This window comes from Pseudoduganella danionis, assembly GCF_009720775.1.
In the GTDB taxonomy this organism is placed as follows: Bacteria; Pseudomonadota; Gammaproteobacteria; order Burkholderiales; family Burkholderiaceae_D; genus Rugamonas; species Rugamonas danionis.
The window spans coordinates 804,749-1,266,121 of sequence record NZ_WNKW01000001.1 but is presented as its reverse complement, the minus strand read 5'-3'; the positions used below and the strand labels follow the sequence as shown (position 1 = coordinate 1,266,121).

399 protein-coding genes, 2 tRNA genes and 3 pseudogenes (2 of these 404 only partly in view) are annotated in these 461,373 nt (G+C 61.3%); 171 read left to right on the top strand and 233 right to left on the bottom strand.

Annotated features, from left to right (window positions below; genetic code table 11):
- The 3 genes from ppc to GM655_RS05420 form a co-directional block, all read left to right on the top strand.
- Positions 1 to 2,448 carry the 3' portion of a phosphoenolpyruvate carboxylase gene (ppc, locus tag GM655_RS05430; RefSeq protein WP_155433554.1) on the top strand. The gene continues 369 nt to the left of window position 1, outside the view, so 2,448 of the gene's 2,817 nt are visible here — the last part of the coding sequence; its start codon lies off the left edge, out of view; its stop codon occupies positions 2,446 to 2,448.
- Positions 2,449 to 2,769: 321 nt separating this feature from the next.
- Entirely contained in the window at positions 2,770 to 5,010 is a 2,241-nt protein-coding gene (locus GM655_RS05425; protein WP_155433553.1) for a T6SS effector phospholipase Tle3 domain-containing protein, read from the top strand.
- Between the two features lie 130 nt (positions 5,011 to 5,140).
- Positions 5,141 to 6,481 (top strand): hypothetical protein, encoded by a 1,341-nt coding sequence (locus GM655_RS05420; RefSeq protein ID WP_229632375.1) that lies wholly within the window; start codon positions 5,141 to 5,143, stop codon positions 6,479 to 6,481.
- Between the two features lie 175 nt (positions 6,482 to 6,656).
- Here the strand turns inward: GM655_RS05420 and rpoD are convergent, their stop codons facing one another.
- Complete coding sequence (rpoD, locus tag GM655_RS05415) at positions 6,657 to 9,152, bottom strand: RNA polymerase sigma factor RpoD (RefSeq protein WP_155433551.1); 2,496 nt, start codon at positions 9,150 to 9,152, stop codon at positions 6,657 to 6,659.
- 396 nt (positions 9,153 to 9,548) lie between these two features.
- On the opposite strand from rpoD, the gene GM655_RS05410 reads away from it, so the two are divergent.
- From GM655_RS05410 to GM655_RS05395, 4 genes are all read left to right on the top strand, one after another.
- The gene (locus GM655_RS05410) at positions 9,549 to 10,031 is read left to right on the top strand and encodes a ProQ/FINO family protein (protein ID WP_155433550.1); all 483 of its coding nucleotides are present in this window, start codon (positions 9,549 to 9,551) and stop codon (positions 10,029 to 10,031) included.
- 79 nt (positions 10,032 to 10,110) lie between these two features.
- Positions 10,111 to 10,692, top strand: coding sequence for a 3'-5' exonuclease (locus GM655_RS05405; protein WP_155434146.1), 582 nt, complete (start codon positions 10,111 to 10,113; stop codon positions 10,690 to 10,692).
- 45 nt (positions 10,693 to 10,737) lie between these two features.
- A complete protein-coding gene (locus GM655_RS05400) occupies positions 10,738 to 11,460 on the top strand; it encodes a c-type cytochrome (protein WP_155433549.1) in 723 nt (240 codons plus the stop codon).
- 9 nt (positions 11,461 to 11,469) lie between these two features.
- Positions 11,470 to 12,753 (top strand): c-type cytochrome, encoded by a 1,284-nt coding sequence (locus tag GM655_RS05395; RefSeq protein WP_155433548.1) that lies wholly within the window; start codon positions 11,470 to 11,472, stop codon positions 12,751 to 12,753.
- A 60-nt stretch (positions 12,754 to 12,813) separates the two neighbouring features.
- Here the strand turns inward: GM655_RS05395 and GM655_RS05390 are convergent, their stop codons facing one another.
- Positions 12,814 to 13,935, bottom strand: coding sequence for a type IV pilus twitching motility protein PilT (locus tag GM655_RS05390; RefSeq protein ID WP_155433547.1), 1,122 nt, complete (start codon positions 13,933 to 13,935; stop codon positions 12,814 to 12,816).
- Positions 13,936 to 13,955: 20 nt separating this feature from the next.
- On the bottom strand, positions 13,956 to 14,600 hold the full coding sequence (locus tag GM655_RS05385; RefSeq protein ID WP_155433546.1) for a class I SAM-dependent rRNA methyltransferase: 645 nt from the start codon (positions 14,598 to 14,600) through the stop codon (positions 13,956 to 13,958).
- Positions 14,601 to 14,818: 218 nt separating this feature from the next.
- Here GM655_RS05385 and GM655_RS05380 point away from each other — a divergent pair, with 218 nt between their 5' ends.
- Positions 14,819 to 16,105: a Xaa-Pro dipeptidase gene (locus GM655_RS05380; protein WP_229632374.1), complete on the top strand. Its 1,287-nt coding sequence runs from the start codon at positions 14,819 to 14,821 to the stop codon at positions 16,103 to 16,105.
- Positions 16,106 to 16,157: 52 nt separating this feature from the next.
- Here the strand turns inward: GM655_RS05380 and GM655_RS05375 are convergent, their stop codons facing one another.
- Positions 16,158 to 16,703, bottom strand: a complete 546-nt coding sequence (locus tag GM655_RS05375) for a YaeQ family protein (protein ID WP_155433544.1) — start codon at positions 16,701 to 16,703, stop codon at positions 16,158 to 16,160.
- 18 nt (positions 16,704 to 16,721) lie between these two features.
- A complete protein-coding gene (gene purU, locus GM655_RS05370) occupies positions 16,722 to 17,591 on the bottom strand; it encodes a formyltetrahydrofolate deformylase (protein WP_155433543.1) in 870 nt (289 codons plus the stop codon).
- 222 nt (positions 17,592 to 17,813) lie between these two features.
- Between purU and GM655_RS05365 the strand changes: the two genes are divergently transcribed.
- Complete coding sequence (locus GM655_RS05365; RefSeq protein WP_155433542.1) at positions 17,814 to 18,230, top strand: hypothetical protein; 417 nt, start codon at positions 17,814 to 17,816, stop codon at positions 18,228 to 18,230.
- Between the two features lie 109 nt (positions 18,231 to 18,339).
- Complete coding sequence (locus GM655_RS05360) at positions 18,340 to 18,702, top strand: KGG domain-containing protein (protein WP_155433541.1); 363 nt, start codon at positions 18,340 to 18,342, stop codon at positions 18,700 to 18,702.
- Positions 18,703 to 18,775: 73 nt separating this feature from the next.
- Here the strand turns inward: GM655_RS05360 and GM655_RS05355 are convergent, their stop codons facing one another.
- From GM655_RS05355 to modA, 4 genes are read right to left on the bottom strand one after another with little or no spacing between them, the layout of a single operon-like run.
- Positions 18,776 to 19,594 (bottom strand): TOBE domain-containing protein, encoded by an 819-nt coding sequence (locus GM655_RS05355; protein WP_229632373.1) that lies wholly within the window; start codon positions 19,592 to 19,594, stop codon positions 18,776 to 18,778.
- The gene (locus tag GM655_RS05350) at positions 19,584 to 20,285 is read right to left on the bottom strand and encodes an ATP-binding cassette domain-containing protein (protein WP_155433540.1); all 702 of its coding nucleotides are present in this window, start codon (positions 20,283 to 20,285) and stop codon (positions 19,584 to 19,586) included. The genes GM655_RS05355 and GM655_RS05350 overlap by 11 nt, the downstream gene beginning before the upstream one ends.
- Position 20,286: 1 nt before the next feature.
- Entirely contained in the window at positions 20,287 to 20,961 is a 675-nt protein-coding gene (gene modB / locus GM655_RS05345; RefSeq protein WP_155433539.1) for a molybdate ABC transporter permease subunit, read from the bottom strand.
- Positions 20,962 to 20,976: 15 nt separating this feature from the next.
- Positions 20,977 to 21,732: a molybdate ABC transporter substrate-binding protein gene (modA, locus tag GM655_RS05340; protein ID WP_155433538.1), complete on the bottom strand. Its 756-nt coding sequence runs from the start codon at positions 21,730 to 21,732 to the stop codon at positions 20,977 to 20,979.
- Positions 21,733 to 21,854: 122 nt separating this feature from the next.
- On the opposite strand from modA, the gene GM655_RS05335 reads away from it, so the two are divergent.
- The gene (locus tag GM655_RS05335) at positions 21,855 to 22,385 is read left to right on the top strand and encodes a M48 family metallopeptidase (protein WP_155433537.1); all 531 of its coding nucleotides are present in this window, start codon (positions 21,855 to 21,857) and stop codon (positions 22,383 to 22,385) included.
- 53 nt (positions 22,386 to 22,438) lie between these two features.
- Positions 22,439 to 23,093, top strand: a pseudogene (locus GM655_RS22910) (transposase family protein); the annotation flags it as partial.
- A gap of 246 nt (positions 23,094 to 23,339) precedes the next feature.
- Here the strand turns inward: GM655_RS22910 and GM655_RS05325 are convergent.
- Positions 23,340 to 23,888 carry a PEP-CTERM sorting domain-containing protein gene (locus GM655_RS05325; RefSeq protein ID WP_196308704.1) on the bottom strand — a complete coding sequence of 183 codons (549 nt, stop codon included), beginning with the start codon at positions 23,886 to 23,888 and terminating at the stop codon, positions 23,340 to 23,342.
- Between the two features lie 222 nt (positions 23,889 to 24,110).
- On the opposite strand from GM655_RS05325, the pseudogene GM655_RS23300 reads away from it, so the two are divergent.
- A pseudogene (locus GM655_RS23300) lies at positions 24,111 to 24,260 on the top strand (IS5/IS1182 family transposase); the annotation flags it as partial.
- Between the two features lie 257 nt (positions 24,261 to 24,517).
- Here the strand turns inward: GM655_RS23300 and GM655_RS05320 are convergent.
- From GM655_RS05320 to GM655_RS05275, 10 genes and pseudogenes are all read right to left on the bottom strand, one after another.
- Positions 24,518 to 25,060: an LOG family protein gene (locus GM655_RS05320; RefSeq protein ID WP_155433535.1), complete on the bottom strand. Its 543-nt coding sequence runs from the start codon at positions 25,058 to 25,060 to the stop codon at positions 24,518 to 24,520.
- Positions 25,057 to 25,842 carry a tetratricopeptide repeat protein gene (locus GM655_RS05315; protein WP_155433534.1) on the bottom strand — a complete coding sequence of 262 codons (786 nt, stop codon included), beginning with the start codon at positions 25,840 to 25,842 and terminating at the stop codon, positions 25,057 to 25,059. The genes GM655_RS05320 and GM655_RS05315 overlap by 4 nt, the downstream gene beginning before the upstream one ends.
- Before the next feature lie 10 nt (positions 25,843 to 25,852).
- Positions 25,853 to 26,518: a TetR/AcrR family transcriptional regulator gene (locus tag GM655_RS05310; protein ID WP_155433533.1), complete on the bottom strand. Its 666-nt coding sequence runs from the start codon at positions 26,516 to 26,518 to the stop codon at positions 25,853 to 25,855.
- 65 nt (positions 26,519 to 26,583) lie between these two features.
- Positions 26,584 to 26,874: a phasin family protein gene (locus tag GM655_RS05305; protein ID WP_155433532.1), complete on the bottom strand. Its 291-nt coding sequence runs from the start codon at positions 26,872 to 26,874 to the stop codon at positions 26,584 to 26,586.
- Between the two features lie 67 nt (positions 26,875 to 26,941).
- Positions 26,942 to 30,557, bottom strand: a pseudogene (locus GM655_RS23295) (EAL domain-containing protein).
- Positions 30,558 to 30,573: 16 nt separating this feature from the next.
- The gene (locus tag GM655_RS05295; protein WP_155433531.1) at positions 30,574 to 32,055 is read right to left on the bottom strand and encodes a PAS domain-containing sensor histidine kinase; all 1,482 of its coding nucleotides are present in this window, start codon (positions 32,053 to 32,055) and stop codon (positions 30,574 to 30,576) included.
- Between the two features lie 76 nt (positions 32,056 to 32,131).
- Positions 32,132 to 33,064 (bottom strand): esterase/lipase family protein, encoded by a 933-nt coding sequence (locus GM655_RS05290; RefSeq protein WP_155433530.1) that lies wholly within the window; start codon positions 33,062 to 33,064, stop codon positions 32,132 to 32,134.
- A 37-nt stretch (positions 33,065 to 33,101) separates the two neighbouring features.
- Entirely contained in the window at positions 33,102 to 34,757 is a 1,656-nt protein-coding gene (locus GM655_RS05285; RefSeq protein ID WP_155433529.1) for a GMC family oxidoreductase, read from the bottom strand.
- Entirely contained in the window at positions 34,754 to 35,278 is a 525-nt protein-coding gene (locus tag GM655_RS05280) for a twin-arginine translocation signal domain-containing protein (protein WP_155433528.1), read from the bottom strand. Before GM655_RS05280 ends, GM655_RS05285 begins: the two co-directional genes overlap by 4 nt.
- Positions 35,279 to 35,363: 85 nt before the next feature.
- Entirely contained in the window at positions 35,364 to 36,155 is a 792-nt protein-coding gene (locus tag GM655_RS05275) for an RNA methyltransferase (protein WP_155433527.1), read from the bottom strand.
- A gap of 169 nt (positions 36,156 to 36,324) precedes the next feature.
- Here GM655_RS05275 and GM655_RS05270 point away from each other — a divergent pair, with 169 nt between their 5' ends.
- From GM655_RS05270 to GM655_RS05245, 6 genes are all read left to right on the top strand, one after another.
- On the top strand, positions 36,325 to 37,143 hold the full coding sequence (locus tag GM655_RS05270; protein ID WP_155434143.1) for an inositol monophosphatase family protein: 819 nt from the start codon (positions 36,325 to 36,327) through the stop codon (positions 37,141 to 37,143).
- 236 nt (positions 37,144 to 37,379) lie between these two features.
- Positions 37,380 to 38,864, top strand: coding sequence for a DEAD/DEAH box helicase (locus GM655_RS05265; protein WP_155433526.1), 1,485 nt, complete (start codon positions 37,380 to 37,382; stop codon positions 38,862 to 38,864).
- 174 nt (positions 38,865 to 39,038) lie between these two features.
- Complete coding sequence (gene otnI, locus GM655_RS05260; protein WP_155433525.1) at positions 39,039 to 39,818, top strand: 2-oxo-tetronate isomerase; 780 nt, start codon at positions 39,039 to 39,041, stop codon at positions 39,816 to 39,818.
- A gap of 120 nt (positions 39,819 to 39,938) precedes the next feature.
- Positions 39,939 to 40,745 carry a hypothetical protein gene (locus GM655_RS05255; RefSeq protein ID WP_229632372.1) on the top strand — a complete coding sequence of 269 codons (807 nt, stop codon included), beginning with the start codon at positions 39,939 to 39,941 and terminating at the stop codon, positions 40,743 to 40,745.
- Positions 40,746 to 40,747: 2 nt separating this feature from the next.
- Positions 40,748 to 41,158, top strand: coding sequence for a hypothetical protein (locus GM655_RS05250; RefSeq protein WP_155433524.1), 411 nt, complete (start codon positions 40,748 to 40,750; stop codon positions 41,156 to 41,158).
- 57 nt (positions 41,159 to 41,215) lie between these two features.
- A complete protein-coding gene (locus GM655_RS05245; RefSeq protein ID WP_155433523.1) occupies positions 41,216 to 41,602 on the top strand; it encodes a TraR/DksA family transcriptional regulator in 387 nt (128 codons plus the stop codon).
- Positions 41,603 to 41,644: 42 nt separating this feature from the next.
- Here the strand turns inward: GM655_RS05245 and GM655_RS05240 are convergent, their stop codons facing one another.
- From GM655_RS05240 to GM655_RS05230, 3 genes are all read right to left on the bottom strand, one after another.
- Positions 41,645 to 42,007, bottom strand: coding sequence for a hypothetical protein (locus GM655_RS05240; RefSeq protein WP_155433522.1), 363 nt, complete (start codon positions 42,005 to 42,007; stop codon positions 41,645 to 41,647).
- A gap of 162 nt (positions 42,008 to 42,169) precedes the next feature.
- A complete protein-coding gene (locus GM655_RS05235) occupies positions 42,170 to 43,033 on the bottom strand; it encodes a M90 family metallopeptidase (RefSeq protein WP_155433521.1) in 864 nt (287 codons plus the stop codon).
- A gap of 114 nt (positions 43,034 to 43,147) precedes the next feature.
- Positions 43,148 to 43,726, bottom strand: a complete 579-nt coding sequence (locus tag GM655_RS05230; protein ID WP_155434141.1) for a winged helix-turn-helix domain-containing protein — start codon at positions 43,724 to 43,726, stop codon at positions 43,148 to 43,150.
- Between the two features lie 342 nt (positions 43,727 to 44,068).
- On the opposite strand from GM655_RS05230, the gene GM655_RS05225 reads away from it, so the two are divergent.
- Both GM655_RS05225 and GM655_RS05220 read left to right on the top strand, forming a co-directional pair.
- Positions 44,069 to 45,115: an OmpA family protein gene (locus GM655_RS05225; protein WP_503826587.1), complete on the top strand. Its 1,047-nt coding sequence runs from the start codon at positions 44,069 to 44,071 to the stop codon at positions 45,113 to 45,115.
- A 12-nt stretch (positions 45,116 to 45,127) separates the two neighbouring features.
- Positions 45,128 to 45,985 carry a YihY/virulence factor BrkB family protein gene (locus tag GM655_RS05220; RefSeq protein ID WP_155433520.1) on the top strand — a complete coding sequence of 286 codons (858 nt, stop codon included), beginning with the start codon at positions 45,128 to 45,130 and terminating at the stop codon, positions 45,983 to 45,985.
- Between the two features lie 5 nt (positions 45,986 to 45,990).
- On the opposite strand, the gene GM655_RS05215 is transcribed toward GM655_RS05220, so the two are convergent.
- Both GM655_RS05215 and GM655_RS05210 read right to left on the bottom strand, forming a co-directional pair.
- Positions 45,991 to 46,284, bottom strand: coding sequence for a hypothetical protein (locus GM655_RS05215; protein ID WP_155433519.1), 294 nt, complete (start codon positions 46,282 to 46,284; stop codon positions 45,991 to 45,993).
- A 119-nt stretch (positions 46,285 to 46,403) separates the two neighbouring features.
- Positions 46,404 to 46,715, bottom strand: a complete 312-nt coding sequence (locus GM655_RS05210; protein ID WP_155433518.1) for a BON domain-containing protein — start codon at positions 46,713 to 46,715, stop codon at positions 46,404 to 46,406.
- Between the two features lie 206 nt (positions 46,716 to 46,921).
- Between GM655_RS05210 and GM655_RS05205 the strand changes: the two genes are divergently transcribed.
- Positions 46,922 to 47,374 carry a glycine zipper 2TM domain-containing protein gene (locus GM655_RS05205; protein WP_155433517.1) on the top strand — a complete coding sequence of 151 codons (453 nt, stop codon included), beginning with the start codon at positions 46,922 to 46,924 and terminating at the stop codon, positions 47,372 to 47,374.
- 47 nt (positions 47,375 to 47,421) lie between these two features.
- Here the strand turns inward: GM655_RS05205 and GM655_RS05200 are convergent, their stop codons facing one another.
- Genes GM655_RS05200 through GM655_RS05170 form a run of 7 tightly spaced genes read right to left on the bottom strand, consistent with a single transcriptional unit; the run spans position 47,422 to position 51,654 of the window.
- Positions 47,422 to 48,579 (bottom strand): patatin-like phospholipase family protein, encoded by a 1,158-nt coding sequence (locus GM655_RS05200; RefSeq protein WP_155433516.1) that lies wholly within the window; start codon positions 48,577 to 48,579, stop codon positions 47,422 to 47,424.
- Between the two features lie 45 nt (positions 48,580 to 48,624).
- On the bottom strand, positions 48,625 to 48,996 hold the full coding sequence (locus tag GM655_RS05195; protein WP_155433515.1) for a hypothetical protein: 372 nt from the start codon (positions 48,994 to 48,996) through the stop codon (positions 48,625 to 48,627).
- A gap of 11 nt (positions 48,997 to 49,007) precedes the next feature.
- Positions 49,008 to 49,388, bottom strand: coding sequence for a phage holin family protein (locus GM655_RS05190; protein WP_371866707.1), 381 nt, complete (start codon positions 49,386 to 49,388; stop codon positions 49,008 to 49,010).
- Positions 49,389 to 49,394: 6 nt separating this feature from the next.
- Positions 49,395 to 49,697, bottom strand: a complete 303-nt coding sequence (locus tag GM655_RS05185) for an ElaB/YgaM/YqjD family protein (RefSeq protein ID WP_155433514.1) — start codon at positions 49,695 to 49,697, stop codon at positions 49,395 to 49,397.
- Between the two features lie 57 nt (positions 49,698 to 49,754).
- Positions 49,755 to 50,291, bottom strand: coding sequence for a ferritin-like domain-containing protein (locus GM655_RS05180; protein ID WP_155433513.1), 537 nt, complete (start codon positions 50,289 to 50,291; stop codon positions 49,755 to 49,757).
- Between the two features lie 14 nt (positions 50,292 to 50,305).
- Entirely contained in the window at positions 50,306 to 51,244 is a 939-nt protein-coding gene (locus tag GM655_RS05175; protein ID WP_371866706.1) for an OmpA family protein, read from the bottom strand.
- Between the two features lie 11 nt (positions 51,245 to 51,255).
- Positions 51,256 to 51,654, bottom strand: a complete 399-nt coding sequence (locus tag GM655_RS05170) for a DUF4398 domain-containing protein (RefSeq protein ID WP_229632371.1) — start codon at positions 51,652 to 51,654, stop codon at positions 51,256 to 51,258.
- Between the two features lie 194 nt (positions 51,655 to 51,848).
- Here GM655_RS05170 and GM655_RS05165 point away from each other — a divergent pair, with 194 nt between their 5' ends.
- Both GM655_RS05165 and GM655_RS05160 read left to right on the top strand, forming a co-directional pair.
- Positions 51,849 to 53,864 (top strand): AsmA family protein, encoded by a 2,016-nt coding sequence (locus GM655_RS05165; RefSeq protein ID WP_155433512.1) that lies wholly within the window; start codon positions 51,849 to 51,851, stop codon positions 53,862 to 53,864.
- Positions 53,865 to 53,988: 124 nt separating this feature from the next.
- Positions 53,989 to 54,213, top strand: coding sequence for a YMGG-like glycine zipper-containing protein (locus tag GM655_RS05160; RefSeq protein WP_155433511.1), 225 nt, complete (start codon positions 53,989 to 53,991; stop codon positions 54,211 to 54,213).
- 69 nt (positions 54,214 to 54,282) lie between these two features.
- On the opposite strand, the gene GM655_RS05155 is transcribed toward GM655_RS05160, so the two are convergent.
- On the bottom strand, positions 54,283 to 55,026 hold the full coding sequence (locus GM655_RS05155; RefSeq protein ID WP_155433510.1) for a Crp/Fnr family transcriptional regulator: 744 nt from the start codon (positions 55,024 to 55,026) through the stop codon (positions 54,283 to 54,285).
- Positions 55,027 to 55,140: 114 nt separating this feature from the next.
- Between GM655_RS05155 and GM655_RS05150 the strand changes: the two genes are divergently transcribed.
- From GM655_RS05150 to GM655_RS05140, 3 genes are all read left to right on the top strand, one after another.
- Positions 55,141 to 55,806, top strand: coding sequence for a glycine zipper 2TM domain-containing protein (locus GM655_RS05150; protein WP_155433509.1), 666 nt, complete (start codon positions 55,141 to 55,143; stop codon positions 55,804 to 55,806).
- Between the two features lie 115 nt (positions 55,807 to 55,921).
- Positions 55,922 to 56,068, top strand: a complete 147-nt coding sequence (locus GM655_RS05145; protein WP_155434136.1) for a lmo0937 family membrane protein — start codon at positions 55,922 to 55,924, stop codon at positions 56,066 to 56,068.
- Positions 56,069 to 56,126: 58 nt separating this feature from the next.
- A complete protein-coding gene (locus GM655_RS05140) occupies positions 56,127 to 56,663 on the top strand; it encodes a DUF3617 domain-containing protein (RefSeq protein ID WP_155433508.1) in 537 nt (178 codons plus the stop codon).
- A 12-nt stretch (positions 56,664 to 56,675) separates the two neighbouring features.
- Here GM655_RS05140 and GM655_RS05135 read toward each other — a convergent pair whose 3' ends face one another.
- Entirely contained in the window at positions 56,676 to 57,512 is an 837-nt protein-coding gene (locus GM655_RS05135) for a branched-chain amino acid aminotransferase (RefSeq protein ID WP_155433507.1), read from the bottom strand.
- 169 nt (positions 57,513 to 57,681) lie between these two features.
- Between GM655_RS05135 and GM655_RS05130 the strand changes: the two genes are divergently transcribed.
- The gene (locus GM655_RS05130) at positions 57,682 to 59,667 is read left to right on the top strand and encodes a site-specific recombinase (RefSeq protein WP_155433506.1); all 1,986 of its coding nucleotides are present in this window, start codon (positions 57,682 to 57,684) and stop codon (positions 59,665 to 59,667) included.
- A gap of 2 nt (positions 59,668 to 59,669) precedes the next feature.
- The gene (gene cls, locus GM655_RS05125; protein ID WP_155433505.1) at positions 59,670 to 61,064 is read left to right on the top strand and encodes a cardiolipin synthase; all 1,395 of its coding nucleotides are present in this window, start codon (positions 59,670 to 59,672) and stop codon (positions 61,062 to 61,064) included.
- Positions 61,065 to 61,085: 21 nt separating this feature from the next.
- On the opposite strand, the gene GM655_RS05120 is transcribed toward cls, so the two are convergent.
- Genes GM655_RS05120 through GM655_RS05110 form a run of 3 tightly spaced genes read right to left on the bottom strand, consistent with a single transcriptional unit; the run spans position 61,086 to position 63,565 of the window.
- Entirely contained in the window at positions 61,086 to 61,898 is an 813-nt protein-coding gene (locus GM655_RS05120) for a metallophosphoesterase family protein (protein WP_155433504.1), read from the bottom strand.
- A 9-nt stretch (positions 61,899 to 61,907) separates the two neighbouring features.
- Positions 61,908 to 62,813: a diacylglycerol/lipid kinase family protein gene (locus GM655_RS05115; RefSeq protein ID WP_155433503.1), complete on the bottom strand. Its 906-nt coding sequence runs from the start codon at positions 62,811 to 62,813 to the stop codon at positions 61,908 to 61,910.
- Positions 62,813 to 63,565: a phosphatase PAP2 family protein gene (locus tag GM655_RS05110; RefSeq protein WP_155433502.1), complete on the bottom strand. Its 753-nt coding sequence runs from the start codon at positions 63,563 to 63,565 to the stop codon at positions 62,813 to 62,815. The genes GM655_RS05115 and GM655_RS05110 overlap by 1 nt, the downstream gene beginning before the upstream one ends.
- A 138-nt stretch (positions 63,566 to 63,703) precedes the next feature.
- On the opposite strand from GM655_RS05110, the gene GM655_RS05105 reads away from it, so the two are divergent.
- Positions 63,704 to 63,928, top strand: coding sequence for a hypothetical protein (locus GM655_RS05105; protein WP_155433501.1), 225 nt, complete (start codon positions 63,704 to 63,706; stop codon positions 63,926 to 63,928).
- Positions 63,929 to 64,000: 72 nt separating this feature from the next.
- On the opposite strand, the gene GM655_RS05100 is transcribed toward GM655_RS05105, so the two are convergent.
- The gene (locus GM655_RS05100) at positions 64,001 to 65,074 is read right to left on the bottom strand and encodes an AI-2E family transporter (RefSeq protein WP_155433500.1); all 1,074 of its coding nucleotides are present in this window, start codon (positions 65,072 to 65,074) and stop codon (positions 64,001 to 64,003) included.
- An 84-nt stretch (positions 65,075 to 65,158) separates the two neighbouring features.
- Positions 65,159 to 66,052, bottom strand: a complete 894-nt coding sequence (locus GM655_RS05095) for a LysR family transcriptional regulator (RefSeq protein WP_155433499.1) — start codon at positions 66,050 to 66,052, stop codon at positions 65,159 to 65,161.
- Between the two features lie 99 nt (positions 66,053 to 66,151).
- Between GM655_RS05095 and GM655_RS05090 the strand changes: the two genes are divergently transcribed.
- Positions 66,152 to 67,165, top strand: a complete 1,014-nt coding sequence (locus GM655_RS05090; RefSeq protein ID WP_155433498.1) for a zinc-binding alcohol dehydrogenase family protein — start codon at positions 66,152 to 66,154, stop codon at positions 67,163 to 67,165.
- A 10-nt stretch (positions 67,166 to 67,175) separates the two neighbouring features.
- Here GM655_RS05090 and GM655_RS05085 read toward each other — a convergent pair whose 3' ends face one another.
- From GM655_RS05085 to GM655_RS05050, 8 genes are all read right to left on the bottom strand, one after another.
- On the bottom strand, positions 67,176 to 67,679 hold the full coding sequence (locus GM655_RS05085) for a hypothetical protein (protein ID WP_229632370.1): 504 nt from the start codon (positions 67,677 to 67,679) through the stop codon (positions 67,176 to 67,178).
- An 84-nt stretch (positions 67,680 to 67,763) separates the two neighbouring features.
- On the bottom strand, positions 67,764 to 68,960 hold the full coding sequence (gene alaC / locus GM655_RS05080; protein WP_155433497.1) for an alanine transaminase: 1,197 nt from the start codon (positions 68,958 to 68,960) through the stop codon (positions 67,764 to 67,766).
- Positions 68,961 to 69,110: 150 nt separating this feature from the next.
- Complete coding sequence (locus tag GM655_RS05075; protein WP_155433496.1) at positions 69,111 to 69,974, bottom strand: EamA family transporter; 864 nt, start codon at positions 69,972 to 69,974, stop codon at positions 69,111 to 69,113.
- 10 nt (positions 69,975 to 69,984) lie between these two features.
- Positions 69,985 to 73,626 (bottom strand): DUF748 domain-containing protein, encoded by a 3,642-nt coding sequence (locus tag GM655_RS05070; RefSeq protein WP_155433495.1) that lies wholly within the window; start codon positions 73,624 to 73,626, stop codon positions 69,985 to 69,987.
- A 57-nt stretch (positions 73,627 to 73,683) separates the two neighbouring features.
- Positions 73,684 to 74,184: a hypothetical protein gene (locus GM655_RS05065; RefSeq protein WP_155433494.1), complete on the bottom strand. Its 501-nt coding sequence runs from the start codon at positions 74,182 to 74,184 to the stop codon at positions 73,684 to 73,686.
- A 94-nt stretch (positions 74,185 to 74,278) separates the two neighbouring features.
- On the bottom strand, positions 74,279 to 76,417 hold the full coding sequence (pbpC, locus tag GM655_RS05060) for a penicillin-binding protein 1C (RefSeq protein WP_155433493.1): 2,139 nt from the start codon (positions 76,415 to 76,417) through the stop codon (positions 74,279 to 74,281).
- 23 nt (positions 76,418 to 76,440) lie between these two features.
- A complete protein-coding gene (locus GM655_RS05055) occupies positions 76,441 to 82,188 on the bottom strand; it encodes an alpha-2-macroglobulin family protein (protein ID WP_155433492.1) in 5,748 nt (1,915 codons plus the stop codon).
- Between the two features lie 114 nt (positions 82,189 to 82,302).
- Complete coding sequence (locus GM655_RS05050; protein WP_155433491.1) at positions 82,303 to 83,205, bottom strand: LysR family transcriptional regulator; 903 nt, start codon at positions 83,203 to 83,205, stop codon at positions 82,303 to 82,305.
- A gap of 139 nt (positions 83,206 to 83,344) precedes the next feature.
- On the opposite strand from GM655_RS05050, the gene GM655_RS05045 reads away from it, so the two are divergent.
- Positions 83,345 to 84,148 (top strand): SDR family oxidoreductase, encoded by an 804-nt coding sequence (locus tag GM655_RS05045; protein ID WP_155433490.1) that lies wholly within the window; start codon positions 83,345 to 83,347, stop codon positions 84,146 to 84,148.
- A gap of 69 nt (positions 84,149 to 84,217) precedes the next feature.
- On the opposite strand, the gene rlmD is transcribed toward GM655_RS05045, so the two are convergent.
- The 16 genes from rlmD to GM655_RS04965 all read right to left on the bottom strand — a co-directional run bounded on the left by rlmD (position 84,218) and on the right by GM655_RS04965 (position 103,653).
- Positions 84,218 to 85,561: a 23S rRNA (uracil(1939)-C(5))-methyltransferase RlmD gene (gene rlmD, locus GM655_RS05040; protein WP_155433489.1), complete on the bottom strand. Its 1,344-nt coding sequence runs from the start codon at positions 85,559 to 85,561 to the stop codon at positions 84,218 to 84,220.
- A gap of 98 nt (positions 85,562 to 85,659) precedes the next feature.
- Positions 85,660 to 86,661: an RNA polymerase sigma factor RpoS gene (gene rpoS, locus GM655_RS05035; protein WP_155433488.1), complete on the bottom strand. Its 1,002-nt coding sequence runs from the start codon at positions 86,659 to 86,661 to the stop codon at positions 85,660 to 85,662.
- Positions 86,662 to 86,668: 7 nt separating this feature from the next.
- Positions 86,669 to 87,616 carry a peptidoglycan DD-metalloendopeptidase family protein gene (locus GM655_RS05030; RefSeq protein ID WP_155433487.1) on the bottom strand — a complete coding sequence of 316 codons (948 nt, stop codon included), beginning with the start codon at positions 87,614 to 87,616 and terminating at the stop codon, positions 86,669 to 86,671.
- Positions 87,617 to 87,656: 40 nt separating this feature from the next.
- Positions 87,657 to 88,580: a protein-L-isoaspartate(D-aspartate) O-methyltransferase gene (locus GM655_RS05025; RefSeq protein WP_155433486.1), complete on the bottom strand. Its 924-nt coding sequence runs from the start codon at positions 88,578 to 88,580 to the stop codon at positions 87,657 to 87,659.
- A complete protein-coding gene (gene surE, locus GM655_RS05020) occupies positions 88,577 to 89,314 on the bottom strand; it encodes a 5'/3'-nucleotidase SurE (protein WP_155433485.1) in 738 nt (245 codons plus the stop codon). Before surE ends, GM655_RS05025 begins: the two co-directional genes overlap by 4 nt.
- A gap of 69 nt (positions 89,315 to 89,383) precedes the next feature.
- Positions 89,384 to 91,324, bottom strand: a complete 1,941-nt coding sequence (locus GM655_RS05015; RefSeq protein ID WP_155433484.1) for a tetratricopeptide repeat protein — start codon at positions 91,322 to 91,324, stop codon at positions 89,384 to 89,386.
- A gap of 9 nt (positions 91,325 to 91,333) precedes the next feature.
- On the bottom strand, positions 91,334 to 91,939 hold the full coding sequence (locus tag GM655_RS05010) for a toll/interleukin-1 receptor domain-containing protein (RefSeq protein WP_155433483.1): 606 nt from the start codon (positions 91,937 to 91,939) through the stop codon (positions 91,334 to 91,336).
- A gap of 141 nt (positions 91,940 to 92,080) precedes the next feature.
- Entirely contained in the window at positions 92,081 to 94,126 is a 2,046-nt protein-coding gene (gene yoaA / locus GM655_RS05005; RefSeq protein ID WP_155433482.1) for a DNA repair helicase YoaA, read from the bottom strand.
- A 34-nt stretch (positions 94,127 to 94,160) separates the two neighbouring features.
- A complete protein-coding gene (locus GM655_RS05000; RefSeq protein WP_155433481.1) occupies positions 94,161 to 94,361 on the bottom strand; it encodes a YdcH family protein in 201 nt (66 codons plus the stop codon).
- Between the two features lie 150 nt (positions 94,362 to 94,511).
- Positions 94,512 to 95,189: a hypothetical protein gene (locus tag GM655_RS04995; protein WP_196308703.1), complete on the bottom strand. Its 678-nt coding sequence runs from the start codon at positions 95,187 to 95,189 to the stop codon at positions 94,512 to 94,514.
- A gap of 21 nt (positions 95,190 to 95,210) precedes the next feature.
- Positions 95,211 to 96,308, bottom strand: coding sequence for a cell division protein ZapE (gene zapE, locus GM655_RS04990; protein WP_155433479.1), 1,098 nt, complete (start codon positions 96,306 to 96,308; stop codon positions 95,211 to 95,213).
- Positions 96,309 to 96,380: 72 nt separating this feature from the next.
- Entirely contained in the window at positions 96,381 to 97,811 is a 1,431-nt protein-coding gene (gene lpdA, locus GM655_RS04985; protein WP_155433478.1) for a dihydrolipoyl dehydrogenase, read from the bottom strand.
- A 3-nt stretch (positions 97,812 to 97,814) separates the two neighbouring features.
- Positions 97,815 to 98,141, bottom strand: coding sequence for a PspC domain-containing protein (locus GM655_RS04980; RefSeq protein ID WP_155433477.1), 327 nt, complete (start codon positions 98,139 to 98,141; stop codon positions 97,815 to 97,817).
- Between the two features lie 54 nt (positions 98,142 to 98,195).
- On the bottom strand, positions 98,196 to 99,449 hold the full coding sequence (gene odhB, locus GM655_RS04975; protein WP_155433476.1) for a 2-oxoglutarate dehydrogenase complex dihydrolipoyllysine-residue succinyltransferase: 1,254 nt from the start codon (positions 99,447 to 99,449) through the stop codon (positions 98,196 to 98,198).
- Positions 99,450 to 99,557: 108 nt separating this feature from the next.
- Positions 99,558 to 102,413 (bottom strand): 2-oxoglutarate dehydrogenase E1 component, encoded by a 2,856-nt coding sequence (locus GM655_RS04970; RefSeq protein WP_155433475.1) that lies wholly within the window; start codon positions 102,411 to 102,413, stop codon positions 99,558 to 99,560.
- Positions 102,414 to 102,684: 271 nt separating this feature from the next.
- On the bottom strand, positions 102,685 to 103,653 hold the full coding sequence (locus GM655_RS04965; RefSeq protein ID WP_155433474.1) for a LysR family transcriptional regulator: 969 nt from the start codon (positions 103,651 to 103,653) through the stop codon (positions 102,685 to 102,687).
- 104 nt (positions 103,654 to 103,757) lie between these two features.
- Between GM655_RS04965 and GM655_RS04960 the strand changes: the two genes are divergently transcribed.
- A complete protein-coding gene (locus GM655_RS04960) occupies positions 103,758 to 104,630 on the top strand; it encodes an MBL fold metallo-hydrolase (RefSeq protein WP_155433473.1) in 873 nt (290 codons plus the stop codon).
- Positions 104,631 to 104,738: 108 nt separating this feature from the next.
- The gene (locus tag GM655_RS04955; RefSeq protein ID WP_155433472.1) at positions 104,739 to 105,116 is read left to right on the top strand and encodes a BlaI/MecI/CopY family transcriptional regulator; all 378 of its coding nucleotides are present in this window, start codon (positions 104,739 to 104,741) and stop codon (positions 105,114 to 105,116) included.
- A gap of 47 nt (positions 105,117 to 105,163) precedes the next feature.
- Here the strand turns inward: GM655_RS04955 and GM655_RS04950 are convergent, their stop codons facing one another.
- The 8 genes from GM655_RS04950 to GM655_RS04915 all read right to left on the bottom strand — a co-directional run bounded on the left by GM655_RS04950 (position 105,164) and on the right by GM655_RS04915 (position 113,494).
- Entirely contained in the window at positions 105,164 to 107,185 is a 2,022-nt protein-coding gene (locus tag GM655_RS04950) for a methyl-accepting chemotaxis protein (RefSeq protein WP_155433471.1), read from the bottom strand.
- A gap of 222 nt (positions 107,186 to 107,407) precedes the next feature.
- The gene (gltA, locus tag GM655_RS04945; RefSeq protein WP_155433470.1) at positions 107,408 to 108,709 is read right to left on the bottom strand and encodes a citrate synthase; all 1,302 of its coding nucleotides are present in this window, start codon (positions 108,707 to 108,709) and stop codon (positions 107,408 to 107,410) included.
- Between the two features lie 92 nt (positions 108,710 to 108,801).
- On the bottom strand, positions 108,802 to 109,083 hold the full coding sequence (locus tag GM655_RS04940; protein ID WP_155433469.1) for an FAD assembly factor SdhE: 282 nt from the start codon (positions 109,081 to 109,083) through the stop codon (positions 108,802 to 108,804).
- Between the two features lie 59 nt (positions 109,084 to 109,142).
- Positions 109,143 to 109,853 carry a succinate dehydrogenase iron-sulfur subunit gene (locus GM655_RS04935; RefSeq protein WP_155433468.1) on the bottom strand — a complete coding sequence of 237 codons (711 nt, stop codon included), beginning with the start codon at positions 109,851 to 109,853 and terminating at the stop codon, positions 109,143 to 109,145.
- An 11-nt stretch (positions 109,854 to 109,864) separates the two neighbouring features.
- On the bottom strand, positions 109,865 to 111,643 hold the full coding sequence (gene sdhA, locus GM655_RS04930; RefSeq protein WP_371866705.1) for a succinate dehydrogenase flavoprotein subunit: 1,779 nt from the start codon (positions 111,641 to 111,643) through the stop codon (positions 109,865 to 109,867).
- Positions 111,644 to 111,645: 2 nt separating this feature from the next.
- The gene (gene sdhD, locus GM655_RS04925) at positions 111,646 to 112,014 is read right to left on the bottom strand and encodes a succinate dehydrogenase, hydrophobic membrane anchor protein (protein WP_155433466.1); all 369 of its coding nucleotides are present in this window, start codon (positions 112,012 to 112,014) and stop codon (positions 111,646 to 111,648) included.
- A 1-nt stretch (position 112,015) separates the two neighbouring features.
- Positions 112,016 to 112,438, bottom strand: a complete 423-nt coding sequence (gene sdhC / locus GM655_RS04920) for a succinate dehydrogenase, cytochrome b556 subunit (protein WP_155433465.1) — start codon at positions 112,436 to 112,438, stop codon at positions 112,016 to 112,018.
- Positions 112,439 to 112,699: 261 nt separating this feature from the next.
- Positions 112,700 to 113,494: a GntR family transcriptional regulator gene (locus tag GM655_RS04915; protein WP_155433464.1), complete on the bottom strand. Its 795-nt coding sequence runs from the start codon at positions 113,492 to 113,494 to the stop codon at positions 112,700 to 112,702.
- A gap of 258 nt (positions 113,495 to 113,752) precedes the next feature.
- On the opposite strand from GM655_RS04915, the gene GM655_RS04910 reads away from it, so the two are divergent.
- The 5 genes from GM655_RS04910 (at position 113,753) to GM655_RS04890 (ending at position 120,581) form a co-directional block, all read left to right on the top strand.
- Positions 113,753 to 114,742 (top strand): malate dehydrogenase, encoded by a 990-nt coding sequence (locus GM655_RS04910; protein WP_155433463.1) that lies wholly within the window; start codon positions 113,753 to 113,755, stop codon positions 114,740 to 114,742.
- 132 nt (positions 114,743 to 114,874) lie between these two features.
- Complete coding sequence (locus GM655_RS04905; RefSeq protein ID WP_155433462.1) at positions 114,875 to 115,858, top strand: HpcH/HpaI aldolase/citrate lyase family protein; 984 nt, start codon at positions 114,875 to 114,877, stop codon at positions 115,856 to 115,858.
- 22 nt (positions 115,859 to 115,880) lie between these two features.
- Positions 115,881 to 116,378 (top strand): hypothetical protein, encoded by a 498-nt coding sequence (locus GM655_RS04900; RefSeq protein ID WP_155433461.1) that lies wholly within the window; start codon positions 115,881 to 115,883, stop codon positions 116,376 to 116,378.
- 71 nt (positions 116,379 to 116,449) lie between these two features.
- Positions 116,450 to 119,158, top strand: a complete 2,709-nt coding sequence (acnA, locus tag GM655_RS04895) for an aconitate hydratase AcnA (RefSeq protein ID WP_155433460.1) — start codon at positions 116,450 to 116,452, stop codon at positions 119,156 to 119,158.
- 154 nt (positions 119,159 to 119,312) lie between these two features.
- A complete protein-coding gene (locus tag GM655_RS04890; protein WP_155433459.1) occupies positions 119,313 to 120,581 on the top strand; it encodes a DUF2863 family protein in 1,269 nt (422 codons plus the stop codon).
- Positions 120,582 to 120,596: 15 nt separating this feature from the next.
- Here the strand turns inward: GM655_RS04890 and GM655_RS04885 are convergent, their stop codons facing one another.
- From GM655_RS04885 to scpC, 4 genes are read right to left on the bottom strand one after another with little or no spacing between them, the layout of a single operon-like run.
- On the bottom strand, positions 120,597 to 120,890 hold the full coding sequence (locus GM655_RS04885; protein ID WP_155433458.1) for a hypothetical protein: 294 nt from the start codon (positions 120,888 to 120,890) through the stop codon (positions 120,597 to 120,599).
- 28 nt (positions 120,891 to 120,918) lie between these two features.
- Positions 120,919 to 121,380, bottom strand: coding sequence for a CYTH domain-containing protein (locus tag GM655_RS04880; protein WP_155433457.1), 462 nt, complete (start codon positions 121,378 to 121,380; stop codon positions 120,919 to 120,921).
- A gap of 1 nt (position 121,381) precedes the next feature.
- Positions 121,382 to 122,506, bottom strand: a complete 1,125-nt coding sequence (locus GM655_RS04875) for a M14 family metallopeptidase (protein WP_155433456.1) — start codon at positions 122,504 to 122,506, stop codon at positions 121,382 to 121,384.
- A gap of 31 nt (positions 122,507 to 122,537) precedes the next feature.
- Positions 122,538 to 124,031, bottom strand: coding sequence for a succinyl-CoA:acetate CoA-transferase ScpC (gene scpC, locus GM655_RS04870; RefSeq protein ID WP_155433455.1), 1,494 nt, complete (start codon positions 124,029 to 124,031; stop codon positions 122,538 to 122,540).
- Between the two features lie 91 nt (positions 124,032 to 124,122).
- On the opposite strand from scpC, the gene GM655_RS04865 reads away from it, so the two are divergent.
- Positions 124,123 to 125,010, top strand: a complete 888-nt coding sequence (locus GM655_RS04865; RefSeq protein WP_155433454.1) for a LysR family transcriptional regulator — start codon at positions 124,123 to 124,125, stop codon at positions 125,008 to 125,010.
- Between the two features lie 3 nt (positions 125,011 to 125,013).
- On the opposite strand, the gene GM655_RS04860 is transcribed toward GM655_RS04865, so the two are convergent.
- The 3 genes from GM655_RS04860 to GM655_RS04850 all read right to left on the bottom strand — a co-directional run bounded on the left by GM655_RS04860 (position 125,014) and on the right by GM655_RS04850 (position 131,383).
- A complete protein-coding gene (locus GM655_RS04860; RefSeq protein ID WP_155433453.1) occupies positions 125,014 to 126,474 on the bottom strand; it encodes a catalase in 1,461 nt (486 codons plus the stop codon).
- A 156-nt stretch (positions 126,475 to 126,630) separates the two neighbouring features.
- Positions 126,631 to 129,201 carry a cyanophycin synthetase gene (gene cphA / locus GM655_RS04855; protein ID WP_155433452.1) on the bottom strand — a complete coding sequence of 857 codons (2,571 nt, stop codon included), beginning with the start codon at positions 129,199 to 129,201 and terminating at the stop codon, positions 126,631 to 126,633.
- Between the two features lie 16 nt (positions 129,202 to 129,217).
- Positions 129,218 to 131,383 (bottom strand): cyanophycin synthetase, encoded by a 2,166-nt coding sequence (locus GM655_RS04850; RefSeq protein ID WP_155433451.1) that lies wholly within the window; start codon positions 131,381 to 131,383, stop codon positions 129,218 to 129,220.
- A gap of 315 nt (positions 131,384 to 131,698) precedes the next feature.
- On the opposite strand from GM655_RS04850, the gene GM655_RS04845 reads away from it, so the two are divergent.
- Positions 131,699 to 133,957, top strand: coding sequence for a cyanophycin metabolism-associated ABC transporter (locus GM655_RS04845; RefSeq protein ID WP_155433450.1), 2,259 nt, complete (start codon positions 131,699 to 131,701; stop codon positions 133,955 to 133,957).
- Between the two features lie 15 nt (positions 133,958 to 133,972).
- A complete protein-coding gene (locus GM655_RS04840) occupies positions 133,973 to 134,440 on the top strand; it encodes a cyanophycin metabolism-associated DUF1854 family protein (protein ID WP_155433449.1) in 468 nt (155 codons plus the stop codon).
- A gap of 133 nt (positions 134,441 to 134,573) precedes the next feature.
- Here the strand turns inward: GM655_RS04840 and GM655_RS04835 are convergent, their stop codons facing one another.
- The 9 genes from GM655_RS04835 to GM655_RS04795 all read right to left on the bottom strand — a co-directional run bounded on the left by GM655_RS04835 (position 134,574) and on the right by GM655_RS04795 (position 146,451).
- Positions 134,574 to 136,145: an oleate hydratase gene (locus GM655_RS04835; protein WP_155433448.1), complete on the bottom strand. Its 1,572-nt coding sequence runs from the start codon at positions 136,143 to 136,145 to the stop codon at positions 134,574 to 134,576.
- Between the two features lie 206 nt (positions 136,146 to 136,351).
- Positions 136,352 to 137,635 carry a sugar MFS transporter gene (locus GM655_RS04830; protein WP_155433447.1) on the bottom strand — a complete coding sequence of 428 codons (1,284 nt, stop codon included), beginning with the start codon at positions 137,633 to 137,635 and terminating at the stop codon, positions 136,352 to 136,354.
- Positions 137,636 to 137,656: 21 nt separating this feature from the next.
- Positions 137,657 to 140,197, bottom strand: a complete 2,541-nt coding sequence (locus GM655_RS04825) for a glycoside hydrolase family 3 protein (RefSeq protein WP_155433446.1) — start codon at positions 140,195 to 140,197, stop codon at positions 137,657 to 137,659.
- A gap of 24 nt (positions 140,198 to 140,221) precedes the next feature.
- The gene (locus tag GM655_RS04820) at positions 140,222 to 141,595 is read right to left on the bottom strand and encodes a GH1 family beta-glucosidase (protein WP_155433445.1); all 1,374 of its coding nucleotides are present in this window, start codon (positions 141,593 to 141,595) and stop codon (positions 140,222 to 140,224) included.
- Positions 141,592 to 142,884, bottom strand: coding sequence for a glycoside hydrolase family 5 protein (locus tag GM655_RS04815; protein WP_155433444.1), 1,293 nt, complete (start codon positions 142,882 to 142,884; stop codon positions 141,592 to 141,594). The genes GM655_RS04820 and GM655_RS04815 overlap by 4 nt, the downstream gene beginning before the upstream one ends.
- A gap of 77 nt (positions 142,885 to 142,961) precedes the next feature.
- A complete protein-coding gene (locus tag GM655_RS04810) occupies positions 142,962 to 143,972 on the bottom strand; it encodes a LacI family DNA-binding transcriptional regulator (protein ID WP_371866704.1) in 1,011 nt (336 codons plus the stop codon).
- A gap of 88 nt (positions 143,973 to 144,060) precedes the next feature.
- Complete coding sequence (locus GM655_RS04805) at positions 144,061 to 145,305, bottom strand: ABC transporter substrate-binding protein (RefSeq protein ID WP_155433443.1); 1,245 nt, start codon at positions 145,303 to 145,305, stop codon at positions 144,061 to 144,063.
- A 275-nt stretch (positions 145,306 to 145,580) separates the two neighbouring features.
- Complete coding sequence (locus GM655_RS04800; RefSeq protein WP_155433442.1) at positions 145,581 to 145,952, bottom strand: VOC family protein; 372 nt, start codon at positions 145,950 to 145,952, stop codon at positions 145,581 to 145,583.
- 175 nt (positions 145,953 to 146,127) lie between these two features.
- Positions 146,128 to 146,451, bottom strand: coding sequence for a TonB family protein (locus tag GM655_RS04795; RefSeq protein WP_155433441.1), 324 nt, complete (start codon positions 146,449 to 146,451; stop codon positions 146,128 to 146,130).
- 262 nt (positions 146,452 to 146,713) lie between these two features.
- Here GM655_RS04795 and GM655_RS04790 point away from each other — a divergent pair, with 262 nt between their 5' ends.
- The 3 genes from GM655_RS04790 (at position 146,714) to GM655_RS04780 (ending at position 149,788) form a co-directional block, all read left to right on the top strand.
- The gene (locus tag GM655_RS04790) at positions 146,714 to 147,325 is read left to right on the top strand and encodes a YitT family protein (protein WP_155433440.1); all 612 of its coding nucleotides are present in this window, start codon (positions 146,714 to 146,716) and stop codon (positions 147,323 to 147,325) included.
- Between the two features lie 370 nt (positions 147,326 to 147,695).
- Complete coding sequence (locus GM655_RS22895) at positions 147,696 to 149,387, top strand: PEPxxWA-CTERM sorting domain-containing protein (RefSeq protein WP_229632369.1); 1,692 nt, start codon at positions 147,696 to 147,698, stop codon at positions 149,385 to 149,387.
- A complete protein-coding gene (locus tag GM655_RS04780; RefSeq protein WP_155433439.1) occupies positions 149,381 to 149,788 on the top strand; it encodes a hypothetical protein in 408 nt (135 codons plus the stop codon). The genes GM655_RS22895 and GM655_RS04780 overlap by 7 nt, the downstream gene beginning before the upstream one ends.
- Before the next feature lie 70 nt (positions 149,789 to 149,858).
- Here GM655_RS04780 and GM655_RS04775 read toward each other — a convergent pair whose 3' ends face one another.
- Positions 149,859 to 150,734 (bottom strand): DMT family transporter, encoded by an 876-nt coding sequence (locus tag GM655_RS04775; RefSeq protein WP_155433438.1) that lies wholly within the window; start codon positions 150,732 to 150,734, stop codon positions 149,859 to 149,861.
- A 118-nt stretch (positions 150,735 to 150,852) separates the two neighbouring features.
- On the opposite strand from GM655_RS04775, the gene ptrR reads away from it, so the two are divergent.
- Complete coding sequence (ptrR, locus tag GM655_RS04770; protein ID WP_155433437.1) at positions 150,853 to 151,737, top strand: putrescine utilization regulator PtrR; 885 nt, start codon at positions 150,853 to 150,855, stop codon at positions 151,735 to 151,737.
- A gap of 71 nt (positions 151,738 to 151,808) precedes the next feature.
- On the opposite strand, the gene GM655_RS04765 is transcribed toward ptrR, so the two are convergent.
- The 5 genes from GM655_RS04765 to GM655_RS04745 all read right to left on the bottom strand — a co-directional run bounded on the left by GM655_RS04765 (position 151,809) and on the right by GM655_RS04745 (position 158,522).
- Positions 151,809 to 151,885, bottom strand: a tRNA-Pro gene (locus GM655_RS04765).
- An 84-nt stretch (positions 151,886 to 151,969) separates the two neighbouring features.
- On the bottom strand, positions 151,970 to 152,584 hold the full coding sequence (locus tag GM655_RS04760; RefSeq protein WP_155433436.1) for a TetR/AcrR family transcriptional regulator: 615 nt from the start codon (positions 152,582 to 152,584) through the stop codon (positions 151,970 to 151,972).
- A gap of 137 nt (positions 152,585 to 152,721) precedes the next feature.
- The gene (locus tag GM655_RS04755) at positions 152,722 to 154,158 is read right to left on the bottom strand and encodes an efflux transporter outer membrane subunit (protein WP_155433435.1); all 1,437 of its coding nucleotides are present in this window, start codon (positions 154,156 to 154,158) and stop codon (positions 152,722 to 152,724) included.
- A 14-nt stretch (positions 154,159 to 154,172) separates the two neighbouring features.
- Positions 154,173 to 157,307 (bottom strand): efflux RND transporter permease subunit, encoded by a 3,135-nt coding sequence (locus GM655_RS04750; RefSeq protein ID WP_155433434.1) that lies wholly within the window; start codon positions 157,305 to 157,307, stop codon positions 154,173 to 154,175.
- Between the two features lie 12 nt (positions 157,308 to 157,319).
- On the bottom strand, positions 157,320 to 158,522 hold the full coding sequence (locus tag GM655_RS04745; RefSeq protein WP_155433433.1) for an efflux RND transporter periplasmic adaptor subunit: 1,203 nt from the start codon (positions 158,520 to 158,522) through the stop codon (positions 157,320 to 157,322).
- A gap of 208 nt (positions 158,523 to 158,730) precedes the next feature.
- On the opposite strand from GM655_RS04745, the gene GM655_RS04740 reads away from it, so the two are divergent.
- Positions 158,731 to 160,878 (top strand): diguanylate cyclase domain-containing protein, encoded by a 2,148-nt coding sequence (locus tag GM655_RS04740; RefSeq protein WP_155433432.1) that lies wholly within the window; start codon positions 158,731 to 158,733, stop codon positions 160,876 to 160,878.
- Positions 160,879 to 160,945: 67 nt separating this feature from the next.
- On the opposite strand, the gene GM655_RS04735 is transcribed toward GM655_RS04740, so the two are convergent.
- From GM655_RS04735 to GM655_RS04710, 6 genes are all read right to left on the bottom strand, one after another.
- Positions 160,946 to 162,850 carry an MFS transporter gene (locus tag GM655_RS04735; protein ID WP_155433431.1) on the bottom strand — a complete coding sequence of 635 codons (1,905 nt, stop codon included), beginning with the start codon at positions 162,848 to 162,850 and terminating at the stop codon, positions 160,946 to 160,948.
- Positions 162,851 to 163,037: 187 nt separating this feature from the next.
- A complete protein-coding gene (locus tag GM655_RS04730; protein ID WP_155433430.1) occupies positions 163,038 to 164,108 on the bottom strand; it encodes an ABC transporter ATP-binding protein in 1,071 nt (356 codons plus the stop codon).
- Between the two features lie 53 nt (positions 164,109 to 164,161).
- Positions 164,162 to 165,937 (bottom strand): ABC transporter permease, encoded by a 1,776-nt coding sequence (locus GM655_RS04725; RefSeq protein WP_155433429.1) that lies wholly within the window; start codon positions 165,935 to 165,937, stop codon positions 164,162 to 164,164.
- 126 nt (positions 165,938 to 166,063) lie between these two features.
- Positions 166,064 to 167,152, bottom strand: a complete 1,089-nt coding sequence (locus tag GM655_RS04720) for an ABC transporter substrate-binding protein (RefSeq protein WP_155433428.1) — start codon at positions 167,150 to 167,152, stop codon at positions 166,064 to 166,066.
- A gap of 30 nt (positions 167,153 to 167,182) precedes the next feature.
- Positions 167,183 to 168,154 (bottom strand): Bug family tripartite tricarboxylate transporter substrate binding protein, encoded by a 972-nt coding sequence (locus tag GM655_RS04715; protein WP_155433427.1) that lies wholly within the window; start codon positions 168,152 to 168,154, stop codon positions 167,183 to 167,185.
- A gap of 88 nt (positions 168,155 to 168,242) precedes the next feature.
- Complete coding sequence (locus GM655_RS04710) at positions 168,243 to 169,301, bottom strand: porin (protein ID WP_155433426.1); 1,059 nt, start codon at positions 169,299 to 169,301, stop codon at positions 168,243 to 168,245.
- A gap of 220 nt (positions 169,302 to 169,521) precedes the next feature.
- Between GM655_RS04710 and GM655_RS04705 the strand changes: the two genes are divergently transcribed.
- The 3 genes from GM655_RS04705 to GM655_RS04695 all read left to right on the top strand — a co-directional run bounded on the left by GM655_RS04705 (position 169,522) and on the right by GM655_RS04695 (position 172,132).
- Positions 169,522 to 170,214, top strand: coding sequence for a response regulator (locus GM655_RS04705; protein WP_155433425.1), 693 nt, complete (start codon positions 169,522 to 169,524; stop codon positions 170,212 to 170,214).
- Positions 170,215 to 170,223: 9 nt separating this feature from the next.
- Positions 170,224 to 171,729, top strand: a complete 1,506-nt coding sequence (locus tag GM655_RS04700; RefSeq protein WP_155433424.1) for a sensor histidine kinase — start codon at positions 170,224 to 170,226, stop codon at positions 171,727 to 171,729.
- A 64-nt stretch (positions 171,730 to 171,793) separates the two neighbouring features.
- Positions 171,794 to 172,132, top strand: a complete 339-nt coding sequence (locus tag GM655_RS04695; protein ID WP_155433423.1) for a ribonuclease E inhibitor RraB — start codon at positions 171,794 to 171,796, stop codon at positions 172,130 to 172,132.
- Between the two features lie 70 nt (positions 172,133 to 172,202).
- Here GM655_RS04695 and GM655_RS04690 read toward each other — a convergent pair whose 3' ends face one another.
- Positions 172,203 to 173,525 carry a homoserine dehydrogenase gene (locus GM655_RS04690; RefSeq protein ID WP_155433422.1) on the bottom strand — a complete coding sequence of 441 codons (1,323 nt, stop codon included), beginning with the start codon at positions 173,523 to 173,525 and terminating at the stop codon, positions 172,203 to 172,205.
- 34 nt (positions 173,526 to 173,559) lie between these two features.
- Positions 173,560 to 174,792 carry a pyridoxal phosphate-dependent aminotransferase gene (locus GM655_RS04685; protein WP_155433421.1) on the bottom strand — a complete coding sequence of 411 codons (1,233 nt, stop codon included), beginning with the start codon at positions 174,790 to 174,792 and terminating at the stop codon, positions 173,560 to 173,562.
- A gap of 208 nt (positions 174,793 to 175,000) precedes the next feature.
- On the opposite strand from GM655_RS04685, the gene GM655_RS04680 reads away from it, so the two are divergent.
- The 11 genes from GM655_RS04680 (at position 175,001) to GM655_RS04630 (ending at position 187,088) form a co-directional block, all read left to right on the top strand.
- Positions 175,001 to 175,393 carry an Mth938-like domain-containing protein gene (locus GM655_RS04680; RefSeq protein WP_155433420.1) on the top strand — a complete coding sequence of 131 codons (393 nt, stop codon included), beginning with the start codon at positions 175,001 to 175,003 and terminating at the stop codon, positions 175,391 to 175,393.
- Positions 175,393 to 177,054, top strand: coding sequence for a glycosyltransferase family 39 protein (locus GM655_RS04675; RefSeq protein WP_155433419.1), 1,662 nt, complete (start codon positions 175,393 to 175,395; stop codon positions 177,052 to 177,054). The genes GM655_RS04680 and GM655_RS04675 overlap by 1 nt, the downstream gene beginning before the upstream one ends.
- A gap of 70 nt (positions 177,055 to 177,124) precedes the next feature.
- Positions 177,125 to 177,496 carry an SMR family transporter gene (locus GM655_RS04670; RefSeq protein WP_155433418.1) on the top strand — a complete coding sequence of 124 codons (372 nt, stop codon included), beginning with the start codon at positions 177,125 to 177,127 and terminating at the stop codon, positions 177,494 to 177,496.
- A 59-nt stretch (positions 177,497 to 177,555) separates the two neighbouring features.
- The gene (locus GM655_RS04665) at positions 177,556 to 178,695 is read left to right on the top strand and encodes a DegT/DnrJ/EryC1/StrS family aminotransferase (RefSeq protein ID WP_155433417.1); all 1,140 of its coding nucleotides are present in this window, start codon (positions 177,556 to 177,558) and stop codon (positions 178,693 to 178,695) included.
- 11 nt (positions 178,696 to 178,706) lie between these two features.
- Positions 178,707 to 179,702 (top strand): glycosyltransferase, encoded by a 996-nt coding sequence (locus GM655_RS04660; RefSeq protein ID WP_155433416.1) that lies wholly within the window; start codon positions 178,707 to 178,709, stop codon positions 179,700 to 179,702.
- Positions 179,695 to 180,663, top strand: a complete 969-nt coding sequence (locus GM655_RS04655) for a formyltransferase (RefSeq protein WP_229632368.1) — start codon at positions 179,695 to 179,697, stop codon at positions 180,661 to 180,663. The genes GM655_RS04660 and GM655_RS04655 overlap by 8 nt, the downstream gene beginning before the upstream one ends.
- 39 nt (positions 180,664 to 180,702) lie before the next feature.
- Positions 180,703 to 181,755 carry a bifunctional UDP-4-keto-pentose/UDP-xylose synthase gene (locus GM655_RS04650; RefSeq protein WP_155433415.1) on the top strand — a complete coding sequence of 351 codons (1,053 nt, stop codon included), beginning with the start codon at positions 180,703 to 180,705 and terminating at the stop codon, positions 181,753 to 181,755.
- Positions 181,756 to 181,803: 48 nt separating this feature from the next.
- Positions 181,804 to 182,760, top strand: a complete 957-nt coding sequence (locus GM655_RS04645; RefSeq protein WP_155434131.1) for a polysaccharide deacetylase family protein — start codon at positions 181,804 to 181,806, stop codon at positions 182,758 to 182,760.
- Between the two features lie 59 nt (positions 182,761 to 182,819).
- Entirely contained in the window at positions 182,820 to 183,284 is a 465-nt protein-coding gene (locus tag GM655_RS04640; RefSeq protein WP_371866703.1) for a peroxiredoxin, read from the top strand.
- Between the two features lie 310 nt (positions 183,285 to 183,594).
- Complete coding sequence (locus GM655_RS04635; protein WP_155433414.1) at positions 183,595 to 185,436, top strand: PhoH family protein; 1,842 nt, start codon at positions 183,595 to 183,597, stop codon at positions 185,434 to 185,436.
- A gap of 317 nt (positions 185,437 to 185,753) precedes the next feature.
- Complete coding sequence (locus tag GM655_RS04630) at positions 185,754 to 187,088, top strand: carbohydrate porin (RefSeq protein WP_155433413.1); 1,335 nt, start codon at positions 185,754 to 185,756, stop codon at positions 187,086 to 187,088.
- A gap of 63 nt (positions 187,089 to 187,151) precedes the next feature.
- Here the strand turns inward: GM655_RS04630 and GM655_RS04625 are convergent, their stop codons facing one another.
- Positions 187,152 to 187,784: a CCXG family PEP-CTERM protein gene (locus GM655_RS04625; protein ID WP_155433412.1), complete on the bottom strand. Its 633-nt coding sequence runs from the start codon at positions 187,782 to 187,784 to the stop codon at positions 187,152 to 187,154.
- A 274-nt stretch (positions 187,785 to 188,058) separates the two neighbouring features.
- Between GM655_RS04625 and GM655_RS04620 the strand changes: the two genes are divergently transcribed.
- From GM655_RS04620 to GM655_RS04610, 3 genes are all read left to right on the top strand, one after another.
- Positions 188,059 to 188,343, top strand: coding sequence for a type II toxin-antitoxin system HicB family antitoxin (locus GM655_RS04620; protein ID WP_155433411.1), 285 nt, complete (start codon positions 188,059 to 188,061; stop codon positions 188,341 to 188,343).
- 71 nt (positions 188,344 to 188,414) lie between these two features.
- Positions 188,415 to 188,615: a heavy-metal-associated domain-containing protein gene (locus tag GM655_RS04615; protein ID WP_155433410.1), complete on the top strand. Its 201-nt coding sequence runs from the start codon at positions 188,415 to 188,417 to the stop codon at positions 188,613 to 188,615.
- Positions 188,616 to 188,712: 97 nt separating this feature from the next.
- Positions 188,713 to 189,477, top strand: a complete 765-nt coding sequence (locus GM655_RS04610; protein WP_155433409.1) for a sulfite exporter TauE/SafE family protein — start codon at positions 188,713 to 188,715, stop codon at positions 189,475 to 189,477.
- A 34-nt stretch (positions 189,478 to 189,511) separates the two neighbouring features.
- On the opposite strand, the gene GM655_RS04605 is transcribed toward GM655_RS04610, so the two are convergent.
- From GM655_RS04605 to GM655_RS04570, 8 genes are all read right to left on the bottom strand, one after another.
- A complete protein-coding gene (locus GM655_RS04605) occupies positions 189,512 to 191,197 on the bottom strand; it encodes a S41 family peptidase (protein WP_196308702.1) in 1,686 nt (561 codons plus the stop codon).
- A gap of 210 nt (positions 191,198 to 191,407) precedes the next feature.
- On the bottom strand, positions 191,408 to 191,794 hold the full coding sequence (cueR, locus tag GM655_RS04600) for a Cu(I)-responsive transcriptional regulator (protein WP_155433407.1): 387 nt from the start codon (positions 191,792 to 191,794) through the stop codon (positions 191,408 to 191,410).
- Entirely contained in the window at positions 191,791 to 193,977 is a 2,187-nt protein-coding gene (locus GM655_RS04595; protein ID WP_229632367.1) for a heavy metal translocating P-type ATPase, read from the bottom strand. Before GM655_RS04595 ends, cueR begins: the two co-directional genes overlap by 4 nt.
- Positions 193,978 to 194,056: 79 nt before the next feature.
- The gene (locus GM655_RS04590; protein WP_155433406.1) at positions 194,057 to 194,908 is read right to left on the bottom strand and encodes a FecR family protein; all 852 of its coding nucleotides are present in this window, start codon (positions 194,906 to 194,908) and stop codon (positions 194,057 to 194,059) included.
- A 14-nt stretch (positions 194,909 to 194,922) separates the two neighbouring features.
- The gene (locus GM655_RS04585) at positions 194,923 to 196,527 is read right to left on the bottom strand and encodes a ShlB/FhaC/HecB family hemolysin secretion/activation protein (RefSeq protein WP_155433405.1); all 1,605 of its coding nucleotides are present in this window, start codon (positions 196,525 to 196,527) and stop codon (positions 194,923 to 194,925) included.
- Positions 196,528 to 196,539: 12 nt separating this feature from the next.
- Complete coding sequence (locus GM655_RS22725; protein WP_196308701.1) at positions 196,540 to 202,737, bottom strand: YDG domain-containing protein; 6,198 nt, start codon at positions 202,735 to 202,737, stop codon at positions 196,540 to 196,542.
- A gap of 209 nt (positions 202,738 to 202,946) precedes the next feature.
- Positions 202,947 to 205,214, bottom strand: a complete 2,268-nt coding sequence (locus GM655_RS04575) for a CHASE2 domain-containing protein (protein WP_155433404.1) — start codon at positions 205,212 to 205,214, stop codon at positions 202,947 to 202,949.
- Between the two features lie 8 nt (positions 205,215 to 205,222).
- Positions 205,223 to 206,842: an HD-GYP domain-containing protein gene (locus tag GM655_RS04570; protein ID WP_155433403.1), complete on the bottom strand. Its 1,620-nt coding sequence runs from the start codon at positions 206,840 to 206,842 to the stop codon at positions 205,223 to 205,225.
- Positions 206,843 to 207,039: 197 nt separating this feature from the next.
- On the opposite strand from GM655_RS04570, the gene GM655_RS04565 reads away from it, so the two are divergent.
- The gene (locus GM655_RS04565) at positions 207,040 to 207,936 is read left to right on the top strand and encodes an MBL fold metallo-hydrolase (RefSeq protein WP_155433402.1); all 897 of its coding nucleotides are present in this window, start codon (positions 207,040 to 207,042) and stop codon (positions 207,934 to 207,936) included.
- A gap of 27 nt (positions 207,937 to 207,963) precedes the next feature.
- Here the strand turns inward: GM655_RS04565 and GM655_RS04560 are convergent, their stop codons facing one another.
- The 8 genes from GM655_RS04560 to rpsF form a co-directional block, all read right to left on the bottom strand.
- Positions 207,964 to 208,773: a metallophosphoesterase gene (locus tag GM655_RS04560; protein ID WP_229632366.1), complete on the bottom strand. Its 810-nt coding sequence runs from the start codon at positions 208,771 to 208,773 to the stop codon at positions 207,964 to 207,966.
- A gap of 172 nt (positions 208,774 to 208,945) precedes the next feature.
- Entirely contained in the window at positions 208,946 to 209,956 is a 1,011-nt protein-coding gene (locus GM655_RS04555) for an inorganic phosphate transporter (protein WP_155433400.1), read from the bottom strand.
- Between the two features lie 30 nt (positions 209,957 to 209,986).
- Positions 209,987 to 210,613 carry a DUF47 domain-containing protein gene (locus GM655_RS04550; RefSeq protein WP_155433399.1) on the bottom strand — a complete coding sequence of 209 codons (627 nt, stop codon included), beginning with the start codon at positions 210,611 to 210,613 and terminating at the stop codon, positions 209,987 to 209,989.
- 63 nt (positions 210,614 to 210,676) lie between these two features.
- Complete coding sequence (locus GM655_RS04545) at positions 210,677 to 212,062, bottom strand: replicative DNA helicase (RefSeq protein ID WP_155433398.1); 1,386 nt, start codon at positions 212,060 to 212,062, stop codon at positions 210,677 to 210,679.
- A gap of 122 nt (positions 212,063 to 212,184) precedes the next feature.
- Entirely contained in the window at positions 212,185 to 212,637 is a 453-nt protein-coding gene (gene rplI / locus GM655_RS04540) for a 50S ribosomal protein L9 (protein WP_155433397.1), read from the bottom strand.
- Positions 212,638 to 212,671: 34 nt separating this feature from the next.
- Positions 212,672 to 212,962 carry a 30S ribosomal protein S18 gene (gene rpsR / locus GM655_RS04535; protein ID WP_155433396.1) on the bottom strand — a complete coding sequence of 97 codons (291 nt, stop codon included), beginning with the start codon at positions 212,960 to 212,962 and terminating at the stop codon, positions 212,672 to 212,674.
- A gap of 15 nt (positions 212,963 to 212,977) precedes the next feature.
- Positions 212,978 to 213,283 carry a primosomal replication protein N gene (gene priB / locus GM655_RS04530; RefSeq protein ID WP_155433395.1) on the bottom strand — a complete coding sequence of 102 codons (306 nt, stop codon included), beginning with the start codon at positions 213,281 to 213,283 and terminating at the stop codon, positions 212,978 to 212,980.
- A 17-nt stretch (positions 213,284 to 213,300) separates the two neighbouring features.
- Positions 213,301 to 213,687 carry a 30S ribosomal protein S6 gene (rpsF, locus tag GM655_RS04525; RefSeq protein WP_155433394.1) on the bottom strand — a complete coding sequence of 129 codons (387 nt, stop codon included), beginning with the start codon at positions 213,685 to 213,687 and terminating at the stop codon, positions 213,301 to 213,303.
- Positions 213,688 to 214,083: 396 nt separating this feature from the next.
- Here rpsF and lexA point away from each other — a divergent pair, with 396 nt between their 5' ends.
- The gene (lexA, locus tag GM655_RS04520) at positions 214,084 to 214,722 is read left to right on the top strand and encodes a transcriptional repressor LexA (protein WP_155433393.1); all 639 of its coding nucleotides are present in this window, start codon (positions 214,084 to 214,086) and stop codon (positions 214,720 to 214,722) included.
- A gap of 81 nt (positions 214,723 to 214,803) precedes the next feature.
- Here lexA and GM655_RS04515 read toward each other — a convergent pair whose 3' ends face one another.
- The 19 genes from GM655_RS04515 to GM655_RS04425 form a co-directional block, all read right to left on the bottom strand.
- Positions 214,804 to 216,048, bottom strand: coding sequence for a cystathionine gamma-synthase family protein (locus GM655_RS04515; protein ID WP_155433392.1), 1,245 nt, complete (start codon positions 216,046 to 216,048; stop codon positions 214,804 to 214,806).
- A gap of 50 nt (positions 216,049 to 216,098) precedes the next feature.
- Positions 216,099 to 217,622, bottom strand: coding sequence for an amidophosphoribosyltransferase (purF, locus tag GM655_RS04510; protein WP_155433391.1), 1,524 nt, complete (start codon positions 217,620 to 217,622; stop codon positions 216,099 to 216,101).
- 38 nt (positions 217,623 to 217,660) lie between these two features.
- Positions 217,661 to 218,149 carry a CvpA family protein gene (locus GM655_RS04505; protein ID WP_371866702.1) on the bottom strand — a complete coding sequence of 163 codons (489 nt, stop codon included), beginning with the start codon at positions 218,147 to 218,149 and terminating at the stop codon, positions 217,661 to 217,663.
- A gap of 24 nt (positions 218,150 to 218,173) precedes the next feature.
- Positions 218,174 to 219,229, bottom strand: a complete 1,056-nt coding sequence (locus tag GM655_RS04500) for an SPOR domain-containing protein (RefSeq protein ID WP_155433390.1) — start codon at positions 219,227 to 219,229, stop codon at positions 218,174 to 218,176.
- A gap of 22 nt (positions 219,230 to 219,251) precedes the next feature.
- On the bottom strand, positions 219,252 to 220,574 hold the full coding sequence (gene folC, locus GM655_RS04495; protein WP_155433389.1) for a bifunctional tetrahydrofolate synthase/dihydrofolate synthase: 1,323 nt from the start codon (positions 220,572 to 220,574) through the stop codon (positions 219,252 to 219,254).
- An 81-nt stretch (positions 220,575 to 220,655) separates the two neighbouring features.
- A complete protein-coding gene (gene accD, locus GM655_RS04490) occupies positions 220,656 to 221,528 on the bottom strand; it encodes an acetyl-CoA carboxylase, carboxyltransferase subunit beta (RefSeq protein ID WP_155433388.1) in 873 nt (290 codons plus the stop codon).
- Between the two features lie 370 nt (positions 221,529 to 221,898).
- The gene (locus tag GM655_RS04485) at positions 221,899 to 222,177 is read right to left on the bottom strand and encodes a BrnT family toxin (protein ID WP_371866701.1); all 279 of its coding nucleotides are present in this window, start codon (positions 222,175 to 222,177) and stop codon (positions 221,899 to 221,901) included.
- Positions 222,178 to 222,281: 104 nt separating this feature from the next.
- Positions 222,282 to 223,079: a tryptophan synthase subunit alpha gene (gene trpA, locus GM655_RS04480; RefSeq protein ID WP_155433387.1), complete on the bottom strand. Its 798-nt coding sequence runs from the start codon at positions 223,077 to 223,079 to the stop codon at positions 222,282 to 222,284.
- Between the two features lie 9 nt (positions 223,080 to 223,088).
- A complete protein-coding gene (trpB, locus tag GM655_RS04475) occupies positions 223,089 to 224,321 on the bottom strand; it encodes a tryptophan synthase subunit beta (RefSeq protein ID WP_155433386.1) in 1,233 nt (410 codons plus the stop codon).
- Entirely contained in the window at positions 224,287 to 224,997 is a 711-nt protein-coding gene (locus tag GM655_RS04470; RefSeq protein WP_155433385.1) for a phosphoribosylanthranilate isomerase, read from the bottom strand. The genes trpB and GM655_RS04470 overlap by 35 nt, the downstream gene beginning before the upstream one ends.
- Positions 224,998 to 225,016: 19 nt before the next feature.
- Entirely contained in the window at positions 225,017 to 225,820 is an 804-nt protein-coding gene (truA, locus tag GM655_RS04465) for a tRNA pseudouridine(38-40) synthase TruA (RefSeq protein WP_155433384.1), read from the bottom strand.
- A 116-nt stretch (positions 225,821 to 225,936) separates the two neighbouring features.
- Positions 225,937 to 228,579 carry a motility hub landmark protein FimV gene (locus tag GM655_RS04460; protein ID WP_155433383.1) on the bottom strand — a complete coding sequence of 881 codons (2,643 nt, stop codon included), beginning with the start codon at positions 228,577 to 228,579 and terminating at the stop codon, positions 225,937 to 225,939.
- Between the two features lie 231 nt (positions 228,580 to 228,810).
- Positions 228,811 to 229,938: an aspartate-semialdehyde dehydrogenase gene (gene asd / locus GM655_RS04455; protein WP_155433382.1), complete on the bottom strand. Its 1,128-nt coding sequence runs from the start codon at positions 229,936 to 229,938 to the stop codon at positions 228,811 to 228,813.
- Positions 229,939 to 230,046: 108 nt separating this feature from the next.
- The gene (gene leuB / locus GM655_RS04450; protein WP_155433381.1) at positions 230,047 to 231,117 is read right to left on the bottom strand and encodes a 3-isopropylmalate dehydrogenase; all 1,071 of its coding nucleotides are present in this window, start codon (positions 231,115 to 231,117) and stop codon (positions 230,047 to 230,049) included.
- Positions 231,118 to 231,137: 20 nt separating this feature from the next.
- On the bottom strand, positions 231,138 to 231,785 hold the full coding sequence (gene leuD / locus GM655_RS04445) for a 3-isopropylmalate dehydratase small subunit (protein ID WP_155433380.1): 648 nt from the start codon (positions 231,783 to 231,785) through the stop codon (positions 231,138 to 231,140).
- A 59-nt stretch (positions 231,786 to 231,844) separates the two neighbouring features.
- The gene (locus GM655_RS04440; protein ID WP_155433379.1) at positions 231,845 to 231,976 is read right to left on the bottom strand and encodes an entericidin A/B family lipoprotein; all 132 of its coding nucleotides are present in this window, start codon (positions 231,974 to 231,976) and stop codon (positions 231,845 to 231,847) included.
- A 30-nt stretch (positions 231,977 to 232,006) separates the two neighbouring features.
- Positions 232,007 to 233,410 carry a 3-isopropylmalate dehydratase large subunit gene (gene leuC, locus GM655_RS04435; protein WP_155433378.1) on the bottom strand — a complete coding sequence of 468 codons (1,404 nt, stop codon included), beginning with the start codon at positions 233,408 to 233,410 and terminating at the stop codon, positions 232,007 to 232,009.
- Positions 233,411 to 233,624: 214 nt separating this feature from the next.
- Positions 233,625 to 235,517: a chemotaxis protein CheA gene (locus tag GM655_RS04430; protein ID WP_155433377.1), complete on the bottom strand. Its 1,893-nt coding sequence runs from the start codon at positions 235,515 to 235,517 to the stop codon at positions 233,625 to 233,627.
- Positions 235,517 to 236,332, bottom strand: a complete 816-nt coding sequence (locus GM655_RS04425) for a protein phosphatase CheZ (RefSeq protein WP_155433376.1) — start codon at positions 236,330 to 236,332, stop codon at positions 235,517 to 235,519. The genes GM655_RS04430 and GM655_RS04425 overlap by 1 nt, the downstream gene beginning before the upstream one ends.
- Positions 236,333 to 236,724: 392 nt before the next feature.
- On the opposite strand from GM655_RS04425, the gene GM655_RS04420 reads away from it, so the two are divergent.
- The 6 genes from GM655_RS04420 (at position 236,725) to GM655_RS04395 (ending at position 240,916) form a co-directional block, all read left to right on the top strand.
- Entirely contained in the window at positions 236,725 to 237,192 is a 468-nt protein-coding gene (locus GM655_RS04420) for a universal stress protein (protein ID WP_155433375.1), read from the top strand.
- 77 nt (positions 237,193 to 237,269) lie between these two features.
- Entirely contained in the window at positions 237,270 to 237,914 is a 645-nt protein-coding gene (locus tag GM655_RS04415; protein ID WP_155433374.1) for a response regulator, read from the top strand.
- 204 nt (positions 237,915 to 238,118) lie between these two features.
- Complete coding sequence (locus tag GM655_RS04410) at positions 238,119 to 238,901, top strand: Crp/Fnr family transcriptional regulator (protein WP_155434126.1); 783 nt, start codon at positions 238,119 to 238,121, stop codon at positions 238,899 to 238,901.
- Positions 238,902 to 239,093: 192 nt separating this feature from the next.
- On the top strand, positions 239,094 to 239,309 hold the full coding sequence (hemP, locus tag GM655_RS04405) for a hemin uptake protein HemP (protein WP_155433373.1): 216 nt from the start codon (positions 239,094 to 239,096) through the stop codon (positions 239,307 to 239,309).
- Between the two features lie 75 nt (positions 239,310 to 239,384).
- Positions 239,385 to 239,714, top strand: a complete 330-nt coding sequence (locus tag GM655_RS04400) for a hypothetical protein (protein ID WP_155433372.1) — start codon at positions 239,385 to 239,387, stop codon at positions 239,712 to 239,714.
- A gap of 8 nt (positions 239,715 to 239,722) precedes the next feature.
- On the top strand, positions 239,723 to 240,916 hold the full coding sequence (locus tag GM655_RS04395; protein WP_155433371.1) for a DUF2325 domain-containing protein: 1,194 nt from the start codon (positions 239,723 to 239,725) through the stop codon (positions 240,914 to 240,916).
- On the opposite strand, the gene GM655_RS04390 is transcribed toward GM655_RS04395, so the two are convergent.
- The 8 genes from GM655_RS04390 to GM655_RS04355 all read right to left on the bottom strand — a co-directional run bounded on the left by GM655_RS04390 (position 240,913) and on the right by GM655_RS04355 (position 246,891).
- Positions 240,913 to 242,274, bottom strand: coding sequence for a sulfite reductase subunit alpha (locus GM655_RS04390; protein ID WP_155433370.1), 1,362 nt, complete (start codon positions 242,272 to 242,274; stop codon positions 240,913 to 240,915). The genes GM655_RS04395 and GM655_RS04390 overlap by 4 nt on opposite strands.
- Positions 242,271 to 243,296, bottom strand: coding sequence for an FAD:protein FMN transferase (locus GM655_RS04385; RefSeq protein WP_155433369.1), 1,026 nt, complete (start codon positions 243,294 to 243,296; stop codon positions 242,271 to 242,273). The genes GM655_RS04390 and GM655_RS04385 overlap by 4 nt, the downstream gene beginning before the upstream one ends.
- 6 nt (positions 243,297 to 243,302) lie before the next feature.
- Positions 243,303 to 244,136: a DUF4198 domain-containing protein gene (locus GM655_RS04380; RefSeq protein WP_229632365.1), complete on the bottom strand. Its 834-nt coding sequence runs from the start codon at positions 244,134 to 244,136 to the stop codon at positions 243,303 to 243,305.
- A gap of 9 nt (positions 244,137 to 244,145) precedes the next feature.
- Positions 244,146 to 244,661: a DUF2271 domain-containing protein gene (locus tag GM655_RS04375; RefSeq protein WP_155433368.1), complete on the bottom strand. Its 516-nt coding sequence runs from the start codon at positions 244,659 to 244,661 to the stop codon at positions 244,146 to 244,148.
- Positions 244,662 to 244,691: 30 nt separating this feature from the next.
- Positions 244,692 to 245,339, bottom strand: coding sequence for a PepSY-associated TM helix domain-containing protein (locus GM655_RS04370; RefSeq protein WP_155433367.1), 648 nt, complete (start codon positions 245,337 to 245,339; stop codon positions 244,692 to 244,694).
- 176 nt (positions 245,340 to 245,515) lie between these two features.
- Positions 245,516 to 245,944: a KGG domain-containing protein gene (locus GM655_RS04365; RefSeq protein ID WP_155433366.1), complete on the bottom strand. Its 429-nt coding sequence runs from the start codon at positions 245,942 to 245,944 to the stop codon at positions 245,516 to 245,518.
- 138 nt (positions 245,945 to 246,082) lie between these two features.
- Positions 246,083 to 246,283, bottom strand: coding sequence for a hypothetical protein (locus GM655_RS04360; RefSeq protein ID WP_155433365.1), 201 nt, complete (start codon positions 246,281 to 246,283; stop codon positions 246,083 to 246,085).
- 152 nt (positions 246,284 to 246,435) lie between these two features.
- Positions 246,436 to 246,891 (bottom strand): VOC family protein, encoded by a 456-nt coding sequence (locus tag GM655_RS04355; protein WP_229632364.1) that lies wholly within the window; start codon positions 246,889 to 246,891, stop codon positions 246,436 to 246,438.
- Positions 246,892 to 247,168: 277 nt separating this feature from the next.
- On the opposite strand from GM655_RS04355, the gene mutS reads away from it, so the two are divergent.
- Together mutS and GM655_RS04345 are read left to right on the top strand one after the other, a co-directional pair.
- The gene (gene mutS, locus GM655_RS04350) at positions 247,169 to 249,805 is read left to right on the top strand and encodes a DNA mismatch repair protein MutS (RefSeq protein WP_155433363.1); all 2,637 of its coding nucleotides are present in this window, start codon (positions 247,169 to 247,171) and stop codon (positions 249,803 to 249,805) included.
- The gene (locus tag GM655_RS04345) at positions 249,802 to 250,770 is read left to right on the top strand and encodes a hypothetical protein (protein WP_196308700.1); all 969 of its coding nucleotides are present in this window, start codon (positions 249,802 to 249,804) and stop codon (positions 250,768 to 250,770) included. The genes mutS and GM655_RS04345 overlap by 4 nt, the downstream gene beginning before the upstream one ends.
- Before the next feature lie 85 nt (positions 250,771 to 250,855).
- Here GM655_RS04345 and GM655_RS04340 read toward each other — a convergent pair whose 3' ends face one another.
- Complete coding sequence (locus tag GM655_RS04340) at positions 250,856 to 251,398, bottom strand: FKBP-type peptidyl-prolyl cis-trans isomerase (protein ID WP_155433362.1); 543 nt, start codon at positions 251,396 to 251,398, stop codon at positions 250,856 to 250,858.
- A 98-nt stretch (positions 251,399 to 251,496) separates the two neighbouring features.
- Between GM655_RS04340 and GM655_RS04335 the strand changes: the two genes are divergently transcribed.
- The 3 genes from GM655_RS04335 to GM655_RS04325 all read left to right on the top strand — a co-directional run bounded on the left by GM655_RS04335 (position 251,497) and on the right by GM655_RS04325 (position 253,635).
- Positions 251,497 to 252,618 (top strand): cupin domain-containing protein, encoded by a 1,122-nt coding sequence (locus tag GM655_RS04335; RefSeq protein WP_155433361.1) that lies wholly within the window; start codon positions 251,497 to 251,499, stop codon positions 252,616 to 252,618.
- Positions 252,619 to 252,627: 9 nt separating this feature from the next.
- Entirely contained in the window at positions 252,628 to 253,104 is a 477-nt protein-coding gene (locus GM655_RS04330) for a DUF7931 domain-containing protein (protein ID WP_155433360.1), read from the top strand.
- Between the two features lie 294 nt (positions 253,105 to 253,398).
- Entirely contained in the window at positions 253,399 to 253,635 is a 237-nt protein-coding gene (locus GM655_RS04325) for a hypothetical protein (RefSeq protein ID WP_155433359.1), read from the top strand.
- A gap of 188 nt (positions 253,636 to 253,823) precedes the next feature.
- Here the strand turns inward: GM655_RS04325 and bamC are convergent, their stop codons facing one another.
- From bamC to GM655_RS04280, 9 genes are all read right to left on the bottom strand, one after another.
- Positions 253,824 to 254,996 (bottom strand): NlpB/DapX family lipoprotein, encoded by a 1,173-nt coding sequence (gene bamC, locus GM655_RS04320; RefSeq protein ID WP_229632363.1) that lies wholly within the window; start codon positions 254,994 to 254,996, stop codon positions 253,824 to 253,826.
- Positions 254,997 to 255,068: 72 nt separating this feature from the next.
- Positions 255,069 to 255,944 carry a 4-hydroxy-tetrahydrodipicolinate synthase gene (gene dapA, locus GM655_RS04315; RefSeq protein ID WP_155433358.1) on the bottom strand — a complete coding sequence of 292 codons (876 nt, stop codon included), beginning with the start codon at positions 255,942 to 255,944 and terminating at the stop codon, positions 255,069 to 255,071.
- A gap of 84 nt (positions 255,945 to 256,028) precedes the next feature.
- Entirely contained in the window at positions 256,029 to 256,586 is a 558-nt protein-coding gene (locus tag GM655_RS04310; RefSeq protein ID WP_155433357.1) for a class I SAM-dependent methyltransferase, read from the bottom strand.
- Entirely contained in the window at positions 256,583 to 257,785 is a 1,203-nt protein-coding gene (locus tag GM655_RS04305) for a tryptophan--tRNA ligase (RefSeq protein WP_155433356.1), read from the bottom strand. Before GM655_RS04305 ends, GM655_RS04310 begins: the two co-directional genes overlap by 4 nt.
- Before the next feature lie 7 nt (positions 257,786 to 257,792).
- Positions 257,793 to 258,470: a site-2 protease family protein gene (locus GM655_RS04300; protein WP_155433355.1), complete on the bottom strand. Its 678-nt coding sequence runs from the start codon at positions 258,468 to 258,470 to the stop codon at positions 257,793 to 257,795.
- Between the two features lie 164 nt (positions 258,471 to 258,634).
- Positions 258,635 to 259,258, bottom strand: coding sequence for an L-threonylcarbamoyladenylate synthase (locus GM655_RS04295; RefSeq protein WP_155433354.1), 624 nt, complete (start codon positions 259,256 to 259,258; stop codon positions 258,635 to 258,637).
- 33 nt (positions 259,259 to 259,291) lie between these two features.
- Positions 259,292 to 260,176 carry a protease HtpX gene (gene htpX / locus GM655_RS04290; RefSeq protein ID WP_155433353.1) on the bottom strand — a complete coding sequence of 295 codons (885 nt, stop codon included), beginning with the start codon at positions 260,174 to 260,176 and terminating at the stop codon, positions 259,292 to 259,294.
- A 94-nt stretch (positions 260,177 to 260,270) separates the two neighbouring features.
- Positions 260,271 to 261,113, bottom strand: a complete 843-nt coding sequence (locus GM655_RS04285) for a 3',5'-nucleoside bisphosphate phosphatase (RefSeq protein WP_155433352.1) — start codon at positions 261,111 to 261,113, stop codon at positions 260,271 to 260,273.
- 69 nt (positions 261,114 to 261,182) lie between these two features.
- Entirely contained in the window at positions 261,183 to 262,076 is an 894-nt protein-coding gene (locus GM655_RS04280) for an alpha/beta fold hydrolase (RefSeq protein WP_155433351.1), read from the bottom strand.
- Positions 262,077 to 262,295: 219 nt separating this feature from the next.
- Between GM655_RS04280 and GM655_RS04275 the strand changes: the two genes are divergently transcribed.
- Positions 262,296 to 262,826 carry a gamma carbonic anhydrase family protein gene (locus GM655_RS04275; protein WP_155433350.1) on the top strand — a complete coding sequence of 177 codons (531 nt, stop codon included), beginning with the start codon at positions 262,296 to 262,298 and terminating at the stop codon, positions 262,824 to 262,826.
- Complete coding sequence (gene hslO, locus GM655_RS04270; RefSeq protein ID WP_155433349.1) at positions 262,823 to 263,767, top strand: Hsp33 family molecular chaperone HslO; 945 nt, start codon at positions 262,823 to 262,825, stop codon at positions 263,765 to 263,767. Before GM655_RS04275 ends, hslO begins: the two co-directional genes overlap by 4 nt.
- A gap of 65 nt (positions 263,768 to 263,832) precedes the next feature.
- Here hslO and GM655_RS04265 read toward each other — a convergent pair whose 3' ends face one another.
- Positions 263,833 to 264,174, bottom strand: coding sequence for a hypothetical protein (locus GM655_RS04265; RefSeq protein ID WP_155433348.1), 342 nt, complete (start codon positions 264,172 to 264,174; stop codon positions 263,833 to 263,835).
- 128 nt (positions 264,175 to 264,302) lie between these two features.
- Between GM655_RS04265 and GM655_RS04260 the strand changes: the two genes are divergently transcribed.
- Together GM655_RS04260 and GM655_RS04255 are read left to right on the top strand one after the other, a co-directional pair.
- Complete coding sequence (locus GM655_RS04260) at positions 264,303 to 266,756, top strand: TonB-dependent receptor (RefSeq protein ID WP_229632362.1); 2,454 nt, start codon at positions 264,303 to 264,305, stop codon at positions 266,754 to 266,756.
- A gap of 8 nt (positions 266,757 to 266,764) precedes the next feature.
- Positions 266,765 to 267,982, top strand: coding sequence for a glycerophosphodiester phosphodiesterase (locus tag GM655_RS04255; protein ID WP_371866745.1), 1,218 nt, complete (start codon positions 266,765 to 266,767; stop codon positions 267,980 to 267,982).
- Positions 267,983 to 268,014: 32 nt separating this feature from the next.
- On the opposite strand, the gene GM655_RS04250 is transcribed toward GM655_RS04255, so the two are convergent.
- The 11 genes from GM655_RS04250 to GM655_RS04200 all read right to left on the bottom strand — a co-directional run bounded on the left by GM655_RS04250 (position 268,015) and on the right by GM655_RS04200 (position 282,252).
- Positions 268,015 to 269,202, bottom strand: coding sequence for a hemin-degrading factor (locus tag GM655_RS04250; RefSeq protein WP_155433346.1), 1,188 nt, complete (start codon positions 269,200 to 269,202; stop codon positions 268,015 to 268,017).
- A gap of 11 nt (positions 269,203 to 269,213) precedes the next feature.
- Complete coding sequence (locus tag GM655_RS04245; RefSeq protein WP_155433345.1) at positions 269,214 to 271,529, bottom strand: TonB-dependent receptor domain-containing protein; 2,316 nt, start codon at positions 271,527 to 271,529, stop codon at positions 269,214 to 269,216.
- A 110-nt stretch (positions 271,530 to 271,639) separates the two neighbouring features.
- Positions 271,640 to 272,170: a gamma carbonic anhydrase family protein gene (locus GM655_RS04240; RefSeq protein ID WP_155433344.1), complete on the bottom strand. Its 531-nt coding sequence runs from the start codon at positions 272,168 to 272,170 to the stop codon at positions 271,640 to 271,642.
- Positions 272,171 to 272,172: 2 nt separating this feature from the next.
- Entirely contained in the window at positions 272,173 to 272,811 is a 639-nt protein-coding gene (locus GM655_RS04235; RefSeq protein ID WP_155433343.1) for a glutathione S-transferase family protein, read from the bottom strand.
- A gap of 80 nt (positions 272,812 to 272,891) precedes the next feature.
- The gene (locus GM655_RS04230) at positions 272,892 to 273,689 is read right to left on the bottom strand and encodes a substrate-binding periplasmic protein (protein ID WP_196308699.1); all 798 of its coding nucleotides are present in this window, start codon (positions 273,687 to 273,689) and stop codon (positions 272,892 to 272,894) included.
- Between the two features lie 7 nt (positions 273,690 to 273,696).
- On the bottom strand, positions 273,697 to 274,017 hold the full coding sequence (ftsB, locus tag GM655_RS04225) for a cell division protein FtsB (protein ID WP_155433342.1): 321 nt from the start codon (positions 274,015 to 274,017) through the stop codon (positions 273,697 to 273,699).
- A gap of 42 nt (positions 274,018 to 274,059) precedes the next feature.
- Complete coding sequence (gene eno, locus GM655_RS04220; RefSeq protein WP_155433341.1) at positions 274,060 to 275,343, bottom strand: phosphopyruvate hydratase; 1,284 nt, start codon at positions 275,341 to 275,343, stop codon at positions 274,060 to 274,062.
- A gap of 118 nt (positions 275,344 to 275,461) precedes the next feature.
- On the bottom strand, positions 275,462 to 276,316 hold the full coding sequence (kdsA, locus tag GM655_RS04215) for a 3-deoxy-8-phosphooctulonate synthase (protein ID WP_155433340.1): 855 nt from the start codon (positions 276,314 to 276,316) through the stop codon (positions 275,462 to 275,464).
- Positions 276,313 to 277,974 (bottom strand): CTP synthase, encoded by a 1,662-nt coding sequence (pyrG, locus tag GM655_RS04210; protein ID WP_155433339.1) that lies wholly within the window; start codon positions 277,972 to 277,974, stop codon positions 276,313 to 276,315. The genes kdsA and pyrG overlap by 4 nt, the downstream gene beginning before the upstream one ends.
- Before the next feature lie 171 nt (positions 277,975 to 278,145).
- On the bottom strand, positions 278,146 to 281,382 hold the full coding sequence (locus GM655_RS04205; RefSeq protein WP_155433338.1) for an error-prone DNA polymerase: 3,237 nt from the start codon (positions 281,380 to 281,382) through the stop codon (positions 278,146 to 278,148).
- 75 nt (positions 281,383 to 281,457) lie between these two features.
- Positions 281,458 to 282,252, bottom strand: a complete 795-nt coding sequence (locus GM655_RS04200) for an alpha/beta fold hydrolase (protein ID WP_229632361.1) — start codon at positions 282,250 to 282,252, stop codon at positions 281,458 to 281,460.
- A gap of 97 nt (positions 282,253 to 282,349) precedes the next feature.
- Between GM655_RS04200 and GM655_RS04195 the strand changes: the two genes are divergently transcribed.
- From GM655_RS04195 to GM655_RS04180, 4 genes are all read left to right on the top strand, one after another.
- Positions 282,350 to 283,147 carry a PhzF family phenazine biosynthesis protein gene (locus GM655_RS04195; protein WP_155433336.1) on the top strand — a complete coding sequence of 266 codons (798 nt, stop codon included), beginning with the start codon at positions 282,350 to 282,352 and terminating at the stop codon, positions 283,145 to 283,147.
- A gap of 83 nt (positions 283,148 to 283,230) precedes the next feature.
- Entirely contained in the window at positions 283,231 to 283,701 is a 471-nt protein-coding gene (locus tag GM655_RS04190; RefSeq protein ID WP_155433335.1) for a DUF2844 domain-containing protein, read from the top strand.
- Between the two features lie 99 nt (positions 283,702 to 283,800).
- The gene (locus GM655_RS04185) at positions 283,801 to 285,900 is read left to right on the top strand and encodes a bifunctional 2',3'-cyclic-nucleotide 2'-phosphodiesterase/3'-nucleotidase (protein WP_155433334.1); all 2,100 of its coding nucleotides are present in this window, start codon (positions 283,801 to 283,803) and stop codon (positions 285,898 to 285,900) included.
- 20 nt (positions 285,901 to 285,920) lie between these two features.
- Positions 285,921 to 286,676 carry a tetratricopeptide repeat protein gene (locus GM655_RS04180; RefSeq protein ID WP_229632360.1) on the top strand — a complete coding sequence of 252 codons (756 nt, stop codon included), beginning with the start codon at positions 285,921 to 285,923 and terminating at the stop codon, positions 286,674 to 286,676.
- A 41-nt stretch (positions 286,677 to 286,717) separates the two neighbouring features.
- On the opposite strand, the gene GM655_RS04175 is transcribed toward GM655_RS04180, so the two are convergent.
- The 7 genes from GM655_RS04175 to GM655_RS04150 form a co-directional block, all read right to left on the bottom strand.
- Complete coding sequence (locus tag GM655_RS04175; protein WP_229632447.1) at positions 286,718 to 287,665, bottom strand: UbiA family prenyltransferase; 948 nt, start codon at positions 287,663 to 287,665, stop codon at positions 286,718 to 286,720.
- Positions 287,617 to 288,624, bottom strand: coding sequence for a hypothetical protein (locus GM655_RS22890; protein WP_229632359.1), 1,008 nt, complete (start codon positions 288,622 to 288,624; stop codon positions 287,617 to 287,619). Before GM655_RS22890 ends, GM655_RS04175 begins: the two co-directional genes overlap by 49 nt.
- Positions 288,625 to 288,768: 144 nt before the next feature.
- Positions 288,769 to 289,917 carry a pantetheine-phosphate adenylyltransferase gene (gene coaD / locus GM655_RS04170; protein ID WP_155433332.1) on the bottom strand — a complete coding sequence of 383 codons (1,149 nt, stop codon included), beginning with the start codon at positions 289,915 to 289,917 and terminating at the stop codon, positions 288,769 to 288,771.
- A gap of 47 nt (positions 289,918 to 289,964) precedes the next feature.
- On the bottom strand, positions 289,965 to 291,350 hold the full coding sequence (locus GM655_RS04165; protein WP_229632358.1) for an ATP-binding protein: 1,386 nt from the start codon (positions 291,348 to 291,350) through the stop codon (positions 289,965 to 289,967).
- Complete coding sequence (locus tag GM655_RS04160; protein WP_155433331.1) at positions 291,347 to 292,006, bottom strand: response regulator; 660 nt, start codon at positions 292,004 to 292,006, stop codon at positions 291,347 to 291,349. Before GM655_RS04160 ends, GM655_RS04165 begins: the two co-directional genes overlap by 4 nt.
- A gap of 69 nt (positions 292,007 to 292,075) precedes the next feature.
- Positions 292,076 to 293,563, bottom strand: coding sequence for a DegQ family serine endoprotease (locus tag GM655_RS04155; RefSeq protein WP_155433330.1), 1,488 nt, complete (start codon positions 293,561 to 293,563; stop codon positions 292,076 to 292,078).
- Between the two features lie 283 nt (positions 293,564 to 293,846).
- Positions 293,847 to 294,305, bottom strand: a complete 459-nt coding sequence (locus GM655_RS04150; RefSeq protein ID WP_155433329.1) for an Hsp20 family protein — start codon at positions 294,303 to 294,305, stop codon at positions 293,847 to 293,849.
- A gap of 284 nt (positions 294,306 to 294,589) precedes the next feature.
- Here GM655_RS04150 and GM655_RS04145 point away from each other — a divergent pair, with 284 nt between their 5' ends.
- Both GM655_RS04145 and GM655_RS04140 read left to right on the top strand, forming a co-directional pair.
- On the top strand, positions 294,590 to 296,470 hold the full coding sequence (locus GM655_RS04145; protein WP_155433328.1) for a M61 family metallopeptidase: 1,881 nt from the start codon (positions 294,590 to 294,592) through the stop codon (positions 296,468 to 296,470).
- A 100-nt stretch (positions 296,471 to 296,570) separates the two neighbouring features.
- A complete protein-coding gene (locus GM655_RS04140; RefSeq protein WP_155434119.1) occupies positions 296,571 to 296,915 on the top strand; it encodes a hypothetical protein in 345 nt (114 codons plus the stop codon).
- Between the two features lie 58 nt (positions 296,916 to 296,973).
- Here the strand turns inward: GM655_RS04140 and GM655_RS04135 are convergent, their stop codons facing one another.
- The 6 genes from GM655_RS04135 to GM655_RS04110 form a co-directional block, all read right to left on the bottom strand.
- Complete coding sequence (locus tag GM655_RS04135) at positions 296,974 to 298,452, bottom strand: Y-family DNA polymerase (RefSeq protein WP_155433327.1); 1,479 nt, start codon at positions 298,450 to 298,452, stop codon at positions 296,974 to 296,976.
- Complete coding sequence (gene imuA, locus GM655_RS04130) at positions 298,382 to 299,092, bottom strand: translesion DNA synthesis-associated protein ImuA (protein WP_155433326.1); 711 nt, start codon at positions 299,090 to 299,092, stop codon at positions 298,382 to 298,384. The genes GM655_RS04135 and imuA overlap by 71 nt, the downstream gene beginning before the upstream one ends.
- Positions 299,093 to 299,203: 111 nt before the next feature.
- On the bottom strand, positions 299,204 to 300,805 hold the full coding sequence (locus tag GM655_RS04125; protein WP_155433325.1) for a PepSY-associated TM helix domain-containing protein: 1,602 nt from the start codon (positions 300,803 to 300,805) through the stop codon (positions 299,204 to 299,206).
- A 13-nt stretch (positions 300,806 to 300,818) separates the two neighbouring features.
- Positions 300,819 to 301,109 (bottom strand): hypothetical protein, encoded by a 291-nt coding sequence (locus tag GM655_RS04120; protein ID WP_155433324.1) that lies wholly within the window; start codon positions 301,107 to 301,109, stop codon positions 300,819 to 300,821.
- Positions 301,109 to 301,384, bottom strand: a complete 276-nt coding sequence (locus GM655_RS04115; protein ID WP_155433323.1) for a hypothetical protein — start codon at positions 301,382 to 301,384, stop codon at positions 301,109 to 301,111. The genes GM655_RS04120 and GM655_RS04115 overlap by 1 nt, the downstream gene beginning before the upstream one ends.
- An 88-nt stretch (positions 301,385 to 301,472) precedes the next feature.
- Positions 301,473 to 303,635 carry a TonB-dependent receptor gene (locus GM655_RS04110; protein ID WP_155433322.1) on the bottom strand — a complete coding sequence of 721 codons (2,163 nt, stop codon included), beginning with the start codon at positions 303,633 to 303,635 and terminating at the stop codon, positions 301,473 to 301,475.
- Between the two features lie 124 nt (positions 303,636 to 303,759).
- Here GM655_RS04110 and GM655_RS04105 point away from each other — a divergent pair, with 124 nt between their 5' ends.
- Positions 303,760 to 305,364 carry an alpha/beta hydrolase-fold protein gene (locus tag GM655_RS04105; RefSeq protein ID WP_155433321.1) on the top strand — a complete coding sequence of 535 codons (1,605 nt, stop codon included), beginning with the start codon at positions 303,760 to 303,762 and terminating at the stop codon, positions 305,362 to 305,364.
- Here the strand turns inward: GM655_RS04105 and GM655_RS04100 are convergent.
- Positions 305,357 to 305,686 carry a type II toxin-antitoxin system RelE/ParE family toxin gene (locus GM655_RS04100; protein WP_155433320.1) on the bottom strand — a complete coding sequence of 110 codons (330 nt, stop codon included), beginning with the start codon at positions 305,684 to 305,686 and terminating at the stop codon, positions 305,357 to 305,359. The genes GM655_RS04105 and GM655_RS04100 overlap by 8 nt on opposite strands.
- Positions 305,683 to 305,955: a type II toxin-antitoxin system Phd/YefM family antitoxin gene (locus GM655_RS04095; protein WP_155433319.1), complete on the bottom strand. Its 273-nt coding sequence runs from the start codon at positions 305,953 to 305,955 to the stop codon at positions 305,683 to 305,685. The genes GM655_RS04100 and GM655_RS04095 overlap by 4 nt, the downstream gene beginning before the upstream one ends.
- A gap of 149 nt (positions 305,956 to 306,104) precedes the next feature.
- On the opposite strand from GM655_RS04095, the gene GM655_RS04090 reads away from it, so the two are divergent.
- On the top strand, positions 306,105 to 307,349 hold the full coding sequence (locus GM655_RS04090) for a putative Na+/H+ antiporter (RefSeq protein WP_155433318.1): 1,245 nt from the start codon (positions 306,105 to 306,107) through the stop codon (positions 307,347 to 307,349).
- A gap of 74 nt (positions 307,350 to 307,423) precedes the next feature.
- Here GM655_RS04090 and hrpA read toward each other — a convergent pair whose 3' ends face one another.
- Positions 307,424 to 311,644, bottom strand: coding sequence for an ATP-dependent RNA helicase HrpA (gene hrpA / locus GM655_RS04085; protein ID WP_155433317.1), 4,221 nt, complete (start codon positions 311,642 to 311,644; stop codon positions 307,424 to 307,426).
- A gap of 55 nt (positions 311,645 to 311,699) precedes the next feature.
- Between hrpA and argA the strand changes: the two genes are divergently transcribed.
- Complete coding sequence (gene argA, locus GM655_RS04080; protein ID WP_155433316.1) at positions 311,700 to 313,010, top strand: amino-acid N-acetyltransferase; 1,311 nt, start codon at positions 311,700 to 311,702, stop codon at positions 313,008 to 313,010.
- A 34-nt stretch (positions 313,011 to 313,044) separates the two neighbouring features.
- Positions 313,045 to 313,317 (top strand): oxidative damage protection protein, encoded by a 273-nt coding sequence (locus tag GM655_RS04075; RefSeq protein ID WP_155433315.1) that lies wholly within the window; start codon positions 313,045 to 313,047, stop codon positions 313,315 to 313,317.
- A gap of 101 nt (positions 313,318 to 313,418) precedes the next feature.
- Here the strand turns inward: GM655_RS04075 and rpiA are convergent, their stop codons facing one another.
- Complete coding sequence (rpiA, locus tag GM655_RS04070) at positions 313,419 to 314,096, bottom strand: ribose-5-phosphate isomerase RpiA (RefSeq protein ID WP_155433314.1); 678 nt, start codon at positions 314,094 to 314,096, stop codon at positions 313,419 to 313,421.
- Between the two features lie 203 nt (positions 314,097 to 314,299).
- Between rpiA and GM655_RS04065 the strand changes: the two genes are divergently transcribed.
- From GM655_RS04065 to GM655_RS04050, 4 genes are read left to right on the top strand one after another with little or no spacing between them, the layout of a single operon-like run.
- Positions 314,300 to 314,671 carry a response regulator gene (locus GM655_RS04065; protein ID WP_155433313.1) on the top strand — a complete coding sequence of 124 codons (372 nt, stop codon included), beginning with the start codon at positions 314,300 to 314,302 and terminating at the stop codon, positions 314,669 to 314,671.
- Positions 314,672 to 314,673: 2 nt separating this feature from the next.
- Positions 314,674 to 315,300 carry a chemotaxis protein CheX gene (locus GM655_RS04060; RefSeq protein WP_155433312.1) on the top strand — a complete coding sequence of 209 codons (627 nt, stop codon included), beginning with the start codon at positions 314,674 to 314,676 and terminating at the stop codon, positions 315,298 to 315,300.
- Positions 315,301 to 315,310: 10 nt separating this feature from the next.
- The gene (locus GM655_RS04055) at positions 315,311 to 316,276 is read left to right on the top strand and encodes a sensor domain-containing diguanylate cyclase (protein WP_155433311.1); all 966 of its coding nucleotides are present in this window, start codon (positions 315,311 to 315,313) and stop codon (positions 316,274 to 316,276) included.
- Between the two features lie 8 nt (positions 316,277 to 316,284).
- On the top strand, positions 316,285 to 317,718 hold the full coding sequence (locus GM655_RS04050) for a cytochrome P450 (protein WP_155433310.1): 1,434 nt from the start codon (positions 316,285 to 316,287) through the stop codon (positions 317,716 to 317,718).
- 10 nt (positions 317,719 to 317,728) lie between these two features.
- Here GM655_RS04050 and GM655_RS04045 read toward each other — a convergent pair whose 3' ends face one another.
- Positions 317,729 to 318,505, bottom strand: coding sequence for an NAD(P)H-dependent oxidoreductase (locus GM655_RS04045; RefSeq protein WP_155433309.1), 777 nt, complete (start codon positions 318,503 to 318,505; stop codon positions 317,729 to 317,731).
- A gap of 90 nt (positions 318,506 to 318,595) precedes the next feature.
- On the opposite strand from GM655_RS04045, the gene GM655_RS04040 reads away from it, so the two are divergent.
- Both GM655_RS04040 and GM655_RS04035 read left to right on the top strand, forming a co-directional pair.
- The gene (locus tag GM655_RS04040) at positions 318,596 to 319,492 is read left to right on the top strand and encodes a LysR family transcriptional regulator (RefSeq protein ID WP_155433308.1); all 897 of its coding nucleotides are present in this window, start codon (positions 318,596 to 318,598) and stop codon (positions 319,490 to 319,492) included.
- Between the two features lie 82 nt (positions 319,493 to 319,574).
- Positions 319,575 to 320,090 (top strand): hypothetical protein, encoded by a 516-nt coding sequence (locus GM655_RS04035; RefSeq protein WP_155433307.1) that lies wholly within the window; start codon positions 319,575 to 319,577, stop codon positions 320,088 to 320,090.
- Between the two features lie 191 nt (positions 320,091 to 320,281).
- On the opposite strand, the gene eda is transcribed toward GM655_RS04035, so the two are convergent.
- Complete coding sequence (gene eda, locus GM655_RS04030; RefSeq protein WP_155433306.1) at positions 320,282 to 320,911, bottom strand: bifunctional 4-hydroxy-2-oxoglutarate aldolase/2-dehydro-3-deoxy-phosphogluconate aldolase; 630 nt, start codon at positions 320,909 to 320,911, stop codon at positions 320,282 to 320,284.
- Positions 320,912 to 320,913: 2 nt separating this feature from the next.
- Positions 320,914 to 322,836: a phosphogluconate dehydratase gene (gene edd, locus GM655_RS04025; protein WP_155433305.1), complete on the bottom strand. Its 1,923-nt coding sequence runs from the start codon at positions 322,834 to 322,836 to the stop codon at positions 320,914 to 320,916.
- A gap of 267 nt (positions 322,837 to 323,103) precedes the next feature.
- Between edd and pgi the strand changes: the two genes are divergently transcribed.
- The 9 genes from pgi to GM655_RS03980 all read left to right on the top strand — a co-directional run bounded on the left by pgi (position 323,104) and on the right by GM655_RS03980 (position 336,310).
- The gene (pgi, locus tag GM655_RS04020) at positions 323,104 to 324,753 is read left to right on the top strand and encodes a glucose-6-phosphate isomerase (RefSeq protein WP_155433304.1); all 1,650 of its coding nucleotides are present in this window, start codon (positions 323,104 to 323,106) and stop codon (positions 324,751 to 324,753) included.
- Positions 324,753 to 325,649: an SMP-30/gluconolactonase/LRE family protein gene (locus tag GM655_RS04015; RefSeq protein ID WP_155434118.1), complete on the top strand. Its 897-nt coding sequence runs from the start codon at positions 324,753 to 324,755 to the stop codon at positions 325,647 to 325,649. Before pgi ends, GM655_RS04015 begins: the two co-directional genes overlap by 1 nt.
- Positions 325,650 to 325,806: 157 nt before the next feature.
- Positions 325,807 to 327,279, top strand: a complete 1,473-nt coding sequence (zwf, locus tag GM655_RS04010; protein ID WP_155433303.1) for a glucose-6-phosphate dehydrogenase — start codon at positions 325,807 to 325,809, stop codon at positions 327,277 to 327,279.
- A gap of 6 nt (positions 327,280 to 327,285) precedes the next feature.
- Positions 327,286 to 328,140 carry an SIS domain-containing protein gene (locus GM655_RS04005; RefSeq protein ID WP_155433302.1) on the top strand — a complete coding sequence of 285 codons (855 nt, stop codon included), beginning with the start codon at positions 327,286 to 327,288 and terminating at the stop codon, positions 328,138 to 328,140.
- 132 nt (positions 328,141 to 328,272) lie between these two features.
- A complete protein-coding gene (gene tal / locus GM655_RS04000) occupies positions 328,273 to 329,208 on the top strand; it encodes a transaldolase (protein WP_155433301.1) in 936 nt (311 codons plus the stop codon).
- Positions 329,209 to 329,413: 205 nt separating this feature from the next.
- A complete protein-coding gene (locus tag GM655_RS03995; RefSeq protein WP_155433300.1) occupies positions 329,414 to 330,652 on the top strand; it encodes an efflux RND transporter periplasmic adaptor subunit in 1,239 nt (412 codons plus the stop codon).
- Between the two features lie 12 nt (positions 330,653 to 330,664).
- Positions 330,665 to 333,817, top strand: a complete 3,153-nt coding sequence (locus tag GM655_RS03990; protein ID WP_155433299.1) for an efflux RND transporter permease subunit — start codon at positions 330,665 to 330,667, stop codon at positions 333,815 to 333,817.
- The gene (locus GM655_RS03985; RefSeq protein ID WP_155433298.1) at positions 333,801 to 335,240 is read left to right on the top strand and encodes an efflux transporter outer membrane subunit; all 1,440 of its coding nucleotides are present in this window, start codon (positions 333,801 to 333,803) and stop codon (positions 335,238 to 335,240) included. The genes GM655_RS03990 and GM655_RS03985 overlap by 17 nt, the downstream gene beginning before the upstream one ends.
- Positions 335,237 to 336,310, top strand: coding sequence for a patatin-like phospholipase family protein (locus GM655_RS03980; RefSeq protein WP_155433297.1), 1,074 nt, complete (start codon positions 335,237 to 335,239; stop codon positions 336,308 to 336,310). Before GM655_RS03985 ends, GM655_RS03980 begins: the two co-directional genes overlap by 4 nt.
- Positions 336,311 to 336,335: 25 nt before the next feature.
- Here the strand turns inward: GM655_RS03980 and hemW are convergent, their stop codons facing one another.
- The 5 genes from hemW to GM655_RS03955 all read right to left on the bottom strand — a co-directional run bounded on the left by hemW (position 336,336) and on the right by GM655_RS03955 (position 341,024).
- Positions 336,336 to 337,607 (bottom strand): radical SAM family heme chaperone HemW, encoded by a 1,272-nt coding sequence (hemW, locus tag GM655_RS03975; RefSeq protein ID WP_155433296.1) that lies wholly within the window; start codon positions 337,605 to 337,607, stop codon positions 336,336 to 336,338.
- A complete protein-coding gene (gene rdgB, locus GM655_RS03970; RefSeq protein WP_155433295.1) occupies positions 337,604 to 338,188 on the bottom strand; it encodes an RdgB/HAM1 family non-canonical purine NTP pyrophosphatase in 585 nt (194 codons plus the stop codon). The genes hemW and rdgB overlap by 4 nt, the downstream gene beginning before the upstream one ends.
- A 117-nt stretch (positions 338,189 to 338,305) precedes the next feature.
- On the bottom strand, positions 338,306 to 339,040 hold the full coding sequence (gene rph / locus GM655_RS03965) for a ribonuclease PH (protein ID WP_155433294.1): 735 nt from the start codon (positions 339,038 to 339,040) through the stop codon (positions 338,306 to 338,308).
- A 10-nt stretch (positions 339,041 to 339,050) separates the two neighbouring features.
- On the bottom strand, positions 339,051 to 339,989 hold the full coding sequence (locus tag GM655_RS03960; RefSeq protein WP_155433293.1) for a PP2C family protein-serine/threonine phosphatase: 939 nt from the start codon (positions 339,987 to 339,989) through the stop codon (positions 339,051 to 339,053).
- 15 nt (positions 339,990 to 340,004) lie between these two features.
- Entirely contained in the window at positions 340,005 to 341,024 is a 1,020-nt protein-coding gene (locus tag GM655_RS03955; RefSeq protein WP_155433292.1) for a serine/threonine protein kinase, read from the bottom strand.
- Positions 341,025 to 341,112: 88 nt separating this feature from the next.
- Here GM655_RS03955 and GM655_RS03950 point away from each other — a divergent pair, with 88 nt between their 5' ends.
- A complete protein-coding gene (locus GM655_RS03950) occupies positions 341,113 to 342,003 on the top strand; it encodes a YicC/YloC family endoribonuclease (protein WP_155434117.1) in 891 nt (296 codons plus the stop codon).
- A gap of 87 nt (positions 342,004 to 342,090) precedes the next feature.
- Here GM655_RS03950 and GM655_RS03945 read toward each other — a convergent pair whose 3' ends face one another.
- The 5 genes from GM655_RS03945 to GM655_RS03925 all read right to left on the bottom strand — a co-directional run bounded on the left by GM655_RS03945 (position 342,091) and on the right by GM655_RS03925 (position 346,018).
- Positions 342,091 to 342,564: a MarR family winged helix-turn-helix transcriptional regulator gene (locus GM655_RS03945; RefSeq protein WP_155434116.1), complete on the bottom strand. Its 474-nt coding sequence runs from the start codon at positions 342,562 to 342,564 to the stop codon at positions 342,091 to 342,093.
- Positions 342,565 to 342,645: 81 nt separating this feature from the next.
- A complete protein-coding gene (locus GM655_RS03940; RefSeq protein WP_229632356.1) occupies positions 342,646 to 343,692 on the bottom strand; it encodes a thioredoxin family protein in 1,047 nt (348 codons plus the stop codon).
- A gap of 17 nt (positions 343,693 to 343,709) precedes the next feature.
- Positions 343,710 to 344,537 (bottom strand): alpha/beta fold hydrolase, encoded by an 828-nt coding sequence (locus GM655_RS03935; RefSeq protein WP_229632355.1) that lies wholly within the window; start codon positions 344,535 to 344,537, stop codon positions 343,710 to 343,712.
- Between the two features lie 39 nt (positions 344,538 to 344,576).
- Positions 344,577 to 344,993, bottom strand: coding sequence for an Ohr family peroxiredoxin (locus tag GM655_RS03930; RefSeq protein WP_155433290.1), 417 nt, complete (start codon positions 344,991 to 344,993; stop codon positions 344,577 to 344,579).
- Positions 344,994 to 345,028: 35 nt separating this feature from the next.
- Positions 345,029 to 346,018, bottom strand: a complete 990-nt coding sequence (locus tag GM655_RS03925) for an alpha/beta fold hydrolase (protein WP_371866700.1) — start codon at positions 346,016 to 346,018, stop codon at positions 345,029 to 345,031.
- 201 nt (positions 346,019 to 346,219) lie between these two features.
- Here GM655_RS03925 and gmk point away from each other — a divergent pair, with 201 nt between their 5' ends.
- Genes gmk through GM655_RS03910 form a run of 3 tightly spaced genes read left to right on the top strand, consistent with a single transcriptional unit; the run spans position 346,220 to position 349,475 of the window.
- A complete protein-coding gene (gmk, locus tag GM655_RS03920) occupies positions 346,220 to 346,858 on the top strand; it encodes a guanylate kinase (RefSeq protein ID WP_155433288.1) in 639 nt (212 codons plus the stop codon).
- Positions 346,859 to 346,882: 24 nt separating this feature from the next.
- Positions 346,883 to 347,086 carry a DNA-directed RNA polymerase subunit omega gene (gene rpoZ / locus GM655_RS03915; protein WP_005665923.1) on the top strand — a complete coding sequence of 68 codons (204 nt, stop codon included), beginning with the start codon at positions 346,883 to 346,885 and terminating at the stop codon, positions 347,084 to 347,086.
- Between the two features lie 16 nt (positions 347,087 to 347,102).
- Positions 347,103 to 349,475 (top strand): RelA/SpoT family protein, encoded by a 2,373-nt coding sequence (locus GM655_RS03910; protein WP_155433287.1) that lies wholly within the window; start codon positions 347,103 to 347,105, stop codon positions 349,473 to 349,475.
- 66 nt (positions 349,476 to 349,541) lie between these two features.
- Here GM655_RS03910 and greB read toward each other — a convergent pair whose 3' ends face one another.
- A complete protein-coding gene (gene greB / locus GM655_RS03905) occupies positions 349,542 to 350,108 on the bottom strand; it encodes a transcription elongation factor GreB (protein ID WP_155433286.1) in 567 nt (188 codons plus the stop codon).
- 149 nt (positions 350,109 to 350,257) lie between these two features.
- Here greB and GM655_RS03900 point away from each other — a divergent pair, with 149 nt between their 5' ends.
- From GM655_RS03900 to GM655_RS03855, 10 genes are all read left to right on the top strand, one after another.
- Entirely contained in the window at positions 350,258 to 350,905 is a 648-nt protein-coding gene (locus GM655_RS03900) for a response regulator (protein WP_155433285.1), read from the top strand.
- A 152-nt stretch (positions 350,906 to 351,057) separates the two neighbouring features.
- Complete coding sequence (locus GM655_RS03895; RefSeq protein WP_155433284.1) at positions 351,058 to 352,641, top strand: GGDEF domain-containing protein; 1,584 nt, start codon at positions 351,058 to 351,060, stop codon at positions 352,639 to 352,641.
- 440 nt (positions 352,642 to 353,081) lie between these two features.
- A complete protein-coding gene (locus GM655_RS23230) occupies positions 353,082 to 354,620 on the top strand; it encodes a flagellin N-terminal helical domain-containing protein (protein ID WP_155433283.1) in 1,539 nt (512 codons plus the stop codon).
- A 90-nt stretch (positions 354,621 to 354,710) separates the two neighbouring features.
- The gene (locus tag GM655_RS03885; protein ID WP_155433282.1) at positions 354,711 to 355,091 is read left to right on the top strand and encodes a flagellar protein FlaG; all 381 of its coding nucleotides are present in this window, start codon (positions 354,711 to 354,713) and stop codon (positions 355,089 to 355,091) included.
- Positions 355,092 to 355,317: 226 nt separating this feature from the next.
- Positions 355,318 to 357,999 carry a flagellar filament capping protein FliD gene (gene fliD, locus GM655_RS03880; protein WP_371866699.1) on the top strand — a complete coding sequence of 894 codons (2,682 nt, stop codon included), beginning with the start codon at positions 355,318 to 355,320 and terminating at the stop codon, positions 357,997 to 357,999.
- A 28-nt stretch (positions 358,000 to 358,027) separates the two neighbouring features.
- Positions 358,028 to 358,468, top strand: a complete 441-nt coding sequence (gene fliS / locus GM655_RS03875) for a flagellar export chaperone FliS (RefSeq protein ID WP_155433281.1) — start codon at positions 358,028 to 358,030, stop codon at positions 358,466 to 358,468.
- Positions 358,469 to 358,471: 3 nt separating this feature from the next.
- Entirely contained in the window at positions 358,472 to 358,801 is a 330-nt protein-coding gene (locus tag GM655_RS03870) for a flagellar protein FliT (protein WP_155433280.1), read from the top strand.
- A 14-nt stretch (positions 358,802 to 358,815) separates the two neighbouring features.
- Positions 358,816 to 360,531, top strand: a complete 1,716-nt coding sequence (gene fliK, locus GM655_RS03865; protein ID WP_155433279.1) for a flagellar hook-length control protein FliK — start codon at positions 358,816 to 358,818, stop codon at positions 360,529 to 360,531.
- Positions 360,521 to 360,877: an EscU/YscU/HrcU family type III secretion system export apparatus switch protein gene (locus tag GM655_RS03860; RefSeq protein WP_155433278.1), complete on the top strand. Its 357-nt coding sequence runs from the start codon at positions 360,521 to 360,523 to the stop codon at positions 360,875 to 360,877. Before fliK ends, GM655_RS03860 begins: the two co-directional genes overlap by 11 nt.
- Positions 360,878 to 360,882: 5 nt before the next feature.
- Positions 360,883 to 361,641 (top strand): flagellar brake protein, encoded by a 759-nt coding sequence (locus tag GM655_RS03855; protein ID WP_155433277.1) that lies wholly within the window; start codon positions 360,883 to 360,885, stop codon positions 361,639 to 361,641.
- A gap of 31 nt (positions 361,642 to 361,672) precedes the next feature.
- On the opposite strand, the gene fliE is transcribed toward GM655_RS03855, so the two are convergent.
- A complete protein-coding gene (gene fliE, locus GM655_RS03850) occupies positions 361,673 to 362,023 on the bottom strand; it encodes a flagellar hook-basal body complex protein FliE (RefSeq protein ID WP_155433276.1) in 351 nt (116 codons plus the stop codon).
- A 225-nt stretch (positions 362,024 to 362,248) separates the two neighbouring features.
- Between fliE and fliF the strand changes: the two genes are divergently transcribed.
- The 14 genes from fliF to GM655_RS03780 all read left to right on the top strand — a co-directional run bounded on the left by fliF (position 362,249) and on the right by GM655_RS03780 (position 383,154).
- The gene (fliF, locus tag GM655_RS03845) at positions 362,249 to 364,015 is read left to right on the top strand and encodes a flagellar basal-body MS-ring/collar protein FliF (RefSeq protein WP_155433275.1); all 1,767 of its coding nucleotides are present in this window, start codon (positions 362,249 to 362,251) and stop codon (positions 364,013 to 364,015) included.
- A complete protein-coding gene (fliG, locus tag GM655_RS03840; RefSeq protein ID WP_155433274.1) occupies positions 364,008 to 365,006 on the top strand; it encodes a flagellar motor switch protein FliG in 999 nt (332 codons plus the stop codon). Before fliF ends, fliG begins: the two co-directional genes overlap by 8 nt.
- A complete protein-coding gene (locus GM655_RS03835; protein WP_229632354.1) occupies positions 365,006 to 365,776 on the top strand; it encodes a flagellar assembly protein FliH in 771 nt (256 codons plus the stop codon). Before fliG ends, GM655_RS03835 begins: the two co-directional genes overlap by 1 nt.
- A gap of 1 nt (position 365,777) precedes the next feature.
- Complete coding sequence (fliI, locus tag GM655_RS03830) at positions 365,778 to 367,214, top strand: flagellar protein export ATPase FliI (RefSeq protein WP_155433273.1); 1,437 nt, start codon at positions 365,778 to 365,780, stop codon at positions 367,212 to 367,214.
- Positions 367,215 to 367,250: 36 nt separating this feature from the next.
- Positions 367,251 to 367,691, top strand: a complete 441-nt coding sequence (gene fliJ / locus GM655_RS03825; RefSeq protein WP_155433272.1) for a flagellar export protein FliJ — start codon at positions 367,251 to 367,253, stop codon at positions 367,689 to 367,691.
- 26 nt (positions 367,692 to 367,717) lie between these two features.
- Positions 367,718 to 369,517, top strand: a complete 1,800-nt coding sequence (locus tag GM655_RS03820) for a flagellar hook-length control protein FliK (RefSeq protein WP_155433271.1) — start codon at positions 367,718 to 367,720, stop codon at positions 369,515 to 369,517.
- A 174-nt stretch (positions 369,518 to 369,691) separates the two neighbouring features.
- Positions 369,692 to 370,231 carry a flagellar basal body-associated protein FliL gene (fliL, locus tag GM655_RS03815; protein WP_155434112.1) on the top strand — a complete coding sequence of 180 codons (540 nt, stop codon included), beginning with the start codon at positions 369,692 to 369,694 and terminating at the stop codon, positions 370,229 to 370,231.
- A gap of 21 nt (positions 370,232 to 370,252) precedes the next feature.
- Entirely contained in the window at positions 370,253 to 371,233 is a 981-nt protein-coding gene (gene fliM / locus GM655_RS03810) for a flagellar motor switch protein FliM (protein ID WP_155433270.1), read from the top strand.
- 38 nt (positions 371,234 to 371,271) lie between these two features.
- Complete coding sequence (fliN, locus tag GM655_RS03805) at positions 371,272 to 371,700, top strand: flagellar motor switch protein FliN (RefSeq protein ID WP_155433269.1); 429 nt, start codon at positions 371,272 to 371,274, stop codon at positions 371,698 to 371,700.
- Positions 371,697 to 372,377 (top strand): flagellar biosynthetic protein FliO, encoded by a 681-nt coding sequence (gene fliO, locus GM655_RS03800; protein ID WP_155433268.1) that lies wholly within the window; start codon positions 371,697 to 371,699, stop codon positions 372,375 to 372,377. Before fliN ends, fliO begins: the two co-directional genes overlap by 4 nt.
- Positions 372,367 to 373,137 (top strand): flagellar type III secretion system pore protein FliP, encoded by a 771-nt coding sequence (fliP, locus tag GM655_RS03795; protein WP_155433267.1) that lies wholly within the window; start codon positions 372,367 to 372,369, stop codon positions 373,135 to 373,137. Before fliO ends, fliP begins: the two co-directional genes overlap by 11 nt.
- A 9-nt stretch (positions 373,138 to 373,146) precedes the next feature.
- Entirely contained in the window at positions 373,147 to 373,416 is a 270-nt protein-coding gene (fliQ, locus tag GM655_RS03790) for a flagellar biosynthesis protein FliQ (protein WP_155433266.1), read from the top strand.
- Positions 373,417 to 373,457: 41 nt separating this feature from the next.
- Entirely contained in the window at positions 373,458 to 374,282 is an 825-nt protein-coding gene (gene fliR, locus GM655_RS03785; protein ID WP_155433265.1) for a flagellar biosynthetic protein FliR, read from the top strand.
- A gap of 82 nt (positions 374,283 to 374,364) precedes the next feature.
- The gene (locus GM655_RS03780; RefSeq protein ID WP_155433264.1) at positions 374,365 to 383,154 is read left to right on the top strand and encodes a beta strand repeat-containing protein; all 8,790 of its coding nucleotides are present in this window, start codon (positions 374,365 to 374,367) and stop codon (positions 383,152 to 383,154) included.
- An 89-nt stretch (positions 383,155 to 383,243) separates the two neighbouring features.
- Here GM655_RS03780 and flgL read toward each other — a convergent pair whose 3' ends face one another.
- The 11 genes from flgL to flgB form a co-directional block, all read right to left on the bottom strand.
- Positions 383,244 to 384,506, bottom strand: coding sequence for a flagellar hook-associated protein FlgL (gene flgL, locus GM655_RS03775; protein ID WP_155433263.1), 1,263 nt, complete (start codon positions 384,504 to 384,506; stop codon positions 383,244 to 383,246).
- Between the two features lie 27 nt (positions 384,507 to 384,533).
- The gene (gene flgK, locus GM655_RS03770) at positions 384,534 to 386,492 is read right to left on the bottom strand and encodes a flagellar hook-associated protein FlgK (protein WP_155433262.1); all 1,959 of its coding nucleotides are present in this window, start codon (positions 386,490 to 386,492) and stop codon (positions 384,534 to 384,536) included.
- Positions 386,493 to 386,552: 60 nt separating this feature from the next.
- Entirely contained in the window at positions 386,553 to 387,518 is a 966-nt protein-coding gene (flgJ, locus tag GM655_RS03765; protein WP_155433261.1) for a flagellar assembly peptidoglycan hydrolase FlgJ, read from the bottom strand.
- A gap of 12 nt (positions 387,519 to 387,530) precedes the next feature.
- Positions 387,531 to 388,694 carry a flagellar basal body P-ring protein FlgI gene (locus GM655_RS03760; RefSeq protein WP_155433260.1) on the bottom strand — a complete coding sequence of 388 codons (1,164 nt, stop codon included), beginning with the start codon at positions 388,692 to 388,694 and terminating at the stop codon, positions 387,531 to 387,533.
- 8 nt (positions 388,695 to 388,702) lie between these two features.
- Positions 388,703 to 389,359, bottom strand: coding sequence for a flagellar basal body L-ring protein FlgH (locus GM655_RS03755; RefSeq protein ID WP_155433259.1), 657 nt, complete (start codon positions 389,357 to 389,359; stop codon positions 388,703 to 388,705).
- Between the two features lie 10 nt (positions 389,360 to 389,369).
- Positions 389,370 to 390,152 (bottom strand): flagellar basal-body rod protein FlgG, encoded by a 783-nt coding sequence (flgG, locus tag GM655_RS03750; protein ID WP_155433258.1) that lies wholly within the window; start codon positions 390,150 to 390,152, stop codon positions 389,370 to 389,372.
- Between the two features lie 72 nt (positions 390,153 to 390,224).
- Positions 390,225 to 390,965 (bottom strand): flagellar basal-body rod protein FlgF, encoded by a 741-nt coding sequence (gene flgF / locus GM655_RS03745; protein WP_155433257.1) that lies wholly within the window; start codon positions 390,963 to 390,965, stop codon positions 390,225 to 390,227.
- Between the two features lie 53 nt (positions 390,966 to 391,018).
- The gene (locus tag GM655_RS03740) at positions 391,019 to 392,575 is read right to left on the bottom strand and encodes a flagellar hook protein FlgE (protein ID WP_155433256.1); all 1,557 of its coding nucleotides are present in this window, start codon (positions 392,573 to 392,575) and stop codon (positions 391,019 to 391,021) included.
- A 69-nt stretch (positions 392,576 to 392,644) separates the two neighbouring features.
- Positions 392,645 to 393,340, bottom strand: a complete 696-nt coding sequence (locus tag GM655_RS03735) for a flagellar hook assembly protein FlgD (protein ID WP_155433255.1) — start codon at positions 393,338 to 393,340, stop codon at positions 392,645 to 392,647.
- A 16-nt stretch (positions 393,341 to 393,356) separates the two neighbouring features.
- Complete coding sequence (gene flgC, locus GM655_RS03730; protein ID WP_155433254.1) at positions 393,357 to 393,764, bottom strand: flagellar basal body rod protein FlgC; 408 nt, start codon at positions 393,762 to 393,764, stop codon at positions 393,357 to 393,359.
- A gap of 2 nt (positions 393,765 to 393,766) precedes the next feature.
- Entirely contained in the window at positions 393,767 to 394,192 is a 426-nt protein-coding gene (flgB, locus tag GM655_RS03725) for a flagellar basal body rod protein FlgB (protein WP_155433253.1), read from the bottom strand.
- A gap of 209 nt (positions 394,193 to 394,401) precedes the next feature.
- Here flgB and flgA point away from each other — a divergent pair, with 209 nt between their 5' ends.
- From flgA to GM655_RS03710, 3 genes are all read left to right on the top strand, one after another.
- On the top strand, positions 394,402 to 395,118 hold the full coding sequence (gene flgA / locus GM655_RS03720) for a flagellar basal body P-ring formation chaperone FlgA (protein ID WP_155433252.1): 717 nt from the start codon (positions 394,402 to 394,404) through the stop codon (positions 395,116 to 395,118).
- A gap of 135 nt (positions 395,119 to 395,253) precedes the next feature.
- Positions 395,254 to 395,568, top strand: coding sequence for a flagellar biosynthesis anti-sigma factor FlgM (flgM, locus tag GM655_RS03715; RefSeq protein WP_161033954.1), 315 nt, complete (start codon positions 395,254 to 395,256; stop codon positions 395,566 to 395,568).
- 7 nt (positions 395,569 to 395,575) lie between these two features.
- Positions 395,576 to 396,052: a flagella synthesis protein FlgN gene (locus GM655_RS03710; RefSeq protein WP_155433251.1), complete on the top strand. Its 477-nt coding sequence runs from the start codon at positions 395,576 to 395,578 to the stop codon at positions 396,050 to 396,052.
- A gap of 125 nt (positions 396,053 to 396,177) precedes the next feature.
- Here the strand turns inward: GM655_RS03710 and motD are convergent, their stop codons facing one another.
- From motD to GM655_RS03660, 10 genes are all read right to left on the bottom strand, one after another.
- Entirely contained in the window at positions 396,178 to 396,951 is a 774-nt protein-coding gene (motD, locus tag GM655_RS03705) for a flagellar motor protein MotD (RefSeq protein ID WP_155433250.1), read from the bottom strand.
- Position 396,952: 1 nt separating this feature from the next.
- The gene (locus GM655_RS03700) at positions 396,953 to 397,699 is read right to left on the bottom strand and encodes a flagellar motor protein (protein WP_155433249.1); all 747 of its coding nucleotides are present in this window, start codon (positions 397,697 to 397,699) and stop codon (positions 396,953 to 396,955) included.
- Positions 397,681 to 398,412: an RNA polymerase sigma factor FliA gene (locus tag GM655_RS03695; RefSeq protein ID WP_155433248.1), complete on the bottom strand. Its 732-nt coding sequence runs from the start codon at positions 398,410 to 398,412 to the stop codon at positions 397,681 to 397,683. The genes GM655_RS03700 and GM655_RS03695 overlap by 19 nt, the downstream gene beginning before the upstream one ends.
- Positions 398,413 to 398,476: 64 nt before the next feature.
- On the bottom strand, positions 398,477 to 399,274 hold the full coding sequence (locus GM655_RS03690) for a MinD/ParA family ATP-binding protein (RefSeq protein ID WP_155433247.1): 798 nt from the start codon (positions 399,272 to 399,274) through the stop codon (positions 398,477 to 398,479).
- Positions 399,267 to 400,646 (bottom strand): flagellar biosynthesis GTPase FlhF, encoded by a 1,380-nt coding sequence (flhF, locus tag GM655_RS03685; RefSeq protein ID WP_155433246.1) that lies wholly within the window; start codon positions 400,644 to 400,646, stop codon positions 399,267 to 399,269. The genes GM655_RS03690 and flhF overlap by 8 nt, the downstream gene beginning before the upstream one ends.
- Positions 400,647 to 400,795: 149 nt before the next feature.
- A complete protein-coding gene (locus GM655_RS03680; RefSeq protein ID WP_155433245.1) occupies positions 400,796 to 401,320 on the bottom strand; it encodes a hypothetical protein in 525 nt (174 codons plus the stop codon).
- Between the two features lie 43 nt (positions 401,321 to 401,363).
- Positions 401,364 to 403,487, bottom strand: a complete 2,124-nt coding sequence (gene flhA, locus GM655_RS03675) for a flagellar biosynthesis protein FlhA (protein ID WP_155433244.1) — start codon at positions 403,485 to 403,487, stop codon at positions 401,364 to 401,366.
- Positions 403,484 to 404,665 (bottom strand): flagellar biosynthesis protein FlhB, encoded by a 1,182-nt coding sequence (flhB, locus tag GM655_RS03670; protein ID WP_155433243.1) that lies wholly within the window; start codon positions 404,663 to 404,665, stop codon positions 403,484 to 403,486. Before flhB ends, flhA begins: the two co-directional genes overlap by 4 nt.
- Before the next feature lie 140 nt (positions 404,666 to 404,805).
- Positions 404,806 to 405,792, bottom strand: coding sequence for a fumarylacetoacetate hydrolase family protein (locus tag GM655_RS03665; RefSeq protein WP_155433242.1), 987 nt, complete (start codon positions 405,790 to 405,792; stop codon positions 404,806 to 404,808).
- Positions 405,789 to 406,508 carry a pseudouridine synthase gene (locus GM655_RS03660; protein ID WP_155433241.1) on the bottom strand — a complete coding sequence of 240 codons (720 nt, stop codon included), beginning with the start codon at positions 406,506 to 406,508 and terminating at the stop codon, positions 405,789 to 405,791. Before GM655_RS03660 ends, GM655_RS03665 begins: the two co-directional genes overlap by 4 nt.
- Positions 406,509 to 406,686: 178 nt before the next feature.
- Here GM655_RS03660 and GM655_RS03655 point away from each other — a divergent pair, with 178 nt between their 5' ends.
- Positions 406,687 to 406,941 (top strand): hypothetical protein, encoded by a 255-nt coding sequence (locus GM655_RS03655; protein ID WP_155433240.1) that lies wholly within the window; start codon positions 406,687 to 406,689, stop codon positions 406,939 to 406,941.
- Positions 406,942 to 407,120: 179 nt separating this feature from the next.
- On the opposite strand, the gene GM655_RS03650 is transcribed toward GM655_RS03655, so the two are convergent.
- The 4 genes from GM655_RS03650 to GM655_RS03635 are packed head-to-tail and all read right to left on the bottom strand — an operon-like array spanning position 407,121 to position 410,247.
- Positions 407,121 to 408,152 carry a S49 family peptidase gene (locus GM655_RS03650; protein WP_155433239.1) on the bottom strand — a complete coding sequence of 344 codons (1,032 nt, stop codon included), beginning with the start codon at positions 408,150 to 408,152 and terminating at the stop codon, positions 407,121 to 407,123.
- A 20-nt stretch (positions 408,153 to 408,172) separates the two neighbouring features.
- Positions 408,173 to 408,547, bottom strand: coding sequence for a Rieske (2Fe-2S) protein (locus tag GM655_RS03645; RefSeq protein ID WP_155433238.1), 375 nt, complete (start codon positions 408,545 to 408,547; stop codon positions 408,173 to 408,175).
- On the bottom strand, positions 408,544 to 409,203 hold the full coding sequence (locus tag GM655_RS03640) for an HAD-IIIA family hydrolase (RefSeq protein WP_155433237.1): 660 nt from the start codon (positions 409,201 to 409,203) through the stop codon (positions 408,544 to 408,546). Before GM655_RS03640 ends, GM655_RS03645 begins: the two co-directional genes overlap by 4 nt.
- Before the next feature lie 45 nt (positions 409,204 to 409,248).
- A complete protein-coding gene (locus tag GM655_RS03635) occupies positions 409,249 to 410,247 on the bottom strand; it encodes an RluA family pseudouridine synthase (RefSeq protein WP_155433236.1) in 999 nt (332 codons plus the stop codon).
- Positions 410,248 to 410,940: 693 nt separating this feature from the next.
- On the opposite strand from GM655_RS03635, the gene GM655_RS03630 reads away from it, so the two are divergent.
- The 3 genes from GM655_RS03630 (at position 410,941) to moeA (ending at position 417,144) form a co-directional block, all read left to right on the top strand.
- On the top strand, positions 410,941 to 413,940 hold the full coding sequence (locus GM655_RS03630; RefSeq protein WP_155433235.1) for an Rne/Rng family ribonuclease: 3,000 nt from the start codon (positions 410,941 to 410,943) through the stop codon (positions 413,938 to 413,940).
- A 131-nt stretch (positions 413,941 to 414,071) separates the two neighbouring features.
- The gene (gene moaA, locus GM655_RS03625) at positions 414,072 to 415,181 is read left to right on the top strand and encodes a GTP 3',8-cyclase MoaA (RefSeq protein WP_155433234.1); all 1,110 of its coding nucleotides are present in this window, start codon (positions 414,072 to 414,074) and stop codon (positions 415,179 to 415,181) included.
- A gap of 1 nt (position 415,182) precedes the next feature.
- Positions 415,183 to 417,144 (top strand): molybdopterin molybdotransferase MoeA, encoded by a 1,962-nt coding sequence (moeA, locus tag GM655_RS03620; protein ID WP_155433233.1) that lies wholly within the window; start codon positions 415,183 to 415,185, stop codon positions 417,142 to 417,144.
- A gap of 39 nt (positions 417,145 to 417,183) precedes the next feature.
- Here moeA and GM655_RS03615 read toward each other — a convergent pair whose 3' ends face one another.
- Genes GM655_RS03615 through cqsA form a run of 3 tightly spaced genes read right to left on the bottom strand, consistent with a single transcriptional unit; the run spans position 417,184 to position 420,178 of the window.
- Positions 417,184 to 418,503 carry a DNA recombination protein RmuC gene (locus tag GM655_RS03615; RefSeq protein WP_155433232.1) on the bottom strand — a complete coding sequence of 440 codons (1,320 nt, stop codon included), beginning with the start codon at positions 418,501 to 418,503 and terminating at the stop codon, positions 417,184 to 417,186.
- Positions 418,504 to 418,507: 4 nt separating this feature from the next.
- Positions 418,508 to 418,906, bottom strand: a complete 399-nt coding sequence (locus GM655_RS03610; RefSeq protein WP_155433231.1) for a group II truncated hemoglobin — start codon at positions 418,904 to 418,906, stop codon at positions 418,508 to 418,510.
- Between the two features lie 27 nt (positions 418,907 to 418,933).
- Positions 418,934 to 420,178 carry an alpha-hydroxyketone-type quorum-sensing autoinducer synthase gene (cqsA, locus tag GM655_RS03605; protein ID WP_155433230.1) on the bottom strand — a complete coding sequence of 415 codons (1,245 nt, stop codon included), beginning with the start codon at positions 420,176 to 420,178 and terminating at the stop codon, positions 418,934 to 418,936.
- A gap of 160 nt (positions 420,179 to 420,338) precedes the next feature.
- Here cqsA and GM655_RS03600 point away from each other — a divergent pair, with 160 nt between their 5' ends.
- Both GM655_RS03600 and GM655_RS03595 read left to right on the top strand, forming a co-directional pair.
- Positions 420,339 to 421,655, top strand: coding sequence for a sensor histidine kinase (locus tag GM655_RS03600; protein ID WP_155433229.1), 1,317 nt, complete (start codon positions 420,339 to 420,341; stop codon positions 421,653 to 421,655).
- On the top strand, positions 421,622 to 422,632 hold the full coding sequence (locus tag GM655_RS03595; protein WP_155433228.1) for a response regulator: 1,011 nt from the start codon (positions 421,622 to 421,624) through the stop codon (positions 422,630 to 422,632). Before GM655_RS03600 ends, GM655_RS03595 begins: the two co-directional genes overlap by 34 nt.
- A gap of 20 nt (positions 422,633 to 422,652) precedes the next feature.
- Here GM655_RS03595 and GM655_RS03590 read toward each other — a convergent pair whose 3' ends face one another.
- Positions 422,653 to 425,190 carry an ABC transporter permease gene (locus GM655_RS03590; protein ID WP_155433227.1) on the bottom strand — a complete coding sequence of 846 codons (2,538 nt, stop codon included), beginning with the start codon at positions 425,188 to 425,190 and terminating at the stop codon, positions 422,653 to 422,655.
- Between the two features lie 6 nt (positions 425,191 to 425,196).
- A complete protein-coding gene (locus GM655_RS03585) occupies positions 425,197 to 426,204 on the bottom strand; it encodes an adenosine deaminase (protein ID WP_155433226.1) in 1,008 nt (335 codons plus the stop codon).
- A 410-nt stretch (positions 426,205 to 426,614) separates the two neighbouring features.
- On the opposite strand from GM655_RS03585, the gene GM655_RS03580 reads away from it, so the two are divergent.
- The 15 genes from GM655_RS03580 to GM655_RS03510 all read left to right on the top strand — a co-directional run bounded on the left by GM655_RS03580 (position 426,615) and on the right by GM655_RS03510 (position 443,654).
- Positions 426,615 to 428,537: a PrkA family serine protein kinase gene (locus tag GM655_RS03580; RefSeq protein ID WP_155433225.1), complete on the top strand. Its 1,923-nt coding sequence runs from the start codon at positions 426,615 to 426,617 to the stop codon at positions 428,535 to 428,537.
- A gap of 55 nt (positions 428,538 to 428,592) precedes the next feature.
- Positions 428,593 to 429,864 (top strand): YeaH/YhbH family protein, encoded by a 1,272-nt coding sequence (locus tag GM655_RS03575; RefSeq protein ID WP_155433224.1) that lies wholly within the window; start codon positions 428,593 to 428,595, stop codon positions 429,862 to 429,864.
- Entirely contained in the window at positions 429,861 to 431,399 is a 1,539-nt protein-coding gene (locus tag GM655_RS03570) for a SpoVR family protein (protein ID WP_155433223.1), read from the top strand. The genes GM655_RS03575 and GM655_RS03570 overlap by 4 nt, the downstream gene beginning before the upstream one ends.
- 502 nt (positions 431,400 to 431,901) lie before the next feature.
- Positions 431,902 to 432,561, top strand: coding sequence for an energy transducer TonB (locus tag GM655_RS03565; RefSeq protein WP_155433222.1), 660 nt, complete (start codon positions 431,902 to 431,904; stop codon positions 432,559 to 432,561).
- Positions 432,562 to 432,643: 82 nt separating this feature from the next.
- Positions 432,644 to 433,543, top strand: a complete 900-nt coding sequence (locus tag GM655_RS03560) for a MotA/TolQ/ExbB proton channel family protein (protein WP_155433221.1) — start codon at positions 432,644 to 432,646, stop codon at positions 433,541 to 433,543.
- Between the two features lie 6 nt (positions 433,544 to 433,549).
- Positions 433,550 to 433,978, top strand: coding sequence for an ExbD/TolR family protein (locus GM655_RS03555; protein WP_155433220.1), 429 nt, complete (start codon positions 433,550 to 433,552; stop codon positions 433,976 to 433,978).
- A gap of 58 nt (positions 433,979 to 434,036) precedes the next feature.
- Positions 434,037 to 434,468: an ExbD/TolR family protein gene (locus GM655_RS03550; RefSeq protein WP_196308697.1), complete on the top strand. Its 432-nt coding sequence runs from the start codon at positions 434,037 to 434,039 to the stop codon at positions 434,466 to 434,468.
- A gap of 67 nt (positions 434,469 to 434,535) precedes the next feature.
- Positions 434,536 to 435,756 (top strand): tetratricopeptide repeat protein, encoded by a 1,221-nt coding sequence (locus tag GM655_RS03545; protein ID WP_229632353.1) that lies wholly within the window; start codon positions 434,536 to 434,538, stop codon positions 435,754 to 435,756.
- 170 nt (positions 435,757 to 435,926) lie between these two features.
- Positions 435,927 to 436,898 (top strand): bifunctional riboflavin kinase/FAD synthetase, encoded by a 972-nt coding sequence (locus tag GM655_RS03540; RefSeq protein WP_155433219.1) that lies wholly within the window; start codon positions 435,927 to 435,929, stop codon positions 436,896 to 436,898.
- Positions 436,899 to 436,962: 64 nt separating this feature from the next.
- Positions 436,963 to 439,830, top strand: a complete 2,868-nt coding sequence (ileS, locus tag GM655_RS03535; RefSeq protein WP_155433218.1) for an isoleucine--tRNA ligase — start codon at positions 436,963 to 436,965, stop codon at positions 439,828 to 439,830.
- 68 nt (positions 439,831 to 439,898) lie between these two features.
- Entirely contained in the window at positions 439,899 to 440,402 is a 504-nt protein-coding gene (lspA, locus tag GM655_RS03530; protein WP_155433217.1) for a signal peptidase II, read from the top strand.
- A gap of 52 nt (positions 440,403 to 440,454) precedes the next feature.
- Positions 440,455 to 441,678 carry a bifunctional phosphopantothenoylcysteine decarboxylase/phosphopantothenate--cysteine ligase CoaBC gene (coaBC, locus tag GM655_RS03525; RefSeq protein WP_196308727.1) on the top strand — a complete coding sequence of 408 codons (1,224 nt, stop codon included), beginning with the start codon at positions 440,455 to 440,457 and terminating at the stop codon, positions 441,676 to 441,678.
- Positions 441,679 to 442,128 carry a dUTP diphosphatase gene (dut, locus tag GM655_RS03520; RefSeq protein ID WP_155433215.1) on the top strand — a complete coding sequence of 150 codons (450 nt, stop codon included), beginning with the start codon at positions 441,679 to 441,681 and terminating at the stop codon, positions 442,126 to 442,128.
- Between the two features lie 11 nt (positions 442,129 to 442,139).
- The gene (locus GM655_RS03515; protein WP_155433214.1) at positions 442,140 to 443,240 is read left to right on the top strand and encodes a M48 family metalloprotease; all 1,101 of its coding nucleotides are present in this window, start codon (positions 442,140 to 442,142) and stop codon (positions 443,238 to 443,240) included.
- A gap of 18 nt (positions 443,241 to 443,258) precedes the next feature.
- Positions 443,259 to 443,654, top strand: coding sequence for a surface-adhesin E family protein (locus GM655_RS03510; protein WP_155433213.1), 396 nt, complete (start codon positions 443,259 to 443,261; stop codon positions 443,652 to 443,654).
- A gap of 11 nt (positions 443,655 to 443,665) precedes the next feature.
- On the opposite strand, the gene GM655_RS23155 is transcribed toward GM655_RS03510, so the two are convergent.
- Positions 443,666 to 443,797, bottom strand: a complete 132-nt coding sequence (locus tag GM655_RS23155) for a hypothetical protein (RefSeq protein WP_267874272.1) — start codon at positions 443,795 to 443,797, stop codon at positions 443,666 to 443,668.
- A 43-nt stretch (positions 443,798 to 443,840) separates the two neighbouring features.
- On the opposite strand from GM655_RS23155, the gene GM655_RS03505 reads away from it, so the two are divergent.
- The 4 genes from GM655_RS03505 (at position 443,841) to GM655_RS03490 (ending at position 447,950) form a co-directional block, all read left to right on the top strand.
- Entirely contained in the window at positions 443,841 to 444,863 is a 1,023-nt protein-coding gene (locus GM655_RS03505) for an XdhC family protein (RefSeq protein WP_155433212.1), read from the top strand.
- 125 nt (positions 444,864 to 444,988) lie between these two features.
- On the top strand, positions 444,989 to 445,879 hold the full coding sequence (locus GM655_RS03500) for a DMT family transporter (protein WP_155433211.1): 891 nt from the start codon (positions 444,989 to 444,991) through the stop codon (positions 445,877 to 445,879).
- The gene (locus GM655_RS03495; protein ID WP_155433210.1) at positions 445,876 to 446,781 is read left to right on the top strand and encodes a DNA-3-methyladenine glycosylase family protein; all 906 of its coding nucleotides are present in this window, start codon (positions 445,876 to 445,878) and stop codon (positions 446,779 to 446,781) included. The genes GM655_RS03500 and GM655_RS03495 overlap by 4 nt, the downstream gene beginning before the upstream one ends.
- Positions 446,782 to 446,942: 161 nt before the next feature.
- Entirely contained in the window at positions 446,943 to 447,950 is a 1,008-nt protein-coding gene (locus tag GM655_RS03490; protein ID WP_155433209.1) for a hypothetical protein, read from the top strand.
- Here GM655_RS03490 and GM655_RS03485 read toward each other — a convergent pair.
- Positions 447,940 to 448,578, bottom strand: a complete 639-nt coding sequence (locus GM655_RS03485) for a response regulator (RefSeq protein ID WP_155433208.1) — start codon at positions 448,576 to 448,578, stop codon at positions 447,940 to 447,942. The genes GM655_RS03490 and GM655_RS03485 overlap by 11 nt on opposite strands.
- Positions 448,575 to 449,885, bottom strand: a complete 1,311-nt coding sequence (locus GM655_RS03480) for a sensor histidine kinase (RefSeq protein ID WP_155433207.1) — start codon at positions 449,883 to 449,885, stop codon at positions 448,575 to 448,577. Before GM655_RS03480 ends, GM655_RS03485 begins: the two co-directional genes overlap by 4 nt.
- A 163-nt stretch (positions 449,886 to 450,048) precedes the next feature.
- Here GM655_RS03480 and GM655_RS03475 point away from each other — a divergent pair, with 163 nt between their 5' ends.
- The 3 genes from GM655_RS03475 to GM655_RS03465 all read left to right on the top strand — a co-directional run bounded on the left by GM655_RS03475 (position 450,049) and on the right by GM655_RS03465 (position 455,551).
- Positions 450,049 to 452,574 (top strand): TonB-dependent receptor, encoded by a 2,526-nt coding sequence (locus GM655_RS03475; protein WP_155433206.1) that lies wholly within the window; start codon positions 450,049 to 450,051, stop codon positions 452,572 to 452,574.
- A 167-nt stretch (positions 452,575 to 452,741) separates the two neighbouring features.
- Positions 452,742 to 454,472, top strand: a complete 1,731-nt coding sequence (locus GM655_RS03470; protein ID WP_155433205.1) for an esterase/lipase family protein — start codon at positions 452,742 to 452,744, stop codon at positions 454,470 to 454,472.
- Positions 454,473 to 454,591: 119 nt separating this feature from the next.
- The gene (locus GM655_RS03465; RefSeq protein ID WP_155433204.1) at positions 454,592 to 455,551 is read left to right on the top strand and encodes a T6SS immunity protein Tli4 family protein; all 960 of its coding nucleotides are present in this window, start codon (positions 454,592 to 454,594) and stop codon (positions 455,549 to 455,551) included.
- 73 nt (positions 455,552 to 455,624) lie between these two features.
- On the opposite strand, the gene GM655_RS03460 is transcribed toward GM655_RS03465, so the two are convergent.
- Positions 455,625 to 455,701 (bottom strand) — tRNA-Met (locus tag GM655_RS03460).
- A gap of 171 nt (positions 455,702 to 455,872) precedes the next feature.
- On the opposite strand from GM655_RS03460, the gene GM655_RS03455 reads away from it, so the two are divergent.
- The 6 genes from GM655_RS03455 to GM655_RS03430 all read left to right on the top strand — a co-directional run.
- Positions 455,873 to 456,454 (top strand): NUDIX hydrolase, encoded by a 582-nt coding sequence (locus GM655_RS03455; RefSeq protein ID WP_155433203.1) that lies wholly within the window; start codon positions 455,873 to 455,875, stop codon positions 456,452 to 456,454.
- Positions 456,451 to 457,179 (top strand): leucyl/phenylalanyl-tRNA--protein transferase, encoded by a 729-nt coding sequence (aat, locus tag GM655_RS03450; RefSeq protein ID WP_371866698.1) that lies wholly within the window; start codon positions 456,451 to 456,453, stop codon positions 457,177 to 457,179. Before GM655_RS03455 ends, aat begins: the two co-directional genes overlap by 4 nt.
- A 139-nt stretch (positions 457,180 to 457,318) precedes the next feature.
- Positions 457,319 to 458,047, top strand: coding sequence for an arginyltransferase (locus GM655_RS03445; RefSeq protein ID WP_155433202.1), 729 nt, complete (start codon positions 457,319 to 457,321; stop codon positions 458,045 to 458,047).
- Positions 458,048 to 458,082: 35 nt separating this feature from the next.
- The gene (locus tag GM655_RS03440) at positions 458,083 to 459,123 is read left to right on the top strand and encodes a quinone-dependent dihydroorotate dehydrogenase (RefSeq protein WP_155433201.1); all 1,041 of its coding nucleotides are present in this window, start codon (positions 458,083 to 458,085) and stop codon (positions 459,121 to 459,123) included.
- A 32-nt stretch (positions 459,124 to 459,155) separates the two neighbouring features.
- Positions 459,156 to 460,202 carry an aldo/keto reductase gene (locus GM655_RS03435; protein WP_155433200.1) on the top strand — a complete coding sequence of 349 codons (1,047 nt, stop codon included), beginning with the start codon at positions 459,156 to 459,158 and terminating at the stop codon, positions 460,200 to 460,202.
- 174 nt (positions 460,203 to 460,376) lie between these two features.
- Positions 460,377 to 461,373, top strand: partial view of a TonB-dependent receptor plug domain-containing protein gene (locus GM655_RS03430; RefSeq protein ID WP_155433199.1) — the start only. 1,373 nt of this gene lie beyond the right edge of the window; the window shows 997 of its 2,370 coding nt (coding positions 1-997); its start codon is at positions 460,377 to 460,379; the stop codon falls past the right edge of the window.

Sequence of the window (461,373 nt, the reverse complement as noted above, 5' to 3'; positions counted from 1 at the left end):
GGTAGCGTTATCTTTGCGCTGGATAAGCTGAAAAAAGCCGGTGTCAAAGCGGACACCGTGGGCGAATTCTTCCAGCAGGCGCTGATTTCGCCCGTGCTGACGGCCCACCCGACGGAAGTCCAGCGCAAGTCGATTCTTGATGCGGAACACGACATCGCCCGCCTGCTGGCCGAGCGCGATCTGCCGCTGACGCCGAAGGAACAGGCGGCCAATCTGCACCTGCTGCGCGCCCGCATTGCCACGCTGTGGCAGACCCGCATGCTGCGCTACTCCAAACTGACCGTGGCCGACGAAATCGAAAATGCCCTGTCCTACTACCGCATTACCTTCCTGCGCGAGCTGCCCGGCCTGTACGACGACATCGAAGCCGATATCGCCAGCCATTACGGCGAGCGTCAGGCCGTCGATGCACCATATGTGCAGATGGGTAGCTGGATAGGCGGCGACCGTGACGGCAACCCGAATGTCAACGGCAGCACCATGGAGCACGCCCTGACCCGTCAGGCCACCACGATACTCGACTTCTATCTGGAAGAAGCCCACACGCTGGGGTCCGAACTGTCGGTGTCCACCCTGATGATCGGCTGCAGCCCCGAACTGCAGGCACTGGCCGACCGTTCGCCCGATACCTCCGACCACCGCGCCGATGAACCTTACCGCCGCGCCCTGATCGGTATCTATGCCCGTCTGGCCAGCACGGCGCGTGCACTGGGCGCTACCAACATCCTGCGCAAGGAAGTGGGTCACGCCGAGCCGTATGCCAACGCGGCCGAATTCGGTGCCGACCTGCAGCTGCTGATCGATTCGCTCAACGCCAACCACGGCGCTGTACTCGTGCAGCCGCGCCTGTCCACGCTGAAGCGTGCGGCCGACATCTTCGGCTTCCACCTCGCTTCGCTGGACATGCGCCAGTCGTCCGATATCCACGAGCGCGTGCTGGCCGAACTGATGGCCAAGGCCGGCGCACAGGCCGACTACTCGGCACTCGACGAAGATGCCAAAGTAGCGCTGCTGCTGAGCGAACTGGCCCAGCCACGCCTGCTGTATTCGCCCTACATCAGCTACTCGGCCGAGACCAATTCGGAACTGGGCGTGCTGCGTGCGGCGCGGGAAATCCGTGCCCGCTACGGTGCGCGCGCGATCCGCAACTACATCATCTCGCACACGGAAACCGTGTCCGACCTGCTGGAAGTGCTGCTGCTGCAAAAGGAAATGGGCCTGCTGCGCATCGCCGAACAGGAGCTCGACCTGATGGTGATCCCGCTGTTCGAAACCATCCCCGACCTGCAGCGCGCAGCCGGCATCATGGAAGCCGTGATGGCGATCCCGCTGGTCAAAGCACTGATCGCCAAGCAGGGCCAGATTCAGGAAGTCATGCTGGGCTATTCAGACTCCAACAAGGACGGCGGTTTCCTCACCTCCAACTGGGAGCTGTACAAGGCTGAAACCCATCTGGTCAAAGTGTTCGAACACGCTGGCGTCAAGCTGCGCCTGTTCCACGGCCGTGGCGGTACGGTAGGCCGCGGCGGCGGTCCGAGCTACGAAGCGATTCTGGCCCAGCCGCATGGCACCGTGAATGGCCAGATCCGTCTGACCGAACAGGGCGAGATCATTGCGTCCAAGTTCTCCAACAAGGACATCGGCCGGCGTAATCTGGAACTGCTGGTCGCAGCCACCTTGGAAGCGAGCCTGATGCCCGCCACCGAAGACGCCGCACAGGTACAGCAGCTGCGCCAGTTCGAAGCCATCATGGCCGAGATTTCCGACCGCGCCTACAAGGCCTACCGCAATCTCGTCTATGAAACCCCGGGCTTCACGGACTACTTCTTCTCGGCCACGCCTATCGCTGAAATCGCCGAATTGAATCTGGGCTCGCGCCCTGCTTCGCGCAAGTCGACCAAGCGTATCGAAGACCTGCGCGCAATTCCGTGGGGCTTCTCGTGGGGCCAGTGCCGTCTGCTGCTGCCGGGCTGGTACGGTTTCGGTAGCGCACTCGGCGCCTGGGTAGCCGATGGCGATCAGGCCGAGCGTCTGGGCCAGTTGCAAGCCATGTTCCGCCAGTGGCCGTTCTTCGCCACCCTGCTATCCAACATGGACATGGTGCTGGCCAAGACCGACCTCGCGATTGCCTCGCGCTATGCCGAACTGGTGCAGGACAAGGAACTGCGCGAGCGCATATTCAACCGCATCACGGAAGAACATGCGAACACGCTGACCATCCTGCAGAGCATCACGGGCGCGACCGAACGTCTGGCCGGCAATCCGCTGCTGGCCCGTTCGATCCAGAACCGCTTCGCCTACCTCGATCCGCTCAACCACTTGCAGGTAGAGCTGATCAAGCGCCACCGTGCGCTGTCGAGCGAGCCGGGCAAGGCCGATGCCCGCGTCCATCGCGGCATCCACCTGTCCATCAATGGTGTGGCGGCCGGCCTGCGCAACACCGGCTAAAGCCCTACCATCAGCCCCGGCCGCAAGGCTTCAGCTGATGGCGTAGAAGAAGCAACAAGCAAATCCCTAATGCCGTTCAGCTCAGCCTGAACGGCATTTTTTTATGCGTGTACATCTGCACGTGAATTATTGCTCCACCGCAAACTGTTCAGCCAGCAATATGCCGACAATGTCCTTCTGGTCTGGATATCAACGGTTAAAGGGATGGAGCAGATGACACGGTCGAACGCATCCATGCATGCACCACGGGTCCCGGAGCGTATGAATCGCGCGTGCAGCGCGGTTTCAAGCCTAAGTAGTGGTGCGTCCCGAGCTTGAACGATGAGCAATTCGGCACCGACTCCAGCGAACGCAAGCGTTGATTCGACCGCTGCGCTTGATCCGCGTGACGACCCTAATGCCATCATCGTCGGGCAGAAATCGGGCATCACCTTACTGAATGGCGGCAAACTCACGGCGCTCATGCGCCTGCCACTGCCGGGCGTAGTGATTTTCGTCCACGGTGTCAATTCCGAGGGCGAGTGGTACCAGGCAGCGGAACAAGGTCTCTGCAACGGGCTCAATGAACGGCTGAAACGCTGCGATGAACATATGGTTCATGCAACGCCGGAAGGCGGGCAGCTGACTCCGGCTAAATATATGCGCGAGCTTACGGACGACGGCTACATCAACCCCGATATGAAGTTTGATACGTTTATTGAGGCCACCGAGCACTGCACACCCGTGATCCACTTTCGCTGGGGCTACAAGGCCAATTCAGATGAGCTGCAGAAGTATGGCGACGGGATCTACCTTAACGAGAAAAATTACTGGGGTGGCGGCCCGTTCGCCAACGGTTGCACGGCATTGCCCGACCTGTGGGGCAACGGATTGTCGGAAAACCTGTTTCTTTGGATGCACATCCAACACTTAAACCCCGTCAACGATCGCAGCGTGTTCGCCTGCCCACCCAAGCCCTACTACGTGCTGGCGGCGCTGCGTCTGGCCAGGCTGATCGAATCCATCCGCAAGAAACAGGCCGATGTTCCGATCAGCCTAGTCTGTCACAGCCAGGGCAATATGATAGGGATGGCCGCAGCCTTTTTTGGCGATGCCCTCGCGCCGGCCCAGGACGCAGCAGGGGTGACCGGGCGCTGCGTAGCCGACACCTATGTGCTGTGCAATCCCCCGTACAGCCTGACGACGTCGAACTTCACCGAAGACTGGAGCCACAGCGAGATGAAGGACAAGCATGGGGGGCGGGGGCGACAAAGTGGCGCTGCACGCAGCGCCACCCTGCGTGCCTTTTTCGACATCATCCGCCAGCCGGCCTCCAGGCGCCAGAAGGCCGAGGACATCAACCGCGAACTGGAAAACGTCAACCATCCCTTCGATGCCGTCTCCGACTGTGCATCCTACGGCAACGCCTGTGCGCCCCACGGGCGCATCACCTTGTATTGCAATCCGCATGATCAGGTGATTTCATCGCTGGCCGTGCAAGGGATAGGATGGCGCGGCATGAGTAAAGAGGAGATCAGTGCCAGCGGCGGCGCAGGCATCTTCAGCCAGCGGGTGTTCGCGCATGGATACCAGATTGGCATTCAGGGCAATTATCACTACTGGAACAACCATTACAAGCAACCGCGCCCCGGCACGCCGGGATTCTGGGCGCCGGAATCACCGAAGGTCGAATACTGCGTATCGAAGGGGCTAGACGCGAGCCGCGGTAACGTACTGAGCACCATCTTGACGATGGCCATGGCCCCCATCGCCATCGTGGCTTTCAAGCTGAGCGGCATGCGCATCCATGCGCTGCCGGACGACAAGTGGAGCATCCCCCTGGATGCGCCTAATTTGCCCGAGCCATTCGTACCGGCCGCACTCCGTTTCGGTAAGCCGGATCTTGGTTTCGATCAGACTTACGAAGCTCCCGGCCAGTTGCGCGACCAGCAGCGTGCTCGAGACGCCAGCGATCCGTATGCGGGCGATCACGTGATCCCCCGGGAAGCAGGAAAGCGCGAACGCGAAGAGACGGACGCCGCTCTTGGCGACCGGGATACCGAGGCATCCATGCGCTACGAAGACCACGCCAGGTTGCGCATGCAGGCAAGGCGTGAAGGCATGGCCAAGAAGACGGACGAGCACGTGAAAGGCGAGGACGACGCCACCAAGGCCAGCGCTGAATACAAGGAATGGCAAAAAATGAAAATCAAAACCTACCTAGCCGACAACGTCAACGAGCATGCCACCGACCACTCGACCATCCTGACCAACCCCATGCACGCGCAGCGGGCGCTGGCTTACGACGTTGAGATTGGCCTCTGCCGTATCCGGGATAAAGACATGCGCAAGCTCAGAATCGCGGCTGATTGGCGTTTCTTGGATGGACTGGACAAAGAGGATCAACACAAGGAATTTGAAGAATATTTCCTATATGGATATTTCAAAAATGATTCAACGTTCAAATGGGCTAACGATACGGACAGCGAAGGTCGGATGCCAGACAAGATCGTCGACCAGCGGGAACACCCACCGCTTCAGCCTCGCTTGTTTGAGCGTCTGAATCGGGGAGGCCACCCATGAGCAAGCCTATATCACCCCGTCTCCGTCGGTTCGGCGCTCAACACTTGCTTTTTTGCTCGCCCTAGGGTCCATGCTCTTATTCACATGGCGGACCGGTGCCGATACTCACGTTCTGACCGAAGGAGAAATGATGAGACGTCTGCTTACTCTTCCTATGATCGCAACCTTCGCCACCCAGATGTTGCTGAGCGCTTGTATCCATCGACAAACGCCAGCGCTCACCACCACGGCGGCCTCCGCTCCAGCCACGCCCGCTCAACCATTCATGGCCCAGGTTGTAGGGGTTCAGTGGCTTAACCCACTGCAGCGGCGCGACTATCCGACAGAATGGCAATTGCTATGGGCCATGGGATTAGTCAAGCCCAACAAAGACGATGATATGTTGAGAACACAGCCAAAAAGGTTCTCGACGCTCCAAGCCGTGGCTTCCATCGCGGCTGGGAATGATGGGGAGGAGACGTTCGAGGGCTACCATGAAAAGTATACTCGTAAACTAATCTCGATGTTCTATGATATCTATTTCTCCAGCTCCCGCTACTTCTATAACGCCCACTCGCTCGAAGACAAGACAACCTGGCGAGAACTAGCAGGCATACACATCGAATATGCGCTGCCGGAAGGTAGACTCGACGCCGTCGAGGCAGGCCAATACTTGCGCAACGCCATGATTCAGTGTTTTCAGATCGGAAACGCCAACGCTCCTAATGCATGGACCCGCGCCACGCCACCCGACGTGCGGGTGACGATGGGTGGACCAAATGCCGGGTTCACCTCTCTGGCAGCCGCGCTGGACTATCTGCGCGCGCATCCCAACGAAACAGTCTGGGTCATGAACTGGGATGCGCCCAGCTTCCCGCCGAAGGATAGGCAGATCAACGAAAATATCGTGCTGCTCGTGTTGGCTGGGCCGAACTATAAGACCGAGCGGGCAGCACTGGCCTGGATCGGTTATCCGGCCAGCGCCGCCAGTGCCGATTTTTCTCTCGAGCAGGGAAAACCGTCACGCCTGTTACAAGCCTGGCATACCACGCTGGAAGCTGCCAGCCACAACGCGGCCAAACAAAGCCTCGACGTAGGCTACGTGATACACGATAGCGGCAAGAATCACCCCCACTCGCCGCAACGCATCGCCAACCTGGCCCAGTTGCTATCAACCGACGTGCCCGAGTTGGACGTCACCAGGCAAACCTTCGATACGCCAGCCCTGCTCGGCGAGATGGGAGCGGGCACGGCATTGACCAACGTGGCGCTGGGTATCGCCTACGCCAATCACTTCGGCAAGAACGTACTGGTGGCCGGAACCACAGATCCGGAGCTTCCGACGGCCGTGCTGGTAACGCCACCCGCAAAGGCACGCCCGATCGATGCCAACGAACCCTGGTTCCGCGCACGCGGCGAGAACAACGCCTATCTGATGTGGTGGGGCATACGCCACGATGCCCCGCCCCATACACAGGGCTATTCCAAGTAGCAGCCCCATCAAGCCAACAAAAACGTAGAGATGTTTTGCATCACCTAGCTAGGCAAGCTAACTAGCGGCTTACAACGACAAAATAAAAATGCCGTTCAGCTTAAACTGAACGGCATTACAGCTTGCGCTATCCGCCTTTATGGCTTGACTCAGTTTCCCAACCGAGTGCTACGACTTAGTTCTGGGTCAGGAAAGTCTTCAGCTTGTCCGAGCGCGAAGGCTGACGCAGCTTGCTCATGGCCTTGGCTTCGATCTGACGGATACGCTCGCGCGTCACGTCGAACTGCTTGCCCACTTCTTCCAGCGTGTGGTCGTTCGACATCTCTACACCGTAGCGCATGCGCAGCACCTTGGCTTCACGCGGGGTCAGCGAATCCAGCACTTCCTTGATGACGTTGCGCATCGAAGCGTGCAGCGCGGCGTCCAGCGGCGCCAGCGTGGTGTTGTCTTCGATGAAGTCGCCCAGTTGCGAATCACCGTCTTCACCCATCGGCGTTTCCATCGAGATCGGCTCTTTGGCGATCTTCATGATTTCACGCACTTTGTTTTCCGGCATTTCCATCTTCACGGCCAAGGTGGCCAGATCCGGCTCGCTACCGGTTTCCTGCATGATCTGGCGCGAGATACGGTTCATCTTGTTGATGGTTTCGATCATGTGCACCGGCACGCGGATGGTACGCGCCATATCGGCGATGGAACGGGTAATCGCCTGACGGATCCACCACGTGGCATAGGTCGAGAACTTGTAGCCACGACGGTATTCGAATTTATCCACTGCCTTGAGCAGACCGATATTGCCTTCCTGGATCAGATCAAGGAATTGCAGACCGCGGTTGATGTATTTCTTGGCGATGGAAATTACCAGACGCAAGTTAGCCACCGTCATTTCGCGCTTGGCCTGACGCGCGCGCTTCTCGCCGGCCGCCATCTGCTTATTGATCTTGCGCAGATCTGCCAGCGGCAGCGCCACGCGCGCTTGCAGGTCTATCATCTTCTTCTGCAGTTCTTTCACGGCTGGCACGTTACGGCCCAGAATCGCGCTGTACGGATAGCCGCTATCGACTTCGCCATCTACCCAGTCCAGATCGCATTCATTGCCGGGGAAGACCTTGATGAAGTGGGCGCGCGGCATGCCGCATTTGTTCACGCACAGCTCCAGCACGGCGCGCTCGATGTGGCGCACTTCTTCCATCTGGCCACGCAGCGTATCGCACAGCTTTTCCACCACCTTGGCGGTGAAGCGTATGCCCAGCAGTTCGGCCGAAATGGCTTCCTGTGCTGCCATATAGCCTTTCGAACCGTAGCCACCGGAGGCCTTGCGCATCTTGTCGTACTGGGTCGAGATCAGATCGAACTTTTCCAGCGCCGATTTTTTTAGCTGCGCCAACTGTTCGGTGGAGAAGCCTGCTGCGCCGCCGCCGGCGTCACCTTCTTCTTCCTCGACTTCTTCTTCCTCTTCTTCTTCGTCATCACCCGCCACGGTAGTGGTGGCAGCGGCACTGGCCGGTGCGGCACTGGCTTCGTTGAGATCAACGAAACCATCCACCACTTCGTCCACTTTCAGTTCGTCCGCTTCGATCTTGCGCGCCAGTGCGATGATTTCCGCGATAGTGGTCGGGCAGGCCGAAATCGCCTGGATCATGTCTTTCAGGCCACCTTCGATACGCTTGGCGATCTCGATCTCGCCTTCGCGCGTCAGCAGGGCTACGGCGCCCATTTCACGCATATACATACGCACCGGATCGGTGGTACGGCCGAAGTCCGAATCCACCGTCGACAGTGCCGTTGCCGCCGCCGCTTCCACTTCATCGTCCGACGTCACGGTGGCCACGTTATCGCTTAGCAGCAGCGATTCCGCATCCGGCGCGCGCTCATAGATGGCGATGCCCATGTCGTTGAAGGTGGCGATGATGCCTTCGATGGCTTCCGGATCGATGATGTTTTCCGGCAGTTGGTCATTGATCTCGGCATAGGTCAGGAAGCCGCGCTCCTTACCCATGTTGATCAGGTTCTTGATCTGATTGCGCCGGCGCTCCAGATCTTCCGCCGAGCTCTTAGGGTCCATGCCCATCAGATCGGCCGCGCCCTTGGCCTTGCGCTCGCGCGCCTTGGAAACCGCTTTCAGTTCAGCACGTTCCACGGCGTTCAGTGCAGCGACTTCATCGTTTTCCGGCGTGAATTCGGATGGCTTGCGACCGCGGCGCCCCGGCACTTTCACGCTAGGCAGCAGATAACCCGAGGTATCGATCGAGGCCAGCGTGGCCGCGTCGGTCACTTGGCTGACGGCCGGGCCAGAGGTGGGGATGATCACCGGTGCCGGCTCCGCCTTGGGGGCTTTCACCAGTTTGGATTTAGCTTTGACGGCGACGACCGGAGCGGCAGCCGGGGCTTCGCTGTCGCCAGCGGCCAACGGCGCTGCAGCCTTGCGGCTCACGCGCACGGCCTTGGCCGGTACATCGGCGCTGCTTGCAGCCTGGCTTGCGACTGCCGTATCGGCGGCTTCCGCTGCGGCGCTCAGACGGGTTTTCTTTTTGACCACCGTAACTTTACTCGCTGCCTCTTGCGCATTATCGATCACGTAGGATAAAGTCGTTTTCGGCACCACCAGCGTCGCGGAGCTGGAGCGGGCTGCTTTACCGGACAGCGTTAAAGTTTTCGGCGTTTTCGTCATTAAAAATCTCTCTTGCGCTTACGCCAGAAATTACATTGCCATGGCTGGCGCTGCCGGTGCACCGGTGCGCTCTGAGCGGGTGTTGTAATTTTGCTGACGAGGTTCTAACGGAATAACTAACGGAATAAAAAAAGCCCGCGTCCTGCTACGGGCTGATTTCTCTTTTCAGTGAAGAATAGGGAAGAGGGCAAAACGTATCCTGTACCAAACTGAATCGCACTGTCCTGCATTAGTGCGTCGGCTATTATACACGGTTTAGGGGTCGCGCGCACCTCCCTGGCCACATCATGTGCTGCTCTGCCGTGCAGCGCATACGTGGTCAATTTGATATCATGGACCAAAATGCACTGCATTCCCCTAGCCCCCATGATATGCTCACGCCTCTTGCTTTAAATTATGAAGTCGATGAACACTAGCACTACCCCAACGCCACCAGCCGAGCTGTCAGCCGAGTCTCCAGCCACCACGCCGGCCAAAGCTGCCTATACTCCGCGCAGCCTGCTGAAGCAATTGCAGACCCAATTCCCCGCTTTCCGCGATTTCCTGCCCCTGTCCATCGGCATCGATAAACAGGTGCTGGCTGCGCTGCCCGAACTGGACCGCAAAACCATGCGCGCTGCGCTGGGTATCCACACGGGCTCGCTGCGCTACCTGAAAGTGATGGAAAAGGCCAAGCAGCGGCACGACCTCGATGGCAAGCCCGGTGCTGCAGTCACTGACGAACACCGCGCCCACGCCACCCAGGTACTGAAAGAGCGCCACAAGAAAGAAGCCGAGCGCAAGAAAGCCGAACGCGACGCTGCGGCTGCGGCCGAAGCGGCCCGCGTGCACGCAGAAAAACTGAGCCAGCTGGCCGCGAAATTCTCGCGCAAAGGCTAAGTTGGAGCAGGCACTGCCAGCGGCCGATCCGGCCGCAGAATTACCACCTTACCCGGGCTTACGGATAGCCGACGTCACCATGGTCCGCTCGCTCGAGCAAGCCGTGGCGGCGCGCGACGCGCTGCTGGCCTGTACGGCCATAGGCTTCGACACGGAATCCAAACCCACCTTCACCAAGGGTGAAGTCTCCACCGGCCCCCATCTGATCCAGTTCGCCACTAGCACGCATGCCTATCTGTTCCAGATCGGCAGCCATACGGCCGAGCCCATGCTGGCCGTGCTGCAAGCCATACTGGAGCCGGCTGCACCGCTGAAAATCGGCTTTGGCCTGTCCGACGATGTAAAGCGCGTGCATGCCAAACTGGGCATACGCTGCGGCGGCATCATGGACCTGTCGGTGGCGCTGCGCGAACCGGGCCAGCGCAACGATCTGGGCGCCAAGACGGCCGTGGCCAAGTTCTTTGGCCAGACGCTGCAGAAATCGAAAAAGATATCCGTCACCAACTGGGCTTTGCCCCACCTGAACGAAAAGCAGATTCTGTATGCGGCCGATGATGCCCAGGTGGCGCTGCGCATCTACCAGCACGTGCACGCTAGCGGCCGCAAACTGCCGCCGGTGAAGCCTATCAAATTCCCCAAGCCGGTCCAGCCGGCCGGCTAAATGCCGGAGGCGTGCACGCCGCCACGCTTCTGGTATCCTTGCGGCATGGTTTGCCTGCCTACCTCCCCTGCTCTATGCCGTGCCGCGCTGCTCGCCATCATACTGGGTAGCAATGGGCACAGCGTTGCCGCGCCCGTGCCTGACACGCTGGCCCAGCGCCTCGCTGCCTGCGTTAGCTGCCACGCGCGCGAAGAAAAGCGTGACGCCTATTTCCCGCGTATCGCGGGCAAGCCGGCCGGCTATCTGTACAACCAGCTCCTCAACTTCCGCGAAGGCCGGCGTAACTATCCGCTGATGACGTATATGGTGACGCACCAGAGCGATGCCTATCTGGCGGAAATGGCCGACTATTTTTCCCGCCTCGTGCCCAGCTATCCGCCGCTGGCCGGCCAGCAAACCAGCGCCACGGCGGCCCAGCTGGAACGGGGCCAGACGCTGGTCGAACATGGCGATGCCGGGCGCAAGATACCGGCCTGCACGGCCTGCCACGGTGCCACGCTGGGCGGCGTCCAGCCCGCCATACCGGGCTTGCTGGGCCTGCCCGCCGACTACATCAATGCCCAGTTCGGCGCATGGCGCAACCATACGCGCCGAGCGGCTGCACCGGATTGCATGGCAGAGATCGCGGGACGTTTGTCCGAGCCCGACGTGGCCGCGATTTCCCAGTGGCTCAGCCGGCAGCCGCCCGCCGCCGCCCATGTGGCAGCCCGCCCTGCCCGTCCGCTGCCGCTAGAGTGCGGCAGCATGCCTGCTGCAACTAGGCCTTAGGTGAACCGCATGCGCCGCCGCCTGCTGATTATCTTCGTCGCCGTACTGCTGCTCGTATTGTTGCTGGCCGGCTGGCTGGCTCTGGCCAGCCGTGACGACCCCGGACCACCGGCCCGCACAGGCGCCTTCAGCACCGAACAGCAGCGCAGCCGCGGTGCTTATCTGGCCCTGGCTGGCGACTGCATGGCCTGCCACACGGCACGCGGTGGCGCGCCGTATGCGGGCGGCCGCCTGCTGGCGACACCGTTCGGCAGCCTGCATACGCCCAACATCACGCCTGACCGCCAGTACGGCATCGGCAACTGGAGCGCGGACGATTTCTGGCGCGCCCTGCACAACGGCGTCAGCAAAGATGGCCGTCTGCTGTATCCGGCCTTCCCCTACACCAATTACACGCGCATGCCGCGCGAAGACAGCGATGCGCTCTACGTCTATCTGCAATCGCTACCGGCCGTGAATCGCGCCAGCCTGCCCCATCAACTGCGCTTCCCTTACAACCAGCAACTGATGCTGGCAGGCTGGCGCGCGCTGTACTTCCGCCCGGGCGTGTTCCGGCCAGATGCAGGCAAAGCAGTGGAATGGAATCGGGGCGCCTATCTGGTGCAGGGGCCGGCACATTGCAGCGCCTGCCATAGCCCGCGCAACTGGCTCGGTGCCAGCGATGGCGAATCACTGGCCGGCGGCCTGATCCCCATGCAGGGCTGGTATGCGCCGGCCCTGAACGCAGCCCACGAAGCCGGTGTGCAGCACTGGCCGGTCGAACGCATCGTGCAATTGCTGCAGACAGGCGTGAGTGCCGAAGCCAGCGTGAGCGGGCCCATGGCCGAAGTGGTCCGCCGCAGCCTGCAGCACCTGAGCGATGCCGATCTGCGTGCCATGGCCCAGTATTTACAGTCGCTGCCGCCCGGCGCTGCGCAGCGGTCGGCTGCGGCCGACACCGGCGTGGTGCTGCCCGCGTTTCTGGCGGCAGGAGAAAAGCTGTATCGCCAGCATTGCGCCGACTGCCATGGCAGCTCGGGACAGGGGCAGGCACCCGCCTATCCTGCGCTGGCTGGCAACCGTGGGCTGACGTTGGCACAGACCGTCAACCCTATCCGCATGGTGCTCAATGGCGGCTTTGCACCGGCCACGGCGGGCAATCCGCGCCCCTACAGCATGCCGCCGTTCGGCCCCGTGCTCAGCGATCTGGAAGTGGCGCAGATACTCACCTATGTGCGCAGCAGCTGGGGCAATCAGGCCGAGCCCGTCAGCGCCAGCGAGGTCAACCAGTACCGCAGCGTACCGCTCGATTAAACCGGACCCGGCCAACGCGCTGGCCCGTGCCGCCAGCAGCAGCGGCCAGCGCGGCGCGCATTAGGTCTGGGCCGCGAAACCGAGCCGGTCGGTGGTGGCATTGCGCGCATCGTCGAGCCGCACCTTGCCTTCGGCCAGCAGCTTGCGCAGCGAGTCATTCATGGTGTGGCAGCCTTCCTGCGGCTTGCTGACCATCCAGCCGCGCAAGGCCGCGATCTGGCCATTGGCGATCATGGACACCACTTCCGGATTCGAGGTCAGGCATTCCGTGGCCAGATAATAGCGCTCGCCCTCGACGGACGGCAGCAGCGCCTGACACAGCACACCGCGCAGCGCATGGGCCAGCGCCTGTGCCTGCGGTTCGGTATTGCCGAGCAGACGCAGCATTTTCTGCAGACCCAGCTCGGTCGAACGCGCGTGCAGCGAAGCCAGCACCAGCGGGCCCGATTCAGCCAGCGCCAGCGCTTCCTGCGCCGTCTGGGCATCGCGGATTTCGCCGATCACGATCACATCGGGACGCTCGCGCAAGGCATCGAGCGCGCCCAGATAAAAGCTCTCCACGTCGCCGTCATAGCCCACTTCGCGCTGGGTAATCACGCACTGGCGCTGCGGAATCAAAGTCTCTACCGGATCTTCGATGGTGATGATGTGGCCCGAGCGGTGCTTGTTGATCTCGTCGAGCATGGCTGCGATGGTGGTCGATTTGCCCTGGCAGGTATCGCCGATGATCAGCACCAGCCCGCTGGTGAGCTTGGCGAAATTCTGCTCGGCCTGACGCAGGCCCAGTTGCGCCAGCGGCATAGGTTCGCGCGGGAAGCGGCGGATCACGCAGCCCAGCCGCTTCTTGCCCTGGAAGCTGAAGCAGTTGGCGCGGATGCGTGCCGTATGCAGATCGACGGCGCGGTCGAATGCGCGATCCTGGATGCGCTCGGCCCAGTTAGGCTCTACCACTTCGAAAAATTCCTGCAGCTCTTCGCGCGTGATGGGCGAATCCGTCACGGCCACCAGCCCGCCCGGCTGGCGCAACAGCAGCGGGCTGTTCTGGTGGATCAGGATGTCGCTGAATATCAGCTTGGTGTTGAGCAGGTGGAGGATCTGTTCGACCAGGGTACCGAAAACCGGATGGTCTTCGTTCTCGATATAGGTCAGGGTACGAATTTGCGACGATTGGTATTGGTCCATCAGCTCAATGCTCTCCGTGATTAGCTACGCAATTTGGGGAATTTGAATCCCGTGCACAGGTCCATACTGTAACGCTGATTGCCGTCAATCACCAATACATGATCAGGCGGTTCTTCGCCGGCCAGTACGCGCGAGATCACCGGCAAGCCTTCGCCCTTGCGGATCAGTTCATCGGAACGCTGGTACACATTCGGGCAGCCCGTCTCGGCCAGCAGGGCCTGCACGATGGCGACCTTCCAGGCTTCCACGCCGCCGGAATTGAACTGGCAGATCAGATAGCCATCCTGCCCGCCCCAGTTATGCACGAGCAGGCCGGACAAGCCATCTTCATCGCCCAGCACCACCGGCATCAGCGCATTCGGGCCGGCCGCGCGCAGCGCCGGCAAACGCTTGGCCACGGCCGCTTTGACGCGCCGCTTCATCATGGCGTGATCGACCGGCTCATCTTCCTTGTAGCTCCACATGCGGGCGCGGATCTGCGAATGGGTATTAAAGGCCGCGCGGCCGATGAACTGGCGCGACGACGTCTGCACAATGGCAGTCGAACCCGGTTTCGATTTTTCCTGCGGCTTGCCGTCCACCCGTTCGATGGCGGTGGGATAGATCCACGGGTCGCCGGCCAGCAAGCTCTTTTCCTTGCCCTGTTTGATGGTGATGATCAGCATGTGAGTCCAGTTTCTGCTGCATTGCAGCGTCGGTAGTTCGTTTCAAGCGCGCATCATACCGCATCGCCAGCCCCGGCCGGCTGTTGTAGATCGGCACGACGGGCGCAAACATCAACAATTTGATGGCGTCCGGCCGGCCACGCAGTTACGCTAGCCGCATGCTGCAATTCGGGCAGCACAGTTCGGACATCTCAACCACCACCTCAGGGGAGCATGATTTGAAACTCAACTACCCACGCTGGGCCACCCTCAGCGCCCTCAGTCTGGCCCTGCTGGGCCTGGGCATAGGCAGCCACGCCAGCGCTGCCGTCACCGCCATCAAGGCCGCGCGCATGCTGGATGTACGCAGCGGTAACACGATCGAATCGGCCGTCATCCTGATCGATGGCGAGCGCATCACTGCGGCCGGCAGCAAGCTGGCCATACCGGCCGGCGCACAAGTAATCGATCTGGGCGACAAGACTGTGCTGCCCGGTCTGATCGATATGCACACCCACCTGACGGGCGATCCGCAGGATGCCGGCTATGCAGTGGTGGCCAAGTCGGTACCGCGCATGACCATGACGGGCGCCAAGAATGCCCGCCTGACGCTGCAGGCCGGCTTCACCACCGTGCGCAATCTGGGCGCGGAAGGCTATTCCGATATCGGCCTGCGCGATGCCATCAACGATGGCGAAATGCCGGGCCCGCGCATTGCCGCTTCCGGTCCGGCCATGGGCATCACGGGCGGCCATTGCGACGACACCATGCATGCGCCCGAATACAAGAGCACCTCGCTGGGCGTGGCCGACGGCACCGAAGAAGCGCTCAAGGTCACGCGCCGCATCATCAAATACGGCGCCGACGTGATCAAGATCTGCGCCACCGGCGGCGTGCTGTCGTTCGGCGACGATCCGCGCACTTCCCAGTACACGCTGGAAGAACTGAAAGCCATCATCAGCGATGCGCACCGGCTAGGCCGCAAGGTGGCGGCCCACGCGCATGGCGGCGACGGCATCAAGCTGGCCGTACTGGCGGGCGTGGATTCGATCGAGCATGGTTCCTACATCGACGATGAAGGTATCAAGCTGATGAAGGAACACAAGACCTGGCTGGTGCCTACCCTGTATCTGGGCGACTGGCTGATCGCTAACGCGGAAGCCATCAAGCTGCCGGCGCCGCTGCTGGCCAAGGCCAAGGTCGTGCTGCCGACGGCAAGGCAGAATATTGCGCGCGCCATCAAGGCCGGCGTGCCGATAGCCTTTGGTACCGACGCGGCCGTGTATCCGCATGGCCTGAACGGGCGCGAGTTTGCCGTGCTGGTGAAGTTGGGCATGACACCGCTGCAGGCGATCCGTACGGCCACCGTGAATGCCAGCGAGCTGCTGGGCTGGACCGATCGCGTGGGCAGTATCGAAGCAGGTAAATTCGCCGACATCATCGCCGTCGACGGCGATCCGCTGAAAGATGTGAGCACGCTGGAACGCGTGCAGTGGGTGATGAAGGGTGGCGCCGTCGTCAAATAGGACGGGCTGAAGCTGAACGGGGGCGGCGCGCAAGGCCCGCCCCCTACGGCACTTAATCGCGCTCGCTTTTGAAGATTTCGCGGCCGATTTCCACCGTGCTGGTGCCGTCGGTCAGCCAGATCTGGCCATCCTGTATGGTGCATTGCAGCTGCATGGTGCGCTGGGCCATGCGGCCCAGCTGTTCGGTGGCATCGGCGTTCAGATTGATCACGCTGAGGTTTTTGCAGCGCTCCACCTTGTTGGCCAGCCCCTTCCACCAGATATGGCTGGTGGCCGCATAGCTGTACACCACCACATGCTCGGAACGGCCGCAGGCCTTGAGCAGCACCTTCTCGTCCGGCTGGCCCACTTCTATCCACAGTTCGATCGCGCCGGTCAGGTCCTTCTGCCACAGATCGGGTTCTTCCACGTCGAACAGGCCTTTGGTAAAGGTCAGTGCTTCGTTGGCATGGATGGCATACGCCACCAGCCGCACCATCATGCGCTCGTCCGTTTCGGACGGGTGGCGCGCCATGGTCAGCGACGGCGACTCGTAATAATTGCGGTCCATGTCCGCAATCGATAAATCAGCTTTGTAAATTGTTGCTTTAAGGGCCATCAGAACTACTCTTTAGTGTTATTTGAAGACGACGGTCTTGTCGCCATTCTGTAAAACGCGGTGCTCGACAAACCATTTCACGGCGCGCGCCAGCACCACGCATTCGACATCGCGGCCAATGGCCGACAGGGTATCGGCATCCATCGAATGATCGACGCGTTCCACATCCTGCTCGATGATAGGGCCTTCATCCAGATCGCCCGTAACGAAGTGGGCGGTGGCACCGATCAGCTTGACGCCGCGCTGGTGCGCCTGCGCATACGGCTTGGCCCCCTTGAAACTCGGCAGGAAGGAATGGTGGATGTTGATCGCCTTGCCTTTGAGCGCTGCGCACAGGCTGGGCGACAGGATCTGCATGTAACGTGCCAACACCACCAGATCGATCTGGTGCGAGTTGATCAGTTCGATGATCTTGGCTTCCTGCGCCAGCTTGGTGTCTTCCGACGCACCGGTGGCCAGTGGCAGATAGTGGAACGGAATATTATAGCTGGCAGCCAGTTGGTAGAAATCCATGTGATTCGACACGATGGCCGGAATTTCCACCGGCAGCAAACCGCTCTTGTAGCGGAACAGCAGGTCGTTCAGGCAATGGCCGATCTTCGACACCATCAGCATCACGCGCGGCTTGTAATGGGCATCGCGCAGTTCCCAGTCCAGCCCCATGCTGGCGGCCAGCGTGGCGAAATCGGCGCGCAGCGCAGCGTCGCTGAGGCCACTGTCTTCCAGCGAGAAATGCACGCGCATGAAGAACAGCTGCGACTGGCTATCCCCGAACTGGGCCGAGTCGATGATGTTGCAGCCATGCTCGGCCAGGAAGCCCGACACGCGATGCACGATACCGCGCTGATCGAGGCAAGAGAGAGTCAGAATGTATTCGGGATTGCTCATATCCACCATCGTTAGAATTCATACAAGGCCGGTATTGTCGCACGGCTGGGCGGGAACTGCCCAATTCATCAGCAGGTTGACGCGGCCACCGGGCGCTGGATGCAACACTTGCCGGGGCTAAACGGGGAACTTTTGGCGCCGGCCAGCCTCTATCGTAGATCCGGCCTCGCCGTATCTCGCCGTATCTCGCCGTATTCCGCCACTGCAACAGGAGCTTCCATCATGCCTAAGCTGCCGCAACCCGCCTTGCCCTCGCCCAATTACGAGCAATTCATCACGCTGTACCAGCAACTGGGACAGCACATCGTCACCGCCATGCAGCGCCTGAGCGAACTGCATCTGCAACTGGGGCGCGAACTGCTGTCCGACCTCAGCGACAATCACGGCCGCTGGCTGGCCGGCAAAGCGGGCAATCCGCTCGATACCAGCCTGTTCAGCCCCACGCTGGAACCATGGCAGCACTACCAGCAGCAACTGGTCGACATCCTCAGCATGACCCATTCCAATATGCTGCAGACGACGCACGAACACCTGACCGCGCTGGAACGCAGCATGGAGCAAACCAGCAAAGCGGCCAGCAACCCTGTACCGCGCGCCAGCGTGCACACCACTGTGGCAACATCAGCTACGCACCACTAAAAGCCGCCTCACACTGGAACTTTCGTCAACCTTGCTTCTCTAATCATGCAGGGCAGCGAGCACTGCCCGCCACTTCGACGCAAGGTCGCCACACCATCAAGGAGGACATATGGCCAGTAATTCCGGCAATGAAAACATCAAACCCAAGAGCAGCGCCAAGCGGGGCTTTGCCGCCATGGACGAAGCCACCCAGCGCAGCATCGCCAGCAAAGGCGGCCAGGCCGCACACCAGAAAGGCACGGCGCACGAGTTCGACAGTGAAGAGGCGCGCCGGGCGGGCCAGAAAGGCGGCGAAGCCGTCAGCCGCGACCGCGCCCACATGGCCACCATAGGCCGCAAAGGCGGGGAAAGCCGGCAGTCGGCTGCCCGGGCCAAGGCCCAGCAGGCCGCCGGCAGCAGCGCAGGCCAGGGCAGTTCCGAGCAAACCAGCAAGAGCGCCAGCCGTCAGAGCAGCAAGGCTGCCAGCCACTAAGCCCATCCCCTCTTCCTTTCCGCCAGATTCCGCACTATTGCCCGAGGTGTGAGCAAGCAGCCACCGTGCGGAGTCAGGTGCCGAGGATGACGGCGGACGCCTTGAAAATCGCCGTAGCAGGCTTACCAACGGTGAGTTCCAGTGCGATAGCGCTTTCACGCGTAACGATGGCAGCAATGGTGGCGCCCCCTGCCAACGCTATGCTGACCTCCGTATTGACGGCGCCTTCTTGAACGCGACTAACGGTGCCGCTCAACTGGTTGCGCGCCGAAAAGCGGGCACCCTCAGGTTCCGTCACCACGATGATGGAGCTGGCTTTAATCAAAGCCCAGGCGCTGACACCGGGCGCCAGCGCCAGACTCTCGCTACTGTCGCGCGTGATGGTGGCAACGATCTGCTGACCGCCAGCCAGCCCCAGTGTGACTTCGTCGTTGACTACACCCTGCTGTACCGAAACGACTTTGCCACTGAACTGATTACGTGCACTAGTCTTCATGGTGATATTCCTTATCATCAAAAGATCATCAGCCAGCGCATGCGACTGGCTACTCAGGGCAGCAACGAAACGCCGGTGCGCTTCGTCTATCTGGGCAAAATTTTTTACTAGCTGCTGGCCGCGTGCCGTCAAACGGGTGCCACCGCCGCCTTTGCCCCCCGCCAGCCGCTCCAGCAAGGCTTCGCCAGCCAGATTATTCATCGCTTCGATGGCATCCCAGGCGCCCTTGTAGCTCAGCCCGACCGCCTTGGCGGCCGCCGTGATCGAACCATGTTCGGCTATCGCCGCAAGCAGATCCATGCGTTCCCGTCCGCCCAGTTTCTGCCCATCGACAGTCATCCAGACATTGCCCTGCAAGGCCATGCCAGCGTTCTGCGCGCCCGCCTCATCCTTCATATGTGACACCTTTCAGTTCCAGCGCGGTATCGACCAGTGTACCCTGCTCCATCCTGAGCAGGTGATCGCCAAACGCTTCCACGTCATCTTTATCGTGCGTGATCAGCAGCATGGGGATGCCCAGCTGCCGCTGTAGCTTATCGAGTTCGGCCCGCATGCGCTGACGGAGCGCCGGATCGAGCGCGGCAAACGGCTCATCGAGCAGCAAGGCACGCGGTGCAGCCGCCAGGGCGCGCGCCAGTGCCACCCGCTGGCGCTGACCGCCCGACAGCTGATGCGGCATCTGTCCTGCCACCGTATCCAGTTCCAGCGCGGCTAGCCAGTGGCGTACCGTAGCGTGTGCAGTCTGGCTGGACGGGTTACGCCAGCCACGCTGCAGACCGAAAGCGATATTCTGCCGCACGTTCAGATGGGGAAACAGGGCATAGTCCTGGAACAGATACGCCAGTTCGCGCTGCTGCGGCGGCAGATTGATGCCCTGCGCCGATGCATACAGGCAGCGCCCGCCCAGCTCGATGCGCCCCTGATCCGGCGTCACCAGCCCCGCCAGCGCTTTCAACAGCATGCTTTTGCCGGCACCGGAGGCGCCATAAATCACCACGCGCTGGCTGTCCGAGCGGAAGCGTGCCTGCAGCGTGAAGCGGCGCCCGGCCGCTTCCAGCATCTTGCTTATATCAACGTCGAGTGTCATATCAGGCCTGCGAGGTTCGGTTCGGCGTCAGTTTGTTGGCACTGACCAGCACCACGATACAAACCAGAGAAGTAATCAGCACCAGCAGATTGGCCGTATCGTCCTGCCCCGCCTGCACGGCTTCGTACACGGCGATCGACAGTGTCTGGGTTTTACCGGGTATGCTGCCTGCCACCATCAGGGTGGCGCCAAACTCGCCCATGGAACGGGCAAACGCCAGCAAGGTCCCGCCCAGCACGCCACGCCAGGCCAGTGGCAGCGTGACCCGCAAAAACACCGCGAACGGCGACAAGCCCAGCACATAGGCCGCCTGTTCCAGCTGCGTATCGACCGCCTCGAACGCTGCCCGCGCGCCCTTCAGCACCAGCGGAAATGCCACCACGGCCGCAGCGATCACGGCGGCCTGCCAGGTAAAGATCAGCTGTATGCCCAGCACTTGCTGCAAGAACGCACCGAGCGGACCATGGCGGCCTATCAGCACCAGCAGGTAATAGCCGAGCACGGTCGGCGGCATCACCATCGGCAAGGTCAGCAAGGCATCCAGCAGTTCGCGCCCGACAAAGCGTTTGCGTGCCAGCAGATAGCCCAATGCCACGCCGAGCACCAGGTCGATCAGGGTAGCCCACAGCGCCACCTTGAGCGACAGGCGCAACGCGATCCAGGCAGGCTCGGCCATCAAACTCGCCAGCATTTACGGCCGACCGAAACCGTAACGGAGCAGGATGGCCTGCCCAGACGCCGATTGCACGAACTCGACAAACTGGCGTGCCGCCTGAGGCTGTGCACTGCCGGCGATCACGGCGATCGGATAGGTCACCGGCGTTTCCGTCGGCACCGTGGCCACCACCTGTACCTTGTCCTTGAACAGCGCCGCATCCGTGGCATAGACAAAGCCGGCATCGACCTCGCCTCTGGCCACGTAATCGAGACACTGGCGCACCGAAGTGCCGTAGATCAGCTTGTTGCTGATCCCGCTCCACAGGCCGGCCTGCTCCATGGCATGCTGCGTGTAGCGGCCTGCCGGCACGCTGGCGGGATTCCCGATGGCGATACGTTGTACCGCCGCCTGAGCCAGATCGCGTACACCACCCAGCGCGACTTTACTATCGCCCGGCCGGATCAGCACCAAGGTATTGCTGGCGAAGTTGCGCCGGCTCGCTGCCGCCAGCAACTTCAGGCCCTCCGCCTTATCCATAGCCTCCTGATCGGCGGAAGCAAACACATCGACTGGCGCCCCCTTGGCGATCTGCTGCACCAGCGGGTCCGAGGCCGCAAAGTTGAACTGCACTTTATCGCCGGCGTGCAGCTTTTCGTAAGCCGAGCCGATTTCCTTGAAGGCATTACTGAGGCTGGCAGCGGCCGACACCATCAGATCAGCGGCCCAGACGGGCGTCAAAGCCAAACTCAGGACTGCTGCGCAAGCCAACTTCAATCGAGGGCGGGACATGTGTTTTCCTATGGCAAGAATCGTAATATACGCGATTATATAGCGATTGAAAAAACCGTGCTTTTAGCGCCAGCCCCGGCGGCTGTGGTACATTCACGCCTCGATAATTTCTGGTCCGCCCCATGTCCCGCCTGAAGTACCTGAGTGCCTATTCCGAACAGACCCAGAGCCAGGTAGCGCAACTGATCGCGCAGGACAAGCTGGCCACTGTACTCAACAGCCGCTACGGCAAGGCGCACGACTACCGCACCGACAAGGCGCTGTACAACTATGTGCAGGAACTGCGCAGCGCCTATCTGCGCAATGCGGAACCGGTCAACAAGGTGGAATACGATAGCAAGATCCACGTGATCAACCATGCGCTAGGCCTGCATACGGCCATCGCCCGCGTCCAGGGCGGCAAGCTCAAGGCCAAGCATGAAATCCGCGTCGCCACCATGTTCAAGGCCGTGCCTATGGAATTCCTCACCATGATCGCCGTGCACGAGCTGGCCCACCTGAAGGAAAAGCAGCACGACAAGGCGTTCTACCAGCTATGCACGCATATGGAACCGAATTACCACCAGTACGAATTCGACTTGCGCCTCTACCTGACCCACCTCGACAATGGCGGCAGCAAACTCTGGGACGCAAGTTCGACCGCATCCAACTAATTCCTACAGGGCTGCCACAAATGGATGCTGATGCAAACCATTAGGGTGGCCGAATCGCCCCAAGCGGCCTGGCGCTGCGTCAGAACTACGACCGAGAAGCACCCGAGCTGCCCGCGCAAATCGAGCGCTAAGCCCACGCCAAGCAATACAAGCGCATGCGTGCCAGCTTGAAGAAGTTGAAAACAGCGGCTTTGCAAGGAAAGGCGGCCAATCTGCTTGCCAAGGCCAAGTGACTGCTAACGCAGAAGCAGTGCGACAAGAGCAAGCTGTACAGCCTGCAACGCCCGAAGCTGAGTGCATCGCCTGGGGTAAATCGCACAACCTTACGAATTCGTTGTCAAGGTCTCAGTCGCCACCACGCACAGAAGGCCCGATGGTCGGCATGCACAGCATAGCTGGCAACCTCTATGACGGGCACGCCTTATTTGAGACGCTGGAGCAAGTGGCGATCCTGACTGAGATCCAGCCCAAAGCACTGTTTGTCGACCTGGACTATCGCGGCGTCGCAGCGCGTTCGAACCGGCCATCGGGCACATGAAGAACGCATGACGGCTGCGAGGCAATTGGCAGCACGGGACAGAAGGTGACGCCTTCCACGCGCTGCTTTGCGGCTGTGGTCACAACCTGTAAATGATCCTGCGGAAGCTGCGGCTTCTTTTGGCTCTGCTTGCAACTCGGTTATTGCAGCCTCAGCTCGCGGTGGCCTAGCGACGGTTGCTATGGCGTACTAAAGCGCCGAAAATTTGAATTATTCAGACCAGACTACTTATCTGTTTTGTAGTTGAGCCGAGGATGGTCGCTCGACGATTAGTATCTTAACTTTTAACTGATACACTTAGACTTTTAGTTAAAAAATTTTCACACTTCACTGCAACGAAGCCCAAAAAAAATACCATCCAATCGAAACTGGATGGTATTCATGATCGAGGTTCACAATTGTTGGTGAGTTATTTATCAAGCCTGACGGCGGCGGCGCAACGTGTATCCAATCATGCCCAAACCTGCTGCCAACATGGCGAAGGCGTCTGGTTCAGGAACTGCCCCCATTATAGTATTACGGACATAAATCGTTTCAGGTACGCTGAAGGACAGATTACCGTTGACACCGTCCGTTACAATGCCTCGAGCATAATCGTTTATATCGACATGATAAAAATTACCCCAATATTCTGATGCGAAGCGGTAAGCACTATGATCGTTGAAACCTGCCTGTGCTAGCACAGTGTGTCCCGGCACAATAAAATCTGTCCATACGGGACGATTTGCCCACTCGGCCGCGGTTGCAACACGCCATCCTTCAGCAGCCCGATAGGATGCAGGTTGAATATTCCCTACTCCCCATTCATTCGGTCCGATCGGACCTGCGTAAACCCAATCAAGACCGCTATTGTTCAGGTTAATGAGTACGTTTGAATTTGGGATCGGAGTCGATGAATTAATAATTTGTGCTTGGGCCACTGTTGCAAAAGACAACACCATTGCTGCGAACGCAAAACTTCTCATTTGGCTTCCCCTGTTTGCTATTAGTTTAGATTCCAAAGATGATGCGTAGTAATTGTACAATTTAATTGTCTAAAAAATTATATATTTTTTTATTATTTATCCAGCCCGTGCTGAACAATTAAGCGGAGCCTGAATCTAAAGGCGCGTCGATGAAAAGCCGCTGGCGAGAATTGCAAGGTTTCGTTAAATAGGAGCGATTCCTTGCAAATTTCCGAGCGTTAAATGGGACCAAAGTCAGCCGGATCGCAAAGCCATGAGATGTTCCGCCAACGACTGGATGAGCTGGTAAATCTGCAGCATCCACTGGCCGGTCTGGCGCAGCACATCGACTGGCAAATCTTGGAGCAGAAGTGGGCTCCGCACTTTCCCTCTTCAATACAAGCGCATGGTTGCTAGCTTGAAGAAATTGAGAACGGTGATCGTACGAGTATGGCGCGACGTAGAACGGCAAACCACGAAATTGCCAGCGGCTTTGCGGCTGTGGCCGCAGCCTGCACATGATCTTGCGGAAGCTGCGGCTTCTTTAGGCTCTGCTTGCGATTCGGTTATTGCGGCCTCAGCTCGCGGTGGCCTAGCGACGGTAGCTGTGGCGTGCTAAAGCGCCGAAAATTTGAATTATTCAGACCGGACTATTTAGCTTGGCTCAAGCGCCGCAGCAGATGTTCCGGCTCGGCCTCTAGCTGCATCAATGCCACATGTTCGGGGCGAATAAAGCCTTGCGCGCTGGCGTGGCTGATGAAGCCGGCTAGCTGGTCGTAAAAGCCCGCCACATTCAGCAGGCCCACGGGCTTGCGGTGTATGCCTAGCTGCGACCAGGTCAGCATTTCGAACAGTTCTTCCAGCGTGCCCATGCCACCCGGCATGGCAATGAAACCATCGGCCAGACTGGCCATCATGGCTTTGCGTTCATGCATATCCTTGACGATGAACTGGCGCGTCAGGCCGGTATGCCCCACTTCACGCTCGACCAGCGCGGTGGGGATCACGCCCGTCACTTCGCCACCGTACTTGAGCACTTCGTCGGCTATCACGCCCATCAGGCCGACATTGCCGCCACCGTACACCAGTGCCAGATTCTGTTCCACCATGGCCCGTCCCAGTGCACGGGCGGCTTCCGCATAGCGGGCATCATGGCCGGGATTGGCACCGCAATACACACAAATCGCTTTCAAATCGCTTCTTCCTCATTCAGTTGACGTCTTACCAGATCGGCATCGAGCCGCTCCAGCGCGTCGAGTGCAACGCAGCGCGCGGCGGCCTGATACAGGGCACGCGCTTCGGCCAGTTTGCGTTTTCCGTCCAGCATCTGCAACGCGCGCGCATAGCGCACCTTGACAATGGCCGAGTCCGGCGTCAGGGCCAGCGCCCGTTCGAACGCCGCATAGCTTTCTTCCTTTTTCACCCCGTAGGTCAGGCCGCCCAGCAGCGCCCCCACCTTGTCGAGGATTTCGGCATGGTAGATGCCCAACGCCACCTGCGCATCGGCGCGCTGGGGCGACAGCGTGAGCGTGGTTTCCAGGCTACTGCGCACCTTGGCACCCAGCCCCTGGGCCAGCGCCTTGACCACCGAAATGCCTTGCGAATACTGGCCCAGTGCATAGGCGTGCCAGTAAAAGCCAGCCGGATTGTCAGGCTGCTCCTGCTGCTGGCGCTCGCAGCGTTCAGCCACGCATTCGAAGGTGGCCAGCTTTTTCGTCGGACTCGGTTCCAGATACTGGGCATAGATGCAGATGGCCTTGTGCGCCACCGAATAGCCGGGCACGCCGACATCGAGCCCGATGCGCGCAGCATGTTCGAACTCGCCCGCATGGAAGGCGATCCAGGCCTGCACCAGCTTGGGATTATCGGGCCAGGGCTCGCGGTCGCCCGCATGTAGACGGGGCCACAGGCGCGCCAGACTTTCCGGCGTCTGCACATAGGCGGGATCGGGATACGGGAAAGGGGTCCACGCCATAGAGGTCGGCCTACTTGAGTTTCTTCAGATATTCTTCGGACAGTTTCTGGAACAGCAAACTGGTCTCGTTGCGCAGATACGGGCCGATCTGCGACAGCACCTGATAGCAGCCGCGCGCCAGCGCATCGGCCATCGATTGCTGCTCGCTGTACTTGCGCGGATTACGCACATATTCGTACGACAGCCAATAAGTCGCCACCACCACCATATTGGTGGCCATGGCGTCGATGGCCGTATCCGACGCTTCCAGCGATTTTTCGCTGCGCAAGTCTTCGCACAACTGCTTGGCCACCTTGATCTTGTGCGCCAGAATCTGCTTGAAGTGCAGCTCCAGCTTGCGGTTACGCGACAGCAGGTCGTTGAGGTCGCGATAGAAGAAGCGGTAACGCCAGATCAGTTCGAACATCAGGTGCAGATACAGCCACACGTCTTCGATATTCGAGCGGCGCCCGTCCGGCACCGTCAGGATGCGGTTAATCTCCGCCTCGAACTGCACGAAGATGGAATTGACGATGTCATCCTTGTTGCGGAAATGGTAGTACAGATTCCCCGGCGAGATATTCATTTCTTCAGCGATCACGGTGGTCGTGATATTTGGCTCGCCAAATTCATTAAATAAGCGCAGCGACAGCTCTAGTATGCGTTCGCGGGTACGACGGGGTGCTTTTTGTAGCATAGCAAGGAAACCTCTGTTTATTCTCCTGCAAGCATAACACCGTTACCGCGAAGTTAGAAATATTGTCAGCGCGCAGACGAGCGTTCGGCATGGCTGGCCTGCAGGGCAGCGAGCTGGGCGCTCAGTTCGTCCACGCGCGCCTGCAACTGTGCCACCTCGGCCGCCGTGGGCACGCCGATGGCACTGAGGGCGCGCAGCACGCGCTCTTCGAATACTTGCATGGAAAACATCTTACCGCCCTCTTCCTGCGCTTTGGCGAAGGCGTGCAGGCCGGCCTGCCAGATTTCCTGCGACGACATATGCATGGCGTCGGCCATGCGCTGATCATCGTCTTCCAGCTTCAACTTCTTGATCATGGAGAGTCTCCGTGTTGTTTTGCGTTATTATTTTTTTATTGTAATCAGCAAAACTAGAGCCATGGGTCTAATGCGATGCCAACAACACCGTGCCGTGCTGCTGGGTCTGCAGACGGAAGCCTTCGCGTATATTTTCCCTTAACACAGCCCCCTGCCACGGCTTGGTATAGAAGCGGTCGATGGCGCCGTGGTTGATGGCTTCCATGATGGGCGACAGATCCGTGTAGGCCGACAGCATGATGCGGAAAGTGTCAGGCGCCAGATTCTTGACCCGCTCCATGAATTCGGTGCCGCTCATGGACGGCATGCACTGATCGCACAGAATCACCTGCACATGGTTGTGTGCCAGCAGATCGAAGCCTTCAGCCGCCGTCTGCGCTGTCAGGATGCGGTAGCCGTCCTGCGCCAGAAAGTCGGACAGCACATCGAGCATGAAGGCATCGTCGTCGACGATCAGCAGCGTGGGCTGGTTGAGCACGCCCAGTTCCTGCGGCGACTGCAGACACTGGCCCTGGCGCAGCATCTGTTCGAACTCTTCTTCCGGCAAGGGACGGCTGAACAGATAGCCCTGCATCTCGTCGCAGTTATGCCGGCGCAGATAGGCCAGCTGGGCATCCTTCTCCACCCCTTCCGCGATCACTTCGAGCTGCATGCTGTGTGCCATGTTGATGATGGCCAGCACGATGGCCGCATCATCGGGATTGCTGGTCACTTCACGCACAAAGGCGATATCGATCTTGAGCTTATCAATGGGGAAGCGTTTCAGATAGGCCAGCGAGGAATAGCCGGTACCGAAGTCGTCGATGGAAATGCGTATGCCCAGCGCTTTCAGGTGCTGCAGCACAGTGATGGTTTCTTCCGCATTCGACATCAGCGAGCTTTCCGTCAGCTCCAGTTCCAGCAGCTCGGGTGCGATATCGAATTCGCGCATCACTTTCAGCACTTCTTCTTCCAGTCCGCCCACGAAAAACTGTATGCCCGATACATTCACCGACAGGTGTACGGCGCCCACGCCGGCCTTGCCCCACTCGGCGATCTTGCGGCAGGCTTCGCGCAGCACCCAGTTCCCCACCCGCACGATCAGCCCTGTCTCTTCCAGCAAAGGGATGAACAGCGCCGGCGACACCATGCCGTGGCCGGGCCGGCGCCAGCGTATCAGCGCTTCGGCGCCGCTGATGCGGCCCGTGGCGATATTCACCTTGGGCTGAAAATGCAGCACGAATTCTTCATTCTCGATCGCGCGGCGCAGTGCAATTTCCAGATCCAGCCGGGCTATCGACTGGGCATTCATCTCGGCCGTGAAGAAGCGGAAGGCATCGCGCCCCGCTTCCTTGGCGCGGTACATGGCCGTGTCGGCATACTGGATCAGGGTGTCGGGGTCGTCGCCATCATCAGGATAGACGGATATGCCTATGCTGGAAGTCAGCGTCACTTCATGGCCGCGCAGATCGAACGGGCGGCGCATCGATTCGCGTATCTTGTCCACCACCGTCACGGCCGCCTGCGGCCCTTCCGGCAGGATCAGGATGGCGGCAAACTCGTCGCCACCGAAGCGGCCTATGGTGTCACGCACGCGCAAACAATCCACCAGCCGGCTGGAGAACTGGCGCAGCAGTTCGTCGCCTATGGTATGGCCCAACGTATCGTTGACATTCTTGAAGCGGTCCACATCGAGGAATAGCACGGCCAGCGACCAGCCATGTTCGGCCGCCTGATGCAGCGAGTGGCCCAGCGAATCGTAGAACTGGCTGCGGTTTGGGTAGCCCCGTCAGCGTATCGAAGTGGGCCAGCTTGAGCAGACGCTGCTCGGCTTCCTTGCGCTCGGTGATATCACGCGCTACCGCCACCATGATCCACGTCGAGCCCGAGCGTAGCGTACGGCGCTGCACTTCGACTGACAGCAGCGCGCCATTCTGGCAATGCAGCTGCAGCTCGCTCATGGCGCCGCTCTGCTCGCCCGAAAGCAGCTTGCGGAACAAGTCTTCCAGCGACTCCAGTTCGCCTACGCCGCTGCCATCGGGATGCGCGCGCAAGAAGTCTTCGCGCGTATAACCGAGCATGCGGCAAGCCGTGGCATTCACATCGACAAAGCACATGGCGCTGCGATCGAGCAGGAAGATGGCATCGGCGGTGGCATCCATGGCCAGCCGGAAGCGGCGCAAGTCTTCGTCGAGGCGGATGCGCGCATTCATGTCGGCTGTCAGCTGGGCATGGTGCTGCTTGATTTCCTCGTACATCGCGAGGTTTTCATAAGCCACGGAAATCTGTGCCGCCACCGTCACGGCCACTCTCTCGTCCACTTCGGAAAAGCCTTCGGAACCGAGTTTATCGACCAGATACAGCCAGCCATGCACGCGTTCATGTGAAGCAATCGGCACGCCGAGGAAGGAGTGTACGGGCGGATGCTCGGCCGGCAGACCTACGCTGGCCGGGTCGCCATTCACATCATTGAGGCGGCAGCTCTGGCGCGACTCGAGCAAGCCGCGCAGCACACCGGCCCGTGGCGCCTTGGCCAATGCGCGGGCCGGCACGCCGGCACCGCAACTGGCAAAGTAACTGAGTTCCTCGGCCTCGTCGTCCAGCATGCCGATGCACGCATATTTCGACACGCAGATATTCTGTGCCACGCGGCAGCCGATTTCGATCAGCGCACCGGGGTCGCGTTCGGCCCCCAGTTCGATACCGAGCTCGATCAATGCCGTCAGGCGCAGGCTCACGGCCTGCAGGCTGGAGAGCGAACTGGTCAGACGTTGCGTCATGCGTTCCAGATGTTCGGCCGCCGCGCTATCGACTTCGCCCGACTGGTCGGCGATGCGCGAGAGCTGGCGGCTGCTGTTCTCCAGTTCGTCCAGATACTGGGCGACCTTGTCGTCGAAATGATGGAAGCGGCCATCCAGCGGCGGCTCCGGCATATGCCGCGCCGGCGCCAGCTCGGCCTGCATGCCCAGTGCTTCCTGCACGGTGCGGCGTATCACTTCGGGATCGGACGGTTTGGGCAGCACCCAGCGCACGCCGCAGGTCTGGGCCACGGCCATGGCTTCGCGCTCGCGGTAGATGGCCGTGTAAAAAATCACCGGCACCTGGGCCGTGGCCGGATTGGCATGCAGGCGCGTGACGAATTCATAGCCATCCATGCTGGGCATGAGGATGTCCGAGATGACCAGATCGGGCTGCTCGGCCTCGACCATGCGCAAGGCTTCCGCACCGTTGGACGCTTCCAGCAGACGGTGGCCGTCATAGCCAAGCAGGGTCATGAGGAATTCGCGGTTGAGCACATGGTCATCCACGATCAGGATGGTGGCCGCCGTGAGCTCGCGTGGTTTTAAAAACGCTTCGATCTGGCCGACAAAGCGCTCCGGTTCCACCGGCTTGCCGATATAGCCGTCGAAGCCGGCGGACAGCAGCTTCTCGCGGTCGCCCAGCATGGCCAGCGCCGTCACGGCCAGCAGCGGAATATGGCGCATGGTGGCATCGGCCTTGAGTGCCGCCACCACACCATAGCCATCGAGTCTGGGCAGGTGCACATCGCACAGGATCAGGTCGGGACGATGCTGGCGGGCCAGCGCCACCCCGCTTTCGCCATCGCTGGCGCTGACGGTGCTATGGCCGTAGGCGCGCAACAGGTAGACCATCAGTTCCAGATTGGTCGCATTGTCTTCGATGATGAGGATACGTGCTGCCACCGTGCTGCCTCCTGGTCTATTCTCTGGGCAGGGCCAGCGTAAAAGTGCTGCCCACCCCGTATTCGCTGTCGAACAGTATCTGGCCTTGCAGCAGCGCGGCCAGCCGCTGGCTCAGGTGCAGGCCCAGCCCCGTTCCTTCGAACTGCCTTACCTTGCCCGCATCGAGCTGGGAGAAGGCCTGAAACAGCGCGCCGCGGTCTTCCGCTTCGATGCCTATGCCGGTGTCGCTGATGCTGATGGTAACGCAATCGCGCTCGCTGACCTGGGCCGTATCGAGGTTCACCTTGACCGTGCCATGCTCGGTGAACTTGATGGCGTTGTGCACCAGATTCATCAGAATCTGCTGCAGTGCGCGGCGGTCGGCCATCACCGTCAGGTCGTCTTCGCTGCTGACAAATTCCAGCTCCAGCCCTTTCTGGCGCGCCTGCGGCCGGAACAGCAGCAGCACTTCGTCTATCAGTTGGCGGCACTGCAGCGGCGCCAGTTCCAGTTCGAGCTTGCCCGCTTCGATCTTGGTCAGGTCGAGCAGGTCGTTAATCAGCGACAGCAGGTGGCGCGCGCTGCTCTGCACCGTGCGCAAATGCTTTTCCTGCTCGTCATTGATGGGCCCCGGCAGCTTCATCAGCATGGTACCGGTGAAGCCTATGATGGCATTCAGGGGCGTGCGCAATTCATGCGACATGCCGGCTAGAAAGCGGTCCTTGGCAGCGCTGGCGCGCGCCAGTTCCGTGTTCTGTTCCTGCAGCGTACGCTCGATGCGCTTGCGCTCCGTGTTGTCGCGGATGGCGCTCATAATCAGCGTGCCCTCTTCCGTCACGATAGGGCTCAGGCTGATTTCAACGGGAAATTCCATGCCATCGCTGCGCAGCCCGTACAGATCGCGCCCCGACCCCATGGGCCGGACCTGCGGCTGCTTCATGTACTCGCTACGGTGATGCAAGTGCGGGCCACGAAAACGCGGCGGCATTAGCTGTTCGAGCGGCAGGCCGCGCATGGCGCCTTGCGGATAACCGAATAGCGCATGGGCCTGGCGATTGGCCAGCACCACGCGTCCGCCCGAATTGGCCAGCAGGATGGCATCGGGCAGCGATTCGAGCAGACCGTCGAAGCGCGCTTCCACCAGCTTGGCATCGCGCAGCACCTTGAGCGCCGTGACATCCTTCTTGCTCCACAGGATGTGCTCCGGCTGGCCCGCCGCATCGCGTACCAGCTTGGAGCTGCTATCGACATATACCAACGAACCATCTTTGGCATGGCGCATCGATTCATAATTGGACGAACCGCTGCTGAGTGTTTGCGCAATCACGGCAGCTTCCTGCTCGAGCAAGCCGGGCGGCACGATCAGCTCGGTCAGGCGGCGCCCGAGCGCTTCTTCGCGGGTGTAGCCGAACACCGCTTGCGCGCCGTTGGTCCAGCACTCCACCTCGCCCTCCAGTGTCGTGACGATAACGGCATCCGGTGTTTCATTGAGTATCAGGCTACCGAAATCAATGGGCATAGTGGCACCTTGCTTTGTCTGCTAGCTATAGCTTAACCAACATACAGCAACCGTCAACGAAAATACTCACACAATGTCACAGGCGTGTGGCGGTCAGAATTTCGTCCATGACACGCGGCAATGTCTGCGCATGCCGTCCCAGCGCGACATGGCCGATTCCCTCGAAGGCCAACTGACGCGCACCAGTCAGCAGCGCCGATTGTGCGGGCGCCACGATATTGTCATGCAAGGTATAGATTGTGCTGAACAGGCCGCGTTGCAGATTCGCCTCACCAGCCGCCAGCGTACGCAGCCATTCGCTGTCATACAGCATCTGCTGCACATTCTGGCCCGGGCCGTAACGGGCCAGCGACAGCGCCGTGCCCTGATGCGGCGTACCTAGCGTGATCACGCGCGCCACCGCGTCGGCGCCGTAGCGGCGCAGATAAGCCCGCGCCACCAGCCCGCCCATGCTATGGCCGACGATCACCACGCGCTGCTGGCCCGTGGCTGCGCACAACTGTTCGATGGCTGCACGCACTTGCGGCGCAAAGTCGTCGATGGACGCGCCCGGTGGTTCCAGATCCACGCCCAGATGGGCGATGCCGGCCTGATTCAGCAAGCCGCTCAACGGGCGCCAGTAACCGCTGTTGCAGCCATAGCCGTGAATCAGCAGCACGGGCAAACCATGCTGGCCAGGCGGCAGTTGCAGGCCGACGGGATGCAGCATGTCGTAGCTGGTGGTTTTCAGGTTGGAGCAGTATTCGTGCGCGAGCAGCATGCACAGACGCGGCAGCGACAACACAGGCGCATCGGGCTGGTCGCGCAGGCTGAGACGGAAGTTGTTGGCCGAGATGAGCAGGCGCAGCACCAGCACCAGCGCTATGCCCAGCAACAGATAGCACAACTCCAGCAGCAACTGCCAGTACAGCGGCCCGGCCGGCTGCCAGTATTTATGCAGCGTGGCGGCGACGAGCAAGGCCGCTGCCAGCTGCAAACCCAGTAGGAGGAACACCACGCGTCGGATCATGCTGCCATCATAACCCGACTCGAGAAATGGTGGGCAATCAGCTGCGTAACGGACGCGCGGCCGGTTTGCCGCTCAGCTGTTCGGCCAGCGTGCTGGCCAGCCGCGCCACGATGCCATAGATAGAAAGCTGAGGATTGGCGCCGATCGAGGTGGGGAACAGCGAGCCATCGTGCACCGACACATTGCTTAATCCATGATAGCGACCATCGGCCGCCGTCACGCCCTGGCGCGCCTCATCGGCCATGGTGCAGCCGCCCATCACGTGGGCCGACACCACGCGCATGGCCAGCTGCTTCATGGGCAGCGCCTTGATGCCGGCCTGCGCCTCAGCCCAGCTACGGTACAGCGGCGTGGTTTCATGCACGGGCGCGACATCCTTGGCACCGGCGGCAAACTGGATTTCTGCCATGCTCAGCAAGGCACGCCGCGCACCATCCCAAATGAAATCGCTGATCGGATAATCGAGCGTGGGCGCACCATCACTGCCGAGGATGACGCTGCCGCCCGGTGCATCAGCATGGAAGCCGTCGCGCAGCAGTGCCAGCGTGGCCTGCTTGTAGGGGAACTGCGCCATATCGTGCGCATGGTCGGCACCGAAACCTGCCTTGGTGGTAGCCAGCAGCAGCGGGTGCAGCGGCGGCACTTCCAGCTTGTAGCCGATAGGCCCATCGATGGCCTCGGTGTGCAGGAAGTGGTCGGAATACACGGTTTGCGGCGCGCCGGCGAAGCTGTTCACCGGCTCGGCAAAAGTGGCCGCGGACACCACCACCGGATGCAGGAACGTCCGTTTGCCCAGCAGGCCGTGCGGGTCCGGTGCGCCCGAGCGCATCAGCAGCGCCGGCGAATTGATCGCGCCGCCCGCCACCACGAAGTGGCGCGCCTTCAGCGTCAGCTTGCGTCCCGTCGGCGCCAGACCGGCCGCATCGAGCGCCACACAGTCGAGCTGCACCGCCTTGTCGCCACGCAGCACCAGCCGCTCGGCGCGCGCGCGCGTGAGCAGGGTTGCGCCATGATTGAGCGCCGAGGGGATGGTGGTAATCAGCATCGACTGCTTGGCATTGGTGGGACAACCCATGCCGCAATAGCCGAGGTTCCAGCAACCATTGACGTTACGCCGGATCAGCGCGGTGGGGATGCCCAGCTTGCTGGCGCCGCGGCGCAGGATGTCATTGTTTTCGTTGGGCGGCACATTCCATTCACTGATGTTGAGGCGCTGCTCCATCAGCTCGAACCACGGTGCCAGCGCTTCCGTGCTGTAGGTGTGCAGACCGAATTTGCGCTGCCAGTAGGCCAGCGTGCCATCCGGCGTGCGGAAGCTGCTGGTCCAGTTGACGGTGGTACTGCCGCCCACGGTACGGCCCTGCAGGATGTTGATGGCCTTGTCGCGCGTCTTGCGCGCGGCCGATTCCTGATACAACTGGGGATAGGCTTGCGCCTCGCTCATATTGAAATCGTTGGAAGAATGCAACGCGCCCTCTTCCACGATCAGCACGCGCAGGCCGGACAGGGCCAGAATCTCCGCCGTCACGCCGCCGCCGGCGCCGCTGCCCACCACCACCACGTCCGCTTCCAGCGTCAGGTCGGTGTCGAGCCGGCTGGCGTCCGTCACCTGCCAGCCGCTGGCCAGCCCGGCCTGTATCGGGTCGGGAATCAGGGCCTTAGTCTGATTAATCGGGATATTCGTGCGGCTCATTTCAGCAACTCCTTGCGCGGACCGGGATAGCCGATGGCCGCCCAGGAAGATGGATCGGCATACCACGAGCCCAGCACCAGATCATGCAGGGCCAGATAGGCCGTCTGCAGCATGGCCAGCCGGTGCTTGCGCCAGCTTTGCAGGAAGTCCGCCACTTCGGCTGGCTCAGCCTGCTCCCAGCTGGCGCTGACGCCGGCCAGAAAACGCCGCGCCGGTGCCAGTGCCAGCAGACCGAACAGGTCCTGCACTTCTTTCTGGGTGCTCAGCGGCAGGCCCCGTATGGCGCCATGGGTACGTTCCAGCGTGGCGGCCAGTGCCTGTGCACGTGCCGTGGCCTCGCTCGGCAGCAGCGGGCCCAGCAGCACGGGGATGATCGCGTTCAGCGCGGCTCTGGCTTCACCGTCGAGCGCAAAGGGATGGGGCGTTGGTGCCGGGGTCACCATGCGATAGATGGCCCCGCCCGCTGCCAAAGTAATGGCCGCGGCAGCGCCTATCTTCAGAAAAGATCTGCGGTTGCTCATGTCTCCGTCCTACTGGTTATTTTTTTGTCTAACTAGTGTACGTGAATCAACTAACCGCAGAGTCAGCAAAAATAGAGTGAACGTTCTATTTATCGCTGCCGGCCGGGCGCCGGCCTGTCATGTGACGGGCAATGCCGCGCAAAATATTGACTTCTTCCTGTTCGAGCTGAGCCCGGGCAAACATGCGCTTCAGGCGCGGCATCAGCTTGCGCGGGTTGCTGGCATCAAGGAAGCCGATCTCGACCAGTGCCTGTTCCAGATGCTGGTACATGCCTTCGATCTGGGCCACGCTGGCCGCCTCGCCCTGAAAACCGATGTCGTTGGCGTCACCGCCCGGTTGGCGCACGCTGGGAGCACCTCCCAGCGCAGCCATGCGGCATTCGTAGGCCAGCACCTGCGCCGCCTGCGACAGGTTGAGCGAGGAATAATCGGGATTGGCCGGAATATTGATGAGTACATTGCACTGCTCGACGATCTCGTTGGGCAGGCCGAAGCGCTCATTGCCAAAGATCAAGGCCGCATGCAGCTCGGGCTGGGCCAGCAACTGACCGGCCAGCGCGCGCGGCGTCAGCACGGGCGGTGAATATTCGCGCAGACGGGCCGAGACAGCGGCCGCGAAATTAATCCCTTGCAGCGCTTCGGCCATGCTGCCGACCACCCGGGCCGAGGCGAGAATATCGCCGGCGCCACTGGCAAAAGCAATCGCTTCGGGGTCGTCCAGCGCCCCTTCGAAACGGGGCGTGACCAGCACCAGATCGGTGAAACCCATGGTTTTCATGGCTCTTGCCACGGCACCAATATTGCCTGCACGGCTAGTTTCCACCAGAATAAATCGCAGCCGTTTGAAAAGATTCGTGTTGATTTCGGGCAGGTTCATTTAAAATAGCGCTATTGCGCGGTATCGATACTAAGATTTTCCGGAATTTTACCCTGTCGGCGCCGCTCCGCTCTTTAATTCACTCTTGTACTCTATCGTGCTGCCGGGCAGGCTGAGGCCCCCGCTGGGCGTTAGCGTTCTTTTAACGGAAAAAGCTTACATGCACCCTATGCTCAACACGGCGGTGAAGGCCGCCCGCCGCGCCGCCGCGGTCATCAACCGCGCTTCGTTCGATCTGGATCGTCTGATCGTCAACGAGAAAAACCACAAGGATTTCGTCACCGATGTCGATCAGGCCGCCGAGCAGGCGATCATCGAAGTGCTGTCCAAAGCCTATCCTGAGCACGCTTTCCTGGCCGAAGAGTCGGGCGCATCCGCCAACGCCCACGACGAGAGTGAATACACCTGGATCATCGACCCGCTCGATGGCACCACCAACTTCATGCACGGCTTCCCGCAGTACTCGATCTCGATCGCGCTGGCCCAGCGCGGCGTGGTCACCCAGGCCGTGATCTATGACCCTGTCCGCAACGACCTGTTCACCGCCACCAAAGGCGGCGGCGCCTATCTGAACGACAAGCGTATCCGTGTTACCAAGCTGGACCGCATCGCCAACGCGCTGCTGTCGACCGGCTATGTGGCCGGCAATGCCAAAGCGCTCGACGAATACCTGAAAATGTACGGCATCATGGCTGAACGCTGCCACGGCGTGCGCCGTCCCGGTAGTGCTGCACTGGATCTGGCCTATGTCGCCTCGGGCCGTCTGGACGGTTTCTACGAAAAAGGCTTGAAGCCTTGGGATATCGCGGCCGGTTCGCTGATGGTGACGGAAGCCGGTGGTATCGTTGGCGAGTTCAACGGTGAATCGGACTACCTGTACAAGGGCGACATCATTGCCGCCAGCCCGAAAATCTTCGGCCAGATGGTCGGTCTGCTGACTCCGTTCCACGCCACGCCGGCAGCACCGGCCGCCCCGGCCACCGAATAAGCTGGCGGGCAGGCCCGCCCTGCCCTGCAGTTTTCAGGCGGAATGGCGAGTTTGTTACAAAAAAAGAGAGCATTTGCTCTCTTTTTAATTTCCGCATTGAAACAATTTATAGTTGAAGCTGCTATACTCTGTGCTGCGGCGTGCTTGACCAGTCCTCTGCCGCAGTATCATCCACCTAGATTGCCTGCGACTGGCGCCAGCAACTGGCGACAGGCCTATCCTCACTTAGAGTTACCATGTCCTTTACTTCCCTCGGTTTGTCCGATGCCATCGTCCGCGCTGTTACCGAAGCGGGCTACACCTCGCCCACGCCCATCCAGCAGCAGGCCATCCCGGCCGTCCTGAATGGCGGCGACCTGCTGGCAGGCGCACAGACCGGCACCGGCAAGACGGCCGGCTTTACCCTGCCCGTGCTGCACCGCCTGTCCACCGACGCGCGCGGCCTGGCACTGAGCAATAACAGCTCGCCACGTCCCATCCGCGCCCTGATTCTGACCCCGACCCGCGAACTGGCGGCCCAGGTCGAGGAAAGCGTGCGCGTGTACGGCAAATACACCAAGCTCAATTCCACCGTGATTTTCGGCGGCGTGGGCATCAACCCGCAGATCAAACAGCTCAAGCATGGCGTCGATATTCTGGTGGCAACGCCGGGCCGTCTGCTCGACCACATGGAACAGGGCACCGTCAAACTGGACCAGATCGAAATCCTGATCCTCGACGAAGCCGACCGCATGCTGGACATGGGCTTCATCCGCGACATCCGCAAAGTGCTGGCCGCGCTGCCACCGAAGCGCCAGAACCTGCTGTTCTCGGCCACTTTCTCGGACGAAATCAAAGCACTGGCCGATGGCCTGCTGGACAAGCCGGCCACCATTGAAGTGGCGCGCCGCAACTCCACCGTGGAAATCATTGCGCAGAAAATCCACCCGGTCGACCGCGACAAGAAGCACCCCATGCTGTCCTACCTGATCAAGGCGCATAACTGGACCCAGGTACTGGTATTCACCCGTACCAAGCACGGCGCCAACAAGCTGGTAGACCAGCTCGGTGCCGACGGCATAGGCGCCATGGCCATTCACGGCAACAAGAGCCAATCGGCCCGTACCCGCGCGCTGTCCGAGTTCAAGGACGGCACGCTGCAAGTGCTGGTGGCGACCGATATCGCCGCGCGCGGCATCGATATCGACCAGCTGCCCCACGTGGTCAACTACGATCTGCCGAATGTGCCGGAAGACTATGTGCACCGCATCGGCCGTACCGGCCGCGCCGGCGCCACTGGCGAAGCCGTGTCGCTGGTCTGCGTGGACGAGCACGAGATGTTGAAAGACATCGAGAAGCTCATCAAGCAGACCCTGCCACGCGAAGTCATCGCCGGTTTTGAACCGGATCCGAATGCGCGCGCCCAGCCTATCCAGCTGCGCAGCGGCGGCCCCGGCCACCGCAATGGCCCTAGCCGTCACGGCAACAAGCCACGCAGTGGTGGTGGTCAGCGCAGTGCTGGTGCCGGCGGCGGTGGCGGTGGCGGCAATCATGCTGGTCGCAATGCTGGCGGCAACGGCAATGCACCACGCGGCAATGGTAGTGGCAATGGCGGCGGCAATCCGGCGCGCAGCAATGGCGGTGGCAACGGCCCGCGCGGCAACGGCGCTGGTCCACGCAGCAGCAACGGCAATGCCCCGCGCAGCGCCGCCCAGCACCGTTCTGGCGGCCGCGGCCGCTAATCCTGCGGGCGGGGCTATGCAGCACTATGCGCTGCACCAGCCCCGCTCTGCTTCAACTGGCGGCCACGGCCGCCTTCCCTCACAGGGCAGCGCCCGGCATCTAGCGCCATGCAACTATCTGGGCAGGCAGATTTTCGGCTAGGATAGCGGTTCTGCCTGACTGCCGGAATCACTATGCCCAAGTTCGCCGCCAACCTGACCATGCTGTTCAACGAGGTGCCCTTCCTCGAGCGCTTTGCGCTGGCGCGCGAAGCGGGCTTCGATGGCGTGGAATTCCTGTTCCCCTATGCCTACGATGCGGACCAGTTGGCCGAGCGCCTGCGCCGCCACCAGCTGCAGCTAGTGCTGTTCAACCTGCCGTGCGGCGACTGGAATGCGGGCGACCGCGGCATGGCCTGCGATCCGCGCCGGCTGGACGAATTCCGTAGCGGCGTCGACACGGCGCTCGAATATGCGCTCGAGCTGGACGTCAAGCAGCTGCACTGCATGGCCGGCAAACTGCCGGCCGGACTGGCGCCCGAACGGGCCCGCGCCACCTATATCGACAACCTGCGCTATGCCGCGGGCAAGCTGGCGCCCCACGGCATCGATGTGCTGATCGAGCCGATCAATCACTACGACATGCCCGGCTATCTGCTCAATACCAGCCAGCAGGCGGCCGACATCATCGCCGAGGCGGCTTGTGCCCATCTGTTCCTGCAGTACGACATCTATCACATGCAACGCATGGAAGGCGAGCTGGCCAATACCATCCGTGCCCGCCTGCCCCTGATCCGCCACATGCAGATTGCCGACACCCCGGGCCGGCACGAGCCGGGCACGGGCGAAATCAATTACGGCTTCCTGTTCCGCCTGATCGACGAACTCGGTTATGAAGGCTGGCTGGGCTGCGAATACCTGCCGGCCGGCGACACACTCGCCGGCCTGAGCTGGCGCCAGACTCTGGCCAGCTAGCGCCTGGGCCGGCGCACCAATCACGCAAAATGCTAGTGTAACAACGCCACACTATTGAGCTAGCTCAATACAGCACGCCAGACGCATACCAAACTGGGCTTTTTCTACGCGGGAGAGCCCATGCGTTTCTACACCACCATCGCACTGCGGGGCCGCATGCTCGGCTGCCTGCTCGCAGCCATCCTGCTCCTGTCCGGCTGCGCCAGCAGCACGCCGCAGACGGCGGCCGTGCGCGAATTCGCCGCGCTGGCGCCCAATCTGCAGAGCTATCACGAGCTGACCGAACGCTATCGCCACACCTATCAGCGCGAGCAGCCCTTTCTCACGCCCGAGGCCGATGCCTTTGAGCGCCAGCAGGACCGCCAGCGCCAGCAAGCCTGTGACGACTTCGTCAAGCTGCAGGGTGGCGTGCAAGCCTATATGCAGGCACTGGGCCGGCTGGCCGGCGACAAGCAGTACGATCTGGAAGATCAGGTCAAGGCCATGGGCAGCGGCATCCGCGCCTGGCCCGACCAGGGGCTGGACGACCGCCATGTCTCGGCGTTTGCCGGCCTGAGCCGCCTGCTGGCGCGGGCCGTCACGGCACCAGCCCAGCAGGCCGCCCTGCAGGATCTGCTGCGCTCGGGCGCGCCGGCTGTCCAGCAGCTGCTGGAAGCCATGCAGACGCTGCTGCGGCTCTATCAGCGCAGCAGCGAGAACGAACAAGCCATCGTGCTGGGCATGCTGGAAACGGAGCTGCCGTATGCCGACCCGCAGCGCCAGCGCCTGCTGCGCGCGCTGGCCGGCGTGCTGCAGCAGGAAAAACGCAATGAATACCGTTTGTTCGGCCTGCGCAGCACGCTGGCACGCCAGCATCTGGACAGCATCATTGCAAGCCATCAAGCCCTGCTGGCACAACTGCCGGCCGCACCAACCTCCCGAGAGTAGCCATGAGCCCAGCAAGCAATATCGAAACCATCGCCAGCCAGCTCAGCGACTGCGCCGCCGCCCTGCACCGCCGCATCCTGCTGGCCATGCGCCCGCCCGCTGCGCCGCAAGCGGAAATACAGGCGCTGTTTGGGCGCGAAGTGGCTTTGCGCATGTGTGCCAACGGCCTTTACCTCGATGCTGCCCGGCTGGCCGCCAGCGGCCTCGCCCCGGCCCAGCAGCAGGTGCTGGCCGTGACGGCGCGCGCGCGCGCCACGCTGGAGCATATCCAGCATATCAAGGACGTGTTCGACTTCAGCGCCGAACTGCTGGCACTGGGTGCGGCCATTGCCAGCGGCAAACCCGAACATGTGCTCAAGCCGCTGGAAAATATCAAGCACCAGCTCGATGCGCTGGATCATGGCGCGCCCTGAAGACTGAACAAATCGCGCGTGCTCCAGTCTAATGACAGAGGCATAGGGAGCAGCGTCATGAATGGACTGGAATCACGGCAATGGGAGCATTTGCAGGAGCGCCTGCGGCAGGATTACGCTGGCTTGCTGGCCAAGCTTGCCGACGAAACGCTGCATACGGCTGCGCTGCGCCGTCCCCTGCCCCATGAGACGCAAGCCTCGCCCTCGGACAACGCCAGCCAGCGCAGTTTCGAAGCCCAGCAGATGGAAGCAGCCGCGCACACGCTGCAGCAGTTGCAGAGCGTGCGCCATGCACTGACCAAATTCGCCGAAGCCAGCTACGGCCTGTGTGAAACTTGCGGTGACCCTATCGGCTACTCACGCCTGAATGCGCGGCCCGACGCGCGGCTGTGCATCGCCTGCCAGACCCGGGCCGAATTGCACGGCCGCCCCCACCCAGCGTGAGGCCGCGTGGCATGCTGCTGGATAGAGTTAAACGAGCGCCGTTCAATCGTTATTGAGCCAGGGCTGGCTACGGATTTTGGCCACTTGCCGTTGTGCCAGCATGCGCCACAGTTGCAGGGCATCGGCCTGTTTCAGCGCCTGCATGGTGCGCGGCGTGGCCAGCGCGATTTCGCAATCCCGGTCCGACCATTCGGCAAAACGCACATTGCCACCGCCAGAGACTTCCACTTCATACATCAGCCCGTCGTCATAACCGAAGCGCAGCACGGCACTGCCGGGGCCACCGTCGGGATTGGCCACCTTGCCGCTGTAGACGTCCGCCAGCGCCGCCGCCATCTGGGCTTCGGATGGTGCCCGCACGTCGCGGCCATCCGGGCGAGTAAGCTCTAGCCATGCCTGAGTCATAGACGCATCTCCTATCAGAACGCGCGGTTGCAACGGCTGCCGGTTGAAAACCTGATGCGCCTATCATACCGAAAAAAGCGCGGCGTGCAGGCAGCGTCTCGCATAAGCAACAATCCATCGCAACAGTGCCGAAACGGCATGATTGCCAGCCTGACCAAGGCTTTACCAGTAGGCTGGTGCAGCGTAACTGGCAGGCATGACGGGTGGCGGCGCACTGGTCCACTGGCGCGGATCGACGCGGTAATACTTGCTCAGTTCGGCATACAGTTCGCCATGGTGTTGTGCCATCTGATACGGCTTTTCGAAAAAGGTTTCCGTCGCTACGGCAAAAAATTCGGCGGGACTGGTGGCACCGTAAGGGTCCATCAAGGTATCCTGCCGGTACAGCGCATGCAGGCGCAGGTTGTCGTAGTCGCGCGTGAGCACTTCCGACCATTCACGGTAGCTGGCCGGATTGCCCAGATAAGGCGCGCCATTGGCGCGGCCCGACTCGCTATCGAGCTGGTGGGCAAACTCATGCAGCACCACATTGTGGCCGTCGCTCCAGTCTGCCATGCCGCGCAATACCGCATCCCAGGCCAGCACAACCCGCCCGTCATCCCACGATTCGCCGAGCATGCTCTGGTGGCCCGGCGTGACTACGCCGCCCGGTCCCACATGGGCCCGCGGTGCAACGAACTCGGTGGGATACAGCAGTATGGTATGCAGTGCCGGATACACTTTGCTGGGGCGGTTCAGCAGCAGCAAGCAGGCTTGCGCGGCGATCAGCACGGCCATGTCGTCCGTCACTTCCAGCCCCTCGCAGCCGATAAATTTTTTCTCGTGCAAAAACTGCCGGATCAGGCGCTGCAACTGCTGCTGCAGCTCGGCCGGCATGCGCCGGTAGACGGGCAGATAGCGCTCCAGTGTGGCCTGCGCGGCAGCAGGCAATGGCTGCGCCAGCACACGGCGCAAGCGCCAGCGCGGGTAATACAGCGGCAGCGCTATCAGCAGCGCCGTCAAGGCTATCCAGAGCAGTGCATCCATCGCTTGCGCATCCCTCAGTGTTCGAGTCCCGCCTACATGGGGTGTGGCAACGACTTTTCAATATGCAAACAGCCGGCATGGCCGGCTGTTCATCATAGCGCACTGGCGCCAGCCTTACAGACTGTGCTCTTTCTGTTGGGCCGGCGCAGAGCCGAACAGGGCTGCCACCAGCGGATCGCGCATCACGGGGCTGCGGTTGACCCGTATGGCATAGTGGGTATCGTCCGCCAAAATATGGAAGTGGCGGCCGGCACCGGCCATGGCCTGTTCGCGCAGACCGGGGCGTTCCTTGCGCGCGGGCGCGCCCTCGCGTTTGGGCTGCACTATGGCCGCCAGAAACGCCCGCACCCGTTCCGGGTCGGGCGTCAGCTGGTACACGGCCTTGCCCAGATAGGTGGCCGTGCCTTCCACATAGCGGGCCAGTTCTATCACGCCCGCTTCGCGCAGGTCGCGGATGTATTTGCGGGCTCCGGAAGGGGAAAATTTAAGGAACCAGGCAATTTCGTCGGCCAGCATTTCATGCAGCTGCAATTCGCCGATCAGCTTCTGCATATTTTCGATGCGGCGCATGGTTGCCGAAGTGGACCGCACGCGTTCGATGGAAGCCATGCACAGGCCCGGCTTGCGATCAAGTGGCGGTGCCGGACGCTCTATCAGTCCGGATGGCTTGTTAGTGGCGGCTGGCACAGGCATGTGCTCTGGCCCTGTCTGGGTTGGTCGCTCTGCATACATGGATACACTCCTTATCTCGATTGCCCGATCTATTCGCAGCGTACGCGCTACTCTGACGCCAAGAATGACGGCAGGCAGTGTTTCAGTCTGTGCGTCAGCGAACATTGCTTGCAGAAGCCGGGTTTATAGGTGTGACCCATAGCAATGGCGGAAGTTGCAGCGATTGTTGTCCATTTGAGATAGCTCAAGCTTTCGTGCGGCAGCGTACGGATCAGGCCTAACTATCGGCCTAATCTCCACTCCAACAGCGATGTCCGGCCATTGCTGCCGATCCATTCAAACAATCAGAAACGGAGCGACACTGTGAACTTCATCACCCGAACACTTCCTCTTGCCACCGCCGCCCTCTGCCTGCCCTGCCTGGCGCAGGCGCAGGATGCGGTCATCAATCCCTCGTGGTATCTGCAACCTAGCGTAAATGCGCTCAAGCCCGACAGCGATTTCGGCACCGTCCACCGTGGCTACGGCCTGGGCTTGCGCGTCGGCAAACCTGTCAGCGAGGCTTGGGATGTGCAGCTCGGCACCAGCTATGCGCGCTCGCGCGACGGCGACCGGCGCTACCAGCAAAACACGCTGGGCGTGGACGGGCTCTACCTGTTTTCGCGCCAAAGTTTCCGCCCCTTCCTGCTGATAGGCGCAGGCGCGGAACGGGACAAGAGCAATCTGCCACTGATGGCCGAACGCAGCAAAACCTCGCCCTATCTGAGCGCCGGCTTCGGCTTCCAGGCCGACCTGAGCGAACGCGTCAGCCTGCAGGCGGATCTGCGCAATGTGCATGGTTTTTTGCGCGGCGATACCTTCCCTAGCAGCAAGAGCAACAACTACTACGCCACTGTGGGCCTGAACATCGCTTTCGATGCGCCGCCCAAACCGGCACCCGTAGCGCCACCGCCGCCCCCACCTCCAGTGGCGGCCGAACCGCCACCACCGCCCACACCAGTGCCGCCACCGCCGCCGCCACCGGCCCGCTTCGAAAAAGTCACCATGTCGGCCACCGAGTTATTCGCGTTTGATAGCGCGAAACTGCAGGACATGCAGCCTAAACTGGACGAGATCGCCAATCTGCTGGCCGCCAATCCGGGCGTGCAGCAAGTGGTGATTACCGGCTATACGGACCGGCTGGGCAACCCGCGCTACAACCAGAAGCTTTCCGAACGGCGCGCCCAGGCAGTGAAAGACTATCTGGTCGGCAAAGGCGTGGCAGCGCAGCGCCTCAACGCCGTGGGCAAGGGGGCGGCCGATCCCGTGGCCCAATGCCAGCAGAAGCAGCGCAGCGCGCTGATCGCCTGCCTCGCACCCAACCGCCGCGTGGAAGTCGAGCAGATCACCATCGAGCGGCGCGTGCAGTAAGCGCGGGCAGCCATGCATGGCGCGCCAGCTTCCCTGCTGAGGCTGCTAAACGCCACCTTCAACGACTGGCTGGCGCACCGCGCCGCCAGCAAAGGGGCGGCACTGGCCTTCTATACGCTGTTTTCACTGGCGCCCGTACTGCTGCTGGTACTGGCCATCGCCGGCAGCCTGTATGGCGAAGCGGCCGCACGCGGGCAGCTATTCGGCGAACTGCGCAACCTGCTCGGGCGCGATGGCGCGCAAGCCATCGAACTGCTGCTGGCCGGCGCCCGCAATCCCGCCGCAGGGCACTGGGCCACGGCCCTGGCCGCCGTGATCCTGCTGGTGGGCGCCACCACCGTGTTTGCCGAACTCAAAGCCAGCCTCGACGAAATCTGGCACATCGCCCCCGTACGCGACAGCGCACTGATCGCCCTGATCCACACCCGTTTACTATCGCTGGGCATGATACTGGTGCTGGCCTTTCTGCTACTGGTGTCACTGGCCGTGAGTGCTGCCCTCAGCGTGCTCGATCAGCTAGGCGCTGCCGACAACCGCTACCTAGCCGCCCTGCTGGGCATGCTGAACAGCCTGTTCGCCTATCTGGTGATCAGCGCCCTGTTTGCCGCCATCTTCAAGCTGCTGCCGCAAGTGCGGCTGGCATGGCGCGACGTACTGATAGGCGCACTGGGCACGGCTGCGCTATTCACGCTGGGAAAACATGTGATTGGTGTCTACATTGGCCACAGTGCGCTGGCCGATAGTTATGGCGCGGCCAGCGCCATGGTAGCGCTGATGCTGTGGGTGTATTACTCGGCACAGATCTTTTTTCTCGGCGCAGAATTTACCCGCCAGTACGCTTTGCAGCACGGCAGCATGCGCCGCGCCTGAAGCGTCTATTGCTGGCGGCAGCGCCAGTAATAGGCGGCCGACGCCACGGGCAGCTCGGCCACCGCCACACTGTTGGCCAGCGCCAACTGATCCGCTTCACGTAGCTGGGCTTCAGGTGCCAGCACGCGTGCGATCACAGTGGGGCTCACCCCTATCTTGCGCAGAAATTCCACCGCATTCGCAGTGCCGAGATCACGCTGCACAGTGAGAGCCTGGCGCACGATATGTTCGAGCGATTGCCAGCCTTCGGCTTGCACTCCGTCCTGCCATTGCTGGCGTCTTTCGTGTTCGGGTTCCATGGCATCCCCCTGTTGCGGCGCGCAGCCAGCACGATGCCGGTTTGCGCCCATCCACCCATCTTAGCCAAGATTCAGCCCGAGACAAGCCATCACGAACAGGGAGATGCTGGCCGTCACGCTTACTTCACGTGGATATCGTTCTTGACGGCTTTCACCCCTTTGACATTGCGGGCAATTTCAGCAGCCTTGGCCATGTCGTCAGGCTGGGCCACGAAGCCGCTCAGCTGTACCGTGCCCTTGAAGGTTTCGACATTGATTTCCGTCGACTTCAGGCTGGGTTCATTGAAGATACCGGCTTTCACCTTGGTGGTGATAACGGAGTCATCAACGTATTCGCCCGTGCCTTCGCGCGTCGACGTGGGCGCGCAGCCGGCTACAGTCAGCAGCGTGGCAGTGAATAGAGCAGTCGCAATATGGCGGGTCAGTTTCATGGCATTCTCCTTGGTGTAATCAGATGAGTTCTGCTGTGCTATCGGGTGATCAACATGAGCACCGATGTCTGACGTTGTACGCGCCATCCCGACAGTACTCCGTACGCTAGCGTACAAAAACACCGTTTCCCCCTCTGAGTGCAATAGCGCACAGACCATCCCTGAGCTGCGGCTTACCCTGTGGACATTGTTTAAGGAGGAATACCATGCGCACCAAGAGCACTACCCTCAGTCTCCTGCTGGCCAGCGCTGCCCTGCTGGGCGGCTGTGCCAGCAACCAGCCTGCCGTGCAGCAGGGCTATTACGCCAACCAGTCGGACGCGGCCAGCTATGGCACCGTCGATGCGATCAAAGTGGTGGCGGTAAATAACAGCAATAGCGGCGCCGGTGCTGTAGCAGGCGGCGTGGTCGGTGCCCTGCTGGGCAATCAGGTGGGGTCGGGCAGCGGCCGCACGGCGGCCACCGTGGCCGGCGCTGTCGGCGGTGCCGTGGTCGGCAATAATATTGAAAGCCAGCGCAAGGCCCAGACGCGCCAGCAATACCAGATCAGCGTGCGCATGGATAATGGCGACTACCGCATCGTCAATCAGGATGCGCTCGACGATCTGCGCGTGGGCAATCGCGTGCGCCTGATCGATGGCCGGGTCTACCGCTACTAAACTCGGGCAGCGCTGCGCGCTCACCTGCCGCGCGGCGCGCCACTAGCTCAGGCAACGCGGCTGTGCGGCGCGTTCGGTAGTGGCGGTAACTCGTGCACCACCAGCGGCGTATCCTCGCTGACCAGACTGAGCCACCCAGCCGCCTGTATGCCGCGCAAAGCATCCTGATAGCCCTGCTCCCAGCGCCATTCGATAGAGCCGCGCGAGAAATTGATATCCTTGGCCGCCATATTCCAGTCGCGTCCCGCGTACGGCAAGCGCACCACATGCAAGGTGGAGCCGCAGCCCAGTTCGGCCAGATCACGCGCGCCCTGCTCGCTTTGCGCATGCTCGGGCAAAGCCTGATACAAGTCGCGGATTTTCTGCTGCATGCGGTGGCGCTTCACATAATCGTCGAGATGGCGCTGCGAACGCGAAGCAAACGTCACATCCTTCTGGCGCGTCTGCACTTCATCGAGCGTGGTCGGTTCATGGCCATCGGCGCTCCACAGGTCCACCATGAAGCACAGCGTATCGACGTGCTCGTTATCGTCGAGCACCGTCTCCAGCGGCGTATTCGAATACAGGCCGCCATCCCAGTACAGATCGCCTTCTATGCGTACGGGCGGGAAGCCAGGCGGCAAAGCCCCGCTGGCGCGGATATGGTCGGCACTGATGGTGAGCTGGCGGTTATCGAAACTGCGCAGCGTGCCGCAAGTAACTTTGAGCGCATTCACGGTCAGGCGCATGCCGCCCGGCTGGTTCAGATAATCCCAGTCTATCAACCGGTTCAGCGTGGTTTCTAGCGCACTCGTATCGTAAAAGCTGGCCTGTTCGGGTGCCACGGCCAAGCCCAGCGGAAACATGCTGGGCCAGCGCGGGCTGAAGAAGCCGGGCACGCCACGGATCAGCGTATCCCAGGTTTGCAGCAGCACGTTGGAGCGGCGCTGCAGGTCAGGCACGCGGCGCATATCGTAGCTGTCGCGATGGGCGATGCTTTGCCAGAATTCGCGCAGACGCTCGAGCCGGGTTTCGTGGGGGTTGCCAGCCAGTATGGCGGCATTGATGGCACCGATGGACGTGCCGACTATCCATTCCGGCGCCAGTCCGTGCTCGTGCATGGCCTGAAACACGCCGGCCTGATAAGCCCCGAGTGCACCACCGCCCTGCAGCACCAGCACCACGCGCAAGCGTGCCGGATTCAGATTGCGTTCCTGCTTGCTCATCCATTCCCTCCAACGAAAAAACGCCGCAGAGCGGCGTTCATGACTTCATTCCTGTTCCGGTCCGGCGCTATCACGTCGGCGTCGCAGCCATGCCGCGCCCACACCCGCCGCAGCCACCAGGGCCAGCATGGGTTTGAACAAACGCTTGCGCATCAGATAGGAGCCGACGGTAATGGCATACGGCATCAGCCATTTCACGTCCACCCCCTGCAAGCCACCAGGCTGCAGCAAGCCGCCCAGCCGCGACTGGGCCAGCCCGACTGCGTGTTCGACCACGCCCTGCACCAGTGCATCAGGCTGCAGCGCATTGCCGACCAGCGCCTTGGCATGCACTACCTTGATGCGGTACAGCTCACCTTCGCGTATCAGCCGCTGTTTTTCTGCTTCGAGGGCGGCACGTTGGGCTTCTTTACTCATCGTCGCTCCCCTCACAGCAGCATGTCACGGTCGGCTTTGAGTTCCGCCATGGTGGCCGGCATCGACAGCTTGCCACTGCGGATCAAACGCCGTGCGTACACTATCATGCCCACAGCCAGCGCCACGAACACGGCCGTCATCAGCGGCAGGATCAGCCAGCCCATGGCATTCCACGCCAGATAGACGATGGTCACGGTGGCGTAGGCCAGCGCGAAACAGCCCGCTACTACCGCCAGTGCAAATACCAGCACCAGCTGCAGCAGATGGTTGCGCACCTCGGACAGTTCCAGTGCGGCCAGTTCCAGCCGCGTCAGCATCAGCCCTATGCTATTGCGGGCGATATTGCCCAGCGAAGCAATCAGGCCGGGCGGGCGTTGCGGAGTTTCCGTCACGATGGCTTACTTGCGGCCAATGATCACGCCGATCAGCAGGCCGATGCCGGCTGCTGCAGCGATGGAACGCCATGGGTTTTCCTTGACGTATTCATCCGCCTGTTTCGCCACTTCCTTGCTGGCGGCAATCGCGCTCTGCTGGGCTTCCTGTGCCTTGGCCAGTGCCGTGTCGAGCGCGCGCATGCCGCGGCCGCGCAGTTCTTCGGCTTTTTCGCCCGTCAGCGCCGTGGCGGCCGTAAACAATGCCTGGGCATCTTTCACCAGCGTTTTCACATCGTTGTTCACGGTACTGAAGTTTTGTTCCAGCATGATTAAGCTCCTGTTCTGGTGGGGTTTAACGGTACAGCAGTCTTCACTGTACAGCATTTATTCAAGCAGATCGCGCATATCGTCGGCATGTTCCTCTTCCACGGCCATGATACGGATCAACAAATGCCGTGTAGTGGGATCGCTATCGCCTATCTGTTCCACCATCTGCCGGTAGGACTCTATCGCTACCCGCTCGGCCACCAGATTGGCGCGCACCATCGATTGCACATCTACACAGACATCATACTCGGCATGGCTACGGGCGAGCAATGTTGCTGGATTGAAATCAGGTTCGCCATTCAGCTGAACGATGCGTTCAGCCAGCCAGTCTGCATGTTCCTGCTCCTGCAGCGCATGTTCCAGAAACTCGGCCTTGATGGACGCATGTTCGCGCCCCGTCACCGTGTAGTAGTGGCGCTTGTAGCGCAAGATGCAGACCAGCTCCGTGGCCAGCGCATCGTTGAGCATGGCCAGTACGGCCACGCGGTCGCCCTGATAGCCGGCCGTCACGGGGCCGTCCTTGAGATTGCGCGCTGCCGCCCGGATGGCCGCAACATCGATACCGCCCGCATGGGACATGGTAGGTTCGCTCATGATGGACTCCTTGTTTAGCGCCGGCTGGCGATGGGTGCGCCGTTCTGTGACAGCACGATTTCAACGCGGCGGTTCAACTGGCGACTGGCCGCATCGGCATTGCTGGCCACAGGATAAGCTTCGCCATAGCCGCGCGTGGCGATTTTTTCCTGCGCCACGCCAAGACCGATCAGCGCATTACGCACCGCTTCGGCGCGCCGCTGCGACAACTGCAGGTTGTGGTCTGCCGTGCCCGTGCTATCGGTAAAGCCTTCGATCAGCACCACACTCTGCGGCACCTGCATCAGCACATCAGCCAGCTTCTGCGCCGTGCGCATGCCGTCCGCACTGAGTTCCGCCTTATCGACTTGGAACAGCACATCGCTGAGCGTGATGATGATGCCGCGCTCCGTCTGTTTCGCCTGCAGGTCGGCCAGTTGCTGCTGGAGCGCGGCATTGCGTGCTTCGATTTCGCGTGCACTGCTGGCGGTGGCATCAGCTTGCGCCTTGGCGCGCTGGGCTTCGCTGCGCGCCTGATCCGCTTCCGCCGTGCGCTGCTGCAAGCGCAACTCGTCACGCTGGCGCCCGGCCTGCGCCACGCTGGCCTCAGCCTGCTTCTGGCGTGCCACTTCCTGCGCCGTGGCGATCTTCTGCCGTGCCACATACGCCAGCTTGTCCACCTGTTCGCTGCTGTCGCGCCGTCCGGCTGCCGCATTGGCTTTCTCGAGTGCCGTGCCGGCCTCGCGGAATTCCGTCGCCGCATAGGTGGCCACCGCAGCATCGTTCTGCGCCGCCTGATAGTCATTACGGGTCTGATCCAGCAGCATGGTGCTCATGGGCGTGGTGGCGCAGGCGGCCAGCCATAGCGCCAGCAGCAGCACCAATAGCAGATTCGGAAGCAGATTCGGCCAGCGTTGCGCTGGCCGCAAGGCCGGCGTGACGGCGTTCATCTCAGGATTTTTCTTGATGTACATGATAATTCCCCCTAGCGTGTGACCGGTGCCGAGCTGCGCGACAGCTCATCGCGCAAAGCCTGTATGCTGCGCTGGACTTCTTCCGCCGCCTGCGTGGCTTTGGCCGAACTGGCCTTGCTCTGGGCCAGCCGTGCATCAGCTTCAGCCTGATTGGCCCAGTCTGCCGCAGCCTGATAATCGCGTGCGGCCAGTGCCTGGCTGGCCCGCATCAGCTTGTCGCGCGCCGACTGCATTTCGGCTGGCGCCACTTCCGCTGCACCGGCATTGGCTGCCGCATCAACGGCCGCACGCGACACAGCCACATCGGCCGTAGCCGGGGTTTTCTGGCTGGCACAGCCGGCCAGCGCGCCCAGCAGCAGCGCCAGCACGGGCGCCATGCGGTAGGCGTAATGGTTTCCGGATTGCTTCATCGTCACTCTCCTCAAAAAGCCTGTCGATAGCTAGACGTTATAGGCGTCTGGCGCAACTGTTTCAGTTCGCTGACGCACGCAAGCCCCTCAGCCACAGGCCAGCAAGCTGCCGACAACTGCGTGCGACAGCACACGGCCATGCCGCCGCAAGCGGTGTAAGCTAGCGCCAACTACCCCAAGCGAGGATCTCCACCATGCCGCTACGCCGCCGTACTGTCCTGCTGCTGGCCGCGCCGCTCATTCTGGCCGTGCTGCTCGCGCTCGCCGTGCTGGTGCTCAACACGGCCGACTGGAACCGCGCCCGCCCCTGGCTCAACGAAAAAATCAGTCTGGCGCTACAACGGCCGTTCGCCATCCGCGGCGATCTGACGCTGAGCTGGGCGTGGCCTGCAGCCGGCGCACGTCCGCCCGGCTGGCGCGCCTACCTGCCCATGCCACGCCTGCTCGCGCGCGATCTGCATCTGGCCAATCCGGCCAGCATGGCGGAACAGCGCGAGCTGGCCAGCGTCGCCAGCGCACTGATCGAAATCGAACTACTGCCATTGCTGCAGCAGCGCATCGCGGTGCCGCTGCTGCGCCTCGAACAGCCACAACTGCATTTGCTGCGCCGTGCCGACGGCCAGCACAACTGGAACTTTGCGCCGCCGCGCGAATCCAGCGCCTGGCGGCTGGAACTGGGCACACTGCAACTGGGCAATGGCCAGCTGCAACTGCACGACGCCGTGCAGCAGATCGAGCTGACGGCCAGTATGCAGACACTGGACCACGATGCACTGTACGGCGTGGCGTGGCAAATGCAGGGCCACTGGAAACAGCAGCCGGTAGAGGGACAGGGCAAGGCTGGCGCCGTGCTGGGCCTGCGCGAACAGAACCGGCCCTATCCGCTCGAAGCCGTACTCGATGTGGGTGGCAGCCGCATGGCCGTGAGCGGCACACTGACGCGGCCAGCCAGCCTCACCAGCCTCGATCTGCAACTCAGCCTGTCCGGCCCCAGCATGGCACGCCTGTACGCGCTGACCGGCGTGCTACTGCCGGAAACCCCGCCCTTCAGCACGTCCGGCCACCTGCATGGCGAACTGGGCGCCCACGCCAGCCGCTGGCACTATCAGAATTTCATAGGCCGGGTGGGCCAGTCCGATATCGCCGGCAATCTGGAATACCGTTATGGCACGGCGCTGCCGCGTCCGCAACTGACAGGCGCCGTGCAGGCGCGTTTGTTGCGTCTGAGCGATCTGGGTCCGCTGATCGGCGCCGACTCCAACCGCAGCAAGCAGGAACGCGGCGTGGCGCCTGTACAGCCGGGCAACAAGGTGCTGCCCGTGGAAGCCTTCCGCAAAGCGCGCTGGACGGCGCTCGATGCCGATGTGCATTTCACGGCAGGCCGCATCACGCGCGACAAGGATTTGCCTATCTCGCAGGTCGATACGCGCATCCTCATGCGCGACGGCGTGCTGAGTCTGGAGCCGCTGCAGTTCGAAATCGCCGGCGGCAGCTTCAATGCCAGCCTCAAGCTCGATGGCAGTGGCCGCAAACTGGCCGATGCGATCGCTGCCGATCTCACAGCCCATGCGCGCCATTTGCATCTGAAGCAGCTGTTCCCCCGCATCGAAGCCATGCAGGCCACGGTGGGCGAAGTCAATGCCGAAGTGGCGCTGAATGCCCAGGGCAATTCCGTGGCAGAACTGCTGGGCGCATCGAATGGCGAGCTGCGCGCCGTGGTCAGCAAGGGCAGCATCAGCAAACTGCTGCTGGAAGAAATGGGGCTGAATCTGGGCAGCGTGGTATTGACCAAGCTGGTGGGCGACAAGCAGGTGCAACTAAACTGTCTGATCAGCGATTTCACCGTCCGCAATGGCCTGATGCAGACTCGCTTGTTCGCGGCCGACACCACCGATGCCCGCATCGATGTCGATGGTCAGGTCAGCCTGCGCAATGAACAGCTAAACCTCACGCTGCGGCCCGAAGCCAAAGGCGTGCGCATCATTTCCCTGCGCGCGCCCATCTATCTGCGCGGCAGTTTCAAGCAGCCTGACATCAGCATCGACAAGAAAGTGCTGGCCCTGCGCGCGGGTGGCGCGCTGGCGCTGGCAGTGGTGGCGCCCGTCACGGCCATCCTGCCCCTGATGACCAGCGGCAGCAGCGACGATGCCGATTGCGCCGCCTTGCTGGCAGCCCGGCGTCCACCTGTTCCATCCCGTAACGTGCGCTAGCGAACGGAGCGGACGGCGCGCGCCGATTATGCTGGCCTCAGGCTGGTGCTGCGACGGCGCGCTATACAGGGCGCGCCCGCTACCACCTTTGGCCCGCAAGGCTCATCAGATCAAGGAGAATAATATGAAACTCAGCATACGCTTACTGGGCTGCAGCGCCCTCATTGCGGCCAGCATGGCCTTGAGCGCCTGCAGCAATATGTCGGCCCGCGACCAGAATACGGCCATCGGTGCCGGTCTGGGTGCGGTAGCCGGTTCCGTACTCACGGGTGGCAGTGCCGCCGGCACCGTGGGTGGCGCCGCCGTGGGCGGGGTGATCGGCAATCAGGTCAACAAACCACCGCGCTAACTTTGGTGCGCAGTGAAAGCCACAGGCCGGCACGGCCGGCCTGTGCTGCGCTTCCCCTCGCGCCCCCTTTTAACGCAGCACCTGCCCCAGACCCAGCACACCGTCTTCGCGCACCAGTCCATAACAATGGCAGGCCGCCTGTTCCAGCCCTGCCCCGTCGAGAATCTCGATATTGCCGCGGCTGTAGCCGATCAGCTTCTTCTCCTGTAAGGCACTGGCTGCCTTGGTCACGCCCACGCGCCGCACGCCCAGCATCTGCGCCAGAAACTCATGGGTCAGGTGGAATTTTTCCGATTGCAGACGATCACGTGTCATCAGCAGCGAGCGCGCCAGCCGCGCTTCCAGCATATGGAAACGGCTGCAGACGGCAATCTGTATCACTTGCGCCAGCAAGGCATCCGTATAGCGCTGCAGCAGGTGCTGCAGCACCGGCATCTGCTCGAACAGCCGGGCGAAGCACGCGGCCTCGATGCGCAGCACACGGCCGCTGCGCTGGACCACGGCCCGCAGTTGCACGGGTCGCCCTGCGTGCAGCACGGATGCGCCCAGCATGCCTTCGCGTCCCACCACGCTCACTTCCAGCGTCATGCGGCCATCAGCCACGGCCAGTAGCGACACCAGCGTATCGAGCGGGAAGAACATGAAGCCCGGCCGCTGGCCCGGTTCGAACAGCAGTTGCCCGGCCTGCACGCGCAGCGTTTCGCACTGCGCCAGCAACTGCCCGCGCTCGGGCTCGGGCAGGGCAGCCAGCAGCTGGTTCTGCGGCAGGCGCAGCGCAGCGGGCGCTAGATCGGTGGCGGCATCGGTAAGCATAGCGGCAGCGTAGAGGTGCAATGATGTGCTGTATGTACGCTGACGCACGGAAGGAAAAGATGTCCTCGTGGAAAATCTTCCCATCATCTACTTCATCACGACGAGGACTTCATCATGGATACCCATCACAGCTCTGGCAGCCCTGCCACTCCCGCCACGACTCCGTCCCCTGCGGCCCGCTCGCTGCATCCAATGATCCTGAGCGCGGCCGTTGCCGTTGTACTGTTCTGCGGCGTCGGCAGCGCTGCCATCATGGGCTGGCTGCCCAATACCCGCGCCAACGACAGCGTGCCCATGGCCAGCGATGGCAGCACTGGCGCCAGCCGTAGCGCGCCTTACAGCGCGCCTGCCAACCTGACGCCGGCAAGCGCCGAGCGCTATGCCGCCGTCGACGGCAGCCGCACCATGCCCGAGAGCCAGCAGGCGCCACGGCCTGCTGCAGCCGTGTGCAATAGCTGCGGCGTGATCAGTTCCATCCGCAGCGTCGAGCATCGCGGCCAGGGCACGGGCGTAGGCGCTGCAGGCGGCGCCATCCTCGGCGGCCTGCTCGGCAATCAGGTCGGCAGCGGCCATGGCCGCCAGCTGGCCACGGTGGCTGGCGCCGTGGGCGGTGCTGTGGCGGGCAATCAGGTGGAAGGCAATATGAAGACCACCCATAGCTGGGAGATTACCGTGCGCATGGATAACGGTGCGCGCCGCGTCCTGCACCAGTCGGCCCAGCCGCAGTGGCATGAAGGCGATGCCGTGCGCATCGTGAATGGACAGTTGCGCGCCAATTAAGTACGGCAGCGTACGGACAGCGACTGCCGGGCTAGCGACAATGCAGGCTAGCGTCGCCACCGTACCCTGCCACGGCAGTACACTGAACGGCGACCTCACTTATAAGGAGATTGCTATGCTGTACACCATCGCTGTCGTACTCATCATCCTCTGGCTACTGGGACTGGTTACTTCTTACACCATCGGTGGCTTCATCCATGTGCTGCTCGTGATTGCCATCATCATGGTGTTGCTGCGCCTGATTAATGGCCGGGGTCTCTAGACTGGTTTAAGCGGCCACTATGGTTTATGCTGTGCCTCCCGCAACCAAGGATGCCGACATGAAAAGCAGCGCAATTTTTCTCTTCGTACTGGCCGCAAGCGCACAGGCTGGCGCACAGAATATCAAGTCCGGCCTGTGGGAACTCAGCGTCAAGGTGAAGAGTGCCGACGCCCAGACGGACCAGGCCATCAGCGCTGCCGTCAAGCAGCTCGACAGCCTGCCGCCCGAGCAGCGCGCTCGGCTGGACAGCATGATGCAGCAGAATGGCGTCACGCTGCCTGCCGTAAAAAGTGATGGCGCCATGCGCCGGCCCTATTGCATGACGCCGGAAATGGCAGCCAGCAAAGAACTACCGCTGCCCGCGCAGGGCCAGTGCAGCAGCAAGCGCGAGCCTATCGCTGGCGGCTACAAGATTTCCTATGAATGCAGCAAACCTCAGGCGCGCGGACAAGGCACGGTGCTGATGAATGGCGATAGCGCTTTCACCAGCACCATGGATGCCAGCAGCGATGCCGGCAATGGCCGCCTGCAGAAAGTCACGGTGGAAACGACAGGCCGCTGGCTCAAGGCTAGCTGCTCGCCCAAAACCCCATAATGTCCGACCGCCTTAGGCCAGTCCGGCAAACGCCATGTAGCGCGCATGGGCCAGCGCGGCCATGGGGCCGATAGGTAGCGGACGGTTTTCATAACGGGTGCACGGCGAGACTTTGCCGTAGTTACCCGTATTGAAGATTTCCAGCGCCGTCTCCAGTTCTTCTGGCCGCACCGTGCGCTCTTCCACCGCGATGCCCTCTTGCGCCAGCAGCGCGATCACGCGGGCACGCGTAATCCCCGACAGGAAAGTGCCATTGGCGACCGGCGTCACCAGCTTGCCGTCGGCCGCCACGAAGAACAGATTGGCCGACGCAAGCTCGGCCACATTGCCCAGGCTGTCGCAAACCACGGCCGTATCGTAGCCGCGCTGCTGGGCTTCACGGATCACTTTCGAGGAATTCGCATACAGGGCCGAGGCTTTGGCATCAGTCGGCGCCATGGACGGATCGGGCCGGCGCAAGCCCGTCAGGCAGGCCGAGAAGCCCTGAAACTTGGGCATGGGCGCATCGAACAGCGTCAGTGCAAACGCACTTTTGGCCGGCACCGGCACCAGCAAGCCTTCCGTACCGAACACCAGCGGCCGCACATACAGCTCGGCGTCCGGCGGGAACTTGGCCACGCCTTCTATCACGAGCTGCTCCATTTCATCCACCGACAGCGGGCACACCAGCCCTACCCGCTGTGCCGAATTGATCACCCGCTGCAAGTGCAGGCGCAAGTCCGGCAGCCGGCCACGGATGGCGCGCGCGCCATCAAACACGGACGAACCCAGCCAGACACTGTGGTCCATCGCGCCGAACAGGGGCGTGTTGCCCTCGGACCAGCCACCGTTGAAGTAAGTCAGATACATACGCATTCCCGATCGTCTTGAAAACAGACAATTTAGCACGGATCGGACCACAGTCCTCAGCGACAGCCAGAGGCAGCCTGCAGTATTCCCGCTGCCCTATGTACGCTAGCGTACATACACCCACGGCGCACAGCCCTAGAATCCAGCATCCCCAACCATTGCTGCCACTATGCTAGAGATACTCGAACGCCTCGATGGCGACAGCGACGACATCGGCCTGATGGTCGAGCTGGTCGCTACGCTGCGCCCGCGCCGCGCCAGCGATGGCGCGCAAGCCGGTGCGCAGGTGCGCACGCTGTGCCAGCTACTCAAGGGCAATCCGCGCCATGCCGCGGCGCTCTACCAGTACAGTTGCACGCTGCTGCGCAAGCGCCGCCACGCCAGCCTGTACACGGAAACGGGCGTGCTTTCCAATGACGGCTTTTTCAGCGAGCTGAAACGGCGGGTGTCCTACCGCATCTTGCCGCCGGCGCTAGGCGACGACTACCTGAGCGATGCGCTCGACCGCGTGCTGTTCCGCCGCAGCGACCAGCGCTGGATCGCTGCCGTCGCAGCGGAAGACTGGCTGGCCCTGCTCGATGTAGTGTGCGCCGCCCATGCCGGCCCGCCCGAACAGCTGATGCTGCCCGGCCTGCTGGAAGCCATACGCACGCTGTCCTACCGCATCAGCGCCATCGGGCTGGAGCCGCGCCTGACCAATTTCCATACCGAGATAGAAACCTATGAATCGCCGTTTCTGGCCCAGAACGTGGAAACGCTGCGCTATCTGGACAACCACCAGCAGCGCCAGTTGCAGCCCGAGCTGACGCCGGAAGATGGTAGCCATCTGGGCGTAATGCTGGACCAGTGCGATCAGGTCATTGCCAGCATCCGCAAGAAGGCACTCAGCCAGGGCACCAGCATCGCCCTGACCTATCTGCTGGTCACGCTGAGCCAGAGCATACAGCGCCTGCGCAAGCTGCTGGAACTGGTCGAACCCATGGAGCGCGAGGCCCGCCGCAGGGCGGCGCTGGCACTGGCGCAGGAACTGATCAGCGCGCACAGCAACAAATATCTGGTACGCGACCTGATACGCGACAACATCAATCTGCTGGCTCGCAATGTCACGGAAAATGCCAGCCACACGGGCGAACACTATGTGGCCGACGACCGCTCCCAGCTACGCGCGATGTTCTATTCCTCGGCCGGCGCTGGGCTGGTGATAGGCTTTATGGCCCTGTTCAAGCTGCTCATGTCCGGCCTGCGCACGGCGCCGCTGGTGGCGACCTTCATGTATGCGATGAATTATTCGCTGGGCTTTGTGTTCATCCACCTGCTGCATTTCACCGTGGCCACCAAGCAGCCAGCCATGACGGCCTCGCACATCGCGGCCGAACTGCATAGCAATGACGGGCGCAACATCGATATCGACAGCATGGCCGAGCTGTGCAACCGCGTGATCCGCACCCAGAACATGGCCGTGCTGGGCAATCTGGCCACTGCCATTCCCACTGCCTGGCTGATCGCCATGGCCTGGCCCTATCTGACGGGCCAGCCCCTGATCTCGCCCGACAAAGCCATGCACCTGCTGCACGATATCGATCCCCTCAACGGCTACACGCTGCTGTATGCAGCCATCGCCGGGGTCTGCCTGTTCCTTGCGGGCCTGATTTCGGGCTATTACGACAACAAGGCGCTGTACACGCGCTGGGCCCAGCGCATCATGCAGCTACATGCCCTGGAGCGCCTGATCGGTGCGCCACGGCTGGCCCGCCTCGGGCACTATCTGGAAAACAATCTAGGTGGTCTGATGGGAAATTTCTACTTCGGTATATTGCTGGGCGTGATGCCGCTGCTAGGCTTTCTGCTGGGCCTGCCGCTGGATATCCGCCACGTCACCTTCTCGTCGGCCAACTTCGCCACGGCCATGGTGGCGCTCGACCATCAGGCTAGCTGGCAACTGGTACTCACTTCCGTGGCCGGTTTTCTCGCCATCGGCACAGTCAATCTGCTGGTCAGCTTCGGGCTGGCCCTGTGGGTCGCACTGCGCGCGCGTCAGGCACGCTTCCGCCACGGCTGGCAGTTGCTGGGCGCGCTACTGAAACGCTGGCGCCACGGCCCGATCAGCTTTTTCTTCGGCAGCGCCGAGCCGCCTGCCACACCACACGGAGACTGAATATGCTGCGCGCACACTGGACCGGCTTATTGGCAGTGACGCTGCTGTGCTGCAGCCTGTTCGGCGCCTGCGCTTCATTACCTGCGCCGGCACCGGCCACAGCGCCAGCCGCCGCAGCCCATGCGGCACCCAGCATACAGGGAGCCCGGGGCGAACTGCCGGCCGCACGCGCGCGCGCCTTGCTGGCCAAGCGCTGGCCGCAGGGCCGGCTCGATCCGGCCACGCTGGCGGCGCTGGAACAGCAGGCCACGGGCGTGCCCCTGATTGCCGGCAACCGCTGCACCCTGCTGTTCGATGGCCCGCAGACCATGGGCGAAATGCTCAAAGCCATACGCGCAGCGCGCAACCACATCAATCTGGAAACCTATATCTTCGATCAGGATGCACTGGGCATGGAGTTTGCCGAAGCGCTGATGGCCAAACAGCGTCAGGGCGTCAGCGTCAACATCCTGTATGACAGCGTGGGCACGCTCGGCGTACCGGCCGAGTTCTTCCAGCGCATGCGCGATGCCGGCATCCGCCTGCTCGAATTCAACCCCGTGAATCCGGCCCGCCTGCGCGGCGACAACTGGGACCTCAACCACCGCGACCACCGCAAAGTGCTGATCGTCGATGGCCGGGTGGCTTTCACGGGCGGCATCAACATCAGCGGCAGCTATGCGCGCAGCTCCTTGTTCCACTCGTCCGGCCGGCACCGCGCACAAAGCCAGCTAGGCTGGCGCGATACCCATATCAAAGTCGAAGGCCCGGCCGTGCGCGCCTTCCAGTGGCTGTTCGTGCGTCAGTGGTCCAGCCAGGATAGCCAGGACTTGCGCGATGCCGATTACTTCCCCCCTGCCGTGAATGCCGGGGACAAGCTGGTGCGAGTGCTGGGCAGCGACAATGACGATCCTTTCGATATCTATCAGGCTTATCAACTGGCGTTCCGGCAGGCGCGCACCAGCATCCACCTGACTTCCGCCTACTTCGTGCCGGACCAGCACACCATCGATGCGCTCACGGCAGCCGCACGGCGCGGCGTGGACGTGCGCATCATCCTGCCCGGCGTGTCTGACAGCGGACTGGTGTTCTATGCCGGCCATGCGTATTACGACCAGCTACTCGACAGCGGCGTGAAAATCTACCACCTCAAGCTCACCGTGCTGCATGCCAAGACAGCCGTGATCGACGGGCTCTGGTCCACCGTGGGCTCGACCAATATCGATACGCGCAGCTTCCTGCACAACAGCGAACTCAATGTAGTCGTGCTGGGGCCGGAGTTCGGCCAGCAGATGGAACTGGCGTTTCAGGAAGACTTGCGCAACTCCAGCGAGATCACGGTCGATGCATGGCGCCACCGGCCCTGGCTGGACCGGCTGCGCGAATGGGCCGCCAGCCTGATGCACTACTGGCTCTAGCCCGCTAGCCGGCTAGGCCATTCAGCACTGTTCAGTCCAGACACCGGCACTGCGCTGGAAATATTCCGTCTGGCTCGGTGCGAACTCGCCGCTGGCCTGCTGCCAGCTATAGCGCTCGACCTGCACGCGGTCATGCGCCACCCGCAGCACGTTGAAGGAATTGTGCTCGCCACGGGCACGGGTGGACGTGGCCGTTCCGGCCTGCACCATCAACGCCGCATAGCCGCTGATCTCGTAGCGCTGGGCCGTGTTGTGGGCATGGCTCACATGCAGATGGCCGGCCAGCAGCAAGTCCACGCCGCAATTGGCAAAGGCCTGCATGGCCTGCGGTGCACGGTTGACCAGATCCTTCTGATCGTAATCGTCCGGCATATCGAAGGGATGGTGGGTCACCACGATGCGGGTCAGATGGGGATCGACCGCGCTCATGCGCTGATGGATCTGTTCGATCTGCTGACGGTTGATGCGGCCATCCTTGATGGTCAGCGAACGGGCCGTATTAATGCCCAGCACGGCGATCTCGTCATCGACAAATTCCGGCATCAGGTCCAGCGTCACGTAGCGCGTGTATTTGCGCAGCGGCGTGAGAAAGCGGCTGGCCACGTTATACAGCGGAATATCGTGGTTGCCGGGCACCACGATCTGCGGGCCCGGCAGCGTATCGAGAAATGCCCGTGCGGCCTGAAACTCGGCCGTGCGGGCGCGCTGGGTCAGGTCGCCCGAGACCACCAGCACATCGGGCGCCAGTGCCGCCACCGTGCGCTGCAGGGGCGCCAGCAAAGCCTGATCGACGCGGCCAAAGTGCAGATCGGAGAGATGGACGATGGTACGCATGGCAGCCTTTCAGCGGGGAACGATGACCTGCAGCGCAGCAGGCAGCGAGCGGTAGAGCAGCGGCGGCTTCATGCGCGTCACTTCGCCATCGGTGGCCACGCGCAGATGGCGCCGCCGCGTGGCGATGGTCAGGGCAGCCGTCTGCAGCACATCGAAATCGCGCGCCTGCGCCAGCTGGCCGAACAGCAGATGCAGCGCATAGCCGAGCAGTGCCAGCCGGGTGGGACGCTGGGCCACATACAGACACAGGCGGCCGCTATCGAGCCGGCTGCGCCGTCCCGTACTCAGACCCTGCTGGTATTCATTATTGCCGATAAAGATAAACGGCGTACGGCGCGTGTGCTGCACGCCATCGATGGTCAGCTCCAGCGACAGGAAGGGAAAGCGCCGCAGTGCGGCAAACACGGCGCGGCCGAAGGCCGGCCATTTGCTGCGGCCGAAGCGGCGCTGCTGCTGTTCGCGGTCACGCACGATGTCGGGATAGATGCCGAGGCTGGAGTTATTGAGGAAGATGCGGCCATTCACCTCGCCCACATCCACCGTCACCACCTGCCCGTGTACCACGTTGGCGATGGCATGCTCGAGTTCCAGCGGGATGTGCATATCCTTGGCAAAGTGGTTGAGCGTACCCAGCGGCAGTACCCCCAGCCGTGTGCTGCTGCCCACCAGCACCGAGGCCACGGCATTGATGGTGCCATCGCCACCGCCCGCCACCACGGTGGTCACGCCGTCCGCGACGGCCTGCCGGGCGCGCTCTATCAGTTCGGCGCCACTGTGGGCCAGCAGCACTTCCGCCTGCCGTCCATGCTGGCGGAAATGCTGCGCCAGCGCTGCCACCCGCCCAGCGTCGGAGCCGGTTCCGGCACCGGCATTGATCAGCACGACTACACTTTCCAGCTTACTCTCCTCCTGCATCAGCCTTGCTCCAGCGTAGGTGTTTCAGGTCCTGCTGCCGCGCGCTGGCGCGCTTCCCGGCGTCGCCGCAAGGTCGAAATGGCAGTAAGCCAGATCGCCAGCCACGCCACGCTTTCCGCCATCGCTGCCAGCACATCGCTCAGATAATGAGCCCCCAGATACATACGGCTCAGCGCCACCAGCAGCACCATGCTGATGCTGAGCAGCACCGCCAGCAGGCGCGCCTGCCACTGTGGCCGTACGATCACCAGATAGCAGGCCAACAAGCCCCAGAACATGGTGGCCGCTGCCGTATGCCCGCTAGGAAAACTATACGTCAATAAGGATACCAGCGGTTCCTCGAATACGGGCCGGGGCCGCTGTATGGTGTATTTGATCGCCACATTCAGCAGCGCACCCGTGGGCGTGGCGACCAGCAAGGCCAGCAGCCAGTAGTGCGCACCGATGCGCCAGAAATAGGCCGCCAGCGCGAGCACCAGCAGCACCATGGGAATGCCCGTGTGCAGCACGGAAATGATGCGCATCACACTGGTCAGCGGTTCGAATGCGCGCGCATGCAACCACTGCGCCACCCGTACATCCAGTACCGCGATGCCGCCCTGCCCCAGTACGGCCACGGCCAGCGCATGGAATATGGCCATGGCCAGCGCCACCAACAGCACGCCGACCGTCAGTTGCAGGCCGAATTCTTCCCGCGGCGACAGCCTTGCTTCGATGAAACGCACTACTTTGCTGAAAATTTGGTCAGCCAACACTACTTCCCGTTCAAGTTGGTGGAAAAACCACAAAAAAGCAAATTTACTGTTTATTTACACAGTACCTGTTTATTCATACAGTAGTTATGCTATTCTGAACTCCTCGACAAACACAACGCATTCAAAGGAAACGACATGACTACATTGAATAGCAGCTTTGGTTCCCGCTTCGGTATGGAATACTTGCCGACTTCGTTCATGGTACGTGTGGGCAAACGTGAATTGCTGGTGTGCCGTGACTTCCGCAAACGCTACTACGCTGTCAATCCTATCCTCGAGTGCGACACCGGCGTGCAAGCTGGCCACCTCGAGGTGCTGGTATTCGGTCGCTGGCTGCTGATTCTGTCGAAGGCGCACTAATGGTTGCCGGAGCCAGTTGCCCTGCCCAGTCGCCCGATCTGCCCGCTGATGCGGCAGCTTCGCGGGCGCTCCTCACCTGGGTGTGGCAACTGGCCTACCGTCATCAAACAGATTGGCCTCGTACCACAGCGTCACAAACAGCACCATTACCACTGGGCCGATAAACAAGCCCACCAGCCCCAGCGTTTCGACGCCGCCCAGTATGCCGAACAGCACGGCGAGGAAAGGCAGACGGGTGGCATTGCCTATCATGCCGGGCCGCACGAAGTGGTCGGCCACGAACAGGACGATGCTTCCCCACACCGCCACGGCAATGGCCCCGGCCACGGCGCCCTGACTGGCCAGCAGCGCCGCCGCACTGAGAAACGCAATCGGTGCGCCGAATGGAATAATCGCCAGTATGCCTGTCACAGCGCCCCATACGGCGGCTGAATGCAGGCCGGCCAGCGCATAGCCTATGCCGATCAGCACGCCTTCAGCCAGACCGACCAGCACCAGACCATTGACGGTGGCCCGGATGGCAGTCGGCACTTTGGCGGAGAAATGGGCCCAGCGTTGCTCGCTCACACAATGGCTGCCGATGGCGTGGATCTGGCGGCTCAGCGCTGCGCCATCTTTGTAGAAGAAGAACAGGCAGAGGAAGGCCAGGCCGAAGTCCATCAGTCTGTGCATGAAACCGGCGCCGACTACCTTGATCATATCGCTGGCCGAATGCAGGCCATTGATTTCATGCTCGGATAGCAGATGGGCCAGTCCGTGCGGCTGGCTCAGCGTGGCCTGCCACCAGTCCGCAATCCAGTCGCCCACCATGGGCAGGTTCTGCATAAAGGCCGGCACGGGCAGGCCGTCCGTATTGGCCTTGACAACAAAAGCGGCCAGTTCCGGCGCCTGCCGCGCTGCCTGCGTCACGCCCAGCGCGAGTGGCACCACGAACACGGCCAGCATCAGCAGGGTCAGCACGGCGGCCGCCAGCACATCGCGCCCGCCCATGCGCGCGCGCAAGCGCACATACAAAGGCCAGGTGGCGACGCACAGTATGCCGGCCCAGACCAGCGGCAGGAAAAAGCGGTGCATCACGAAAGCGGCTAGCACTATCAGCATCAGCGAAAAGCCGGCACTCAGAATATCGCGCTGGGTTTCATTCATCGGGGCGTCTCCAGATCAAGGGTGTGGCTATGGTAAGCGGAATTTGTCATTCAGCAAGCATCACGCTGCCGATTTAATAACTTCCTAAGCCTGCATACAGCGCTCGCGCAGGAAATCGCGCAGCTGCAGCACCGTGGGCGTGATGTGCTGGCGATGCATGCACAGCATGTTCAGTGGCGCCGCTTCGCCTGCCAGTTGCGGCAGCAGCACCTGCAAGCGGCCGGCGCGGATATCGTCGGCCAGATCGAGCCGCGATTTATAGGCGATGCCCAGACCAGCCACAGCCCAGCGCCGCACCACATCGGCATCGTCGGCACTGCGGTTGCCCTGCACATGCAGCTCCTGCAGCTCGCTGCCTTGCCCGAACTGCCAGCGGTCGTGGATCACTTCGTCCACCATGAAGCGCAAACAGTTGTGCTGCAGCAGATCGTCCAGCGTTTTCAGCGTGCCATGGCCTTGCAGATAGGCCGGTGCGGCCACCAGCACGCGGCGATTTTCGGGCGCCAGCGGCAACGCCACCAGACTGGAATCATCCAGCCGGCCGTAGCGTATGGCCAGATCGACAGGCTGGCGGTACAGATCGGAAACGCGGTCGCTCACGCTGAGCTGGAAACTCACACGCGGATAGCGCGCCTGAAATTCGTCCAGCCAGCGCACCAGAAAATTGCGCCCCAGATCGGACGGCATGGCGATGCGCAGCAGACCGCCCGGCGTATCCTGCCCCTGCTGCAAAGCTTCCTGCCCTTCCTGCAGCAGCCGCAGTGCTTCGCGCGCATGGCGCAGATAGTTTTCCCCTTCTTCCGTCAGGCGCAGGCTACGGGTGGTGCGCGCCAGCAGCCGCCAGCCCAACGCTGTTTCCAGCCGCTTCAGTGCAGCGCTGGCTAGCGCGGGCGAGATCGCCAGCTCCCGCGCCGCCGCCGACAGGCTGCCGCTATCGGCCGTGCGGACAAATACGGTCAAATCATCGAGTCTCAGCAATTTTCAAAATTCCTTTGAAAGTATTTCATCGAACACCGGCTTTTTCAAAGATTCAGAATAAATCATCATACGCCCATTCCCTACTTTATGGAGCTATCCATGCAAGCTGTTGCCTACCGCAAGTCCCTGCCTATCCACGATGCTGCCGCCCTGATCGATGTCGAGCTGCCGGATCCGGTTGCGCAGGGGCGCGATCTGCTGGTGGAAGTGCGCGCCGTGTCCGTCAATCCCGTCGATGTGAAAATCCGCCGCAACGTGGCGCCGGCCGAAGGCAGCGATAAAGTGCTGGGCTGGGATGCCGCCGGCATCGTGCGCGCCGTCGGTCCCGATGTGACGCTGTTCAAACCGGGCGATCAGGTCTGGTATGCGGGCGATCTGACCCGCGCCGGTACCAATAGCGCGCTGCATCTGGTGGATGAACGCATCGTCGGCCACAAGCCGGTCAATCTGGATTTCGCGCAGGCCGCTGCCCTGCCCCTGACGGCCATCACGGCATGGGAGCTGCTGTTCGAACGGCTGCAAGTGAGCCGCGACAAAGGCCAGACGGGTCAGTCGCTGCTGGTAATCGGTGCGGCCGGCGGAGTAGGTTCCATCCTCGTGCAGCTGGCGCGCCAGCTGACGGGGCTGACCGTAATCGGCACCGCCTCGCGCCCTGAAACGGCGGACTGGGTGCGCGAGCTCGGTGCCCACCATGTACTCGACCACAGCAAGCCGCTGCAGCAAGAAATCGCCCGTCTGGGTCTGCCGCCCGTTACCTATGTGGCCAGCCTGAACCAGACCGACCAGCACTGGGCCGCCATCGCCGAACTGATAGCACCGCAGGGCAAGGTAGCGCTGATCGATGATCCGGACAGCCTCGATATCCGCCTGCTCAAGCGCAAAAGCGTTTCGCTGCACTGGGAATTCATGTTCACCCGGTCGATGTTCCAGACCAGCGACATGATCGCCCAGCACCGCCTGCTCAACGATGTGGCCAAACTGGTGGAAACGGGTGTGCTGCACACCACGCTGACGGAAATTTTCGGCAGCCTGAATGCGGACAACCTGAAGCGTGCCCACGCCCTGATCGAGAGTAACCGCGCACGCGGCAAGATCGTGCTGGTCGCTGGCTAGCGCCTAACTGTTAGGCCGCACGCTGCGCGCGCAAGCGCTGCAGCACTGCCGCATCATGCTCGGCCAGCACGGCCAGCACAGTGCTGGCGGCAACGCAGCAGTGGTCGAGCACGGCCATCAGCGTGTCCTGACGCTGCTGCAGCCGGTGCGAGCGATAGCCGAGCTGGTTGAACATGCGCTCGACATCGATACAGTCGGCGCGCAAGCCCCACAGCATATCGCGCGTGCTGGCCATCTCGTTGCGCATCGCATGGTCGACATCGAGCATTTCCATCTGAGTCTTCGGGTCCAGACCATAAGCGCGTATGGCGCGCTGCCAGCGCTCGAGCTTCTGGCTGATGCGGCGCAGACGCAGTATCTTGCCGTCTAGCGTACGACAATGGCGCCAGCACAAAAAACACAGAGGCAGCGCTGCCATGATCTGCGGCAGCACCAGACGGACCCACCAGCGCTCCGCCTGCCGCCACAGCGCCTGCAGGCGCCGCAAACACATCTGTACGGATGAAGTAGACATAGTCGAGGCTCCGGTAGCTTAACTTCGCTACCATAGCCGCCGCATCAAAGGCTGGATTTGATGCGGCGTAAATGTACTGCGAATTTATTCAGGCTTGCGCAGCATCGCCTTAATTCCGCGCAGCCCCTGACGGATGCGCGCCTCGTTTTCGATCAGGGCGAAGCGCACATAGCCATCGCCGTATTCTCCGAAACCGATGCCGGGGGAGACGCAAACCTTGGCCTCGGCCAGCAGCAGCTTGGAAAACTCCAGCGACCCCATATGGCGATAGGCTTCCGGTATCGGCGCCCAGATATACATCGACGCTTTCGGCTTCTCCACTTGCCAGCCCGCTTCGCACAAGCCCTTGTGCAGCACATCGCGCCGGCTCTGGTACATCGCGCAGATATCGCTCACGCACTGTTGGTCGCCTTCCAGTGCCGCAATTGCCGCCACCTGCACCGGCGTGAAGCTGCCGTAATCGTGGTAGCTCTTGATGCGCGCCAGCGCAGCCACCAGTTCGCGGTTACCCACCATGAAACCGATGCGCCAGCCGGCCATGTTATAGCTCTTGGACAGCGTGAAGAACTCCACCGCCACCTCGCGCGCACCGGGCACCTGCATGATGGACGGAGCTTTCCAGCCATCGAAGCTGATATCGGCATAAGCCAGATCATGTACCACCAGGATGTTGTGCTGCTTGGCCAGCGCCACTACCCGCTCGAAGAATTCCAGCTCCACGCACTGCGCAGTAGGATTCGACGGGAAGCCGAGGATCATCATCTTCGGTTTGGGATAGCTCTCGCGCACGGCCCGTTCCAGCTCGTCGAAGAAATCCACGCCGGGCGTCATGCGCACGGAGCGGATATTCGCACCGGCGATCACCGCGCCCCAGATGTGGATAGGATAGCTGGGGTTAGGCACCAGCACTGTGTCGCCCTGATCCAGCGTTGCCAGCATCAGGTGCGCCAGCCCTTCCTTGGAGCCAATGGTGACAATGGCTTCGCTATCGGGATCGAACTCCACGTCGTAGCGGCGCTGGTACCACTTGGTGATGGCACGGCGCAAACGCGGTATGCCTTTGGAAGCGGAATAGCCATGCGTATCGGGACGTTTGACGGTATCGATCAGTTTCTCGACGATGTGGGACGGTGTCGCACCATCCGGATTACCCATCGACATATCGATGATGTCTTCGCCACGGCGGCGCGCCGCGAGTTTCAGTTCGGCGGTGACATTGAAAACGTAAGGGGGAAGGCGATCTATGCGCGCAAAGCTGCGCGACGGAGTGGTATCAGTCATGGAGTTCTCACGTAAGCGCCCGGAACCGTCCGAGCGACGTTGATGCAAGTGCATCGGCATCCATACTAGCCCACGCGCGCACCGCTTGGCAACTGCTAAGCGGCAGATTTTTTTTACGCTCTGCCCTTGCCGTGACGCCAGCGCGCCCGCTCAGGATAAGGTAGTCAGCACCGAAGCGCCCACCATGCTGGCAATCGCCAGCCACTGGATGGCACTCAGACTCTCGCCCAGCACCACCAGTCCGGCCAGCGCACTGAGTGCCGGCGCCGCACTGCTGAACATGCTGAAAGTGCGCTGCGACAGCCGGCGCAAGGACAGCATCTCCAGCGTATAGGGCAAGGCGCTGCACATCAGCGCAATCGCCAGACCGATGGCCAGATAGGATGGCGTGAGCAGCATGCTGCCCCCATACCACGCACCGATGGGCACGACGAACACGGAAGCGGCCAGCATGGCCCACGCCACCGACTGCCCGCCGTGCATCACCGAAACGCGCTTGCCGAACACGATGTACAGCCCCCAGCACACGGCCGCACCGGCCGCATAGGCTACCCCGACCGGATCGAGCTGATTGACACCGCTATGGATAGGCAGCAGGAAGTACAAGCCAACGGCGGCCAGCGCCACCGCCAGCAGATCACGCGGCCGGCGCGAGGACAGCACTGCCACCGTCAGCGGCCCTGCCACTTCGATGGCTACGGCGATGCCCAGCGGGATGCGGCTGAACGAACGGTAGATCAGCAGATTCATCAGGCCGATCACGCTGCCGTAGATGGCCACATTCACGCCCTGCGCCAGCGTCAGCGGCGTACGCCACGGACGGAACACGGCCAGCATGATGATGGCGGCGATCCCCACCCGGTAGGAAGCCACACCCTCGACGCCGATCAGCGGAAACAGATGCTTGGCGAGTGCCGCGCCCAGATTCAGCGAGAGCTGACTGGCTAGCAGCGCAACCCCTGCCAGCAGCGCACTACCGGCAGGTTTGACAATCGCTCCGGAACTATCGTCCATATCGTTTATATTATTTCGCCGACAGTTCCAGTTTGAGCGGCAGGGTCGCGCCGCTGCGTACTTCGATGGACTGCGGTGCTGCAGCTTGCGCCGCAGCGGGCGCCACGCCGGCTTCCTTGAGTGCCGCCAGTATCACATTGGCGCGCTGCGTGCCCAGCTGACGCAGCGCATCTGCCGGCAAGGCCTGCTGCTGTTCCAGCCGCTGCTGCAGTTGCTGGTAGAAAGCGCTGGCATCGGCCACCTGCGGTTCGCCCTGAACCAGCTTGGCCATACGCTGCAGCATCGGCAGCTTCTGCGCAGCGCTGCCATCGGCTGGCGCACCCTGCTCACCGTTGGCGGGCGTAGCTGCCGCTGCGCTGGGCTTACCGCTGGCCGCAGCCTCCGCCGCTTTCTTCTGCTGGTCCAGCGCAGCCGCACCAAAGCGTTCGGCATACAGGTCGCGCAAGGCGCTACGCACTTTGCGCTGGCCGATGTCCAGCGGCCCTGCCGGTTCATCCGCCGCCAACGTCACGCCGGCACGCTGCAACACCGTGCGGCGTACGGCCTGCTGGCGCAATGCTGCGCCATCGAGTACCTCGCCATACTGACCCGGCACCGACAGATGCAGTTGCGGCTTCTTGGCCAGTATCTGCGCTACCTGCTTGAGCTTCTCGCGTTCCGGCGGCAGCAGCGCGGCGCTGCCCGCATCGAAGCTGATCGCTTCCAGTTCATCGCCACTGATGCCGAACAGGCTGCCCAGCGCGCGGAATGGTGAAGTGACGATCTTGCTCATGATATTGCCGATCGCCTTCCATACCACGGCACCATAGCTGAACTGGGGATCATTGAGATCGCCGGAAACCGGCACGCCGAGTTCGATCCGGCCATTGCTATCCTTGAGGATGGCCAGCGCCAGTTCCAGCGGCAGATGCAGCGCATCGGGACTATCAATGCGCTCGCCCAGAGTCAGCTTGTCCAGCACGATCTGGTTATTCCCTTCCAGCTGGCTGTGGCGCACCTTGTACTGCAGGTCCAGCGAAATCTTGCCTTCGGCGATACGGTAGCCGGCGAACTTCATGCTATACGGCGAAGCCGAGACCATATCGACGTTTTTGAATACCACGCTGAGGTCAGTGTTATCGGCCAGCACAAAGGGGTTGAGCTTGCCACGGATGCGGGTAGAGCCGTATTCGTCTACGCGGCCATCGATCTCCACCTGGCTGCTGGCATCGGCGCGCGAGGACAGCCCCGTAATCACGCCATTCAGTTCATACATCTTGGCGCTGAACTGGGGCCGCAAGCTCAGGTCCGTGAACGCCAGCTTGGCGTTCTGCAGGCGCAGGCGGCGTATCTTGAGCGGGAATGGCGTCGCGGTCGCAGTGGTCGTTGCGGTCGCGGTGGTCGTTACTGTGGTAGTTGCGTCCGACTTGGTCGCAGTACCCGAAGCGGCACCGGCAGCCGCCGTGGCCGCAGCAGGCTGAGGCACCAGCAGCCGCGCCGCATTGAAGCTGCGGTCATTCTCGATAATCAGCGTCGCATCGGGTTCCACCAGACGCAGCTCACTAATATCCAGCAGATCCGGCTTCAGACTAAAGGCCAGCTTCTCGGCACGCAGTTGCTTCCAGTGCGCAAAGCGGTCGCCGTCATCTTCGTTCAACACCAGCTCGTCGAAATCCAGCCCGCCGTCGTAACGCACAGCAGCATCCTTGGCCGTACCGGCGCCCAGATGCAGATGGCCCTGCGTGGAGATGGCGCCGCTGGCGATCTTCAGGCGCAGGTATTTCGCCAGCAAAGGCTGAACTGGCGCTATCGCCAGCTTGTTCAGTTTAAGGTCGGCTTCCAGCGCGACGCTGGCCGGTACCAGCTTGCCCTGTGCCTGCAACTGGCCGCCTTCGCGCAAAGTCAACGCGCCATCGAAGCTCACCGGCTTGGCCAGATCGCTACCCACATCATTGAGTGCCAGCCGGAAATCCTGCACGTTGGCCTTGATGCCGCTCGCGGCATCGTCATAGCGTGCGCCGAAGCGGTTGAACTCCACCCGCTTGATACTGGCCGCCCATGCCGGCGCAGCCGCTGAAGCTGACGCTGATGCGCGAGCTGGTGCTGATGCGCGAGCTGATGCAGCTACCGCAGCGGGTGCCGCCGGCTGGCCTGCTTTGCTGTCATTTTTGTTCAGTGGCAGCGCCTGCAGCAGCAGGTACTGTCCCTTGCTGTCACGCGACAGATCGAGCTGACCACCCTCAAACGCGAGCTTGCCCACGCTGGCCCGCCGGGCCGCCAGATCGAGCGTGCCCTGCTCCACCGCCGCACGGGCCAACTTGAACGGCGTGGCCGCACCGCTTTGCAATTGCAGATTGTCCAGCACCACGCGGCCATCGGCCAGTTGCAGCTCCAGGCCCTGCTTGCCGCTGTGCGCCTGCAGATTCAGATGTAGTGCAAGCTGTTCGGCCGACACTTTCAACGCAGGCTGCACGCTTTCATCAATCGCGCTCAGCGCCACACCATCGAGGTCGAGCTGCTTGAGGTTCAGTTTCCATGCCGGAGCAGGCGGCTTGGCTGCGACCATGGCTGCCGTGTTCTGTGCGGCCGGCTGCTTGGCCGGTGTTACAGCCGGTGTTGCAGCGGATGCTGCAACCGGCGCGACCACCGGTGCCGCTGCAGGCACTGCCAGCGTCGTCAGATCCAGCACACCACGCGCATCGCGCCGCAGCGTCAGCGCACCGCCATGCAGACCGATGCCGGCGATATTCACCGTCTGTCGCCCCAGATCGAGATCGACCCCGCTGATATCAAACTTCTTCACCCGCGCAAACGGCGTAGCGACACCCTGCTGATGCAAGGCCAGTTCGGCCAGCCCCAGACTGGCACCATTCAGGCCCGCATCGATCTGCCCGTCGTGATAGCGGAACTGATACGGCAGCGTCGCCGACAGATGGCCAGCGGATACCGCCATGCGCACGTAAGGCTTGAGATAGTTGGACAGGCCAGACAAGGCCACATTCTCCAGTGCCAGTTCACCACTGGCACTGATAGGATTGAGCGAGGCCTTGCCTTTCCAGCGCAGTTTGCCGCCCAGGCCCGCATCGGCACTGAGGGTGTAATCGCCGTTATCGTCCGGCAGCGTGCTCAGATTATTCAGCGCGAAATCGATGGGGGTGAAAGTATCGCGGTAGCCGGCATGGCGGTCCTGCATCACCACCTTGCCTTGCTCCAGCGTGAAGTGGCCCACCACCAGCCGGGGCATGCCGCTATCCGGCTCGTCTTTCTTGTGCTTGTCCAGCGTCGCCAGCAGCTGGGCGATATTGAAGCTGCCATCGGGCGCAATCGCCAGTTGCAGATTCGGCCCCACCAGCCGGATATCGCCCAGGCACCAGGCCCGGCGCACCAGCGAGCGCCACTGCAGCTCCACCTCCAGCTGTTCGAGGCTGAACAGCGGCGCATCATTGGCTTCGGTAACAGCCAGTTGTTGCAGCGACAGGCGTAAAGTAAAAGGATTGAAACGCACGTCGGCCACGCTGGCCTTGCGCTCCAGTTCGGAGGCTACCAGCGCCGGCAACTGGTTCTTGATCAGCTTGGGCAATAGCCAGCCGCCAGCCAGCGCATACAGACCCAGCGCACCGGCCACTCCAGCGCCCCAGCGCTGCCAGCGTTTTTTAAAGACTTGCAATCCCATCCCCAGAAGTAGCTACTAACCAACAGTATAGCAAGCACAACAATTCTGGGGCGGCGATCAGTGTTTAAACAGGTCGCAATACGCGCCATTGTCTTCCAGATTCACCCCGGTCTTGCCGTCCGCGCCCACCAGCTTGATCCAGCCATCGGGCTTGTCCGGCGTGGGGCGCTTGCCGCAATTGGTATGTACCCAGTGTATGCCTACCCCGCCGCGCGTGTACAGTTGGCCACACACGGCGATGCGATCATTGACGCGGATGCGTTCCAGCGAGGCTGGCACACTGCGTTGCCCGGGTTCAAAGCCCTGAGCAAAAACATTATCGATGGCAACATCATAGACTTGTCCATCTTGATCGGCTTTCATTTTCAGGTGGGTATGCGACAGTTCCACGCCCTTGCGGAACTGTCCGTGGGCAAATTTCGGCCCTTTGACGATTACGCCGCTACGGTAGGTGCCGGCCGAAGCTGCACACTGGGCTAGGTCATCAGCGGCAAGCGCTGCACCGCCAGAGCCATACACGGCGCCGAGCAAGGCCAGGCTAAGCAGAATTCGTTTCATAGTTCATCTCGCAAGTTCGGGAGCAGGCTTGCCATTGTGCAGACTTCAGCCGCAACTGACAACCGTGCCATTGCGCTGACGCGGGCCGGCAAGCTCACTCGCCCGCAGGCAGCTCGGCCGCACCCGTATGCTGCTCCGCTGCGCCATTACCGCGCACCTGAAAACGCGTGCTGGCAATCACGCGCGCTTCGCCATCGACCAGCGCCAGCAGGTGCTGGCCCGGCGTAGGCTGCCACGGATAGGCGCGGCTAGCCTGCCCCAGCTCGGTGCCATCCAGTTGCCAGCTCAGGCCCTGGCCCGCCTGCGCCTGAAAGAATACCCGCTGCACGGCATCCGGCATGTCCGGATCGAGCGCGATGATGGTCGATTCCGCCGGATAGATGATTTTGGGCGCGCGCTGGGCTTCCGCCACCAGCGTGATGACCCGGCTTTCCGTCCCTGCCATGAACCATTCGTTGCGCGGACTCTCGAGCGCCGGCTGGTAGCTGATCTGGCGCGCCAGTACGCCCGCCGGTGGTGCCGGCGCACGGCCAGGCTGCTGGCGGTGCAGATAGTCCATCACATCGCGCCACGCCGGTGCCGCACCGGTCACACCCGAGACATCCCACATGGGCTGGCCATCGAAATTCCCGACCCAGACGCCGACCGTATAACGCTCCGAGTAGCCGACACACCAGTTATCGCGCATATCCTTGCTGGTGCCCGTCTTGACGGCGCTCCAGAAGCCGGTGGCGAGTTCGTTCTTCAGGCCGAAGGTCACGCTGCGCGCGGCACGGTCGGACAGGATATCGCCGATGATGAAGCTGGCCCCCGCATCGAGCACGCGCCGTGGCGCTGGCGGCTGGGCGCGCGGCGTCAGCGTCACGCTGCCATACAGGCCGCCATTGGCCAGCACGCGGTAGGCATTGCTCAGTTCCAGCAGACTGACTTCGGCCGAACCCAGCGCCAGCGAATAACCGTAATAGTCGGCCGCTTCGGTCAGGCTGCTCAGTCCCACCTGCTGCAGCCGGCCATGGAAGCGCTCCAGCCCCGTCAACACCAGCGTACGGACCGCCGGCACATTGAGCGAACTGGCCAGACTGGTGCGCACACTCACCTGCCCTTTGAATTCCTTGTCGTAGTTCTGCGGCACATACAGGCCGGTAGGCGTGGCGATATCGATGGCGCTATCATCCATCACCGAAGCCGCCGTCAACAGCCTGCGCTCGAGCGCCAGCTCGTACAGGAAAGGCTTCAGCGTCGATCCGGCTTGACGCAGCGCCGTCACCCCATCGATCTCGGAAGCGCCGGCATTGGCCACATAGGCCAGTATCTCGCCGCTGGCGTTATCCAGCACCACCAGCGCACCATCGCCTACGTTGCGGTCGCGCAGCGCCATCAGCTGCTGGCGCAGCGCGGTCTGGGCAAACAACTGCAGCCGCGCATCGAGCGTACTGCGCACATTCTGCGCAGCGTGGTTCAACAGTTGCTGTGCCACCTGGGTTGCCGGTGCCAGCTCCTGCGCGATCTGCGGCCGCCCCATGGCCACCAGCGTGCGCAATTCGATTTCGCTGCAGGTGGCCGGTGCATGCAGCTCGCGCGACAGTGCGCACGCGCGCTGCCACACCAGCGCCGGCGCGGCATTCGGCCCGCGCAGCAAGCTGGCCATGATCATGGCTTCCGTCAGCGTGAGGCCGGACGGCACTTTGCCGAACAGGCCGCGCGCCGCCGCGCCGACGCCCTGCAGCTCGCCACGGAAGGACACCAGATTCAGATAGGCTTCCAGTATCTGTGCCTTGCTCCAGCTGGCATCGAGCTCGCGCGCAGCTTGCACCTGATCCCATTTCTGCGACCAGCTACGGCCCTGCCTGGACGCCTGCAGGCGCGGATCGAGCAGGGCCGCAAGCTGCATGGTGATGGTCGAAGCGCCGCGCGGGCGGCTGCGGAACAGGTTATCCCAGGCAGCCTTGCCGGCTGCGCTCCAGTCTACGCCTTCATGCTGGTAGAAGCGCTGGTCCTCGGCCTGCAGCACAGCGGCCGGCAGGGCCGGCGAGATATCACCTAACGCCACCCAGTCTGCGCGCCGCCCCTGCAGATCGATGCGCAGCGACTGTATCAGTTCGCCGTGCCGGTCCAGCAATTGCGCTTCCGAGCCGCGATACTCGCGCCTGACCTGCTCGGGCGTGGGCACGGCGGCGCGTGCCGCCAGCGCAGGCAGCATTGCGCACAGCAGCAGTGGCAGCAATGGCAACATCCATCGGCCCGATCCGCGCAGTTTCATTTCACCGTCACGACAGCATTGGGCAGCTCGCCGAACATCTCGGGGTTGTACATGGCTTCCACCCGGGTAGACGGCAGGTTGAACTGGCCGGCATTATTTAGCCGGACCGTGTACTCCACGCTCCACTTCCCTTTCGGTACGAACTGGTAGAAGGCATGGTAGCCATCAAAGCTGCGCTCCTCGAAGGCGGGCCAGACCCAGCCCTGCTGCTTGCTGGCGCCCAGTATCTGGCTGTCCGTACCCAGTCCCGTGCCCAGCACGGTGGCACTGGCCGGAATCGGATCGTCCACCACCACCCAGGTCATATCCGCCTGCGCTTCCAGCTCCAGCCGCACGCGGTACACATCACCGCGCGACCATACGCCGGCCGGCTTCTGCTCCAGCGCCGTGATGCTCTTGCTGATGCGGTAGCCGCTGGACAGCGGCGCCTTGAGCGGCAGCGCGGCCAGCGTCTGCACGGTCACCCACGGTTTGCCCGTGCCCTTATGGTTCAGTTCCAGTTCGGCCGAACCGCGCGGCCATGGCAGCATGACCTTGCCACCCGTGGCGTCGCCGCCGTAAGCAATGCTCTTGCTGACCTGCGCCAGCGTGGCGCTGCTGCTGCCCGTCACAGCCACGCGTTCATGCAACTGCGAGAAGCGTTCTAGCGCCAGCGTGCCCCAGGCATTGGCCACCGTGGTATTCCAGCGGCCCTTGCGCTGGCGTCCCAGCGCGCCGCGTGCCAACCGGCCTATGTCTTCTTTCCAGCCCGGATTGTCGGCCACGGCCAGCAGCAGGCGGTTGGCATTGCTGTCGCCCGAAGCCATCAACCACCACCAGTTATCGCTACGCTCGGTCGAGAAGCCCATGGTGGTGCCCTGCAGGTTCAGGCGCGCTTGCAGGATTTGCTCGGCCTGAGCCCAGCGCTGCGCCCTTTGCGGCAGTTGCGGCGAATGCTTGAGGATCTGATACCAGTCGATCACGGCCGAGGTGGGCCACAGATTCGGCTCGATCGCGAACGATTGCAGTTGCTCCACCTGTATTGGCGCGTAGTGCGAGATCGCTTCCAGTGCGGCCAGTTTGCGCACGGCCAGATCGGTGGTGCGCAAGGCCGACCAGCGCACGATACGCCCTGCGACAAAGTTCCGCAGCCCAGTCAGCATGCTGTTCTTGAGATCCTCGGGTATCGCATAGCCGCCTTCGTGGGCGGCCGACAGCACGTAGGCCGTCAGCATTTCATCGCCCTGCGCCATGGGCGCGAAATACTTGACCAGACCATCGCTATCGAGATGCGCGGGCAGGGTTTCCATATTCGCCTGCCACATGGCCTTGTCGTGCAACGCGATCGCGCGCGACGTCACCTGCTCGAAGCAGCGGTATGGGTACTGGCTCATATACTCGCGCAGTGCGGACAGCTCGCTGCCCAGCCGGGCGCTGAACTGTACCTGCACGCCGCCACGGCCGGGCAAAGCATCTTCCGGTATGCGCACCTGCATGCGCTGGCCCTGGTCGAGCTGCAGCAGCGTGGCCTGGGTGGTACGCACCGGCACAGCCGGCAGCACGCGCTGACTGACTTTCAGGCGGTCACGCGCAGCAGCGCCATCGCTGCCCACGATGCTGGCAGCGACATCCCATGCCAGCGTGCTTGCGCCAGCGGGCACCAGATAATCCCAGCCGATTTCCTGCGCAGCGCCCGCTTCCAGCGCCACCTGCTGCGGCGCCAGCGCCTTGCCGCCGGCGCTGGCCGTCAGCGCAACCTGCACCGCTGCGTCGCTGGTATTGCGCAGCGTGAAACCGGCGCGCAGTCGGTCGCCTTCGCGCACCACGGGCGGCAGGCCCGATAGCAGCATCAAGTCCTGCGAGCTGCGGATCTCGGTACGTCCCGTGCCAAACAGGTCGGCATCGGCACTGGCAATGGCGACGATGCGGAACGCCGTCAGCGAGTCATTGATAGGCACTTGCACGCTGGCTTCGCCATTGGCATCGAGTACCACGCGGGCTTTCCAGAACAGCAGGGTATCGAACAGTTCACGTCCGGCGCCTTTGCCGCCGCCACCGCCATGGGGCACGGCCTTGCGGCCGAAATGGCGTTTGCCGACCACCTGCATTTGCGCCGTCGCCGTCTGCACTTGCAGATTACGCTGCTGCATCATGGCCTCCAGCAGTTCCCAGCTAGTGTTGGGCATCAGTTCCAGCAGCCCCACATCGACGGCAGCCAGTGCCACCTCGGCACCGGCAGGCAGCGGCGCGCCATCGGCCCGCGCCACCTTGACCTGCACGCTAGCCTTCTCGCGGATGTTGTAGACCGGCTTGTCCGTTTTGACCTGCACTTTCAGCTCGTGCGCGGCCCAGCCCACCCGCAGCGGCGTGATGCCCAGCTTGTAGGCCGGCTTGCCGAGATCGACCAGGGCCGTCGGCTGCACGCCGGCCGCACGGCCCCGCACCACCAGCGCCGAAACATACACATTCGGTGCATAGTTGCCTTTGACGGGCAGCGTGAACACGGGCTCCTTGGCCGAGACCTGACGCACATAGGTATCGAGCACACCTTCGCGCTCGACGGTAATCAGCGCCGTCGCTTCACGAAACGGCATGCGCAGCTGGAAGCTGGCCGTCTGGCCCGGCTCGTAGCGCTTCTGCTCGGGCAGCAGATCGATGCGGTCGTTATCACTGGCGCTGAACCACCAGTCCGCGCCATCGGCCACCCAGGTTTCGCGCTGGGTGATGGCGGCACGCTGGGCGCTGTCGTGGGTGCTGGCGCGCAGGATCAGATTGCCCGAGGCAGGTGCTTTGACTTCGCAGATCAGCAAGCCACGGCTATCCGTCTGGCCCGCGCAGGCCGGCCCCAGCGCTTTGACTTCGCTCTGGTTTTCATAGGCGTAGAAGCCGCCGATCAGACGGCGCCGGTGCGAATACTGCAGGCGCTGGAAGAAGTCCACCGTCACGGGCGCCTGAGCGACCGGCTTGCCCTGCACATCGAGCACCACCACGGTGAACTTCAGACCATCCTTGCTGGCCACCCAGCCATCGGGCTGCAGGCCGATCAGATAGGCCGAGTTCCACAGCGGGATGGTGGTAGTGGCCGACAGCGTTTCGCCATTCGCATCCTGATACGACATTTCCGTCAGCAGTTCCTGCGGCGTAGTCACTGCCGGCAACTGGTCCAGCGTTACACGCGCGCCGCCCTGCTTGTCCAGCGTTAGCTTGCGGGTCTTGAAGCCGCTGGCGGCGCTGGCATCGCCCTGCTCGCCCTCGAAGCTGCCTTCATCGTCGTCGAACACGGGCTGCTCGCGCTCCATGCCCGTGCGCACATCGCCGGCATTGAAGGTGAAGTCGGCATAGTCCTCGAAATACAGCGATTTGTTCTGCAATACAGTACGCAACTGTACCGGTACACCGGCCGCAGCGCCGCCCGACAGATAGCTGAGCTGCACATCGAGATCCACGCTGCTGGCCTGCACGGCCGGCGTCTTCGGCCCCTGCATCACCGCCTTCATGGTGGGCACGCGGAACTGCTCGACGCGGAAACGCCCTGCATCGCGCCCACCCAGCAGCAGTTGATACCAGCCCTGCTTGGCGTCGGCCGGAATATGCCATTCGCTTTCGGCGCTGCCATTGGCACTCCACTTGAGCGCCACCTGATAGCGCTGCTCGCTGCCTTCATGCAGCAGCTGTACGTTCTCCGGCTGGGCCTTGCGCTCGTCCGGCGTCAGCTGGCGGCCGAAAGCGCCACGCCCGCGGTTACTCGCACTGTCGGCCGTCAGCAGGCTGAAGCCCTGCTCCGTATGCCGGCGCAGGAAGTGCTTCATGTGTACGGTTTCGCCGGCACGCAGCAAGGTGCGATCGAATACGGTAGTGGCCAGCACGTTTTCATCGCGCCGGTCGCCGGACGGCACGTTGAAGCGCCAGCTCTCGATACCGCGCGTCCAGTCCGACGCAGTAAAGGTCATATCGTTGCCGCTGCGCGCCGTGATGAAGTAGGCGCTGCTGCCCATGCACTGGCGCTCGGGCAGTTCACCGCTGAAACTGGCCACGCCCTGCTGATTGGTCACGCCCTGACGCAGCAGCTTGCCGTCGCAATCACGTATGCTGACCTGCGCCTGCGCGACCGGCTTGCCCTGATCGAGCGACGTCACCCACACCAGCGAGGAGCTGGCGCCGTGCTTGAAGTGCGCCACCATATTGGTCACCAGCGCAGCCGCGCTGACATAGGCGGGCGCCGGCTTTTCGGCCAGCCCGGCACCGAGCCGTGGGCTGGCCAGTTCCACCACATAGAAGCCCGGCTTGCGCAGCGGGATGCCTACTACTTCCATGGCCTGACGGCCAGCCGGTTTCGGTACGGCGAAGCGCTCGATGCCGCTGGCAGCGGCACCCTTCTTTTGCGCCAGCAGCGGCTGATACAGCGCGTCGCCAGCCAGTTCGCGCGGCTCGCCGCCATAGCCGGTCAGACGGTGCAGCCAGTCCATGATCTGGCGGTCCTGCTGCTCCTGCGCCAAGGCAGCATCATTGACGCGCAGGCTGCTGCCTTCGATCTTTGCTGCCGCCACGGCCAGACTGGCTTCCACATTGCGCAGCGTGACCGGCAGCATGCGATCGCCGCGCGCTTCGATGATGCCGAAGCGCGCCGGGAATTTGATCAGCGGCGGCTGTGCATCCGTGCGCACGGCCAGCGGGAAGCGTTCCGCATTGAGCAGGCTGCGCCCGCCGTCATCCTTGAGCCCTGCCGGCAAATTCAGCGTGAATGCGGCACGCTCGGGGAACGGGCCTTTGAACTCCAGCGTATCGACGAATTCCGCCTGCTGCTCTTTCGGCAGCGTGCCGTGATAAGTTTTTCCGCCCGGCCCGCGCAAGCTGATGGCCAGCATGTCGGCCTTGCGCACCGGCGCGGAAAAGCCCAGCCGCATCGGCAGGAAGGGAATGCAGCCGCCATTCTTTTTCAGCTTGTCGCAACTAAAGCTGGCCGTAAAATCCGGCCGCGTACTGAACGACCAGTGCTGATCTTGCGCGCTGCTCATGCCGTTTTCTGCGGCGATGCCGGCGCCCCAGACCAGCGTCACTTCAGCCTTGGCCGGCAGGCGCTGCTTGCACTGCAGGACCGCCAGCGAGAGCTGCTCGAGGCGCTTGTCGCGCACCGCCAGCCGGGCACTCCACACCACGCCACGGGCACGGTAGTACGCCACCAGATGGCGCTCCACCAGATCCTTGCGCTGATCGAGCACGCGCTGGCGTTCTTCGCCCGTCAGCAGGCGCACGCCTATGCGCTCATTGATGCCCTGCGCACGGCACCAAGCGTGTTCGCTGATGCTCTCACTCGTGGCTGGCGCATCCAGTCCCAGTATGAAGACCTGCTGTTCGTCGATGTCGTAAGCGCCCTGACGCGGCGAGGACATGAGGATCTTGGGTCCGCCCGTATTGAAGCTGTAACTGTGCTCACCGGCCAGTGGCTGGCCAGCCAGATCACGCACACTGTCCTTGAGCGTGAAGCGACAGGACTCGGCAGCCGGCAGATCGCGCTCGAAATCATAGACCCAGTTGCGCCCATCGACCCAGCGCCCCTTGCCCGGCACGCCACAATCGATGCTGAACGGATCATCCAGCCGCAGGTCGCCCAGCGGCACCATCTGCGCGCTGAAGCGCGCTTTGACCTGGCGCACCTGCTTGACCGTACCGACAGGAGAAAAACGCGTGATCGAGGATTCGGCCAGAACGGCCAGCGGCAGGCTGCACAAGGCAGCGATACCGGCGAGACGGGACAGCAGGCGCATGCCAACTCCGTAAGCTGTAAGGGAAACAGCTCAGTGTTGCAAACACCAAAAGCAAAGTCAACAACATTACCGGAAAAACATCAAACTTCAAATACTTAAAGCTCGCCGTGGGCGCTAGACCACATCCCAGTATGGCGGCGTGCCGAAATGCTCGCGCAAGGTGCTCACCAGCGTGCGCAGTTTGTGCGAAGCGCGCCGTCCTTCGGGGTGGGCCACGTAGATCAGCTCCTGCGCCGCTTCGTGGCCGATATCGAGCCTGACCAGCGTGCCGGCGCGCAGTTCTTCGCCCACGATAAAACTGGGCAGCAGCGCCAGCCCCAGACCGGCCAGCGCCGCATCGCGCATCATGTCGCCATTGTTGACGCGCAGTGCAGCCGGCGGACGTACGAAAACATCCTGCCGCACATCGGCAAAGCGCCAGTCGGCCACGTTGCGGTTGGTGTAGTAGATGGCGCGGTGCTGACGCAAGGCGGCCAGCGAGTCGGGCCTGCCATGCCGTGCCAGATAGTCGGGCGCGGCCACCAGCAGGCGCCGGCTGGGCGCCAGCGGCAGCGCCACCAGCCGGCTGTCTTCCACCGTGCCATGGCGGATCACGGCGTCATAGCCCTCCGCTGCTGCGTCGATGCGGCGGTCGTCCAGTTCCAGCGTCAGCGAAATGCCCGGATGCCGGGCCAGAAACGGATACAGCGCCGGCCCCAGATGCATGCGCCCGAACGTGACGGGCGCCGACAGGCGCATGGGGCCACTCAGGCTGCCGCGCCGCTCGGCCACTTCCGTCACCGCATCCTGCACTTCCCAGACGATGCGGTTGGCCCGTTCGAGAAAGGCGCTGCCATCTTCCGTCAGGCTCAGCTTGCGGGTGGTGCGGTGAAACAGCGGCGCTCCCAGATGCTGTTCCAGCTCGGCCAGCCGTTCGCTGACCACGGATTTCGACAGATGCAAACGGCGCGCCGCCGCGCTGATAGAGCCGGCTTCGGCGATCGCGACGAAGCTACTGATGCCATCGAGTTTGACCATGCTGCCCTCCCGGATACGCGATTGTTCGATTATACCGAACACAAGCTCCTTCTTTTGCTCACTTATCCGGACGCGGTTTCAATCCTACACTGGTTTCCGTAGCAGACATTCACTCTTCCCCATTTTAAGGAGCCGCAAAATGAACCACCCAGCTAGCCATATCACCAATACCGCCACCAGCCAGCGCCTGCAAGGCAAAGTCGCCCTGATCACGGGCGCCAGCTCCGGCATAGGCCGCGCTACCGCCCTGCTGTTTGCCGCCGAAGGCGCCAAACTGGTAGTGGGCGCCCGCCGCGATGCCGAGCTGCAGAAACTGGTCGGCGAAATTATCGAAGCGGGCGGCGAAGCCGTGGCACTGGCCGGCGACGTGCGCTCGGAAGACTATGCCGCCGCGCTGGTGGCGCTGGCCGTGCAGCGCTACGGCCGGCTCGACATCGCTTTCAACAACGCCGGCACCATAGGCGAGAGCGGCGCCAGCACGAGTATTTCGGCCGACGGCTGGAACGATACGCTGGCCATCAATCTGACGGGCGCCTTCTACGGTGCCAAGCACCAGATCGCGCAGATGCAGAACAACGGCGGCGGTTCGGTGATCTTCACCTCGACCTTTGTCGGTCACACCGTGTCCTTCCCCGGCATGGCCGCCTATGCCGCCAGCAAGTCCGGCCTGATCGGCCTGACCCAAACGCTGGCCGCCGAATATGGCGCGCAAGGCGTACGGGTCAACGCCGTGCTGCCCGGTGCGGTGGATACCGATATGTACCGCGACACCAACCATACGGCGGAATCGCAGAGCTTTATCACGGGACTGCATGCACTGAAGCGCATCGCCACGCCACAGGAACTGGCCCGCTCGGTGTTGTATCTGGCCTCCGATGATGCATCCTTCGTCACCGGCACGGCCGCACTGGTCGATGGCGGCCTGTCGATCACCCGCACCTGATCCGGCGACGCAAACAAAAACAGCGCAACCGTGGTTGCGCTGTTTTTATCCGGCCACAGGGCCGCGTACTCAGGCCGCAGGCAGATCGAATACGGCCATCGATTCCACGTGCGAAGTGTGGGGGAACATATTCACCACACCGGCTTTGCTCAGCGTGTAGCCGGCGTTGACGAGAATGCCCGCATCGCGCGCCAGCGTGGACGGGCTGCACGACACATACACGATACGGCGCGGCAGCAGGTCGGCACGGCTCTGGCTCAGCGCCACCAGCGCTTCGCTGAGCGCCATCGCGCCATCGCGTGGCGGGTCGATCAGCATGCGGTCGAACTTGCCCAGTTCGATCAAGTGATCGGCCGTGATTTCGAACAGATTGCGCGTGTAGAACGTGGTCTTGTCGGACAGGCCGTTGGCCTTGGCATTGTCCAGCGCGCGCTCGGTCAGCGAAGTCAGGCCTTCGATGCCCACCACTTCGCGTGCCTGCGTGGCCAGCGGCAAGGTGAAGTTGCCGAGGCCGCAGAACAGGTCGGCCACGCGATCCTGCGGCTGCACTTCCAGCAGACGCAGCGCCTTGGCCACCAGCACGCGGTTGATATAGTGGTTCACCTGCGTAAAATCGACCGGCTTGAACGGCATGCGGATGCCGAATTCCGGCAGCAGATAATGCAGCTCGTCGCCCAGCGGATAGTAAGGCACGGCCGTATCAGGCCCTTTGGTCTGCAGCCAGAACTGGATCTGGTGCTGGTCTGCAAAAGCTTTCAGCTTGACTTCGTCATCCGCCGTCAGCGGTGCCATGATGCGCAGCACCAGTGCCGTCACGCCTTCCCCGATGGCCACTTCGATCTGCGGAATCTGATCGAACAGCGACAGCGAACCGATCAGCGCACGCAGCGGCATCAGCAGATCCGACACATGGCGCGGCAGAATTTCGCAGCTCTGGATATCGGCCACGAACACGGATTTCTTTTCGTGGAAGCCTACCAGCACCGTGCCTTTCTTGGCCACGTGGCGCACCGACAGACGGGCGCGATAGCGGTAGCCCCAGGTCGGGCCGTACAGCGGACGCATCATGGACTCGGCTTTGACCTTGCCGATGTGGACCAGATTATCTTCCAGCACGCGCTGCTTGACGGCCACCTGCGCCGACGGCTCCAGATGCTGCATCGAGCAACCGCCGCAAATGGCGAAATGGCGGCATTGCGGCTGCACGCGCATATACGATTCGCGCAGCAGTTCATCCATGCGCGCCATTTCCCAGTTTTTCTTCTTCTTGAAGGTCGTGAAGGTCACCCGTTCACCCGGCAATGCACCTTCGACAAACACCACTTTGCCGGGCGAACCATCTTCATTTTCCAGATGGCCGACGCCGCGGGCGTCCATATCGAGCGATTTGATGACGAGGGTATTTTCTTGCATAAGCTTCAGAATAAGGAGTATGGCCGGCGATCACCGCAGCGGCGCGCGGCACGGGATCAGCACCAGAGAGGCCAATATGATAGCAGAACCGCGCGCGACTACAGCAGCGAATCGCGCACCACGCCACGCGCAGCCATGGCGCGCTTGAGCTTGATGAGAGCTTCCTGCTGGATCTGGCGCACCCGCTCGCGCGTCACGCCCATTTCCTCGGCCAGGGTTTCCAGCGTGGCCGGATCGTCGTTGTCGAGGCCGAAACGGCGCATGATGACCACGCGCTGCTTGTCCGGCAGACGGGTCAACCAGTCGCGCACCAGCAGCGTCATTTCATGGTGTTCGGCACGCGCATCGGGGCTGTCTTCGCTGGCGCCGGGCAGCATGTCCATCAGCGAGGACTGGGGATCGTTGTCGAGCGGCGCATCGAGCGAAGTCGCATGCTCGGACATGGCAAGGATGTCCTGCACTTCTTCCACGGGACGCCCCACCAATTCGGCAATGTCTTCCGCCGTGGCATCCTTGCCGTCATGCTGGCGCGCTTCGAGATGGTATTTGCCGCGCAAAATCTGGTTCAGTTCGCGCACCATGTGCACGGGCAGACGCACGGTACGGGCCTGATTCATGATGGCGCGCTCTATGCTCTGGCGTATCCACCACGTCGCATAGGTGGAAAAGCGGAAACCGCGTTCGGGCTCGAACTTGTCGATCGCGCGCATCAGGCCGATGTTGCCCTCTTCTATCATGTCGAGCAGCACCACACCGCGATTGATGTAATGCTTGGCAATCGACACCACCAGCCGCAGATTATGCTCGATCATGGTCTGGCGCGCGGCGAAGTCGCCATTCTTGGCCAGCGTGGCGTAATGCACTTCCTGCGCAGCCGTCAGCAGCGGACGGGTGCCGATCTGGTTCAGATAGTGCTGGGTGGTGTCGGTCGACAGTTCGGCCGCCAGCACTTTTTTCAGCTCGTCGACACTTTCCAGCACGGCGCCGGTGGCCAGTACTTCGCCTTCGGCCGGTTCGATGGCAACCTCTTCGCTGCCATCGTCGCGGAAATCGTCGGGCAGCGCGTCATCATCCATGGAGTCGTGCGAGCTTGGTGTCATGGCTTAGCTAACGGTTAGGCAGGAAGCGCGACGGATCCACGGGTTTGCCCTGCTGCCGGATTTCAAAGTGCAGCTTGACGGTATCCGTGTCGGAGTCGCCCATTTCCGCGATCTGTTGTCCCTTGGTTACGGTGTTGCCTTCCTTGACCACGATGCTGCGATTGTGGGCATAGGCCGACAGCAGGCTATTACTGTGCTTCACAATCACCAGATTACCATAACCACGGATGCCGCTACCGGCATACATGACTTTTCCTGCACCGGCGGCGACAACCGGCTGGCCCGCCTTGCCGGCAATGTCCACGCCCTTGTTCTTGCCTTCGTCAAAAGTGGCGATCACTTTGCCGTCGGCCGGCCACATCCAGCTAAGTTTTTCCTCTTCCACTGCCGGCGCAGGCGCCGGGGCCGGCGCGGGAGCTGGCACTGTCACCACCGTTTCCGCCACGGCGGCGGCACCGGCCGCTGCACCGGCCTTGCTGCCGGGTTTGTCGGGCTTGGCGCCGTCAGGCCGCTGCAGCTCCGCCAGCGCCGCTTCGGAATAAGCTTTCTTATCGCCGCGCGGCTCGCTTTTACGCACCACCGGCACTGGCTTGTCGACCGGCGGCATGGCAATAGCGCCCGTCTGCACGCCGCTGCCGGCCACCGCGTCCGGCGGCAGCACGCGCAGTACCTGATCGACCTTAATGTCATTGGGGTTGGACAGATTATTCCAGCTCACCAGATCGCGGTAGTTCTGACCGAACTCGAGCGCGATGCGGATCAGGGTATCGCCTTTCTTCACCGTGTACATGCCGCGCTCGTCGCGCACCACTGGCGGCGCTGGTTCCACTACCGGCGCCGGTTTGCTGCTGCTCGCCACATGGCGGTCCACCACGGGCGCCTGATTCGGCACGCTGGTGCAGGCAGCTAACAGCATGCTGCTGCCCAGTATCAGTGCGGAAATTTTTTTGGTCATACGCATTACTTCATGTTTCCTGAAAGTGGGTGTCGGCCCCTCAGACGGTGCCGGCCCGCAAAGGCACAAAATGGCAGTCTTCCAGCGTTTCGCTAGTCCATTCAGCCTTGCCTGTGCGGGTAATGAGTTCGAGATGCTGGGCGCGCGCGCCCACAGGTGCCACCAGCCGCCCGCCTATGGCGAGCTGTTCCAGCAAAGCTTGCGGCACTTCCAGTCCGGCAGCAGCCAGTATGATGCCATCAAATGGCGCCGCCTGCGGTAACCCTAGCATACCATCGCCGTAATGCAGGCGCAGATTGGGCACGCGCAGCGGGCGCAGATTGACTTTGGCCAGCTCGTGCAGGGGCTTGATACGTTCGATTGAATACACTTCCTGTGCCACGCAGGCCAGCACGGCCGCCTGATAGCCGCAGCCCGTGCCGATTTCCAGCACCCGCTTGAGCTGACCGCCATTGCGCATCAGCTCTATCATGCGCGCCACGATATACGGCTGGGAAATGGTCTGATGGTGGCCGATAGGCAGCGAAGCATCGATATAGGCCTGCGACGACAGCCCTTCTTCCATGAACATATGGCGCGGCACGCTTTCGAGCGCCGCCAGTACCACGCTGTCCTGTACGCCCTGCTTGGCCACGCGCTGCACCATCGCACGCCGTACGGCATCCGATACCAGCGGGCTCTGACGCTGGTTCATCACGGGCTGGGACGCTACCGGCTGCACCGGGCGAGGCTGGGCATGGGTATGCGACTGCGAATGAAATAGCGGTGGCTTGCTGGCACCGGTGTTGCCGCTGCTGCTGGTGTTGCCGCTGCTGGCGCTGCGCAAAGGCTGGGGCAGATGGCGCGCCGCGTTCTGGGTTGCCGTCTGTGGCCGGACTATGGGTGCCGACACCGTGGCCTTCTTGTGCCCCTGATCGACCACCGAGGAGAGCGGAAGCGGAAAGCGACGGTTTTTGTCGGTCATGCCAGTGCCTTTGCGAGTACGTCCAGCTGGGTTTTATGGGTGAGATCGATCTGCAAAGGCGTGATCGAGGTGCGGCCGTTGGCGCAGGCGTAGAAATCCGTGCCCTCGCCCGCATCCTTGGTGGCGCCCGGAGGCCCTATCCAGAAAATTTCCTTGCCGCGCGGGTCCTGTGCCCGGATCACGGGTTCGGCCTGATGGCGCCGGCCCAGCCGGGTGGCCACGGGCGGCAGCAATTGCTCGTACGGCAAGTTGGGGATGTTCACATTCAGCAGATACGGTGCTGGCAGCGTCTCCATGTATTGCACGATGATGTCGCGCGCATGGCGGGCCGCCGCATCGATGTGTTCCCAGCCGAACGCGCCCTGCGAAAAGGCGATGGCGGGGATGCCGAACAGATAGCCTTCCGTGGCCGCCGCCACCGTGCCCGAATACAGCGTGTCGTCGCCCATATTGGGGCCGTTATTGATGCCGGACACAACCAGATCAGGACGGTAGTCGAGCATGCCCGTCAGCGCCACGTGCACGCAATCAGTGGGCGTGCCGTTGACAAAATAAAAGCCATTGGCGGCCTGCTGCACCGACAGGGGCCGGTCCAGCGAGAGGGAATTGGACGCACCGGAACGGTTGCTGTCCGGCGCCACCACGACGATGTCGGCGATGGGTGCCAGCGCGGCTGCCAGCGCATTGATGCCGGGAGCCAGATAACCGTCGTCATTACTGATCAGGATTTTCATACGACGATTTTACCCGAAGCAATGGCCGCCCTGCGCGTCTGCGACTTCCCCCGTGCAGATAAATTTAGCTCAGCTGCCCTGCGGTCGGGGCGTGGCCGGTAGCTGATCGAGCGCCAGCAACTGTTCGGCCGTCCGCTGCGCCACTTCGGGGCCTAGCGGATGCAGGGGTTGCAAAGGCTGCAACAGCGCTTCGTCATAGGCATCGAGCGCGCCATCCTGACGCAATTCCGGCACCAGATCGGCCTGCCCCGGATGCTGGCCCGCATGGCTGCCCGTCTGTTTCAGCATTTCCGTCAGTGCCGCCCGGGCCTGCTGTACGGCGGCATGGTGGAGACCATGGTGCTTGATACTAATTTGCAACACCGCATCGAGCAGGCTGTGGGCGACGTCCGGCTCGTCCAACTGCAGCATGGTCCAGGCCAGCGCGCTGCGGCTGGCCAGCGTATCAGCATGTTCGCTGCCGAGGCAGCGCTTGCGCTCAGCCAGCAACTGTTCCTGCGCGCTGCGTGCCGCTTCGAATTCGCCCTGCTGGAACAGCTGCTGTGCGCGTTCACCCCGGCAGGCCAGCGTCAGCCGGTGCTGGCTGCCCAGCACCCGGCCATACACGGCCAGCACTTCATCGTAGATCAGCATGGCCTGCTGGTGACAGCCGCGGGCGCCCAGCGTTACGGCCAGTGCGCTGCGCGCGGCCAGCGTGTCCGGATGTTCGGCGCCGAGCAGACGGTCGCGTGCTTCGGCCACACATTCCTGCAATATCTGCGCCGCTTCGAGCTGGCCCAGCTGAAACTGTGCTGCCGCCACGGCTGCCTTGCTAGCCAGCGTTTCGTGCTGTTCGGTTCCGAGCAACTGCTGGCGTAGCTGCAAGGCCGGCTCGAAACAGGCCAGCGCCTCATGCCAGCGCTGCTGCTGGCCATATAACTGCCCCAGTTCCTGCTGCAGCCTGGCCTGCGCCAGCGCCAGACTATTGCCCGCTAGCTGGGCCGGCAGCAGCGCCAGCTGGTCCAGCACGGCCAGCTGGGCCTGCGACTGCCACGGATAATGGCCCGGCTCCAGCCATGCCAGCAGCGTTTCGTAAGAGCGCGCAAGCGTATGCCGGTCGCCTTCAGGGGTAGCCTGTACCGCCAGCTGCAGTGCTTCATCGCGGCTATGCTGCAGCTGGACTTCATCGCAATAACTGTCGAGCGAGAGCTGACGCAAACCATAGCAATCGGCCAGCATCTGCTCCAGCTCCTGCTGGTAGCCAGCGTGGCGCAAGCCGTCGCCATGGCGGCGCAGGCTGCGCAGACGGGCATCGTCGCCCTCCAGCTGCACGGCCACGGGATATACCAGCAGGGGGCGCTGCTCGTCTTCGTGACTGCAGCGGTAGCTGGCCGCGCGCCGCACCATGGCGCAGCCACCTTCCAGACTGGCCCGTTCCGGGCCAAACAGCATCACCAGCTTGCGCGGCAGCAGCGTGGTGCACAGGCCGGCCGTATCGCCCTGCCCGCTTTCGGCATCGACCAGCACGTGACGGAAATGGCAGGCCATCTGGGCGGCAAAACAGCGGAACAGCGCGGGGCAGCGGCGGAACAGCGCTTCCCAGTCAAAGGCGGCCAGCCGTTCGCGATACTGTTCGTCCAGCCGGCCAGCCGGCATCAGATACAGCTGGCTGCCCTCGTCCACGCGCAGCACATACTGCTCCCAGTCCACCGCTGCCAGCACTTCATAGGCCAGCAGGGTATCGTCGCAGATGCCATTGGGCTGATGCAGGGCCAGTTGCCGGGCGCAGGCTTCGAATAGTTCCAGCACGCCCGGATGATTGCGCGGCGCGGCGAAATACTGCTGCAGCGCCGGTGCCTGCAAATCCCAGTCTATCATCAGCACCGGGCTATAGGCCGCACGCCGGCGCGCCAGTAGCACGGCCAGATTGGCCAGCGCCGCACTACGGCTGCCGTCATTGCGGTAGGCATAAAAAGTGATGACTTCGCCGTGATCGCTGAGCGGCGGCAGCAGCAGAGGTTGGGTTTCCATGGCAAACCTTTAGCGGGGAAAATTGGGAGGAGGAAGCACCCGCCATTCGGGCGGGATATCGGGCAGCACAGCCTTGCTGCAGTCATGCCGGGGCGGCATATAGCGCTTCAGGCAGTGGTAGTGTTCGGCGATGCGCAGCACGATTTTCTCGATTTCCGGCAAAAACTCGGGGTTGGATTTGAACGAGTTGCTGGCCAGCGTGTAGCGGGAAAAATCCACATACATGCCGGGCCCGGCAATCTGCGGCGGCAGGCCGGCCGGATGGCGCGTCATGATGACGGGGATGATCAGGTGGCTGGGCAGGCGATACCAGGCGCTGCGTTCGGCTTCGATGCGCTGCATGGCGGCATACTCGCGCCGCGTGTAGGCGTGGGCTTCGTAGCGCGGCGTGTAGATCACGATCATGCACACGCTTTCGCATAGTGCCTGGGCGATGCGCTGGTCGAGGTCGTCGCCGCCGCCGAGTTGGGCGCTGTCGACGAACAGTTCGTCCTCGTTATCGAAATGGGGTTCCAGATAGCAGGCCAGAGCTTCCATCAGGTCGCTCTTGAAGCGGCTCATGTATGCGTGATGGCCATGGGCATAACTGATAAAACAGCCGTGTCGGATTGCCATGACATCCTCCGTTACTGCACGCCAAACGGTGCAGCGCAGAGCTCACTCTAACGCCCGGTACCCGCGCGCGTTTGTGCCAGCGCAAAGGTGCGCCGGACTATCCGGGCAGGAATACGGTAGAAATGGGGGCGGGGGCGCGCCCTATTCGGCGTCCGGCGCTGGCGGGTTCTGGAAGAAGGCGATGACGTCGGCCTGTTCGCGCGTGCGCTTGAAGGCCGGCAGACTTTGCCAGATGCGCTTGCCGTAAGGCTTGGAAATCACGCGCGGATCGCACAGCATCAGCACGCCGCGGTCGCCGACGTCGCGGATCAGGCGGCCGGCGCCCTGCTTCAGATTGATGATGGCTTCCGGCAGCGTGTGGTGCATAAAGCCGTTCTTGCCCTGCTTTTCCATCACTTCGATGCGGGCCGCCAGCACGGGATCATCGGGCGGCGCAAACGGCAGCTTATCGATAATCACCAGCGACAGTGCGTCGCCGCGCACGTCCACGCCTTCCCAGAACGACTGGCTGCCGATCAGCACGCCGTTACCGGCCGCGCGGAACTGATCGAGCAATTCGGTGCGGCCTTTATCGCCCTGTACGAACAGGGGGAAGTTGAGGCCGCGCCGCTCGAACTCGTCGCGCAACCGTTCGGCCGCGCGCTTGACGGCGCGTAGCGTGGTGCACAGCAGGAAGGTGCGGCCGCCAGCCGCTTCGATCACGGGCAAGGCAAGGTCCAGCACGGCGTCCGTGTAGCCCATGGAATTCGGGTCGGGCAGACCTTGAGGCACATACAGTATGCCTTGCGCGCCATAGTCAAACGGACTGGGCCAGGTCTTGGACGGTTCGCCCGTCAGCCCCATCTGCTCGGAGAAGTGGCTGAAATCGTTTTTCACGGCCAGCGTGGCGGAAGTAAAAATCCAGCTACGGGGCACACCTTCGCGTTGGCCATTGAAGATGGGCGCGATCGACAGCGGGGTCTTGTGTAGCTGTAGCGACGAGGCATAGGCTTCCACCCAGAACACGGCTTCCGCGCCCTTCTCAACGCGCGCTTTCGGGTCGAATTTCCAGTCACGTAACTGCTGCGCCAGTTGCAGGCCGCGCTGGCGGCACTGCTCCAGCGTCTCGGCCCGTTCTGCCTGCGTTTCCAGCACAGCCAGCAGGCCGTCCAGTTCATCCTTGAGGGTTTCCAGCGCGGGGAAGAAGTCGCTCGATGGTGCAATCTGCGGCAGCGACAGGCGCACGATGTCCTGCGGGAAGGTCAGGCGCAGATCGCGCGCGGCCTTTTCCACCACCGTCACGGTCTTGCCCCAGTCGGCGCCGTCGCGCGCGTGGGCCAGCCCTTCGGCCAGCACATCGCGGCACAGTTCCAGCACTTGCGAGGTGGAGAAGGTATCGCCGAAGAACAGCGTGGCCGTATCGGGTAGCTGGTGCGCTTCATCGAAGATCACCGTATTGGCCGAAGGCAGCAACTCGGCCACGCCGGAATCCTTCAGCGCCACATCGGCAAAGAACAGGTGGTGGTTGACCACCACCACATCGGCCTGCTGGGCTTCCTTGCGCGCCTTCATCACGAAGCAGTCCTGATAATACTGGCACTCGGCGCCCATGCAGTTGTCGCGCGTGGATGTGACCAGATTCCAGATCAGCGCATTTTCCGGCACCCGCGCCAGTTCCGCCTTGTCGCCGGAGTTGGTCATTTTCAGGAAGCGCGAAATTTCGCGTAGATGGCCCACATCGTCGCGCGAAGTCATGCGGCCATTCTGCAGCGTGCGCTCCAGATGGTAGTGGCACAGATAGTTGGAGCGGCCCTTGAGCAGCGCCACTGAGACTGGCGCCTGCAGCGCCGCCCGTACGGTGGGGATATCGCGCAGGAATAGCTGGTCCTGCAGATTCTTGGTCCCCGTGGAGATGATGGTCTTGCCGCCCCACAGCAGGGCCGGCACCAGATAGGCAAAAGTCTTGCCCGTACCCGTGCCCGCTTCGGCGATCAGCGTGGTCTGGCTATCGATGGCGGCAGCGACGGCCTTGGCCATTTCAGTCTGAGAACGGCGCGGACGGAAATCGCCCACGGCCGGGCCCAGCGGGCCACCGGCGCCGAACAGGCGTTCGACCTCGGCATCATGTTTTCCGGGAGGCGCTTCGGCAATCTCGCCGACCACGGCAGCAGGTGGGGTCTCGGCGGACGGGGACGGGTGTTGAGTCAAAATATACTAGATAGGCAGCGGAACGGCGCGCAACTCAGGCCGGAACATCCGGCACCAGTTGCATCTTGAGCAGAGTGATATGGTCTTTCAGTTGCAGCTTGCGCTTTTTGAGGCGGCGCAACTGCAGTTGGTCATGATGACCATCGAGCGTCAGCATGTTGATGACAGCATCCAGATCGCGGTGTTCAACGTCGAGTTCTATCAGACGACGCTGGATATCAATTACATCAGCCATAATTCTCGGTCTCTACCCACACAAAAGTTTCACTGAAACAAGGAGTACTGCTTAACAACTGTGACGCTACACGTAGTTTAATCTACCGGCGCCGCCCAGCCAAATAGTTGCTGCTTTGCGTCACTTTCTTGCCGCAGTCGGCGCCGCGTCTTACTGTCGCTTGGCCGCTTCCGCCTTGCGCTGTTCCGCTTCGGCCTTGGCAGCCTGTTTGGCCTCGTTTTCAGCTTTCTTGCGCGCCACTTCAGCCTGACGGCGCTGCGACTCCTGCTGCTTGCGCTCGAAATTCACCACGTTTTCCGCCCGCTTGCCCGCATTGGCCGCATCCTGCGCTTCCAGCTTTTTCAGCTTTTCCGCATGGCGGGCTTCGCGGTCCACCACTGGCCCGGCCACTGGCGGCGGGCGTGGCGTATCGTCCACGACTTTCGGCGCCTTGGGTGGCTGCGCCGCATGCTGGGCTTCTTCTTCCGCATCCTTGCGCGCCCGTTCGGCCAGCTCGGCATCGCGCTTTTCTACCGAGTCAGCCCGCTTGAAATGTTCGGCATCGACTTCGGCGGCACGCAGCACGGCCAGCGCCTTGCGCCGCACTTCCTTGGCGTCGCTCAGGCAGGCGTTGACGAAGAAGCGGCCATAGCAGACCCGTTCCGCTTCCGCAAACTGGTCCTGCACCAGCGCACGTTCCTGCTCGACCTGACGCAGCGTGACATTGGCCTGCTCGACCGACTGCACTTTCGGCCAGCGCGCAGCACCATAGTCCGCCTGTGCCGGCAATGCCAGCAGCAGACCCAGCCCCAGCAGCGCAACTAGCTGCGCCTTCCATTTACTTGCCATCACCATAGACTTCCTAAAAAACTAGGCCAGCGCTGCGGCAGCCGCGCGCTGTTCCTTATCCATATATTCCTGCGACTGCATCTCGACGATACGCGAGACAGTGCGGTGGAATTCGTTCGCCAGTGTACCGGTAGTGTATAGCTGTTCCGGCTCCACTTCGGCCGACATCAGCAGCTTCACGCCCTGATCGTAGAATACATCGATCAGCCAGGTAAAGCGGCGCGCCTCGGACGACATGGCCGCCGACATCATCGGTATGCCGGACAATATCACGGTATGGAAACGGCTGGCGATTTCCAGATAATCATTCTGCGAACGGGGACCGCCGCACAGGGTATTGAAATCGAACCAGATGGTGGTGCCGGCCCGGCGCAGCGCGCGGATTTCGCGCGCTTCGATGCGGATGGTCGGGTCTTCGTCGGCACTTTCGGCCACGCGCGCAAACGCGTTACGCAAGGCTTCGTCGGTGGCGGCGTTGAGCGGCGTGTAATACGACTCCACCTGCTCCAGCGCGCGGCCACGGTAATCGATGCCGGCATCGATATTCATCACATCGAGCTTTTCGTACAGCAGCGCGATAGTCGGCAGGATGCGGTCGCGGTGCAGCCCGTCCGGATACAGCAACTGCGGATCGTAGTTGGACGTCATGATGAAGGATACGCCGTTATCGAACAGCGCCTTCAGCAGGTTGTACATGATCATGGCATCGGCCACATCGGAGATGTGGAATTCATCGAAGCAGATCAGACGGTATTTTTTGGCCACGCGCTTGGCCACTTCGTCGAGCGGATTGGCCACGCCTTTCAGATCGTCGAGCTGGCGGTGCACGCCGCGCATGAATTCGTGGAAGTGCAGGCGGGTCTTGCGCACCACCGGCACCACCGAATAGAAACTGTCCATCAGGAAGGACTTACCGCGCCCTACCCCGCCCCACATGTAGACGCCGCGCGGCACATCGGGCCGGTTAATCAGGCGTTTGAACGTGCTCGAGCGCTGGCCTTTGTAGGCCACCCACTGGTCATAGCACACTTGCAGACGGTCTACGGCGCGGCGCTGGGCAGCATCGGCCTTGAAATTGCGCTGCTCAAGCGCATGCTGGTAAAACTCTTCGACGTTCATGAGGATCAGTTCTGTACTGCGCAAAAGAAAAAGGGCGGACCGCAGCCCGCCCGCAGTCCGCTAGAGGATTGCTTAGAAGTTCAGGGTACGCTTATCGATCGCCAGCGCAGCCTCTTTGGTGGCTTCCGACAGCGATGGGTGAGCGTGGCAGATACGGGCGATGTCTTCGGCCGATGCCTTGAATTCCATCGCCACGACAGCTTCCGAGATCAGTTCCGAAGCCATAGGTCCGATGATGTGCACGCCGAGGATTTCGTCGGTGGTCGCATCGGCCAGGAATTTCACCATACCCGAGGTATCGCCCAGTGCGCGTGCACGGCCGTTGGCCAGGAATGGGAAAGTACCGGCTTTGTACGCTACGCCGGCAGCTTTCAGGGCCTGCTCGGTTTTGCCTACCCAGGCGATTTCCGGCGAGGTGTAAATCACCCAAGGAATGGTGTCGAAGTTGGTGTGACCATGCTGACCGGCGATACGCTCGGCCACGGCAACGCCTTCTTCTTCCGCTTTGTGCGCCAGCATCGGGCCACGTACCACGTCGCCCACTGCCCATACGCCCGGCAGATTGGTTTTGCAATCGCCGTCGACGGCGACGAAGCCGCGCTCGTCCAGTGCCAGACCGACTTTGTCAGCGCCCAGACCATTGGTGTTCGGGGTACGGCCGATCGAGACGATCAGTTTGTCGAACACGGCGGTCTGTGCTTCGCCCTTGGCGTTTTCGTAAGCCACGGTGACGTTGTTGTCGCCCTTGGTGATGGCGCCGATCTTGCAGCCCAGATTGATGGACAGACCCTGTTTGGTGAACAGCTTCTGCGCTTCTTTGGCGATCTGCTCGTCAACCGCGCCGAGGAATACTGGCAGGCCTTCCAGCACGGTCACTTCCGCGCCCAGACGGCGCCATACGGAGCCCATTTCCAGACCGATTACGCCCGCACCAATCACGCCCAGCTTGGCTGGAACCGCGTCGATGGCCAGTGCACCCGTGTTCGACAGAATCAGCTTCTCGTCAAACGCGGCGCCCGGCAGTTCGCGTGCGTTCGAACCGGTAGCGATGATCACCTGTTTGCCGCTGATGGTTTCATTGGCAGGTGCCGAGATCGCCAGCGGGTAGCCTTCAGCCGTAGCTGGGCCGGCGAAAGCGGCGCGGCCGTGGAAGAAGGTCACTTTGTTTTTCTTGAACAGGAACAGGATGCCGTCATTGTTCTGTTTGACGACGGTGTTCTTGCGCTTCAGCATTTGCGGCAGGTTCAGGGACAGGCCGGCAACATCGATACCGTGTTCCTTGAACGCATGGCCAGCGTGCTCGTAGTGTTCCGACGATTGCAGCAGGGCTTTGGAAGGGATGCAACCGACGTTGGTGCAAGTACCGCCCGGTGCAGGGCCGCCCTTTTCATTTTCCCATGCGTCGACGCAGGCGACCGAGAAACCCAGTTGGGCTGCACGGATGGCAGCGATATAACCGCCGGGACCGGCGCCGATGACTACTACGTCAAATTGTTTGCTCATTGTTTATCCTATCGTTTCTTCTTCTGGCACAAAGATCCAGAGCAGAAGGTAAATCGCGAGACCGAAGCCGAAGGTCAGTACGAACAGCACGAACAGCAGACGCCAGATCCAGGTCTCGACGCCGCTGATGCGACCGAGGCCGCCACACACGCCACCAAGCCAGCGGTCGCTCACAGAGCGGCGCAACTTGCTGATGTCGTTGGAAAGCTGTTCGCCACCGTAGGAACCGCTGCTGAGCAGCTTGGCCTTGGCAGCAGCGAACTCTGCATCCGACAGGGCGCCGGACTGGTGCAGTTCATGCAAACGCTTGATTTCTTCGGAAACGCTCATGGTTCTTCCTCTGAATGGCGTTCCGGCACAGGGGCCGGAACGCACTAGCGGTGATTACAGTTCCAGCAGCAGGCGAGCTGGATCTTCCAGCGCTTCTTTCATCGCTACCAGACCCAGCACAGCTTCGCGACCGTCGATGATACGGTGGTCGTAGGACATGGCCAGATAGTTCATCGGACGCACTACGATCTGGCCGTTTTCGACCACAGCGCGATCTTTGGTCGCGTGCACGCCCAGAATCGCCGATTGTGGCGGGTTGATGATCGGGGTCGACAGCATCGAACCGAAGGTACCGCCGTTCGAGATCGAGAAGGTACCGCCGGTCAGGTCGTCCAGCGTCAGTTTGCCTTCTTTAGCCTTGGCGCCGAATTCGCCGATTTTCTTCTCGATGTCAGCGATCGACATCTGGTCGGCATTGCGCAGGATAGGCACCACCAGACCGCGTGGCGAACCTACCGCGATACCGATGTCGAAGTAGCCGTGGTAAACGATGTCGTTGCCATCCACCGAAGCATTCAGGATAGGGTATTTCTTCAGAGCGGCCACAGCAGCTTTAACGAAGAAGGACATGAAGCCCAGCTTGACGCCGTGCTCTTTCTCGAACTTGTCCTTGTACTTGTTGCGCAGGTCCATGACTGGCGCCATGTTGACTTCGTTGAAGGTGGTCAGAATCGCGTTGGTCGATTGCGATTGCACCAGACGCTCGGCGATACGGGCACGCAGACGGCTCATAGGCACGCGCTCTTCCGGACGGTCGCCCAGGTTGGCAGCGGCAGGCGCAGCAACTTGTTGCAGTGCTGGTTTAGCGGCAGGCGCAGCCAGCGGAGCAACGGCCGGGGTAGCAGGTGCCGAAGCAGCCAGTGCGTCGCCCTTGGTGACGCGGCCATCTTTGCCCGAACCGGCAACATCGCTAGCGCTCAGACCTTTTTCCGACAGGATCTTGGCAGCGGCTGGCATGGCCACGTCGCCTTTGTTGCCACCGGTAGCAGCAGCTGGGGCAGCAGCAGCGGCAGGAGCGGCGGCTGGAGCAGCAGCGGCAGCAGCTGGAGCGCTTGCGCCGGCAGCAGCTTCGGTGTCGATCACAGCGATGACTTCGTCAGCCACCACGGTGCTACCGTCGCCTTTGATGATTTCAACCAGCACGCCAGCAGCTGGTGCCGGCAGTTCCAGCACAACTTTGTCGGTTTCGATGTCGATCAGGTTTTCGTCGCGGGCAACGGCTTCGCCGATTTTCTTGTGCCAGGTCAGCATGGTCGCTTCTGCGACCGATTCCGACAGTTGAGGTACTTTAACTTGAATTTGTGCCATGGATAACTCCGTATATTTTGTAATGGCGCTCCGCTACATGCTTGCGGTCACGCCTGTGTCATAGGTTCAGTCAGGCGCCATGCCGGATCGGGCACGGCGCCATGGGGCTTATTTGGTCAGGATGAAACCTTTGAGCTTCGAGAAAGCCGTTTCCAGCAGATCTTTTTGCTGGGCATAGTGCTTGTCGTAGTAGCCGACGGCTGGCGATGCCGACGCTGGGCGACCGGCGTAAGCCAGACGTTGACCGGCTTCCATGCTCTCGAAGATGTTGTGCTGAATCTGGAACCATGGGCCCTGATTCTGCGGTTCGTCCTGTGCCCATACCACTTCCGCCAGGTTCGGGAACTTTTTCAGTTCAGCAGCGAACGATTTGTGCGGGAATGGATACAGCTGTTCCACACGGATGATGGCGGTATCGGTCTGGCCGCGGGTCTTGCGTGCGTTGACCAGATCGTAGTAGACCTTGCCCGAGCAGGCGATAACGCGTTTGACTTTCTTGGCGTCGATTTTCTCGTCGACTTCACCGATCACGGTCTGGAACGCGCCTTTGGCCAGTTCGGTCAGCGGCGTGCCGGCATCCTTGTTACGCAGCAGCGATTTCGGCGTGAGGATGACCAGCGGTTTGCGGAACTGACGCACCATCTGGCGACGCAGCACGTGGAAGATCTGCGATGCGGTGGTCGGTTGGACCACTTGCATGTTGTTGTCTGCGCACAGCTGCAGGAAGCGTTCTGGGCGAGCCGACGAGTGCTCTGGGCCCTGACCTTCGTAGCCGTGTGGCAGCATCATGACCAGACCCGAAGCACGACCCCACTTCACTTCGCCGGAGCTGATGAACTGGTCGATGACTACCTGAGCGCCGTTGACGAAATCGCCGAACTGGGCTTCCCAGATAGTCAGGGTGTTAGGTTCTGCGGTCGAGTAGCCGTATTCGAAGCCCAGTACCGCTTCTTCCGACAGCACGGAGTCGATCACGGTGAATGGTGCCTGACCTTCGGCGATGTTCTGCAGTGGCACATAGGTGCCGGCATCCCAGCGCTCGCGGTTCTGATCGTGCAGCACAGCGTGACGGTGGACGAAGGTACCACGGCCAGCATCCTGACCGGTCAGACGCACAGCGTAGCCGGAAGCGACCAGCGAAGCGAAGCCCAGGTGTTCGCCCATACCCCAGTCCAGATTCAGCTCGCCGCGGCCCATGGCAGCGCGGTCAGCCAGCACTTTTTCGACCAGTGCGTGGACTTTGAAGTTTTCCGGTACGGTGGTGATGCGGCCAGCCAGACGTTTCAGTTCGGTCATCGGCACGGCGGTATCGGCGCTGTCGGTCCACTTGCGGTTCAGGAACGGCAGCCAGTCAACGGCGAACTTGTTCTTGAAGTTGGTGATGACCGGATCAACGGTGTGCTTGCCGGCGTCCATGGCGTCACGGAAGGCCGATTGCATTTTTTCGCCGCCGTCGGCAGGGATCACAGCTTGTGCAACCAGTTTGTCCGCATACAGTTTGCGGGTGCCTGGGTGCTGGCCGATTTTCTTGTACATCAGCGGCTGGGTCAGTGCAGGGGTATCTTGCTCGTTGTGGCCCAGTTTGCGGTAGCAGATGATGTCGACAACGATATCTTTCTGGAACTGCAGACGGTAGTCCATCGCGATCTGCGAAGCCAGCACCACGGCTTCAGGATCGTCGGCATTCACGTGCAGTACAGGTGCTTCGATCATCTTGACGACGTCGGAGCAGTAGATAGTGGAACGCGCATCGCGCGGGTCGGAGGTGGTGAAACCGATCTGGTTGTTGATCACGATGTGCACGGTACCGCCGGTGCCGTAACCACGGGTCTGGGCCAGATTCAGGGTTTCCATCACTACGCCCTGACCAGCGAAAGCGGCGTCGCCGTGTACCAGAATCGGCAGCACTTGCTTGCCGGCGTGGTCGCCGCGGCGATCCATACGGGCTTTGACGGAACCTTCTACCACTGGGTTGACGATTTCCAGGTGCGATGGGTTGAAGGCCAGCGACAGGTGGACAGGACCGCCAGCGGTCGAGATGTCCGACGAGAAGCCCTGGTGGTATTTCACGTCACCGGCTGGCAGGTCGTCGCCATGCTTGCCTTCGAATTCTTCGAACAGTTCCTTAGGCGATTTGCCCAGGGTGTTCACGAGGACGTTCAGACGGCCACGGTGGGCCATACCAATCACGATTTCCTGCACGCCTTTTTCGCCGGCGCGCTGGATGATTTCATCGATCGAAGCGATGAAGGTTTCGCCGCCTTCCAGCGAGAAACGCTTTTGACCGACATACTTGGTGTGCAAATAACGCTCCAGACCTTCTGCAGCGGTCAAGCGCTCCAGAATGTGCTGCTTCTTCTCTGCGGTGAAGTTAGGCGTCGAGCGGATCGCTTCCAGACGCTCTTGCAGCCAGCGTTTTTCGGCCGGGTCGGAGATGTACATGAACTCGGCGCCGATCGAACGGGTGTAGGTATCGCGCAGGAAGTTCAGCAGGTCGCGCAGGGTCGCGGTCTCTGGGCCGAAGTAGGTGTTGCTGATGTTGAATACGGTGTCCATGTCCGCATCGGTGAACCCGTAGAAGCTAGGATCGAGTTCAGGGATGGCAGGACGCTCCTGACGCTGCAGCGGGTCCAGATTGGCCCAGCGCGAACCCAGATAGCGGTAAGCCGCGATCAGCTGGGTAGCGGCCACGCGTTTGCGGCCCATTTCGGCGTCGGCCGAAGCCACCACGGTGCGGATAGGACCAGCTTTCGCGCGTTCGGCGAAAGAGGCGATCACGGAGGCGTGGGCGACGTCGGGTTTATTGGAACCATCGACGGCCGGTACGTGCTGCATGGCGTCGAAATAGGCGCGCCAGTTGTCTGGCACAGAACCTGGATTGTCGAGATACGCTTCGTACAGTTCTTCGACGTACGGGGCGTTCCCACCAAACAGGTAGGAGTTGGACGTATATTGTTGCATCATATTGCTCACCTTTCTTCGCGCTTCGCGAGATTAGCGGGTTAATCTAACCTTCCGCGACACGGCCTGACCGGTTAGCGGATTGCACATCAAGTTGTGGGGAAGGGCTATATTTCTTCGGGTACTACAAAATCGGTCATTCAGGATAGCATCGGTATTGTATCCGAACAACCATTTGTGCGGAAAAAACCCATGAAAACTTGCAGTTTAATGTGGCGTTAAGTGTGTAAATGACATATCTAGGCGCTGAAACGCACGAAATGTTTTCATTATTTTAAGCTTGCCCCACCTGCCCGCTACGCGGCAGACGGCGCGGGCCCGAGCCTGTCAACGCTGGCGTGTGGGCCAGCCAACCGGCATCATGACGGAACCAGTCGACCAGAAAATCCAGCATGGCACGCAAGGCGGCCGGCATATGCTGGCGCGAAGTATAAATAGCATGAATACCCATCTGTTGCGGCGTGAATGACTCAAGCAAGGGCAGCAGCTCGCCACGCGCGATCAGCGCCATCACGCTGTACCTGGGTTGCAGCACGATGCCGGCACCATGCAGCGCGGCACGCAGCAAGCTGGTATCTTCATTGGCCGACAGATTGCCGCTGACGGGCACGGACACGCTCTCGCCATGGGCATCCGTGAACTGCCACAGGCTTTTGCCGAAATAGCTGTAGGTCAGGCAGTTATGCCGCGCCAGATCGGCCACCTGCCCCGGCCTGCCATGGCGCTCCAGATAGGCCGGCGCCGCGCACACCACCGAATCGCACTGGGCCAACTGACGTGCAATCAGATTCGGCTCCAGCGCATTGGTGATGCGCAGCGCCAAATCGATGCGCTGCTCGACCAGATTTACGGCACGGTTATTAATCTGCATATCCACCGTGGTGTGGGGATAGCGCTGCAGAAAAGCCGTCACGGCCGGTGCCAGCACAGCCTGCGCCAGCGACTGCGAACAACTGATGCGCAGCAAGCCCCGTGGCGCGCCCTCTTCCACCACGCTATCGAGTGCCATGTCCTCGGCCAATTCCAGCATGCTGCGGCAGCGTGCCAGCGTCAATGTGCCGGCATCCGTCAGGCTCAGGCGGCGCGTGCTCCGGTGCAGCAGGCGCGCACCGGCCCACTGCTCCATTTCGGCCAGATAGCGCGTCACCATGGCGCGCGACATGGCCAGCGCATCCGCCGCAGCAATCATGCTGCCACGCTCGGCAATGCTGACAAACACCTTGGCGGCAGTAATCCTGTCCATACATTCGTCCGATTTACGCAATTAATTGATGAATGATACGCGGTTTTTCTACCGCTTCAAGCAATTTAAGATGACGTCATTCCCACCCAACACGAAAGACCATCATGCTCAAGCAACCACTGCAAACCCTGTTAGCCACTGCCTTCGCCGCCACCCTGGGCAGCGCCAGCGCCGCCCCGCTCAAAGTGGAAGTATTCAATCCGGGCGAAGCCGCCATCTTCCCCGTTGCCTCCGTGCTGGTCTCCGGCACCAAGGATGCGGTACTGATCGACGCCCAGTTCTCGCGTGCCGAAGCGCTGAAACTGGCCGAGCAGATCCGCGCCAGCGGCAAGCGCTTGACTACCGTCTACGTCAGCCATGGCGACCCGGACTTCTACTTCGGCCTCGACGTGATCCACGCGGCCTTCCCTGAAGCGAAAATCGTCGCCACCTCCTACACGGTGGCCGCGATCGAAAAGAAAAAGGATGCCAAAGTGGCGTACTGGGGCCCTATCCTGAAACACAATGCACCGCACAGCATCATCGTGCCGCAGGTGCTGCAGGGTGACCGCATCGAACTGGAAGGCGAAACCTTGCAGATCGCCGGCCTGCAAGGCGCGGCACCGGAGCGCAGCTATGTGTGGATTCCCTCCATCAAAACCGTAGCCGGCGGCGTGGTGGTCTTCAACGACCTGCACGTCTGGACGGCTGACACCCAGACGCTGGCCGCACGCCAGCAATGGCTGGCCACGCTGGACGGCATCGCCGCCCTGCAGCCCAGTACTGTGGTGCCGGGGCACTACAAAGTAGGCAGCGCGCTGACGCCCGCCAGCATAGGCTTTACCCGCGACTATCTGGTGAAGTTTGAAGCGGAAACAGCAGCGGCCGCCAACTCGGCCGACCTGATCGCCCGCATGCAGCAACTGTATCCGCAAGCGGGCCTGAAAGCGGCACTGGACACCAGCGCCAAGGTCGCCAAAGGCGAAATGAAGTGGTAAGCCAGCCACGCTGAGCGAACCAGAGGGGGCACTTACGCCCCGCTGCGCAACTAGACAAATGCATCTAGATATTTTAATCTAGATGCATAGTCTAAAAAAATGCGCCCCATGAACACACCCGTCACCAAACCCACGCCTGCCGAACTGGAAATGCTGCGCCTGCTATGGGCCAGCGGCCCGGCCACGGCCAAGCAGGTCCATCAGGCAGCACTGGCCAGCCGGCCCGACATGAACTACGCCACCGTGCTGCGTCTGCTGCAAGTAATGCACAGCAAAGGCATCCTGAGCCGTGACGAAAGCCAACGCGCCCACGTCTATGCGCCAGCCCAGGCGCAGGATGCGCTGCAGACCAATCTGCTGAAGGAACTGATACAGAAAGCCTTTGCCGGTTCCGGCAAGGCGCTGGTGCTGGCCGCCCTGCGTGGCGGCCATGTGAGCAAGAAGGAAAGGGCCGAGATACAGGCCCTGCTCGATCAGGACAGCTAGGCCGGACCTGCAGCACGCCGCCTTTAGCGCGCGCCGGCCCCGCTGATTTATTTGAGTGCGAGGTAGTGTTGCGCCGAACGGCGCACTGCACGGTCCCGCGCATCGATACGGAAGATGCGCACCACATCTTCCAGCGCGTGCGACTGGTCCTGCAGCGCATGGGCCGCAGCCGCCGCTTCTTCCACCAGCGCGGCATTCTGCTGGGTGACCTGATCCATTTCGGCAATCGCCTCATGCACTTCGCGGATGCCGCCGCGCTGCTCGTCGCTGGCATTGCTGATGGCTGCCATGATATCGGTCACGCGGCGCACACTCTGCACTACCTGCGCCATGGTGGCACCGGCTGCCGCCACCTGGGTGCTGCCCACTTCCACCTTGCCCACCGAATCCTCAATCAGCGCCTTGATTTCCTTGGCAGCGGCGGCCGAGCGCTGGGCCAGATTACGCACTTCGCTGGCCACCACGGCAAAGCCGCGCCCCTGCTCGCCCGCGCGCGCCGCTTCCACGGCAGCGTTGAGCGCGAGAATATTGGTCTGGAAAGCGATGCCGTCGATCACGCTGATGATATCGGCAATCTTGCGCGACGAAGCCGTGATCGACCCCATGGTTTCCACCACCTGAGCCACCACCTCGCCACCCTGAACAGCGATTTGCGAAGCGGCCACTGCCATCTGCTTGGCTTCGCCCGCATTATCAGCATTCTGGTTCACGGCATTGCTCAGATGTTCCATCGACTGCGCAGTTTTCTCCAGCCGCGAAGCCTGCGCTTCCGTGCGCTGCGACAGATCGAGGTTGCCGGCCGCAATTTCGGCCGAAGCCGACGTCACCTGCTCGGCGCCCTGACGTACCTGCCCCACCACGGCCGACAGGTTCTGGCTGATGCCGTTCAGCGCGCCCAGCAGCTTGCCAATTTCATCCTGATTCTGCACCACCAGATGTACATTCAGATCACCGGCAGCGATCTGCCCGGCCGCCTGTTCAGCCAGTGCCAGCGGACGCGTCACCACCGTGCGCACCAGCAGGTACAGCATGACGGCAAACACGAGCAGCGCTACCACGCCGATCAGCGCATAGTGATTGCGCAACTGCTGGGCCTCGCGCGTGATTTCCTCCGTGTAGGTGCCGCCCGCGATCAGCCAGTTCCACGGGCCGAAGGTATTGAAGCTAATCATTTTCTCGCGTGGCGCCGCGCCCTCCTTCTCGGCCCACGGATAGGTGATCGAACCGGTTTTGGCAGCCAGCATCTCTTTGATGAAATAGCGTCCGTCATGGGTCTGCAGTTCCAGCACGTTCTGGCCTTCCAGCGTCGGGTGTATCAGTTCCTCACCCTGCTTCTTGCCCGCTGCCGCATTGATCACGTAGACATAGCCGCTCTCGCCTATTCTGATCTGCTTGATCTTGGCCTTAAGCATATTCAGGTTATGGCCGATATCCAGGCCGATAAACAGCACGCCGATCACCTTACCACTGCTATCTTTAACGGGATCGTACTGGGTGATGTACTGCTTGCCGAACAGCGTGGCCAGACCGCTGTAGCTATTCCCCGCGCGCAGCAAAGGGTAGCTCGGGTGGCTGTGATCGAGCTGGGTGCCGACGGCGCGCTCGCCGTTTTCCTTCTTCAGCGACGTGCTCACGCGCACGAAATCCTCGCCCTGTGCAGCGAAGATGGTGGCCACTACACCCGTGTCGGCCGTAAATTTGTCAGGCAGGCTGAAATCCATATTCAGCGTCTTGCCGGCAAACTGCAAGGTGGGCGTAGGCTTGCCAGCGATCTCGACGGTGCTGGCCGCATCCAGCGTGAACTGGCCCTGGGCGAAATGGCTGGCGAAGATGCGGGCAAAGCGCGAAGCTTCGTCCGTCATGGCACTGTGAAACACCTCGACGGTATTGCTGATGCCGTTCAGGGTATCGGCCACATTGGCCTGCGCCCGCTGTTCCAGCATGCGCGCCGTACTCAGGTTAATCAAGCTCAGTATGATGGCCAGCATGGCGCTGAGCAGGCCGAAAGTGAAAACGGTAATCTTGCTACCGACGTTAAGGTTTTTGAGGTTTGTTATTGTTAGGCTCATGTTGTGCAAATGATCAATGAAGCAAAAAAATGAAAAGCCGGCAACTAATTGACTTAGTTCCGGCCTATTCAGGGCATTTCTTGATGTGGATCACTTTAACACAAATTTGGATTTTGTATCCGACGGGCAATTTTTCTCTATGAAAGACGGCGCCTGCGCAGCACGGCAGACGAAAAAAAAAGCGGGCCGCAGCCCGCTTTTTTTTGTGCCTGAGACAGCGGATTAACGCTGGTCCAGAGGCTTGACTTCGCGCGTGGTCGAACCCACGAACAGCTGGCGTGGACGGCCGATTTTCTGTTCTGGGTCGGCGATCATTTCGTTCCACTGGGCGATCCAGCCGATGGTACGGGCCATGGCGAAGATACCGGTGAACAGCGAAACTGGAATGCCCAGTGCCGACTGTACGATGCCCGAGTAGAAGTCCACGTTCGGGTACAGTTTGCGCGAAACGAAGTATTCGTCGTTCAGTGCAATCTTTTCCAGTTCCATGGCCAGCTTGAACAGTGGGTCGTCTTGCAGGCCCAGCTCTTCCAGCACTTCGTAGCAGGTTTCACGCATCAGTTTGGCGCGTGGGTCGAAGTTTTTGTAGACGCGGTGACCGAAGCCCATCAGCTTCACGCCCGAGTTCTTGTCTTTCACCTGAGCGATGAAGGCAGGAATGTTCTCGACGGTGCCGATTTCTTTCAGCATGTTCAGTGCCGCTTCGTTAGCACCACCGTGGGCAGGGCCCCACAGGCAGGCGATACCGGCAGCGATACAGGCGAACGGGTTGGCGCCCGACGAACCGGCCAGACGCACGGTCGAGGTCGAAGCATTCTGCTCGTGGTCTGCGTGCAGGATCAGGATACGGTCCAGCGCGCGCACCAGCACGTCGTTGACTTTGTATTCTTCGCATGGGTTGCCGAACATCATGCGCATGAAGTTGGCGCTGTACGACAGGTCATTGCGTGGGTACACGAACGGCTGGCCGATCGAGTATTTGTAAGCCATCGCTACCAGGGTAGGCATTTTGGCGATCAGGCGGATAGCCGATACTTCACGGTGCTTGGCATCGTTGATGTCGAGCGAATCGTGGTAGAACGAAGCCAGCGCGCCGACGGTACCAACCAGTACCGACATCGGGTGCGCGTCACGACGGAAGCCGCGGAAGAAGAACTGCATCTGCTCGTGCACCATGGTGTGCTTGGTCACGGTGTCGACGAAGGTGGCTTTCTGTTCGGCGTTCGGCAGTTCGCCGTTCAGCAGCAGGTAGCACGATTCCATGAAGTCAGCGTTCACGGCCAGTTGTTCGATCGGGTAGCCGCGATACAGCAGCTCGCCCTTGTCACCGTCGATGTAGGTGATCGAGGAATTACATGCCGCGGTCGACATGAAGCCTGGATCGTAGGTGAACTTGCCGGTGCCGGCATACAGTTTACGGATGTCGATCACGTCCGGACCAACGGTCCCTTTGTAGATCGGGAAATCGACCGATGGGCTGCCATCGGAGAACGACAGTGTGGCTTTGTTATCAGAGGTGTTCATGAACTCTTCCTTCTTGGAGAGGTGAGACAAAAGTAAAAAAAACCTGGTAATGCGGCGATATTGCTAGCGGCCTAAGCCAGTCGCCTGACGGCTTAAGCCAGTCGCAGACGCGCCAGCAAGGCGTGTACCTGGGGCAGATCGATGTCGCCGTCAGGCTCCTTGCGGGCCAGTATCAGATCCATCAGGGCATTGTCCGACAGATCCAGCAAACGCGTCAGGGCGTCGACTTCCTCGTCGGTCAATTCGGTTTCATGCGCATCGAGAAAACGGGTCAGGATGATGTCGTTTTCCAGCAGTCCTCGGCGGGCGCGCCAGCGCAGGCGCGCGCGGTTGGCCGGGTCAGACTGGTGCGCAGCGGTATTCGTTGCAGTCATGGTGCGGCTACTTTACAAAAACGGGCGGTTTGCCTACACAACACCGCCCGTGTGGTGCATCAGATGGCGCGACGGACCATCAGTTCCTTGATCTTGCCGATTGCCTTGTTCGGGTTCAGACCTTTAGGGCAAACGTCGACGCAGTTCATGATCGAGTGGCAGCGGAACAGACGATATGGATCTTCCAGGTTATCCAGACGGGCGCCGGTGGCTTCGTCGCGCGAGTCGGCGATGAAGCGGTAGGCTTGCAGCAGGCCGGCAGGACCGACGAACTTGTCCGGATTCCACCAGAACGACGGGCAGGAGGTCGAGCAGCAAGCGCACAGAATGCACTCGTACAGACCGTCCAGCTCTTCGCGCTGGGCTGGCGATTGCAGACGCTCTTTTTCAGGGCGGATGGAATCGTTGATCAGGTAAGGCTTGACCGAGTCGTACTGCTTGAAGAACTGGGTCATGTCGACGATCAGATCGCGGATCACTGGCAGACCTGGCAGCGGACGCAGCACGATAGGCTCGGTCAGCTCGTTCAGGTTGGTGGTGCAGGCCAGACCGTTTTTGCCATTGATGTTCATGGCGTCCGAACCGCACACGCCTTCGCGGCACGAGCGGCGCAGGGCCAGCGAATCATCCACGTCGGACTTGATACGCTGCAGTGCGTCCAGCAGCATCTTGTCGGTGTCTTTCAGTTCGACCGTCACGTCCTGCATGTAAGGCTTGGCGTCCTGATCGGGATCGTAACGATAAATTTTCAGTTTGAGAGTGCGTGCCATGTTCTTAGCTCTTAGAAAGTACGTGGTTTCGGTTTGAAGGTGTCGACCGTCAGCGGCTTGGTCACGACTGCCTTGTATTCCAGACGGTTGTCCGCCGAGTACCACAGGGTGTGTTTCATCCAGTTGTCGTCGTCACGCTGCGGGAAATCGTTATGGGCGTGGGCGCCACGCGATTCCTTGCGAGCTGCGGCCGAGACGATGGTGGCTTTGGCAGTTTCGATCAGGTTGTCCAGTTCCAGCGCTTCCACGCGGGCGGTGTTGAACACTTTCGACTTGTCCTTGAACGATACGTGCTTGCGACGCTCGTCCAGCTTCATGATCTCTTCCACGCCCTTGTTCAGCATGTCGTCGGTACGGAACACGCCGCAGTATTTCTGCATGGTGGCGCGGATGTCGTTGGCAACGCCCTGCACTTTTTCGCCGCCGTTCGAGGTTTCCAGCTTGTTCAGACGGTTCATTGCGAAGTCGGCAGCATCCTTAGGCAGCGGTTTGTTTTCCTTCTGCTTGAGGTTCTGTGCCACCACGTGGTTACCGGCCGCGCGGCCGAATACCACCAGGTCGAGCAGCGAGTTGGTGCCCAGACGGTTGGCGCCGTGCACCGATACGCAGGCGCATTCGCCGATTGCGTACAGGCCGTTGACCACTTTCTGGGTGCCGTCGCCGTTCGGCGTGACCACCTGACCGTGGATGTTGGTTGGAATACCGCCCATCTGGTAGTGGATGGTTGGTACGACCGGAATCGGCTCTTTGGTGGCGTCGACGTTGGCGAACTTGTGGCCGATTTCCAGAATCGAAGGCAGACGCTTCTGGATGGTGTCGGCGCCGATGTGACGCAGATCCAGCATCACGTGATCCTTGTTCGGACCGCAGCCGCGACCTTCCTTGATCTCCTGGTCCATCGAGCGCGAAACGAAGTCGCGTGGTGCCAGATCCTTCAGCGTCGGCGCATAGCGCTCCATGAAACGTTCGCCTTCGGAGTTGATCAGGATACCGCCTTCACCACGTACACCTTCGGTGATCAGCACGCCCGCGCCGGACACGCCGGTCGGGTGGAACTGCCAGAATTCCATGTCCTGCAGCGGCAGGCCGGCACGTGCGGCCATACCCATACCGTCGCCGGTGTTGATGAAGGCATTGGTCGATGCAGCGAAGATACGGCCAGCACCGCCGGTAGCGAAGATGGTGGTCTTAGCTTCCAGAATCATGCATTCGCCGGTTTCCATTTCCAGTGCAACCACGCCGACCACGTCGCCTTCGGCGTCACGGATCAGGTCCAGTGCCATCCACTCAACGAAGAAGTGGGTACGGGCACGCACGTTGCGCTGATACAGGGTGTGCAGCAGTGCGTGACCGGTACGGTCGGCAGCAGCGCAAGCACGCTGTACGGCTTTTTCGCCGAAGTTGGCGGTGTGGCCGCCGAATGGACGCTGGTAGATGGTGCCGTCCGGATTACGGTCGAAAGGCATACCGAAGTGTTCCAGTTCGTACACGACCTTCGGTGCTTCGCGGCACATGAATTCGATTGCGTCCTGGTCGCCCAGATAGTCGCCACCTTTGACGGTGTCGAACATATGCCAGAACCAGTTGTCTTCGGCCATATTGCCCAGCGAGGCGCCGATACCGCCCTGCGCTGCCACGGTGTGGGAACGGGTAGGGAAAACTTTCGACAGCACCGCGACGTTCAGACCGGCTTCAGCCAGTTGCAGCGATGCACGCATGCCGGAGCCGCCGGCGCCGACGATTACCGCATCAAAGCGGCGGGTAGGGATTGCAGATTTGATAGCTGCCACGATTAAACACTCCAGAGTATCTGTACCGACCATGCGGCACAAGCGATCAACCACAAGATGGTGGCGACTTGCAGGGTCAGACGCAGACCGACGGATTTCACGTAATCCATCCAGATGTCACGTACGCCTACCCAGGCGTGGAAGAACAGACCGAACAGGGTCACGGCGCTGATCAGCTTGAACCATTGCTGGGCGAACAGGCCAGCCCAGCCTTCATAGGTGAAGTTCTGGCCGGTCAGGAAGGACACCAGCAGGATCACGGTGTAAGCCACCATGACCAGTGCGGTCACGCGTTGCGCCAGCCAGTCACGCAGGCCGTAATGCGCGCCTACGACGAGGCGTTTTGGTCCGATGTTATCGTTAGTGGCCATCTCAGAAGACTCCAAACAGTTTGAGGGCGATGATTGCGGTCAGGCTCAGGCTCACAGCCAGCACGGTAGCGGCCGAGTGACGTGCCTGCTCTTTGGCCAGGCCGATGTGCATGTCCATGATCAGGTGGCGGCAGCCAGCGCAGAAGTGATGCAGATAGCCCCAGACCAGCGCCAGAATGATCAGTTTGACCAGTGGGTAGGAAACGATGCCTTGGTAGTACGCAAAGGAAATTTCCGAGCGCAGGCTTTGCTCCAGCAGGTACAGCACGAATGGCAGCAGCAGGAACATCGAGAGGCCGCTGATGCGGTGCAAAATGGATACCAGGCCAGCCAAAGGCAAGCGGTAGTTGGACAATTCCGTCACATGGATGTTACGGAACTCCGGCCGTTCTTTTTTCGGGGCTTCCCTTACGGCTTCAGACATATCAAGACCTCCTAGGCATAAACAAAAATTTCGAGAATGCGATTTTCGCTGATTTTCGCATTTATAACCAATATGTATTGTTACATATAACCAAAATAGTGGTAGTCAACAGCTGCGACGGCTACTTTCTGTAGCTCAACGTATTTTCAGCGCAACAGGGTTTTGCCTCGATTTCTACCCCGTTTTCGCCGCCCGCCGCTGCATTGCAGCAAACGGGCATCTCCTCACATCAACTCATGTGATCCGTTCAGTTCAGCTCGCTTAGTTCAGCTCATTGTGATAGTGGTGCCGGGCGGTCGAGTACAGACCGCGGCGCAGTTCCACCGCTTTATCACCGTAAGTGAACGACACCCGCTCCGATTCGAGCAGCGGGGTCTGGGCAGCGATGCCCAACAATTTTGCATCTTCCTCACCCACGCTGACGGCGCGGATTTTTTCCGTCGCGCGTATCATGCGGGTGCCGAATTCCGATTCGAACAGGCCGTACATGGGGCCTTTGTATTCCATCAGGCGCTCGGCCGTCAGACCTTTGAAGATCATGCCGGGCAGCCACAGCTCTTCCACGATGGTGGGCACGCCCTCAAACGCTTGCACGCGCTTGATATACACCACCGCATCGCCCGATTTCAGTTCCAGCAGGCGCGCCACATCGGCCGGCGCACGCATACGCTTGACTTCGATAATCTTGCTGTCGGGATAGTGCGGCACGCCTTCGTCCGGCATCAGACGCAGGAAGCGGAAGTGGGCGCGCGCTTCATGATGGGTGGAAACAAACGTTCCCTTGCCCTGCTTGCGCATGACCAGATTTTCCGCCGCCAGTTCGTCGATCGCCTTGCGCACGGTGCCCTGGCTTACCTTGAAACGGTTGGCCAGTTCCACTTCGCTGGGGATCAGTTCGCCCGGTTTCCATTCGCCCGACTGCAAACTCTGGGTAATCAGACCCTTGATTTGCTGATAAAGTGGCGAGAACGTGGGCGAAGGGGCCGCCGATGCGCTGCCCGCACTGCCGCTTGCGGTAGTGGATGCAGGGTTGTTATTAGGCGGCACGGAATTCATAGACCACGATTTCACCACAAATACCCCCTGCCGTCCAGCAAAAACCAGCAATAACTTATCTGTCTTATATAAGACATAAGATAGCATTGACATCTGCCAAACTCAGGCCTACACTCCCCAGCGAGGCGCTTGCGGCAAGCCGTTTGACCACCCCTGCGGACCGCCGGCCAGCACTCAAATGCAGTATGATTACGGTTTCCCCCGGGCCGCTACTGGCCCCGCTTAGCGAACGTTTTATTCCCACTTTGGAGATTCATCATGGCAAAAACCCCAATGCGTGTTGCTGTTACCGGCGCCGCCGGCCAAATCGGTTACGCTCTGCTGTTCCGCATCGCCAATGGCGACATGCTGGGCAAAGACCAACCAGTTATTCTGCAACTGTTGGAAATTGCTGACGAAAAAGCACAGAAAGCACTGAAGGGCGTCATGATGGAAATCGACGACTGCGCTTTCCCGCTGCTGACCGAAATGACCGCCCACTCCGATCCGATGACGGCCTTCAAAGATGCCGACGTCGCCGTGCTGGTTGGCGCACGTCCACGTGGTCCAGGCATGGAACGTAAAGACCTGCTGGAAGCCAATGCCCAGATCTTCACCGTACAAGGTAAGGCACTGGACGCCGTCGCTTCGCGCAACGTTAAAGTTCTGGTCGTAGGCAACCCAGCCAACACCAATGCTTACATCGCCATGAAATCGGCACCATCGCTGCCAGCCAAGAACTTCACCGCCATGCTGCGTCTGGACCACAACCGCGCGCTGTCGCAAGTGGCTGCCAAAACCGGCAAAGCTGTTAAAGACATCGAAAAACTGTGCGTATGGGGCAACCACTCGCCGACCATGTACGCTGACTACCGCTTCGCCACCATCGATGGCGCTTCGGTCAAAGACATGATCAACGATCAGGAATGGAACGCTAACACCTTCCTGCCTACCGTGGGCAAACGCGGCGCCGCCATCATCGAGGCACGCGGCCTGTCGTCGGCTGCTTCGGCTGCCAACGCTGCCATCGACCACATCCACGACTGGGTACTGGGCACCGCAGGCAAATGGACCACCATGGGTATCCCATCGGACGGTTCCTACGGCATCCCAGAAGGCACCGTGTTCGGCTTCCCTGTGACCACCGAAAACGGCGAATACAAAATCGTTCAAGGTCTGGAAATCGATGCATTCTCGCAAGAGCGCATCAACCTCACCCTGAAAGAACTGACCGAAGAGCGCGAAGGCGTTAAGCACCTGCTGCCATAAGCCGGGCTGAACTCCTCACTCCCTTCTGCGTAAGTGGAACCGGTTAAAACACCGCTCCGCCGCACCCGCCGCGCTGCTGACAGCAGCGCGGCAGCTCCATCTCACCCCTCCGCAGTACCAGACATCTCCCGCATGCATCCATCCGAGGTTTTATTCCAGGGCAATCGCCAACCCTTGCTGCTGCCAGCCTGTGACCATTACGCCGGCAGCGAAAAGCTGATGCGCAAATCGATTGCCTTGCAACAAGAACTTGGCCCGCTGTTCGATATCACCCTCGATTGCGAAGACGGCGCCAGCGCCGGCAACGAAATCGAGCACGCCCGCCTCGTCGCGGCGCTGGTGCTGTCGGACGAGAATAAATTCAGCCGTATAGGCGCACGCGTGCACGATATCGCCAGCCCGCACTTTGTGAGCGATGTGGAAATCATCTGCACGGCGGCCAGCAAGCTGGCCTACATCGTGCTGCCCAAAGTGCATAGCGCCAAGGAAGTCACGGCCGCCATCAAGCTGATCAACACCCACGCCAGCAAGGCCGGCCGCAAGGACCTGCCCGTGCACGTGCTGATCGAAACCCATGAAGCGCTGCACGAGGCTTACGCGATTGCCGCCCTGCCGCAAGTGCAATGTCTGTCGTTCGGCATCATGGACTTTGTTTCCTCCCATTACGGAGCAATTCCGGCCAGCGCCATGCGCACGCCGGGCCAGTTCACCCACCCGCTGGTAGTCCGCGCCAAGCTCGAAGTGGCCGCCGCCTGCCATGCGCACGGCAAAGTGCCTTCGCACAATGTCACCACCGACATCAAAGATGCGGCCGTGGCCGCCAACGACGCGCAGCGCGCCGCTGCCGAATTCGGCTTTACCCGGATGTGGAGCATCCATCCGGACCAAATCAAGCCCATCATCAAAACCTTTACGCCGCGCATGTCCGAAGTCAATGACGCCACCGCCATCCTGGTGGAAGCTGCGGCTGTACAATGGGGGCCGATTTCGCAGAATGGCCGCTTGCACGACCGCGCCAGCTACAGATACTATTGGACTGTGCTGCAGCGGGCCAAACTGGCCGGTTTAAGCCTGCCCGAAGCGGCGCAAAGTCTGCTCAACGGCAACACCAAATAACCTTACATCTGGAAGTACCACCATGTCTCTCGCCAAACTGCTGCTGGCATGCAGCCTGTCGCTTACCGCCCTGACTCTGAGCTCTGCCGCCCGCGCCGACAATGCGCCAGCCAAGGCCACTACCAAGAAAACTGCGAAGGCCAAGCCAGCCGCCAAGGCAGCAGAAGCCAAACCGGCTGATGAAGATGTGGCCGAACCGGCCGTGGGCGAATCCGCAGCGACCGAATTCGACTGCGAACTGGGCAACAAGATCACCATCTACGAGAACGTCAATGACGACGCCCACATCGCCCTGCGCTGGAAAAAGCGTCTGCACCGTCTGACCCGCGTGGGCACCACCACGGGCGCGCACCGCTTCGAAAACCATGTGTACGGTCTGGTCTGGATCGGCATTCCTGCCAAAGGCATGCTGCTGGACTCGAAACAGGGCCGCCAGCTGGCCAACGAATGCCGCAACGCTGAACAGATGAAACCACTGGCTGCCAACGAAGCGGCAGCCACCGGCACCAGCCTGCAGTAATTCCCTGCCGCCTGTCACTCAGGCAGGGAATTCCCCCTCCGCACGACGACACCCCAAACCTAGGAGAAGTCATGGCACACAATACGCTCAATACGCTCAAGGAATTCGCTATCGCCGGCAAAACCGGCAAGTTCTACTCGCTGCCGGCGCTGGAACAGAGTCTGGGTGCGAAAATCTCGCGCCTGCCCGTTTCCATCCGCGTGGTACTGGAATCCGTGCTGCGCAATTGCGACGGCAAGAAAGTCACCGAAGAACACGTCAAACAACTGGCCAACTGGGGTGCGACGGCCGAGCGCGTGGATGAAATCCCGTTTGTCGTCGCGCGTGTGGTGCTGCAGGACTTCACCGGCGTACCGCTGCTGGCCGATCTGGCCGCCATGCGCAATGTGGCCTACAAGATGGGCGTGAATGCCAAGAAAATCGAGCCGCTGGTACCGGTCGATCTGGTGGTCGACCACTCGGTGACCATCGACCACTTCCGCGAAAAAGGCGCGCTGGACCTGAACATGAAGCTGGAATTCTCGCGCAATAACGAGCGCTACCAGTTCATGAAGTGGGGCATGCAGGCCTTCGATACTTTCGGCGTGGTGCCACCGGGCTTCGGCATCGTCCATCAGGTCAATCTGGAATATCTGGCGCGCGGCGTGCACAAGACCAGCGAAGGGGTGTACTACCCGGACACGCTGGTGGGCACCGATTCGCACACCACCATGATCAACGGCATCGGCGTGGTCGGCTGGGGCGTGGGCGGCATCGAGGCGGAAGCCGGTATGCTGGGCCAGCCCGTGTACTTCCTGACACCGGACGTGATCGGCGTGAACCTGACGGGCGTGCTGCGCGAAGGCTGCACCGCTACCGATCTGGTGCTGACCATTACCGAACTGCTGCGCAAGGAAAAAGTCGTCGGCAAGTTCGTCGAGTTCTTTGGTGAGGGTACGGAAACGCTGTCGCTGACCGACCGCGCTACCATCGCCAACATGGCGCCCGAATATGGCGCCACCATGGGCTTCTTCCCGGTCGATGACGCCACCGTCGAATACTTCGAAGGCACGGGCCGCACCAAGGACGAAATCGCTGCCTTTGCTGCCTACTTCAAGGCACAGGGTCTGTACGGCGTGCCGAAAGCGGGCGAAATCGATTACACCCGTGTGGTGGAACTGAACCTGACTTCGGTCACGCCTTCGCTGGCTGGCCCGAAACGTCCGCAGGACCGCATCGAGATCGGTCAGGTCAAGAACAACTTCACGGAACTGTTCTCCAAGCCGACCAAAGAGAATGGCTTCAACAAGAAAGCCGAAGATCTGGGCGCCGTCTACACCACCAGCAGTGGCGTGAACGTCAAGAACGGCGACGTGCTGATCGCTGCGATTACCTCGTGCACCAACACGTCCAACCCTAGCGTGCTGCTGGCCGCAGGCCTGCTGGCCAAGAAAGCGGTGGAAGCGGGTCTGAGCGTAGCGCCGCACATCAAGACGTCGCTGGCGCCCGGCTCGCGCGTGGTGACGGAATATCTGGGCGCAGCCGGCCTGCTGCCGTATCTGGAACAGCTGGGCTTTGGTGTCACCGCCTACGGCTGCACCACCTGCATCGGCAATGCGGGCGACCTGACGCCGGAACTGAATGCCGCCATCACCAGCAACGACATCGTGGCGTCGGCCGTGCTGTCCGGTAACCGCAACTTCGAAGCGCGTATTCACCCGAATATCCGTTCCAACTTCCTCGCTTCCCCACCACTGGTAGTGGCTTACGCCATCGCCGGCAATATGACGGTCGATCTGATGACCGAGCCTGTGGGCAAGGGCAAGGATGGCAAGGACGTGTATCTGGGCGATATCTGGCCGACCTCGAAAGAGATCGCCAAGCTGATGAAGTTCGCCATGAACGCCAAAGTCTTCAAGGCCAACTACGCCGATGTCAAAGGCAATCCGGGCAAGCTGTGGGAAGACGTTTCGAGCACGGAAGGTCAGGTCTACAACTGGCCGGCCTCCACCTACATCGCCGAACCACCGTTCTTCGACGGCTTCGAGATGACGCCGAAAGCAGCGGCCACCGGCATCACCGGTGCACGCGCGCTGGGCGTATTCGGCGACTCCATCACCACCGACCACATCTCCCCTGCCGGTTCGATCAAGGAAGACGGTCCGGCCGGTAAATGGCTGCTGGCCAATGGCGTGCTGAAGGCCGACTTCAATTCCTACGGCTCGCGCCGCGGCAACCACGAGATCATGATGCGCGGCACCTTTGCCAACGTGCGCATCAAGAACAAGATGATACCGGCCAAGGCTGACGGTTCGGCCGTGGAAGGCGGCATCACCATCCACCAGCCATCGGGCGAACAGATGGCTATCTACGACGCGGCCATGAAGTACGTGGCCGAAGATACGCCGACCATGGTGTTCGGCGGCGAAGAGTACGGCACCGGCTCGTCGCGCGACTGGGCCGCCAAAGGCACCCAGCTGCTGGGCGTGAAAGCCGTGATCGTGCGCTCGTTCGAGCGTATCCACCGCTCGAATCTGGTGGGCATGGGCGTGCTGCCACTGCAATTCATCGGCAACGACAGCGTCGAATCGCTCGGCATCACCGGCAAGGAAACCTATGACCTCAAAGGTCTGGACGGCGAGATCAAGCCCCAGCAGTTAGCCACGCTGGTGATCCACCGTGACGGCCAGCCGGCACAGGAAGTCAAAGTGCTGTTGCGCATCGATACGCCTATCGAAGTCGACTATTACAAGCACGGCGGTATCCTGCCCTTCGTGCTGCGCCAGTTGCTGGCCAGCTAAGCGCCCTGCTCTGCGTCAGCGCACACCACAGAACGCCGGCTCCATGCCGGCGTTTTTTTCGTCTTGTACGCTTATCATCTACAATAGAGTCATAAGGGTTATCATTTGTTTGACTGATCCGCTTTTTCCACTTTTATGAGACTCTTATTGCGTTATGCGTCGTCCTTCTAAAGATTCATCCCAAAAATTGTCTGCCGAAAGCCAGCGTCTGGTGACTTACGCCAATGCCGTGGGTCAGGCTGCCAGCCGGATCGAAGAGCGGACATGGGAACTCAGCCTCGATGCGCAGCTGCAGAAGCTGCTCAAGACTGGCCATCAAGACACTATCGACGCGACCCTGAACCATCTGTTCAAGGAAGACCTGAATGCCTACGACATCCTGATGGATAGCGTGGAAGCTGTCAGCGAATCGGCCACCATCCAGATCGATGCGGACGGTGCGAGCAAAGCCTACGACGTGCTGCTGGTGGCTGCGCCCATCCTCGCATGGACCCGCTTTGCCATCGCTTCGGGCGCCATCCCCGGCGACATTCTGAGCACGCTGTCGGCCCATTTCGGCGCCCACCTGCTGGCCGATGGCACGCATATGGCGATGGCCCCCACGCTGTATTCGATCGACCAGCTGCCGCGCAGCCACGTGGAAACCTTCGGCAAAGTGCAGAAGCTGGGCCAGGCCGCCATCAAGGGCACGGCGCTGAAAACCGATAACAAGACGCCCGAAACAGCGCCCTTCCTGGCCGATACGCGCTACCTGCTGGTGGCTGTTGCTGCACCGGCTGGTGCGCCGCTGTTCCGCTGGCAGATGTCTAGCCTGCAGGCTAATTACGCCGCCGAACGTGCCAGCGCGCTCGAACAGTGGCGCAATCAGGTCACGCCCACGGTGAGCCGTCTGCTGCCGGGCTGCGGCGTGGAACTGCTGCTGCCGGAAGCCTATTACATGGCCTGCCGCGAAGCGGACAAGCAGATCCGTCCCGTATCGATCCGCGCTGCCGTGCACTACCTGACGCACACGCTGGGTCTGGAACCGGCCGGCCTGCGCGCCGTGATCGCCGGCTTTGGCGAAGAAAGTGCCGATGGCCAGATCGACGAATATCGTGTCGCTTTCACCCAGCGCAATTCCAACGATGTGATGTATGGCGTCGTCTGGCCGCTGTACGGGCAGGAAGATGAAGACGGCACGCCGCCGGAAGGCCCACTGCAAGGCGGCTTTGGCGGCCTGCAGCAGCGCCCGGTGACGCCGGTGGACGAGATCACGGCCCAGCTCAATGCGGCCGGTGTGACGCAGGTGAAGAAGCATAGCGAGCGCTATGTGGCCGAGTTCTGCGACGACTGCGGCGCGCCATTGTTTGCCGATCCGCTGGGCGAACTGGCGCATGCAGAAATGCCCGAAGACGCACCTACCGGCACCGAGCACTTCCATTAAAACGAAAGCCCTCGCTTACGAGGGCTTTTTCGCTTCTGCCGGTACAGGAGGCGAGACATAAAGAATGATAGGCTGCGGCGGAGCAGCTTGTGCCGCCGCGGCAATCGGTTTAAGTATTTGCCCCATAGCGATGCCTAAGCCACCAAAGCCGATAAACAGCCCTATCATGGAGGCCACCATCCACTTATGTATTTCGGCCACCGTGTGGAGCATTTCGGCACGCAACTTTTCAATGTCGGCCTTGGTGGCAAGGGTCGGCACGATGGCATCGTAGTGCGCCTTGAGCGCATAGAATTCGCTGTCGTTCATGCTTACAGCATAGACGACAGCTATGCCATTACCAAGCCGAATACGGGTGCTTGATCAGGCTGGAGTTGAGATAGCGCACATCGCTGGTGACTTCTTCGCCGACCCACTCAGGCAGCTCGAACTGTTCGGCTTCGCTGCCCAGTTCGATCTCAGCCACCACCAGCCCCGCATTCACGCCGAGGAACTCGTCGACTTCCCACACGTGGCCCGCATAGTCGATACGGCTGCGGTATTTTTCGATCAGGGGCTGCTCGCACAGCAACAGCAATTCGCTCGCGTCAGCCAGCGGAATCTCGTACTCCCACTCGCCGCGCACGGCACCCACATTGCGCCCCTTGATGGTCATCACACCGCGCTCGCCCTCGATGCGCACGCGCACCACGCGCTCCTTATGCGAGGACAGATAGCCCTGACGCAGCAGGACCGGCTGGCCCATGCTACGCCACGCATCGCCGCGCAACAGGAACTTGCGCTCGATCTCGACGCCCATCTCAGTCGTCCAGCGACAGCAGGATAGGCTGCAGCATGGCGGCGCCCAGCGCCGCACTGCGCGCACCGTTCCAGCCCACGCGTGGATCAGGCAAATCGGCGTTATCCTTGAACGGCATTTCCAGCGTCAGCGCGAGGCAGCCGAAATGGTGGCCCACATACTTGGAAGCCAGCGTCAGCATGTCTTCCTTGTACTTGCTGGCAGCGTAGCCATACTTGTCCTGGAAGTCCGGGCTGGACGCCTTGTAGCGGTCGATAAACGCCTGCTGGGCGACGCGGCGCTCTTCGCTGAAGTTCTCCAGCATTTCATTACCGGCCACGAAGTTGTAGGGCAGCGCTTCATCGCCGTGTATGTCGAAGAACATGTCGATGCCGGTGGCATGCATTTTCTCTTTCACGCACAGCACTTCCGGGCTGCGTTCCAGCGTCGGCGTCATCCATTCGCGGTTCAGGTTGGCGCCAGCGGCGTTGGTACGCAAGTTGCCGCGCACCGAGCCGTCCGGATTCATGTTCGGCACGATGTAGAACACGCAGCGCTGCAGCAGCTTGCGCGCGATAGGGTTGGCATCGTCCAGCAGCGAATCCACCAGCCCTTCCACAAACCACTCGGCCATCGATTCGCCCGGGTGCTGGCGCGCGATGATCCAGATTTTCTTCTCGGCGTCCGGATTACCGACCACCACCAGATTCATGTCACGGCCATCGACCGTACTGCCCAGATCCTGCACGCGGGCCAGCGGATGTTCGCCGATTTCGCCGAGCAGGCGCAGATGGCGCTCGAAGGAATACGGCTCGAAATAGGCGTAGTACACGCTATCCGTATCCGGCGTGTGCTTGATGGTCATGACCTCGCCATCGAAATGGGTCGGTACGCGGAACCAGGTTTCCGTATCGTAGCTGGCCACAGCCTGATAGTCTTCGTAACCCTTGGCATAGGTAGCCGAACCGGCGTTCAGGAAACGCATACGCAGCTGCTGGCCACGGGCGCCCTGCACGCGGAAGTGGAACCACTGATGGATGTCCGCGTTGTTATCTTTGCGCAGGTTCAGTTCGATCTCGGCTGCGCTGTCTGCGCGCAGCACTTCGATCGCGCCCGAGTCAAAATTCTGGCTGATTTTAATGGTCATGGTAATCCGTAATTTGAGAGTGCCGAGGAGCTTATTTTACCAGCATGCTCCCATCGCGTTTGTAGCGCCCGTACCATGCAAACGCCTGTTCCAGCACGTGCGGCGTCTGGCCGCCACCCTTCAACGCTTCGGCCAGATAGGCGCGCAGTTGCGGACGATAATCAGGGTGGGCGCAGTTCTCGATGATCAGCGGCGCGCGCTCGCGCGGCGCCAGCCCGCGCAGGTCGGCCAGCCCCCATTCGCTCACCAGCACATCGACATCATGCTCGGTATGGTCCACGTGCGGCACCATGGGCACCACGCTGGAAATCGCGCCGCCTTTGGCCACGGATTTGCTGACAAAAATGGAGAGCTGGGCATTACGGGCAAAGTCGCCCGAGCCACCTATGCCGTTCATCATGTGCGTGCCGCCCACGTGGGTGGAGTTGACGTTGCCGTAGATGTCGAATTCCAGCGCCGTGTTCAGCGCGATCAGGCCCAGACGGCGCACCACTTCCGGATGGTTGCTGATCTCCTGCGGACGCAGCACGATGCGCTCGCGGTAGCTTTCCAGATTGCGGATGAATTTCTCGTGCATGGCGGCCGACAGCGTGATCGACGAGGCCGAAGCCATCGAAAGCTGGCCCGAATCGAGCAGCTCGATGGCGCTATCCTGCAGCACCTCGGAATACATGGTCATGTTGCGGAACGGCGAATCGATCAGACCATGCAGCACAGCGTTGGCGATCGTGCCTATGCCTGCCTGCAGCGGGCGCAGTTCCGGCCCCATGCGCCCTGCTTTCACTTCGCCTTCGAGGAAGCGGATCACATGACGCGCAATCGCATCCGTCTCTTCATCGGGCGGCAATGCGTTGGATGGGCTATCGGGACTATCGGTAATGATGATGGCGGCGATACGGTCGGGATGGACGGGAATCGACGTCCAGCCCATGCGCTGCCATGGCGTCAGCAGCGGAATCGCGCCACGGTGCGGGCGTGCGACGGGCAGGTAGATATCGTGGAAGCCTTCCAGCGCCAGCGGCGTGCTCAGATTGATTTCCACGATCACCTGTCTGGCCTGCTGGGCAAAGGTGGCCGTATTCCCGACAGACATGCTGGGGATGATGCCGCCATCGGCAGTAATCGCCACCGCTTCCACCACGGCCACATCGATCTCTTTCAGGTCGCCGGAACGCAGCTGCTCGGCCGTTTCCGACAGATGCTGGTCGATGAACATCACTTCGCCCGTGTTGATCTTGCGGCGCAGGGCGGCATCGGCCTGGAACGGCATGCGGCGCGCCACCACGCCCGCGTTGGCCATCATGCCGTCGCTATCATTGCCGAGCGAAGCGCCGGTCAGCAGCGTCAGCGCCAGCGCTTCGTTGCGCGAGCGCTCTACCAATGCCAGCGGCATGGCTTTGGCGTCGCCGGCGCGGGTGAAACCGCTCATCCCGACCGTCATACCATTTTTGATCAGGCGTGCTGCCTGCGCTGCCGTCATGACCTTGCTCATCAATTCCGGGCGGCGTATGCGTTGTTCGTACATCAGGTGCTCCTCCTTGTATGTTTGTTTCAGTATAGAATTTAAGAACTAGTCGCTGCATGACTTAAATTCTCTGATTGGAGTCGCTTTTTTCATGGATCTACGCTCGCTGCGCTACTTCGTCGAAACGGTGAGGCTGAACAGCTTTACCCAGGCGGCGGAGAAGCTGAACGTCACCCAATCCACCATCAGCAAGATGGTGCGCCAGCTCGAACAGGAGGTCGGAACGGAGCTACTGCTGCGCAGCGGCCGCCAGCTACAGCTCACCGATACCGGGCGCGTGGTGTTTGCACGCGGCGAGGAAATGCTGGCCGCCATGCAGCAACTGACCATGGAAGTGGCCGACCTGCAGGCCGCACAGAGCGGCCACCTGACGGTAGGCATACCGCCCATGATCAACCTGCTGTTCACACCCGTGCTGAAGGCTTTCCGCAAGCGCCACCCCGGCATCAGCCTGACGCTCAAGGAAGATGCCGGGCAGGCACTGGAACGGCAGGTGGCCAGCGGTGAGCTGGAAATCGGCATGACGGTGCTGCCGGCCGATCCGCAACTAGGTTTGCAGACGGCGCCCATCGTCAGCTATCCGATCTGGGCGCTGGCAGCACGCGGCACCTTCCCCAAGCAGCGCAGCACGCTCAAGCTGAAGGCGCTGGCAACGCTGCCGCTGGTAATGCTGACCGATGATTTCGCGCTCACCCGCAGCCTGCGCCACGCGTTTGCGCAGGCCGGCATTGCGCCGGAGATCGCGGCGCAAAGCGGCCAATGGGACTGGCTGGTAGCGATGGCATCGGCCGGCATGGGTGTGGCGCTGCTGCCGGAGCCGCTGGTACACCGGCTGGCCATCGGCCAGCTCGATCGCTTGAAACTGGTGGAGCCGGAACTGCAATGGCAGGCCGCGCACGTATGGCGCGGCCCCTACCTGTCGCACGCGGCACGCGCGTGGCTGGAAGTGTGCAACGAGGTGCTGGGTATGGGAGCGTAACCGTTACAGCACCACGCCGCGCGCCTTGAGCGCGGCACGCACGCCGGCACCGTAGGCCGGATCGGCCTGATCGAACTGGGCCAGCTGGCGCGCGATAATTTCGCTGCTGACCTGACTCAGTGGGCCAGCCAGATTATCGAACAGGTTCTGCTGCGCCTGTGGCGACATCAGACGGAACAGATTACCGGCCTGGGTGTAATCGTCTTCCTGCCCGCGCCCATCATAGCGCCCTGCTGCTCCCGTCAGCTCCAGCGCAGGCTCGCCGTGGCCCATGCCCTGCGGCGCACTGCCTGCCGCTGTCACCGTATCGTAATTTTGCGCTGCACCGCCATTGTTGATCGCCATCGCACCATCGCGCTGCTGGTTGTGGAACGGGCAGCGCGGCGCATTCACCGGCAGGTGCTGGTGGTTGGTGCCCACGCGGTATAGCTGCGCATCGTGGTAGGCGAACAGACGTGCCTGCAGCATCTTGTCCGGCGAGTAGCCCATGCCGGGCACAATGTTGGCTGGCGACAGCGCGGCCTGTTCCACTTCCGCGTGGTAGTTGAGCGGATTGCGGTTCAGCTCCATCACGCCCACGGGGATCAGCGGGAAATCCTTGTGCGGCCACACCTTGGTCAGATCAAACGGATTCCAGCCCGTGCGCTGTTCCCATGCTGCCAGTTCGGCCGCCGTTGCTACCTGCAGCTTCACATCCCACTGCGGAAAGTTACCGGCTGCTATGGCGCCGAACAGATCGCGCTGGGCGTAATCGGGATCCGTACCGGCGATGCGCGTGGCTTCGGCCGCCGACAGATTCCTGATACCCTGACGGCTCTTCAGGTGCCACTTCACATATACGCGCTCGCCCGCATCGTTAATCAGGCTGAAGGTGTGGCTGCCGAATCCGTCCATGTGGCGGTAGCCATCGGGTGTGCCGCGATCGGAGAACAGCATGGTCACCTGATGCAGACTCTCCGGCGCCTTGCTCCAGAAGTCGAACATCATGGTGGGCGATTTCAGATTGGTCTGCGGGCAGCGCTTCTGGGTATGCACGAAGTCTGGGAACTTGATACCGTCCTTAATGAAGAACATCGGCGTGTTGTTACCGACCAGATCCCAGTTGCCCTGCTGCGTGTAGAAGCGCACGGCGAAGCCGCGCGGATCGCGCTCGGTATCGGCGCTGCCGCGCTCACCGCCCACGGTGGAGAAACGCACGAACACCTCGGTCTTCTGGCCGATCGCGGAAAACAGCTCGGCCTTGGTGTAGCGACGGATATCGTGGGTGACAGTGAACGTGCCGTAAGCACCCGAACCTTTGGCGTGCACCACGCGCTCAGGAATGCGCTCACGGTTGAAATGCTGGAGCTTTTCGATCAGGTGGAAGTCCTGCAGCAGTACCGGGCCACGTGGGCCGGCAGTCAAAGAATTCTGGTTATCGGCAACAGGGATACCGGAAGCGGTGGTGATGGCATCATTAATCATTTCTATTACTCCTTGTTGTTTGATAGTGAAATCATTTTAAACAAGGCTGATCTATTATAAAAACCAATTATATTTATCAGTTCAATAGTCAATAACAATGATTGCAGATGAAAAAAGGGCAGCCTCAGGCTGCCCTTTTCTGCGCGCGGTAGCGGTTTATGCTTCTTTGATGCGCTTGGCGATGTGGGCCAGCGCGGCCTCCACCTGATCCACCAGTATCAGGCACAGATCGCCCGGCTGCAGACGCGCCAGTGCCGTATCGATGGCGAGGAATTCGCCGAAGATTTCCTGAATATGGCTGGTACGCGGTGCGTTGTTCAGGCCCGAGCGCAGCAGCGCTACCACTTCACCATCACCACGGCCACGCTGGCAGGCATCTTCGTACAGAATCACATCGTCGAACGCACGGCCGAGAATCTCGGTCTGCTGGCGGATATCCTCGTCGCGGCGGTCGCCTGCACCAGAAATTACCACGCCACGGCGTTTGGCCGGCATGGTTTCCACCGCCTGCACCAGCGCCAGAATCGCATCCGGATTGTGGCCGTAGTCAGCGATCAGCGTCGCGCCCTTGTAGTCGAACACATTGAAGCGGCCCGGCGCATTATGGGAATCGTTGGCGAAGGTTTTCAGACCCAGACGGATCGCATCCCAGCTAATGCCCACGCCCCATGCTGCCGCCACCGAGGCCATCACGTTCTCGACCTGGAAGCCGATGGTGCCGTTGCGGGTAATCGGCACGTCGCTCAGCGCAATGCGGTGCTGCTGCTGGCCTTCTGCTGCCACGATATGGCCATCGTCCACATAGACGGTACGGCTGCCCTGTGCCAGATGGGTGGCGATGACAGGATGGCCACGCTCGGCGCCGAAGAAAATCACCTTGCCACGGCAGTTAGCCGCCATGCCGGCCACGATAGGATCGATGGCGTTGAGTACAGCGTAACCGCTCTCGCCCACGTTCTGGACGATCACGCGTTTGAGCACAGCCAGATCTTCCACCGTGGTGATGTAGTTCAAGCCGAGATGGTCGCCACTGCCGATGTTGGTGACTACCGCCACCTGACAACGGTCGTAGGCCAGACCTTCACGCAGCACACCGCCGCGTGCCGTTTCGAACACGGCCGCATCCACATCAGGGTGCAGCAGCACGTTACGGGCGCTGCGCGGACCGCTGCAATCGCCGCTATCGGTCTGGCGGCCTTCGATGTACACGCCGTCCGTATTGGTCATGCCGGTACGCAGACCGCTGGCGGTCAGCAGGTGGGCGATCAGGCGCACGGTGGTGGTCTTGCCGTTGGTGCCGGTGACGGCTACCACGGGAATACGGCCATTGTCGCCCGGTGCAAACATGGTATTGACGATGGCTTCGCCAACCGCACGGCCTTTGCCGAACGACGGCGCAATGTGCATGCGCAGGCCCGGCGCGGCATTCACTTCGACCACACCGCCACGCTGGTTTTCGATCGGTTGCAGCACGCTCTCGCATACCACGTCCACGCCGCAGATATCGAGGCCTATCATCTGCGCCGCTTCCACCGCACGGGCAGCTACTTCCGGATGCACGTCGTCCGTCACATCGGTGGCGCTGCCGCCGGTGGACAGGTTGGCGTTGTTACGCAGGATCACGCGCTGGCCTTTGGCCGGTACCGAATCCGCTTCCAGATCCTGCAGCGCCAGACGGGCCAGTGCGATATCGTCGAAACGGATCTTGGTCAGCGAAGTCGAGTGACCGCTGCCGCGACGCGGATCGGCATTGACGATGTTGACCAGTTCGCGCACCGTGTGCACGCCATCGCCCACCACTTGCGGCGGATCGCGGCGGGCCGCTGCCACCAGCTTGTTACCGATCACCAGCAGACGGAAATCGTGGCCCGGTAGATAGCGCTCGACCATGATGTCGTCGCGGAATTCGCGCGCCGTGTGGAAGGCTTTTTCCAGATGCTCCTTGGTCATCACGTTGACCGTGACGCCCTTGCCCTGATTGCCGTCCTTGGGTTTGACCACCACCGGCAGGCCGATTTCCAGCGCTGCCGCCCAGGCGTCTTCCGCATCTTCGGCCGTGCGGCCGATAGGCACCGGCACGCCTGCTGCATGCAGCAGCTTCTTGGTCAATTCCTTGTCCTGCGCGATGGCTTCGCCGATCGCGCTGGTGGTGTCCGTTTCGGCGGCCTGTATGCGGCGCTGGCGCGAGCCCCAGCCGAACATCACCATGCTGCCTTCGGTCAGACGGCGGAACGGAATGTCGCGTGCCACTGCAGCGCTAACAATCGCGCCCGTGCTAGGGCCCAGACGCACGTCTTCATCGAGTTCGGCCAGTTCGGCCAGTGCGCCCTTCAGATCGAACGGCGTATCAGCCAGTGCAGCGTTGATCAGGTTTTCCGCCAGCGTCATGGCCAAACGGCCTACCGCTTCTTCGCTGTACTCCACCACGGTCTGGTAGATGCCGTCTTCCAGCGTGGCCGTGGTACGGCTGAAGGTAACAGGGCAGCCAGCCTGCGCCTGCAGGCTCAGGGCCGCCACTTCCAGCACGCGCGCCATCGGCACATCGCCGGAATGGCCGGTCGGCTGCAGTGCACCGATGGCAGGGAAGCGCGCATGCAGGCGCTGTTCGAAACCGGGAATGCCGGCAATCGAACGCTCTTCAGGCGGGCACGAAACAATAACCTCCACCGCAGTGTGGTGGCTCCAGAGATTCGGGCCGCGAAGGGCGCGGGTACGGATGACTTCCATAAATCTGTGTGTTCTCTCAGTGATGTGTTTTTTTCGGGGTCGCCTCGAAGGTGCGCAGACCGGCGCCGATCAGATCCGGCGTCAGGCCCAGCGCCCATGCAGCAGCAATCGCGGCCAGCACGGCTTCCGGCGGTACCAGTGGCGAAAGCGGCAGCGTTGCCACGTCCACACTGCCCTCGCCCAGCACGATGCGGTCGGCACGCTGGAACACCACGCGACTGGCTTCCTGACGATGGGCAGCGATGGCGGCCAGATGCTCGTCCACGCCGTAGAAAATCACTGCGCCGTCGCACAGTTCGGCCATTTCGACCACCTGTTCGTCGGCGGCATTCAGCACCGCAGCGCCGCTCGGCAGGATCACATCGACCTGCGTGCGCAGCACGTTGTACAGCTTGTCGGCGCTATCGATATAGAAATCGCTGACGTCTTCGAAATCGCTGACGTCGGTCACCACGCCCACGGCGCACTTGTCGTAGGCCAGACCTTCGCTGAGGATCATGCGCGCGCTGGCTTCGAATACGCCCGCTTCCACGCTTTTGTTGAGCAGCATGCGCTCGCCCGTTTCCCAGTCCGTCAGACCATCGCGCGGCAGCAGACGGCCATTGACGAACAGGCCATCGGCGCAGCTCAGGCCCGTCTTCTTGCCGCTGATCTGCAGCAGCCAGGCGATGATGCGCGCCGTCATGGTGGTGCCGTGCTTGCCGGCGATGCCGACGATAGGCATACGGCCATCGAGTTCCGGTGCAAACAGGTGATCGACGATGGCTTCGCCCACATTGCGCGGTTCGCCCACAGCAGGCTTGAGGTGAGCCAGCAGGCCCGGGCTGGCATTGACTTCGATAATCGCGCCGCCCTGCTCTTCCAGCGGACGAGTGATGTCGCTGGCCACCAGATCGATGCCGGCGATATCGAGGCCGACTACACGTGCGGCCAGTGCGGCCATGGCCGCCACTTGCGGGTGCACCTTGTCGGTCACGTCAATCGCCACATTGCCGTTAGGCTGGATTAGCACTTTGAAACCGGCAGCAGGTACGGATTGCGTGGTCAGATTCTGGCGTTCCAGTTCCAGCAGGATTTCCGGGCTCTTCTCCGGCGTGACCAGTCCCAGCGGATGGTCTTCCGTTTCGCCGCGGCGCGGATCGATGTTGATCTGCAGGTTGCACAGTTCGACGATATTCGATTTGCCATCGCCCGTCACCCACAGCGATTCGCCAGCGGCTGCAGCCACCATGCGTTTGCCCACTACCAGCAGGCGATGCTCGTCGCCGGGGATGAAGCGCTCGACGATGACGTTCTTGCTACCGCCGCGCAGCGCTGCCACATCGTAGGCCGCCGCCACTTCTTCCGGCGTGTTCAGGTTGAGCGAAACGCCGCGACCATGATTGCCATCGTAGGGCTTCACCGCCACCGGCATGCCGATGTCCTTGGCCGCTTCGGCGGCCGCTTCGCGATTGGTGACCAGTTCGCCTTCCGGTACGGGCACGCCGCACGAGGACAGCAGCGACTTGGTCAAGTCCTTGTCGCTGGCAATGCCTTCGGCAATCGCGCTGGTGTCTTCCGTTTCAGCCGTCCAGATGCGGCGCTGACGTGCGCCATGGCCCAGCTGTACCAGATTGCCGTCGGTCAGACGGATGAACGGAATCTTGCGCACACCGGCAGCATCGACGATATTGCCCGTGCTCGGGCCCAGGCACAGACGCTCGACCATATCGGTCAGCTCGGCCACGGTGGCGTCGAGGTCATACGGACGGTCTTCGATCATCGCCATCAGCAGGTCGCGGCCAGCGGCCAGCGCGGCGCGGCCCACACGTTCCTGACGGGTGCGGAAAGCCATCTTGTACAAGCCCGTGTCTTCACCGATCTGGCGGGTTTTGCCGAAGCCGGTTTTCATGCCTGCCAGATTCTGCAGCTCCAGCACCACGTGCTCGAGGATGTGGCCAGCATACGTGCCGTCACGCAGACGCTCGAGGAAACCACCATGCTCGCCCACACCGCAACGGTGCACGATCAGACCCGGCAGGATCGCCGTCAGGCGCTCATACAGACCGGGGAGCAGATTCGAGGGGAAGTTTTCCAGTTCACCGATATCGAGCCAGGCTTCAATCACCGGGCGATAGGTCCAGATATTCGGTCCGCGCAGATACGTCACGCGCAGAATGTCGATGTCTTTCTTCTTGATCATGTTTCTATTCTTGTGTCTTTGTTATCAGCCGTGGCCTACCCGCGCCGTATTTTAACCCCTGAACTACTGCTTGCTGCCAAATAGCATTTGGTTGTACCTGTGGCTTCGATCAAGTTCATCAAGCTGTTCCGGCGTTTATGTCTGTGCGTTATACTTGCCGCCAGCACAAAACACCGGTATTTCCTTGTTTTCCGTCAAAACTGTTACAAGTGACAGAATACCGTAAATACGCACTTATATCAGCCGCAACTGCTTGCTGGCAGAGTGAATATTTTGCCCAGGCCCGCCCTTTTCCCATCCGGAGTACGCTGCACAATGACAACTGAACAACTTTCCTCCGCCGCTAGCGCTAGCGAACTGCCCGAGCGCTGGCGTTCCGAGATACAGGCACAACTTTCCAAAGGGGAAAACGTTGTAAGTGCCCTGGAGGTTGACCTGGATGCGCAACTTCGTTTCGCGAAAGGTGTGCTGGTACTCACCGAGCAGCGCTTGCTGGCGCGCGCACCGGGGCAAGAGCAATGGCAACATTGGCATTTCACTAAAGCGCTGCGCCTGCAGCATCACGACCATGCGGGCGTCGGCCACATCGAACTGTTCAACGAAGCCGGCCGCCTTGGTGCATGGCGCTTCACGCTGGGCCAGAACCTGCAAGCCATCCGTCTGGTCGAACAGTTCGAAGCCCACCTCGATAGCCATGCCACCGGCCTGCCAGTGGTGCGCGAAGAGGCCAACGTCTGCCCTAGCTGCAAGGCGCCGCTCGAGCCGGAACAGGAAGAATGCCCGATCTGCACCAAGGTGGTGTACACGCCGCCATCGACGTGGACGCTGTTCCGCCTGTGGCGTTTCGCCAGCCCGTATCGCTGGCAGCTGGCACTGGGCTTCACGCTAATGCTGCTCAGTACCAGCGCGCACATGATTCCGCCCTACCTCACCCGTCCGCTGATGGACAATGTGCTGATCCCTTACCAGAACGGCCAGCCTGTCGATACCAATCTGGTCACGCTGTACATGAGCGGCCTGCTTGGTTCGGCCATCCTCGCGTGGATACTAGGCTGGGGTAAAACCTATGTGCTGGCACTGGTGTCGGAGCGCATAGGCGCCGACCTGCGCACCACCACCTACGAACACCTGCTCAAGCTGTCGCTGGAATACTTCGGCGGCAAACGTACGGGCGATCTGATGTCGCGTATCGGCAGCGAGAGTGACCGTATCTGCGTGTTCTTGTCGCTGCACTTGCTGGACTTCGCTTCCGACTGCCTGATGATCATCATGACGGGCGTGATCCTGTTCACCATCGATCCGTGGATGGCCGCGATTACCCTGCTGCCGCTGCCCTTCATTGCGTGGATCATCCATGTGGTGCGTGACCGTCTGCGCACGGGCTTCGAGAAAATCGACCGCGTGTGGGGCGAGGTCACCAACGTGCTGGCCGACACCATCCCCGGCATCCGCGTGGTGAAAGCCTTTGCACAGGAAGACCGCGAAGCCAACCGCTTCCGCACGGCCAACAAGCACAATCTGGCCGTCAACGATAAGCTCAACAAGATCTGGTCGCTGTTCTCGCCTACGGTCTCCTTCCTGACCGAGATCGGCCTGCTGGTGATCTGGGTGTTCGGCATCTATCAGGTGTCCAAAGGCCACATCACGGTCGGTGTACTGAGCCTGTTCATTTCGTATTCGAGCCGCTTCTACGGCCGTCTCGATTCCATGAGCCGTATCGTCTCCGTCACGCAAAAATCGGCATCGGCGGCCAAGCGCATCTTCGATATTCTCGACCACGTTTCCTCGGTGCCGGAACCGGCCAGTCCGGTCAAGCTGGCCAAGGTGGAAGGCAATATCACCCTGCGTGAAGTTGGCTTCCGCTACGGTAACCGCGCCGTCAACCGCAGCATCAATCTGAACATCAAGGCCGGCGAAATGGTCGGTCTGGTGGGTCACTCCGGTTCCGGCAAATCCACGCTGGTCAACCTGATCTGCCGCTTCTACGATGTGGCCGAAGGCGCCATCATGCTCGACGGTGTAGACATCCGCTCGTTCGCCGTGTCGGACTACCGCCGCAACATCGGTCTGGTGCTGCAGGAGCCCTTCCTGTTCTTCGGCACCATTGCCGAGAATCTGGCCTATGGCAAACCGGATGCCACCCGCGCCGAAATCATCGCCGCAGCGCGTGCCGCGCATGCGCACGAGTTCATTCTGCGTCTACCGCAGGGCTATGACTCGATGGTGGGCGAACGTGGTCAGGGCCTGTCCGGCGGTGAGCGCCAGCGTATCTCGATCGCGCGTGCCCTGCTGATCGATCCGAAGATTCTGATCCTCGACGAAGCAACAGCATCGGTGGACTCGGAAACGGAAAAAGAAATCCAGCGCGCGCTGGAGAATCTGGTACAGGGCCGCACTACCATCGCAATTGCGCACCGCCTGTCCACACTGCAGAAGGCCGACCGCCTGATCGTGCTCGATCGGGGCGAAGTGGTGGAAGAAGGCCCGCACGACGAGCTGATGGCACTGGAAGGCGCCTACTACCGCCTGTATCAGGCGCAGGCACGCAATGCCGCCACCCTGGCCGAAGAATAAGCAGAGAACCGACTCATGACGACACAATTCAAACTGACGCGCAACGCCTATGGCAAGCTGATACTGACCACGCCGGAAGGCGATGTGCATGAAGGCGTAGCGCCCGTGCGCGCCTTTCCGGTGCAGGCGCCGGAAGACGGCATCTCGCTGGTCAACACGGATGGCAAGGAAGTGGGCTGGATAGACCGCATCGAAGACCTCGATGCGCAGGCGGGCGCACTGGTGCGCGAAGAACTGGCCGGCCGCGAATTCATGCCGGAGATTAGCCGCATCCACAACGTCACCAGCTATGCCACGCCGTGCACGTGGACGGTGACGACGGATCGCGGCGAAACGGAGTTCGTGCTGCGCGGCGAAGAAGACATCCGCCGCCTGACCGTCGATACGCTCTTGATCTCCGACATCCACGGCATCCACTTCCTCGTACGCGACCTGCGCGAACTGGACAAGCACAGCAAAAAAATCCTCGACCGCTTCCTCTAATCAGGCGGGGTCAGGTCGGGCAAAGTGCAGGGGTCAGGTCGGGCGTTGGTGCATTCTTTAACTTTTCTCAAGAAACGCACCATTGCCCGACCTGACCCCTGCCGTTTGCCCGACCTGACCCCGTTTTTTTTGGCTAGCGGAAGGCTTTGACCAGCGTTTCCAGTTTCACTTTCAGCGACTTGTCGTAGTGGCTCACTGGTGGCACGGTGCGTTTCACGTTCAGCAGTTCATACACGGCCATCTGCGCCGCACGTACCGAGTACTCCACGGTGAACACCACATCTTCCGGTATCTCGACAAACTGGCTAACGAAGGCCAGATTGCGCGAGTTGGTTGGCACGGGCAGCGGACGGTCGCTCTTGAAGCGCGGCATGAACATACTGGTGATGTAAGGCATACGGCAAGGGATGCAGTTAGCCTTTTCCATGATCTGCATATCGAAGTTCAGGTGGCCGCACAGCTCGCGCAGGATTTCTTCGCCCGTGCAATCGGCCATAGGCTTGGCGACGAAGTTACCGACGCGGTCAGGATGCAGGGCATAGCCCCAGAATACCTGCACGCCTTCCGGCTGGCCGGCAAAGTGCGGCTGGTGCGCGAGTACAACCGACATCAGCCAGTTGGAATCCTTGAACGTGACCAGCCCGCCCGTACCATCGGTATTGCCGGTGAACTGTTCCATCTTGTCGAAGAAGGCCGGGTCTTTCAGCGTTACCGTAAACGACTCCCACCACGACTCTGGGATACTGGTATTGAACGCAGCAGGGTTGCCGAACTGGGGTCGATCCACTGCCAGTTTCTCCCACAGTGCCCAGCCCTGACTGTCACGCTTGTCGAATTTCGGCGGAGCGCTGTGCATGCTGCCGAAGCTCGATGCGTCGGTCATCGAACCGTTCTGGAAGAACACCAGATCCTGCGGGCGTACTTCGATGGTTTCAGCCACGCCATCACGGCTGCAGCGCAGGCGCTCGACGATGGTGTTGCCGCCATCTTCATCCAGTTCGATGTCTTCCACCTTGCAGTTGTGGACCACACGCACGCCCTGCTCCTGCAGCCATTGCTGCAGCGGACGCACCAGCGAATCGTACTGGTTGTACACAGTGCGTTTCACACCGGCCAGCGTTTCGATGCGCGAGAACTCCATCATGAAGCGATGCAGATAGCGCTTGAATTCCACCGCGCTATGCCATGGCTGGAAAGCGAAAGTAGTGGCCCACATATACCAGAATTTGGTATCGAAAAATTCTGGCGAGAGCCAGTCCGTAATTGCGGTATTGCCCAGCTTTTCTTCGTCCGCTTCGGCCAGCGCCATCAGCTCGGCGCGTTCGTGCATATTGAAGCCCATCGACGACACATTCAGGCGGAAGCGGTTGCGATCCACCAGTCGGGCTTTCGAGTGCGATTTGTGCATCTCGTTGAAAGCGATGGTTTCGTCGTACACGGTCTTGCCCACGTGTTCCAGCGAAGGGATGCTCTTGAACAGATCCCAGGTGCATTCGTAGTTATCGGTGGTGAGCATGCGGCCGCCGCGCAAGGTGTAGCCGGTTTCCGCATTGCCGCCGCCATCCAGACTGCCGCCCGATAATGGCGAGGCTTCGAAGATGGTGATATCGCTGCCCGCCACACCGGCGTCGCGGATCATAAAGGCTGCTGCGGCGAGGTTACCGATACCGCCGCCGACCAGATATGCTTTGATGGAATCACTCATGTCACTGCCCTCTTTTACATAGAAATTCATGGAATAGAGTGCCATGATAGTGCGCTGCACAAAACAAAAATGGGAGGCCGCACTCTAAAGCACGGTTTCCATGCGCCAGATCAAAAAATCAAAACAATAGAGGCCACCGCAAAAAGAAAACGGGGGCTGGCCGCTCGCGCGTACCTGCCCCCGTTCGGGCCACACCAGAGCCGTCGTTACTCTTCCGTGTACATATTCGCGTACTTCAGGCCGAAATACAGGATGAAGGTGTAGCAGGCTGCCGGTACCAAGAAGGAAGTCTGCAGACTGATGCTATCGGCCAGCAGACCCTGTGCAAACGGCACCAGCGCACCGCCGACGATGGCCATGCACAGCAGGCCGGAACCCTGCCCCGTCAGCGGGCCCAGTTTGTTCAGCGCCATCGAGAAGATGGTCGGGAACATGATGGAGTTGAACAGGCCCACGGCCAGCATGGCCCACATGGCCACATGGCCGCTGCCGAATATGCCCAGCAGGACCAGCGCAATCACGGCCGCTGCATTGAAGGCCAGCGCCTTGCCGGGGCTGATGTAACGCATGGCGGCAAAGCCGATGAAACGGCCCACCATGGCACCGCCCCAGTAGTAGCTGACGAAAGGCGCAGCATCGGCGGCGGACAGGCCCGCCACCTTGGCATCGCCGAGGAAGTTGATCAGGAAGCTGCCGATGCTGACTTCACCGCCCACGTAGAGGAAGATGGCAATTGCACCCAGCACCAGATGGCGCTGCTGCAGTACTTGCGACCAGCCGCCCGTGCTGGCCTGTTCACCATCGACGATCTTGGGCAGACGGGCCATGGCAAACAGCACGGCCAGCAACAGCAAGGCAGCCGCCAGCGCCAGATACGGCCCCTGTACGGCAGCAGCCTGCGACGCATGGTAGGCCGCCAGCTGTTCGCTGCTCTGTTTGGCCAGATCTTCCGCACTCAGTACGCCGCCCGCCAGTATCAGCATGCCGCCCAGCGTAGGCGCCACAGTGGTGCCCAGCGAGTTGAAGGCCTGCGTCAGCGTCAAACGGCTCGACGCCGTCTGCGGGTCGCCCAGCACCGTCACATAAGGATTGGCCGCCACCTGCAGGATGGTGATGCCACCAGCCAGCACGAAGAAGGCGATCAGGAACAGCGTGTAGCCGCTGGTGGCGGCCGGATAGAACAGCGCGCAACCGGCAGCCGCGATGGTCAGCCCCGCGACCGCACCGTGCTGATAGCCTATCTTCTTGATCAGCATACCGGCCGGTATCGAGACGATGAAGTAGGCGCCAAAGAAGCAGAACTGCACCAGCATGGCCTGCACATAGCTGAGCGTGTAGACGGCTTTCAGGTGCGGGATCAGCACATCGTTGAGCGACGTGAGCAGGCCCCACATGAAGAACAGGATGGTGACGATGACGAGCGGGCCGGTATTGCTGGCTCCCTGCGCCATCTCGCCGCGCAGCGGCATGCTAGAGGAATGGTGTTCCATGATTCTGTAGTCTCCGTCTGATTATTTGAAGTCGCTGCACTTGAGCGCATCGGCATCCTTGGCTGCGCCGCCGACGATCTGCACATTGGCGAAGCTGGCGCTAAAGACTGCATCGGCCGCCACGCTGAACGGCACGCTAATGGCCGACAATGCCGCACCACGGGCGCTGAAGCAGGCCAGCGGCATTTTCACCGTCTGCTTTTCCTTGCCGGCCAGACGCTGGAAGATCGCGCTGGCATCGAGCTCGGTGCCGTCTACTCCCACCGCCACCTTGCCTTGCGGTGCAGCGGCCACGATCACATCGAACTGCAGCGCCGCATCCTGACTGGCGTAAGCTGGCAGCGGCGCGGCTTTGGCAGCCTGCGCTTCCAGTTTGGCAGGGCCGCTCCAGGTCAGGCGCTTGGCATCTTGCTGGGTATTCACCTGTGCTGTTTCCACTTTTACGGTCGGCAGCTTGAACACGGCGTTCAGGTCCGCACCGAGCGCCACGCGCTGGCCTGCGCTGCTCACATACAGCGCATAGGTAGAACGGTCAGCCGGTGCGTAGATCGGCATGGCCGTAGTCTTGCCGCAGCCGCCAGCCGGATAGCTGGTATCGAGCTGGGGCACGCTGGCCTTGCTCTGGTAGTTCAGGCCATAGCCGAATTTGAACAGCGGATCGTACTTGGCATCGCCCACGTTCAAGGGCGACTGGCAGGCCGACTTCGGCCACGAGAACGACAGCTTGCCGCGGAAGTCCGCATTGACCTTGCCATCGGCTTTGCGGAACAGCACATCGGCCACGCCCTTGCCTTCGGTGCCGGGCAGCCATGCGGCCACAAAGCTGTCCGACAGATTCAGCAGGTCGTTCACATACATCGGGCGGCCCGACATCAGTACCGTCACCACCGGTTTGCCCTTGCCTGCAACGGCCTGCAGCACAGCCAGATCTTCCGGATGACGGCCGGACAGGCGCAACGTACCGGACGGGCCGATATCGCCATCGCCTTCCGCATACGGCGTCTCGCCGATCACGGCAATCACGGCATCGAACTGCGCCACATCGACACCGGCCGCGTTTTCGCTGAAGGTGACGTTGGCCTTGCCTACGGCATCCTGTATGCCGGCAAGGATGCTGTCACTGACGGCATAATCGGAGTTCTTGTTATCCGTGCCCTGCCACGTCAGCGACCAGCCACCCGACTGGTTGGCCAGATTGTCGGCACTCTTGCCGACCACCAGTACCTTTTTGCCACGTGCCAGTGGCAGCACGCCGCCGTTATTCTTCAGCAGTACCAGCGATTCACGCACCGCCTGACGCGCCAGCGCGCGCGCCTGCAGTGCTTCCTGCTTGCCGGCATAGGCATTCTGCGAAGGCTTCTTGCCATCGAACAGACCGGTGCGCAGTTTCACGCGCAAGATGCGAGTCACGGCATCATCGATGCGCGACATCGGAATCTGGCCCTTTTCCACCTGTGCGATGGTATTGGCGATAAAGGTTTTCCAGTGCTCGGGCACCATCACCATGTCGACACCGGCATTGATCGAAGCGGGGCAGCTATCGACCGTGCAGCCCGGCACTTCATCGATGGCATTCCAGTCGCTGACGATCAGACCATCAAAGCCCATTTTGGTTTTCAGCGCATCCGTCAGCAGGGCTTTACTGCCGTGCATCTTGCCATAGTCAACGCCACCATCCACATCGTTCCAGCTATTGAAGGAAGCCATCACCGTCTGCACGCCGGCCTGCAGCGCCGGGTAGTAGCCCTGCGCATGGATGTTGATCATGTCCGCCTTGCTGGAACGGTTGACGCCACGGTCCTTGCCTTCTGCCGTACCGCCATCGCCCACGAAATGCTTGGCCGTGGCTACCACCGTGTTGTCGGCTTTCAGATCGCCCTGCAGGCCCTGCACATAGGCTGCCGCATAGTCTTTGACGATGGCCGGATCTTCCGAGAAGCTTTCGTAGGTACGGCCCCAGCGATCATCACGCACCACGGCCAGCGTCGGCGCAAACACCCAGTCGATACCGGTGGCGCGCACGGCTTTGGCCACGGCCTGCGCCATCGCGCCGACCAGCTTTTTGTCGCGCGCAGCGCCGAGGCCTATGTTGTGCGGAAACAGCGTGGCGCCATACATATTGCTATTGCCGTGCATGGCGTCTATGCCCCAGATTACCGGCACCTGCACCTTCATATCGGTGCTCATGGAAGCGTCGTAATAGGCGTCGGCCAGCTTCACCCAGTCCGCTGCCGTCGCATATTTGTTCCCTTGCGGCCAGCTACCGCCACCATTCAGTACGGAACCGATGTAGTACTCGCGCACCTGTTCGGGCGTGATGAACTTGATTTCCGGCTGGGTGATCTGGCCCACTTTCTGCGCCAGCGTCATGCCGGCCACGATCTGCGCAATGCGTGCTTCCATCGCCTTGTCCTGCTTGACGGCACTGGTAATGTGCGGCCAGTCCTTGAGCGGCGTACTCGGTGCCGCAGTCGCGGTAGCGGTAACAGCGCCGGCGCTCAAAGCCAGCGTGGCGGCCAGTACGGCGCGGCGCATCAGGTAATTGTGTGGAGTGGTGTTCATGGTTTTGCTGTCCCCTTGTGTGATTTAGTTGTGCGCGCCGTGCAGAAAAGCGCTGTACCAGTGGCCGCTATGCTTGAGCGTGCGCTCTTGCGTGGCGTAGTCGATATAGGTCAGGCCGAAGCGCCGCAAATAGCCTTCTGCCCATTCAAAATTATCCAGCAAGCTCCATGCGAAATAGCCGCGGATATTAGCACCTGATGCAATGGCAGTACGCATGGCCGCCAGATGGCGGATCAGATAATCGCGCCGCTGCACGTCGTTGATGCTGCCGTCGGCTTCGACCCGGTCTTCATAGGTCGAACCGTTTTCCGTGATGTAGAGCGGGCCGGCAGGATAGTCGCGCGCTATGCGGGCCAGCAGTTCCACCATGCCCTGCGGCGCCACTTCCCAGCCGAAGGCCGTACGTTCGCGCCCTTGCGGATGGACGATGGTGCTACGCAGCGGATACTGTTCCGGCGCATCGCGTACCACTTCGGGGAAGTAGTAGTTCACGCCGAGGAAATCCAGCGGCGCGGCGATGGCTTCCATATCGCCCGCCTCGACGTGCGGCGCATCCTCCCCCACCAGTTCCAGCACCTGCGCCGGATAGCCGCGGCCATACAGCGGATCGAGGAACCAGCGGTTGCGCAGCCCGTCGTGGCGCTGCACGGCTGCCTGATCTTCCGCGCTGCTGCTAGCAGCATGGACCGGGTGCAGGCTCAGAGCAATCCCCACCTGCGCATCCGCCACGTTGGAACGGATCAGCGCCACGGCGCGGCCATGCGACACCATCACGTGATGACACACCTGCAGGGCCAGCGGCAGGCTGCGGTGGCCCGGCGCATGCATGCCATCCCAGTTGCCGTGCATGGCGGTGCACCACGGTTCGTTGTGGGTAATCCAGTGGCGCACCCGGTCGCCCAGATGGCGCGTCACCACATCCACATACTGCAGGAAGGCGTCTATCGTGGCGCGGCTGGCCCAGCCGCCCTGATCCTGCAACGTCTGCGGCAGATCCCAGTGGTACAGCGTGCACCACGGCTGCAGGCCGCGCGCCAGCATGCCATCTACCAGCTTCGAATAAAACTCCAGCCCCTTGGCGTTGGGCGTGGCATCGCTACCGTTGAAGATACGCGGCCATGCAATCGAAAAGCGGTAGGCCGTCAGCCCCATGGACTGCGCCAGATCCAGATCCTGCTCCCAGCGATGATAATGATCGCAGGCCACGGCACCTGTGCTGCCATCGCGCACCTTGCCCGGCGTGGCACTGAAGCTATCCCAGATCGACGGCACGCGGCCATCCAGCGTGGCAGCGCCTTCGATCTGGTAGGACGAAGTGGAGACGCCCCAGACGAAATCGTCCGCAAAGTCGGCGCGCCGGATCGCCATGGGCAGGTCTTTAAATATCGGTGTCTTCATTTTTTCTTGTTGAACGGTGTGGGCGGTACGGGAGCATTCATCCATTGCTGCGCACCGGCGATGACTTCATACGGCACGCTGCCAAACTGGCGGAACAGGTTTTCGATCTCGGCCAGCGTGGCAGTATTGAAATCGATGGATGGAATCTTTGCGCCGCGCGCGTTGGTCACCAGTCCCCAGCTACCGTTGCCCTGCCCGCCCTGATTGCTGACGACTTTGTAGGCCCACGCCGTGGCGGCCCAGCCTTGTGCCGTGTAAGCGTCGTAGCTGACGCGCATGATCTGGCCGCCCAGCTCCGGCCCCATGAAGGCCCATGGCTGGAACTCGCCTACAAAAAAGGCCGCATCGCGTTCGGCCAGCTTGCGCTGCCATTCGCACACGCCGCTGTTGCCGTCGCTGCCGCATTCCAGCCAGTCGCGGTGTACCGTCAGGCCCGGCTTGCCCCAGCCGAAGTGGCCGGGATAAGGATGCATTTCGATGGCCACATTTTGCTGGCCATGTTCGGCCGGTTTGCCGTAGGCGTCAAAGCCAAGGTTATGGCCGGGCAGGATGATCACGTGATTCGGGTCGACCGCGCGGATGGCCTGATACAGCGTGTCCATCACCGTGGCCAGATGTTCCGGCGTCGTACCCCATGGTTCGTTAAGGATGCTGTAGCCAGCTACAGCGGCGCGGTCCTTGTAGCGCGCGGCGATCTGCTGCCACAGCCAGATCGTGCGCTGCTGGTATTCGGGCGTGCTCCAATAGAGATTTTTTCCTGCGCAGCCGCTGTGATGTTCCCAGCCCTGGCTGCCGACGGCGCCATGCAGATCCAGCACCACATAGATGCCGCGCTGCTCGGCCTGGTCGATGGCCTGATCCAGATAGTGCCACGCGTCAGCGCGTAGCTGGTAAGGCTGCTTTTCATCTTCCACTACACTGTAGATAAACGGCAGGCGCACCAGATTAAGTTTTAGCTGCGGCAGCAGATTCCAGTCGCGCTCAGTGATCCAGTGGTCGCGGAACAGGCGGTACAGGCGTTCGCGCTCGGCATAGCCGAAGCGGCGATCCAGTACGGCTTCCAGCTTGCACTGGTCATCGATGCCGGCGCTGCCCTGCCCCATCATCCAGAATTCCTGCATCAGGTAGTTGCCGAAGTTAATACCGCGCAGTGCCACCGGCTGGCCCGCGGCATCGAGCCAGCGCCCGCCCTGCGTATGCAGTATGGACAGCGGCTGGGCCCACGCAGGTGCCGCCGGCAGCAGTGCCGCCAGCAGGCTGACGGCGCACAGCAAACGCTTGGTAAACATGGCCACTCCTGAATTTGGAATCGTTTCCAATAGCACTGCAAAAAAAGGGCAAACCAGCCTGCCCTTACCCCTGTCTGTTACTTCTGCGCTGCAGCCAGCGAAGCCCGCTCGGCTACATGCAAACGGTACTGCCGTTCCACCGGCCGCTGCATATCATAGCAGCGGTTGAGCAGAAAATTCAGTCCGTTCAGCGTCATTTCACTCCACGGTATGTGCACGCTGGTCAGGCGCGGCGCAGTGAATTCCGCACTATGCGTATCGTCGTAACCGAGCACCGACACCTGCTGCGGCACGGCCACGCCAGCCTGCTGGAAGCAGGACAGCGCGCCTACCGCCATTTCATCATTGGCGCAGAACAGCGCGGTAAATTCATAGCCCGACTTGAGCAGGCGCTCGGCACAGGCCCAGCCGCCTTCGGGCGAAAACTCGCCGTCTGCCATCCACACGGAAGCGGGAGCGATGCCTGCCGCTTCCAGCTCTGCCATGAAACCGGCGATGCGCGCTTGATTGTCGGCGGCGCTGGCACGGCCGGCGATCACGGCAATCTTGCGGTGCTGCTGCGCCAGCAGCGTCTGCGCGGCCAGCCGGCCACCAGCTTCATGGTCGACCGTAAAGCACTGTTCGGCGATGCTGGCGAATTCGTGGTTAATCACCACCACGCGCGCCTGATACGGCCCCAGTGCCGCAAAGTCTTCCTCTTCGAGCGAGTTGGTCATCACGATCAGACCATCACTACCGCGTTCAATCAGGAAGTTCATCCCTTCGATGGCCTGCTGGCGCGCATCGCCTTCGCCCACGCCGAACGCCACCACCATATTCAGCCCGGCCGCGCGCAGCGCCGTGTAGATAGATTGCAGGATGGGCGTGTAGAAGGTCCCGCTCAGATACGGAATGTACACGCCTATCATCTGCGAATTACCGGACAGCAGAGTACGCGCAGCGTGCGAGGGGCGGAAATCCAGCTCCTCTATGGCCTTGCGTACTTTTTCCAGCGTGGCCGGCGACACCGAGCCTTTACCGCTGATCACCCGCGACGCCGTGCCCAGCCCTACTCCCGCCAGGCGGGCTACGTCTTTAATGGTTGCCACGCGTTCCCCTGTCCGTTCTATCTATGCGGCGGCAAGCATACCGCATGGCCTGCCGCCATGACAAGCTGTCATGATCGGCCCTGCCCACCTAGTCCTGCAGCAGCGCCGCAGCGATGCTCTTCTGGGCTTTCTCCACCGGCATGCGGGTGTTCCAAAACGCCGTCAGCACATCCTGCAGCGCGCCATTCTGGTCGGGCGTGATGTACACCTCTATCATGCCGACCTGGCGCGCCTTGTCCTTCATGGCAGCCATGCCGGCCTGCGCACATGCATCCATAGTCGACACATCGATATCGCTGCGCACCGGCAGCGAACCTTTCAGCTTGCTGAATTCCAGTTGGGCGGCTGGCGCCAGCAGCGTGGTGGCCAGCAGCTTTTGCGCTTTCACGGCATCGGCATTCGCCGTTTTCGGGAACACGAAGGCATCGCCCTGTATCAGATACGGCACTTGCGGGCCCAGACCGGCGATACAGCCGAAGTCCTTGCCGGCGCTCTGGCGCGCTGCCGAGAACTCGCCCTTGGCCCAGTCGCCCATGATCTGCACGCCGGCCTTACCGCTAATTAGCATGGCCGTGGCATCGTTCCAGTTACGGTTAGGCGAACCGGCATCGACATAGCTTTGCAGACGTTTGAACGCCACCAGCACCTGCTTGAAGGCTTCCGAATTCAGCGCTTTCGGATTGCGGTCACGCAGCACCTGCAGATACAGCTCCTTGCCGCCGACATTGGCCAGCATGGCCTGGAACAGGATGTTCTCCTGCCAGGCCTGACCGCCGTGGGCCAGACCAATCAGCCCTGCGGCCTTGAGTTTATCGAGTGCGGCAAACAGTTCGTCCGGCGTGGCCGGTTCCTTGTTAATGCCGGCCTTCTTGAACGCGGCCTTGGAATACCAGATCCAGGTCGACATATGGATGTTGACAGGCAGCGCGTAGTAATGGCCCTTCACCTTGATCACATCGAGCATGGGGCCGGGCAGCAGTTGGTCCCACTTGTCGCGCACAGCCACATCGTCGACATTGTTGAGCGAGCCCTGGTCGATCAGGTCGCTGAACTGTTTGGTGGTATTGAATTGCGCCGCAGTGGGCGGATTGCCGCCGACGATGCGGTTGATCGCCACGGCCTTGGCCTGATCGGCACCGGCAATCGCGGTATCGACCCACACGCCACCGGCAGCGCGGTAGGCATCGGCAAATTTGCGCACGGCGGCAGACTCGCTGCTCGAGGTCCACCAGTGCATTACTTCGGCTTTCGGCCCGGCCGCTTGCGCGCCTGCAGCCAGCGTCCACGCGGCCAGCGCCGCCGCAGCGACGCCGCCCATACGGTATTTGGTCATCCGGTCTCCTTGCATGCCGGTCGGCGCCAGCATTGCTCATTCGGGGTAAAACGCGATACTACGATGCCTGCCCTGTTCATGCAAAAAAAACCGGCGCCGTCCACAGCGCCGGTAACTTCGTGCGAAGAGACTAGGGGTACATCGAACGGAATTGGAAACGTTACCAATTCATGCCGCCGACTATAGCACCGCTAGAATTTGAGTGTCAACCGGAATTCGGGAATTCGAGAATTCGCGCGCGCGCCGCAAGCGGCCTGCGCGCGCTATGAAGTGGGTCAGTCGCCTTCGCGCACGAACACGCGCAGGCGGTGACCATCACGGTCCAGCGCCACGAAGGTGTAGCCGAAGTCCAGCGCCACGGGACGCTGGGCGATGGCCACGCCCTGCTCGGCCCACTGGCCATGCAGGCGATCGACAGCGGCGCGGTCGGCCACATGGATGCACAGCTCGCCCCCGCCGCCGGCGCCAAGTGCCACGGGCTGGACGGACGAACGGGCCCACAGTCCGAACTTCAGGCCATTTTCCAGCATGAACAGCGAGAAGGTGGGCGCCGTATCGACCGGCTGCTGACCCAGCAGGCCCGCATAGAAGGCGGCGCTGGCAATCGGGTCTTCCACATACAACAGTACGTAATCAGGGCTAAACATTTTCTTACTCCATCAGATGCACACCACCGCGGTGTTGCTTGTGCATATGGTAAGAAAACGCTGTGACAGTTTTTGTCAGGAGTGTGGCTGATGGGCGCGCAGAAAAAACAAAGGCGGCCATGCAGGCCGCCTTGCTGGTCCGGATCCCAGTCCGGCTCAATCCGCTTTCAGCAGATTAGTCCAGTTTCCAGACGTATTCCAGCGTCTGCCACTGATCGCCACCTGGCGAAACGAATTTGCACTTGGTGATACTTTTCTCAGCAGCTTTGTCCAGATTCTTGAAGCCGCTCGACTTATTCACTTTCGATTCCAGCACTTTGCCTTCTGGCGACAGTTTCAGGCCCAGAACCACGGTGCCTTTTTCTTCATTCATCAGCGAGGCTTTCGGATACTCGATCGAGCATGGGACCTTAGGATCCAGAGTAGCCATTTTATCGGCGGCAAACGCGGGCAGCGTGACCGACAGCAGACTGATTGCAGCAATGGCGAAACGTTTCATGAGGCTTCCTTTTTGTGAAATGAATAGAATGAAATCTAGCAGTAACAGCCACGGGATCCCCGCTGCTGTAACGCTTTGATCGTACGCCTGCGTTTGCGCAAAGTCGATATTGGCATGTAACACTGTTGCTTTCCTGCAAAAAATTGATGGAAATCAACAGCAACCTTGTCAGAAAGTTCTGTTTTCGATCAAGAAAACTCAGCGCTTTTCTTGATTTAAGTCAATGCGCCGGACGGCCTATCGCTTATATGATCGCGCCACTATGCAATCTACGCTTCCTGTCAGCCAACATTCCCTGTTCGACGACGCTCAGGCGCTCGTCACCGGCACCCTGCTCATTTCGCTGGGCGTGAACCTGCTCGGCACGGCCAACCTGATTACCGGTGGCACGGTAGGCATCGCCATCCTGCTCAAGTACTTCACGGGCGTGTCCTTCGGCAAGCTGTTCTTTCTGGTCAACCTGCCGTTCTACATCCTCGCCTACAAGAAGATGGGGCGCGTATTCACGCTCAAGACTTTCCTCTCGGTAGGCCTGCTCAGCGCATGGTCGGAACTGCTGCCGCTGGTGTTCAAGATCGGCGATGTGAACCCGTTCTATTCGGCCGTGATGGGCGGCCTGCTGGCCGGCGTCGGCTTGCTGATCCTGTTCCGCCATCGCGCCAGTCTGGGCGGCGTGAATGTGCTGGTGCTGTTCCTGCAGGAACGCCTGGGCTGGCGCGCCGGCTATATGCAGCTGACCATCGATGGCGCCATTGTGCTGCTGTCGCTGGCCATCGTTCCTGTCGACCGCATCGCCATCTCTCTGCTGGGCGCTGCCGTACTCAACCTCACGCTGGCCATCAACCACGTGCCGGGCCGCTACGGCGCTGCCTGAACTCCTGAGCTGTAGCGCTCACACCATGCAGTCGGGCCTGTCCTGACTGCATCCCCCCTGCCATTCCCCCTGCCTCTGTTAGCGCCAAAAAGCGCTCTGCCATTGCCTGCCCAAAACTGAAATGCACGGCAACAACATTAGCAAAATCAATAACTTAGAAAATTATCAAACGCAAATTTGCACTTTTACAACCAAACTATCAATTTGACATTTGTGTTGTTGACTTGATATTCACACCTACCCATACTGGGCTCCTGCTGAGCTCGATCACGGTCGCAAATAAAAAGCAGGGACTTCAGGGGATCCCCTACGCGCGGCAGGGTAAGGCACAGCAGCCTAACCACTTCAGCTAAGAACAGGGAACTATAAAATGAAACTGTACTCCAGCTCCATTCGGCGCCATGTCGTGGCCGCCGCCATCCTGGCCGTGTTTGCAAGTGCCGCCCAGGCCGATCAGGTGATGAAACCCTACTTTGAGTTCAAGAAGCCTAAAATGGTGACCATCCCGGGTGATCTCTCACTCGACACCAACGGGGCTTCCTCGGTCGTGGTGAATGCTACCGGACCTTACCGGCTCGGTTTTGAAGGGATCAGCCAGTATGACGGCGCTTCCTTCGGCCGCAACTTCATCCCGCCCGACACCATGGGCGCAGTGGGCAAAACCCAATATATGTCCACCACCAACGGCGCCTATGCCGTGTTCGACAAAACCACGGGCAACCGCACGGCGCTGATGTCGGACGTGACCTTCTGGGCCAACGCGGGCCAGACCGGCACCAATGGCGATACCCGCATCATGTACAACGCTACGGCCGACCGCTGGATCGCCGTCGCCTTCGGCGCCAATACCAAGGACTTGCAGATCGCCGTTTCGGACACCTCGAACGCGCTGGGCAGCTGGAAATCCACCAAGTTCGAAGGCTATGCCGGCCTCGGCTTCGGCGCCACGGCCGACTATCCTACCCTGGCGCTGGACCGCAATGCCGTCTACATCGGCACCAACAACTTCGCTCCCGCGACCAATGGCGGCGCCAATAGCTTCCGCGGCACCACCATGAACGTGATCCCTATCGACAGCCTGTTTGGTGCCAGCGGACCCTCGACCACCAATATGCAGCAGATCGTCACGCCATATAATGGAAGCGGCCTCGACCGAGGCTTTGCTCCGCAGGGCGTCAACAGCAATTCGGCAAGCTCGACCGGCCACGTATTTGGCGCCTCGATCTACAACTATGACAACATCAGCTACACCATCAACGGCCTAAGCTCGAGTTCGGCTACGGGCGCCACCGTCAGCGCTTCCGAGCAAATCGGCATGGCCGCTTTCACTACCGCAGGGGCGGCACGTCAACCGTCGGTCGCACTGCCGGCCAACCGGCGCGTGGTCGATACGGGCGACGAGCGTATCAGCAGCAGCGTGTATGAAGTCGGTGGCCGCATCTACATGGTCAACACGGTCAACACCACCAGCGATGGGCTGGACGAGGCACGGGTACGCTACACCGTCGTCGATGCCGCCACCAATGCCATCATCGATCAAGGCGACATCGGCTCGGCCGGCCATGACTATTACATGGGGTCGATCGCCGTCAACAGCAGCGGCCAGGTGGTGGTCGGTTTCAATCGCTCCGGTCTCAATGCTGCGGATGGCAAGATCGCCTTCATGGCCCACACCTTCAGCACTGATGCCACCGGTCACCTGATTTCGACCAGCAGCGACATCATGCTGAAAGAAAGCCTGGTGGACGATTACCACAACGGCAGCCTGTTCGGCCAGGCCGCCAGTGGCCGTCAGCGCTGGGGCGACTATAGCCAGGTATCGATCGATCCGACCGATGACTCGCAGTTCTACCTGATCGGCGAATTCGCCCGCGAGTACAACAATCCTGCCAGCGGCCACCCCGGCGGCACTGGCGGATCGCGCTGGGGCACCTGGGTCGCCATGATCGATGTGAGCCCGGTACCAGAACCATCGAGCTGGGCCATGCTGTTTGTCGGCCTGGGCATGGTGGGCGTGCTGGCACGTCGCCGCCGTAACGCAGCAACTGGCAGCCCATGCTAAAGTGGCTAAGCGCCGCCGTGCTGGCGGCTTACTGGGGAGGTGCGGCGATGGCTGCAGAACCGGCAACAAGCAGCGCCGCCGCACTGGGCACCTGGGGCGGCGACCGTCTGCAATTGACGGTCGAAGCGCACGGCGCCCGCCTCGCCATGGACTGTGCCAGCGGCAGCATCGGCGTGCCGCTGGTGCTCGATGCCCACGGCAGTTTTACGGCCAGCGGCAAGTTCGAGACCCATCAGCCAGGGCCGCAACCGGCGGATGAGAGTGGCGGCGCAGCCACCCGTTACAGTGGCAACGTCAAAGGCGAGCAGATGACGCTTACCATCCATGCCAGTGGCGCAGCCGCGCCCCAGCACTACACCTTGCGTAAAGGCGTGCAGATCAAACTGGTGCGCTGCCTGTAGTCTGGGCTGGAATGGCGTCAGCTTCTCCAGAGCGCAAAAGGCCGGAGCACTCCGGCCTTTTTTATGCGCGCTAGGACAGTACCAGCAACATGCCGAGCACGGCCAGCACCATGCCGGCCAGCGTAGTGCCGCTCAGGCTGCTACCGAACAGCAGCCAGCCCAGCAGGGCCGTCACCACCGGCACCAGATAGAAATAGGTCGCGACGCGCGTCGCTTCACCCCGTTTGATCAGATAGATCAGCAACAGCACGGCGGTCACCGAGACACCGAACACCATCCACAGCAGGCCAAACACAAAACTGCCCTGCCATTGCACAGGCGCGGAGTGATCGAACACACAGACCAACCCCATCACTACGCTGACGGCCACATACTGGAAAAACGTGCTGGCAAAGACATGGCCATCGGCCGGCAACTGCTTCTGGTACAGCGTGCCCGTCGTCACGGCCAGCAAGGCGATGCAGGCCGCCATGATGGCCCAGCCATCGAGCCCGCCCGGTTGCAAGCCCGGCGCCAGCACCAGATACACGCCGCCAAAGCCCACGACTATGCCCAGCCACGCCCGCCAGCCCAGCCGCTGCCGTTGCGCCGTGCTCACATACAGTGCCGTCAGCACGGGTTGCAGGCCCGTGATCAGAGCCGTCACGGCGGCAGGCAGACCACGGCTCATGGCATAGAAACAGCCGCCCAGAAACAGCGTCTGCATCAGCAGGCCCGTCAGCAAAGCCTGGCGCATGCCGCGCGGCGTAGGAAAGCGCACGCGGCAGACCAGCGCCAGCGCCAGAAACACCAGCGCCGACAGGCCACCACGCCACAGCAGCAGCTTGAAGGGCGGCGCATACTGCACACAGGCTTTGACGGCCACATAGCCCGTACTCCACAGAAATACGAATAGCCACGGCACGCTGCGTTCTATCAGGGGCGATGGGTGGGACGCTGTTGCCATAGAAATCCTGCCAGTCAAACGGATGGCAGACGGCTGCCATCAACAGAGCACAGCTTAGCGTGGCACAAACCCATAAAAAAGTGAATAATTAAGCATAAACCATTCACAAATTGAGAATATGAAACTCTCGGAACTGGAAATCTTTCAGGCGGTCGCCGAATGCGGCAGCGTGGCTGGTGCCGCCCAGCGCCTGCATCGTGTGCCGTCGAATGTCACCACCCGTTTGCGCCAGCTGGAAGAGGCACTCGGCGTGCAGCTATTTATCCGCAGCAACCAGCGCCTGCAACTGGCACCAGCCGGCCACAGCCTGCTGGAATACAGCCGCCGCATACTGGCGCTGGTGGCCGAAGCGCGCCAAGCCGTCAGCGGCGGCGCCGCGCTGGGCACGCTGACGCTGGGTTCTATGGAAAGCACTGCTGCCGTACGCATCCCGCCCCTGCTGGCGACCTTCCACCAGCGCTACCCGCACATCCAGCTCGAACTCACCACGGGGGCTTCGGGGCTCATGCTGGAGCAAGTGCTGTCCGGCCACTGCACGGCTGCTTTCGTCCATACTCCGCTGCTGCATCCGGCACTGGAGGGGCGCGCCGTGTATCGGGAAGAAATGCTGATCATCGCACCGCGCTCGCAGCCGGCCTTCAGTTGTGCCAGCGAGCTGGCTGGCCGCAATCTGTATGCCTTCCGCAGCCATTGCAGCTACCGCAGGCATTTCGAGGAATGGTTCCGCGCCGGACTGGCCATGCCGGGCAAGATCTACGAAATGGAGTCCTACCACAGCATGCTGGCCTGCGTGATCGCGGGCGGCGGGCTGGCCATGATGCCGCGCAAAATGCTGGAGAGTATGCCCGGCCACGATCAGGTCAGCGTCTGGCCCGTGGCCGAAGCATGGCGCTGGCTAGACACCTGGCTGGTATGGCGGCGCGACGCCGTCACGCCGCAGTTACAGGCTTTACTGGAGCTGCTGCCAGCGCAACCGGATCAGCAGATTCCGGCAATTACTTAGGCAACATTAAGGCACTGAGGCCGGAAAAGAAAAAGGCCAATCCATAGATTGGCCTAAGTCTTTGATTCTTCTGGTCGGGGCGAGAAGATTCGAACTTCCGACCCCTTGCACCCCATGCAAGTACGCTACCAGGCTGCGCTACGCCCCGACTAGAATTAAATTATAACAGCCACTTTAAGCATTTGTCATGTTTGCTTTCAAGCGGCCAACGTCGCTTGCATCCGGGACAGCTTTAACTGAGTAGCAAAGCCCGCATCGCGCAGCGGAATCCTTCCACCAGCGCCTCGCGGTTCATGTCCGGCCGCTGGATGCCGCGCACGGGCAGGCCGTGAAAAAACGTCACCAGCGTATTCAGCCGGCCGTCCAACAAGGTATCGTCCACCGGCAGCTGGCGCTGCTCGCGACCACGCCGGACCAGTTCACGTAACTGGTTATGGGCGCGCTCATCGACTTCCTTGAGCTTGGCCGCTATCACGGGATTGCGCGACGCTTCCGAATACATCTCCAGCGGCATATGCCACGGCTGCGGATCGAGCGACTCGGCCACGTGCATGGGCGCGTCTTCGAGCATGGCTTCCAGCGGATCGTCACGGCTATCGAGATCACGCAGCAGACCAGCCACGTGCTCCGCTTCGCGCTCCACAAACGCCAGGATGATGGCATCCTTGCTGTCGAAGTAGTTGTAGATATGGCCCGCACTCATGCCGGCCTGCTTGGAGATCTCCGCCATGCTGGCGCCATGGAAGCCGCTGCGGGCAAAGCACAGCGCCGCGGCTTCGAGTACCTGATTACGCCGCTGCTGGGCGCGCTCGGGATCGGTACGGCGTTTTACGGGAGCTGTGCTCATGCTGGTTCCTAGTCTATGGTCTGGCGAGTGGCGAAGGTGAGGCGGTACTGTGGCGAAGCATACGGCATTTGTCAATTTGGCGGGCCGGCAGTGCGACGGCCAAACAACACCGCCGCCCTGCCCGCCCGCACGGCACATTAGCTGCGCGGGCTGGCGCTCTCCGGCTGCCAGCCGCCACCAAGCACCTTGTACAGTGCCACCGCGTTGCTGGACTGCTCCAACTGTGCGCCGATCAGCCCCTGCTGCGCCACGTACAGCGCACGCTGCGCTACCAGCGCAGCCAGATGCGATTCGCTGCCCTGACGGTAGCGCGCATCGTGGATGCGGTAGCTCTTGTCGGCCGCCGACACCAGCGCGGTCTGCGCATCGACGCGCTGCACCAGCGTACCGCGCTGGGCCAGCGCATCGGACACTTCGCGCAAGGCCGACTGGATGGCCTTTTCATACTGGGCCAGCGAGATATCGCGGTTGGCTTTGGCGATGTTCAGATTCGCGCGGTTCACACCCCCGTCAAAAATCGGCAGATTAATCTGGGGGATGAAGCTCCACGTCGACGAACCGGCTTTGAACAGGCCATTCAGGCTGCTGCTGGCGCTACCGCCACTGGCCGTCAGAGAAATGCTGGGCAGGAAGGCCGCGCGGGCCACACCGATATTCGCATTTGCTGCCCGCAGCGCGCGCTCAGCTTCCTGCACATCGGGGCGGCTGGTCAGCACGTCCGACGGCAAGCCGGTGGGGATGGCCGCCAGCGTGGAATTCAGCTGCAGTGCAGCAGCCGGCAGCAGCGCCGCAGGCACTTCGGCGCCCACCAGCAGACGCAATGCATTCACATCGAGCGCCACTTGCGCCGTGTACAGCGCTACATCGCTGCGGGCCGCTTCCACACTGCTCTGGGCTTCATACAGATCGACGCCGGAACTGATGCCGCCGGCCTGGCGCTTCTGTATCAGATGATAGCTAAGTAGCTGGCTTTGCAGCGTGTCGTTCGCCAGCTTCAGACGCTGCTGATCGGCACCCAATGTCAGGTAGGCATTGGCCACTTCGGCCACCAGCGTAATCTGCTGGGCGCGGCGCGCTTCTTCCGTCGCCAGATAGCTTTGCAGCCCCGCTTCCGACAGATTGCGCAACTTGCCGAAGAAGTCCAGTTCATAGGCCGCCATACTCAGGCCGCCGCTGTACTGGCGGTTGATCTGCGCCGCACCGGTGGCGCTCATGGTTGCTGGCGTACGGCTGGCCGTCTGACCCACATTGGCCGACAGCTTGGGCAGCAGCGCCGCACTGTCTATGCTGTACTGGGCCTTGGCCTTGTCGATATTCAGCGCCGACACGCGCAGATCACGGTTGTTCGCGAGTGCCAGTGCAATCACTTCGCGCAGGCTGGCATCGGCAAAATAGTCGCGCCACAGAATTTCCGATGCCGGCTGGTCATCGTTGGCAGCCTGCGGCAGCGCCTTGTAGGCATCGCCTTGCGGCCATGCCGCATGCACGCCGCTGCTGGCTTGCGGTAGCACGGGTGCCAGACTGCAACCGGCCAGCAACGCCAGCGCGGCCACAGAGATCAGAGTTTTTTGCATGCTCATTTTCATGATTAGTTGGCCTCCACAGCGCTGGCTGGCGCAGCTTTTTTCTGCGCGAAGTAGCCGCGCACCAGCACAAAGAACAGCGGTACAAAGAAGATGCCGAGGAAGGTGGCCGACAGCATACCGCCCAGCACCCCGACACCGATCGCATTCTGGCTACCGGAACCGGCGCCGCTGGCCAGTGCCAGTGGCAACACGCCCAGACCGAAAGCGATCGACGTCATCAGAATCGGCCGCAGACGCAGGCGCACTGCCTGCAGCGTCGCCTGTTTCAGCGCCACGCCCTGCTCCTGCAACTCCTTGGCAAACTCCACGATCAGAATCGCATTCTTCGCCGCCAGACCGATCACCGTCAGCAGGCCTACCTGAAAGTACACGTCGTTCGACAGCTTGAACACAAAGGTAGCCAGCACGGCGCCGATCACACCCAGCGGCACCACCAGCAGCACCGAGAACGGAATCGACCAGCTCTCATACAGTGCCGCCAGACAGAGGAACACGATCAGCAGCGACAGCGCATACAACTGGGTGGTCTGCGAACCGGAATCACGTTCTTCCGTCGACAGGCCGGTCCATTCGTAGGCAATACCGGGTGGCAGCTTGGCCGCCATCTTTTCGATTTCCGCCATCGCCACACCGGAGCTCAGACCCGGAGCCGGCATGCCGAGGATTTCGGTGGATGGCATGCCGTTGTAGCGCTCCAGCCGTGGCGAAGCGTAGATCCACTGGCCGCTGGCGAAGGCCGAGAATGGCACCATCTCGCCTTTGGCATTGCGGGCAAACCATTTACCCAGATCTTCCGGCGCCATGCGCGACTCGGCCGCACCCTGCATATACACTTTCTTGACGCGGCCACGATCGACGAAATCGTTGACGTAGGCGCTACCCCATGCCGTGCTGAGTACCTTGTTCACCTCGTCGATGGACAGGCCCAGTGCCGCAGCCTTCTGCTGATCAATGGTGATCTTGTACTGCGGAGTATCGTCCTGCCCGTTCGGGCGTACGGCCATCAGCAGCGGGTTCTGTGCCGCCATGCCCAGCATCTGGTTACGTGCTGCCATCAGTGCTTCATGGCCCACACCACCGCGGTCCTGCAATTGCAAATCGAAGCCGCTGGCATTCCCCAGTTCGATCACGGCCGGCGGTGCAAAGGCAAACACCATCGCATCCTTGATGCGCGAGAAGCTGCCCATGGCACGGCCAACTATGGCATCCACGCGCATGGCGGCGCCTTTGCGCTCCGACCAGTCCTTCATGCGCACGAAGGCGATACCGGTATTCTGGCCATTGCCGCTGAAGCTGAAGCCTGCCACGGCAAACACGGAATCGACGGCCGCTTTTTCCTCGTTCATGAAATGCTGCTCGACCTGTTCGATCACCTTCAGCGTGCGCTGCTGGGTTGCACCCGTCGGTAGCTGGATCTGGGCAAACAGCACGCCCTGATCTTCTTCCGGCAGGAAGGACGTCGGCAAGCGCATGAACAGCGCAGCCAGGGCCGCCAGCAGCACGCCATACAGCACCAGCGTACGGCCCTGACGGTTCAGGATCGCACTGACCCAGCCCTGATAAGTGCTGCTGCCACGCTCGAAGCTGCGGTTAAACCAGCCGAAGAAGCCGGTATTGCTGGCATGGTGGCCTTTTTCCACCGGCTTGAGCAAGGTGGCGCATAGTGCAGGCGTGAACACCATCGCCACCAGCACGGACAGCACCATGGCCGAGACGATGGTGATCGCGAACTGGCGATAGATCACGCCGGTCGAACCGCCGAAGAAAGCCATAGGCACGAACACGGCCGACAGCACCAGCGCAATACCTACCAGTGCGCCGCTGATCTGGCCCATGGATTTACGCGTGGCTTCCAACGGCGACAGGCCCTCTTCCGTCATCACGCGCTCGACGTTTTCCACCACCACGATCGCATCGTCCACCAGCAGGCCGATGGCCAGCACCATGGCGAACATGGTCAACGTATTGATCGAATAGCCGAACGCGGACAGGATGGCGAAAGTACCCAGCAGGACCACCGGCACGGCCATGGTCGGAATCAGCGTGGCGCGGAAGTTCTGCAGGAACAGATACATCACGAGGAAGACCAGCAGCACCGCTTCCACCAGCGTCTTCACCACTTCTTCGATGGACAGCTTGACGAACGGCGTGGTGTCATACGCTACTACGGCCTTCATCCCCACAGGGAACTGCTTTTCCATCTGGCCGATCTTGGCTTTCACGGCTTTGGCCGTATCGAGCGCATTGGCACCCGTGGCCAGCTTCACGGCCACACCCGTTGCCGGCTTGCCGTTGTAGCGCGCCAGCACATTGTAGTTCTCGCTACCGAGTTCGATGCGCGCCACATCGCGCAGATACACAGTCGCCCCGCTGCTGGCCGTCTTCAGCAGAATCGCACCGAACTGCTCGGGCGTCTGCAGGCGGCTCTGGGCCGACACGGTGGCATTCAGTTGCTGCCCCGGCACTGCAGGCGCACCACCCAGTTCACCAGCCGAGACTTCGGCATTCTGTGCCTGGATGGCCGCCGAAACCTCGGCTGGCGTCAATTGGTAGCTATGCAGCTTGGCTGGATCGAGCCAGATCCGCATCGCATACTGCGCACCGAACGAAGTCACATCGCCCACGCCTTCGACGCGGCTCAGGCTATCGATCACATCGGAAGCCACGTAGTCGCCCAGATCGGCCTGCGTCATCTTGCCGTCTTCCGAAACGAAGCCCAGCACCATCAGGAAGTTCATGGTGGCTTTGGTCACCACCAGCCCCTGCTGGGTAACGATGGCCGGCAGCAGCGGCGTGGCCAGTTGCAGCTTGTTCTGCACCTGCACCTGCGCGATATCGGGATTGGTGCCGCTCTTGAAGGTCAGCGTGATGCTGATGCCGCCCGTGCCATCGCTGGACGAAGACATATAGCGCAAGCCATCGATGCCCTTCATTTTCTGTTCGATCACCTGCGTGACCGCATCTTCCACAGTCTTGGCGGAAGCACCCGGATAGGAACCGGTAATCGAAATCGATGGCGGCGCAATGCTAGGGTATTGGGCTATCGGCAGGCCGGTGATGGCTATCGCGCCCGCCAGCATGATGACGATGGCGACCACCCACGCAAAGATAGGCCGGTCTATAAAAAATCTTGACATAAGCTGCCTCCCTTATTGCGCGTTGCCGTGCTGGGCGACGCTGCTCGCTTGCGCCGTCGCTGCTGCCGGTTTCGCTACTTGTGCTGGCGCGCCCGGCTGCACTTTCTGCAAGCCTTCCACGATCACCAGATCGCCAGCCTTGAGGCCGGACTTGACCAGCCATTTATCGCCACGCGTCCCGCCTGTCACCAGCGTGCGCTGCTCGACCTTGCCCTGCGGGTTCAGCACCATCGCCGTCGCCTCGCCTTTCTGGTTGCGGCTCACGCCCTGCTGCGGCACGGCGATGGCCTGCTCGTTGACGCCAGCATCGACCACGGCGCGCACGAACATGCCGGGCAGCAGATCATGACGCGGGTTGGGGAAGATGGCGCGCAGCGTCACATTGCCCGTACCCGGGTCCACCGTCACATCGGAAAACTGCAGCTTGCCTTCCTGCGCATAGCGGCTGCCGTCCGACAGCAGCAGATGCACGCTGGCCTGCTGTGCACCGCGTTTCAGGCTGCCGCTTTCGAGTTCGCGCTTCAGGCGCAGCAAGTCCTCGCTCGACTGCGTTACATCCACATAGATAGGGTCGAGCTGCTGCACGGTGGCCAGCGCCGTGCTCTGTCCTGCCGTCACGAGCGCACCGGCCGTGACGCTGGAACGGCTGATACGGCCACTGATAGGCGCTTCCACCTTGGTGTACTGCAGGTTGATGCTGGCCGTTTCGAGTGCAGCAGTAGCCACCGCCACATCAGCCTTGGCCTGCTCGTACGCGGCCACGGCATCGTCGTAATCCTGCTTGCTCACGCCTTCGATGGCCAGCAGCTCCTTGTAGCGCGCTGCCTTGGGAGCGCTGCTCAGCAGATTCGCCTGCGCCTTGGCCAGTGCCGCCTTGGCCGACTGGTGGGCGGCCTGATAGCTGGCTGCATCGATCTGGTACAGCGCGGCGCCAGCCTGCACATCGGCGCCTTCGACAAACAGACGTTTCCGGACCAGCCCACCAACCTGCGGGCGCACTTCGGCCACCTGATAGGCGCTGGTGCGGCCCGGCAGTTCGGTGCTGATCTGTAGCGCTTCCGGCGCTACCTTGAAAACGCCCACCTCCGCCACCTGCGCATGAGGTGCTTCGGAGCTGGAGTGGGAGCAAGCGCTGAGGCTGAGCACAGCGCTGGCTGAAATGAGTGCGACGAGGCTGGTCGTGCGCAGATTCGGGGGGCAGAAACGAGCTTCCATATGAATTCTTTCTGTGTAAAAAATAAGCACAGACGTTAGAATGAACGATCATTCTAATTAAGTCAAGCAACATTTTTTTGAAAAACCCATCTAGAACGTGGCGAATTAGTGGCGTCAAGCAAGGAATTTGCCCATAGGACAGGGCTCCGCGCACAGCCCGGTGCTACAATGATTTATTTCCGACAGTCATTATTCTGGTCGTCTGTACATGATTTCGCCGCTCCCCCCACGTGCCAGACGGCCCCGCCTTACAACGCTGATCACGACCGGTCTGGTCGCTGCCGTACTGCTGTCCGTATTCGCCGTGCTGGGACTGGTCAGCCACAACGCCCACCAGAAATCCGAGCGCGAGGCCAGAGAGCGATTGCAGCAACTGTCCTGGCAAATGCGCGACACGCTCAACCGCGTCGTCCTGAGCGCCATCAACGACATCAAGCTGGTGCGCGAACTCCCCCAGATCAGCAATCCCCGCTCGCCCGACGAAGCCCGCAAGGTACTGGAAGCGCTGCAAAAATCCTCGCCCGACTATGCATGGATAGGTCTGGGCCATCCGGACGGCAAAGTGTATGCAGCCACTCAGGGCACGCTGGAAGGACAGGACGTCAGCACGCGCAACTGGTTCAACCACGGCCACGACCGCTACTACGCGAGCGATTACCACCCCACGACCTTGCTGGGCAAAAAACTGCCGGGCAGTGCCGACCCATGGCGCTTCGTCGATGTAGCCGGCCCAGTCACGGGCCCTGATGGCCAGTTCCGCGCCGTGCTGTGCGTGCAAATGAGCTGGACCTGGGCGCGCCGTCTGGTGCAATCGCTGCTGCCGCCGGGCGCCCAGCTCAATGGCGTGGAGATTTTTGTCCTGCGGCCGGACGGCACGGTCATCCTCGGCCCGCAGGGCATGGAAGACACGGTGATCCGCAGCACCAGCCTGTCGCTGGCCCAGAGTGGCACGGCGGGCAGCGTGCGCGAGAACTGGGCCGATGGCAAAACCTATCTCACCGCCTATGCGCTGACGGGCGATGCGGAAGACCGCAGCAATCTGAGCTGGACCGTGCTGGTGCGCCAGCCCGAAGCTATCGCACTGGCCAGTGCCGAGCAGCTGCAGCGCCCCATCCTGCTGCTGGGCGCCCTGCTGGCCGTGCTGGCCGGCTTGATCAGCATGCTGATGGCGCGCCGCCTGCTCGCTCCCCTCAACGCATTGAGTGCCGACATCGAAAACCGGCTGGCTGCGCAGGACCACAGCGCGCCGCTACCGCCCATCGCGCAGGTCGACAGCTTCCATGAAGGACAGGTGCTGTCGCAGGCGCTGGCGGAACTGGTGCGCAAGGAAGAAAGCCATCTGGATTCGCTGCGCAATCTGAACGAACGGCTGGAAACCACCGTGGCCCAGCGCACGCGTGAAATCGCCGGCAAGGCCATGCTGCTGGAACGCGCGCTGGCACAGGAACAGAGCACCCAGATGCTGCTGCAGGAACGCGCCGCCGAACTGCGCGCGATTCTCGACAATGCCTACGATGCCTTCATCGCGCTCGATCCCGGCGGCGTGGTGCTGGACTGGAACCGTCAGGCGGAAAAGCTGCTGGGCTGGAGCCGCGCCGAAGTCATAGGCCAGCCGCTGGCCGCCATGGTGCTGCCGCCGCTGCTGCGCCGCGCCTATGAACGCGATATGCGCCAACTGGCGGAAAGTGGCGGCGATACGGTGCTCAACCGCCGTATCGAACTGACGCTGCACAACCGCGCCGGACAGGAGCTGACGGTAGAAGTCGCACTGGCCTACGTGCCGCGCAGTTCGGGCCATCTGTTCATCGCCTTCCTGCACGATATCAGCGAACGTAAATCGCTGTTTGCCTCGATGGAGGCGATGGCGCTGCGCGATACCCTGACCGGCCTGCCGAACCGGCGTGCCTTGCTGGTGGCTCTGAATGATGCCATCCAGCGCGCCAACCGACTGCGCCAGAACTGCGCCGTGTTCTTCGTCGATCTGGACCGCTTCAAGCAGATCAACGACCGCTACGGCCACGAAGAAGGCGACGAGCTGCTGCGCCAGTTTGCCCAGCGCTTGCACGAGAATGTGCGTAAGACCGATACGGTGGGTCGTCTGGCTGGTGATGAATTTGTGGTGATACTGGAAAACCTGCAGGACGATAGCGCCGCGCAGGAAACGGCCGACAAGCTGCGCCCTGCACTGCTGCAGCCATTCAAGCTGAAAACTACCAGCGTCACGCTGAGCGCCAGCATCGGTATCGCCGTGCACCATCCGGACGATCCGCACGATATCGAAATGCTGCTGGGCCGCGCGGACCGCGCCATGTATCAGGACAAGCAGCTCGGCAAACCACTGCGCGTGCGCCGCTAGGCCGGCAGCACGGGCCTGCTGCCTGCAGGTACTACCTAGTACCTGCAGGCTCACCACGATTGCGGGCTTATTTCCAGTTGCCGCGCAGGTCCAGCACCAGCCGCTGCAAATGCTCGGGCGTGACATCCTGCGGCGCCACGGCTTCGCCCACGGCCAGCTCCAGCCGCGAACGCAGGCCGCTGCGGAATGCCCGCTCGAACACGTTCTCGCTGCTGCGGCTCAGCAGATGGCCCCACAGGCCGCGCAAGGCCATAGGAATCACCGGCACCTTGCTGCGCTCAACGATCTTGCTGACGCCATTCTTGAACGGATTGAGTTCACCCGTACGAGTCAACTGACCCTCGGGGAAGATGCACACCAGATCACCTTCGTGCAAAGCCTGGGCGATATCGACGAAAGCCTTCTCCATCAGCCACGGATCTTCCTTGGCCGGCGCGATCGGTATGGCGCGCGCAGTGCGGAACACCCAGCCCAGCAACGGCATTCTGAAAATCTGGTGATCCATCACGAAACGGATGGGACGCGGGCTGGCCGCCATGATCACAATCGCGTCGACATAGCTCACGTGGTTACACACCAGCACCGCAGCACCATCGACGGGAATGCGCTCCGCATCCACGCTGCGCACGCGGTGCACGGTCTGGATCAGCAGCCAGGCCAGGAAGCGCATGAGGAATTCCGGCACCAGCGAGAAGATGTATAGCGCCACCAGCGCGTTCAGCAGCGCGGTCACGAGGTATAGCTCGGGTATGGTGAAGCCCTGCCCCAGCAGCACGATGGCCAGTCCGGCCGCCGCCACCATGAACAGCGCATTCAGAATATTCATGCCGGCGATGGTGCGCGACAGGTGCGATGGTTCGCAGCGCGTCTGGATCAAGGCGAACAGCGGCACGATGTAGAAGCCGCCGAACAAACCTATCAGCAGCACATCGAGCAGAATGTGCAGCACGCCCGGCTGATGCAGCAAGGCCATGGCATCGAACTGCGCCGCCGCGGCCGGGGCCAGCAAGGTGCTGATGCCGCGGCTGGCAAAATACAAGTCGGCACCGAACAGCGTGAGGCCGATGGCACCGAACGGCACCAGACCGATTTCCACTTTGCGGCCGGACATGCGTTCGCACAGCAGCGAACCGCAGCCGACACCGAGCGAAAACACCGTCAGCAGCAGCACGAACACGCTATGGTCGCCATGCAGATTATCCTTGGCAAACACGGGGAACTGGGCCAGCACCAGCGCGCCATAGAACCAGAACCACGAGTTGCCCAGCATGGCCAGAAACACCACGCGGTTCTTGCGCGAATGGCCGATGTTGCGCACGGATTCGCCGATAAAATTCCAGCTCACTTTCAGCTCCGGCACCGGCGCGGGCGAGTGCGGAATGCGATAGCTGGCGATCAGCCCCAGCGCCGCCACGGCCAGCGTAGCCAGCGCTTCATAAACGATGCCATGGGGGTGCTGCACCACCAGCAGCGCGCCGAATATCTCACCGAGCAGAATGCCGACGAAAGTGCCCATCTCCGTCACGCCATTCCCGCCCATCAGTTCCTCGGGCTGTAGCTGCTGCGGCAGATAGGCATATTTGACGGGGCCGAACAGGGTCGAATGCACGCCCATGCCAACCACGCCCAGCACCAGCAGCCATAAAGTGTGGGTGAACCAGCCCAGCGCGGCCAGCGACATGATGCCCAGCTCCAGCCACTTCACCAGCCGGGTCAGCGCGCCCTTCTCGTATTTTTCAGCCAATTGCCCGGCCGTGGCCGAGAACAGCACATAAGGCAGGATGAACAGGCCCGGAATCAGGTTGGTAATCAGCGCGGGCGATAACGTGGTCCAGCTCAGGGCATCGTAAGTGATGATGACCACCAGCGCCGTCTTGAACAGATTATCGTTGAGCGCCCCCAGGAATTGGGTCCAGAAAAACGGCGCGAAACGGCGTTGCATCAACAGGGAAAACTGATTGGGCTGGCTCATGCTGGGCAGGTCCGTTCAAGATAGAGTAACCGGAAAGATTGAACGGATTATAACCTCAGCTTTCGGCCCCGGTTTGCGTTAAACGGCCGACCGCAAAAATTCGCCGCCCATAAAAAAAACGGCGCGCGGCAAGTCGCCGTGCGCCGCTACTAAGGAAAGCGGGAGCAGTGCGCAGCAGTTCAGTGCATCAGAATACCCACAGCTTATCGGCTGGCAGCTGCAGCCAGTACTGCCCTGCTTCGAGCTTGTATTTGGAATGGGCACGCACGCTGATGTCGCTGCCGTCCGTGCTCTTGAACAGGCATTCGAAGCGGTCACCCAGATACATACAGGTCAGCAGCGGCAGTTCGATGGCATTCTCCACCGGCGTAGCGCTGATCTTCACCTCTTCCACTCGGATGATGGTGGCCGGTTCCGCCGCGCCAGCACCGCGCGCCGTGGCCTGCAGCGTGGTGCCGCCCAGCGCCAGCGTGACCTGCTGGCCGCTGCGTGCCGTGACCTTGGCCGGCAGGCGGTTGTTACTGCCCATGAATTCGGCGCAGAACAGCGTTTCCGGCGTTTCGTACATGCTTTGCGGCGTGCCCTGCTGCTCGATCTTGCCGTTATTGAGCAGCAGGATACGGTCGGAGATCGCCATCGCTTCGGCCTGATCGTGCGTCACCATCAGGGCCGACAGTCCCAGACGAACGATCAGTTCGCGCAGGAAGGCACGCGCTTCTTCGCGCAGTTTGGCATCCAGATTCGACAGCGGCTCGTCCAGCAGAATTACGGGCGGGTTGTACACCAGCGCACGGGCTATCGCCACGCGCTGCTGCTGGCCACCGGACAACTGGTGCGGGAAGCGTTCGCCCAGATGACCGAGGCCGAGGTTCTTGAGGACGTCGTTGACCTTGTCCTTGATTTCACTGGCGCCCAGCTTGCGCAGCTTGAGGCCGTAAGCCACGTTGTCGAACACGGTCTTGTGCGGCCACAGCGCATACGACTGGAACACCAGCCCCAGATTGCGGTGCTCGGCCGGCAGCTCGAAATCGCGGCTGCCATCAAACACATTACGTTCGCCGATGGCGATGGTGCCCGCCTTGGGGCTTTCCAGTCCGGCCACGGCGCGCAGCAGCGTGGTCTTGCCGCTGCCGGAGGGCCCCAGCAGGGCTACCACTTCGCCCTTCTGCAGGTGCATGGATACACCCTTCAGAATGTGGTTCACATGGGCGCCTGAGCCATAGTCCAGATGCAGATCGTTGACGGTCAGTTCATTCATGGTGATGTCTCGTTTCATATTTTTTAAACTTGGTGAGGTACTTAGTTATGTAACTAGTTATGTAACTTCACGCCAAAGCGCAGCGCCACGCCCAGACCGATCGCAACCAGCGAAATATTGATGAAGGAAAGCGCGGCCACCAGATCGGTGGACCCCGTGGCCCACAGCGATACCAGCAACGCGCCTATCACTTCCGTGCCGGGCGAGAGCAGATACACACCGGTCGAGTATTCGCGTTCGAAGATCAGGAACACCATCAGCCATGCACCGAGCAGGCCGTATTTCACCAGCGGCACCGTCACATCGCGCGTGACCTGACCACGGCTGGCACCGACGGCACGTGCCGCTTCTTCGAGTTCCGGCCCTACCTGCAGCAGCGCCGTCGAAATCAGACGCATGCCGTAAGCCAGCCATACCACCGAGTAGGCCAGCCACAGGGCGAAGATGGTGGAGCGCAAGGAGCGCAGCAGCGGAATCGCGTTCTCGCTGAGCCAGATCGCCATGCCGTTATCCATGCCTTTCAATACACCATCGAGCCAGCTCGGCACGAACAGGAACACCCACAGGAAGGACAGGCCGGCCAGCAGGCCCGGCACAGCACGCGGCACCAGCACGCTGTAGTCGAGGAAGCGGGTAATGCCGTCCGGCTTGCGGTGCATGGCCAGCGCAATCGCGCAGTAGCAGATGACGGCGCAGGCGCCACCAATCACGCCGATCAGCACCGTGTTCAGGATGCCGCGCATCAGTGCCGGCTGGTCGAGAATTTCACGGAAGTGCTGCAGCGTCAACACATCGGCCAGACGTACGCCCTCGCCCCAGTACTGCACGAAGGAGCGCAGCAGAATGCCGGACAGCGGCATGATAATGGTGATCATCAGCCAGCCGAAGATCAGCGCAAACGCCAGCCATTTCCAGCGCCCCAGTGGCATAGGCTTGCTGCGTGCGCCCTTGCCTTTGATGGAGACGAATTTATTGGCCGACTTCAGCAGCCAGCGCTGCAGCATCACCAACGGCATGGTGACGGCCACCAGACATACGGCCACCGCAGCCATCAGGTGATAGGACGGCGTACCGAGCTTGTTGGTCAGCTTGTACAGATAGGTGGCCAGCACCAGATGGCCTTCCGGATCGCCGAGCACCAGCACCAGACCGAATACCTCGAAGCCGAGGAAGAACACCAGCACGGCCGCGTAAGCCAGCGCCGGCGTCACCATGGGCAGCGAGACATTGAACATCACCTGCAGCGGCGAGGCACCCGTGACGCGGGCCGCTTCTTCCACATCCGAACCGAGGCTCTTCAGGGCCGAGGAGGCGTACAGATACACGTGCGGCACGTGGGTCAGACCGGCGATCACCACGATGCTGGTGAAGGAGTAGATATTCCACGGGATGAAGCCCAGCAGGTCTTTCACCCACAGCGAGTAGAAGCCCACCGGCCCCATCGCCACGACGTAGCCGAAGCCCATCACCATGGGCGATACGAAGATGGGCACCAGCAGCAGCGGCGTAATCAGGCCACGGCCCGGCAGATCGGTTCGTATCATCAGGAAGGCCAGCATGCCGCCCAGCGGCACGGCGATGGCCGTCAGGCCGGCGGCCAGCGCCAGCGCGTTCTTGAAGGCCACCGAAAAATCGGGGTCTTCGAAGATGAAACGGTAGGCGTCCAGTCCCAGCTCCTTGGCGGGCATGAAGAAAGGCGCATTCAAAAAGCTCTGATAAAAGATCAGAAGCAGCGGCAGGAAGATGGCGGTAGCGGCGAGCGTCACCACCACCCCGCGCGGCCAGTTAATACTGTGCCGGCCCGAGCCGGTAAGGTTCAGAGTTTGCATAATGAGTCCGTGTGAGCGGATGGATGTATCGGCCAGCGCGCAGGAAGGGAGCGCGCGCTGGCTAGCCTGTCAGCGTAGTCGACGTCTAAAGTCGACGCCTAATATCGGGCGTACGGATCGCGGCGCTTACTTCTTGCCGGCGGTTTCTTTCCACTGCTTGAGGAAGGCCATGCGCTTGGCTGGCCCGAGGAATTGCAGCACCATGGGATGGACAGGAATCGGCTTGACTTTGTCCTTGCCTATCATCTTGATCAGCTCTGCCGACGTGGTTTCGCCTTTTACATCCTCGCGGATGGCGAACAGCTTGGCATCGTTGGCGATGATGGTCTGGCCGCGTTGCGACAGCAGATAGTCCAGCCACAGCTTGGCCGCGTTGACGTTCTTGGCGCCCTTGTTGATGAACTGGACGCGCGACAGGATCAGCGTGTAATCCTTGGGCAGCACCACACCTATCGATGGATCGGTCTTGGCGCGCACCAGTGCATAGGAGCCCAGCACGTTGTAGCCGATCAGGTTTTCACCGGACGAGATCCGCTCCATCATGGTGCCGGTGGACGACTGCACGCGCACCTTGGCTTCACCGAAGGCGTTTTCCAGCTCAAGGAACTTGGTGTTCTCGCGCGCATCCTGGGTCATGAACATGAAGCCCACACCGGATTTTTCGATATCGTAGGTGGTGACCTTGTCCTTGAACTTGGGCTGCACGATCAGCTTGGCGAAGTCGGCATGGTTCTGCGGGACTTCCTTGGCATCGAGCAGACGCTTGTTGTAGACGATGGCAGCCGGCTCGAAGGTGGTGCCGTAGGCCTGGTCATCCCAGATGGCCCAGCCCGGAATCTTGGCCGATTCGACCGATTTGTACTTGAGCGCATAGCCATCCGAAGCGAGGCGCATCTGCAGGTCCATCGCGGACGACCACATGACGTCGGCCGTATTGCCGCCGGCAGCCACTTCGGATATGAAGCGGTTGTACACTTCGGTGGAATTCATATCGTTGTATTCGACGGTAATGCCGGGATACAGGGTATTGAAGTCCTTGATCAGCGGCTGGGTAGCCTTGCTGTCTGTCGCGCCGTAGATCACCAGCTTGCCCTCTTTCTTGGCGCCGTCGATAATCTTCTGGTAGTCGGCCGGATAGCCGGCTGGCACTTGCGCCATGGCGGCGCCGGCAAACAGGGTGGCGCATGCAGCGGCCACAGTCATATGTAACTTCATCTTGGTCTCCGTCGTTTTAATAGTTGGTGTTCAGCGCATCAGACCGAGTTCGGTCGCACGCTTGCCGTAGTCTTCTACGGCCTTGCTTACATAGCGGGTCAGGGCATCGCCAGTCAGCCCGAAGGGGAACAGACCGGCACTGTCACGCATGGCGGCATAGCCGGGGCTTGCCATCACACGATCGAACGCTGCAACCCATAAACGATAATCCGCTTCCGGCACCTGTGGCGCCATCCATACGCCGCGGATGATAGGCCACACCACGTCGTAGCCCTGCTCGCGCGCCGTCGGCACACTGGCCAGTACACCGGGCAGACGCTGCTCGGACAGCACCGCCAGCACCCGTGTCGTGCCATTACCCGCATACAGCGTTGCTTCGCTTGCATCGCCGGACACCACCTGCACATAATTGGCGTGCATGGCAGTGAAGGCTTCGCCGCCGCCCTCGAGCGCCACGAAACGCAGCACTTTAGGATCGATGCCGGCGGCTTTGACGATCAGCGCCATCTTCAGCCAGTCCTGGCTGCCGATAGTGCCCGATACGCCGATCAGCACCTTGTGCGGCTGGGCTTTCAATGCGGCCAGCAATTCGCCCAGCGAGCGGTAAGGCGAATCGGCCCGCACGGCGATCATGCCGTAATCGGCACCTAGCGCCGCCACCCAGCGTACATCGGAGGCTTTCACCTTGCCGAATTTGCCCTGCGCCAGATTGAGCAGCGAACCACCCGAAAAAGCCACCAGCGTATTCGGCTCGGCGCGCCGCTGCGATACCAGCGAATGCCAAGCTACTGCACCGATACCACCGGGCAGGTAGCTGATGTGCATATCGGCCGGCGGCGCTTTGGCGCTGCCCTGCAAAGCTTGCAGACCTTTGCGCGCCAGCTTGCAGGTCAGGTCCATCGCGCCACCCGGTTTGGATGGCACGATGCACTCGGCACCTGCTGCCTGCGCAGTCACGCTGACCCAGAGGGCCGCCACAACAGCCAGCAAAACTTTGATCATCGTGTGTGTAATCTTAGAACGGTAAAGCTTTCAAAGCGCTTTCAGTCGACGGCGCCAGCGGAGGAACTGGCGCCGTCGCTATACCGGCTTAGAAGCGGTGCTGCATGCCCAGCGCCAGACCGTGCTGGCTGGTGCCGAAGCCGGCGTCATCACGCGACATGCCGGTCAGCTGGCCATTTTTCGACTTGGCGTAAGCGGCCGACACAAACACGTCGGTACGCTTGGACAGCGCGTAGCGATAACGCGCCACGTACATGGTCGGATCGGCATCCTTGCCGGCAGCGACATTCTTCACGTTGATGTGATAGACCGCAGCGGTCAGGGTGGTGGCAGCATCGGCCTTGTAGGCCACACCGCCCCAGGTCGTGGTGCCAGCGACATCAGCCGTCAGCGCTTTGCCTGCTACCAGTTTGTAATCGCGTACTACGCCCCAGACTTTGACAGGACCGGTTTCATAATTGAAGCCGATATGCCAGACGGTATTCTTGTCGCGGTTGCCGGTGGCTGCCACGGTGTTACCGTTGTTGCGCTCCCAGGTACCCATCAGATTTACGTCGCCCAGTTTGTAAATGGCGCTGAAGCCCACTTTGGCGCTATCCTGTGCGCCGGTAGCCTGTTCGCCGGCAGCGTAGTTGGCGCCGACTTTCAGATCGCCCACCGAGCCGCTGTATTTGATGATGTTGTCATAGGCGGTGGTGAAGCCGTATTTGCTTGGACCCGTCGCCGAGCCGCCCGCGGCCCACGAGTAGTAAGGCGCAAAGCCCATAGGGTCGAACGAGATCACGGTGTCATACACGGTGGTGAAGGAACGGCCGATGATCACGCGGCCAAAGCTGCCTTCCAGACCGATATTGGCCTGACGCTTGAACAGCACGCCGTCCATATTGCCGGTGTCCATCAGGATGCCGCCTTCGAGGTTGAACACGGCTTTCAGGCCGCCACCCAGATCTTCCGAACCACGCAGACCCCAGCGCGAGGTATTCATACCACCGGAAATCACGCTGGTCTGGCTGCCGCCCGTTGCCGATTTGTTATTGGCGGTTTCCATGCCCACGTCCAGCAGACCATATACCTGCACATTCGATTGCGCCTGTGCGGCGCCTGCTGCGAGGGCCAGAACGGCCAGAGTCAAAGCGGATTTTTTCATTCGAGTCTCCCAGAAGATATAGTTATCAGTGATGCCTGATATGCGATCAGGCTTCCCACTATAGGAGTCCTTAGCTTTCAATTCCCTTTCAGTGTCGCCTGGCTGCCACAAAACCGGCCCGCGCTTCCCTTTTGCCCCGCGCGCGACCATCATGCATGTCCATACACTGAACCGATTCCCTTTTGTACGCAACAAGAGGGCCAGAAATTAGCGAAAAGACATGCGTATACTGTTAGTTGAAGACCACACCGAGCTATCCCACTGGCTGGCCAAAGCCCTGCGCGAGGCCAACCTGACGGTGGAGTGCGCCGATAACGGCGCCGATGCGGACGCCCTGCTGCATACCCAGGACTACGCGCTGGTGATCCTCGATCTGACCCTGCCGCGCATGGACGGACTGGATGTGCTGCGCCGCCTGCGCGCCCGGCCGGCACCGCGCGGCCAGACGCCGGTACTGATACTGACGGCACGGGGCGGACTGGAAGACCGCGTGCAGGGCCTGAATCTGGGCGCCGACGACTATCTGGCCAAACCGTTCGAGCTGGCCGAACTGGAAGCGCGCGTGAAAGCCCTGCTCCGCCGCAGCGTAGGCAATGAAGCGCTGGTACACCACTGTGGCGCGCTGAGTTTCGATACGGTGACGCGCATGTTCAGCTACGGCGGCAATGCGCTGGCACTGACGCCGCGCGAACACGCCGTACTGGAAACCCTGATTACCCGATCGGGCCGCGCCGTATCGAAAGAAAAGCTGTTCGACGAAGTGTTCGCGCTGGCCGATGACGCCAATCTCGATGCCATCGAACTGTACATCCACCGCGTGCGCAAGAAGCTCGACATCGCCATTCCCGACGCTGCCGTCATTACCACGCTGCGTGGCATAGGCTATCTGCTGCAGCCGCGCCCGGCCAGCTAGGACCACCGCATGCCGCTACTGGCCAGACTCGCGCGCCGCTTCGGCCCGGAAGCCCGTCAGGGCAGCCTGCGCGGCCAGCTGCTGCGCTGGCTGCTGGGGCCCTTGCTGCTGCTGGTGGCGCTGAATACCTATTCGGTCTACCGCAATGCGCTCGATGCGGCCGACGTGGCCTATGACCGTTCGCTGCTGGCCTCGACGCGCGCGCTGGCCGAACGCGTGTCCATCGTCGACGGCAAGGTGGTGGCGGACGTCCCCTACGTAGCGCTGGACAGCTTCGAAACCGACACGCTGGGGCGGATCTACTACAAGGTCACCGGCATCAATGGCGAAACCGTATCCGGCTATGGCGACCTGCCGCCCGTGCCGGCCAACGTGCCTCGCTCTGAAACCTATCCGGCGCTGGTGCGCTTCTACCACGCCAATTACAACGGCCAGCCCGTACGTATCGCCGCCCTGCTGCAGCCCGTGTATGACGATTCCATGCGCGGCATCGCCCTGATACAGGTGGGCGAAACGCTGGAAGCGCGGCGCGGCCTGTCCAACCAGATCCTGTTCGATACACTGGCATGGCAGGCCTTGCTGCTGCTGGCACTGGCCCTGCTGGTGTGGTTCGCCGTGCGGCTGGTGCTGCAGCCGTTGATGCGTTTGAAACTGGTGGTGGAAACCCGCTCGCTCAACGACAGCTCGGACGTGGACCCGGCACTGGTGCACCGCGAAGTGCGCCCGCTGGTGGCGGCCATGAACAGCTCGCGTGCGCGCCTGCAGATACTGATCAGCAGCCAGCGCCGCTTCATTGCCGACGCTTCGCACCAGCTACGCACCCCGCTCACCGTACTCAAGACGCAGGCCGAGCTGGCCCTGCGCGCCTGCGACCGGCCCGGCAGCGATGCCGAACAGCTACGTGCCACGCTGCGCGATATTGTGCACAGCATCGCCGCCACCACCGACTCCACCATCAATCTGGCCAACCGTTTGCTGACACTGGCGCGCATCGAACATGGCGGCGATCTGGAAGGGAGCAGCAATACCAACGAGCGGGTGGACCTGCGCGACATCGCCCGTCAGGTCGGGCTGGAACTGGCCATGGCGGCCGTGGCCAAGCAGATCGATCTGGCGCTGGAAGCGGAAACCGAATGCGTGATCGAAGGGCAGGCTTTTCTGCTGCATGAACTGATCGCCAACCTGACCGACAATGCGCTGCGCTACACGCCGGCCGGCGGCAGCGTCACGCTGCGCGTGCGCAGTACGGCGCAGCAGGTGCTGCTGGAAGTGGAAGACAGCGGCCAGGGCATACCGGCCAGCGAACGGGAACGCGTGTTCGCGCCGTTCTATCGCGCCAGCGCCACGCTGGAGCGCAACCCGGGCGGCGCCGGTCTGGGGCTGGCCATCGTGCGCGATATCGCCACCCTGCATGGCGCCAGCATCAGCCTGAGCGACGCCAGCCCAGGCACGCCGCAAGCCCCCGGCCTCAAGGTACAGGTCAGCTTTCCCGCAGCGGGCAGCGCGCTCGGGTAAAATCGCCCCCTGAGGCATCAGCGCAAGCCAGCCTCGCTGCACAACACGCAACCGAAAGCTCCCGATGATTACCAGAGAAGATATGCTCGGCCTGTTCGCCGATATGAAAAAGAACGCCCCGTGGGATATGAACAAGCCGCTACTGTGGGGCTATTTCTTTGCCGATCAGGACAAGGCCAAGCTGGAAGCAGCCGGCAAGCTGCTCGAAGCGCAAGGCTACCATCAGGTGGGCATCTACGATTCCAAACCGGAAGCCGATACGCCGGCCTTGTGGTGGCTGCATATAGAGAAAGTGGAACTGCACACGGTCGACACCCTGCATGCACGCAATCAGGAGTTCTACCGCTTTGCCGAAGCCCAGCAACTGGAAGCCTACGACGGCATGGACGTCGGCCCCGCCTGAAGCGGCGCGGCAAATAAAACAGCCGGCATGCAAAGCAATGCCGGCTGCCGGGGAAGCTGGTCTGATCAGATCAGGCCAGGTTTTCCAGACGTATCTTGGTCACGCTGCCGCACACGGTGGCCAGGCCTTCGATCTTGGCGATCGCTGCCAGCACATTCTTTTCCTGCGTCTGGTGGGTCAGGAAGATGATGTCGGTACGGGTTTCGCCGTCCGCCGGTTCCTTCTGCATCATGGCATCGATCGAAATCGTCGCATCAGCCAGAATGCGGGTCAGGTCGGCCAGCACGCCCGGCTGGTCGCTCACATTCATGCGCAGGTAGTAGCTGGTGGTGATTTCCGCCATCGGCAGAATCTCGATGTTGGTCAGCTCGTTCGGCTGGAAGGCCAGATGCGGCACGCGGTGCTCGGCATCGGCCGTGGCCAGACGGGTGATATCGACCAGATCGGCGATCACGGCCGAAGCAGTCGGCTCGGAACCCGCACCTTTACCGTAGTACAGCGTCGCGCCCACGGCGTCGCCCTGCACCAGCACGGCGTTCATGGCCCCTTCCACATTGGCGATCAGGCGCTTGGCCGGGATCAGGGTCGGGTGCACGCGCAGCTCCACACCTTCCACGCCATTGACCTTGGCGCGCTTGGCGATGCCCAGCAGTTTGATGCGGTAGCCCAGCTGTTCGGCGTAGCGGATATCGATGGCATTCAGCTTGGAGATGCCTTCCACATAGGCTTTATCGAACTGCACGGGAATGCCGAAGGCGATGGCCGACATGATGGTGGCCTTGTGCGCCGCATCCACGCCTTCGATGTCGAAGGTCGGATCGGCTTCGGCATAGCCGAGTTCCTGCGCCTGTTTCAGCACGGTGGCGAAATCCAGCCCCTTGTCACGCATTTCGGACAGGATGAAGTTGGTGGTACCGTTGATGATACCGGCCAGCCATTCGATGCGGTTGGCCGTCAGGCCTTCGCGCAGCGCCTTGATGATGGGGATGCCGCCAGCGACTGCCGCTTCGAACGCCACCATCACGCCCTTGGCCTGTGCTGCTGCAAAAATCTCGTTGCCATACACGGCCAGCAGGGCCTTGTTGGCAGTGACCACGTGCTTGCCATTGGCGATCGCCTGCAGCACCAGTGCCTTGGCCTGATCGTAACCACCGATCAGTTCAACGACGATATCGATTTCCGGATCATTGACGATGTCGAACGGGTCGGCCACCACTTTGACCTTGCCGCCAGTGCGCTCCTTGGCGCGTTCCAGATTACGGGCCGATACGGCCACCACTTCAATGCCACGGCCGGCACGGCGGCGGATTTCTTCCTGATTGCGCTGCAGTACATTGAAGGTACCGGAACCGACGTTGCCGACGCCGAGCAAACCTACTTTGATGGATTTCATATAAACCGTTTCTCTGATGATCTGGTCTGGATAATTAGAAGCTGCTGCCGTGACGCTTGCGGTAGCTTTCCATGAACTTGGCGATACGGCCGAAAGCTTCCGTCATATCGTCGGTATTGGGCAGGAATACCACGCGGAAGTGATCCGGGGCGATCCAGTTAAAGCCGCTGCCCTGCACGATCAGCACCTTGGTTTCCGCCAGCAGCTCGTAGGCGAACTGCTGGTCGTCCTCGATCGGGTAGATCTTGGGATCGAGGCGCGGGAACATATACAGCGCTGCCTTGGGCTTGACGCAGGTGACGCCCGGAATATCGGTCAGCAGCTTATAGGCCAGATCGCGCTGCTTGAGCAGACGCCCGCCCGGCCCCACCAGATCGTCGATCGACTGGTAACCGCCCAGTGCCGTCTGGATGGCAAACTGGCCCGGCGCGTTGGCGCACAGGCGCATCGAAGCCAGCATATTCAGGCCTTCGATATAGTCCTTGGCATGGCTCTTCTCGCCCGACACGATCATCCAGCCCGAGCGATAGCCGCAGGCGCGGTAGTTTTTCGACAGACCGTTGAAGGTCACGAACAGCACGTCGTCGGCCAGCGAGGCGATCGAGACGTGCTGGGCGCCGTCGTACAGCACCTTGTCGTAGATCTCGTCGGCGTAGATGATCAGCTCGTGCTCGCGCGCCAACTGGATGATCTGCTCGAGCAGTTCCACCGGATACAGCGCACCGGTCGGGTTGTTGGGGTTAATGACGACGATGGCGCGCGTGTTCGGCGTGATCTTGCTGCGCATATCCTCGATGTCGGGATACCATTCCTGCTGCTCGTCGCAGATGTAGTGCACCGGCTTGCCGCCAGACAGGCTGACGGCCGCCGTCCACAGCGGATAGTCGGGCGCCGGTACCAGCACTTCGTCGCCGTTGTTGAGCAGAGCATTCATGGCCATCACGATCAGCTCGGAGGCGCCATTGCCCAGATACACGTCGTCGATGGTCACGCCACGGATGTTTTTCTGCTGGCTGTAGTGCACCACCGCCTTGCGCGGGGCAAACATGCCCTTGGAATCCGTGTAACCGGCCGCGTCGGGCAGGTTGATTTTCATGTCCCGCACGATCTCGTCGGGCGGATCGAAACCGAATACGGCCAAGTTGCCAATATTCAACTTCGTAATCTTATGGCCCTCTTCTTCCATCTGCCGGGCTTTTTCCGGCACTGGACCGCGGATTTCGTAGCAAACTTCCGCTAATTTGTTGGATTTTTGAATAGGTCGCAAAATAAAATCCTGTTCTGGTGAAGCAAACCGCTGTGGCCTGCTAAAAACGCCCGCCGGCCCGTGCTGCAATGCGAAAAGACCCATTCTGCCGAAAGCATCCCATTTAATCAACCTTTCAGACTGGAAGTGCACGGAAAAACGCTACAATGACGCTTCTTTTGACGATTAAAACCGCCCATCTGTTGAATCTGTTGATTAACACCGCCCCATGAAGCTTCACGCCAGCGATACCCAGAAATACCAAACCGTCACCGGCTACGACGCCGCTGGCGTCGAAATCAATGCCCAGCGCTACGATTACAGCCTGATCGTCATGCCCGAAGTGGCACCGCGCGCCTGGGATGCCCCCACTTTCGAAAGCATTACCGAAGCCCATTTCCAGCAAATAGGTGCCGACAACCCCGACGTGGTCATCCTCGGCACGGGCGAGCGCCAGCGCTTCATCCACCCGCGCCTGACGGCCGCCCTGACCATGCGCCGCATCGGCGTGGAATGCATGGATAGCCAGGCTGCCTGCCGCACTTACAACATCCTGATGGGCGAAGGCCGCAAGGTCACGCTGGCCCTGATCATTCCACCGCAAGGGGAGTCTGCCGCCTGATGAACGATCTGTATAACAACAAGAAAGTCCTTTGGTCGCTGCTGACCGTGTTCATCCTGGTCTGGCTGTATGCACTGGGCGTGCGTACCCTGGTACCGCCCGATGAGGGCCGCTATGCGGAAATGGCGCGCGAAATGTTCGCCAGCGGCGACTGGATCACCACGCGCCTGAACGGTATCAAATACTTCGAGAAACCGCCGCTGCAGACCTGGATGAACGCGCTGTCGTTCGCCGCCTTCGGCCTCGGTGAATGGCAGGCGCGCCTGTGGACGGGCCTGTGCGGCCTGCTCGGTGTGCTGCTGAGCGGCTATGCGGGCACGCGCGTGTTCGGCCCGCGCGTGGGCTTCTACGCGGCACTGGCGCTCGGCTCCAGCCTGTTCTGGGTGGCTTCCGGCCAGATCGATTCGCTCGATATGAGCCTGTCCGGCATGATGGCCATCGTCCTGTGCTCAGTGCTGATCGCCCAGCGCGACGACGCCACGGCCAGCGAACAGCGCAACTGGATGCTGCTGTGCTGGACCGGCATGGCGCTGGCCGTGCTGGCCAAGGGCCTGATCGGACTGGTGCTGCCCGGCGCCGTGCTGGTGCTGTATTCGCTGCTGTCGGGCGACTTCGCCATCTGGAAGCGTCTGCATCTGGGCAAAGGCCTGCTGCTGTTCTTCGCTGTTGCCACGCCGTGGTTCGTGCTGGTGGGCCTGCGCAACCCCGAACAGCCGCACTTCTTCTTCGTGCACGAGCACTGGGAACGCTTCTTCCTCAAGACCCACCACCGCGAAGGCGCGTGGTACTACTTCTTCGTGCTGCTGGCACCGGGCATCCTGCCGTGGCTGGGCATATTGCCGCAAGCGCTGCTGGCCGCCGGCCGCCGCCGCGTCGAAACCCGTTTCCAGCCGCGCCTGCTGCTGCTGATCTGGAGCGTGTTCATTTTCACCTTCTTCAGCTATTCGAGCTCCAAACTGCCCGGCTACATCCTGCCCATCTTCCCGGCGCTGGCCCTGCTGCTGGCCGTCTATCTGGAAACCGCGCCGCGCCGCAGCCGCATTATCGCGGCCGGCCTGCTGGTGGTCATCGGCATCGCCGGCATCATCGCCGTGCCGCAGATGGTCAATGTCGGCGTACGCCATGCCAGCGAGACCAAGCTGCTGGTGGCCTACCAGCCGTGGGTGCTGGCAGCCGCCATCATCACCGCTGCCGGCGGTGCCGTGGCCCTGCTGCATGCGCGCCACCTGCGCCGCGACCTGACCGTGCTGACCATGGCGATCGCCGGCTTTGCCGCCACCGAACTGATACTTACGGGCTTTGAACCTTACGGCGCCATGCGCGCCGGTAAGACTGCAGCGCTCAAAATGCTGCCGGAGCTGAAAGCGGATACACCGATCTACTCGGTGGCCACCTACGAACAGTCGATGACCTTCTACCTGCGCCGTCCGGTCACGCTGGTGGACTACTGGGACGAATTCACGTTCGGCCTGAGCCAGCAGCCGGAGCTGTCCATTCCCAAGGTCGAACAGTTCGTCGAACGCTGGCAGCAGCACAGCAAGGCAGGCGTGAAAGCGCTGGCCATCATCAGTCCGGAAAAATACGCCGAACTGAAACAGCAAGGCCTGACCATGCGCGTGGTGGTGCAGGATACCCGCCGCGTCGTGGTGGCCAATCTGTAAACACCAAGTACCATCCCCCGAGCTGGCGCCGCATCCGCGCCAGCGCTGATTTGAAAGTCTGATTTACTGCATGAATATTGCCACCTTCATTCTTATCGCATTCGGCGTGCTGCTCAACGCCGTGGCCCAGTTGCTGCTCAAAGCGGGCGCGCGCAATATGGGCGAAATCCACCTGACCCTGAGCAATCTGTTCAGCGTCGGCCTGAAAGTCGCCACCCAGCTGCCCATCATCGGCGGCCTGACCTGCTACGTGCTGTCGGTGGTATTGTGGATCATCGCCCTGTCGCGCGTCGATGTGTCGATCGCCTACCCCATGCTGTCGCTGGGCTATGTAGTCACCGCCATCGGCGCGTGGTATTTGTTCGGCGAAGCGCTGACTTTCCAGCGCCTGTTCGCCATTGCCGTGATTCTGGTCGGCGTCGCCCTGTTGGCGCGGACCTGAGTCTGGCTTTAGAATGCGGCCCATACTGTCTGACCCAGACTAACTACCCTACACATACCATGACCTCAGCCCTGCCTTTCCTGCCCTTCTCCAAGCCCACTATCGATGAAGCCACCATTGCTGCCGTCGGCGACGTGCTGCGTTCCGGCTGGATCACCAGCGGCCCGAAAGTTCAGGCTTTCGAAGCGCAGATGTCGGAATACTTCGGTGGCCGCCCTGTGCGCACCTTCAATTCCGGCACCTGCACCATGGAGATCGCCCTGCGCATCGCCGGCATAGGCCCGGGCGACGAAGTGATCACCACGCCGATTTCGTGGGTGGCCACGGCCAACGTCATCATCGAAGTGGGCGCCACTCCGGTGTTCGCCGACATCGACCCGATCACGCGCAATCTTGATCTGGACAAGGTCGAAGCGGCCATTACCCCGCGTACCAAGGCCATCATTCCGGTCTACCTGTCCGGCCTGCCCGTCGATATGGACCGGCTGTACGCGATCGCCCGCAAGCACAATCTGCGCGTGGTGGAAGATGCGGCGCAAGCCTTCGGCTCGGAATGGAAGGGCCAGCGCATCGGTGCCTTTGGCGACTTCGTCTCGTTCAGCTTCCAGGCCAACAAGAACATCACCACCGGCGAAGGCGGCGCGCTGGTACTGAACACGCCGGAGGAAGCCCGTCTGGCCGAAAAATACCGCCTGCAGGGCGTGACCCGCAGCGGTGTCGATGGCATCGATGTCGATGTCCTCGGCGGCAAATACAATATGAGCGACATCATGGCCGCCATCGGTCTGGGCCAGTTCGCCAATATCGCCGCCATCACGGCGCACCGCCGCGCACTGGCACGCCACTACTACGAGTGCTTCGGCACGGACTTCGAAGCCAAGTCGGGCGCCCAGTTGCCGCTGCAGGCTTTCGACAGCAGCAACTACCACCTGTTCCAGATCATCCTGCCCGATAACGGCCCCGGCACCCGCGCCAATTTCATGCGCGCACTGCAGGAAGGCTATAACATCGGCACCGGCTACCACTATGCGCCTATCCACCTGTTCACCATGTACCGCGAACGCGGCTTCAAGGAAGGCATGTTCCCCGTGGCTGAACGCATAGGCCGACTGACCGTGACGCTGCCGATGTTCTACGCCATGACCATGGCCGACGTCGAACGCACCGTGGCCGCCGTGAAAGCGATCCTGATCAAATGAGTACGACCGCAATGAAACCAGAAATCTCCGTCGTTATCCCCGTGTATAACGAGCAGGCCGGCCTGCAGACCCTGTTCGACCGTCTGTATCCGGCGCTCGACAAGCTCGGTAGCCGCTACGAAATCGTGTTCGTCAACGACGGCAGCCGCGATAACTCGGTGTCGATCCTGGCCGAGCAGTTCCGCGCCCGTCCCGACGTGACGCGCGTGGTACTGTTCAACGGTAACTACGGCCAGCACATGGCGATACTGGCCGGCTTCGAAGCGGCCCGCGGCGAGATTATGATCACGCTCGACGCCGACCTGCAGAACCCGCCCGAGGAAATTGGCAATCTGGTGGCCAAGGTTCGCGAAGGCTATGACTACGTCGGCTCGATCCGCCGCAAGCGCCAGGACAGCGCCTGGCGCACCTATGCCTCCAAGGCCATGAACCACCTGCGCGAGAACATCACCAACATCAAGATCACGGATCAGGGCAATATGCTGCGCGCCTATGGCCGCAATGTGATCGATCTGGTCAACCAGTGCGGCGAAGTGAATACCTTCGTGCCGGCGCTGGCCTATCGCTTTGCGCGCAACCCGACGGAAATCATCGTCGAACACGAAGAGCGCGCGGCCGGCGAATCGAAGTATTCGCTGTATAGCCTGATCCGCCTGAACTTCGATCTGGTGACCGGCTTCTCGCTGGTGCCGCTGCAGTTCTTCTCCATGTTCGGCATCCTGCTGTCGCTCGCTTCGGCGCTGCTGGTAGCCGTGCTGCTGGTGCGCCGATTATTCCTCGGCGCCGAGGCGGAAGGCCTGTTCACGCTGTTCGCGATTGCCTTCTTCTTCATGGGCACCATACTGTTCGGTATCGGTCTGCTCGGTGAATACGTGGGCCGCATCTTCCAGCAGGTACGCGCGCGTCCGCGCTATGTGGTGCAGACCATCCTCGAACAGCAACCGGGCCAAGCGCTGGATACACCGCAAGGCGTGGAAAAACGCACGGTAGGACGTCCCCATGACTGATGCCATGAACAGCTACGAACCCGAGCCACGTCCGCGCGCCGTGGTATTCGCCTACCATAATGTGGGCGTACGCTGCCTCAAGGTGCTGCTGGCCGGCGGCGTCGATGTGGCGCTGGTGGTGACCCACGAGGACAGCGCGACGGAGAATATCTGGTTCGAATCCGTCGTCAGCCTGTGCCAGACCGAAGGCATCCCCTACATCACGCCGCCCGACGCCAAATCGGCGGAACTGCTGGCGCAAGTGAAGGCGGCCGATCCTGAATTCATCTTCAGCTTCTACTACCGCCACATGCTGCCGGCCAGCCTGCTGGAAGTGGCACCGGCCTTCAATATGCACGGTTCGCTGCTGCCGGAATTCCGCGGCCGCGCGCCCGTCAACTGGGCCGTGCTGCATGGCGCGACCGAGACTGGCGCAACGCTGCATGAAATGACGGTCAAGCCCGATGCCGGCGCCATCGTGTCGCAGATGGTAGTGCCCATCTTGCCCGACGATACGGCCTTCGAAGTCTTCGGCAAAGTCACCGTAGCGGCCGAGCAGGCGCTGTGGCGCGTGCTGCCTTCGCTGCTCGATGGCACGGCGCCACGCATCAATAATGACCTCAGCAAGGGTGGCTATTTCAGCGGGCGCAAGCCCGAAGATGGCCGCATCGACTGGCATTTGCCGGCGCAGCAGGTGTACAACCTGCACCGCGCGGTGGCGCCGCCATATCCGGGCGCGTTCACCGATGTCAACGGGGTGCGCTATGTGATCGAACGGGCCCGTCTAGGCGACCGTCACGGTGTACTGCAGAATGGCAAAACCGACAATGTTGCAGCGCGAAGTTTGCCACTCGGCTTGACAGTAGTGGATAATTGCGTTTTTGGCGTCTGCGGCGATGGTGGCATTATTACCATACTCGCTATTACGGCCGATGGCGTGGCCATCTCGGCCCAGCAGTTGCAAACCCGTCTGGCAGCCTGATAGTCCGGCGGCTACTGAACACTCACTGGAAAACAGCATATGAAAAAAGTCCTCATCCTCGGCGTCAATGGCTTCATCGGCCATCACCTGTCCAAGCGCATTCTGGAAACCACCGATTGGCACGTGTACGGTATGGACATGAATACCGACCGCATCACCGACCTGCTGGAGAATGAGAGCTACAAGTCGCGCATGCACTTCTTCGAAGGCGACATCACCATCAACAAGGAGTGGGTGGAATACCACGTCAAGAAATGCGACGTGATCCTGCCACTGGTAGCAATTGCCACCCCGTCCACCTACGTCAAGGCGCCGCTGCGCGTGTTCGAACTGGACTTCGAAGCCAACCTGCCTATCGTGCGTTCGGCGGCCAAGTACGGCAAGCATCTGGTCTTCCCATCGACTTCGGAAGTGTATGGCATGTGCCACGACGAAGAGTTCGATCCGGAAAACTCGGAACTGATCTGCGGCCCGATCAACAAGCCACGCTGGATCTACTCCAACGCCAAGCAGCTGATGGACCGCGTGATCTGGGGCTACGGCATGGAAGGCCTGAACTTCACGCTGTTCCGTCCATTTAACTGGATCGGCGCTGGTCTGGACTCGATCCACACGCCGAAAGAAGGTTCCTCGCGCGTGGTGACCCAGTTCTTCGGCCACATCGTACGCGGCGAGAACATCTCGCTGGTGGACGGCGGCCACCAGAAGCGTGCGTTCACCGACATCGACGACGGTATCGATGCGCTGATGAAAATCATCGAGAACAAGAACGGTGCTGCCAGCGGCAAGATCTACAACATCGGCAACCCGGTCAACAACTACTCGATCCGCGAACTGGCCGACATGATGCTGAAACTGGCACCACAGTACCCAGAGTACGCTGAAGGCGCCGCCAAAGTGCAGATCGTGGAAACCACCTCGGGTGCCTACTACGGCGCCGGCTATCAGGACGTGAAAAACCGCGTACCGAAAATCACCAACACCTGCGAAGAGCTGGGCTGGAAACCGACCACCACCATGGCCGATGCCCTGAAAAAAATCTTCGACGCCTACCGCAGCCAGGTAGCCGAAGCGCAGAAACTGATGGACTAAGACCTGACCTTGACCTTGACCGAGACGACTGCGACGACTAAACCGCTGATGGTGTTGAAGATCGACATCGACACCTATCGCGGCACCCGGGAAGGCACCCTGAATCTGGTGCGCATGCTGTCGGCCCATCAGGCCGGCGCCACCTTCCTGTTCTCGCTGGGGCCAGATCATACGGGCTGGGCTTTGCGCCGCGCCCTGCGTCCCGGTTTTTTCAGCAAAGTCTCGCGCACCTCGGTGGTCGAGCATTACGGTCTGAAAACGCTGATGTACGGCACCCTGCTACCGGGGCCGGACATCGGCAAACAGTGCGCCGCCGAACTGCGCAGCGTGCAGGCGGCCGGTTTCGAATGCGGCATCCACACCTGGGACCACGTGCTGTGGCAGGACAATGTGGCGCAGCGCGATGCCGGCTGGACTACCAGCATGATGCGCAAGGCTGCCGCCCGCTTCAGCCAGGTGTATGGCGTAGCGCCGCGCACCCATGGCGCAGCCGGCTGGCAGATGAATGCTGCCGCGTTTGCCGAACATGACACGGCCGGCTATGCCTATGCCTCCGACGGCCGCTGCCGCCTGAACGACGATGGCACGCTGGCCAACCCGGCCGACGGCCCGCACCGGCTCAGCGATGGTGCTACGGTACTCAAACACGTGCAGCTACCGACCACCCTGCCCACGCTGGATGAACTGCTGGGCCGCGAAATCAACGGCGTGACCATCAGCACGGCGAATATTGCCGACTTCCTGCTGCAGCTAACGGCCGGCGCCACGCGCGACCATGTATATACTTTGCATGCTGAGCTTGAAGGACAAAAACTTGCCCCCATCTTCGAGCAATTGCTGGCCGGATGGAAAGCGCAAGGCTATCAGCTCGCGTCCATGGCCGACTACTACCAGAAAGTGCAGCACCAGACCTTGCCCGTTTGCCCGATAACCTGGGGCGAACTGCCGGGCCGCTCGGGACAGTTGATCGTTCAGGGCGCAGCCCGTGCCGCTAGCCGCAACTAGCACAAGCTATTGCCAGCTAGTGTCGGCGCGCACAACCAACAACTGAACAGGAGACGCCTGTGGCTGACCGCCCTACCGCAGTAAGTGATTTTTCCGCCGCCATGACGGGTGGCCAGACCTTCCAGTTGGCGGGCCGTCCGGCCCGCTACACGGTGCTGTTCTTCTATCCCAAGGACAATACGCCGGGCTGCACCACCGAGAACATTGCCTTCCGTGACCTGCATGCACAGTTTCAGGCCGCCGACACGGAAATCTACGGCATCAGCCGCGACTCGCTGCGCTCGCATGAAGGCTTCAAGACCAAGCTGGGCCTGCCGTTCGAACTGATCTCCGATCCTGACGAAACGCTGTGCCTGCTGTTCGACGTCATGAAGATGAAACAGATGTATGGTAAGACTGTACGTGGCATTGAACGCAGCACGTTTGTGATTGACGCTCAAGGTCAAATAGTGAAAGAATGGAGAGGCGTGAAGGTTGCAGGTCACGTCGATGAAGTGCTGGAATTTGTAGCGCACCAGGCTTAATCACCGGTTGCGTGTTGCAAGCGCCAGCGTTGCTGAACGTCGCAAGACGTTTATTAACCAAGCAGGCGTAACAGCCTAAACGGCACCTATCCTTGAGTCAGCACTGTACTTTCTTCCACCCAACATGGTGGCCAGCCGGTCACCATGCGGTTCTTTCCCCGGGCAAGATGAGCGCCCGTCGGCAGTCTTGTAAGTTGTTTTCCCTCGCATCCACCCCATCCGGTAGCAACGTTGCCAGCCGCCTTGCGCGCCCGGCAGCGCGCTGCGCCTATGGGCGGATTCCTCCAGCTTTTTTGAAAATGAGATCCTGATGCCACTGCCAAAAATTCCAAGTCAGCCAGCGACCATATTGCTGGCCAAAGATTATCCCAAAGCCAGCGGCACCCACGCGATAGCGCCACTGGCTGCCCAGCCTGAGCTGGCCGCTGCGACCAAGAAAGCGGCGCCAGCCAAAGCCAAGACCGCTGCGGCCAAAGCACAGCCCGCAGTGAAAGCGCCGGCCGCCAGCAAGGCCGGCAAAGGCAGTGCCGTGGCTGCCGTATTGAAAGCGGCACCGGCCGTACTGAAAGCCGCCGCTGCCGCCGAGCCGGCGGCCCAGCCCGCCAAAGCCCCAGCCAAGGCCAAGGTCGCGCCTGCTGCGCGCAGCAAGGTCACGCCTATCAGCACCAAAGCGCCCCATCCGGCCAAACACAAACCGGTGGAAGTGCCGCTCAAATCGTCCACCAGCCGCCATGCCGACCAGACCGGCGCTACCAAGCTGTTCGTGCTCGACACCAATGTGCTGATGCACGATCCAACGTCGCTGTTCCGCTTCGAAGAGCACGACGTGTATCTGCCCATGATGACGCTGGAAGAGCTCGACAACCACAAGAAAGGCATGACGGAAGTGGCGCGCAATGCGCGTCAGGTCTCGCGCACGCTGGACGCGCTGATGTCGAATACGGACGACGACGCGATCGATCAGGGCATCCCGCTGTCCAAATTGGGCAACAAAGATGCCAAGGGCCGGCTGTACTTCCAGACCCGTATCCAGTCGGCCGACCTGCCGCTGGGCCTGCCTGTAGGCAAGGCCGACAACCAGATCCTGTCGGTGGTGCGTTCGCTCGAAGCGGAGCAGGATGGCCGCCATGTGGTACTGGTGTCGAAAGACATCAATATGCGCATCAAGGCGCGTGCTCTGGGCCTGCCGGCGGAAGACTATTTCAACGACCACGTACTCGAAGATACCGACCTGCTGTACTCGGGCATCGTGCAACTGCCCGATGATTTCTGGAGCAAGCACGGCAAGGATCTGGAAAGCTGGCAGGAGAACAAGAACGGCCAGAGCGCGACGTTCTACCGCGTGACGGGCCCCTTCATCCCCAGCCTGCTGGTCAACCAGTTCGTGTTCCTCGAACCGAAGAATGGCGAAGCGCCGTTCTACGGTCAGGTCAAGCAGATCAACGGCAAGACGGCCGTGCTGCAAACCCTGCGCGACTACAGCCACAACAAGAACAGTGTGTGGGGCGTGACGGCGCGCAACCGCGAGCAGAACTTCGCGCTGAACCTGCTGATGAATCCCGAGTGCGATTTCGTCACCCTGCTCGGTCAGGCCGGTACGGGTAAAACCTTGCTGGCGCTGGCGGCCGGTCTGGCGCAGGTGCTAGAAACCAAGCTGTACAACGAGATCATCGTGACCCGCGTCACCGTTCCCGTGGGCGAAGACATCGGCTTCCTGCCCGGCACGGAAGAAGAAAAAATGTCGCCATGGATGGGCGCCTTCGACGACAACCTCGAAGTGCTCAACAAGTCCGATTCCGATGGCGGCGAGTGGGGCCGTGCGGCTACCCAGGATCTGATCCGTTCGCGCATCAAGATCAAGTCGCTCAACTTCATGCGCGGCCGTACGTTCGTCAACAAGTTCCTGATCATCGACGAAGCGCAGAATCTGACGCCGAAACAGGTCAAGACGCTGGTCACGCGTGCCGGTCCCGGCACCAAGATCCTGTGCCTGGGCAATATCGCCCAGATCGACACGCCGTATCTGACGGAAGGTTCGAGTGGCCTGACCTATGTGGTCGACCGCTTCAAAGGCTGGTCGCACAGCGGCCATGTGACGCTGGCCCGGGGTGAACGCTCGCGTCTGGCCGACCACGCCAGCGACGTGCTGTAAGCCCGGCCTCTTAGGCCTAGCTAGCCCACTAGCCCGCCCGCAGCTTGCTGCCGGCGGGCTAGTTTATTTTTAGCTATAATCGCGCCATCCCAACTTCGGAGTCATTCCTGTGGACAGTTATAGTCGTCGATTTTTCGACATGTCACAGGCAAGGTAATCCGCACGACACATCGTGCCGCTACCATGCCTGACTGGCGGGTAGTGCACCTGGCGGATCGCAAGATCCGGCCGCACGCTTCCCCATCATTTCAATCTGCCTGCTGCCGCTGCGGCACGGGCACGCTCCTGCGCCAGCGGCGCGGGAACCGGGAGTCTGTATGCGTCGTATTTTTTCTCGTTCAAAATTCTTCACTGGCTGCGCCGTGCTGCCCCTGCTGACCGGCTATGCCCATGCCGACCAAGCTGCCACGCCGGAAGACTGGAATGCCCACCTGCAATCCACCTATACCTGGCAGAACAAGCATGCGTTTGCGGCCGCCTATTCCGGCCCCAACAGCCTGAGCACCAACCGCGAACTCAGCTACTCATGGACCACCACGCTGGCACTGGGCTGGCGCCCGTGGCAGGGCGGCGAGCTGTATGTCAATCCGGAAGCGGCCCAGGGCATCCCCCTGTCCGGCCTGACGGGGCTGGGCGGCTTCAGCAATGGCGACATGGGGCGTGCTTCCGGCAGCAACCTCAAGCTGTACCGCGCCCGCTTGTTCCTGCGCCAGAGCTGGCAGCAGGACGGCGAGACGGAAGCGCTGGAATCGGCCGCCAACCAGCTGGCCGGCACGCAAAGCCGGCGCCGCTGGGTACTCACGGCCGGCAACCTGAGCGTGCTCGATGTGTTCGATCCGAATAGCTATGCCCATGATCCGCGTACCCAGTTCCTCAACTGGTCGCTGATGACTTATGGCGCCTACGACTATGCGGCCGATGCGCGCGGCTATACCTGGGGTGCCGCGCTGGAGCGCTATGCCGATGACTGGGTGCTGCGCGCGGGCCGCTTTATCGAGCCGCGCCAGCCCAACCAGCAAGCGCTCGATCCGAAAATCTGGCAGCACTATGGCGACCAGATCGAACTCGAACATGCGCACACGCTCGCGGGCCAGCCCGGCCGCGTACGCGCGCTGGCCTTTAACAGCCATCTGCGCATGGCACGATTTGAAGACGCCACGCAGCTAGCCAGCCGCACGGGCAGCACGCCCGAGCTCGGTCTGGTGCGCCGTGGCGACCAGCACAAGCGGGGGCTGGGCATCAGTGTCGAGCAGGCTGTCGGCGCGGATCTGGGTCTGTTCGGGCGCTACAGCAAGGCCGATGGCCAGACCGAAACCTATGCCTTCACGGAAATCGATCTATCGCTGACGGCCGGCGCCGTGCTGCGCGGTACGGCGTGGCAGCGGGCCCGGGACAGCATAGGCGTGGCCGTGGCCAGCAATGGCCTGTCGGGTGCGCGCCGGGCCTATCTGGCAGCAGGTGGCATCAGCTTCTTCATCGGCGATGGCGCGCTGCAATACCGGCAGGAACAGGCCATGGAAGCCTATTACAATCTGGCCCTGAACCCGTCGCTGGCACTCACGCTGGACTGGCAGCGCATCCGTCATCCAGCCTACAATGCCGCGCGCGGGCCTGTCGATATCGCCTCCCTACGTCTGCATACGGAATTCTGAAACATAAAAAAAGCCTGCCAGCGTGATGCTGGCAGGCTTTTTTACAGACTGTACGCGACAGGCTTAAGCGCGGCGACGACGGGCAACGACGCCCAGCATGGCCAGACCACCGAGCAGCATGGCATAGGTTTCTGGTTCTGGTACCGGTGCCAGCGTATTGGCGCTGAAGCTCTGATAGGCGTCGCCCGCTTTGGCGAACTGCACCTGCTGGCCACCATCGCAGCAACCTTCCAGACCATAGATGGTCAGCGTGTGGTTGCCAGCCGACAGGGCTGCACCCGACACCTGGAAGTACTGGCTGCTGTTGCTGTAGCTACCGCCCCACCACATATCGTTCTTCTTGATGTCCACTACCTGGCCGTCGAGGAAGACTGCACCACCGTTACCGAAGTCCACTCCGGCGCGGAACGAATAGGTGCCGGCGCTGGTCAGGCCGAAATTAATGGTCGATTTGAATGCGATATTGTTGGTGCCAGCGTGGAAAATGCTGTTGTTCGAGACGTTGTCGTACGAGGACAACACTACCGAATGGGCGCCCGGGGCGGAAACTGCCGCATTGACGACATCGGCATAAGCTTGCGCCGTGCTTTGAATACCAGCGGTGGAAGTGCCGGTCTGGAAAGTGATGACGGCTGCGTTGGCGCTACCGATAGCGGCCAAGGCCAGTGCCAGAGCGGCAAATTTAAAGTTTTTCATGGTATCCCTGTTTTATGAGTTGTCGTTTCTGATTCGATTCGCCAGCATTATTTACCACAAGAAACCTAGCGCATCACTTTCTCAAAAGTAATAATATATTCCCAAGAGAATTAAATAGATGATATCTTTGGAAACATGTGATGTCAAGAATAAATTTTTAACTTTTGTAGCACGAGGTTAACTTCGAAAGTGCTTGAAACTGCTCTCAAGCTGTATGAAACTAGACAGCCAGGCCCTGTATTCCCTGCCCTACGGACCGAGCTGAGGTGAGACCATGGACATCCCTATCCTGATCCGCAAGCGCGATGGCAGCCGCTACGGTGTCACCGTGCCCGATATCCCCGGCTGCGTCACCAGCGGCGAGACCGTAGGCAAAGCCATGAGCAATGCCACCAAGGCCATCTACGGCCACGTCGGCCAGTTGGTCGAACAGGGCCGCGCCTTCGAAATCAAGCCCTCCGAAGTGGAACGCCTGTCCAGCCAGCCAGATTATGCAGGCGGCATCTGGGCGCTGGTCTGCCTCGACCTGTCCAAACTCGACGACCCACCAGAAACCTGAAACACTGCTTGCCCTTCCCACTGTGGTAAGGGCTACAGTATGATCATCGTCACCGACTACGGAGAATTACGATGTATCAATTACAGGTAGAAAATATGAGCTGCAACCACTGCGTGGGTGCTGTCACCAAAGCCGTACAGGCCGTCGATGCCGCAGCCCGCGTCGAGATCGATCTGGCCAGCAAACAAGTCCGCATCGACAGCAGCACGGCGTTGCCGGCCCTGACGGCTGCCATCGTGCAGGCTGGCTATCCCGTCAGCGCGGCCAGCTAGCAGCAACTGGCCCGGCACGGGCTCAGGCAGGCGCGGTTATAATCAACGGTCACAATTCCACTTTAACCGTTGCAACCCGCCTGCCGGGCGCCCACTCATGCTTCCCGTACCCGCTCTTGATCTCCCCCTGATACTGATGGTTGCCACGGCCGGTTTTCTGGCCGGCGTACAGAATGCCCTTGCCGGTGGCGGCTCCTTCATCACCTTCCCTGCCCTGCTGCTGGCCGGCCTGAACCCGCTGGCGGCGAATATGACTTCCACCATTGCCCTGTTCCCCAGCCAGATCACGTCCGGCTATGCGGGGCGCAAACTGGTGGCCGATGTGGGCCCGCTGACCTTCCGCCAGATGCTGATCATCAGCGCCATCGGCGGCCTGTTCGGCGCCATCCTGCTGCTCAACACCCCGCCTTCGTTCTTTGCCCGGCTGGTGCCCTGGCTGGTGCTGTTTGCCACCAGCGTGTTCGCCTGGGGCAGCTTCCGCAAAAAGCCGCTGCACGCAGCCAGCAGCATGCCGCGCTGGACCCTGATCCTGGTGCAGAGCTGCATCGCGGTCTACGGTGGTTATTTTGGTGGCGGCATCGGTTTCCTGATGCTGGCTGCGCTGACCATCGCCGGCCAGCAGGTGCGTGCCGCGACCGCGACCAAGAATGTGCTGGCCATGGCCATGAATGCCGCCGCGGCAGCCATCTTCGCCAGCTCCTCGCTGATTAGCTGGCCTGCCGCACTGGCCCTGTGCGCAGGCGGCATTGCCGGAGGCTTTGTGGGCGGCTGGCTAATCCACCGCCTGCCGGAAAAAGTCATGCGCGCCTTTGTGGTGCTGGTCGGTGCCAGCCTGACCGTGTGGATGTTTATGCGCGCCTGAGCTAAAGGCTAGAGGCCAGTCCAGCGGGCCCGCCTCACTCGCGCTCGATGACCCGGATGGCCGCTTCCAGCACCTCGTCGCGCTGCTCGCGCAAGCCCGCAACCGTCGGGCTGACCACGATATCAGGCACGATGCCGATACGCTGGGTAGGCCGTTTGTCGGGATAAAACACCCCGATACCACTGATCACGGTTTTTAAACCGCCGGGCAAGACCAATGCCGATATATTCCCATCGGCCCCCGCCGTCGTACTGCCCAGTACCAGCGCACGCGGACTCGCACGCAAGGCCATCGCCGTATATTCGGACTGGCTTTGCGAGCGCTCATCAACCAGTATCACCACCTTGCCCGCGTAATGCGGTGCTTGCGGTTGGAGCATCAACTCCTTGCTCCACTTGAATCCGCCCGGATTGGCCAGATCCGCGACGGTGAAGCGCACAAACGGGGTGGGCTGTTCGACCAGATACTGCCCCAGTGCAAACGGCACAAAGTCCGACGGGTAGTTGCGGATATCGATGATCAGCCCCTTGCTGCGCGCGGCCCGCTCCATATAAGCGGGCACATCGCTGCGCCGGATCGACGACAGCTTGATGTAGGCAATCTGATCGTTAATTAGCTGGAAGGTGTCGCCCGGTTTGTCGTGCGTGACCCTGCTACTTGGGCCGCTGTCGGGGATACGTGCCACGGCTAGCTGACGCAAAGCGCCATCGCGCTGAACCACCAACTGCGTACTGCCGCAAGCACCCCGGGTCAGGCCGCCAGCAACGTCGCGCAGACGTGCCGCCTGATTCGACGCGGCATAATAGGGTTGCAGCGTGGTCAGCAACTGCGCCAGCGGTACGCCATCGAGCTCGGTCAGAATATCGCCGCGCTGCAGGCCACTGGCCATGCCTTCTGCCGCGCTGGTATAGCCGCTGACCACTGCCTGATCCTGCACAAAGCGCAGCCGCACCGGCAAGGCGCACGCGCCCACGGGTGGGCGCAAGTGCAGCGAACTCCATAAATTACTGTGGGTGTCATGAACCTGAGCGATCAATGCCATCAGCGCGAGTTCATAACTATTGCGGTCCGGCGCGAGCGCCAGCGGCGCTATCGATGCCCGCAGCACCTGGTCCCAGTCGGCACCGATCTGATCGCGGTAAGGCGCCCAGTATTCGATCACATTCCAGAACCGGAACAGGGCCAGCAGTTGATAGCCGCTGTCGGGAAACTTCAAGTCCGCATAGGCGGCTTCCTGCTCGAATACCGGATTGCCGACCATGGGCGTCAGCGTCACATAAAACTGCTTGGCGTCACGCGCGCGGTTGCGGTAGATCGCCTTCAAATCGTCGCGCAGTTCGGCACTGAGCAGTTGATCATCCTGCAGCCAGGCCAGACTGGGCAGGAGCTGGTACTGTGCCGGCTCCAGCGTAGCGCAATCCTGACACGCAGGCACCGCACCCAGGCGGCTGATCCAGCCACGCAGCACGCGATCTGCGCTGGCGCGATCTGGCGCCGCCAGCACTGACGGCAAAATCTCGAGCAATGCCTGGTCCCAGTGCTGCTGGCCACTGGTGACGGCCGGATGGTGGTACTTCAAAAAACCCCAGACCTTGGCCGTGACCGCAAGATTGTCTATCTGCATAGAACTGAGCTGGGTCAGTTCGATGGCCGCAGCACGCTTCAGTTCGGCCTGCACCGGAGTCAGGGCCGGCGCTTCCTGGGCCCAGGCTGTTGGCATTGCACACAGTCCGGCCAGCAACAACTGGAGTATCTTGGGTCGCATAGTTCTCGCTATCGTCAGGTGGCAAGCGCCGATGCGCGCGCCCGTTCAGCCGCAGACATCCGCAGCAACATTGACTATAGAATAACATTGGCGCGCCCAGCAAAGCTCACCTTTTGTCACCGCCCCACAAATAGCCCCCGCGGGCCGGCAAACTGGCGGCCCGGCCTAGTCCGCCAGTGACTGCAGTATGGCGCAATCAGAACGCTGATCGCCGTGGCAGCAGCCCGCTAGTTGCTGCAAGCTGTCGCGCATCTCCGTCAGTTCAGCGATGCGTTGATTGAGTTCCGCCACATGGCCAAGCGCGATGCGTTTCACGTCGGCGCTGGCGCGGCTGGGGTCCTGCCACAGCGATAGCAGCTCGCGTATCTGCTCGAGCGAAAAACCCATGCTGCGGCTGCGCTTGATGAAACGCAGTGCATGCAGGTCGCTGTCCGCATAGATGCGGTAGCCGGCCGGACTGCGCTTGCCCGCCGGGATCAGGGTGATGCTTTCGTAATGCCGTATCATTTTTGCGCTGACGCCGGTAGCGGCAGCGGCCTGTCCAATATTCATGCGGGTCTCCAGCGGCGCAGCAGCAGCGCATTGCTGATCACACTAACGGAACTGAGTGCCATCGCCGCCCCTGCTACCATCGGGTTCAGCAGCCCCAGCGCAGCCAGCGGTATGCCCACCAGATTGTAAATGAACGCCCAGAACAGATTCTGCCGGATCTTGCGGTAGGTCAGGCGCGAAATACTGATGGCGGCGGCCACCAGGGCCGGATCGCCGCGCATCAGCGTAATCGCCGCCGCATGCATGGCAACATCCGTACCGCTGCCCATGGCAATGCCCACATCCGCAGCAGCCAGCGCAGGCGCATCGTTAATCCCATCACCGACCATGGCAATACAGGCGCCCGGCTGCTGCAAGGCCTTGATGGCGGCCGCCTTATCGCCGGGCAGCATGTTGGCGATCACCCGCGTCAGCCCCAGTTCGCGCCCGACCGCATCGGCGCTACCCTGATTATCACCGGTTAGCAAAATCGTTTCGACATGCATGGCATGCAGGGCCTGCAAGGCGGCCTGCGCCTGCGGCTTGATGCGGTCGCCGAAGGCCAGCAGCCCCAGCAGTTGCGGCGTCGGCGCCACGCTGGCCAGCCAGGCGATGGTGCGGCCTTCACGTGCATGCGCCTCCGCTTCCGTCTGCAGCGGCTGTATCGACACCCCCTGCTCGCTCATCAAGCGGCTACTGCCCAGCAGCAGGCGCTGGCCCGCCACTGTAGCGGCCACGCCGCGCCCGGGCAGGGCCGATAGTTCGCTCGCCACCAGCGTGGCGTCCTGCCCCCGCGCTGCAGCGGCATCGAGCACGGCGCGCGCCAGCGCATGTTCGCTACCGCGCTGTATGGCAGCAGCCGCACGCAGCAAGCCATCGTGGTCGTGGTCGATCGCATGGATGGCCAGCAGGGCCGGCTTGCCTTCCGTGAGCGTCCCGGTCTTGTCAAAGGCTACGCTACTGATGCGGTGCGCCAGCTCCAGCGCACCCGCATCCTTGATCAGGATACCGTGGCGCGCCGCCACGCCTGTGCCAGCCATGATGGCAGCGGGCGTGGCCAGGCCCAGTGCACACGGACAAGCGATCACCAACACCGCCACGGCATTGATCACTGCCTGCTCGCCGCTGGCCCCCGCCAGCAGCCAGCCGGCCAGCGTCACAGCCGCCAGCAGCAGCACTACCGGCACGAAAATCGCGCTGATCCGGTCCACCAGCCGCTGTACAGGCGCTTTCGCGCCCTGCGCATCTTCCACCAGCGCGATGATGCGCGCCAGCGTGCTCTGGGCGCCGACAGCCGTCACCTGCACCAGCAGCAAACCCTCGCCGTTGATGGCGCCGCCCGTCACGCGCTGGCCCACGCTGCGCGCCACCGGCAAGCTCTCGCCCGTGATGAGCGCCTCGTCCACATGGCTAGCCCCCTGCTGCACGATACCATCGACGGCTATCCTTTCGCCAGGGCGCACCACCACCAGATCGTCGAGTTGCACCTGCGCGATCGGCAACTCGACTTCCTCGGTGCCGCGCTGCACGCGCGCTGTTTCCGGCCGCAATGCCTGCAAGGCGCGGATCGCTGACGTGGTCTGGCGCTTGGCGCGCGCTTCCAGCCATTTACCCAGCAAAATCAGGGTGATCACGACAGCCGACGCTTCAAAGTACAAATGCGGCATCGCGCTGCGTGCGGCCAGCAACTGGTAGACGCTGAGCCCGTAGGCAGCACTGGTGCCCAGGGCCACCAGCAAATCCATATTTCCGCTACGGTCTTTGACTGCTGCCCAGCCGGCCCGGTAAAAACGCGCGCCCAACCAGAATTGCACGGGCGTCGCCAGCAAGCACTGCAGTCGACCATCCAGCATCCAGTGCACTCCTGCCAGTTCCAGCAACATCGGCAGCAGCAAAGGCAGGGAAAACAAGGCAGCCAGCAGCACGGCGGCGCCGCCGCCCGTGGCCAGCAATGCCACCGGTGGTGGCGCTGCGGCCGGCGCCACGGCGTGATAGCCGGCTTGTTCAATAGCGCGTGCCAGCGGCTCGAAAGCCAGCGGCTGGAGCGAGCACACGCGCGCCGTTTCCGTGGCCAGATTGACGTTGGCGGAAACCACTTCGGGCATGGCTGCCAGCAGGCGTTCCACCCGGCCAGAACACGACGCGCAGGTCATGCCCTGAACTTTGAATGATAGGCTGTGGGGAGCGGTGGCAGTAGCAGACATGATGATCTCGTAGGACGACTCGGTAACCATAGCATCGAGTATCCCACGATGGGAAGGTCAAGCAGTGATTTTATCGGCTTCAGCGCACGATGCAATCGACCGCATTGTTCTGCCCGCTGAGCGTACTGCCACTGGCCGGCGCCACAGGGCTAAATGCGGGTGGCGGCGTGAACTGTATGCCGGGATTGACCGGCAGGATGACAGGCGGTTGCATCCGGCTGGGCGTGTAACCAAATTGCCCCGCCTGGAAATTCAAGTTGCCGCCTTGGTTGGACAAATGGATCATGCCATCGAGCACATGCACATATAAGCCGGGCGCCAGCCCAGCACCGTTGAGCGGGGTGGGATTGCTGCTGCCACCCGCCTGGGCCAGCAGCAGAGGCTGGACGGGCGCCGCCAGCGGGTCCAGCGCGGCCGTGCTAGCCATGTTATAAGCGGCCAAAGCCTCGGCGTCGGGCGCCACCCACTCGGCAGTAAAGGTCGTGCCACGGATACCGATGGTGGCGCTCGGAGTTTTCATGGAAAATTTTTCCTTGTTGCGCTTGCCCAGCAGGCCGGTGACCGAGCGCAGCCCCCCTTTGACCAAACTGAACGCAGCCTGATCGCCTTCAGGGTGATCGGCCGCATAGGCAAAGCTTTCGACCTTGAACGTGGTATCGGGTTTCAGCGTGATTTCACTGTTGTCGATAAACTTCACCATGGCATAGGTATTTTTTTGCGTGATCAGCGTATCGCCGCCCTCGACTTCCGAGCGCAGCGAGAGTATGCGCGCGCTGCCATCGGCCTTCTTGGCCATCAGCGGGCCGCTAAGCTGGACGATGGTGCCGACCACTTGGGCAGCCCAGGCCAGACTGCAACAGCCCAGCAGCGCCAGCCAGCATAGGCTTAGACGCAGGGCATGCAACGATGAACGCAAATTCGGGCGAGACATGAAGCTTCCCTTCATTAATATGCTAAGCCCAGCCGCACATGCAAGCGGCTAGCATGCTGCCGGCCACTATCACCAGCTTTCAGAATACGGCCGCAATCGAGCTGCAGGTTTACATAGCTCGACAGCAGGAAACGGGCGCCGACACCGACGCTGCTGATGACCATACTGGCTTGTTCGCCTGCGAGTGGATGACTGCGCCGCACATAGGCACTGTCATAAAACCCCAGCAGGCGGCAATTCCAGTTATCACGCCGGCACCAGTTGGGCGTATAGGCTTCCAGATTCACATTCGCGCCTTTATCGTTGGCCAGCTCGCGCTCCTGAAAGCCGCGTACCGAACTGGCTCCGCCCGCACCGAATTGCTCGCCAGGTACCAGCTCGTCACGGCTATACTGGGCGTTCAGCAGCGCACGCAGTTGCCAGTCGGTACTAAAGGCCTGAACTGCACTGGCAGACAAGCGCAGCACGGTGTAACGTGCTCGGGCGCCAGCGCGTACCGCCTCGAAAGCGGCCTGGTCGCCGCGGCTGCCCCCGGGCAGATTATGCGACAGCGTGAGCTGGCCACTCAGGTTGCCAGCACTAATCGGCAAACTGGCCTGGTAGCTGACGCTGAGCGGATGCACCGTGACATCGTTGCCCAGTTCCTGGCCTTGCAGCAGCACGCTGTTTTTATACGCCTTGTAATCCAGCCCCAGCGCTAGCTGGGATTCGAGCTCGCCCTGCTTGGCCAGATTATGGGTGTAGCGCGCGCCATAGGTGGCACCCTTGCCGCTCACGGCCAGATTGACCACACCGGCCGCCACCGTGCCAGAATCAACGTTGGAATAGCTGGCGTACAAGTCCAGCGCGTCACCCAGCGCGTACAGCGGGATATGGTAGCCGGCGCCATATACTTTGACGCGCCCCGGTTCCTCGGCCGTGGTGGTGTACTGCAGCGATGCGACATGGTCAAGGCCGAAAAGATTGGCATGCTGTAAGACCATACTCACATGGGTCTTGCCGGTTTGTTCGGTACCTGTATTGTCCAGATTCGCCATCACCTTCCACGGGCGCTGGTCTTTGACGTCCAGCAGCGCGTCGACTTCCTCGTCCACCTCGCCGCTCTGTAACTTCATGGTGACATTCTTGGCCGGATTTTCATTGACCTGCTTAAGATTCGCCGACACGGCAGGCAGATTCGGCGTCTGCCCCGTCACCAGTGCGGGCAAGGTCCGCCGGATATTGGCTTCGTCGAAATAGGCATTGTTGATTACCTGCACCCGCCCTATCCGGGTTTGCACCACGCGCAGGCGCACCACGCCGCCATTGAGTTCCTGCTCGGGCAGTTCGACTGTTACGAGGCGGTAGCCGCGCTGCTGGTAAAGCTGCTCGAGTGCTTCGAGCGCACGCTGAACATCGCCGAAATCCTTGACCGCGCCCGTGTAGGGCTGCAGCACGCCATCGACTTCGGCTGGACCGAGCAGCGTATTGCCCTGCACCTCGAAGCGCCGGATTTCAAAGCGGACGATGCTATCGTCAGGCTCGGCAGCAGCTACCAGCAAAGGCAGGCACATCACACTGCCTAACACGGCACGCGCCACCCTATCAGTTGCTGCATTCTTCTTGGTGCGATTTTTCATCGATAGCTCAACTCAATTGCAATAAGTCTTAGGTTTGTCAGACGCGGGCGACTTGCCCGAATCTAGCGCCTTTTCTGCTGGCTTTTCCGCCGTCTTGTCATCGAGTTTCTTATCGTCGGGCGGGCTACTGCCACTGGAGCTGCCACCGCTACTGCCACCACTACTGCCACCGGACTGGCTGGATGTGGCGCCATTCGACGCCACCGTCGAGACCGCCAATGGCGGGCTTTGCAGTTGCGGCGTGCTAACGATGTTTTGTAATTTGACGGTTGAATTGATCACCTGAGTAATCGGTTCAGACGCCTGTCCGCTGCCAGCAGCCGCATCCGCCGCAGCCTTGGCCGCCGCATCGGCTGCCGCTTTCGCGGCTGCTTCAGCCGCTGCCTTGGCCGCCGCTTCGGCTGCAGCCTTGGCCGCCGCATCGGCTGCTGCTTTGGCTGCTGCATCGGCTGCCGCTTTGGCCGCAGCATCGGCGGCTGCTTTGGCTGCCGCATCGGCTGCTGCTTTGGCTGCCGCATCGGCTGCTGCTTTAGCCGCCGCTTCCGCGGCAGCCTTGGCTGCGGCGTCGGCCGCCGCTTTGGCCGCGGCATCGGCCGCCGCTTGTGCCGCATCAGCTGCTGCTTTGGCCGCTGCATCGGCCGCTGCTTTGGCTGCGGCATCGGCCGCTGCTTTGGCTTCTGCATCGGCTGCGGCCTTGGCGGCCGCATCGGCAGCAGCTTTCGCGGCGGCTTCCGCTGCCGCCTTGGCAGCTGCTTCTGCAGCCGCCTGAGCTGCCGCGGCAGTACCAGAGTTGATCGAGGGCGTGGTATTCGCCCCATATGAGACATTGTTGGTAGTCACCGTACCCATGGGCGCGGACAGATTCAGGCTCCCGCCATTGCTGGTAATAACAGTCGAGGAGCTGGCCGTGATCGAACCATTCGTGGCCGTCAAATTGATATTGCCAGATGACGAACTAATTGCCAGCGTGCCACCGAGCGAAATATTGGTACCTGCCGTTAAATTAATCTGATTCACCGCATTCAGCGCCGCGCCCGCACCCAGATTAATGGCAGTACTGGCCGAAAATGCCAGTTCCTCACCTTCGACTATACTGTTGATATCAACGGGGCTATGCGCGGCTATCGATACGCGGCCCCGGTTCGGCGCATTGTGATAGGCATGGACGGGACTACCGACCACCACCCCGCCGTGGTTATCGATCAGAATATTGCCGTCGGTCGATAGCGTACCCAGCGTTAAAGTTCCGCCATCCGCCGTGTTATTCAATTCGATGTTGCCGCTATAACTGCTGGCAGTAAATGCGGCCAGATGGTTACTGCTGGTTAAGGTGATCCCCGTCGACGCCGTGGCAGTCAGGCTGTTGCTGGTCCAGCCCCCCGTCTGGGTAATCGTACCGCCTTCACCCGCGTTCAAGGTAATCCCGCGCTGGGCCCGCACCGTCCCCAACGAGATATTCCCGCCATCGCCTAGACTGAGTGCACCGCTAATATTAATGTTGCCCCCCGTCTGATTAATATGGGTGGCAAGCAGATTGGTCGCACTATCACTACCAGTGATGGAACCGCTACTCAGATTGAGGCTGTTTACGGTCAGATTGCCGTTCAATACCAGGCTGCCGCCACTCACAGTTAAGCCGCTCAAGCCAGAATTGCCCGTACCTAGCGTCAAACTTCCACCCGTCAGCGCCAGTGTCGTACCGCTGCCCCCATTCATCGTTTGCAAGCTGGTGCTACCCGCCGACACGTCATAGCTTATCGTGCCCGCGCTGCTCCCCAGCACGGCCGTGAGCACATTGGCGGCCGACGGTGCGACGCCATTCGCCCAGTTACCAGCACTGCCCCACAGACCGCCGCCAGTACCTATCCAGGTGGCCTGTGGAAGCGCCGTAATGGTGCCGACCAGATTGCCGCTCAACATATAGTTTGCCGCGTCTGCACCTTCCAGCGTCAACGCTCCCGTAATCGTAATAGGCTTGGCCACGCCAATATTCTTGTCCGCATAGCTCGCCGTAGCAGAGCCCGTCTGCAAGGTTACGCTGTCGTGGCTGGCTTCACCGTAGGACAAGACCCCGTTCAATACGGCATTCTCGAAACTGGCGCTGGCGCTGTTGTTGTACTCACGGCTAGCGAATGACAGCGTCAACGGCGCCGGGGTAATCGATGCCGTCATATGGTTAGAGAAGTTGGTCACAACATAATTACCACCGTCGGTGCCGCCCAGGGTCACGGCCTTGCCCGTCACTGGCTTATTGCTGCCCACGTTGCGATCTTCGAACGAACCGCGCGCACTGATGATGGTCACGCTATCGTTGCCCAGCACACCGCCCAGCGTGGCCGCGCTCGTATTCAAGGTCGCCAGCGTGCCATAGCTCATAGCGTTGCCACTGCCAGGATCGGCTGCACGGTTATACACGCGGTCCAGCGCAGTCACACCACTGATACTCAACGCGGCCGGAGTAATGCTGGCCACGGCCTCAGCCGGCCCCTGCACCATGTAGTTGGCGGCATCCGCTCCCGTCAGCACGTAGTGGCTGACATCGAAAATCACCGGCTTGTTATTTCCCACGTTCTTATTGTTGTAATGTGCAGTCGCCGTGCCGGCCCCCGAGGCCAGACTCACCACATCATTATCCAGACCGTCGGCAATCGTGTTGCCACCGGTAAAACTGATGGCATCCGTTCCGTTATACACACGGGTCGATTGCAAGACCACGTCCGTCAGGCGCAAAGGTCGCGGTGTAATACTGCCCGTCCCCGTGACCGAACCGACCAGCACATAATTACCGTAATCGTTGCCCTGCAGTTGAGGGTTGCTGACCGTCAGCACTTTACCGGTGCCCACATTGCGATTATCGAATTCGACCGTAGCACTCAAGGCGAGGTTGGTATCGCTGGGCACCACGTCGTGCAGCGATAGCGTGTAATTGGCAGGAATCTCCACCAGGGTGTTGCCGTCATAGACTTTTTGCGCGCTGGCTGTGGCCCTTACTTCGCGCGGCGTGATGTTCAGTAGCGGTGAACTGCCCTCGTAACTGATATCGTAAGTGGTGGAATACAAGCCCCCTACAAGGTAGCTGCCCTGGTTGCGTGCACCGTCCCACCCCAGCGTACCTTGTATGCCCGCTGGCAGTGGCGCGCTGGTGCCGGTAAATTCGGCCGAATTGCCATCATAAATCTTGTTCACGCCGGTGCCGCCTATCACCGTCACCGTATAAGGCGTGAGCAAGTCTTTGAGCAGCGGCGTGCCATGATTTTCATAGATGCGCCAGACCGGCACCGCACTGAAGTCAAAGCCGCTGAAAAAATCGCGCTGTTGCATCTGCTCGCTGGTAAGCGCCGTACCGACGCCCGCATTCAGGCCCGCTGTTTCGCTGTTGTAGTAAGCATGCCCGACGGTGCCGGACAGATCGGCCCCCAGCATACCACCGAGGTCAGTCCAGTTGGGCGCCGTCACGCTGCCACTGCTGTACACCATGTCCACCGTACCACTCGCATGTTCGCCCAGCAGGCCACCGATATTGGCATGAATCAGCGATGCGTTGCTCTGGGTGCCAGTGACATTGCCCGTGGCGTAAGCATTTTCAATACTGCCGCCATAGCCCAAGCGCACGCCGCTGCGCCCGACCAGGCCGCCCACGTTGCGCTCACCGCTGACTGTGCCTGAAGCGTAAGACTTGCTGATGGTCCCGCCAAAATTATCACCGACCAGGCCACCGACGATTTCGCCCGTCGAGCTGACGTTACCGCTGGCGTAAGACGTACTGATGCTGCCGATGTAGATCTGGTCAGAATTGGTATTCGATCCGACCAGGCCGCCCGCGTAGCCATCGCCTGCAGTCGTGACGGAACCGCTCGCATGGCTCAATTCGATGCCGCCCACATTACGCCCGACCAGGCCGCCGATATTCGAAGCCGTGCGACCGGAATTGCCCGTCACCGCGCCGCTGGCCGCCGCATAGCTCAAGCGCCCCATGTGTTCGCCGATCAAGCCGCCTACATTACCGATGCCGCTCACGCTGGCCGAACTGCTCACATGTTCGAGCACAGTGCTGGCACCGTCCGAATGGCCCAGCATCGCTCCCACGTTATACTGGCCCACCACGCTGCCGCCATTCAGGCTCAGGTTCTTGAGCGTGCCGCCATATACGGAAGCAAACAGACCCACGTAGTCTTGGTCCGGACGGTAGATGCTCAATCCGCTAATCGCATAATTGGCGCCATCGAAGGTGCCCGTATAGTGGGTCTGAGAACCATAGGCACCCAAGGGCTTGAAACCGGCGTTATCATTCCAGTTGGCCGTACCACTGGCAGCAATGTCGTTATTCAGGCGGTAGGAATAAGCCATATCCAGCGTAGCTATCCCTTGTACGCCATAGATATCCGCCAGCACATACGGCGTCGCGGACGCTCCGTTGCCGTCCGTGCCGATTGCACGCAGGAAGGAGCCGCCGCTCAGGCGGAAATCCCTGGCGCTAAACGCCGGCAGCGTGCCTTTCTGTTCCCAGTGCCCGCTGCGCAGATCAAAAATGCCGCTGATATTGATCGCGCCAGTGGCTGTGATGCTGGCATCGCTGGCGGCATTCAGCGTCAGGCCAGCAACACTCACACCCGCCTGCAGATTAATGCCGCTGGCATTGATCGTCAGCGTCCCGTGTTCAGCGCGAATCGGCGCATCGATGTGCACGTCACCCGCGGCCGTCAAGCTCAGGTTCTGTGGCTGCGACCATGCGAGTTCCGACAGCACGACGATTTTTCCGGTCCCGGGCACAGCGGGATCATTGGTGATCACCGTGACATTGTTGTGCTCGAGTGACCTTTGCAGCAGACCAGTCGACAAGAACGAATCGCGCGTTGCAGCGGCAGCAGTAAACGGTGTACTGCCCTGAAGTTCCGTGTTATCCGTCTCCGACATATTGCCCTGATTGATAGCCGTGGCCGGCTCATCGGCAATATAGATATTTCCCGGATCCAGTAGCAAGCTTCCCGTCTTGCCCAGTGGCGCAGTTGTATCAACCCGGCCCTGCAGGTCGAGCACGTGGCCGGAAGTCTCCACCAACCCGCCATTGCCGCCACGCGCGCCGCCACGCGCAGACAGGCTGCCATACACGCGCGTGAGCTGATCGGCCCAGACGATCACTTTACCGCCGTCGCCGGTGTCCAATGCATCGGCGCGCACCACGCTATCCTTGCCCACATAGCTCTGGCGCGCATGGGCGATGGCCGGATTGCTGCCCTGATAATCGCCGCCCAGCAGCACGCTGCCGCCACCGGTCGCGCCGCTGGCATCGACCACGGCATTGCCGCTCAAGCCCACCTGCGGCCCCAGCACGACGATCTCGCCGCCCACATTCAGATTGCTGCCCAGCGCCGTGGTCTGGCTATCCTGCTCGAGCAAGGTGGTGCCACTGGACTTGAGCACGATCTTGCCGTTGGCGCCGCGCACGGCACTGTCGGCACTGATGCGGCCACGCTGGTTGACCAGCGCGCCATACACCCCGATGCGTCCGCCCTGCGCCACGATCTGCCCGAGATTCAGCGCCTGATCGGCCGCAGCCGACACCACCACCTGCACGTTCGGGTCACTCGCTTCGAACAATTGCACGCTATGGCCGGCCGCCAGCACCACTTCGCCATTAGGGGCGGAAATGATGCCGCGGTTTTCCACCGACGGCGCAATCAGGAACACCTGGCCGCCGGCCGGGGTACGGATCTGGCCCGCATTGCTGACGCTGGCGGCCCCGCTGGCACCACTGAAATTATTCCGGCCAGCCAGGAAATCGCTATTCGAAATGGCCAGACTGGACGCCACCAGCCCGTTCACATCGACCTGGGCACTGGCGCCGAACAACACGCCGTTCGGATTGATCAGGAATACCTTGCCGTTGGACTGGATGGCGCCCAGTATCACGCTGGGGTCCTGCCCGGTGATGCGGTTCAGTACGCGGCTATCGGCCGATTGCTGAACGAAGCGCGCGATTTCATCCGTGGCCAGCGAAAAACCCTGCCAGTTGATGATGGTATTCGGCGTACTGGTAATCGTGTAGTTCTTGCCCTGCTGGCTAAAGCTGGCCTGCCCCGCCACCACGCTAGGCGCCACCATGCCTGCCTGAGCCGAACTGTAGCAGGCCGCCACCAGCACCGCCATGAGTTTGCGCCGTAACGGCGCGCGTTGGGCAACACGGAGCTTGCGTGGGTACTGGGTTCTCATGACACCATCCTCGAAACTAGGCGAGCACCAGACCGCAATGCTGTAGCGGCCCATGCGTGCAACTAGCGTGCCGAGCAGCCCCCGGCAGGCGTGATCATTCCAACAGGAATTATTTTCTATAGGCCATTATATGCACAAAAAACAGTCAAACCTATGGCTAATCAGCAATCACGCTAGCCTTGAAACAACTTTACGACACTAGAGCCCGTTTATTTGGTCTCGAACGTGGTCACGCCATCCCAATCCGCAGCAGGCGGGTGCGACTGGTAGTAAGCAATACGCTGACGGTACAACTGGTAAAGTGCCGTCGTTTCTGGCAGTTTTAACAATGCTGCGTGCGCCGCTTCCCAGCGCTGGGCTCTGAGCTCAGCCAACGCCTGCTGCCACAGGGCCAGTTCAGCCTGCTGCTGGGCCGTTTGATCTGCGAGCAAGCCTAGCGGCTCGAAGATCGCTACGGGCTCGTGCTTGCCTTTGACGCGCACCAGATCGAGTTCGCGGTAGGCAAATTCCGGCGCTGCCGCGCGCGTGGCCGCGCCCACGGCTATGCCCACGCCATACACCTTGGTAATGCCTTCCAGCCGCGAGGCCAGATTCACGGCATCGCCCATCACCGTATATGCGCGACGTATGCTGGAACCCATGTCGCCTACATGCATGAGGCCGGAATTCACGCCGATACCGATTTTCAGCGCGGGCCAGCCGCGCGCCAGAAAGTCCTGATTCAGCCGGGCGGCGCTGGCCTGCATCAGCAGCGCCGTCGCCACGCCACGGCTGGCATGATCAGCAAAGGCAACGGGGGCACCCCAAAACGCCATCACGGCGTCGCCTATGTATTTGTCGAGCGTGCCGCGGTGGCTATCGCGGATATCTTCCGACATGGCCGTCAGATACAGATTGATGTACTCGCGCAGTTGCTTGGGGGTCAGCCCTTCCGAGATGGTGGTGAAGCCGCGCACATCGACAAACATCACCGTCAGTTCGCGGCTCTCGCCATCCATATTGTATTGTTCCGGGTCTTCGGCCATTTCGGCCACCAGTTCCGGCGCCACGTATTCGCCGAAACGCGACACCAGCGCCTGGCCTTTGCGCACTTCGAAGAAATAGCCCCAGGCCACATTCAGCACGAACACGGCGAACAGCACGAGGATCAGCATGGCTGAATTGAACATCAGGTCATGCACATGGTACAGATACAGGTTGAAGCCTATGCTGGCGGCGATCACGCTCACACCCAGCACGATGGAGCGCAGCGGCGACAACAAGGGCAGCACCAGCCCCAAGCCCAGCCCCAGCAGCAGAATGACGCCGGCTTCCTGCACGAAGGCCGTGTAGGGGCGCGACTTGAAACGCTGGTCGAGAATCGACTTGATGATATTGGCATGGATTTCCACGCCCGGATATTCGGGATTGACGGGCGTGGCGCGCAAGTCGACCAGGCCCGGTGCTGTGGTCCCGATCAGCACCAGTGTGCCTTGTAGTAGCTGCTGCGGCGCCCGCCCGGTCAGCACATCGGCCGCTGACACATAGCGGAAGGCACCGCCGGCCGGACCGCCACGGCCACGGAACTGCACCACCGTGCTCATCGCTTCACCCACCGGTATCAGACGCTGCTTGCGTTCGCGCAGCAAAATGGTCAGCGCATCGTAGCCGCCGCTATCGAGCTGGCTCTGCGACAACTGATCGACGGATTCCGTCAGCAGCGGCTTGACGGCCAGCGCATCGAGATACAGCATGCTGGTGGCCACGGCCAGCGAAGGATAGTAGTGCTCGCCCACCTGCTGGATCAGGTAGGCATTACGCACCACCCCGTCCAGATCTGTCACCACGGAAAAACTACCGGCGCCTGCGGCAGCCTGCTGCAGCACTGGCACATTGGCTTCATAGCCGGCCGCATTGTAGGCCAGCAATTCGCGACCATTCAGGTCGGCCTCGCTGAACAACGGCGGCGGCAGCACGCCTTTGACCTGATCGGGCGACAGATTGAAGCCGAGGATGACCGGCTGGCCGCGCAAGGCGCTGGCAAACAGGCCATCGTAATCGAGCGCGCTGCGTAGCGAGTTCAGCTTGTCCTGCAGTAGCGGCACATCGCGTAGTTCTTGCGCGGCCAGTTTGGCCAGTACGCCATAGCCGGAACTGGTATCGGGCTCGGGGAAGGAAATATCGTAGCCCACGGCTTTTACGCGATAGTGCTCGGTGAGCTGGCGGATCAGTTGGGCCTGCACATTGCGGCTCCACGGAAAGCGGCCAAATTCCGTGAGCGCCTTGCCATCGATATCGACGATGACGATGCGCGGATCGAGCACGGGCGCTTCCAGTTTCATGCGCTCGCCTGCCAGCAGATTATCCAGCCGCACCACCGCATCGCTGTGCCAGATATTGAGCGCGTACAGCACGCCCACGGCTGTGACTAGTGCACTGAGCAGCCAGCGCCAGCCATATTTCGACACCGCCTTACGCCAGCGTACCGGGATGCCCATGGCCGCACTCAGGGCGTGTAGCCGGGGATGCGGCTTTCGTCGATGGCGTCGATTTGCTTCTGATCCATATTCTTGTGCGCGAACTGCAGATAGACTTTGCTGCGAATAAAGATGTCGAACAAATCGGGATCGATGTGGCCGTTGAGCGAGAAATTACCCAGGATGTGCAAGGCTTCCGACAGCAGCTTGCCTTTCTTGTAGGGGCGGTCGGCTGCCGTCAGTGCTTCGAAGATATCGGCGATGGCCATCAGGCGCGCCTGCACCGACATCTGCTCGCGCGTCAGCCCACGCGGATAGCCTTTGCCATCCATGCGCTCGTGGTGGCCGCCCGCATATTCGGGCACATTCTTCAAGTGTTTCGGCCAAGGCAGCGCCTCCAGCATCTTGATGGTCATCGAGATGTGGTTGTTGATCTGCTTGCGCTCGTCTTCCGTCAGCGTGCCGTACTTGATCGTCAGGTTCTGCACTTCATTGTCGCTCAGGAAGGTGTGCGCTTGACCGTCAGGCCCGGTCCAGCTGCGCCGGGCGATGCTGCGCACGCGTTCCTGATCGGCCGCCGCCATGGCTTCGCCGCCCACATTGGCCAAACGGATGAAATCGCGCTCGGCGCGCAGCGCAGCCTGTTCGGCCGCCAGCTCGGCATCGATCTGGGCAGGCTCGCCAGCACCGGCCAGCTTGCGTTTCAGTGCGGCGATTTCAGCATCGCGCAGCAGCACTTCGAAACGCGTATCGACGGTGGCGATACGGTCATAAATGGTTTCCAGCTTGCTGGCCTTGTCCACCACATGCACGGGCGTGGTGATCTTGCCGCAATCGTGCAGCAGGCCAGCCAGCCAGAGCTCCTTGCGGTCGCCATCGCTCATGCGGAAATCTGCCATCGGCCCCGTGGCCGTATTGTGCACGGCTTCGGCCAGCATCATGGTCAGCTCCGGGACGAACTGGCAGTGCCGCCCCGTGTAAGGCGATTTATCGTCGATGCCGATGTTGATCAGGTTGACCAGCGCTTCCAGCAGGTTTTCCAGCTGGGCGATCAGGCGCTGGTTGGTCAGGGCCACGGCCGCCTGCGCCGCCAGCGCTTCGATGAAACGCTGGTCAGTCTGGCTAAACGCACGGATCTGGCCCGTTTCCGCATCGGTGGCATTGATCAGCTGCAGCACCCCGACCAGCTCGCCCTCATGGTCGCTCATGGGCACCGTCAGGAAAGATTGCGAATGGTAGCCATGCATCTGGTCGAACTTGACCATGCCAGAGAAGTTGAATACGTCGGCCTTGTACACATCCTCGATGTTCACGGACAAGCCGAAATGGGCCGCATAGGCGGCAACGGCCGCCAGATTGCGCTCGCCGGCAGCATCGTACAGCGGCACGCCGGGCGCCGTCACAGGCTGGCCGCTGACGCCGCCCTGGTAGAAGTTCAAGGTGTTATTGAACAGGATGGCAAATTCCAGCGTGCGCTGGTCTTCGCTGGGGCGGTACAGCGTGCCGCCATCCGCATGGGTCATGCCGCGCGCAACCTGCAGTATGCGTTCCAGCAGCGCGTCCGTATCGTGACGTTTGCCCAGTTCGACGCTAAGCTCGATTAACTGTTCCAGCCGCTGGGCTATCTGGGTCTGATTCAACTCTTGCATGGCCTTACGTGTCACGACGGAGAAGTGAGCGCCCGTGGCGCAGTCGATATCTGGAGTGTATCCGTGGTGCAAGCCGGTGTATAGAAAGAAATGACTCACGTCACAAATTAGTCGCTATCGTTGTCACTTTTTCCCTGTTATCGAAAAAAAAAGCTATCATCGCCCGCAGCGATCAGTAAAAAGTCAGGGAAGAACACATGAAATTTACCTTCTGGGGAGTGCGGGGTTCCATCCCCTCGCCGGGGCCGCGCACCGCGCGCTACGGCGGCAACACTACCTGCATCGAAGTGCGCAGCAAAAACAACACCCTGCTCATCCTCGATGGCGGCACCGGCATCTTCCCGCTTGCCCAGGCGCTGCTGCAGAATAAAACCGGCGCTATCCACGCCAACATTTTCATTACCCACAGCCACTGGGACCATATCCACGGCCTGCCCTTCTTCTCGCCCCTATTCGTCAAGGATAGCCGGGTACGCCTACACGGCGCGGTCGATCCCGACACGGGCGATGGCATCGAACATGTGATGGGCGTGCAATTGCAAAATAGTTATTTCCCCGTCAGCGAAACCCAGATGGATGCCACCATCGAATACCAGAACCTTGCCATCGAACAGCCCTACATGCTGGACGATGCCGTGGTACGCAATGTGGTGATGAACCATCCGGCCACGGATCTGGGCTACCGCATCGAGTCGGGCGGCAAGTCGCTGTTCTTTACGGGCGACCATGAACCGCTCTACAACATCTACCCGGCCGGGCATAGCGACCATGCGGCGTATGCCGACTGGATGGCCGAGCGCAATGCCGCCATCGATGCCATGGTGCAGGGCGTGGATGCGCTGATTGCCGACTGCTCCTACACGCGCGAAGAATATCCGGCCAAACAGGGCTGGGGCCACGGCACGTTCGATACGGCGCTGGCCATGGCGCTGCGCTGCGGCGTCAAGGCGCTGTACTGCACCCACCACGAACCGACCCGTAGCGACGATGAACTGGAAGCCGTGTTTGCCGAAGTCATGGGCCGCTACGCAGACCAGTTGGGCGAACTGAAAGTCTTCCTCGCCTACGAAGGCATGACGGTCGAGCTAGTCTAAGGCAGCGACTGCGCGCTGCGCTCTGCCCTATTGCAGGGTACAGATCACCAGTTCCGGATCAGCATTCAGGCGCACGGGGATGGTGCTGCAGCCCACGCCGCGCGTGACAATCAGGTCGCCATTGCCCGCCACCGCATACCGCCCATGATAAAGCTTGCGCGACAGCGGCCCCTTGGGCCAGACCAGCGGTCGGCCATTGCGGCGCGCGATCTGGCCGCCATGGGTATGGCCGGCAAAAGCGATGTGGTAGCGCTGGCCCGACAGCGTCAGCAAACCATCGGGTGCATGCACCAGAAAAATCCGCACCGCACCGGCGCGCGCAAAGGTCATGCGCGGATTCGGCTCGCCCGTCCACGGATCATCCATGCCGCACACAGACACCTGCTGGAACGGCGCAGCCAGCCCGACGGCACGGTTGACCAGCATCTGCACACCGGCCGCCGCAAACAGGGCGCCGATGTGGCCGTCGTCGGTGGCCAGATCATGGTTGCCGAATACGCCGAACTTGCCCAGCGGTGGCTGGCAGGCTGCCAGCCCTGCGCACAGCTGGGCCGCATGATGAGCCGGGCCGGCCACATAGTCGCCACCGAGCAGCAGCAGATCGGGCTGCTCCTGCTGCAAACGGGCAAACAGTTGTTCGAAGATGGCTGGATGGGTGGATGGCCCCGCATGCAGGTCGGAAGCAAAAGCGATTTTCAGCGGCCGTGCCAGGCGCTGGCGCGGTGGCAGGCTGACGTGGTGCGTGCTCACGCCCAGCTGGCCATGCAGGCCCAGCCGGTAGCTGACATGGCGCACCAGCCCGCCCAGCAGCAGCGCGTGGCGGCACGATTGCAGCAATTGCCTGCGGCGAGTGTAGAGTTTGCTTCGCGGGATGAACATCGGAAAAGAGACAGGTGCCGGCCAGCAGCCATGATAGTGCAAAGCTGGCGGCACCGCAGCGGGCCTGGGCCCGCGCGCAGAAATTGCCACTGGCGACTAGCGCGAACCGCCAGTAGCCGGTGGCAAGCAATTACATGATGTGCTGACCAATCCACCACGCCAGCGCGGCCACGAAGGCCGATGCCGGAATGGTGAACACCCAGGCCCAGACGATGTTACCGGCTACGCCCCAGCGTACGGCCGACATCTTCTGCGACGAGCCCACACCGACGATGGCGCCGGTGATGGTATGGGTGGTCGACACCGGTACACCGAAGTGGCTGGCGATCAGCAGCGTGATGGCGCCACCCGTTTCGGCACAGAAGCCGCCTACCGGTTTGAGCTTGGTGATTTTCTGGCCCATGGTCTTGACGATACGCCAGCCACCGAACAGGGTGCCGATCGAAATCGCCGTGTAGCAGGCTACCACCACCCACAGCGGTGGTTCGGTCGCATTGCTAGGCACCTGACCGACAGCGATCAGCAGCATCCAGATGATACCGATGGTTTTCTGCGCATCGTTACCGCCATGACCGAGGCTGTAGGAAGCGGCCGACACCAGCTGCAGGCGGCGGAACCAGCTATCCACCCGGCGCGGGGTGGAACGCACGAAGATCCACGACACCACCAGCATGATAATGGAACCGAACACGAAGCCCATCAGCGGCGACAGCACGATCCATTGCACGGTTTTCAGCAGGCCGCCGCCGACCAGCGCGCTGGTGCCGGACTTGGCCACGGCTGCACCGACCAGACCGCCGATCAGCGCGTGCGAGGACGAGGAAGGAATGCCGTAGTACCAGGTGAACAGATTCCACACGATGGCGCCTACCAGCGCGCCGAAGATGACGTACTGGTCGACCACGCCGGGATCGATGGTGCCCTTGCCCACCGTGCCGGCCACGTGCAGGCCGACCACGAAGATCGCCGTGAAGTTGAACAGCGCGGCCATGGCCACGGCCGCCTGCGGTTTCAGCACGCCGGTAGACACCACGGTGGCAATCGCATTGGCGGCATCATGGAAGCCGTTCATGAAGTCGAACACCAGTGCCAGGGCAATCAGCAGGCCCAGCACATAGATGCTGATTTGTAGGGTATGCATATTGGACTATTCTTTTGTAGTTGTTATGCGTTATGCGTTTTCGACGATGATGCCTTCGATGATGTTGGCCACATCTTCGCAACGGTCAGTCACGGTTTCCAGAATTTCGTAGATGGCTTTCATCTTGATCAGGTTGCGCACGTCCGGTTCATCGCGGAACAGCTTGGACATGGCAGCGCGCATCACATGGTCGGCGTCCGATTCCAGCCGGTCGATTTCTTCGCAGATCGCAACGATCTGTTTCGAGTTGTCCATGTTGTGCAGCAGGGCCACGGCGTCGCGCACTTTTTCCGAGCAGGCCAGTACCAGTTCGGCCAGACGCTTGGCTTCCGGCGTGACCGAGTGCAGGTCATACAGCGACACGGTCTGGGCCGCATCTTCCAGCAGGTCCAGAATATCGTCCATCTTGGTGACCAGCTTGTGGATGTCGTCACGGTCGATAGGGGTGATGAAAGTCTTGTGCAACAGGTCTACCGTTGCGTAAGTGATTTTGTCAGCCTGCTTCTCGATGCTCTCGATCGCGTGCACGCGATTTTCCAGATCATCGAAATTGGACATCAGGCCCAGCATCTCTTTTGCACCTTTGACGCACAGGTCGGCGTGCTGGTTAAACAGGTCAAAAAATTTGCCCTCGGTGGGCATCAAACGTCCAAACATTTGTATTCTCCGTTCATTAAGTACTGCAGATCGTCGCCCCAGGGATACGGGGCTACGTAAAGATTAATCACCCTGATACAGGGCCAGGTTACCGACGTAATTACCAAACTTGGTGTACTGGCCGATCCAGGTCAGACGTACCGCGCCGATCGGGCCGTTACGCTGCTTACCGATAATGATCTCGGCCGTTCCCTTATCGGGCGAGTCGGGGTTGTAGACCTCGTCGCGATACAGGAAGATGATGACGTCCGCGTCCTGCTCGATAGCGCCGGATTCGCGCAAGTCGGACATGACGGGACGTTTATTGGGACGTTGCTCCAGCGAGCGGTTCAGCTGCGACAGTGCAATCACGGGGCACTGCAGCTCTTTCGCCAGACCTTTCAGGCTACGCGAAATTTCGGAAATTTCCGAAGCGCGGTTATCGCCCGGGGTGGAGCCCTGCATCAGCTGCAGGTAGTCGACGATGATCAGACCGAGCTTGCCGCACTGGCGCGACAGCCGGCGCGCACGGGCGCGCATCTCGATCGGATTCAAGGCCGGAGTTTCGTCGATGAACAACTGGGCGTCGTTCATCTTCTGGATAGCATGGGTCAGGCGTGGCCAGTCTTCGTCGAGCAGACGACCGGTACGCAGACGGTGCTGGTCAAGCTGGCCGACCGAACCGAGCATACGCATGGCCAGCTGGGCGCCGCCCATCTCCATCGAGAACACGGCCACGGGCAGGCCCGCTTCAATCGCCACGTTTTCACCGATATTGACGGAGAACGCCGTTTTACCCATGGAAGGACGACCGGCCACAATCACCAGATCGCCCGGCTGCAGCCCCGACGTCATGCGGTCGAGGTCGATAAAGCCGGTAGGCACGCCGGTAATTTCCGACTGGTTTTCGCGCGAGTACAGCTCGTCGATACGCTCGACCACCTGGGTCAGCAGCGGCTGCACGGCAGTCCAGCCGGCGGCGCCACGGGCGCCCTGCTCGGCAATCGCGAAGATCTTCGATTCCGCCTCGTCCAGCATCTGCTTGACTTCCTTGCCTTGCGGGCTGAAGGCCTGACCGGAAATTTCGTCAGCCACGGTAATCAGCTGGCGCAGAATGCTGCGGTCGCGCACGATTTCCGCATAGCGGCGGATATTCGCGGCCGACGGGGTATTCTGCGCCATCGCATTCAGGTAGGCCAGACCGCCCACGTCTTCGGCCTTGCCCAACTGGGTCAGGTTCTCGAACACGGTGATCACGTCGGCCGGCTTGGACGCATTGATCATCTTGACGATCTGCTCGAAGATGATGCGGTGGTCGTAGCGATAGAAGTCTTCCGGATGCATCATATCCGCAATGCGGTCGAACGCTGCATTATCGCGCAGCAGACCGCCAATAACGGACTGTTCTGCTTCGATGGAATGCGGCGGGACGCGTAGCGAATCGACTTGCGGATCGGAGGGGGCGTTCATGGCGCGAATTATACCTGCTTGTGCAGTACTACAGAATCATGACAAGAAAAAAGCCGGGCGAACCCGGCTTTTTTACACAGATGTTGCAAAACTAGACAGACGTTGCCGTCTGTTCCAGTTTTTTAGGCAGCTTCGCCTACGACAGCAACGGTCACTTCCACCAGAACGTCGGTGTGCAGCGACACGCTCACTGGGTGCTCGCCAACAGCCTTCAGAGGGCCGGTAGGCATACGCACAGCAGCTTTCTCAACAGGGAAACCTGCTTTGGTCAGCGCTTCAGCGATGTCGAAGTTGGTTACGGAACCGAACAGACGGCCGTCAACGCCGGCTTTCTGCGATACGGTCACGGTCATGCCGTTCAGTTTTTCGCCTTGGGCTTGAGCAGCAGCCAGTTTAGCGGCAGCAGCTTTTTCCAGTTCAGCGCGTTTTACTTCGAATTCCGCCACAGCAGCAGCGGTAGCGCGGCGTGCCATTTTTTGCGGGATCAGGAAGTTACGTGCGTAACCGTCTTTAACTTTAACGACTTCACCCAGGTTGCCCAGGTTGACAACTTTTTCCAACAGAATGATTTGCATAGTTCTTCTCCAGAATCTTATCTAGCCGCCGCAATTAAGCGTTGTGCAGATCGGTGTAAGGCAGCAGGGCCAGATAGCGAGCGCGTTTGATCGCGGTGTCCACTTGACGCTGGTACAGCGCTTTGGTGCCGGTCAGACGTGCTGGCATGATTTTGCCGTTTTCCTGGATGAAATCTTTCAGGGTGTCGACGTCTTTGTAGTCAACTTGTTCAACGCCAGCAGCGGTGAAGCGGCAGAACTTCTTACGTTTGAACAGTGGGTTTTGTTGCTTACGCTTTTCTTTCAGCTTGAGCTTGTTTTTGTCGAACTTTTTACCGAATGCCATTTTAGGCTCCTGTATCTAAATTGAGCTGTCTTGGACAGCACTAAAATCAATGATGTGAAACACCAGGCTTTTGCTATTGCGGTTTTTCTTGTTCAGAAAACCGCTGAACTGATACAGACCTCCGAGTGGCGCCTGATGAAACCGGTTTGAAATTTCGCCTGCAGCAACTGCGGCTATTTCAAACTCGCTCACCCGCGCAATTCCTGCCTCGACTTGCTGTGACCGGTGCTGAAGGACAGCATTCACGATCGGCATACCGGCCGGGGTGTAGCGCAAGGCTTCCCGTTCGGCGATCAGGGCAATGAACTGGAGCTGATTCAGTCCGCCTCCTTCAGCTCTTAGGCTGCAGGAGCAGCAGCAGCTGCAGGAGCTTCGGCGCGATGCGATTTCGCTGCATCTTCACGTTGTACCGACTTCATCATAGGCGAAGGAGCGGTTTCAGCTTTCTTCATCTTGACGGTCAGGTGACGCAGCACGGCATCATTGAATTTGAAGGCGGTTTCCAGCTCGACCAGGGTCTCGTTGTCGCATTCGATGTTCATGCAGATGTAGTGCGCTTTAGCCAGTTTCTGGATCGAGTAAGCCATTTGACGACGGCCCCAATCTTCAACACGGTGGACGTTACCGCCACGGCTCGTTACGGATGCTTTGTAACGTTCGATCATGGCAGGCACTTGCTCGCTTTGGTCCGGGTGGACGATAAATACTATTTCATAGTGACGCATGCAAACTCCCTTAAGGACTGTGAATATGCCCACCCTGGCGTCAAGACAGGTGTGGGAAGAGGTAAGCCCGCGACTATAGCAGCTTTTATGACAAAAAGCCAGCACCCGCACCGCAGGGGGACTAGGGACATTTTTATTTAAAGTCTAGTTTGGTCTAGAACGGTCTAGAACGATCTAAAACGGTCTAGAAATTCCTGAACCGAGCAACTTCTAGACCGTTCTAGACTAATCTAGACCGTTCTAGACCGTTCTAGACTTTTTTTCTTTTCGCGTGCCTCCCACCTCGCCCTCTTGGTCTAGGCAAATATATTTCGTTCAAAGCAACAAATCCCCTTGCATTTCCCGCCACACTGTACAAAAATACAGACTGTCTATATTCACAGGCCACCGCACTCTATGATCAAGCTCACCGCACGGCAGGAACAGATCCTTAATCTGATCAAGGATGCCATCGAGAACACGGGTTTCCCTCCCACCCGCGCCGAAATTGCCAATGAACTCGGCTTCAAATCGGCCAATGCAGCGGAAGAACACTTGCAGGCACTGGCGCGCAAGGGTGCGATCGAGATCGCTGCCGGCACGTCGCGCGGCATACGCCTGATCGGCGCCCATGCCGAAGCGGCCATGCCAAAAGTCCCGGCCGCGCTGATGATGTCGCTGCCGCTGATCGGCCGCGTGGCCGCCGGTTCGCCCATCCTCGCGCAGGAAAATCTGGAAACCAGCTACAGCGTCGATCCTGCCATGTTCGCCTCCAAGCCCGACTACCTGCTCAAGGTACGCGGCGAATCGATGCGCGACGCCGGCATCATGGATGGCGATTTGCTGGCCGTGAAAAAAGTCGATAGCGCCAAGAACGGCCAGATCGTGGTGGCCCGTATCGGCAATGAAGTCACCGTCAAGCGCTACCGCAAGACGGGCAGCAATATCGAACTGCTGCCGGAAAACCCCGACTTCAAGATCATCAAGGTCGATCCGGAAGCGGACGAATTCGCGCTCGAAGGTCTGGCCGTAGGCCTGATGCGCACCTGGCACTAAGCCTGCCGCACAAATAAAAAAGGGAGGTGGCGCCAGCCTGCTGGCGCCACCTCCCCTTTTTTATACGAGCAGATTATTCGCTTAGCTGGCGTTGAGCGCGTTGGCAAAATCCGCCAGCAAATCTTCCGTATCTTCGATGCCGACCGAAACGCGGATCAGCGATTCGGCAATGCCCATCGAAGCGCGACGCTCTGCGCCCATCTCGTAGAAGATGGTGTGCGCCACCGGAATGATCAGGGTACGGGTGTCGCCCAGATTCGAGGCCGGAATCGCCAGTTGCAAGCGATTCAGAAAATCGAAGCAATCGATGCCGTCCTTCAGTTCGAAGCTCAGCAGCGAACCATAGCTGCGGAACAGTTCACCGGCCAGCTTGTGCTGCGGGTGCGAAGCGAGCCCTGGATAGTAGACCGCCGCTACGCGTTCATCTGCTTCCAGCAGACGTGCCAGTGCCAGCGCATTGGCGCAGGTGCGCTCCATGCGCAGCGCCAGCGTTTCCGCGCCCACGGCGATGTGGTGCGCCGCTTCCGGTGCGAGCGAAGCACCGAAGTCGCGCAAGCCTTTGGCGCGGATCTGTGCCAGCCCCCACTGCTTGGCTGCCGCCTTTTTGTAGTTCTCGTAGATGTTGGGGAACTTGGTCCAGTCGTATTCGCCCGTATCGGTCAGGCTGCCGCCCAGTGCCATGCCGTGGCCGGCGATGGACTTGGTCAGCGCATTCACCACCAGACCGGCACCCACGGCTTTGGGCCGGAACAAATAAGGCGTGGTCATGGTGTTATCGACGATGTACAGGATGCCACGCGCGCGGCACAGTTCACCGATGCGGGCCAGATCGGCAATCTGGGTGCGCGGGTTGGCGATGGTTTCGACGAACACGATGCGGGTCTGCTCGGTGATGGCCGCCGCCACCGCATCCACGCTGGTGGCATCGACGAACGATACGGCCACGCCCTGCGCCATGGTGGTCTGCCACAGGCTGTTGGTATTCCCGAACAGGAAAGAAGACGACACTACATGGTCGCCCGCGCGCAGCAGCGCCTGGAATACGGCGCCGATAGCGCCCATGCCGGTCGCGAAGCACAGCGTACCGACGCCCTGCTCCATCTGGTTCACTTTATCTTCCAGCGCCGAGACAGTCGGATTGCCCTGACGGCCGTAGCGGAAGCCCGGCTCTTTACCTTGAAACACGGAAGCCAGCTGGCGCGCATCGGCGTAACCAAAGGCCACCGAAGTATGCACCGGCTTGTGCAGCGAGCCGTGCTCGATACCTTTGCGGCGGTCGTTGTGCAGGATGGTGGTGGTAAAGCCGTAATTCTTTTTGTCGTTCATGAGTACAGATTCAAAAAAAAAAACCCGGTGCACACTGCACCGGGCATTCATCAGCCTTCCGTGGCTGCGAGATTCAGATTGAGCTGGGTACGGGCCGCATCTTCAGGCTTGCCGGCCTTGGGGTTGTGGCGCGCATATTCCAGCTTGTCCAGATAGTCCTTCGAAATATCGCCGGTGACGTAGACGCCATCGAAGCACGACGCTTCGAAATTCTGCAGTGCCGGATTCACATCCGCGATGGCGCGCTTCAGCGCGTCGATGTCCTGATACACCAGCGCATCAGCAGTGATCTCACGGCACACTTCTTCATTGGTGCGGCCGTAGGCGATCAGCTCGTCGCGGGTAGGCATGTCGATGCCGTACACGTTAGGGTAGATCACCGGTGGCGCGGCCGAAGCGAAGATGACTTTCTTGGCGCCCGCTTCACGTGCCATCTGCACGATCTCACGGCTGGTGGTGCCGCGCACGATGGAGTCATCCACCAGCAGCACGACTTTGTCCTTGAATTCGCTGGCGATCGCGTTCAGCTTCTGGCGCACGGATTTTTTACGCGCAGCCTGACCCGGCATGATGAAGGTACGGCCGATGTAGCGGTTCTTGATGAAGCCTTCACGGTATTCCACGTTCAGCGCCAGCGCCAGCTGAATGGCGGCAGGACGCGAGGAATCGGGGATCGGCATGACCACGTCAATTTCGCCATCCTTGAATTCACGCTTGATTTTCTCGGCCAGATACTCGCCCATCTTCAGACGGGTGGCGTAGACGGAAGCACCGTCAATCACGGAATCGGGACGGGCCAGATACACGAACTCGAACACGCATGGGTTCAGGGTCGGATTGTCGGCGCACTGACGGGTGTGCACGTTCATGTCCAGATCGATGAACACGGCTTCGCCCGGCGCGATATCGCGCACGAAACGGAAGCCCATGCCTTCCAGCGCTACCGATTCGGAGGCCACCATGTATTCGGTGCCTTGCGCAGTTTCGTTCTTGCCCAGGCACAGAGGACGGATGCCGAACGGATCGCGGAAGGCCAGCAGGCCCACGTCAGCGATCTGCGCCACGGCAGCATAGCCGCCGCGCACACGACGGTGCAGCACGGCCACGGCCTGGAAGATGGTGTCCGCATCGATCGAGATGCCGGTGGTGGCTTTCTGGATTTCGTGCGCGAGCACGTTCAGCAGCACTTCCGAATCGGAATCCGTGTTGATGTGGCGACGGTCGATCTTGAACATGTCCTGCTTCAACTGTTCCCAGTTGGTCAGGTTACCGTTGTGTGCCAGCGTGATGCCGTACGGCGCGTTGACGTAGAACGGTTGCGCTTCTTCTTCGCTCGACGAGCCAGCCGTTGGGTAACGGCAGTGGCCGATACCCGAGTTACCTTGCAGCGTACGCATATTACGGGTACGGAAGACGTCACGCACCAGACCATTGGCCTTGTGCATGGCGAACATGCTGCTGTGATTGGTCGCAATACCCGCCGCATCCTGACCGCGGTGCTGCAACAGCAGCAGTGCGTCATACAGCAATTGATTGACAGGTTGATGGGAAACGACGCCGACGATGCCACACATGATGTTGCTCCTGGACAGGTACTACAGATTTAAAGACTTCAAAAATTCACATGCTGCGCGAGCGCAGCGGGTAACAGCGGTTTGACGTGGTGCGCGAGAGCTTCCGCATACGGGCTCAATCGCGCTTCACGCCAGAAAGGCTGCTGCGGCATGGACGTCATGCCGCACAAAATCACTACCGTCAGCACGATCAGCAGACCGCGCAACAATCCGAATGCCACGCCCAGCAGACGATCTGCCCAGCTCAGGCCACCGGCTTCCAGCAAGGCGCTTAGCGCCATGGCCAGCAAGCCGGTCAGAATACGGGTGCCGATAAACAGCGCGATAAACGCCAGTATCAGCCGCAATACTTCACCGGGCACGGCCGGCGGCAGCATCTGCCCCAGCGCCGCCGCGTAAGCATTGGCCACCACAAACGCCAGCACCCAGCCGGCCAGCGACAGCACTTCCTTGACCAGTCCGCGCATCAGACTGATCACCACCGAGGCGCCCAGCACGAACAGCACCAGATAGTCGAATACCGTCACGCTAGGTGGCCCGTTAGCGTAGCGTTACTGCGCTTCCACGCGACCGCTCAGGCCCATGGCGCTCAGCTTGGCGCGGACTTTTTCCGCGTCATCCTTGTTGCTGAACGGGCCTACACGCACACGCGTACGGTCACCGGACGGGGTTTTCTCCGTGAAGGAACTGATGCCGGCTTTTTTCAGCTTGTCACGCAGCTCTTCCACCTTGTCGTGGTCGGTCAGAGCGGCCACCTGCAGCACAAATTTCTGATTGGCGTCGGCGGCCGCTGCCGCCGGCTTGGCGGCCGGTTTGCCTTCCAGTATAGCCAGCGCACGCGCATCTTCTGCGGCCTTGGCATCACCACCGGGCTTGGCGCTCTCGCCGGCCTGCTTGGCTGCTGCCGCGCGGGCTTTGGCATCGGCCGCCGCTTTCACTTCGGCCATCTTGCGTTCCACTTCCAGCTTGTAGTCGGCATCCTGACGGGCTTGCGCTTCGGCCTTGGCTTCGCGCTCCTGACGGGCACGGATGATGGCTTCGGAACGGGCGCGCGAATCGGAACGCAGTTCCGGCTCGGCCTGTGCACTCTCGACCCGCACGGGCGCCACCTTGGCGGGCGTACCGGCCGCTGGCGCAGCTTCCGCCGCTGCCGCAGGAGCGGAAATCGTCGCGTCCGCTTTGAGCGCCAGCGCACCACGCCCCCCCTTGCCCGGATCAACAATTTCTTCCTTGGCGTCGAGCGCAGCGCTCTGCGCCACTACGGGCGTCATGCCGGCAGCATCGGCGCGGTCTTTGGGAGGAATTTTGATTTCTATATCGGACGACAGCGGCTTGGGCTCGGAATCGAGCACCATGGGCAGGCCGATGGCCACGCCCAGCGCCAGCGCGATGGCGCCGACCAGACGTCGGCGCGCGCGTTTCTTTTCCGGCAGCATAGGGTCGTCAGCGTCGCGTTCGCGTCCGCCCCGTCCCTTGCTATTGGCCGACGAGGCGCGCTTGGAACGGGCGCGCTCCGTCATTGTCTGCTCGTCGGCGCTGCTGTAGTAGCCGCTATCCTGACCAGCAGTATCTTGCTTGTTTTTACCGAGTTTCGAGAACAAGCCCATGCGTGATTTCAGTCCTGTGCGTTCAGTGTAGAGCGGATTTTCGCGCCGCCATGACACCGGCGACCGTGAGGAAAGATCCAAAGACCACAATTCTATCATTCTCCCCGACCCGGCTGATGGCATTTGCGTAAGCCGAGCCCGGATCATCGAAGGTGGTGATGGTGCGTTCGTCGCGTTCCGGCTGCACGGCCTGCACTTTCGCCGCCAGTTCGGCTGCCGTGGCCGAGCGTGGCGAAGGCAGCGTGGTCAGACACCAGTGATCGACGTGCTCCGACATGGCGGCGATCACGCCTTCGATATCCTTGTCCTGCATGGAGCCGAACACGGCATAGGTGTAGGGGTGGTAGCCCATGTTGCCGAGGTTCTGGTTGAGCGCCGCTGCCGCGTGCGGATTGTGCGCCACATCGAGGATCACGCTAGGACGGCCCGGCAGCACCTGGAAGCGGCCCGGCAGCTCTACCGTCACCAGCCCCGTGCGCACTTCCTGCGCGCCCACCGGCAATTCCAGCTTGAGTGCTTCCAGCGCGGCCAGCGCAGCGCAGGCATTCAGTATCTGATTGGCGCCACGCAGGCTAGGATAGGCCAGCGCATTGCGGCGCTGACCACGGCCGCCGTAGTTCCATTGCTGCTTGTCGCCCGAATAATTGAAGTCGCGCCCCATCAGCCACAGATCGGCACCAATCGCGTTGGCATGGTCGATCAGCGACTGTGGCGGCACAGGGTCGGAGCAGATCGCCGTCTTACCGGCGCGGAAGATGCCGGCTTTCTCGAAACCGATGGCTTCGCGCGTATCGCCGAGATAATCCGTATGGTCGATGTCGACGCTGGTGACGATGGCCACATCGGCATCAACGATGTTGACGGCATCCAGACGGCCGCCCAGTCCCACTTCCAGTATCACCACATCCATGCCGGCGCCAGCCAGCAGATGCATGATGGCCAGCGTGGTGAACTCGAAATACGTTAGCGGAGTGTCGCCGCGCACGGCTTCGACCGCATTGAAGGCCGCCACCAGAGCCGCGTCGCTGGCCAGATCGCCATTCACGCGCGCACGCTCGTTAAAGTCGAGGAAATGCGGTTTGATGTACAGGCCCACTTTGTAGCCGGCGCGCAGCAGCACGGATTCCAGCATCGAGCAGGTCGAACCTTTGCCATTGGTACCGGCCACCATGATCACGGGGCAGCTAAATTGCAACTGCAAGCGCTCCTTGACGGCCAGAACACGGTCCAGCCCCATGTTGATGACGGTTTCAGCGTGGCGCGACTCCAGCAGCGCTAGCCATTCAGGCAGGTTATCAGGCGTGGCGGCAGGGGGCGAAACAGGGGTAGTTTGGGAGCTAGGCATGATGGTGACTCAGAATGTAAAACGGCGCGCAGGCCGGATGATACCGGATTGCGCGCCGTCGCGTGGCAAAGCCAGCGAATTTTAGGCGAGTACTTCGGCGGCCTGATTCTGCAGCAGGGCCAGCAGACGGGCGATTTCTTCGCGCATCTTGCGGCGGTCTACGATCATGTCCACGGCGCCCTTGGTGACGAGGAACTCAGCACGCTGGAAACCTTCCGGCAGTTTTTCACGCACGGTGTTTTCGATCACGCGCGGGCCGGCGAAGCCGATCAGGGCTTTCGGCTCGGCAATCACCACGTCACCCATGAAGGCGAACGATGCGGACACGCCGCCCATGGTCGGGTCGGTCAGCACGCTGATGAATGGCAGTTTCTTGTCGGACAACTTGGTCAGCATGGCCGTGGTTTTAGCCATCTGCATCAGCGACATCAGGCCTTCCTGCATACGCGCACCGCCGGTGGCGGTGATGCAGACGAACGGCACTTTCTGTTCCAGCGCCACTTGCGCGCCACGCACGAAACGCTCGCCGACGACGGAACCCATGGAACCGCCCATGAATTCGAACTCGAAGCAGGCCACCACGACCGGCAGGCTCATGATGGAACCACCCATGACGATCAGCGCATCGGTCTCGCCGGTGGCTTCCATGGCCTGTTTCAGGCGGTCTGGGTATTTCTTGCTGTCTTTGAATTTCAGGCTATCGACTGGCAGTGTGTCCATGCCGATTTCGTAGCGGCCGCCGGCGTCGAACAGGCTGTCCAGACGTTCGCGCGCGCGGATACGCATGTGATGGTCGCATTTAGGGCAAACATGCAGGTTCGATTCCAGATCGGTGCGGTACAGCACGGCTTCGCAGGATGGGCATTTGACCCACAGACCTTCGGGCATGGTCTTGCGCGCGCCAGCATCGGAACGCTGGATTCGTGGGGGCAGCAGTTTTTCCAACCAACTCATAAATTCTCCTTACAGCAAACTTGTGGCCGAAGTGTAGCCGTTTCTGGCCCCCCTGTCGAACATTGCGATACATTAATTTTTCGGTTTCGTCATGTTCCCGCCGCCGTTTTAGAGTAAATCCCCTACTAGCCGCATCATTCCCTGTGAGGACTATCCACGACATCCATGGGGATTTTGCGGCCAGTAAATGCCATATTTCTCAGATACAACTCTATGACCCGCTCCGCCGGCCAGCCTGTCTGCTTCCCGACTTCCTCAAAATAGGCGACAACTTTCCTTGGCAGCGTGAGGTTGATTTTGCAACATAGCTCTTCCGCAAACGGATTAGGTATCACCTGCCGCTCACTCCATGGAACTTCCGGTCTGTTCATCATCTTCTCCTTAGATATTCCCTCTTCTCACGAGCATTGGCTTTGCGAGCAGAATAGATCCTGATGTTATTAAACGATCGACAGCAATAACAAACAAGCAATATCCGCCCATGGGCACTGATACCCAGAATACACATGCGTTGCTCCGCTTCCGGGTGCTCGCTATCAGGCCAGCCATAGGCATATTCATCGTCAAACACTGTCGCCGCCTCGTCGAAGCTGACGCGGTGCTTGAGCAGATTCAGGCGGGCTTTGTTGGGATCGGAAAGAAAACGCACCGCGGCTCACTTTCACCATAGTCAGTAGTGCACTATGGAGCAAGGTGAGCCGCGGAATTTGATGTGCGCCAAACGCGCGCACAGAGGGAGTTTATGCTGCGCAGTTAGGCATCGAGCGCGCTGCGGATACCGGCCACGAAAGTCTCAACCGCCGACACGGCTTGCTCCGCGCCCACGTTTTCGATTTCCTGAATGATACGGCTGCCGATCACCACAGCATCAGCCACTTCGGCCACGGCACGTGCGGTCGCACCGTCGCGGATACCGAAACCGACACCGATAGGCAGCGCCACGTGCTGGCGGATCGCTTTCAGACGCTCGGCCACTTCCACCGTGTCGATATTGCCTGCGCCCGTCACGCCTTTCAGCGACACGTAGTAGCTGAAACCGCCACCGACCTGAGCCACCTGCGCGATGCGCTGCTCGGTCGAGGTGGGCGCCAGCAGGAAGATCAGATCGAGTCCGGCCGCGCGCATGGCAGCGGAAAACTCGACGCACTCTTCGGGCGGGTAATCCACCACGATGGCGCCGTCGGCACCGGCTTGCTGCGATTCGGCGATGAAACGCGCCGGGCCGATACGTTCGATAGGATTGGCATAGCCCATCAGTACGACAGGCGTGTGCTGATTGGTCTTGCGGAACTCGGCCACCATGGCGAACACATCCATGATGCCCACACCCTGTGCCAGCGCCCGCTCACACGCGCGCTGGATCACGGGGCCTTCCGCCATCGGATCGGAAAACGGCACACCGAGTTCGAGAATATTCGCGCCACCAGCCACCATGGCATGCATCAGCGGCACCGTCAGATTCGGTGCCGGATCACCGGCCGTGATGAACGTAATCAGAGCCGTCTTGTTCTGTGCCTTCAACTCGGCAAAAGTTTGTGCGATGAGGGACATGTCGGCTCCTTAATTGAAATTCAAACCCATACGTTCAGCTACCGTATGCATGTCCTTGTCGCCCCGACCCGACAGGTTGGCCAGAATAATCTGATCGGCTGGCAGCGTGGCCGCCAGCTTGAAGGCATAGGCCAGCGCGTGCGACGATTCCAGCGCCGGTATGATGCCTTCGATATGGCAGCAGTCATGGAAAGCCGCCAGTGCTTCTTCGTCCGTAATGGAAACGTACTGGGCGCGGCCGCTATCCTTCAGATAGGCGTGCTCCGGTCCCACACCCGGATAGTCGAGACCCGCAGAAACGGAATGGGTTTCGATGATCTGGCCGTTTTCATCCTGCAGCAGATAGGTGCGGTTGCCGTGCAAGACGCCCGGATAACCCTTGGTCAGCGAAGCCGCATGCTTGTCGCCATCCAGACCTTCACCGGCCGCTTCCACGCCCACCAGACGCACCTGCTTCTCGTCGATGTAAGGGTAGAAAATCCCCATGGCATTGGAGCCGCCACCGATACAGGCCACCACGTAGTCCGGCTGGCGGCCCGTCATTTCCGGCATCTGCACCAGACACTCTTCGCCGATCACGGACTGGAAGTCGCGCACCAGCATAGGGTAAGGATGGGGACCGGCCACCGTGCCGATGATGTAAAAGGTGTTTTCGATATTCGTTACCCAGTCGCGCATGGCTTCGTTAAGCGCATCCTTGAGGGTTTTCGAACCCGATTCCACCGGCACCACGGTGGCGCCCAGCAGCTTCATGCGGTAGACGTTCTGGGCCTGACGCTTGACGTCTTCGCTGCCCATGTAGACCACGCATTCGAGGCCGAAACGCGCGCAGATGGTGGCCGTGGCCACGCCGTGCTGGCCGGCACCCGTCTCGGCGATGATGCGGCGCTTGCCCATGCGCTTGGCCAGCAGGGCCTGACCGATCACGTTGTTGATCTTGTGCGCGCCCGTATGGTTGAGGTCTTCGCGCTTGAAGAACACTTGCGCGCCGCCGATCTGCTGCGACCAGCGCTTGGCATGGTAGACGGGCGAAGGACGGCCGACAAAGTGCTTGAGTTCGTAACGGAACTCTTCAAGGAATTCGGGATCTTGGCTGAACTTCTCGTAGGCCTGATTCAGTTCGGCCAGAGCGTAGGTGAGCGTCTCGGCGACGAAGGAACCGCCGTAAGGGCCGAAGTGGCCGCGGTTATCGGGTAAATCGTAATCTTTAGCGTGGAACAGGGGCTGCGCTGGCGCATTCATGATGGGTTGCTCTCTCGATTAAGTCATCTCCGGCACGCACGGCTGCAACAAATGCAGCAATCTTGCGGCCATCCTTGATCCCCTTGGCCGCTTCGACACCACTGCTGATATCGACGGCGTAGGGACGTACCTCGCACACTGCGTCAGTGGCGTTGTGTACGCTCAAGCCACCACTCAAAACGACCCGAGGCGCGAGCTCTTTTGGAATGAGAGACCAATCAAAACCCTTCCCAGCGCCACCGTAGGCATCCACATAGGTGTCCAGCAACAGGCTGGTGAACCAGGGACCGGCAGCGCGGCATTGTTGCTCGTATTCTAGCAAATCAGCGGGCGCTGTGTCAGGTTTGACGCGGAATACGCGCACATAGGGGCGCGCCGCAGCAGCCGCGATGGCGGCCGACTCGGCCACCGTCTCGTCGCCATGCAGCTGGATCAGACCTATCGGGGCGATGGCCACTGTGGCCGCTACTTCTTCCGGCGAGGCATTCACGAACAGCCCCGTGCAGGTGACGAAGGGCGGTACGCAAGCGATCAGCGCCGCGGCCTGCTCAGGCGTGACATAACGGGGGCTCTTCGGATAGAACACAAAGCCGATGGCATCGGCACCCGCAGCCACGGCCGCCTGCACATCTTCTAGGCGGGTCAGACCGCAAATCTTGATACGGGTGCGTGCCATGCTTATCCTTCAAAGCCGTTTAAAACCAGACGAGGGGACTATCCGCTTCTTGCGGCAGTTGCCATTTCAGATCGTAACCGACGCGGGCCAGATACAGGCCATCAGGCATGAAAGTGGGCGCCGCCTGCGTGCGATCTTTGCTTTCCAATAACTGCCCCAGCCATTCCGGGGGTTCCCGCCCGCTGCCGACGTAGACCAGCGAACCGACCAGATTGCGCACCATATGGTGCAGGAAGGCGCTGGCCGTGATGGTGAATACGATTAGCTCGCCCTGCTGGCGGATCTTGATCTCGTGCATCAGCTTCATCGGCGATTTGGCCTGACATTGCGCCGCGCGGAACGCGCTGAAATCATGCCAGCCTATCAGCGGCTGCACGGCCTGCTGCATCAGTTCCACGTCGAGCGGACGGAAGAAGAAACCGGCCCGCCCGGCCAGCAAAGCACTACGCACGGGATGGTTATGCAAGACGTAATGGTAGGTGCGCGAATGGGCGCTGAAACGCGCATGGAAAAAGTCCAGCGCGGCCGGATCGCCTTCTAGCTGCTTGGCCCAGCGTACGCTGATCGAAGGCGGCAAAAACGCATTGGCAGCGCGCACCCACGCATGATCTTCGCGTTCGAGTTCGGTATCAAAGTGCACCACTTGCTCCAGCGCGTGCACACCGGCGTCGGTGCGTCCCGCGCAGGTGGTCGCCAGCTTTACCGTGGCAAATTTTTCCAGTGCCTCTTCCAGCTTGTCCTGCACGGTCAGGCCACTCGGCTGCTTCTGGTAGCCCTGCCATGCATTGCCGTCGTACTGGACGCCGATTACTATCCGTTTCAATTGCTGCCCGATCTGTTCTCTGAGTCAGCCATTATATACGGGCACAAGGACAGGCATGGCGGGCCCAGACGGGCGCCGAACGCCGTGCAGCGGCAGCGGCGCCGTCCCGTCCATGCTTAGCCGAGCTGGGCCAGCATGGTGTTGGCTTTGGCGATCTGGCTAGAGTTACCGCCGCGCAGCACTTCTTCCAACAGTTCGCGCGCGCCTTCCTTGTCGCCGATTTCCTGATAAGCCACGGCCAGATCCAGCTTGGTATCCATTTCCATATGCTGGGCCGACATAGGCTCGTCCGCTGCCGCGTCGGCCGCCGCCGACTCTGGCGCGGCGCTGGCCACTTCCGGCAGATCCAGATCGATGCTGGACAGGTCGAATTCCTGTGCCGCTGGTGCTGGTGCTGGCGTAACTTCTTCCGCTGCCTGCAGCAGGTTGGCCAGATCATCATCGACCTGTGCGGCAGCGGCATCAGCGGCGGCTGCAGCAGCAGTATCCGCCACCGGCACCTGCAGATCAAAGCCGGCCAGATCCAGATCGAGCGGATCGCTGGCCGCTGCAGCAGCCGGTGCAGGCTCACCCGGCAGATCCAGCGTGAAGTCCAGATCCGGTATGGCCGGCGCTTCGGCCGCAGCTGCTACCTCAGGTTCCGCTGCGCTGGCTGGCAGTTCGATGGCCGCAGGCGCATCGGCCACGGGCTCGAAGCTCAGACCACCGAGATCGAAGTCCATCAGATTGCTGTTCTCGGCCGCCACCGAGGCCGGCGAAATAGCCGCATCGGCAGCCTGCGGCAATGCCGTCTCCATGCCGCTATCAAAATTCATCATGGCGCTATCGGCGCTGGCAGCGTACGTGTCGGCCGCGACTTCTGCTGCCGGTGCCGGCGGTGCCGAAGTATCCGGACCACGCGTGTAGAGCGGATTGGCCGGATCTAGTGCCTGCCCCATGGCAGCGGCCTGGGCCCATTCTTCCCCCTCGCCACGGGTCAGACCATACAGCTCTTCAGCCTGCTCTTCGAAACCGCGCGCATCCTTGCGAGCCGTGTAAATTTCCAGCAGCTTCAGGCGGGCTGGATGGCGCTCTGGATTGACGCGCAGCGCCTCCTTCAGAATTTCTTCCGCCTGTGCATCACGGCCGTAGGCGATATACACATCGGCTTCCGCGACCGGATCAACTTCATTGGTATCGAGTTGGCTGGCCGACGGTGCAAAATTGGAATTGAACACGCTGTTGCTGGTATCGACGCTCTGCCCCCCCGTCTCCTCGATCAGGGAATGGGCCGTCAGCGCCGGATCTTCGACCGCAATGGTTTCTTCCTTAGGCACTTCGAATTTACGCCGGCGCCGTGCAGCAATCAGCGCACCGCCACCGGCCAACAGCGTGGCGGCCGCAATGCCGACATACTGCAGGTTATCCATCAGGATTTCGAAGATGCTAGGCTCAGGCGGTTTCTTCGGCGGCAGCACCAGCGTACGCTTGGGTTTGGCCGGTGCCGAAGCTGCCGCCGAGGCGGAGGCGGAAGCCGATGCCGATGCCGATGCGGAAGCTGATGCCGAAACCGAAGCTTGGGCCGCCACTTTGCTCTTCATGGCCATCAGGCTTTCCAAATCGCGCACATTCTTTTCCAGCTCTTTGGTGCGGGCGTCGGCTTCTTCCAGCTCTTTCTGCTTGGCGATCTTGTCTTCGACGGCCAGCCCAGTCTTGCCCTGTTCGGGCGTACCGCTGGCTGCTTTCGACAGGGTCAGCTTATCCTTGGCCGCATTGACGGCATTCGGCTTTTCTTCCACCTTGGCCGTGATCTTGCCCGTCACATTCTGGCTCAGATCGGCTTCCTTGGCCGGCGTGCTCGCAGCCACCTGCCCTGCCAGCTTGGCACGGTAGGCGGCAAAGTCGGCCGCGTGGGCCACTACTACGCCGCGTGCTTCACCTTCGGGCGCGCTACTGCGGATATCGTCACTGCCCGGCACGGCGAGTATCTGGCCCGACTTCAGACGGTTCATATTGTTGCCAGCAAAAGCTTCCGGATTGGCGCGATACAGCGCCACCAGCATCATGTCGAGCGAAACATCCTGCGGCTTGACCTGACTGGCGATGCGGCTCAGGCTATCGCCCTTCTTGACCGTGTATTCGCTCGCAGGCTGTGTCGAGGCGGCGGCTGCAGGGGCAGGCGCTGGTGCAGCAGATGGCGCCGGCGTAGCTGGCGCAGCCGCAGGGGCTGGCGCGGCCGCAGCGGCCGGTGCTGCAGCGCTGGCCGCTGCGGCGGCAGGTGCCGGCGCGCTCGGTGCGGCTGGCAGTGGACGGCCCAGGTCAACTGGCGCTGCCACTTGCGGCGCCTGCGTGGCGCGCATTTCGGCCGGATCGAGCAGGAAGGTGTATTCGCGCACGATGCGGCCGCCGTTCCAGTTCAGCTCCATCAGCATGTCGACGAAAGGCTCGTTGATAGGCTGGCTGGAACTGACTTTGATCACCTGACGTCCAGCACGCTGTTCCACATCGAAGCGCAACGACAGCAAGGCAGGATTGAAATCGATATTGGCGACGCGGTAGGCATCGGCTGGCGCCAGCTTGGCCACCAGCGCGCCCGCTTCATCAGCCGTGACGGCAGTCAGCTCGATCTCGGCGCGCAGCGGCTGGCCCAGCGAGGACAGCACCGTCAGCTTACCCAGTCCGGCCGCATGGGCAGACGCCACCAGCACCGCACTGGCAACCGCGCCAGTGAGAGTTTTCAACGCAAACGAGGCAAAGCGGGAACGATTCGGTACAGGCATAGTGGGCAGCATTAGGTTGTCAGAGGGAAAATGTTACTTTCCCAGATATCCCAACATATCATCATGCTTTGAGGCACGCAAGCTTTGCACGATGTATGACGGGCTAGTTGTCACGTCTACGCCTACTTTAGACGAAAAAAAGGGGTTTTCCCTATGAGAGCATAGAGAGAAAACCCCTTCAACTCGGACGATCGAACGCCCGTAAAAAACTGAAACTGCCTGAATAACTACTTAGTTGTCCAGAACAATACGCAGCATGCGACGCAGCGGTTCGGCCGCGCCCCACAGCAGCTGGTCACCCACGGTGAAGGCCGACAGGTAGTCCGGACCCATTTCCAGCTTGCGCAGACGGCCCACTGGTATCGTCAGACCGCCCGTCACGGCGGCTGGCGACAGGTCTTTCATCGATGCTTCACGCGTGTTCGGCACGACTTTGGCCCACTGGTTGGCGGACGCGATGATGTCGGTGATTTCGTCCAGCGGCACATCTTTCTTCAGCTTGATGGTCAGTGCCTGCGAGTGGCAGCGCATCGCGCCGATACGCACGCACAGGCCGTCGACAGGAATCGGCTTGGAACCGAAATCGGCACCCAGACCCAGAATCTTGTTGGTTTCCGCGCCGGCTTTCCATTCTTCTTTCGACTGACCGTTGCCCAGATCCTTGTCGATCCAAGGAATCAGATTGCCGGCCAGCGGTACGCCGAACTGTTTGGTTTCGTCAGCGCTCAGACCGTGCTGGGTTGCCAGCACCTGACGGTCGATTTCCAGAATCGCCGAAGCAGGATTGTCCAGCAGCGGCTTGATCGCGCTGTTGATGGTGCCGAACTGGGTCAGCAGTTCGCGCATGTGCTGGGCGCCACCGCCCGATGCTGCCTGATAGGTCATGGACGTCATCCACTCGACCAGATTGTTCTGGAACAGGCCGCCCAGACCGATCAGCATGCACGATACCGTGCAGTTACCGCCGATGAAATTCTTCACGCCCTTGCCCAGCGCGTCTTTGATCACGTGCATATTCACCGGATCGAGCACGATCACGGCATCTTTTTCCATACGCAGCGTCGACGCCGCATCGATCCAGTAGCCGTTCCAGCCTGCTGCGCGCAGTTTCGGGAACACTTCGGTGGTGTAATCGCCGCCCTGGCACGAAATAATGATTTCGCACTTTTTCAGTTCGTCGATATCGGTGGCGCTTTTCAGTTTGGTTTCATTCTTCGCCATCTTGGGGGCATCGCCACCGGGATTCGAAGTCGTGAAGAACACGGGCTCGATGTGGGCGAAATCGCCCTCTTCCTGCATACGCTGCATCAGCACCGAACCGACCATACCACGCCAACCTACCAAGCCTACCAGTTTCATAATCATTCCTTGAGTTTCAGTTTCTTCCCGAACGGGACTGCTGTAGCTTGGCTTTCCCCAGCTGTTGCGGCAGTCAGTCCCGGTGCTTACTTCTTTACACCAGCTTCTTTACACCAGCGCTTTCACGACGGCGTTACCCATTTCTTCCGTGCCCACCTTGGTGGTGCCGGCTTCGTAGATATCGGCAGTACGCAGACCTTGCGCCAGCACGGCTTTGACGGCGTTCTCGATACGGTCAGCCTGTTCCGGCTTGTTGAGCGAGAAGCGCAGCATCATGGCCGCCGACAGGATGGTCGCCAGCGGATTGGCGATGCCCTTGCCGGCGATGTCCGGTGCCGAGCCGTGCGACGGTTCGTACAGACCCTTGTTATTGGCATCGAGCGAAGCCGATGGCAGCATGCCGATCGAACCGGTCAGCATCGCGGCGGCATCGCTAAGGATATCGCCGAACATATTGCCGGTCACGATCACATCGAATTTCTTCGGTGCACGCACCAGTTGCATGGCGGCGTTGTCGACATACATATGCTCGAGCGCGACGTCCGGATATTCCTTGTGCACGTCGATCACGATGTCTTTCCAGAATTGGAAGGTTTCCAGCACATTGGCCTTGTCCACGCTGGTCAGGCGCTTGTCACGCTTCTGCGCAGCCTGGAACGCCACGTGGGCGATGCGGCGGATTTCGCCTTCGGCGTAGCGCATGGTGTCGAAACCTTCGCGCTGGCCTTTGAACGGGCCGTCCGGGCACTCGCGCACACCGCGCGGCTGGCCGAAGTAGATATCACCGGTCAGTTCGCGGATGATCAGAATGTCCAGACCGGACACCACTTCCGGCTTCAGCGTCGAAGCGCCGGCCAGTTCAGGGTACAGAATCGCCGGACGCAGATTGGCGAACAGGCCCAGTTGCTTGCGCAGGCCCAGGATGGCCTGCTCGGGACGCAGCGAGCGTTCCAGATTGTCGTACTGGTAGTCGCCGACAGCGCCGAACAGCACGGCGTCAGCCGCTTTGGCCAGCGCCAGCGTGGCTTCCGGCAGCGGGTGGCCGTGCGCAGCATAGCCGGCGCCGCCGACCGGTGCCGTTTCCAGCTCGAACGACTCACCCAGCACGTTCAGTACTTTGACGGCCTGGGCGACGATTTCCGGGCCGATACCGTCGCCCGGGAGAATTGCGATTTTCATGTTGAGATCTTGGTTAGCGTTTAGATGACATTGGCCAGCCATGGCTGGCTAGCCAGATGGCGCTCTTCGAAAGCACGGATAGTGTCGGCATGGCGCAGGGTCAGGCCGATATCGTCGAGCCCGTTCATCAGGCAGTATTTGCGGAAGGCGTCGATCTCGAAGGGATAGGAGACGCTGCCATTGCTGGTGGAAATGCGCTGCTGTTCAAGGTCCACCACCAGACGGTAACCGGGGAAGGCCTTGACTTCATTGAACAGATGATCGATCTGTGATTCGGATAAAACGATGGGCAGCAAGCCGCTCTTGTAGCAGTTGTTGAAGAAGATGTCGGCAAACGACGGTGCGATGATGGCGCGGAAGCCATACTGGTCGAGTGCCCATGGTGCGTGCTCGCGCGAGGAGCCGCAGCCGAAGTTCTTGCGCGCCAGCAGTATCGAGGCGCCCTGATAGCGCGGCTGGTTCAGCACGAAATCGGGATTGAGCGGACGCTTGCTGTTGTCCATGCCCGGTTCGCCGTGGTCCAGATAGCGCCACTCGTCGAACAGGTTGGGGCCGAAGCCGGTGCGGTGGATGGACTTCAGGAATTGCTTGGGAATGATGGCGTCCGTATCGACGTTGGCGCGATCGAGCGGTGCTACCAGCCCTTCATAAATCGTAAATTTATCCATGATGCTCTATAAGTGGACGGCAGCGCAGACCTGGCTGCGCGCCGTCATGGGGGTCCGTTTTAATGGCCCGCGGCGCCCTGCACCGCCTGGCCGGCTTTCTGCACATCCTTGCCGATACCGGCGACAGTGTTGCAGCCGGTCAGAGTCAGCGTGGTCATGGCGAGAATAGTCAGTGCGATCAGTTTTTTCATATTGGGGCCTCGTGGGTCGTAAGAGTTCAATTAACGCAGGCTGCGTACGTCAACGAAGTGGCCGGCGATACCGGCTGCCGCAGCCATCGCGGGCGACACCAGATGGGTGCGACCGCCCTGACCCTGGCGTCCTTCGAAATTGCGGTTGGAAGTGGAAGCGCAGCGCTCGCCCGGGTCCAGCCGGTCGGCATTCATGGCCAGACACATCGAGCAGCCCGGATCGCGCCATTCGAAGCCGGCAGCGCGGAAGATCTGGTCCAGTCCTTCACGTTCGGCCTGTTCTTTCACCAGACCGGAGCCTGGCACTACCATCGCCAGTTTGACGTTGGAAGCGCGCTGTTTGCCGCGCACCACTTCGGCGGCGGCGCGCAAGTCTTCGATGCGCGAGTTGGTGCAGGAACCGATGAATACTTTGTCGATGCGGATATCGCTGACGGCGGTATTCGGCTTGAGGTCCATATACACCAGCGCTTTTTCGATCGCGTTACGCTTGACTTCGTCTTTTTCGTGGTCCGGATCAGGGATGCGGCCATCGATGGCCAGCACCATTTCCGGCGAAGTGCCCCAGGTTACCTGCGGCTTGATCTCGGCGGCATTCAGCGTCACCACCAGATCGAAGCGCGCACCGGCGTCCGAGTGCAGCGTGCGCCAGTATTCGACTGCGCGGTCCCAGTGCGGACCAACCGGCGAGAACGGACGGCCTTTGACGTAGTTGATGGTGGTGTCGTCGACGCCGATGATGCCGGCGCGCGCGCCCGCTTCGATCGCCATATTGCAGACCGTCATACGGCCTTCCATCGACAGCGCGCGAATGGTGGAGCCACCGAATTCGATGCAGTAGCCGGTACCGCCGGCCGTGCCGATCTTGCCGATGATGGCCAGCACGATGTCCTTGGCCGTCACGCCGGCCGGTAGCGCGCCGTCGACCTGCACCAGCATGGCTTTGGATTTTTTCTGCAGCAGCGTCTGGGTGGCCAGCACGTGCTCTACTTCCGAGGTGCCGATGCCGTGCGCCAGTGCGCCGAACGCGCCGTGGGTGGAGGTATGCGAATCGCCGCACACCACCGTCATGCCCGGCAGCGTCGCGCCCTGTTCAGGCCCGATCACGTGGACGATGCCCTGACGCTTGTCGTTCATGTTGAAATAGGTCAGGCCGTAGGACTTGGCATTGCTGTCCAGCGTTTCCACCTGCAGGCGCGAAACGGGATCGGCGATACCCTGATCGCGCCCCGTAGTCGGCACATTATGGTCGGCCACGGCCAGATTGGCCGACACCCGCCATGGTGCACGGTTGGCGGCGCGCAGGCCGTCGAAAGCCTGCGGGCTGGTGACTTCGTGCACCAGATGGCGGTCGATGTAGAGGATGGTGGTGCCGTCTTCTTCGGCCTTCACCACGTGGGATTCCCAGAGTTTGTCGTAAAGCGTCTTCATCATATTCGTTGAGTACTGCTACTGCCTGTGTGAGTGATCCACTTCGATTATGCCATATTGTGCAACGCAATAGCGGTCGCTGCGGTCGGCCTCGTGAGCTGATGCAGTTCCGCTTATTTGATACACTTTTTATGACTCCTTTTAAAAAATTCCGTGCTGCAATGAAAAAAAAGCCTGCGGGGTCGCAGGCTTAGTGTCTTACTGGCCCCGCTATCTGCTAGGCCGCCATGCGCACATTGCCTCGACACCCGTCCATCAGGAAGGATAGGCCTACCACTAGCACTAGTTCGCCTTCGGCCGAACGTGCAGTACCGGTAATGCCTTCGACGGCAATGGCAGTCATAGGTTTGATCACGAGGTCGGCTGTGCCGTCCACGGCTTCCACCGCCAGAATATACGGTTGTGGCGCTGCAACAACAATGCCCACTTTCTCGCGGCAGTCTTCGTAACCGAGCGCACCGGCCAGCGAACGCACGGGCAGCGGACGACCCTGATCCTTGAGCACAGGTGCGCCGCCCACTTCCATGAACTCTTCCGGCAGTTCCACCACACGCTGTACCACAGCCATCGGCAGTGCCAGTGCGGCGCCCGAGGTCGAGACCAGCATGGTCGGCACGATCGACAGCTCGATCGGCAGACGGATGGCGAACTTGGTGCCTTTGCCCAGTTCCGATTCGATGTGGATGGCACCGCGGTTTTTCTCCACGGCGGTTTTCACCACGTCCATGCCAACGCCGCGGCCGGACACGCTGGAAGCCACTTCCTTGGTCGAGAAACCGGGCAGGAATACCAGCTGGAAGCAATCGTCGGGCGTCAGCTGGGTCGATTCGGAAATCAGGCCCTTCTGCAACGCCTTGGCGCGCAGTTTGACCGGGTCCATGCCCTTGCCGTCATCCTGCAGCACGATCATCACGCTATTGGCTTCCTGCCAGGCTTTGAGCGAAATATACGACTTGATCGACTTGCCGGCCACCGCACGTTCTTCCGGCGTTTCCACGCCGTGGTCCAGTGCGTTACGCAGCATGTGCACGAGCGGATCGTACAGGCTGTCCACCACCACGCGGTCGACTTCGGTTTCCGCACCCTCGATGGTCAGTTCCACATCCTTGCCCAGATCCTTGGCCAGTTCGCGTACCAGTCGCGGGAACTTCTGGAACAAGCGGCCTACCGGCTGCATACGGGTGGCCAGCGTGGCGCGCTGCAGTTCGGTCGAGTAGCGCGAAGCGCGTTCCAGCGTTTCCGCCAGCGTGGCCATCAGCGTCTGGGCCTGACCTTCAAACTTGAATTGCAGCAGACGTTCGAGCAGCACGGCAGCCTGATTGGCGGCCTGCACGGATTCACCGGCCACTTCCAGCAGCGCGTCGAGCTTGACGGCATCAACGCGAATCGATTCTTCCTTGGCCGGCGCAGCGTGCGGACGCTCGTCGCGCTTCTCGGCAGCTTCGCGCTTGACGGCGGCAGCAGCCGGACCGGAGCCGCTGGCTACCGCTGCTGGCGCAGCAGCAGCAGGTGTGGCGGCAACCGGAGCAGCGGCAGGTGCAGCCACTGCGGCAGCGGCAGCCGGTGCTGGCGCTGCCGCGGCGGCTGGGCGCGTGTAGGTTCCGGGCGGCATCACCGCTTCGTACATGGCATCCCAGTCCAAACCGTTCGCCGTCATGGTCGAGGCATTGCCGTTCACTGGTGCGGCGGCAGGGGCCGGCGCAGCGGCGGCCGGTGCGGAATCAGTCTTGCCGTCGATGGCATCTTTCAGAATGATTTCCAGATCGTGCGGCATGGCCGGCAGCGTATCCGGCTCGACGCCGTTATTCAGTTCGGCCAGTTGGTCGGCTACGAAGCCGGACGCTTGCAGCGCCGCTTCAATCGCCAGCGGCGTGACGGGCGCAGCACCAGTACGCAGCGCATCGAACAGATTTTCTGTCAGGTGGCAGGCAGCAACCAGTGCAGGCAGGCCCATGAAACCTGCACCACCCTTGATGGTGTGGAAAGAGCGAAACACGGCATTCAGTGTTTCCTTATTGTCTGGGTCGCGTTCGAGCTTGAGCAGATGCTCTTCAACGTTGACCGCAAGATCCATCGCCTCGACGACGAAATCCTTGAGCATATCGTCCATTAGAATCCCAGATCAGCAAGCAAGTCGTCAACACTATCCTGGCTCAGCGCAACGGTCGGGGTCGACGGGCCTTGCATCAGGGTCACTTCTTTCGCTGCAATTTTCTCGCGCAGGGCTGGCGGTGCGTTATCACGCAGCAGCATGGCCAGTTCCTGTTCCACGGTCTTGGTGATGATCACGACTTTCTTGATCAGCTGACCGGTAATGTCCTGGAAGTCCTGCGCCATCATGATTTCCAGCAGACGGGCTTTCTCCGCTTCCGTAGCAGCGGAAACGGCCGCTGCAAACGCTTGCGAATCACCGGCCAGTTGCTTGAACTGCTCCTGACTGAGTTTGCCAGCGAACAGGTCGGCCCAGCGGTCTTCCATGTCCTTGGATTTCTTCGACAGGGCATCCTGTTCCGGCATGCCTTCGTCCAGCGTATTGAGTACCTTGTTGGCAGCCTGTTCGGTCAGCGTGGCCACGTATTCGAGGCGGTCCTGCGCATCATTGATCTGCGAGGACGCTTCCGTCAGGGCCTTGTCGTAACCGAGTTCGCGCAGCGAATCGTGCAGCAGACGCACAATCCCGCCCAGGCGTTCAAACATCGGCTTTTCTTCGTCCGGGCCGCCGGCAGGGGCGGCTTCCGCAGCGGCCGGAGCGGCCGCAGGTGCCGCTACTACATCGGCAGGACGCGCAGCAGCTACTTCCTCGAACAGACTCTCTAGATCGTCCTCGGCCGCAGCCGGTGCGGGAGCAGGCGCTGGAGCTGAAGTCTTGCTCTGCGCAGACACTTCATCAAATAATGCGTCGAAATCGTCAGCGGCGTTGGTCATAATCCCTGCTTCTCCATAATTTGTAAAAATGCTGCCCTAAACTTGCTTTACGGGTAATGACTCTCGGCAATATAGTGCACCTGCCTGAGTGTAGCAGGCCACAGCCAGATTATTCAATCCCGTCACAGGGTCGCCTCCCCTGTGCCACGAGTCCAGCCCATGTTTCGTTGTATTTGGTGATACTAACATCGCTTACGGCGACAAAACATGGTTCATGACACAAAAGTAGTGCCCCGGTGCAAAAAAAGCCGCGACTCGGTAGCAAAACCACATCGTCTCACTAGGAAATCTCGCCTTCACTTGATAATCATCAACTCTTTCCATAGTGGCAATAATGTAAATCGGGTCTAGAATAAAGCATGATAGAGCACAGTCACGCAAGGAGGTGGACCATGTACCGCAAAATCCTGATCACCACTGACGGCTCGGCCGTTTCCAGCAAGACAGCCTGCGCCGGCGTCGCCTTCGCCGCCCAGATGCAGGCAGAAGTGCTGGTGCTATTTGTCGCACCGGAATACCAGTATCCGATCTATGTAGAAATCGTGCCGCCCAGCTACCCCAGCGAGGACGATTACCGCGCCGCCATGCTGCAGGCGGGCGAGGAACATACGCGCGCAGTGGTGCAAGCCTGCCAGCAACATGGTCTGCCCTGCCGCAGCATGACGGCCTTCGCCGAACATACGGCGCTGAAAATCGTCGAGGTGGCGGAACAGCAACAGTGCGACCTGATTTTTATGGGTTCGCACGGCCGCAGCGGCTGGGGACAATTGCTGCTGGGCAGTGTTACCAACAAGGTGTTATCCCACACGCGCATTCCGGTACTCGTACACAGGCTGATCAAGGAACCCGATAGCAAGTAAAAAACTGGTAGTCGATTTTTATAGTAAGATTATAAGATTGGCTCAAACATAATAAATCTTACCTAAAATCACTATTCATGATTCGCATAGTCATTGCTGACGACCATACCATCATGCGCGAAGGTCTCAAGCGCATCCTCGACGGCGCGCCGGACATCGATATCGTGGGCGAAGCCATCGATGGTTTCGAAGTGCTGGGCCATGTGCGCCAGGGCGGCTTCGACCTGCTGCTGCTGGATCTATCCATGCCCGGCCGCAGCGGCGTCGACCTGATCCGCCAGATCCGTTCGGAAGCACCCAAACTGGCCATCCTGATCCTCACCATGCACGAAGAGGAACAGTACGCCGTACGCGCCATTCGGGCCGGCGCCCAGGGCTATCTGACCAAGGAAAGTGCCGGCACCCAGCTGGTGGGCGCGATCCGCAAGGTCGCTTCGGGCCGCCCCTACATCAGCACCGGTGTGGCCGAACAACTGGCGCTGAATATCATGGCGCCCAACGAGAGCCTGCTGCACAAGCAGCTATCGGACCGTGAATTCGAAGTGTTCTCGCTGCTGGTGGCCGGCAAGTCCATCACTGAAATCGCCAACAGCCTGCACCTGAGCGTCAAAACCGTCAGCACGCACAAGACGCGCATCATGCAGAAAATGGGCATGAGCTCGCTTTCAGAAATGGTCCAATACGCGGTTGCACACCGCTTGCTCTCGCCTTTCAAGACTTAAATCGCCTTTTTTCTCTTAGGAAAACTCCTACAAGACGGCGTGCTCTCCTACGGCCAGATTCAGCCGTTGCCGATATATCCAGATTGCTTCTGTTGGCATACTGAAATCACTCAGTGCCATGCCATACCACAGGAGATGATCATGCTGTCCACACCTAGCCCCGAACTACGCCCCGCCGGCACCACCAGCCTGCAAGCAGGCGCCATGGAGGCCGGCCGCCAGCGTCAGGGGCGGCTCTGGTCCAATCTCAAGGAGGTGTGCGATCTGCTGCACATTCCGGCCGCGTGCAGCGTGAACACGGAAGAGCTGCTATTCCAGCATGTGCAGTTCAAGACGGGCCAGCGCGTGCACACCATAGGCCAGATTTTCGATACGCTATACATCGTCAACTCCGGTTTCCTGAAGACGGTGCTCATCGACGAGTTCGGTAACGAGCAGGTGCTCAGCTTCCCCATGAAGGGCGATATGCTGGGCGTGGACGGCATCCACACGCGCCACTACTCGTCGGAAGCGGTGGCCCTGTCCGACTGCGACGTGATCCTGCTACCGTTCAAGAAGCTGACGGCGCTGGGGCGCGTGCATCAGGAACTGGAACACCTGATGTATGGCGTGATGAGCCGCGAGCTAGTGCGCGAACAGGCCATGATAGGCATGCTGGGCGCGCTCAGCGCGGAAGCACGGGTGGCGCGCTTCCTGATGTCGCTGGCCGAACGCTTCGCCCAGATGGGCTATTCGCCCAAGCTGTTCAACCTGCGCATGACGCGCCACGAAATCGGCAGCTATCTGGGCCTAACGCTGGAAACCGTCAGCCGCACGCTGTCGGCCTTCAATGAAATCGGCCTGATCAGCGTGGACCAGCGCACCATAGGCATCAAGGACCCGGAAGCGCTGAAAAACCTGCGCCGCTTGCCGCCATCGCGCACGCGCGCCAAACAGCAGGCCGCCGCCAAAGCGCGCAGCAGCGAAAGCGCACTGGCCACACTCTGATCGGGGCCACCCACCGCTTCCCCCAGCCTTGAGCCCGGCAGATCCGGGCTCTTTTTTGCTTCCCCCCCTGTCTGCCAGCCGCGCATGCCGCTACGTGCCGCCAACCGCGCGACGAATCCGCTTGCATTCCGGCGCGCTATCCTCAATAATGAACGCAAATGCGAATCATTCTTATTTGAGGACTCCCCAACCATGAGCCAGACTTTGCCAGCCAGCAGCACCCCAAGCCGCGCCTGCACCACCACACCGCCCGCCGGCCCGGCAGCGGACAGCGCCCGCGCTGTCGCGCCGCGCCGCATCAGCAGCGCCACCCTTATGGGTGAAGGACGGGCGATAGAAATCGAACATGGTGGCCGGGTCTACCAGTTGCGCATCACCCAGCTAAACAAGCTGATACTGACGGCCTAGCGCCGCCGCCCCACTTTCCCCCTCGTCGCCAGCCGCTTCTGCCAGCCAGAGTTTCCCTTTTTTCAGGAGCGATACATGGCCCTCGATCGTTACGACCCTATTTTCATGGCGCCGCCAGCCGGCCCCAATCCCGAGCTGATGCTGTCTGCCGTACTGCATCTGATGTCGCATTACACGGCCCATCACAGCGCCGAGGGTGGCTGCATCAAGCTCGCGTCCGTGATCGAACGCCACCTCAAGGCGCTGGCCAGCCTGCCCGAACTGGCGCCCGTGCTCAGCGCCACCTGCCAGCAGTTGTCGGAACAATGGGCCCATGTGGTGGAACGCCAGTTGCCGCCGCCCGAACGCAGCAGCTTTCTGGCCCGCATCATGACGCGTGCGCGCCACGCGGGCAGCATGGTTTAGGTGCGCCCATGTGCGAACGTCACGCTACCGAAGCGCATGCGATCGCTGCGCCGCTCTGCTCGCGCCGGCGGCGCCTGTGGCAGCTCGACCATAGCTGCCATTGCCCGCTGATAGGTGTCGGCCTGCCGCTGCCCGTGCTGCGCAAGCTGGTCGATAAACTCAGCGGCGGCAAGACGGTCGCCGATGATTACGAAATCCACGTCGCGGCCGTGAGCGAATGCGCCAGCCGCAACCGCCTGTCCGAAGCACTGCAGAAAGAACTCGAGCGCCGCTATGCCACCGTGCTGCTGCGCTACCGCAGCCTCACCAGCACGGAACAGCTATTTGCCAGCTGGCGCGCGGCCATCGCCATGGGCGACGTGGCCGGCGCATTCTGGGCTGCACTGACGCACCCGCGCTGCACGCCGGCGCTGGAACAGCAACTGTGCCGCGATCTGCACATGGTGCAGCATCAAGCGGGCGCCTGCGTCCGCGCCGATCTGGGCAAATTCAATGCGCTGGTGGGTGCCCACGCCCAGCTCACGCTGGACCTCGGCAAAGCCCAGCAACGCGTGGTAGCACTGCAAGCAGAAAAAAGCACGCTGACTGCGCAGCACGAGCACCGCATGATGCAGATGCAGGCCAGCCTGATCGGCAAGGACAGCCTGATAGCATCGCTACAGGCGCAACTGGAACAGCTCAGACTAAACGCCCCCGGAATCGATAGCCGCATACGCCTGACGGCGCGGCTGGAACAGATGGAACAGCAGCAGCGCGCCTTGCGTCAGCAGATCGCCGACCTGCATTTGAGCGCGGCGCGCGCAGCCGATGCTGGAGTGCCGCAGGCAGCCGAGGCGGCACCAGCACCGGCAGCAATGGCGGCCACGGATGCACCGGCGGCCCTGTGCCTGCAGCAGCGCGCCGTGCTATGCGTGGGCGGGCGCAGCGGCAACGTGGCCACCTACCGCACGCTGATCGAAGGCGAAGGTGCGCGCTTCAGTCATCACGATGGCGGGCTGGAAGATAATGCCAGCCGGCTCGATGCCAGCCTGGCCGCCGCCGATCTGGTGATCTGCCAGACGGGCTGCATCAGCCACAGCGCCTATTGGCGCGTCAAGGATCATTGCAAGCGTCACGGCAAACGCTGCGTCTTCATCGACAATCCCAGCATCTCCAGTCTGGCGCGCGGGCTGCAGTTGCACGACGAGGACTGCAAGCGCTAGTAGACATCACGCCGATAGCGTCCGGCCGCCTGCAATGCTTCAAGCGCAGGCGCGCCCAGTCCCGCTTGCAGTGCAGCGTGCACGCCGGCCGCCATGCCTTCCAGACTGCCACACACATAAATGGCTGCGCCATCATCGACCCACTCGCGCAAACGCTGCATCTGCTCGACCAGCACATGCTGCACATAGCGCCGTTCGGCCTGATCGCGCGAATACACCCGATCCAGCTGCGCCAGCACGCCCTGCGCCTGCCACTGCGCCAGCTCGGCGCCATACTGCGTATCGTAGGCGGCATTGCGTTCGCCGAACAGCAGCCAGTTACGCGTCTGCCCTGCCAGCGCACGGGCTTTCAGGTGTGCGCGCAGGCCGGCGATGCCGCTGCCATTGCCGATCAGGATAAGCGGACGGGCCTGATTATCTTCCAGCCGGAAGCGCCGGTGCATGCGCACACGCAGCGCGATGGACTGGCCAGCCTGTACCTGCTGGGTGAGCCAGCCGGAGGCCACGCCATGGCTGCCATCGGCATGGCTATGCAGGCGCACCAGCAAGTGCAAGCTGCCATCCTGCGGTATCGAAGCGATCGAATATTCGCGCGGCCGCTCCGGCTCGGCCGGCGCAGCGATCTGCACCAGATCGCCGGACTGCCAGTCAGGCAAGGTGCCCTGCTGCGGCAGCAGTTCGAGATGATACAGCGGCGCACCCGCGCTACCACTGTTGACGCACTCGCGGCGCTGCAAAGTCCATGCTTCGAATGCGGGCGCGCTCCAGTCGGGCGCATCGCTGGTACCGACCAGATGGCTGAGCTGCTGGCGCCATGCTGCCAGTGCAGCCGCGGCCATACGGTCGACCTCTATGCGGGGAAACAGCGGCTGTGCGCCCTGCTGCTGCAGCCAGCCATCCAGCGCGCGGCCAAAGCCGCAATACTGGCGATAGCTGCTGTCCCCCAGCGCCAGCACACCAAAATGCAACTGCTGCAGCGGAACCGCGGCACCCATCACGCGCGCCACAAAGCCGGCCGCCGCATCGGGCGCATCGCCTTCGCCGTAAGTGCTGACGATGAACAGCGCACGTTCGGCACTCTGCAGCGTAGCAGCATCGAGTTCCGATAGTTCCAGCACGTGCACGGCGATGCCGGCCAACTGCAAGGTGGCAGCCGTCTGCTGCGCCAGTTGTTCGGCATTGCCCGTCTGGCTCGCATGCGCCACGATCCAGCCGGCAGCTTGCGCCGCTGCACGGGCTTGCCGCGCCTGCTGGCGCTTGCGCCGCAGCGGTAAATAGGCGCGCCAGCACAGCAGCGCGTACAGCAGGCCCAGCGTGGCCACCATCAGCCAGCGGGCCGGTTCCAGAGTCCAAATCATCGATCTAACATGCTACTGAAAGCAGAGCTAAGAGTTTCACTAAAACTGCCGTCGGCCTGACGGCACAGCATGCGCGCGGCCAGCCCCTGCTGCTCGGCCAGTTGCAGGCCGGCCTGCGGCCCCAGCACGGTCAGCGCAGTGGACCAGGCATCGGCCGCCATGCAGTGCGGATGGATCACCGTGACGGACGCCAGCGCATTGCTGATCGGCCAGCCGCTACGGGGGTCTATGGTGTGCGCATAGCGCTGGCCATCCTGTTCGAAATAACGCCGGTAATCGCCCGAGGTGGCAACGGCCAGTCCGTGCAGGGCCAGCACGATGGGGACCGGCGCCACTTCATGTGCGCCAGCGGCCGGCGGCTGTTCCAGCGCCACCCACCATGGCTGGCCATCGGGCTTGACACCGGCACCGCGCAATTCGCCGCCCACTTCCACCAGATAGTGCTGATGGCCTTGCGTCTGCAGATAATAGGCCAGCCGGTCGACGCCATAGCCCTTGGCCACGGCCGACAGATCGAGCTGCACGGCCGCAGGCTGGCACACGCTGCGCGTGGCCTTATCCGCCGCCAGCGACAACTGCTGCAGGCTGACACAGACAGCCGCCAGCTGGGCCGGCGTGGGCGCCGTGAAGCCCGCCTCATCGTAGCGACCGGTCGGACCGAAGCCCCACAGATTCACCAGCGCGCCGGCACAGGGGTTGTAGGCGCCGCCCGACGCTTGCGCCACTTCCAGCGCAAACGTCAACACATCGAAAAAGGCCGGCGGCAGCACGTGACGGCTGCCGGCCGGCGCGCGGTTGTAGCGCCCCAGATCGGAGTCCGCCTGCCAGTGGCTCATCTGCGCCACCACATCATCGAGCTGCTGCTGCAAGCCGCGCTGCAGACTGGCCAGATCGGTTCCGGCATCAGCGGCCAGCCGTACCGACCAGCTGGTGCCCATGCTCAGGCCGCGCAGCTCGCGCAGCACCGCCTGTGCGGGCGGCGCCGCATCGCTGATGACATGTGGCAGTAAGACCCGTCGCATGCAGGCTTACTGAGGCAGGATTTCCAGCGTGGCAGCAAAGCTGGCACGGCGCGCCGGCATCGCGGGCGGCTGGCCGGGAGCCGCTGCCGCCACTGCTGGCCACGAAGTGCTGAGCAGATACATGCCGGCCGCAGGCAGCTCGAAGCTGACTTCGCCGTTGGCGTCCGTGGTCTTGCGGATTTCGCCCAGCGTACCGCGATAGCGCACGCCGCCCGGTATCAGGCTCACGCCCTGATTCGCCGCAGGTTTGCCATCGAGCAGGAAGCGCCAGGTGGCCTTCTCGCCGCTGCGCAAATCGTTGGGATGCGTTACCGGCACCAGTTCCAGCCCGCTACCGCTAGGCTTGAACACGGCCATATCAGGCGCACCGGCACTCACATAGGTTTCCAGCCGGCTGTGCGAGCGCGTCAGCTTGACCTCGGTAGCTCCGGCCGGCACATCCTGCGCCAGCGTGGCTTCCGTACTGCGGAAGCGTTTCAGCTCGCCCGCCTTGTCCTTGTAGCTGCCCATCACGCCTTGTGACACCAGCGCGATGCGGTAGGTGCCGGGCTTGGCCAGCTTCACATCGAAAGTATTGCGCAGCTTGCCGTTGCCAATGTTTTCCATCGCAGCCGTGCTGCCGTCCGGCGCCGTGATGACGATGCCATCGAGTTTCAGCGGCTGATGGTCGATATCGAACAGGCCTTCGGAAATGGCAGCATCCACGGTGACCCACGGTTCCTTGCCTTCCACCACAGTCGACGACGGCAGCAGCCATGGCTTATGCGCGTGCGCCTGCACAGCCACCAACGACAGTCCCAGCGCTGCCAGCGCCAGCAGCGACGATTTCATTTTCAGCATCTTGTGTCCTCAGGGTTTCAGTTGTACTACCACGGTGCCCAGCTCTTCCTTGCCTTGTGCGCTCAGGTTCTGCGCGGCTTTAGGCGGCCATTGCAGCGGCACTTTCACGGCTTCGCGGCCACCGGCTTCGCGCGCTGCCTCCACCACCAGCGTGTACTGGCCGGCCGGCAGTTTATCGAGCGTGGCTTTGGCGGCAGGGAAAGTCAGCGTGTGCTCGCCCGGTGCACGGGTCGCGCCCGACACGCCATCAAGCGGCAGCTCCAGTTCGCGCCCGGCCTTGCGCCACCACTGGCGCAAGTCCTTGACCCATTTAGTGCCGGCATTGTCTTTCTTGCGGGTGTCGTACAGCACACTCAGATTGGCCACCACTTTCTGGTCCGAATTTTCCAGCCAGGCAGCCAGATAAGGGCGGTGGTATTCGGCCACATTCAGCTGTGGCAGTTCCAGTTTGAGCGCCAGATCCGCGCCCATGGCCGAGGCACTGGCCAGCGGCAAGCTCAGCGCGATGGAATACTTTAATTTCATGGATGACCCGTATAGAAAAGAGGGAATCGATTAGTGGATAAACAGTAAAGCTATAACAAAAGGAATCAGCATGCCCAGCCCGACCACCGGCCAGGTGGAAGGACGATGGGCTGCATGGAGCTTCAAAATCAGCAGCCCGGTCAGGCAGAACACCAGACAGGCGACAGCAAACAGGTCGATAAACCAGTTCCACACGCTGCCCGTATTGCGCCCCTTGTGCACATCGTTGAGCCAGGAAATCCAGCCGCGATCGGTGTTCTCGAACTCGGCACTGCCCTCTTCCAGCGCAAAACGCACCCACGCGTCGCCGCCAGCCTTGGGCAGGGCCAGATACACTTCATCGGCGGCCCATTCGGCCGGACGGGCGCCGGCCTGCAGCTTCCAGGTGTCGCGCAGCCATTGCTCGGCACTGGCCGGCAGCGGCTGTTTGGCGCCATCGTGCTGTTCGGCATAGACACGTAATTGATCTAGCAGCGGTGCTGGCAGGCTGGCTTGCTGGCGTTGCACCACAGGCTTGGCTTCGATCTGGCTGGCGTGGTTCAGGGTAATGCCCGTGATACTGAACAGGAACATCGCCAGCAGGCAAAGCGCAGAACTGATCCAGTGCCACTGGTGCAGATGTTTGAGCCAGAAGGCACGGCTGGCGTTACGTTGAGGGGCTACGGCGGTTTCAGTCAATCTCGGTTCTCCTGGCTACTCATCAAATGATAATGATTATCATTTGCAATGTCAAACCACATTAGCCTGAAACTGTAGCATTGCAATGTGACACAGTAGCGTTACGGTAGTCGCGAGACGAAAAAAAACCCTGACGGCCAAGCCGTCAGGGTTACGCTCACTACGCGGATCAGAGATTAGGTTTTGCTGCCCGAGCGACCGCCAGACGAGCCCCCGGAGGAACTACCTGAGGAACCGCCCGTCGAGCCGCTACTACCTTTACTGCCACGGCCCGTGTCGTCATCGCTACTGCCGCGGCTACCGCCACTGCCACTTTGCGACGAGCCGCCGGAGCTGCTCTGGCTGCTACGGCCATCGTTCTTATGGCTCATGCTGCCAGCGCGCCGTGCTTCTTCCGAGGTGAACTCGTGGGCCGTGCCCTTCTCGTGTGCAGCACGACCGCCTTCCGCAGCAATTTCACGCTGCTGATCAGGGTCCATGGAAGCGAAACCGCGTTTGCTGGTATCGCTCTGCTGGCTACCGGACTTGTTATCGCTTTGCTGACTACCCGACTTGTTATCGCTTTGTTTGCTACTGGATTCGTTGTTCTGGTTCGAACTTGCCATGATGATCTCCTTTGAAACTGTAGTGTTGCCTGTTGTGCTGCCAGACCCTGCTTGCGACACAGGAGCAGTCATCGTAGTTCACAGCCAGTACACACAGAATAGGACTCGACCAGAAGGCCCTGTAGGAGTAGTCCCGCGTTAGCTGTCGGGTTCGATCAGCGCGGACAGGAATGCAAGATGGTCATCATGCTGCGGTGAAAATATCACCCGTTCCTTGCCTACGCGCAGCATAGGCTCCAGCAAGGGCGGCAAAGGCAGACTGGTGCGCAGCGCCGCTCGGGCTGGCGGCACTGGAGGCAGGGGCAACAGCGTGACTAGGCGTTTTTTGCGGGCAGGCATGTGCACTCCTCAAGGTTGCGCCGGACATCCGCCTCCGGACCCAGTTACCAGCCTAGCGCGCATGGTCCGCGGTTGCCATCAGAAGACGCTGAGTCACGGGGTAGGAAGATTACCGGTGCTGTCCGCGCACCACCGGCCAGGCCCGGCTTTTCCTATTCGCAGGGCGGCATAGGCTGCTGCATGGCAGCCTGCATTTCTTCCTGCGATACGTCGCGGATATGCGTGGCCAGCGACCAGTGATGACCGAACGGGTCCGTCACCTGTGCATAGCGGTCACCCCAGAACATATCGGCCGGCTCCATGCGCGACTGTGCACCTGCAGCCAGTGCCTGCGCGTAAGCGGCATCCACATCGGCCACGCTCAGATGCAAAGTAACAGGACTGCCTTTCAGCGCCTTGGGCCCCAGCCCGCCATACTCGGGAAAATCATCGGCCAGCATCACCACCGAATCGCCGATCTGTATCGAGGCGTGCATCAGCCGCCCTTCCTTGCCCGGCAGCCGCATAATCTCGCGCGCATTAAAGGCCTTGGTATAAAACGCCAGCGCATCGGCAGCGCCTTCGCATACCAGATGAGGTGTGACACTATGCAATTTCGGCTGTTCCATGACCATCTCCTCGCAAACAGTGGGTGGGAAACGCTACTTTACACCGTGCTGGCGCCAGCACGTTTGAATTCCCGCCTGCCTTGCATGGGGCAGCGGCAACAGGGGACGCTGGGGCTGGTTTCCCGTATAATCCCCGCTCCCGTGACAGCAATTGCGTTGCGCCCGAGGCGCCGCACAAGTCATTGAAAAGATACAGGTTTTCCCGTGCCGCATGGCCTTGCCTCTAGGGCCGCCAGCGTACCGGACTACCCCATAACAAGCGAATAGAATAGGTCCGATGAGCGTCAAACCCACCGAAAAAGTCACTCCAATGATGGCTCAATATCTGAGCATCAAAGCGCAATATCCGGATATGCTGGTGTTCTATCGCATGGGCGATTTCTATGAACTGTTCCATGCCGACGCAGAAAAAGCCGCCCGCATACTGGGCATCACGCTGACGGCACGGGGTAGCTCGGGCGGCCAGCCCATCAAGATGTGCGGCGTACCGTTCCACTCGCTGGAAGGCTATCTGGCCAAGCTGGTCAAGATTGGCGAATCGTGCGCGATCTGCGAACAGATCGGCGATCCGGCCACCAGCAAAGGCCCGGTGGAACGCAAAGTGATGCGCGTGGTGACGCCGGGCACGCTGACCGATGCCGACCTGCTGCCGGAAAAAGCCGAACGTCCACTGCTGGCCATGTGCATCGTCAGCCAGCGCAAAGTCGCCACAGCCGGTCTGGCCTGGCTGTCGCTGGCCAGCGGCGCGCTGCGCCTGATGGAATTCTCCGGCGATAGCCACACGGTTGCCACCCGCATGCAGCAGGAACTCGAACGCATCGCGCCGGCCGAAGTGCTGCGCGGCGATAGCGCCGACCTGTTCGAGAACGAGCTGCCCTGCCACGTCAACCGCGTGCCGGACTGGCACTTCGATATCGTCAGCGGCCAGAAGGCCCTGCTCGACCAGTTAGGCGTTGCTACCCTGACGGCATTCGGTGCCGACGGCCTCGGTGCCGCGCTCGGTGCGGCCGGCGCCTTGCTGCGCTATGCCCAGGCTACCCAAGGGCGCGGCCTGCAGCACGTGCGCAGCCTGACTACGGAAACGGAAAACGAATTCATTGGCCTCGATGCCGCCACGCGACGCAATCTGGAACTGACGGAGACCATCCGCGGTCAGGAATCGCCTACCCTGTTCTCGCTGCTCGACCACTGCCGCACGGCCATGGGTTCGCGCCTGCTGCGCCACTGGCTGCACCATGCGCGGCGTGATCAGGCGATTGCGCGTGCGCGCCAGCAGGCCATCGCCGCACTCGCGCAAGCCGATGTAACGGGCGCACTGGCGCACACGCTGGCACAGGTGCCCGATATCGAACGTATCACCACCCGCATCGCGCTGCTGTCGGCACGGCCACGCGATCTGGCCAGCCTGCGCGACGGCGTGCAGCAACTGCCGGAGCTGCGCCATAGCATGCAGCGCGCGCTCAGCGATAGCGCCGGCTTGCTGGCCGCCATCGATGCCGATCTGGCCACGCCGCAGGCCTGCCTCGATCTGCTGCAGCGTGCCATCGCCGAAGAACCAGCCGCCATGGTGCGCGATGGTGGCGTGTTCGCACGCGGCTACGATGCCGAACTCGATGAACTGCGCGCCCTGTCGGAAAACGCTGGCCAGTTCCTGATCGATCTGGAGACCCGCGAACGGGCGCGCACCGGCATTGCCAATCTGCGCGTCGAATACAACAAGGTGCACGGCTTCTACATCGAAGTTACGCACGGCCAGACTACCAAGGTGCCGGACGACTACCGCCGGCGCCAGACGCTGAAAAACGCCGAGCGTTACATCACGCCCGAACTCAAGGCCTTTGAAGATAAAGCCCTGTCGGCGCAGGACCGCGCACTGGCACGCGAGAAAATGCTGTACGACCAGTTGCTGGCCGAACTGGCGCCCTACATCGGCACGCTGCAAAGCATCGCCCGTGCACTGGCCCAGATCGATACGCTCAACGCGCTGACCACCCATGCCGTGCGCTACAACTGGTGCGCACCGCAACTGGTGGAAACACCCTGCCTGAACATCGTCGAAGGCCGCCATCCGGTGGTGGAAAACCAGATCGAACGCTTCATCGCCAACGACTGCCGCTTCACTGACGAACGCCGCCTGCTGCTGATTACCGGCCCTAACATGGGCGGTAAATCGACCTTCATGCGTCAGGTTGCGCTAATTACGCTGCTGGCCTATGTGGGCAGCTATGTGCCCGCCACCAGCGCCACCATAGGCCCGATCGACCGCATCTTCACCCGTATCGGTGCGACCGACGATCTGGCCGGTGGCCGTTCCACCTTCATGGTGGAGATGACGGAATCGGCCGCGATTCTGAACGGCGCCACCGCCCAGTCGCTGGTGCTGATGGATGAAGTGGGCCGTGGCACTTCGACTTTCGATGGTCTGGCGCTGGCCTGGGCGATTGCGCGCCACCTGATCGATACCAGCCGCAGCTTCTCGCTGTTCGCCACCCACTACTTCGAACTGACCCAGCTACCGGAAAGCCATCCGTCGGCCGCCAATGTGCACCTGTCGGCCGTCGAGCACAAGGACAGCATCGTATTCCTGCACGCCGTGCAGGAAGGCCCGGCTTCGCAAAGCTATGGTCTGCAGGTAGCGCAGCTGGCTGGTGTGCCGCAGCCCGTGATCAAGGCCGCGCGCAAGCATCTGGCGCGACTGGAAGCGCAGGCTCTCGATGCCACGCCCCAGCTCGACCTGTTTGCTGCGCCGGCCAATGATGCGGACGACGAGGACGTGGCGCCGGCGGCGGCCGATCCGGCCGCGCAGGCGCTGCTCGATGCAGTGGAAGCGCTCGATCCCGATGCCCTCACCCCGCGCGAAGCACTGGAACAGCTGTACCAGCTCAAACGCCTGTCGGCAGCGGCGCAGGCATGAAGCCGCGGCGATGCCCGGCGCGCGCGCAGCAGGCCGCAGTGGCTGCATTCAGCGCACTCGCGCTGGCGCTGCTGCCTTGCACGGCCAGCGCTGACGCGGCGATGCCTTTCCAGTTCGGCGTAATCGGCCACAGCTTCAAAAGCAGCGCCGACGAAGCGCCGCTGCGGCAGGCTATCGCCAGCGCCAGCCAGCAAGCACCAGCCTTCATCGTGGCCACCGGCATCAAGTCCGGCAGCGAACCATGTAGCGACCGTCTGTACGCGCAGCGCCGCGCACTGTTCAACGACAGCAGCGTACCGCTGGTGCTGTCGCTGGCCGGCAGCGACTGGAGCGCCTGCCAGAATTCGGCCGGTCGCTCGGCTGCCATCGAACGCCTGAACCGCGTGCGCGAACTGTTTTACGGCGATGCCGAATCGCTGGGCATGCGCCACCTGACGCTCACGCGCCAGTCCGGCACGGCCAAATTCCGCAGCTATGCGGAGAATGCCCACTGGCAGGTGGGCAAGGTGCTGTTCGCCACCATCAACCTGCCCGCCAATAACAACCACTACCGCGCCGAAGCGGGCCGCAACAGCGAATACGAAGACCGGCTGGTGGCCAACCGCGCATGGCTGAACCGTTTGTTCTCGCTGGCGCAGCGGCAGAAGCTGCAAGGGCTGGTGCTGTTTTCCGATGGTGCCATCACAATGCCGGAAGCGGGCCTGTTATCGCTGCTGCCCAGCTTCCGCAACAAGCAGGATGGCTTTGCCGAACCGCGCCGTCAGATCCATGCGCTGGCAGAAAAATTCAAGGGACAGGTTTTGCTGATCGATGCGCAGGGCAGCAATGGCGGCGAGACCGTCATCAGCTGGCGCGGCAATGTGGGCTCTCTGAGTCTGGCCACGGCGTGGACCGAGATTGGCGTCAGCGGCGCGAATGCCACGCTGTTCGCCATCCGTGCCAACGGCGCCGAGGTGGCGCCTTAGAGCACCTGAAAAAAGCGCAGCCAGATCAAGTTCCCCTGATCTGGCCGGCTATGGGCACCTGCACACAGGCGCCTCTCCACCACAATTAGTGGATAGGGTGGATGGCGACGTGATCGCCCTCTTCACCAGCTTCATCGTCGTCATCGTGGTGATGGCCGTGCGCACCGTGCACGTGGCCGTGGGCGATTTCTTCGTCCGAGGCGGCACGCACATCGACTACCGACAGGCTGAAGCGCAGGGCGATGCCAGCCAGCGGGTGATTGCCATCCAGTACCACTTTGTCATCGGCGATGTCGGTCACGGTGAAGATCATCGGTTCGACATCTTCATCGCCATCCGGCATACCTTCGAATTGCATGCCCACTTCCAGTGGTTCTGGCAGACGGTTGCGCTCTTCCACTTTCACCAGAGCGGCATCGTAGTCGCCAAAAGCATCTTCCGGTTCGATCTGGATGATCGAGCTGTAGCCCACATCCTTGCCATCGAGTTCTTCTTCGATCTTGGGCAGGGTATTTTCATAGCCGCCGTGCAGGTAGACCATAGGCTGACTGCCATCTTCGATCAGGTTATCCTGGGCATCGGTCAGCTTGTAGTTCACAGTCACGACCGTATTCTTGGCAATCTTCATGGGAATTCCTTTCTTAATTAACCCCGTGATTATACCCTGTCTCACCGGCGCCACTGCCCTTAGCAGCCGTTCCGCGCGGCGCATGGGTATAATGCCGTATGAAAAAATTACCTCTCCTGGGCGACATTACGCCTGCGCAGTTCCTGCGCGAATACTGGCACAAGAAACCTTTGCTGATCCGTAACGCCGTGCCCGGCTTCAAGCCGCTGCTGAGCGTGGAAGCACTGGGCAAGCTGGCTGCCACCAACCATGCCGAATCGCGTCTGGTGACGAATGTAGACGGCAACTGGAATCTGCAGCACGGCCCGCTCGAGTCGCTGCCGCCTATGAGCCAGAAGGAATGGACTGTACTGGTACAGGGTGTCAACCTGTTCGATGACAAGGCCGATGCACTGTTACGTCAATTCCGCTTCATCCCCGATGCCCGTCTGGACGACCTGATGGTCAGTTTTGCTACGGACGGTGGCGGTGTCGGCCCCCACTTCGATTCCTACGATGTATTCCTGCTGCAAGCGCAGGGTCAGCGCCGCTGGCGCATCGGCGCACAGAAAGATCTGACGCTGGTAGAAGGCTTGCCGCTGAAGATACTGGCCAACTTCGTGCCGGAGGAAGATCTGGTGCTCAATCCGGGCGACATGCTGTACCTGCCGCCGCACTGGGCCCACGACGGCATCGCCATCGGCGATTGCCAGACCTATTCCATCGGTTTCCGCCAGCCCTGCTATCAGGAGCTGGGTGAAGCCTTCCTGCAATTCATGGCCGATTCCATCGACCTGCCGGGCCGCTACAGCGATCCCGACCTGAAACCGCAGAACAAGCCGGCCGAAATTCCCCGTCCCATGCTCGATACCCTGATCGAAGAGATCAGCAAAGTGCGCTTCACCGACGAAGATATCACCATCTTCCTCGGCGAATACATGTCCGAACCCAAGCACAATGTCTTCTTCACAGGTCCGGCCAAACCTCTCACTTTCGGCAAGTTCAGCGACAAAGCCAGCCAGAAGGGCCTGAAGCTGTCACGTAAGACGCAGATGCTGTATCGCGGCAAGCACGTGTTCATCAATGGCGAATCCTTTGGTGTGGGCAAGGCCGACCGCGTGACACTGGAACTGCTGGCCAATGAACGCCGCCTCGATGGTGCCGCTTTTAGCGATGCCTCGGACGACGTGCTGGAAGCGCTGTACACCTGGTATCAGGACGGCTGGATAGAACTGCTGTAAGGAGGCGTTATGGAGGCACTGCATACCCCGTTTGACACGCGCAGTGCCTTTCAGCAGCACCTATCTAGCTGCATCAGCGCCGCGCAGCATACCCTGTGCCTGTTCGACCCGGATTTCGCCAGTTGGGAGCTAGGCAGTAGCGACATGGATGCGGCCCTGCGTCGCTTCCTGCACGGCGGTGGCCAGCTGCAACTGGTGGCCCATCAGGGTCAGCCGCTGCAACGCATGGCGCCGCGCTTCCTGCGCCTGATCCAGGCCTACCAGCACCGCGTCGCCCTGCGGCGCACGCATCCCGCACTGCGCCAATTAAGCGATTCATTCTGCCTTGCCGACCAGAGCCATCTGGTAAGGCGTTTTCATTCTGATCACTTCCGCGGCGAATACAGCGTGTATGACGCCGCCGAAGTAAAAACCTATCAAGATCGCTTTATTACAATTTGGTTAGATTCGGGTCCGGGGCTGTTAGAAACCCCTGCCGAAATTTGACCATTTTCCGCGCAGAATAAGGCAGTTCGCGACCAATTCCGCGCAATTTGAAGACACTAGCCTTTTGGTCACCCTTTGCAATGTTGCAGTATCGCAAATTAATGGCCGAAACGTCCGTTCGTCCTATTGCGACGCAGTAAAAATCGCTATAATATTTCGTTAGGAAGTTTCCGTTGTCTGGTAGGCACCTCACGAGGTACGCAAGCCTTCGAAGACGACCTAAAATAGAGCGATAATTACCGGTAATTATTAATCGCAACACTGTGTTTAATTTGAATTAACTAAGGAAAATCCATGAAAAAGTCCCTGCTGATCGTTTCCCTGCTGGCTGTTGCTCTGGCTGCTTGCTCGAAAAAAGAAGAAGCTCCTGCTGCTCCAGCTCCAGTAGCTGCTCCTGAAGCTGCTGCTCCAGCCGCTGCTCCAGCTGCTGCTCCTGCTGCTTCGGACGCTGCTGCTGCTCCAGCTGCTGCTCCAGCCGCTTCGGACGCTGCTGCTGCTCCAGCCGCTGCTGCTCCAGCTGCTTCGAAGTAATCAGCTCGATAGAAAAACCGGCCTGCGGGCCGGTTTTTTTACGTCTGTCACTTTTACCCAGACCGCAGCGATAAAACCTCCCCTATTCCGCTCAGCGGGTTTTTATCCCTGCAGTTTAAAAATAAAAAAAGCCGGCATTTAAAATGCCGGCTTTTTTATTGCGCCGGATAATACCGGCGCTACAAACATTACTTCAGCTGTTCGTGCAGCAGCGTCAGGATCTTCTCGGCCACAGCGCCGGTATCGGCCTGCCCCGCGTTGTTGGCCACCGTCACCACACTGGTGCTGCCTGCGCCGGCTTTCACCAGAATACGGTAGCGCTGCGCTTCCTTGTCCGCTTCCGACGAGCCCCAGCTGAACAGTTTGGAGAAGAAGCCTTTGCTTTCGCCATTTTCGTCCACATAGCGCACGAAATATGTGCCCTGGGTGCGGTCACGGTCTTCCACCGTGAAGCCGGCACGGTCCAGCGCCAGGCCGACACGACGCCATGCGCGGTCAAAGCCTTCATCCACCTGTACGGCGCGCTCGGCACCGCTACCGACCAGCACTGCGTGCTGAGCCTGTACTGGCGCATTCTCGACCGTGCTACGGGCTTCGGCCACTTCGCTTACATTGCCCAGCTTGGTCATCAGACGGGCCAGGAATTCCGCTTCCAGACCCGGATCATTGGCACGCGGCGTCCACGAAGTGGTTTCGTTTTGCGGACCGGTCACCACTTCCTTGGCGCCACGGTGGCTGATGTAGATTTCGCTGCTACCGTCGGCACGGCGCTCGATACGGGTACGGAACTTGTCCCGTTCACCGCTCGAATACAGCGAATCGAACACCTTGCCCAGCGTATTGCGAATGAAGTCCTGCGGAATCTTGGCGCGGTTTTCGTTCCAGTCAGTTTCCATCAGGCCAGCCGCCGGCATTTCCTTGGCCAGCACAAAGCCCGAATCTTCCCAGAACTGCTTGAGCTGAGGCCACAGTTGCTCTGGCGTCTGCTTGACCACCAGCCAGCGCTGGTTGCCGTCGCGTTCCACCTTGATATCGCCCAGCCCCGCCACTGCCACACTGCCCGCCGCTGGCGTGCCCGGCACGATTGCAGCGGTATTGCCGCCGTTGCCGCGCGAAGCGTTGTAGCCAGAAGCAGTAGCGATGCCATTGTTCGAATCCGGCAGCGAATAGCGGTTATCTTTCTGTAACTGGGTCAGATCTGGCGGCACGTCCAGCGTGCTGGCCTTTTTGGCGGCCTTGTAATCGACCTTATCCGTACCAACCACGGAACCAATCATGCCGCAACCGGTCAGGCTGGCCATCAAGGCGCCCACCAGCACAGCGCGTTGCGAGGAAATAGAAACTGTCTTGCGATTAGTCATGTGGTAACTATTTAAATAGCTGAATAGCAGCAAATCAAAAACGATCCGAACCGTAGTCGGGGCTTAGGTGTATTACAGAACGCCGGATTCTTTCAGTGCTGCACGTACGGCAGCGTGGCAATCTTCCGCCAGCGGTACCAGCGGCAGACGTATGCCCGCAGGCATCTTGCCCATTTCCGCCAGCGCCCATTTCACTGGCACCGGATTCGGCTCGATGAACAGCTTCTGGTGCAGCGGGAACAGCTTGTTATTCCATTCCAGCGCCTTGGCGATGTCGCCGGCGATGGCGGCCTTGCACATTTCCGCCATGCCGCGCGGTGCCACATTGGCGGTCACGGAAATATTACCGGCGCCGCCGGCCAGCATCAGTGCCATAGCGGTCGGATCATCGCCCGAGTACACGGCGAACGATTTCGGTGCCAGACGCAGCAGGTCGTAGCCGCGGCCGATATTGCCAGTCGCATCTTTTACGCCGACGATGTTGGGGATTTCCGCCAGACGCAGGATGGTTTCGTTGCTCATGTCGGCCACGGTGCGGCCCGGCACGTTGTACAAAATCACCGGCAGGTCCACCGCTTCGGCGATGGCCTTGAAGTGCTGGTACATGCCTTCCTGGGTAGGACGGTTGTAGTAAGGAACTACTTGCAGGGTGGCATCCGCGCCCGCTTCCTTGGCGTAACGGGTCAGCTTGATGGCTTCTGCCGTCGAGTTGGCGCCAGCGCCAGCGATGATGGGAATCCGGCCGCGCGCGTGGGCCACCGTGGCCTTGATCAGTGCGCAGTGCTCTTCCACACTCACGGTGGCCGATTCACCGGTCGTGCCGGCGATGACGATGCTGTCCGTACCTTCGGCGATATGCCAGTCGATCAGCTGATTCAAACCCTCGAAATCCAGACTTCCGTCTGCGTGCATCGGGGTGACGATTGCTACGATGCTGCCCTTAATCATAGGTAACCACTGCGTAAAGAATTAAAACAACGATTGTAGTCGATAGGTCGCTGCCGTGGTGCATTCGCGGCGACAAATCAACCGTCAAAATGGTGGCAATAAAGCCGCCATACGGGGGAATTCCGGCCGCACGGCGCACAGTCGTTGCACCATGGCAGCTTTTGGCGTGTCGACCACACCTTCTTCATAGGCTACCACGTGCAAACCATGGCGTTGCGCCCAGCCCAGCAATTCGCCAGGCTGGAGCAGAAATGCCGGATTGGAAGGTTTGCCGAACTGCGCATTACCTTCCGCAAAAGTTTCATAAATCAGCACGCCATTCGCTGTCAGACTGTCCAGCATGGCCGGTACCAGCGGCCGGTGCAGATAGTTGGTCACGACAATGCCGGCAAAGCGCTGCGCACCGAAAGGCCACGGCGCACCCGCCTGTTCCAGATCGATTTCCGTGGTGGTAATGCCATCACCGGCCGCTGCGGCCAGTGCCGCCGGGTCGCGATCGACCGCCACCACGGCATGGCCCAGCGCTGCCAGATGGCGCGCATGGCGGCCATGGCCGCAAGCCAGATCGAGCACGGCGCCGCTCGGTATCAGCGGCGCATAGCGCTGCACCCATGGCGAAATCAGGTCGCTGCTATGGCTCATGTATAAGCCAGTCCCATGGCTTCGCGTACATCGCGCATGGTCTCGAGCGCCAGCTTGCGCGCTGCATCATTGCCGTCGGCCACGATGGCACGTACCAGCGACGGGTCGTCCAGATACTGCTGGGCGCGCTCGTGCATAGGCTCCTGTTCCTTGACGATCGCGTCGATAACGGGCTGTTTGCATTCGATGCAACCGATACCGGCAGATTTACATCCTTTTACCACCCATTCCTGGGTAGGCGCATCGGAATACACCTGATGGAACTGCCACACGGGGCAGCGGGCCGGATCACCCACGTCGGTACGGCGTACCCGGGCCGGATCGGTCGGCATGGTGCGGATCTTCTTTTCCACCGAGGCTTTGTCTTCGCGCAGGGCGATCGAATTGCCATAGCTCTTGGACATCTTGCGGCCATCCAGGCCGGGCAGACGCGAAGCGGCCGTCAACCGGGCTTGCGGTTCCACCAGTATCAGCTTGCGGCTGCCTTCCAGATAGCCGAACAGGCGTTCGCGGTCGCCCATGGACAGGCTTTGTGCATCGTCCAGCATGGCCTTGGCCTGCTCCAGCGCCTCTTCCTTGCCATCCTGCTGGTATTCCGTGCGCAGTTCGTTGTACAGCTTGGCGCGTTTGCTGCCAAGCTTTTTCACGGCCTCCTGCGCTTTTTCTTCAAAACCCTTCTCTTTGCCGTACATATGGTTAAAACGACGCGCAATTTCGCGCATCATTTCAATGTGCGGCACTTGATCGTCGCCCACCGGCACCTGACTCGCACGGTAAATCAGCACGTCAGCGGCCTGCAGCAGCGGATAGCCGAGGAAGCCGTAAGTTGCCAGATCTTTGTTGGACAGATTCTCGATCTGATCCTTGTAGGTAGGCACCCGTTCGAGCCAGCCCAGCGGCGTCGCCATGGACAGCAGCAAGTGCAGTTCGGCATGTTCAGGTACGCGCGACTGGATGAACAGCGTGGCCTGCGACGGATCGATACCGGCCGCCAGCCAGTCGATCAGCATATCCCAGGTGCTGCGTTCGATCACGCTGGGGTCATCATAGTGCGTGGTCAGGGCATGCCAGTCGGCCACGAAGAACAGGCAAGGCAGTTCGGACTGCATCTTGATCCAGTTTTTCAATGCGCCGTGGTAGTGGCCCAAGTGCATGGAACCAGTGGGGCGCATGCCGGAAACTACACGATCGGGGTACATAGAGGGCTCAGCGAAGTAAGAAAATCAGGGGGAATAGCAGCACGTGGAAGATGCTCTGCAGGATGTGCATGCCGCCCACGAGGAAGTCGGTCAGCAGGCCAAACTGCATCATCAGGATCAGCCCGATGAACACATACATGCCATAACGTTCGATCTGGGCGTACTGGCGAGCCAGCGGCAGCGGCAGCATGCCCGTGACGATACGGCCACCGTCTAGCGGCGGCAAAGGAATCAGGTTGAATATGCACATGGCCGAATTGACGCCGATGCCGGCCTTGCTCATTTCAATGAAGAAGTCATCCTGCGGGAAACCCAGCGCATAGGTCAGCAGCACCCACAAGGTCATCCAGCCCAAGCCCATGGCGAAGTTGGCGGCCGGACCGGCTGCCGCCACGAAAGCCATCTGCTTCTTGGGATTGCGCAAGCGGCCATAATCGACCGGCACCGGCTTGGCATAGCCGAGGGCCGGCAGGTGCAGCAGACTCAGGATGAGGGGCAGGATGATGGTGCCGAAAGGGTCGATGTGCCGCAGCGGATTCAGGCTCAAGCGCCCTTCCTGGGCTGCCGTGGGATCGCCGAAATAGCGTGCCACATAGCCGTGCGCCGCTTCATGCAGGGAAATGGCAAACAACACGGGGATCAGATACACCGTGATGGTTTGGATCAGACTGTCAGTTTCGTTCATGAGGGGATTCTACCAGAGGGCGGACTCAGCCCAAGCAGTACCGTCAGGGGCCGGCACAGATACCCAGTTAATCACCAGACCATGCCAGTTCCATCTTAGTTCTTGCTTAGTTCTTACTAATTCATGGTCTGATGCCGGACCGCCGGACCAGCGCGCCGCTTTGCTCACAAGCCGAACATCGAGGCATCGCCGCGGCCCTGGCGCACCAGTTCGGCCTGCGGCCCCGTCAGATCGATCACGGTCGTCGGTTCCATGCTGCAGGCGCCGCCGTCTATCACCAGATCGACCAGTTTGCCCAGCCGCTCGACGATGGCATCGGCATCGTTGAGCGCTTCCGTCTCGCCCGGCATGATCAGCGTCGTACCCAGCAGCGGCTGCTGCAGCACTTCCAGCAGCGCGTGAACGATGGCGTCTTCCGGTACCCGCAAGCCTATGGTTTTGCGCGATGGATGGCTGAGCCGGCGCGGCACGCATTTGGTCGCTTCCAGAATGAAGGTGAACGGTCCCGGCGTGGCCGCCTTGAGCAGGCGGAACTGCTGGTTATCGACGCGTGCATACACGCCGATTTCGCTGAGGTCGCGGCACAGCAGGGTCAGGTGGTGTTTTTCATCCACCCCGCGGATACGGCGCAGCCGTTCCACTGCAGCCTTGTCATCGAGGTGGCACACCAGCGCATAGCAGGAATCCGTCGGCACGGCGACGATGCCGCCGTCATGCACGATCTGCGCCGCCTGCTTGATCAGACGCGGCTGCGGATTAACGGGATGGACCTGAAAAAACTGACTCATGATGGCGCTGGCGGTGGCCGCTGTGACGTAAGCTTAAGATTGTACGCTACGCAAGGCTGCAATACGCTGTTCGAACGGTGGATGGGTGGAAAACAGTGCGCCCCAGCCGGCCGAAGCGCTAATGCCGGACGCCGCCATCGATTGCGGCAATTCGCCGGGCGTCATGCCGTTCAGGCGAGCCAGCGCATGCTGCATGGGTACAGAGCTGCCCAGCAGACGGGCCGAACCGGCGTCCGCACGGAATTCGCGCTGACGCGAGAACCATGCCACGATCAGCGATGCGGCCAGACCAAAGATGATTTCGCACACAAATACGGTGATGGTGTAACCGATGCCGGGGCCGCGGCGCTCGCTGTCGTCATTCTTGAGCAGCATCTTATCGACAAAGAAACCCACCACGCGGGCCAGGAACACCACGAAGGTATTCACCACGCCCTGAATCAGCGTCATGGTCACCATGTCGCCATTGGCGATGTGGGCCACTTCATGGCCCAGCACGGCTTCGACTTCATCGCGGTTCATGCTTTCCAGCAGGCCCGTGGAGACGGCCACCAGCGCCGAATTCTTGAAAGCGCCCGTCGCGAAAGCATTCGGCTCGCCGTCATATACGGCCACTTCCGGCATAGCGATGCCGGCGCGCTGGGCCAGTGTGGCCACGGTGTTGACCAGCCACAGCTCGGTCGAGTTAGTGGGCGACGTAATCACGCGCGCGCCGGTCGACCATTTCGCCATGGGCTTGCTGATCAGCAGAGAGAATATGGCACCGGTAAAGCCTACCACCAGCGAGAAGGCCAGCAGGCTGCCCAGTTGCAGCGTATTGCCACTGCCGGGACGGCCAATACCGAGCAGCGACAGCACGATGGACAGCACCAGCATCACGGCCAGATTGGTCAGAATAAACAGGACGATACGTTTCATTGCTAAGTCTCCCTGGGGGATCACGGAATTAAGGAACAGCGCGCGGCAGATAGATAAGACCAGCCTGGCTGATTTTCAAGGGCTGGTATAGCGCCTAGAACCAGTCATGCCAGACCGGCGTGACCCCGGCCGGTAATGGCGGCAGCAGGGCAAAATCCACCCGCGCTTCGCCCGGCGCATGGAAATCCGTGCCGCGCGAAGCGAGGAAACCATAGCGTCTGGCCAGCTCGGCATATTCGGGATACTGGTCGGGCGTATGGCTGCCCGTCACCACCTCAATGGCCGTACCGCCCAGCTGCTTGAATTCGTCGAACAGCACGCCCTGCGCCATGTCGTTGAATTTATAGCGGCCCGGGTGGGCGATCACGGCGATGCCGCCGGCCGCACGGATCCAGCCCACCGCATCTTCCAGCGTGGCCCAGCGGTGCGGTACATAGCCGGGTTTGCCTTCCGACAGGTATTTCTTGAACACGTCAGGGATGTTGGCGCACACGCCCTGCTCCACCAGATAGCGGGCAAAATGGGTGCGTGACATCAGATCGGGATTGCCGACAAATTTCAGCGCGCCTTCATACGCATCGGCGATGCCGGCTTTGGCCAGCTCGGCCGCAATCTGGCGGCCACGGTTGTCGCGGCCGGCACGGGTGGCGGCCAGACCGGCGCACAGGCCGGCATGGGTTTCATCGATCTGCAGGCCGACGATGTGCACGGTTTCTTTGGCCCAGGTAATCGAAATTTCCACCCCGCTCACGAACTGCATGCCCAACGCCTGCGCTGCAGCGCGCGCCTCGGCCACGCCATCGATTTCGTCGTGATCGGTCAGCGCCCACACATCGACACCGGCCTTGCGCGCCGTCTGCGCCACGGCAGCGGGCGCCAGTACGCCATCAGAGACATTGGAATGACAGTGCAAATCGACTTTTAAGGCATTAGACATACGGGTACATAAAACGCTGCAATGAAGCTTGCATTGTACGCCTCTTGCACAAAATTCACTTAGCCGCTGTCATGGCAATGACCTCTGCAGAAATTGCTCGATCAGGCGGGCCAGCGCCTCTGGCTGGTCATGGTGCAGCATATGGCCCGCATCTGGCAGGATATGGCGTTCAACATTGCGCAAATGACCGAGCCGGAAATCCAGTTCCGTACGCCCTTCGGCCTCGCCGCCCATCCAGCTCCACATATCGGTCTGGGCCGCCTCCACCCACAGCACGGGCGCCGTGATGGCACTCCAGCAGGCCAGCACATCTTCCGAGTGGTAAGGCAGCGGACCATGCTGCTTGTGGGCCGGATCGCCCAGCACTTCCCAGCGGCCCGGCGTGGTCTGGGCCGACCAGTGCTGGGCGAGGAAGGCAGCGCGTTCATTGCTCAGGCGCGGGTTGGTTTTCTGCAAACGCGCTGCCACTTCGGCCTCGCTCGTATAAGTGCGCAGGGCGGGCAGCGTATGCAGGCCATCGAGCCAGGCCGCATAGCGGCGCGGTGTCTGTTCCGGCTTGTTGGACTTCAGGCCGCCCCCTTCCAGATTGATCAGCTTGCGGATGCGCTCCGGCCGCGCCCCGGCGTACAGACTGACGACATTGCCGCCCATGCTATGGCCGAGCAGGTTGATGGCCTCGCCCGGCGCATAATGGTCGAGAATGGCGTCGAGGTCGGCCAGATAATCGGGGAACCAGTAGGTATCGCTGCCGCTACGCTGGGACAGGCCGAAACCGCGCCAGTCCGGCGCTATCACATGCCAGTCGCCCTGCAAGGCATCGACCACGAACTGGAATGAGGCGCCCACATCCATCCAGCCATGCAGCATGAACAGTTTGGGCGCGCCCTCGCGCCCCCAGTGCCGCACATGGCTGCGCAGACCGCGTATGGTCAGAAATTCGGATCGGGAAGGCGTATAAGTCATGTCTGTCCTTGAAAAGACGTAAATTGGCGCAATATCCACCAGCAAGCACGACAAAACAGCTAGCTGGCGGCGCTGCAAAATAATAGCACGACCGTTCGATAGCTGCACAAGCGTAAAATAGCGACATTCTGGCGCGCAAGCATCCAAGCATTAGCGGACCGACAACTCAGACCGTTGCGGGGCTGGCGCGGCATCTCACCACACCCACAAAGGTTTCCAATGTCTATATATCAACTGGGCGAACACGCGCCCGAGATCGATGCATCGTCATTTGTTGCAGACACCGCCACCGTAATCGGCAAAGTCACGCTGCATGCCAACACCTCGGTGTGGTTCGGTGCCACCATCCGCGGCGATAACGAGCGCATCACCATAGGCGCCGGCAGCAATGTGCAGGAAGGCACGGTGATGCACACGGATATGGGCTACCCGCTGACGGTGGGCGAAAACGTCACCATCGGCCATCAGGCCATGCTGCACGGCTGCACCATCGGCGACGGCGCCCTGATCGGCATACAGGCCGTGATCCTGAACGGCGCCAAGATCGGCAAAGGCTGTCTTGTCGGAGCCGGTGCGCTGGTCACGGAAGGCAAGGAATTCCCTGACAACAGCCTGATCATCGGTTCGCCGGCCAAGGCCGTGCGCACGCTGACGGAACAGGATGCCGCCAATCTGCGCGCCAACGCCGACAACTATGTACAACGCGGCCAGCTCTTCAAGTCGCAACTGAAAAAGATAGGAACACCATGAGCAACACCGGGCAGGACACCCTGCAAAAATTCATCTTCGAGAACGCTGCCGTACGTGGCGAACTGATCGACATTTCCGCTACCTGGCGCGAAGTGCAGGCACGCCAGCACTACCCTGCTCCCGTGCGCAAGCTGCTGGGCGAAATGGTGGCGGCCGCTGCGCTGCTGTCGGCCAATCTGAAATTCAACGGCTCCATCATCATGCAGATCCATGGCGATGGTCCGGTACGTCTGCTGGTGGTTGAATGCGACGCCGAACTGCGCCTGCGCGCAACCGCCAAGCTGGCACCGGATGCCGTGATTGCCGACGATGCAACCCTGACCGATCTGCTGCACGCACATGGCAAGGGCCGCTTCATCATCACGCTCGATCCGGCCGACAAGCTGCCGGGTCAGCAACCGTATCAGGGCATAGTCCCGCTCGATGGCGGCGACGTGGCGACTGTGATCGAAAACTATATGCTGCGCTCGGAACAGCTGGATACCAAGCTGTGGCTGGCGGCAGACGAACAGAGTTCGCGCGGCCTGCTGCTGCAGAAGCTGCCGCTGCATGGCGGTACGGCCGAAGCGGCACCGCTGAGTGCGGACGAAGCACTGGAAACCTGGAACCGCGCCGTGATCCTGGGCTCCACGCTGAAGCAGGAAGAGCTGCTGAGCACCGGCATCGAGGTGCTGATGCAGCGCCTGTTCTGGGAAGAGACCATCCGCGTGTTCGATCCCGTGCATCCTAGCTTCCACTGCAGCTGCAGCCGCGAAAAAGTCGGCAATATGCTGCAGATGCTGGGCCGCGACGAAGTGGAAAGCGTGCTGGCCGAACAGGGCCAGGTTGCCATCAACTGCGATTTCTGCGGCCAGCACTACGCCTACGATGCGGTCGACTGCGCCCAGCTATTCATCGCCCCTGCCGAAGCGCTGCTGCCTGCCAGCGACGCCAAGCACTAAGCCCGACGCCAGGCGCTAGCACCTGGCTTCAAGTTGCTGCCGGCGCGCCCGTTCGTGGCGCGCCGCTAATTCCACAGTTTGGCGCAGCGCGTCTCCAGCACATCCACTTTCCCCACCAGCTTGACCGCGTTCACGCTACGCACCAGATCCACCCGCTCCACGCAGTCCGTACGCAACATGCGCTCCAGCGGCCGCGTGCACACTGTCACACTGCCGCCCGTGCTGGTATTGCAGCTAAAGCCTTCCGCGCGCATGCGCACCAGCGCTTCGTCCAGCGTCATGCCGGGCTGCACCGTCTGTGCCACGTAATTGCTGAACGCTCCCTGATTCACCGTAGTGCAGGCAGCCAGCGCCGCTAGCGCCCCCAGCCCGCACAGGGCACGCCAGCGCCGTGTGTAAGTTCCCATCCTGCTCCCTTCCCGTTCTCTGCTGTCTCGATCCGGCAGTGTAGCGCACTCGCGTCACGCTCCGGTAATAGTTGGTCACTATCATTGCCGACGTTACAAATTCCACCAACTTGTCTTGAAGGCTAATCATGAATCGACCAATTTTCACCGTCCCTACACTGGCACTGGCACTGAGTGTACCAATGCTGGCCATGGCGGCCAACGTTGCTGCAGCCGTGGCCGAATTCTCCGGCGAAGCGGCTGCCGCAAATGCCGTTGGCGCCGCAGCCGTGGCAGCCGACGTAGCCGCTGATACAGCCGCCCAGACGGCCGCCGATGCCAGCGTAGGCGCCATGGCCGCACCGATGGCTACGGTGGAAGTATCGACCCGAAAGACCCGCTCCTCGGTCGCGCTGGGCAAAGCCGATATGCAGAAAATCCTGCCCGGCATTAATCCGCTGAAAGCCCTGCAGACGCTGCCCGGCGTGAGCTTCCAGACGGCCGACCCATGGGGCAATAACGAGCAGAACCTGTCGCTGTTCGTACACGGCTTCAGCGGCCAGCAACTGGGCTACACCATGGATGGCGTGCCACTGGGCGACCAGCAGTACGGCAACTACAACGGCCTGTCGCCGCAGCGCGCCGTGATCAGCGAAAACGTCGGCCGCGTGATTCTGTCCTCGGGCGCCGGCGATCTGGCCACCGCCTCGACCAGCAATCTGGGCGGCACCATCGAAACCTTCTCGAGTGATCCGGCGCGCGAACGCAATCTGGCCGTGCAGCAGACAGTAGGCAGCTACAAGACTTCGCGTACCTTCCTGCGCTACGACAGCGGCAATTTCGGCAATGGCAACAGCGCCTACCTGTCGGCCACCCACCACGAACAGAAAGCCTGGGACTTCAATGGCCGTCAGGGCGGCAATCAGGTCAACGCCAAATTCATCCACAACGACGATGCCGGCAAGCTGACCCTGTTCTTCAACTATTCCGACAAGATCGAGCCGAACGAAGACGCCACCGTGCACTCGGCGACGGAAAAATTCCAGCCCTACACCCGTCCCTTCATGTATCCGGACTTTGCTACCGCACTGGCCTATCTGTCGCCCACCGGCGCCACGCCTGCAGCAGAAGGCAACAACTACCGCAACTACTACAGCGATGCGCAGCGTACCGACTACCTGACCTATGCCAAATACGAAATGCCGCTCGGTGAAAACACCACTTGGTCTAACCAGATCTACTACCACAACGACGATGGCGTGGGCGTGGTGGCAGGTCCGATCGGCGTGGCCGGTCTGCCCGGCCTGTTCGCCGTGTACTACCCTAACCAGAACCTGAAACAGGTGTTCGGCAATTCCGGCTATGCCACCCGCACCACTGAATACGCCATCAACCGCAACGGCTGGCTGTCCACCGTGCGCAGCGAATTCGGCAACCACACCGTGCAGGGCGGCCTGTGGTTCGAACATAACCGCTCCTCGGCTTACCGCCGCTGGTATGCACTCGATGTGAACAATCCTAGCTCGCCATACGGCCGCCCTAGCAATCCGCTGATCACCCAGTACGGCAGCGAGATCGATAACAAGGTGGTGCAACTGCACCTGCAGGATGAATGGCGCATGCAGCCCAATCTGGCGCTGCAGGCCGGCTTCAAATCCAGCCTGCAGTTTGCCGACGGCCAGTTCCCGGTGCAGCCGGCCAAAGGGGCGATTGCCAATGGCTCGCTGGCTCTGCCAGTCGGCAAGATCGACACCAAGAAATGGCTGCTGCCACAGGTCGGCGCACGCTGGGATATCAGCGCGCAGGATCAGGCTTTCATCAACGTGCAGAAGAATATGCGCCAGTTCGTCACCTACGGCGGCGGCGGTGCTTCGCCATGGAGTCTGGCCAGCCAGGCCGCGTTCGATCTGTTCAAGACCACGGCCAAACCGGAAACCTCGATCACCTACGAACTGGGCCTGCGTAGCAGCCATAACGTTGATCTGGGCGCCATCACTGCCTTCGACGGTCAGGTCAGCCTGTACCATGTGGACTTCAAGGACCGTCTGCTGACCATCAGCCCGACGCCCGTGATTACTTCCATCATCGGCGGCAATCCGGTGCTGGCCAACGTCGGTAGCGTGAAGACCAACGGCATCGACCTGTCCGGCACTGTGCACATGGGCCGCAGCTTCTCGCTGTATAACGCGCTGTCGTTCAACCGCTCCACCTACTCGGACAACTACAACAACGGCAAGGATTTGGTGCCGACCTCGGGCAAGTCCGTGCCGGGCAGCCCTGAGTGGATGAACAAGACCGTGGCCACGCTGAACATCGCCGATACCGAGTTCCAGCTGATCGGCGACTACGTGGGCAAACGCTACGCCACCTACACCAATGACCTCGACGTACCGAGCTACTTCCTGATGAGCCTCGGCGTTTCGGGCAAGCTGCCTTTCCTGAACAGCAATGTGCTGAAGAATGCGCGCTACCGCCTCAACGTCAGCAATCTGGCCAATCGCGAGGGTCCGCTCAATGTGGTGGTGGGTGCTGCCAGCGGCACTTACAATACCTATCCTATCGCTCCACGTCAGGGCTTCCTGACTTTGATGGCAGACTTCTGATGCGTGATATGACACTGCAAGCGCGCCTGTCCCGGCGCGGTTTTCTCGGTGCTGCAGCAGCTACGGCGGGGGCAACCCTGCTGCCTGCCACAGCCTTCGCACAAACCACGCCAGCCAACGCTGGCCGTGCTGCCAGCATGCTGGCAGCTGGCGCGCCCGCTACGCCGGACCTATCCGGCCTGCCCGGCGTGGCCGCCATGGGCCTAGGCAGCGGCAAGCCTCTGGTGTTCGGCCACCGCGGCGCCAGTGCGCTGCGTCCCGAGCACACGCTGGCCGCCTATGCCAAGGCCATCGCCGATGGTGCCGACTATATCGAACCCGATCTGGTCAGCACCCGCGACGGCGTGCTGGTGGCGCGCCACGATGCCTTCGTCAACGAGACTACGGACGTGGCCACGCGGCCCGAGTTCGCCAGCCGCAAAACCCGCAAGACCATCGATGGCGAAACCCATGAAGGCTGGTTCGTCGACGACTTCACGCTGGCCGAACTGAAAACCCTGCGCGCCATCGAACGCCTGCCCCAGCTGCGGCCCGGCAGCGCGGCCTACAACGGCATGTTCCAGATCGTCACATTCGAGGAAATCATCGACTTCGTCGCGGCCGAAGCGGCCGCACGCGGGCGCCTGATCGGCCTGGTGCCGGAGCTGAAAAGCTCGACCTACTTTGCCAGCGTAGGCTTGCCGCTGGAAGACCGTTTCCTCGCCATCCTCGCTGCGCATGACTACACGCGCCGCAATCCGGTGGAGATACAGTCCTTCGAGGTGAGCAATCTGAAATACATGCGCGGCAAGCTGGGCCAGCGCGCCAATCTGCGCCTGATGCAGCTGGTAGTGGATCTGCCGGTACCGCCCATGGATGTGGCCAAAGCGGGCGGCAAGCTGACTTACCAGCAGATGTGCACCCCGGCCGGTCTGCGCGAAATCGCCACTTATGCCGATGTGGTCGCGCCGCCCACGCGCGCCATCATCCCGCTGAAGAAAGATGGCACGCTGGGCCAACCGACGGCATTGGTAGAGGACGCGCACCGCGCCGGCCTGCGGGTGGAGCCGTGGACTTTCCGTCCCGAGAACTACTTCCTCGCGGCCGAATTCCGCAGCAATGACGGGCCTGCGGCACGCCATGAAGCGGGATCGATTGCGGAGATGCAGCGCTACATCGCCACCGGCATCGACGGTTTCTTTACCGACGATCCGGCGCTGGGCCGCGCGGCCGTTGCCACTGTCTGAAACGATAACCGCGGTGGCAACGGGCCCGGCGTCTAGCGACTGGCCTGCAGGCTAGCCTGACCAGCAGTACCTGGCGCTTGCGGCAGGGCTGCGGTCAGGTCCAGCCAGCTTTGCGGTTGCGGCTTGCCGGGTGCGCGCACGCCGAAGAAACTGACTACCAGATCGCCGCGCTGGTCATAGAAGTCGACCGAGGTCACGCCGGCACGGCGGATCACATAAGCGCTGCGGAAAGCGTTGTCGCGCAGGTGCAGATTGAATTGCGGGTCCAGCACGTTGAACCAGCCCCCCGCTTCCTGTACCTTGCCGATTTTGCCGCTGTAGATCTGGATTGTGCCTTCGTTACCGAGGAAGGCCATGATCTCCACCTGCTGCTGCGCCGCCTGTTCCAGCAGCTGGCGCACGGCCTGCGGCGCAATCGCCCGCGCTGCACCGGCAGGTGCCAGACGCATGGCCTGTTCGCGACTCACCCCGAATTCACCAAGCAGGCGGTTGAACTGGTGCACATCGTTCATGTCCTGCCACGCCAGCCGGTATTCCTGCACGTCGATGGCGCTATCTGGCCGCTCTGGCGCCCGCACCGGTGCAGCCGTGATCTGCAGCGGCGCCTGCTGCTGCGGATGGCGGAACTCGGCTACCATCTGGTCGAACATCGCCGTACCAGCCTCGCTTTTCACATACAGCTTGTGCACCGCGTTGCCCTGCCCGTCGAAGAACTGCAGGCTGCGGCTGATAACACCATCTTTGCCCGGCTGTGCCACGGCAAATGCATGTTTCCAGTTGCGGAAAGTGAAGCGCAGGTCGATCGGGCCGCCCAGATAGCCGCCGGCGATATTGCGCAGGCGTGCCTCGCGTTCCTGGTCCTTGTCCGCATCCAGTCCCGTCACCTGCTCCTGCGCCTTCAGACGAGTGGCTACGCCGGTGCGTTCGATCACACCATAGTCATTGCGCGTCAGCGCCATTACCGGCCCCAGATCGAGTGCCCGGCGCATGATCTCGCGTGGCACCAGTTCGCCTTCGCGCAATCGGGTCACGCCCTGCCCTATGCCAGTGGCTAACAGTTCCGCTTCCGATACGCCCAGATTGCTAGCCGCATCGCGCGCCGTCAGGCGTGGCTGTTCCGCCCGCAGACGTTCCCAGCGCACCGCCAGCTCACTGGCCGAGACGGCGCCACACAACAGCACACTGCCCAACGCCAGCGCCAGTACATAAGTCTTCTTCATATTCGCCTCCATTAGTAGATAACTTTCAGATTCAGTGCATAGTTACGGCCCGGACGTGACGCCCGTTCAATGTCGGCCAGTGCCTGCGCCGTGCTGCCTGCAGCCAGACTACGTGCCGATGCATAGTCCCAGTATTTGCGGTCGCCGAGGTTGTACACCCCGCCCGTGAGTTGCGCATGTTTGCCGAGATTCCAGTAGAAAGTGGCATCCATCACGCTATAGCCGGGTACACGGAAGCGCGCTGTGGTATTGCTGCTGATGACGTCCTCGCTGGCCGTCTTGCCACGCACGCCGGCCAGCGTGAATGCCATACCGGCGAGTCCCGCCGCAGCGTCATACGCCAGACTGGCATTGGCCTTGTAAGGCTGGATGGATGGCAGACCTCCCTGTTTGCCGCTGCTGCGGTTCTGCGCCGCGCCACGCGACAGGCCAGCGGCGGCAGCCAGGCTCCAGCCTTGCAGGGCAGGCTGCCATTGCCCCAGTTGCACGCGGGCCGACACTTCACCGCCCCAGCTTTGGGCTTTGCCGATATTCTCGGGCCGATACAGTCCTGCCGTAATGGTCGGATAATTGACGGGATCAGCCGGCTGGGCCGCATATTCGATCAGATTGTCGTAGGTGTTATAGAACACCGAACTATCGAGTTCGATACCCGCTGCCGGTGCCCCTTTCAGCCCCAGCTCGTAGCTGTTGCTGGTCTCCTTCTGCAGCGCCGGATTGCCCAGCACGGCGTAGCCATTGCCGGCCGCCGTGTAGCTGAAGGAATCGAAAGTGCCGGTGCGCTCGGCTGCCGTCGGCAGGCGGGTACCGCGGCTATAGCTGGCATAGGCGCTATAGCCGGGCCACAATTCCAGCGCCAACTCCAGACTCGGGCTCAGATAGGCATCGGTTTCGTCGCGGATTTCGCGCGCCGCGGCCGGCACGGCAATCAGATAGGCCGCCAGATTCGTCGGGTGCAGCTTGCGCTGCTCGGTGCGCAGGCCCGGCGTCAGCGTGGCATCGAGCCCCGCCAGCTTGAACATCCAGTCACTACGCACATACAGGGCCAGCTTGTCCGTATCCATATCGGCCATACGGTTTTTCATGGTGATCTGGTGCGCGCCGGTTTTCAGCACGGTGCGGTCTTCCAGCCAGGGCCGGCGCGCCTGCTGCTGCTCGTAGCTGGCACCATAGGCCAGTTGCCAGCCGGCTTGCACCTGCTTGCTGGCTTCGAATGCCAGCCCCTGACTGTGGTTGTAATAACCCGTGCTGATAGTGCGCAGATAGGGCTGGCCACCAGTGATGTAACTGGCCCGGGTCAGATCTGTCACGGCCGCATTCTGGGTGTACAGACGGGTGGTGAGCTGATCGAACAGCCACAGCGCCACAGGGGCGTAGCGGTGCTCTATGCTGTAGCGGGTGCGCTCGGTGCTGCCGTCCTGGGTGGCGCCTTCCGGATACGAGGCGCCCAACTTGTTGGCAAACAAACGATCATGCTGGGCCTGATACTGGTCGATGGCAAACAGCAGGCGCTGCTGCGGCGTCAGCTGCCAGTGCAGCTTGGCCAGCACGGCATCGGAATGCCAGCGGTCCGGATTGACAAGCACCGTGCTCATGCTGGCCGTTTCTTTGCCCGCCCGGTGCACCGCCACGATCAGAGCCTGTAGCGACGGCGCCAGACGGGCTGCAGCCGTCAGCGCCTGCGAGCGTTGCGACTGCTCGCCGCTATAGCCGACGCGCAAATCGGCATACAGCGAACGGCCAGATAAATAGTCCTCCGGCACCTTGGTCACGAACGCAACGGCGCCACCCAGACCGGGTGTGCCAGCACCGGCCGGGCTGGCACCTGCGCCTATGCGCACTTCGCGGAACGTTTCGGGATCGAAATAATCGCGGCCTATGCCGAAAGTATTGGCACTGGTGGCATCAGGCTTGGGGGCAGCATCCGGCAAGGCCACGCCATCGAGCGTCAAACTGACGCGATTGCCCTCCGCACCACGGATATTGAAGCCGGTATTGCCGGCACCATCCCAGATATTGCCGCCACCACTGGCGGCCGACGGAACACTGACCAGTGGTGCATAGCGCGCGATATTGGCCATATCGCTGGCATTGTTACGGCTTAGTTGTTCGGCGCTGAGCACCACCGTATTGCTGGCGCCAGCGGTACCAGCTTCAACACGGGTGGACTGGACCAGAATTTCGCCCAGTGTGGGCGCATCCTGCGCACCAGCGTGCAGTGGCTGCGCGCCCAGCATGATCCATAGTGCGCATTGGACGGCGGCCGTGGCAGGCCGCAGGCAGGCCGACGCCGGCCGCATACCGGCATCGGTAGAAAAAGCGAGCATAGAGTTCCATACGAGAGAGGTTAATAGCTGGCTCTCGGAACAATGCTGATTGCTGGCGGAAGACTTATATTATCAAGAATGATTCTCATTTACAAGCGAAATTCCGCCTGCTAGCCCGCCAGATAGTTATTCTTCACGCGCACATAGTGTTCGGCCGAATAGCGCAGATAGGCGATTTCTTCCCGCGTCAGCGCGCGCACCTTGGCAGCGGGGCGGCCCACATACAGGTGGCCGCTTTCCAGCACCTTGCCGGGCGAGACCAGACTGCCCGCACCCACCATCACATGGTCCTCAATCACCACATCGTCCATGATGATGGAGCCCATGCCGATCAGGCATTCATTGCCGATGCGGCAGCCGTGCAGCAGCACGGAGTGGCCGATCGTCACGTAGTCGCCAATGATCAGCGGCGAGCCTTCCGGCTTGTCGGGCCGGCGGTGCGACACGTGGCACATGCTGAAGTCCTGAATATTCGTGCCCTCGCCCACCACGATGCGGTTCACATCGCCGCGCACCACGGCATTGCACCACACTGAGCTGTTCGCGCCCAGCGTCACATCGCCGATCACCTGCGCCGTCGCATGCAGATACACCTCGGCCGCCAGCTGCGGCGCCGTATCAAGATAGCGTTCCAGCGCCATGCTCAGGCTCCTGCCGTCACCGGGTAAGTGCCATCGCCATACGGCGCGGCGCTAAATGCCGGCAGGGCTTCGGCCTGCTGCGAGAAGGCCTGCAGCAGCGGGTAGCGGCTGGCCACCACCACATCGCCCAGCATCTGCTGGGTGAAGTACCACGTCACGGCCGTCATCACGCTGGCATGGTCGGGCTTCTGCAGTTCCAGTGGCTGGCGCGCCAGTTCCGCTTCCAGCGCATCGAACGCTTCCAGCAACTGGGTAGTCACGCGTGCCACCCATGGCTGGTGCATTTTTTCCAGCGGACGCACTTTGTGCTCATACACCAGTTGCACCGCCTTGTCGCAGGCAGCCAGCGCCACGCCGAGAACGCGCAGGGAGCGCAGCAGCTCGGTGGGCATCGAAGGCGTCATGCGGTAGGCCGGCATGGCCAGCGCTTCGGCATACTGGATGATCAGGGTGGAATCCATCAGCACAGTACCGTCATCGGCCACCAGCGTGGGCGCTTTGACGACAGGATTGATGGCGCGGAACTGGTCGTAGGTACTGAACACAGACAGAGACTGGTGCTCGAACTTGAGTCCCATCAGTTGCAGCGTCACGGCCACACGGCGGACGTAGGGCGAATCGAGCATGCCGATCAGTTTCATAGTAGCTCCGGTAGAGGATCAGGTAGGAAAAGACAATAGCGGCAGGCCTGCCAGCAGGCTGCCGTTCGGGCGCCACGCGCTCACTGGGTATTACGGTATTTGTTGATGTAGTCGCCCAGATGCAGGCGATTGGTATCGAGCCAGGTCCATAGCGCTTCCACCTGTTCCGGGTGGGCACGGTAGTAGCTGGCATTGAAGGCCATCCACAGGCGACTATTGATCAGAGGCTGCTGCAGCTGCACGATGCTGCCGCCGTAGCGCTTCAGCGTAGCATCCAGATGGCCGGGCTTGACCAGATTGGTGACCACCGCATCGACCCGCCCCAGCTTCAGCTTGGCGAGGTTGCGGTCCAGGTCACGCGCACCGTCGTCCACGTTGAGCCCCATTTCGCGCAGGCGCGGATTAAAGCCGCTGCCCTGTGAGGCGCCTATGGTTTTGCCGCGCAGGTAGTCGGCCGGGTTGGTATTGGCTGGGACTTTATCCTTGCTGCGCACCAGTACCACCAGCGTATTGCGCAAGGCACGGTTGCGGTCCACATTGCCATCGCGGTCACGCGGCAAGGCAATCTCGGGCGAGTAGCTAGGCTGTTCGCCTATCGGCGTCATATCGATATCGCCCGCTTCGAGCGCCATTTTCAGGCGCGCGGCCGGCAGGCGGACCAGGATGGGTGGGCAATGGAAGCCGCTGCCTTGCACGGCGGCGCGGATCAGATCAACGGAGGCGCCGGGCGGTTCCGGCACGACTTCGCCTTCGCCCAGCCAGTATGGCGGGCGGTGCTGGTCGATATAACCGACACGCACGGGTATACAAGCGCCACCACTGTAAGCCAGCGGTGCCTGCAGCACCAGCAACAACAGCAGGGCGTAACGCATCAACATCGGGGCCTCAACGGGGTTCGGGTCGGGGCGCCAGCGGTGGCGGCGGAGTGGCCTGCCCTTTGCCGACGATCTGGATGAAAATCTCGTTCTGTTTAATCATGCTCAACTCGTAGCGGGCGCGTTCTTCCACGGCTCCCGTACCATCTTTCAGGTCCATCACTTCGGAGTTGAGTTTAGCATTGCGGGCGATCAGCTCCGCATTCTTCTTGTGCGCGGCATTCACCTGCGCTTCGAAATCAGCAACGCGCAGCCAGCCCCCCTTCCCCAGCCAGAGCGGGTACTGGATCAACAGCAGCAAGGCTGTGAGGGCGATGGTAATCAGGCGCATAACTTGAAAGCGGCCGGCGGGGAGCCGGCCGCACTATCTGAATTACTTCAGATTATAGAACGCATCACGGCCTGGGTAGGAAGCGATGTCGCCCAGATCTTCTTCAATACGCAGCAGCTGGTTGTACTTAGCCATGCGGTCCGAACGCGACATCGAGCCGGTTTTGATCTGCAGGGCGTTCAGGCCAACAGCGATATCGGCGATGGTCGAATCTTCGGTTTCGCCGGAACGGTGCGAGATCACGGCGGTGTAGCCGGCGCGCTTGGCCATTTCGATGGCTGCGAAGGTTTCGGTCAGGGTGCCGATCTGGTTAATCTTGATCAGGATGGAGTTGGCGATGCCTTTGGCGATGCCTTCTTTCAGGATCTTGGTGTTGGTGACGTACAGATCGTCGCCGACCAGCTGGACTTTCTTGCCCAGAGCAGCCGTCAGAATCGCCCAGCCGTCCCAGTCGCCTTCGTGCATCGCGTCTTCGATCGAGATGATAGGATACTTGTCGCACCAGGTAGCCAGCAGGTTGGTGAACTCGGTCGCGGTCAGCGACAGGCCTTCGCCTTCCAGTTCGTATTTGCCGTCTTTGTAGAACTCGGACGCAGCGCAATCGAGACCGATAGCCACTTGCGTGCCCGGCTCGTAGCCGGCTTCTTCGATCGCCTGAATAATCAGCTTGATGGCTTCTTCGTGGTTAGCCAGCGAAGGAGCAAAGCCGCCTTCGTCGCCCACTGCCGTGTTCAGACCCTTCTTGTGCAGGATCTTTTTCAGGGTGTGGAACACTTCCGCGCCATAACGCACGGCTTCCTTGAACGACGGTGCGCCCACCGGAATGATCATGAATTCCTGGATGTCCAGGTTGTTGTCGGCGTGTGCACCGCCGTTGATCACGTTCATCATCGGCACTGGCAGTTGCATCGCGCCCGAACCGCCGAAGTAGCGGTACAGTGGCAGACCAGCTTCTTCTGCAGCAGCTTTAGCCACAGCCATCGATACGGCCAGCATGGCGTTGGCGCCCAGACGGCTCTTATTCTCGGTGCCATCCAGATCGATCAGGGTGCGGTCCAGGAAAGCCTGTTCGTTGGCGTCCAGACCCATGATGGCTTCGGAGATTTCTGTGTTGATGTTTTCGCAGGCTTGCAGTACGCCCTTGCCGAAGTAGCGCTTGGCGTCGCCGTCACGCAGTTCGATGGCTTCGCGCGAACCGGTCGATGCACCCGACGGTACAGCGGCACGGCCCATCACGCCCGATTCCAGCAGCACGTCGCATTCGACGGTAGGATTGCCGCGCGAATCGATGATTTCACGGCCGATAATGTCAACAATAGCACTCATGTCATTCTCCAAAGTTAGGCGATACGATGTCGCACCGGATGCTCGCGCATCTTGTACGAGTCAGGATAACGGGAATTTCCCGCACACCCGACCTGTCCGGTGTGCGGGCTTGTTGCTTTTAGTTGAAGCTGTTCTCCAGGAAGCCAGCTTTCTTGGTGATGCGATCCAGTTCGATCAGAGTGGACAGCAGCTCGCGCATGCGGCCCAGCGGTACGGCGTTCGGACCATCCGACAGCGCTTGCGCTGGATTCGGGTGGGTTTCCATGAACAGACCGGCCACGCCCACGGCCACCGCAGCACGCGACAGCACCGGCACCATTTCGCGCATACCGCCCGACGAAGTACCGTTACCGCCCGGCAGCTGCACCGAGTGGGTCGCATCGAATACCACCGGGCAGTTCGATTCGCGCATGATGGCGAGCGAACGCATGTCCGACACCAGATTGTTGTAACCGAACGAAGCACCGCGCTCGCAGGCCATGAAGTTGTCTTCGTTAAGGCCCTTGGCACGGGCGGCCAGACGGGCTTTGTCGATCACGTTCTTCATGTCGCCGGGCGCGAGGAACTGGCCCTTCTTGATGTTCACCGGCAGACCGGACTGGGCGCAGGCGGTGATGAAATCCGTCTGACGGCACAGGAAGGCCGGGGTTTGCAGCACGTCGACGACGGCCGCCACTTCGGCGATTTCTTCCACATCGTGCACGTCGGTCAGCACCGGCACACCCAGTTCGCGTTTGACGTCACCCAGTATCTCCAGACCTTTTTCGCGGCCCGGCCCACGGTAGGAAGTACCGGAGGAACGGTTGGCCTTGTCGAAGGACGATTTGTAGATGAAGGGGATGCCCAGTTCGCTCGTCATTTCCTTCAGCGCGCCTGCCGTATCGAAGGCCATCTGGCGCGATTCGATCACACAGGTACCAGCGATCAGGAAGAACGGCTGATCCAGACCGACGTCAAATCCGCACAGTTTCATGCTGCATCTCCTTGTACGGCGCCAGCGGCCTTGTGAGCCAGTGCAGCCTTGATGTAAGACGTGAACAGCGGATGGCCGTCACGCGGGGTCGATTTAAATTCTGGGTGATACTGCACACCCATATACCACGGGTGAGCGTTGTCTCCGCTGCGTGGCAATTCCATAATTTCGCACAGATCTTCGGTCGGCGTACGCGCTGCCACGATCAGTCCAGCCGCTTCGACGCGTGGCAGATAGTGGTTGTTGGCTTCGTAACGGTGACGGTGACGCTCGGTCACGACGGCGCCGTAGATTTCGGCCGCCAGCGTGCCTGGCTTGATGGCGCAAGTTTGCGCGCCCAGACGCATGGTGCCGCCCAGATCGGAATTCTCGTCGCGCTTCTCGACCTTGCCATCGGCGCCCTGCCATTCGTCGATCAGCGCAACCACTGGCTGTGGCGTTTCCAGATCGAACTCGGTGGAGTTAGCGCTGGTCAGGCCGGCCTTGTGGCGCGCGTATTCGATCAGCGCGACCTGCATACCGAGGCAGATGCCGAGGTAAGGGATCTTGTTTTCACGGGCGAACTGGGCCGCCATGATCTTGCCTTCTACACCGCGCTTGCCGAAGCCGCCCGGTACCAGAATCGCATCGTACTTGGACAGTTCGGCGCAGCCGGTGGTCTCGATCTCTTCCGAGTCGATGTACTCGATATTGACCTTGCATTCGTTGTGGATGCCGGCGTGGCGCAGCGCTTCCGTCAGCGATTTGTACGACTCGGTCAGTTCCACGTATTTGCCGACCATACCGATCGAAACTTCCGACTTCGGATGTTCGAGGGTGTAGATCAATTTGCTCCACACCGACAGATCGGCCGGTGCCGGGTTCAGATCGAGCGCGTCGCAAATGATCGCGTCCAGACCTTGGTCGTGCAGCATCTGCGGCACTTTGTAGATGGTGTCCACGTCCCATACGGAGATCACAGCCTGCTCTTCGATGTTGGAGAACAGCGAGATCTTGGCGCGTTCGTCTTCCGGAATGCGGCGATCGGCGCGGCACAGCAGCGCGTTTGGCGAAATACCGATTTCGCGCAGTTTCTGCACCGAGTGCTGGGTCGGTTTGGTTTTCAGTTCGCCAGCGGAGGCGATGTAAGGCACCAGCGTCAGGTGCACGAAGGCCGAGTTCTTGCGGCCAGCGCGCAGGCTCAGCTGACGTGCGGCTTCCAGGAATGGCAGCGATTCGATATCGCCGACCGTGCCACCGATTTCGCACAGCGCGACATCGTAGCCTTCCGCGCCACGGCGGATGTAATCCTGAATTTCGTTGGTAATGTGCGGGATCACCTGCACGGTCTTGCCCAGATACTCGCCGCGGCGCTCCTTGCGGATCACCGATTCGTAGATCTGGCCGGTGGTGAAGTTATTCACCTTTTTCATGCGGGTGGAGATGAAACGCTCGTAGTGGCCGAGGTCGAGGTCGGTTTCCGCCCCGTCGTCGGTAACGAATACTTCACCGTGTTGCATAGGACTCATCGTGCCCGGATCGACGTTGATGTACGGGTCGAGCTTGAGCATGGTGACTTTGAGGCCGCGCGATTCGAGGATCGCAGCGAGAGAGGCGGCGGCTATCCCTTTACCAAGGGAAGACACGACGCCACCAGTGACGAAGACAAATTTGGTCATTGCAGATGGTGCCGAACGGCACATGCGGGAAATTGAAATTATAGCCTAAAACGCGCAAATCTTCAGCATCCCGCCCTGAAAAAACCTCCATTCCCTTGTAATTAACCGTTAGTTATCTAGCAAACATAGCAGTCTGGCAGCGCCAATTTCTTGCCATATTCTTGCCTTATATTAGTGAAAATCACGGCTGACTGACTGCAAGCGCCCCATCAGGTGGGACATATCGACCAGCCGTTTGGCCACCAGATGGCAGACCATGCCTTCACGTTGCCATACGCCGTAGACGCCGAGCAGGGCCGCGCCAAGCGCTTCGCGACGCTGCTGTTCGAGCAGCGCGGGCCAGACGATGACGTTGATATTGCCCGTCTCGTCTTCCAGCGTGACGAACAGCACGCCCTTGGCCGTGCCGGGCCGCTGGCGCACCGTCACCATGCCGCAGGCACGCGCCAGCATACCGTTGGTGTACTGGTTCAGTGTACTGGCCGGCAGGAAGCGCTGTGCCAGCAGCCGTTCGCGCAGCAGCGCCAGCGGATGGCGCCCCAGCGTCAGGCCGTGCGAACGGTAATCGCCGACAATGTTCTCGCCTTCCGATGGCGCGGCCAGTTGCGGCAGCGCTTCGTCCGGCACCGTGGGGCGCAGAATATCCTTGTCCGGCACGGCGCCCACGGCCTGCCATAAGGCTTGCCGCCGATGTCCGGCCAGCCCCGCCAGCGCATTGCCAGCTGCCAACACCTGCAGATCATGCCGGTCCAGATCCGCCTGCCGCGCCAGTTCGGCCACGCTGGGCCAGTAGCCCACGCCACCCGATGCTCCGGCCTGCCCATATCCGGCTCCCTGCTCCGCCATGCGCGCCCGCGCCGCTGTACGCGACTGCACGATGCGCCGGGCCGGCGCTTCGTGCATGCCTCTCAGCATCAGCAAACCCAGTCGCACGGCAGGCTGCTGGCGTTTGCCATCGGGCTCTTCCAGCGTGCACTCCCAGTCGCTATAGGCCACATCCACAGGGCGCACTACCACGCCGTGACGGCGTGCATCCTGCACCAGCTGCGACGGACTGTAAAAGCCCATGGGCTGGCTATTCAGCAGCGCACACAGGAAAGCGGCCGGTTCGTGGCACTTGAGCCATGAGCTGGCGTAGGTCAGCAAGGCAAAGCTGGCCGCGTGCGATTCGGGAAAGCCATATTCGCCAAAGCCCTGTATCTGGCTGCAGATAGCCGCCGCGAATGATTCATCGTAGCCACGCTCGCGCATGCCATCCATGATGCGCTGCTGGTAGCGATCCACGCCGCCCTTGCGCTTCCACGCGGCCATGGCGCGGCGTAGCTGGTCCGCCTCGCCATCCGAAAAGCCGGCCGCGATCATGGCGATCTGCATGACCTGTTCCTGAAAGATCGGCACACCGAGCGTGCGCTCAAGCGCTTGCGCCAGCCGCGGTGGCGAATCGATAGGCGCCTGCTTCGTACGCCGCTGCAAATACGGGTGCACCATGCCGCCCTGTATCGGTCCCGGCCGCACCAGCGCTACTTCGATCACCAGATCGTAGAACACCCGTGGCCGCAGGCGCGGCAGCATGCTCATCTGCGCACGCGATTCGATCTGAAACACGCCCACCGTATCGGCCACACACATCATGTCGTAGGTGGCGCTATCCTCGGCGGGAATGTCCTGCATGCGGAAACGCTGGCCGCGCTGCTGGCTAACCAGATCGAGCGCGCGGCGCAAAGCCGTCAGCATGCCTAAGGCCAGCACATCGACTTTCATCAGCCCCAGTTCTTCCAGATCATCCTTGTCCCACTGGATCACGCTGCGCCCTTCCATCGTCGCCTTCTCGATCGGCACAAGGCGCGACAGCTTGCCCTGCGCGATGACGAAACCGCCCGGATGCTGCGACAGGTGACGCGGAAAACCCAGCAAGGTAGTGGCCAGCGTGGCCCATTGCTGCGCCAGCATGGAATCAGGCGCCAGCCCTACTTCGGCCAGCCGCCCGAGCAGATCAGCCTTGCCATCAAACCAGTGATGGGCCTTGGCCACCTGCTCGACGATGGCCAGATCCACCCCGAGCGCCTTGCCGCTGTCGCGCAGCGCGCTGCGCGGCCGGTAGCTGATCACCACAGCAGCCAGCGCAGCGCGCTCGCGGCCATATTTATCGTAGATGTACTGGATTACTTCTTCGCGCCGCTGGTGCTCGAAATCCACGTCGATATCGGGCGGCTCATTACGTTCGCGTGACATGAAACGCCCGACCAGCAGATTGCCCCGATCGGGATCGACTTCCGTCACGCCCAGGCAATAGCACACGGCCGAATTGGCCGCCGAACCGCGCCCCTGACACAGAATGTTCCGAGAACGGGCAAAGCGCACGATATCGTACACAGTGAGGAAATACGGCTCGTACTTCAGATCAGCGATTAGCTCGAGTTCTATCTCGATCTGCTCGAGCACCTTGGCCGGCACGCCCTGCGGGTAGCGCCCGCGCGCACCGCGCTCCACTTCCTGCCGCAGATAGCTGGCCGAGGTATGCCCGTGCGGCACCACTTCATGCGGATACTCGTAGCGCAGTTCATCCAGACTGAATTCACACAGCGACAGGATGCGCAAGGTTTCCTGCAAAGCAGGCAAGGGATACAGATTGGCCAGCCGCAAGCGCGGCCGCATATGCTGCTCGGCATTCTGCGCCAGCGCGTAGCCGCATTCGGCCACGGCTTTCCCCATGCGTACGGCGCACAGCGTATCGAGCAGCGGCTTGCGTGAACGTACATGCATGCACACATGCCCCAGTGCCACCACATCCATGCCATGCTGGAGCGCCACCTCGGCGATACTCTCGCGGTGCGCATCGTCGAGCGCACGCTGCAGCAGATTCAGCCCCATCCACGCACGGCCCGGAAAAGTGCGCTCCATCCATGCTGCCTGCGCGTGCAGGGTATCCACATCTTCCGGCTGGAACACGGGATACTGCGGCAGCAAAATCAGCAGGCAATCGGGCAGCCCCTGCAAATGGGCATATTGCGCCGGCGGCGCAGCCAGATCGGCCGGCGTAAGCAGATAACTACCTTTGGCCACACGGTTGCGCGCTATGGTGATCAGCTCGCACAGATTGCCGTAGCCATTGCGGTTCTGCGCCAGCGCGATCAGCGATAACGCCACCCGCCCATCCGGTTCGCGCAAATGGAAATGGCTGCCTATGACCAGCGGCAAACCATGCTGCTTGGCCTGTGCGTGAGCGCGCACTACGCCCGCCAGCGAGCATTCATCGGTAATCGCCAGCCCGGCATAATCAAGCTGCACGGCGCGCGCCACCAGCTCCTCGGCATCGGAAGCGCCCTGCAGAAAGGAGAAATTGGTCAGGCAGAATAGCTCCGCATAGGCGGGCAAGCTCTGGGCCGACGCTGGTGGCAGGCTGGACATTTTTAGCAAAATACTGTGTTTATGTACAGTATTTTACACCTTCCGCCGCCATACTCAAGGCTAGAACTGCCCCGGCTATTTGCGCTGTGCCAGCATCAGATCTCTGATAGCCTGTATCACCACCTCGGGCGATGCCGTCTGCATCTGATGATCCGAATCCACCACCACGGTTTTCGCCTGCGGATACATGGCCCGCACAGCGGCTATGGTCTGCGGATCACTGTTGACGACACCCAGATCGATCGGTATCGCCGTGGCCCCCTTGGGCTGATTGACCAGCCGTATCATGGGCAGCTGATCAATATTCCCCTGCGCAAGCACCTGCTGGCCGGTCTGGTCGATGGCGCTGATTTCGCGCCGCACGCTATTCGAGAAGAACAGCATGGCACCCAGACGCGTCAAGGCAGGAAAATCTTCCGGCTTCTTGATCACGCCCGGATAAAGGGCATCGACCAGCACGATGCCCGCCACTTCCTGCGGATAGCGCTTGGCAAATAGCTGCACATACAGCCCGCCCAGCGAATGCCCCACCAAAATATACGGCGGCTTCAGACCTTCATGCTGCAGGTTGTGGCGCAGTTCCTCGATGATGTTCAGGCCATCGCGTGCTGCCTCCGTACTTTCGCTCTTGCCATAGCCGGGACGGTTGTAGGCAAACACGGATGCCTGTGGCGCCACGCCTTCGATCACCTTGTCCCATTTGTCGAGCGTGACGCGCGAACCATTTTCAAACACCACCGTATAGGGTGCGCTGGGATGTTTGAGCGTCATATATTCCACCTGACGGCCATCGATCAGCGTGGTGGCCGCCAGCGCCGCCATGGCTGGTGCTGCGGCCAGTACGCTCAGCACAAACACGATGTTACGCATTATGATATTCCTCCCATATGTCATCGGCCCGCATTCTTGCATTCGCGCGCAGGCGCCGTGGCAAGCATGCGATGAAGTGCCCAATCAGAGGATCAGAATGCTGAAAACCAGCGTACAGCAACTATTGTGCTTCGGCATACAGGCCGCAACCGGCAATCCCGCACTGGTCGTACAGGACGACCAGTGCGATGCCGGCCAGCGCCAGCAATTCGCCCGGGACAGCAACCAGCCCGCCTGCGTCTTCATCGACCGCAGCGCCGATGGCGCCATCACACTGGACTACTACTATCCCCATGCGCGCAGCCCGCTCTGCCTGCACGCCACGCTGGCGGCGGCAAGGCTGCTGCTTTCGCCGCAGCAGGCACAATTGCAAGTCCGCACGGCCATGCAGGCCCAGCTCCTGACACTGATCCTGCGCGACGATCAGGTCTATGTCCGGCTGGCGCCGCAGCCGGTCGCCCAGCCGGACATGCCGCCCGATCTGGCGGCGCGCCTGCTCGCCATGCCCGCCATCGCGCTGGCCTCTCCGCCCGTGCTTGCTTCCGTCGGCAGCCCCAAACTGCTGCTGCAGGTGGCCGACAGCAGCACGCTGCAAGCGCTTCGCCCCGATCTCGCGGCCATCACTGCATGGGGCAAGGCCCACGCAGTGAATGGCTGCTATGTCTGGTGCCGGCGCGCCGACGGCACGCTGGAAGGCCGCAACTTCAACCATCTCGAACCAGCCATGGAAGATCAGGCTACCGGCGTTGCGGCTGGCGCCCTGAGCCTGCATCTGGGCCAGCCGCTGGCCTTGTATCAGGGCGCAGCTCTGGGCCAGCCCTGCCTGATCCGCACAGAGCTCGACGGCGATGCCATACTGGTTGGCGGGCGCGCAGAATTTGTGCAGGCCGCTTGAAGTAACGATTGCTTACATCTCGCTAACGGCAGAAAACAGCGCCACGCCCTACACTGGCTCCATCTTAGGCACAGGAGCACATCATGCGCCGCGCACTGTTACTCATGCTTTTCCTCTCCGTCCTGCAAGGCGCGCTGGCCTATGCAGCACTGGGCAGCTCGCCCTCGTCATTCGACCAGAATGGCATCCAGATGGCAGCCCGCAGCATCATGCCGCGCAGCGCCGACAGCATGGCCGTCTACACGGTCAGCCAGAACCGGCTGGCCAGCGGCACCGTGGTACGCGAATATGCCAACCTGCAGGGCGTGGTATTTGCCGTCAGCTGGAATGGCCCCACCCTGCCCGACCTGCAAAACCTGATGGGCCAGCAGTTCACCATGCTCAGCAACCATGGCACGCCGGACAGCTCGCGCGTGGGCGCGCCGCAGCGCCAGCTGGCCCTGTCGCCGTCGGACATGATGATGGTGGCCAGCAGCCATCAGCGTCACTACGTGGGGCGGGCATGGATACCGGCCGCCCTGCCGCCGGGCTTCAATACCGCCGTGATCGAATAGCACTGGCCCATTAGTAGCAAACCTTTATCTTCTGTCACGATGCTGTCATAGCGCAGCGCTAGAGTCGCTACCTTAAATTTCCCCCAATTTGAGGTAACGATGAAATTCAATGTGGTGTTACTGGCTGCCATGGCAGCTGCTGGTCTGGTTGGCTGCGGCGCGGACTACAAAAACGGCCCGTCGATTCCCGAAGGGACGACGGTAACGCTGGCGCTGCTGGAAACGACCGATTTGCACGCCAACGTGATGAGCTACAACTACTACTCGCTGGCCGAAGACACCAGCCTCGGTATGGAGCGTACGGCCACGCTGGTGGCGGCCGCCCGCGCCGAGACCCCCAACAATGTGCTGCTCGACGATGGCGACGTAATCCAGGGCACCCTGCTGGGCGATCTGCAGGCCGTGACCAAACCTGTCACCTGCGGCGAAACCATGGCCGTGCACAAAGCCATGAACGCCATGAAGTACGATGGCGGCGGCTTCGGCAACCACGAATTCAACTACGGCCTGCAGCTGCTGAGCCAGATCACCAATACCGATTTCGGCATCCCCGGCGTCAGCAAGCCGGCCGGCAATTGCGGCGGCCCGAGCTTCCCGCTGGTACTGAGCAATGTCACGGGCGTGGCCAGCGGCAAGCCTATCGTCCAGCCTTACAGCGTACTGGCACGTACCTTCTCGGCCGTCACGCCTGATGGCAACAAGCTCGACGTCAAAATCAACATCGGCATCATGAGCTTCGTGCCGCCGCAAATCCTCGACTGGGATCAGAAAAATCTGGCCGGTAAAGTCGCCGTAACGGGCGTGCAGGAAGCAGCCAAGCAGTATGTGCCCGAGCTGCGCAGCAAAGGCGCTGATCTGGTAGTGGCGCTGTCGCACGGTGGCCTCGACCCGAGCACCTACAGCCCGAAAATGGAAAACGGTAGCTACCACCTGACCAGCACCGGCATCGATGCCCTGCTGATCGGCCACTCGCACCTGATTTTCCCGAAAGGTAAAGAGACCGGCGCACCGGCACTCGATCCATCGTTCGCCGCCTTCCCGGCCAGCGCCAAGATCGATGCCATCAACGGCTTCGTCAACGGCGTACCGACCGTGATGGCCCAGAGCTGGGGCCGCCGTCTGGGCATCATCAAGATGACGCTGGCCTATCAGGGCGGCAAGTGGGTGGTGCAGCCTGCCAAGACCACGGTGGAATCGCGCGGCTTTAAATACACGGACGGCGTCACCAATGCCAAGGTCGATGCCAGCATCGCACCGCTGGTAGCCAGCGAACATGCCGCCACCATCGCCTACGCCAAACAGCCGCTGGGCGTGGCAACCGATTTCGAAATGTCGGCCTACTTCGCACTGGTGGGCGATGTCAGCGCCATCCAGCTGGTCAATCAGGCCCAGCTCGATTACGTCAAAAAATTCATCGCCAGCAGCACCGATGCCACCATCGCCAGCTACAAGAATATCCCCGTGATCTCGTGCAGCGCGCCGTTCAAGGCAGGCCGCAACGGTCCCTCCGACTTCACCGACGTTGCACCGGGCGCCAGCCCGGCCGCACCGGTCGGCCTGCAAGTGCGCAATCCGGGCGACCTTTACCTGTACAGCAATAACAATCTGCAGGCCGTGAAGATCAAAGGCTCCGACCTCAAGGCATGGCTGGAAACGGCGGCCAAGCAGTTCGCCCAGATCAATCCGGCCCTGAGCACGGAGCAGGATCTGGTACCGAGCTACGGCACCATCTACAACTACGACGTGTTCTACGCCGAGAACAATGCCCTGACCTATCAGATCGACGTCACCAAGCCAGTGGGCAGCCGTATCGTCAACCTGAGCTATCTGGGCAAGGCCGTGGCCGACGGCGACGACTTCATCGTCGCCACCAATGACTACCGCGCTGGCGGCGGCGGTTCGGTACCGGGCATCGATGGCAGCAAGACCATCATCAAGTCGCCCGATGCCAACCAGACCGTGGTCAGCAACTACCTGACGGCACTCGGTAGCGGCGGCAACGGCAAGGTCACGCTGGCCAGCAACGGCAGCGCGCGCAGCTGGAGCTTCGTCAAGGTGGCCACGGCCGGTCCCGTCATCCTGCGTTCGGCACCGGGCCATCTGGCGCTAGCCAAGAGCAGCGGCATCAGCAGCATCACGGCAGAAGGTGGGCTCGATGCCAGCGGCTATGCCAAATACAGCGTCGATCTGAGTAAATAAAACCTGCCCCGAGTCCGACCATGTCCCTGACTAAAACCGCCTTCGCACTCGTTTGTTCCATGGCGATTGCCGCCATGCTGCCAGCCTGCCAGATCCAGCAGGAGAAGCCCACTTCGGCGCAGATCGAAGCTGTCAGCATGCGGGCGGCGCAGCAGGCCGACGCCGCTGCCGAGCGCAAACTCATGACATGGTCGGAGCAGCGCCTGCCCGTCGCCCAGCGCGAACTGGCTTTGCTGTATCAGGATCGCGCCAGCCAGCGCCAGCAGGCCGCCTCGCTGTTCGAGCAGGCCGCGCTGGCCGGCGACACGGAAGCCGCATTCCGGCTCGGCGAAATGCTACGCAAAGGCTGGCACAACGGCACGGATGCAGTGCCTGCGGCACCTGCTGCCGCAGCGCACTGGTATGCCCATGCCGCCGGCCAGCAGCACCCACGGGCAGCACTGATGCTGGGGCTACTCTACAAAAATGGTGAAGGAGTCCAGCGCGATGACCGTCAGGCCGCGCGCTGGCTGGGAGTGGCCAGTGAGCAGGGCAATCCGCACGCCATGTTCCTGCTGTCGTCCATGTATCAGGAAGGCCGTGGCGTATTTGCCGACCATGCCCGTGCCCGCGCCCTGCTGGAACAGGCGGCCGAACATGAATACCCGCCCGCCATACAGGAGCTGGCGATGACTGTGCAACTGGGCGATGGCCTGAGCCCGAAAGACGAGCTACGCGCCGGCCACCTGCTCAAGGAAGCCACCGAACATCGTCACAATAACTGGAACCGCTTTTAAGTCCGGCCTGATGATTCCTGCTTTGCACCGGCTGGCCGCGGCTAGCTAGCCATGATGCACAAGCCGCCACTCAGGGCGATCACCAGCAGGCTAACGGGATCACGGCTGACGTATAGCAGCGGGTCTTCGTTGACGACACCGCGAAAAGACAGCAGCCACATACGCCCGAGCCAGAATATCAGCAAGGGCAGCACCGCGAACAGAAACGCGGGCCGCTGGTACAGGCGAATCACGTTCGCCGAATTGAAGTAGAGCGCAAAGATCAGCACTGACAGAAAAGCGCTATTCATGCCCATCATACCTATCGGCATACTATCGCCGATGGCATAGCCACGCCCGTGGCTGCGTTCCTGTCCGCGCCCGCGCAGGTTCTGCAATTCGCTATGCCGCTTCAGCAGCGCCAGCGACAGGAACAGGAAGAAGGAAAACGTCAGCAGCCAGAACGACAGCTCTATCCCTGTGCTGGCCGCGCCGCCCAGTATGCGCAGCGTGTACAGTATCGCCAGCATGACGATATCCACCATCAGCAGGCGTTTCAGGTACAGCGAGTAGGCTAGCGTCAGCAGAAAATACACGACGATGACGCCGAAGAAGGCCAGGCCGGCAGCCCCCAGCCAGGCCAGCGACAGGGCAGCCAGTACCAGCACGGCACTGCCGGTCCGTGCCCGCGCAGGCGATAGCCGGCCTGCGGCTATCGGCCGCAGTCGCTTGACGGGATGCAGACGATCCGCCTCCACATCCTGCGCATCGTTGAGCAGATAGGCGCCCGAGGCGCACAGGGAAAACGCCACGAAGGCCAGCACCGATTGCCACAAGCTGGGCTGGGTCAGGGCATGACCGGCCAGCATGGGCGCGAACACCAGCAGGTTCTTTAGCCACTGGCGCGGCCGCATCGCCTGCAGCAGGGGCAGCGGGCCATTGTGAGCCGACAGAATACTGTTCACGATGCGCTCCTGCTGTGCGCTGCCGGCAGCAGGCGCTCCAGCCAGCGACTCGATAACGCCAGTGGAATCAGCATGGGATACAGGCCCCAGATAATACGGCCATCCACCCGCACACACAGCGCCGCATACAGTGGCGGCAAGGCCATCAGCAGCAACAGGCTTTTCAGGGGCAGACAGGCCTGCGGTGCCTGCCGCCAGCCTGTCAGTGCCAGCGGCAACACCACGCAGCCAGCCAGCGCCAGCGAAAGCAGCGAACGCCAGTCAGCCAGCGCATGCTGCACCATCCACCAGCTGGGCAGCCACCGGTAGCTGGGCAGACCGACGATGAAATACCAGCGCACGGCCAGCATCCACGCCCCTGCAGCGGCCAGCGCCAGCACGGCCAGCGGCAAGGCGCGGCGGCGCGTGAACAGCAGCCATACGGCCAGCCAGAACAGCAGAACGATGTTCTCTTCGCGGATGGCCGTGCCTATCAACCCCGCCAGCGCGGCCAGCCATGGCAGGCCGGACACCACGCCGAGCACAAAGGCGGTACGGGCACAGATGGACCCGGGGTCCACCAGCAGATAAGGGGCATACCAGAAGGTGGGCACGGCCACCAGCAGCAGCAAACCGGCCAGTATCACGCGGGGGCGTGCATAGCCCAGCCGTGCCGCCGTCAATGCCGCCAGCCAGGCCGCACCGCTCATGAGTACCCAGTTGAGCAGCGCGAAGTTCTGCCTTACATCGCCGGGCAGGTAGGCCGCCAGTGCCGGCAGCAATAAGCGGTAAGGGAATGGCGCCGTCAGCGCAGACAGCGGCAGTTCGCCGCGCAGATAGCGCGCCGTTTCAAAGTAGTGCAGCGAGTCCTCCACCGTGCCACCCCAGCGCCAGTACATGATGGCCAGCGCCAGCAAGGCGTAGGCGGCCAGCAAACCGGCCCAGTAAGCAGGCGCCGATGGATGGTGAGCAGTAACAGCCGGGGCATGCGCGCCGGTCTGGCGCACGGAGAAATAATCAGACATGGAGCAATTGGATAACTGGAGTACAGGCGTAAGGCCGGGCGATGTTAGCACCCGGCATCACGCAAAAAGTCACCAATTATAACAATGGCAAAATTAATTATTCCTCAATTTGAGAACAAATTGCGGAGTCAGTGGCGGCGTGCTTCAGGCGGCGGTCAGCTGCGCCATTTCGCGCTGCATGTTTTCGATGGCACGTTCGTTGTACTGCTCGGCAAAGTAAGCGTTGCCGAACAGCTGGCCCGCTTCCGCCTTGCGGCACATATGCGCCAGCGCCGCACAGCGCTCCTGGCGGTACTTCACATCGGGCAGGTGGATGTATTCCTGCCGGATGGCGCGCGTGTAATTGCCATACACTTCGTCGTCCTGCCCCAGTATCGCCAGATCGACGCTGAGCAGCACATCTTTGAGGCGGTGCTCGACATGGGCTTCCTGGAAGTGGTCGGTGGCGCGGATCAGCGCGGCGGCATCTTCGCGTTCCTGCCCCAGATGGCAGTCCAGCCACAGGCGCGCGCTGGCTTCCTCGGCCGTCATGTCGCTGCCACTGGCGGCCGGACCATATTCGGCATCATGGAACCAGAAAGCCTGCTTGACGATGGCCACATCGGCCGGTTCAGGGCGGGTGTTGGCGGCCCACACGCGGATTTCGCACAGGCCGTGCACCAGATGGTCGAGGTTGTGATAGTGGCGCTGCGGCCCGCCATACATGGTGGCGCCGGTCAGGCGCACAAACCAGTCATCGGCATGGGCGATGGCGGTGGCATCGATGGTGTCGTAGTCCCACAGGGTTTCCCACTCGCGCCGCAGCCAGCTCAGCACCCACGCATGGTAGGCCGGCGCCGGTACGAATTTTTTCATGATCCAGTTCCAGCCTATCGGGCCTTCCAGCGCCTTGACGAAGCTGGAACTGACGGAACCGAGGTCGCGCGGCGGCATCACGAAGATGGTCTTGGCACCCTGCAGCACATCCACATTGGTCTGCTGGATCAGGTTTTCGTAATCGAAATCGGCCGTGGTACGGATACCACGGATCAGGCAGTGCACGCCCTGCTTTTTGGCAGCGCGCGCCGTGTAATCGCCCTTGACGATCACCACCTGCACATTGTCCCAGCCCTGCTGGGCGCAGCTCAGCGCAATGATGCTCTTGCGTTCTTCGGCGCTGAAACGGGGCTTTTTAGCCGGATTCTCGGACAGGAAGACCACCACCTCGTCCGCCAGCGAACGGGCTTCGTTGATCACCCACATATGCCCATTGGTGATGGGATCGAAGGTGCCCGAAAAGCCGATTTTTTCCATGAACCGCTCCAACGCCTGATAAAACTGGCATTTTAGACTGGAGTGGCCTACACAGTGTCAGGAAAATCGACCTTGATCTTCAGCCCGCCCAGCCGCTCGGAGCTATCGAGGCTCAGGATGGCCTGATGACGCTCGGCGATGGAACGGATAATCGCCAGCCCCAGACCGCTGCCGCCAGCCGGACTGCCCGGCACGCGGTAGAAGCGGCTGAACACCCGCTCGCGCTCTTCCGGTGCTATGCCGGGGCCGGAATCTTCCACGCTAAGCAGTATGCGGCCCGGCTTGCCGGCCACACCGGCCGTGCGGCGCAGGTCGATATCGACGGTGCCACCGGACGGCGTGTATTTGATGGCGTTATCGACCAGATTGCGCAGCAGGATAATCAGCGCATCGCTCTGCCCCGCCACCGTCACCTCGTCCGCATGGTGCACGCCCAGGTCAATCTGGCGCGCCTGCGCCAGCCCTGTCATATCACCCAGCGTACGGCGCACCAGCTCCGTCAGATTGACGGGTTCCAGCGTCACTTCCTGCTGGGCGCCTTCCTGCCGCGCCAGTATCAGCAACTGCTCGACCAGCCGGGTAGCCCGTTCGATACCGGCCGTCACGCGCGCGACCGCCACACTGCGCGCCGCGTCATCCTGCGCCCGCTCCAGACTGAGTACCTGCAGCTTCAGCGCCGCCAGCGGCGTGCGCAATTCATGCGCAGCATCGGCCACGAAATGCTGCTGCGCCTCGAACGCCGTGCGCACACGGCCGAACAGCAGGTTCAGCTCCTGCACCAGCGGCAGCACTTCATCGGGCAGATCGTTTTCCGACACGGGCGACAGATCGTCGGCCTGACGCGCCGCCACCTGCCGCTTGACGCGCGACACCGGCGCCAGCGAGCCGCTGACCACCCACCACACCACCAGCATCAGCACGGGTGCCATCACGGCGATCGGCCCCACCGTGCGCAACGCCAGCGTGCCGGCCATGCGCTTGCGTACCGCCATATCCTGCGCCACCTGCACCGTCTGGTTACTGGTCTGGACGGAGAAAATCCGGTAGGTGGTGTTATTCGCCTTGACGTTGGAAAAGCCCAGCACGGCGCGCTGGGGCAGCGCCGCGCGCGACAGGGAACGGAACACCTGCGCCCCGTCCGGGGTCCAGACCTGCACCACCAGATCATCGTTTTCCGGATCGGCCGCCGTATCGGCGGCCTTGTTGGTCAGCGTGGCGCTGGAGCGCAGCGCCATCGCCATCTGCTCCATGTGGTAATCGAAAATCTGGTCGGCGTCATTCAGCGCGCTGCGGTAGGCCACCATGGCCTGCGCGATGGCTGCCATGGTAATTGCCGCCAGCAGGAACCACAGCAGACGCCCGCGCAAGGAGTGCGTTACCACCGGCACCTTGGGCAGCGGCGGCATACGCACTTTCACCTTCATACTCTTCATAGTTTGGGAACCATATAGCCCAGACCGCGCACGTTCTGTATCAGTTCCGCACCGAGTTTCTTGCGCAGGCCGTGGATATACACTTCCACCGCATTGCTGTTGACTTCATCCTTCCAGCTATACAGCTTCTCTTCCAGCTGCTGGCGCGACAGCACGATGCCGGGACGGGCGATCAGCGCTTCCAGCACGGCCCATTCGCGCGCCGACAGGTTGACCGGCTTGCCATCGGCCAGCACTTCGCGCGTCTGCGGATTGACACTCACATTGCCATGCTCGAACACGGGTTCGGCACGGCCGGCCGAGCGGCGCAGCAGCGCACGGATGCGCGCCAGCAGTTCGTCCAGATCATAGGGTTTCAGTACATAGTCGTCGGCACCGGCATCGAGGCCGGCGATACGCTGTTCCTTGGCGTCGCGCGCGGTGGCGATCAGCACGGGCGTGAGCTCCTTGCGTGCCCGCATCGAGCGCAGCACTTCCAGACCATCTTTACGCGGCAGGCCCAGATCGAGCAGCACCAGATCATAGGTCTGGGTCTGCAGCGCCGTATCGGCCATGGCGCCATCCTTGACCCAGTCGACTGCGTAGTGCTCGGCCCTGAGCAGGTCAAGCACTACTTCACCGATCATCGTATCGTCTTCTACCAGCAGAAGTCGCATCTTGTTATTTCCTTTCTGTTTTTGTGTCGCGTTCTGCCGGCCGGATGACGGCCTGCGGAATCCGGCTAATTAACCGAGCCGCACGGGAATGAAGATTCTATCGTCGCCCCGCTGGATCAGCAATGCCACCGATTTGCCGGACTTGTCCACCACTTCGCGCACCTGCTCCACGCTCTGCACTGGACGGCCGTTCACCGACAGCAGCACATCGCCCGGCTGCACACCGGCCGCCGCCGCAGCGCCGCGCGCATCTTCAATCACCAGACCGGAACTGATGCCGGACTGGCGCTTCTCGATGTTTTCCAGCGGCCGCAGCGACAGACCGAGGCGTACCTTGCCCGTGGCCTGCTCGTCGCGCTCATTATCGGCCAATTGCGCCTTGTCGTTGGCATTGCCCAGCGTGGCCTTGAGCGACTCCAGTTTACCCTGACGCCAGACTTCCAGCGTTACTTTCTCGCCCGGCGTAGCCATGCTCACCATGACCGGCAGATCGCCCGAGCTGACAATCTTCTGTCCATTCAGGGTGCGGATCACATCGCCGGCTTTCAGGCCGGCCTTGTCGGCAGGGCCGCCTTTTTCCACATTCGAGATCAGCGCACCTTCCGGCGTGGCCAGATTGAAGGAATCGGCAAAGCCCTGATTCACTTCCTGCACCGTCACACCCAGTCTGGCGTGGGTAACTTTGCCGGTGGTGATGATCTGGTCCTTGATCTTGTTGGCCACGTCAATCGGAATGGCGAACGACAAGCCCTGATAGCCGCCCGTCTGGCTGTAGATCTGCGAATTGATGCCGACCACTTCGCCGCGCGTATTGAACAGCGGGCCACCCGAGTTGCCGGGATTGACCGCCACGTCAGTCTGGATGAAGGGCACATTCCCGTCCGGCAGCGAGCGGCCTTTGGCACTGACCACGCCGGCCGTCACGGTGTTTTCCAGCCCGAACGGCGAGCCTATGGCCAGTACCCACTGGCCCACTTTCAGATCGTTCGATTTCGCCAGCGGCACCACGGGCAGGTTTTTCGCATCGATCTTCAGCACTGCCACATCGCTTTTCGGATCGGAGCCCAGCACCTTGGCGCGGAATTCGCGGCGATCGGTCAGTTTCACCGTCACTTCGGTAGCATCGCGCACCACGTGGGCATTGGTCAGGATGACGCCATCCTGGCTGACGATGAAGCCCGAGCCCATGCCATGGGTAGGCACGCGCTGGCCGCCACGCTGCTGCGGCATCTGGAAGCGGCGGAAGAATTCGAAGAAGGGATCATCGGCAAACGGATCGCCGCGGCCGGCCTGTTCGTTGTAGGAGGTGCGAGTGCTGCCGGTAACGCTGATGTTGACCACGGCGGGACCGTTGTGATCAACGATCACGCTGAAGTCCGGCAAAGTGATGCTCGGTGCTGGCACGGCCACCGCAGCGGCGGCGGCTGGCGCGGCCTGAACCACAGTTGGAGCGGCGGCAACAGCATTCCCTTGCTGCACTGCGACAGCGCCACCCACGCCGATCACGCCCAGGACGGCCACTGCCAGGGCTGCACGTTTGAGAGTAGATTGAGACATAGTGAAACTCCTGCAATGAAGGTTACGATTAAGCTGACAAATAAGGTTGCTCAACACTGCCAATATGCGGCAGCAAACTTAGATGCGTCTTAACTTTTTGCAGGTCGGCCGCAGCGCGGAAGTAGCACTCGCCACGCGCCCGCAGGCCAACGCAGCACTGGCCGCAGCAGTAGAAAAACCGCTCGGCCAGACAGACGTACAACTGGCCGGAAAGCTCAACTCAGCTCCGGCCAGTCGCTTATTTCAAACTACCGCGATGCGGTAGCGGCGTTAAGCACCGGTATTAGGCAGCCTGACGCTGCTCCAGCGCCGTCACGTTAGCACCGCCGTCGATGACGATCTTGCGTGGCTTGAGGGCTTCCGGCACTTCGCGTACCAGTTCGATGGTCAGCATGCCGTTGTCGAAGGTGGCACCGGTCACTTTGACGTGGTTGGCCAACTGGAAGCGCTGCTCGAAATCCCGTGCCGCGATGCCGCGGTGCAGATAGGTGCGCGAAGTAGTGTCTTTCTCTTTGCGGCCTACCACCTGCAGTGAATCACGCTCGAAGGTGATGTCGATTTCCGAACGGTTGAAGCCGGCCAGTGCCATCACGATGCGGTACTGATCGTCGCTCACCAGTTCGATGTTGTAAGGAGGATAGCTAGGGGCTGCATCGCCGCGTTGCGCGTCGTTGAGCATTTGGGCCAGACGGTCAAAACCGATAGCCGAACGATACAGTGGGGTCAGGTCGAAGTTACGCATGATAGATATCCTTTTCAAGTTAAGCGATATGGTCTGGTGGCCCCCATCTGGGCGACCACTGACTCCGATATAGGATGGTTTTTGGGCCTTTCAAGGCCTTGAAAAATGCCCCGGCCATCCCCAGCCGGCCACCTTTTTTCAATTTTTTTTAAATTTTTTTCGATTTTTCTAAAAAAATTTTCTGCCGGCCGGAATCGGCGGCTCTTGCTGGCTGATACGCTTTGCAACATTTCACTTGTTTCCTACGTGCTACACTCAGTTTTTACGTTTTTTGACCTGAGAACATGTTCCTGCCTCGCGCCATCCTCGCTACCCTGCTCGCCTGCGCCTACCCTGCCCACGCCGACAGTATTTCCGACCAGCCCTATCCGGGCACCATCGTGCTGAAAGTGGACGCCACCAATACGGCCCAGCAGATTTTCCGCGTGCGGGAAAGCATTCCGGCCCAGCCCGGCAAACTGACGCTGCTGTATCCGCAGTGGGTCGTGGGCAATCACGGCCCTAGCGGCACGCTGAGCCAGTTCGCCGGCCTCAAGGTCTATGCCAACGGCAAGCAGATAGACTGGGTGCGCGACACCGTCAACGTGTACGCCTTCCATATCAACGTGCCGCAGGGCGCCAGCAGTGTGGACGTGGAGTTCCAGTACCTGTCGCCGACCGAAGCGGCGCAGGGCCGCACCACCATGACCAACGACATCCTCGGCGTGCAGTGGCAATCCGTGACGCTGTATCCGGCCGGCTACGACAGCCGCAAGATCACCATGCAGGCCAACCTGACCGTGCCGAAAGACTGGCAGTACGGCACGGCGCTGGAAACCGCCCAGCGCAGCGGTGACGAGATCGCCTTCAAGCCGCTCGATCTGGAAGCCATGATGGATTCGCCGCTGTTCGCCGGGCGCTACTTCCGCCGCATCGACCTCGATCCGGGCGCGCGCATCCCCGTGCATCTGAACGTGGTGGCCGACTCGGCCGACCAACTGGAAGCCACGCCCGAGCAGATCGCGCCGCACCGCGCGCTGATCCAGCAAGCGTATAAACTGTTTAACTCGCAGCACTACAAGCACTACGATTTCCTGTTCGCCATCAGCGACGAATTCGGCGGCATCGGCCGCGAGCACCACCAGTCCAGCGAAAACGGCGTCAAGCTCGGCTACTTCACCGACTGGTCCAAGCATGAAGCGCGGCGCGAGCTGCTGCCGCATGAATTCACCCACTCGTGGAACGGAAAATTCCGCCGTCCGGCCGATCAGAACGTACCGAACTTCAACACCCCACTGCAGAACTCGCTGTTGTGGGTGTATGAAGGCCAGACCCAGTACTGGGGCGCCGTGCTGGCGGCCCGTTCCGGCCTGATCAAGACCGAGCATACGCGCGACCTGATCGCTGCCACTGCGGCCCGCTACGACAACGTCAAAGGCCGCGAATGGCGCGCCGTGCAGGACACCACCAATGACCCTATCGTCAATGGCCGTCGTGCGCAGGGTTGGAACAACTGGCAGCGTGCCGAGGACTATTACTCCGAAGGTGAGCTGATCTGGCTGGATGCCGACACCCTGATCCGCGAACTGTCGGGCGACAAGCGCTCGCTCAACGATTTCGCGCGTCGTTTCTTCGGCGTCGATGACGGCGTCAACGTGGCCAAGCACTACACCTTCGACGACGTGGTGCGCGACCTGAATGCTGTGCAGCCATATGACTGGGCGACTTTCCTGCGTAGCCGTTTGGACGGCCATGGCCCGCGCGCCCCGCTCGACGGTTTGGCCCGCGCCGGCTGGAAACTGGTGTACACGGAAAAGCCGACCGACTTCCTGAAAGCGCAGGAAGAGCAGAGCAAATCGGCCAACTTCCAGTACTCGCTGGGCTTCTCGGTGGGCTCGGAAGGCAAGCTGGAAGCCTTCCAGTGGGAAGGTCTGGGCTTCAAGGCTGGCCTGTCCGGTGGTAGCACGCTGGTGGCCGTGAATGGCCGCGCCTACAAGCCGGAAGTGCTGCGCGCCGCCATCACAGCCGCCAAGACCAGCAAAGACCCGATCAGCCTGCTGGTGAAAAAAGGCAATCTGTACCAGACCTATGCCTTCGACTACCACGAGGGTCTCAAGTATCCGCGTCTGGAACGCATCAGCGGTACGCCGGACCGTCTGGAAGCGATTCTGCAACCGTTGAAGTAAGCGCACTGCAAACAGCCAGCGTGGCAGCTACTCTGCCTTGCTGGCTTTGCTTACAGCGGCGCTGGTGCAACGCGGCGCCAATCTGGTGTATGCTGGCGCCATGAACCAAGACACCGACATCCATCTCAGCGGCCCCTTCGAGGCCATCGACGGCAGCGGCCGTACCCACAAAGTCAAAGCCATCCGCATTTTCGATGAAGGCTATGGCGCGATCGACGTCTATGTCGATTTTGCCGGCCCCATCAGCGGTCTGCACAAGGACGCCGGCCTGATCGCCGCCGTGCAGGCGCAATTGCGCAAGCTCGGCTACAACGGCCCCAGCGTATCGGCGGGCGACAGCGTACTGCAGGAAAACCGCCTGCTGGTGCTGGAAGCGCCTGACGCTTTTAACACTTTTGCGACCAGCAAAGGCTGGAAAGACCTGTCCGAAGAATACGGCGACTGATCGCCTGCCGTCCCACCTGTCTGGCTGCTGCCCGCGTAGCAGCCAGCAGCATCGCCACTCAGGCAAAAAAGCCGTGCAGATACCAGCGCGCCTGCGCCGGATCACCGCCGCTGGGCCGTTCGCGGTACAACCAGTAATGGGCGTGATCCGCCCCTTCCGCCATAAAATAATCACGCGTCTGCAAAGACTGCCACCACCCTGCTTCGATGCGTTCGCCCGCTGAAATGATTTTCAGCGGCGAGCCATAGTAAGGCCGGTGCTCGCGCATCAGCAGCGCTATCGGCTGGGCCAGCAGCCATGCCGGGCGTGGCAGGGCCGGCACATCGGGCGGTAGCTGTGCACGGGCATCCGGCGCACGGATTTTCTGCTGCACGCTGACCCACTGGTTGGCATGCTCGGGCCGGTAATCGGCCAGCGGCGCTGCCTGCAGCACGTTCTCCGCACCGAGCCGCGCCGTCAGCACTTCCAGCAACCGCTGCCAGTCCTCCTTGCTGCCCCCCGGTTCGGGAAACAGCGACTCGCTGGGCGGCGCCATGGGCTGCACCTGCGGCGCTTCCAGACACAGGCCGATCACGGGCGCATCGAGTTCCTGCCGCCCCAGCCGCTCCTTCAGTAGCCGCAGCAAGTGGGCATCGCGCCACGTCGGTTCCGCCAGCACAACCTCGATCACGGTGGGCGGCCCTGCCTGCCGGCCCCGCTCATGCTCGAGCAGCAGACGCACGCGTTCAACGGCAAACTGGTGCGCCGTGAGCCAGCCCGTCAGCTGCTGCAGCAAACGCTGCACACCGAACAGCAGGGCCGAGGTCTGCTCCACGCGGTCGAACAGTTCGATGCGGGCACGGAAGCTGGCCGGTGGCTGCAGCCACTGGTACAGCTCGGGGCGCATGCCGGCGGCATCGTCTAGCATATCGAGCAAAGCGCGCCCGCAGCGGCGCTGCAGACCGGGGCGCGGCAACTGGCGCAACTGCCCCAGCGTCAGACAGCCTATGCCCTCCAGCCATGCCAGATAAGGCCGCGCCGGCGGCAGCACACTCACATGCAGGCCATCGATCCGGCCCAGCAAGCTGGCCATTTTCAAGGCCCGCCCGCCGCCGCTGCGCGCCAGCAGCCACGCCCCGCGCGCCGTCGGTGCGCAGCCCAGCGTGGCGCTGAAGCCCAGTGCGCGCAAGCTGCTGCGCACGCGCCGGCATAAGGCCAGCGGACCGCCGAACAGGCGCAGGCTGGCGCCCACATCGAGCAGCAGCGAAGCTTCCTCCACCAGCGCCAGCTGCGGGGTAAATTGCAGCAGCGCCAGCGCCACGGCCTGCTGTGCTTCCAGTTCCAGTTGCGGCGCGCGCTGCTGGAACTGGGCATGGGGCAGCAGCATCAGCGCGCCGCCGCGCCGCATGCCCAGCTGCACACCGGCCTGCTGCGCCAGCGCCGACATGGCCACCACACGCTCCTGCTCCAGCACCACCGTGCACAGGTCAGCTGACCAGCGCGGACAGAAGACTTCGAGTGGCAAGCGCGGCAGGTGTAGAGCGATCCAGAGACGCATGGCGTTGAAACAGAGTAGGTGTCAGAGGTAAAAACAGCGGGGCATCACGTTGCGGCCCGCGTCGCTTGACGAAACCGATCTCGATGCCGCCCGGCGCCGTGTGCAGCGCCAGCCTGAGCGGCGCCGGCGAAGCATCCTGCGCCGCTGCCAGCGGCCTGAGCAGGCAGAACAGCGTATCGCCCGTCTGCGCGGCCAGATGCAGACGGCGCAGGGTTTCGCCGCGCGCATGGTTCTGCCACAGCAGCAGCGCGCCGCAGCAGCCGCTGCGCAGCACCTGCTCGGCCGCCCACAGCGCATCGCTGCTGCGCGCGCCGCTGCGTATCCACACCAGTTGCGACGGCTCCAGCCCCAGCGCCGCCAGTGCCAGCGCCTGCGGCGCATGCGGCGGCTGCAGCAGCACAATGGGGCGCCGCCCGAGCGCCTGCAAAGCGGGCCGCAGCAGGCGTAACTCGCCCATGCCATGCTGTTGCAGCAACAGGTCGATCAGCACGCCTTGCGGCCAGCCGCCACCGGGCAACTGGCTGGACAGGGCAGCAAAGCCCGTGTCGATACAGCGCCCGCTGCTGCGCGCCAGTTGCGACGCCAGCCAGAGCGAGGGATGGACTGTTTCCGGCGCGACAAGTGATGCGGAGCGGCTCATTTGAGAACAATAGCAAAGCGAAAAATACTGTATATGCATACAGTACATTTTCTGCTCAGCTTAGTCAATGCCTATCTGCCCTCCTCCCTTGCCGCCCCGCTCAAGCCAGCGTCAGCGGATCGCCCACACGCTATCGGCCGGGCCATGCAGGGCGCGTCGCGTAGTGGCGCGCGCCATCCAGATCAGGCCCAGTGCTCCCAGCAGCGCCGTGCCATCCACGCCCAGCGCAGCGCTGCTGGTATGGCCCCACAGGCCCAGTGCGGGCCATGCCCAGCCCAGCAGGCTGCTGGCCGGAATCGCCAGCGTTGCCAGCGCCGCCAGCCACAGCAGATGTATCGCCGCACGCGCCGCCCCGCGCCAGCAGGACCAGCCCAGCGCCGCCAGCAGCACCAGGTAATACATCCACGGATACCAGCCATGTGGCAGGCTCAGGCATTTGCTGGCAACGATGATCAGCGAGATGGCCAGCACCGTCCCCACACAGATGCCCACCGTGGCCGCTGCCAGCAGCCGGACATCGCGCCGCTGCGCAGGTACCGCCGTCACAGCATCCGCGCCCTGCGGAGCAGTTTTTTTGCGGCGGCTTTCCACCCACAGCAGATTACCGCTGTAGAACAGCCATGCGCCCGCCAGGCCCAGCAGGAAATACAGCCAGCGCACAGGCAGGCCGCCATAGGTACCGAAATGCAGCGCAAAGAAACTGCCGATCAGGGCATAGGCATTGCTCTGGCGCCCGGGCAGGAAATCGGCACTCAGCACTTTGCCCGTGTAAGGGTCGAGCGCGACAAACCCGCCGCCAAAGCGCGGGGCATGGGCGGCCGGATCATGGCCCCAGACCCGCACAGCCGCGCGCGCACTACTCACCTGCAGATATTGCAGCGAACTGGGCTCAAAATCCGGTGACAATGTTCTTACCCGCGCCAGCAACTGCACGGGCGACAGCATCTGCGCCGGATCACGCACCGGCGCCGTCGTACCGGCAGGCCGTGCTGCGGCTGGCCGCGGCGCATGGATCAGCTTATTCTGGATCACATAAAACCCATCGTGGTAGGCAAACACTATGGCCGTCAGCGCCATCACCAGATGAAACGGCAAGCTGGCGATGCCCACCACATTGTGCGCATCGAGCCACATGCGCTTGAGATTTTTCCCTATGCGCAGGGCAAAGAAATCCTTAACCAGCGATGGCAGCAGCACGATCACGCCCGAGATCAGGGCCAGTGCATACAGCACTGCAACCACGCCCATCACCCAGCGATATTCGTCCTTATCGTCCGGCAAGCCCGCGACCCGGTGCAGGCGATCGATAAAGCTCACCAGCCCGGACGGCGCCACCTGCGTCACCTGCACGCTGCCCGTGCTCTCCAGCGTGGCGACGTAGTGCCGCGCCGTGCCCGCTTCATGCTCGTCCTCGCCGTCCGGCCGCAGCTGCCACGACAGCCCGCCAGGCAGATGTTCGGCCGCGGCCAGATGCAGGCGGAAATCCTTGCCCGCTGCCGGCTGGGCCTGCAAAGTACGCACGATCAGCTCGGGCACGCGTTCCAGCGCCAGCGCCTGGCCATACACGGCCGACGGTGCGCTAGACCAGCGCGCCAGCGCATCCTTGAAGATGGTCAGCGCACCGGCATAGAACGCGATGAACAGGGCCATGCCGGCCAGAATGCCGGTCCAGGTATGAACGGATTTATAGATGCGGAGATAGTCTGATCGCATGATGCTGCCTGAATTAGAAATGACGGCCGAGAATGGGAATGAGGAACACCAGCAGATTTGCTGCGCCCAGCCATAGCCACGCCTGTTTGCCGCTACGGAAGAAAAACACGCCGCCCAGCACGCCTATCCAGACGGGCGCCAGCAGCCACATGGCTAACTGGCTACGGGCCGACTGCGGCAGGCTCGCTGCCAGCCAGACAAACAGCGCGGAACAGCCCAGTGCCAGGGTGAATCCCAGCAGGATGCCGGCCAGCGTTTTGCCTAGCCAGTCGCGCGCAATGGGCGCCGCTTGCGGGCGCGCCATCAGACTGCCCTCCGGCGCAACACCAGCCACGCCCCGCAATAAGGCAGAAGCAGCAATAGCAGCATCAGCACGTGAAGGAAGACGAACAGCGCCGCCGCGAGCTGGAAGCTGTGCAGCAGACCGGCCAGCGCAGCCAGCAACAGGACGCAGGCCAGCGCACGGGCCGGCCGGGCTGCCAGCGGCGTGGCCAGCCAGTGCTGCTTAGGCGAGGCCAGATATAGCAGCACAGTGCCGGCACATTGGGCCAGCAAGCTCAAGAGAAAAGAATAGGACATAGGACACAGGCCACAGGGCAGCAAAGCGAAAGAAAACCGTGCCGCGCGCAAGCGGCACGCGCGGCACGACGGGTGGAGCGGAACCCGCTTAGAAATCGACCGACAGCGAAGTCTGCACGGTACGTCCCAGCGCCAGCGTGGCGCGGGGTTCGGCAAAGCTGCCCGAGTAGTAAGCGCGGTCGAGCAGATTGTTGATGCTCAGCCGCAGCACAGCACGGTGCTGCGCCAGCCGGGTTTCATAGCGGCCGCCCACGTCCAGCTGGCCCCAGCCCGGAATCTGGTAGGTGTTGGCATTGTTCAGATATTGCTTGGAAGTGGCGATCACGCGTGCATTCAGGTGTACGCCTGCCAGCGGCGTATCCCACTCCGTGCCCAGATTGGCTTGCCAGCGCGGCACGCCGAACAACTCATTGCCCTGATTGATGCCGCCGGCAGACTTGGTCAGCTCGCTCTTGGTATAGGACAGCCCGCCCAGCACACTCAGGGACGGCAGAATCTGGCCGAAGGTATTCCACTCGACCCCGCGCACCTGCGATTCGCCGCTGTCGGAAGCCAGCAGCTTGGGGGCCGTGCCGGTGGTAATCAGCTCCGGCTTGGCGATCTCGAAATAATCCGCCGTATGGGTGTAGCGCCCGGCATTCCACTTCACCCCCAGTTCGCGCTGGGCCGTCTTGTAGGGCTTGAAGGTCTGGTCGCTCACATAGCCATTCGCCAACTTCACGCTGGCGCCCTGGCTCAGGCCCTGCACATAGCTGGCATACAGTGCCAGCCCCTCGCCCCAAGGTTTGAATACCACGCCCATGGCCGGCGTCAGCGCGGCCTCGTCGTAATTGGCCGTTACCCCACCGGCAGGGTTATAGCTACGCTGCTGTACCTGCTGCTGGCGCACGCCCACGGTCAGGCGCAAACGGTCCTGCAGCAGCACGAGGTTATCGACCAGCGCCAGACTGGACAGCGTAGCGCTACTGCCTTTCGGCACGTACAGTGCAGGCATGGCCGGCAGCGGCGGTGCCACGGGCTGGTAGATATTGGTCGCCACCATGCCCGTCACATTCGACAGGCTGCCAGATTCCAGCTCCAGCCGGGTGGCCTGCAGCACCAGATCATGGCTGATGCCGGCGGCCGAAACAAACAGTCGTGCTCCCGCTTCGGCCGCATGGCTATCGTCATAGCCACGCTGGGCCACGCCGCGCACCTGGGCATTGCCATTCGATTGAATATTGTGCACATGGGTGCCGTTCACCCAGCCCGAATAATCATGGGTTCGGGCGCCTACGCTGGCAAACAGCGCGAGCTGGCTGTTCACGGCGTATTCGGCACGGGCAATGATGGCCCGGCTAGCCAGCTCACCCGCCGCCGAACTGAGCATATTGATGTTGCCATCCGGTGCGGCCGGCAGGTTGGGGCTGGCAAAGCCAAACATGGCGGCCGAGCCACCGCTGAACTTGTCCTTGCTGTCGTACACATCAAGCGAGGCCGTCAGCGCAGTGCCGCGGTAATCCAGTGCCGTGGAAAAGAAGCGATGCGTCTTGTCCTGACCTTTCAGGGCGGCTTCGCCATCGCTATACGCCCCATTCACGCGCACGCCGAATTCCTTGGCACTGCCGAAGCGACGCCCTGCATCGATGCTGGTCGACAGCTGGTTCTCAGTCTGATAGCCCACGCTAACCCGGGTCAGCGGCGTATCGGCAGCGCGCTTGGGCACCAGATTGATGGTGCCGCCTACGCCGCCGCTAGGCGCCATACCGGCAAACATGGCGCTCGGGCCTTTGAACACTTCCACCCGCTCGGCAAATTCCAGCGAAGCATGGCCCAGCGGTGCCAGCCCGTACAGGCCGTTAATGGCCAGATCGGACGAATGCACATCGAAACCGCGCAAACGGAAATTCTCGTAAGCATGCGAGCCCGAGGTGGTGAAGCGCACCGACGGATCGTTGTTGAGTACATCGGCCACCGTTCTGGCGCCCTGGTCTTCGATCAGCTGGGCCGTATAGCTGGTGATGTTGAACGGAACATCCATCACGTCCTGATTGCCCAGCAGGCCCAACCGCGCACCGCGCGCCACCTGCCCGCCTGCATAGGCGGCCGGCAGATCGCCAGCCCGTTCCAGCGTGGCGGAAACCTGCACGGTCGGCAGCGTAGTTTCGGCGGGGGGAGTCTTGTCCTTATTCTCTTGGGTTTGTGCCACTGCCCAATGCGGCAGGGACAGCATCGCTATCGCCAGGGCGATAGGGGTAATTTGCAGCGCCATATTTTCTCCGAAAGATGAAGGCTGGCTGGCGTCTGCTGGCGAGCGAGTGAATTTACTTTATTATTGTAATGAGAATCATTATCATTTGCAACATTCACCCATTACATTTTTACAAGGAACCCTCATGCCGCGCCGCCTGCCTCTTTCCATCGTCCTGCCCGCTTTGCTGTTTTCCGGCCTGAGCGCCGCCCTCTGCGCCGCTGAACTCCCCGTCTACAGCGGCACGCTGGCGGCCAAATCCAGCCGCGAACATCAGCTCACGCTCCAGCCGGGCGATTATGTGCAAGGCCGCCTAAGCGGTCATGGCATGCGACTGGTGCTGCTGGACAAAAACGGCCAGCGCGTACGCGTCCTCAGTCAGGGCAAGCGCGACACTGAAGAATTCATGTTCGTGGCCGGTGCGGCTGGCCCTTACCGGCTCGACGTCAGAGCACCGCAGGCCGGCGACTACCGGCTGGAACTGCTGCAACAAGTGCCCCGCACGGCACAGACCGCCCCCGCCCAGCTGCCGGACAGCCCGCGGCTAAGGGCACTACTGCAGCAGCCGGCCGGACTGGAAGCCTTCTGGGCCGAACTCCGTCATAGCACCACCCCGCTGGTAGAAAGCACGGGCGTCACGCCGCCGCTGGCCGAACACGAAACACTGGTGACCTTCCTGTGGCGCGGCGCCGAACGGGGCGTGCGCCTGTTTGGCGGACCATCGGCCGACCACGAGGAACTGCAGCATTTGCCCGGCACCGATGTCTGGTACCGCAGCTACCGCCTGCCTGACAGCACCCGGCTGGCCTACCGGCTGGCACCGGATGTTCCCGAACTGAACGCGGCGCCGCACATCCGCCGCCGCGCCATCCTCGCCACGGCCCAGCGCGATCCGCTCAACCCGCATAGCAGCATCGCCGCACCGCTGGACCAATACGATGGCGAGAGCCTGTTCGAATTACCGGCCGCACCAGTCGCCATCTGGAACGCGCCGCGGCCGGGCGTGGCCGCCGGCAGTCTGGAAAGCCTGCGCCTGCCTAGCCAGATACTGGGCAACAGCCGCGAAATCCAGCTGTATCGGCCGGCTGGCTGGCAAGCGAACGACCCGCAGCGTGCCCTGCTGGTGGTGTTCGACGGCGAGCACTATACGCGCGACGTGCCGACACCGGTGATACTGGACAATCTGATCGCCAGCGGCCGCCTGCCACGCACGGCGGCCATCTTCATCCACAACCCCAGCAATGAAACCCGCAGCCAGGAATTACCGCCCAATCCGGCCTTCGCCCGTTTTCTGGCCGAAGAGCTGATGCCCTGGGCGCAGGCACGCGGCCTGTCCGCACCGGCCAGCCGCACCGTAATCGCTGGCGCCAGCTATGGCGGACTGGCCGCCGTCTGGGCCGGCTACAGCCACCCCGAGCTGTTCGGCAAAGTGTATAGCCAGTCCGGCTCCTTCTGGTGGGCGCCGGGCTGGGAACAGGCGCAGCGCTACAGCCGTCCGGCCGAATGGCTGACTGAGCAGATCGCCAGCACGCCGCGCCAGCCCTTGCAGATCCATCTGGAAGCGGGCCTGTTCGAGCTGGGACGGGACAACCAGCCCGGCATCCGCGACACCAGCCGCCATCTGCTGCATGTACTACAGGCCAAAGGCTATGCCGCCAGCTACCGCGAATATGCCGCAGCCCACGGCTACGAACACTGGCGCAACAGCTTTGCCGACGGTCTGCTACAACTACTGGGCCAGGCTATGTGAGGCGCAATAGTCGTCGCGTCAGCAAGCTTTTCATATCACGCCGCACATCGACAATCATATGAACGTAAATCACTTCCTGCCGGACTTCGTAAATGATGCGGTTCATCCCTGCCAGTGCCTGCCGGTATTGCGCAAGGTGCAACTTTTCCAGTTCGTCAGGAATGGTTCCAGCCTGCGGGAAGTGCTGCAACTGGCGTATGGTGTGTTTGATCAGGGCGTAAGAGCTAGCCCATGTGTCGGAAGAAAAATTCTTGAGCAGATAGGCTCTCAGGTCTTTCAGATCTTGCTCAGCCGAAGCGAGGAGAACAACGCGATGCGTCATACCTCATCGGCCTTATCGAGTTCGGCAAACACCTCTTCGGCATCACGGAACTTGCCCTGCTCGATTTCATGATTTCCCATCGCCAGCAGTTTAAGTAGGGCCAGCGTCTCTTCCTGCTCCTCATAGCTCTGGACGTCCATGACCACCAGTTTGGCTTCGCCATTCTGGGTAATCAGTAAAGGCTGACGATGCTCCGTGAGCTCCTTCACAATCTCGGCCGTATGGCTTTTGAGATAGCTGATAGGTTTTACCTGCGTGGAAAATTTCATGCTCAAACCTCGACAACAAAGAGATAAAGACTAATTTCAGTCTTAATTCGGACTAGGATACACCATCCGATCCGGCATTCTTCTGTAGCGTACGCAGCATGTTGTAAGATGACTATCTAGCCATTTAAATCATTGGACAAGGATTAACTTTGCACACTGTACAACTGCTGGGCGCCATCCTGTTTGGTCTGGCACTGCTGCATACCTTTGCCGCCAAATCCATCGAACAGCTGGCCCACCGCCACCCGCGCCACGCGGGCCTGTTCCACCTGCTCGGCGAAGTGGAAGTGGTGTTCGGCTTCTGGGCCATCGTGCTGATCATCAGCATGGCCATCGTCGGCGGTGGCGAGAGCGCCATCGCCTATGCCGAATCGCGCCAGTACACCGAACCGCTGTTCGTGTTCACCGTGATGGTGGTAGCCGCCTCGCGCCCCGTGCTGGCCGTAGTACAGGGCCTGCTGGGTGGTCTGGCGCGGTTGCTGCCGTTGCGCACCGAGCTGGCTCTGGTCTGGTTCGGCATGGCGCTGGTGCCGCTCAGTGGCTCGCTGATTACCGAGCCGGCCGCCATGACGCTCGCCGCGCTGATGCTGGCGCCGCTGGTGTTCCGCGACGATATGCCGGAGCGGCTTAAATATGCGGCACTGGGCGTGCTGTTCGTGAACGTGTCGATAGGCGGCACGCTGACAGCCTACGCCGCCCCACCCGTGCTGATGGTGGCCACTACCTGGCAGTGGGATAGCGCCTTCATGGCCCAACATTTCGGCTGGCGCGCGGCGCTGGCCGTGCTGTTCAACGCCACGGTCATCACGGCCATACTGGCGCGCCATCTGCGCCCGCACACCAATAGCGATAGCGACAGCGCGCCCGTGCCGCTGCTGGTGAGCGCCGTGCATCTGGCCTTTCTGGCGCTGGTGGTGGTGTTCAGCCACCACCCTGTGCTGTTCCTCGGCCTATTCATGCTGTTCCTCGGCTTTACCATCGCCTACCAGCGCTACCAGCAGCCGCTGATCATCAAGGAAGGCCTGCTGGTAGGCTTCTTCCTCGCCGGTCTGGTGGTGCTGGGCGGGATGCAGCAATGGTGGTTGCAGCCTATCGTGGAAAGTCTGGCGCCAACCGCGCTATTCTTCAGCGCCCTGGGGCTGACGGCGATTACGGATAACGCTGCGCTGACCTATCTCGGTTCGCTGATACAGGGCATCAGCGCGCAGTCGCAATACATGCTGGTGGCAGGCGCCGTGGCCGGTGGCGGCCTGACGGTGATCGCCAACGCGCCCAATCCGGCCGGTGCCGCGCTGCTGCGCCACGGCTTCCGCGACGCCTCCATTGGTGCCATCGGCCTGCTGCTGGGCGCACTGGCGCCGACTGCCGTGGCGGTACTGGCCTTCCTGCTCTAAGCTGCCCGTCCACAAAAAAAGGGCGCGACCACGATACCGCGGCCGCGCCCTTTCAGCTTAATCCTGCAGCCGCATCAGCGCTGCATCGATTCCCACACTTTCTGCAAGCGCTTGACCGACACCGGCATAGGCGTACGCAGCTCCTGTGCAAACAGCGAGACACGCAATTCTTCCAGCATCCAGCGGAACTCCACCATCTTCGGATCGGTATTCCGGCCCGCCGATTTGTCGCGTGCAGCGCGCAGGTAAAGCTGCGCTGCCTGCTGCCATTCCGCCATCTGTTTGGCGTCGCGCGATGGATCGCCGCGCATCTTCTCGATTCGCACATTCATCGCCTTCAGGTAGCGCGGGAAGTGCGCCAGCTGGCTGTACTCGTTATCCATCAGGAAGCGCTTGTTCACCAGCCCCTGCAACTGCGCCTGCATATCGCTGGCCACGGCCGCAGGCAGGCCTTGCAGACGCTTGGGCATGCCGTGGAATTCGGTCAGCACCTGCGACAGCAGGCGCGCGATCTCGTTCACCAGCAGCACCAGCCGCGACTTGCCTTCATCCTTGCGCTTGGCGAAGCTGGCGGCATCAAGCGGCAACGGGTCCTGCAGGCAGGCGATGTCCAGCGCCTTCTGGATGATCTGCTCGCGCAGTTCTTCCTGCGTACCCATGCTCATGAACTGCATGCCCATCTGCTGCAGATTGGGGATGCTCTTTTCGATGAACTTGATCTGGTCCTTCATCTGTAAGGCGAACAGACGACGCAGGCCGGCGCGATGGGTACGTGCCGCCACGGTCGGATCATCGAACACTTCCAGATCGCAGTGCGTCCCCTTGTCCACCAGCGCAGGGAAACCGATCAGCGTCAGCTTGCCCTGCACGATTTCCAGCAGTTCCGGCAGCTCGCCGAAAGTCCAGCTAGTCAGCCCATTGAGCGTAATGCCGTTGGCGGTACTCGAGCCGCTAGCGGCATTGCCAGCGCCCGCCGCAGGCTGCGCGTGACCGCTTTTCGCACCTGCAGCACCCGCCGCAGCGCCGGCCTGCGCCGCTGGCTGGGCCGTAGCCGCGCCATACTGCACTGGCGTCTTCGCCGGCACCTTGCCGCCACTGGTGCTGAGCGCACGCATGCTGACGCCCTGCCCGCCATTGGCCTCGGCCATTTTCTGGAAGCTTTCGCGTGCCTGCGTGCCGAATTCGGCCTGCAGCGTCGCCAGATTACGCCCCATATCGAGCTGGCGGCCATGCTCGTCGATCACCTTGAAATTCATGAAGTGGTGCGCGGGCAGCGTCTCGGGTTTGAAGTCGCTGGTCAGCACGGAGATGGTGATCTGGGCGCGGATATCGGCAATGATGGCGTCGATCAGATCACCACGACCAAAGCTGCCCGCTTCCTGCACGCGCTCGCAGAAGCGCGCCGCATAGTCAGGCAGCGGCACGCAATGGCGGCGCAGCTTCTGCGGCAGAGACTTCAGCAGCAGATGCACCTTCTCCTTCAGCATACCGGGCACCAGCCATTCGCAGCGCTCGCGCGGCAACTGGTTCAGCGCATACAGCGGCACCGCCATGGTCACGCCATCACGCACGCTGCCCGGCTCGAAGTGATAGGTCAGCTGCAGTTCCAGCCCCGTCACCGCCATGGTTTTCGGGAACAGGTCAGTGGTCACGCCGGCTGCCTCATGACGCATCAGTTCATCGCGGTTCAGGTACAGCAGCTTGGGATTATCCAGCGTGGCCTGCTTGTGCCACTTTTCGAAACCGGCACCATTGACGATATCGGCCGGCAGCAGCTTGTCGTAGAAGGCCGCAATCAGTTCATCGTCCACCAGCACGTCGAGACGGCGCGACTTGTGTTCGAGGTTCTCGATTTCCTTGACCAGCTTGTGGTTGTGGGCAAAGAACGGCGCACGGGTATCGTAGTCGCCACCCACCAGCGCATCACGGATAAAGATCTCGCGCGCTTCGCTCGGGTTGAACTGGCCGTAGTTGATGCGGCGCTGGCTGTACACCACCAGCCCGTACAGGGTGGCGCGCTCGGATGCGGTCACCTGCGCGGCGCGCTTTTCCCAGCGCGGCTCGCCCCACGATTTTTTCAGCAGATGGCCGCCCACTTTTTCCAGCCACTCGGGCTGGATCTGCGCCACGCAGCGCGCATACAGACGGGTGGTATCTACCAACTCGGCCGCCATCACCCACTTGCCGGGCTTCTTCAGCAGCGAGGAACCGGGCCAGATATTGAACTTGATGCCGCGCGCACCGAGGTAGCCGGCACCCGGTTCATCATCGCTCTTGAAGCCGATATTCCCCAGCAGACCAGTCAGCAGCGCCAGATGCAGGTTTTCGTAAGTAGCCGGTGCTTCGTTGAGGCGCCAGCCCTGCTCTTTCACAATCGTCAGCAACTGGGAATGCACATCGCGCCACTCGCGCAGGCGCAGTTGCGACAGGAAATTCGTGCGGCAGTTGTCCATTAACTGGCGGTTGGTCTTCTTGTGCTCGATGGCATTCTCGAACCACTTCCAGATTTTCAGATAGCTCAAGAATTCCGATTTCTCGTCGGCGAACTTCTTGTGTGCTTCATCGGCCGCCTGCTGGTGTTCCATCGGCCGGTCGCGCGGGTCCTGCACGGACAGCGCGGCAGCAATGATCAGCATTTCATCGAGACAGACGTTGTCCTGCGCCGCCAGTATCATGCGGCCCACGCGCGGATCGAGCGGCAGCTTGGCCAGCTTCTTGCCCAGTGGCGTGATCTGGTTGTACTCGTCCACCGCACCGAGTTCCTGCAGCAGCTGGTAGCCGTCGGCAATCGCGCGTGCCAGCGGCGGCTCGATGAACGGGAAAGTCTCCACATCGGCCAGATGCAGCGTCTTCATGCGCAGAATCACGGAGGCCAGCGAGGAACGCAGAATTTCCGGCTCGGTGAACTTGGGCCGCTGCAGGAACTCCTGCTCGTCGTACAGACGGATACACACGCCATCGGCCACCCGGCCGCAACGGCCGGCGCGCTGGTTGGCCGCCGACTGGGCAATCGGCTCGATCTGCAACTGCTCGACCTTGTTGCGGTAGCTATAGCGCTTGACGCGCGCCAGACCGGCATCGACCACGTAGCGTATGCCGGGCACGGTCAGCGAAGTCTCGGCCACGTTGGTGGCCAGCACGATGCGGCGCGCATTGGTGGTTCTGAACACGCGCTCCTGTTCCTCCGCCGACAGGCGGGCAAACAGCGGCAGTATCTCCACATGGGGCGGGTGATGCTTGCGCAGCGCCTCGGCCACATCGCGGATTTCGCGCTCGCCGGGCAGGAATACCAGCACATCGCCGCTGCCGATACGCGCCACTTCATCCACGCCATCGACCACGGCATCAATCAGATCGCGCTTCTCGCGCGCGGCTGCCGTGCGCTGGCCCTTGCCTTCGGCATTGGCCACGGCCGGATTTGGCACATCGCTGTCGATAGGACGGTAGCGTACCTCCACCTTGTACAGACGGCCCGACACTTCGATCACGGGCGCAGGTTTCTCAGCCGTACCGAAATGGCGCGCAAAACGGTCCGCATCAATGGTCGCCGAGGTGATGATCACCTTCAGATCAGGACGGCGCGGCAGCAACTGCTTCAGGTAGCCGAGCAGGAAGTCGATGTTCAGGCTACGTTCGTGCGCCTCGTCGATGATGATGGTGTCGTAATTCTTCAGCAGCGGGTCGGTCTGGGTTTCGGCCAGCAGTATCCCGTCCGTCATCAGCTTGACGGACGCGCCCTTGGTCAGCGTATCGGCAAAACGTACCTTGAAGCCCACGTGCACGCCCAGCGGCGCACCGAGTTCCTGCGCAATCCGCTTGGCCGTCGATGATGCAGCGATACGACGCGGCTGGGTATGGCCGATCAGGCCCTTCTGGCCACGCCCCAGTTCCAGACAGATCTTCGGTAGCTGGGTGGTCTTGCCGGAGCCCGTTTCACCGCTGACGATGATCACCTGATGGCCTTGCAATGCCTCGGCGATCTCGTGGCGGCGGCCCGAAACGGGCAAGTCCTCGGGGTAGCTAATCTCCGGCAGCGGGTTGCGGAACAGCCGCTCCGCTTCGCGCGCGGCCTGCTCCTCCGGCGTCAGCCTGGGGCGCTGTTCACGCTGCTTGCGCTCGCCCTGCGGCTGGCGTGCGCCGCCCTGCCGGGCGGGCTGCACAACTGGCTGCGCAGCGGCCTGCCCTGCCGACTGCGCAGGCTTGGGGCGGGGTGGCTGATCCGGCTTGCGACCTTGCGGCGAGCGTTGTGCGGGGCGATTCTGCGGGTTTTTAGGCTGATTACGGACGTCTGACATTGTTTTTTACAAAGGTTTTGGCGCGGAAGTCGCGCACCGAATTATAATGCGCCTAATGGAAAACCCTACCCAATTCGTCCACTGGCTGCGCTCCGTCGCGCCCTACATCCACGCCTTCCGTGGCAAGACCTTCGTGGTCGCCTTCCCCGGTGAACTGGTCAGCGCTGGCGCCCTGCAAGTGCTGGCCCACGACCTGTCGCTGCTGCACGCGCTCGACATCAACGTCACCGTGGTCTATGGCTCGCGCCCGCAGGTCGCCGAACAGCTAGCGCTGCGTCAGGTGGAAGGCCGCTTCCACAACGGCGTGCGCATCACCGACCCGGCCGCACTCGAATGCGCCAAGGAAGCTGCCGGCGAACTGCGCCTCGATATCGAAGCCGCGTTCAGCCAGGGCTTGCCGAATACGCCCATGTCGCATGCGGCGATCCGTATCATTTCTGGCAACTTCATCACGGCCCGTCCGCTCGGCGTGATCGATGGCGTCGATTTCGAGCTGACCGGCATCACCCGTAAGGTCGATGCCGAAACCATCCACTCCATCCTCGGTTCGGACGGTCTGGTGCTGCTGTCGCCGCTGGGCTTCTCGCCCACCGGCGAAGCCTTCAACCTGACCATGGAAGACGTGGCCTGCAGCGCGGCGATCGCCCTGCACGCCGACAAGCTGATCTTCATTACCGAAACCCCGATGATGACGGACGCGGGTGGCACGGAAATCCGCGAACTGTCCTCGCATCAGGCCGAAGCCGTGCTGATGGCCGGCTTCCTGCCCGATTCGACGGCGTTCTACCTCAAGCACTGCGTCAAGGCCTGCCACAATGGCGTCGAGCGTTCCCACATCGTGCCGTTCGAGATGGATGGCTCGGCTCTGCTGGAACTGTTCACCCACGATGGCGTGGGCACCATGATTTCGCATGACAATCTGGAATCGCTACGTCAGGCCACCATCGAAGACGTGGGCGGCATCATCAAACTGATCGAACCGCTGGAAGCCGACGGCACGCTGGTGAAACGGGGCCGCGAACTGATAGAACGCGAAATCGACTACTTCTCCGTGATCGACCACGATGGCGTGATCTTCGGCTGCGCGGCGCTGTACCCCTTCCCCGAACAGAAAATGGCCGAAATGGCCTGCCTCACTGTCAATCCGGAAGTGCAGGCGCAGGGCGACGGCGAGCGCATACTCAAGCACATGGAGAACCGCGCGCGTGCCATCGGCATCACCAAGCTGTTCGTGCTGACCACCCGTACGGCCCACTGGTTCCAGAAACGCGGCTTTGTGCCGGCCACCGTGGATGCCCTGCCTAAAGACCGGCAGCGCATGTACAACTGGCAGCGCAAATCCCAGGTTCTGATTAAAACCTTATAATGGCGTTTTACGTTCAGCTTTAGGAGTGTCGCAAATGGCCCGCACCGTGCAATGTATCAAACTTAACAAGGAAGCCGAAGGCATGGACTTCCCGCCTTACCCGGGCGAACTCGGCAAGAAGATTTACGAATCGGTGTCGAAAGAAGCGTGGGCTGCATGGCTCAAGCACCAGACCATGCTGGTCAACGAAAACCGTCTGAATCTGGCCGATCAGCGCGCCCGTAAATATCTGGCGCAGCAGATGGAAAAGCACTTCTTCGGCGATGGCGCCGATGCTGCTGCCGGCTACGTGCCGCCTAGCGCCTAAGCTCACGCTTAGTCTCTGGTTTCAGCGATCGGTGTCCGGCCTTGCGCCGGACCACATGCTACGGGCGGCCTGTGCCGCCCGTCGTCATTTCTGAGCTCTGCTTAGAACTTCAGGGTTTTCACGCCTTCGGCCATGCCCAGCAGGCAGACATTGGCGCCACGGGCAGCGAACAGGCCCACGGCGATCACGCCGACGATCTGGTTGATCTGCGCTTCCAGTGCCACCGGGTCGGTGATCGCCAGACCGGCTACATCCAGAATATTGCCGCCGTTATCCGTCACGAACGCTTCGTCCGTACCGGCTTTCAGGCGCAGCTTGGGCGTGCCGCCCAGTTTGGCCAGTTCGCGCGCCACGGCATTGCGTGCCATCGGCAGCACTTCCACCGGCAGCGGGAATTTGCCCAGTACATCCACCAGCTTGGAGCCGTCGGCGATGCAGACGAACTGGCCGGACACGGAAGCGACGATTTTTTCGCGCGTCAAAGCGGCACCGCCGCCCTTGATCATGGCGCCGGCAGCGTTGATTTCATCGGCGCCGTCGATGTACACCGCGATCGCTGGCACGTCGTTCAGGTCATACACTTCGATGCCATGGCCGCGCAGACGGGCAGCCGTGGCTTCCGACGACGCCACTGCACCTTTGATGCGGTGCTTGATCAGCGCCAGTTCGTCGATGAAGAAGTTGGCGGTGGAGCCGGTGCCCACGCCGATGATTTCGTTGTCTACCACGTAGGCGATGGCGGCACGGGCTACGGCTTGTTTCAGTTCGTCCTGAGTCATAGTCTATCTATTCGAAGAGAAGGGTAAAAAAGGGGATGGGCGCTATTTTAACGGATCAGACCCCGCCTCCCCGAAATAAGCCACCTTGTATTGCGCAAAAGTAACGTGGCGCGCCCGCCGCACCTGCTGTCATATGCTTGCCATTAATGCACGTGAATGTGCGAGAATCAACACTTAGCCACTCGCCCGCCGAGGATAGTGCAATGACGTCTCCCAAGACCATATTGATCGTCGATGACAGCCGGGTTTCGCGCATGATGGCGCGGAATTACATCAGCCTGCTGCATGCCGACTGGACTATCGAAGAAGCCGCCAGCGGCGAGGAAGCCCTGCTCAAGGCGCGCAGCATGACGCCGGACCTGATCCTGATGGATGTCAACATGCCCGGCATGGGCGGCATGGCCGCGGCCGAGCAGCTGCGCCAAGAATGGCCGGCCGTAGCGATCTCGCTGCTGACGGCCAATGTGCAGACGGCCACACGCGAGCGCGCCACGGCGCTGGGGCTGGGTTTTGTAGAAAAGCCCATTACGGAAGCCCGCATCGCCAGCCTGCTGGCTCCCCTGACCGAGGGCTGACCATGTTTGCCCTGTCCGAACTGGAAAACGATGCGCTGATCGAGATCTTCAATATCGGCGTGGGCCAGGCTGCCGCTTCCATGAGTGCCATCGTGGATGAACCGGTGACCATGTCGGTACCGTCGATCAGCTTTGTGGACCGGCGCGAAGCCGCCCGTGTACTCGACAACAAGGACCCGGAAGCGGAGCGCATCTGCGGCGTCAGCCAGCATTTCGAAGGCGCGTTCGACACCCAGGCCATCCTGATGTTCCCCGAAGATAAAAGTCTGGAAATCGTCCGGCTGATGGTAGGCGAAGCCGTGCCGCTCAAAGAGCTGACGGAAATGGAACAGGAGGCCATGTGCGAGATCGGCAACATCATCCTGAATTCCTGCGTAGGCACGCTGGCCAACATCTTCCACCACGAGCTGCATGGCTCGCTGCCGCAATACCATGTAGGCACCAGCGATGAAATCATGATCGCCTCGGGCAGCCAGGCCGATACCGTGGTGCTGATGCTGCATATCGACTTCGTGCTGGAACGCCACCAGATACAAGGCTATGTCGCCTTCGTGCTCGATGTCACGGCGCTACACGACCTGAAGGAGCAGATCAACCGCTACATCGCCCGCGCGATGGGACAGGAATGAGGGGCGCAGCATGCCGAACTCACCACCCGATCACCGCCTGCGCCTGCTGCAAAGCGTGCTGTCCGCCATCAGCATGGGCGCCATCGTGCTCAATCCCGAGCGCCGCATCGTGCTGTGGAATAGCTGGATGCAGCAGTATTCGGGCATCAGCACCGAACAGGCGCTGGGCCAGCCATTTTTAGCCGTCTGCCCCGAGCTGCAGGGCGGACGGGTAGAGATGGCGATCACCCAGGCGCTCAGCAACAACTTCCCGTCCCTGCTGTCGCAAACCCTGAACAAGGCGCCCTTCCCCCTGTATGCCAATGACATGGCAATGGAAAAGCAGGAGCGCATCCAGCAGGCCATCGAAGTGAGCCCGATTGCCGTGGCCGGCGCCGCGCGCCACTGCCTGATCCAGATCAGCGATGTCAGTATCGCCGTCGGGCGCGAGAAGCTGCTGCGCGAGCAGGCGCTGGTGCTGCGCTCGCAGACCTTTGCCGACGGCCTGACCGGCATCGCCAACCGGCGCCACTTCGATGTGGCGATCGACCGCGAACACCGGCGTGCGCGCCGCAGCGGCCAGCCGCTATCGCTGCTGATGATCGATATCGACCATTTCAAGCCGTACAACGACCACTACGGCCACCAGAAAGGCGACCAGTGCCTGATCCGCGTGGCAGCCACCATGGCCGCCATGCTCAAGCGCCCGTGCGATCTGATGGCGCGCTACGGTGGCGAAGAATTCGGCATCATCCTGCCGGACACCGACCTGCCGCAGGCGCAGCGCATGGCCGAGGCCATACGCGCGGCCGTGCAGGAACTGGCCATACCGCATGGGCGGCATAGCAATGCCGAGCATGTCACCGTCAGCATAGGCATCGCCACGCTGGACGTGGATACCCAGCCCGATATCGAAATGCTTATCGGTGCGGCCGACCGCGCGCTGTATCAGGCCAAGCATCAGGGTCGCAACCGCAGCGTCAGCTGCAGCACATAGGACAGTCGATGATAGAACAGACTCTCGCCAGCACACCTGTTTTACGCAGCATCGCCCAGCTACCGGGGCCGCGTCCCTGGCCACTGGCCGGCAATCTGGGGCAGATCCGCCCCGAGCGCATCCACCAGCATGTAGAGCGCTGGAGCCAGCAGTATGGCCCCATCTTCCGTATGCAGTTCGGTTCTACCCCCATCGTGGTGCTGGCCGGGCACGAACTGGTCAACGCGGCCCTGCGCGACCGCCCCGATGGGTTCCGCCGCCCGTCCATTACGGCCCAGGTTTCGAATGAAATGGGTGGCCGCCCGGGCGTGTTTCTGGCCGAAGGCAGCGTCTGGCGTGACCAGCGCCGCATGGTCATGGCAGCGCTGGCACCGCACGCCATCAAGGCCTATTTTCCGGCACTGGTCAAAGTCGGGCTGCGCCTGCAAAAGCGCTGGCAGCACGCCGCGCAGCAGCAACAGGTAATCGACCTGTGCGAGGACCTGAAACGCTATAGCGTCGACATCATCGCCGGTCTGGCCTTCGGCACCGATGTCAACACCATCGATGGCGGCGAAGATGTAATCCAGCGCCATATGGACATCGTGCTGCCCGAAGTGGCGCGCCGTTCCGTCGCCCTGTTCCCCTACTGGCGCTATGTCAAACTGCCGCGCGACCGCCAGCTAGAGCGCAGCGTAAAGCACTTGAGCAGTGCCGTCGATGCGCTGATCGCCACCGCGCGCCAGCGCCTGCAGGACGAGCCGCAGCGACGCGAGCGCCCGGCCAATCTGCTCGAAGCCATGATCTGCGCGGCCGACGAAGGCGGTAGTGGCGTCGACGATATTGCCGTCGCAGGCAATGTCACCACCATGCTGCTGGCCGGTGAAGATACCACCAGCAATACGCTGGCATGGATGCTGTATCTGCTGCAGCAGCATCCGGCCGCGCTGGAGCGGGCCCGCGCCGAAGTGCAGCAGATGGCGCCCGATCCGGCGGCCTTCAGCATCGAGCAGATGGATAGCCTCGATTACCTCGACGCCTGCGCACAGGAAGCCATGCGTCTCAAACCGGTGGCGCCCTTCATTCCGCTGGAAGCGCTGCGCGACAGCGTGATCGGCGATGTGCACATCCCCAAAGGGAATCTGATCTGGTGCGTGATGCGGCACGATAGCGTGAGCGAACAGCATGTAGCACAGGCCGCAGAATTCGATCCGCAACGCTGGCTGCGGCAAGGCAGCGACGCCATGAACAAGCATCTGGCCATGCCCTTCGGTTCAGGCCTGCGCACCTGCCCCGGACGCTATCTGGCGCTGCTCGAAATCAAGCTGGCCAGTGCCATGCTGCTGAGCAGCTTCGACATCACCATGCTGGGTACGGAAAGCGGCGCCGAGCCGGAAGAGCGTATGGCTTTCACCATGTCGCCCATAGGCTTGCGCATGATGCTCAAGGAGCGTCGCGCCTAGGCCGTCCGCGCTACATGCGGTGGGCCGCAAAGCCGCTCTGGCCCGCCGCCACGTCCTCTTTCAGCGTCAGGGCGGGGATCAGATAATCGCCATGGTTCTGCGCACGATAAGGGATGGGCGCCATCGTTGCCAGCCGGTCCAGCCGCTGCGCCAGTTCCTGCTGCACGCTGGCGTAGCGCGCCTGATCCATGCGGCTGGTACGGTAAATCACCAGCGGCGGCAGCACGGCAAAACCCGGATAGAACAGCAAGCCGTGCTGAATGGGGAATAGAATATCGTCTATCGGGCCGTTGATGCCACGCGCGCTGTAGTGCGACTCCCAGCCGCCCGTCGTCACCACCAGCATGGCGCGCTTGCCAGCCAGCGTGCCTTCGCCATAGCGGTCGCCCCAGCGTGCATCCGAGTGTTCACCCACACCATAGCCGAAGCCGTAGGCATACACGCGATCAAACCAGCCCTTCATGATGGCCGGCATGGAGAACCACCACAGCGGGAACTGGAAGATCACCATATCGGCCCAGCGCAATTTGTCCTGCTCGGCGGCGATATCGGCACTCTGCAAGCCGTTGGCGTAGGCATACTGGGAATCGCGCGAAGCATCGAAACGCTGGCCCTGCGGACCACCGACGATATCATCCGCGTCGAACGCAGCCTTCCACTGCATGGCATACAGGTCCGATACCTGCACCTGATGGCCGGCTGCCTGCAGATGGCTCACAGTGAAATCCTTCAGGGCGCCATTCAGCGACTGCGCTTCGGGATGGGCATAAACAATCAATACATTCATGGTCTGGCTCCGGCTAGTTGAGGGAAAGACTAAAGCTTAGGGCGCCATGAGGTATAGTAGAAATGAATTTCCAGTATTTCAGGTATAGTCATGATTAATTTACGCAGCATAGACCTCAACCTGCTGGTGACGCTGGATGTGCTGCTGGCCGAGCACAATGTCACCCGTGCGGCAAAACGGCTGCACTTCTCCCAGCCTTCCATCAGCGTGCATCTGGCACGCCTGCGCGAAATTTTCGGCGATCCCCTGCTGCTGCCCGGTCCACGCGGCATGCAGCCGACTGCCAGAGCCGAAGCGCTGCGCGAACCCTTGCGGCTGGCGCTGGCAGCACTCGAACATGCAGTTGCGCCCAGCGCCGCCTTCGATCCCGCAGCGGCCAGCAATACCTGGCGCGTTGCCGCTACCGACTATGGCGAATCAACCATCGTGCTACCCGCACTGGCGACCATCCGCACTGCAGCACCGGCTAGCCGGCTGGCCGTGGTGGAACTGGCGCCGCCGCGCATCAGCCGTCAGGCCGAACAGGGAGAGATCGATCTGGCGTTTCACACCGAGACGGAAGCGCCAGCCGGCATGCGCCATCGCCTGCTGTTCGAGGAGCGCTATGTGCTGGCGGGGCGGCAAGGCCATCCGCGCCTGAAACGCCGCCCCAGCCTGAGCCAGTTCTGTGCGCTGGATCATGTCATCGTCTCGCCCAATGGCGGCGGCTTTAGCGGCGTGACCGATCAGGCACTGGCGGCATCCGGCCTGACACGCCACGTGGCGCTGTCCGTGCCGCACTTCCTGTTTGTCATGGCAGCGCTGGCGCAAACCGATCTGGTGGCCATGCTGCCCGAGCGGCTGGTACGCAGCAATCCCGCCCTGCGCAGCGTCGCGCCGCCGGTAGAAGTGCCGGGCTTCCGCATGGCCATGCTGTGGCATGAACGCGTGCACCGCGATGCCGCGCACCAGTGGTTGCGCGCACAGATTATTGCCGCAGTCAGCTAGGCAAATCGCAATTGCCGCCTTGCAGTGCGCAGTAAGGGGTTATACTGCTGCGCAGCAAGCACCGCTATACAGAAGGAAAGTTATGAAAATGTTGTCCCGCGCTCAAGCCAGCGTGACTGAAGAAATCCAGCGCCAGTTCCCGCAACTGCAGCAGATCCGCGAACTGGCCGGCGACGGCGGCCTGCAAGGCATGGCCATCTCCGTATTCGACCACTGGCTGGAAGATGAAAGCGAATGGCATCTGCTGGACTGCTACGAAGGCGCCGAGCGCGAACGCCGCAACCGCCTGTTCGCCCAGCACTGGGGCGCGCTGTACGACCTCACGCCACTGTACACAGTACGCTACCGCGGCCGCTGGCCCGCCAAGGCCAAGCTGGTCATCAAACGCTACAACGACAAGGCAGGCTATCTGCGCCAGTGCAGCTACAGCGATTACGGCGTGCCTGCCCAGTTCATCATCATGCCGGAACTGGGCTGCATCTATGCCGCCGGCTGGGATGACACCAACATCCTGTACTACCGCGACGCCGCCCTCGCCGCCCCCGTCCTCAAACTGGCCACCGAAGCGGGCCTGCACTGCCTGCCCCAGCAGTTCTAAAACTCGGGGTCAGGTCGGGCAAAGTGCAGGTGTCAGGTCGGGCAAATGTGCAGCCTCGAGCGTAGCTGATGCTGTTTCGCAATTTGCCCCGTTGCCCGACCTGACACCTGCATCTTGCCCGACCTGACCCCAGAATAAAAAAACGTGGTGTGCCGCCGCAGCGGTCACACCACGTCCAAGGGAGACGGTACTTAGAGCGAACGCAGGCCGCTGGCAGCTTTGGCCAGATCGGTGATGCGCTCCCAGTCGCCAGCGGCGATGGCGTCTTTCGGCGTGAGCCACGAACCACCTACGCAGGCGACGTTTTTCAGCGCGAGGAATTGCGACGCGGTGTCTTGCGAAATGCCGCCGGTCGGGCAGAAGGTTACGTCCGGCAGCGGGCCGCCGATGGCGTTCAGCATGCCCACGCCACCTGCCGGTACGGCAGGGAACAGTTTCAACTGACGGAAGCCCTGCTCGCGCGCAGCCATGATTTCCGAAGGCGTCATCACACCCGGCAGCAACGGCAGGCCGCTGCTCTTGGCAGCAGCGATCAGCGCTGGGGTCAGGCCCGGCGATACGCCGAACACGGCGCCGGCATCACGTGCCGCCGCGAATTCGTCCGACTGGGTCAGCGTACCGACGCCGACGATGGCGCCTTCCACTTCCGACATGGCCTTGATGGCACCCAGACCGTGCTTGGTGCGCAGCGTAACTTCCAGCACGCGGATACCGCCAGCGACCAGCGCACGTGCCAGTGGCACGGCGTGTTCAGGTTCGTCGATCGCGATCACGGGGATCACGGCGGATGTACGCATAATGTCGAGCAGAGTCATGGTCATGATTAGGCTTCTTTCTTCATCGAGAAATCTTCGTCGGAACCCGGTACGGTATTACCTACCGGGTCTTGGTCGTGCAGGCCTACCGTGGTAGGGATAGGCGATGGCAGCGGGAAGGTGGTCGCACCTTTCTCGGCTTCGCATACGCTGTTACGGAACATGGCGAACAGCTCGCGGCCCATGCCCACCTGATTCGGCGACAGGTCGGCCGTGGCCATGGCACGTGCATGCCATGCCGCGCTATCGACTAGTGCTTCCAGCGTGCCAGTGTTGGCGCACAGGCGAATCATGTCGCCATCGCGCACCAGACCGAGCGGGCCGCCAGCCAGAATTTCCGGCGATACGTGAATCGCCGCTGGCACTTTGCCCGATGCGCCCGACATACGGCCATCCGTCACCAGCGCCACATGGCGGCCGGCATCCTGCAGGTTGGCCAGTGCCGGGGTCAGTGCATGCAACTCCGGCATGCCGTTGGCGCGCGGACCCTGGAAGCGGATCACGGCCACGAAATCGCGATCAAGCTTGCCGGCCTTGTAGTCAGCCATGAAGGCTTCCTGCGAATTAAACACCAGCGCTGGTGCTTCCACCGTGCGGTGCTCGGGCTTCACGGCCGAGACTTTCATCACGGCGCGGCCCAGATTACCCTTGACCAGTACCATGCCGCCGTCGGCCGAGAATGGCGCGCCTGCTTTGCGCAGCACTTTTTCGTCGCCCGATTCCAGCGGCGCGTCTTTCCACACCACGCCCTGACCGTTCTCGCCCAGGAAAGGCTCGGCAGCGTGGGCACGCAGGCCTTTGCCCAGTATGGTGGTGACGTCGTCATGCAGCAGGCCAGCGTCGAGCAGTTCGCGGATCACGAAACCCGTACCGCCGGCAGCGTGGAAGTGGTTCACATCGGCGTCGCCGTTCGGGTAGATGCGGGTCAGCAGCGGCACCACGCGCGACAGTTCGTCGAAGTCGTTCCAGTCGATCACGATGCCGGCCGCTTTGGCGATGGCAACCAGGTGCAGCGTGTGGTTGGTGGAGCCGCCCGTGGTCAGCAGTGCCACGATGGCGTTGACGATGGACTTTTCATCCACCACATGACCGACCGGCAGGTACTCATCCGATTGCGCCGTGATCACGGCCGCGCGGCGTGCCGCGGCCTTGGTCAGTTCATCGCGTAGCGGCGTATTCGGGCTGATGAAGGCCGCACCCGGCAGGTGCAGGCCCATCACTTCCATCAGCATCTGGTTGCTGTTGGCGGTGCCGTAGAAGGTGCAGGTGCCGGCGCCATGGTAGGACTTGGCTTCGCCTTCCAGCAGTTCTTCGCGGCCCACTTTACCTTGCGCGTACAACTGGCGGATCTTGGCTTTTTCCGAATTCGACAGGCCGGTAGTCATCGGGCCGGCCGGCACGAACACGGCTGGCAGGTGGCCGAAGTGCAGCGCGCCGATCAGCAGGCCCGGTACGATCTTGTCGCACACGCCCAGATACACGGCCGAGTCGAACATATTGTGCGACAGGGCGACCGCCGCCGCCATGGCGATGGCGTCGCGCGAGAACAGCGACAGTTCCATGCCGGGCTGGCCCTGCGTCACGCCGTCGCACATGGCCGGTGCGCCGCCCGCGAACTGGGCGACTGCGCCCACTTCGCGCACGGCTTGCTTGATCAGTTGCGGATAGCCTTCGAACGGCTGGTGCGCCGACAGCATGTCGTTATAGGAAGAGATGATGGCGACGGAAGGCTTCTTCACTTCCTTCAGCACCAGTTTGTCGTTGGCAGGGAAAGCCGCAAAACCGTGCGCCAGATTGGTACACGACAGCGCGCCGCGCTGTACGCCTTTGATACGGGCCGCTTCGAGGTGGGCCAGATAGGCGCCACGCGAAGGTTTGCTGCGCTCGATGATGCGCGCGGTGACGGTTTCTAGGACTGGATGCAACGCCATGATCGTTCCTTATGAATGAATTCCGTGAAATTTTACTACAAATTTTCGGATCAGCCAGCCTTTTCTTTACTACTTTGGTGCGCAGACAGGCCAAAAAGCGACGATGCACCAAGCTATCGGTGGCCGGCGCAAGCTAAAACACCCCTACTCCAATACGAAAAACGCAAGCCAGACAAGTAAACGTAGTGAATTTACCTGTTTTTAATGTATGATATCCCGCATCCCCTCCATCAGCTCTCACAATCAGCTCTTACTACGCCGACTATTATGCGCCAGCCAGCTCTGACCTCTACCTCCAGTTTTCTAGCCCTTGCCAGCCACGCTACGGATGCCCGCAACTGGCAGATGCGCCAACTGTTTGCCGATGACGCCCAGCGCTTCCCCAAACTGACAGTAGATGCTGCCGGCCTGTTCCTCGACTATTCGAAGAACCGCCTCGATGGCCGCACAGTAGAACTGCTGCTCGACCTGGCACGTGAACGCGGCGTAGAGCGCCTGCGCGACGCCATGTTCGCTGGCGAGAAAATCAATCTTACCGAACAACGCGCCGTGCTGCACACGGCTCTGCGTATGCCGCGCGGCAAATCGCTGGTGGTGGATGGGCAGGATATAGGACGTGACGTGCATGCGGTGCTGGACCAGATCAAGGATTTCACCGACCGCGTACGCAGCGGCGCATGGCTGGGCTATACGGGCAAACCGATCACGGACGTGATCAACATCGGCATCGGCGGTTCCGATCTGGGTCCGAAAATGGCCGTGCTGGCCCTACGCTCCTACAGCCACCCGCGCCTGAAAATGCACTTCGTCTCCAACGTCGACGGCCACGACATGGACGCCGCACTGGCGCAGGTCAATCCCGAAACCACGCTATTCATCGTCGCTTCGAAAACTTTTACCACGGCCGAGACCATGCTCAACGCCGATACCGCGCGCCACTGGTTCCTGCAGTCGGCCACGGAAGCCGATCTGCCGCGCCACTTCGTCGCCGTCTCCACCAACAAGCAGGCCGTCAGCGCCTTCGGCATCGATACCGCCAATATGTTCCCGTTCTGGGACTGGGTGGGTGGCCGCTATTCGGTGTGGTCGGCCATCGGCCTGTCGCTGGCACTGGCCGTGGGCTTTGGCTACTTCAACGATTTCCTCGCTGGCGCGCATGCCATGGACGAACATTTCCGCACTGCGCCGCTGGAGCAGAACATGCCGGTGCTGCTGGCCATGGTGGGCTTCTGGAACCGCCAGTTCCTCGATGCCGGTTCGCTCTCGATCGCGCCCTACCATCAGGACCTGAGCCGCTTCCCGGCCTATCTGCAGCAGCTCGACATGGAAAGCAACGGCAAACGTGTTACCCGTGGCGGCGCCGCGGTCGATACGCCGACCTGCCCGGTGGTCTGGGGCGAGTGCGGCACCAACGCCCAGCATGCCTACTTCCAGCTCCTGCATCAGGGTACCGATGTCACGCCTATGGATTTCATCGCCACCCTGCGCGCCACCCATGATCTGGCCGGCCACCACGATGCCCTGCTGGCCAACTGCTTCGCCCAGTCGGAAGCCTTCATGAAAGGTAAAACGGCAGAAGAAGCCCGTGCCGATCTGCAGGCGCTGAATCTGAGTGCCGCTGAAATCGAAGCGCTGCTGCCGCACAAGGTCTTCCCCGGCAACCGCCCTTCCAACACCATCCTGATGGACCAGCTCACCCCGTCCGCACTGGGCGCGCTGATCGCTCTGTACGAACACAAGACCTTTGTGCAAGGCGCCATCTGGGACGTCAACAGCTTCGACCAGTGGGGCGTAGAACTGGGCAAGGTACTGGCCAAGAACATTCAGGCCGAACTGACGGGCAGCGTACAGCCGGAACGTCACGACAGCTCCACCAACGGCCTGATCGTCATGGCCAAGGCAGCGCAGCACCTATGATGAACACTAGCGAAATCAGCGTCGCTTACGACGCGGTGATGCAGACGGGCGAATGCCCGCTGTGGCACCCGCAGGAGCAGGCCGTGTACTGGGTCGATATTCCCGCATTCACCGTGCACCGGCTCGATCCCGCTACGGGCGCACACCGTGCCTGGAAGCTGGACAGCGAACCGGCCACGCTGGCGCTGTGCCAGCGCGGTGGCCTGATCGTGGCCATGCGCAGCGGCTTTGCCCACCTCGATACCAGTAGCGAGGCAGTACGCCTGACACCCATCGCGCCAGCGCCTTATGACACCAGCATCGCCCGCTTCAATGACGGCCATGTGGATGGCGCGGGCCGCTTCTGGGTCGGCACCATCTACGAGCCGCGCGACAAGCCGGCAGCGGAAATGTATGTACTGGAAAAAGGTCAGGTGCGTCTGGCATGGTCGGGCGGCGTGACCAATTCCAATGGTCTCGGTTTCAGCCCTGACTACCGCAGCCTGTACCACGCCGACACCAGCGCCCACCGCGTGTCGCGCTACGATTTCAATCTGCACAGCGGCACCGTGAGCAACCAGCGTACGCTGATGCAGTTCTCGGCCGATAAAGCGAATAACTACGGCGGCCGTCCTGATGGCGCGGCAGTCGATAGCGAAGGCAATTACTGGGTCGCCATGTTCGAAGGCGCGCGCCTCGTCAAGCTGTCGCCGGATGGCACGCTGCTCGGCGAACTGCCACTACCGGTGCGCTGCCCGACCATGCTGGCGTTTGGCGATGCCGACCTGCGCACGCTCTACATCACCAGCGCTGGCGCACGTCCGGCCGAGGAACTGGCGGCCTATCCGCTCAGCGGCAAACTGCTGCGCGTACGGGTGGACGTGGCAGGCCGCACGGAAGTGCCGTATTTGGAATAAACTTTGTCATCCCGACCGACGGTAGCAGCCGGACGTGGGCCACAAGCATCACCTCCGGCACTTTGTAGTAAATTTTCTTGCAAGTCAACAATTCGTGTAGTAAATTTACACCTGCAGTCCTTTCTTTGCACTCTACTTACTGCGAATTCACACTATTATGGCTCTTACCGATTTTGACCTGGTTCTGTTTGGCGGCAGCGGCGATCTGGCGATGCGCAAATTGCTGCCTGCGATGTTTGCCCGCGATGTGGCCAACGATCTGCCGGCTTCGGCCCGCATCATCTGCGTAGGCCGTGCCGACGCCAGTCAGGAAGAATTCCTGCACACCATAGAAACCACGTCGAAACCGCATATCAAGGCGACCACCGTTTCGGCGGCAGCGTGGGCCAAGTTCACTGCGCGCATTACCTATGTCTCGCTGAACGCCACCGATGCCGGCACCTACCACACGCTGGTCGATGCGCTGCGCAAGGACGATGCGATCACCAAGGTCTATTATCTGGCCACGCCACCGGCCATCTTCTCACAGATTTGCGAGAACCTGAAAGCCAATGGTCTGGTCACGCAGAATTCGCGCGTGGTGCTGGAAAAACCGCTGGGCCGCGATCTGGCTTCGGCCAAACAGATCAACGCCGAAGTGGGCAAGGTGTTCGAAGAATCGCAGATCTACCGTATCGACCACTATCTGGGCAAAGAAACCGTACAGAATCTGCTGGCTCTGCGCTTCGGTAACATCCTGTTCGAGCCGCTGTGGCGCCGTGAATGGATCTCCGACGTGCAGATCACCATTGCCGAAAAACTCGGCGTTGGTAACCGCCTCGGCTACTACGACACCTCGGGCGCGCTGCGCGACATGCTGCAGAACCACCTGTTGCAACTGCTGTGTATCGTGGCGATGGAACCACCTACCTCGATCGCACCCGATGCCGTGCGTGACGCCAAGCTGCACGTACTGCGTTCGCTGAAAAAATTCACCCCGACCACGCTGGCACAAAACATTGTGCGCGGCCAGTACCGCGCCGGCCATGTGGATGGCAAGGCTGTGCCGAGCTACCGCGATGAGCCAGATGCACCGGAACACTCGCGCACCGAAACCTTCGTCGCCATGAAGGCGGAAATCGATACCTGGCGCTGGGCCGGCGTGCCGTTCTACCTGCGTACCGGTAAGCGCATGGCCGACAGTCTGGCCGAAATCGTGGTGCGCTTCAAACAGATTCCGCACTCGATCTTCGCCCAGCCGACCAATAACTTCCAGCCCAATTCGCTGGTAATCCGTCTGCAGCCGGACGAAGGCCTGCGCATGAACCTGATGGCCAAGACCCCGGGCGACGGCATGCGCTTGAAACAGGCCGAGCTGGAACTGGATTTCCGCGAATCGTTCAAATCCCCGCGCATGGATGCTTACGAGCGCCTGCTGCTGGATGTGCTGCGCGGCCAGCTAACCCTGTTCATGCGCGGCGACGAACTGGAAGCGGCGTGGGAATGGGTTGAACCTATCCTCAACAACTGGGAATCGGACGACAGCTTCCCGCTGCCCTACGCTTCCGGTACCTGGGGCCCTGCTGCCGCTTCGGCCCTGATCGGCCGCGATGGCCTGCAATGGCGCGAAGAAGTTCTGCCGGAAGATTAAGGTTCTATGCTGCTCGATTCGATCCGCACCCAGCTCGACTCGCTCTCCAAATCGGAGCGCAAGGTGGCGCTGGCCGTGCTTGATAACCCCGGCCAGACGGTCAGCCAGAACATCACCGCGCTGGCCAAAAGCGCGCAAGTGTCGGAACCGACCGTGGTGCGTTTCTGCCGCACCCTCGGCTACGATGGCTGGCACGAGTTCAAGCTGAAACTGGCGCAGGGGCTGGCTCTGGCCCTGCCCGGACTGAACGAGCAGCCTACCCAGGACGATCTAGCGGCCGATCTGGTCAACAAGATCTGCAGCCGCTCCATCAACACCCTGCTCGATCTGCGTAACAACCTCGATCCGGAAGCGATCCAGAAGGCGCTCGACATTCTGTCCAAAGCCAACAAGATCGAATTCTACGGTCAGGGTACGTCCGGCATTGTGGCCACGGACGCCCAGCACAAATTCTTCCGCTCGGGCGTGCCTACCGTAGCCTATGCCGACCCGCACATCCACAGTATCGCTGCGGCGCTGCTGCGCACAGGCGATGCGGTGGTAGCGATTTCCCAGCGCGGCAACAGCCCGTCGCTGGTGCGCTCGATCAAGCTGGCTCGCCGTGGCGGCGCCGATGTGATCGTACTGGCACCTTCCGGTACGCCGCTGGCCGATCTGGCCACGGTGCTGATCCCTATCGATCTGATTTTCAACATCGACCCCTACACGCCGATTTCGGCCCGTCTGGCCTATCTGGTGGTGATCGACGTGCTGGCCGTGGGGCTGGCGCTGCAACGGGGGCCGGACTTCCGCAAGAAGATGCAGAACGCCCAGAAAGCCCTGCAGGAGTTCGACCTGCAGTTCGATTCCTTCATCCGCTAACGTTGCAAGAACGGCAAACTGGCGTTTATTCTATGGCGATATAGCGACTATATCGCCATGCTTTCTTTGCGCAAGCTGTTAGCTTGAGTACAATAAGACCACTTATTGTCCTCACACTAAATGGCAGCGCACATGAACCAGCTCGAACAGCTCAAGAAATTCACCACCGTGGTAGCCGATACCGGCGACTTCCAGTCGATCCAGGCTTACACCCCACGCGACGCCACCACCAACCCATCGCTGATCCTGAAGGCGGTACAGAAAGAAGAGTATCAGCCGCTGCTGGAAAAAGCTGTGCGCGATAACCTCGACAACTCGATCACCACCACCATCGATCATTTGTTGATCGCATTCGGCAAGCAGATCCTGCGCACGATTCCTGGCCGCGTATCGACCGAAATCGATGCCCGTCTGTCGTTCGACACGGAAGGTTCGGTGGCCAAGGCACGTGAACTGATCGAACTGTATCGCAAGGCCGGCATCGACCGCGAGCGCGTGCTGATCAAGATGGCTTCGACCTGGGAAGGTATCCGTGCTGCCGAGATTCTGGAAAAAGAAGGTATCCGCTGCAATATGACGCTGCTGTTCTCGCTGACCCAGGCCATCGCCTGTGCCGAAGCGGGCGCCCAGCTGATTTCGCCGTTCGTGGGCCGCATCTACGACTGGTACAAGAAATCCACCGGCATCGAGTACCTGCCTTCGGAGGATCCGGGCGTGGCTTCCGTCAAGCGCATCTTCAACTACTACCGCAAATTCGGCTACAAGACTGAAGTGATGGGCGCCAGCTTCCGCAACGTGGGCCAGATTCTGGAACTGGCCGGCTGCGATCTGCTGACCATCAGCCCTGAGCTGCTGCAGCAACTGCAGGACAGCGATGGTCTGGTCGAGCGTAAGCTGAGCAGCGAGGCCGCCTCCACCACCGGCATGATGAAACTGGCGCAGGATGAAAAAACCTTCCGCTTCCAGCTCAACGAAGATGCCATGGCGACGGAAAAACTGGCCGAAGGCATCCGCGCCTTCTGCGCCGATTCGGGCAAGCTGAAACAGATCATCTCGGGCATGCGTTGATTCCGTTTTACCGCAAAGCTTGAACAGCATACAGGGCGGGGTGGCAGCAAAGGCTGTCACCCCGCCTTTTTTCATGTAATTGCCTTATACAAAACGTTACATAAACGTCTGTATTACAATGCAGCGACCATCGCCAACTGCCCAGTCTGGCGGAGCACTTCATCTACTTTCAGTTTCAATGACGAAAACCCTGCGAGAACCAAATATGCGATCTGCATCCCGTTACTCCATGCTGGCAGGCGGCGCTATCAGCCTGTCGCTGCTGGCCGCCTGCGGCGATAAAGCTGCTGCCCCTTCCGCCCCGCCACCGGCCAGCGTCGCCGTCATCACCGTCGCTCCGGGCGCCGTGACCATCAGCAGCGAACTGCCGGGCCGCACCGAAGCCTCGCGCGTGGCGCAGGTACGCGCCCGTACCGCCGGCATCGTGCTGCAACGCGTGTACAAGGAAGGCAGCGAAGTCAAAGCGGGCGAGGTGCTGTTCCGCATCGATCCGGCCCAGTTCCAGGCCAGCTACGACAGCACCCAGGCCGCCGTCGCCAAGGCGGAAGCCAATCTGGCGCAGGCCGAACTCAAAGTCAAACGCTACAAGCCGCTGCTGGCTGCACAAGCTGTAAGCCAGCAGGAATACGACGATGCCGTGACGGCGCAGAAGCAGGCCAGCGCCGATCTGGCCACCGCCAAAGCTGCCCGCACCAATGCCAGCCTGACGCTCGGCTATGCCACCGTGACGGCGCCGATTTCGGGCCGCATCAGCCGCGCGCTGGTTACGGAAGGTGCGCTGGTCGGTCAGGGCGAAGCCACGCCCATGGCCACCGTACAGACGCTTGATCCGATCTACGTCACGATTACCCAGTCCTCGTCGGAACTACTGGCGCTGCAGAAAGCGCTGGCCAGCGGCAAACTGAAAAGCGCTGGCAACGGCGCAGCCCGCGTCACCCTGCTGACGGAAGATGGCCAGCCCTACCCGCAGGCCGGCAAGCTGCTGTTCTCCGATGTCTCGGTCGATGAAAGCACGGGCACGGTGGCCATGCGCGCCGAATTCCCCAATCCGCAGCGCACCCTGCTGCCCGGCATGTATGTGCGTGCCCGCCTTGAACAGGGCGTGAATGGTGCAGCCATCAGCGTGCCGCAGCAGGCCGTGGTGCGCGGACCGGAAGGTTCCTCCGTGCTGGTGGTAGGCGCCGACAACAAGGTGCAGTCGCTGCCGGTCACGGCCAGCGCAGCCGATGGCCAGAACTGGATCGTCAGCAGCGGCCTGAAAGGCGGCGAACGCATCATCGTGGAAGGCTTCCAGAAAGCCAAGCCGGGTGCCACCGTCAAACCGGCACCATGGCAGGGCCCAGCCGGCAGCGGCGCTGCTGCTGCCGCAGCGACGGCTAGCAGCTCGGCCAGCGGTGCTGCACCCGCTGCTGCCGCTGCTGCACCTGCCAGCGCAGCGAAATAACGGGGAGTCCTGATGGCCAAGTTCTTCATCGACCGGCCCGTGTTCGCATGGGTCATCGCCCTGTTCATCCTGCTGGGCGGGATGCTGGCGATTACCGTGCTGCCCGTGTCGCAATACCCGACTATCGCCCCGCCTTCCATCGTCATCACGGCCAACTATCCGGGCGCTACGGCGCAGGTGCTGGACGACGCTGTCACCAGCGTGATCGAGCAGGAAATGAATGGCGCCGATGGCATGCAGTACATCGAGTCCTCCAGCGAGGCTAGCGGCGCCGTCACCATCACCGTGACCTTCCAGCCCGGCACCAATCCCGAACTGGCTGCAGTGGATGTGCAGAACCGCATCAAGCGGGTGGAATCGCGTCTGCCGGCTGCCGTTACGCAGCAAGGCGTGCAGGTCAACAAGGCACGCTCCAATATTCTGATGTTCGTCGGCCTGACCTCGACGGATGGCCGGCTCGATCCGACCGCGCTGGGCGACTACATGGCGCGCAACGTGGTCAACGAAATCAAGCGTATCCCCGGCGTCGGCCAGGCCCAGTTGTTCGGCACTGAACGTGCCATGCGCATCTGGATCGATCCGGCCAAGCTGGTCGGCCTGAAGCTGACCATGGCCGACGTGACGGCCGCGATCCGCGCACAGAATGCACAGGTTACGTCCGGTACGCTGGGCGACCTGCCCAGCCCTGCTGCGCAGACCATTTCCGCCCCCATCGTGGTATCAGGTCAGCTCACTTCTGCCGCCGAATTCGGCCAAATCGTACTGCGCTCGCAATCGAGTGGCGCACTGGTACGCCTGAAAGATGTGGCACGCATCGAAATGGGCGGCGCCAGCTTCAACATCAGCGCGCGCCTGAGTGGCCAGCCTTTCTCCGCCATCGCCGTGCAGCTTTCGCTAACGGGTAACGCGCTGCAGACGGCTACCGCCGTACGCGCCAAGATGGAAGAATTGTCCAAGTACTTCCCGCCCGGCGTGAAATACGCTGTGCCGTACGATACTTCGCTGTTCGTCAAAATCTCCATCGAGGAAGTAGTCAAGACCCTGCTGGAAGCCGTGGTGCTGGTGTTCCTCGTGATGTATCTGTTCCTGCAGAACTTCCGCTACACGCTGATTCCTACCATCGTCGTGCCAGTGGCACTGATGGGTACTTTCGCCGCCATGCAGCTGTTCGGTTTTTCCATCAACGTGCTGACCATGTTCGGCATGGTGCTGGCCATCGGTATTCTGGTGGACGATGCCATCGTGGTGGTGGAAAACGTCGAACGCATCATGAGCGAAGAAGGCCTGTCGCCGCGTGACGCTACCCGCAAAGCCATGGGCCAGATTACGGGCGCCATCATCGGCATTACGCTGGTGCTGATCGCCGTATTCATTCCTATGGCCTTCTTCGGCGGCGCCGTGGGCGCGATCTACCGCCAGTTCTCGCTGGCCATGGTATCGGCCATGCTGTTCTCGGCACTGATGGCGCTGACCCTGACGCCGGCCCTGTGCGCCACCATCCTGAAACCCGTGCAGGCTGGCCACCACCACGAGAAGCGCGGCTTCTTCGGCTGGTTCAACCGTGTGTTTGCACGCAGCGCTACGCGCTATCAGGGTGTGATTGCGCGCATGCTGCAGCGTACCGGCCGCTATCTGATCATCTTCGCGCTGCTGTGCGGCGTGGTGGGCTGGCTGTATGTGCGCTTGCCTTCATCCTTCCTGCCGAACGAAGATCAGGGCTATCTGATCGCCAACGTGCAGCTACCGCCGGGCGCATCCACCAGCCGTACGCAAGCCGTGCTGGCCAAAGTGGATAGCTATTTCCGCCAGCAGCCGGGCGTGGCGCGCACCATCGCCGTCGCAGGTTTCAGCTTCTCCGGTAACGGCCAGAATGCCGGTCTGGTATTCGTGCCGCTCAAGGACTGGAGCGAGCGCGGTCCCGACCAGTCGGCACAGGCCATCGCCCAGCGCGCGTTTGGCGCTCTGTCCGGCATTGCCGATGCCGTGGTGTTCCCGCTCAGCCCTCCGCCCATCCGCGAACTGGGTAATGCCACCGGTATTACGGCGCGTCTGCAGGACCGCAGCGCGCAAGGCCACGCTGCCCTGCTGGCAGCCCGCAATCAGTTACTGGGACTGGCTTCCAAGAGTCCGATACTCAAGGGCCTGCGTCCCGAAGGGCTGGAAGATGCGCCGCAACTGCAAGTCGACATCGATCGTGAAAAAGCCTATGCACTCGGCGTCAGCTTCGCCGACATCAACAGCATGCTGTCGGGCGCACTTGGTTCGTCCTACGTCAACGACTTCGCCAGCAGCGGACGTCAGCAGCGCGTGATCGTGCAGGCCGATGCGCCGCGTCGTCTGCAGCCGCAGGACATCCTGCAACTGCATGTGCGCAGCGCCAGCGGTACCATGGTGCCATTCGCCTCCTTTGCTTCTTCGCGCTGGATACAGGGCCCCGTGCAACTGGTACGCTACAACGGCTACCCAGCCATCAAGCTGACGGGCGATGCAGCACCGGGCCGCTCGACGGGCGAAGCCATGGACGAGCTGCTACGTCTGGCCGAACAGCTGCCGCCCGGCTTCAGCATCGAATGGACCGGCCAGTCGCTGGAAGAAAAAACGTCGGGCTCGCAGGCGCCTGCCCTGTTTGCCCTGTCGCTGCTGGCCGCCTTCCTCGTACTGGCTGCGCTGTATGAAAGCGAAACCATTCCCGTGGCCGTGCTGCTGGTGGTGCCGCTCGGCGTGCTCGGTGCACTGCTCGGTGCCACCCTGCGCAGCCTGCCCAATGACGTGTACTTCAAAGTGGGCCTGATTGCGATTATCGGCCTGTCGGCCAAGAATGCGATTCTGATTATCGAATTCGCCAAGGACCTGCAGGCGCAAGGCAAGGGCCTGATCGAAGCCACGCTCGAAGCCGTGCACCTGCGCTTCCGCCCCATCATCATGACCTCGCTGGCCTTCATCCTCGGCGTGCTACCGCTGGTGATCGCCACTGGCGCCGGTTCGGCCAGCCAGCGTGCCATCGGCACGGGCGTGATGGGCGGGATGATTACTGCGACCGTGCTGGCCGTATTCCTCGTGCCCGTATTCTTCGTGGTAATCCGCAAAATCTTCAAGGGCAGCGAACGCCAGCGCAAACTGGCCGCACATGAACTGAACGACAAGAACCATGAAACCATTGATTAAAACGGCTCCTACTCTGCTGGCAGCAGCACTGCTGTCGGCCTGCTCGCTGGCGCCGACCTATCAGCGTCCGGCTGCTCCTGTCGCTGCCGCCTATCCGCAGGATACGGCAGGTGCGGCCGCACGCACCAGCGTAGCCCTGCCTGCCAGCGCTGCCAGCACCGTGGATACGGGCTGGCGCAGCTTCTTTGCCGACGCCCAGTTGCAGCAACTGATAGCCGCGGCGCTGGAACATAACCGCGACCTGCGCACTGCCGTGCTGCGCATGGACGAAGCACGCGCGCTGTACGATGTGCAGTCGGCCGACCGCCTGCCGAATCTGAACGCCAACGCCAGCGTGGCGCGCGCCAAGACACCGGCCTTCCTGTCCTCCAGCGGCCACAGCACGGTGGGCAAACGCTACGATGCAGGACTGGCGATTTCCGCTTTCGAGCTGGATTTCTTCGGCCGCGTAAAAAGCCTGAGCGATGCGGCACTGGCCAGCTATCTGGCCACGGACGAAGCCCGTCAGGCGGCGCAAATCAGTCTGGTGGCACAGGTGGCGCAAGCCTATTACACGGAACGCGCCTACGCCGAACAACTGGCACTGGCACAGCAGACCTATGCAGCGCGCAGCCGCACTTACCAGCTTACCCAGCAGCGCGCCGAAGTGGGCGCCTCGTCGCGCCTCGATTTGCGCTCGGCCGAAACGCTGATGGAAACCGCGCGTGCCGCCGCCCTGTCGCTGGCACGCCAGCGTGCACAGGCAGAGAACGCGCTGACGCTGCTGGTCGGCCAGAACCAGCCTAGCACTAGCACCAGCGGCGCCCTGCCCGACCAGCGCCAGCTCGATGCCATGGGCGCGCTGCCGGCCGGCCTGCCGTCCGAACTGCTGGCACGCCGGCCCGATATCCGCGCCGCCGAACAGCGCCTGAAAGCGGCCACCGCGAATATCGGTGCCGCCCGTGCGGCCTTCTTCCCGCGCATCAGCCTGACCACCACGCTGGGCAGCAGCAGCCCATCACTCGGTGGCCTGTTCGACAGCGGCTCCGGTAGCTGGTCGTTCGCGCCGCAACTGTCGCTGCCCATCTTCGATGCGGGCCGCAACCGCGCCAATCTGAGTCTGGCCGAAACGCGCAAGAATATCGCCGTGGCCGACTACGAAAAGACCATACAGACGGCCTTCCGCGAAGTGGCCGATGCACTCGCAGCGCGCGACTATCTGGGTGAACAGGTGCAGGCACAGAACAGCATCGTCGAAGCCCAGGCCGACCGCCTGAAGCTGCTGCAACTGCGCTTCGAGCAGGGCATCGCCAGCAGCCTCGATGTACTCGACGCCCAGCGCGAACTGTTCAGCGCCCAGCAGACGCTGGTGCAGGTACGTCAGCAGCGTAGCGGCAGTGCCGTCGATCTGTATCGTGCACTGGGCGGCGGCCTGCAGCCATGACTTCGTCGATCACCATACGCCTCGGCAAGCGGGCCCGCGCGCGCATCGCTGCCGAAGGTATGCAGGCGGCCGACATTGCCATCATCCCTGCCGCAGCAGGCGGCCCCAAAGGGCTGATCCTCAATGGCCTCGATATCTGGGCCTTCGGCGAATGGCTGAAAGGCGCACCGCGCCAGCGCCGTCTGATCGGCGCTTCCATCGGTGCATGGCGTATGGCGGCATCGGCATTTGATGATCCGGTGGCTGCCCACAAGCGGCTGGCGCAACTGTATTCGGCCCAGCAGTATCCGGAAAAAGTAAAGTCGCCGCAGGTGACGGCCACCTGCCGCACCCTGCTCGATGAGCTGCTCGATGGGCGCGGCGCCGAAGTGCTGCACCATACTCAGCACCATCTGTCCGTGCTGACGGTGCGCGGCATCGGCGCATTGGGGCGCAGCGATGGCCAGCGCTGGCGCGAAATGGCCGGTTTCATCGGTGCAGCGACGGGCAACCTGCTGGCGCGCAGCCAGCTGGCCAAAGCCATGGAACGCGTGATCTTTCATCACCAGCACGATCACAGCGCATGGCTGCGCGACGGCTTCGACGCCTTCAATGCCCACTTTGTCGGTCTGTCCGATGCCAATCTGCGCGATGCGCTGCTGGCTTCCGGCTCCATCCCGCTGGTGCTGCAGGCCGTCAACGATATCGCCGGTGCACCGCAAGGACCGTACTGGGACGGTGGCCTGATCGACTACCACCTGCATCTGCCCTACCAGCGCGACGAGGGACTGGTGCTGTATCCGCACTTTAGCGACTACATCGTGCCGGGCTGGCTCGATAAAAGCCTGCCATGGCGGCGCGCGCGCGATGCCGCGCTGGAAAATGTGATCCTGATTTCGCCGTCGCCGGAATTTGTCGCCCATCTGCCCAACAGCAAACTGCCCGACCGGGCCGACTTCAAGGCCTATGGCCAGAACCACGGCCTGCGCATGCGCGACTGGCGCCGCGCCATCGGCGAAAGCGAACGCATGGCGGAAGACTTTGCGCGCTGGTGCGAGCGCCCCGATCTGAAGCAGGCCGCCAGCTTCTAGCCGGCAGCGCCTACTCCTCAACCACTCAGGTGGTGAGGAACATCTCCTGCAGATCATTGAGGAAGCGCTGCCCCAGCTCGGTCGGGCGGATGATCTGGTGATCGCGGTACAGCAGCCCCTTGGCTTCCGCGGCATTGAGCTGGCGTTCGATGGCATTGAGTGCCATGCCGGTGCGTTCCATGAACAGGCGCGGATCGAAACCGCCGCACAGGCGCAGGGTATTGAGCATGAACTCGAAGCCCATTTCCTCGCGACCGATCTCGCGCTCTTCCTGCACGGGTGCGCCCAGCGCCACCTGCTCCATATACGCCTTGGGCTGCTTGTAGCGGGCCTGACGCAGGATGCGGTGCGGGAAGGACAGCTTGGAATGCGCGCCTGCGCCTATGCCCAGATAATCGCCGAATTCCCAGTAGTTGAGATTGTGGCGCGCGCGCCGTCCCGCCTTGGCATAGGCCGACACTTCGTAATGCTGGTAGCCGTTGGCCGCCGTCAGTTCGGCGATCATGTCCTGCATGTCGGCGCTGGCATCGTCGTCCGGCAAGGCCGGCGGATACTTGGCGAACAGCGTATTCGGTTCCATCGTCAGATGGTAGAGCGACAGATGCGGCGGCTGGTAGGACAGCGCAGTTTCGATATCGCGCTGCGCTTCTTCCAGCGTCTGCGACGGCAGCGCATACATCAGGTCAAGATTGAAGTTATCGAAGTTGGCCACGGCGATGTCCACCGCACGGCGCGCTTCGCCATCGTCGTGGATGCGGCCCAGCGCCTTCAGATGGCGCTCGCTAAAACTCTGGATACCGATGGACAGCCGGTTCACACCACTGGCACGGTAGGACTTGAACTTCTCTGCCTCGAAGGTGCCGGGATTGGCTTCCATGGTGATCTCGACATCGCTGTCGAGCGGCAGCAAGGTGCGCACGTCCGACAGCAGACGGTCCAGCCCTGCTGCCGACAGCAGGCTGGGCGTGCCGCCGCCGATGAAGATGGTGTAAATCTTGCGGCCCCAGATCAGCGGCAGCGCCATTTCCAGATCGGTGCGCAGCGCATCCAGATATTCCTTTTCAGGGAAGCCGGCCTGATGGCCGCCATCCCTGGCTTCGTGCGAATTGAAGTCGCAATACGGGCACTTCTTCACACACCACGGGAAATGGATGTACAGCGACAGCGGCGGCAGCGCCGTCAGGTTCAGCGTGCCTCCGGCCAGATATTTGGCCGCCACGCCCGCCACATCGCTATGGCTGGCCGGCGCGCTGGGCTGGCTGGCCGCTTTGGCGCCCACGACTTTAATCGGAATCATTTGAGCTTCTCGACCAGAGCGCGCAATGCCTGCCCGCGGTGCGACAGGCGGTTCTTCTCGTCCGCCGCCAGTTCGGCCACGCATTTGCCCAGTGCCGGAATGTAGAAGTGCGGATCGTAGCCGAAACCACCTACACCGCGTGCTTCGGCGATGATCTCGCCATTCCAGCGTCCATCGGCGATCACCGGCTGCGGGTCGTCGGCATGGCGCACGAACACCAGCACGCAATAGTAGTAGGCCGATTTATCGGCATGCGCGGCCAGATCGGCAATCAGTTTGGCGCTGTTACGGGCATCCGACTTGGGCTCGCCCGCATAGCGCGCCGAATACACGCCCGGCGCACCACCGAGCGCATTCACGCAGACGCCGGAATCATCGGCCAGCGCTGGCAGTCCGGTCAGGCGGGCCGCATGGCGCGCCTTCTGCAGGGCATTTTCCACGAAGGTGTGGAAAGGCTCGTCCGCTTCCGGCACGTCGTATTCGCCCTGCGCGTGGACGGCATAGCCCACGGTGGACAGCAGTTGGTTGAATTCTTTGAGTTTGCCCGCGTTGTTCGAGGCGAGGATCAGGCGTTGGGTCATGATGTCGGCTGCAAGAGCGCTGCTGCGCTGTAAAAAAGCATGGAAGCCGACATTGTAAACCGTTTGGCTGCCGCACCTGCGGCGGCAGCCCGATTCCCTACTGGCCGGGACGCTGAGTTAAGCCGTCAGGCCCAGCGCCTGTTTCTGCAGTTTGATCAGATCAGCGATGCCGGCCTGCGCCAGATCAAGCAGACGGTTCATGCCCTCACGGTCAAACGCGGCGCCTTCGGCCGTGCCCTGCACTTCGATGAAATGGCCGGCATCGTTCATCACCACATTCATGTCGGTATCGCAACCGGAATCTTCCACGTAGTCGAGGTCGAGCACGGGCATGCCCTGATACACGCCTACCGAGATGGCCGCCACAAAACTCTTGAGCGGCATGGCCGGCACGGCACCGCTGGCCACCAGCTTGGAGAACGCATCGTAGGCCGCCACCATGGCGCCCGTGATGGAAGCCGTGCGGGTGCCGCCGTCGGCCTGGATCACGTCGCAATCGAGGTGCAGCGTGCGTTCGCCGAAAGCTTCCAGATCGAAGGCTGCGCGCAGCGAGCGGCCGATCAGGCGCTGGATTTCCTGGGTGCGGCCGGACTGTTTGCCACGCGCCGCTTCGCGGTCCATGCGGCTATGGGTGGAACGGGGCAGCATGCCGTATTCGGCCGTCATCCAGCCCTGCCCTTTGCCTTTCAAAAAGCCCGGCACTTTCTCTTCGATGCTGGCGGTGCAGATCACCTTGGTGTCGCCGCATTCGATCAGCACCGAGCCTTCTGCGTGCTTGGTGTAGTTGCGGGTCAGGCGCAGATTGCGCAGCGCATCGACGGCGCGGCCGCTAGGGCGGGAGACAAAAGTCATACTGTTTTCCTTATTTGAGTAATTGCGAAGATTTTGCGATCGCCCCGCGTATTTCGGCAATGGCTTTTTCGATTTCAGCGTCATCGAACAGGTCGGCGCGTTGGCCCGCAGCAGTGTGCGCGATGGTACTACTATGTTCCTGCTGGCTTAGCGCTTCGGTCGAGATCATACTCGATAGCTCGTCCGCCGCCTTGCCGCGCTGGTCGGCCACCGCACTGCCCTGCCACATGATGGCCAGCGCCGTCACGTTGTCGCAGCTACGTCCACCGGCAGCCAGCGCTGCCTGCAGCATGGCCGGCACGGCGCGCACGATAGGCTGGTGCTGCACGCTATGGGCGATTTGCTGGTCCGGCAGCATAGACCACAAACCATCCGAGCACAACAGCAGCACATCGCCGCTCTGCAGGACGCCCTGCCCGAGTTCCACGCGCGGCAGGCTATCCGCACCAAGGCAGTTGTACAGCTTGTTGCGGTCCGGATGAGTGTGGCGCTGCTCGGCCGGCACCAGCCCCTTGGCGATCAGGTTCTCGATATGACTGTGGTCACGCGTACGCGCCAGCACCTGGCCGTCGCGCAGCCAGTACAGGCGCGAATCGCCGCAATGGGCCCACACCACCGCGTTGTGCTGTACCAGCGCGGCCACGATGGTGGTGCGCGGGGTTTCGCTCAAGCCTTTGACCTGACGGTGGCGGTGTATGGTTTCGTGCGCGGCCAGTATGGCCTGCTGCAGAAACTGTTCCGGCTTTTTCACATACGGCGCGGCCTGCTGCTGGAATAACAGCGAGATGGTCTGCAGCGCCACCGTGGCCGCCACTTCGCCATGGGCATGGCCGCCCATGCCGTCGGCCAGCACCAGCAGCAGCGCATCGCGCGTGTAGCTGTAGCCCATGCGGTCCTGATTCTGCTTGCGGGCGCCGATATGGCTTTGCTGGTAGACGGAAAATTGCATCGTACCGCCCTCCTGCTACTGGCGTGTGGCCGGACCGGCCGACGGCGTGCTACCACTGTCCGCACCGCCCAGCCAGCGCCGCAAGCCGCGCCCCAGCCGCGCCATGAAACCGCTGGCAGGCGGCGCCGCAGCGTCTGTGACCACGGGCGCCGGTGCTGTAGCCAGCAGCACCTTCTGCAGGGCGAACAGACTTTGCGGCCGGTCCAGCGGCTCCAGCGCCAGACACCATTCAAGCAGTTTCAGCAATTCGTCCGAATACTGGCCCTGCAGCTGTACGAAATGGGCCGCCATCTTGTCTTCGCTGCGGCGCTGGTCGGCCGGCTGGGGCGGCGCACCCACCATGCAGGCGAACATGGCTGCGCCCAGACTGTAGATATCCGACCACGGCCCCAGTCCGCCGCCCTTGTCGTACAGCTCAGGCGCCGCATAGCCGGGCGTGTACATGGGCGTCAGCGTAGGCATATCCTGATTCAGCGTCTGGCGCGCCGCACCAAAATCGAGCAGCATGGGTGAGCCATCCGTGCGCAGATAGATATTGGCCGGCTTCAGATCAAGATGCAGCAGCTTGTTGGCGTGTACTTCACGCAGGCCTTTGATCACTTGTAAAAAAATAGTGCGGATAAAGGCTTCGCCCACTTTGCTGTTGCGGTTGCGCTGGCGGGCGATGTAGTCCTGCAGCGTATTGCCCGATTCATAAGCCATAACCATATAAACCGTTTCATGGGCGCGGAAGAAATTGCGCACGCTGACCACGTTGGGGTGAGCGATACGGGCCAGTGCCCGTCCCTCTTCGAAGAAGCATTTGAGGCCGATACGGAAGGCCGGCAGGTGGGCCGGCGCCACCGTCGGCACCAGTTCGCCGGGCAGGCGCTGGACCAGCGCGGCCGGCAAATACTCCTTGATGGCCACGGCCGCGCCCTCGCTATCGTATGCAAGGTAAACAATACTGAACCCACCCGACGCAATTTTCTTTACAATGCGATATCCAGCAATTTCCAGACCATCTGGTAGGGGGGCGTTGTTTTGTGCTGCCATAGGACTCCTCGCCTGAACCCGCCGATTGTGTGGATAAATCACTGTTTTGTAAAGATTTAACCGGGGACATCCTTTGAGCATTTCCAGTATGACGGGCTACGCGGTCGCCACCAGCGAAAGTGCTGCGGGTACACTGACCATCGAAATCAAGAGCGTCAACTCGCGCTTTCTCGATCTACAGTTTCGAATAAACGACGATTTGCGCGCGCTGGAACCGGATTTGCGCACTGCCATCATGGGCGCGATCACGCGCGGCAAGGTGGAATTGCGCCTGAGTTTCGGGCGCAAGGCAGCCAGTGCCGGCACCCAGGCACTGAATCTGCCCCTCTTGACGGAATTGCAACGCCTGCAGAATGAAGTCAGCAGCCACTTCCCTGCCGCCCACACCATGTCGGTGGCTGAGCTGCTGCGCTGGCCCGGCGTGATCGAAGAAGCGGAAATCGGCCAGGAATCGCTGCAGGCCGATGTGGCCGCCCTGATGACGCGCACCCTGAGCGCCTTCGTTACCAGCCGCCAGCGCGAAGGCGCGGCGCTGGAAGCCATGCTGACGGCCCGCATCGATGCGATGGAAGCCATCGTCAAGCGCATTACCCCGCTGATCCCGCAAGTGGTGGCAGCCTTCCAGCAGAAAGCCGTGGAGCGCATGCAGGATGCACTGGGGCTGGCCTGCCAGGGTTCCAACTCGGCGCTGTCGCGTCAGGATGCGCTGGAACGCATCCGTCAGGAAGTGATCCTGTACGGCATCCGCATCGACGTGGCCGAAGAACTGGGCCGCCTGTCGGCGCACCTGAACGAAACCCGTCACATCCTGAAAAAAGGCGGTCAGGTGGGCAAGCGGCTGGACTTCATGATGCAGGAACTCAACCGCGAAGCCAACACGCTGGGCGCCAAAGCCTCCGTCAAGGAGCTGGCCGACGCCTCGATGGAACTCAAGCTGCTGATCGAGCAGATGCGCGAACAGGTACAGAACCTCGAATAAGGCCCGGCCCTGTCCGGCCCACACAACGCAGGCCGCGCGCCTGCGTTTTTTTTTGCGCGCAGCCGCTAGGCGGGCGTACCGAGGCGCTTATTCGGCGTCGCTGGCGCTGGCCGCATTCATCAGATTGGACCTGAGCTTGACGATGGCCTTCTGCAGCACCTTGAACTCATCGGCATTCAGCCCTGCCGCTCTGGCCGTGATGTCGCGGTAGTCGAACGCCTGTTCGCGCAGCTGGCGCCCCGCCTCGGTAAGCGAAATCCGGACGCTGCGCTCATCGTCCTTGTCCCGTTCACGCGATACATAGCCCATGGCTTCCAGCCGTTTCAGCATAGGCGTCATGGTGCTGGGTTCGAGAAACAGCTGCTCACTCAGGCCCTTGACGGTCTGATGGTCCTGCTCCCACAGGCAGATGATGGTCACATACTGGGGATAGGTCAGGCCCAGCGCTTCGAGCACCGGCTTATACACCCGCGAATAGGCCAGATTGGTGGAATAGATGGCAAAGCACATAAAGTCGCCCAGCCTGGCCGCCTGCCTGTTGCGATTTTCACTGGCACCCATAATTGCGCCCATGGTTGGTTATCAAGCTGGGAATTGTCGTCGCTGCGCTCCCGTTGCGCAAGCCCGGCATCAAGCGCTCCCTCAGCCGAAAGTGAAGGCATAGGCCTCGGCGCCCGCGTCGAGGAAGCGGATGACGCAGCGCCGCGGGCCCACTCTGGTGCCCTGCCTGACCAGCTGATACAGGCGGGTAGCATCGACCAGCCCCATGCCGGCGGCATCGATATCGCTGCCATGATCGGCGCCCGGCGGCTCGCCGTCCAGCGTCAGCTGTATGCGTAGCGGCCGCCCTGCCGCACCGGGGCCCAGCACCAGATGCAGGTCACGCGCGCTGAACTGGTAGGCAATGCTGGCGCCGGCCTCCTGCGCAACGATTTTCTCCTCGCCGGCCAGCCAGTTGCCGGCCAGCCCCCACTGATTCAGGCGCAAGGTGCTCACGCTGTAGCGCTGTGGCTGATCGGGCCGCAGCGGCTGGGGCGAATGGAAGCGCTCTGCCTTGCCATAGCCCAGATAGGTTTCGTCCGATCCCAGCCGGGCCAGATCGGGCGCCGACTGCTCGGCCTTCGCCTCGGGGCGCACCAGACTATGATCGGTCGGCGCCGTGCCATGCGCTTCCGCCAGCAGACGCTGGATGGCAGCCTCGGTGCGGCCGTAATCGCCCTCGCCGTACTGGTGGTAGCGTATCTTGCCGTTCCCGTCGAGCAGATAATAGGCGGGCCAGAAGCGATTCCCCCATGCCTGCCAGATCGCCTGGCTGCTATCCAGCGCCACCGGAAAGTCGATGCGCAAGCGCTGCACGGCCGTCTGCACATTGGCCAGCGACTGTTCGAAGCGGAATTCCGGGCTGTGCACGCCCACCACGACCAGCCCTTGCGCACGGTATTTTTCGGCCCAGGCGCGGATATACGGCATGGTGCGCAGGCAGTTTATGCAGGAATACGTCCAGAAATCCACCAGCACTACTTTGCCTTTTAAATCGGCGGCCGTGAGCGGGGCCGAGTTCAGCCAGCCGCTGGCGCCTTCGAAGCCGGCGCCCGTTCCCTCCACCGGCAAACTGCCCTGACCGCGCGCCACCAGCACTGCGCCCGCCAGTACGCCCGCTCCGGCCAGAGTCAGCATCCAGCGTCGCATACCGCCCGCTGCCGGCCTCATGGCTGTGCTGGCGCGCCCGCGCGGGCGGCCACCTCTATCAGTTCGGCCACCTGCTGCGCATGGCTCGCCATCAGCGCATGCGAAGCACCGGGGATTTCGCGGATCTCGCGGCCATGGGCACGTTCGGCCATGTAGCGCAGCACTGCCGGCGGCAGGTTGCGGTCAGCCGTGCCATACACAAAAAACGATGGCAAGCGCTGCCACGCAGCTGCGCCGGCCGGTTCGTTCAGCGCTGCCAGCGCCACCGGTCGCTGGGCCACAGCCATGGCGGCAGCCTGCGGCTCGGCCACATCGGCAGCAAACTGCTGCCAGTATTTATCCTGTCGTATGTAGAGCTCCTGCGCACCATCGGGTAGCGTGACCGGATCGGCCAGTGCAGTGCCCAGTGTACTGCCGGGGAATTTCCCCGCCAGTCCGGCCACCGTTTCGCCAGCTTCGGGCGCCAGTGCCGCGACAAACACCAGCGCCCTGACCTGCGCCTCGTCCTGTGCCGCACGGGCAATCACCATGCCGCCGTAGGAATGACCGACCAGCACCACTGGCCCCGCAATCGACCGGACCAGACTGGCCGTATAGGCTGCATCGGCCTGCACGCCGCGCAGCGGATTGGCCACACTGACTACCGGATAGCCGTGCGCAGACAGCCGCTGCGCCACAGCGGTCCAGCTGGAACTATCGGCAAAGGCGCCGTGGACCAGCACGATGGTGGGACGCGCGGCACTGCTGCCGGCCACCGCGATGGGACTGGCCGCCTGCACTGGCAGGGCAGCACTGAAACTGGCCCAGCCCAGCAGCATCGCCAGTATGTATGAACGAGGTTGCATGACACTTCCTTCCCGGGTTTAAAGACTCTGGCCAGCAGCTCAGGCCAGCGACAGTTCGACGTGGATGTTGTTGCGGCTCATTTTCGAATACGGGCAGATCTGGTGTGCGGCCGCCAGCAAGGCCTGCGCCTGTTCCGCCTCCAGCCCGGGCAGGCTGACCCGCAGGCGCGCCTGCAGCGCAAAGCCATCCGCACCAGTACCCAGATCGACTTCGGCATCGACCACGGTGTCTGCCGGTAGCACCAAGTGCTGCGCCTGTGCCGCCCGGCCCAGCGCACCGATGAAACAGGCCGACCAGCCGGCAGCGAAGAGCTGCTCGGGATTGCTGCCGGCGGCAGCGCTGCCGGGCGGCGCGAGCTGAATATCGAGCCGGCCATCGTCGCTGCGGGCATGGCCGTTACGGCCGCCAGTGGTACGGGTACGTCCCGTGTACAGAATTTTTTCCAGCGTTTGCATCAGATTTCCTTTCCAGTTCAAGAGAACAACACACGTCAAAATTGGGTCACGGCGATCACCGCATCGGCAAACGCACGCGGCGCTTCCTGCGGCAGGTTATGCCCGATGCCACCGCTGACCTGCTGGTGGCGGTAAGGGCCGGTAAAGCGCTGCGCATAAGCTTGCGGCGCGGCGTGCGGCGCGCCATTGGCATCGCTCTCGAGCGTGATGGCGGGCACGCTGATAGGCGGCAGGCTGGCCAGCCGGGCTGCCAGTGCCTGATAGCGGGCCTGGCCGGTTTCCAGCCCCAGCCGCCAGCGGTAATTGGAAATGGTGATGGCGACATGGTCGGGGTTATCCAGCGCTGCCGCGCTGCGCTCGAACGTCGCGTTATCGAACTGCCAGCGCGGCGAGGCCTGCTGCCAGATCAGACGGGCGAAGGCATGGCGGTTGGCCGCATAGCCGGCCCGCCCCCGTTCGGTAGCAAAGTAGAACTGATACCACCACTGCAGTTCCGCCTCGGGCGCCAGCGGCTGGCTGGCCTGCTGCTGGCTGCTGATCAGATAGCCACTGACGGCCACCAGTCCCTGCACCCGCTCCGGCCACAGCGCCGCAGCGATGGCAGCATTGCGCGCGCCCCAGTCAAAACCGGCCAATATGGCGCGGTCGATTTTCAGCGCATCCATGAAGGCGATCACGTCGGCCCCGCCGGCGGCCGGTTCGCCATCCGCCACGCCGTCGGCAGCGCGCAAACGGGTCGTGCCAAAGCCACGCAGATAAGGCACCAGCACGCGGTAGCCGGCACCGGTCAGCATAGGCACGACGTCCGTGTAGCTGTGGATGTCATACGGCCAGCCATGCAGCAGTATCACCACCTTGCCATCGGCCGGGCCGGCATCGACATAGCCCACATTGAGCTCGCCGGCATCGATCTGGCGGATGCAGGCAAAAGGATCGGCGCACGAGGACTGGGCTGCGCCGGCCATCAAGGGCGCTGCCAGCAACGCTGCCAGTAGCGCGGCCAAGGGTAGTTTGAATAAGTTCATGAACAACTCCTGCGCTTGGTTATGAAATTTACTTATTGCGATAATCATTATGACGATAACTTTAGCACGCAAAATCAGCCGCTGCAAGCAAAAAAAAAACCGCGCCCGCGCATCCGGCGGATGACGGAATCTGGTCCGCCTTCCGGGCTCTTGGTAAAATACTTCTTTGGGCGCTCACTGCCCACCTCAGGAAAGATCACGATGAGCTTAACCAACGCATTTGCAGGCAGCCTGTTCATGGTCGTCGCCCCTTCGGGCGCCGGCAAGTCCACGCTGGTCAATGCACTGCTGGCGCAGGAGCCCAGCATCAAACTGTCGATCTCGACGACCACGCGGCCGCCGCGTCCGGGCGAGACCCATGGCAAGGAATACTATTTCACGACGGCGCAAGATTTCGAGCAGCGCGCCGAAGCGGGCGAGTTTCTGGAATGGGCCGAAGTGCACGGCAATTACTACGGCACGTCGCGCATCATGATCGAACAGCAGATGAAAACCGGCACCGATATTCTGCTCGAAATCGACTGGCAAGGCGCGCGTCAGGTGAAGAAGCAGTTCCCGCAGGCGGCTGGTATTTTCATCCTGCCGCCATCGATCGATGCGCTGGAAGAACGCCTGAAAAAACGCGCAACCGATGCACCGCACGTGATCACGCGCCGGCTGCTGGCAGCGGGCGGCGAAATCGCCCACGCTCCCGAGTTCGAGTATGCTATTATCAACGAAGAATTTGCCGTCGCACTCAGTGAATTGACGGCGATAGTCAGAGCGGCCCGTTGCCGGTTTGCGCAACAAGCGGCACGCAACGCCTCGCTGTTTGCCCAACTGGGTATCCACGCTGAATAAATACACAAGATTTTAGGAGTTATGATGGCCCGTATTACTATTGAAGATTGTCTCAAAAACGTACCTAACCGCTTCCAGTTGACCCTGGCCGCAACCTACCGCGCACGCCAACTGCTGCAAGGCCATACGCCTAAAGTAGAAGCCAAGGACAAGCCTACCGTGGTCGCCCTGCGCGAAATCGCTGCCGGCAAAGTCGGTCTGGAAATGCTGAAAAAGGTACCAATGTAATCAAGCTGGTTTCTGTATGAATCAGCTCACTGCCGCGCAGTCTCTGGCCAGCCATGGCCAGAGCACGCCACCCGCCGAACCGGCCAGCGCGCCGGTCGCGGCAACGGCTAGCCCGAACAATGGCAACGGCAGTGACACTCCCGCTCCTGCAGCATCGGCTGCATCCAGTACTTCCTCCGCTACCCCCTCTACCTCTGCTGCTGCCCCTGTGATTGCTACGTCGCCTCTGGCTGCGCCCACCGTGACTGCGGGCGTCGCGTCGATTTCCCATCTGACTGAACGTCTGGCCGAATACATGTCGCCAGCCGACCTGAAAAAGGTCAAGGAAGCCTACCGCTTCTCGGACGAAATGCATCTGGGCCAATTGCGCAAATCGGGCGAGCCGTATATCTCCCACCCGATCGCGGTGGCAGAAATCTGCGCTGACTGGAAGCTCGATGCGCAGGCCATCATGGCGGCCCTGCTGCATGATGTGATGGAAGATCAGGACGTCAAGAAGGAAGAGCTGATCGAACGCTTCGGCGCACCGGTGGCGAATCTGGTGGATGGCCTGTCCAAGCTGGAGAAGATCGAATTCCAGAGCCAGATCGAAGCGCAGGCGGAGAACTTCCGCAAGATGCTGCTGGCCATGGCCTCGGATGTGCGCGTCATTCTGATCAAGCTGGCCGACCGGCTGCACAATATGCGCACCATGGAAGTGATGGCGCCGGCCAAGAAGGCGCGCATCTCGTCCGAAACCATGGACGTGTATGTGCCGATTGCGCACCGCCTTGGCCTGAACAATATCTACCGCGAGCTGCAGGATCTGTCGTTCTCGCACCTGCACCCGATGCGCTACCGCACGCTGGCGAAAGCCGTCAAGGCAGCGCGCGGCAACCGCCGCGAGGTGGTCAAGAAAATTCTCGACTCCGTCACCAACACGCTGGCGCTGGCGAATATTCCGGCCGAAGTGTACGGCCGCGAAAAGACCCTGTACGGCATCTACAAGAAGATGCGCAGCAAGCACCTGTCGTTCTCGCAGGTGCTCGACGTGTACGGCTTCCGCGTGGTGGTCGACAGCTTCCCCAACTGCTATGTGGCACTCGGTACGCTGCATTCGCTGTACAAGCCCATGCCGGGCAAGTTCAAGGACTACATCGCGATCCGCAAGCTCAATGGCTACCAGTCGCTGCATACCACGCTGATCGGCCCCTACGGCACGCCCGTGGAGTTCCAGATCCGCACCCAGGAAATGCACCGCACGGCCGAATCGGGCGTGGCGGCGCACTGGCTGTACAAGAACGGCGATGCCAATCTGTCCGACCTGCAGCAGCGTACCCACGCCTGGCTGCAATCGCTGCTCGACATCCAGCAGCAGACCGGCGATTCGGCCGAGTTCCTCGAACACGTCAAGGTCGACCTGTTCCCCGATTCCGTGTATGTGTTTACGCCCAAGTCGAAAATCATTGCGCTGCCGCGCGGCGCTACCGCCATCGACTTCGCCTACTCCATCCACACCGGCATCGGCGACCATACGGTGTCCGTCACGATCAACAACGAAGCCGCTTCGCTGCGCACCGAACTGCGCAACGGCGACATCGTGGAAATCGTCACCGATCCGAATTCGCGCCCTAGCCCTAGCTGGCTGTCGTTCGTGCGCACGGGTAAAGCCCGTTCGGCCATCCGCCACCATCTGCGCACCATCAATCTGCCGGAATCGATCACGCTGGGGCGCCAGTTGCTCGAGCATGCACTGTCCTCGCTGGGCCTGAACCAGGAACTCGAAGACGGGCTGGTAGAACGCCTGCTCAACGAATCGAGCGCCAAATCGCTGGACCAGTTGTATGCCGATATCGGCATCGGCAAACGCATGGCAGCGCTGGTAGCGCGCCACATCCTCGGCCTGCGCGGCGGCGAATCGGCCAGCGGCCCGGTCGACCATAACAACGCGGCCGAACTCGATCCTGTCACCATCTGCGGCAGCGAAGGCGTATCGGTCCAACTGGCGCAGTGCTGCATGCCGATACCGGGCGACTCCATCATCGGTCAACTGCGCCGTGATCAGGGCCTGCTGGTACACACCTTCGATTGCGTGCTGGCCAAGCGCCAGAAGGCCAAGGAGCCGGAACGCTGGATCGCCGTCAAGTGGGGCACGGAACTGAACCGCCGCTTCGACAGCCGCATCAAGCTGCTGATCAATAACGAGAAGGGCATCCTGGCCCGCGTGGCGGCCGAGATCGGCGAGTCCGACGCCAACATCACCTATGTCGGCATGGACGAGGACAAAGAACACGTGCTGCACCAGCTGCGCTTCACCATCCAGGTGAAGGACCGCGTGCATCTGGCCGCCCTGCTGCGCAATGTGCGCCGCGTGGCCGGCGTCAACCGCGTGCTGCGCGAACGCAGCTAGGACCAGCTAAGGCCAGCTAAGGCAGCTCGCGCAGCCAGCGCGCCTTGGCTGCGCTAATCCGCTGCGCTAATCGGCGGCCGGCGCCGGATAACTGACTTCCAGCACTTCCAGCTCGTCCACCCCATGCGGCGCCTGGAAGGTGATTACATCGCCTACCCTCGCCTTGGTCAGTGCGCGCGCGACCGGCGCTACCCAGCTAATCTTGCCATTGAGCGGATCAAGTTCATCGATGCCGACGATGGTAATCGTGCGCTCCTGCCCATGCTGGTCGCAATAGGTGACGGTCGCGCCGAAGTAGATCTGATCGGAACCATGGTGCACGCTGGGGTCGACCACGGCCGCCAGATCCATGCGCTTGGTCAAGAAGCGGATGCGCCGGTCAATCTCGCGCAGACGCCGCTTGCCGTAGATATAGTCGCCGTTTTCCGAGCGGTCGCCATTCGAGGCGGCCCAGTGGACGATGCGCACCACTTCCGGCCGCTCCACATCGATCAGTTGCAGCAGCTCGTCCTTGATGCGCTGATAGCCCGCAGGCGTTATATAGTTTTTCGAACCGGGCGGGATGGCCAGCGCCAGCGCGGCGGCTTCGTCATCGTCATCGCCATCGGATTCTTTCACAAAGGCTTTATTCATAAGCTTATTGTAGCCAATACACGCGCTCCGTGCAGTGTGCGCAGAGTGACAGTGCCGCCCGATTTTCCCCGCAGTGAACATGGTTTCACGTATTATGCAGGCGACAGCCGCCGTAACGCTGGCGTAGCAACTCAGGAAGACCTCGCCTCATGTCTGAAAAGAACCGCATCAAAATCTTTATCGCCGACGAACACGCCATCGTGCGCGAAGGTGTGAAACATGTGCTGGCCGGCACCTTAGACCTGCAATTCGGCGGCGAAGCCGACAACGGCCTCGATGCCATCCGCCTGCTGCGCAAGGCGCGCTGCCAGGTACTGCTGCTGGAAATTGCGCTGCCCGACCGTAGCGGCATCGACGTACTCAAACAGATACGCAAAGACCATCCCGAACTGGCCGTGCTGATCTTCTCCCAGCAGCGCGAAGAACAGTATGCGCTGCGTGCGCTCAAAGCCGGAGCGGCCGGCTATCTGAGCAAGCAGTGCGCGCCGGCCGAGCTGCTCGACGCGATCCGTCAGGTCGCGGGCGGGCTCAAATATGTCAGCGCCACGCTGACCCAGCAACTGGCCAACCATGTAGGCGAAGACCACTTGGCGCCACCGCATGAAAGCCTGTCCGACCGCGAATATCAGACCCTGACCATGATAGCTTCCGGCAAAACCGTGAGCAATATCGCGCGCGAGCTGTCGCTCTCGGTCAAAACGGTGAGCGAATACCGCGCCCGCCTGCTGGTTAAAATGCAGCTCAAAAACAGCGCGGAACTCACGCACTACGCGATCCGCAACCACTTGGTAGAATAAGACCATGGAGCGGCAGGCCAGTGCGCGGATGACTTGCCGTTTATTAATGCCAAAATGAAACAGGTTTTCTGCCCTCTACTCGGGGGAATGGCGAGCTCAGCGCGCACTTAAGATGTTAAGAACGAGTCTATCTTCAAGAGGTCGCGCTTCACATGTCCAGCAAACCGAACACTCCCGAGCAGAATCCGGCCGAGATCGCGCGCGAAGCTTTCCGCCGACTGGCCCTGCGGCGCGTAGCGCCCACGCCGGAAGCCTACCGCGACATCTACCATGAAATTGCCGGCACCCAGGCCGTTGCCGCTGCCAGCCCGCTGGGCGCAGTGGACCCTGGGCCGGAATCCGTACTGAGCCAGTTTGCCAATCGCCTCGGCGAACAGAGCCACGGCGAGCTGGCCGATTTTGGCCGGCGCTGCCAGCGCGCGCTCAAATCACGCGACTGGGATGGTTATGGCCGCGCCCTGAGCCAACTGGCAGAAAAACATCTGCAGCCCAAACGGGGCGGCATCGAAGTGGCCGGTCTGGGGCCCGACGACGACCAGAGCCGTACGCTGCGCGATCTGCTCAGCCGCACGCTGACTTATGCTGTGGCCTCGCTACTCAGCGGTGCGCCCGTGCTGGTGGCGGAAGCGGAATCGCTGGGCGCTGCCACCAAGCTCGCGCACAGCGAAGAAGCGCTGGCCGATATCGCCGTGCGGCTGAAACAGTTGTGCTACCAGATTGAACTGCGTGGCGGCGATAGCGCCGAACAGCAGGAGCTGTTGCTGCGCCTGTTCCGCCTGCTGCTGGAAAACGTCGGCGAGCTGCTCGACGACGATAGCTGGCTGCGCGGCCAGATCGAAGCCGTGCAGAATCTGATCGCCGGCCCGCTTGATGTACGCGCGCTCGAAGAAGCCACGCGCAGCCTGAAAGAAGTCATCTATAAACAGGGCCAGCTCAAGCACAGCCTGTCGGACGTCAAGCTCACCGTCAAGAATATGATGATGACCTTTATCGACCGGCTCGGCCAGGTGGCGGCCTCGACGGGCGACTTCCACGAAAAAATCGGCGGCTATTCGGAAAAGATCAGCAAGGCCGACAATATCGCCGAACTCAATACCATCCTCGACGAAGTGCTGCGCGAAACCCGGCTGGTGCAGAGCGAAGCCCTGAAAGCACGCGACAAGATGGTGCTGGCACGGCAGGAAGTGCAGGATGCGGAACAGCGCATCCATCAACTCGAAGCCAAGTTGCAGCACTTAAGTGAACTCGTGCGCGAAGACCAGCTCACGGGCAGCCTGAACCGCCGTGGTCTCGACGATGTATTCGAACGGGAAACGGCGCGCTCGGACCGCCGCGGCACGCCGCTGTGCATCGCCATCCTCGACCTGGACGATTTCAAGAAGCTCAACGACACCTACGGCCACATCGCCGGCGATGGCGCGCTCAAGCATCTGGTGAAGATCGTCAAGGATACGCTGCGCTCGATGGATGTGATCGCCCGCTTCGGCGGCGAGGAATTCCTCATCCTGATGCCGGAAACCACGGTGGAAGCGGCCACCAGCACCATGACCCGGCTGCAGCGCGAGCTGACCAAGCACTTCTTCCTGCACGATAACGAGAAAGTGCTGATCACCTTCTCGGCTGGCGTGGCCCTGCGCCGCCCGAATGAAGACCAGACGGAACTGGTCAAGCGCGCCGACAAAGCCATGTACACGGCCAAGCAAACTGGCAAAAACCGCGTGGTGGTGGCTGACTAGCCCGACCGTCCAGACACAGCCCGGCCTAGGCCGGGCTTTTTTTTCGCCACGACTTGAGCGATGCCGGTTCCGCCCGGCCTCGGACGCATCGAATTATTGCCATAACAATCACAGAAACCTTGCCAGTTCAAACTAGGAATTTGCTTTTTATGCAAATTTAGCCACCGCTTGAGAGTCAAACCTGCATATCCGAGCGAAAAACATAGCGAAAAAAATAAATTTTTTCACCCTAAAGATTCACTTTTTGCGGTCGTTTAGACGCCCAGTAGCCCGGAACTTGAGGCGATTCCGACAAAATTTTGCGGCTTTTTCACCCTAAATTTTTCCCGCACGGCAACCGTTAGTCATCACAACAGCGGTTTGATTGTCTCAGAATAACGAGGCAGACCAATGGGAATGAGCAAATAGCCCAATCGAAGTATTAAGTCTGGAGAAACATCATGGCACAAGTCATCAATACCAACCTTGCATCGCTGAATTCGCAACGTAACCTGACCACCTCGCAAGCATCCCTGTCGACCTCGCTGCAACGCCTGTCCTCGGGTCTGCGTATTAACAGCGCTAAAGACGACGCTGCAGGTCTGGCTATTTCGGAGCGTTTCACTTCGCAAATTCGCGGTAATACGACGGCTGCTCGCAACGCCAACGACGGTATCTCGCTGGCGCAAACGGCCGAGGGTGGCTTGAGCACCGCCGGCGATCTGCTGCAACGTATTCGCGAACTGGCTGTTCAATCGGCCAACGGCACCAACTCCGATTCCGACCGTAAATCGATCCAGGGCGAGGTTTCCGCTCTGTCGCAAGAACTGAACCGCGTGGCCAACACCACCCAGTTCAACGGTCAAAACGTACTGGACGGCTCGCTGACCACCTCGCAGTTCCAGGTCGGTGCTAACGCCAACCAAACCATTAACGTCGGCGTACAGTCGGCCAAAGCTACCGACATCGGCAATAACACTCTGGCTGGTGTGTACGGCAACGCCACCGGCAGCGCCAATGCCGCCACCGGTACCGCCAGCAACGGCGTACTGGCCCAAACCCTGACCGTCACTTCGGGCAGCGGCGTAAGCACCAGCGTGGACGTCAAACTGGCTGACAGCGCTAAAAAAATCGCCGCTTCCGTCAATGCGCTGAGCGCTACTTCGGGTGTGACCGCCACCGCTAGCACCACGGCTACCCTGTCGGGCCCAACCGCTACCGGTTTCGTCGATGGCTCGCTGCAGTTCACTCTGCGTGGCGATAACTCGATCGAAGCAGATGCCAACTCGACCGCTGTCACCATCTCCGCCAAAATCAAAGGCGGCGACCTGTCGGCAGTAGCTCAGGCCATCAATGCACAAGTGGGTACCACCGGTATCAGCGCCACCATCCAGACCAACGGCACCACCCACAACAAAGAGATCAAGCTGACCAACGCCTCGGGCGCTGACATCCAGATCACCAACACCAACGGCGCTTCGGATGACTCGCTGGCCGCCGCTTCGCTGCGTGGCCCTGATCAGCCAGCCAATGGCTCGGTTGCTGCAATCGAAGGTACCCAACAGTTGATCGGCACTACGTCGGCCACGGTAGGCGGCCACCTCGACTTCTCGTCGGAAAGCGGCTTCACCATCAGCTCGACCACCACCGACATCGTCAATGGCTCGACTGGTTCGGATCTGCAATCGGTTGCCAAAATCGACGTCAGCACCGTGGACGGCTCGAACAAAGCCCTGAAAACGCTGGACGCTGCACTGAACCAGATCAACTCGAACCGCGCTGCTCTGGGTGCGATCCAGAACCGCTTTGCTTCGACCATCTCGAACCTGAACATCGCGACCGAGAATCTGTCGGCATCGCGTAGCCGGATTCAAGATACCGACTTCGCTGCAGAAACTGCCAGCCTCACCCGCGGTCAGATCCTGCAACAAGCTGGTACGGCGATCCTGGCCCAAGCGAACTCGCTGCCTAACGGTGTGCTGTCGCTGCTGCGTGGCTAAAATCCGGGGATGAGTTGACTTAACACCGTCGCTCTGACTAGGTTCCCCGGCTGATGTCATCAGTCGGGGATTTTTCACAAAGGAAGCATCATGACTATCGATACTATTGGCAACAGCACGACGGCCCGCACGGTCGACCGTCCTGCCGCCAGCGATGCCAGCGCCGCTACCGGGGCCGCAAGGGCACCTGCGACCGCCGTGGAAACGGCCGCCGCGGTGACGGCTTCAGCCAACGTGCCGACGCTGGATCAGGTAAAAAATGCCGTGTCGCAGTTGAATAAATCGTCGCAAGCCAAATCACAAGGGCTGGAATTTTCTGTCGACAATGACACCAAGCGCACGGTGGTGAAAGTGGTCGATTCCGGCACCGGTGAAGTGCTGCGCCAGATTCCTTCGCCTGAAGCACTGGAAATTGCCAAATCGCTGGATTCGAAAGCCAGCACCGGTCTGCTGATCCAGCAAACCGCCTGAGGCGACTGCGCGCCCAGCGCAGCCGCTTTACCCGTCACGCCACCGTTTGCGTGCTGGTTCTCCCGCCCCTCACGGCGGCGTCTCCTTGACGCCTGGCCGTCGCTTTGTCATATCCAAACTGCCTGTTTTTTTAGCTTTTGACGAACTGACAGGTATTCCCCCCTCTCAAGTCGGGTTTGATTCGACCGATATTGTCTTATATTATTGCTTTACTTAGGAGCGCAACGTGGGCATCTCATCACCCGGCATCGGCTCAGGCATCGACGTCAACACCATCGTCAGTAAGCTGATGGCGGTGGAGTCTGCCCCGCTGGCGGATTTCGACAAGAAGTCGGCCAGTTATCTGGCCCAGGTGTCGGCTTTCGGCAACCTGTCCGGTGCGCTCGGCACGTTCCAGGGTGCACTGTCCGGCCTGACCTCGGTCTCCAGCTTCCAGGCACTGGTCAGCACCCCCAGCGATTCCACCGTGATTAGTGCGTCCGCCTCGAGTACCGCGCAAACGGGGACTTACCGGATCAACATCAATCAGATTGCTCAGTCGCAAACTTTGGGTTCGGGTGGCTACAAGAGCACCACGGCCGCCATCGGCGTCGGCAACAAGACCACGATTAACTTTGCCATGGGCACCGTCAGCGGCGGCAGCTTCGGCCTGAGCGGCAGCGCGCTCGGCGCCAGTCTGAGCAGCGGCGGCCTGACGCCGGGCTCGCTGACACTCAACAATACCGTGATCGCCACGGACGGCAGCACCCGCAGCGCCCGTCTGCTGGCCGATGCCATCAACGCCAAGAGCACCACCACTGGCGTATCCGCCAAACCCAGTACCACCGTCACCAGCGCCACCCTGTTCGGCGGCAGTGGCGCCGCCAACTATGGCAATGTCGATACCAGCGGCGGCGGCACTTATGCCATCACGGTGGGCGGCGTAGAAATCGCGGCCCAGGCCAGCGGCGTCGCCGCCGGTAGCGGTCTGACCGCTGCCGCGCTCGACAGCGCGCTCGCGGGTAGCGCCGTCAGCCGTGCGCTAGCCGACGCCAACATCAGTTTTACCGGCACGGCCGCAGATGGCACGCTGCAATTCAGCAATGCCGATGGCAGCAATATCGCGATCACGGAAGTGGTCAGCGGTACCGTCACGGGCGGCCTGGGCAATAGCGGCACGGCCAATGTGGGCTCCAGTACCACGGCCGTCGGCAGTATTTCGCTGGTTTCGGCCGATGGCAGCCCGATTACCGTGGGCGGCACCAATCCGGCCGGCGCCGGCTTTAGCGCCGGCACGGGCGGCGCCTACATCGGTGCCAGCTTTGCCGCCGACGCCTCGCGCACCAGCGGCAACATCGTCATCGACAGCACCAACAACACGCTGCAAGGCATACTCGAAGCCATCAACAAGGGCAATTTCGGCGTGACGGCCAGCATTGTTTCGGACGGTTCTACCGGCACCGGCGCCACCCCGAATCACTTGATTCTGACGTCCACAGCGACCGGCGTCAGTTCCACGATGAAGATCACGCTCGCCGGTTCCGGCGGCAATCCGCCCGACCCGGCACTGGAAGCCTTGCTGGCCTATGATCCTGCAGGTGTACAGAACCTGAGCCAGAAGGCGGCCGCTGCGGATACGCGCGCCACCGTCAACGGCATCGCCGTGACCAGTTCCGGCACCAGCATCAGCGGCGCGATTGCCGGCGTCAACATCAGCGCGCTGGCTGTCGGCAGCTCCAGCCTGACCGTTTCCAAGGACAGCAGCTCGCTGACCACGTCCGTCAATGGCTTCGTCAAAGCCTATAACGAGCTGAATACGCAGATCACTTCGCTGGGCGGCTATAACGCCGACACCAAGACCGGCGGACCGCTGCTGGGCGACACCACCTTGCGTAATCTGCAGGCCGGCATACGGCGTCAGTTATCGAGCTCGATCACGGGCTTGCGCGGCACCAGCCTGACCAATCTGTCGCAGATCGGCATTTCCTACCAAAAAGATGGCACGCTGACGCTGGATAATGCCAAGCTGCAAAAGGCCATCAACAGCAATTTCAATGATATTGCCGGCCTGTTCGCAGCAGTCGGCCGCGGCACGGATCCCGATGTCAAGTTCACCAGTTCGGGAACCAACACCAAAGCCGGCGATTACGCCTTGAATATCACCCAGTTGGCCACCCAGGGCACGCTGCAGGGAACGCTGGCGCTGCCAGCCGAAACCACGATCGATGCGGACACTAGCTGGACCGTGACTTTGAACGACACCACGCCGGCCACGCTGTCCAACACTGCAACGATCAGTCTGCCTGCAGGCACGTACAACCCGAGCCAGCTAGCCACCTTGCTGCAATCATCGATCAATGGCGTCAGCGCGTTTGCCAATGCCGGTGCGACGGTCACGGCGACCGTCGGCGACGATGGCAAGCTCAAGCTGCAATCCACGCGCTACGGTTCGAAATCGAATATCCATCTGGTCACGGCCAGCGGCACGGATACCAGCGCCGTGTTCGGCAGCGGCAGTTCCGTCGATGGCGTGGATGTGGCCGGCACTATCGGCGGCTATACCGCCACCGGTGATGGCCAGTCGCTGACGGGCGCGCCGGGTGCGCCTGTCGATGGGCTGAAGCTGACCGTGACGGGCGATGCCATCGGCAACCGTGGCACGTTTGGCTTCTCGCAAGGCTATGCCTACCAGCTCAATGCACTGGCAGGCACTTATCTGGGCGCGAAAGGTGCGATCACGAGTCGTACCACAGGTTTGAACAATTCGGTAAAAGATATTACCAAGCAAAAAGACGCTTTTAATTCACGATTGGCCGACATCGAAGCGCGCTATCGTAAGCAATACACTGGTCTCGATACGTCGATCGCCAGTATGAATAAAACCGCGTCATTCCTGACGCAACAGTTCGCTGCTCTAAGCAAGTCTTAGGCAAGAACGCTTTAACAGGAGAGTGAGTATGTTCGGATCCCGACAAACTGGCGTGCATGCCTATGCCAAAGTAGGTATGGAAACCGGCGTAGTAGCCGCCAGTCCCCACAAGCTGATCGTTATGCTGTTTGACGGTGCGCTAGTGGCCTTGGGCACTGCTCTAAATAGTATGCGTGATGGCAATATCGGCGAAAAAGGCAAGTCGATTTCCAAAGCCATCATGATCATCGACAGTGGCTTGCGCGCGGCACTCGACAAGAAGGCCGGCGGCGAAATTGCCGAAGGCCTCGATGCGCTGTACGAATATATGAGCGGTCGCCTGCTCACGGCCAACCTGAACAATGACCCCAGCATACTGGAAGAAGTCCAGCGTCTGCTGACCGAGCTGCGCGATGCATGGAACGCCATCGGCGACACGCCTGCAGTCACCGGCCAGACTGTTCCTACCCCTTCACTCGCGAGCGCCTGATACATGATGACCCACCAACAAGTGTTGACGGTGTATGCCGCCATGGCCGACCTGACGGAACAAATGGTACAAGCTGCCCAGCGCAGCGACTGGGACCAGTTGATCGTGCTGGAACAGGGTTGCGCTGCCCATGTGCAAACGCTGCGTGAACACGATACGGGCACGCCTATGCGCGGCGCCGAACGCGAGCGCAAAATCGAGCTGATCCGCCAGATGCTGAATGCTGACCGGCAGATCCGCGACCTGACCATGCCGTGGATGGCCCAGCTATCGAAGCTGATCAGCGCCACGGGCGCCGAACGGCGCGTGGTCAACGCTTACGGTAGCGTCTAAGCACGCAGACCAGCATGCTGCCGTCCCCGCTGACGATCCCGCCGGTCGGCGCAGTTGCGGCAGCCGGTCCGGCCGCGGCCATCGGCGATGGCCGTCAGGCAGCGTTCCAGCGTGCCTTGCAAAGTCTGGTGGGACAGTCGGTCACGGGCGAGGTGCTGTCGCGTTTCAATGATGGCAGCTTCATGGTCAACGTGGCCGAACATGCCGTGCGCATGCAATTGCCGGCCGACGCCAGCGTCGGCAGCCATTTGCCGCTGACAGTGCTCAGCGCCGAACCGCGCGCCACCTTCGAACTGCGCCAGGCCAGTAGCAGCAATGTGGTGCTGTATGGTGAAGCCCCGGCCGGCACCGACGATTTATACAGTCCGCCCCATCCATCCGGCGCTGGCCTTAACCCGCAGGCCAGCAGCACCCCCGCCGCACTGGCCCGCGTAGCGCTGCCTGGTCAGGGCAGCACTACCGCCATGCCGGCAGAGTCCGCTCCAACGGCTGGCAGTTTGCCGCCCACGAGCGCTGGCGCGCCCTCATCGGCGGCCACCATATCAGCCGGCAGTATGCCTGGCGCTGCGGCACCGGCAACTGCCTGGTCAGCAGATACGGCGGCGCTGGTATCGGCCACCGTCGCGGCCCGCAGTGGTGCGGGCCCTGCCACAAACGCCAGCACTTCCGCCGCAGTCAACTCTGCCGGCACGCCCGCCAGTGCAGCCACGGCCGCTCCAGACCCGCGTGCAAGCGGCAGTGCCAGCCTGACGCCGCCCACTGCCCTGCCGCCTGCGTCGGTGCCGGGCGCCTTGCTGGCTGCGGGCGCCATGCTGAATGCCGCGCCCAGCCGCAACACCCGCACACCTCTCGCCGCAACGGACACCGCACACGCAGCCAGCGTCGGCGCAGCAGACGAAGAGCATGGCGCTGCGGCGCTGTCCAGCCACGGCGGCGCAAGCATCAGCAGCGGCCAGGCCAGTTCCCAGACGAGCCGGGCCCAGCACAGCGCGGCCAGCCTGCTGGGCAAAGCGCCACTGACGGCGCTGGCGGACTTACCCGCACTCGATGCAGGCACTAGCCAGCCCGAACTGAGCCCGGCGGCCCGCATACTGGGCAAGCTTTTGAACCAGCCGGCCGCTGCCAGCGCCGAGCCACTACAGGGCAAAACACCTTTATTCAACCGTACTGAAGCCCATCCGGCACAACTGGCCCAGACCTTGCAGAACAGCATAGAAGACAGCGGCCTGTTTTACGAATCGCACCTGGCCGCCTGGAGCCGGGGCGAGCGCACGCTGGAACAATTGCAGCGCGAACCGCAAATGCAACAACTGCAGCGCCCCGATACGGCCGGCCAGCCCGATCGCAGCAGCGCCCAGCAGATCAACCAGCAACTGCTTAGCCATGAACAGGGACGGGTGCAATGGCAGGGCGAAGCGTGGCCCGGCACCCCCATGCATTGGCAGATCCAGCGCGATAGCGAACACGGCAGCGACGGCCGTGGCGGCAGTGATGCTGCGCCGGCGCCCGTCTGGCGTAGCCAGCTACGCCTGCGCTTTGCCGCGCTTGGCGAACTGTCGGTGGCCATCACCATGGTCGGCCAGCAAGTGCACCTGCAGTTGCAGACTGACCAGGCCAGCAGCACGAACACGCTGCGCACCCAGGCCGGCACGCTGGAACAGGCCATGAGCGCGGCCGGCATTAATCTGGCCTCATTGCAAATCGAACAAGGCGACCAGCATGACGGATGAAACCAGCCCGCGCCCTGTGCCGCGCGCCGTCGCCCTCGCCTACGGCGTCAATGATGCTGCGCCCAAGGTCGTCGCCAAGGGGCGCGGACTGATCGCCGAGCAAATTATCGAGCTGGCACGCGAAGCGGGCGTGTTTGTGCATGAGTCGCGCGATCTGGTGTCTTTGCTCATGGATATTGACTTGGACCAACAGATTCCGCCCACGCTCTATAGGACGATTGCGGAACTACTAGCGTGGCTATATCATATTGAATCAGCGCAAAAGTCTGGTCTGCCGCTACCGCTGGCACCCGACCCGCTCGCTTCACTACAGGCATCTCCGCATGCCCCACTTACCGACACTTAGAACTGATGTACCCACATTTTCAGGATACGGCTTTAGAAAACTGGCACGATTTCGAAGTCGAATCGCGCAAGGAAATTGTTTCCCTATTGCGTGGCATAGGCGCCAAGAAACAGCTGATCCGCATGCTGATACAGGGTGAAAATGACGTCTGCGTCACTTCCATCTTAGATGTCGACGAAGCCAGCAGCACCGTCATCCTCGATACCTCGGTCGATCCGGGCCAGCACAAACGCATCCTGTCGTCGAGCCGCCTGTCGTTCGAAACCTCGCTCGATAAAGTACGTATCCTGTTTGCGGCCGATGCCGTCAGTACTGCCACTTACGGTGGCCATCCGGCTTATCGCATCGCGATTCCGGCCAGCCTGATCCGCTTACAGCGGCGCGAGTACTACCGTATCGCAACGCCCGTCAGCAATCCGGTGCGGGTGTTGCTGCGGCTGCCAGATGACCTGGGCGGGCCGACCAGCTTCCCGCTGGCCGATATTAGCTGTGGCGGTATTGCCATCCTCGATAACAAAATGGTGCTGGGTGAAGCCGTGGGACGCGAATACCACGATTGCCGGCTAGAGTTGCCCGAAATCGGCATGGTGAGCACGGACTTACAGGTGCGCAATTCGCTCGACCTGACGCTGCTCAATAACAAAACCAACCGCCGTCTGGGCTGTGAATTCATCAATATTTCACGCGGCAACCTGGCCGCCGTCCAGCGCTACATCACCCGTCTGGAACGCGAGCGCAATGCGCGTATTGCCGGCCTGAGCTAGATCAACCGGGGCCGGTGCCCGTGCCGGCCGCTTAGATCTGCATATTCATGATGTCGTGATACGCCGACACCAGCTTGTTGCGCACCTGTATGGTGGCCTGGAAGTTGATACTGGCTTTCTGGGTCGCAATCATCATATCGGACAGGCTCACGCTGTCGTCGCCCAGTGCAAATTTCTGGCTCATGTCCTCGGCCTTGACCTGGCTGGCATTCACCCCGTCCAGCGCCGACTTGAGCGCATCAGAAAACTGTACGCGCGCGGCCGGCGCCACGGCCGGCTCAGTCTTGATCACAGGCGGCGTCAGTCCCGGCCGCGTGGCATGCGCCTTCAATTGCGCGATCATATTCTGTATCTGCGTACTGTCGATGCCACCGGTTTTCATTGCGCACTCCATCTTGTTGCTGTCATGGAACAAACTCCACGACTTGGCGGCCGCAGCGTTACAATACGTCACGGCTCTTTCAGTGCTAGCAGAATAACAGCGCGACAGTCTAGCGACAGTTGCGAGCAGAGGCCAAAACGAGGCTCTATTTGCCCGATTGAAATCTCACCGTACAGGCAATAATCGTTCATCCTCACACCAACCCCGTACCGGAAAACCATCATCATGGCCGTAGCCGACACCCTAGCCAACGAGAACACCAGCGAGACTGGCGACGAAGAAGTTAGCGAACAGCTATCGTTCTTCCAGACTCCGCTGGGACGCAACTTTGCCCGTGCCGCCGCTGCTGCCGCAGTGATCGCCATTCTGTTCGGGCTGTACCTGTGGAATAAGCCGCCCGAGTACGGCGTGCTGTTCTCCAACTACACCGACCGCGACGGCGGCGCCATCACGGCCGAACTGGACAAGCTCAACATCAAGCACAAGTTTTCCGACAATGGCACGGCCATCCTCGTGCCGACCGATCAGGTGCATGATGTGCGCCTGAAGCTGGCCGCGCAGGGCTTGCCGAAAGGCGGCAGCGTGGGCTTCGAGCTGATGGAAAACCAGAAGCTGGGCGTGTCGCAATTCCTCGAGCAAGTCAATTACCAGCGCGCGCTCGAAGGCGAGCTGGCACGTTCCATCCAGTCGCTGGCGGCAGTGGAAAATGCGCGCGTCCATCTGGCCTTGCCGAAACCGTCCGTATTCGTACGCGACCAGCAGAAGCCCACCGCTTCCGTGCTGCTGACCTTGCGTCCGAACAGCATGATCAACGTCGAGCAGACGGCTGCCATCGTCCATCTGGTAGCGTCCAGCGTGCCCGAGCTGATTCCGGCCAACGTCACCGTGGTCGATCAGGCCGGCAATCTGATTTCCGAGCTGAACAAGAACGGCAACGCCAATCAGAACGCCAAGAACATGAACGAGACCCAGCTCAAGTATGTCAAGGACATGCAGCAGCAGGTGATCCGACAGGTCGAATCCATCATCATCCCTATCGTCGGGGAAGGCAATGTGCGCGCCGAAGCGACGGCCGATGTGGACTTTGCCCAGATCGAACAGGCGGCCGAAACCTATAAACCGAATTCGCCACCGGCCGCTTCCGCCATCCGCAGCCAGCAGAGCAGCGAAACCAGCGGCAGCGCCGGCAGCAATAATCCGAACGGCATCCCGGGCGCGCTGTCCAACCAGCCGCCGGGCACGGCCACGGCACCGCTCAACCAGACTGCTGCCAACGGCAGCACGGCACCGGCCCCGGGCACGCCACCGGGCGCCGCCACCGGCACCACGGGCAGCACAGGGCCCACCCACAAGGAATCGACCACCAATTACGAAGTCGACAAGACCGTGCGCTACGAGCAGCGCGGCATGGGCGGCCTGCGCCGCCTGACCGTGGCCGTGGTGGTCAACCACAAGCGCATCGTCGGCAAGGATGGCAAGGTCACGGTGAAAGCCTATACGCCGGAAGAAATGGTCAAGATCAACGATCTGGTCAAGCAGGCCATGGGCTATAACCAGGACCGCGGCGACGCCGTCAGCGTGGCCAATGCGCCGTTCGAAGGCGTGGATCGTCCGTACGAGCAGCCGCCTGAATGGTGGCGCGATCCGGCCAACCTGCCGCTGGCCAAGGACTTCGCCAAATTCCTCATCACGGCCATGATCCTGCTGTACATCGTGCTGCGCATCGTCAAGCCGATGATGCGTCCCGTGTTCAAGAAAATCGACGAGTTCAATGCCGTCGAGCCGGAGCCGGAAGAGCCGGAACCGGAACCCGAAGAAGAAGTGGAAGAAGGTCCGAACGAAGCGCTCATCGCCGAAGAAGAACTGCGCCTCATGGAAGAAAACACGGTGCGCAGCTACCGCGAAAATCTGGCCATGGCGAAGAAACTGGCGACCGAGGACCCGCGGATTGTGGCCAACATCATCAAGGAATGGATAGGCGCAAATGACTGAGAATACCGGACTGCAGAAAGCAGCAATTCTGATGCTGTGCATGGGCGAAACGGAAGCGGCCGAAGTGATGAAATTCCTCGGCCCGCGCGAAGTGCTCAAGCTCGGCGCGGCCATGGCCACCATGAAAAACGTGCCGCACGAAGACGTGGTGGGCACACTCGACAACTTCCGCGACATGGTGGCGGCCGCCTCCACCGTGGGCCTCGATTCGGACGAATACATCCGTCAGGTGCTGACCAAGGCACTCGGCGACGACAAGGCGTCCGTGCTGCTGTCGCGCATTCTGGGCGGCAAGGATGCGTCCGGTATCGAATCGCTGAAGTGGATGGATTCGCAATCCGTGGCCGAGCTGATCCGCAACGAACACCCGCAGATCATCGCAACCATACTGGTCCACCTCGAGCGTGATCAGGCGTGCGAAATTCTCGGCCACTTCACCGACCGTCTGCGCAACGACGTGGTGCTGCGCATAGCCACGTTGGACGGCGTGCAGCCGGCCGCGCTGCGCGAGCTCAACGACGTGCTGACCAAGCTGCTGTCGGGTAATGAAAATATCAAGAAATCCTCGCTGGGCGGCGTACGCACGGCGGCCGAGATCCTCAACTTCATGAGCGGCGAACAGGAAGGTTCTGTGATGGATAACATCAAGAACTACGACAACGATATGGCACAGAAGATCATGGACGAGATGTTCGTGTTCGACAACGTGATCGATATCGACGACCGCGGCATCCAGTTGCTGCTGCGCGAAGTCCAGTCCGACATGCTGGTGATTGCGCTGAAAGGCGCTTCGCCCGAACTGCGCGAGAAGATCTTCAAGAACATGTCGGCGCGTGCGGCCGAAATGATGCGCGAAGATCTAGAATCCAAAGGTCCGGTGCGGCTGTCCGAAGTGGAAGCCCAGCAAAAAGGCATATTGCAGATCGTGCGCCGTCTGTCCGATGAAGGCCAGATTGTGCTCGGTGGTAAAGGCGACGATTCCTTCATCTGATGAACAGTACGGTAAAAACACCCCAGCCAGCCTTCCAGCGCTGGCAAATGACCTCGTTCGGCGACGAGCGCCCCAGCGCCGTGGCCAAACGCGAGGCCGAGCAGCGCCTGCGCGACGCCGAAGCGGCGCAACTGGCGGCCGAGCAGCACGAACAGGAAGAACTGGAACGGCAGGCGCGCGAGCAGGAAGACATGGGCCCGCCGATTCCGCCACCACCGAGCTATCCCACGGTGGAAGAACTGGAAGCCATACGCGAACAGGCGCGCCAGGAAGGCTATGAAGAAGGCCATACGGCCGGCCATGCCGATGGCCATGCCGAGGTCATGCAAGCCGGCCAGCAGCGCACCGATGCCGTGCTGGCCGAACTGCACAAGCTGGCAGAGAGCTTCGGCACGGCCGTGCAGCAGGCCGACCAGCTGATTGCCAACGATGTGCTGGAACTGGCCCTGCATCTGGCCAAGAATATGCTCAAAACCGCCCTGCCCGTGAAACCGGAGCTGCTGTTGCCCGTGGTGCGCGAAGCGGTCGACTACCTGCCCTCGCTGCAGCAGCCGGCCGAACTGATGCTGCACCCGGACGATGCGGCCGTGGTGCGCGCCGGCATAGGCGAAGAACTGCAGCAGAATGGCTGGCGCATCGTCGAAGACGAGCAGGTGGGCCGGGGCGGCTGCAAGGTCGATACGGCCAGCAACCAGATCGATGCCACAGCCGCCGTACGCTGGCAACGCCTGAGCCATGCGCTGGGCAAAGATGTCAGCTGGCTGGACTGACATGGATACCAGCCTGCCCGCGCCGGCCGCACGGTCTGCTGACCAGCCTGCCAATGCACACACTGCGCGCTGGCAAGCCTATCTGCACGACTGCGCCACGCTGGCCGATTTCGTCGAGCCCATGCATGTTTCCGGCCGCGTCACGCGCGTGGCCGGCCTCGTGATGGAAGCCGTCGGGCTGCGCCTCGCGGTCGGCGCGGCCTGCACCGTGCCGCTGCCGGCCGGCGGCCATATCGAAGCGGAAGTGGTGGGTTTCGAAGGCGAGCGCCTGTTCCTGATGCCGCAAAGCGATGTGGAAGGCGTGGTGCCGGGCACGCGCGTGTTCCCGGTCGAGCCGGCCATCCCGCGTCCGGGCAGCGTGCCCCATCCGCGCCGCCGTCCGAGCGACCGCGCGCGTCACCTGCCGGTGGGACCGGAACTGCTGGGCCGCGTGCTCGATGGTGCCGGCCGTCCGCTCGATGGGCTGGGCCCGCTCAACGCGAGCGCCAGCGCGCCTATCAATACGCGCCCGGCCAACCCGCTGGGCCGCGCGCCGATTACCGACACGCTGGACGTGGGCGTACGCTCGATCAACGCCATGCTGACGGTGGGCCGGGGCCAGCGTATGGGCCTGTTCGCCGGTTCCGGCGTGGGTAAATCCGTGCTGCTGGGCATGATGGCACGCTACACGGAAGCCGACATCATCGTGGTTGGCCTGATCGGCGAACGGGGCCGCGAGGTGAAAGAATTCATCGAACAGATTCTCGGCGAGGAAGGCCTGGCACGCTCGGTGGTGGTGGCCGCGCCGGCCGACACGCCGCCGCTGATGCGCCTGCAGGGCGCAGCCTATTCCACCGCGATTGCCGAACATTTCCGCGATCAGGGCTTGAACGTGCTGCTGATTATGGATTCGCTGACCCGCTACGCCATGGCGCAGCGTGAAATTGCACTGGCCATCGGCGAACCACCGGCCACCAAAGGCTATCCGCCTTCCGTTTTCGCCAAGCTGCCGATTTTGGTCGAACGGGCCGGCAATGGCGAACAGGGCGGCGGCTCGATTACGGCCTTCTACACCGTGCTGACGGAAGGCGACGACCAGCAGGACCCGATTGCCGACTCGGCCCGGGCGATTCTGGACGGCCACATCGTGCTCAACCGCCGGCTGGCCGAAGCGGGCCACTATCCGGCCATCGACATCGAACAATCGATCAGCCGCGCCATGCATGGCATTACCAGCGCCGAGCACCAGCATCAGGCCCGCCGCCTCAAGCAACTCTTTTCCCGCTATGAACGTAGCCGCGACCTGATCAGCGTGGGCGCCTATGCCGCCGGCAGCGATCCCGTGCTCGACCAGGCTATCCAGCTACACGAACGCATCGAGCATTTCCTCCAGCAGCAGATCACCGAACGGGTGACCATGGGCGAGAGCTTAGGGCAACTTACCTCTCTATTCGACTGATGGGCGGGCCGGCTGCCCTCCTATAATTGATGCATCATGGCTTCAAAAGCGCAATTAGAAACACTGATGGGTCTGGCCCAGCGCGAAACCGACGAGGCGGCAAAACGCCTCGGGGTTGCGTTGAAGGCGGTCGAGGATGCCAAACAAAAGCACCAGATGCTGCAAGGCTATCGTGAAGAATACGTGCAACGTTTTCACGCTACCCAGGCGGCCGGCATCACGCCCATGGCTTATCGGAATTTTCAAGCGTTTATGGACAAGCTCGACACGGCCGTCAAAGGACAGCTGGAGATGATCAGACATGCTGAGTACCGCGCCGAACAGGAGAAAGCCGCCTGGCAGGCCAGTGAGCGCAAGCGCATGTCCTACTCCACCTTAAATGACCGGGCCGATGCGGCAGCGCTCAAGCTTGAAAACAAGCGCGACCAGAAGCTGATGGATGAACACGCAGCACGGCAAGCGTATTACAAACGCTAGCCGCAACCAACTGAGATGGCGCGAACATGCAAACCCAGAATATTCAAATCCCTACGCTGAATGCCAATGCCGCAGCCGCTCCCAGAGTCAATTTGAATCTGCAGAGCGAGAACACGTTCCAGCGGGCGTTGTCGCGGGAAATGGATCAGCGTCAGGTGAGCAGCCCGGCTGCGAGCAGCGCCGCCAAGGGCAGCGAACGCCCCGCGCTGAATCGCAACGTCGCGCGCGCCAATGAAGCCGCCAAGCCGGCCAGCGCCAGCCCCGCCGCCCCGTCCAGCAAGAGCAGCAGCAAGGCCGCTAGCCAGCCCGCCGGTCAGGCTGAGCGCACGAGCGCTAGTACAGCCGAGGCTGCCAGCAGCCCCAGCGATGCCAGTGCCAGCGCCGCGCCGCAACCGGCCAGCAGCAGCCAGGCCAGTGCAGCGGCACAGGACGGCAACACGGCAGACCATAGCACCGACGTGGCCAGCAATGATGCCCAGGCTGCCGCCCAAACCGACCCTATGGCCCAGATGCTGGCACTGGTGGCTGCGTTCAACCAGCCGGTCAGCGCCGATAACAGCAGTGCCGGCGATTCCGCGCCGGCACTGGACAGCAAGCTGAACCTGGTTAGTGCGCAGGTCACGCAGCAGGATGCCGCCAGCCCGGCCGATACTGCCGCCGCGCCCGTGCTGGCAGCGGCGACCACCGCATGGGCCCCGGCGCTCGCGAGCGCCAGCAGCGAGGACGTGCCGCTCGCGCCACTGGCCACGCCTACCGTCCAGGGCGCCGCAGCCGATACGGGCGATAGTCAGACAGTCACGCCAGCTAGTCAGCTAGCCAGCGCCGCGAGCAGCAGCGTAGCGAGTGTGGCAACGACGCCCGCTGCCAGTCCACCGGCTGATAGCGCAGCCAGCACTGGCCAGGCCGATTTTGCCAGCACGATGCAGCAAACCCTTGTGCAGGCCGGGTCCGCGACCAGCATGCCTGACGCGGCACCCGCCAGCAGTACGAAACTACCGTTAAGCAGCAGCGCCACCGTGGTTCAGACTGCCCCGACTGAGAGCGACATCGCTGTGCCCGACCAGGCGACGGCCACGACGGCCGTCAGCAACACCGCCGCGGCCAAGCCGACGGTTGCCGCCAGCGCAACGGATGCCGCCAGCACGCCTGCGCTCAAAGCTGAGCCTGCCAACATGCCGGCTCATGCAGCCACGACCGCTGCCAGCACGCTGGCCGATGCGGCCGCGGCCAGCCCGGCGCGCGCGGCCAGCAGCGAAGTGGCGCCAGCCGCCAAGGAAGCTGCTCCGGCGATTGAGGCGGCTAGCAATGCCCAGAGCAGCATGGCCATGGCCAAGACGGCACTCAGCAATGTGCCGGTCGATAAACTAAGCAGCCGCGTCGGCACTCCGGCCTGGGATCAGCAACTGGGGCAGAAAATCATCTTCATGGCCGCCGGCGGCGAGCAGAGCGCCACCATGGAGCTCAATCCGCCTGACCTCGGTCCTTTGCAAGTGGTCTTGAGCGTGAATAAGGATCAAGCCACGGCGGCCTTCACGTCGGCGCAGCCGGAAGTACGCCAGGCGCTCGAATCGGCGCTGCCCAAGCTGAAGGAAATGATGAGTGAAGCGGGCATACAGCTAGGCAATGCCAGCGTGTCGGCCGGTATGTCAGATCAAGGCAACAGCTTCAGCCAGCAGGCCAGCGCGGCCCAGAGCGACTCCGGCCGCTCGACCAGCGGTGGCCATGGCGGCACGGCGCGCAACGAGCGCGAAGCCCCGCGTAGCGAAACCGCGCGCAGCACCCCGGCACGACGGGTGGCCGATGGCGCCGTCGATACCTTTGCCTGAAGCAGCCAGCCTACGCGTCGCCACGGCGACCTGTTACACTAGGGAAACAGCGAACACACCGTAATTTGCCCTGCTTTTCCATGCTTGTGCTGTCTCAGGGACAGGTGAAAATGACATAATGACGGGATGAACCACTTTCCGTGATAGAAAAGCAACTTGAAAGCGAATCCTAAAATGAAAGCCGAGCCGAAAGTCGAAGCCGCACCCGCTGCGGGCGGTGGCAGTAAAAAACTGATTATCATCATCGTGGCACTGCTGCTGGTGCTCGGTGGCGGTGGCGGCGGTGCTGCCTGGTACTTCCTGCATGCGAAAAACGCCGATGCCGCCCATGAGGAAGAAGAGGAACCACCAGCCAAGGCCAAGCACAAGGCCTCGAAAAAAGGCCATGCCGGTCCACCGGAATATGTGGTGATCGAACCGTTCACCGTCAACCTGCAACCGGGCGAAGGCGGCGGCGACCAGTATTTGCAACTGGCCTTCACGCTGGAAGTGAGCGGTCCCGAAGAGAGCAAGACGGTCAAGGACAATATGGCCAAAGTGCGTAGCCGCATGCTGCTGCTGCTGTCGAGCAAGCACGCGGAAGATCTGAAGTCGCCCGAAGGCAAGGTGCAACTGGCACGCGAAATCATCGCCCAGCTCAAGGAACCCTTCGAAGACCGTGGCGCGCCACAGGAAATCGAAGACGTGCTGTTCACCTCCTTTATCATCCAGTAATCACAGAGTAGTCTAACCGTCATGGCTGATAATTTTCTCTCCCAGGAAGAAGTCGATGCCCTGTTAAAGGGCGTCAACGGCGACCAGGACGATGTCGCGGCACAGGAAGATGTTGCGGGCGTCCGCACCTACAACCTTGCCACGCAAGAGCGCATCGTGCGTGGGCGTATGCCTACGCTGGAAATTATCAATGAACGTTTCGCCCGTCTGCTGCGCGTCGGCCTGTTCAACTTCCTGCGCCGCAGCGCCGAGGTGTCGGTCGGCTCGGTACGCGTCTCCAAATATTCGGAATTCATCCGCAATCTGGTGGTGCCGACCAATCTGAATCTGGTGCACATGAAGCCGCTGCGCGGCACGGCCCTGATGGTGTTCGATCCGGGTCTGGTATTCCTGCTGGTGGACAATCTGTTCGGCGGTGATGGCCGCTTCCACACCCGCGTCGAAGGGCGTGACTTTACCCAGACCGAGCAGCGCATCATTTTGCGCATCCTCGACATCGTGTTCGAAGCCTATACCAAGTCATGGGAGCCGGTATTCCCCGTCGAGTTCGAATACATCCGTTCCGAAATGAATACCCAGTTTGCCAACATCGCCACCCCTAACGAGGTGGTGGTGGCGTCCACCTTCACGGTGGAACTGGGTTCCGTGTCCGGCCAGATCCACTTCTGCATGCCGTACTCGATGATAGAACCGATCCGCGATTCGCTGACCTCGAGCCTGCAGGGCGAGGCACTGGAAGTGGACAAACGCTGGATCCGCCTGATGACGCAGCAGATCCAGATCGCCGAAGTGGAACTGGTGGCCACGCTGGGCACGGCCAAGGTGAATTTCGACGAAATACTGAATATGCGCGTGGGCGACATCATCCCGCTGAACATCCCGGAACTGGTAGCGGCCACCGTCGATGGCGTGCCCGTGATGGATTGCAGCTACGGCGTGATGAATGGCCAGTACGCACTCAAAGTAGAGAAATTGCTGGCCAATGCCGATAACATCAAATAAGACCGGCGTGGCCGGTGACCGCAATACAGGAGAGAAGCATGTCGGATAATCAAGACGATCAGCCTATGGACGACGATCCATGGGGCGCGGCCATCGCCGAGCAAGCCCAGGCTGAAGCGGCTGCGGCGGAAAAAGCCCAGGCGCAGGCGGCCAGTGCTGCCGTGTTCAAGGATTTTTCCAACACGGCGCCGAAGACGGAAACCCATAACGATATCGATTTCATTCTCGATATTCCCGTCCAGCTCACGGTAGAACTGGGCCGTACCAAGATCGCCATCAAGAACCTGCTGCAACTGGCTCAGGGTTCGGTGGTGGAACTCGACGGTCTGGCCGGCGAACCGATGGACGTGCTGGTCAACGGCTGTCTGATCGCGCAGGGCGAGGTGGTGGTGGTGAACGACAAGTTCGGTATCCGTCTGACCGACATCATCACGCCGTCCGAACGTATCCGAAAACTCAATAAATGAAGCGTGGCCTGACTCTCACCCTCCTGATCGCGGCGGCTCTGGCCGCCGCGCCTGCAATCGCCCAGCACCGCGTTTCCGGCACCATAGGCGGCCAGCATGGCGCCAGCGCCCACGCCGCAGCCGCCAGTACTCCTGCTGCTGCAGCGGCTAGCAGCGCGGCTACCCCCGCTGCTGCGGCGGCCGCCAGCGAAACCACCCAGCCTGCACCCGCCACGGCCAGCGCCGCCCCTGCTGCCGGTCTGGCGGCCAGTGCTGCCGCGCCGGCTGCCAGTGTCGCCGCCCCGCCCGGCCCGCTGGCCATGACCATTCCCACCCCGGCACCGGCGCCCACCAGCAGTGGCGGCCTGCTGCAGACCACCATGGCCCTGCTGTTCGTGCTGGCCGTACTGGTCGGCCTGGCCTGGCTGCTGAAACGCTTCGGTCCCAAGCACCTGACGGGCAGCCAGCGCCATATCAAGCTGGTCGATAGCCTCAATCTGGGCGCGCGCGAGCGCATCCTGCTGCTGGAAGTGGGCGAACAATGGGTCCTGGTGGGCGCTTCGGCCGGCCGCATGAATGCGCTGACCACGCTGCCACGGCAGGAACTGCCGCCGGAAGAAGCCAACCCGGACAGCACCGCCAAACCGAATTTCGCCGCATGGCTGAAACAGACCATCGAACAACGCCATGGCAAATAACTCCCTTCTGCGCCGTCATGGTGCGCGCGCCGTGCTGCTACTGGCTACGCTCAGCCTGCCATTGCTGGCCGGGGCCGAATCGAGCATAGGCATACCGGCCCTGACGGCCACCCCGGCACCGGGCGGCGGCACCAATTACACGCTGCCTATCCAGACCATGCTGCTGATGACGGCGCTGAGCTTCATCCCGGCCGCGCTGCTGCTGATGACCTGCTTTACCCGCATCATCATCGTCTTGTCGCTGCTGCGCCAGGCGCTGGGTACGCAATCGTCGCCGCCCAATCAAGTCATGGTCGGGCTGGCCCTGTTCCTGACTTTCTTCGTCATGGGTCCCACGTTTGACAAGATCTATACGGAAGCCTATCTGCCCTTGCAGGAAAACCGCATCAACCTTAGCGTGGCCATGGACAAGGGCGCTGCCCCGCTCAAAGCCTTCATGATGAAACAGACGCGCCAGGCCGACCTGGCCCTGTTCGTCAAGCTCTCGCGCAGTCCCGCCCTGCAGGGACCGGAAGATGTCTCGCTGCGCATACTGGTGCCGGCCTTCGTTACCAGTGAACTGAAAACCGCGTTCCAGATCGGCTTCGCCATCTTTATTCCTTTCCTGATCATCGACATGGTGGTGGCATCCGTGCTGATGTCGATGGGGATGATGATGATGTCGCCGGCCGTGATTTCGCTGCCCTTCAAGCTGATGCTATTCGTGCTGGTCGATGGCTGGCAACTATTGCTGGGTTCGCTGGCCCAGAGTTTTTACTAGGAGCGCGCGATGACCCCGGAAAGCGTCATGACACTGGGCCGCCATGCGATGGAAGTCACGCTGATGATCGCGGCGCCGATGCTGCTGGTGGCGCTGGTGATCGGCCTGATCGTCAGTATCTTCCAGGCAGCCACCCAGATTAACGAAGCCACCCTGTCCTTTATTCCCAAGCTGGTTGGTATCTTTGTGGCTCTGGTGATAGCCGGACCATGGATGCTGGCCACCATGCTCGACTACATGCGCGAAGTATTCAGCGGCATACCGGGCTTGGTGGGCTAAGTTAAATATGCCTTGCGGAAATAAATAGCTGGGCAACCCTCATGATTTCCTTCTCGACTGCCGATATAAACCTGTGGATAGCTGGGCTGCTGTGGCCGCTGACGCGCATCCTCGGATTGCTGGCGGCTGCTCCGCTGTTTGGCAACTCGGCGGTGCCGGCCAGCGTCAAGATCAGCCTCGGTACGCTGATCGCCATGGTGGTGGCGCCGGCCGTGCCGGCCATGCCGGCCAGCGATCCGTTGTCGTATGCCGGTTTGTTAATTGTTGTGCAAGAAATGTTGATAGGCGTGGCGATGGGTTTCAGTATGCGCATCGTGTTTGCCGCCGTGGAAATGGCTGGGGAAATTTCCAGTCTGACCATGGGGCTGGGGTTTGCCACGTTTTTCGACCCCAATACGCAGGGACGCTCGTCTGCCATCAGCCAGTTTCTGGCGCTGGTGACGACCATGTTGTTTTTGGCCGTGAATGCCCACCTGGTGCTGTTATCAGCACTGGTGGAAAGCTTTTACAGTTTGCCCATTGCTGCAGTGCCCGTGTACGGCGGCGGCTTCAAACAACTGGCAGACTGGGGCGGCAGGATTTTCAGCACCGGTGTGCAGCTATCGCTGCCCATCGTGGCAGCTTTATTAATTACCAACGTTGCGCTGGGGATTCTGACCCGCGCAGCACCGCAGTTGAATTTGTTTGGGATCGGTTTTCCGATCACGTTAGGAGTAGGTTTGCTGGTGGTGGCGATGACTCTCCCGTATCTGGCCACACCGGTGCAAAACTGGTTTTTGGATGGTATCGAGCGGGCGCGACTCATGCCGCGGACCTGGGCCCAGCGACCGCCGCCAGTAACACCGTTGGCTGCACCTAGGCCATAGCGAATACGATGACCAGCAGGTGAAATTTGGTTTCCATGCGGCAATTTTGGGCGTATCATGGGAACCGAGGGAGAATTAGGCAATGACTTCGATCGTTTATGATTTTACAACAGACCAGATCGTCAGTCTCACGACTGTCCAGATCGGCCTGCTGTCGACCGAAGATATTGCCGCTCTGAGTTCAGACCAGCTGGCTGCCTTCAGCACGGCCCAGGTACGCACCATCAGCACCTTGCAGCTAGGCGCACTGAGCACCGATGCGCTGCTTGGTCTGAGCACGGCCAACGTGCCGGTCATGACGCCCCAGCAGGTAGCCGCCCTGAATACTGCGCTGATTTCCGCTCTCAGCAGTGACCAGTTGGTCGCCCTGAGTACGCGCGAAATGCAGGCATTGACCAGCCGCCAGCTCACCACCCTGAGCGCCACTCAGGTGGCAGCGCTGGAAACGGCGGATGTCCGCGTGCTCAGTTCCGACCAGGTGGCGGTACTCGGCTCCAACCAGATTATCGGACTCAGCACCGACCAGCTGGGCGCACTCGGCGCGCAGCAGTTGCGCGCCTTCAACACTTCGGCGCTGACCGCCTTCAGTACGGATCAACTGGTGTCGCTCAGTACAGCCGCGCTGTCGCAATTTAGCAGCAGCCAACTGAATGTGCTGAATGCCGACCAGTGGCAAGGCTTGAGCACCGACCAGATTGCCGGGCTCAGCAGCATCCAGGTGGCGGCGCTGGCCACCGCCACACTCAACTATCTGGGCAGCGACCAGATCGCCGCACTGGAAACCGCTGATCTGGTCACACTGAACAGCAACCAGATACGTGCGCTGCGCGCCGACCAGTTGGCGGGCCTGAGCACCAACCAGTTGCGCGTGCTCAGCAGCAATGCCGTGGCCGCCCTGACCACCGACCAACTACCACTGCTGAGCACCAACCAGCTCAATGCGCTGAGCAATCTGAACGTGCTCAACAGTGCCCAGATCGCCAGCCTCAACGTGGGCCAGGTGGGCAGCCTGACTACCCGTACCGTCTCCACGCTGAGCAGCAACGCACTGGCAGCCTTGCAGGCAGGACAAGTCGCGGCACTGAATTCCGACCAGATCGTCGCGCTGTCCACCAGCCAGGTGGCGAATCTGAGCACTACCATGCTGGCCGCCCTGAGCACGGATCAGGCCCTGGCGCTGGAAACCCGCGATGTCGCCGTGCTCAGCACAGCCAATATCCGCTTGCTCAGCGTCGATCAGCTAGGCGCTTTCAGCACGGGCCAGATGGCAGCGCTGGGCACGGCCGCCACGGCCGCCCTGCTGCCTGATCAGGTTGCCGTACTCAGCACTGCCCAACTGGTCGCCTTGCGCACGCTGACGCCATTCAACAGTGCTCAGCTACGTGCGCTCACCACCGACCAGATGACGGCGCTCGACAGCGGCGACATCACCAGCCTGAGCACCAGCCAGCTGGCCGCCCTGAATCCCGACCAGCTGCAGGCGCTGACCACCGACCAGATCGTCTGGCTCAGCGTCAGCCAGTTCGCCAACATGGGCAGCAGCCAACTGGCCAGCCTGAGCACCGACCAGTTCAGCCAGATCGAAACGCGCGATATTGCCGCCTTGCGCAGCAACCAGATCGCGCGCCTGCCCACCGACCAACTGGTAGCCTTGCGCAGCCACCAGTTCGCGGCCCTCAGCAGCAGCGCGATCGGTGCCCTCAGCACTGACCAGATCAGCGTGCTCACCACCGACCAGCTCAATGTGCTGACTTCGCTGGCCGGCTTCTCGAGCAACCAGATTATTTCGCTGACCACGGGCCAGCTCAGCTCGCTGTCGACGCGCAATCTGGCCTCGCTGGCCAGCAGCCAGCTGCGCGTGCTCGGCTCAGACCAGATTCAGGCCCTCAGCACCAGCCAGATCGTGGCCTTGAGCGCCAGCCAGTTCCATGGCCTGAGCTCGCTCGCAATCGCTGCGCTCAGCACGGATCAGGTGGTAGCCATCGAGACGCGCGACCTGGCTGCGCTCGATCCGAATCAGGTCAGCGTGCTGGGCTCGGACCAGGTGGCCGTGCTCAGCACGGCCCAGGTTGCCGCGCTCACCTCGGCCGACACGGCAGCCTTGACCACTGACCAGTTGGGCGCACTCAATAGTGCCCAGATCGATGCATTGCGCTATCTGAGTGCTTTGAACACGCGCCAGATGCGCGCGCTCACCAGCGACCAGATCGCCACGCTGTCGACCAGCGATTTGTCGAATCTGAGCACGCGCCAGTTGGGTGCCCTGACCAATCTGCAGTTGCAGGCGCTGACCACCAACCAGATCATTGCGCTCACGGGGACCCAGCTGGTCGCACTGAGCACCAGCGCACTGGCCGCGCTATCCACCGACGCGATTGCCGCGATCGAAACGCGGGATATCCGGGTGTTGCGTACGGTACAGATTGCCCAGCTTGGCACCGACCAGCTACAAGCCTTGACCACCGCCCAGCTGGCTGCCTTCACCACGGCCGAGATCCGCGCACTGGGCAGCGACCAGGTAGCTGCCCTGAGCACCGACCAGTTCGGCGCACTGTCGACCTTGAGCGCCTTCTCCACGCGCCAGATCAGCGTGCTGAGTACCGACCAGATCGAACAAATGAGCACGGCCCGCTTTGCCACATTGCAATCGAGCCAGCTAGCCGCTTTCAATTCGGATCAGGCTGCCGTCATCCGCAGCGACCAGATCTATGTACTGGCGACCGACCAGGTGCTGGCCTTGAACAGCAGCGCCATCGCGGCCCTGAGCAGCGATGCCGTGGCCGCCCTGCGCAATGTCGACCTGATTTCGATGAGCACGCGCCAGATCGCCGCGCTGTCGAGCAGCCAGTTGCTGGCACTGAGCACGCAGCAGTTGCGCGCACTGCCCACGGCCAGCCTGGCCGCGCTGACGCTGAACCAGATCGGCGCGCTCAACAGCAGCCAGCTGGATGCCTTGTCGACGCTGGCAGCGCTGACCACACGCCAGATCACCGTGCTCAGCAGTGATCAGTTATCCACCCTCAACCTGACGGATTTGCGTTCGCTGCAAACCCGCCAGGTGGCTGCGCTCAATAGCGACCAGTTACTGGCGCTCACCACCGACCAGATCCGTGGCATGGCCACAGCCCAGATCCGCAGCATCAGCGCGGACAATCTGTCCAATCTGGCGACCCAGCAGATTGCCGCACTCAGCGCAGCCGAAGTGTCCAGCCTGAGCACGCGCCAACTGGCCGCGCTGAATACGGACCAGATCGTGGCCCTCAGCACGCAGCAAATGACGGCGCTGACCACGCAGGAAATCGCCGCGCTGACGCCGGACCAGAAAGCCGCGCTGAGCAGCGACCAGCTGGCCGCGCTAAGTTCGCTGGCCAGCTTCTCCACGGACGCCATCGCCGCCCTGACAACGGACCAGATCGCCTCGCTCTCGCTGACCATACTGGCCGGCCTGACCACGCGTCAGGTGGCTTCGCTCACCAGCGACCAGGTGGCAGCGCTGACCACCAACGAAATCGTGGCGCTGGTGACGGGCCAGTTCCGTGCGCTGAGCCTGGACCAGTTGGGCGTGCTCAGTACCGATCAGATCCGCGCCATCGAAGTGGTGGACCTGCAGGCACTGTCGACGCGCCAGCTTACCGGCCTGACCAGCGACCAGTTGCAGGCACTCAGTGCGCCCCAGTTCGGCGCGCTCAGCACCGTCGCTATCGCCGCCTTGACCACGCGCCAGATCGCGGCACTGACGACCGACCAGGTGGCCAGCTTTGCCACGCTGGCACCGCTGACCAGCAACCAGATTGCCGCCCTCACGACGGACCAGATTGCCAACCTCGCCGTCAACCGCATTACCACGCTCAAAACCAGCCAGATCGCCGGCCTGACCAGCCAGCAGATCGGCGCCCTGACCACGGCAGCGATTGCCGCTCTCAGCACCGCCCAGGCACGTAGCCTCAATGCCGCCACGCTGGCAGCGCTGAGCACCGACCAGATCGTTGCACTGTCGCTGGCCGATGTGGCCGCGCTCGGCACCAACCAGATGGCGGCGCTGAACAGCGCCCAGTTGGCCGCGCTGACTGCGCCCCAGTTTGCCGCGCTCAGCAGCCGCACCCTCGCCAGCCTGGGCACCGACCAGATTGCAGCGCTGTCGCTATCGCAAATCGACAGCCTGACCACGCTGGTGCCGCTGACCAGCGCCCAGGTGGGCGCTCTCACCAGCGACCAGCTGGCCAGCCTGGGTCTGGGCCAGATCATCACGCTGCGTACCAACCAGCTCAATGCACTGTCGAGCGTACAGATCCAGGCGCTCACCACCGACCAGGTGGTAGCACTCGAAACGGCGCAAATCCGCGGCCTGGCCACCAGCTTGCTGGCCGCACTCAGTACCGACCAGATCGCAGCTATCGAACTGGTCGACATCGCCGTCTTGCGCAGCAACCAGATCAGCGCGCTGACCACCGACCAGATACTGGCGCTGACTCTGGGCCAGCTGGGCGCGCTGACCACGCAGGAAATTGCGGCGTTCAACGCCAACCAGCTCAGCGTGCTTACCACGGACCAGTTTGCCGCCATGGGTAATCTGGCCGGCCTCGGTACGCGCCAGATCGGCGGCCTGTCGAGCGACCAGATCATCTCGATGTCGGCCAGCCAGGTGGCGGCGCTGAAAACCGGGCAAATCGCAGCGCTGAACAGCATGCAGATCCAGTTCTTCACGACTGACCAGATCGGCCTGCTCAGCAGCAGCCAGGTCCGAGCTTTGACGAGCGCCGTCGTGGCCGCGCTGACGACTGATCAAGTGCAGCAACTGACGGCTGCCGAACTGGTCGCCTTCAATACGGATCAGTTGCGCGCCCTCACCAGCGACCAGTTGAACGCCTTGCTGCCAGCCCAGTATGGCAACCTGAGTACGACCGAAATTGCCGCCCTCTCCACCCGCCAGCTCAGCTATCTGGGCAGCGATCAGATAGCCGCGCTGAGCAGCCTGACCGCGCTGACCACCACCCAGGTTGGCGCACTCAGCAGCGATCAGCTGGCGTCCATGAGTGCAGCCCGCCTGGGTGCGCTCAGTACCAAACAACTGGCCGCGCTGGGCGCGCGCCAGGTACTTGGTTTGAACAGCGACCAGATCATCGCGCTGACGACGGCGCAGATCCGTGCGCTGAGCGGCAGCGTGCTGAGCGCACTCAGCACCGACCAGATCGAAGCCATCGAGGCGGTCGATCTGGCCGCCCTTACCACGCTGCAATTACGCGCGCTGACCACGGACCAGATGGCAGCCCTGCTGACTGACCAGTTGCATGCGCTGGGCAGCGCCAGCATAGGTGCGTTCACCCAGCAGCAGATGGCCGCCCTGAGCAACGCCCAGGCCGCCGCCATGGGGAATCTGGCCGATTACTCCACCTTGCAGATTGTCGCCATGTCGACCGACCGCATCGCAGCGCTCAGTGCGGCCGACATCGCCCTGATGAATACGCGCCAACTGGGCGCACTGTCTTCGCTGCAATTGTCCGCGCTGAGCACGGATGGCATCGTGGCGCTGCAAGGCTATCAGCTCGCTGCGCTGAGCACGGCTGCACTCAGAGGTCTAAGTAGCGACCAGATCAATGCAATCGAAATCGCCGACATTACGGCCCTCAAGACGGCCCAGTTGCAGGCACTCAACAGTGCGCAAGTACTGGCCTTGAATACTGACCAGATGGCCGTGCTGACCACCCAGGAAGTGGCGGCTTTGCGCCCGGCCCAGGTGAGCCAGCTCAGCACCGATCAACTGGTCGCGCTGACCAATCTGGCGGCACTGGGTTCGGCCCAGTTCCAGGTCCTCAATTCGGACCAGTTGGCAGCGCTGCTGGCCAGCCAGGTGGCCAGCCTGCGCACCAGCCAGATTGCGGCCCTGAACAGCAGCCAGGCCCAGTTCCTCACCACCGACCAGATTGCGGCACTCGGTACGGCCGCGTTCCAGGCGCTCACTACGCGCGCACTGGCGGCGCTCAGCACTGACCAGATCCAGGCCGTCAGCGTCGCTGATATCACGGCCCTGCGCAGCAACCAGCTCATGGCGCTGACGACCGATCAGATCCAGGCCTTGAACACTGTACAAATCGGCTATCTGAGCAGCGCTTCCATCAGCAATCTGAGCGCCAACCAGGTGCGCGCACTCAGCACCGACCAGATCGTCAATCTGACGGAACAGCAATTCCGCGCACTGTCCACGCGCAGCATCGCCACCCTGAGCACGGACCAGTTTGTGGCCATCGAGCTGGTCGACCTGGCCGCCCTGCGCAGCCACCAGATCCGCGCGCTGACCTCGGACGAGATCACCAGCATTACCAGCAACCAGCTGATGGCGCTCAGCAGTGCCCAGCTGGCAGCACTGAGCGCCACCCAGCTCAGCTATATGTCGCCGGACCAGTTCCTGCTGCTGGGCACCTTGAGCTCGCTCGGTACCGCCCAGGTCGCCGCATTCTCGACGGATAGAATCCAGGCGCTCAATGATGAGCAGTTGGCCGCGTTCACCAGCACCCAGATTGGCGCGCTGAGCAGCCGCCAGCTGCAGGCCATGAATACCCATCAGATCCAGCAGCTCACGCGCAGCCAGTGGCAAGCCTTCAGCACGGCCGCGCTGCGCGGCCTGTCGAGCGACCAGATTGTGGCCATCGAACTGGAAGATTTGACGGGGCTCAGGACCAGTCAGCTCGCATCGCTGACGACCGACCAGATCAGCCAGCTCAGTGCCGACCAGTTCAGCTCGCTGACGACTCAGGAACTGACGGCGCTGACCACCAACCAGACCCGGGCCCTGAGCAGCAGCCAGTTGAATGCGCTCGGCACCTTGAGCAGCCTGAGCAGCGTACAAGTAGCGGCTCTGAGTTCGGACCAGCTACTTGCGCTGAATGCGGATCACATGGTCACCCTCAGAACGGCCCAGATTGCCGTGCTCAGTAAAAACCAGATGCAAGCGTTCAGCACCGATCAGATCGTCGGTCTGACATCGGCCCAGCTACGTGCGATCAGCGTGGCCGCGCTGGCCGGCCTCAGCACGGATCAGATCCAGGCCATCGAACTGGATGACGTGCCAGCCCTGAGCAGCGCCCAGTTGGCCAATTTGAGCCGTCTGCAATTCCAGTCGCTGACACTGGCCCAGCTCGCCACGCTGAGCTCGCAGCAGATCGCCAGCCTCACGCCGAGCGAAATCACTGTGCTCAGTACGGATCAGATCAACCAGCTCAACACGCTGGGCGTGCTCAACGCGGGCCAGGTGGCCGCGCTCAGCACCGACCAGCTCGGAGCGCTTAATCTCGACCACTTCGCCACCTTGCGTTCGGCCCAACTGGCCGTGCTCACGCAGCGCCAGATGGCCGCACTGACGACCGACCAGCTGGGCGTGGTCACCACCCAGCAAATCCGTGGCATGGTGGTCAACACCCTCAATACTGACCAGATTGCCGCACTCAGCATCGAGGCCGTGGCGGCACTCAGTACGGCGCAGTTGCAAAGCTTGAAGAACACCCAGGTGGCAGCCTTCAGCGGCAACCAGGTGGCCGCGCTGTCCAGCAAAGCCATCGCCAGCCTGGCACTGCCCCAGGTACGCAGCCTGAGCACGACGCAGTTGACGGCCTTGGGCTCGCTCGGCGCATTCACTTCGTCCCAGCTCGGCGGCTTCAGCTCCGACCAGATCAATGGCCTGTCGGCAGAACTGATCAACAGCATACGCAGCAACCAGATTGCCGGACTCGGCGCCACCCAGTCGGCCGGGCTGACCACGGCACAAATTGCTGCGCTTGATCTGAGCCTGCTGGGCGCACTGTCCGTGAGTGCTTTGAATGCGCTCAATTCGGAACAACTGGGCGCACTCGATGGTGCCGAGATCGGCGCGCTGCGCACCGCGCAGCTCTCCAATCTCTCGCTGCAGACCATCGCCAACCTGAATACGGCCCAGGTGGCCGCGTTCTCCACCAGCCAGATCCGTGCGCTCAAAGCGGGCCAGATCAAAGCACTGGGCACGGCCCAGATTGCCGCGCTCACGGTTACGGAAGTGGCGGCCATGATTTCGACCCAGGTATGCGCACTCACGGTCGACCAGCGCGCTGCCCTCTCTGCTGCCCAACTGGCCGTGCTGCCGGCCGGCAGCCCGCTGATACTCGACCTCGACGGCAATGGCATCCGTACCAGCGGCATCGAAGCCGGCACCCAGTTCGATATCTATGCCGACGGTGAACGCATCAATACCGGCTGGGTCGGTGGCGGCGACGCCTTGCTGGTTATGGACCGCAATCAGGATGGCCAGATCAACGATGGCAGCGAGCTGTTTGGCACGGCCACCGCGGGCAGCGATGGCGGCCGCGCGAGTGACGGTTTTGCCGCACTGGGCGTGCTCGACAGCAACCACGATGGTGTGATCGATCAGCAGGACAGCCAGTTCAGCGCCTTGCGGCTGTGGATAGATGCGAATGGCGACGGGATTAGTCAGGCCAGCGAATTACAGACGCTGGCACAACAAGGGGTTGCCAGCCTGAACCTTGCTGCCCAAAAAGTCAGCGAGCTGGACAACAATAACTGGATAGGCTTGCGCTCGGGCTTTACGCGCAGCGATGGCAGCAGCGGGCAAGTGGCCGATGTCTGGTTCCTTACCAGCCGCGCCGCCAATACCAGTGCTTTGACGCAAGCCATCGGCAGCTATGCCAGCAGCGTCGCCAGCAGCGCGTCCGGCCAGAGCCTGGCCATGCCGGCCGACAGCAGCGCGCTGACCAGCCAGGTCGCGGCCCTGAGCGCCCAGTTGCGCCAGTATGACGCGAGCACCGCTCTGCTCAGTCCGGCCACCAGCAGCGCGCTTGATGACTGGCGCCATCCGGCCAGCCTGACCGGCGTACTGGCCGCCAAATAGACGGCCACAGCAACAACAGCCTGAACGCACAAAAAAACAGCCCCGCACTCGCGGGGCTGGACTTCTGTGCAACGGCAGGCGCTCAGCTCTTAGCTGATGTAGTTAAACAGCGATAAGCCGGACAGCGATTTAAACGATTTCTGCGCGGCGTCCAGCATGGTTTGCTGCTGGGTGAACTGCGAAATTGCCTTGACCGTGTCCACATCCTGCAAGTCCGACAGCGTCGCTGCGTACTGCAGGTTCAAGTCATCGCCCGAGCTATCGAGGTAATCCAGCTCTTTCAGGCGCGAGCCCACTGCCGACTGCACCGACAGCAGATTATCGGTGGCATTATCGATATTCATATGGGCCTGATTGAGCTTGTTATTCAGGCTGGCCTGGCCGGCCGGACCGTCGCCCGGAGCACGCAAGGCGGCAATCAGATCCGTTACTGTGGTAAATACCGACTGCCGCGTACTCGGCGCTACCGTGAAATTATCCTGGTCAGCCGGATCGCCCTTGATCTCGAACTGCAAGCCGTCAAAGCTGATGCTCTGCCCCGTGGCATAGGGCTGCGGCACGGCCGGCACAGGGCTGGCCGGCACCGGCTGGTTCAAGGTCAGATCGGTCACCGTATAGGTCGTGACTTTGGGTGTGCCCTGGGTGGCCGGCACTACTTGAAAATTGATCTGGTAATTATGCCCGGTCAACTGGGTTGCATCTTTGACTGAACCGGGGCTGATGATGCCGGAGCCGCCACGACCAAAATTGGCGGGATCAGGGCTGGTCACAAACGTACCGTTGCCGGTGATATTGTTTTCGAACACGGACGAACCGGAATCGCTGATCGGCACTTTACGGGTCGAACCGACCTGCAATTCGCGCTGCCCCTGGTCGCCCTGATAGGCGGCGCCCGCAGCCGTGGGCGTAAATGGCAAGGTGGTGGATTTATAGCCAGAGAACACATAGCCGCCCACGCCATCCGAGGAGTTGGCCTGGCCGAGCAGGTCGGCCAGCCGGCCTTCCAGCTCTACCGCCAGCGATTCGCGGTCTTTCTGCGTCATGCCGCCATTGCCGGCGTTGACGGTCAGCGTTTTGATATCCTGCAGGATCGAAGTCGAGCTGGCCAGTGCCACGGTTTCCAGCGACAGCATGCTGCGCGCATTCGCGCGGTTGGTCACCAACTGGGTATTGATCGATTGCGATTGCGTCACTTCGAGCGCGCGCGCCGTCGCGATAGGATCGTCGGCCGCAGTCAGATTGCGACGTCCCGTGGACAGCTGCTGCTGGGTACGCGACACCGCATTCTGCAAGGAGCCGATCTGGTTGACGCCGACGTCGAAGATAGTCTTCGAACTAATACGCATAATCATGATGATTACCTAAGATAAAGACCTGAGTTACCTGAGACTGAGCAATGTATCGAACAAGGTGCTGGCCATCTGCACCACTTTACCGGCAGCCTGATAAGCTTGCTGATAGCGTAGCAGATTGGCAGCTTCCTCATCGAGATTGACCCCGGACACGCTCTGCTGCTGGTTGGTTGCCTGCTGGACCGCCGCATCTGCGGCGGTATTGCTGATCTGGGCTTCGCGCGCTTTATTACCGACGAAGTTGACCATCTGCGCATAGGTGGTCTGATAGGTGGCGCTGCCGTTATCGAGCACATTCTTGCTTTGCAAAGCGGCCATCAGCGCGCCATTACGGCTGTCGCCTACCCCGCTCACATTGGGGCCGACGGTAAATTTATCCTGATCGGCCAGCGAACCGCTGATGGCAAAATTGACCCCGCCAAAACTAATCGTGGCGCCATCCGTGTAAGGAATGCTGGGCGTGCCGGCCGGATACACCGTGCTGCTGCCATTCAGCGTCAGCGTCACATCCTGCCCGGCCGGAAAACCCGACAGCGTACCGGCCGTCTTATCGTAGGTCAGCGTCAATGGCGCCGTGAGTGCCGCGCCGGGCGCCAGATAAGCGGCATCGACCGTGCCGGCGGTAATCTTGCCGGTGCCGGAATTGGTGGTCGGCGCCGCCGTCGCGATAGGTGCAGCCAGCGCGATCTTGCTGCGATCGACGATCTGCACCGACATCTGGCTGGCTGCCATATAGGTAGGCCGGACCAGGAAATTATCCTTCGTTTGCGGTATCCCGGTAATGGTGTAATCGACCCCGTCTATGGTCTGCGGCTTGGTTTGCGGGAAGGGATTAATCTGGGTAATCTTGCCATCGCTCTTGCGCGTGACATTGAAATTGCTGCCGTCAAAATCGACGCTGTAGTCACTCGAAGTGAGCGCACTGGCATCGCTCACCACCGCCGTCACATCGGCCGTACTGGCTTTCGAATTATGGTTGTTACGCCCCACGTAGGCATTGATGGGGCCAAAGAAAGGCTGGCCCAGATCGCCATTCTGGTCCTGACCCAGCACATGCTGGGCATTGAAACTGACGGCCAGACCGGCCGCTACCTGACCCAGCGAATTTTGCGCACGGTCCAGTGCGCCATTGCGGAATTCCAGCAGGCCGCCCAGTTGCCCCCCCGTGAACACGCTTTCCGGCAGCGGGCTGAACGAGCCATTGTCGGCCTGATAGCCCAGCGTTACGCGCGCCACATCGGTCGGCGAGTTCGACGTACCGAGCTGGAATGCCGTAGTACCGACCACCAGTGGCTGGCCGGTCCCCATTTCCACCGTCATGGTGTTGTTCGGTCCGTTCAGCACGGTGGTCTTGACCAGCTTGTTGAGTTCGGTCAGCAACTGGTCGCGGTGATCGAGCAAATCGTTGGCCGGCTTGCCATCCGTACTCAGGCCGGAAATCGCGTTATTCAGGTTGGCGATTTCGCGCGCATAGGAATTGATTTCCGTGGTGATCGAGGCGATCTGGTTGTTCACGCCGGCACCGATTTCCGTCAGCCGGGCACTGAGTCCCTGGAAACGCGAGGTCAGCGAACCGGCGCTCGACAGCAGCGCCTGGCGCGACGCGGCCGACGCCGGATTCGAGGTCGCATCCTGCACGCCATTGAAGAAGTCCTGCAGGGCAGGCGACAGCCCGGCCGTAGGATCGGCCAGCAGATTATCTACCTGCGCGATCTGCTTGTTATACACATCGAGCGACGCCTGGCTGGCTTCTGCGCCACGCAACTGGGTAGCCAGGAAATTATCGTAAAAACGCCGCACGGCCACCACTTCCGTACCGCTGCCGACAAAGCCGAAGCCTTCGTCGCGCGTGGACGAATCAACCTGGATGGCAACCTGACGGCTGTAACCGGCCACACCAGCGTTGGTGATGTTATTGCCGGTGGTTGACAGGCCTACTTGCGCCGACAACAGACCGCTAGTACCGATGCTGAGGAGACTGGACATGATGGATTACTCTCTATGGTGTCGTTTACGGCAAGCCGGCGTCAAACTTGATTAACGCGCTTATCCGGCCAGCGAGCGCTTGATGATGCTCGCCAGCTTGGTCGCGTAATGGGGATCGGTGGCATAACCCGCTTTTTGCAGGCCCTGGGCGAAGCGGGTCGCATCGCCGGCACTGGCCAGCACTTTTTCATAGCGCGGATTGGTCGCGATCAGCTTGGCGTAATCCTTGAACGAATCGGCATAGCTGTCATACGCGCGGAAGCGCTCTACCCTGGTCTGCGCCTTGCCATTTACATATTCCGTGGTGGTGGCTTCCACCACCTTGCCTTTCCAGTCGCCGCTGGCTTTGATGCCGAACAGGTTGTGGCTGTTGCTGCCATCACGGCCCTTGATTTCACGTTTGCCCCAGCCGCTTTCCAGTGCCGCCTGGCCCAGCATGAACTTGGCCGGGATGCCACTGCTGCGGCTGGCCTCTTCGGCTGCTGCACCGAGTTTCTGCTGGAATTTGCGCACATGCTCGGCGCCGGAACCGGTAGTGGTGGCTGGTACGGCGCTGTGATCGTCCACCGAGCCCGTGCCGGGACCGCCTGCGGCTGCAATCGCGCGCTGCAGGCGCGCATCCATCAGGCTGGCCAGCCCGCCGAAGCTGCCGCCGCTGCCGTCGGCAGCAGCACTGGCCGTGCCATCGTTGCCGATGGCCAGCGCCTGCTGCTGGCTGCTTTGCGATAACTGGCGCACCAGCATGTCGGACAGGCCGATGCCGCGCTTGGCGATATTCTGGCTGGTCTGCTGGTCCAGCATGGAGGTAAACGTCTTGGTGGTCTGGCTATCCATCAGCCCGTCCTGCGGCGTGGCGTCGCGCATGGACTTCATCATCATATTCACGAACATGGCCTCGAACTGGGTCGCAGCCGTCTTCAGCGCAGCCGGATCATTGGCACGCGCCGACTGCTTCAAACCGCCCATGTCCTTGACGTCGAGGGCGAATTTGTTGCTCAGATCGGTAGATACGTTCGGGCTAGTCATGATGGTACCCGCTTAAATGATTTCCAGTTCGGCGCGCAAGGCACCGGCCGCTTTCATGGCCTGCAGTATCGACAGCAGGTCCTGCGGTGTGGCACCGATCGCATTGAGGGCTTTCACCACATCAGCCAGCGAAGCACCGCCTTTGACCAGCATGACTTTGCCGCTATCGGCCTTGATGCCGATTTGCGGATTCTGCGTGACCACCGTGCGGCCGCCGGACAGCGCATTCGGCTGGCTAACCTGCGGCTCGGCCGACACCGACACCGACAGATTGCCGTGCGAAATCGCGCAGGTATCGAGCGTGACGGCGCGGTTCATCACCACCGAACCGGTACGCGCATTCATGATGACTTTGGCCGGCTGTTCCGAAGGCGCCACCTGCATATCCTGCAAGGTGCCGATGAAGGCCACGCGCTGGTCGCTGCTGCTGGGCGACTGCACGCGGATCACGCGGCTATCGAGCGCATAAGCGATGCCGGGACCGTATTTGTCGTTGATCACTTCGACCACGCGGCTGGCAGTGGCGAAATCGGCCGTATTCAGTTCCAGATGGATGAAGTTGTTTTCGCCCAGCTTGCTGGCCACGGCACGTTCCACCGTGGCACCGCCGGCAATTTTGCCCACGCTCAGATGGTTCACCACCTGCGAGCTGCCGCCCGAGGAAGCACCGACACCGCCGACCAGCACATTGCCCTGGGCCATGCCGTAGACCTGGCCGTCCGCACCTTTAAGCGGCGTCATCAGCAGCGTACCGCCGCGCAAGCTCTTGGCATTACCCATGGACGAAACGGTGATATCAAGCGTCTGGCCCGGCTGGGCAAACGCTGGCAGCGAAGCCGTTACCATCACGGCCGCGACGTTTTTCAGTTGCAGCGTGGTGCCCTGCGGCAGGTTCACCCCCAGCTGCTGCAGCATGGAGACCACGCTTTGCACCGTGAACGGCGTCTGGGTGGTCTGGTCACCGCTGCCATCGAGACCGACTACGAGGCCGTAGCCGATCAGCTGATTCTGCCGTACGCCGGCAATGCTGGCCAGATCTTTCAGGCGCTCGGCGCGGGCCGGCTGCACCAGCAGCGCGCCCACCAGCAGCACCAGCAGCACCAGCAGCAGTGCAGCCAGTTTGCACAGGCCGCTGACGCGGCGTACGCCTTCTGTGATTGATTGTAAGCTGTCCATGATAGTACTCAGAAAGGTAACAGGCTCTGGAAGAAGCGCGAGGCCATCGAGGTCATCTCGGCGCGGTCTATCGTGCTATTGGTGCGGTATTCCACCTTGGCGTCGGCCACGGCCGTCGACTGCACGGTATTGCCCGTGCCGATGTTGTCCGGATTGATCATGCCGGAGAAGCGGATGAATTCCACGCCCTTGTTCATGGCCACCTGCTTTTCGCCAGCCACGATCAGGTTGCCGTTATCCAGCACTTCCACCACCGTCACGCCCATGGTGCCCGTGAAGGTATTGCTGGCCGACTGGTTGTCGGCATCGGCAAATTTGCTGGCGCTGTTAGCACCTATGGTGCCGCCGAACGTCGATTGCAGCGGGCCCGGCACGCTGGCGCTCACGCTGCCCGATTTATTGCCCGAGCTGGCGCCGGCTTTCACGGCCGAAGTCTTTTCCGTGATGACCAGCGTCAGCACGTCACCGATATGGCGCGCACGGCGGTCTTCGAAAATCGGACGGTAGGCGGCCGGCTGGTAGATCGCGCCACTGTTGGGCGCGGCCTGCATCTGCGCGCTGGTCAGCGGACGGGCCGTCAGCGGCATCTGCACGATGGAGGTCGGGGTGGTGGCACAGGCGCTCAGGCCGAGTGCCGCGACGATCATCAGAAAGCTGGATTTCATGTCAATCTCCTTACAGCTGCGACAGTTTCTGCAGCATCTGGTCGGACGTGGTGATGGCCTTGGAATTGATTTCATAGGCACGCTGGGTCTGGATCATATTGACCATTTCTTCCACCACGTTGACGTTGGAAGTTTCCACATAGCCTTGCAGAATCACCCCGGCGCCATTGGTGCCCGGCGTATTGGTCTGCGGATTGCCCGACACGCCCGTTTCCACGTACAGGTTTTCACCTTTGGATTCGAGCCCGGTCGGATTGATGAAAGTCGAGACCTGGATGCTGCCGATCTGCTGTGGCGCCGTCTGGCCCGGCAGCGTGACGGACACGGTGCCATCGCGGCCTACCGTGAACGACTGCGCCGCTTGCGGGATGGTGATGGCCGGTTGCAGCACATAGCCGCTGGAGGTGACCAGTTGGCCATTGTTATCACGCTGGAACGAACCGTCGCGGGTATAGGCCGTGGTGCCGTCCGGCAGCAGCACATTGAAGAAGCCATTGCCGCTGACCATGAGGTCTTTGTCATTGCCGGTGGCTTGCGAGTTACCCTGCGTATGGATGCGTTCGATCGCAACAGGACGTACACCCGTACCGAGTTGCATACCCGAAGGCAAATTGGTCTGCTGCGAGGACTGGGCGCCGGGCTGGCGCAGGTTCTGGTACAGCAGGTCTTCGAACACGGCGCGCGACTTTTTAAAGCCGTTGGTGCCGACGTTGGCCAGATTATTGGTGGTGACGTCGAGCGCAGTCTGCTGCGCTTCCATGCCGGTCTTGGCGATCCACAGTGAACGTATCATGATGCTTCTCCCTTGCTTGGACGGGGTAGCGACAGCTACTCATCCCACGCAAGCATTATGCGGGAGCAAGCATCAACTCAAAGCGAGGATCTGGGTGGCTTTTGCGGCGTTATTCTCGGCGTTCTTGAGCAGACTCATTTGCATTTCGAACTGCCTTGCCAGACTGATCATGTTGACCATGGAGTCCACGGCATTCACATTACTGCCTTCCAGCGCGCCATCGACGAGGCGCACGGCGGGATCGTTTTCCGCCACTTCGCCACTAGTTTGACGGAACAGACCGTCATTACCGCGCACCAGCCCCTTGGTATCGGGGTTGACCAGTTTTAAGCGGCCCAGCACGTTGGCGGGACCCGGTTTGAAATCGTTCGAGATGGCACTCACCGTACCATCGCTGGCGATGCTGATATTGGTGTCGGGCGGAATCGCGATGGGGCCGCCATCACCGACCAGCGTCAGCCCGCTCTGGGTCTGCAGCAGGCCGTTGTCGCTGACTTTCAGGCTACCGTTGCGGGTATAGGCTTCCGAACCGTCGGCCGAGGTCACGGCCAGCCAGCCCTGATCGCGCACCGCCACATCGAGCGGACGGCCGGTAGTCTGGATGGGGCCGGCACGCATGTCGGCACCCACGGTGGAATCGACCACGAAGGCCCGCGTTTGCAAGCCTTCCGACACTACCGGCACGGCACGGAAGCTGTCGAGCTGGGCGCGGAAGCCCGTGGTGGTCACATTGGACAGATTGTTGGCCACCGTGGCCTGCTGTTCCATCACGTGACGTGCGCCCGTCATTGCCGTATAAACTAAACGATCCATGGCCGCTTCCTCTTCCCGATGCTGATCCTGTTACTTTCCGATTAAGCCTAGACTTAGCGCAGATTGACCAGCGTCTGCAGCACCGAGTCTTCCGTCTTGATGGTTTGCGCATTGGCCTGATACACGCGCTGGGCGGTAATCATATTCACCAGTTCCTGGGTCAGATCGACGTTGGAGGTTTCCACCGAACTGGCCCGCAGCGCGCCCATCGAACCGGCATTCGGCACGCCTATGGTCGGCACACCCGATGCCGAACTCTCGCTCCAGGCATTGTTACCGAGCGGCGTCAGACCATCCACACTGGCGAAGTTGGCCATGCAGATCTGCCCCATGGGACGCGACTTGCCGTTGCTGTACTGGCCCAGAATCACGCCATTTTCATCGATGGCATAACGCTGCCACGAACCGGCCGAATAACCGTTCTGGGTCGAACCGAGGTCATTGGTCACACTGCCGTACTGGGTGGTCTTGTCGAACGTGGTGGAAACCATCATCGGCTGCTGCGCACCCGTATCCGGGAAGATCGGCAGGCTGATATTGAATGGCAGCGTCTGTGGCGGCGTCATCAGCGCCATGGCTTCCGGATTGAGCGCACCGTTTTTATCGAATAACAGCGTACCAACCTTGATCGCCGGTACGGTAATGGCCGCAGCCAGCTTGGCATTGATCTGGTCCGGCGTCATGCCCGTGATCGAGCCGCTCGTGGTCGGATCGAGCGCCGTGTAGGCTGCCGTCAGCGCATCGAGCTGGGCCTGCGAAGCGGCGGCCGGCGGTACCGAGGCTGCCGCCAGCATGGAGTTGTACGCAGCGGTGGCATAGGTGCCCGCAGCGGTGGCGATCGCAGCGATATCTGGCGGAGTGGCACGCACCGCATCGTTATACGCCGTACGCGCGCCCTGCACGGTGGTATCGGAATTGATCGCCGCGGCAACGCTGGCCGACACGACTTCCTTGTTATCGGCCGCAGCATACACGTCCCAGGTGTTCGCATCCGTCTTGACGTAGTAGGTGGTCATGATGTGCGAGGTACCCAGGCTGTCATACACATTGAGCACCGTCTGCTTGTTGTAGCTGGTCGGGTCGCCCGCATCGAACGGGATGGTAGCGGGGACTTTTTCGGCCGAGCTCAGGTTCAACTGGAAGTTGGCCGTGGTGGTTTGCACAGGGGTCAGGTCAGATTTGTCGAGCTTGAGCGGGACAGGTGCACCGAGCAGGATGACGCCCGCGGAATTGGACAGATAACCGGTCAACTGGGCGCCCTGGGCACTCACCAGCGTGTGGGTATTGTCTTCATGGAATTGGCCATTGCGCGTGTACTGTACGGCGCCATTCACCACTTCGCGGAAGAAGCCGCCACCATTGATGGACACATCGAGCGGATTGGTACTGGTTTCGATATTGCCCTGGGTGAACTGCTGGGCCAGTTTGGCAGTGGTCACACCGATACCGGCATTGTTGCCGGAAACGCCGTTGAGCGAATTGGCATACAGATCGGCGAACTGCGCCTGCGAGCTCTTGAAACCAACCGTGCTGGCGTTGGCGATATTGTTGCCGATCACATCCAGCGATTTGGATGCTGAGTTCAGGCCGCTAAGTCCTTGTTGGAACATGGTATTCCCCCTGCTAGGTATGAGCTAATGTGAGCGTGGCCCCGATCATGAAGCCGCGCCAGTTAATCGTTACAGCACTTCTTTCACTGCGGACATTGCAAACTGTCCCAGCGAAGTATTCAGTTTCACGCCGCCGCTGCCGGTCGATACGCTGGCCACGGAGGCCAGCTGCAAAGCCGTAGCGTCGCTCAGCGTCTTGCCATTGCTGACGGCCTTGACGCTAAAAGTGTAGTTGCCATCGGCCGCTTTACCGCCTGCATCGGTCTTGCCATCCCAGGTGATGGGATAGGTGCCGACCTCGCTATTTTTCAGGCTCAACGTACGCACTGTTTTGCCTGCGCCATCTTGAATAGTGATGCTCACGCTTTCCGCCGCCGATGCCAGATCGACGCCGAACACGCTGCTGCTGGTGGTCTTGCCGCTGCTGTCGGTGCTGCTCGACAGCTCTATGCCTTTACCGGCCACCAGCACGCCTTTGCCAATCAGATTGGTGGCCGTCAGCGACTGGGCATTGGCCTGATCGGTACGCAGCGACTCCAGCGTGGCATTGACTTTGTTTATACCCGTCACGGTCGACAACTGGGCCAACTGACTGGTCATGGCGGCGTTATCCATCGGGTTTAACGGATCCTGATTCTTGAGCTGCGTTACCAGCAGCTTCATGAATTTATCCTGATCGGCCTCGACACTGTCCTTGGCGACCGTACTGGCCGCGCTGGCGACGGTGGAAGTTTTGGGCGTATCGCTTACTGCACTGATAGTCATGATTGCCTCTTAAAATTTACTGGCCGATGGTCAGGGTTTTGAGCAGCAGCGTTTTGGCTGCATTCATGGTTTCGACGTTGGTCTGATAGGAGCGCGAGGCCGACAGCATATTCACCATCTCGTCCACCACATTCACGTTAGGCATGGTCACATAGCCTTTTTCGTCCGCCATCGGATGTTTCGGGTCATACATCTGCTTCATGGGCGACTGGTCTTCCACCACCTGCTTGACGCGCACGCCCGTGGAGCTGCCATCGCCAGCCTGCGGGGTGGCTTCGAACACCACCTGACGCGCACGGTAGGCTTCGCCGCTGGCACTGGTGGCACTGTCGGCATTGGCCAGATTCGAGGCCACCACGTTGAGGCGCTGCGACTGCGCACTCATGGCCGAACCGGACACATTGAAAATATTAAACAGCGACATAATTAGTTACCTCCCTGAATCGCGGCCATCATGTGCTTGATCTGCGCATTGATCATGGTGATGCCGGCTTCATAGCGCACCGCGTTATCGGTGAACTGGTTACGCTCCACGTCCATGTCCACCGTGTTGCCGTCCACCGCACCCTGCACCACGCCGCGGTACAACAGCGGCGTACCGTCCGCATTAGTACCGGCTGCTTGCAGGGGGTTAGGGAAATGCTTGGCCGCCGTGGTCTTCAGCGTGGCCGGCACATTGCCGCCGCTCTTGTCCAGGGCCGTTTGCAGCGCGCTGGTGAAATCAATGTCGCGTGCCTTGTAGTTAGGCGTATCACCATTGGCGATGTTCGAGGCCAGCACAGCCTGGCGCTGCGAGCGCAAGCTCAGTGCCGCTTCGTTAAAGCGCAGATAAGCGTCGAGTTTTCCTAACATGACAGCCTCCAACCTCTCCACATGCCTACTGATGAATGTCCAACCACGGACAAGGTGTAATGACAGGATCGATGATACGCATGCGCAGCACCGCACCATCGCCCAATAAACGGGGGCTTTTCCAGCCTATTCATCCATTCAAGTGCGGCGCGGAAGTTTAAGATGGCAGCATCAGTAAGACTCTTTCCGGCTACGGCCGCAAAACCGCCATGAATACTCGTCTCGCCTGCACTGTTAGCGCCGCCCTGCTCTGCCTGAGCGCCACTGCTGTTAATACGGCGTCCGCCCAGAACGCGTCACAACGCCAGGATCCCGCCACACTGCGGCGCACGGTCGAACAGTTTTTGCAAGTGCAGACGGCCGGCCTGCCGGGCCAGGTCACGCTGAGCATAGGCGCGATCGATCCGCGCATGCAGCTAGCGGCCTGCGCTGAACCGCAAGCCTTCTTCATGGCCGGTGCGCGCGCATGGGGCAAGACTACGGTAGGCGTGCGCTGCGTCGCGCCCAGCCCATGGACTATCTATGTACAAGCCACGGTGACCGTGATCGGCGACTATGTGGCCAGTGCCGTGCCGCTGGCCCAGGGCCAGAGCATAGACGACAAGCAGTTGGTCACGCTGAAGGGCGACCTGACCATGCTGCCGGCCGGCATCGCCACCGAAGCGGCACAAGTGATTGGTCGAAGTGCCAATATTTCTTTGCCTGCCGGTACGCCGCTGCGGCTCGATACGCTGCGCAGCAAGCCAGTCGTGCAATCGGGCCAGCTAGTGCGTGTGATCACCAGCGGCAATGGTTTCAGTGTGTCCTCCGAAGGCCGGGCCATGAGCACGGCCGGCGATGGACAGGTAGTGCAAGTGCGTACCGCCGGCGGCCAGCAGATCAGCGGCATCGCCAAAGCGGGCGGCATGGTAGAGGTAGCTTTCTAGCGCCAGCGTGCGCAGGAACAGGCGCAACGACGGAAGATCTGAAGTTTATGCGAGGCAACGCTAAAGTTTCTTAAGACGGTGCCGATAGATACTCAGATCCCGGAGTTTCGTACTCCTACCAGAGAAGGAAATGCTGTGAAAATTAACGATACATTGAAGAGCACCACTGGTTTGCCGTCGGCGACTCCGGCCTCGACCTCGACTGCGCGCGGCGCAGAAAAGGCCGCAGCTCCGGCCACGCCAGCGACGTCAGACAATGTGCGCCTGTCGCCGCAAGGGCAGGCATTGGCGGCCAGTTCGACCGGCAGCAGCAGCGCAGTGTTCGACACGAAGAAAGTCGAACGCATCAAGCTCGCAATTGCTGACGGCCAGTTCCAGGTCAATTCCGAAAAAGTAGCAGATGGCTTACTCGACACCGTCAAGGATCTGCTGCACTCACGTAAACGATAGGTCCATCATGGCAACCGCTACCCCGCTGAACAGCCTGCGCGAAGAACAACAGATCATGTCCACGCTGGTGGATGTACTCAAGCAGGAACAGCAATTACTGGTAGCGGCGGAGATGGAAGGCATGCCGGCCATCACCACCAAGAAGAACACGCTGGTCACGCAGATGACCATGCTATCCGCCCAGCGCCACCGGGCTCTGGGCCGGGCCGGTTATGCGGCCGAAGAAGTCGGCATGGATGGCTGGATCGCCGCCAGCGGCACCGACGCCCACGAAGCCACCACCCTGTGGCAAGCCCTGTTACAGCATACGCGCGAAGCCAAAGAGCTGAACCGCATCAACGGCATGCTGATCAACAAGCAGATGAACAATACCCAGGCTGCGCTGCAAGCCTTGCGCCCCGCCCACGCGGCACCAAATAATTTCTACGGCCCCGGCGGCATGTCCACCACGCTGCCGCGCAGCCGCGGTTTCCTGGCCGGCTAAGCGGCTAAGCGCCTTCCGATTCGGCCGCCCTCCCCTGGCGGCAGCATGTGAGGCCCACGAAAAAAAATGGCGACAGCGCATCTCTGCGCTGTCGCCATTGCTGTTTTTGCGGCTTACTTTATAACTTACTGATTCGGCAGGCCGGTCGGAATTTCCGTGATGGTTTCCGGTATGCCGGACAGGATGGTCACGGCCACGCGGCGGTTGCGCGCGCGCCCGATAGGATCATCATTGGAAGCCACCGGCACGTTCGAACTATAGCCTACCGCCGTCAAACGTTCCGCCCCCACACCGGCATCGACAAACAGCCGCACCACGCTGCTCGCACGTACGGCCGATAGTTCCCAGTTAGATGGGAATAGCGCATTGCGGATAGGCTGGTTATCGGTATGCCCTTCCACCTGCACATTGTGGCTATCGTTACGCAGCAGCGACGCAACGGCACGTAGCGCTTCGGTGGATTCCGTGGTCAGGCGCGCATCACCGGGATCAAACAGTACCGAGGCATTGATTTCCACACTCACGCCACGGCTGTTCTGCGTCACCCTGACCTTGCCTTCCTTAACCAGCGGCGCCAGCGTGGACAGCAGATCCTGCGCCAGCTTGGTCATGTGTTCTTTTTCCTTGCGCACCGCATCAGCGCGACGCTTGATGGCCACATTCGGCAACGGCAGGCTAGGCACTTCCGTATTGATCAACTGGGCCGAGCCGGCACCGCCGAACGCATCGCCGAGCGCATCGGAGAACACGCGGTACTTGCCGATATTGACCGAAGAGATCGCATACATCACCACGAAGAACGCAAACAGCAGCGTAATGAAGTCGGCATACGAAATCAGCCAGCGCTCGTGGTTTTCCGGTTCGTCATCGAACTTCCTGCGGGCGCGCCGGTATTGCATGCTAGCGCCCCTGCATCAGCGTGGCCACGCGTTCGTCGATCACGCGGGTATGGTCGCCGGTGGCGATATCGTAGAACACGGCCGCTGCAATCTCCTGCTGGAACACGGCTTGCGTGACCACGGCCTTGAGTTTGTTGGCAATCGGGTAGAACAGCAAGTTGGCCAGTCCCACGCCGTACACGGTGGAGACGAAGGCCACGGCGATACCGGCACCCAGCTTGTTCGGATCAGTGAGGTTTTCCATCACGTGGATCAGGCCCAGCACGGCGCCCAGAATGCCGATGGTAGGCGAATAGCCGGCCGCCGATTCCCAGATGCGCACGGCCAGCCGCTCTTCCGTTTCATACACGGTGATTTCGGCATCGAGGATCTGGCGCAGCTTGTCGGGATTGATGCCGTCGACGATCAGGCGCAAACCCTTGGTAATGAACGGGTCTTTCGAGGACAGCATGTAACGCTCGAGCGACAGCAAGCCATCGCGCCGTGCCGACAAGCTCCAGGCATTGATCTCGCGCGCCAGTGCCAGCCGGGTGTCCGGCGGCGGCGCAAACACCAGCTTGAGCATGCGCAGGCCGCGCTTGAAGCTGGCAAACCGGCTTTGCAGCAGCACGGCACCGACCGTGCCCACCACCACGATGGCGAAAGCCGCCGGCTGGAACAGCGACGACAGCTTGCCGCCTTCCAGCGACTGGCCGATGATGATGCCGGCCAGCGCCAGCAGCACCCCGGCTACGCTGGCCCAGTCCATGACCGCTCCCGCAGCGAAGCACGCAGACGTGCCACTGCTTGCGTATGCAATTGCGATACGCGTGATTCCGACACGCCCATCACGGCGCCGATTTCTTTCAAGTTGAGCTCCTCTTCATAGTACAGCCCCATCAGAATCTTTTCGCGCGGCGGCAAGGCATCGATGGCGTCGATCACGGCTTGACGGAAATCGCCGTCCAGCAGCGCGCGCAGCGGATCGCTCTCTTCATCCGAGCAATAACGGTCGAGGAAGCTATCGTTGCCATCGTCGTCGTGGAAATCTTCGTAGTAGACCAGCTGGTGGCCGCCGCCATCGGACAGCATTTCCTGATAGTCGGCCAGCGACAGCTTGAGCATTTTCGCCACTTCCGATTCGGTCGGCGGGTGGCCCAGACGCTGCTGCAGCGTGCTCATGGCCGCTTCGATCTTGCGCATGTTCTGGCGCATCGAACGGGGCAGCCAGTCGCTATTGCGCAGCTCGTCCAGCATGGCGCCGCGGATGCGCAGCACGGCATAGGTTTCGAACTGGGCACCATGGCTATCTTCGTACCGGCTGATGGCGTCCAGCAGACCGATCATACCGGCCTGCACCAGATCGTCGACTTCGACGCTGGGGGGCAGTTTCGCCTTCATGTGATGGGCCAAGCGCTTTACCAACGGCATATGCTCCGTCAGTAAAGAATTCTTGTCCGCTTTCCCTTTAACCGTGTACATAAACTATTTTTATCGTCATTGAGTACGTGTCTGCAAGCGCACTAGTTCACTCGTCGTGCCGGACCTAGCGCCAGGCCGGGCTTGCCGCCATGGCAAACCGTCCGGCCAGTTGGCGGAACGCCACGGAAGCACCGGCCAGCGGAAACGCATCGACCACGGCACGCCCCAAGCGTGCTGCGCGTTGCAGGTATTCATCCGCCGGGACCGAGCCCATGGAGATCAGGTTGACTGCCAGATAACGGCTGGCAGCCTGTGCCATGTTATCGTATACCACCTTTGCTTCCGCTTCGGAAGCCCCGGTGACCAGAATTCCGAACGGACGGCGCCCCAGTTCCTGATTCAGACGCTTGATCATACTGTATGCGGCCGTGATCGAGGCAGCACTTTTTCCCACTTGCACCACAATTTCCGAGCTATCCATGACAGGCAGCGGGAAACCGTGGGCATCGAATTCGCCATCGACGATCACGATGCCCGTCTGTTTCACCAGTACGTCGAAGGCTTTGGCCAGACGGCGCGTCTCATCGGGGCCGCTGCGCGGCTGGCCGCGCGTCATCGAGGCGACCGCAAAACCCTGCGGTACCTGATGGATAACCTGATCGAGCGCACATTCCTGCCGTGCCACATTGAGCAGGCTGGCGCCACTATCGACACCCAGACGGCTGGCCACGCCATGAGCACTGGCGCAAGCATCCATCAGCAGCACATCGTTGCCGGCACGGGCCAGCGAGGCACCCAGATTGACCAGCATGGCGGCTTTGTCGTCGGCCGCTTGCGCGGACAGGAAGGTGACGATGCGGGGCTTGGGCCCCGCCAGCATGCGGCGCAGGCCTTCGGCCTGATCGAAATCGAAATTAGCCAAGGTGCACCTCGCGCAGTGCGGAATCGCTGGTGCCGGCGCCCATTACCAGAGGCAGCTCGGCATCGAGGAACTGGCTGGCGGCCGCATCGCGCTTGAGTTTGAAAGCACGGTCGATCAGATAAGCCGGATCAGCCAGATGCAGGTCTTCCGGCACGCGCTGGCCGTTCGACACATAGAACAGGTTGAGCTTCTGCCGGATCACCACGTCCAGCACATTGCCGATCGCAGCCGCTTCATCCAGCTTGGTCATGATGCAGCCGGCCAGACCGCTGCCCTGATAAGCGCGCACCACTTCGTTCAGGGTTTCCTGGGTAGCCGTGGCGTTCAGGCACAGCAGGCGCTTGACGTTGGCACCCGCGCCTTGCAGCATCGATACCTGTTCCGTCACCATCTGGTCACGCTGGCTCACGCCAACGGTATCGATCAGTACGGTGTGCTTGTTTTTCAGTTCTTTCAGGGCGATGCGCAGGTCGGCTTCGTCTTTGACCGAGTGCACCATCACGCCGAGGATTTTGCCGTAGATGCGCAACTGTTCGTGCGCGCCGATACGGTAGGCATCGGTGGTGATCAGGGCCAGCTTGTCCGGGCCGTGGCGCATCACGCAGCGGGCGGCCAGCTTGGCCGTGCTGGTGGTCTTGCCGACGCCGGTAGGACCGACCAGCGCGAACACACCGCCCTGATCGAGCAGTGCATCTTCATTCGACATTACCGACAGATTGCGGCTCAGCACCGATTTAATCCAGCGCATGCTATCGGCCGCGTCACGGTTGGCTGGCAGTTTTTCTATCAGGTAGCGGGCCAGGCTGGCCGAGAAGCCGGCGGCCAGCATTTCGCGCAGTACGGCAGTTTTCTGCGGTTCGCGCGACTGGGTGGCGCCCCACGAGATTTCTGCCAACTGGGTTTCCATCATGCCGCGCATGGCGCGGATTTCATTCATCATGCCCATCATCTCGGCAGCGGCCGATTCCTTGGCGCTGGCCACAGCGGCAGCCACCATGGCGTTGATCTGGTCTGCACTCATGGCCGCTGCCACAGGGGCGGCGCTGGCGTAGGCTGGTGCAGCAGCAACAGGTGCTGCAGCGCGGCGTGGTGCGGCGGCAGGGGCACGCGGCGCTGGCGCGGCAGCGCGCGGCGCTTCGGCGCGCGCTGCCGGCGCAGCCGTCGGCAGGTCCAGCAGCGGGGGCGGTTCAGCCATAGGCGAATGGGGAGCCGGCATGGCCAGCGAGGCGGCGTCTTCGTTCGCCAGCGCGAGTATCTCGATTTCACCGTCGGCCTGACGGTTGGACAGGATCACGGCATCCGGGCCTAAGGCTTCGCGCACTTTGCGCAGCGCTTCACGGGAGGTCGGGGCGGTAAATTTTTTGACGTTCATGGCCGGCTCTCTGCATTCTGGGGCGAGTGGCGTCTTCTGGATGAGACGACTTTTCCTCGTACAGTGCCATTATTGACGATGCACTCCGGAAACGATCCGATGAACAAGAGGACAATTCGGCCGTATTTCCCCTATGCAGCCCCAGCCGCCTATTCGGCGGTAAAAACCTGCTCCAGCCGCTCTGCATAAACAAAGTTGCGCGCCCAGCGCCGTAACTGGGCAGATTCTGCCGTCGCAACTCGGTTGCGTACAGCCTCAGGCAAAGTACCGAAACGCAACTCCAGTATGTCGAGCAACTGCGCGGCCTGTCCTTGCTGTAAGCCTTGTTGCAAACCTTTTTGCAAACCCTGTTCCAGACCGTAACGCTCGAGAGAAGATAGGTATGCCATGTCGGTACCCTCCCTTATCAGATGTATGCCACGCCGCACCCGGCTTTCCAGGCTGGCTGGCAGCCGCAGCAGCCAGTCTAGGGGGCGATACAGATCGATGATACGCTGCCTATCCCAGTCGCGCCGCAACAGTAGTTTGGTCAGATGCCATTTCGCATGGCGCCGCTGAAACGCATTGCGCCGCGTCCGGCGCGCCTGCAGATGGGCCAGCGTAACCAGCGCAAACGGATTTGGATCGCTGCACAACTGCTCCATGTGCACCTCGAAATCGCGCAGCTTCACCACCGGAAAAGACTGGTGCCATAGCGTGCCAGTCGCACGCTGCGGATTAAGCGGGCTGCTGACCAACCAGCGCGGTCACGCGTATGGTTTTCGATTCCGGCACTTCAGCATGCGACAGCACTTTCAACTGCGGCAGCGAACGGCGCAGGAAGCGCGACAGCAGCGCCCGCAGCGGGCCGGGCACCAGCAGTACCGGTGTCAGACCCAGCGCTTCCTGCTGGGCCGCAGCCTGCTGAGCTTGCTGGGCAATGGTATCGGCCAAGCCCGGTTCGATACCGGCGCCATCCGGGCCACTGGCCGCCAGCGCCTGCATCAGCAAGCGTTCGAGCCGGTTATCCAGCGTCATGACGGACAATTCATTAGCACCCGGGAACAGCTGCTGCACGATGGCACGACCCAATGCTATCCGCACCAGCGCCGTCAAGTCGTTCGGATCCTGGGTATTGCCTGCATGCTCGGCCAGCGTTTCGATAATCGAACGCATATCGCGGATATGTACGCCTTCCACCAGCAGATTCTGCAGCACTTTCTGCAGCGTCGACAGCGACACCGTTTTCGGCACCAGATCTTCCACCAGCTTGGGCGCATCCTTGCCCAGATGGTCAAGCAAAGCCTGCACTTCGGCCCGACCCAGCAGCTCGGAAGCGTGGGTAGTAATCAAATGGTTCAGGTGGGTGGCCACCACGGTGCCTGCATCGACCACCGTATAGCCCATGCTCTGGGCCTGATCGCGCAAGCTGGCATCGATCCACGTGGCGGGCAGGCCGAAGGCCGGATCGCTGGTCGCCATGCCGGGCAAGGTACCGCTGGCCATGCCGGGATTAATCGCCAGGAACTGGCCGTTATAGGCTTCGCCCGTCCCCACTTCCACGCCTTTGAGCGCGATACGGTAGGCCGAAGGTTTGAGTTCCAGATTGTCGCGGATGTGCACGGGCGGCGCGAGGAAGCCCACTTCCTGGGCAAACTTCTTGCGGATGCCCTTGATACGTTTCAGCAGTTCGCCGCCCTGGGTCTTGTCGACCAGCGGAATCAGGCGGTAGCCCACTTCCAGCCCCAGCGTATCGACCGGCATAATATCCTGCCAACTGGCTTCTTCCTGTTCGGGCGCCGTGGCAGGTGCCGCCGCAGCCGCTTCGGCCGCCGCCACCTCTTCCGCCTTGGAGGATTCTTCCTTGCGCGTCAGCAGATAGGCCGAACCACCCAGCACGGCTGCCAGCAGCAGGAATACCAGATTCGGCATGCCCGGAATCAGACCCATGCCGCCGATGATGGCGGCCGTAATATACAGCACCTGCGGTTTGGCAAACAACTGGCCCACCACCTGGGTCCCGATATCCTGTTCGCTGGCCACGCGCGACACCACGATACCGGCTGCCGTCGAAATCACCAGCGAGGGTATCTGTGCCACCAGACCGTCACCGATGGCCAGCAGCGTGTAGTTCTTGATCGCGTCGGCGAACAGCATATCGTGCTGCAGCAAGCCCACCAGCAGGCCGCCCACCACGTTAATCACCGTCACCAGAATACCGGCCACGGCATCGCCGCGTACATATTTACTGGCACCGTCCATGGCGCCGTAGAATTCCGCTTCCTGCGCCACTTCGCTACGGCGCTTGCGCGCTTCCGCTTCGCCGATCAGGCCGGCATTGAGGTCGGCGTCGATCGCCATCTGCTTACCGGGCATCGCATCCAGTGCGAAACGCGCGCCCACCTCGGCAATACGGCCCGCACCTTTGGTGACCACGGTGAAGTTGATGATGGTCAGAATAATGAACACCACGATACCGACCGTATAGTTACCGCCGATCAGGAAGTGGCCGAACGCTTCAATCACCTTACCGGCCGCATCGGCACCGGTATGCCCCTGGGTCAGCACCACGCGGGTCGAGGCCACGTTCAGCGACAGGCGCAACATGGTCGACACCAGCAGGATGGTCGGGAAAGCCATGAAATCCAGCGGCTTGACCGTGTACAGACTGGTCAGCAGCACAATCACGGACAGGGCGATATTGAAACTGAACAGCAAATCCAGTATGAAGGCCGGCAGAGGCAGCACCATCATGCCCAGCATCATGATGATCAGGATAGGCGCGGCCAGACTGCTCTTGTTACGGCTATTGGCCAGGCCTTGCAGCCATGGCGGCAGTTTGATGTTGCTCAGGGCGTTCATACAGGTGCTCCGTTATTCGTATCAGTTTGCTGCTTGAGCGTGCTCACGTGCAGAGGGTCCAGCTCTGGCGGCACCTCGAGTTTCTTCGGTACTTCAGGACGGTTGCCATTGCCTTTGCTGAACAGACGCAATTGGAACACATAGGCCAGCACTTCGGCCACTGCCGCGTACAAGGCTTCCGGAATTTCGTCGCCGATTTCCGTGTGCTTGAACAGCGCACGGGCCAGTGGCGGCGCTTCCAGCATGGTCACTTTGTGTTCGCGCGCGATCTCGCGTATCTTGGCCGCCACTTCGTCCGTGCCCTTGGCCACCACGCGTGGCGCACCGCGCATGCCGTCGTCGTACTTCAGCGCCACCGCATAGTGGGTCGGGTTGGTGACCACCACATCGGCGGTCGGCACATCGGCCATCATGCGGCGTTTGGCCATCTCGCGCTGCAGCTGGCGAATCTTGGCCTTGATCTGGGGATTGCCGTCGGACTCCTTGGATTCCTGGATCAGCTCCTGACGGGTCATCTTCAGCTTGTTTGCGTAATGCCACATCTGGTAAGGACCATCGATGGCGGCGATAAAGCCCAACGCACCGACGATGAACAAAAAGCTGCTGGCCAGCATATGCAACAGATGGGCAGTACCCAGCTTGAGCGGCTCCACGGCCAGCCCGATCACGGCATCTTTCTGCTTCATCACCACCAGCCAGGCCACCAGCCCGACTACCAGCGCCTTGGCCACGGCCTTGAACAGTTCCACCAGCGCATTGGTGGAAAACATATTGCCGATACCGTTGATGGGATTGAGTTTGCCGAAATTCGGCATGACGGCCTTGCCCGAGAACAGCCAGCCACCGACCAGCAGCGGCGACACCAGCGCCACGATCATCACGGCAACGCCCAGCGGCAGACAGGCCAGCAGCACGCGCACCAGATCAACCAGGATGCGGTTGATCAGCACATCGGCATCGAATACTTGCTCCGGCGTCAGGGCCAGCCCCGACACCAGTGCCGAACTGAGCTGACGGATCAGCCCTTCACCCGTCATCCACAGACCGGCACCGGCTGCCATCAGCACGGTAAACGTCGCTACTTCCCGGCTTCGGGGAACGTCGCCTTCCTCACGCGCCTGCTCGAGGCGCTTCTGTGACGCGGGTTCGGTCTTTTCGGCGTCGCTATCTTCTGCCATGGTGCCTGCCTGCTGCGGGGTTAAGTGGAACGCGGATCTATCTCGATCGTGCCATTATCCCGCTCGCGCGCGCTGGCCCATCAGCCGAATACGGCAGTTTTTTCCGCCTTACTCGGTGTTTCCCATTGGAAATTTGATTTTCAAACGCCTGCCTGGGTGACTTTCTGGTCTATGGCGCCGAAGATGGATTTGCCATCGCTATCCAACATTTCGATACGGATAGTGTCGCCAAACGCCATGAACGACGTGCTAGCGACGCCATCAGCGATCATCTCCACGCAACGCTGCTCGGCGATGCAGGAATAGCCGCGCTTGCCACTGGTGTTGGACACCGTGCCGGAACCGATGATGGAACCAGCGCGCACATTGCGCGATTTGGCCAGATGGGCGATCAGTTGCGGGAAATTGAACACCATATCGACCCCGGCCTGCGGCTTGCCGACCAGTTTGCCGTTCCAGGTGGAAAGCAAGGGTAAATGGACTTTGCCACCCTTCCATGCATCGCCCAGCTCGTCCGGCGTCACTGCCACGGGCGAGAAACTCGTCGCCGGCTTGGACTGGACGAAACCGAAGCCCTTGGCCAGCTCTTCCGGAATCAGATTGCGCAGCGAAACGTCGTTGACCAGCATCAGCAAGCGGATACGCTGGTGGGCCTGATCAGGCGTCGCGCCCATGGGCACATCGTCCGTGATCACGGCCACTTCGGCTTCGAAATCGATGCCCCACTCTTCATGCAAGAGCGCGATGTCGTCGCAAGGTCCGATGAAATCATCGCTGCCGCCCTGATACATGAGCGGGTCTTCCCAGAATGAAGCAGGCAGTTCCGCCCCGCGCGCCTTGCGCACCAGTTCTACATGGTGCACATAGGCCGAACCATCGGCCCACTGGAACGCCCGTGGCAACGGCGCCATGCAGCGCTCCGGCTCGAAGGCAAACGTACGGCGGCCGCGGCCCTGATTCAGCTCCTGATAGATCGCATCGAGCTGAGGGGCAATAAAGCTCCAGTCGTCGAGCGCCCGTTGCAGCGTGCGCGCTACGCCATCGGCCAGCTGGGCCGTCTTCAGGTCGCGCGACACCACCATCAACTGGCCGTCACGCGTGCCGTCGTTCAGAGTGGCCAGTTTCATGCGCTAGGGACCAGCAGCGCCAGTTGCTCCGGCGTCAGATAGCACCACTCGCCCTCTTCCAGCTCCAGCGCATCCAGCGTCAGTCCTCCGATAGCCGAGCGGTGCAGCGCACTGCAATGGTTGCCGGCTGCGGCCAGCATGCGTTTGACCTGATGGTATTTACCCTGTTCCAGCACGATTTCGAGCTGGTGCTCGCCGCGCTGCACGCAATGCTGGGCCGCCAGTGGCGCCGGTTCGTCATGCAATTGCACGCCGGATTTCAGCTGCTCTATCAATTCCGGCGTTACCGGCTCTGCTGTCGTGGCTTGATAAATTTTCGGAACATGGCGCTTCGGCGACGATTGTGCATGGATAAATGGACCATCGTCCGACATCAAGAGCATACCCGTAGTGTCGTGATCGAGCCGGCCGACCGGCTGCAGCTCGCGCCAACTGAACTGTTCGGGCAGCAGCGTCAGCACGCCGGGATGGTGGCTGGGTTTGCGCGAACATTCGAAATTGGCGGGTTTATACAGCGCAATATACAGATGTTCGCGGTACACCCATTCTTCCTCGAAGATGGTGAGAACCAGTCCTTCCGTCTCGATGGTTTCTTTGTAATTGTCGTGGACCACGCCGGCGATACTGACTTCGCCATCGTCGATCAGCGAACGGCAGTATTTACGGGTGCCAAAGCCCTGCGATTGCAGGATGCGGTCTAGGGATAGTTTGCTCATAGACCGATTTTACAGGATGGCGCAGGACGGGGGAAAGCCGACGATACATGCTTGGCAATAGTGTCCTAGACAAAGCAGCTCATTGACACACATCAAATCGGACACAGGTTCACTTGCTAAACTGAAACCCGATTAGGAATCCGCCTAATCGACTAGGAATGTGCCAGAGAGAACTGTTATGCCCAAGCTTACTAAACTTCCAGCACTGAGTGCACAGGCGGCAGCCGGCCATCGCGCCGCATTACTAATCGTGGCCTGCCGTTACGCCTTACAAAACGATGGTGTGCCTATCGCCGCAAGCCAGCAATGGCATACGCAGCGGCAAGTCGATTTTCTCGCATGGTTGGATCAGGGTGGTTTTATGCAAACTGCGAGGACAAAAGAAAACAGCGGCATTGCACCGCTGTCTTCAACCCCGGCAGGGGCTGTATGAGGAATCGCAATTCACTCTAGGCTGCATCCACGATGCAGTGTAGTAGTTCCGTCTGTCTGATCAAGATTGTGGTGAAAACAAAATAAACTGTTTATATCGCCCCCCTTGGAAAGAACTACAGCTTCACTATAGCTCATCACATCGGGGATGCAAGCAAGATTTTCACCAATACTCACGTCTCAGCGCAGCGCCGGCTGTACCCGCTCCATACTGGCTTTCATGGCGCCAGCGCCCAGCGCTGCGCCAAATTTTTTCAGCACACGTTCCGGCAAGCCTTCATGCTGGGTGTAATCGATGATGTCTTCCGCCTTGATCACATCGCGTGCCACACTATCGACCGTGCCGAAAGCATCGGCCAGCCCCATATCGATGGATTTCGCACCGGTCCAGAACAGGCCAGAGAACATTTCCGGGCTTTCCTTCAGGCGTTTGCCGCGCCCTTCGCGCACCACCTGGATGAACTGCTGGTGAATTTCATTGAGCATGGACTGGGCATATTGCTTGTGCTTGTCGGAAAGCGGACTAAACGGGTCCATAAAGCCCTTGTTCTCGCCTGCCGTCAGCAGGCGGCGCTCGACGCCCACCTTGTCCATGATGCCGGAGAAGCCGAAGCCATCCATCAGCACGCCGATGGACCCAACGATGCTGGCCTTGTTGACATAGATGCGGTCGGCACCGGCGGCAATGTAGTAGCAGCCCGAGGCACAGATTTCATCCACCACCACGTACAGCGGCTTACCCGGATAGCCTTTGCGCAGACGGTGCATTTCGTCGACGATCATGCCGGCCTGCACGGGGCTGCCGCCCGGGCTATTGATGTGCATCACCACGGCCACCGAACCACTGTCGGAAAAAGCCTTGTTCAGCGCCGGGATGACCACTGCCGCCGAGCCGCTGCCTTCCGATTCGATGGCGCCTTCGATCTCGATCAGCGCCGTATGGCGTCCCAGTGCCTCGCCGTCGGAGCCAGTCCAGCCCAGATCGAGATAGGCACTGAGCGCCACCACCACCAGCACCACTGTGATGGCCTTGAAGAAGATGCCCCAGCGGCGTGCCGCTTTCTGCTCGTTCAAGGCAGCAAACACCAGCTTTTCCAGTACTTCACGCTCCCAGGGCGCAGCCGCTACCGGCGCGCTAACGCCCGGCGAGGCGACGGGCTTTTCGGCGCTGTTGGGCTGGTTTTCGGGATTTTCGCTGGTGTTATCGCTCATATTTATCTTTTTAACCACATTCAGGCACGGGCCGGACGCACATAGTCGTCAGGCTGCCAATACAGTTGCTGATCGCGCTCGACCACCGCGATAGGCCGTAGCCGGCCACCTTTGCAAGGGCCGCCGGCACAATGGCCGCTTTCCGGCACATATACGGCGCCGTGGGTGGAACACATCAGGTACAAGCCACTGGATTCGAAGAACTCGCCTTCGGCCCAGTCCAGTTCTATCGGCACATGGGCGCAGCGATTCAAATAAGCATACGCCTGTCCGCCATAGCGCACGACAAAGCCGGTGGCATCATCGCCGCCAGCCGTCACGGGGAAACGCACGCCTTTGCCGCCTTCGAGCACGGCCTCGGCCGCACAGATCAGGATTTCTTCATTTGCCATCATGCGTGCTCACTCAGCCATTGATGCAGTTCGGCCACCGTAGCAGCCGAGTACAGCGGATTACAGGCGGCCAACTGATCAACCGGATGGGCGCCATATTGCACGGCAATACCCTGCGCGCCGGCATTGTTCGCCATCAACAGATCATGGGTGGTATCGCCTATCATCACCGTACGGCGCATATCCTGCCCTAACTCCCGCGTTAACTCTTGCAACATAGCAGGATGGGGTTTGGAGAATGTTTCATCAGCGCAACGGGTGGCATCAAACAGGGACAGCACTTTGACATCGTTCATGGCGCGGTTCAGCCCTACCCGGCTCTTGCCCGTGGCCACGGCGAGGAAATAGCCGTTTTGCGACAATTCCGTCAGCATGTCGTGGACGCCGGGGAATAGCGCGAGTTCATGGTCGCGCGACAGGAAATGGTAGCGGTAACGCTCCACCATGCGCGGATAGTAGGCCGGATCCACCTCGGGCAGCACAGCCTGCATGGCTTCATGCAGGCCGAGGCCGATCACGTGGGCCGCCACGTCGTCACGCGGAATCGGCAAGGACAGGTCGCGCGCTGCCGCCTGTATGCATTTCACGATAGTTGAGGTGGAATCCATCAGGGTTCCATCCCAATCGAAGACGATTAAATCAAATTGCTTTCTTGCCATGTAATCCGGCCGTCCCCGTGGGACGACTCCTCAAGATATTTACGATTAGTTAACTGGTTTCCCTAAGCTTAACAAGAATCGCTCACATTCGGGCGCTAAAGGCGCTTTCAGGGTCATGATTTTGCCTGACTCCGGATGAGTGAACGTAATCTGATAGGCGTGCAGGAACATGCGTTTCAGCGCACCACGCTCGTCAGTGGCTTTCTGCAAGGCCTTGTTCAGGGCGAAATCGCCGTATTTATCGTCACCTAATATAGGGAAGCCGGAAGCCGAGGTGTGCACGCGAATCTGGTGGGTACGCCCCGTTTTCAGTTCCGCTTCCAGCAGGGCAAAGTCCTTGAACTTCTTCAGCAGAGTAAATACCGTATGCGAGGGCTGGCCGTCGGCCTGCACGGCCACGCGCCGCTCGCCATCGGCCGTACTATATTTATGCAGCGCCAATTTGACGTGCTGGCGCGCGTTCTTCCAGTCGCCGGCCACCATGGTCAGATAGCGCTTGTCCGTATGGCCGTCGCGCATCTGTTCGTGCAGACTGGTCAGCGCCGAACGTTTCTTTGCCAACAACAATAAGCCGGAAGTATCGCGGTCCAGCCGGTGCACGAGCTCCAGAAACTTGGCTTCCGGACGGGCTGCGCGCAGTTGCTCAATCACGCCGAACGATACGCCGGAGCCGCCATGCACGGCCACGCCAGCCGGTTTATCGATCACAAGCAGATGGGCATCTTCGAAAATCACACTAAATTCGGCTGCCGGCACATGGCTGTTTTCAGCCTTTTCGGCGATGCGAATCGGCGGTATACGCACCATATCCCCGGCCACCAGCCGGTAAAGCTGGTCTATCCGACCCTTGTTGACCCGTACTTCGCCCGAACGCAGGATGCGATAGACGTGGCTTTTCGGCACGCCTTTACAGACGCGCAATAAATAATTGTCAATACGCTGGCCCGCTTCCTCTTCCGTGATGGTCACAAACTGTGCTTGCAGCGAATTTTGCGGGCGCTCTTGTGGTGTTGAAGGCGGGGAAACATCTTTTTGTTGCCTCATTTGCTCTGTCTTCCCAGAAATCTCTCTAAGTCCTTCATTTTGAATATATAATCGTTTCGCTGCAGTTCACACTGCGGAAAGTGTAAGAATAAAAGCACATTTTACACAGGGGCGTCTCCACTGGCCTCGCCTAATTGCAAATTCAGAGGAAAAAAATGTATACGCACCGCCCTTGCCGGGCTCAGGGTTGCACCGCAGTTGTAATCGGAGACAGGCAGGGACGTAGAATTAAAGTGATAGCTTTGTAAGGATAAAGTCCGGGCAGATGGATCAAGGGTCCAGCTGTCCGGTTGATGAAGTAGATAACGCTTGCCGTCTTTGCCAGACCCCGGGCTTTGCTGCACGTACGACGCAGGGTTGCCATCAGCGACCTTGGCAGTCTGTGGCGTGCAGTATGCGAGCCCGGCCAGGATCTGGCCCAACCGAGGCTGTTCACCGCCTGCGATTCTCTGCCGTCCGTCGGGGCCGCATGGATGAGTTGCTGGTGATGCGAACACAGCGGCATGACGATCGGCTTCATGCGCCCAGTTGCGGCCGCGTAGTGCTCCCCGAGGGGTGCGCTGCGACTACGCACAGGATGGGCATACCCACCGCCATCACTCCCGTTCTCGCGTATATCCCTGTACCACGTCATCTGGCCGCCCTGCGGCTAGCTGGCACAGAGATGACCTTAGGGTCGCGGAGTTTATAAAAATGAAACGCATGTTGTTTAATGCTACGCAGCAAGAAGAGCTGCGCGTAGCCATCGTCGACGGTCAGAAACTGATCGATATCGACATCGAAACGGCGGGCCGCGAACAGCGCAAGTCGAATATCTACAAAGGCGTGATCACCCGCATCGAACCGTCGCTCGAAGCTTGCTTCGTCAGCTACGGTGAAGATCGCCACGGTTTCCTGCCATTCAAAGAAGTTGCACGCACTTATTTCCGTGAAGGCATAGACGTACGCAACGCGACCATCAAGGAAGCGCTGCGCGAAGGCCAGGAAATCATGGTGCAGGTGGAGAAGGAAGAGCGCGGCAACAAAGGCGCTGCGCTGACCTCCTTCGTCTCGCTGGCAGGCCGCTATCTGGTGCTGATGCCGAACAACCCGCGCGGTGGTGGTGTTTCGCGCCGTGTCGAAGGTGAAGAGCGTCAGGAACTGCGCGAAACCATGGACAAGCTGGACCTGCCACCTGGCATGTCCGTGATCGCCCGCACCGCCGGCATCGGCCGCAATGTCGATGAACTGCAGTGGGACTTGAACTACCTGATGCAACTGTGGCGCGCGATTGAAGGCGCTGGCAAGTCGGCCCCGGGCGCATTCCTGATCTATCAGGAATCGTCGTTGGTGATCCGCGCGATTCGCGATTACTTCCAGCCTGATATCGGCGAGATCCTGATCGATACCGACGAGATCTACGAGCAGGCACACCAGTTCATGAGCCACGTGATGCCCGACATGGTGCACCGTGTAAAACGCTACAGCGACGACGTACCGCTGTTCTCGCGCTTCCAGATCGAACACCAGATCGAAACGGCCTACTCGCGTACCGTACCGCTGCCATCGGGCGGCGCTATCGTGATCGACCACACCGAAGCGCTGGTATCCGTCGACGTTAACTCGGCCCGCGCCACCCGCGGTTCGGACATCGAAACCACGGCCTTCAACACCAACTGCGAAGCAGCCGAAGAGGTTGCCCGTCAGCTGCGTCTGCGTGACCTGGGCGGCCTGATCGTGATCGACTTCATCGACATGGAAGTGGCCAAGAACCAGCGCGAAGTGGAACAGCGCCTGAAAGATGCGCTGCACCATGACCGTGCCCGCGTCCAGATGGGCAAGATTTCCCGCTTCGGCCTGATGGAACTGTCGCGCCAGCGTCTGCGTCCTTCCCTGTCGGAAGGTTCGCACGTGACCTGCCCGCGCTGCTCCGGCACCGGCCACATCCGCGATACCGAATCGTCCGCGCTGCAAGTGCTGCGGATTATTCAGGAAGAGGCGATGAAGGAAAACTCGGCCACTATCCACGTGCAAGTACCGGTGGACGTTGCTGCCTTCCTGCTCAACGAAAAACGCGGCGAAGTGCTGAAGATCGAAACGCGTCATCGCATCACCATCATTCTGGTGCCGAACAAGCATCTGGAAACCCCGCACTACAAGCTGGAACGCATCAAGCACGACGATCCGCGTCTGGAAGACCATCAGGCCAGCTACAACCTGGCCGAGCAGGCAGAAACCGACATGGCCTACAGCAAGCGCCAAAAGGAAGAAGCCAAGCCACGTCAGGAAGCTGTCGTCAAAACCATTACGCCGGATCAGCCTGCGCCTATGGTGGAACGCAATAAAGCCAGCGAAACCGTCATCAAGCCTGTGCCAGCACCGGCCCCGACCGCACCGAAGAAAGGTTTCTTCGCCCGTCTGTTCAGCTTCCTGAGCCCAGAGCCGGCACCAGCCGCTCTGCCACAGCAGCCAACCATCGTGGTGAAAACCCCTGCCGGTGAGCGTGGCGAGCGCAATGGCCGTGGCCCGCGCGGCCGTAACCGCAGCGGCAAAGGTGGCCGTGGCGAGCGTGAAGAACGCGAAGCCGGTGCCGCCCGTCCGGGTAGCGAAGAAGGTAAAGGCGAAAGCAATGGCCGCCCAGCCCGTCCTCCGCGTCCACCGCGTGAACCACGCGAGCCACGCGAAGGCCAGAACGGCGAAGCAGCAGCACCACGCGAGCGCGCACCTCGCCCACCGCGTGAACCACGTGGCGAGAAAGCCAACCAGGAAGCCAAAGCGGAAGAACTGGTACTCAATCCAGCCGCCGCGCTGAACGGTCCGGCCACGGACGCCGCCGCCACCATCCTGAAAGCTGCACCGCAGAATGGTCCGGAAGGTGAAGAAAACGAGGCAGCCGATGGCGAAGAGCCACGCCGCCGCCGCCGTCGTGGTGGTCGTAACCGTAACCGCCGCGAGCGCGATGGCGCCGAAGGTCAGGAAGCCGTTGCTGGCGAACAGGGCGAACAGGGTACGCTGAAGTTCACGGTGGCACCGGCTGATACGGCCGAAGCACCTGTGGCTGCCGTCAGCGAAGCCGCTGCGCCAGCTGTAGTGGAAGCCGCAGTGGAAGCCGTTGCCGCTGAAGTAGTTGCACCAGTTGCTGCTGCCGCCGAAGTGGCTGCCCCGGCACCTGTAGCCGCCGCCGCAGAAGCGCCTGTTGCAGCACCAGCCCCTGCCGCCAGCCCGGTGGTCGAAGCTGCCCCTGTCGCTGAAGTGGCTGCTCCAGCAGTCGAAGCCGCAGCCGCAGTTGAACCGGCACCAGTCGTTGCTGAAGTTGCAGCGGCCCCGGTTGCTACGCCAGTAGTTGAAGTTGCCGCTACCCCAGTGGTGGAAGCTGCTCCAGCGGTAGCCGCTGAAGCGGTGGCTGAAGTTGCACCGGCAGTCGCCAGCCCTGAAGTCGCTGCTGCGCCTGCCGAAGCTATCGTAGTGGCACCGGCACCAGTCGCTGCACCGGCACCTGCACCTGCACCAGCTCCAGCAGCTGCTCCGGCCGCGGATCTGAACGCCCTGCTGAGCTCCGCCGGTCTGACGCTGGCAGCCACCGATCCTGCCAAGCTGCGCGCTGCACAGGCAGCGGCTGCTGCCATCGTGGCACCAGTGCGCAAACCACGCGAGCGCAAACCGCTGCCACCGCAGTCGGATGAGCCGCTGATCCAGGTCGATACCCGCCGCTAATCCGGCCGGCAGTTTCGCCACAAAAGGGAAGCCATGTGCTTCCCTTTTTTTATTCCGCCCCATGGCTAAACACGCTTTTTGCGCCAACGTGCTATCGTAGCGGCTCGCAGTTCTCTAACGTTCTCCTATCCATGGCCGAGAAAATCATCATGCTGGCGCAACAGCGCCACGCCACGCCAGCCATACCCGCGCATGCTGAAAACCCCACCGGTTTGCTGGGCGATCAGCTAGGCCGCCCGCTGCGCGACTTGCGCATCTCGGTCACTGACCGCTGCAATTTCCGTTGTGTGTATTGCATGCCCAAGGCGATTTTCAACAGCGACTACCAGTACCTGCCGCACAAGGCCCTGCTCTCGTTCGAGGAGATCAGCCGGCTGGCCAGAATATTTGTCGCCCACGGCGTCGAAAAAATCCGCCTGACGGGGGGCGAGCCGCTGCTGCGCAAAGATATCGAAAAGCTCATCGCCATGCTGGCCCAGCTCAAGACGGCCAGCGGCCAGCCACTGGACCTGACGCTGACCACCAATGCCTCGCTACTGGCACGCAAGGCACAGGCGCTCAAGGACGCCGGCCTGCAGCGCGTCACCGTCTCGCTCGATGCGCTCGACAACCAGACCTTCCGCCGCATGAATGACGTGGATTTCGACGTGCGCGACGTGCTGCAAGGGCTGGAACAGGCGCACAAGGTAGGACTGGGGCCCATCAAGGTGAATATGGTGGTCAAAGCCGGCATGAACGACCAGGAAATCCTGCCCATGGCGCGCTATTTCCGCCACTCGCCCTTCATCCTGCGCTTTATCGAATACATGGACGTAGGCGCTTCGAACGGCTGGAAGATGGACGAAGTGCTGCCCTCGGCGCAAGTGGTAGAACGCATCCACGCCGAATTCCCGCTGCAGGCGCTGGACGCCAACTACAGCGGCGAAACCGCCACGCGCTGGCGCTACGCCGATGGCGGCGGCGAAGTCGGCATGATATCCAGCGTCACCCAGGCGTTCTGCGGCGACTGCACGCGCGCACGCCTGTCGACCGAAGGCCAGTTATATACCTGCCTGTTTGCCAGCAGCGGGCACGATCTGCGTGCGCTGCTGCGCGGCGGCCAGAGCGACAGCGCCATCAGCGGCGCGCTAGCCCAGCTCTGGCGCGTGCGTGCCGACCGCTATTCGGAACTGCGTACGGCGCAGACGGCGCTGCCGCAGGCCGAACGGCGCAAAGTTGAAATGTCTTACATCGGAGGTTAGTTTGTCTTTCCAGAACCAGATCACCGGCCTGATACTTGCCGGTGGCCGCGGCAGCCGCATGGGCAGCGTTGATAAAGGCCTGCAGCCTTTCCGCACCAGCACGCTGGTGGAACACGTGATCGCCCGTCTGGCACCGCAGGTCGCCAGCTATGCCATCAATGCCAACCGCAATCTGACACGCTACCAGGAACTGGCTGGCAATGTGCCCGTGCTGCCGGACTACATCGATGGCTATGCGGGTCCGCTGGCGGGGCTGCAGATAGGCCTGCAGTTCTGCCCTACCGAACTGCTGCTCACCGTCCCTTGCGATTCACCTTTGCTGCCAGCCGATCTGGCGGCGCGCCTGCATGCTGCGCTGAGTGAGCAGAACGCCGACGTCGCACTGGCCGTGACCATGCAGACGCGCGCCGGTGCCGCCGCGCCGCAGCGCCAGCTGCATCCCGTATTCGCGCTGCTCAGGACCAGCGTGTTGCCGCAGCTGGAAGCCTATCTGGCCAGTGGCGAACGGCGCATGGAAAGCTGGTTCAAGTCGCTGCGCGTGGCCGAAGTTCTGTTCGAGGATGATGCCGCATTCAGCAACGTCAACACGCTGGATGAATTGCAGGTGCTCGAGCAGCCGCCCGCCTCCGCAGCTGCCCCCTCTGCAGCTCCCCCCTCTGCTGCCGCCGTCGCCAGCACTACCGGCAACGCAGGCAGCAGTGCAGCCCGCAGCACGGGCCAGCATGACAGCGCGCTGCATGTGGAACAGGCGCAGCGCCTGATCGCCGAGCAAATTACGCCGCTCGACGCTGGCCACACCGTTCCGCTTTTCAGCGCGCTGGACCGCGTGCTGGCGCAGGACGTGATCTCGCCCATCAACGTACCGGCTTACGACAATTCGGCCATGGATGGCTACGCCCTGCGCGGCGCCGATCTGCCTGACGCCGCGCAGGCCCAGGCTACCTTCAAAGTCATAGGCATCGCCTACGCGGGCCGCCCGTGCGCGCTGGAAGTACAGGCCGGCGAATGCATTCGCATCATGACGGGAGCGGCCATGCCGGTTGGCTGCGACAGCGTGCTGCCGCAGGAACTGGCCAGCGCCATCAGCGACGACAGCGTCACCATCGCCCACGGCGTGATCCAGCAAGGCGCCAATCGCCGCTTCGCTGGCGAAGACCTGAAGCAGGGCAGCGTGGCACTGGCCAGAGGCAAACTGCTGCGGCCCGCCGATCTGGGTCTGATCGCTTCGCTGGGCATGGCCGAAGTCAGCGTGCAGCGCAAGCTGCGCGTGGCCTTCTTCTCCACCGGCGACGAGCTGCGCGCACCGGGACAGCCGCTAGACGAAGGCAGCATCTACGACAGCAACCGCTACACGGTATTCGGCATGCTGACGCGCCTGGGTTGCGAAGTGATCGACATAGGCATCGTACGCGATGATCCGCAGGCACTGGATGCGGCGCTGCGCAGCGCTTGCCAGCAGGCCGACGCCATCATCACTTCGGGCGGCGTATCGGAAGGTGCGGCCGACTATACGCGCGACATCCTGGCCAGCCTGGGCCAGCTGTCGTTCTGGAAGCTGGCCATGCGTCCCGGCCGTCCGCTCGCATTCGGCCAGATCCGCGACGGCGCCGATAGCGCATGGCTGATAGGCCTGCCCGGCAATCCGGTCGCCGTAGCGGTATCGTTCTATTTGTTCGCCCGCCCTGCCCTGCTAGCCATGATGGGTGCGCAAGCGCCCCAGTTGACGCTGCAGGCCAGAGCACAAACGGCCATGCGCAAACGGCCCGGCCGCACCGAGTACCAGCGCGGCATTATTAGCCGCGGCGCGGACGGTCAGCCCGAAGTACGGCTGACGGGCGCTCAGGGCTCCGGCATCCTGCGCTCGATGACGGAAGCCAATTGCATGGTGGTGCTCGGCCACGAACAGGGCAATGTGGCCGCTGGCGAAATGGTCGACGTGCTGCTGTTCGAAGGCCTGATCTAGCGCGCCATGCTGACTATCCGAGCGCCGGCGCGGCCGCCATCAATCTGCGTCGTGCTGGCCCGCTTCGGGCTGCGCACCTAGCAGCAATTGCGCCGCTTCGCTGGGCAGTGCTTCCACGGTCTTGAGCTTGCGTGCCATCTGGCGGCTACGGGTTTCCGCCGATTCGATATTCTTGGCGGCCCGTTCCAGCGTCAGCTTGGTGGCCGCCAGCACATCGCCGAATTTGGCGAACTCCGTCTTGACGGCGCCCAGCACCTGCCACACTTCCGATGAACGGCGTTCCAGCGCCAGCGTGCGGAAGCCCATCTGCAGGCTGTTGAGCAGGGCCGACAACGTCGAAGGCCCCGCTATGCTGATGCGGTGTACGCGCTGCAATTCATCGGCCAGCCCCGGGCGGCGCATCACTTCCGCATACAGCCCTTCGGTCGGCAGGAACAGGATGGCAAAGTCGGTGGTATGGGGTGGCGCCAGATATTTTTCCGCGATGGTTTTGGCTTCCCCGCGCACGGCCCGTTCCAGTTCGCGCCCGGCTAGCGCCACGCCATCGGCATCGGCCTGTTCGGCAGCTTCCAGCAGACGTTCGTACTGCTCCTTGGGGAACTTGGCATCGATCGGCATCCAGACGGGCACGCCGCCGTCCTTCTGGCCCGGCAGCTTGAGCGCGAATTCCACCCGCGCGCCGCTACCGGCGATGGTTTCCACATTCTTGGCATACTGGTCCGGCGTGAGCACCTGCTCCAGCAGCATTTCCAGCTGCACTTCGCCCCAGGTACCACGGGTCTTCACGTTGGTCAGCACCCGTTTCAGATCGCCCACGCCCAGCGCCAGCTGCTGCATTTCGCCCAGCCCCTGATGCACGCGCTCCAGCCGTTCCGACACCTGCTGGAACGATGCACTCAGACGCGCTTCCAGCGTGGCATGCAGTTTTTCATCCACCGTCTTACGCATCTCTTCCAGCCGCGCGCCATTATCCGTTTGCAGATCACGGATCTTGGCTTCCAGCGTGGCGCGCACTTCCTGCATGCGCGCCGCATTCGATTCGGTCAGCCGCGCCAGCGTCTGGTTCATGCTGTCGGCGAACAGCTTCAGGTTGCGGCTCTGCTCTTCTCGGCCCACCAGCCCCTGTGCTTCCAGTTGGCGGCGCAGCCCTTCGAACTGCTGCACCGTGGCGCCATGGCTAGCCTGCGCCGTGGCTTGCAATTGCAGGCGCACTTCGCGTTCCACCCGCTCTATCCGTTCCGCCAGTCCAGCCTCCTGTGTCGCATTCTGTCCGGCGCGTGCACGCAGCAGCGCCAGCACCTGCAGCACCAGCACGGCCGCAAGTAGCAGCAACAGCACGAAAAATTCTATCTGGCCCATGGCATCAATCCGGCTTGTTGCGCATCCAGTCTGCCGTCTGATAGAACGACTCCATCAGGCGCAGACGCAAAGCTTCATCTATGCCCACGTCTTCCATCGCCCAGGCCATCGCCTGCAGCCACTGGTCGCGTTCCTTGGTGCCGATGGCAAACGGCATGTGGCGCATGCGCAGGCGCGGATGGCCATGCGCCTCGACGTACAGATCCGGCCCGCCCATCCAGCCGCTGAGGAACATGAACAGGCGCTCGCGCGCATTGTCCAGCGAGCTGCCATGGGTGGCGCGCAGCAGGGCAAACTGCGGCTCCAGTTCCATCAAATCATAAAAGCGATCCACCATCTCGCGCACGCGCGCTTCGCCGCCAATTACTTCGTAGAGAGTTCGAGATTCAGTCATAGCCGCCATGATAGCGCACCACAGCGGCCCTGACACTCACACCAGCGCCAGCTTGCGCAAGCGCCGCGTGGATGACCAGTTGTGCCAGTCCAGCTCATCGCGCACAGCAGCGCAGGCAGCGATGATCTGCTCGAGCTGCGCCGCCGTCAGGCCCGAATTGAGCGTGAGCCGCACCAGCGAACGGTTCTTGGCCGTGGCTGGCGCACAGAACATGGCGCCATACACGCCCTGCCTTTCCAGCGCCTTGCGCAAGGCCAGCGTTTGCGGCTCCGGCCCCGCTTCCAGCGCGATGATCTGCTCCGTGCCGTCGCTGACATTAAAGCCCAGCTCTGCCAGCGCTGTACGCACATGGCGGGCATGCTGCTGCAGCGTGGCGCGGCGCTGTTCGGCCAGACGGATGAAGTCCAGCGCCGCGTCGAACCACGCCAGCTCGTGGCGCAGCAAACAGGAACTGAAGATGGCCGGACGCGACTCGGACAGGAAATAGCCTTTGAAGCGCTGCGAACAACTGATCAGCCCCGCCCGTCCGGCCAGCGCCTTGGCCAGCGAAGCGGTGCGGAAGTGCACGCGCTCGCTCAGCCCCAGCGCCGCCACCAGTCCTGCGCCCTGTGGCCCATGGGTGCCCAGCGAATGCGATTCGTCCACGATCAGCATGCTGTGGCTGCGTTCGGCCAGCTCCACCAGCTGGGCCAGCGGTGCCACGCTGCCATTGGTGCTGTACAGCGCATCCACCGCAATCAGGCCGCGGCCGTGGCGGGCCAGCTGCTTTTCCAGATGGCCCAGATCATTGTGCAGAAACGGCACCGGCTGGGCGCCGGCCGACTGCCCCCCCTCCCAAAGCGAAGCGTGGGCCTGCATATCGAGGTAGACGGGTATGCCCGGCTCGGCCAGCGTCTGCACCAGCCCCACATTGGCCGCCCAGCCGGACTGGGTCAGTATGCAATCCTCGGTGCCCAGCCACTGGGCCAGCCGCTGCTCGAGCCGGTGCTGGGCACTGCCCTGCTGCAGATACACGGCCGACATCAGCAACTCGCCCTGAGTCTGCACCAGTGCCGCCAGCTGGGCGTAGCGCAGTGAGGACTCATCGGCCAGACACAGATAGTCATTCCCCGCCAGATACACGGCATCGGCCGGCGTGGGCTGCCAGGCATGCGGATGCTCGCCGCCCAGCAATTGCTCGATCCGCGTGATGTGGTGCAGATCCATGCGGCGTTCGACAAAATCAGGCAGGCGGCGCTCTGCGGCTGCTGGTGTGGCACTGGATAGGATGACGTTGTTCATCAGCTAGACTCCCCAAGGATTGTTAATGAAATGAAATCAACAACAACCTTGAGGCCAAAAAAAGGTCGGACACTTGATGCTGATCAATGGCTGACTCGATACATTCAAACGCGCAACAAATTCGGGCGATGATGGCGCTTTGATAAAAATCAATCACCTCATGCCCGCAAACCTGTTCGCCTCCTGCAAATCCCGTCTACAAGCGTGCGCGCATAATCTGCTGCAATACCATGGGCAGGAGCAGCATGCCACCAAACGGGTGCTGCTGCTGGCCGGCATAGGCACGGTCTGTATGCCGCTGTACTACCTGATCTGGCACCACTACTTCCCGCAGGAATACGAATCGGTACCGCTGCGCGCACTCGGCATCGCGCTCTGCATGCTGGGCCTGTTTGCGCGGCGCTATCGGCCACGCATCCTGCACGCCTATCTGCTGCTCACCCTCAGCTATGTATTGCCTTTCTTCTTCACCTACATGTTCCTGATGAACCACGCTTCCGGCGTGTGGGGCGAATCGCTGCTGATTGCGCTGGTGCTGCTATTCCACTTCGAGACGGCATTGGCCCTGCAAGCCTATCTGGCCGGCACGCTGGCCGCCTGCCTTGCGGCCAGCTTGATGGGCGAAAGTGCCACCCTGCTCAGCAAGGCTGCGCTGCAGCAGCTCCCCATCCACATGTTCACCATGGCCGTGCTGTCCGTGGCCAAGATCAGCCGCCACATGCTGGCCCAGGAAAAACTGGCCGGCCTCGGTGCCGGGCTGGCCAGCGTGGCGCATGAACTGCGCACCCCGCTCAGCAGCGTGAATGCCAATGTGCGCGGCTTGCTGCGCATGGTGGGCACGGGCATCTGCCGCAGCGGCGAGGAAAAACTCGGCGCCATCGATGCACTGGCGCGCATCCAGTTCGAAGTGCGCCATATGAACCACATGATCGACCTGTTCCTGCTCAGCGCCAGCGCCGTGCGGCAGAATCTGCGCGCAGTCGAAACGCTGCCCATGCACGCCATGGTGGACTCCATGCTGCAACGCTATCCGTTTGTCAGCGACGCCCAGAAACATCAGGTCGCCGTCGAGCTGCGCAGTGACTTCCAGTTCGCGGGCCAGAGCGAACTGGCCGTGGTGGTGCTGCTCAATCTGCTCCGCAATGCCTTGAAAGCCATACAGCGCGCCGGCAAAGGACGGGTGCGCATCATCGTCGACGGCCAGCACCAGCCGCCCCGCCTGCTGTTCATCGATACCGGCTGCGGCATTGCCCCCCACCATCTGCCGCTGATCTTCCAGCGCTTCTATTCCTATCCGGCGCACAACGGCAGCGGCATCGGTCTGGCGCTGTGCCAGGACATACTGCGCGCCTGGAATGGCGGCATCCGCTGCGTCACGCGCGAGCAGGCTTACGCTATTTTTATACTCGAATTCCCCCCCAGTCAGCACCAGCGAGGTAAGTCATGCATTTTCCCGTCTATGCCCACCCGACTCTGACCGTGCTGGTCGACGATAGCTGCTCCTTTTTGCGCAGCCTGTCGTTCCAGCTCGATCCCATCCTGCCCACGCTGGCGTTTGACGATGCGCTGGCAGCCCAGCGCTGGCTGGGGCGCGAACGGCTGCCTGAGCGGGTACCGCTGCAGGTGAATTTCGATATGCAGAATCTGCCGGCCGACCAGTGCAATGTGGCCATTGATCTGGAGCGCATCTATCGCATCTGCGAACAGCCGCTACGCTTCGAAACGCCTTCCGTGGTGGTGGTGGACTATTCGATGCCGCAGATGAACGGACTGGAATTCTGCGCCGCGATAGCCCACCTGCCCTGCAAGAAGATATTGTTCACGGGAGCGGCCGACGAGAAGATCGCCGTCACCGCCTTCAACCGCGGCCTGATCGACCGCTACATCCAGAAGAGCGATCCGCAGGCGCTGGACCAGCTCGAACAGCAGATCCGCACCCTGCAGCACGCCTACTTCGACGACCGCGAAGAAACCCTGCGCGATCTGGTGCTGCTGCACCATTACCACTTCCTCACCGATCCCGTGCTGGCACGCCTGATTGACACGCTACGCGTGCGTCTCGGCATCGTCGAACACTATGTATTCCCCAATCCCAGCGGCATACTGCTGATCGATCAGCACGGCAAAACCCGCTTACTGATGATAGAAACGGCCGAAGGCATGTTTGCCCAGTTTGAAATCGCGCGCGACAGCGATGCCCCGCCTGCCCTGCTGGAAGCCCTGCTGGCCAAACGCGTGCTGCCGTTTTTCCACGACCCGCACGGCGACGCCATGTACCGGCCCGACATCGGCGACCAGTGGCACCGTTACTGCGCTGCGGCGCAGGTATGTGAAGGCCGGCAGACGTATTACTGGGCCCTGTTCGACCTGCCTGCGCACTACTTCCGCCAGCCGCCATATGCCTATGCCACTTTCCTCAGCCAGCGCCGCGCACTTGAATGCGCGAGCGTCTGAGGCAAGGACAGGCTAAGCACTCACGCTTCGCGCAGCGTCTGCAGCGGTGGCTGGCGCAGCACATTGCGTAGGCCCAGCCAGCCGCCGGCGATGGCGCACAGGCCGCCCGCCAGCAAGCCTATCAGCCAGACTGAAGGCGTGAAGCTCCAGGCAAATTTGAACTGGTAGGTGGCCAGCGCCCAGCCCATCACGGCTGCCGCCGTGGCTGCCAGCAGGCCAGACAGGCCGCCCACCAGCAGGAACTCGATCAACTGGGCCTGCGATAACTGGGCGCGCGTAGCGCCTAGCGCGCGCAGCAGCGCCGCTTCGCGCGTACGTTCATCCTGCGATCCCATCAGCGCTGCATATAGCACCAGCAGGCCGGATGCGAGCGTGAAGATGAACAGGAACTCCACCGCCGTAATCACCTGATCGAGCACCTGCTGCACCTGCTGCAGAATCGCGCCCACATCGACAATCGTCAGATTCGGATAATCGCGCGTCAGCGCATTCATCAAGCCGGCCTGCGCCAGCGGCAGATGGAAGGCCGTGAGCCAGCTTTGCGACACTTCCGTCATGGCGGCCGGATTGATAATCACAAAGAAGTTGACCCGCATCGAGCCCCATTCGAGCTTGCGCAGGCTGGTAATGGTCGCCTCCACAGGTGCGCCGGCGATATCGAAGCGCAGCTTGTCGCCCAGCTTCCACTTCAGCGTCTTGGCGATGCCTTCTTCCACCGAAGCTTCCGGCGCGCCGGGCCGGTCGGCAAACCACTGCCCCGCCACGATCTTGTTCTCGGCCTGCATCTGCGCCATGGTGGACAGATTGAATTCGCGGTCAGCCAGACCGCGCGCCCGTTCGTCCGTATATGTGTCGGCTGTCACGGCCACGCCGTTCACGGCCGTCAGGCGGCCACGGATCATCGGATACTGGGGCGCATAGCTGACGCCTGCTGCCTGCAGACGGCGCGCAATATCGGCCGACTGCTCGGGCTGGATATTGATGATGAAGCGGTTGGGCGCATCGGCCGGCGTGGCCTTGCGCCAGGCCGTCATCAAGTCGCCGCGCACCACCGTCAGCACGAGCAGCGCCATCAGCCCCAGTGCCAGCGCCACCACCTGCACCAGCGTCGCGCTGGGGCGGCGCTGCAGCGAGGTCAACGCAAAGCGCCAGCTCTGGTGATCGATCAGGCCGCGCAATGGCTTGAGCGCGGCCAGTCCCAGCCAGCCCACCAGTGCAAACAGGCCGAACGCGGCAGCAAAACCCAGTGCCGTGTACAGCGCCAACTGGGCATCACCGGCCTGCCACAACAGCAGGGCGCAAAAGCCGGCCAGGCCCAGCCCGTAGGTGGCCAGCGCTGCCACCTGCGGCGGCTCCTGCTCGCGCCGTATCACGCGGTTATGCGGCACTTTGCGCAGTTGCAAAATCGGCGGCAGGGCAAACGCGGCCAGCAACAGCACGCCCGTGCCCAGTCCCTGCAGGGCCGGATACAGCGAAGGCGGCGGCAATTCATTGCCGACCAGCGTGGCCAGTGCCTGCAACAGCACATGGTGGGCGCCATAACCTATCAGCACGCCAGCCAGGCTGCCCACCAGCCCCACCAGCAGGAATTCAATCAGATACATGGCCGTCACCTGATTCTGGGTCAGGCCCAGACAGCGCAGCATGGCGCAGGCATCGAGGTGGCGCTGCATGAAACGGCGCGCCGCCATGGCCACGGCCACGGCCGCCAGCAAGGCTGACAGCAAGCCCACCAGCGACAGGAAATGGTCGGCCCGTTCCAGCGTGGCGCGCATTTCGCCGCGCCCGCTGGCCAGCGTTTCTATGCGCACGCCCTTGATATTGTTGGCACTGATCTGCTGTTCCAGCCATTCGCCGAACTGGCCTGCCGCCTGCGTGCCGGCTTGCTGGCCCGCGGCACCGGCCACCAGCAAGCGATAGGTCACGCGCGAACCGGGCTGGATCAGATTGGTGGCGGGCAGGTCGTCCAATGCCAGCATTACACGCGGAGCGAAGGCCATGAAGTTGGCGCCCCGGTCCGGCTCGGCCGCAATCAAACGGGTGATGGTGAAACTGCGCTCGCCCAGCTTGAGCTGCTCGCCCACGCGGGTAGACAGGCTGCCCAGCAGGGCCGGATCCAGCCACACCGTACCGGCCGCCGGCACCTCCTGTGTCGTCTCGCCCAGCCCCTGCTGCGCGGCCAGCAGGTCCGTGCTGGTACGCAGATGGCCGCGTAAAGGATAGCCGGGGCCGACCGCCTTCAGCGCCGCCAGCACGGAGCGCGACTGCTCGCCCTCGCCCACCTGCGCCATGCTGACGAAGCTGACCACATCGGCCAGCACCAGGCCACGCCGCTGCGCTTCCGCACGCCATGCGGGATTGACGGGCAGATCGGCATTGATCACTACATCGGCGCCTATCAACTGGCGCGCATCGCGGTCCAGTCCCGCACGCAGCCGGTCGATAAAGAAGCCGGTGGCAGACAGCGCTGCCACCGCCACCGTCAGCGCTATCAGTAAAAAGCGCAACTGGCCGGCACGCCAGTCACGCAAGGTCATTTTCAGGGCGAGCGCAAACATCGGGGCTTACAGGGCAGCGAAATAAGCGTCGACTTCGTCCAGCAAGGCCTGCTTCTGCGCGGCCGGCAAGAAGGCTGCCGCAAAGCTGTTGCGCGCCAGCCGCTGCGCATGATGCAGGCCTAGCGGCAAAGCTTCGAAGGCCGCTTCGAAGTTGGCATTCATATAGCCGCCGAAATAGGCCGGATCGTCGGAATTAACGGTGGCCATGATGCCGGCATCGAGCAGTTGCAGCAGATTGTGCTGGCCCATGTCGCCAAATACGCACAGTTTGATGTTCGATAGCGGGCAGACGGTGAGCGCTACCTGCTCGCGCGCGAGCCGCTGCACCAGCGCCGCATCGTCCGTGCAGCGTACGCCGTGGTCGATACGTTCCACCTGCAAGGTATCGAGTGCCGTGCTGATATAAGCTGGCGGACCTTCTTCGCCGGCATGGGCTACCAGATGGAAACCCAGTTCCTTGCAGCGTGCAAACACGCGGGCGAATTTTTCCGGCGGGTTGCCGCGCTCGGAAGAATCGAGCCCGATGCCGATAAATTTGTCGCGGTGCGGCAGCGCTGCTTCCAGCGTGGCAAACGCATCCTCCTCCGACAGATGGCGCAGGAAACTCAGGATCAGCGTGGCCGAAACGGGGCTATCCTGACAGGCACGGTAGATGCCATCGATCACGGTCTGCATGGGCACGCCGCGTGCCGTGTGGGTTTGCGGGTCGAAGAAGATTTCCGCATGGCGCACGTTGTCTGCTGCCGCGCGCTGCAGATAGGCCGCCGTCATGTCGTAGAAGTCTTGCTCCTTGAGCAGCACGCTGGCACCGGCGTAATAGATATCGAGGAAGGATTGCAGATCGGTGAAAGCGTAGGCAGCACGCAGCGCTTCCACACTGGGGTAGGCCAGGCTCACATTGTTGCGCTGCGCCAGCGCGAAGATCAGTTCAGGTTCCAGCGAACCTTCGATGTGGATATGCAGTTCGGCTTTGGGCATCTGCTGCACGATCGTGCGCAATTGGGGATTCAGCATGGTCGATTTTCCTGTTGCGAAGAATTGAATGGGCACATCTTAGCGCATGCCTGCGCTGTGCGTCAGAAAGCCCTGTGCCTGCTGGTCATCTGCTCCGTTTGCGTTGCGATCAGCAGACCACGCGCAAGCGTGCTACTGTGACATAAGAAGTGGCCCGCCACAGCACGACAATTATTTTGACTTCCGTATCCAATAGCGCAATAATCAATTTCACAAACGTAAGAAGCATTACGCACCACACATATAAGCCGTCCGGCAATAAAGCCAGCTCATCGTTACGGGCAATCCGTAATACATAAAGAAGCGGGCCAGAAGAATAAGAAGATCAGAAAAGGTAGGCATCGTTCCGAACCGGCCACCATTAACCGGTTCACGCGACCAGTAGGTTCACATTAAAAAAGGACATACAAATGACCATTTTTGACAACTACGCCGCACGCTACGAACGCACCAGAGAAGAAGAGATGTCCATGAAGGAATATCTCGAGCTCTGCAAAAAAGATAAGCTGACTTATGCGAGCGCACCGGAGCGTATGCTGGCCGCCATCGGCGAGCCCACGCTGGTGGACACGCGCAACGATACGCGGCTGTCGCGCATCTTTGCCAACAAGGTCATCAAGATCTATCCAGCTTTCCGCGAGTTCTACGGCACGGAAGAAGTGATAGAACAGGTGGTGTCCTATTTCCGCCATGCCGCGCAAGGACTGGAAGAACGCAAGCAGATTTTGTATCTGCTGGGGCCGGTGGGCGGCGGTAAATCATCGATTGCGGAAAAACTCAAATCGCTGATGGAGCATGTACCGTTCTACTGCCTGAAAGGTTCGCCCGTCAACGAATCGCCGCTGGGCCTGTTCAACGAAGAGGAAGATGGCACGCTGCTTGAAGAAGATTACGGCATACCGCGACGCTATCTACGCAACATCCCCAGTCCGTGGGCAGTCAAGCGCCTGCATGAATTTAACGGCGACATCAACCAGTTCCGCGTGGTCAAGCGCTACCCTTCCGTGCTCAAGCAGGTGGCGATTTCCAAGACCGAGCCCGGCGATGAAAACAATCAGGATATTTCTTCGCTGGTCGGCAAGGTCGACATCCGCAAACTGGAAGACTATTCGCAGGATGATCCCGATGCCTACAGCTATTCGGGCGGACTGTGTCTGGCCAATCAGGGCTTGATGGAATTCGTCGAAATGTTCAAGGCGCCCATCAAGGTGCTGCACCCCTTGCTGACAGCCACGCAGGAAGGCAATTACAAAGGCACGGAAGGCTTTGGCGCGATTCCGTTCGAAGGCATCATCCTGGCCCACTCGAATGAGTCGGAATGGAAGACCTTCAAGAACAACCGCAACAATGAAGCTTTCCTGGACCGTATCTACATTGTCAAAGTGCCGTACTGCCTGCGCGTAACGGACGAAATCAAGATCTACGACAAGCTGATCGCCCACTCCTCGCTGGCGCAAGCGCCGTGCGCGCCGGGCACGCTGAAGATGATGGCCCAGTTCGCCATTCTGTCGCGCCTGAAAGATCCGGAAAACTCTAGCATCTTCAGCAAAATGCTCGTCTACGATGGCGAAAACCTCAAGGACACGGACCCGAAAGCCAAGTCCATGCACGAGTACGTCGACTATGCCGGCGTAGACGAAGGCATGAGCGGGCTATCCACCCGCTTCGCCTTCAAAATCCTGTCTAAAGTCTTCAACTTCGATAATACGGAGGTGGCGGCCAACCCCGTGCACCTGCTGTATGTCCTCGAACAGCAAGTCGAGCGCGAACAGTTCCCGCCTGAGACGGAACAGCGCTACTTCTCGTACATCAAAGAGCATCTGGCCCAGCGCTACGTGGAATTCATCGGCAAGGAAATCCAGACGGCCTATCTGGAAAGCTATTCCGAATACGGCCAGAATATTTTCGACCGCTACGTGACCTTTGCCGACTTCTGGATACAGGATCAGGAATACCGCGATCCCGATACGGGCGAGAGCTTTGACCGTGAATCGCTGAATAACGAGCTGGAGAAGATCGAGAAGCCGGCCGGAATCTCCAACCCCAAGGATTTCCGCAACGAGATCGTCAACTTCGGTTTGCGCGCACGCGCAAATAACGGCGGCAAGAATCCGGCCTGGACCAGCTACGAGAAATTCCGCAGTGTGATCGAGAAAAAAATGTTTTCGAACACGGAAGAACTGCTGCCGGTGATTTCCTTCAATGCCAAAGCCAGTGCCGAAGATGCCAACAAGCATGCGGACTTTGTCGCGCGCATGGTGGAAAAAGGCTATACGGCCAAACAGGTCAGACTGCTGTGCGAATGGTATCTGCGGGTACGCAAGTCGTCCTAGTGTAGCGGCTCACGCCGCTGCGCTGGCAGCCTAGTAACGAGCAACGGGAGGTCATTTGACTTACCTCATCGACCGGCGTTTGCAGGGCAAGAATAAATCTGCGGTCAATCGCGAGCGCTTCCTGCGGCGCTACAAGGCCCAGATCAAGGACGCGGTGGGGCGTGCCACCAAGGGGCGCTCCATCACGGACGTGGAAAACGGCGAGAAAGTCTCCATCCCCGTCAAGGATGTGGGCGAGCCTTCATTTGGTCACGCCCATGGTGGCGTGTGGGAAACCGTCAATCCGGGCAACGAGGAATACCAGAAAGGCGATCTGATCAACCGTCCCCGCGGCGGCGGTGGTGCGGGACGAGGCAAGGCCGGCAATAGCGACCAGACCTCGGAAGATGATTTCATCTTCGAGCTGTCGCGCGAAGAATTCATGAACTACTTCTTCGAAGATCTGGAATTGCCGCACATGGTGAAGACCCAGCTCAGCAGCAGTACCGAGTTCAAAAACCAGCGTGCTGGCTACAATATGTCGGGTACGCCGTCGAATATCCACGTACTGCGCTCACTGCGCGGGGCGCTGGGACGGCGCATCGCGGTAGGCGGCCATGCGCGCAAGCAGTTGCAGCAAGCGGAAACGGAACTGCTGCAGTTGCTGCAGGATGGCGCAACTGCCGACGCCGCGCGCGTGCTGGAACTCAAAAAACTGATCCACCATCTGCATACGCGGCTGATTGCGATCCCCTTCATCGACCCGTTCGACCTGCGCTACAGCAACCGCATCAAAGTGCCCAAGCCCATGACGCAGGCCGTGATGTTCTGCATCATGGATGTCTCGGGTTCCATGGATGAAACGCGCAAGGATACGGCCAAGCGTTTCTTCATCCTGCTGTATCTGTTCCTGAAACGCGTGTATGACAAGATAGATGTAGTCTTCATCCGCCACCACACGGCTGCGGCCGAAGTGGACGAGAACGAATTCTTCCATTCGCGCGAATCAGGCGGCACCGTGGTGTCGTCCGCGCTCAACCTGCTCAACCAGATCATCGACGAACGCTATGGCGGCGGCGCGTGGAACAGTTATGTGGCGCAGGCTTCGGACGGCGATAACTGGGATAACGATTCCATCCTGTGCCGCCAGCTGCTGGTCAACACCATCATGCCCAAGGTGCAGTATTACACCTATGTCGAGATTACCGATGGTCCGCCGCAAAACCTGTGGGAACAGTATGCGCAAGTGCCCGACCACCACGCCCATTTCGCCATGCAGAAAATCGTCACGCCGGCCGACATCTATCCGGTGTTCCGCGAACTGTTCAAGAAGCAGCCGAAATCATGAACGCCATGCCCACTCCGCGCCGCCATCCCAACGCCCTGCCCGACCAGTCCGAATGGACGTTTGAGCTGATCGAGCAAGCTCATGAAGAAATCCGCCGCGTGGCCGCCAGTTTCGGGCTGGACACTTATCCGAACCAGTTGGAAATCATCACGGCCGAGCAGATGATGGATGCCTATACTTCGGTAGGCATGCCGGTGTCGTATAACCACTGGTCATTCGGCAAGCATTTTCTGGCCACGGAAAAAAGCTATAAACGGGGCCAGATGGGGCTGGCCTATGAAATCGTCATCAACTCCAATCCTTGCATCGCCTATTTAATGGAGGAGAACAGCCTGACCATGCAGGCGCTGGTCATTGCCCATGCGGCTTACGGCCATAATTCTTTCTTTAAAGGCAACTACCTGTTCCGCACCTGGACCGACGCGGAAGCCATCGTCGACTATATGGTGTTCGCCAAGAACTATATCGCCGAGTGCGAACAGCGCCACGGCATCGATGCGGTGGAACTGCTGCTCGATTCCTGCCATGCGATTCAGAACTATGGCGTGGACCGCTACAAGCGCCCGGCCCGCTTATCGCTGGCGCAGGAAAGAGCGCGCCAGAAAGAGCGCGAAGCTTATATACAGTCGCAGGTGAATGAACTGTGGCGCACCTTGCCGCGCCGCGAAGAAGAGGAAGTCAGCAAGGAAGCCGTGCGCTTCCCGCCCGAGCCGGAAGAGAACCTGCTCTACTTTATCGAAAAATATGCACCATTATTGGAACCCTGGCAGCGCGAAATGGTGCGTATCGTGCGCAAAATCTCGCAATACTTCTATCCGCAGCGCCAGACCCAGGTGATGAACGAAGGCTGGGCCACCTTCTGGCACTACACTATATTGAACCAGTTGTACGACGAAGGCGTCGTCGGCGATGGTTTTATGATGGAGTTCCTGAAGAGCCATACCAACGTGGTGTACCAGCCGCCCGTCAGCAGCCCCTACTATAGTGGCATCAATCCGTATGCACTCGGTTTCGCCATGATGAGCGATATCCGCCGCATCTGCGAACAGCCGACGGACGAAGACAGGGCCTGGTTCCCCGACATAGCGGGCAGCGACTGGCGCAAGACGCTGGACTTCGCCATGCGCAATTTCAAAGACGAAAGCTTTATCGCCCAGTATCTTTCACCGCGGCTGATCCGGGAATTCCATTTCTTCGCGGTACTGGACGACGACCAGAACGAAAAACTGGCAATCTCGGCTATCCACGATGAATCAGGCTACCGCTATGTACGCCAGCAGCTAGCTGAGCAGTACAACCTGGGCAACCGCGAGCCTAATATACAGGTGTGGTCGGTGAATACGCGCGACGACCGCGCCCTCACCCTGCGCCATACGCAGTTCCAGCGCCGCCCGCTGAACCAGCAGGCCGGCGAAGTGCTCAAGCATGTGGCACGGCTATGGGGATTTGATGTGCATCTGGAGACCGTCAACGCACAGGGTGAAGTGCTGAACACGCTCGAAGTCAAACGGGAAAAACGGGGACGCGGCAGTTAGCGCAGCAGTTAAGCAGCCTTCGTGACCAGTAATCGTAATCAGGCACAACTCTTGCAAGGTATAAAGCGGGCGAAATGCTGGCTATATTCGCTTATGCATGTTGCACTGCAAAAGTCAATCTTTTTTTGCAGTGATTTCATGCAGGGCGGACGCAAGTATTTCATTGCAGTAAGATTTACAACCGAATTATCGATTGGACGTAGTAATTTTACGCACATAAAATTCCGTTTTTCGCCTTAAGGGAAAACTAAGTAATGTCGTGGTGCATTGCGCTCCCAAAATGCACTGAAGTGACTTGCATTTTGTATCAGAGTGGTGCGATGAGAGCGCTAACACCTAGGAAAACCCTATGAAATTAAAGCGATTTAAGGGATGAAAATTCTATGTAAAATCAAGAATTCGTATGTATAATTCGCCGACGTCCCGGATGCGGCTGTTGTTTTGTGTCGCCATTTTGGGGTTTAAGTAGCAACAAAAAGAGTTGGTATTGGAGAAAGCAGGCATGAATTTCACGCACAACGAGAAAAGCACCGGGAAGAACTTTACGGGCATTACCATTGTCGTTTTGTTGCACGTCCTGGTCGCTTACGGCATCGTGACTGGCTTGGGCAAACGTCTGGTAAGCAAAATGATCGCACCAGTGGAGACCAAGATCATTGAGGAGGTAAAGCCTCCTCCACCAAAGGAACTCCCACCGCCACCACCTCCGCCAGAGATGAAAGCGCCACCACCGCCATTCATCCCGCCAGTTGAGGTGAATGTGCAGCAGCCGCCTCCGGCCCAAAGCGTTATTAACAATGCTACTAACGTCAAGCCTGCGACGACTGAACTCCAGAAGCCACAACCGCCAGCTCCGGCGGCGGCTCCTGGCCCGGCAAAATCGGTGCGCACGCCAGCAGTTGCTGACATGAGCACCTGTGCCAAGCCTGAATATCCTAAGAGCTCGCTGCGTAATGAGGAAACCGGTGTTACTACCGTTTCCTTCCTGATCGGGGTAGACGGCTCGGTGATGGAATCCAAAGTCACGAAGTCTTCCGGCTTCCGCGACTTGGACAAGGCAGCACAAAACGCCTTGGGTAAATGCCGATTCAAGCCAGCCACGGTTGATGGCAAGCCTGAACAGCAGTGGCAACCAGTGCAATACGTCTGGTCGCTGGATTAAACCGAGACTGCAGTCTTAGTCTCATTTATGATTTCGTTGTCAAATAGTTCAGCGATCTTATTATTATCAATTTGGAGGAAGCATGTTTAAGAATACCCGTTTGTCCGCTGTACTGGCCGCAGTGCTGTTTTCCGTGACCGCAGCCACCGCCCTGGTAAGCGCACCAGCTTTCGCTGAAGATGCGCCAGCCTCGGCAGCCGCTTCGGCACCAGCAGCCGCTCCAGCGGATGCGGCAGCTGCTCCAGCAGCAGAAGCACCAGCTGCTAAAGGCGGCAAAGAAGAAGTGGACAATCCTTACGGCTTCGAAGCTGTATGGAACGGCGGTTTCGTATCGCGTGGTACCCTGATCATCCTGTCGCTGATGTCCATGGGTTCGTGGTACATCATCATCACCAAACTGATCGACCAGATGAAGATCTTCAAGCAGTCGAAAGAAACTTCGGCTAAGTTCTGGAAAGCTTCGTCGATCGCTGCTGGTTCGGCTACCCTGACCGACGGCTCGCCATTCCGCTTCATCGCTGAAACCGGCACCAAAGCTACCGCTCATCACGACGGCGCTCTGCTGGAACAAATCGACCTGTCGACCTGGGTAACCATGTCCATCCAGCGCGCTGTTGACAAAGTTCAATCGCGTCTGCAAGACGGCCTGTCCTTCCTGGCAACCGTTGGTTCGACCGCACCGTTCATCGGTCTGTTCGGTACCGTTTGGGGTATTTACAATGCACTGATCGCTATCGGCATGTCGGGTAACGCATCGATCGACAAAGTTGCAGGTCCTGTGGGTGAAGCACTGATCATGACCGCTTTCGGTCTGTTCGTTGCAGTTCCTGCCGTTCTGGGCTACAACTGGCTGGTACGTCGTAACAAGTCGGCAATGGAAGATGTACGTTCGTTCTCGGCTGACGTGCACTCCGTACTGATCTCGGGCGCAATGTCCACCAGCGAAGCTGGCCGTGCTGCTGGCGCTAAAAAGATTGGATAATTAATCATGTCGATGTCCGTAGGCTCCGATAGCGGAGACGAAGATCAAGTCATGTCAGAAATCAACACGACGCCCCTCGTGGACATCATGTTGGTTCTGCTGATTATCTTCCTGATCACGAGCCCGGTTGTTCTGAAGCTGATCAAGATCCAGCTGCCAGAAGAAACCAACCAGGTTATTCAGACCAAGCCGGAAGATGTCAACATCGTTGTAAGCAAAGATGGCGACATCTACTGGAATCAGAAGAAAATGCGCGACGCGAATGAGCTGTTCGACCTTCTGAAGGTGGAAGCAGTTAAGTTGCCTCAGCCGGAAGTACATGTACGTGGCGACCAGGAAACTCGCTACGAAGCAATCGGCAAGGTTATTTACACTACCCAGCGCGCTGGTATTCAGAAGGTCGGTTTCATCACCGAACCGCCTGATAAGGGTTAATCCCTCAAAGTGCATCGCAGACCGGTTCGCCGGTCTGCCCTTCTAAAAAGGAAACACCATGAGTATGAATGTCGGCTCCCCCGCCAGCGCAGGCGCGGATCCGGAACCAATGATGGAAATGAATATGACGCCCCTCATCGACGTGATGCTGGTGCTGATTATCATGATGATCATTACGATTCCTAAAGCCAACCACTCGGTCAACTTGAACATGCCGGTCGGCACCCCGCCACCGCCAGTGAAAGAACCTGTGGTCATCACGATTGACGTCGACTTCGACGGTACGATTCTGTGGGATAACGCTGTCGTTCCTGACCGCGGCACCCTGGAAGCGAAACTGACCGATGTCGCAGCGCAAGCTGATCAGCCGGAAGTGCATCTGCGTCCGAACAAGCTGGTATCGTATAAAGTCGTGGCAGGCGTGATGGCTTCGGCTCAACGTCTGGGCGTGACCAAAATTGGTCTGGTCGGCAACGAACAGTTCCAATAAACAGTTATATGTTCAACAATAGGCAGGACCATTCCTGCCTATTTCGCATTTTGATGAAAGAATATCCATGACCAAGTTTCGTCTCGCTCATCTCGGCCTGGTAATGGCCGCTATTGGCTTCACTGCAGCAGCTCCTCTGGCAGGTCTTTCCTCGGTTGCTTACGCTGCCGAAGCAGTGCGCGCTGAAATCGGCAAACCATTGCAAGAAGCACAGAAACTGGCCGCAGCCGGCAAGAACAAGGAAGCGCTGGCTAAACTGAAAGAAACCGACGCCGTCGGTGGCAAGTCCCCGAACGAAATCTATATGATCGAGCGCACCCGCGCTTCGGCCGCAGCTGCCGCTGGCGATAACGACGCCGCCGCCAAGGCCTTCGAAACGGTCATCAACTCCGGCAAGCTGTCGCCTGCCGAAGCTCCGAAATTCACCCAGGCTCTGGCGGGTATCTACTACCGCGCCAAAGACTACCCTAAAGCCATTACCTGGATCCAGCGCGCGCTGAAAGACAATCCTAGCGACGGCCAGATGCACGAACTGCTGATCCAGACCTACTACATCAGCGGCAAATACGCTGAAGCGGCCAAAGAACTGCAAGGCACCAAAGGCGCTTCGGAAGCATCGCTGCAAATGCTGGCCAACATCCAGCTCAAGCAGAACGATAAAGAAGGCTACGTCCAGACGCTGGAAAAACTGGCTGGCGCCTATCCTAAGTCGAGCTACTGGGCCGACCTGCTGAACCGCGTTTCCGGCAAGCCTGGCTTTGCTTCCTCGCTGTCGCTGGACGTACTGCGCCTGCGCCTGGCCAACGGCCTGCTGACCAAGCCTAGCGAATTCATGGAAATGTCGCAGCTGGCTCTGCAAGCTGGTAATGCTGCCGAAGCCGTCAAGATCATCGATCAGGGCTACAAAAAAGGCGCACTGGGCACCGGTTCCGATGCTGCCCGTCACCAGCGTCTGAAAGATCTGGCTGCCAAGACCCAGAGCGAGTTCGAAGCCAAGCAACCTGCTGCAGAAGCGGAAGCCGTCAAAGCCAAAGATGCTGACGCTCTGTCCAACATGGGCTTCGCGCTGGTTACCGCAGGCAAGGCTGACAAAGGTCTGGCACTCATGGAGCAGGCTGTGAAACTCGACAGCGCCCGCAATCCGGAAGCTGCCAAGCTGCACCTGGGTATCGCTCAGTCGATCGCCGGCAAGAAAGCGGCTGCGCTGACCACCCTGAAATCGGTCAAAGGCAAAGACGGCGCTGCCGATCTGGCCCGTTACTGGACCCTGAACCTGAACCGTTCGTAATTCAACACGGTTGTAGCGTTCTGAGCGCCGCCGGCTTCATGCCGGCGGCGTTTTTTTTGCTGGTTTTGCCTTACTGCCCTTGCTTTTTGTCCGCCCGAGTGCGGTTAACTGTCAGCCACGGCCAACAGACCGTATAATCTCCCCTTTAGCGACAGTTTCCCCCAAATTCCATGAAGGTATTTCGAGGTCTCCCCAATGCGGCGGCGCGTGCGCCCTGCGCCCTGACGATCGGCAATTTCGATGGTGTCCATCTGGGCCATCAGGCTTTGCTCGGCCGCGTGCGGGCAGCAGCCAGCCAGCTGGGACTGGAAGCAGCCGTGATGACCTTCGAACCTCACCCGCGCGAGTTCTTTGCCCGCAAAATGGGCGACCCGAGCAAGGCGCCGGCACGCATCGCCAATCTGCGCGACAAGCTGCAATCGCTGTCCGATAACGGCATAGACCGCGTCATCGTCGAACATTTCTCCGCCCCGTTTGCGGCCCTCACGCCCCAGCAGTTCACCGAACAGGTGCTGGTGGAAGGTCTGCACGTGAAATGGCTGATGGTCGGCGACGACTTCTGCTACGGTTCCAAGCGGGCCGGCAATGTGGCCATGCTGATGGAAGCAGGCCAGCGCTATGGCTTCGAAGTGCATACCCTGCCCACCGTGATGCAGGGCGATTTGCGCGTGTCCTCCTCGGCCGTGCGGCTGGCACTGGCGGCCGGCGATTTCGTCCAGGCCGAAGCTCTGCTGGGCCACCCGTATGCGATTTCCGGCCATGTGATCCATGGCCAGAAACTGGGCCGCACGCTGGGCTTCCCTACACTGAATCTGCGTGTTTCGCACCGCCCTGCCCTGAGCGGCATCTTCATCGTGCAGGTGCACGGTCTGGCCGGGCAGCCGCTGGCCGCCGTAGCCAGCCTGGGCGTGCGCCCTACCGTGGACGATAGCGGCCGCGTACTGCTGGAAGTGCATGTGTTCGACTTTGCCGCCAACTGCTACGGCAAACAGGTAAGGGTGGAATTCCTGCACAAGATACGCGACGAAGAAAAATACACCGACCTGCCTACCCTGACGGCGGCCATCAACAACGATGCAGCGATTGCGCGGCGCTTCTTTACCGAGCGCGATGGTGCAGTGACCGCCACAGACCGAATTTGAGCGCGCGATCAGCTACGCGCGCCGGCTAAACAGAACTCCGAATTAAATTACTGAATAGATCACCATGTCCGACAACAAATCTGCCAAAAAACCTGAAAGCAAATACCCGGTCAATATGACTGAAACCCCCTTCCCTATGCGCGGCGATATGGCCAAGCGCGAACCGGGCTGGGTACAGCAGTGGCAAGAAAAGAAAATCTACGAGCGCGTGCGCAAAGCGGCAGCCGGTCGTCCTAAATTCATCCTGCACGATGGTCCTCCATACGCCAACGGCGACATCCACATCGGCCACGCCGTCAACAAGATCCTGAAGGATATGGTGGTCAAGGCGCGCAGCTTCGCCGGCTACGACGCACCGTATGTGCCGGGCTGGGACTGCCATGGCATGCCGATCGAAATCCAGATCGAAAAACAGTTCGGCAAAAACCTGCCGACCGGCGAAGTGCTGGAAAAAGCCCGCGCCTACGCCAAGGAACAGGTCGAACGCCAGCGCAAGGACTTTATCCGTCTGGGCGTGCTCGGCGAGTGGGACAACCCATACCTGACCATGAACTACTCGAACGAAGCGGACGAGCTGCGCGCACTGGGCAAGCTGCTGGAGAAGGGCTATGTCTACCGCGGCCTGAAACCCGTCAACTGGTGCTTCGACTGCGGTTCGGCACTGGCCGAAGCGGAAGTGGAATATCAGGAAAAACGCGATCCGGCTATCGACGTGGGCTTCAAGTTCACCGAATTCGACAAGCTGGCCACCGCCTTCAATCTGCCTAAACTGCCGACCGAAAACGGCTACATCGTGATCTGGACCACCACCCCGTGGACCATCCCGTCGAATCAGGCACTCAACGTCAACGCCGAAGTGATCTACTCGCTGGTGCAGACCGAGCGTGACGGCCAGCCGCTGCTCTTGATCCTGGCACAGGATCTGGTGGAAAGCTGCCTGGCCCGCTACAAGCTGGAAGGCACCACCATCGCCACCTGCCACGGCGCAGCACTGGGCGGCATCAGCTTCCGTCACCCGCTGCACGCTTCGGACGCGTTCTTCGACCGTTTGTCGCCCATGTATCTGGCCGAATACGTGACCACCGAAAGCGGTACCGGTGTGGTGCACTCGGCACCGGCCTATGGTCTGGACGACTTTATCTCCTGCCGCGCGCACGGCATGAAGGATGCCGACATCCTCACGCCGGTGCTGGGCGACGGTAAATTCGCCGCCAGCCTGCCGCTGTTCGGCGGCATGACCATCTGGGAAGCCTCCAAGCCGATCTGCAACGCGCTGCGCGAAGCGGGCGCGCTGTTCGAAGTGAAGATGTTCGACCACAGCTATATGCACTGCTGGCGCCACAAGACGCCTATCATCTACCGCGCCACTTCGCAGTGGTTCGCCGGCATGGACACCCAGCCGAAAGATGGCGGCCCGTCGCTGCGCCAGACCGCGCTGGCCGGCATCGACCAGACCGAATTCTTCCCTGACTGGGGCAAGGCGCGCCTGCACGGCATGATCGCCAACCGTCCCGACTGGACCTTGTCGCGTCAGCGCCAGTGGGGTGTGCCTATGGCCTTCGTGGTGCACAAGGAAACCGGTGAACTGCATCCGCGTACGCCGGAACTGCTGGAACAGGTGGCCAAGATGATCGAACAGGGCGGCATCGCGGCATGGCAGGCACTCGACCTGAAAGACCTGATCGGCGATGAAGCGGCCCAGTACGAGAAAAACAAGGACACGCTGGACGTGTGGTTCGACTCCGGTTCGACCCACCAGACCGTGCTGCGCGGCTCGCACCAAGAGCAGTCGGCCTTCCCGGCCGACTTGTATCTGGAAGGTTCGGACCAGCACCGCGGCTGGTTCCACTCCTCGCTGCTGACTTCCTCCATGCTGAACGGCACGCCGCCTTACAAGGCACTGCTCACGCACGGCTTCGTGGTTGATGGCGAAGGCAAGAAAATGTCCAAGTCGATCGGTAACACCATCGCACCACAGGACGTGTGGAACAAGCTGGGCGCCGACATGCTGCGTCTGTGGGTGGCCAGCACCGACTACACGGGCGAACTGTCGATCTCGGACGAGATCCTCAAGCGCGTGACGGAATCGTACCGCCGCATCCGTAACACCCTGCGCTTCCTGCTGGCCAACCTGTCCGACTTCGATGCGAGCAAAGACAGCGTAGCGCTGGAAGACATGCTGGAAGTGGACCGCTACGCCATCGCCAACATGGCTGCGCTGCAGGCCGAAGTAGGCCAGCACTATATGCAGTACGAATTCCAGCCGGTCTACTCCAAGCTGCAGAACTTCTGCTCGGAAGATCTGGGCGGCTTCTATCTGGACCTGCTGAAAGACCGTCTGTACACCAGTGCCGTGACCTCCAAGGCACGCCGTTCGGCCCAGACCGCGCTGTGGCATATCACCCAGAGCCTGCTGCGCATCATGGCACCGGCCCTGTCGTTCACGGCCGAAGAAGCCTGGGCCATCTTCGCCAGCGCCGACGCTTTCAAAGCCAGCGACGAAACCATCTTCACCCAGACCTGGTGGCAGCTGCCGGCCGATCCGCAGGCCGAAGCCCTGCTGGCCAAGTACACCGCGCTGCGTACCGTCCGTACCGACGTGACCAAGCAGCTGGAAGACCTGCGTGCTTCGGGCGCCATCGGTTCCTCGCTGCAGGCCGAACTGACCATCAAGGCGGCTGGTGACAAGTATGCGCTGCTGGCCAGCCTCGATGACGATCTGAAGTTCGTCTTCATCACGTCCGCTGCCAAGGTGCTGCAAGTGGGCACGGAAGCGGAAGAAGCTGTCGAAGTAGCCGCGTCGAGCGCCGAGAAGTGCGAGCGCTGCTGGCACTACCGCGCCGACGTGGGCAGCCACGCCGACCACCCTACGCTGTGCGGCCGCTGCCATAGCAATCTGTTCGGTGCGGGCGAACAGCGCAAGTTCGCTTAATATGTGGTTCGCCCATCCCGCTGTGCGTGGATGGGCGCTACTGTCGTAACGAACTAAACTGAGTATCTATGGCCACCAAAAAAATCTTCCCTAGCAAATCCTCCGGCAGCCTGACACCATGGCTGGGCATTGCCGCCATCGTGATCCTGCTCGACCAGATCAGCAAAATCACCATCACCCGCACTTTCCAGCTGGGCGAAGAAATGGTCATCACCAGCTTCTTCAATCTTGTGCTCGCGTATAACAAGGGCGCTGCCTTCAGCTTCCTGCACGATAGCGGCGGCTGGCAGCGCTACCTGTTCACTGCCATCGGCCTCGGTGCCGCCGGCTACATCGTGCTGCTGTTGAAAAAACATGGCGGCCAGCGCATGTTTGCATGGTCGATGTCGCTGATCCTCGGCGGCGCCATCGGCAACGTGATCGACCGTCTGCTGTACGGCCATGTGGTGGACTTCCTCGACTTCCACCACAGCGCCGTAGGCCACTTCCCTGCTTTTAACATCGCCGATACGGCGATCTGCATAGGCGCCGGTCTGTTCATCCTCGACGAACTGCGCCGCGTGCATCGCTAAGCTGCACCGGTATTACACGGTCTAACTTTCCCAATCAGGAACCAGCATCATGATGGATTTGAGTGGCAAAAAAATCGTACTCGGCCTGACCGGCGGCGTGGCCTGCTACAAGGCCGCAGAGCTGTGCCGCGCCCTGACCAAGGCTGGCGCCTCCGTGCAAGTGGTGATGACCGATGCGGCCACCCACTTCATCACGGCTGTCACCATGCAGGCACTGTCCGGCCAGCCCGTGTACTCCAGCCAGTGGGACCCACGCGTCAGCAACAACATGGCGCACATCGATGTCACCCGCAATGCCGACGCGATCCTGATCGCGCCATGCTCGGCCGACTTCATCGTCAAGCTGGCCCATGGCGTATGCGACGATCTGCTATCCACCATGTGTCTGGCGCGGCCACAGCACGTGCCGCTGCTGGTAGCACCGGCCATGAATGTGGAAATGTGGAGCAATCCAGCCACCCAGCGCAATGTGGCGCAACTGCGCGAGGACGGCATCGTCTTCTTCGGCCCCGATTCGGGCGCACAGGCCTGTGGCGAAGTGGGCATGGGCCGCATGCTGGAGCCGGACCACCTGCTGGAAGAACTGATCGCCTCGTTCCAGCCCAAAGTACTGGCCGGTAAGCGCATCCTGATCACGGCCGGCCCCACCTTCGAGCCTATCGATCCTGTGCGCGGCATTACCAACCTGTCGTCCGGCAAGATGGGCTATGCGGTCGCACGTGCAGCCCGTGAAGCGGGCGCCGAAGTGGTGCTGGTGTCCGGCCCGACGGCGCTGCCTACGCCATTCGGCGTCACCCGTATCAACGTCCAGAGCGCGCTGCAGATGCACGACGCCGTGCTGGCCAATGTCGACCACCAGCACATCTTCATCGCTGTCGCGGCGGTGGCCGACTGGCGCGTGTCCAACTCCAGCGAGCAGAAACTCAAAAAGAATCCGGACGGTTCCGTGCCGGATCTGAAGTTCGAGCAGAACCCCGATATTTTGGCGACGGTGGCCGCACGCACCTCGCTGGCCGGCTATCCATACTGCGTGGGCTTTGCCGCCGAATCGGAAAACCTCGTGCAGTTCGGCGCCGACAAGCGCGAGAAAAAAGGCATCCCTCTGCTGGTGGGGAATATCGGCCACCACACTTTCGGCCAGGACGACAACACCATCATCCTGTTCGACGAGAACGGCCACACCATCCTGCCGCGCGCCGACAAACTGACGCTGGCGCGCCAGTTGATCTCGGAAATTTCCAAACGTATCACCCAGCATTCACTGTTTGCTCATTAAATGAAAAAAATCGCCGTTAAAATCATAGACCCGCGCATGAAAGACAATCTGCCGGCCTACGCAACTCCGGGTTCGGCTGGTCTCGATCTGCGCGCCTGCATCGATGCACCAATGGTCATCGAGCCGGGACAGACGGTGCTGATCCCTACCGGTCTGGCGATCCATCTGGCCGATCCCGGCTACGCGGCCGTGATCCTGCCGCGCAGCGGCATGGGCCACAAGAACGGCATCGTGCTGGGCAATCTGGTAGGCTTGATCGATTCCGACTATCAGGGCCAGTTAATGGTATCGACCTGGAACCGCGGCCAGAACGCCTTCACGCTGAACCCTATGGAACGGCTGGCGCAACTGGTCATCGTGCCGGTGCTGCAGGTAGGTTTTGAAGTGGTGGAAGAATTCGGCGCCAGCGAACGTGGCGAAGGTGGTTTTGGCAGTACCGGCAAACACTAAAGGAGAGCCGCATGGGGCAGCACACAGCATGGTTACATAGCCGTAGTTGCTACGCGCTGCTAACACTCGCTGCCCTGCTATCTGGCTGCTCGCTGCTGCCTTCGCAGCCAGCGCCGCAGCCTGCCGAACCGGCGGTCACCCAGTCCATGCAGGAAGAAGCGCCCGTGCTGACGGCACGCACCGCCGCCGCCCGCACGGCCCTGACGCAAATGGTCAACCTGCAGGAACAGTTGTACCGCATTGCTGCCCCCATCCTGATCAACAATGCAGACCTGTGCCGCAACCATGCGCGCAATCTGCTCGGCTTCACGGCCAAGAACCGCTATTCGTATTCGGGCGAATTCGTCGACGCGGCCCAGAACGTGCTCGGTTACGGCGACCAGCTAGAAGTGGCCAGCGTGCTGGCCGGCAGTGGCGCGGCGCGCGCCGGCCTGCGCAAAGGCGACCGTCTGATGGCGGTCGAGGGCAAGAGCCTGCCCGCCGGCCAGAACGCGGAAACCCAGGCTGCCGCCATCCTCGCTCCGCTAGTCAGTAGCAGCCAGTCGCTCAATCTGATCATCGCGCGCGATGGCCGCAACCAGAATCTGGTGGTGCCGGTTACCCGCGCCTGCGCTTTCCGCATCGATATCGGCAACGCTGACAATATCAACGCCTATTCGGATGACCAGCGCGTGATGCTCACGCGCGGCATGGTCAACTTTGCCCAGAGCGACGAAGCCATCGCCTATGTGCTGGCGACGGAAATCGCCCACAATGTGCTGGGCCACGCTGCCGTCACCCGCTCTGCCTACACGATAGGCAGCATCATCGACAATCTGGTGGCCGTGCGGCCCGATACCAGCCAACTGATAGGCACGGCCGGCGTCAAAGCCATGCCGCAGGAACTCGACGCAGCGGCCGATTATCTGGCCCTGTACATGGTGGCGCGCGCCGGCTACAACCTCGATCGCGCCCACGCTTTCTGGCAGCGGCTGGCCACCCAGTACCCGCCCACAGTGCTGAACAGCTATACGGCACACCATCCGTCGACTGCCTATCGCCTCAACGTGATCGACAAGACCATCGCCGAAATCAAAGCCAAGCAGGCCAGCCGCCGGCCCCTGCTTCCCTAGTCCGCCGGATTCCTCGCCATGAAGCCTACCGTCCTTGCTCTTTTCCTGTCTGCTGTTTTCTGCGCCAGCGCGCACGCTTCGGACTGGAACAAGCTAGGTACGGGCGATGGCGCAGTGGTGTATCTGGACAAGGCCAGCATCATCAAGAACGACAAGTCGCACAAGGTCTGGACCATGCGCAGCTATGGCAAGGCACGATTAACGCCGGACGGCAAAAGCTACCGCTCCGTCAAGGCACTGCACACGTATAACTGCGAGCAGCGCACCACCATCCTTTTGGCGCAGGTGTACTACCCCGATGCGATGGGCAAGGGGGAAGCCGTGGGCAATTACAAGTACGAGAAGTTCGAAGCCGAAGACATTATTCCCGACAGCCCGTTCGACCACGCGCTGGGCGCCGTGTGCGAGCCCTGAACGGGCACTCCCTAGCCAGGGAAATTCGGAAAGTAGTTACTCATCACCCAGGTCAGCGCGCCCAGCGACAGCACAGTCGCTATCAGCACCAGCAGCAAGCGGCCGAATTTCGGTTTTCCGTCGTTTTCATCACGCGTAGTCATGGCTAATCCTGCAAGCTTGGGAGAGCCGTAGTATAGTCCATCCATGGACAGCATCGACCTCGAAGTTCTGAAAACCAGCGCCGGCTGGATCGCCGCAGGGCAGCGCTGCGAACTCGTCACGGTCATCAAGACCTGGGGCTCCAGCCCGCGCCCCGTGGGCGCGACGCTAGCCATCTGCGAAGATGGCACGGTGGTCGGCTCCGTTTCGGGCGGCTGCATCGAGGACGACCTGATCGCGCGCGTGCAGCGCGAAGGCATTGCGGATGCCATACCGCGGCTGGTCAGCTACGGCATCACGGCCGACGAGGCCCACCGTTTCGGTCTGCCCTGCGGTGGCACCATAGAACTGGCCATCGAACCTCTATCGGCACGCAGCCGCGTGGACGAACTGCTGCAACGGCTGGAACAGCACCAACTGGTGCAGCGCCGGCTCGATCTGCGCACGGGCGCCGTAGAACTGTCGCCGGCCGGTGCCGGCACCCAGCTACAGGTCAGTGAACATGCGCTGCTCACCGTGCACGGTCCGCGCTGGCGTTTGCTCATCATCGGGGCAGGCCAGCTTTCCCGCTTCCTCGCCCAGATCGCCAGCGCCATGGACTACCACGTTGTCGTCTGCGACCCGCGCGAAGAATACCGTGCCGGCTGGACGCTGGACGACGTGCCGCTGCTGCACGACATGCCGGACGACGTGGTGCTGGCACTCCAGCTCGACCACCGCAGCGCCGTGGTGGCGCTCACGCACGACCCCAAGCTCGACGATCTGGCCCTGATGGAAGCGCTGCGTTCCGATGCGTTTTACGTCGGCGCCATCGGTTCGCGTCAGAACAACGCCAAACGGCGCGAACGGCTGCTGCAGTTCGACCTGACGGCAGAACAGGTAGACCGTCTGCATGGGCCCATCGGCCTTTACATCGGCAGCAAGACCCCGGCCGAAATCGCCATCTCGATACTGGCCGAGATGACGGCCATAAAAAATGCCGTGCCGGCCAGCCTGCTGGTGCCGCATGCCGCCACACCGGCCGCACCGGGCAGCAGCGCCTGCGCCACTGAACTGGGCGCAGCGTGATGCAGCCCGCAGCATCAGGCCGAATTCAACAGCAAGAACCGGCTGGCACAACGCGCCACGGTCAGCGACAATCACTGCCAGCGCCAGCCCATCCACTCACCCACTAGCCCAAGCCCGGAAAACGCATGAGCACCACCAATTTGCTACGCCTGATACTCCTTGCCGCCATCTGGGGCGGTTCCTTCCTGTTCATGCGTATCGCCGCCCCCGTGCTCGGCGCCGCCGTGCTGATCGAATACCGTGTGCTGTTCGCTTCGCTGTTCCTTGCCGTGATTGCCCTGATCCTGAAAAAGCCCCTGAACCTGCGCGAGAACTGGAAGCATTACCTGATACTGGGCCTGTTCAATTCGGCCCTGCCCTTCCTGCTGTTCGGCTTCGCCGCCCGCACGCTATCCGCTTCGCTGTTGGCCGTGCTGAATGCCACCACGCCGCTGTGGGGCACGCTGATCGCCGCCGTATGGACGCGCCACATGGTCAGCGCCAAAGTCATGCTGGGCCTGCTCATGGGCGCCTGTGGCGTGGCCCTGCTGGTGGGTTTTGACCATGTCAGCAGCAAACCCGGTGCCGGCATTGCCATCGCTGCCGTGCTGTTCGCCGCGTTTAACTACGGTGTGGCCAGCAACTACGCCAAGCAGGCCAAGGCCGTCGAGCCTTTCGCCAATGCGCACGGTTCGATGTGGGCGTCCACGCTGCTGGTCGCACCGGCCCTGCCCTTCTTCCCCGTGCCCGGCGAACCCACCATGGGCATCATGGCTGCCGTGCTGGCACTGGGCATACTGTGCAGCGGCATCGCCTATCTGCTGTACTTCCGCCTGATTCAGGATATCGGCCCCTCCTCGGCACTGACGGTCACCTTCCTCAGCCCATTGTTCGGCATCCTGTGGGGCATATTGTTCCTCGGCGAGCATGTGGGCTGGTACACCTTTGTCGGCGCGGCCATCGTGATTACCGGCACGGCGCTGGTCACGGGCTTCCGTCCCAACTTCGGCTTCCTGAAAAAACAGCCGGCCGCATGAAACCCCGTACGCTCAAGCTGCCGCCCCATTACCGCCTGCAGGACGTGCTGGCCTTCCACCGGCGCGACAGCGAGAGTGTGGCCGAGCAGGTAGGTGAACAGAGCCTGCGCAAAGGCCTGCTGCTCGATGGCCGCGCTGCCCTGCTTTCCATCGAATTCGACGCCGCCCATGCACCAGAGAGTGCACGCTATCAACTGGAACTCGATGGTAGCGCCAGTGCCGCCGCGCAGAAGCAGCTCGATGATGTGCTGCACAGCGTGTTAGGGCTAAGGCTAGATCCCCAGCCATTCTGCGACTTTGCCGCCGACGATGCCCTGTTCGGCGCGCTCACACGCGCCCAGCCCGGCCTGCGCGTGGTGCAATCCGCCACGCTGTTCGAAGCGCTAACCTGGGCCATCATCGGCCAGCAGATCAATCTCTCGTTTGCCATCGCGCTGCGTCGCACCCTGATCCAGCAGGCTGGCCGCCAGCACAGCAGTGGCCTGTGGTGCTATCCCGATGCCGCTGCCGTGGCGGCGCTCGAGGTAGAAACACTCACCAGCCGCAAGTTCTCGCGCGCCAAAGCGGAAACCGTGCTGCGGCTGGCGCGGCTGGTGGCCGACGGCAGTCTGACACTGGAACTCTCCGCCGGTAACAGCATCGAACAAGTGTCGGAAGCGCTGCTGGCCATCAAGGGCATAGGGCCATGGACGGTCAACTACGGCATGCTGCGCGGCTATGGCTATGCCGATTGCTCGCTACATGGCGACGTGGCCGTGCGCGCAGCATTGCAGCACCTGCTGGGCGAAGACAGCAAACCCGATCTGGCTCGCACCGAACAGATACTGGCCCGCTACAGCCCCCACCGCACCATGGCCGCAGCCCATTTGTGGGCCAGCTTGCATCCGCGTAGTGCGGACTGACGGCGCTACGCCCCAGCGCTCATAGGGAAACGCTAGCCCCATCCATGCGCTTTGCCGTGCGCTGAAAAACCAGCCGCATCGGCGTACAATTTTGTGCTGTCAGCATGGTCGACTACACAGGCTAGGCCTTATCGTTACGCGCGTCCGCAAAGGTGATCTGTATGCAGCACTTGGGATCGAGAAAGCAATTTTTTATACTGGCTATCGCCACCGTTCTGGTTTTCTACTACTGCTACTTCCGCACCGCCCTGGTCACCCCCATCTACGGACCGGATCCCGCCGCATGGCCTTATCTGGTTGACGTGACCTTCACCTTGCCGCTGCTGTACTACTTCCTGTTCCGCCCCAGCCGCAAGAAAATGCTGACTGCGTGGCTGGCCATCGCGTCGTTCGGCATGCTGGCGGGGCGTTTGCTCAATCCGGCGCAGGAGCAGGCTTTCGGCCACTACACCATCTTGCTGATCGCGCTGGAGATAGGGCTGGAACTGGCGCTGGTCGGCGTACTGATTTACCAGTGCCGGCAATTGCTCAAACAAAGTCATAGCGCCGATGACGCCTTCGCCACGATTTTCACCAACAAGCCCATGGAGCTCGAAGCCCGCATCTGGTATTACGGCATGCTGATGCGGCATGGCGAACGCCTGCATTTCCGCGGTGAGCAGCACTTCCGCTACGACCAGAATCAGGGCAACGCTTCCAATCAGCTGGCGTGGATCATGCTGATCCTGTTCGAGACACCCATCTCGCACCTGTTCCTGCACTTATGGCTGGGCACCGGCTGGCTACTCTGGACGCTGGATCTGCTGAATCTGTGGGGCCTGCTGGCCCTCATCGCCGAATACCGCGCCACGCGCTGGCGCCCCATTTCTCTCGACGCCAAGGCACTGATTATCCGTAACGGCGTGTTGGCGGGAGACCGCAACATCCCCTATCCGCTGATAGAGGCGGTCAGCCGCTGTGGCGATGAGGTGAGACATCAGGCCGGCGTGCTGATATTCCGCCAGGGCGGCCAGCTCAATGTGAAAATCCAGCTCAGCACCGCTACCCAGCTACCCAATCTGATGGGCCGCAAGCGTCCCGTACACACGATCTACCTGAGCATGGATCAACCGGCCGCATTTGTCGATGCGCTACGTGCCAGACTGGTGCCGCCGGCACTCACGCCATGAGGGGCATGCCGAAATCGACCAGCCCTGAACGGGCCGCCAGATGCATCAGTTTGAAGTCATTCTCGGCATTGAGTTTTTGCCGGATCAGCGTCAGGTAATTGAGCACCGTCTTGGGGCTCAGGTGCATCTGGCTGGCGATGTCCTGCACCGACTCGCCATGCACGAGCAGGCGCAGTAGCTCGAATTCACGCGGCTTCAAACCATGCACACCGTCTTCGCTGTCGAGCGGGGCCAGCGCCTGCATATCACGCGACAGCATGCGCCGCCCCGCCATCACGCCGCGTATCGCGATAATGACTTCTTCCGGCTCGCTGCACTTGCTCAGATAGCCATGTGCCCCCGCCTTGAGCGCCTGCGCCAGATGGCCCGCATCATCGTGCATGGACAGCACCAGCACCCGTAGCGCAGGCTGGCGTGCCAGCATGCCGGCGATGGCTTCCAGCCCGCTACTGCCTTTCAGATTCAGATCGACCAGCGCCACCTGCGGCGTGCAGCGCTGCAGCAGGGCATTGGCTTCGGCCACGCTGGCCGCTTCGCCGACGACTTCGAAATCAGCTTCGGCCGACAGCAAGCGCCGGTAGCCACTGCGCACGACGGCATGGTCATCCACCAGAACGATCTCTATCATGCTGTCACTCCCGCCAGCTCGGCCACGCGGGCACAGGACTGATGCAGCAAAGGGAACTGCGCATGCAGATGCAGGCCACCGGCTGGGCCATGCCATACCTGCAACTGGCCATCCACCATGCTGATGCGCTCGCGCATGCCCAGCAAGCCGCCCTGCCATGCCAGATCTGAGGGCAGACCGCAGCCATCATCCATCACATCGAGTTGCAGCCCCGCTGCCGTGGCCTGCAGCTGCACCGTGCAGCTCACCGCGCCGCTATGCCGCACCACATTGGTCAGCGCCTCCTGTACCACCCGATAGATCACCAGCGCCAGCTGCTCATCCACTGCCGGCATCGCGGCGGGCAACAGCAGCTCGAAAGTAATCGCCGTCTGCTTGCTGCGCCAGCCCTGCAGCAGATCGGCCAGCGCCTGCTGCAGGCCATGTGCGCTCAAGCCATGGGGGCGTAAAGTCTTCAGCATGCCACGCAATTGTCCGCTGCAAGTACGCAGCTCGCGCCGCAGTTCGAGCGCGCACTCGCCCACTTCAGCGGGTGCCATGGTAGCGCCATGCCGCTCCAGATGGGCTGCCGTGACATTCAGTGCCGTCAGGGTCTGGCCCATTTCATCGTGCAGCTCGCGCGCCAGCGTACGTTTTTCATCTTCGCGCACCGTGATCAGCTGGCGTGCCAGCGCTTGCTGGGCCGCACGGGCGGCGCCCAGCGCTCTGGCCAGATGGTCGATGGCGCGCGCCACCCGGCCGAACTCGCGCAGGTCAAACTGTGGCAGAGCGGGGTCCGGCTCGCCGCGCGCCAGCCGGTGCAAGCTCGCCTCCAGCTCCCGTACAGGACGCAGGGCGCGGTCGGCACTCCACCACGCCACCAGCAAAGTTGTACCAGAAAAGAACAACAGAGTGCTCCAAAGTCGCACAGTGTCCGCCAGCCTTTCACTGATTTCGGAATGCGGATAGGGGGCGATGTACAGCGTCTGCTGGCCGATGCGGATCTGCTGCTCGGGCTGGGACGGTACCAGCGCTTCCAGTCCCAGCCAGCCGGACAGGGAATCGCGCGCAGGCTGCAGCGGCGCCTGCCCTTCCGTGCGTATGCTCAGGTGACGCAGGCCGGCTTGCGCCAGTAACGGCTGCAGCGCCTGCGCCTCGTCTGGCGCCAGCGTGCCCGCGGCCAGCAGCACGGTAACCAGCTGGCTGGATGCCCTCACTTCCGCTGCCACATCCGCCCTGAGCGAATACAGCTGGACCAGCGCCGTCCCTGCCAGCAGCGCGGCAAGTAACAGGCTCAGCGAACCAACCAGACGGCGGCGCAAATCCATGATGTCCCCTCGTTGTGTGTTTTATACACGCTGAATTCGCAACTTCCATGCCAAGCCGGCGAGGCCGCAGATCGGGAATTTTTCCCTAGCCGGCCCGCCCCTGCGACGGGAATAATCCGTCCCATCCAGAGCCAGCAAGGCCATAAAATTCAGGAGACATCGCATGCCAGCCCCATTACGCGCCAACGCCCATTCCATCGCCATCCACGCGCCCCGTCCGCAACAGCTCGCGCTGGCCATCAGCGCCATCTGCCTGGCATTGCCCGCATGGGCAGCAAACGCCGATGCCGATGCCAGCCCCGTGATGCAGACGGTGGAGGTGATAGGCACGACGCCGCTGGCCGGCGCCACGCTGGCACGCGATCAGGTGGCCGCACACGTGCAGCATCTGGACAGCAGCGATCTGGCCGCCCCCGCCAGCGCCAACCTGCCGGACGCGCTGAATCGCAAACTGGCCAGCGTCACCATCAACGAAGTACAGGGCAATCCCTACCAGCCTGACCTCAGCTTCCGCGGCTATACGGCCTCGCCCCTGCTCGGCACGCCGCAGGGACTGGCCGTCTATCTTGACGGCGTACGCATGAACCAGCCCTTCGGCGACGTCGTGAGCTGGGATCTGATTCCCCACAACGCCATCGCCACGCTGGATCTGCTGCCCGGCTCCGATCCCCTGTTCGGACTGAATGCGCTGGGTGGTGCGCTGGTCCTGCGCAGCAAGGATGGCCACCACGATGCCGGCAGCACACTGCAGCTACAACTTGGCCGCTACGGCCGCAAGGAACTGGCCTTCGAGCACGGCGGCCACAATGACGCAGGCTGGCACTGGTACACGGCCGCCAACGGCTACAAGGAAGACGGCTGGCGTGTAGCCTCGCCTACGCGGCTGGGCCAGTGGTTCGGCAAACTGGGCTGGGCCGACCGCGCTACCGACATTTCGCTGAGCAGCGCCATATCGTCGTCCAACCTGACCGGCAATGGCCTGCAGGAGATGCGTCTGCTGGAACGCGACTATGCCAGCGTCTACACCCGTCCCGACCAGACCCATAACCACGGGCTGCTACTGAACCTGCAGGCCAGCCATCGCGTGAGCCAGCAACTGCAGTTGGCCGCCAATGCCTATTACCGCCGCCTGCACAGCGACAGCCTGAATGGCGACATGAACGACGATGCGTTCGACCAGTCCGTGTACCAGCCGAATGCCGCCGAACAGGCCGCGCTGGCCGCCGCCGGTTACACCGGCTACCCCGCCAAAGGCGCGACCGCCGCCAACACGCCCTTTCCTTACTGGCGCTGCGTGGCCAACGTGCTGCGCAAGGATGAACCGGCGGAGAAGTGCAATGGTCTGCTCAACCGCAGCGCCAGCCAGCAGCACAACGCCGGCTTCAGCGCTCAGGCCACCGTCTCCGGCGACTGGGCCGGCATGCCGCAGCAGTTCACCGCCGGTATGGCACTGGACACTAGTCATACGGAATTCCGCCAGTCCTCGCAATTCGGCTACCTGAATCCGGACCGCAGCATCACGCCGGTCGATTTCTATGCTGACGGCAGCGAGATCGACGACGACGGCAAACCAGTCGATGCCCGCGTCGATCTGGCCGGACGTACGCGCACGGCCAGCCTGTACGCCAGCCAGACGCTGAGCCTTTACCCGACGCTGCATCTGACGCTGTCGGGCCGCTACAACCGCACCAGCGTGCATAACCGCGACCACCTCACACCCGGCGGCGCTGCCGGTTCGCTCGATGGCGATCATCGTTTCAGCCGCTTTAATCCGGCACTGGGCGTGAGCTGGGATATGGCGCCAGCGGCGCACTTCTATGCCCGCGTCAGCGAAAGCAGCCGTACCCCGACGGCCATCGAACTCGGATGTGCTGATCCCGCCAACCCGTGCAAACTGCCCAACGCCATGGCCGGTGATCCGCCGCTGCGTCAGGTGGTTACGCGCACGCAGGAAGCGGGCTTGCGCGGCACGCTCGCGCGCAGCATAGACTGGAATGCCAGCCTGTTCAGCGCCAGCAACCGCGACGACATCCAGTTCGTAGCTGACGATAGCGCCGGCTATGGCTACTTCCGCAACGTCGGCAATACGCGCCGGCGCGGCCTCGAACTGGCACTCAGCGGCAAGAGCACGCAGCTGGACTGGTCGGCCGGCTACACCTATCTGGATGCCACCTTCCGCAGCAGCGAAGTACTGGGCGGCGCGGCCAACAGCAGCGCAAATGCCGACGGCAACATCACCATCCGCAGCGGCGACCGGCTGCCGCTGATCGCGCGCCACAACTTCAAGGCCAGCGCCGAATGGCATGCCAGCGCAGCATGGACGCTGGAAGCGGGCATGCGCGCCGTATCGAGCGCTAACGCGCGTGGCAATGAAAACGGCCAGCACCAGCCGGACGGCGTGCACTATCTGGGCTCCGGCCGCATGGCCGGCTATGCCTTGTTCGATCTGTCGGCCAGCTATGCGGCCAGCACGCAATGGCAATGGTTCGCCCACATCAGCAACCTGTTCGACCGGCGCTATGCCACGGCGGCGCAACTCAACGCCACCGGCCTGACGGCAGCGGGCAACTTCATCGCCCGTCCGTTCTCGGCCAGCGGAGACAACCAGAGCGTGGTGCATTCCACTTTCTACGGTCCGGGCGCCCCGCGTACTATCGTGCTGGGCGTACGCTATTCCTACGGCCGCTGAGTGACAGCAAAGGAGAATGCCGTAATAGGTGACAGCGTGTCGAGCGTATCGGCTAGGCTGGCCGAAGAAAATTACGCCATCGTTTGATCTAGTCGGCATTCCCTCCCTTCTCAGCCCCTTTAGCCGATGCCATAGTGGAGTCCCCCATTTTTACGGGAGACTCGGCAATGGCAGACTTTACTCGACAGCAGGGCTATCCGCTTCCGACCTATCCGGAGCAACTAGGCGGCTACAAGACTCAGGGATATACCACGCCCATACAGGACCGGATGCCGCAGGTATTCCATATTCCGCCGAGGCGTGTGCTACCCATCATTTTTTTACCGGGCATCATGGGCTCCAACTTACGCATGAGCGCGGTACGCCAGCAGCAACTTGGCAAATCGAACAATGTCGCGTGGCGACCGGATAGCAATATCGAGTCGATAAAGATAGGCCGGGCCGACGCAATACAGCGTCAGCTCCAACTCGATCCTGAACAGACCGAAGTCGATGAATATGATCCACTCACCAACCCGACCGGCGATCCGGATGAAAGCGCCGACGAGCGCCACAGCAATGCCAAGGTCGATTTCTTCTACGCCCTGAACGTCAGTATAGAAACCCCTTTGTTAATGGATGACCCGCCTACCGCCTCGCCATGCAAGAGCAAAGATCAGAAGGCGCGTGAACGCGGGTGGGGCGAAGTGTATTTCGATTGCTACCGGACGCTACTTGAGACCTGCGAATTACAACTGAACACAGCTTTCCAATATGGCGTCATGAACGATTACTGGAAGCAGATCATTGATGTATCACCTACAGTCTGGCAAGCACATACTCAGCCTCTTCTAGCTCCGCTGGAACGCAACACGCTCCGCGCTGCGATAGAAAACATCTGGTTTCCCGTTCATGCGATGGGCTACAACTGGCTGAAGGCCAGCAGTGCCTCCGCCTGCCGCTTAGCGGAGCGGATTAACAGCCTCATGCAACGCTATCAGGAACAGGGATTCCAGTGCGAGAAAATCATCATCGTCACGCATTCCATGGGAGGACTTGTGGCCCGCGCACTAATACATCCGGCAATGGGCAACATGAAAGATAAGATACTAGGCATGGTACATGGCGTGATGCCGGCAATGGGCGCCGGTGCGGCCTATAAACGTATGCGTTGCGGCTTTGAAGACAGCCTATTTAAGCTTACACCCAAAGTCCTAGGTAACTACGGCAACAAAGTTACTTCAGTCTTAGCAAATGCTCCCGGCGCTTTAGAATTGCTGCCCAGCCAAAGCTATGGAAACGGCTGGCTGCAGGTCACACGCGATGATCAGACGCTATTGAGCCTGCCAGTGCATGGCGATCCCTACGAAGAAATTTATAAGCTCAAAGACGTCTGGTATGGGCTACTGAAAAATGATTGGATTAATCCAGCGCTTTCTCGTGGCGTCGGATTCGATTCCACCTTAAAAATGCTGAAAAAGGCCAAAAAATTCCACTCAGATATAGCCGGCACATACCACGATCAAAGCTATGCTCATTACGGTGCAGACCAGACTAAAGCCGCATGGCATCGTGTCGTATGGTTACTCGAAGGCAGTTCTCAATTCACCGATATCAGTAAGCTCACAATTGAGCGCGACAATATGCAGGGCAGACTACGTCTTACCGTTCCTGTCGAGAACCGAAGAACTATCGGTGATTGCAAGGCCTTATCGGCCCACTTAATGCCACCAGAAGATTCCGGCGACCAGACTGTACCTACGCATTCCGCCGACCATCAGCTCAGTAGCGGAAAATTCAAAGGAATATTCCGCCAGACAGGATATGAACATCAGGACAGCTACAACAATAATAAAGTCCTGCATTCGACACTCTATGGCCTAGTCCGTATAGCCGAAACTATGAGGTGGAGCAAATGATAGGGCTTAGGCGATCCTCTCATCCTGATTGGGTATGGCTCGACCTACTGACAATCTTTTTCGTCGTCTTGTTTTTAAAAGCAAACGCCTACCATCGCTTTACCTATACAAGGCCCAATATGAACGAGCTACCCACGCGCCTCATCCCACTTTTTGAACACACAAAACGTGTCTGCTTCGGCCGCCTGATAATCAACGTACCATCTACCGCGACAGTGGTATACGGGCCTACGGATGTCGATTTCCCCATTGCATATATTGCCAATGAAGCCCAGCGAATCAATGTGCATGTTGCAAAGGAAGTCGAGAAATACGAGAAGGAGCGCTACATGATAAAAAACCTCAGTCCGATTGATTTTGCAATGTACGGCAAAGTGGTGGATGGTGCTGTAGCTGGGCAAAAATTAGTGTTCGGTTCAAAACTTTTTTCAAATTTAACAATCGCGTCTTTCATTCCACTGGGAGATCACCTATACATACAAGATGGGCGTACCGACTTCAACGAAATTGAAGAAAATGTGGGCGTCCTGAACAACGCAGCAAAAAACATACGCCTACGTGCAGACGATGAAATACCCACAGAATCAGGTCTATGCATCGAGGGCGGCTTTGCCAAATCTGAATACGATTACGAGAAAGCATCGATCGGCATCCGCTTAAAGGAATTCCCGGATGTCCATCTCTCGATCATGTCCTTAAAAAACGGCGACTTCCTCGTCGAAGGTGACGATATCGAAGACCGGATGAAAGAGGCACAGGAGGACACACCCCACGGTCCTGGCACATGGTACTCAAGAGTCGACTTTCTACGCCGCGCGCCGCGCCAGATCGCACACTGGAAAGGCTCGGAAGTGCTGGCTCACTTGCCGCCACAGAAAACCGCCACCGAATCGCACGAATTCCACTTTACCAGCAGCGGTGCGAAAAACGATCGCTACTACACCCGTCTCGACATCGAACTGAATACTGGCGTCAAAGGCAACCGTCAGGGCGCAGTCCATACCAGCCTGAACGACACCGAGGCAGTAGCCCTCTGGGATAAGCTCGTATCCACGCTGCAGATACGCCCTATCCGTTAAACGATACGGTTGGACAACTACACCAGAAAACGCAAAAGCCGCTGATACCTGACGATATCAACGGCTTGAAATTTGGTTGCGGGGACAGGATTTGAACCTGTGACCTTCGGGTTATGAGCCCGACGAGCTGCCAGACTGCTCCACCCCGCGTCTGATACGAGTATTATAGGCTAGATCAGCAATTTAGGCAATATTAATCCCGAAATCGCTGACGATAGCCCGAATAAATGCAGCCCCCTGCCCTCTGCGGTCATGCCGTAGCGGCCCCATTCAGTGTAAAGTAGCTGGCGTGAGCATCCTTATCATCCCCGGCTATCCTCTATGAAATTCTGTTCCGAATGCGCCTCCCCTGTCAGTCTGAAGATTCCGGCAGGTGACAACCGCCCCCGCTACGTCTGCGATAGCTGCGCAGCGATCCATTACCAGAACCCGAAAATGGTGCTGGGCACGGTGCCCGTGTGGGAACAGGATGGCGAACTCAAGGTGCTGCTGTGCAAGCGCGCCATCGAGCCGCGCTATGGCTACTGGACGCTGCCGGCCGGTTTCATGGAAAACGATGAAACCACGGGCGAAGCGGCCCTGCGCGAAACGCGTGAAGAGGCCGGTGCCAACGTTACGCTGGGCAAGCTGTACACGCTGCTCAATGTCGCGCGTGTTCATCAGGTCCACATGTTCTATCTGGCAACGCTGCAGGATCTCGACTTTGCCCCCGGCGAGGAGAGTCTGGACGTGCAGATGTTCAGCGAAAGCGAAATCCCGTGGGAGGATCTGGCCTTCCCCACCATCCAGACCACGCTGGAACTGTTCTTCGCCGATCGCGTCAAAATCCGCGAGGGTGGCGACTACGGTTTCCACACGCAGGACCTGACCCGCCCCATGCGCTCGGACGCCGATACCAAGTGATCCCCTGGCTAGACCACGATACGCCCTTCCCTGACGTCAGCACGGCGCTGACGCAGGATGCGCCCGGCCTGCTGGCTGCCGGTGCCGACTTGTCGCCCGAGCGTTTGCTGCTGGCCTACCAGCACGGCATCTTCCCGTGGTTCTCCGAAGGCCAGCCCATCCTGTGGTGGAGCACGGACCCGCGCATGGTGCTGAAAACGGCGCAGTTCCGGATTTCCGACAGCCTCAGAAAAACCCTGCGCAAGGTGGAAAAAGACCGGTTGGCCGGTGGCCGCTGGCAAGTGCGCTTCGATAGCGCCTTTGAACAGGTGATGCGCGCTTGCGCCGCTCCGCGCAAGGATGGCCCCGGCACCTGGATTTCGGACGATATCATCGCCGGCTATTGCGGCCTGCACCGGCTGGGCTATGCCCACTCGGCCGAAGTCTGGCTGGACGGCCATCTGGTGGGCGGCGCTTACGGCGTATCGATCGGCAAAATGTTCTATGGCGAATCGATGTTCGCCCACGTCACCGATGCATCCAAGATCGCGCTGGCCTATCTGGTGGCCTTCCTGCGCGAGCATGGCGTGCAGATGATCGACTGCCAGCAGGAAACCGGTCATCTGGCCTCGCTGGGCGCCGCGCCCATCGCGCGCACGGCATTTCTGGCGCATCTACGCCACAGCATCACGCTGCCGCAGATCCACGACTGGCAAGTGATTGCACCGCTGCCCGCAGCCGGTTAAGCTAGCTATATGCGATGCGCCTTGCAGCGCCAGCCTTACCGGCAGCAGAGTAGCACTGGCCGCGATGCGCTGCAGGCAGCGCAAACGCACCGCTTGCGCTATCATGGATTTCAACCGAACCGTGCCCGACAGGACGTGCATGACGCAACTCAACGAATTGCCATTTGCCACGCTGCAGTTTTATACGACAGCGCCCTATCCGTGCAGCTATCTCGATGCACGGCAGGCCCGCTCGCAGGTGGCCACGCCCTCGCACCTGATCAACGCCGACGTGTATTCCGAACTGGTGCGCAACGGCTTCCGCCGTAGCGGCATCTTCACCTACCGCCCTTATTGCGACGGCTGTCAGGCCTGCATCCCCGTGCGTGTGGTCAGCCAGCAGTTCCTGCCCAACCGTAACCAGCGCCGCGCCTGGGCCCGCCATAGCGAGCTGATCGCCTCGGTGGCTGCACTGGCGTTCTCGGACGAGCACTACGAACTGTATCTGCGCTACCAGAACCGGCGTCATGCGGGCGGCGGCATGGATCAGGATAGCCGCGACCAGTATGCCCAGTTCCTGCTGCAAAGCCGCGTCAACACGCGGCTGGTGGAGTTCCGCGATCCGGACGGCACGCTGCGCATGGTCAGCATCATCGATGTGCTGTCCGATGGCCTGTCCTCCGTCTACACCTTTTTCGACCCCGATGTGGCCGGTGCTTCTTACGGCACCTACAACATCCTGTGGCAGATCGCCCAGACGCAGGACTTGCAGCTGCCCTATGTCTACCTCGGTTACTGGATACGCCAGAGTCCGAAAATGTCCTACAAAACCAACTTCCAGCCACTGGAAGCGCGTATCAAAGGCCACTGGAGCGTGCTGGACGCCTGATAAAATACGGGCTAAACATCAACCGAGCCCTGCCCATGTCCGCACATTCCCTGTATTCGCTTACCCGTCCCCTGCTGTTTTCCATGGATCCGGAAGCAGCCCACAACTTCACCCTGCCTGCCCTGAAACGCGCCCACGCACTGGGCCTGACCTCTTTGATCAGCAAACCTGCAGCCGATCCGCGCACCGTGATGGGGCTGACGTTCAACAATCCGGTCGGCCTTGCCGCTGGTCTGGACAAGGATGGGGCCTACATCGACGGGCTGGCTGCACTGGGCTTCGGCTCCATCGAAGTGGGTACCGTGACACCGCGCCCGCAGGCGGGCAATCCCAAGCCGCGCATCTTCCGCCTGCCGGCAGCGCATGCCGTCATCAACCGCATGGGCTTCAACAATGGCGGCGTGGACGCGTTTGTGGCCAACGTACAGTCCTCGCGCTTCTATCAGGACAAGCTGGGCATACTGGGCCTGAACATCGGCAAGAACGCCGACACGCCGATCGAACGCGCGGCTGACGACTACCTGCACTGCCTGGAAAAAGTCTACCCTTACGCCAGCTATGTGACGGTGAACATTTCCTCGCCCAACACCAAGAACCTGCGCCAGTTACAGGGCGGCTCGGAACTCGACGGCCTGCTCGGCCAGCTGAAAGACGCCCAGTCGCGTCTGGCCGACCAGCACAAGCGCTACGTGCCGCTGGCCCTGAAAATCGCACCGGACATGGATGGCGAACAGGTGAAGAACATCGCCGATGCACTGATCCGCCACCGCATCGATGGCGTGATCGCGACCAACACCACGCTCAACCGCGATGCCGTAACGGGCATGCTGCACGGCGCCGAAACGGGTGGCCTGTCCGGTGCGCCCGTGTTCGAATTCTCGAATACCGTCATCCGTCTGCTGAAAGCGGAACTGGGCGATGCGCTGCCGATTATCGGTGTCGGCGGCATCATGCGCGGCGAAGATGCCAAGGCCAAAATCGCCTGTGGCGCGCAACTGGTGCAGCTGTATAGCGGTCTGATTTACGCCGGTCCGGCACTGGTGCGCGATTGCGCCGACGCGCTACGCCAGCGCTAAGCCTGAGTCCACAACACCAGATAAGGAACAGCATGGACAAAGTACAACTGGGCCAGAGCGCCCTTGAAGTGAGCCGCATCTGCCTCGGCACCATGACCTTCGGCGAACAGAATACGGAAGCCGAAGCGCACAGCCAGCTCGATTATGCGCTCGAACGGGGCATCAATTTCATCGACACGGCGGAGATGTATCCCGTCATGCCGAGTGCCGCCACACAGGGCTCGACCGAACGCTATATCGGCACGTGGCTGAAGAAGACGGGCGCACGCAGCAAGGTGGTGCTGGCGACCAAGGCGGCCGGCCCGAACAAGCAGATGACATGGGTACGCGGCGGCAAACAGAACTTCGATGCCGCCAATCTGCGCGCGGCGGTAGAAACCAGCTTGCAGCGCCTGCAGACCGACCATATCGATTTATACCAATTGCACTGGCCTAGCCGTAACGTACCTATCTTTGGTGCCAGCGTATTCAAGCCCGATAACGAGCGTAAGCACGTGGCCATCGAAGAAACACTGGCCGCGCTGGGGGATCTGATCAAGGAAGGCAAGATCGGTGCGATCGGCGTCTCCAACGAATCGTGCTGGGGCGTGAGCGAATTCATCAAGCAGTCCGAGATGAAAGGCTTGCCGCGCATCGCCACCATCCAGAACCTGTACAACCTGACGGCGCGCCATTTCGAAACCAGCCTGCTGGACGAAACCTGCTTCCGCGAGCAGGTTAGCCTGCTGGCCTACAGCCCGCTGGCGTTCGGCCAGCTCACGGCCAAGTACCACGACAATCCCAAAGCCCATGGCCGCCTGACCATCTTCCCGCCCACATGGAGCCCGCGCTACCTGCGCCCAGCCGTGCTGGAAGCCGTGGGCCGCTACGCTAAACTGGCACGCGACAACGGCCTAACACCCACCCAGTTGGCACTGGCGTGGTGCTACTCGCGCTGGTTTGTCGCCTCCACCATCATCGGCGCGACCAATCTCGATCAGCTCAAGCAGAACATCGACGCCTACCAGATCAAATTGCCGGCCGACGTCATTGCGGCCGTGGATGCCATCCACGCCAGCATCACCAATCCGGGCCAGTAAGCGCAGCCCGTATTACCCGCTGCAAGTGCGCCCCGTTCTCTGCCACAGACGGAAAACGGGGCGCTGTTCTGCACGATATCCAAAACTTGCATATCATTAGACGTATCCATTCGTGGGCAATCCGCTAGCACGCTGGTAAGATTTTCTTCATCCTAAACGTAGAAAGTTCGTCTCATGCGCACCCGCACCATCGCACGTCCGCTGCTGTTAAGCACACTGATTTCCACCATCGTCATTCCTGCCTTCGCCCAGCAACTGCCGGCAGAAGGCGAACTGCAATCCGTCGTCGTCACGGGCACCTATGCCAAGAACCGCCGTACGGTCGATTCCGAATCGCCGATCGACATCATCGGCGCACGCGAACTGCAGGCCAGCGGCTCGACCGAACTGGCCACCGTGCTGGGACGCCTGCTGCCCTCGATGAACTTCCCCCGTCCGTCCGGCGCCGATGCCAGCGACGCAGTGCGTCCGGCCCAGCTGCGCGGCCTGTCGCCCGACCAGACGCTGGTGCTGGTGAACGGCAAGCGCCGCCATGCCTCCGCCGTCGTCAACGTCAACGGCACGCAGGGCCGCGGTTCGGCTCCCGTCGATCTGAATGCGATCCCCCTGTCCGCCATCGACCACATCGAAGTGCTGCGCGATGGCGCAGCCGCCCAGTATGGCTCGGATGCGATTGCCGGCGTAATCAACATCATCCTGAAAAAAGGCGCCGGCGGTGGCGATGCTGAAGTGGGCGTGGGCGAGTACCAGAAGCGCGACGGCAAGCAGCTGACCGTGCGTGGCTCGACCGGCTTCAACCTTGGTGATCAAGGCTGGGTACGCGTCGCACTGGAAGCCGCCGACCGTGATCCGACCAACCGCGCCGGCGCCGATTTCCGCAATCCGGCCGAACCGCGCTACGGCAAGGTCAATCAGCGCTTCGGCGATCCGGAAACCCGTCCGCGCAGTGTCTTTGTCAACAGCCAGTACCGCGTCAACGACGATATCGACTGGTATGCCTTCGCCAACTATGGCCAGCGCAATACCTCGGCTGCTGCCACCTGGCGCACTGCCCTGAATGGCACGGCCCAGCGTACGCCGCTGTATCCGGAAGGCTTCCTGCCACTGGAGAACAGCGAATCGCAGGATACCTCGCTGGTTACTGGCCTGCGCGGCGAAGCATCGGGATGGC

What these genes read in the sequence shown, in the direction of transcription:
- GM655_RS05425 (WP_155433553.1), top strand. Translation starts at nt 2,770, where the DNA reads ATGAGCAATTCGGCACCGACTCCAGCGAACGCAAGCGTTGATTCGACC.
- GM655_RS05420 (WP_229632375.1), top strand. Translation starts at nt 5,141, where the DNA reads ATGAGACGTCTGCTTACTCTTCCTATGATCGCAACCTTCGCCACCCAG.
- rpoD (WP_155433551.1), bottom strand. Translation starts at nt 9,152, where the DNA reads ATGACGAAAACGCCGAAAACTTTAACGCTGTCCGGTAAAGCAGCCCGC.
- GM655_RS05410 (WP_155433550.1), top strand. Translation starts at nt 9,549, where the DNA reads ATGAAGTCGATGAACACTAGCACTACCCCAACGCCACCAGCCGAGCTG.
- GM655_RS05405 (WP_155434146.1), top strand. Translation starts at nt 10,111, where the DNA reads ATGGTCCGCTCGCTCGAGCAAGCCGTGGCGGCGCGCGACGCGCTGCTG.
- GM655_RS05400 (WP_155433549.1), top strand. Translation starts at nt 10,738, where the DNA reads ATGGTTTGCCTGCCTACCTCCCCTGCTCTATGCCGTGCCGCGCTGCTC.
- GM655_RS05395 (WP_155433548.1), top strand. Translation starts at nt 11,470, where the DNA reads ATGCGCCGCCGCCTGCTGATTATCTTCGTCGCCGTACTGCTGCTCGTA.
- GM655_RS05390 (WP_155433547.1), bottom strand. Translation starts at nt 13,935, where the DNA reads ATGGACCAATACCAATCGTCGCAAATTCGTACCCTGACCTATATCGAG.
- GM655_RS05385 (WP_155433546.1), bottom strand. Translation starts at nt 14,600, where the DNA reads ATGCTGATCATCACCATCAAACAGGGCAAGGAAAAGAGCTTGCTGGCC.
- GM655_RS05375 (WP_155433544.1), bottom strand. Translation starts at nt 16,703, where the DNA reads ATGGCCCTTAAAGCAACAATTTACAAAGCTGATTTATCGATTGCGGAC.
- purU (WP_155433543.1), bottom strand. Translation starts at nt 17,591, where the DNA reads ATGAGCAATCCCGAATACATTCTGACTCTCTCTTGCCTCGATCAGCGC.
- GM655_RS05365 (WP_155433542.1), top strand. Translation starts at nt 17,814, where the DNA reads ATGCCTAAGCTGCCGCAACCCGCCTTGCCCTCGCCCAATTACGAGCAA.
- GM655_RS05360 (WP_155433541.1), top strand. Translation starts at nt 18,340, where the DNA reads ATGGCCAGTAATTCCGGCAATGAAAACATCAAACCCAAGAGCAGCGCC.
- GM655_RS05355 (WP_229632373.1), bottom strand. Translation starts at nt 19,594, where the DNA reads ATGAAGGATGAGGCGGGCGCGCAGAACGCTGGCATGGCCTTGCAGGGC.
- GM655_RS05350 (WP_155433540.1), bottom strand. Translation starts at nt 20,285, where the DNA reads ATGACACTCGACGTTGATATAAGCAAGATGCTGGAAGCGGCCGGGCGC.
- modB (WP_155433539.1), bottom strand. Translation starts at nt 20,961, where the DNA reads ATGGCCGAGCCTGCCTGGATCGCGTTGCGCCTGTCGCTCAAGGTGGCG.
- modA (WP_155433538.1), bottom strand. Translation starts at nt 21,732, where the DNA reads ATGTCCCGCCCTCGATTGAAGTTGGCTTGCGCAGCAGTCCTGAGTTTG.
- GM655_RS05335 (WP_155433537.1), top strand. Translation starts at nt 21,855, where the DNA reads ATGTCCCGCCTGAAGTACCTGAGTGCCTATTCCGAACAGACCCAGAGC.
- GM655_RS05325 (WP_196308704.1), bottom strand. Translation starts at nt 23,888, where the DNA reads ATGAGAAGTTTTGCGTTCGCAGCAATGGTGTTGTCTTTTGCAACAGTG.
- GM655_RS05315 (WP_155433534.1), bottom strand. Translation starts at nt 25,842, where the DNA reads ATGGCGTGGACCCCTTTCCCGTATCCCGATCCCGCCTATGTGCAGACG.
- GM655_RS05310 (WP_155433533.1), bottom strand. Translation starts at nt 26,518, where the DNA reads ATGCTACAAAAAGCACCCCGTCGTACCCGCGAACGCATACTAGAGCTG.
- GM655_RS05305 (WP_155433532.1), bottom strand. Translation starts at nt 26,874, where the DNA reads ATGATCAAGAAGTTGAAGCTGGAAGACGATGATCAGCGCATGGCCGAC.
- GM655_RS05295 (WP_155433531.1), bottom strand. Translation starts at nt 32,055, where the DNA reads ATGCCCATTGATTTCGGTAGCCTGATACTCAATGAAACACCGGATGCC.
- GM655_RS05290 (WP_155433530.1), bottom strand. Translation starts at nt 33,064, where the DNA reads ATGATCCGACGCGTGGTGTTCCTCCTACTGGGTTTGCAGCTGGCAGCG.
- GM655_RS05285 (WP_155433529.1), bottom strand. Translation starts at nt 34,757, where the DNA reads ATGAGCCGCACGAATATCCCGATTAATCAGACTAAGGCCCTGATTCCC.
- GM655_RS05280 (WP_155433528.1), bottom strand. Translation starts at nt 35,278, where the DNA reads ATGAGCAACCGCAGATCTTTTCTGAAGATAGGCGCTGCCGCGGCCATT.
- GM655_RS05275 (WP_155433527.1), bottom strand. Translation starts at nt 36,155, where the DNA reads ATGAACCTGCCCGAAATCAACACGAATCTTTTCAAACGGCTGCGATTT.
- GM655_RS05270 (WP_155434143.1), top strand. Translation starts at nt 36,325, where the DNA reads ATGCTCAACACGGCGGTGAAGGCCGCCCGCCGCGCCGCCGCGGTCATC.
- GM655_RS05265 (WP_155433526.1), top strand. Translation starts at nt 37,380, where the DNA reads ATGTCCTTTACTTCCCTCGGTTTGTCCGATGCCATCGTCCGCGCTGTT.
- otnI (WP_155433525.1), top strand. Translation starts at nt 39,039, where the DNA reads ATGCCCAAGTTCGCCGCCAACCTGACCATGCTGTTCAACGAGGTGCCC.
- GM655_RS05255 (WP_229632372.1), top strand. Translation starts at nt 39,939, where the DNA reads ATGCGTTTCTACACCACCATCGCACTGCGGGGCCGCATGCTCGGCTGC.
- GM655_RS05250 (WP_155433524.1), top strand. Translation starts at nt 40,748, where the DNA reads ATGAGCCCAGCAAGCAATATCGAAACCATCGCCAGCCAGCTCAGCGAC.
- GM655_RS05245 (WP_155433523.1), top strand. Translation starts at nt 41,216, where the DNA reads ATGAATGGACTGGAATCACGGCAATGGGAGCATTTGCAGGAGCGCCTG.
- GM655_RS05240 (WP_155433522.1), bottom strand. Translation starts at nt 42,007, where the DNA reads ATGACTCAGGCATGGCTAGAGCTTACTCGCCCGGATGGCCGCGACGTG.
- GM655_RS05235 (WP_155433521.1), bottom strand. Translation starts at nt 43,033, where the DNA reads ATGGATGCACTGCTCTGGATAGCCTTGACGGCGCTGCTGATAGCGCTG.
- GM655_RS05230 (WP_155434141.1), bottom strand. Translation starts at nt 43,726, where the DNA reads ATGCCTGTGCCAGCCGCCACTAACAAGCCATCCGGACTGATAGAGCGT.
- GM655_RS05220 (WP_155433520.1), top strand. Translation starts at nt 45,128, where the DNA reads ATGCATGGCGCGCCAGCTTCCCTGCTGAGGCTGCTAAACGCCACCTTC.
- GM655_RS05215 (WP_155433519.1), bottom strand. Translation starts at nt 46,284, where the DNA reads ATGGAACCCGAACACGAAAGACGCCAGCAATGGCAGGACGGAGTGCAA.
- GM655_RS05210 (WP_155433518.1), bottom strand. Translation starts at nt 46,715, where the DNA reads ATGAAACTGACCCGCCATATTGCGACTGCTCTATTCACTGCCACGCTG.
- GM655_RS05205 (WP_155433517.1), top strand. Translation starts at nt 46,922, where the DNA reads ATGCGCACCAAGAGCACTACCCTCAGTCTCCTGCTGGCCAGCGCTGCC.
- GM655_RS05200 (WP_155433516.1), bottom strand. Translation starts at nt 48,579, where the DNA reads ATGAGCAAGCAGGAACGCAATCTGAATCCGGCACGCTTGCGCGTGGTG.
- GM655_RS05195 (WP_155433515.1), bottom strand. Translation starts at nt 48,996, where the DNA reads ATGAGTAAAGAAGCCCAACGTGCCGCCCTCGAAGCAGAAAAACAGCGG.
- GM655_RS05185 (WP_155433514.1), bottom strand. Translation starts at nt 49,697, where the DNA reads ATGCTGGAACAAAACTTCAGTACCGTGAACAACGATGTGAAAACGCTG.
- GM655_RS05180 (WP_155433513.1), bottom strand. Translation starts at nt 50,291, where the DNA reads ATGAGCGAACCTACCATGTCCCATGCGGGCGGTATCGATGTTGCGGCC.
- GM655_RS05175 (WP_371866706.1), bottom strand. Translation starts at nt 51,244, where the DNA reads ATGTACATCAAGAAAAATCCTGAGATGAACGCCGTCACGCCGGCCTTG.
- GM655_RS05170 (WP_229632371.1), bottom strand. Translation starts at nt 51,654, where the DNA reads ATGAAGCAATCCGGAAACCATTACGCCTACCGCATGGCGCCCGTGCTG.
- GM655_RS05165 (WP_155433512.1), top strand. Translation starts at nt 51,849, where the DNA reads ATGCCGCTACGCCGCCGTACTGTCCTGCTGCTGGCCGCGCCGCTCATT.
- GM655_RS05160 (WP_155433511.1), top strand. Translation starts at nt 53,989, where the DNA reads ATGAAACTCAGCATACGCTTACTGGGCTGCAGCGCCCTCATTGCGGCC.
- GM655_RS05155 (WP_155433510.1), bottom strand. Translation starts at nt 55,026, where the DNA reads ATGCTTACCGATGCCGCCACCGATCTAGCGCCCGCTGCGCTGCGCCTG.
- GM655_RS05150 (WP_155433509.1), top strand. Translation starts at nt 55,141, where the DNA reads ATGGATACCCATCACAGCTCTGGCAGCCCTGCCACTCCCGCCACGACT.
- GM655_RS05145 (WP_155434136.1), top strand. Translation starts at nt 55,922, where the DNA reads ATGCTGTACACCATCGCTGTCGTACTCATCATCCTCTGGCTACTGGGA.
- GM655_RS05140 (WP_155433508.1), top strand. Translation starts at nt 56,127, where the DNA reads ATGAAAAGCAGCGCAATTTTTCTCTTCGTACTGGCCGCAAGCGCACAG.
- GM655_RS05135 (WP_155433507.1), bottom strand. Translation starts at nt 57,512, where the DNA reads ATGTATCTGACTTACTTCAACGGTGGCTGGTCCGAGGGCAACACGCCC.
- GM655_RS05130 (WP_155433506.1), top strand. Translation starts at nt 57,682, where the DNA reads ATGCTAGAGATACTCGAACGCCTCGATGGCGACAGCGACGACATCGGC.
- cls (WP_155433505.1), top strand. Translation starts at nt 59,670, where the DNA reads ATGCTGCGCGCACACTGGACCGGCTTATTGGCAGTGACGCTGCTGTGC.
- GM655_RS05120 (WP_155433504.1), bottom strand. Translation starts at nt 61,898, where the DNA reads ATGCGTACCATCGTCCATCTCTCCGATCTGCACTTTGGCCGCGTCGAT.
- GM655_RS05115 (WP_155433503.1), bottom strand. Translation starts at nt 62,813, where the DNA reads ATGCAGGAGGAGAGTAAGCTGGAAAGTGTAGTCGTGCTGATCAATGCC.
- GM655_RS05105 (WP_155433501.1), top strand. Translation starts at nt 63,704, where the DNA reads ATGACTACATTGAATAGCAGCTTTGGTTCCCGCTTCGGTATGGAATAC.
- GM655_RS05100 (WP_155433500.1), bottom strand. Translation starts at nt 65,074, where the DNA reads ATGAATGAAACCCAGCGCGATATTCTGAGTGCCGGCTTTTCGCTGATG.
- GM655_RS05090 (WP_155433498.1), top strand. Translation starts at nt 66,152, where the DNA reads ATGCAAGCTGTTGCCTACCGCAAGTCCCTGCCTATCCACGATGCTGCC.
- GM655_RS05085 (WP_229632370.1), bottom strand. Translation starts at nt 67,679, where the DNA reads ATGTCTACTTCATCCGTACAGATGTGTTTGCGGCGCCTGCAGGCGCTG.
- alaC (WP_155433497.1), bottom strand. Translation starts at nt 68,960, where the DNA reads ATGACTGATACCACTCCGTCGCGCAGCTTTGCGCGCATAGATCGCCTT.
- GM655_RS05075 (WP_155433496.1), bottom strand. Translation starts at nt 69,974, where the DNA reads ATGGACGATAGTTCCGGAGCGATTGTCAAACCTGCCGGTAGTGCGCTG.
- GM655_RS05070 (WP_155433495.1), bottom strand. Translation starts at nt 73,626, where the DNA reads ATGGGATTGCAAGTCTTTAAAAAACGCTGGCAGCGCTGGGGCGCTGGA.
- GM655_RS05065 (WP_155433494.1), bottom strand. Translation starts at nt 74,184, where the DNA reads ATGAAACGAATTCTGCTTAGCCTGGCCTTGCTCGGCGCCGTGTATGGC.
- pbpC (WP_155433493.1), bottom strand. Translation starts at nt 76,417, where the DNA reads ATGTTGCCATTGCTGCCACTGCTGCTGTGCGCAATGCTGCCTGCGCTG.
- GM655_RS05055 (WP_155433492.1), bottom strand. Translation starts at nt 82,188, where the DNA reads ATGCGCCTGCTGTCCCGTCTCGCCGGTATCGCTGCCTTGTGCAGCCTG.
- GM655_RS05050 (WP_155433491.1), bottom strand. Translation starts at nt 83,205, where the DNA reads ATGGTCAAACTCGATGGCATCAGTAGCTTCGTCGCGATCGCCGAAGCC.
- GM655_RS05045 (WP_155433490.1), top strand. Translation starts at nt 83,345, where the DNA reads ATGAACCACCCAGCTAGCCATATCACCAATACCGCCACCAGCCAGCGC.
- rlmD (WP_155433489.1), bottom strand. Translation starts at nt 85,561, where the DNA reads ATGCAAGAAAATACCCTCGTCATCAAATCGCTCGATATGGACGCCCGC.
- rpoS (WP_155433488.1), bottom strand. Translation starts at nt 86,661, where the DNA reads ATGACACCAAGCTCGCACGACTCCATGGATGATGACGCGCTGCCCGAC.
- GM655_RS05030 (WP_155433487.1), bottom strand. Translation starts at nt 87,616, where the DNA reads ATGACCAAAAAAATTTCCGCACTGATACTGGGCAGCAGCATGCTGTTA.
- GM655_RS05025 (WP_155433486.1), bottom strand. Translation starts at nt 88,580, where the DNA reads ATGACCGACAAAAACCGTCGCTTTCCGCTTCCGCTCTCCTCGGTGGTC.
- surE (WP_155433485.1), bottom strand. Translation starts at nt 89,314, where the DNA reads ATGAAAATCCTGATCAGTAATGACGACGGTTATCTGGCTCCCGGCATC.
- GM655_RS05015 (WP_155433484.1), bottom strand. Translation starts at nt 91,324, where the DNA reads ATGGAAACCCAACCTCTGCTGCTGCCGCCGCTCAGCGATCACGGCGAA.
- GM655_RS05010 (WP_155433483.1), bottom strand. Translation starts at nt 91,939, where the DNA reads ATGGCAATCCGACACGGCTGTTTTATCAGTTATGCCCATGGCCATCAC.
- GM655_RS05000 (WP_155433481.1), bottom strand. Translation starts at nt 94,361, where the DNA reads ATGGCTGATGTAATTGATATCCAGCGTCGTCTGATAGAACTCGACGTT.
- GM655_RS04995 (WP_196308703.1), bottom strand. Translation starts at nt 95,189, where the DNA reads ATGGCAAGTAAATGGAAGGCGCAGCTAGTTGCGCTGCTGGGGCTGGGT.
- zapE (WP_155433479.1), bottom strand. Translation starts at nt 96,308, where the DNA reads ATGAACGTCGAAGAGTTTTACCAGCATGCGCTTGAGCAGCGCAATTTC.
- lpdA (WP_155433478.1), bottom strand. Translation starts at nt 97,811, where the DNA reads ATGAGCAAACAATTTGACGTAGTAGTCATCGGCGCCGGTCCCGGCGGT.
- GM655_RS04980 (WP_155433477.1), bottom strand. Translation starts at nt 98,141, where the DNA reads ATGAGCGTTTCCGAAGAAATCAAGCGTTTGCATGAACTGCACCAGTCC.
- odhB (WP_155433476.1), bottom strand. Translation starts at nt 99,449, where the DNA reads ATGGCACAAATTCAAGTTAAAGTACCTCAACTGTCGGAATCGGTCGCA.
- GM655_RS04970 (WP_155433475.1), bottom strand. Translation starts at nt 102,413, where the DNA reads ATGATGCAACAATATACGTCCAACTCCTACCTGTTTGGTGGGAACGCC.
- GM655_RS04965 (WP_155433474.1), bottom strand. Translation starts at nt 103,653, where the DNA reads ATGGACAGGATTACTGCCGCCAAGGTGTTTGTCAGCATTGCCGAGCGT.
- GM655_RS04960 (WP_155433473.1), top strand. Translation starts at nt 103,758, where the DNA reads ATGCTCAAGCAACCACTGCAAACCCTGTTAGCCACTGCCTTCGCCGCC.
- GM655_RS04955 (WP_155433472.1), top strand. Translation starts at nt 104,739, where the DNA reads ATGAACACACCCGTCACCAAACCCACGCCTGCCGAACTGGAAATGCTG.
- GM655_RS04950 (WP_155433471.1), bottom strand. Translation starts at nt 107,185, where the DNA reads ATGAGCCTAACAATAACAAACCTCAAAAACCTTAACGTCGGTAGCAAG.
- gltA (WP_155433470.1), bottom strand. Translation starts at nt 108,709, where the DNA reads ATGAACACCTCTGATAACAAAGCCACACTGTCGTTCTCCGATGGCAGC.
- GM655_RS04940 (WP_155433469.1), bottom strand. Translation starts at nt 109,083, where the DNA reads ATGACTGCAACGAATACCGCTGCGCACCAGTCTGACCCGGCCAACCGC.
- GM655_RS04935 (WP_155433468.1), bottom strand. Translation starts at nt 109,853, where the DNA reads ATGGCACGCACTCTCAAACTGAAAATTTATCGTTACGATCCCGATCAG.
- sdhD (WP_155433466.1), bottom strand. Translation starts at nt 112,014, where the DNA reads ATGGCCACTAACGATAACATCGGACCAAAACGCCTCGTCGTAGGCGCG.
- sdhC (WP_155433465.1), bottom strand. Translation starts at nt 112,438, where the DNA reads ATGTCTGAAGCCGTAAGGGAAGCCCCGAAAAAAGAACGGCCGGAGTTC.
- GM655_RS04915 (WP_155433464.1), bottom strand. Translation starts at nt 113,494, where the DNA reads ATGAATTCCGTGCCGCCTAATAACAACCCTGCATCCACTACCGCAAGC.
- GM655_RS04910 (WP_155433463.1), top strand. Translation starts at nt 113,753, where the DNA reads ATGGCAAAAACCCCAATGCGTGTTGCTGTTACCGGCGCCGCCGGCCAA.
- GM655_RS04905 (WP_155433462.1), top strand. Translation starts at nt 114,875, where the DNA reads ATGCATCCATCCGAGGTTTTATTCCAGGGCAATCGCCAACCCTTGCTG.
- GM655_RS04900 (WP_155433461.1), top strand. Translation starts at nt 115,881, where the DNA reads ATGTCTCTCGCCAAACTGCTGCTGGCATGCAGCCTGTCGCTTACCGCC.
- acnA (WP_155433460.1), top strand. Translation starts at nt 116,450, where the DNA reads ATGGCACACAATACGCTCAATACGCTCAAGGAATTCGCTATCGCCGGC.
- GM655_RS04890 (WP_155433459.1), top strand. Translation starts at nt 119,313, where the DNA reads ATGCGTCGTCCTTCTAAAGATTCATCCCAAAAATTGTCTGCCGAAAGC.
- GM655_RS04885 (WP_155433458.1), bottom strand. Translation starts at nt 120,890, where the DNA reads ATGAACGACAGCGAATTCTATGCGCTCAAGGCGCACTACGATGCCATC.
- GM655_RS04880 (WP_155433457.1), bottom strand. Translation starts at nt 121,380, where the DNA reads ATGGGCGTCGAGATCGAGCGCAAGTTCCTGTTGCGCGGCGATGCGTGG.
- GM655_RS04875 (WP_155433456.1), bottom strand. Translation starts at nt 122,506, where the DNA reads ATGACCATTAAAATCAGCCAGAATTTTGACTCGGGCGCGATCGAAGTG.
- scpC (WP_155433455.1), bottom strand. Translation starts at nt 124,031, where the DNA reads ATGTACGAACAACGCATACGCCGCCCGGAATTGATGAGCAAGGTCATG.
- GM655_RS04865 (WP_155433454.1), top strand. Translation starts at nt 124,123, where the DNA reads ATGGATCTACGCTCGCTGCGCTACTTCGTCGAAACGGTGAGGCTGAAC.
- GM655_RS04860 (WP_155433453.1), bottom strand. Translation starts at nt 126,474, where the DNA reads ATGATTAATGATGCCATCACCACCGCTTCCGGTATCCCTGTTGCCGAT.
- cphA (WP_155433452.1), bottom strand. Translation starts at nt 129,201, where the DNA reads ATGGAAGTCATCCGTACCCGCGCCCTTCGCGGCCCGAATCTCTGGAGC.
- GM655_RS04850 (WP_155433451.1), bottom strand. Translation starts at nt 131,383, where the DNA reads ATGATCAAGAAGAAAGACATCGACATTCTGCGCGTGACGTATCTGCGC.
- GM655_RS04845 (WP_155433450.1), top strand. Translation starts at nt 131,699, where the DNA reads ATGACAACTGAACAACTTTCCTCCGCCGCTAGCGCTAGCGAACTGCCC.
- GM655_RS04840 (WP_155433449.1), top strand. Translation starts at nt 133,973, where the DNA reads ATGACGACACAATTCAAACTGACGCGCAACGCCTATGGCAAGCTGATA.
- GM655_RS04835 (WP_155433448.1), bottom strand. Translation starts at nt 136,145, where the DNA reads ATGAGTGATTCCATCAAAGCATATCTGGTCGGCGGCGGTATCGGTAAC.
- GM655_RS04830 (WP_155433447.1), bottom strand. Translation starts at nt 137,635, where the DNA reads ATGGAACACCATTCCTCTAGCATGCCGCTGCGCGGCGAGATGGCGCAG.
- GM655_RS04825 (WP_155433446.1), bottom strand. Translation starts at nt 140,197, where the DNA reads ATGAACACCACTCCACACAATTACCTGATGCGCCGCGCCGTACTGGCC.
- GM655_RS04820 (WP_155433445.1), bottom strand. Translation starts at nt 141,595, where the DNA reads ATGAAGACACCGATATTTAAAGACCTGCCCATGGCGATCCGGCGCGCC.
- GM655_RS04815 (WP_155433444.1), bottom strand. Translation starts at nt 142,884, where the DNA reads ATGTTTACCAAGCGTTTGCTGTGCGCCGTCAGCCTGCTGGCGGCACTG.
- GM655_RS04805 (WP_155433443.1), bottom strand. Translation starts at nt 145,305, where the DNA reads ATGACCAAATACCGTATGGGCGGCGTCGCTGCGGCGGCGCTGGCCGCG.
- GM655_RS04800 (WP_155433442.1), bottom strand. Translation starts at nt 145,952, where the DNA reads ATGTTTAGCCCTGATTACGTACTGTTGTATGTGGAAGACCCGATTGCC.
- GM655_RS04795 (WP_155433441.1), bottom strand. Translation starts at nt 146,451, where the DNA reads ATGAAACGTTTCGCCATTGCTGCAATCAGTCTGCTGTCGGTCACGCTG.
- GM655_RS04790 (WP_155433440.1), top strand. Translation starts at nt 146,714, where the DNA reads ATGCAATCTACGCTTCCTGTCAGCCAACATTCCCTGTTCGACGACGCT.
- GM655_RS22895 (WP_229632369.1), top strand. Translation starts at nt 147,696, where the DNA reads ATGAAACTGTACTCCAGCTCCATTCGGCGCCATGTCGTGGCCGCCGCC.
- GM655_RS04780 (WP_155433439.1), top strand. Translation starts at nt 149,381, where the DNA reads ATGCTAAAGTGGCTAAGCGCCGCCGTGCTGGCGGCTTACTGGGGAGGT.
- GM655_RS04775 (WP_155433438.1), bottom strand. Translation starts at nt 150,734, where the DNA reads ATGGCAACAGCGTCCCACCCATCGCCCCTGATAGAACGCAGCGTGCCG.
- ptrR (WP_155433437.1), top strand. Translation starts at nt 150,853, where the DNA reads ATGAAACTCTCGGAACTGGAAATCTTTCAGGCGGTCGCCGAATGCGGC.
- GM655_RS04760 (WP_155433436.1), bottom strand. Translation starts at nt 152,584, where the DNA reads ATGAGCACAGCTCCCGTAAAACGCCGTACCGATCCCGAGCGCGCCCAG.
- GM655_RS04755 (WP_155433435.1), bottom strand. Translation starts at nt 154,158, where the DNA reads ATGCAAAAAACTCTGATCTCTGTGGCCGCGCTGGCGTTGCTGGCCGGT.
- GM655_RS04750 (WP_155433434.1), bottom strand. Translation starts at nt 157,307, where the DNA reads ATGTCAAGATTTTTTATAGACCGGCCTATCTTTGCGTGGGTGGTCGCC.
- GM655_RS04745 (WP_155433433.1), bottom strand. Translation starts at nt 158,522, where the DNA reads ATGGAAGCTCGTTTCTGCCCCCCGAATCTGCGCACGACCAGCCTCGTC.
- GM655_RS04740 (WP_155433432.1), top strand. Translation starts at nt 158,731, where the DNA reads ATGATTTCGCCGCTCCCCCCACGTGCCAGACGGCCCCGCCTTACAACG.
- GM655_RS04735 (WP_155433431.1), bottom strand. Translation starts at nt 162,850, where the DNA reads ATGAGCCAGCCCAATCAGTTTTCCCTGTTGATGCAACGCCGTTTCGCG.
- GM655_RS04730 (WP_155433430.1), bottom strand. Translation starts at nt 164,108, where the DNA reads ATGAATGAACTGACCGTCAACGATCTGCATCTGGACTATGGCTCAGGC.
- GM655_RS04725 (WP_155433429.1), bottom strand. Translation starts at nt 165,937, where the DNA reads ATGCAAACTCTGAACCTTACCGGCTCGGGCCGGCACAGTATTAACTGG.
- GM655_RS04720 (WP_155433428.1), bottom strand. Translation starts at nt 167,152, where the DNA reads ATGAAGTTACATATGACTGTGGCCGCTGCATGCGCCACCCTGTTTGCC.
- GM655_RS04715 (WP_155433427.1), bottom strand. Translation starts at nt 168,154, where the DNA reads ATGATCAAAGTTTTGCTGGCTGTTGTGGCGGCCCTCTGGGTCAGCGTG.
- GM655_RS04710 (WP_155433426.1), bottom strand. Translation starts at nt 169,301, where the DNA reads ATGAAAAAATCCGCTTTGACTCTGGCCGTTCTGGCCCTCGCAGCAGGC.
- GM655_RS04705 (WP_155433425.1), top strand. Translation starts at nt 169,522, where the DNA reads ATGCGTATACTGTTAGTTGAAGACCACACCGAGCTATCCCACTGGCTG.
- GM655_RS04700 (WP_155433424.1), top strand. Translation starts at nt 170,224, where the DNA reads ATGCCGCTACTGGCCAGACTCGCGCGCCGCTTCGGCCCGGAAGCCCGT.
- GM655_RS04695 (WP_155433423.1), top strand. Translation starts at nt 171,794, where the DNA reads ATGATTACCAGAGAAGATATGCTCGGCCTGTTCGCCGATATGAAAAAG.
- GM655_RS04690 (WP_155433422.1), bottom strand. Translation starts at nt 173,525, where the DNA reads ATGAAATCCATCAAAGTAGGTTTGCTCGGCGTCGGCAACGTCGGTTCC.
- GM655_RS04680 (WP_155433420.1), top strand. Translation starts at nt 175,001, where the DNA reads ATGAAGCTTCACGCCAGCGATACCCAGAAATACCAAACCGTCACCGGC.
- GM655_RS04675 (WP_155433419.1), top strand. Translation starts at nt 175,393, where the DNA reads ATGAACGATCTGTATAACAACAAGAAAGTCCTTTGGTCGCTGCTGACC.
- GM655_RS04670 (WP_155433418.1), top strand. Translation starts at nt 177,125, where the DNA reads ATGAATATTGCCACCTTCATTCTTATCGCATTCGGCGTGCTGCTCAAC.
- GM655_RS04665 (WP_155433417.1), top strand. Translation starts at nt 177,556, where the DNA reads ATGACCTCAGCCCTGCCTTTCCTGCCCTTCTCCAAGCCCACTATCGAT.
- GM655_RS04660 (WP_155433416.1), top strand. Translation starts at nt 178,707, where the DNA reads ATGAAACCAGAAATCTCCGTCGTTATCCCCGTGTATAACGAGCAGGCC.
- GM655_RS04655 (WP_229632368.1), top strand. Translation starts at nt 179,695, where the DNA reads ATGACTGATGCCATGAACAGCTACGAACCCGAGCCACGTCCGCGCGCC.
- GM655_RS04650 (WP_155433415.1), top strand. Translation starts at nt 180,703, where the DNA reads ATGAAAAAAGTCCTCATCCTCGGCGTCAATGGCTTCATCGGCCATCAC.
- GM655_RS04645 (WP_155434131.1), top strand. Translation starts at nt 181,804, where the DNA reads ATGGTGTTGAAGATCGACATCGACACCTATCGCGGCACCCGGGAAGGC.
- GM655_RS04635 (WP_155433414.1), top strand. Translation starts at nt 183,595, where the DNA reads ATGCCACTGCCAAAAATTCCAAGTCAGCCAGCGACCATATTGCTGGCC.
- GM655_RS04630 (WP_155433413.1), top strand. Translation starts at nt 185,754, where the DNA reads ATGCGTCGTATTTTTTCTCGTTCAAAATTCTTCACTGGCTGCGCCGTG.
- GM655_RS04625 (WP_155433412.1), bottom strand. Translation starts at nt 187,784, where the DNA reads ATGAAAAACTTTAAATTTGCCGCTCTGGCACTGGCCTTGGCCGCTATC.
- GM655_RS04620 (WP_155433411.1), top strand. Translation starts at nt 188,059, where the DNA reads ATGGACATCCCTATCCTGATCCGCAAGCGCGATGGCAGCCGCTACGGT.
- GM655_RS04615 (WP_155433410.1), top strand. Translation starts at nt 188,415, where the DNA reads ATGTATCAATTACAGGTAGAAAATATGAGCTGCAACCACTGCGTGGGT.
- GM655_RS04610 (WP_155433409.1), top strand. Translation starts at nt 188,713, where the DNA reads ATGCTTCCCGTACCCGCTCTTGATCTCCCCCTGATACTGATGGTTGCC.
- GM655_RS04605 (WP_196308702.1), bottom strand. Translation starts at nt 191,197, where the DNA reads ATGCCAACAGCCTGGGCCCAGGAAGCGCCGGCCCTGACTCCGGTGCAG.
- cueR (WP_155433407.1), bottom strand. Translation starts at nt 191,794, where the DNA reads ATGAATATTGGACAGGCCGCTGCCGCTACCGGCGTCAGCGCAAAAATG.
- GM655_RS04595 (WP_229632367.1), bottom strand. Translation starts at nt 193,977, where the DNA reads ATGTCTGCTACTGCCACCGCTCCCCACAGCCTATCATTCAAAGTTCAG.
- GM655_RS04590 (WP_155433406.1), bottom strand. Translation starts at nt 194,908, where the DNA reads ATGTCTCGCCCGAATTTGCGTTCATCGTTGCATGCCCTGCGTCTAAGC.
- GM655_RS04585 (WP_155433405.1), bottom strand. Translation starts at nt 196,527, where the DNA reads ATGAAAAATCGCACCAAGAAGAATGCAGCAACTGATAGGGTGGCGCGT.
- GM655_RS22725 (WP_196308701.1), bottom strand. Translation starts at nt 202,737, where the DNA reads ATGAGAACCCAGTACCCACGCAAGCTCCGTGTTGCCCAACGCGCGCCG.
- GM655_RS04575 (WP_155433404.1), bottom strand. Translation starts at nt 205,214, where the DNA reads ATGGGCATCCCGGTACGCTGGCGTAAGGCGGTGTCGAAATATGGCTGG.
- GM655_RS04570 (WP_155433403.1), bottom strand. Translation starts at nt 206,842, where the DNA reads ATGCAAGAGTTGAATCAGACCCAGATAGCCCAGCGGCTGGAACAGTTA.
- GM655_RS04565 (WP_155433402.1), top strand. Translation starts at nt 207,040, where the DNA reads ATGAAATTTACCTTCTGGGGAGTGCGGGGTTCCATCCCCTCGCCGGGG.
- GM655_RS04555 (WP_155433400.1), bottom strand. Translation starts at nt 209,956, where the DNA reads ATGCATACCCTACAAATCAGCATCTATGTGCTGGGCCTGCTGATTGCC.
- GM655_RS04550 (WP_155433399.1), bottom strand. Translation starts at nt 210,613, where the DNA reads ATGTTTGGACGTTTGATGCCCACCGAGGGCAAATTTTTTGACCTGTTT.
- GM655_RS04545 (WP_155433398.1), bottom strand. Translation starts at nt 212,062, where the DNA reads ATGAACGCCCCCTCCGATCCGCAAGTCGATTCGCTACGCGTCCCGCCG.
- rplI (WP_155433397.1), bottom strand. Translation starts at nt 212,637, where the DNA reads ATGCAAATCATTCTGTTGGAAAAAGTTGTCAACCTGGGCAACCTGGGT.
- rpsR (WP_155433396.1), bottom strand. Translation starts at nt 212,962, where the DNA reads ATGGCATTCGGTAAAAAGTTCGACAAAAACAAGCTCAAGCTGAAAGAA.
- rpsF (WP_155433394.1), bottom strand. Translation starts at nt 213,687, where the DNA reads ATGCGTCACTATGAAATAGTATTTATCGTCCACCCGGACCAAAGCGAG.
- lexA (WP_155433393.1), top strand. Translation starts at nt 214,084, where the DNA reads ATGATCAAGCTCACCGCACGGCAGGAACAGATCCTTAATCTGATCAAG.
- GM655_RS04515 (WP_155433392.1), bottom strand. Translation starts at nt 216,048, where the DNA reads ATGAACGACAAAAAGAATTACGGCTTTACCACCACCATCCTGCACAAC.
- purF (WP_155433391.1), bottom strand. Translation starts at nt 217,622, where the DNA reads ATGTGTGGCATCGTCGGCGTCGTTTCCCATCAACCTGTCAATCAATTG.
- GM655_RS04500 (WP_155433390.1), bottom strand. Translation starts at nt 219,229, where the DNA reads ATGGGCTTGTTCTCGAAACTCGGTAAAAACAAGCAAGATACTGCTGGT.
- folC (WP_155433389.1), bottom strand. Translation starts at nt 220,574, where the DNA reads ATGCCTAGCTCCCAAACTACCCCTGTTTCGCCCCCTGCCGCCACGCCT.
- accD (WP_155433388.1), bottom strand. Translation starts at nt 221,528, where the DNA reads ATGAGTTGGTTGGAAAAACTGCTGCCCCCACGAATCCAGCGTTCCGAT.
- trpA (WP_155433387.1), bottom strand. Translation starts at nt 223,079, where the DNA reads ATGTCCCTCATCGCACAAACTTTTGCCGAGTTGAAGGCACAGAACAAG.
- trpB (WP_155433386.1), bottom strand. Translation starts at nt 224,321, where the DNA reads ATGAATGCGCCAGCGCAGCCCCTGTTCCACGCTAAAGATTACGATTTA.
- GM655_RS04470 (WP_155433385.1), bottom strand. Translation starts at nt 224,997, where the DNA reads ATGGCACGCACCCGTATCAAGATTTGCGGTCTGACCCGCCTAGAAGAT.
- GM655_RS04460 (WP_155433383.1), bottom strand. Translation starts at nt 228,579, where the DNA reads ATGCCTGTACCGAATCGTTCCCGCTTTGCCTCGTTTGCGTTGAAAACT.
- asd (WP_155433382.1), bottom strand. Translation starts at nt 229,938, where the DNA reads ATGAAACTGGTAGGCTTGGTAGGTTGGCGTGGTATGGTCGGTTCGGTG.
- leuB (WP_155433381.1), bottom strand. Translation starts at nt 231,117, where the DNA reads ATGAAAATCGCAATTCTCCCGGGCGACGGTATCGGCCCGGAAATCGTC.
- leuD (WP_155433380.1), bottom strand. Translation starts at nt 231,785, where the DNA reads ATGGATAAATTTACGATTTATGAAGGGCTGGTAGCACCGCTCGATCGC.
- GM655_RS04440 (WP_155433379.1), bottom strand. Translation starts at nt 231,976, where the DNA reads ATGAAAAAACTGATCGCACTGACTATTCTCGCCATGACCACGCTGACT.
- leuC (WP_155433378.1), bottom strand. Translation starts at nt 233,410, where the DNA reads ATGATGAAGACGCTTTACGACAAACTCTGGGAATCCCACGTGGTGAAG.
- GM655_RS04430 (WP_155433377.1), bottom strand. Translation starts at nt 235,517, where the DNA reads ATGGACGATATGCTCAAGGATTTCGTCGTCGAGGCGATGGATCTTGCG.
- GM655_RS04425 (WP_155433376.1), bottom strand. Translation starts at nt 236,332, where the DNA reads ATGACCAACGCCGCTGACGATTTCGACGCATTATTTGATGAAGTGTCT.
- GM655_RS04420 (WP_155433375.1), top strand. Translation starts at nt 236,725, where the DNA reads ATGTACCGCAAAATCCTGATCACCACTGACGGCTCGGCCGTTTCCAGC.
- GM655_RS04415 (WP_155433374.1), top strand. Translation starts at nt 237,270, where the DNA reads ATGATTCGCATAGTCATTGCTGACGACCATACCATCATGCGCGAAGGT.
- GM655_RS04410 (WP_155434126.1), top strand. Translation starts at nt 238,119, where the DNA reads ATGGAGGCCGGCCGCCAGCGTCAGGGGCGGCTCTGGTCCAATCTCAAG.
- hemP (WP_155433373.1), top strand. Translation starts at nt 239,094, where the DNA reads ATGAGCCAGACTTTGCCAGCCAGCAGCACCCCAAGCCGCGCCTGCACC.
- GM655_RS04400 (WP_155433372.1), top strand. Translation starts at nt 239,385, where the DNA reads ATGGCCCTCGATCGTTACGACCCTATTTTCATGGCGCCGCCAGCCGGC.
- GM655_RS04395 (WP_155433371.1), top strand. Translation starts at nt 239,723, where the DNA reads ATGTGCGAACGTCACGCTACCGAAGCGCATGCGATCGCTGCGCCGCTC.
- GM655_RS04390 (WP_155433370.1), bottom strand. Translation starts at nt 242,274, where the DNA reads ATGATTTGGACTCTGGAACCGGCCCGCTGGCTGATGGTGGCCACGCTG.
- GM655_RS04385 (WP_155433369.1), bottom strand. Translation starts at nt 243,296, where the DNA reads ATGCGACGGGTCTTACTGCCACATGTCATCAGCGATGCGGCGCCGCCC.
- GM655_RS04380 (WP_229632365.1), bottom strand. Translation starts at nt 244,136, where the DNA reads ATGCTGAAAATGAAATCGTCGCTGCTGGCGCTGGCAGCGCTGGGACTG.
- GM655_RS04375 (WP_155433368.1), bottom strand. Translation starts at nt 244,661, where the DNA reads ATGAAATTAAAGTATTCCATCGCGCTGAGCTTGCCGCTGGCCAGTGCC.
- GM655_RS04365 (WP_155433366.1), bottom strand. Translation starts at nt 245,944, where the DNA reads ATGGCAAGTTCGAACCAGAACAACGAATCCAGTAGCAAACAAAGCGAT.
- GM655_RS04360 (WP_155433365.1), bottom strand. Translation starts at nt 246,283, where the DNA reads ATGCCTGCCCGCAAAAAACGCCTAGTCACGCTGTTGCCCCTGCCTCCA.
- GM655_RS04355 (WP_229632364.1), bottom strand. Translation starts at nt 246,891, where the DNA reads ATGGAACAGCCGAAATTGCATAGTGTCACACCTCATCTGGTATGCGAA.
- mutS (WP_155433363.1), top strand. Translation starts at nt 247,169, where the DNA reads ATGAGCGTCAAACCCACCGAAAAAGTCACTCCAATGATGGCTCAATAT.
- GM655_RS04345 (WP_196308700.1), top strand. Translation starts at nt 249,802, where the DNA reads ATGAAGCCGCGGCGATGCCCGGCGCGCGCGCAGCAGGCCGCAGTGGCT.
- GM655_RS04340 (WP_155433362.1), bottom strand. Translation starts at nt 251,398, where the DNA reads ATGAAGATTGCCAAGAATACGGTCGTGACTGTGAACTACAAGCTGACC.
- GM655_RS04335 (WP_155433361.1), top strand. Translation starts at nt 251,497, where the DNA reads ATGAAAAAATTACCTCTCCTGGGCGACATTACGCCTGCGCAGTTCCTG.
- GM655_RS04330 (WP_155433360.1), top strand. Translation starts at nt 252,628, where the DNA reads ATGGAGGCACTGCATACCCCGTTTGACACGCGCAGTGCCTTTCAGCAG.
- GM655_RS04325 (WP_155433359.1), top strand. Translation starts at nt 253,399, where the DNA reads ATGAAAAAGTCCCTGCTGATCGTTTCCCTGCTGGCTGTTGCTCTGGCT.
- bamC (WP_229632363.1), bottom strand. Translation starts at nt 254,996, where the DNA reads ATGACTAATCGCAAGACAGTTTCTATTTCCTCGCAACGCGCTGTGCTG.
- dapA (WP_155433358.1), bottom strand. Translation starts at nt 255,944, where the DNA reads ATGATTAAGGGCAGCATCGTAGCAATCGTCACCCCGATGCACGCAGAC.
- GM655_RS04310 (WP_155433357.1), bottom strand. Translation starts at nt 256,586, where the DNA reads ATGAGCCATAGCAGCGACCTGATTTCGCCATGGGTGCAGCGCTATGCG.
- GM655_RS04305 (WP_155433356.1), bottom strand. Translation starts at nt 257,785, where the DNA reads ATGTACCCCGATCGTGTAGTTTCCGGCATGCGCCCCACTGGTTCCATG.
- GM655_RS04300 (WP_155433355.1), bottom strand. Translation starts at nt 258,470, where the DNA reads ATGAACGAAACTGACAGTCTGATCCAAACCATCACGGTGTATCTGATC.
- GM655_RS04295 (WP_155433354.1), bottom strand. Translation starts at nt 259,258, where the DNA reads ATGAGTCAGTTTTTTCAGGTCCATCCCGTTAATCCGCAGCCGCGTCTG.
- htpX (WP_155433353.1), bottom strand. Translation starts at nt 260,176, where the DNA reads ATGAAACGTATCGTCCTGTTTATTCTGACCAATCTGGCCGTGATGCTG.
- GM655_RS04285 (WP_155433352.1), bottom strand. Translation starts at nt 261,113, where the DNA reads ATGTCTAATGCCTTAAAAGTCGATTTGCACTGTCATTCCAATGTCTCT.
- GM655_RS04280 (WP_155433351.1), bottom strand. Translation starts at nt 262,076, where the DNA reads ATGACTTATACGCCTTCCCGATCCGAATTTCTGACCATACGCGGTCTG.
- GM655_RS04275 (WP_155433350.1), top strand. Translation starts at nt 262,296, where the DNA reads ATGTCTATATATCAACTGGGCGAACACGCGCCCGAGATCGATGCATCG.
- hslO (WP_155433349.1), top strand. Translation starts at nt 262,823, where the DNA reads ATGAGCAACACCGGGCAGGACACCCTGCAAAAATTCATCTTCGAGAAC.
- GM655_RS04265 (WP_155433348.1), bottom strand. Translation starts at nt 264,174, where the DNA reads ATGGGAACTTACACACGGCGCTGGCGTGCCCTGTGCGGGCTGGGGGCG.
- GM655_RS04260 (WP_229632362.1), top strand. Translation starts at nt 264,303, where the DNA reads ATGAATCGACCAATTTTCACCGTCCCTACACTGGCACTGGCACTGAGT.
- GM655_RS04255 (WP_371866745.1), top strand. Translation starts at nt 266,765, where the DNA reads ATGACACTGCAAGCGCGCCTGTCCCGGCGCGGTTTTCTCGGTGCTGCA.
- GM655_RS04250 (WP_155433346.1), bottom strand. Translation starts at nt 269,202, where the DNA reads ATGAAGAAGACTTATGTACTGGCGCTGGCGTTGGGCAGTGTGCTGTTG.
- GM655_RS04245 (WP_155433345.1), bottom strand. Translation starts at nt 271,529, where the DNA reads ATGCTCGCTTTTTCTACCGATGCCGGTATGCGGCCGGCGTCGGCCTGC.
- GM655_RS04240 (WP_155433344.1), bottom strand. Translation starts at nt 272,170, where the DNA reads ATGGCGCTGGAACGCTATCTTGATACGGCGCCGCAGCTGGCGGCCGAG.
- GM655_RS04235 (WP_155433343.1), bottom strand. Translation starts at nt 272,811, where the DNA reads ATGAAACTGATCGGCATGCTCGATTCGCCCTACGTCCGCCGTGTGGCC.
- GM655_RS04230 (WP_196308699.1), bottom strand. Translation starts at nt 273,689, where the DNA reads ATGTTGATGCGTTACGCCCTGCTGTTGTTGCTGGTGCTGCAGGCACCG.
- ftsB (WP_155433342.1), bottom strand. Translation starts at nt 274,017, where the DNA reads ATGCGCCTGATTACCATCGCCCTCACAGCCTTGCTGCTGTTGATCCAG.
- eno (WP_155433341.1), bottom strand. Translation starts at nt 275,343, where the DNA reads ATGAGTGCTATTGTTGACATTATCGGCCGTGAAATCATCGATTCGCGC.
- kdsA (WP_155433340.1), bottom strand. Translation starts at nt 276,316, where the DNA reads ATGAAACTGTGCGGATTTGACGTCGGTCTGGATCAGCCGTTCTTCCTG.
- pyrG (WP_155433339.1), bottom strand. Translation starts at nt 277,974, where the DNA reads ATGACCAAATTTGTCTTCGTCACTGGTGGCGTCGTGTCTTCCCTTGGT.
- GM655_RS04205 (WP_155433338.1), bottom strand. Translation starts at nt 281,382, where the DNA reads ATGTCCAGCCTGCCACCAGCGTCGGCCCAGAGCTTGCCCGCCTATGCG.
- GM655_RS04200 (WP_229632361.1), bottom strand. Translation starts at nt 282,252, where the DNA reads ATGCGTAACATCGTGTTTGTGCTGAGCGTACTGGCCGCAGCACCAGCC.
- GM655_RS04195 (WP_155433336.1), top strand. Translation starts at nt 282,350, where the DNA reads ATGCTGAAAACCAGCGTACAGCAACTATTGTGCTTCGGCATACAGGCC.
- GM655_RS04190 (WP_155433335.1), top strand. Translation starts at nt 283,231, where the DNA reads ATGCGCCGCGCACTGTTACTCATGCTTTTCCTCTCCGTCCTGCAAGGC.
- GM655_RS04185 (WP_155433334.1), top strand. Translation starts at nt 283,801, where the DNA reads ATGAAATTCAATGTGGTGTTACTGGCTGCCATGGCAGCTGCTGGTCTG.
- GM655_RS04180 (WP_229632360.1), top strand. Translation starts at nt 285,921, where the DNA reads ATGTCCCTGACTAAAACCGCCTTCGCACTCGTTTGTTCCATGGCGATT.
- GM655_RS22890 (WP_229632359.1), bottom strand. Translation starts at nt 288,624, where the DNA reads ATGTCTGATTATTTCTCCGTGCGCCAGACCGGCGCGCATGCCCCGGCT.
- coaD (WP_155433332.1), bottom strand. Translation starts at nt 289,917, where the DNA reads ATGGAAAAAATCGGCTTTTCGGGCACCTTCGATCCCATCACCAATGGG.
- GM655_RS04165 (WP_229632358.1), bottom strand. Translation starts at nt 291,350, where the DNA reads ATGAAGAGTATGAAGGTGAAAGTGCGTATGCCGCCGCTGCCCAAGGTG.
- GM655_RS04160 (WP_155433331.1), bottom strand. Translation starts at nt 292,006, where the DNA reads ATGCGACTTCTGCTGGTAGAAGACGATACGATGATCGGTGAAGTAGTG.
- GM655_RS04155 (WP_155433330.1), bottom strand. Translation starts at nt 293,563, where the DNA reads ATGTCTCAATCTACTCTCAAACGTGCAGCCCTGGCAGTGGCCGTCCTG.
- GM655_RS04150 (WP_155433329.1), bottom strand. Translation starts at nt 294,305, where the DNA reads ATGCGTAACTTCGACCTGACCCCACTGTATCGTTCGGCTATCGGTTTT.
- GM655_RS04145 (WP_155433328.1), top strand. Translation starts at nt 294,590, where the DNA reads ATGTTCCTGCCTCGCGCCATCCTCGCTACCCTGCTCGCCTGCGCCTAC.
- GM655_RS04140 (WP_155434119.1), top strand. Translation starts at nt 296,571, where the DNA reads ATGAACCAAGACACCGACATCCATCTCAGCGGCCCCTTCGAGGCCATC.
- GM655_RS04135 (WP_155433327.1), bottom strand. Translation starts at nt 298,452, where the DNA reads ATGCGTCTCTGGATCGCTCTACACCTGCCGCGCTTGCCACTCGAAGTC.
- imuA (WP_155433326.1), bottom strand. Translation starts at nt 299,092, where the DNA reads ATGAGCCGCTCCGCATCACTTGTCGCGCCGGAAACAGTCCATCCCTCG.
- GM655_RS04125 (WP_155433325.1), bottom strand. Translation starts at nt 300,805, where the DNA reads ATGCGATCAGACTATCTCCGCATCTATAAATCCGTTCATACCTGGACC.
- GM655_RS04120 (WP_155433324.1), bottom strand. Translation starts at nt 301,109, where the DNA reads ATGGCGCGCCCGCAAGCGGCGCCCATTGCGCGCGACTGGCTAGGCAAA.
- GM655_RS04115 (WP_155433323.1), bottom strand. Translation starts at nt 301,384, where the DNA reads ATGTCCTATTCTTTTCTCTTGAGCTTGCTGGCCCAATGTGCCGGCACT.
- GM655_RS04110 (WP_155433322.1), bottom strand. Translation starts at nt 303,635, where the DNA reads ATGGCGCTGCAAATTACCCCTATCGCCCTGGCGATAGCGATGCTGTCC.
- GM655_RS04105 (WP_155433321.1), top strand. Translation starts at nt 303,760, where the DNA reads ATGCCGCGCCGCCTGCCTCTTTCCATCGTCCTGCCCGCTTTGCTGTTT.
- GM655_RS04100 (WP_155433320.1), bottom strand. Translation starts at nt 305,686, where the DNA reads ATGACGCATCGCGTTGTTCTCCTCGCTTCGGCTGAGCAAGATCTGAAA.
- GM655_RS04095 (WP_155433319.1), bottom strand. Translation starts at nt 305,955, where the DNA reads ATGAAATTTTCCACGCAGGTAAAACCTATCAGCTATCTCAAAAGCCAT.
- hrpA (WP_155433317.1), bottom strand. Translation starts at nt 311,644, where the DNA reads ATGTCAGACGTCCGTAATCAGCCTAAAAACCCGCAGAATCGCCCCGCA.
- argA (WP_155433316.1), top strand. Translation starts at nt 311,700, where the DNA reads ATGGAAAACCCTACCCAATTCGTCCACTGGCTGCGCTCCGTCGCGCCC.
- GM655_RS04075 (WP_155433315.1), top strand. Translation starts at nt 313,045, where the DNA reads ATGGCCCGCACCGTGCAATGTATCAAACTTAACAAGGAAGCCGAAGGC.
- rpiA (WP_155433314.1), bottom strand. Translation starts at nt 314,096, where the DNA reads ATGACTCAGGACGAACTGAAACAAGCCGTAGCCCGTGCCGCCATCGCC.
- GM655_RS04065 (WP_155433313.1), top strand. Translation starts at nt 314,300, where the DNA reads ATGACGTCTCCCAAGACCATATTGATCGTCGATGACAGCCGGGTTTCG.
- GM655_RS04060 (WP_155433312.1), top strand. Translation starts at nt 314,674, where the DNA reads ATGTTTGCCCTGTCCGAACTGGAAAACGATGCGCTGATCGAGATCTTC.
- GM655_RS04055 (WP_155433311.1), top strand. Translation starts at nt 315,311, where the DNA reads ATGCCGAACTCACCACCCGATCACCGCCTGCGCCTGCTGCAAAGCGTG.
- GM655_RS04050 (WP_155433310.1), top strand. Translation starts at nt 316,285, where the DNA reads ATGATAGAACAGACTCTCGCCAGCACACCTGTTTTACGCAGCATCGCC.
- GM655_RS04045 (WP_155433309.1), bottom strand. Translation starts at nt 318,505, where the DNA reads ATGAATGTATTGATTGTTTATGCCCATCCCGAAGCGCAGTCGCTGAAT.
- GM655_RS04040 (WP_155433308.1), top strand. Translation starts at nt 318,596, where the DNA reads ATGATTAATTTACGCAGCATAGACCTCAACCTGCTGGTGACGCTGGAT.
- GM655_RS04035 (WP_155433307.1), top strand. Translation starts at nt 319,575, where the DNA reads ATGAAAATGTTGTCCCGCGCTCAAGCCAGCGTGACTGAAGAAATCCAG.
- eda (WP_155433306.1), bottom strand. Translation starts at nt 320,911, where the DNA reads ATGACCATGACTCTGCTCGACATTATGCGTACATCCGCCGTGATCCCC.
- edd (WP_155433305.1), bottom strand. Translation starts at nt 322,836, where the DNA reads ATGGCGTTGCATCCAGTCCTAGAAACCGTCACCGCGCGCATCATCGAG.
- pgi (WP_155433304.1), top strand. Translation starts at nt 323,104, where the DNA reads ATGCGCCAGCCAGCTCTGACCTCTACCTCCAGTTTTCTAGCCCTTGCC.
- GM655_RS04015 (WP_155434118.1), top strand. Translation starts at nt 324,753, where the DNA reads ATGAACACTAGCGAAATCAGCGTCGCTTACGACGCGGTGATGCAGACG.
- zwf (WP_155433303.1), top strand. Translation starts at nt 325,807, where the DNA reads ATGGCTCTTACCGATTTTGACCTGGTTCTGTTTGGCGGCAGCGGCGAT.
- GM655_RS04005 (WP_155433302.1), top strand. Translation starts at nt 327,286, where the DNA reads ATGCTGCTCGATTCGATCCGCACCCAGCTCGACTCGCTCTCCAAATCG.
- tal (WP_155433301.1), top strand. Translation starts at nt 328,273, where the DNA reads ATGAACCAGCTCGAACAGCTCAAGAAATTCACCACCGTGGTAGCCGAT.
- GM655_RS03995 (WP_155433300.1), top strand. Translation starts at nt 329,414, where the DNA reads ATGCGATCTGCATCCCGTTACTCCATGCTGGCAGGCGGCGCTATCAGC.
- GM655_RS03990 (WP_155433299.1), top strand. Translation starts at nt 330,665, where the DNA reads ATGGCCAAGTTCTTCATCGACCGGCCCGTGTTCGCATGGGTCATCGCC.
- GM655_RS03985 (WP_155433298.1), top strand. Translation starts at nt 333,801, where the DNA reads ATGAAACCATTGATTAAAACGGCTCCTACTCTGCTGGCAGCAGCACTG.
- GM655_RS03980 (WP_155433297.1), top strand. Translation starts at nt 335,237, where the DNA reads ATGACTTCGTCGATCACCATACGCCTCGGCAAGCGGGCCCGCGCGCGC.
- hemW (WP_155433296.1), bottom strand. Translation starts at nt 337,607, where the DNA reads ATGATTCCGATTAAAGTCGTGGGCGCCAAAGCGGCCAGCCAGCCCAGC.
- rdgB (WP_155433295.1), bottom strand. Translation starts at nt 338,188, where the DNA reads ATGACCCAACGCCTGATCCTCGCCTCGAACAACGCGGGCAAACTCAAA.
- rph (WP_155433294.1), bottom strand. Translation starts at nt 339,040, where the DNA reads ATGACTTTTGTCTCCCGCCCTAGCGGCCGCGCCGTCGATGCGCTGCGC.
- GM655_RS03960 (WP_155433293.1), bottom strand. Translation starts at nt 339,989, where the DNA reads ATGCAATTTTCCGTCTACCAGCAAAGCCATATCGGCGCCCGCAAGCAG.
- GM655_RS03955 (WP_155433292.1), bottom strand. Translation starts at nt 341,024, where the DNA reads ATGGCAGCACAAAACAACGCCCCCCTACCAGATGGTCTGGAAATTGCT.
- GM655_RS03950 (WP_155434117.1), top strand. Translation starts at nt 341,113, where the DNA reads ATGACGGGCTACGCGGTCGCCACCAGCGAAAGTGCTGCGGGTACACTG.
- GM655_RS03945 (WP_155434116.1), bottom strand. Translation starts at nt 342,564, where the DNA reads ATGGGTGCCAGTGAAAATCGCAACAGGCAGGCGGCCAGGCTGGGCGAC.
- GM655_RS03940 (WP_229632356.1), bottom strand. Translation starts at nt 343,692, where the DNA reads ATGCGACGCTGGATGCTGACTCTGGCCGGAGCGGGCGTACTGGCGGGC.
- GM655_RS03935 (WP_229632355.1), bottom strand. Translation starts at nt 344,537, where the DNA reads ATGCAACCTCGTTCATACATACTGGCGATGCTGCTGGGCTGGGCCAGT.
- GM655_RS03930 (WP_155433290.1), bottom strand. Translation starts at nt 344,993, where the DNA reads ATGCAAACGCTGGAAAAAATTCTGTACACGGGACGTACCCGTACCACT.
- GM655_RS03925 (WP_371866700.1), bottom strand. Translation starts at nt 346,018, where the DNA reads ATGAACTTATTCAAACTACCCTTGGCCGCGCTACTGGCAGCGTTGCTG.
- gmk (WP_155433288.1), top strand. Translation starts at nt 346,220, where the DNA reads ATGAGCTTAACCAACGCATTTGCAGGCAGCCTGTTCATGGTCGTCGCC.
- rpoZ (WP_005665923.1), top strand. Translation starts at nt 346,883, where the DNA reads ATGGCCCGTATTACTATTGAAGATTGTCTCAAAAACGTACCTAACCGC.
- GM655_RS03910 (WP_155433287.1), top strand. Translation starts at nt 347,103, where the DNA reads ATGAATCAGCTCACTGCCGCGCAGTCTCTGGCCAGCCATGGCCAGAGC.
- greB (WP_155433286.1), bottom strand. Translation starts at nt 350,108, where the DNA reads ATGAATAAAGCCTTTGTGAAAGAATCCGATGGCGATGACGATGACGAA.
- GM655_RS03900 (WP_155433285.1), top strand. Translation starts at nt 350,258, where the DNA reads ATGTCTGAAAAGAACCGCATCAAAATCTTTATCGCCGACGAACACGCC.
- GM655_RS03895 (WP_155433284.1), top strand. Translation starts at nt 351,058, where the DNA reads ATGTCCAGCAAACCGAACACTCCCGAGCAGAATCCGGCCGAGATCGCG.
- GM655_RS23230 (WP_155433283.1), top strand. Translation starts at nt 353,082, where the DNA reads ATGGCACAAGTCATCAATACCAACCTTGCATCGCTGAATTCGCAACGT.
- GM655_RS03885 (WP_155433282.1), top strand. Translation starts at nt 354,711, where the DNA reads ATGACTATCGATACTATTGGCAACAGCACGACGGCCCGCACGGTCGAC.
- fliS (WP_155433281.1), top strand. Translation starts at nt 358,028, where the DNA reads ATGTTCGGATCCCGACAAACTGGCGTGCATGCCTATGCCAAAGTAGGT.
- GM655_RS03870 (WP_155433280.1), top strand. Translation starts at nt 358,472, where the DNA reads ATGATGACCCACCAACAAGTGTTGACGGTGTATGCCGCCATGGCCGAC.
- fliK (WP_155433279.1), top strand. Translation starts at nt 358,816, where the DNA reads ATGCTGCCGTCCCCGCTGACGATCCCGCCGGTCGGCGCAGTTGCGGCA.
- GM655_RS03860 (WP_155433278.1), top strand. Translation starts at nt 360,521, where the DNA reads ATGACGGATGAAACCAGCCCGCGCCCTGTGCCGCGCGCCGTCGCCCTC.
- GM655_RS03855 (WP_155433277.1), top strand. Translation starts at nt 360,883, where the DNA reads ATGTACCCACATTTTCAGGATACGGCTTTAGAAAACTGGCACGATTTC.
- fliE (WP_155433276.1), bottom strand. Translation starts at nt 362,023, where the DNA reads ATGAAAACCGGTGGCATCGACAGTACGCAGATACAGAATATGATCGCG.
- fliF (WP_155433275.1), top strand. Translation starts at nt 362,249, where the DNA reads ATGGCCGTAGCCGACACCCTAGCCAACGAGAACACCAGCGAGACTGGC.
- fliG (WP_155433274.1), top strand. Translation starts at nt 364,008, where the DNA reads ATGACTGAGAATACCGGACTGCAGAAAGCAGCAATTCTGATGCTGTGC.
- GM655_RS03835 (WP_229632354.1), top strand. Translation starts at nt 365,006, where the DNA reads ATGAACAGTACGGTAAAAACACCCCAGCCAGCCTTCCAGCGCTGGCAA.
- fliI (WP_155433273.1), top strand. Translation starts at nt 365,778, where the DNA reads ATGGATACCAGCCTGCCCGCGCCGGCCGCACGGTCTGCTGACCAGCCT.
- fliJ (WP_155433272.1), top strand. Translation starts at nt 367,251, where the DNA reads ATGGCTTCAAAAGCGCAATTAGAAACACTGATGGGTCTGGCCCAGCGC.
- GM655_RS03820 (WP_155433271.1), top strand. Translation starts at nt 367,718, where the DNA reads ATGCAAACCCAGAATATTCAAATCCCTACGCTGAATGCCAATGCCGCA.
- fliL (WP_155434112.1), top strand. Translation starts at nt 369,692, where the DNA reads ATGAAAGCCGAGCCGAAAGTCGAAGCCGCACCCGCTGCGGGCGGTGGC.
- fliM (WP_155433270.1), top strand. Translation starts at nt 370,253, where the DNA reads ATGGCTGATAATTTTCTCTCCCAGGAAGAAGTCGATGCCCTGTTAAAG.
- fliN (WP_155433269.1), top strand. Translation starts at nt 371,272, where the DNA reads ATGTCGGATAATCAAGACGATCAGCCTATGGACGACGATCCATGGGGC.
- fliO (WP_155433268.1), top strand. Translation starts at nt 371,697, where the DNA reads ATGAAGCGTGGCCTGACTCTCACCCTCCTGATCGCGGCGGCTCTGGCC.
- fliP (WP_155433267.1), top strand. Translation starts at nt 372,367, where the DNA reads ATGGCAAATAACTCCCTTCTGCGCCGTCATGGTGCGCGCGCCGTGCTG.
- fliQ (WP_155433266.1), top strand. Translation starts at nt 373,147, where the DNA reads ATGACCCCGGAAAGCGTCATGACACTGGGCCGCCATGCGATGGAAGTC.
- fliR (WP_155433265.1), top strand. Translation starts at nt 373,458, where the DNA reads ATGATTTCCTTCTCGACTGCCGATATAAACCTGTGGATAGCTGGGCTG.
- GM655_RS03780 (WP_155433264.1), top strand. Translation starts at nt 374,365, where the DNA reads ATGACTTCGATCGTTTATGATTTTACAACAGACCAGATCGTCAGTCTC.
- flgL (WP_155433263.1), bottom strand. Translation starts at nt 384,506, where the DNA reads ATGATTATGCGTATTAGTTCGAAGACTATCTTCGACGTCGGCGTCAAC.
- flgK (WP_155433262.1), bottom strand. Translation starts at nt 386,492, where the DNA reads ATGTCCAGTCTCCTCAGCATCGGTACTAGCGGTCTGTTGTCGGCGCAA.
- flgJ (WP_155433261.1), bottom strand. Translation starts at nt 387,518, where the DNA reads ATGACTAGCCCGAACGTATCTACCGATCTGAGCAACAAATTCGCCCTC.
- GM655_RS03760 (WP_155433260.1), bottom strand. Translation starts at nt 388,694, where the DNA reads ATGGACAGCTTACAATCAATCACAGAAGGCGTACGCCGCGTCAGCGGC.
- GM655_RS03755 (WP_155433259.1), bottom strand. Translation starts at nt 389,359, where the DNA reads ATGAAATCCAGCTTTCTGATGATCGTCGCGGCACTCGGCCTGAGCGCC.
- flgG (WP_155433258.1), bottom strand. Translation starts at nt 390,152, where the DNA reads ATGATACGTTCACTGTGGATCGCCAAGACCGGCATGGAAGCGCAGCAG.
- flgF (WP_155433257.1), bottom strand. Translation starts at nt 390,965, where the DNA reads ATGGATCGTTTAGTTTATACGGCAATGACGGGCGCACGTCACGTGATG.
- GM655_RS03740 (WP_155433256.1), bottom strand. Translation starts at nt 392,575, where the DNA reads ATGTTCCAACAAGGACTTAGCGGCCTGAACTCAGCATCCAAATCGCTG.
- GM655_RS03735 (WP_155433255.1), bottom strand. Translation starts at nt 393,340, where the DNA reads ATGACTATCAGTGCAGTAAGCGATACGCCCAAAACTTCCACCGTCGCC.
- flgC (WP_155433254.1), bottom strand. Translation starts at nt 393,764, where the DNA reads ATGTCGCTGTTTAATATTTTCAATGTGTCCGGTTCGGCCATGAGTGCG.
- flgB (WP_155433253.1), bottom strand. Translation starts at nt 394,192, where the DNA reads ATGTTAGGAAAACTCGACGCTTATCTGCGCTTTAACGAAGCGGCACTG.
- flgA (WP_155433252.1), top strand. Translation starts at nt 394,402, where the DNA reads ATGAATACTCGTCTCGCCTGCACTGTTAGCGCCGCCCTGCTCTGCCTG.
- GM655_RS03710 (WP_155433251.1), top strand. Translation starts at nt 395,576, where the DNA reads ATGGCAACCGCTACCCCGCTGAACAGCCTGCGCGAAGAACAACAGATC.
- motD (WP_155433250.1), bottom strand. Translation starts at nt 396,951, where the DNA reads ATGCAATACCGGCGCGCCCGCAGGAAGTTCGATGACGAACCGGAAAAC.
- GM655_RS03700 (WP_155433249.1), bottom strand. Translation starts at nt 397,699, where the DNA reads ATGGACTGGGCCAGCGTAGCCGGGGTGCTGCTGGCGCTGGCCGGCATC.
- GM655_RS03695 (WP_155433248.1), bottom strand. Translation starts at nt 398,412, where the DNA reads ATGTACACGGTTAAAGGGAAAGCGGACAAGAATTCTTTACTGACGGAG.
- flhF (WP_155433246.1), bottom strand. Translation starts at nt 400,646, where the DNA reads ATGAACGTCAAAAAATTTACCGCCCCGACCTCCCGTGAAGCGCTGCGC.
- flhA (WP_155433244.1), bottom strand. Translation starts at nt 403,487, where the DNA reads ATGAACGCCCTGAGCAACATCAAACTGCCGCCATGGCTGCAAGGCCTG.
- flhB (WP_155433243.1), bottom strand. Translation starts at nt 404,665, where the DNA reads ATGGCAGAAGATAGCGACGCCGAAAAGACCGAACCCGCGTCACAGAAG.
- GM655_RS03665 (WP_155433242.1), bottom strand. Translation starts at nt 405,792, where the DNA reads ATGAAACTGGCCACTCTGAACGACGGCACGCGTGACGGCCAGTTGATG.
- GM655_RS03660 (WP_155433241.1), bottom strand. Translation starts at nt 406,508, where the DNA reads ATGAGCAAACTATCCCTAGACCGCATCCTGCAATCGCAGGGCTTTGGC.
- GM655_RS03655 (WP_155433240.1), top strand. Translation starts at nt 406,687, where the DNA reads ATGCCCAAGCTTACTAAACTTCCAGCACTGAGTGCACAGGCGGCAGCC.
- GM655_RS03650 (WP_155433239.1), bottom strand. Translation starts at nt 408,152, where the DNA reads ATGAGCGATAACACCAGCGAAAATCCCGAAAACCAGCCCAACAGCGCC.
- GM655_RS03645 (WP_155433238.1), bottom strand. Translation starts at nt 408,547, where the DNA reads ATGATGGCAAATGAAGAAATCCTGATCTGTGCGGCCGAGGCCGTGCTC.
- GM655_RS03640 (WP_155433237.1), bottom strand. Translation starts at nt 409,203, where the DNA reads ATGGCAAGAAAGCAATTTGATTTAATCGTCTTCGATTGGGATGGAACC.
- GM655_RS03635 (WP_155433236.1), bottom strand. Translation starts at nt 410,247, where the DNA reads ATGAGGCAACAAAAAGATGTTTCCCCGCCTTCAACACCACAAGAGCGC.
- GM655_RS03630 (WP_155433235.1), top strand. Translation starts at nt 410,941, where the DNA reads ATGAAACGCATGTTGTTTAATGCTACGCAGCAAGAAGAGCTGCGCGTA.
- moaA (WP_155433234.1), top strand. Translation starts at nt 414,072, where the DNA reads ATGGCCGAGAAAATCATCATGCTGGCGCAACAGCGCCACGCCACGCCA.
- GM655_RS03615 (WP_155433232.1), bottom strand. Translation starts at nt 418,503, where the DNA reads ATGGGCCAGATAGAATTTTTCGTGCTGTTGCTGCTACTTGCGGCCGTG.
- GM655_RS03610 (WP_155433231.1), bottom strand. Translation starts at nt 418,906, where the DNA reads ATGGCGGCTATGACTGAATCTCGAACTCTCTACGAAGTAATTGGCGGC.
- cqsA (WP_155433230.1), bottom strand. Translation starts at nt 420,178, where the DNA reads ATGAACAACGTCATCCTATCCAGTGCCACACCAGCAGCCGCAGAGCGC.
- GM655_RS03600 (WP_155433229.1), top strand. Translation starts at nt 420,339, where the DNA reads ATGCCCGCAAACCTGTTCGCCTCCTGCAAATCCCGTCTACAAGCGTGC.
- GM655_RS03595 (WP_155433228.1), top strand. Translation starts at nt 421,622, where the DNA reads ATGCATTTTCCCGTCTATGCCCACCCGACTCTGACCGTGCTGGTCGAC.
- GM655_RS03590 (WP_155433227.1), bottom strand. Translation starts at nt 425,190, where the DNA reads ATGTTTGCGCTCGCCCTGAAAATGACCTTGCGTGACTGGCGTGCCGGC.
- GM655_RS03585 (WP_155433226.1), bottom strand. Translation starts at nt 426,204, where the DNA reads ATGCTGAATCCCCAATTGCGCACGATCGTGCAGCAGATGCCCAAAGCC.
- GM655_RS03580 (WP_155433225.1), top strand. Translation starts at nt 426,615, where the DNA reads ATGACCATTTTTGACAACTACGCCGCACGCTACGAACGCACCAGAGAA.
- GM655_RS03570 (WP_155433223.1), top strand. Translation starts at nt 429,861, where the DNA reads ATGAACGCCATGCCCACTCCGCGCCGCCATCCCAACGCCCTGCCCGAC.
- GM655_RS03565 (WP_155433222.1), top strand. Translation starts at nt 431,902, where the DNA reads ATGAATTTCACGCACAACGAGAAAAGCACCGGGAAGAACTTTACGGGC.
- GM655_RS03560 (WP_155433221.1), top strand. Translation starts at nt 432,644, where the DNA reads ATGTTTAAGAATACCCGTTTGTCCGCTGTACTGGCCGCAGTGCTGTTT.
- GM655_RS03555 (WP_155433220.1), top strand. Translation starts at nt 433,550, where the DNA reads ATGTCGATGTCCGTAGGCTCCGATAGCGGAGACGAAGATCAAGTCATG.
- GM655_RS03550 (WP_196308697.1), top strand. Translation starts at nt 434,037, where the DNA reads ATGAGTATGAATGTCGGCTCCCCCGCCAGCGCAGGCGCGGATCCGGAA.
- GM655_RS03545 (WP_229632353.1), top strand. Translation starts at nt 434,536, where the DNA reads ATGACCAAGTTTCGTCTCGCTCATCTCGGCCTGGTAATGGCCGCTATT.
- GM655_RS03540 (WP_155433219.1), top strand. Translation starts at nt 435,927, where the DNA reads ATGAAGGTATTTCGAGGTCTCCCCAATGCGGCGGCGCGTGCGCCCTGC.
- ileS (WP_155433218.1), top strand. Translation starts at nt 436,963, where the DNA reads ATGTCCGACAACAAATCTGCCAAAAAACCTGAAAGCAAATACCCGGTC.
- lspA (WP_155433217.1), top strand. Translation starts at nt 439,899, where the DNA reads ATGGCCACCAAAAAAATCTTCCCTAGCAAATCCTCCGGCAGCCTGACA.
- coaBC (WP_196308727.1), top strand. Translation starts at nt 440,455, where the DNA reads ATGGATTTGAGTGGCAAAAAAATCGTACTCGGCCTGACCGGCGGCGTG.
- dut (WP_155433215.1), top strand. Translation starts at nt 441,679, where the DNA reads ATGAAAAAAATCGCCGTTAAAATCATAGACCCGCGCATGAAAGACAAT.
- GM655_RS03515 (WP_155433214.1), top strand. Translation starts at nt 442,140, where the DNA reads ATGGGGCAGCACACAGCATGGTTACATAGCCGTAGTTGCTACGCGCTG.
- GM655_RS03510 (WP_155433213.1), top strand. Translation starts at nt 443,259, where the DNA reads ATGAAGCCTACCGTCCTTGCTCTTTTCCTGTCTGCTGTTTTCTGCGCC.
- GM655_RS23155 (WP_267874272.1), bottom strand. Translation starts at nt 443,797, where the DNA reads ATGACTACGCGTGATGAAAACGACGGAAAACCGAAATTCGGCCGCTTG.
- GM655_RS03505 (WP_155433212.1), top strand. Translation starts at nt 443,841, where the DNA reads ATGGACAGCATCGACCTCGAAGTTCTGAAAACCAGCGCCGGCTGGATC.
- GM655_RS03500 (WP_155433211.1), top strand. Translation starts at nt 444,989, where the DNA reads ATGAGCACCACCAATTTGCTACGCCTGATACTCCTTGCCGCCATCTGG.
- GM655_RS03495 (WP_155433210.1), top strand. Translation starts at nt 445,876, where the DNA reads ATGAAACCCCGTACGCTCAAGCTGCCGCCCCATTACCGCCTGCAGGAC.
- GM655_RS03490 (WP_155433209.1), top strand. Translation starts at nt 446,943, where the DNA reads ATGCAGCACTTGGGATCGAGAAAGCAATTTTTTATACTGGCTATCGCC.
- GM655_RS03485 (WP_155433208.1), bottom strand. Translation starts at nt 448,578, where the DNA reads ATGATAGAGATCGTTCTGGTGGATGACCATGCCGTCGTGCGCAGTGGC.
- GM655_RS03480 (WP_155433207.1), bottom strand. Translation starts at nt 449,885, where the DNA reads ATGGATTTGCGCCGCCGTCTGGTTGGTTCGCTGAGCCTGTTACTTGCC.
- GM655_RS03475 (WP_155433206.1), top strand. Translation starts at nt 450,049, where the DNA reads ATGCCAGCCCCATTACGCGCCAACGCCCATTCCATCGCCATCCACGCG.
- GM655_RS03470 (WP_155433205.1), top strand. Translation starts at nt 452,742, where the DNA reads ATGGCAGACTTTACTCGACAGCAGGGCTATCCGCTTCCGACCTATCCG.
- GM655_RS03465 (WP_155433204.1), top strand. Translation starts at nt 454,592, where the DNA reads ATGAACGAGCTACCCACGCGCCTCATCCCACTTTTTGAACACACAAAA.
- GM655_RS03455 (WP_155433203.1), top strand. Translation starts at nt 455,873, where the DNA reads ATGAAATTCTGTTCCGAATGCGCCTCCCCTGTCAGTCTGAAGATTCCG.
- GM655_RS03445 (WP_155433202.1), top strand. Translation starts at nt 457,319, where the DNA reads ATGACGCAACTCAACGAATTGCCATTTGCCACGCTGCAGTTTTATACG.
- GM655_RS03440 (WP_155433201.1), top strand. Translation starts at nt 458,083, where the DNA reads ATGTCCGCACATTCCCTGTATTCGCTTACCCGTCCCCTGCTGTTTTCC.
- GM655_RS03435 (WP_155433200.1), top strand. Translation starts at nt 459,156, where the DNA reads ATGGACAAAGTACAACTGGGCCAGAGCGCCCTTGAAGTGAGCCGCATC.